Source organism: Rhodococcus sp. PSBB066 (assembly GCF_017068255.1).
GTDB classification, from domain to species: Bacteria; Actinomycetota; Actinomycetes; order Mycobacteriales; family Mycobacteriaceae; genus Rhodococcus; species Rhodococcus aetherivorans.
This window is the reverse complement of record NZ_CP070859.1, coordinates 4,629,884-5,091,256: the sequence shown is the minus strand read 5'-3', so window position 1 is coordinate 5,091,256 and position 461,373 is coordinate 4,629,884. Positions and strand designations below refer to the sequence as shown.

The 461,373-nt window shown below is 69.9% G+C and carries 405 protein-coding genes, 5 tRNA genes, 3 rRNA genes, 6 pseudogenes and 2 riboswitches (2 of these 421 only partly in view); of the genes and pseudogenes, 256 read left to right on the top strand and 163 right to left on the bottom strand.

Annotated elements, in window-relative coordinates; translation table 11 throughout:
• The 6 genes from JYA75_RS23070 to JYA75_RS23045 all read left to right on the top strand — a co-directional run.
• Positions 1-663: the 3' portion of an alpha/beta hydrolase gene (locus tag JYA75_RS23070; RefSeq protein ID WP_203329424.1), read on the top strand. The gene continues 159 nt to the left of window position 1, outside the view; 663 of the gene's 822 nt are visible here — the last part of the coding sequence; its start codon lies beyond the left edge, outside the window; it ends in the stop codon at positions 661-663.
• Between the two features lie 7 nt (positions 664-670).
• The gene (locus JYA75_RS23065; protein WP_203329423.1) at positions 671-1,492 is read left to right on the top strand and encodes an alpha/beta fold hydrolase; all 822 of its coding nucleotides are present in this window, start codon (positions 671-673) and stop codon (positions 1,490-1,492) included.
• A 139-nt stretch (positions 1,493-1,631) separates the two neighbouring features.
• Positions 1,632-2,810 (top strand): cytochrome P450, encoded by a 1,179-nt coding sequence (locus tag JYA75_RS23060; RefSeq protein WP_161995654.1) that lies wholly within the window; start codon positions 1,632-1,634, stop codon positions 2,808-2,810.
• Positions 2,807-3,001: a ferredoxin gene (locus tag JYA75_RS23055; RefSeq protein ID WP_050034893.1), complete on the top strand. Its 195-nt coding sequence runs from the start codon at positions 2,807-2,809 to the stop codon at positions 2,999-3,001. Before JYA75_RS23060 ends, JYA75_RS23055 begins: the two co-directional genes overlap by 4 nt.
• Before the next feature lie 28 nt (positions 3,002-3,029).
• Positions 3,030-4,178, top strand: a complete 1,149-nt coding sequence (locus JYA75_RS23050) for an NAD(P)/FAD-dependent oxidoreductase (RefSeq protein WP_203329422.1) — start codon at positions 3,030-3,032, stop codon at positions 4,176-4,178.
• 94 nt (positions 4,179-4,272) lie between these two features.
• On the top strand, positions 4,273-5,232 hold the full coding sequence (locus JYA75_RS23045) for a LysR family transcriptional regulator (RefSeq protein ID WP_044476072.1): 960 nt from the start codon (positions 4,273-4,275) through the stop codon (positions 5,230-5,232).
• Between the two features lie 37 nt (positions 5,233-5,269).
• On the opposite strand, the gene JYA75_RS23040 is transcribed toward JYA75_RS23045, so the two are convergent.
• Positions 5,270-5,857, bottom strand: a complete 588-nt coding sequence (locus JYA75_RS23040; protein WP_161995652.1) for a TetR/AcrR family transcriptional regulator — start codon at positions 5,855-5,857, stop codon at positions 5,270-5,272.
• A gap of 148 nt (positions 5,858-6,005) precedes the next feature.
• On the opposite strand from JYA75_RS23040, the gene JYA75_RS23035 reads away from it, so the two are divergent.
• From JYA75_RS23035 to JYA75_RS23005, 7 genes are all read left to right on the top strand, one after another.
• Positions 6,006-7,013 (top strand): phosphotriesterase, encoded by a 1,008-nt coding sequence (locus tag JYA75_RS23035; protein WP_203329421.1) that lies wholly within the window; start codon positions 6,006-6,008, stop codon positions 7,011-7,013.
• Between the two features lie 47 nt (positions 7,014-7,060).
• The gene (locus tag JYA75_RS23030) at positions 7,061-8,014 is read left to right on the top strand and encodes an aryldialkylphosphatase (RefSeq protein ID WP_065922805.1); all 954 of its coding nucleotides are present in this window, start codon (positions 7,061-7,063) and stop codon (positions 8,012-8,014) included.
• A 71-nt stretch (positions 8,015-8,085) separates the two neighbouring features.
• Positions 8,086-9,213, top strand: coding sequence for an FAD-dependent monooxygenase (locus JYA75_RS23025; RefSeq protein WP_203329420.1), 1,128 nt, complete (start codon positions 8,086-8,088; stop codon positions 9,211-9,213).
• Positions 9,214-9,217: 4 nt separating this feature from the next.
• Positions 9,218-10,159, top strand: a complete 942-nt coding sequence (locus JYA75_RS23020; protein WP_203329419.1) for an alpha/beta hydrolase — start codon at positions 9,218-9,220, stop codon at positions 10,157-10,159.
• A gap of 13 nt (positions 10,160-10,172) precedes the next feature.
• Positions 10,173-11,102: an MBL fold metallo-hydrolase gene (locus JYA75_RS23015; protein ID WP_231771814.1), complete on the top strand. Its 930-nt coding sequence runs from the start codon at positions 10,173-10,175 to the stop codon at positions 11,100-11,102.
• Between the two features lie 23 nt (positions 11,103-11,125).
• Positions 11,126-12,859: a CocE/NonD family hydrolase gene (locus JYA75_RS23010; protein ID WP_203329418.1), complete on the top strand. Its 1,734-nt coding sequence runs from the start codon at positions 11,126-11,128 to the stop codon at positions 12,857-12,859.
• A 79-nt stretch (positions 12,860-12,938) separates the two neighbouring features.
• Positions 12,939-13,937 (top strand): hypothetical protein, encoded by a 999-nt coding sequence (locus tag JYA75_RS23005; RefSeq protein ID WP_203329417.1) that lies wholly within the window; start codon positions 12,939-12,941, stop codon positions 13,935-13,937.
• 24 nt (positions 13,938-13,961) lie between these two features.
• Here JYA75_RS23005 and JYA75_RS23000 read toward each other — a convergent pair whose 3' ends face one another.
• From JYA75_RS23000 to JYA75_RS22990, 3 genes are read right to left on the bottom strand one after another with little or no spacing between them, the layout of a single operon-like run.
• Positions 13,962-14,939 carry a glycerate kinase gene (locus JYA75_RS23000; RefSeq protein ID WP_161996760.1) on the bottom strand — a complete coding sequence of 326 codons (978 nt, stop codon included), beginning with the start codon at positions 14,937-14,939 and terminating at the stop codon, positions 13,962-13,964.
• On the bottom strand, positions 14,921-15,859 hold the full coding sequence (locus JYA75_RS22995) for a hydroxymethylglutaryl-CoA lyase (RefSeq protein ID WP_139310990.1): 939 nt from the start codon (positions 15,857-15,859) through the stop codon (positions 14,921-14,923). Before JYA75_RS22995 ends, JYA75_RS23000 begins: the two co-directional genes overlap by 19 nt.
• Positions 15,856-17,082, bottom strand: a complete 1,227-nt coding sequence (locus tag JYA75_RS22990) for a CaiB/BaiF CoA-transferase family protein (RefSeq protein ID WP_006943021.1) — start codon at positions 17,080-17,082, stop codon at positions 15,856-15,858. The genes JYA75_RS22995 and JYA75_RS22990 overlap by 4 nt, the downstream gene beginning before the upstream one ends.
• A 311-nt stretch (positions 17,083-17,393) precedes the next feature.
• On the opposite strand from JYA75_RS22990, the gene JYA75_RS22985 reads away from it, so the two are divergent.
• From JYA75_RS22985 to JYA75_RS22905, 17 genes are all read left to right on the top strand, one after another.
• Entirely contained in the window at positions 17,394-17,585 is a 192-nt protein-coding gene (locus tag JYA75_RS22985; RefSeq protein WP_006941589.1) for a hypothetical protein, read from the top strand.
• Positions 17,586-17,755: 170 nt separating this feature from the next.
• Complete coding sequence (locus tag JYA75_RS22980; RefSeq protein ID WP_203329416.1) at positions 17,756-17,998, top strand: helix-turn-helix transcriptional regulator; 243 nt, start codon at positions 17,756-17,758, stop codon at positions 17,996-17,998.
• A gap of 5 nt (positions 17,999-18,003) precedes the next feature.
• Complete coding sequence (locus JYA75_RS22975; protein ID WP_029542565.1) at positions 18,004-19,239, top strand: HipA domain-containing protein; 1,236 nt, start codon at positions 18,004-18,006, stop codon at positions 19,237-19,239.
• A gap of 105 nt (positions 19,240-19,344) precedes the next feature.
• Positions 19,345-21,429, top strand: coding sequence for a hypothetical protein (locus JYA75_RS22970; protein WP_203329415.1), 2,085 nt, complete (start codon positions 19,345-19,347; stop codon positions 21,427-21,429).
• A 4-nt stretch (positions 21,430-21,433) separates the two neighbouring features.
• A complete protein-coding gene (locus tag JYA75_RS22965) occupies positions 21,434-23,089 on the top strand; it encodes an ATP-binding domain-containing protein (protein WP_203329414.1) in 1,656 nt (551 codons plus the stop codon).
• Positions 23,086-23,709, top strand: coding sequence for a hypothetical protein (locus JYA75_RS22960; RefSeq protein WP_050034902.1), 624 nt, complete (start codon positions 23,086-23,088; stop codon positions 23,707-23,709). Before JYA75_RS22965 ends, JYA75_RS22960 begins: the two co-directional genes overlap by 4 nt.
• A gap of 12 nt (positions 23,710-23,721) precedes the next feature.
• Complete coding sequence (locus JYA75_RS22955) at positions 23,722-24,654, top strand: hypothetical protein (protein WP_029542573.1); 933 nt, start codon at positions 23,722-23,724, stop codon at positions 24,652-24,654.
• Positions 24,655-24,697: 43 nt separating this feature from the next.
• Positions 24,698-25,621: a LysR substrate-binding domain-containing protein gene (locus JYA75_RS22950; RefSeq protein WP_006939143.1), complete on the top strand. Its 924-nt coding sequence runs from the start codon at positions 24,698-24,700 to the stop codon at positions 25,619-25,621.
• A 180-nt stretch (positions 25,622-25,801) separates the two neighbouring features.
• Positions 25,802-26,989, top strand: coding sequence for an acyl-CoA dehydrogenase family protein (locus JYA75_RS22945; RefSeq protein WP_050034903.1), 1,188 nt, complete (start codon positions 25,802-25,804; stop codon positions 26,987-26,989).
• Entirely contained in the window at positions 26,986-28,239 is a 1,254-nt protein-coding gene (locus tag JYA75_RS22940; protein WP_203329413.1) for a CoA transferase, read from the top strand. Before JYA75_RS22945 ends, JYA75_RS22940 begins: the two co-directional genes overlap by 4 nt.
• Positions 28,236-29,417 carry an enolase C-terminal domain-like protein gene (locus tag JYA75_RS22935; RefSeq protein WP_006939130.1) on the top strand — a complete coding sequence of 394 codons (1,182 nt, stop codon included), beginning with the start codon at positions 28,236-28,238 and terminating at the stop codon, positions 29,415-29,417. Before JYA75_RS22940 ends, JYA75_RS22935 begins: the two co-directional genes overlap by 4 nt.
• 31 nt (positions 29,418-29,448) lie before the next feature.
• Positions 29,449-30,588: a CaiB/BaiF CoA-transferase family protein gene (locus tag JYA75_RS22930; RefSeq protein WP_168579400.1), complete on the top strand. Its 1,140-nt coding sequence runs from the start codon at positions 29,449-29,451 to the stop codon at positions 30,586-30,588.
• A 317-nt stretch (positions 30,589-30,905) separates the two neighbouring features.
• A complete protein-coding gene (locus JYA75_RS22925) occupies positions 30,906-32,366 on the top strand; it encodes a benzaldehyde dehydrogenase (RefSeq protein ID WP_006939126.1) in 1,461 nt (486 codons plus the stop codon).
• Between the two features lie 51 nt (positions 32,367-32,417).
• A complete protein-coding gene (locus tag JYA75_RS22920; protein WP_006939125.1) occupies positions 32,418-33,743 on the top strand; it encodes an MFS transporter in 1,326 nt (441 codons plus the stop codon).
• A 235-nt stretch (positions 33,744-33,978) separates the two neighbouring features.
• Positions 33,979-34,914: a LysR family transcriptional regulator gene (locus tag JYA75_RS22915; RefSeq protein WP_006939123.1), complete on the top strand. Its 936-nt coding sequence runs from the start codon at positions 33,979-33,981 to the stop codon at positions 34,912-34,914.
• Positions 34,915-35,049: 135 nt separating this feature from the next.
• Positions 35,050-36,390, top strand: coding sequence for an MFS transporter (locus JYA75_RS22910; protein WP_006939122.1), 1,341 nt, complete (start codon positions 35,050-35,052; stop codon positions 36,388-36,390).
• 3 nt (positions 36,391-36,393) lie between these two features.
• A complete protein-coding gene (locus tag JYA75_RS22905) occupies positions 36,394-38,304 on the top strand; it encodes an FAD-dependent monooxygenase (RefSeq protein WP_203329412.1) in 1,911 nt (636 codons plus the stop codon).
• 64 nt (positions 38,305-38,368) lie between these two features.
• On the opposite strand, the gene JYA75_RS22900 is transcribed toward JYA75_RS22905, so the two are convergent.
• The 5 genes from JYA75_RS22900 to JYA75_RS22880 all read right to left on the bottom strand — a co-directional run bounded on the left by JYA75_RS22900 (position 38,369) and on the right by JYA75_RS22880 (position 42,477).
• A complete protein-coding gene (locus JYA75_RS22900; protein ID WP_006939120.1) occupies positions 38,369-39,391 on the bottom strand; it encodes an alpha/beta hydrolase family protein in 1,023 nt (340 codons plus the stop codon).
• A gap of 407 nt (positions 39,392-39,798) precedes the next feature.
• Complete coding sequence (locus tag JYA75_RS22895; RefSeq protein WP_006939119.1) at positions 39,799-40,329, bottom strand: flavodoxin domain-containing protein; 531 nt, start codon at positions 40,327-40,329, stop codon at positions 39,799-39,801.
• 39 nt (positions 40,330-40,368) lie between these two features.
• Complete coding sequence (locus JYA75_RS22890) at positions 40,369-41,217, bottom strand: alpha/beta hydrolase (RefSeq protein ID WP_006939118.1); 849 nt, start codon at positions 41,215-41,217, stop codon at positions 40,369-40,371.
• A complete protein-coding gene (locus JYA75_RS22885; protein WP_203329411.1) occupies positions 41,214-41,741 on the bottom strand; it encodes a flavodoxin domain-containing protein in 528 nt (175 codons plus the stop codon). Before JYA75_RS22885 ends, JYA75_RS22890 begins: the two co-directional genes overlap by 4 nt.
• A gap of 82 nt (positions 41,742-41,823) precedes the next feature.
• The gene (locus JYA75_RS22880) at positions 41,824-42,477 is read right to left on the bottom strand and encodes an NAD(P)H-binding protein (RefSeq protein WP_203329410.1); all 654 of its coding nucleotides are present in this window, start codon (positions 42,475-42,477) and stop codon (positions 41,824-41,826) included.
• A gap of 159 nt (positions 42,478-42,636) precedes the next feature.
• Here JYA75_RS22880 and JYA75_RS22875 point away from each other — a divergent pair, with 159 nt between their 5' ends.
• Positions 42,637-43,344: a gamma-glutamyl-gamma-aminobutyrate hydrolase family protein gene (locus tag JYA75_RS22875; RefSeq protein WP_006939113.1), complete on the top strand. Its 708-nt coding sequence runs from the start codon at positions 42,637-42,639 to the stop codon at positions 43,342-43,344.
• A 4-nt stretch (positions 43,345-43,348) separates the two neighbouring features.
• Here JYA75_RS22875 and lhgO read toward each other — a convergent pair whose 3' ends face one another.
• The 3 genes from lhgO to JYA75_RS22860 form a co-directional block, all read right to left on the bottom strand.
• Entirely contained in the window at positions 43,349-44,554 is a 1,206-nt protein-coding gene (gene lhgO, locus JYA75_RS22870; RefSeq protein WP_006939111.1) for an L-2-hydroxyglutarate oxidase, read from the bottom strand.
• A gap of 87 nt (positions 44,555-44,641) precedes the next feature.
• A complete protein-coding gene (locus JYA75_RS22865) occupies positions 44,642-45,838 on the bottom strand; it encodes an FAD-dependent monooxygenase (protein ID WP_029542596.1) in 1,197 nt (398 codons plus the stop codon).
• A gap of 39 nt (positions 45,839-45,877) precedes the next feature.
• Positions 45,878-47,131, bottom strand: a complete 1,254-nt coding sequence (locus tag JYA75_RS22860) for an aromatic acid/H+ symport family MFS transporter (protein ID WP_203329409.1) — start codon at positions 47,129-47,131, stop codon at positions 45,878-45,880.
• Positions 47,132-47,178: 47 nt separating this feature from the next.
• Between JYA75_RS22860 and JYA75_RS22855 the strand changes: the two genes are divergently transcribed.
• The 4 genes from JYA75_RS22855 to JYA75_RS22840 all read left to right on the top strand — a co-directional run bounded on the left by JYA75_RS22855 (position 47,179) and on the right by JYA75_RS22840 (position 50,772).
• Complete coding sequence (locus tag JYA75_RS22855) at positions 47,179-48,021, top strand: IclR family transcriptional regulator (RefSeq protein WP_203329408.1); 843 nt, start codon at positions 47,179-47,181, stop codon at positions 48,019-48,021.
• A 125-nt stretch (positions 48,022-48,146) separates the two neighbouring features.
• Positions 48,147-49,217, top strand: coding sequence for a cupin domain-containing protein (locus JYA75_RS22850; RefSeq protein ID WP_006939100.1), 1,071 nt, complete (start codon positions 48,147-48,149; stop codon positions 49,215-49,217).
• A gap of 6 nt (positions 49,218-49,223) precedes the next feature.
• On the top strand, positions 49,224-50,045 hold the full coding sequence (locus tag JYA75_RS22845; RefSeq protein WP_203329407.1) for a fumarylacetoacetate hydrolase family protein: 822 nt from the start codon (positions 49,224-49,226) through the stop codon (positions 50,043-50,045).
• Positions 50,046-50,055: 10 nt separating this feature from the next.
• Positions 50,056-50,772: a maleylpyruvate isomerase family mycothiol-dependent enzyme gene (locus tag JYA75_RS22840; RefSeq protein WP_029542602.1), complete on the top strand. Its 717-nt coding sequence runs from the start codon at positions 50,056-50,058 to the stop codon at positions 50,770-50,772.
• Between the two features lie 67 nt (positions 50,773-50,839).
• On the opposite strand, the gene JYA75_RS22835 is transcribed toward JYA75_RS22840, so the two are convergent.
• The 4 genes from JYA75_RS22835 to JYA75_RS22820 all read right to left on the bottom strand — a co-directional run bounded on the left by JYA75_RS22835 (position 50,840) and on the right by JYA75_RS22820 (position 54,487).
• The gene (locus JYA75_RS22835) at positions 50,840-51,163 is read right to left on the bottom strand and encodes an excalibur calcium-binding domain-containing protein (protein WP_203329406.1); all 324 of its coding nucleotides are present in this window, start codon (positions 51,161-51,163) and stop codon (positions 50,840-50,842) included.
• A 388-nt stretch (positions 51,164-51,551) separates the two neighbouring features.
• Positions 51,552-52,661, bottom strand: a complete 1,110-nt coding sequence (locus tag JYA75_RS22830) for an alcohol dehydrogenase catalytic domain-containing protein (protein ID WP_006938963.1) — start codon at positions 52,659-52,661, stop codon at positions 51,552-51,554.
• Between the two features lie 98 nt (positions 52,662-52,759).
• Complete coding sequence (locus JYA75_RS22825) at positions 52,760-53,380, bottom strand: isochorismatase family cysteine hydrolase (RefSeq protein ID WP_006938964.1); 621 nt, start codon at positions 53,378-53,380, stop codon at positions 52,760-52,762.
• Positions 53,381-53,413: 33 nt separating this feature from the next.
• Complete coding sequence (locus tag JYA75_RS22820; protein ID WP_029542606.1) at positions 53,414-54,487, bottom strand: LLM class flavin-dependent oxidoreductase; 1,074 nt, start codon at positions 54,485-54,487, stop codon at positions 53,414-53,416.
• A 285-nt stretch (positions 54,488-54,772) separates the two neighbouring features.
• Here JYA75_RS22820 and JYA75_RS22815 point away from each other — a divergent pair, with 285 nt between their 5' ends.
• From JYA75_RS22815 to JYA75_RS22785, 7 genes and pseudogenes are all read left to right on the top strand, one after another.
• Positions 54,773-55,513, top strand: a complete 741-nt coding sequence (locus JYA75_RS22815) for a GntR family transcriptional regulator (RefSeq protein WP_006938967.1) — start codon at positions 54,773-54,775, stop codon at positions 55,511-55,513.
• Positions 55,514-55,927: 414 nt separating this feature from the next.
• On the top strand, positions 55,928-57,283 hold the full coding sequence (locus JYA75_RS22810; RefSeq protein WP_050034913.1) for an MFS transporter: 1,356 nt from the start codon (positions 55,928-55,930) through the stop codon (positions 57,281-57,283).
• 4 nt (positions 57,284-57,287) lie between these two features.
• The gene (locus JYA75_RS22805) at positions 57,288-59,198 is read left to right on the top strand and encodes an FAD-dependent monooxygenase (RefSeq protein WP_006938969.1); all 1,911 of its coding nucleotides are present in this window, start codon (positions 57,288-57,290) and stop codon (positions 59,196-59,198) included.
• On the top strand, positions 59,195-60,064 hold the full coding sequence (locus tag JYA75_RS22800) for an alpha/beta hydrolase (protein ID WP_006938972.1): 870 nt from the start codon (positions 59,195-59,197) through the stop codon (positions 60,062-60,064). Before JYA75_RS22805 ends, JYA75_RS22800 begins: the two co-directional genes overlap by 4 nt.
• A 134-nt stretch (positions 60,065-60,198) precedes the next feature.
• Positions 60,199-61,143: a 3-carboxyethylcatechol 2,3-dioxygenase gene (locus JYA75_RS22795; RefSeq protein WP_203329405.1), complete on the top strand. Its 945-nt coding sequence runs from the start codon at positions 60,199-60,201 to the stop codon at positions 61,141-61,143.
• 62 nt (positions 61,144-61,205) lie between these two features.
• Positions 61,206-61,292: pseudogene (locus tag JYA75_RS22790) on the top strand (hypothetical protein); the annotation flags it as partial.
• A 2-nt stretch (positions 61,293-61,294) separates the two neighbouring features.
• Positions 61,295-62,059 carry an SDR family oxidoreductase gene (locus JYA75_RS22785; RefSeq protein ID WP_203329404.1) on the top strand — a complete coding sequence of 255 codons (765 nt, stop codon included), beginning with the start codon at positions 61,295-61,297 and terminating at the stop codon, positions 62,057-62,059.
• 156 nt (positions 62,060-62,215) lie between these two features.
• Here JYA75_RS22785 and JYA75_RS22780 read toward each other — a convergent pair whose 3' ends face one another.
• The 3 genes from JYA75_RS22780 to JYA75_RS22770 are packed head-to-tail and all read right to left on the bottom strand — an operon-like array spanning position 62,216 to position 64,881.
• Positions 62,216-62,752, bottom strand: coding sequence for a flavin reductase family protein (locus tag JYA75_RS22780; protein ID WP_006938981.1), 537 nt, complete (start codon positions 62,750-62,752; stop codon positions 62,216-62,218).
• A gap of 57 nt (positions 62,753-62,809) precedes the next feature.
• On the bottom strand, positions 62,810-63,613 hold the full coding sequence (locus JYA75_RS22775; protein ID WP_203329403.1) for an alpha/beta hydrolase: 804 nt from the start codon (positions 63,611-63,613) through the stop codon (positions 62,810-62,812).
• Positions 63,610-64,881 carry an LLM class flavin-dependent oxidoreductase gene (locus JYA75_RS22770; RefSeq protein WP_203329402.1) on the bottom strand — a complete coding sequence of 424 codons (1,272 nt, stop codon included), beginning with the start codon at positions 64,879-64,881 and terminating at the stop codon, positions 63,610-63,612. Before JYA75_RS22770 ends, JYA75_RS22775 begins: the two co-directional genes overlap by 4 nt.
• Before the next feature lie 177 nt (positions 64,882-65,058).
• Between JYA75_RS22770 and JYA75_RS22765 the strand changes: the two genes are divergently transcribed.
• Positions 65,059-66,015 (top strand): LysR family transcriptional regulator, encoded by a 957-nt coding sequence (locus JYA75_RS22765; protein WP_168579411.1) that lies wholly within the window; start codon positions 65,059-65,061, stop codon positions 66,013-66,015.
• Positions 66,016-66,564: 549 nt separating this feature from the next.
• On the opposite strand, the gene JYA75_RS22760 is transcribed toward JYA75_RS22765, so the two are convergent.
• The 3 genes and pseudogenes from JYA75_RS22760 to JYA75_RS28920 form a co-directional block, all read right to left on the bottom strand.
• Positions 66,565-67,818 carry an MFS transporter gene (locus JYA75_RS22760; RefSeq protein WP_203329401.1) on the bottom strand — a complete coding sequence of 418 codons (1,254 nt, stop codon included), beginning with the start codon at positions 67,816-67,818 and terminating at the stop codon, positions 66,565-66,567.
• A gap of 268 nt (positions 67,819-68,086) precedes the next feature.
• Positions 68,087-68,887 carry a LysR family substrate-binding domain-containing protein gene (locus JYA75_RS22755; protein ID WP_239010604.1) on the bottom strand — a complete coding sequence of 267 codons (801 nt, stop codon included), beginning with the start codon at positions 68,885-68,887 and terminating at the stop codon, positions 68,087-68,089.
• A gap of 127 nt (positions 68,888-69,014) precedes the next feature.
• A pseudogene (locus JYA75_RS28920) lies at positions 69,015-69,146 on the bottom strand (LysR family transcriptional regulator); the annotation flags it as partial.
• 216 nt (positions 69,147-69,362) lie between these two features.
• Between JYA75_RS28920 and JYA75_RS22750 the strand changes: the two are divergent.
• Positions 69,363-70,139, top strand: coding sequence for an alpha/beta fold hydrolase (locus JYA75_RS22750; protein ID WP_161995081.1), 777 nt, complete (start codon positions 69,363-69,365; stop codon positions 70,137-70,139).
• Between the two features lie 81 nt (positions 70,140-70,220).
• Here JYA75_RS22750 and JYA75_RS22745 read toward each other — a convergent pair whose 3' ends face one another.
• From JYA75_RS22745 to JYA75_RS22735, 3 genes are all read right to left on the bottom strand, one after another.
• Positions 70,221-72,167, bottom strand: coding sequence for a 3-oxoacyl-[acyl-carrier-protein] synthase III C-terminal domain-containing protein (locus JYA75_RS22745; RefSeq protein ID WP_029542617.1), 1,947 nt, complete (start codon positions 72,165-72,167; stop codon positions 70,221-70,223).
• Positions 72,168-72,220: 53 nt separating this feature from the next.
• Positions 72,221-73,054: a 3-oxoacyl-ACP reductase family protein gene (locus JYA75_RS22740; RefSeq protein WP_185713648.1), complete on the bottom strand. Its 834-nt coding sequence runs from the start codon at positions 73,052-73,054 to the stop codon at positions 72,221-72,223.
• A gap of 887 nt (positions 73,055-73,941) precedes the next feature.
• Positions 73,942-79,455: a carboxyl transferase domain-containing protein gene (locus JYA75_RS22735; RefSeq protein WP_203330215.1), complete on the bottom strand. Its 5,514-nt coding sequence runs from the start codon at positions 79,453-79,455 to the stop codon at positions 73,942-73,944.
• An 845-nt stretch (positions 79,456-80,300) separates the two neighbouring features.
• Between JYA75_RS22735 and JYA75_RS22730 the strand changes: the two genes are divergently transcribed.
• From JYA75_RS22730 to JYA75_RS22710, 5 genes are all read left to right on the top strand, one after another.
• Positions 80,301-80,753 carry a GyrI-like domain-containing protein gene (locus tag JYA75_RS22730; RefSeq protein ID WP_006946883.1) on the top strand — a complete coding sequence of 151 codons (453 nt, stop codon included), beginning with the start codon at positions 80,301-80,303 and terminating at the stop codon, positions 80,751-80,753.
• Between the two features lie 53 nt (positions 80,754-80,806).
• Positions 80,807-82,660 carry an acyl-CoA thioester hydrolase/BAAT C-terminal domain-containing protein gene (locus JYA75_RS22725; RefSeq protein ID WP_168579413.1) on the top strand — a complete coding sequence of 618 codons (1,854 nt, stop codon included), beginning with the start codon at positions 80,807-80,809 and terminating at the stop codon, positions 82,658-82,660.
• Between the two features lie 70 nt (positions 82,661-82,730).
• Complete coding sequence (locus tag JYA75_RS22720; protein WP_168579414.1) at positions 82,731-83,909, top strand: hypothetical protein; 1,179 nt, start codon at positions 82,731-82,733, stop codon at positions 83,907-83,909.
• A gap of 225 nt (positions 83,910-84,134) precedes the next feature.
• The gene (locus JYA75_RS22715) at positions 84,135-84,557 is read left to right on the top strand and encodes a hypothetical protein (protein WP_168579415.1); all 423 of its coding nucleotides are present in this window, start codon (positions 84,135-84,137) and stop codon (positions 84,555-84,557) included.
• Positions 84,558-84,672: 115 nt separating this feature from the next.
• Positions 84,673-85,719, top strand: a complete 1,047-nt coding sequence (locus JYA75_RS22710) for a zinc-dependent alcohol dehydrogenase family protein (protein WP_203329400.1) — start codon at positions 84,673-84,675, stop codon at positions 85,717-85,719.
• A 104-nt stretch (positions 85,720-85,823) separates the two neighbouring features.
• Here the strand turns inward: JYA75_RS22710 and JYA75_RS22705 are convergent, their stop codons facing one another.
• Positions 85,824-86,963, bottom strand: a complete 1,140-nt coding sequence (locus JYA75_RS22705; RefSeq protein WP_168580546.1) for a patatin-like phospholipase family protein — start codon at positions 86,961-86,963, stop codon at positions 85,824-85,826.
• A 243-nt stretch (positions 86,964-87,206) separates the two neighbouring features.
• Here JYA75_RS22705 and JYA75_RS22700 point away from each other — a divergent pair, with 243 nt between their 5' ends.
• Positions 87,207-87,875, top strand: a complete 669-nt coding sequence (locus tag JYA75_RS22700) for an HAD family phosphatase (protein WP_006941379.1) — start codon at positions 87,207-87,209, stop codon at positions 87,873-87,875.
• A 44-nt stretch (positions 87,876-87,919) separates the two neighbouring features.
• On the opposite strand, the gene JYA75_RS22695 is transcribed toward JYA75_RS22700, so the two are convergent.
• On the bottom strand, positions 87,920-88,900 hold the full coding sequence (locus JYA75_RS22695; RefSeq protein ID WP_203329399.1) for a hypothetical protein: 981 nt from the start codon (positions 88,898-88,900) through the stop codon (positions 87,920-87,922).
• 137 nt (positions 88,901-89,037) lie between these two features.
• Positions 89,038-90,573: a hypothetical protein gene (locus JYA75_RS22690; RefSeq protein ID WP_168579416.1), complete on the bottom strand. Its 1,536-nt coding sequence runs from the start codon at positions 90,571-90,573 to the stop codon at positions 89,038-89,040.
• A gap of 123 nt (positions 90,574-90,696) precedes the next feature.
• Here JYA75_RS22690 and JYA75_RS22685 point away from each other — a divergent pair, with 123 nt between their 5' ends.
• A complete protein-coding gene (locus JYA75_RS22685) occupies positions 90,697-91,554 on the top strand; it encodes an AAA family ATPase (RefSeq protein ID WP_043800061.1) in 858 nt (285 codons plus the stop codon).
• Positions 91,551-92,033, top strand: a complete 483-nt coding sequence (locus tag JYA75_RS22680) for a hypothetical protein (RefSeq protein WP_185713644.1) — start codon at positions 91,551-91,553, stop codon at positions 92,031-92,033. Before JYA75_RS22685 ends, JYA75_RS22680 begins: the two co-directional genes overlap by 4 nt.
• 539 nt (positions 92,034-92,572) lie before the next feature.
• On the opposite strand, the gene gvpO is transcribed toward JYA75_RS22680, so the two are convergent.
• The gene (gene gvpO / locus JYA75_RS22675) at positions 92,573-92,890 is read right to left on the bottom strand and encodes a gas vesicle protein GvpO (RefSeq protein WP_203329398.1); all 318 of its coding nucleotides are present in this window, start codon (positions 92,888-92,890) and stop codon (positions 92,573-92,575) included.
• A gap of 207 nt (positions 92,891-93,097) precedes the next feature.
• Between gvpO and JYA75_RS22670 the strand changes: the two genes are divergently transcribed.
• Entirely contained in the window at positions 93,098-94,483 is a 1,386-nt protein-coding gene (locus JYA75_RS22670) for a wax ester/triacylglycerol synthase family O-acyltransferase (protein WP_203329397.1), read from the top strand.
• Between the two features lie 277 nt (positions 94,484-94,760).
• On the opposite strand, the gene JYA75_RS22665 is transcribed toward JYA75_RS22670, so the two are convergent.
• Positions 94,761-94,919 carry a hypothetical protein gene (locus tag JYA75_RS22665; RefSeq protein ID WP_165041520.1) on the bottom strand — a complete coding sequence of 53 codons (159 nt, stop codon included), beginning with the start codon at positions 94,917-94,919 and terminating at the stop codon, positions 94,761-94,763.
• Positions 94,920-95,127: 208 nt separating this feature from the next.
• Between JYA75_RS22665 and JYA75_RS22660 the strand changes: the two genes are divergently transcribed.
• From JYA75_RS22660 to JYA75_RS22585, 16 genes are all read left to right on the top strand, one after another.
• Complete coding sequence (locus JYA75_RS22660) at positions 95,128-95,868, top strand: DUF429 domain-containing protein (protein WP_006944788.1); 741 nt, start codon at positions 95,128-95,130, stop codon at positions 95,866-95,868.
• Between the two features lie 64 nt (positions 95,869-95,932).
• The gene (locus JYA75_RS22655; protein ID WP_168579418.1) at positions 95,933-96,850 is read left to right on the top strand and encodes a pseudouridine-5'-phosphate glycosidase; all 918 of its coding nucleotides are present in this window, start codon (positions 95,933-95,935) and stop codon (positions 96,848-96,850) included.
• 374 nt (positions 96,851-97,224) lie between these two features.
• Positions 97,225-98,508 (top strand): aromatic ring-hydroxylating dioxygenase subunit alpha, encoded by a 1,284-nt coding sequence (locus tag JYA75_RS22650; RefSeq protein ID WP_006944801.1) that lies wholly within the window; start codon positions 97,225-97,227, stop codon positions 98,506-98,508.
• 13 nt (positions 98,509-98,521) lie between these two features.
• Entirely contained in the window at positions 98,522-99,112 is a 591-nt protein-coding gene (locus JYA75_RS22645; protein ID WP_043800069.1) for an aromatic-ring-hydroxylating dioxygenase subunit beta, read from the top strand.
• Positions 99,113-99,122: 10 nt separating this feature from the next.
• Positions 99,123-99,398: a hypothetical protein gene (locus JYA75_RS22640; protein WP_029542639.1), complete on the top strand. Its 276-nt coding sequence runs from the start codon at positions 99,123-99,125 to the stop codon at positions 99,396-99,398.
• Positions 99,395-100,102 carry a type 1 glutamine amidotransferase gene (locus JYA75_RS22635; RefSeq protein ID WP_168579421.1) on the top strand — a complete coding sequence of 236 codons (708 nt, stop codon included), beginning with the start codon at positions 99,395-99,397 and terminating at the stop codon, positions 100,100-100,102. Before JYA75_RS22640 ends, JYA75_RS22635 begins: the two co-directional genes overlap by 4 nt.
• Positions 100,092-101,075 (top strand): NAD(P)/FAD-dependent oxidoreductase, encoded by a 984-nt coding sequence (locus tag JYA75_RS22630; protein ID WP_203329396.1) that lies wholly within the window; start codon positions 100,092-100,094, stop codon positions 101,073-101,075. Before JYA75_RS22635 ends, JYA75_RS22630 begins: the two co-directional genes overlap by 11 nt.
• Positions 101,076-101,094: 19 nt before the next feature.
• The gene (gene fdxA / locus JYA75_RS22625) at positions 101,095-101,427 is read left to right on the top strand and encodes a ferredoxin (RefSeq protein WP_203329395.1); all 333 of its coding nucleotides are present in this window, start codon (positions 101,095-101,097) and stop codon (positions 101,425-101,427) included.
• A 31-nt stretch (positions 101,428-101,458) separates the two neighbouring features.
• Entirely contained in the window at positions 101,459-102,952 is a 1,494-nt protein-coding gene (locus JYA75_RS22620) for a glutamine synthetase family protein (protein WP_043800073.1), read from the top strand.
• 36 nt (positions 102,953-102,988) lie between these two features.
• Entirely contained in the window at positions 102,989-104,356 is a 1,368-nt protein-coding gene (locus JYA75_RS22615; protein ID WP_203329394.1) for a styrene monooxygenase/indole monooxygenase family protein, read from the top strand.
• Positions 104,353-105,510 (top strand): Xaa-Pro peptidase family protein, encoded by a 1,158-nt coding sequence (locus JYA75_RS22610; RefSeq protein ID WP_203329393.1) that lies wholly within the window; start codon positions 104,353-104,355, stop codon positions 105,508-105,510. The genes JYA75_RS22615 and JYA75_RS22610 overlap by 4 nt, the downstream gene beginning before the upstream one ends.
• A 16-nt stretch (positions 105,511-105,526) precedes the next feature.
• Positions 105,527-107,326, top strand: a complete 1,800-nt coding sequence (locus JYA75_RS22605) for a hydantoinase B/oxoprolinase family protein (protein WP_065922788.1) — start codon at positions 105,527-105,529, stop codon at positions 107,324-107,326.
• A gap of 2 nt (positions 107,327-107,328) precedes the next feature.
• Positions 107,329-109,413: a hydantoinase/oxoprolinase family protein gene (locus JYA75_RS22600; RefSeq protein WP_239010486.1), complete on the top strand. Its 2,085-nt coding sequence runs from the start codon at positions 107,329-107,331 to the stop codon at positions 109,411-109,413.
• A 68-nt stretch (positions 109,414-109,481) separates the two neighbouring features.
• On the top strand, positions 109,482-110,624 hold the full coding sequence (locus tag JYA75_RS22595) for a LuxR C-terminal-related transcriptional regulator (protein ID WP_203329391.1): 1,143 nt from the start codon (positions 109,482-109,484) through the stop codon (positions 110,622-110,624).
• Positions 110,621-111,409: an SDR family oxidoreductase gene (locus tag JYA75_RS22590; RefSeq protein ID WP_203329390.1), complete on the top strand. Its 789-nt coding sequence runs from the start codon at positions 110,621-110,623 to the stop codon at positions 111,407-111,409. Before JYA75_RS22595 ends, JYA75_RS22590 begins: the two co-directional genes overlap by 4 nt.
• A 4-nt stretch (positions 111,410-111,413) precedes the next feature.
• Positions 111,414-111,944 (top strand): flavin reductase family protein, encoded by a 531-nt coding sequence (locus JYA75_RS22585; RefSeq protein ID WP_006933107.1) that lies wholly within the window; start codon positions 111,414-111,416, stop codon positions 111,942-111,944.
• Between the two features lie 172 nt (positions 111,945-112,116).
• Here the strand turns inward: JYA75_RS22585 and JYA75_RS22580 are convergent, their stop codons facing one another.
• Both JYA75_RS22580 and JYA75_RS22575 read right to left on the bottom strand, forming a co-directional pair.
• Positions 112,117-113,901 (bottom strand): alpha/beta-hydrolase family protein, encoded by a 1,785-nt coding sequence (locus JYA75_RS22580; protein WP_185113639.1) that lies wholly within the window; start codon positions 113,899-113,901, stop codon positions 112,117-112,119.
• 116 nt (positions 113,902-114,017) lie between these two features.
• The gene (locus JYA75_RS22575; RefSeq protein ID WP_006933103.1) at positions 114,018-114,443 is read right to left on the bottom strand and encodes a hypothetical protein; all 426 of its coding nucleotides are present in this window, start codon (positions 114,441-114,443) and stop codon (positions 114,018-114,020) included.
• Positions 114,444-114,692: 249 nt separating this feature from the next.
• Here JYA75_RS22575 and JYA75_RS22570 point away from each other — a divergent pair, with 249 nt between their 5' ends.
• Together JYA75_RS22570 and JYA75_RS22565 are read left to right on the top strand one after the other, a co-directional pair.
• Entirely contained in the window at positions 114,693-115,142 is a 450-nt protein-coding gene (locus tag JYA75_RS22570; protein ID WP_006933101.1) for a DUF6325 family protein, read from the top strand.
• A gap of 55 nt (positions 115,143-115,197) precedes the next feature.
• Complete coding sequence (locus tag JYA75_RS22565; protein ID WP_185713632.1) at positions 115,198-115,491, top strand: SHOCT domain-containing protein; 294 nt, start codon at positions 115,198-115,200, stop codon at positions 115,489-115,491.
• 85 nt (positions 115,492-115,576) lie between these two features.
• Here JYA75_RS22565 and JYA75_RS22560 read toward each other — a convergent pair whose 3' ends face one another.
• Complete coding sequence (locus JYA75_RS22560) at positions 115,577-115,993, bottom strand: CoA-binding protein (RefSeq protein WP_029542672.1); 417 nt, start codon at positions 115,991-115,993, stop codon at positions 115,577-115,579.
• Between the two features lie 202 nt (positions 115,994-116,195).
• Here JYA75_RS22560 and JYA75_RS22555 point away from each other — a divergent pair, with 202 nt between their 5' ends.
• Positions 116,196-116,990: a hypothetical protein gene (locus tag JYA75_RS22555; protein ID WP_006933093.1), complete on the top strand. Its 795-nt coding sequence runs from the start codon at positions 116,196-116,198 to the stop codon at positions 116,988-116,990.
• 132 nt (positions 116,991-117,122) lie between these two features.
• Positions 117,123-118,043, top strand: a complete 921-nt coding sequence (locus JYA75_RS22550; protein WP_006933091.1) for a phosphodiesterase — start codon at positions 117,123-117,125, stop codon at positions 118,041-118,043.
• 51 nt (positions 118,044-118,094) lie between these two features.
• On the opposite strand, the gene JYA75_RS22545 is transcribed toward JYA75_RS22550, so the two are convergent.
• Genes JYA75_RS22545 through JYA75_RS22520 form a run of 6 tightly spaced genes read right to left on the bottom strand, consistent with a single transcriptional unit; the run spans position 118,095 to position 125,272 of the window.
• Entirely contained in the window at positions 118,095-119,042 is a 948-nt protein-coding gene (locus tag JYA75_RS22545; RefSeq protein WP_203329389.1) for a dioxygenase, read from the bottom strand.
• Positions 119,039-120,127 (bottom strand): maleylacetate reductase, encoded by a 1,089-nt coding sequence (locus JYA75_RS22540; protein WP_006933088.1) that lies wholly within the window; start codon positions 120,125-120,127, stop codon positions 119,039-119,041. Before JYA75_RS22540 ends, JYA75_RS22545 begins: the two co-directional genes overlap by 4 nt.
• A 3-nt stretch (positions 120,128-120,130) precedes the next feature.
• Positions 120,131-121,930 (bottom strand): FAD-dependent monooxygenase, encoded by a 1,800-nt coding sequence (locus tag JYA75_RS22535; RefSeq protein ID WP_006933086.1) that lies wholly within the window; start codon positions 121,928-121,930, stop codon positions 120,131-120,133.
• A 36-nt stretch (positions 121,931-121,966) separates the two neighbouring features.
• A complete protein-coding gene (locus tag JYA75_RS22530) occupies positions 121,967-122,419 on the bottom strand; it encodes a MaoC family dehydratase (protein ID WP_006933084.1) in 453 nt (150 codons plus the stop codon).
• On the bottom strand, positions 122,416-123,999 hold the full coding sequence (locus JYA75_RS22525; RefSeq protein WP_203329388.1) for a class I adenylate-forming enzyme family protein: 1,584 nt from the start codon (positions 123,997-123,999) through the stop codon (positions 122,416-122,418). Before JYA75_RS22525 ends, JYA75_RS22530 begins: the two co-directional genes overlap by 4 nt.
• Positions 124,000-124,024: 25 nt before the next feature.
• Complete coding sequence (locus tag JYA75_RS22520) at positions 124,025-125,272, bottom strand: FAD-dependent monooxygenase (RefSeq protein ID WP_239010485.1); 1,248 nt, start codon at positions 125,270-125,272, stop codon at positions 124,025-124,027.
• A gap of 209 nt (positions 125,273-125,481) precedes the next feature.
• Here JYA75_RS22520 and JYA75_RS22515 point away from each other — a divergent pair, with 209 nt between their 5' ends.
• Positions 125,482-126,279, top strand: coding sequence for an IclR family transcriptional regulator (locus tag JYA75_RS22515; RefSeq protein WP_275408341.1), 798 nt, complete (start codon positions 125,482-125,484; stop codon positions 126,277-126,279).
• Positions 126,280-126,308: 29 nt separating this feature from the next.
• A pseudogene (locus JYA75_RS29195) lies at positions 126,309-126,431 on the top strand (TetR family transcriptional regulator); the annotation flags it as partial.
• Positions 126,432-126,955: 524 nt separating this feature from the next.
• Here JYA75_RS29195 and JYA75_RS22505 read toward each other — a convergent pair.
• Positions 126,956-128,614: a helix-turn-helix domain-containing protein gene (locus JYA75_RS22505; RefSeq protein ID WP_203329386.1), complete on the bottom strand. Its 1,659-nt coding sequence runs from the start codon at positions 128,612-128,614 to the stop codon at positions 126,956-126,958.
• A 234-nt stretch (positions 128,615-128,848) separates the two neighbouring features.
• On the opposite strand from JYA75_RS22505, the gene JYA75_RS22500 reads away from it, so the two are divergent.
• The 7 genes from JYA75_RS22500 (at position 128,849) to hcaB (ending at position 135,081) form a co-directional block, all read left to right on the top strand.
• Entirely contained in the window at positions 128,849-130,108 is a 1,260-nt protein-coding gene (locus tag JYA75_RS22500) for an FAD-dependent oxidoreductase (protein WP_203329385.1), read from the top strand.
• A gap of 139 nt (positions 130,109-130,247) precedes the next feature.
• A complete protein-coding gene (locus JYA75_RS22495; protein WP_044475720.1) occupies positions 130,248-131,105 on the top strand; it encodes an alpha/beta hydrolase in 858 nt (285 codons plus the stop codon).
• 22 nt (positions 131,106-131,127) lie between these two features.
• Positions 131,128-132,030 carry a VOC family protein gene (locus tag JYA75_RS22490; RefSeq protein WP_239010483.1) on the top strand — a complete coding sequence of 301 codons (903 nt, stop codon included), beginning with the start codon at positions 131,128-131,130 and terminating at the stop codon, positions 132,028-132,030.
• Positions 132,023-133,354: an aromatic ring-hydroxylating dioxygenase subunit alpha gene (locus tag JYA75_RS22485; protein WP_203329384.1), complete on the top strand. Its 1,332-nt coding sequence runs from the start codon at positions 132,023-132,025 to the stop codon at positions 133,352-133,354. Before JYA75_RS22490 ends, JYA75_RS22485 begins: the two co-directional genes overlap by 8 nt.
• Complete coding sequence (locus JYA75_RS22480; protein WP_203329383.1) at positions 133,351-133,911, top strand: aromatic-ring-hydroxylating dioxygenase subunit beta; 561 nt, start codon at positions 133,351-133,353, stop codon at positions 133,909-133,911. The genes JYA75_RS22485 and JYA75_RS22480 overlap by 4 nt, the downstream gene beginning before the upstream one ends.
• A gap of 11 nt (positions 133,912-133,922) precedes the next feature.
• The gene (locus JYA75_RS22475) at positions 133,923-134,297 is read left to right on the top strand and encodes a bifunctional 3-phenylpropionate/cinnamic acid dioxygenase ferredoxin subunit (RefSeq protein ID WP_203329382.1); all 375 of its coding nucleotides are present in this window, start codon (positions 133,923-133,925) and stop codon (positions 134,295-134,297) included.
• Positions 134,284-135,081 carry a 3-(cis-5,6-dihydroxycyclohexa-1,3-dien-1-yl)propanoate dehydrogenase gene (hcaB, locus tag JYA75_RS22470; RefSeq protein ID WP_203329381.1) on the top strand — a complete coding sequence of 266 codons (798 nt, stop codon included), beginning with the start codon at positions 134,284-134,286 and terminating at the stop codon, positions 135,079-135,081. The genes JYA75_RS22475 and hcaB overlap by 14 nt, the downstream gene beginning before the upstream one ends.
• A gap of 68 nt (positions 135,082-135,149) precedes the next feature.
• On the opposite strand, the gene dmpG is transcribed toward hcaB, so the two are convergent.
• From dmpG to JYA75_RS22455, 3 genes are read right to left on the bottom strand one after another with little or no spacing between them, the layout of a single operon-like run.
• Positions 135,150-136,175, bottom strand: a complete 1,026-nt coding sequence (gene dmpG / locus JYA75_RS22465) for a 4-hydroxy-2-oxovalerate aldolase (protein ID WP_050034942.1) — start codon at positions 136,173-136,175, stop codon at positions 135,150-135,152.
• A complete protein-coding gene (locus JYA75_RS22460; RefSeq protein ID WP_203329380.1) occupies positions 136,172-137,149 on the bottom strand; it encodes an acetaldehyde dehydrogenase (acetylating) in 978 nt (325 codons plus the stop codon). Before JYA75_RS22460 ends, dmpG begins: the two co-directional genes overlap by 4 nt.
• The gene (locus JYA75_RS22455; protein ID WP_203329379.1) at positions 137,146-137,973 is read right to left on the bottom strand and encodes a fumarylacetoacetate hydrolase family protein; all 828 of its coding nucleotides are present in this window, start codon (positions 137,971-137,973) and stop codon (positions 137,146-137,148) included. The genes JYA75_RS22460 and JYA75_RS22455 overlap by 4 nt, the downstream gene beginning before the upstream one ends.
• Before the next feature lie 171 nt (positions 137,974-138,144).
• Between JYA75_RS22455 and JYA75_RS22450 the strand changes: the two genes are divergently transcribed.
• Together JYA75_RS22450 and JYA75_RS22445 are read left to right on the top strand one after the other, a co-directional pair.
• On the top strand, positions 138,145-138,927 hold the full coding sequence (locus JYA75_RS22450) for an IclR family transcriptional regulator (RefSeq protein WP_231385879.1): 783 nt from the start codon (positions 138,145-138,147) through the stop codon (positions 138,925-138,927).
• A gap of 117 nt (positions 138,928-139,044) precedes the next feature.
• Positions 139,045-140,004, top strand: a complete 960-nt coding sequence (locus JYA75_RS22445; RefSeq protein ID WP_203329378.1) for a DUF1214 domain-containing protein — start codon at positions 139,045-139,047, stop codon at positions 140,002-140,004.
• A 109-nt stretch (positions 140,005-140,113) separates the two neighbouring features.
• Here the strand turns inward: JYA75_RS22445 and JYA75_RS22440 are convergent, their stop codons facing one another.
• From JYA75_RS22440 to JYA75_RS22410, 7 genes are all read right to left on the bottom strand, one after another.
• Positions 140,114-141,604, bottom strand: a complete 1,491-nt coding sequence (locus tag JYA75_RS22440) for a stealth family protein (protein ID WP_203329377.1) — start codon at positions 141,602-141,604, stop codon at positions 140,114-140,116.
• 337 nt (positions 141,605-141,941) lie between these two features.
• Positions 141,942-143,078 carry a DUF3322 domain-containing protein gene (locus tag JYA75_RS22435; protein WP_203329376.1) on the bottom strand — a complete coding sequence of 379 codons (1,137 nt, stop codon included), beginning with the start codon at positions 143,076-143,078 and terminating at the stop codon, positions 141,942-141,944.
• Positions 143,075-146,383 carry an ATP-binding protein gene (locus JYA75_RS22430; protein WP_203329375.1) on the bottom strand — a complete coding sequence of 1,103 codons (3,309 nt, stop codon included), beginning with the start codon at positions 146,381-146,383 and terminating at the stop codon, positions 143,075-143,077. Before JYA75_RS22430 ends, JYA75_RS22435 begins: the two co-directional genes overlap by 4 nt.
• Positions 146,380-146,985 (bottom strand): DUF4194 domain-containing protein, encoded by a 606-nt coding sequence (locus JYA75_RS22425; protein WP_040275769.1) that lies wholly within the window; start codon positions 146,983-146,985, stop codon positions 146,380-146,382. Before JYA75_RS22425 ends, JYA75_RS22430 begins: the two co-directional genes overlap by 4 nt.
• Positions 146,982-148,493 (bottom strand): DUF3375 domain-containing protein, encoded by a 1,512-nt coding sequence (locus tag JYA75_RS22420; RefSeq protein WP_203329374.1) that lies wholly within the window; start codon positions 148,491-148,493, stop codon positions 146,982-146,984. Before JYA75_RS22420 ends, JYA75_RS22425 begins: the two co-directional genes overlap by 4 nt.
• A 114-nt stretch (positions 148,494-148,607) precedes the next feature.
• Positions 148,608-149,195, bottom strand: coding sequence for a DUF3558 domain-containing protein (locus JYA75_RS22415; protein WP_239010603.1), 588 nt, complete (start codon positions 149,193-149,195; stop codon positions 148,608-148,610).
• Between the two features lie 41 nt (positions 149,196-149,236).
• The gene (locus JYA75_RS22410) at positions 149,237-149,569 is read right to left on the bottom strand and encodes a hypothetical protein (RefSeq protein ID WP_203329373.1); all 333 of its coding nucleotides are present in this window, start codon (positions 149,567-149,569) and stop codon (positions 149,237-149,239) included.
• 370 nt (positions 149,570-149,939) lie between these two features.
• On the opposite strand from JYA75_RS22410, the gene JYA75_RS22405 reads away from it, so the two are divergent.
• Together JYA75_RS22405 and JYA75_RS22400 are read left to right on the top strand one after the other, a co-directional pair.
• Positions 149,940-150,287, top strand: coding sequence for a hypothetical protein (locus tag JYA75_RS22405; protein ID WP_203329372.1), 348 nt, complete (start codon positions 149,940-149,942; stop codon positions 150,285-150,287).
• The gene (locus tag JYA75_RS22400) at positions 150,266-151,342 is read left to right on the top strand and encodes an HNH endonuclease (RefSeq protein WP_239010482.1); all 1,077 of its coding nucleotides are present in this window, start codon (positions 150,266-150,268) and stop codon (positions 151,340-151,342) included. The genes JYA75_RS22405 and JYA75_RS22400 overlap by 22 nt, the downstream gene beginning before the upstream one ends.
• A 38-nt stretch (positions 151,343-151,380) precedes the next feature.
• Here JYA75_RS22400 and JYA75_RS22395 read toward each other — a convergent pair whose 3' ends face one another.
• The 3 genes from JYA75_RS22395 to JYA75_RS22385 form a co-directional block, all read right to left on the bottom strand.
• Positions 151,381-153,105, bottom strand: a complete 1,725-nt coding sequence (locus tag JYA75_RS22395; RefSeq protein WP_239010481.1) for a plasmid pRiA4b ORF-3 family protein — start codon at positions 153,103-153,105, stop codon at positions 151,381-151,383.
• Positions 153,106-153,241: 136 nt separating this feature from the next.
• Positions 153,242-154,045, bottom strand: coding sequence for a replication protein (locus JYA75_RS22390; protein WP_203330208.1), 804 nt, complete (start codon positions 154,043-154,045; stop codon positions 153,242-153,244).
• A gap of 222 nt (positions 154,046-154,267) precedes the next feature.
• Entirely contained in the window at positions 154,268-155,179 is a 912-nt protein-coding gene (locus tag JYA75_RS22385) for an SDR family oxidoreductase (RefSeq protein WP_203329371.1), read from the bottom strand.
• Positions 155,180-155,315: 136 nt separating this feature from the next.
• Between JYA75_RS22385 and JYA75_RS22380 the strand changes: the two genes are divergently transcribed.
• The 9 genes and pseudogenes from JYA75_RS22380 to JYA75_RS22340 all read left to right on the top strand — a co-directional run.
• Positions 155,316-157,250, top strand: coding sequence for an exonuclease domain-containing protein (locus tag JYA75_RS22380; protein ID WP_239010480.1), 1,935 nt, complete (start codon positions 155,316-155,318; stop codon positions 157,248-157,250).
• Between the two features lie 273 nt (positions 157,251-157,523).
• Positions 157,524-158,279 (top strand): hypothetical protein, encoded by a 756-nt coding sequence (locus tag JYA75_RS22375; protein WP_203329370.1) that lies wholly within the window; start codon positions 157,524-157,526, stop codon positions 158,277-158,279.
• Positions 158,279-158,836: a BREX protein BrxB domain-containing protein gene (locus JYA75_RS22370; protein ID WP_203329369.1), complete on the top strand. Its 558-nt coding sequence runs from the start codon at positions 158,279-158,281 to the stop codon at positions 158,834-158,836. Before JYA75_RS22375 ends, JYA75_RS22370 begins: the two co-directional genes overlap by 1 nt.
• Positions 158,833-162,282, top strand: a complete 3,450-nt coding sequence (gene brxC, locus JYA75_RS22365; RefSeq protein ID WP_203329368.1) for a BREX system P-loop protein BrxC — start codon at positions 158,833-158,835, stop codon at positions 162,280-162,282. Before JYA75_RS22370 ends, brxC begins: the two co-directional genes overlap by 4 nt.
• Entirely contained in the window at positions 162,282-165,509 is a 3,228-nt protein-coding gene (locus JYA75_RS22360) for an N-6 DNA methylase (protein WP_203329367.1), read from the top strand. Before brxC ends, JYA75_RS22360 begins: the two co-directional genes overlap by 1 nt.
• Positions 165,506-167,845 carry a BREX-1 system phosphatase PglZ type B gene (pglZ, locus tag JYA75_RS22355; RefSeq protein WP_203329366.1) on the top strand — a complete coding sequence of 780 codons (2,340 nt, stop codon included), beginning with the start codon at positions 165,506-165,508 and terminating at the stop codon, positions 167,843-167,845. Before JYA75_RS22360 ends, pglZ begins: the two co-directional genes overlap by 4 nt.
• Positions 167,842-169,899 carry a protease Lon-related BREX system protein BrxL gene (brxL, locus tag JYA75_RS22350; protein WP_203329365.1) on the top strand — a complete coding sequence of 686 codons (2,058 nt, stop codon included), beginning with the start codon at positions 167,842-167,844 and terminating at the stop codon, positions 169,897-169,899. The genes pglZ and brxL overlap by 4 nt, the downstream gene beginning before the upstream one ends.
• Before the next feature lie 700 nt (positions 169,900-170,599).
• Positions 170,600-171,850 (top strand): IS110 family transposase, encoded by a 1,251-nt coding sequence (locus JYA75_RS22345; protein WP_203329364.1) that lies wholly within the window; start codon positions 170,600-170,602, stop codon positions 171,848-171,850.
• 33 nt (positions 171,851-171,883) lie between these two features.
• Positions 171,884-172,600 (top strand): annotated as a pseudogene (locus JYA75_RS22340) (ISNCY family transposase); the annotation flags it as partial.
• Between the two features lie 116 nt (positions 172,601-172,716).
• Here JYA75_RS22340 and JYA75_RS22335 read toward each other — a convergent pair.
• From JYA75_RS22335 to JYA75_RS22320, 3 genes are all read right to left on the bottom strand, one after another.
• The gene (locus tag JYA75_RS22335; RefSeq protein ID WP_203329363.1) at positions 172,717-174,543 is read right to left on the bottom strand and encodes a DUF262 domain-containing protein; all 1,827 of its coding nucleotides are present in this window, start codon (positions 174,541-174,543) and stop codon (positions 172,717-172,719) included.
• A 597-nt stretch (positions 174,544-175,140) separates the two neighbouring features.
• The gene (locus JYA75_RS22325) at positions 175,141-175,299 is read right to left on the bottom strand and encodes a hypothetical protein (protein WP_203329361.1); all 159 of its coding nucleotides are present in this window, start codon (positions 175,297-175,299) and stop codon (positions 175,141-175,143) included.
• A complete protein-coding gene (locus JYA75_RS22320; RefSeq protein WP_203329360.1) occupies positions 175,299-175,472 on the bottom strand; it encodes a hypothetical protein in 174 nt (57 codons plus the stop codon). The genes JYA75_RS22325 and JYA75_RS22320 overlap by 1 nt, the downstream gene beginning before the upstream one ends.
• A 209-nt stretch (positions 175,473-175,681) precedes the next feature.
• Between JYA75_RS22320 and JYA75_RS22315 the strand changes: the two genes are divergently transcribed.
• Positions 175,682-176,737, top strand: coding sequence for a DUF4268 domain-containing protein (locus JYA75_RS22315; RefSeq protein WP_203329359.1), 1,056 nt, complete (start codon positions 175,682-175,684; stop codon positions 176,735-176,737).
• A 299-nt stretch (positions 176,738-177,036) separates the two neighbouring features.
• Positions 177,037-180,519 carry a bifunctional RecB family nuclease/DEAD/DEAH box helicase gene (locus JYA75_RS22310; RefSeq protein ID WP_203329358.1) on the top strand — a complete coding sequence of 1,161 codons (3,483 nt, stop codon included), beginning with the start codon at positions 177,037-177,039 and terminating at the stop codon, positions 180,517-180,519.
• A gap of 105 nt (positions 180,520-180,624) precedes the next feature.
• Here the strand turns inward: JYA75_RS22310 and JYA75_RS22305 are convergent, their stop codons facing one another.
• Both JYA75_RS22305 and JYA75_RS22300 read right to left on the bottom strand, forming a co-directional pair.
• The gene (locus tag JYA75_RS22305; RefSeq protein WP_203329357.1) at positions 180,625-181,083 is read right to left on the bottom strand and encodes a mandelate racemase/muconate lactonizing protein; all 459 of its coding nucleotides are present in this window, start codon (positions 181,081-181,083) and stop codon (positions 180,625-180,627) included.
• Positions 181,084-181,114: 31 nt separating this feature from the next.
• Positions 181,115-181,236: riboswitch (SAM riboswitch) on the bottom strand.
• A 206-nt stretch (positions 181,237-181,442) separates the two neighbouring features.
• The gene (locus JYA75_RS22300) at positions 181,443-182,171 is read right to left on the bottom strand and encodes a CBS domain-containing protein (protein WP_124259238.1); all 729 of its coding nucleotides are present in this window, start codon (positions 182,169-182,171) and stop codon (positions 181,443-181,445) included.
• 798 nt (positions 182,172-182,969) lie between these two features.
• Here JYA75_RS22300 and JYA75_RS22295 point away from each other — a divergent pair.
• Positions 182,970-183,839, top strand: a complete 870-nt coding sequence (locus tag JYA75_RS22295) for an IS5 family transposase (RefSeq protein WP_239010479.1) — start codon at positions 182,970-182,972, stop codon at positions 183,837-183,839.
• A gap of 65 nt (positions 183,840-183,904) precedes the next feature.
• On the opposite strand, the gene JYA75_RS22290 is transcribed toward JYA75_RS22295, so the two are convergent.
• Positions 183,905-184,567: an HNH endonuclease gene (locus JYA75_RS22290; RefSeq protein ID WP_203329355.1), complete on the bottom strand. Its 663-nt coding sequence runs from the start codon at positions 184,565-184,567 to the stop codon at positions 183,905-183,907.
• Between the two features lie 575 nt (positions 184,568-185,142).
• Between JYA75_RS22290 and JYA75_RS22285 the strand changes: the two genes are divergently transcribed.
• Together JYA75_RS22285 and JYA75_RS22280 are read left to right on the top strand one after the other, a co-directional pair.
• Positions 185,143-189,195, top strand: a complete 4,053-nt coding sequence (locus tag JYA75_RS22285) for an AAA domain-containing protein (RefSeq protein WP_203329354.1) — start codon at positions 185,143-185,145, stop codon at positions 189,193-189,195.
• A 117-nt stretch (positions 189,196-189,312) separates the two neighbouring features.
• Positions 189,313-189,645 carry a hypothetical protein gene (locus JYA75_RS22280; RefSeq protein WP_203329353.1) on the top strand — a complete coding sequence of 111 codons (333 nt, stop codon included), beginning with the start codon at positions 189,313-189,315 and terminating at the stop codon, positions 189,643-189,645.
• Positions 189,646-189,873: 228 nt separating this feature from the next.
• On the opposite strand, the gene JYA75_RS22275 is transcribed toward JYA75_RS22280, so the two are convergent.
• A complete protein-coding gene (locus tag JYA75_RS22275; RefSeq protein WP_203329352.1) occupies positions 189,874-191,013 on the bottom strand; it encodes a hypothetical protein in 1,140 nt (379 codons plus the stop codon).
• A gap of 551 nt (positions 191,014-191,564) precedes the next feature.
• On the opposite strand from JYA75_RS22275, the gene JYA75_RS22270 reads away from it, so the two are divergent.
• Positions 191,565-191,771 (top strand): hypothetical protein, encoded by a 207-nt coding sequence (locus JYA75_RS22270; RefSeq protein WP_203329351.1) that lies wholly within the window; start codon positions 191,565-191,567, stop codon positions 191,769-191,771.
• An 839-nt stretch (positions 191,772-192,610) separates the two neighbouring features.
• Here JYA75_RS22270 and JYA75_RS22265 read toward each other — a convergent pair.
• The 3 genes from JYA75_RS22265 to JYA75_RS22255 all read right to left on the bottom strand — a co-directional run bounded on the left by JYA75_RS22265 (position 192,611) and on the right by JYA75_RS22255 (position 195,251).
• The gene (locus tag JYA75_RS22265; RefSeq protein ID WP_203330232.1) at positions 192,611-192,982 is read right to left on the bottom strand and encodes a hypothetical protein; all 372 of its coding nucleotides are present in this window, start codon (positions 192,980-192,982) and stop codon (positions 192,611-192,613) included.
• A 476-nt stretch (positions 192,983-193,458) separates the two neighbouring features.
• On the bottom strand, positions 193,459-193,953 hold the full coding sequence (locus JYA75_RS22260; protein WP_203329350.1) for a DUF2510 domain-containing protein: 495 nt from the start codon (positions 193,951-193,953) through the stop codon (positions 193,459-193,461).
• Between the two features lie 480 nt (positions 193,954-194,433).
• A protein-coding gene (locus JYA75_RS22255; RefSeq protein WP_239010595.1) for an IS5 family transposase occupies positions 194,434-195,251 on the bottom strand; the annotation gives its coding sequence in 2 pieces (ribosomal slippage) (positions 194,434-194,892 and positions 194,895-195,251; 816 coding nt in all).
• Positions 195,252-195,910: 659 nt separating this feature from the next.
• Between JYA75_RS22255 and JYA75_RS22250 the strand changes: the two genes are divergently transcribed.
• The 13 genes from JYA75_RS22250 (at position 195,911) to ribB (ending at position 209,547) form a co-directional block, all read left to right on the top strand.
• Positions 195,911-196,123, top strand: coding sequence for a hypothetical protein (locus JYA75_RS22250; RefSeq protein WP_203329349.1), 213 nt, complete (start codon positions 195,911-195,913; stop codon positions 196,121-196,123).
• Positions 196,124-196,281: 158 nt separating this feature from the next.
• On the top strand, positions 196,282-197,334 hold the full coding sequence (locus tag JYA75_RS22245; protein ID WP_203329348.1) for a LacI family DNA-binding transcriptional regulator: 1,053 nt from the start codon (positions 196,282-196,284) through the stop codon (positions 197,332-197,334).
• A gap of 127 nt (positions 197,335-197,461) precedes the next feature.
• Positions 197,462-198,547 (top strand): pyrimidine utilization protein A, encoded by a 1,086-nt coding sequence (gene rutA, locus JYA75_RS22240; protein WP_203329347.1) that lies wholly within the window; start codon positions 197,462-197,464, stop codon positions 198,545-198,547.
• A 72-nt stretch (positions 198,548-198,619) separates the two neighbouring features.
• Positions 198,620-199,588 carry a carbon-nitrogen hydrolase family protein gene (locus tag JYA75_RS22235; protein WP_203329346.1) on the top strand — a complete coding sequence of 323 codons (969 nt, stop codon included), beginning with the start codon at positions 198,620-198,622 and terminating at the stop codon, positions 199,586-199,588.
• Positions 199,585-201,237, top strand: coding sequence for an amidase (locus JYA75_RS22230; protein WP_203329345.1), 1,653 nt, complete (start codon positions 199,585-199,587; stop codon positions 201,235-201,237). The genes JYA75_RS22235 and JYA75_RS22230 overlap by 4 nt, the downstream gene beginning before the upstream one ends.
• A complete protein-coding gene (locus JYA75_RS22225) occupies positions 201,230-202,723 on the top strand; it encodes an MFS transporter (RefSeq protein WP_203329344.1) in 1,494 nt (497 codons plus the stop codon). Before JYA75_RS22230 ends, JYA75_RS22225 begins: the two co-directional genes overlap by 8 nt.
• Positions 202,720-203,358 carry an isochorismatase family protein gene (locus JYA75_RS22220; protein WP_203329343.1) on the top strand — a complete coding sequence of 213 codons (639 nt, stop codon included), beginning with the start codon at positions 202,720-202,722 and terminating at the stop codon, positions 203,356-203,358. The genes JYA75_RS22225 and JYA75_RS22220 overlap by 4 nt, the downstream gene beginning before the upstream one ends.
• A 227-nt stretch (positions 203,359-203,585) precedes the next feature.
• Positions 203,586-204,764: a sugar ABC transporter substrate-binding protein gene (locus tag JYA75_RS22215; protein WP_203329342.1), complete on the top strand. Its 1,179-nt coding sequence runs from the start codon at positions 203,586-203,588 to the stop codon at positions 204,762-204,764.
• Entirely contained in the window at positions 204,751-206,289 is a 1,539-nt protein-coding gene (locus tag JYA75_RS22210; protein WP_203329341.1) for a sugar ABC transporter ATP-binding protein, read from the top strand. The genes JYA75_RS22215 and JYA75_RS22210 overlap by 14 nt, the downstream gene beginning before the upstream one ends.
• On the top strand, positions 206,289-207,320 hold the full coding sequence (locus JYA75_RS22205; protein WP_161995023.1) for an ABC transporter permease: 1,032 nt from the start codon (positions 206,289-206,291) through the stop codon (positions 207,318-207,320). The genes JYA75_RS22210 and JYA75_RS22205 overlap by 1 nt, the downstream gene beginning before the upstream one ends.
• A gap of 24 nt (positions 207,321-207,344) precedes the next feature.
• Positions 207,345-207,848, top strand: a complete 504-nt coding sequence (locus JYA75_RS22200; RefSeq protein ID WP_203329340.1) for an NAD(P)H-dependent oxidoreductase — start codon at positions 207,345-207,347, stop codon at positions 207,846-207,848.
• A complete protein-coding gene (locus JYA75_RS22195) occupies positions 207,845-208,330 on the top strand; it encodes a flavin reductase family protein (protein ID WP_203329339.1) in 486 nt (161 codons plus the stop codon). Before JYA75_RS22200 ends, JYA75_RS22195 begins: the two co-directional genes overlap by 4 nt.
• The gene (gene ribB / locus JYA75_RS22190; protein ID WP_203329338.1) at positions 208,327-209,547 is read left to right on the top strand and encodes a 3,4-dihydroxy-2-butanone-4-phosphate synthase; all 1,221 of its coding nucleotides are present in this window, start codon (positions 208,327-208,329) and stop codon (positions 209,545-209,547) included. Before JYA75_RS22195 ends, ribB begins: the two co-directional genes overlap by 4 nt.
• Before the next feature lie 101 nt (positions 209,548-209,648).
• On the opposite strand, the gene JYA75_RS22185 is transcribed toward ribB, so the two are convergent.
• Together JYA75_RS22185 and JYA75_RS22180 are read right to left on the bottom strand one after the other, a co-directional pair.
• Positions 209,649-210,236 (bottom strand): DUF3558 domain-containing protein, encoded by a 588-nt coding sequence (locus JYA75_RS22185; protein ID WP_065922743.1) that lies wholly within the window; start codon positions 210,234-210,236, stop codon positions 209,649-209,651.
• A gap of 23 nt (positions 210,237-210,259) precedes the next feature.
• Positions 210,260-210,592: a hypothetical protein gene (locus tag JYA75_RS22180; RefSeq protein WP_065922742.1), complete on the bottom strand. Its 333-nt coding sequence runs from the start codon at positions 210,590-210,592 to the stop codon at positions 210,260-210,262.
• Positions 210,593-211,204: 612 nt separating this feature from the next.
• On the opposite strand from JYA75_RS22180, the gene JYA75_RS22170 reads away from it, so the two are divergent.
• From JYA75_RS22170 to JYA75_RS22155, 4 genes are all read left to right on the top strand, one after another.
• Positions 211,205-212,584: a hypothetical protein gene (locus JYA75_RS22170; protein WP_239010478.1), complete on the top strand. Its 1,380-nt coding sequence runs from the start codon at positions 211,205-211,207 to the stop codon at positions 212,582-212,584.
• A gap of 104 nt (positions 212,585-212,688) precedes the next feature.
• A complete protein-coding gene (locus JYA75_RS22165; RefSeq protein WP_006939490.1) occupies positions 212,689-212,895 on the top strand; it encodes a hypothetical protein in 207 nt (68 codons plus the stop codon).
• Positions 212,889-213,176, top strand: a complete 288-nt coding sequence (locus JYA75_RS22160) for a hypothetical protein (RefSeq protein ID WP_006939487.1) — start codon at positions 212,889-212,891, stop codon at positions 213,174-213,176. The genes JYA75_RS22165 and JYA75_RS22160 overlap by 7 nt, the downstream gene beginning before the upstream one ends.
• A 66-nt stretch (positions 213,177-213,242) precedes the next feature.
• Positions 213,243-214,457: a GNAT family N-acetyltransferase gene (locus JYA75_RS22155; RefSeq protein WP_203329336.1), complete on the top strand. Its 1,215-nt coding sequence runs from the start codon at positions 213,243-213,245 to the stop codon at positions 214,455-214,457.
• 25 nt (positions 214,458-214,482) lie between these two features.
• Here the strand turns inward: JYA75_RS22155 and JYA75_RS22150 are convergent, their stop codons facing one another.
• The 4 genes from JYA75_RS22150 to JYA75_RS22140 all read right to left on the bottom strand — a co-directional run bounded on the left by JYA75_RS22150 (position 214,483) and on the right by JYA75_RS22140 (position 217,093).
• Positions 214,483-215,163, bottom strand: coding sequence for a DedA family protein (locus tag JYA75_RS22150; RefSeq protein WP_203330206.1), 681 nt, complete (start codon positions 215,161-215,163; stop codon positions 214,483-214,485).
• 56 nt (positions 215,164-215,219) lie between these two features.
• Positions 215,220-216,368: a serine hydrolase domain-containing protein gene (locus tag JYA75_RS22145; protein ID WP_203329335.1), complete on the bottom strand. Its 1,149-nt coding sequence runs from the start codon at positions 216,366-216,368 to the stop codon at positions 215,220-215,222.
• Positions 216,369-216,471: 103 nt separating this feature from the next.
• A complete protein-coding gene (locus JYA75_RS29145; RefSeq protein WP_006939481.1) occupies positions 216,472-216,606 on the bottom strand; it encodes a hypothetical protein in 135 nt (44 codons plus the stop codon).
• 37 nt (positions 216,607-216,643) lie between these two features.
• Complete coding sequence (locus tag JYA75_RS22140; RefSeq protein ID WP_006939480.1) at positions 216,644-217,093, bottom strand: DUF5994 family protein; 450 nt, start codon at positions 217,091-217,093, stop codon at positions 216,644-216,646.
• A 191-nt stretch (positions 217,094-217,284) separates the two neighbouring features.
• On the opposite strand from JYA75_RS22140, the gene ppk2 reads away from it, so the two are divergent.
• The 3 genes from ppk2 (at position 217,285) to JYA75_RS22125 (ending at position 219,280) form a co-directional block, all read left to right on the top strand.
• Positions 217,285-218,232: a polyphosphate kinase 2 gene (gene ppk2, locus JYA75_RS22135; RefSeq protein ID WP_006939479.1), complete on the top strand. Its 948-nt coding sequence runs from the start codon at positions 217,285-217,287 to the stop codon at positions 218,230-218,232.
• A gap of 104 nt (positions 218,233-218,336) precedes the next feature.
• A complete protein-coding gene (locus JYA75_RS22130) occupies positions 218,337-218,546 on the top strand; it encodes a hypothetical protein (protein WP_044476108.1) in 210 nt (69 codons plus the stop codon).
• Between the two features lie 50 nt (positions 218,547-218,596).
• The gene (locus JYA75_RS22125) at positions 218,597-219,280 is read left to right on the top strand and encodes an alpha/beta fold hydrolase (RefSeq protein WP_203329334.1); all 684 of its coding nucleotides are present in this window, start codon (positions 218,597-218,599) and stop codon (positions 219,278-219,280) included.
• Positions 219,281-219,299: 19 nt separating this feature from the next.
• On the opposite strand, the gene JYA75_RS22120 is transcribed toward JYA75_RS22125, so the two are convergent.
• Positions 219,300-221,387, bottom strand: coding sequence for an elongation factor G-like protein EF-G2 (locus JYA75_RS22120; RefSeq protein ID WP_203329333.1), 2,088 nt, complete (start codon positions 221,385-221,387; stop codon positions 219,300-219,302).
• Between the two features lie 147 nt (positions 221,388-221,534).
• On the opposite strand from JYA75_RS22120, the gene JYA75_RS22115 reads away from it, so the two are divergent.
• The 3 genes from JYA75_RS22115 to JYA75_RS22105 all read left to right on the top strand — a co-directional run bounded on the left by JYA75_RS22115 (position 221,535) and on the right by JYA75_RS22105 (position 224,696).
• Complete coding sequence (locus JYA75_RS22115) at positions 221,535-222,608, top strand: alpha/beta hydrolase family protein (RefSeq protein WP_203329332.1); 1,074 nt, start codon at positions 221,535-221,537, stop codon at positions 222,606-222,608.
• Positions 222,609-222,703: 95 nt separating this feature from the next.
• Complete coding sequence (locus tag JYA75_RS22110) at positions 222,704-224,128, top strand: aldehyde dehydrogenase family protein (protein ID WP_203329331.1); 1,425 nt, start codon at positions 222,704-222,706, stop codon at positions 224,126-224,128.
• A 94-nt stretch (positions 224,129-224,222) separates the two neighbouring features.
• A complete protein-coding gene (locus JYA75_RS22105) occupies positions 224,223-224,696 on the top strand; it encodes a hypothetical protein (protein ID WP_072634929.1) in 474 nt (157 codons plus the stop codon).
• Between the two features lie 99 nt (positions 224,697-224,795).
• Here JYA75_RS22105 and JYA75_RS22100 read toward each other — a convergent pair whose 3' ends face one another.
• On the bottom strand, positions 224,796-225,095 hold the full coding sequence (locus JYA75_RS22100; RefSeq protein ID WP_203329330.1) for a chorismate mutase: 300 nt from the start codon (positions 225,093-225,095) through the stop codon (positions 224,796-224,798).
• A gap of 375 nt (positions 225,096-225,470) precedes the next feature.
• Here JYA75_RS22100 and JYA75_RS22095 point away from each other — a divergent pair, with 375 nt between their 5' ends.
• Together JYA75_RS22095 and JYA75_RS22090 are read left to right on the top strand one after the other, a co-directional pair.
• Positions 225,471-226,322: a hypothetical protein gene (locus JYA75_RS22095; protein ID WP_239010477.1), complete on the top strand. Its 852-nt coding sequence runs from the start codon at positions 225,471-225,473 to the stop codon at positions 226,320-226,322.
• A gap of 115 nt (positions 226,323-226,437) precedes the next feature.
• A complete protein-coding gene (locus JYA75_RS22090; protein ID WP_029542831.1) occupies positions 226,438-227,622 on the top strand; it encodes a thiolase family protein in 1,185 nt (394 codons plus the stop codon).
• 63 nt (positions 227,623-227,685) lie between these two features.
• Here the strand turns inward: JYA75_RS22090 and JYA75_RS22085 are convergent, their stop codons facing one another.
• Both JYA75_RS22085 and JYA75_RS22080 read right to left on the bottom strand, forming a co-directional pair.
• Positions 227,686-229,242, bottom strand: coding sequence for a long-chain-fatty-acid--CoA ligase (locus JYA75_RS22085; RefSeq protein WP_203329329.1), 1,557 nt, complete (start codon positions 229,240-229,242; stop codon positions 227,686-227,688).
• A 129-nt stretch (positions 229,243-229,371) separates the two neighbouring features.
• Entirely contained in the window at positions 229,372-230,664 is a 1,293-nt protein-coding gene (locus JYA75_RS22080) for a hypothetical protein (RefSeq protein WP_203329328.1), read from the bottom strand.
• Between the two features lie 175 nt (positions 230,665-230,839).
• Between JYA75_RS22080 and JYA75_RS22075 the strand changes: the two genes are divergently transcribed.
• Positions 230,840-231,334: a MarR family winged helix-turn-helix transcriptional regulator gene (locus tag JYA75_RS22075; protein WP_006939453.1), complete on the top strand. Its 495-nt coding sequence runs from the start codon at positions 230,840-230,842 to the stop codon at positions 231,332-231,334.
• On the top strand, positions 231,327-233,117 hold the full coding sequence (locus tag JYA75_RS22070) for a long-chain fatty acid--CoA ligase (RefSeq protein ID WP_006939451.1): 1,791 nt from the start codon (positions 231,327-231,329) through the stop codon (positions 233,115-233,117). Before JYA75_RS22075 ends, JYA75_RS22070 begins: the two co-directional genes overlap by 8 nt.
• Positions 233,118-233,164: 47 nt before the next feature.
• On the opposite strand, the gene malQ is transcribed toward JYA75_RS22070, so the two are convergent.
• From malQ to JYA75_RS22055, 3 genes and pseudogenes are all read right to left on the bottom strand, one after another.
• On the bottom strand, positions 233,165-235,300 hold the full coding sequence (malQ, locus tag JYA75_RS22065; RefSeq protein ID WP_161994620.1) for a 4-alpha-glucanotransferase: 2,136 nt from the start codon (positions 235,298-235,300) through the stop codon (positions 233,165-233,167).
• A gap of 469 nt (positions 235,301-235,769) precedes the next feature.
• Positions 235,770-235,979 (bottom strand): annotated as a pseudogene (locus JYA75_RS28900) (response regulator); the annotation flags it as partial.
• A 32-nt stretch (positions 235,980-236,011) separates the two neighbouring features.
• Positions 236,012-237,778, bottom strand: a complete 1,767-nt coding sequence (locus JYA75_RS22055; protein ID WP_230304451.1) for an ATP-binding protein — start codon at positions 237,776-237,778, stop codon at positions 236,012-236,014.
• Between the two features lie 268 nt (positions 237,779-238,046).
• On the opposite strand from JYA75_RS22055, the gene JYA75_RS22050 reads away from it, so the two are divergent.
• Positions 238,047-239,699 (top strand): protein kinase, encoded by a 1,653-nt coding sequence (locus JYA75_RS22050; protein ID WP_006939444.1) that lies wholly within the window; start codon positions 238,047-238,049, stop codon positions 239,697-239,699.
• Between the two features lie 84 nt (positions 239,700-239,783).
• Here the strand turns inward: JYA75_RS22050 and JYA75_RS22045 are convergent, their stop codons facing one another.
• Together JYA75_RS22045 and JYA75_RS22040 are read right to left on the bottom strand one after the other, a co-directional pair.
• Positions 239,784-241,169, bottom strand: coding sequence for a hypothetical protein (locus tag JYA75_RS22045; protein ID WP_043797245.1), 1,386 nt, complete (start codon positions 241,167-241,169; stop codon positions 239,784-239,786).
• A 134-nt stretch (positions 241,170-241,303) separates the two neighbouring features.
• Positions 241,304-242,299 carry an alpha/beta hydrolase gene (locus JYA75_RS22040; RefSeq protein WP_203329326.1) on the bottom strand — a complete coding sequence of 332 codons (996 nt, stop codon included), beginning with the start codon at positions 242,297-242,299 and terminating at the stop codon, positions 241,304-241,306.
• Between the two features lie 291 nt (positions 242,300-242,590).
• On the opposite strand from JYA75_RS22040, the gene JYA75_RS22035 reads away from it, so the two are divergent.
• Positions 242,591-243,952, top strand: a complete 1,362-nt coding sequence (locus tag JYA75_RS22035; protein WP_203329325.1) for a wax ester/triacylglycerol synthase family O-acyltransferase — start codon at positions 242,591-242,593, stop codon at positions 243,950-243,952.
• Positions 243,953-243,958: 6 nt separating this feature from the next.
• Here the strand turns inward: JYA75_RS22035 and JYA75_RS22030 are convergent, their stop codons facing one another.
• The 4 genes from JYA75_RS22030 to JYA75_RS22015 form a co-directional block, all read right to left on the bottom strand.
• Positions 243,959-244,723: an ABC transporter ATP-binding protein gene (locus JYA75_RS22030; protein ID WP_185713571.1), complete on the bottom strand. Its 765-nt coding sequence runs from the start codon at positions 244,721-244,723 to the stop codon at positions 243,959-243,961.
• Complete coding sequence (locus JYA75_RS22025) at positions 244,720-245,514, bottom strand: ABC transporter permease (protein WP_029542848.1); 795 nt, start codon at positions 245,512-245,514, stop codon at positions 244,720-244,722. Before JYA75_RS22025 ends, JYA75_RS22030 begins: the two co-directional genes overlap by 4 nt.
• Positions 245,495-246,529 carry an ABC transporter substrate-binding protein gene (locus tag JYA75_RS22020; protein ID WP_102799845.1) on the bottom strand — a complete coding sequence of 345 codons (1,035 nt, stop codon included), beginning with the start codon at positions 246,527-246,529 and terminating at the stop codon, positions 245,495-245,497. The genes JYA75_RS22025 and JYA75_RS22020 overlap by 20 nt, the downstream gene beginning before the upstream one ends.
• On the bottom strand, positions 246,526-247,245 hold the full coding sequence (locus JYA75_RS22015) for a TenA family protein (protein ID WP_161994628.1): 720 nt from the start codon (positions 247,243-247,245) through the stop codon (positions 246,526-246,528). The genes JYA75_RS22020 and JYA75_RS22015 overlap by 4 nt, the downstream gene beginning before the upstream one ends.
• Positions 247,238-247,337, bottom strand: a riboswitch (TPP riboswitch). Its footprint overlaps the gene before it by 8 nt.
• Positions 247,338-247,460: 123 nt before the next feature.
• On the opposite strand from JYA75_RS22015, the gene JYA75_RS22010 reads away from it, so the two are divergent.
• The 3 genes from JYA75_RS22010 (at position 247,461) to JYA75_RS22000 (ending at position 250,534) form a co-directional block, all read left to right on the top strand.
• A complete protein-coding gene (locus tag JYA75_RS22010) occupies positions 247,461-249,002 on the top strand; it encodes a carboxylesterase/lipase family protein (RefSeq protein WP_029542851.1) in 1,542 nt (513 codons plus the stop codon).
• A 129-nt stretch (positions 249,003-249,131) separates the two neighbouring features.
• Entirely contained in the window at positions 249,132-249,866 is a 735-nt protein-coding gene (locus JYA75_RS22005; RefSeq protein WP_029542852.1) for a GntR family transcriptional regulator, read from the top strand.
• Complete coding sequence (locus JYA75_RS22000) at positions 249,863-250,534, top strand: sterol desaturase family protein (RefSeq protein WP_043797238.1); 672 nt, start codon at positions 249,863-249,865, stop codon at positions 250,532-250,534. The genes JYA75_RS22005 and JYA75_RS22000 overlap by 4 nt, the downstream gene beginning before the upstream one ends.
• A gap of 19 nt (positions 250,535-250,553) precedes the next feature.
• Here the strand turns inward: JYA75_RS22000 and JYA75_RS21995 are convergent, their stop codons facing one another.
• The gene (locus JYA75_RS21995; RefSeq protein WP_080688447.1) at positions 250,554-251,297 is read right to left on the bottom strand and encodes a helix-turn-helix domain-containing protein; all 744 of its coding nucleotides are present in this window, start codon (positions 251,295-251,297) and stop codon (positions 250,554-250,556) included.
• 2 nt (positions 251,298-251,299) lie between these two features.
• Positions 251,300-252,796, bottom strand: coding sequence for an APC family permease (locus JYA75_RS21990; RefSeq protein ID WP_043797237.1), 1,497 nt, complete (start codon positions 252,794-252,796; stop codon positions 251,300-251,302).
• A gap of 240 nt (positions 252,797-253,036) precedes the next feature.
• Between JYA75_RS21990 and JYA75_RS21985 the strand changes: the two genes are divergently transcribed.
• The 4 genes from JYA75_RS21985 to JYA75_RS21970 all read left to right on the top strand — a co-directional run bounded on the left by JYA75_RS21985 (position 253,037) and on the right by JYA75_RS21970 (position 256,339).
• The gene (locus JYA75_RS21985) at positions 253,037-254,611 is read left to right on the top strand and encodes an FAD-dependent oxidoreductase (RefSeq protein ID WP_043797235.1); all 1,575 of its coding nucleotides are present in this window, start codon (positions 253,037-253,039) and stop codon (positions 254,609-254,611) included.
• Between the two features lie 28 nt (positions 254,612-254,639).
• Complete coding sequence (locus JYA75_RS21980) at positions 254,640-255,311, top strand: Rid family hydrolase (protein WP_043797233.1); 672 nt, start codon at positions 254,640-254,642, stop codon at positions 255,309-255,311.
• A complete protein-coding gene (tatA, locus tag JYA75_RS21975) occupies positions 255,311-255,484 on the top strand; it encodes a Sec-independent protein translocase subunit TatA (protein WP_006940119.1) in 174 nt (57 codons plus the stop codon). Before JYA75_RS21980 ends, tatA begins: the two co-directional genes overlap by 1 nt.
• Before the next feature lie 168 nt (positions 255,485-255,652).
• Positions 255,653-256,339, top strand: coding sequence for a DUF998 domain-containing protein (locus JYA75_RS21970; RefSeq protein ID WP_050035003.1), 687 nt, complete (start codon positions 255,653-255,655; stop codon positions 256,337-256,339).
• Positions 256,340-256,431: 92 nt separating this feature from the next.
• Here JYA75_RS21970 and JYA75_RS21965 read toward each other — a convergent pair whose 3' ends face one another.
• Together JYA75_RS21965 and JYA75_RS21960 are read right to left on the bottom strand one after the other, a co-directional pair.
• Positions 256,432-256,710: a GNAT family N-acetyltransferase gene (locus JYA75_RS21965; protein ID WP_006940123.1), complete on the bottom strand. Its 279-nt coding sequence runs from the start codon at positions 256,708-256,710 to the stop codon at positions 256,432-256,434.
• Between the two features lie 174 nt (positions 256,711-256,884).
• The gene (locus JYA75_RS21960; protein WP_006940125.1) at positions 256,885-257,406 is read right to left on the bottom strand and encodes a hypothetical protein; all 522 of its coding nucleotides are present in this window, start codon (positions 257,404-257,406) and stop codon (positions 256,885-256,887) included.
• A gap of 128 nt (positions 257,407-257,534) precedes the next feature.
• Here JYA75_RS21960 and JYA75_RS21955 point away from each other — a divergent pair, with 128 nt between their 5' ends.
• The gene (locus JYA75_RS21955; protein WP_006940127.1) at positions 257,535-257,852 is read left to right on the top strand and encodes a hypothetical protein; all 318 of its coding nucleotides are present in this window, start codon (positions 257,535-257,537) and stop codon (positions 257,850-257,852) included.
• Between the two features lie 21 nt (positions 257,853-257,873).
• Here the strand turns inward: JYA75_RS21955 and JYA75_RS21950 are convergent, their stop codons facing one another.
• The 6 genes from JYA75_RS21950 to JYA75_RS21925 form a co-directional block, all read right to left on the bottom strand.
• On the bottom strand, positions 257,874-258,497 hold the full coding sequence (locus JYA75_RS21950; RefSeq protein WP_043797229.1) for a Type 1 glutamine amidotransferase-like domain-containing protein: 624 nt from the start codon (positions 258,495-258,497) through the stop codon (positions 257,874-257,876).
• 11 nt (positions 258,498-258,508) lie between these two features.
• The gene (locus JYA75_RS21945) at positions 258,509-259,303 is read right to left on the bottom strand and encodes a maleylpyruvate isomerase family mycothiol-dependent enzyme (protein ID WP_043797303.1); all 795 of its coding nucleotides are present in this window, start codon (positions 259,301-259,303) and stop codon (positions 258,509-258,511) included.
• 86 nt (positions 259,304-259,389) lie between these two features.
• The gene (locus tag JYA75_RS21940) at positions 259,390-259,830 is read right to left on the bottom strand and encodes an HIT family protein (RefSeq protein ID WP_029542872.1); all 441 of its coding nucleotides are present in this window, start codon (positions 259,828-259,830) and stop codon (positions 259,390-259,392) included.
• Between the two features lie 4 nt (positions 259,831-259,834).
• On the bottom strand, positions 259,835-260,605 hold the full coding sequence (locus tag JYA75_RS21935; RefSeq protein WP_051445986.1) for an NAD-dependent deacylase: 771 nt from the start codon (positions 260,603-260,605) through the stop codon (positions 259,835-259,837).
• 4 nt (positions 260,606-260,609) lie between these two features.
• On the bottom strand, positions 260,610-260,780 hold the full coding sequence (locus JYA75_RS21930; protein WP_164528083.1) for a hypothetical protein: 171 nt from the start codon (positions 260,778-260,780) through the stop codon (positions 260,610-260,612).
• Positions 260,777-261,142, bottom strand: a complete 366-nt coding sequence (locus JYA75_RS21925; RefSeq protein ID WP_006940140.1) for a DUF488 family protein — start codon at positions 261,140-261,142, stop codon at positions 260,777-260,779. Before JYA75_RS21925 ends, JYA75_RS21930 begins: the two co-directional genes overlap by 4 nt.
• Before the next feature lie 259 nt (positions 261,143-261,401).
• On the opposite strand from JYA75_RS21925, the gene JYA75_RS21920 reads away from it, so the two are divergent.
• The 4 genes from JYA75_RS21920 to JYA75_RS21905 all read left to right on the top strand — a co-directional run bounded on the left by JYA75_RS21920 (position 261,402) and on the right by JYA75_RS21905 (position 265,027).
• Positions 261,402-262,514, top strand: a complete 1,113-nt coding sequence (locus JYA75_RS21920) for a Re/Si-specific NAD(P)(+) transhydrogenase subunit alpha (protein ID WP_043797226.1) — start codon at positions 261,402-261,404, stop codon at positions 262,512-262,514.
• Complete coding sequence (locus JYA75_RS21915; protein ID WP_006940142.1) at positions 262,515-262,859, top strand: NAD(P) transhydrogenase subunit alpha; 345 nt, start codon at positions 262,515-262,517, stop codon at positions 262,857-262,859.
• Entirely contained in the window at positions 262,856-264,286 is a 1,431-nt protein-coding gene (locus tag JYA75_RS21910) for an NAD(P)(+) transhydrogenase (Re/Si-specific) subunit beta (RefSeq protein ID WP_050035005.1), read from the top strand. Before JYA75_RS21915 ends, JYA75_RS21910 begins: the two co-directional genes overlap by 4 nt.
• A 123-nt stretch (positions 264,287-264,409) precedes the next feature.
• The gene (locus JYA75_RS21905) at positions 264,410-265,027 is read left to right on the top strand and encodes an NADPH-dependent FMN reductase (protein WP_029542881.1); all 618 of its coding nucleotides are present in this window, start codon (positions 264,410-264,412) and stop codon (positions 265,025-265,027) included.
• Here the strand turns inward: JYA75_RS21905 and JYA75_RS21900 are convergent.
• The 4 genes from JYA75_RS21900 to pdhA are packed head-to-tail and all read right to left on the bottom strand — an operon-like array spanning position 265,024 to position 269,619.
• Positions 265,024-266,199 carry an MFS transporter gene (locus JYA75_RS21900; protein ID WP_185713567.1) on the bottom strand — a complete coding sequence of 392 codons (1,176 nt, stop codon included), beginning with the start codon at positions 266,197-266,199 and terminating at the stop codon, positions 265,024-265,026. The two genes, JYA75_RS21905 and JYA75_RS21900, sit on opposite strands and share 4 nt — an antisense overlap.
• Before the next feature lie 21 nt (positions 266,200-266,220).
• Positions 266,221-267,513, bottom strand: a complete 1,293-nt coding sequence (locus tag JYA75_RS21895; protein ID WP_239010476.1) for a dihydrolipoamide acetyltransferase family protein — start codon at positions 267,511-267,513, stop codon at positions 266,221-266,223.
• A gap of 22 nt (positions 267,514-267,535) precedes the next feature.
• Positions 267,536-268,519: an alpha-ketoacid dehydrogenase subunit beta gene (locus JYA75_RS21890; RefSeq protein WP_006940154.1), complete on the bottom strand. Its 984-nt coding sequence runs from the start codon at positions 268,517-268,519 to the stop codon at positions 267,536-267,538.
• Positions 268,516-269,619, bottom strand: coding sequence for a pyruvate dehydrogenase (acetyl-transferring) E1 component subunit alpha (pdhA, locus tag JYA75_RS21885; RefSeq protein WP_006940155.1), 1,104 nt, complete (start codon positions 269,617-269,619; stop codon positions 268,516-268,518). The genes JYA75_RS21890 and pdhA overlap by 4 nt, the downstream gene beginning before the upstream one ends.
• Positions 269,620-269,785: 166 nt before the next feature.
• Between pdhA and JYA75_RS21880 the strand changes: the two genes are divergently transcribed.
• On the top strand, positions 269,786-270,256 hold the full coding sequence (locus JYA75_RS21880) for an Lrp/AsnC family transcriptional regulator (protein WP_006940156.1): 471 nt from the start codon (positions 269,786-269,788) through the stop codon (positions 270,254-270,256).
• A 43-nt stretch (positions 270,257-270,299) separates the two neighbouring features.
• On the opposite strand, the gene JYA75_RS21875 is transcribed toward JYA75_RS21880, so the two are convergent.
• The 3 genes from JYA75_RS21875 to JYA75_RS21865 all read right to left on the bottom strand — a co-directional run bounded on the left by JYA75_RS21875 (position 270,300) and on the right by JYA75_RS21865 (position 273,235).
• On the bottom strand, positions 270,300-271,472 hold the full coding sequence (locus JYA75_RS21875) for a thiolase family protein (protein ID WP_029542887.1): 1,173 nt from the start codon (positions 271,470-271,472) through the stop codon (positions 270,300-270,302).
• A gap of 93 nt (positions 271,473-271,565) precedes the next feature.
• Complete coding sequence (locus JYA75_RS21870) at positions 271,566-272,042, bottom strand: thioesterase family protein (protein WP_006940160.1); 477 nt, start codon at positions 272,040-272,042, stop codon at positions 271,566-271,568.
• Positions 272,039-273,235, bottom strand: a complete 1,197-nt coding sequence (locus tag JYA75_RS21865) for a benzoate/H(+) symporter BenE family transporter (protein ID WP_006940162.1) — start codon at positions 273,233-273,235, stop codon at positions 272,039-272,041. The genes JYA75_RS21870 and JYA75_RS21865 overlap by 4 nt, the downstream gene beginning before the upstream one ends.
• A 74-nt stretch (positions 273,236-273,309) precedes the next feature.
• On the opposite strand from JYA75_RS21865, the gene JYA75_RS21860 reads away from it, so the two are divergent.
• Positions 273,310-274,146: a sulfurtransferase gene (locus tag JYA75_RS21860; protein ID WP_029542891.1), complete on the top strand. Its 837-nt coding sequence runs from the start codon at positions 273,310-273,312 to the stop codon at positions 274,144-274,146.
• Positions 274,147-274,156: 10 nt separating this feature from the next.
• Here the strand turns inward: JYA75_RS21860 and JYA75_RS21855 are convergent, their stop codons facing one another.
• From JYA75_RS21855 to JYA75_RS21845, 3 genes and pseudogenes are all read right to left on the bottom strand, one after another.
• Entirely contained in the window at positions 274,157-274,981 is an 825-nt protein-coding gene (locus tag JYA75_RS21855) for a shikimate 5-dehydrogenase (protein ID WP_050036332.1), read from the bottom strand.
• A 155-nt stretch (positions 274,982-275,136) separates the two neighbouring features.
• A pseudogene (locus tag JYA75_RS21850) lies at positions 275,137-275,787 on the bottom strand (HNH endonuclease family protein); the annotation flags it as partial.
• Positions 275,788-275,868: 81 nt separating this feature from the next.
• On the bottom strand, positions 275,869-276,195 hold the full coding sequence (locus JYA75_RS21845) for a hypothetical protein (protein WP_006940172.1): 327 nt from the start codon (positions 276,193-276,195) through the stop codon (positions 275,869-275,871).
• A gap of 189 nt (positions 276,196-276,384) precedes the next feature.
• Between JYA75_RS21845 and JYA75_RS21840 the strand changes: the two genes are divergently transcribed.
• The 7 genes from JYA75_RS21840 (at position 276,385) to JYA75_RS21810 (ending at position 285,547) form a co-directional block, all read left to right on the top strand.
• Positions 276,385-279,189 (top strand): DEAD/DEAH box helicase, encoded by a 2,805-nt coding sequence (locus JYA75_RS21840; RefSeq protein ID WP_029542896.1) that lies wholly within the window; start codon positions 276,385-276,387, stop codon positions 279,187-279,189.
• Positions 279,186-279,944: an SWIM zinc finger family protein gene (locus JYA75_RS21835; protein WP_185713564.1), complete on the top strand. Its 759-nt coding sequence runs from the start codon at positions 279,186-279,188 to the stop codon at positions 279,942-279,944. Before JYA75_RS21840 ends, JYA75_RS21835 begins: the two co-directional genes overlap by 4 nt.
• 189 nt (positions 279,945-280,133) lie before the next feature.
• A complete protein-coding gene (locus tag JYA75_RS21830; RefSeq protein WP_006940176.1) occupies positions 280,134-281,639 on the top strand; it encodes a CoA-acylating methylmalonate-semialdehyde dehydrogenase in 1,506 nt (501 codons plus the stop codon).
• Positions 281,640-281,651: 12 nt separating this feature from the next.
• A complete protein-coding gene (locus tag JYA75_RS21825; protein ID WP_161997038.1) occupies positions 281,652-282,806 on the top strand; it encodes an isobutyryl-CoA dehydrogenase in 1,155 nt (384 codons plus the stop codon).
• Entirely contained in the window at positions 282,803-283,864 is a 1,062-nt protein-coding gene (locus JYA75_RS21820) for an enoyl-CoA hydratase/isomerase family protein (protein WP_203329323.1), read from the top strand. Before JYA75_RS21825 ends, JYA75_RS21820 begins: the two co-directional genes overlap by 4 nt.
• Position 283,865: 1 nt before the next feature.
• On the top strand, positions 283,866-284,774 hold the full coding sequence (gene mmsB / locus JYA75_RS21815) for a 3-hydroxyisobutyrate dehydrogenase (protein ID WP_006940179.1): 909 nt from the start codon (positions 283,866-283,868) through the stop codon (positions 284,772-284,774).
• Positions 284,771-285,547: an enoyl-CoA hydratase gene (locus JYA75_RS21810; RefSeq protein WP_006940180.1), complete on the top strand. Its 777-nt coding sequence runs from the start codon at positions 284,771-284,773 to the stop codon at positions 285,545-285,547. Before mmsB ends, JYA75_RS21810 begins: the two co-directional genes overlap by 4 nt.
• 54 nt (positions 285,548-285,601) lie before the next feature.
• Here the strand turns inward: JYA75_RS21810 and JYA75_RS21805 are convergent, their stop codons facing one another.
• The gene (locus JYA75_RS21805; protein WP_203329322.1) at positions 285,602-286,138 is read right to left on the bottom strand and encodes a MarR family transcriptional regulator; all 537 of its coding nucleotides are present in this window, start codon (positions 286,136-286,138) and stop codon (positions 285,602-285,604) included.
• A 189-nt stretch (positions 286,139-286,327) separates the two neighbouring features.
• Here JYA75_RS21805 and JYA75_RS21800 point away from each other — a divergent pair, with 189 nt between their 5' ends.
• A complete protein-coding gene (locus JYA75_RS21800) occupies positions 286,328-286,873 on the top strand; it encodes a protein-tyrosine-phosphatase (protein ID WP_006940182.1) in 546 nt (181 codons plus the stop codon).
• Here JYA75_RS21800 and JYA75_RS21795 read toward each other — a convergent pair.
• The 3 genes from JYA75_RS21795 to JYA75_RS21785 all read right to left on the bottom strand — a co-directional run bounded on the left by JYA75_RS21795 (position 286,858) and on the right by JYA75_RS21785 (position 290,034).
• Positions 286,858-288,006: a sulfotransferase gene (locus JYA75_RS21795; protein ID WP_168579488.1), complete on the bottom strand. Its 1,149-nt coding sequence runs from the start codon at positions 288,004-288,006 to the stop codon at positions 286,858-286,860. The genes JYA75_RS21800 and JYA75_RS21795 overlap by 16 nt on opposite strands.
• Before the next feature lie 61 nt (positions 288,007-288,067).
• Positions 288,068-288,871 carry an SDR family oxidoreductase gene (locus JYA75_RS21790; RefSeq protein WP_029542907.1) on the bottom strand — a complete coding sequence of 268 codons (804 nt, stop codon included), beginning with the start codon at positions 288,869-288,871 and terminating at the stop codon, positions 288,068-288,070.
• Positions 288,868-290,034 carry a hypothetical protein gene (locus JYA75_RS21785; protein ID WP_168579489.1) on the bottom strand — a complete coding sequence of 389 codons (1,167 nt, stop codon included), beginning with the start codon at positions 290,032-290,034 and terminating at the stop codon, positions 288,868-288,870. The genes JYA75_RS21790 and JYA75_RS21785 overlap by 4 nt, the downstream gene beginning before the upstream one ends.
• Positions 290,035-290,117: 83 nt before the next feature.
• Here JYA75_RS21785 and JYA75_RS21780 point away from each other — a divergent pair, with 83 nt between their 5' ends.
• From JYA75_RS21780 to JYA75_RS21750, 7 genes are all read left to right on the top strand, one after another.
• Positions 290,118-291,032: a helix-turn-helix domain-containing protein gene (locus JYA75_RS21780; protein WP_203329321.1), complete on the top strand. Its 915-nt coding sequence runs from the start codon at positions 290,118-290,120 to the stop codon at positions 291,030-291,032.
• 213 nt (positions 291,033-291,245) lie between these two features.
• Positions 291,246-292,163 carry a sulfate adenylyltransferase subunit CysD gene (gene cysD / locus JYA75_RS21775; protein WP_203329320.1) on the top strand — a complete coding sequence of 306 codons (918 nt, stop codon included), beginning with the start codon at positions 291,246-291,248 and terminating at the stop codon, positions 292,161-292,163.
• Entirely contained in the window at positions 292,163-293,998 is a 1,836-nt protein-coding gene (gene cysC / locus JYA75_RS21770; protein ID WP_203329319.1) for an adenylyl-sulfate kinase, read from the top strand. The genes cysD and cysC overlap by 1 nt, the downstream gene beginning before the upstream one ends.
• Positions 293,995-295,110 carry a 3'(2'),5'-bisphosphate nucleotidase CysQ gene (locus JYA75_RS21765; protein WP_029542917.1) on the top strand — a complete coding sequence of 372 codons (1,116 nt, stop codon included), beginning with the start codon at positions 293,995-293,997 and terminating at the stop codon, positions 295,108-295,110. Before cysC ends, JYA75_RS21765 begins: the two co-directional genes overlap by 4 nt.
• Positions 295,111-295,163: 53 nt before the next feature.
• Positions 295,164-296,159 carry an MBL fold metallo-hydrolase gene (locus tag JYA75_RS21760; protein WP_029542919.1) on the top strand — a complete coding sequence of 332 codons (996 nt, stop codon included), beginning with the start codon at positions 295,164-295,166 and terminating at the stop codon, positions 296,157-296,159.
• Positions 296,160-296,172: 13 nt separating this feature from the next.
• Positions 296,173-296,553: a limonene-1,2-epoxide hydrolase family protein gene (locus JYA75_RS21755; protein ID WP_006940201.1), complete on the top strand. Its 381-nt coding sequence runs from the start codon at positions 296,173-296,175 to the stop codon at positions 296,551-296,553.
• A gap of 146 nt (positions 296,554-296,699) precedes the next feature.
• Positions 296,700-297,869, top strand: coding sequence for an MFS transporter (locus JYA75_RS21750; protein WP_203329318.1), 1,170 nt, complete (start codon positions 296,700-296,702; stop codon positions 297,867-297,869).
• Between the two features lie 156 nt (positions 297,870-298,025).
• Here JYA75_RS21750 and JYA75_RS21745 read toward each other — a convergent pair.
• Positions 298,026-298,101 (bottom strand) — tRNA-Arg (locus JYA75_RS21745).
• 240 nt (positions 298,102-298,341) lie between these two features.
• On the opposite strand from JYA75_RS21745, the gene JYA75_RS21740 reads away from it, so the two are divergent.
• Positions 298,342-300,732, top strand: coding sequence for a phosphoketolase family protein (locus tag JYA75_RS21740; RefSeq protein ID WP_203329317.1), 2,391 nt, complete (start codon positions 298,342-298,344; stop codon positions 300,730-300,732).
• Between the two features lie 79 nt (positions 300,733-300,811).
• Here the strand turns inward: JYA75_RS21740 and JYA75_RS21735 are convergent, their stop codons facing one another.
• Both JYA75_RS21735 and JYA75_RS21730 read right to left on the bottom strand, forming a co-directional pair.
• The gene (locus JYA75_RS21735) at positions 300,812-301,522 is read right to left on the bottom strand and encodes a DUF305 domain-containing protein (RefSeq protein ID WP_029542924.1); all 711 of its coding nucleotides are present in this window, start codon (positions 301,520-301,522) and stop codon (positions 300,812-300,814) included.
• A gap of 1 nt (position 301,523) precedes the next feature.
• A complete protein-coding gene (locus tag JYA75_RS21730; RefSeq protein WP_006944388.1) occupies positions 301,524-302,357 on the bottom strand; it encodes a DUF3105 domain-containing protein in 834 nt (277 codons plus the stop codon).
• Between the two features lie 180 nt (positions 302,358-302,537).
• On the opposite strand from JYA75_RS21730, the gene argS reads away from it, so the two are divergent.
• The 8 genes from argS (at position 302,538) to prfA (ending at position 312,933) form a co-directional block, all read left to right on the top strand.
• Positions 302,538-304,220 carry an arginine--tRNA ligase gene (argS, locus tag JYA75_RS21725; RefSeq protein ID WP_152103800.1) on the top strand — a complete coding sequence of 561 codons (1,683 nt, stop codon included), beginning with the start codon at positions 302,538-302,540 and terminating at the stop codon, positions 304,218-304,220.
• Positions 304,217-305,638: a diaminopimelate decarboxylase gene (gene lysA / locus JYA75_RS21720; RefSeq protein WP_006944385.1), complete on the top strand. Its 1,422-nt coding sequence runs from the start codon at positions 304,217-304,219 to the stop codon at positions 305,636-305,638. Before argS ends, lysA begins: the two co-directional genes overlap by 4 nt.
• Positions 305,639-305,649: 11 nt before the next feature.
• On the top strand, positions 305,650-306,960 hold the full coding sequence (locus JYA75_RS21715) for a homoserine dehydrogenase (RefSeq protein WP_029542928.1): 1,311 nt from the start codon (positions 305,650-305,652) through the stop codon (positions 306,958-306,960).
• Complete coding sequence (thrC, locus tag JYA75_RS21710) at positions 306,957-308,051, top strand: threonine synthase (RefSeq protein ID WP_006944382.1); 1,095 nt, start codon at positions 306,957-306,959, stop codon at positions 308,049-308,051. The genes JYA75_RS21715 and thrC overlap by 4 nt, the downstream gene beginning before the upstream one ends.
• Positions 308,052-308,086: 35 nt before the next feature.
• Positions 308,087-309,016 carry a homoserine kinase gene (gene thrB, locus JYA75_RS21705; RefSeq protein ID WP_029542933.1) on the top strand — a complete coding sequence of 310 codons (930 nt, stop codon included), beginning with the start codon at positions 308,087-308,089 and terminating at the stop codon, positions 309,014-309,016.
• Positions 309,017-309,372: 356 nt separating this feature from the next.
• Positions 309,373-311,367 (top strand): transcription termination factor Rho, encoded by a 1,995-nt coding sequence (rho, locus tag JYA75_RS21700; protein WP_006944379.1) that lies wholly within the window; start codon positions 309,373-309,375, stop codon positions 311,365-311,367.
• Between the two features lie 141 nt (positions 311,368-311,508).
• A complete protein-coding gene (gene rpmE / locus JYA75_RS21695; protein ID WP_006944378.1) occupies positions 311,509-311,742 on the top strand; it encodes a 50S ribosomal protein L31 in 234 nt (77 codons plus the stop codon).
• A 111-nt stretch (positions 311,743-311,853) separates the two neighbouring features.
• Positions 311,854-312,933 carry a peptide chain release factor 1 gene (prfA, locus tag JYA75_RS21690; protein WP_006944377.1) on the top strand — a complete coding sequence of 360 codons (1,080 nt, stop codon included), beginning with the start codon at positions 311,854-311,856 and terminating at the stop codon, positions 312,931-312,933.
• Positions 312,934-312,957: 24 nt separating this feature from the next.
• On the opposite strand, the gene JYA75_RS21685 is transcribed toward prfA, so the two are convergent.
• Positions 312,958-313,443 (bottom strand): hypothetical protein, encoded by a 486-nt coding sequence (locus JYA75_RS21685; RefSeq protein WP_203329316.1) that lies wholly within the window; start codon positions 313,441-313,443, stop codon positions 312,958-312,960.
• A gap of 119 nt (positions 313,444-313,562) precedes the next feature.
• On the opposite strand from JYA75_RS21685, the gene prmC reads away from it, so the two are divergent.
• From prmC to JYA75_RS21620, 13 genes are all read left to right on the top strand, one after another.
• Positions 313,563-314,483 carry a peptide chain release factor N(5)-glutamine methyltransferase gene (prmC, locus tag JYA75_RS21680; RefSeq protein WP_029542938.1) on the top strand — a complete coding sequence of 307 codons (921 nt, stop codon included), beginning with the start codon at positions 313,563-313,565 and terminating at the stop codon, positions 314,481-314,483.
• Between the two features lie 36 nt (positions 314,484-314,519).
• Entirely contained in the window at positions 314,520-315,182 is a 663-nt protein-coding gene (locus tag JYA75_RS21675; protein WP_072634972.1) for an L-threonylcarbamoyladenylate synthase, read from the top strand.
• 18 nt (positions 315,183-315,200) lie between these two features.
• Entirely contained in the window at positions 315,201-316,406 is a 1,206-nt protein-coding gene (locus JYA75_RS21670) for an MraY family glycosyltransferase (protein WP_168579494.1), read from the top strand.
• Positions 316,407-316,417: 11 nt separating this feature from the next.
• Positions 316,418-316,885 (top strand): hypothetical protein, encoded by a 468-nt coding sequence (locus tag JYA75_RS21665; RefSeq protein ID WP_006944358.1) that lies wholly within the window; start codon positions 316,418-316,420, stop codon positions 316,883-316,885.
• Between the two features lie 259 nt (positions 316,886-317,144).
• The gene (gene atpB / locus JYA75_RS21660; RefSeq protein WP_170914067.1) at positions 317,145-317,993 is read left to right on the top strand and encodes a F0F1 ATP synthase subunit A; all 849 of its coding nucleotides are present in this window, start codon (positions 317,145-317,147) and stop codon (positions 317,991-317,993) included.
• Between the two features lie 89 nt (positions 317,994-318,082).
• Positions 318,083-318,334, top strand: coding sequence for an ATP synthase F0 subunit C (locus tag JYA75_RS21655; protein WP_003935756.1), 252 nt, complete (start codon positions 318,083-318,085; stop codon positions 318,332-318,334).
• A 10-nt stretch (positions 318,335-318,344) separates the two neighbouring features.
• Positions 318,345-318,905: a F0F1 ATP synthase subunit B gene (locus JYA75_RS21650; RefSeq protein ID WP_006944352.1), complete on the top strand. Its 561-nt coding sequence runs from the start codon at positions 318,345-318,347 to the stop codon at positions 318,903-318,905.
• Between the two features lie 5 nt (positions 318,906-318,910).
• Positions 318,911-319,750 (top strand): F0F1 ATP synthase subunit delta, encoded by an 840-nt coding sequence (locus JYA75_RS21645; RefSeq protein WP_006944350.1) that lies wholly within the window; start codon positions 318,911-318,913, stop codon positions 319,748-319,750.
• A 64-nt stretch (positions 319,751-319,814) separates the two neighbouring features.
• A complete protein-coding gene (gene atpA / locus JYA75_RS21640) occupies positions 319,815-321,458 on the top strand; it encodes a F0F1 ATP synthase subunit alpha (RefSeq protein ID WP_006944348.1) in 1,644 nt (547 codons plus the stop codon).
• 48 nt (positions 321,459-321,506) lie between these two features.
• Positions 321,507-322,490, top strand: a complete 984-nt coding sequence (locus JYA75_RS21635; protein ID WP_006944337.1) for a F0F1 ATP synthase subunit gamma — start codon at positions 321,507-321,509, stop codon at positions 322,488-322,490.
• Between the two features lie 4 nt (positions 322,491-322,494).
• Entirely contained in the window at positions 322,495-323,946 is a 1,452-nt protein-coding gene (gene atpD, locus JYA75_RS21630; RefSeq protein ID WP_006944336.1) for a F0F1 ATP synthase subunit beta, read from the top strand.
• A gap of 6 nt (positions 323,947-323,952) precedes the next feature.
• Positions 323,953-324,318, top strand: a complete 366-nt coding sequence (locus JYA75_RS21625) for a F0F1 ATP synthase subunit epsilon (protein WP_203329315.1) — start codon at positions 323,953-323,955, stop codon at positions 324,316-324,318.
• Positions 324,319-324,365: 47 nt separating this feature from the next.
• A complete protein-coding gene (locus tag JYA75_RS21620) occupies positions 324,366-324,788 on the top strand; it encodes a DUF2550 domain-containing protein (protein WP_037200752.1) in 423 nt (140 codons plus the stop codon).
• Positions 324,789-324,807: 19 nt separating this feature from the next.
• Here JYA75_RS21620 and JYA75_RS21615 read toward each other — a convergent pair whose 3' ends face one another.
• The gene (locus tag JYA75_RS21615) at positions 324,808-325,380 is read right to left on the bottom strand and encodes a cob(I)yrinic acid a,c-diamide adenosyltransferase (RefSeq protein ID WP_050036333.1); all 573 of its coding nucleotides are present in this window, start codon (positions 325,378-325,380) and stop codon (positions 324,808-324,810) included.
• A gap of 56 nt (positions 325,381-325,436) precedes the next feature.
• Between JYA75_RS21615 and murA the strand changes: the two genes are divergently transcribed.
• The 4 genes from murA to rrf all read left to right on the top strand — a co-directional run bounded on the left by murA (position 325,437) and on the right by rrf (position 332,561).
• Positions 325,437-326,699 (top strand): UDP-N-acetylglucosamine 1-carboxyvinyltransferase, encoded by a 1,263-nt coding sequence (murA, locus tag JYA75_RS21610; protein WP_006944332.1) that lies wholly within the window; start codon positions 325,437-325,439, stop codon positions 326,697-326,699.
• A gap of 638 nt (positions 326,700-327,337) precedes the next feature.
• Positions 327,338-328,859: ribosomal RNA gene (locus tag JYA75_RS21605) — 16S ribosomal RNA — on the top strand.
• 298 nt (positions 328,860-329,157) lie between these two features.
• Positions 329,158-332,295, top strand: a 23S ribosomal RNA gene (locus JYA75_RS21600).
• Between the two features lie 149 nt (positions 332,296-332,444).
• Positions 332,445-332,561, top strand: a 5S ribosomal RNA gene (rrf, locus tag JYA75_RS21595).
• Together the 16S, 23S and 5S rRNA genes form the textbook arrangement of a ribosomal RNA operon.
• A gap of 96 nt (positions 332,562-332,657) precedes the next feature.
• Here the strand turns inward: rrf and JYA75_RS21590 are convergent.
• Positions 332,658-334,199: an adenylate/guanylate cyclase domain-containing protein gene (locus JYA75_RS21590; protein ID WP_006947813.1), complete on the bottom strand. Its 1,542-nt coding sequence runs from the start codon at positions 334,197-334,199 to the stop codon at positions 332,658-332,660.
• 43 nt (positions 334,200-334,242) lie between these two features.
• On the opposite strand from JYA75_RS21590, the gene nucS reads away from it, so the two are divergent.
• Both nucS and JYA75_RS21580 read left to right on the top strand, forming a co-directional pair.
• A complete protein-coding gene (nucS, locus tag JYA75_RS21585) occupies positions 334,243-334,917 on the top strand; it encodes an endonuclease NucS (RefSeq protein WP_029542949.1) in 675 nt (224 codons plus the stop codon).
• Position 334,918: 1 nt separating this feature from the next.
• Positions 334,919-335,239: an ATP/GTP-binding protein gene (locus JYA75_RS21580; RefSeq protein WP_203329314.1), complete on the top strand. Its 321-nt coding sequence runs from the start codon at positions 334,919-334,921 to the stop codon at positions 335,237-335,239.
• Positions 335,240-335,283: 44 nt separating this feature from the next.
• Here JYA75_RS21580 and JYA75_RS21575 read toward each other — a convergent pair whose 3' ends face one another.
• Positions 335,284-336,369: a hypothetical protein gene (locus JYA75_RS21575; RefSeq protein ID WP_006944441.1), complete on the bottom strand. Its 1,086-nt coding sequence runs from the start codon at positions 336,367-336,369 to the stop codon at positions 335,284-335,286.
• Between the two features lie 107 nt (positions 336,370-336,476).
• Positions 336,477-336,959: a methylmalonyl-CoA epimerase gene (gene mce, locus JYA75_RS21570; RefSeq protein WP_029542955.1), complete on the bottom strand. Its 483-nt coding sequence runs from the start codon at positions 336,957-336,959 to the stop codon at positions 336,477-336,479.
• A gap of 105 nt (positions 336,960-337,064) precedes the next feature.
• Between mce and JYA75_RS21565 the strand changes: the two genes are divergently transcribed.
• The 3 genes from JYA75_RS21565 to JYA75_RS21555 all read left to right on the top strand — a co-directional run bounded on the left by JYA75_RS21565 (position 337,065) and on the right by JYA75_RS21555 (position 339,709).
• The gene (locus tag JYA75_RS21565) at positions 337,065-338,255 is read left to right on the top strand and encodes an acetyl-CoA C-acetyltransferase (RefSeq protein ID WP_161995413.1); all 1,191 of its coding nucleotides are present in this window, start codon (positions 337,065-337,067) and stop codon (positions 338,253-338,255) included.
• 95 nt (positions 338,256-338,350) lie between these two features.
• The gene (locus JYA75_RS21560) at positions 338,351-338,722 is read left to right on the top strand and encodes a DUF3817 domain-containing protein (protein ID WP_006938400.1); all 372 of its coding nucleotides are present in this window, start codon (positions 338,351-338,353) and stop codon (positions 338,720-338,722) included.
• A gap of 96 nt (positions 338,723-338,818) precedes the next feature.
• Complete coding sequence (locus JYA75_RS21555) at positions 338,819-339,709, top strand: tetratricopeptide repeat protein (protein WP_029542958.1); 891 nt, start codon at positions 338,819-338,821, stop codon at positions 339,707-339,709.
• Positions 339,710-339,764: 55 nt separating this feature from the next.
• Here the strand turns inward: JYA75_RS21555 and JYA75_RS21550 are convergent, their stop codons facing one another.
• Genes JYA75_RS21550 through JYA75_RS21540 form a run of 3 tightly spaced genes read right to left on the bottom strand, consistent with a single transcriptional unit; the run spans position 339,765 to position 345,473 of the window.
• Positions 339,765-341,204 (bottom strand): metallopeptidase, encoded by a 1,440-nt coding sequence (locus JYA75_RS21550; RefSeq protein WP_050035018.1) that lies wholly within the window; start codon positions 341,202-341,204, stop codon positions 339,765-339,767.
• 31 nt (positions 341,205-341,235) lie between these two features.
• Entirely contained in the window at positions 341,236-343,434 is a 2,199-nt protein-coding gene (glgB, locus tag JYA75_RS21545; RefSeq protein ID WP_006938391.1) for a 1,4-alpha-glucan branching protein GlgB, read from the bottom strand.
• Entirely contained in the window at positions 343,431-345,473 is a 2,043-nt protein-coding gene (locus tag JYA75_RS21540) for an alpha-1,4-glucan--maltose-1-phosphate maltosyltransferase (RefSeq protein WP_029542960.1), read from the bottom strand. Before JYA75_RS21540 ends, glgB begins: the two co-directional genes overlap by 4 nt.
• A 306-nt stretch (positions 345,474-345,779) precedes the next feature.
• On the opposite strand from JYA75_RS21540, the gene glgP reads away from it, so the two are divergent.
• Positions 345,780-348,359 carry an alpha-glucan family phosphorylase gene (glgP, locus tag JYA75_RS21535; protein ID WP_044476069.1) on the top strand — a complete coding sequence of 860 codons (2,580 nt, stop codon included), beginning with the start codon at positions 345,780-345,782 and terminating at the stop codon, positions 348,357-348,359.
• Here glgP and JYA75_RS21530 read toward each other — a convergent pair whose 3' ends face one another.
• On the bottom strand, positions 348,360-348,935 hold the full coding sequence (locus JYA75_RS21530) for a TetR/AcrR family transcriptional regulator (protein WP_006938382.1): 576 nt from the start codon (positions 348,933-348,935) through the stop codon (positions 348,360-348,362).
• Between the two features lie 93 nt (positions 348,936-349,028).
• Between JYA75_RS21530 and JYA75_RS21525 the strand changes: the two genes are divergently transcribed.
• The 3 genes from JYA75_RS21525 (at position 349,029) to JYA75_RS21515 (ending at position 351,040) form a co-directional block, all read left to right on the top strand.
• Positions 349,029-349,913: an alpha/beta hydrolase gene (locus JYA75_RS21525; protein WP_065922698.1), complete on the top strand. Its 885-nt coding sequence runs from the start codon at positions 349,029-349,031 to the stop codon at positions 349,911-349,913.
• 39 nt (positions 349,914-349,952) lie between these two features.
• Complete coding sequence (locus tag JYA75_RS21520; RefSeq protein WP_006938378.1) at positions 349,953-350,459, top strand: HPP family protein; 507 nt, start codon at positions 349,953-349,955, stop codon at positions 350,457-350,459.
• 116 nt (positions 350,460-350,575) lie between these two features.
• Positions 350,576-351,040 carry an ATP-binding protein gene (locus tag JYA75_RS21515; protein WP_029542966.1) on the top strand — a complete coding sequence of 155 codons (465 nt, stop codon included), beginning with the start codon at positions 350,576-350,578 and terminating at the stop codon, positions 351,038-351,040.
• A gap of 154 nt (positions 351,041-351,194) precedes the next feature.
• Here the strand turns inward: JYA75_RS21515 and JYA75_RS21510 are convergent, their stop codons facing one another.
• A complete protein-coding gene (locus JYA75_RS21510) occupies positions 351,195-351,392 on the bottom strand; it encodes a hypothetical protein (RefSeq protein WP_050035020.1) in 198 nt (65 codons plus the stop codon).
• 55 nt (positions 351,393-351,447) lie between these two features.
• Positions 351,448-351,642, bottom strand: coding sequence for a hypothetical protein (locus JYA75_RS21505; RefSeq protein ID WP_206530813.1), 195 nt, complete (start codon positions 351,640-351,642; stop codon positions 351,448-351,450).
• Between the two features lie 277 nt (positions 351,643-351,919).
• Here JYA75_RS21505 and JYA75_RS21500 point away from each other — a divergent pair, with 277 nt between their 5' ends.
• The gene (locus JYA75_RS21500) at positions 351,920-352,621 is read left to right on the top strand and encodes a GAF and ANTAR domain-containing protein (protein WP_029542970.1); all 702 of its coding nucleotides are present in this window, start codon (positions 351,920-351,922) and stop codon (positions 352,619-352,621) included.
• A 28-nt stretch (positions 352,622-352,649) separates the two neighbouring features.
• Here JYA75_RS21500 and JYA75_RS21495 read toward each other — a convergent pair whose 3' ends face one another.
• The 4 genes from JYA75_RS21495 to JYA75_RS21480 form a co-directional block, all read right to left on the bottom strand.
• Positions 352,650-352,853 (bottom strand): cold shock domain-containing protein, encoded by a 204-nt coding sequence (locus JYA75_RS21495; protein WP_029542972.1) that lies wholly within the window; start codon positions 352,851-352,853, stop codon positions 352,650-352,652.
• Between the two features lie 128 nt (positions 352,854-352,981).
• Positions 352,982-355,012: an ATP-dependent DNA helicase gene (locus tag JYA75_RS21490; protein WP_065922697.1), complete on the bottom strand. Its 2,031-nt coding sequence runs from the start codon at positions 355,010-355,012 to the stop codon at positions 352,982-352,984.
• Between the two features lie 25 nt (positions 355,013-355,037).
• A complete protein-coding gene (locus tag JYA75_RS21485) occupies positions 355,038-355,616 on the bottom strand; it encodes an isochorismatase family protein (RefSeq protein ID WP_065923497.1) in 579 nt (192 codons plus the stop codon).
• 5 nt (positions 355,617-355,621) lie between these two features.
• On the bottom strand, positions 355,622-356,947 hold the full coding sequence (locus tag JYA75_RS21480; RefSeq protein WP_203329313.1) for a nicotinate phosphoribosyltransferase: 1,326 nt from the start codon (positions 356,945-356,947) through the stop codon (positions 355,622-355,624).
• Between the two features lie 158 nt (positions 356,948-357,105).
• Here JYA75_RS21480 and clpS point away from each other — a divergent pair, with 158 nt between their 5' ends.
• From clpS to JYA75_RS21465, 3 genes are read left to right on the top strand one after another with little or no spacing between them, the layout of a single operon-like run.
• On the top strand, positions 357,106-357,399 hold the full coding sequence (gene clpS / locus JYA75_RS21475; RefSeq protein ID WP_050036334.1) for an ATP-dependent Clp protease adapter ClpS: 294 nt from the start codon (positions 357,106-357,108) through the stop codon (positions 357,397-357,399).
• A gap of 55 nt (positions 357,400-357,454) precedes the next feature.
• Positions 357,455-358,033 (top strand): DUF2017 domain-containing protein, encoded by a 579-nt coding sequence (locus tag JYA75_RS21470; RefSeq protein ID WP_006937528.1) that lies wholly within the window; start codon positions 357,455-357,457, stop codon positions 358,031-358,033.
• A complete protein-coding gene (locus tag JYA75_RS21465; RefSeq protein ID WP_043799011.1) occupies positions 358,030-359,136 on the top strand; it encodes a P1 family peptidase in 1,107 nt (368 codons plus the stop codon). The genes JYA75_RS21470 and JYA75_RS21465 overlap by 4 nt, the downstream gene beginning before the upstream one ends.
• Positions 359,137-359,152: 16 nt before the next feature.
• Here JYA75_RS21465 and JYA75_RS21460 read toward each other — a convergent pair whose 3' ends face one another.
• Entirely contained in the window at positions 359,153-359,305 is a 153-nt protein-coding gene (locus tag JYA75_RS21460; RefSeq protein WP_006937532.1) for a hypothetical protein, read from the bottom strand.
• Positions 359,306-359,473: 168 nt separating this feature from the next.
• Between JYA75_RS21460 and JYA75_RS21455 the strand changes: the two genes are divergently transcribed.
• The 4 genes from JYA75_RS21455 (at position 359,474) to rdgB (ending at position 362,407) form a co-directional block, all read left to right on the top strand.
• Positions 359,474-360,100 (top strand): rhomboid family intramembrane serine protease, encoded by a 627-nt coding sequence (locus JYA75_RS21455; protein WP_050035023.1) that lies wholly within the window; start codon positions 359,474-359,476, stop codon positions 360,098-360,100.
• Positions 360,101-360,224: 124 nt separating this feature from the next.
• Entirely contained in the window at positions 360,225-360,986 is a 762-nt protein-coding gene (locus JYA75_RS21450; protein WP_043799009.1) for a cyclic nucleotide-degrading phosphodiesterase, read from the top strand.
• A 13-nt stretch (positions 360,987-360,999) separates the two neighbouring features.
• Positions 361,000-361,788 carry a ribonuclease PH gene (gene rph / locus JYA75_RS21445; protein ID WP_006937538.1) on the top strand — a complete coding sequence of 263 codons (789 nt, stop codon included), beginning with the start codon at positions 361,000-361,002 and terminating at the stop codon, positions 361,786-361,788.
• Between the two features lie 10 nt (positions 361,789-361,798).
• Positions 361,799-362,407 (top strand): RdgB/HAM1 family non-canonical purine NTP pyrophosphatase, encoded by a 609-nt coding sequence (gene rdgB / locus JYA75_RS21440; RefSeq protein ID WP_037201609.1) that lies wholly within the window; start codon positions 361,799-361,801, stop codon positions 362,405-362,407.
• Positions 362,408-362,512: 105 nt separating this feature from the next.
• Here rdgB and JYA75_RS21435 read toward each other — a convergent pair whose 3' ends face one another.
• The 4 genes from JYA75_RS21435 to JYA75_RS28895 form a co-directional block, all read right to left on the bottom strand.
• Entirely contained in the window at positions 362,513-362,815 is a 303-nt protein-coding gene (locus JYA75_RS21435; protein ID WP_059174777.1) for a DUF3817 domain-containing protein, read from the bottom strand.
• Positions 362,816-362,895: 80 nt separating this feature from the next.
• Positions 362,896-363,315, bottom strand: coding sequence for a transcriptional regulator (locus JYA75_RS21430; RefSeq protein ID WP_050035024.1), 420 nt, complete (start codon positions 363,313-363,315; stop codon positions 362,896-362,898).
• Positions 363,316-363,384: 69 nt separating this feature from the next.
• Positions 363,385-363,471, bottom strand: a tRNA-Leu gene (locus JYA75_RS21425).
• Positions 363,472-363,505: 34 nt separating this feature from the next.
• Positions 363,506-363,991: an HNH endonuclease gene (locus tag JYA75_RS28895; RefSeq protein WP_072635004.1), complete on the bottom strand. Its 486-nt coding sequence runs from the start codon at positions 363,989-363,991 to the stop codon at positions 363,506-363,508.
• Between the two features lie 406 nt (positions 363,992-364,397).
• On the opposite strand from JYA75_RS28895, the gene JYA75_RS21420 reads away from it, so the two are divergent.
• Together JYA75_RS21420 and JYA75_RS21415 are read left to right on the top strand one after the other, a co-directional pair.
• Positions 364,398-373,652, top strand: a complete 9,255-nt coding sequence (locus tag JYA75_RS21420) for a type I polyketide synthase (protein ID WP_203329312.1) — start codon at positions 364,398-364,400, stop codon at positions 373,650-373,652.
• Positions 373,653-373,692: 40 nt separating this feature from the next.
• Positions 373,693-374,094, top strand: coding sequence for a holo-ACP synthase (locus tag JYA75_RS21415; RefSeq protein ID WP_006937559.1), 402 nt, complete (start codon positions 373,693-373,695; stop codon positions 374,092-374,094).
• Positions 374,095-374,116: 22 nt separating this feature from the next.
• Here the strand turns inward: JYA75_RS21415 and JYA75_RS21410 are convergent, their stop codons facing one another.
• Positions 374,117-374,929: a TetR family transcriptional regulator gene (locus JYA75_RS21410; RefSeq protein ID WP_006937560.1), complete on the bottom strand. Its 813-nt coding sequence runs from the start codon at positions 374,927-374,929 to the stop codon at positions 374,117-374,119.
• A gap of 96 nt (positions 374,930-375,025) precedes the next feature.
• On the bottom strand, positions 375,026-375,901 hold the full coding sequence (locus JYA75_RS21405; RefSeq protein ID WP_006937561.1) for a cyclopropane mycolic acid synthase family methyltransferase: 876 nt from the start codon (positions 375,899-375,901) through the stop codon (positions 375,026-375,028).
• Positions 375,902-376,085: 184 nt separating this feature from the next.
• Here JYA75_RS21405 and JYA75_RS21400 point away from each other — a divergent pair, with 184 nt between their 5' ends.
• Positions 376,086-377,420, top strand: coding sequence for a dipeptidase (locus JYA75_RS21400; protein ID WP_065923495.1), 1,335 nt, complete (start codon positions 376,086-376,088; stop codon positions 377,418-377,420).
• A gap of 8 nt (positions 377,421-377,428) precedes the next feature.
• Here JYA75_RS21400 and bcp read toward each other — a convergent pair whose 3' ends face one another.
• Positions 377,429-377,905: a thioredoxin-dependent thiol peroxidase gene (gene bcp, locus JYA75_RS21395; protein ID WP_006937563.1), complete on the bottom strand. Its 477-nt coding sequence runs from the start codon at positions 377,903-377,905 to the stop codon at positions 377,429-377,431.
• 74 nt (positions 377,906-377,979) lie between these two features.
• Here bcp and JYA75_RS21390 point away from each other — a divergent pair, with 74 nt between their 5' ends.
• The 3 genes from JYA75_RS21390 to JYA75_RS21380 all read left to right on the top strand — a co-directional run bounded on the left by JYA75_RS21390 (position 377,980) and on the right by JYA75_RS21380 (position 379,907).
• The gene (locus tag JYA75_RS21390; RefSeq protein ID WP_006937565.1) at positions 377,980-378,201 is read left to right on the top strand and encodes a DUF3618 domain-containing protein; all 222 of its coding nucleotides are present in this window, start codon (positions 377,980-377,982) and stop codon (positions 378,199-378,201) included.
• A 175-nt stretch (positions 378,202-378,376) separates the two neighbouring features.
• The gene (locus JYA75_RS21385) at positions 378,377-379,144 is read left to right on the top strand and encodes a L,D-transpeptidase (RefSeq protein ID WP_006937568.1); all 768 of its coding nucleotides are present in this window, start codon (positions 378,377-378,379) and stop codon (positions 379,142-379,144) included.
• A gap of 28 nt (positions 379,145-379,172) precedes the next feature.
• A complete protein-coding gene (locus tag JYA75_RS21380; protein WP_231771710.1) occupies positions 379,173-379,907 on the top strand; it encodes a dienelactone hydrolase family protein in 735 nt (244 codons plus the stop codon).
• Here the strand turns inward: JYA75_RS21380 and JYA75_RS21375 are convergent.
• Positions 379,900-380,736, bottom strand: a complete 837-nt coding sequence (locus JYA75_RS21375) for a mycofactocin-coupled SDR family oxidoreductase (RefSeq protein WP_006937571.1) — start codon at positions 380,734-380,736, stop codon at positions 379,900-379,902. The genes JYA75_RS21380 and JYA75_RS21375 overlap by 8 nt on opposite strands.
• 249 nt (positions 380,737-380,985) lie before the next feature.
• Here JYA75_RS21375 and JYA75_RS21370 point away from each other — a divergent pair, with 249 nt between their 5' ends.
• The 3 genes from JYA75_RS21370 to JYA75_RS21360 are packed head-to-tail and all read left to right on the top strand — an operon-like array spanning position 380,986 to position 382,925.
• Entirely contained in the window at positions 380,986-381,642 is a 657-nt protein-coding gene (locus tag JYA75_RS21370; protein WP_044476027.1) for a TetR/AcrR family transcriptional regulator, read from the top strand.
• Between the two features lie 42 nt (positions 381,643-381,684).
• Positions 381,685-382,356, top strand: a complete 672-nt coding sequence (locus JYA75_RS21365) for a hemerythrin domain-containing protein (protein WP_231771709.1) — start codon at positions 381,685-381,687, stop codon at positions 382,354-382,356.
• Positions 382,356-382,925: an SRPBCC family protein gene (locus JYA75_RS21360; protein WP_102800396.1), complete on the top strand. Its 570-nt coding sequence runs from the start codon at positions 382,356-382,358 to the stop codon at positions 382,923-382,925. The genes JYA75_RS21365 and JYA75_RS21360 overlap by 1 nt, the downstream gene beginning before the upstream one ends.
• 131 nt (positions 382,926-383,056) lie before the next feature.
• Here JYA75_RS21360 and JYA75_RS21355 read toward each other — a convergent pair.
• A tRNA-Lys gene (locus tag JYA75_RS21355) sits at positions 383,057-383,129 on the bottom strand.
• 350 nt (positions 383,130-383,479) lie between these two features.
• On the opposite strand from JYA75_RS21355, the gene JYA75_RS21350 reads away from it, so the two are divergent.
• Together JYA75_RS21350 and JYA75_RS21345 are read left to right on the top strand one after the other, a co-directional pair.
• Positions 383,480-384,622, top strand: coding sequence for an Ig-like domain-containing protein (locus JYA75_RS21350; RefSeq protein ID WP_231771708.1), 1,143 nt, complete (start codon positions 383,480-383,482; stop codon positions 384,620-384,622).
• Positions 384,623-384,893: 271 nt separating this feature from the next.
• Positions 384,894-386,354, top strand: coding sequence for a selenium-binding protein SBP56-related protein (locus JYA75_RS21345; protein ID WP_072634994.1), 1,461 nt, complete (start codon positions 384,894-384,896; stop codon positions 386,352-386,354).
• 147 nt (positions 386,355-386,501) lie between these two features.
• On the opposite strand, the gene JYA75_RS21340 is transcribed toward JYA75_RS21345, so the two are convergent.
• Positions 386,502-386,579: transfer RNA gene (locus JYA75_RS21340), tRNA-His, on the bottom strand.
• Positions 386,580-386,662: 83 nt separating this feature from the next.
• Complete coding sequence (orn, locus tag JYA75_RS21335; protein WP_029543010.1) at positions 386,663-387,262, bottom strand: oligoribonuclease; 600 nt, start codon at positions 387,260-387,262, stop codon at positions 386,663-386,665.
• 83 nt (positions 387,263-387,345) lie between these two features.
• Between orn and JYA75_RS21330 the strand changes: the two genes are divergently transcribed.
• Positions 387,346-389,121, top strand: coding sequence for a helicase HerA-like domain-containing protein (locus tag JYA75_RS21330; protein WP_185712672.1), 1,776 nt, complete (start codon positions 387,346-387,348; stop codon positions 389,119-389,121).
• Between the two features lie 6 nt (positions 389,122-389,127).
• On the opposite strand, the gene cmrA is transcribed toward JYA75_RS21330, so the two are convergent.
• Genes cmrA through JYA75_RS21315 form a run of 3 tightly spaced genes read right to left on the bottom strand, consistent with a single transcriptional unit; the run spans position 389,128 to position 392,527 of the window.
• Positions 389,128-389,931 (bottom strand): mycolate reductase, encoded by an 804-nt coding sequence (gene cmrA / locus JYA75_RS21325; protein WP_043798995.1) that lies wholly within the window; start codon positions 389,929-389,931, stop codon positions 389,128-389,130.
• A 26-nt stretch (positions 389,932-389,957) separates the two neighbouring features.
• On the bottom strand, positions 389,958-391,985 hold the full coding sequence (locus tag JYA75_RS21320; RefSeq protein WP_185712673.1) for an NADPH-dependent 2,4-dienoyl-CoA reductase: 2,028 nt from the start codon (positions 391,983-391,985) through the stop codon (positions 389,958-389,960).
• Positions 391,982-392,527: a PadR family transcriptional regulator gene (locus tag JYA75_RS21315; protein ID WP_043798993.1), complete on the bottom strand. Its 546-nt coding sequence runs from the start codon at positions 392,525-392,527 to the stop codon at positions 391,982-391,984. The genes JYA75_RS21320 and JYA75_RS21315 overlap by 4 nt, the downstream gene beginning before the upstream one ends.
• 165 nt (positions 392,528-392,692) lie before the next feature.
• Between JYA75_RS21315 and JYA75_RS21310 the strand changes: the two genes are divergently transcribed.
• A complete protein-coding gene (locus tag JYA75_RS21310) occupies positions 392,693-394,024 on the top strand; it encodes an MFS transporter (protein WP_006939008.1) in 1,332 nt (443 codons plus the stop codon).
• Here JYA75_RS21310 and JYA75_RS21305 read toward each other — a convergent pair.
• The gene (locus tag JYA75_RS21305) at positions 394,009-394,830 is read right to left on the bottom strand and encodes a thioesterase family protein (protein WP_006939009.1); all 822 of its coding nucleotides are present in this window, start codon (positions 394,828-394,830) and stop codon (positions 394,009-394,011) included. The two genes, JYA75_RS21310 and JYA75_RS21305, sit on opposite strands and share 16 nt — an antisense overlap.
• Before the next feature lie 95 nt (positions 394,831-394,925).
• Between JYA75_RS21305 and JYA75_RS21300 the strand changes: the two genes are divergently transcribed.
• Positions 394,926-395,525: a TetR/AcrR family transcriptional regulator gene (locus tag JYA75_RS21300; RefSeq protein ID WP_006939010.1), complete on the top strand. Its 600-nt coding sequence runs from the start codon at positions 394,926-394,928 to the stop codon at positions 395,523-395,525.
• Here the strand turns inward: JYA75_RS21300 and JYA75_RS21295 are convergent.
• The 3 genes from JYA75_RS21295 to JYA75_RS21285 are packed head-to-tail and all read right to left on the bottom strand — an operon-like array spanning position 395,509 to position 398,007.
• Positions 395,509-396,435, bottom strand: a complete 927-nt coding sequence (locus JYA75_RS21295) for an SGNH/GDSL hydrolase family protein (RefSeq protein ID WP_006939011.1) — start codon at positions 396,433-396,435, stop codon at positions 395,509-395,511. The genes JYA75_RS21300 and JYA75_RS21295 overlap by 17 nt on opposite strands.
• A 22-nt stretch (positions 396,436-396,457) precedes the next feature.
• On the bottom strand, positions 396,458-397,297 hold the full coding sequence (locus tag JYA75_RS21290; protein WP_006939012.1) for an alpha/beta hydrolase: 840 nt from the start codon (positions 397,295-397,297) through the stop codon (positions 396,458-396,460).
• A 23-nt stretch (positions 397,298-397,320) separates the two neighbouring features.
• Entirely contained in the window at positions 397,321-398,007 is a 687-nt protein-coding gene (locus JYA75_RS21285) for a TetR family transcriptional regulator (RefSeq protein ID WP_044476093.1), read from the bottom strand.
• 110 nt (positions 398,008-398,117) lie between these two features.
• On the opposite strand from JYA75_RS21285, the gene JYA75_RS21280 reads away from it, so the two are divergent.
• From JYA75_RS21280 to JYA75_RS21270, 3 genes are read left to right on the top strand one after another with little or no spacing between them, the layout of a single operon-like run.
• The gene (locus JYA75_RS21280) at positions 398,118-399,230 is read left to right on the top strand and encodes an FAD-binding oxidoreductase (protein ID WP_006939017.1); all 1,113 of its coding nucleotides are present in this window, start codon (positions 398,118-398,120) and stop codon (positions 399,228-399,230) included.
• Positions 399,231-399,256: 26 nt separating this feature from the next.
• Entirely contained in the window at positions 399,257-400,462 is a 1,206-nt protein-coding gene (locus JYA75_RS21275) for an acyl-CoA desaturase (RefSeq protein ID WP_044476094.1), read from the top strand.
• Between the two features lie 13 nt (positions 400,463-400,475).
• Positions 400,476-400,703 (top strand): hypothetical protein, encoded by a 228-nt coding sequence (locus JYA75_RS21270; protein WP_006939021.1) that lies wholly within the window; start codon positions 400,476-400,478, stop codon positions 400,701-400,703.
• A gap of 93 nt (positions 400,704-400,796) precedes the next feature.
• Here the strand turns inward: JYA75_RS21270 and gdhA are convergent, their stop codons facing one another.
• Both gdhA and JYA75_RS21260 read right to left on the bottom strand, forming a co-directional pair.
• Positions 400,797-402,140: an NADP-specific glutamate dehydrogenase gene (gene gdhA, locus JYA75_RS21265; protein WP_203330204.1), complete on the bottom strand. Its 1,344-nt coding sequence runs from the start codon at positions 402,138-402,140 to the stop codon at positions 400,797-400,799.
• Between the two features lie 138 nt (positions 402,141-402,278).
• A complete protein-coding gene (locus tag JYA75_RS21260; protein ID WP_006946645.1) occupies positions 402,279-402,962 on the bottom strand; it encodes a GntR family transcriptional regulator in 684 nt (227 codons plus the stop codon).
• Positions 402,963-403,115: 153 nt separating this feature from the next.
• Here JYA75_RS21260 and JYA75_RS21255 point away from each other — a divergent pair, with 153 nt between their 5' ends.
• The 3 genes from JYA75_RS21255 to JYA75_RS21245 all read left to right on the top strand — a co-directional run bounded on the left by JYA75_RS21255 (position 403,116) and on the right by JYA75_RS21245 (position 408,625).
• Positions 403,116-404,774: an L-lactate permease gene (locus tag JYA75_RS21255; RefSeq protein WP_006946643.1), complete on the top strand. Its 1,659-nt coding sequence runs from the start codon at positions 403,116-403,118 to the stop codon at positions 404,772-404,774.
• Positions 404,771-406,162: an FAD-linked oxidase C-terminal domain-containing protein gene (locus JYA75_RS21250; RefSeq protein WP_006946639.1), complete on the top strand. Its 1,392-nt coding sequence runs from the start codon at positions 404,771-404,773 to the stop codon at positions 406,160-406,162. Before JYA75_RS21255 ends, JYA75_RS21250 begins: the two co-directional genes overlap by 4 nt.
• 120 nt (positions 406,163-406,282) lie before the next feature.
• A complete protein-coding gene (locus JYA75_RS21245; RefSeq protein ID WP_006946637.1) occupies positions 406,283-408,625 on the top strand; it encodes a heavy metal translocating P-type ATPase in 2,343 nt (780 codons plus the stop codon).
• A gap of 73 nt (positions 408,626-408,698) precedes the next feature.
• Here the strand turns inward: JYA75_RS21245 and JYA75_RS21240 are convergent, their stop codons facing one another.
• From JYA75_RS21240 to JYA75_RS21220, 5 genes are all read right to left on the bottom strand, one after another.
• Positions 408,699-409,283: a hypothetical protein gene (locus JYA75_RS21240; RefSeq protein WP_050035032.1), complete on the bottom strand. Its 585-nt coding sequence runs from the start codon at positions 409,281-409,283 to the stop codon at positions 408,699-408,701.
• Complete coding sequence (locus tag JYA75_RS21235) at positions 409,270-409,737, bottom strand: hypothetical protein (RefSeq protein ID WP_203329311.1); 468 nt, start codon at positions 409,735-409,737, stop codon at positions 409,270-409,272. Before JYA75_RS21235 ends, JYA75_RS21240 begins: the two co-directional genes overlap by 14 nt.
• Positions 409,738-409,954: 217 nt before the next feature.
• A complete protein-coding gene (otsB, locus tag JYA75_RS21230) occupies positions 409,955-413,206 on the bottom strand; it encodes a trehalose-phosphatase (protein ID WP_006946631.1) in 3,252 nt (1,083 codons plus the stop codon).
• A gap of 121 nt (positions 413,207-413,327) precedes the next feature.
• The gene (locus JYA75_RS21225; RefSeq protein ID WP_006946629.1) at positions 413,328-413,609 is read right to left on the bottom strand and encodes a hypothetical protein; all 282 of its coding nucleotides are present in this window, start codon (positions 413,607-413,609) and stop codon (positions 413,328-413,330) included.
• A 141-nt stretch (positions 413,610-413,750) separates the two neighbouring features.
• Positions 413,751-413,918 carry a hypothetical protein gene (locus tag JYA75_RS21220; RefSeq protein WP_006946627.1) on the bottom strand — a complete coding sequence of 56 codons (168 nt, stop codon included), beginning with the start codon at positions 413,916-413,918 and terminating at the stop codon, positions 413,751-413,753.
• Between the two features lie 100 nt (positions 413,919-414,018).
• On the opposite strand from JYA75_RS21220, the gene JYA75_RS21215 reads away from it, so the two are divergent.
• The 15 genes from JYA75_RS21215 (at position 414,019) to JYA75_RS21145 (ending at position 428,718) form a co-directional block, all read left to right on the top strand.
• A complete protein-coding gene (locus tag JYA75_RS21215) occupies positions 414,019-414,549 on the top strand; it encodes an NUDIX domain-containing protein (protein WP_044476531.1) in 531 nt (176 codons plus the stop codon).
• Positions 414,546-415,415 carry an SDR family NAD(P)-dependent oxidoreductase gene (locus JYA75_RS21210; RefSeq protein ID WP_006946625.1) on the top strand — a complete coding sequence of 290 codons (870 nt, stop codon included), beginning with the start codon at positions 414,546-414,548 and terminating at the stop codon, positions 415,413-415,415. The genes JYA75_RS21215 and JYA75_RS21210 overlap by 4 nt, the downstream gene beginning before the upstream one ends.
• 249 nt (positions 415,416-415,664) lie before the next feature.
• Positions 415,665-416,798: a site-specific integrase gene (locus tag JYA75_RS21205; RefSeq protein ID WP_203329310.1), complete on the top strand. Its 1,134-nt coding sequence runs from the start codon at positions 415,665-415,667 to the stop codon at positions 416,796-416,798.
• Between the two features lie 234 nt (positions 416,799-417,032).
• Positions 417,033-417,233 carry a helix-turn-helix domain-containing protein gene (locus JYA75_RS21200; protein WP_185712675.1) on the top strand — a complete coding sequence of 67 codons (201 nt, stop codon included), beginning with the start codon at positions 417,033-417,035 and terminating at the stop codon, positions 417,231-417,233.
• A gap of 166 nt (positions 417,234-417,399) precedes the next feature.
• Positions 417,400-417,762 carry a hypothetical protein gene (locus JYA75_RS28890; RefSeq protein ID WP_239010475.1) on the top strand — a complete coding sequence of 121 codons (363 nt, stop codon included), beginning with the start codon at positions 417,400-417,402 and terminating at the stop codon, positions 417,760-417,762.
• Positions 417,759-418,916, top strand: a complete 1,158-nt coding sequence (locus JYA75_RS21190) for an AAA family ATPase (protein ID WP_203329309.1) — start codon at positions 417,759-417,761, stop codon at positions 418,914-418,916. Before JYA75_RS28890 ends, JYA75_RS21190 begins: the two co-directional genes overlap by 4 nt.
• A 116-nt stretch (positions 418,917-419,032) precedes the next feature.
• Complete coding sequence (locus tag JYA75_RS21185) at positions 419,033-419,542, top strand: WhiB family transcriptional regulator (RefSeq protein ID WP_203329308.1); 510 nt, start codon at positions 419,033-419,035, stop codon at positions 419,540-419,542.
• 266 nt (positions 419,543-419,808) lie between these two features.
• Complete coding sequence (locus JYA75_RS21180; protein ID WP_206020488.1) at positions 419,809-419,979, top strand: helix-turn-helix domain-containing protein; 171 nt, start codon at positions 419,809-419,811, stop codon at positions 419,977-419,979.
• A complete protein-coding gene (locus JYA75_RS21175) occupies positions 419,976-420,278 on the top strand; it encodes a hypothetical protein (RefSeq protein WP_203329306.1) in 303 nt (100 codons plus the stop codon). Before JYA75_RS21180 ends, JYA75_RS21175 begins: the two co-directional genes overlap by 4 nt.
• A gap of 3 nt (positions 420,279-420,281) precedes the next feature.
• On the top strand, positions 420,282-425,123 hold the full coding sequence (locus tag JYA75_RS21170; RefSeq protein ID WP_239010474.1) for a phage tail tape measure protein: 4,842 nt from the start codon (positions 420,282-420,284) through the stop codon (positions 425,121-425,123).
• 35 nt (positions 425,124-425,158) lie between these two features.
• On the top strand, positions 425,159-425,440 hold the full coding sequence (locus JYA75_RS21165) for a hypothetical protein (RefSeq protein ID WP_203329305.1): 282 nt from the start codon (positions 425,159-425,161) through the stop codon (positions 425,438-425,440).
• Positions 425,441-425,466: 26 nt separating this feature from the next.
• Positions 425,467-426,207 carry a hypothetical protein gene (locus JYA75_RS21160; RefSeq protein WP_203329304.1) on the top strand — a complete coding sequence of 247 codons (741 nt, stop codon included), beginning with the start codon at positions 425,467-425,469 and terminating at the stop codon, positions 426,205-426,207.
• Positions 426,208-426,398: 191 nt separating this feature from the next.
• Positions 426,399-426,551: a hypothetical protein gene (locus tag JYA75_RS21155; RefSeq protein ID WP_203329303.1), complete on the top strand. Its 153-nt coding sequence runs from the start codon at positions 426,399-426,401 to the stop codon at positions 426,549-426,551.
• 502 nt (positions 426,552-427,053) lie between these two features.
• The gene (locus tag JYA75_RS21150; protein ID WP_203329302.1) at positions 427,054-427,479 is read left to right on the top strand and encodes a hypothetical protein; all 426 of its coding nucleotides are present in this window, start codon (positions 427,054-427,056) and stop codon (positions 427,477-427,479) included.
• Between the two features lie 105 nt (positions 427,480-427,584).
• A complete protein-coding gene (locus JYA75_RS21145) occupies positions 427,585-428,718 on the top strand; it encodes a beta family protein (RefSeq protein WP_203329301.1) in 1,134 nt (377 codons plus the stop codon).
• On the opposite strand, the gene JYA75_RS21140 is transcribed toward JYA75_RS21145, so the two are convergent.
• On the bottom strand, positions 428,684-429,238 hold the full coding sequence (locus JYA75_RS21140) for a sce7726 family protein (protein WP_203329300.1): 555 nt from the start codon (positions 429,236-429,238) through the stop codon (positions 428,684-428,686). The two genes, JYA75_RS21145 and JYA75_RS21140, sit on opposite strands and share 35 nt — an antisense overlap.
• Before the next feature lie 51 nt (positions 429,239-429,289).
• Between JYA75_RS21140 and JYA75_RS21135 the strand changes: the two genes are divergently transcribed.
• The gene (locus JYA75_RS21135) at positions 429,290-429,724 is read left to right on the top strand and encodes a hypothetical protein (RefSeq protein WP_203329299.1); all 435 of its coding nucleotides are present in this window, start codon (positions 429,290-429,292) and stop codon (positions 429,722-429,724) included.
• A gap of 110 nt (positions 429,725-429,834) precedes the next feature.
• Here the strand turns inward: JYA75_RS21135 and JYA75_RS21130 are convergent, their stop codons facing one another.
• From JYA75_RS21130 to JYA75_RS21110, 6 genes are all read right to left on the bottom strand, one after another.
• On the bottom strand, positions 429,835-430,248 hold the full coding sequence (locus JYA75_RS21130) for a hypothetical protein (protein ID WP_203329298.1): 414 nt from the start codon (positions 430,246-430,248) through the stop codon (positions 429,835-429,837).
• Between the two features lie 320 nt (positions 430,249-430,568).
• The gene (locus JYA75_RS21125) at positions 430,569-430,733 is read right to left on the bottom strand and encodes a hypothetical protein (RefSeq protein WP_203329297.1); all 165 of its coding nucleotides are present in this window, start codon (positions 430,731-430,733) and stop codon (positions 430,569-430,571) included.
• Between the two features lie 421 nt (positions 430,734-431,154).
• Positions 431,155-431,325: a hypothetical protein gene (locus JYA75_RS21120; RefSeq protein WP_203329296.1), complete on the bottom strand. Its 171-nt coding sequence runs from the start codon at positions 431,323-431,325 to the stop codon at positions 431,155-431,157.
• Entirely contained in the window at positions 431,322-431,447 is a 126-nt protein-coding gene (locus JYA75_RS29140; protein ID WP_275408340.1) for a hypothetical protein, read from the bottom strand. Before JYA75_RS29140 ends, JYA75_RS21120 begins: the two co-directional genes overlap by 4 nt.
• A gap of 164 nt (positions 431,448-431,611) precedes the next feature.
• Positions 431,612-431,688: transfer RNA gene (locus JYA75_RS21115), tRNA-Arg, on the bottom strand.
• 35 nt (positions 431,689-431,723) lie between these two features.
• Positions 431,724-432,446, bottom strand: coding sequence for a dienelactone hydrolase family protein (locus tag JYA75_RS21110; RefSeq protein ID WP_185712687.1), 723 nt, complete (start codon positions 432,444-432,446; stop codon positions 431,724-431,726).
• Between the two features lie 120 nt (positions 432,447-432,566).
• Between JYA75_RS21110 and JYA75_RS21105 the strand changes: the two genes are divergently transcribed.
• The 7 genes from JYA75_RS21105 to JYA75_RS21075 are packed head-to-tail and all read left to right on the top strand — an operon-like array spanning position 432,567 to position 441,418.
• The gene (locus JYA75_RS21105; RefSeq protein ID WP_006946623.1) at positions 432,567-433,448 is read left to right on the top strand and encodes a xanthine dehydrogenase family protein subunit M; all 882 of its coding nucleotides are present in this window, start codon (positions 432,567-432,569) and stop codon (positions 433,446-433,448) included.
• Between the two features lie 4 nt (positions 433,449-433,452).
• Positions 433,453-433,932: a (2Fe-2S)-binding protein gene (locus tag JYA75_RS21100; protein ID WP_006946620.1), complete on the top strand. Its 480-nt coding sequence runs from the start codon at positions 433,453-433,455 to the stop codon at positions 433,930-433,932.
• Positions 433,929-436,325, top strand: a complete 2,397-nt coding sequence (locus JYA75_RS21095) for an aerobic carbon-monoxide dehydrogenase large subunit (protein WP_203329295.1) — start codon at positions 433,929-433,931, stop codon at positions 436,323-436,325. The genes JYA75_RS21100 and JYA75_RS21095 overlap by 4 nt, the downstream gene beginning before the upstream one ends.
• 28 nt (positions 436,326-436,353) lie before the next feature.
• On the top strand, positions 436,354-437,241 hold the full coding sequence (locus JYA75_RS21090; protein WP_006946618.1) for an XdhC family protein: 888 nt from the start codon (positions 436,354-436,356) through the stop codon (positions 437,239-437,241).
• A gap of 25 nt (positions 437,242-437,266) precedes the next feature.
• Positions 437,267-438,136, top strand: a complete 870-nt coding sequence (locus tag JYA75_RS21085; protein ID WP_006946617.1) for a MoxR family ATPase — start codon at positions 437,267-437,269, stop codon at positions 438,134-438,136.
• Entirely contained in the window at positions 438,133-439,353 is a 1,221-nt protein-coding gene (locus tag JYA75_RS21080; RefSeq protein WP_185712688.1) for a VWA domain-containing protein, read from the top strand. The genes JYA75_RS21085 and JYA75_RS21080 overlap by 4 nt, the downstream gene beginning before the upstream one ends.
• Before the next feature lie 31 nt (positions 439,354-439,384).
• On the top strand, positions 439,385-441,418 hold the full coding sequence (locus JYA75_RS21075) for a cytochrome c oxidase assembly protein (RefSeq protein WP_006930510.1): 2,034 nt from the start codon (positions 439,385-439,387) through the stop codon (positions 441,416-441,418).
• On the opposite strand, the gene JYA75_RS21070 is transcribed toward JYA75_RS21075, so the two are convergent.
• On the bottom strand, positions 441,415-442,248 hold the full coding sequence (locus JYA75_RS21070) for a tryptophan-rich sensory protein (RefSeq protein ID WP_072635015.1): 834 nt from the start codon (positions 442,246-442,248) through the stop codon (positions 441,415-441,417). The genes JYA75_RS21075 and JYA75_RS21070 overlap by 4 nt on opposite strands.
• Positions 442,249-442,346: 98 nt before the next feature.
• On the opposite strand from JYA75_RS21070, the gene JYA75_RS21065 reads away from it, so the two are divergent.
• The 8 genes from JYA75_RS21065 to JYA75_RS21030 all read left to right on the top strand — a co-directional run bounded on the left by JYA75_RS21065 (position 442,347) and on the right by JYA75_RS21030 (position 454,099).
• Positions 442,347-443,474: a lipase family protein gene (locus JYA75_RS21065; protein ID WP_185712689.1), complete on the top strand. Its 1,128-nt coding sequence runs from the start codon at positions 442,347-442,349 to the stop codon at positions 443,472-443,474.
• A gap of 74 nt (positions 443,475-443,548) precedes the next feature.
• Complete coding sequence (locus JYA75_RS21060; protein WP_044475560.1) at positions 443,549-444,613, top strand: lipase family protein; 1,065 nt, start codon at positions 443,549-443,551, stop codon at positions 444,611-444,613.
• A gap of 78 nt (positions 444,614-444,691) precedes the next feature.
• The gene (locus JYA75_RS21055; protein ID WP_029543063.1) at positions 444,692-445,819 is read left to right on the top strand and encodes a lipase family protein; all 1,128 of its coding nucleotides are present in this window, start codon (positions 444,692-444,694) and stop codon (positions 445,817-445,819) included.
• 81 nt (positions 445,820-445,900) lie between these two features.
• Positions 445,901-447,574 carry an energy-dependent translational throttle protein EttA gene (gene ettA / locus JYA75_RS21050; RefSeq protein ID WP_006930524.1) on the top strand — a complete coding sequence of 558 codons (1,674 nt, stop codon included), beginning with the start codon at positions 445,901-445,903 and terminating at the stop codon, positions 447,572-447,574.
• Entirely contained in the window at positions 447,567-447,983 is a 417-nt protein-coding gene (locus JYA75_RS21045) for a thioesterase family protein (protein WP_185712690.1), read from the top strand. The genes ettA and JYA75_RS21045 overlap by 8 nt, the downstream gene beginning before the upstream one ends.
• 109 nt (positions 447,984-448,092) lie before the next feature.
• The gene (locus JYA75_RS21040) at positions 448,093-452,916 is read left to right on the top strand and encodes an NAD-glutamate dehydrogenase (RefSeq protein ID WP_221776092.1); all 4,824 of its coding nucleotides are present in this window, start codon (positions 448,093-448,095) and stop codon (positions 452,914-452,916) included.
• A 51-nt stretch (positions 452,917-452,967) separates the two neighbouring features.
• Complete coding sequence (locus JYA75_RS21035; RefSeq protein ID WP_006930531.1) at positions 452,968-453,402, top strand: thioesterase family protein; 435 nt, start codon at positions 452,968-452,970, stop codon at positions 453,400-453,402.
• Positions 453,395-454,099: a hypothetical protein gene (locus JYA75_RS21030; RefSeq protein ID WP_006930539.1), complete on the top strand. Its 705-nt coding sequence runs from the start codon at positions 453,395-453,397 to the stop codon at positions 454,097-454,099. The genes JYA75_RS21035 and JYA75_RS21030 overlap by 8 nt, the downstream gene beginning before the upstream one ends.
• Here the strand turns inward: JYA75_RS21030 and JYA75_RS21025 are convergent.
• The 3 genes from JYA75_RS21025 to JYA75_RS21015 are packed head-to-tail and all read right to left on the bottom strand — an operon-like array spanning position 454,086 to position 457,034.
• Positions 454,086-455,009, bottom strand: coding sequence for an EamA family transporter (locus JYA75_RS21025; protein ID WP_006930541.1), 924 nt, complete (start codon positions 455,007-455,009; stop codon positions 454,086-454,088). The two genes, JYA75_RS21030 and JYA75_RS21025, sit on opposite strands and share 14 nt — an antisense overlap.
• Positions 454,997-456,586 carry a glycoside hydrolase family 13 protein gene (locus JYA75_RS21020; RefSeq protein ID WP_043798962.1) on the bottom strand — a complete coding sequence of 530 codons (1,590 nt, stop codon included), beginning with the start codon at positions 456,584-456,586 and terminating at the stop codon, positions 454,997-454,999. Before JYA75_RS21020 ends, JYA75_RS21025 begins: the two co-directional genes overlap by 13 nt.
• Positions 456,587-456,641: 55 nt before the next feature.
• Positions 456,642-457,034, bottom strand: a complete 393-nt coding sequence (locus tag JYA75_RS21015; protein WP_006930544.1) for a globin — start codon at positions 457,032-457,034, stop codon at positions 456,642-456,644.
• 174 nt (positions 457,035-457,208) lie between these two features.
• Here JYA75_RS21015 and JYA75_RS21010 point away from each other — a divergent pair, with 174 nt between their 5' ends.
• The 3 genes from JYA75_RS21010 to JYA75_RS21000 all read left to right on the top strand — a co-directional run bounded on the left by JYA75_RS21010 (position 457,209) and on the right by JYA75_RS21000 (position 458,623).
• On the top strand, positions 457,209-457,832 hold the full coding sequence (locus tag JYA75_RS21010; protein WP_006930548.1) for an HNH endonuclease: 624 nt from the start codon (positions 457,209-457,211) through the stop codon (positions 457,830-457,832).
• A gap of 64 nt (positions 457,833-457,896) precedes the next feature.
• Positions 457,897-458,160, top strand: coding sequence for a hypothetical protein (locus tag JYA75_RS21005; protein ID WP_006930550.1), 264 nt, complete (start codon positions 457,897-457,899; stop codon positions 458,158-458,160).
• A gap of 4 nt (positions 458,161-458,164) precedes the next feature.
• Entirely contained in the window at positions 458,165-458,623 is a 459-nt protein-coding gene (locus JYA75_RS21000; RefSeq protein ID WP_037201626.1) for a DUF5130 family protein, read from the top strand.
• 82 nt (positions 458,624-458,705) lie between these two features.
• On the opposite strand, the gene pepN is transcribed toward JYA75_RS21000, so the two are convergent.
• Both pepN and JYA75_RS20990 read right to left on the bottom strand, forming a co-directional pair.
• A complete protein-coding gene (pepN, locus tag JYA75_RS20995) occupies positions 458,706-461,288 on the bottom strand; it encodes an aminopeptidase N (protein ID WP_185712693.1) in 2,583 nt (860 codons plus the stop codon).
• Positions 461,289-461,350: 62 nt separating this feature from the next.
• Positions 461,351-461,373, bottom strand: the end of a protein-coding gene (locus JYA75_RS20990) for an FAD-dependent oxidoreductase (protein WP_006930554.1). 1,222 nt of this gene lie beyond the right edge of the window; only the last 23 of its 1,245 coding nucleotides appear in the window; its start codon lies beyond the right edge, outside the window; its stop codon occupies positions 461,351-461,353.

The window sequence follows — 461,373 nt, the reverse complement described above, 5'->3', positions numbered from 1 at the left end:
CGGGGCCACAGCCGAAGTTCCCGCGGCGACGCCACGATCAGCGACTCCCTGCACGCGGACGACGCCGCCGCCCTGATCGAAGCCCTGGAACTTGCCCCTTGCCTGCTGGTGGGATCGAGCAGCGGCGCCGCCGTCGCCGTCGAGGTCGCGTTGCGCCACGGTCACCTGCTCCGCGGCGCGGTGTTCAGCGAGCCGCCGCTGTTCAGCCTCGATCCGGTTGCCGGCCGGGTCGTCCTCCGCGACGTGGTGCCCCGCGTCGAGCAGGCCACCGCCGCCGGCGGACCGGCCGCCGGGGTCGACGCGTTCTTCTCCGTCGTCTGCCCGGGGCTGTGGTCGATGATCGACGACGAGCGAAGGAACCGCTATCGAGCCAACGCCGACATCGGCTTCACCGACCTGCGGTCCCCGTCGCTCGAGGTCACGGCCGGGGACCTGGCCGCCGTGGCAGTGCCCGCGCTCGTCGTCGCCGGAAGCGAAGGCCACCCGTCGCTGCGGTCGATCGCCCGTCAACTGGCCGCGGCCCTCCCCGACGCTCGCTTCGTCGAGCTGGAGGGCAGCGGCCACGTCACCTACGCCGAGCGGCCCGACGAATTCGCCGACGCCGCGTCGTCGTTCGCCACCGAGCTCGACCGGCGCACGGCAGCCGCACAGGGCGGCAGGTGAGACGGTCATGAGTCACCTGAGGGCTGCCGAGGGCAGAGCAACCCGATTCGACGTTCGATCCACCGATGGGACACCGCTGGCCGTGTGGGTCGACGGCGACGGGCCGCCGCTCGTCATGGTGCACGGGTCCCTCCGCGACCACACCACGTTCGGCCCCTTGGTGGACGAGCTGCACGCCGACGTCACCACGTTCGCGATGGACCGCCGAGGCTTCGGTGCGAGCGGCGACACACCGGGCCACGCCATCGAGCGTGATTTCGAGGACGTGGCCGCGGTCGTGGATGCCGTCGTGGCCCGCACCGGCGGGACTGTCGCGGTGTGGGGTCACTCCTACGGGGCCAACTGCGCGATGGGCGGAGCTGCCCTCGCGCGCAACGTCGATCACCTCGTGCTCTACGAGCCGAGCCTGGGGATGGTCTATCCCGCGGGTTTGATCGATGCGATCGAGGAGGCGGTGGCTGCCGGCGACATGGAAACAGCGATCCGTGCAATCCTCGTCGAGATTCTGGAGTTGACCGAAGAGGAATGCGACACAATGCGATCGGGTCCGCAATGGCCGGCCCTCCTCGCCGCTGCGCCCACCGTGTCCAGGGAGTGCAGAGCCGAGGAGGGCTGGGTGTATCGGCCCGGCCGGTTCGACGGGATCGCGGCCCCGACGCTCCTGCCGGCGGGCACCGAAAGCCCTTCTCGGCTGAACGAGGCAACTCACCGCGCAGCGGGTGCAATTCCCGACGCCCGGATCCAGATGCTCGAAGGGCATGCCCACATGGCCCACAAGACCGATCCCGCCATGGTCGCCACCGTCATCGGCCGGTTCATCCGGTCGTAGAGGCGGCCGCCCCCGCCTCAACGCCATCTCCTACCGGCGGTACCCCCGAAGACCGCGGGACATCACATGAACAAAGTGCATGTAGTCGAACGCACAATATGAGTTGGATTTATGTGAGTGGAGTCACTTCAATGGGTGCATGACCAGCAGCACTCCCGCGAGTTCCGACATCGACCTCTTCGCCGACGAGGTCCTGACCGACCCCTATCCGACGTACGCCGAACTCCGCGATCTCGGCGCGGTGGTGCATCTGCCCGCCAACGACGTCTATGCCCTCACCCGGTACGACGTCATCCGCGACGCCCTGGCCGACCCCGGCACCTTCTCGTCCCGGACGATCGGCTTCAACCCGATGGTCAACGAGGCGCTCCGAGGCACGTCCCTGGCCTCCGACCCGCCGATCCACACCGAACTGCGCGCGGCGCTCACCGAGAACCTCACCCCGCGGGCGCTGCGGGGACTCAAGGGCCAGATCGAGGCCAAGGCCGATGCGCTGGTCGCGGACCTGGTGGCCGAGGGATCGTTCGAGGCCATCGATGCGCTGGCCCGCGCCTTTCCGCTCGAGGTCGTCGCCGACCTGATCGGCTTCACCGGCGCGGCGCGCGACAACATGCTGCGCTGGGGACAGGCCGCGATCGAGGTCATCGGCCCGATGAACCAGCGGACGGCCGAGAACTTCCCGATCGCGGGTGAACTCTACGAATGGTGCGCCGGGGTCCGGGCCGAGGATCTGGCACCGGGGTCGGTGGGTCGCGGGATCTTCGATGCCGAGGCCCGGGGCGTCATTCCCCCCGACACCGCCGGCCACATCATCCACCAGTACCTCGGTGCGGGGGTGGACACCACGATCACCGCGCTCGGCAACATCGTCGCGCTCTTCTCGGCCTTCCCCGACCAGTTCGACCTGGTCCGCCGGAATCCCGCCCTGGTGCCGGCGGCCTTCAACGAGGCACTTCGATTCTGGGCTCCGATCCATGCCTGGGGCCGCTCGGTCACCGAGGACGTGGAGATCGACGGCACCCTGGTGCCGGCCGGATCCCAGGTGGCGATCCTCTTCGGTGCGGGCAACCGCGACCCGAGGCACTACGAGAACCCGGACGCCTTCCTGGTCGAACGGAACCCGGTCGACCATCTGTCCTTCGGTTACGGTCCGCACGGCTGCGCCGGTCAGGGTCTGGCCCGTCTCGAAGCTCACGCCGTCATCGCGGCACTGGCGAATCACGCGCAGCGGCTCGTGGCCGCCGAGCCGGTTCGCGTGCCCAGCAACATCACCCGTTCCATCGACGAACTCGAGATCCTGAAGGTGGTCCCCGCATGAAGATCGTGCTCGACAGGCCCCGTTGCGAAGGCCACGGACTGTGCGAAGAGGTCGCTCCCGCACTGATGCACCTCGACGACGAGGGCGAACTGATCATCGACGTCGGCGAGCTCCCCGAGGGCAGCACCGAACTCGCCGCCGCAGGTGCCGCCGTCCGGGTCTGCCCCGTGGCCGCCCTCAAACTGGCCTGACACCGACAGCCGCAGGAACGGAACCCACATGAACGGCACCGACATGAACGGCACCGAAGCTCCCCGACGAATCGTGGTCGTCGGCAACGGGATTGCCGGCCAGACGGCCTGTGACAGCCTGCGCGCCGCGGATTTCGACGGCGACCTGACCATCGTCGGGGACGAACCGCGGGCGGCCTATTCGCGGCCCGCGCTCTCGAAGGCGCTCCTGGTCGACGGTGGTTCCCACGAACTGGCCCCGCCCACGCACGAGGCCACCGAGGTGCTCGGGGTCGCAGCGGTGGGCCTCGACGTCGAGTCCCGCCGCGTGAGTCTCGCCGACGGATCGGAGCTGAGCTTCGACGGACTGGTGATCGCGACGGGTTCCCGGGCCCGGCGCCTCGGTGGTCCCGACAGCCCGGAGCTGACCTTGCGCACCCTCGACGACGCCCTCGCGTTGCGGGAGCGGCTGGCGGCGCGGCCGTCTGTCGTGGTCGTCGGCGCCGGCCCACTGGGCATGGAGATCGCGTCCGCGGCGCTGTCGGCGGGATGCGAGGTCACGCTGGTGGCCGACGGTAGGCCGATGCTCCCGCATCTGGGGCCGTGCCTGTCCGAAGCGTTCACCGCGGCTGCGGTCGCCCAGGGGCTGAAACTGGTCGACGGTACCGCCGCAGGAATCGACGGCGCGCGTGCCGTGGTCCTGAGCGACGGCTCACGGGTCGAGGCCGACCTGATCGTCACCGCGATCGGCGACATTCCCAACACGGAGTGGCTGGCCACCAGCGGACTGATGGTCGACGGCCGCCTCGAGGCGGACTCGCGCGGGCGAGTCGCGCCCGGCATCGTCGCGGCCGGGGACGTCGCGGCGATCCCGACGCGTGGAGGTGTGCGCCGGATTCCGCTGTGGAGCAGCGCGATCGAGCAGGCCAAGGTCGCGGCCGTCGCGCTCCTGGCCGGCGACGCCGCGCCCGAACTCGACCTCGATCCGTACTTCTGGACCGAGCAGTTCGGGTTGAACCTCAAGGCGACCGGCCACCTGCCGGCGGCCGGGGAACCCGAGTTCCTCATCGGTGACAGCCCGCACGGACCGTCGGTGATGCGCTGGACGCACGACGACGACGGACGCGGCGTCGCGGTGGCCGTCAATCACCGGATCCCGATCCCGAAGCTGCGCCGCATGGCCTCGGTCGACGCGTGACACCGCAGTATCGACTGACGCCGCAGTTTCGACTGACGCCGCAGTTTCGACTGTCGCCGCGGGGTCGGCCGACGGATACGTAGAGTTCGTGTGGATGAACCAACCGCTCGACCACCCGAGCGATCCGGACCTGGGACGGCTCGCCTCGGTCAACCTCAACCTGCTGGTGCCGCTGCTGGCACTGCTCGAGGAGGGGTCCGTCACCCGCGCCGCGGCCCGGGTGGGCATGACCCAGCCCGCGATGAGCCATGCCCTGGGCCGGATGCGCCGGCTGATCGGCGACGACCTGGTGATGCGGCAGGGGAGCGGCCTGGTGCTCACCCCGCGCGCCCTGGAACTGATCGCTCCGCTGCGTGACGTGCTGCGGCAGACCGCGCGGGTGGTGGACTTCCCGGGCTTCGATCCCGCTCGCGACAGCCGCACCATCACGGTGGCGATGACCACCAGCACCGCCTTCGTGGTCGGGCCGAATCTGGCGCGACTGATCGCCGAGCGGGCACCGAATGCGACCCTCCGGATGCGCAACTTCGTCGAGCCGCATCCGAGCGACTTCACCGACGACGGGGTGGACGTCGTACTCGTGTCCGAGGCGTTCTCCTCGCCGTACCCGCGCCACCGGCTCTACGAGAACCGCTGGGTGGTCATCGCCCACCCGGACAGCGATCCCGAGGCGTCTGCGCTGGACCTGCTCACCTCGCTGCCCCACGTCACCTACGACTCCCGGCACCGGGTGGCACCGTACGCCGCGATGGACGCGCACGGCGTCCATTACCGGATCGGGCAATTGATCTCGGACCACCTGCTCATCCCGCATCTGGTGGCAACGGCCGGTGGGGTGGCGGTACACACCTTCCGGGTCGCTGTCGCGATGCGGGAACGGGTGAACCTCCGCATCGAGGAGTTCCCGCTGCCGGTCTCTCCGTTGGGTGTCGACATGGTGTGGAACCCGCGCCTGGCAGATCAGGAGTTCATCGGCTGGTTGCGGGGGATCCTGGTCGACGCGTCCGCCTTCGAGCCGGCGGCACCGACGTCCCGGGCGGCCCGTGACGGGTGATCGTCGGGGACGGACTTCCTCGTGCCGATGCTGAGCCTCAGTCGTCCGATGCGAGCAGGTGGCACCAGGAACCGGTGAGTTCGTCGAGACAGATCTCGCGCGGGGTCCGCCAGCCGACCGAGAAGTAGCGGCGCGAGAGGTACTCGAGCTGGCCGAACGCGAGCACGCAGCGGATCCGGCGACGGTCCGGCGGGAATCGGTTCGCCAGGTTCAGCCCCTCGGTCATCTGGCCGACCGCGTCCTCGAACCACTGCTCGGTCCTGGCCGCGACGTCCGGCTCATGGGCGGCCTGGTAGGACGCGGTGAGGTAGGGCTTGATCTCGTCCCACTGCGAGAACTTGCGGTCCAGCCACTCCTGGATCCGGTCGCGCGAGCCGGAGGCGACCACTGCGGTCAGCGTGGGGTCGTCGGCCGTCGTGAGGATCGCGTCGACCTTCGTCAGCAGTGCGCTCATCACCTCGGCCTTGGACGCGAAGTGCAGGTAGAAGGTGGTCCGGGTCGAGCCGGCGGCGGTGGCGATGTCGTCGATCGTGGTCGCGGCGTAGCCCTTGGTTCCGAACAGCTCGAGTGCCTTCGTGAGGAAGAGCTCGTAGGTCATCTGCTTCTGTGCGGCACGGAGCGACATGGGCTCGGATTCTAGCCGCAGTACAGCCACTGACTTGTCAGCACAGTCACATGTCGATATGCATCGTTACTTGACATGATGTAATGCGAACGCCTACTGTGATACGCACCACGTCGTGCTGACGCGACGCTGACGAAAGGAAGTGCCGATGACTGGCGCCCACACTGCCGAGGGCAACACCGTCCATACCGTCCTCGGCCCCGTTCCCGCCGACGAGTTGGGGGTTGTCTCGGTTCACGAGGCGCTGTTGTCGGTGGTTCCGGGCGCGGAGCACGCATTCGACATCACCATGGACCGCGCCGAGATCTTCGAGACCCTGGCCGCGAAGCTGACCGATTTCCGTGAACACGGCGGACGGACGATCGTCGACAGCACCGGCATGTTCCACGGTCGCGACGTGAAGCTGTACGAGGCACTCTCCCGCACGACAGGCGTGCACATCGTCGCGTCCACCGGCATGGGCCCGGAGAACCTGCTCGGCGGCTACTTCCTCACGCCGCAGACCAACCCGCCCACCCCGTGGCCCGCGGAGAAGTTCGCCGACCTGTTCACCAGGGAGATCACCGAGGGCATGGTGGTTCCCCGCGTCGAGCGCCGCGGCGCCGCAGGCCTGGTGACCACCGCCGCGGATCCCGACGGTATGACCGCCACCGAGGAGAGCCTGTTCCGCGGCGCGGCCCGCACCGCCCTCGCTACGGGAGTCGCGGCCTCGATCCGCTACGGGAACGACGCAGTCCACGACCTCGGGATCGTCCTGGCCGAGAAGCTGCCGGCGGACCGCGTCGTCGTCGGCGGTCTCGACCGAAAGGACGCGATCGCCGCCGGCGCACCGCTCGAGATCGCTCGCCGCGGAGCCTTCGTCGCCCTCGACCACGTGGGCACGGCCGACGACATCCACGTCACCGACGAGGAGCGCGCCGCCGTGATCCGCGAACTGATCGAGGCCGGGCACGGAAACCGAATCCTGCTCTCGTGCAACGCGACCGGCGTGTCGAAGGGCGAACCCGGCGGAGACACGGGCCGGCCCGGCCGCGACCTGCCGTTCAGCTACGTGCTCTCGACGTTCGTGCCCCTGCTCGCCGCGCAGGGTCTCGGCGACGAGGACATCCAGCGCATCCTCACCGGCAACCCGCGCGACCTGCTGGCCGTGCGCTGACGCCCCACCCGAAACCGCCGAAGAGATTTTCCCGAAGGGGAGTTGTTGTGTCGAGAGTGAACACCGTTCTGGGTCCGATCGCGACCGAGGAACTGGGCATCGTCGCCATCCACGAACACATCGGATACGGCATGCCCGGCTCCGAACTGGACACCCGATGGTGGAAGACCCCCGAGGAGCGCTACGAGGAGACCGTCCCGAAGCTGCGCAGGTTCCACGAATACGGGGGCGGCACCTTCGTCGACGTCACCGGCATCTGCAACGGCCGTGACATCGACTACTACAAGTCGCTGTCCGCCAAGACCGGCGTGAACATCATCGCCTGCACCGGATTCGTCGGCGGCGACACCGCCCTGCCGTTCTTCGAACGGGCGAGCGTGGACTACCTGACCCGGCAGTTCGTGCACGAGATCACCGTCGGCATCGGCGACACCGGCAGCCGCGCCGGCGTCATCAAGGTCGGGGTGAGCCGCGGTGGCCGGATGACGGAGCTGGACAAGCGCATCTACCGTGCTGCCGCTCGCGCCGCGCTGAGCACCGGCGTGCCGATCCTGACCCACCTGGCGATCGACGCCGAGAACGCCATCACCATCTTCAACGAAGAGGGCCTCCCGCTGGACCGCGTGCTGTTCGGGCACGCCGACGACGGCGTGAACGCCGAGAAGACGCGCGACACCTGGATCGCCGAACAGGGTGGCCGCGTCGGCTTCGACACCTTCGGATACGAGACCGAACTCGAGGACCCGCCGTTCTGGGCCCGGCCGCGCAAGGAACGCCTGGACCACTTCCTCCGGTTCCTCGGGGAGGGCCACCTCGACCAGGCACTCGCCGGCGTCGATGCCAACTGCAGCCCGCTCGGGTGGCCGGGTGTCAAGGGCCACACCGTGAACTACCTCTTCGAGGACCTCATCCCGGATCTGCGCGAGGCCGGTCTGGACGAGGCCACGATCACCAAGCTGTTCGTCGAGAACCCGGCCGACTTCCTCACGATCCAGTCCTGATCGCCCCAGGACAACCCAGCGCATCCACTCCCAGGGCGCTCCCGTACGCCCGACCCAGAGAGAAGAGACCCATGCAGCCTTCAGACCTGAAGAACCTCCGCGTCGCCATCGTCGGCGCGGGATACGCCGGCGCGGCGGCGGCCAAGGCACTGAGCCTGCTCGGCGCCGATGTCGACGTGTACGAGCAGGCCACCGAGGTCCGGGAGGTCGGCGCCGGCATCGGTCTGCGTCCGTCCAGCATGGACCGCTTCCGCGAATGGGGGATCTTCGACGCGATCGCGAACGTGAGCTCGCCGAGTGACTACTTCGAGATCCTCACCGCCACCGGTGATCCGATCATGAAGGACACCTGGCCGGCCTCCGCCGACCAGACGAAGACCTACCTGATCCACCGCGGTGACTTCATCGACGCTCTCCTGGGCGTGCTCCCCGACGGCATGGTGCACCTCGGTCACAAGCTGCAGACCGTCGAGGACCGGGGCGACCGTTCCGTCCTCACCTTCACGAACGGCACGACCGTCGAGGCCGACCTGGTCGTCGGCGCCGACGGCATCAAGTCGGTGGTGCGCCGGGAGCTGTTCAGCGACAAGGACCCACGGTTCTCCGGCGAGCACGCCTACCGCGCAGTGATCTCCGTCGACGACGCCCACGGGATGGTCACCGACGACAATCTCCGGATGTACATCGGCAAGGGAACGAAGGTCTACCTGCTGCCGCTGCGCCACCGGGGCCAGGTGTCCTTCGACATCACTGCCCTGTGCCCGGACAGCACCTGGGCGCCGCAGATCACCAAGGACGATCTCCTGAGGACCGTCGAAGGCTTCGACGACCGCATCGTGAACATCACACGCGACCTCGACATGGACACCGTGAACATCCGCGCGGTCTACGACATCGACCCGGTCGACACGTGGCACTCGGACTCGGTCGTCCTCGTGGGCGACGCGGCCCACTCGATGCTGCACCACCAGGGCCAGGGCGCGAACTCGGCAATCCTGGACGCCGGCGGTCTCGCCGACGCCCTGCGGGAGGCGGACTCCGTCAGGGAGGCGCTCGCGTCGTACCAGGCAACCCGCAAGCCGGTGACGGACGAGCTGCAGCGCATCTCCCGTCAGGGATGGACCGAGGACGAGGTCAACGACGTCTTCCCCGGGCAGAAGCCGTCGTCCCAGGCGTCCGTCTCCCAGCCGCAGGTCTGACGCCATGGCACTGCATCCTCAGATCGCACAGGTCCTGGCGAACCTGCCGGCCCCGCCCGAGGGCCCGCTCGACCCCGCGGCCATGCGTGCAGCGGAGGAGTCGCAGGTTGCTCCCGTCGAGGAGCGCCTGCCCCTCCACGCCGTCGAGGACACGACCGCGCAGACCGCGTCGGGGGACGTGCCGGTCCGGATCTACACCCCGGTCGACGCCGACTCGTACGGACTGCTGGTGTACCTCCACGGCGGCGCGTTCTTCCTCGGAAGCCTCGACACGCACGACCACGTCGCGCGGAACCTGGCCGCGGAGACCGGGCTGAAGGTCGTCTCCGTCGGCTACCGCCGGGCACCCGAGGCGGCGTTCCCGGCCGGCCTCCAGGACTGCCTCGGGGTGGTCCGGTGGGCCGCCGAGAACGGCGAGGCCCTGAAGTGGAACGGTGAGACCCTTGCGCTGGCCGGTGACAGTTCGGGCGGCACCTTCGTCGCCGCCGTCGCCGCGATGGCCCGCGACGAGGGATTCGACCGCATCACGCATCAGGTCCTGTACTACCCGTCGCTGGATCTGGACTTCGACGTCGACCGCTACGCTTCCCTGCGGGAGAACGCCGAAGGGTACGGCGTGGAGACGGCCGGACTGAAGGGCTTCAACTCCTTCTACGTCGACAGCGGTGCCGACCCGGCCGACCCGCTCGTCTCCCCGATCAAGCGTGAGGATCTCACCGGGCTGCCCCCGGCGCTGATCGTCACCGCCGAGTTCGACCCCATGCGCGACGAGGGCGAGCTGTACGGCCGGCGTCTGACCGAGGCCGGAGTGGACGCGACGGTGCGGCGCTACGCGGGCGCCAATCACGGTTTCGTCCAGAACTTCTCGTGGATCCCGGAGTTCCACCGGGCGTTCGAGGAGACGGCGGAGTTCCTTCGGCAGGCCCGACCCGGCCGGGGGGAGTGACGTGGTGCAGGACGTGAAGATTCATCCGCTCGTCTCGCCGTGGGGTCGATTCGGTCTCTACAGCTTCTTCATCGACGCCCCGGAGCCGGCGATCGTCGACACCGGGATCGCCTCGTCGCCCGCCGAGGGCATGGCTCCTGCGCTCGAGGCTCTCGGGCGCAGGATCGAGGACGTGCGCTGGATCCTGTTGACCCACGGCCACATCGACCATATCGGTGGGGCGCGCGCCCTGTGGGAACTCACCGGCAGACGGGCCCGGGTCGTGATCCACGAGGCCGACGCGCACCTGTTGCGCTCGCGGCAGGCCCACGTCGACGAGTACCTGTCGGTGCGTGGGCAGTACCTGCACGATCCCGAGGGCGCTGCCGAACAGCTGGCCACGGCGGAGGCCGTCATCTCCGGGGAGATGGAGCCGACGATGCTGGTGCGGGGCGGCGAAAGGCTGTCCCTCGGCGGCGACGTCACCGTCTCGGTGCATTCCATCCCCGGGCACACCGCAGGATCGGTCGCGTACGTCGTCGAGGGGCAGAACTCCGTGTTCGTCGGCGACGCCGTGCAGGTCCACGGGGCGGCCAACGGCTTCCCCGGTTACGAGGATCCGGACGCGTACCGGTCGAGCCTGCAGTACCTGCGGGACGAGATCCGCCCAAATCACCTGTACCTGGGGCATCCGTACCGTCGGGCGGACGGTGTCGCGTACGGCGTCGAACTCGATCGGGACCAGGCTGCCGAGGCACTCCGGGAGAGTGTGGACATCGAGGGCGGCGTCCGCGGCGCGGCCCATCGGTGCCTGTGCGCCGGTCTGCAGGAGACGGATTCGGCGTACTCGCCGTTCGCGCCGGTGGCGGAGGAACTCGGCTACGAGGGGGATCCGACGCTCGAACCGTCCCCGTTCTTCACGTCGCTGCACGGCTACCGCACACAGTTCACCCAGAAGTCTTGACAGAGGATAGGAGTCGCAGACTCATGGCCGATTTCGAAGAATTCGACGCGGGTGGGCAGACCATCCACATCCACAAGGATCTCCGGGTCCCGATGCGGGACGGGATCGAGCTGGCGGCAGACGCCTACCAGGGTGTCGACGACAAGCCTCGACCGGCGCTGGTCGCGCTGAGCCCCTACGGCAAGGAGCTGCAGGCGCTCGCCCTCACGACGCCGCCGCAGCGTCGCCCGAGCCCGATGTGGGACGGCTGCATCGAAGCCGGGGACATCGCCCGCGTCGTCGCGGAGGGCTACGTCCACGTGATCGGCGACCTGCGCGGCTCCGGCGCCTCCGAGGGCGAACACATCGGCAACTACAACGCCGGCGGCGTGCCGCTGGGGCAGGACGCCTACGACTTCATCGAGTGGGTCGCCGAGCAGCCGTGGTGCGACGGCAACGTCGGCATGATCGGCATCTCCTATTTCGGGTCGATGCAGGTGCTCGCCGCCGCGGAGCGTCCGCCGCATCTGAAGGCGATCTTCGTCAGCGGCGGCCACTACGACTTCTACGAGACCACCTACCACGGCGGCATCATGTGGTTCATGCCGCGGGCCGCCCGCGAGGGCCGCGGCGGCGACTCCGGCTGGGCCTTCACCGACAACGTCAAGTCCCGCATGCTCGAGACGTACTCCCCGGAGGAGATCAGGGAGCGCGTCGCCGAGCGCCTCGAGGATCCGGATGTGGCCGCCTGGCCGAACCTGGTCCACGTGCTGAACTACCCGAAGCACCACGAGGCCTGGTTCGACATCGTGATGAACGAGCTGGACGGCGAGTGGTACGAGGAGCGCAACCCCATCACTCTGGCCCCGAACATCGACATCCCGGTCTATCTGCAGATCGACCAGGGTCGCGGCTGGACGATGGACGGCACGATCGAACTCTTCGACGCGCTGAAGGGTCCGAAGAAGCTGGACATCGGCCCGTACCCGCCCATGCAGTCGCGCCCCTTCATCGAGGAGCACGACAAGATGTTCCGCTGGTACGACTACTGGATCAAGGGCATCGACAACGGGATCATGGACGAGCCCGCGGTGAGCGTCTTCGTCGAGGGCTCGCGTGAGCGGGTGACCGGCAGCCAGTGGCCGCCGAAGGACATCGAATACACGTCCCTCTACCTGCGCCCGCGCGGCAAGCTCTCCACCGAGCCGGAGCCGATGGGTGCGCAGTACGCCGCCCCGGACGGCTTCTATCAGGCCCCGCTGACCGTCACCGACAAGGTCGAGATCCTGAGGTGGGAGACCCCGGTGTTCGAGGAGTCCACGGAGATGATCGGCACCGGTGCCGCGCACATCTTCGCGGAAATCGACCAGCCGGACTCGAACTTCATCCTGCGCCTGTGGGACTACGCCCCGGGCGGCAAGCGCCAGCTGATCACCACCGGCTACCTGAAGGCCTCGCACCGCGAGCTGGACGAGCGCACCACCGAGGGCAACCCGTACCACCCGCACACCCGCGCTGTGCCGGTCGAGCCCGGGAAGATCGAGGAGTACGTGCTGCGCCTCTACCCGTTCGCGAACACCTTCCAGCCGGGTCACAAGCTGACCGTGGAGCTGTCCAACGGGGAGCCGCTGGCCGACGAGCACAACGCGCTGCTCCCGCCGGATGCGTTCCACCTGCCGGTGGGCCGCCCGGTCACCCACAAGATCTACCGGGACGCCGCCCACCGGTCCCGGCTCGTGCTGCCGTTCACGACGCGCAGGGCGGGGGAGAAGGAGTAGCGACAGCGGTTTCGGACGCCACGTCCTTCCGCCACGGTGCGTTACGCTCGGGCATCGTCCCGTCGGCGGAAGGGCAGTGATGCGTGCGGTGCTCGGCGTTGCGATCGATGCCGGTGAGGTCTGTGCGGTGCTCGTGGATGCCGACGTTCCGGCGCTCGGACCGTTCGACACGCAGCGGTGGGCCGCCGGCGAACGCGCGGACGCGGAGGCGGTGCGCCGGGCGCTCGCGGTGATGACCGAGCGGGCCGCGCGGGCCGGGGTGCCGTTTGCCCGCGCCGGACTGGTGGCGTCCGAGGCGGTCGTGCCGGACCCCGGGGAGACCGCGGTGCCGGTGCAGGCCGTGGGGGTCGACGAGGCCCGGCTGGCCTTCCTCGCCGCGGCCCCGGAACTCGAGGGTGTACGGGTGGTGGCACTGATCGGCCGCGACGATGCGGCCACGACCGCGTCGGTCGCCGACATCCGTTCGGGGGCGGTCCTCGCGTCGGTCGCCGTGGCGGAGGACGACTTCGGTGGGATCGCCCCGGCCTTGCCGGAGGCCGCGGACGAGGCCGTGGCGCGGGCCGGGGTGGCGCCGGAGGCGCTGGCCTTCCTGGACCTGCGACCCGGCGACGCCGCGGTCGCCCGGGAGTTGTCCGCGGTGCTCGGCGTGCCGTTCGTGACCCCGCACGGCGTGCCGTGGCACCGGGCCACCGGAGCCGCGCTCGTGGCCGCACACACCGATCGGCCGCCGGCCCCGGCACCTTCCCCGGGCCGCCGGGTGGCGGTGCTGGTGTCGGCCCTCGTCGCGCTGGCCGTGCTGCTCGGCGGCGGGCTGGCCGTCGCCATCGGTGGGACCGGACCGTCCGAGCCGCCGCGCCCGGCCGACGCCGTCCGGTCCGTGCCCGCACCGCAGACCAGCCTCTCGCCGGAGACCGGGACGCCGTCCGCGGTTCCGTGCCCGGGGCGCGACACTCCGGCCGCGCAGGCGCCCGAGGCCCGTCCCGCGGGCTGGTCGGTGCGGGCGTCCGACCCCGACCTCGGCCCCCACCCCGGCCCGACGCCGCCGACGACGACCGTCACCGCACCCCCGTGCGAATGACGTTCCCCCGGAATATCGTTCGATTCAGGCGCGGCGTGCGAGCCGGGCGCCGGCCGCACGCATGGCGTCGAGATCGGTGGCGACCATGATCTCCGCGAATCGGTCGCGGTAGTCACCGAGGTCGTCGCCGACGGATCCCACCACCGCCACCACCGGTACCGTGTGGACCCGGGCGAGGATCGCCGAGACGATCTTTCCGGCACGGGACTGTCCGTCGAGGCGGCCCTCGCCGACGACGACGAGGTCGGCGCCGGCGAGGGCCGCGTCGAAACCGACGGCGTCGAGCACGAATTCGGCTCCCGAGCGCAGGTCCGCGCCGAACTGCGCCCACATGCCGCCGGCGAAACCGCCGGCCGCGCCGGTGCCGTCGACCTCACGCGGATCACGCGGAAGCGTCACGGCCGCGTCCTCGAGGCGCCGCGTGAGCCGCTCCACGGCTGTCTCGTCGGCGCCCTTCTGCGGGCCGAACACCACGGCGGCGTCGGCGTAGCGGGTGGTCACGTCCGTCAGCACCGTGACGGTGGCGGTGCCCAGGCCGCCGGCCTCCACGATGGCGGTGATCGCGCCGAGCCCGCCGTCGGTCGTGGCCGACCCGCCGGCCGCGACGACGATGTGCGTGGCGCCGCGCCGCAGTGCCTCGACCATCGCCAGCCCGGTGCCGTAGGTGTCCGCCGTCATCGGATCACGGAAGCCCTTGTGCGGTGTGGTGATTCCGCTGAAGGTGGCGAGTTCGACGACTGCGGTGCCGTCCTCGCCGAGTCCGAACGATCCCGAGCACGGTGCGCGCCAGGGGTTCACGGATTCCATCTCGATCAGCTCGAGGCCGAGCGGGCCGGTGAGCACGTCGAGGGTGCCATCGCCGCCGTCGGCCACCGGCATCCGGATCGCCTCGAGCCCGGCGGATTCCGCGCCGGCCGCCACCTCCTCGGCGACCTCCGCGGCCCGGTACGTGCCCTTGAAACTGTCCGGAGCGATCAGCACCCTCACCGGTTCACCACCCATTCGAACGCCGCGGCCTCGGATCGGGCCCCCTGCGCAGCGCGGGAGCGGTTCGGCTCGCCCAGCTCGGCGACGACGGACTCCCCGAGCCGGACCAGGTCGGCGAACACCGCCGGGGTCAGCCAGGGGGGCCGGGTGGCGAAGAGCAGGTCCTCGCTCGCGGTGTTGCCGCTCGCGCCGGGGGCGAACGGGCAGCCGCCGAGACCGCCGAGCGAACCGTCCACCACCGCGGCGCCCGCCCCGATCGCCGCGAGGCTGTTGGCGACGCCCAGACCCCAGGTGTCGTGGCCGTGGAAGACGATGCGGCGGGCGGGGGAGTCGTCGCGCACCCGGGACACCAGCGCCGCGACCTGCGCCGGCACGGCCTGGCCGAGGGTGTCCGCCAGGACGATGTCGGCGGCGCCGTCGGCGCGGGGGTCGCACGCGATCTCGAGCACCCGATCGGGGTCGACAGGCCCGTCGAACGGGCAGGTGAACGCCGTGGCCAGGCAGAGCTGGATGCTGCCGCCGGCAGCGCGGGCGTGCTCCACCGCGGCGGGCATCGCGGCGAGGCTCGCGTCGGTGTCCCGGCCGATGTTGGCACGGTTGTGTGCATCCGACACCGACAGGCAGTACTGGAAGTGCCGGGCGCCGGCGGCGGCCGCCTTCTCCACGTGCCGCGGCGTGGCCACCCAGATGTAGCAGCGGTCGAGTTCCTCGGGCGTGAGCATCCCGATCAGTTCGACGGTGCCGGCCATCGGGGGCACCAGATCGGGCCGGGCCATCGAGCCGATCTCGAGCTGCGGCACGCCGGCGGCCAGCAGGGCACGGACGATCTGTGCCCGGCGCTCGACGGGCAGCACCTTGCCGGTCAGTTGCAGCCCGTCGCGCAGGGTCACATCGCGCAGTTGCGGTGCCCCGGCCCTCACGACACCACCGCTCACGACACCACCTCCAGGAGCTCGTCGATCTCGGCCTCGGTCCGGCCGAGCAGGCCGCCGAGGATCTCGCGGGTGTGTTCGCCCAGGTCCGGCCCGACGTTGCGGATCGGCAGCGACCGGCCGCCGAGCACGGGCACGATGCCCGGGAACCCGACCTGTTTCGGCTCGTCCTCGCCGACGTCGACGGCGAAGTGCTGGATCATGTTACGGGCCCGGTACTGCTCGTCGTCGACGATGTCGGCCGCCGTGTAGATCGGCCCGCACGGCACCCCCGCGGCCTCGAGGATCCCGAGCACCTCGTCGCGCGGCCGGCGCCGCGTCCAGTCGGCGATCGCGGCGTCGAGTTCCTCCCGCCGGTCCCACCGCCCGTGGTTGGTGGTCAGGCCGGGATCGTCGGCGAGGTCGGGCCGCTCGATGGTGCGCATGTAGCGCTGGAAGATGGCGTCCGCGTTGCCGGCGATGATCACGGAGGTGCCGTCCGAGCAGGGGTAGGCGTTCGAGGGGGCGATGCCCTCCATGCGGCCGCCGACCCGTTCGCGCCGGACGCCGTAGGCGAGGTAGTCGGGAATCAGCGATTCCATCATCGACAGCATCGACTCGTTCAGGGCGACGTCGACGACCCGGTTCACCATCGGCAGCGACCCGATCAGCTGCCGCTGCAGCAGCGCCGTGACCGAGCCGAAGGCCGCGTACAGCCCGGCGATGGAGTCGCCGATCGACACCCCGACCCGCACCGGCGGCCGGTCCGGGTCCCCGACGAGTTCGCGGAACCCGCCGACGGCCTCGGCGACGGCCGCGAATCCGGGGCGATCCGCGAGGGGCCCCGTCTGGCCGAACGCGGAGATCCGGGTGATCACCAGGTCGGGCTTGATCTCCGACAGCACCTCGGGGCCCATGCCCCATTTCTCCAGGGTGCCCGGCCGGAAGTTCTCGAGCAGCACGTCGCAGTGGCGCACCAGATCGAGGATCACGGCCCGGCCCGCGTCGGTACGCAGGTCCACCACGATGGACTTCTTGTTGCGGTTCACCGTGCGGTACAGCATCGACGTGTCCCCGGCGTACAGGCGCCAGTTGCGCAGTTCGTCGCCGGTGCGGGGACGTTCGACCTTGATGACCTCGGCGCCGAAGTCGGCGAGCAGCCGGCCCGCGGTGGGTGCGGCGATGTAGTTGCCGAGTTCGAGGACGCGGATGCCCTCGAGAGGGCGCAGGATCTCCTCCGAGTTCATGGGCAACAGTGTGCCCTGTGCCGCTGCGCGGCGTGTGCCCTGTGCCGCTGCGCGGCGTGTGCCCTGTGCCGCTGCGCGGCGTGTGCCCTGTGCCGCTGCGCGGCGTGTGCCCTGTGCCGCTGCGCGGCGTGTGCCCTGTGCCGCTGCGCGGCGTGTGCCCTGTGCCGCTGCGCGGCGTGTGCCCTGTGCCGCTGCGCGGCGTGTACCCCGCACCGCCGGCGAGCGGACACGCCGCGCCCCTCCCGCGATCGTGTGACCCAGCGCACTATTCTTCGTAGTCGGGCGGGGGGCCTCGGGAAGGTGCTTGGGTCATGGTGGTCGCGAAAGTCGTTCTGTGGTGTGCGCTGCTGGCGGGTCTGGTCGGCGCCGGGATCGCCGTCAACGCGCTGCACGTGCACGGTGCCGTCGGCTCACTGATCGTGGCGTCGGTCGCGGGCCTGGTGCTGCTGCGGCTTCGGCCCGCGGCCCAGCTCGAGGTCGAGCCGGATCGCGTCACGCCCTGACCGGCCGCACCCCTGGGCTTGCGAGGCCAGGCCGAAGCCACGAACTCCCGTGGACGGGCCAGCTTTGCGACTCTTGAGCTTGCCATTGCAGGCATAGCCCTGGACAACTGCGCGTAGCGACGGCACACTCGACGCAAAGCATGCCGTCGCAAGCACAGGGAGGAGGCGCCGTGGCCACGCCCCGCCGTCGCGCCCGCACGGGACGCGGCGGTCTCGGTGACCACTTCGTCGACCGGCGGCACCGGCTCGGCCTCACCCAGTCCGAGCTGGCCGACCTCGCCGGGGTGTCGCGCTCGAGCGTCCAGTCGCTCGAGTCCGGCCGCGCCACCGTGCAACTCGACCTCGTCGTGGCGATCGCCGACGCGCTGGGCTGCGACCTGACCCTCACCATGCGCGGCGACCGGGCCGGGTGAGCGCGGTGGTCGAACGCCTGGTCGCCGTCGACAGCGCCGACGTGTACAAGGGCGACCGCTTGGCCGGGCACCTCACCCGGGACGGCCACGATGTCGTGTTCCGGTACGCGCAGGACTACCTCGACGATCCGGCCGCTCCCGCCCTCGCGTGGACGGTGCCGAAGACCGGCGAGGAGGTCCGCGCCGGCGGCGGCAGCGTGCCCCCGTTCTTCGCCGGCCTGCTGCCGGAGGGCATCCGGCTCCGCGGCGCCGTCGCCGCCACCAAGACCTCCGAAGACGACCATCTCACCATCCTCATGGCGGTCGGCGCGGACACCATCGGCGATGTGCGGGTGCTCCCCGCCGGCGCTCGGCCCCCGACGTCGACGCTCCTGCTCGACCCGGATGCCGTCCGGCGCGAGGACCTGCACGAGCTGTTCGACCGGATCTCCGGCCACGAGTCCGTCGTCCTCGACCCGACCTCCCTGCCGGGAGTGCAGGCGAAGGTGTCGGCCCAGATGTACTCCGCCCCCGTCGCGACGGTGCAGGGCCCCGCCATCCTCAAACTCGCACCGCCCCGCGGCTACCCCCGCCTGGTCGAGAACGAGCACTTCTTCATGGGTCTCGCGACCGCCTGCGGCCTCGCCGTCGCCGGGCATCAGCTCGTCTACGACCGCAGGGGCAACGCGGGACTGCTCGTCGCCCGCTTCGACCGATGGATCGGTCCCGGCCACACCGTCCACCGCACCGCGCAGGAGGACGCCTGCCAGGTCCTCGGTGTCTACCCGGCGGCCAAGTACCGGCTGAAGACCGAACGCGTCGTCGAGGCGCTGGCCGCCGCGTGCGAGCGCGGCGGCGGATCGGCCCGCGTCGCCACCCTCGAACTGCTGCGGCTCGTGGCCTACTCGTACGCCGTCGGCAACGGCGACCTGCACGGGAAGAACTTCTCCATCCACCTGACCGAGGCCGGGCTGTGGGCCGTCACCCCGGCCTACGACCTCCTGTGCACCCAGCCCTACCTCGGTTGGCGCGACCCGATGGCCCTCGACCTGTACGGCAAGGCCAACAAGCTCACCCGCCGCCACTTCGTCGAGTCCGGTGGCCGGCTCGGCGTGCCCGAACGCGCCGTCGTCCGGATGCTCGACGGGATCCGGCGCGGGATCGCCGGCGGCCTCGACCGCGTCGCCGAGATCGGGTTCGACGACCGGGACACGGCCCGTCTGCGGGACATGCTGGTCCGGCGCGCCGACGAACTCGGCTGATCCGGTCGTCGTACGACGGCCGGACCGCCGGCCGGTAGAGTCCCCGACGGGCGTTCCGCACGAGACCGCGGTCGCCTGTCGCGCATCGAAGAGGAGCACCGGGTCGTGTCGCTGTGGTCGACTGCACTGTCCCCCGGGATGCTCAGCGAGTACGTCTGGCTCGACCTGATGCCGTGGCTCGACCGGTACGGCTCGGCCCGCAACGCGCAACTGGCCGCCCTCGTCCCCGACGAACGCTGGTGGGAACGCCGGTCCCCGGCGGAGACCGCCGCCTCCGCCGACGTCGTGGCGATCTGTGGGGAACTGGCCCGCATCTACGTCACCGAGCACCCCGATCTCGCGTTCTCCACGGGAATCGCCGACACCGTCGACGTCCCCGTCGCGGCGCTCGGGCTCGGCACCCGCGCCGCCGCCACCGTCGCGCGGCTGCCCCGCGCGGCGACCACCGCCGGCCTGCTCGGCTACACGCCCGCCGCCCTGTTCTCCGTGCGCGGTGCGGGCCCGGAGACCGTGCACCAGATCGTGCAGGCCGTCCTCGTCCTCGCGATCCTGCGGGACCCGGCGTCGCTGCGGGTGGCGACCGACGCCCCCACGCTCCCGCCGGCGCTGTCGCTGCTGATCGACGACCTCGTCGCGCTCGCGCGGTGGCGCGGGCTGCGCGCCGACCCCGACCGGCCGTTGGTGCGGGTCGAGCTCGAGGACGGCACCCCCGAGGAGATCCAGCAGGTCGCCGCGCGCATCGCCGCCCTGACCGCGCGTGACCTGCCCGTGCCGGCGCCCCACCGCGCGCTCGACGAACTCGCCGCGTACGTCGCCGGGCTGTCCGCGCCCGAGCGCGACGCGATCCGCCGCCGCGTCCTCGGCGACGAGCCGCCCGACCCGGACGCCCCGTCGACCTTCGCGTTCGGTACCGCCGTCGGCGACCTGCTCGCGGCGCTGCGCGTGGACGTGCGCCCCGTCGCCGCCCTCGACCGGATGCTGGGGTTGCGGCCGGAGCTGGCCCAGCCCGTCCCCGGGCTCGACGTGCCGCTGTGGCGGGCTCTCGCCCGCCTCGACGACCGCTTCGAGGTGGTCGACGGGTGGGTCGCCGTGCCCGGTCTGGCCGAGGCCGAGCGGCGCACCCACGCGCTGCTCGCCGAGTTCGAATCCCCGAACGGGGTCGTCGAACCCGCGGCCGTCGCTGTCGTGTGGGACCTGCCCGCCGCGGAGTTCGCCGCGTGGCTGCGCCGGTGCGGTGTACCGATGTTCGAGGGCCGCGCTCTGACCCGGCGGTCCGCGTTCGCCGATCATGCCGCGGCGGTTCTCGAGGTGATCGGGGATCCGCTGCCGGCCGCGGAGCTCGTCGACCGCATGGGCACCCCCGCGGGTCCCGCCGCCGTGATCGACGCGATCGGCGCAGACGAACGGTTCACGCTCTCCGAGGACGGCAGGTGGTCACTCAGCGAATGGGAGACCGACGAGGCGGGCGCGGTGCGCGGCCGCATCGCCCGGATCGTCGACGCCGACGGCGGATCCGCCGACCTGGACCGCGTCGTCGACCGTCTGGTCGAGCGTTTCGGGGTGTCGCCGACCAGCGCCCGCATCTTCGCCGGCAGCGGCGACTTCGAGATCGTCGACGGCCGGGTGCGCCGGCGCCGCCGCACCCACGTGAGCATCAAGCCGCCGCACCGCACCCGCCGCCTCTACCGCCTCGGCGATGTGTGGCGGCTGCGGGTCACCGCCACGCGTGACCACCTGCGCGGTGCCGACTTCCCGGTGCCGTCCGCGGTCGCGGGGGTCATCGGCTGCGCGCCGGGCCGCGAGGTCTCCCTGTCGTCCCGGCTGGGCACCCAGGTCATGCGCTGGACCGGCGCGTCCCCCCATCTCGGCAGCGTGCGACGGTTTCTCGAGGACCTCGGGGTGGACGAGGGCAACGAGATGTTCCTCGAGTTCCACCCCGGCGGCCGGTTCGACGTGCTGCCGCTGCGCACCGTCGCCGACAACGCCGAACCGCTGCGCAAGGCGCTCGCCCTCATCGGCCACTCGGCCCCGGAGATCGTGCCGGACGAGGGCGTCGCGCCGGCCTTCGCCGCCGCCGTCGGCCTGGGCGACGAGACCCGGCCGCGCCGGGTGCTCAGCGCCTACCGGGCCCGGCACGAGGCCGAGGTGACCGCATTGCTCGAGCAGGCATGGGTGCGCGTGCCAAGCTGAGCGCATGCCGATCCGCAGACCCGAGCATCCGCTGTTGGCGAACGACGCCGAACGCGTCGTCTGGGACGCGCTCGTCCGGCAGCTCGGCGACGGTGATCTCGTCGCCGCGGGCCTGCGCGTCACCGACCATCTCAAGGACCACGAGATCGACTTCGTCCTAGCCCTCGAGGGCCACGGCATCGCGTGCCTCGAGGTCAAGGGCGGCCAGGTGTGGCACGACGGCTTCCAGTGGGTGCAGGCCCGGCAGGGCAAGGACCGGTCGATCGATCCGGTCCGGCAGGTGATGCAGTCCTGCTACGCGCTGCGCCGCTACGTCGAGGCCGACCCCCGCTGGACGCAGGGCCGGCTGCGCTGGGACCACTTCGTCGTCCTGCCCAACACCGAGGTCCGCGCCGACTTCGCCCTGCCCGAGTGCCCCCGCTGGAAGGTGATCGACCGCAACGACCTCGGCAGCATCGCCGAACGGCTGCGCGCGGTGCTCGACAAGCAGGAACTCGACCGGCCGGCCCTCGTCGCCGACGGCGTCGACCAGTTCGCCGAGGTGCTCGCGGGCCGTGGCCTGCCACAGCGCGACGTGGTTTCGCGTGCCGTCGCCAACGAGGACGCCGCGGACCGGCTCACCGAGCAGCAGGCCGTCATCCTCGACGCGACCCGCCTGCTGACCCGGGTCGAGGTGCGCGGCGGCGCCGGCACAGGCAAGACGTTCCTCGCCCTCGAGCAGGCCCGGCGCCTCGCCGAGCAGCACCAGCGGATCGCGTTGATCTGCTATTCGCACGGCCTCGCGTCGTACCTGCAGCGGATCACCGCGACGTGGAACCGGAAGAAGCGGCCCGCATACGTCGGCGAGTTCCACGCCCTCGGCCGGCTGTGGGGGGCCGCCGAGGGTCCCGACGAGGCCCTGCGCACCGCCGACACCGTGCGCTTCTGGGAACACGACCTGCCCGCCCAGATGACCGAGCTGGCCCGGTCGCTGCCGGAGGGACAGCGCTTCGACGCGGTCGTCGTCGACGAGGCGCAGGACTTCGCCGACGCCTGGTGGGATCCGATCATGGCCGCCCTGCGCGACGAGGAGACCAGCGGCATCTACGTGTTCACCGACGAGGCGCAGCGGGTGTTCGACCGGGAGGGCCGGCCCCCGGTGCCGCTGGTTCCGCTGGTGCTCGACCACAACCTGCGCAACACCCGGCAGATCGCGGGGACCTTCGGCCCGCTCGTCGGGCAGCGGATGCGGCTGCTCGGCGGCGACGGCCCCGACGTGCAGTTCGTCGCGTGCCGCGGCGACGAGGCGCTCGCCGTGGCCGACGACCGGATCGACGCCCTGCTCGAGGAGGGCTGGCGGCCCGGCGACGTCGCGCTGCTCGCGACGGGCAGCCGGCACCCGGAGCAGGTGGCGCGCCAGTCCGAGGGCAACTCGGCGTACTGGGACAGCTTCTGGGACACCGAACAGGTCTACTACGGGCATGTCCTCGGCTTCAAGGGACTCGAGCGCCGGGCGGTGGTGCTCGCGGTGAACGAGACGCAGCCCCAGGAGCGCTCGCGCGAGCGCCTGTACGTGGGGTTGTCCCGGGCCCGCGACCAGCTGGTGGTGTGCGGGGACCCGGACTTCGTCCGGCAGGTCGGCGGTCCGGAGCTGGCGGCACGGCTGGGGATCGGCCGATGAGCCTGCTGCGGGACTGGACGGTGTCGGCGACGGCGGGGGAGTTCGTCGGATTCCTCGTTCCCGCCGTCGTCGGGGCCGTGCTGTTCGACAGTGCCGCGGCGTTGCCGGCGCTGATGGTGGCCGGTGTCGTCGAGGGATCGGTGCTGGGCTGGTCGCAGGCGCGGGTGCTGCGGCACCGGCTGCCGGCGATGTCGGTCCGGCGCTGGGTGCTGGGCACGGGTGTCGCCGCCGCGTGCGCCTACCTGCTGGGGATGTCGCCCTCGACCTTCTACGAGACGTGGTCCGCGTGGCCGGTGGCGATCCCGATCGCGCTCGGTGTCCTCTTCGGCGTGGCGTTGCTGGGTTCGATCGGGGTCGCGCAGTGGCTCGAGCTGCGTCGGCACCTCCCGCGCGCCGGGCGCTGGATCGTGTGGACGGCCGGTGCGTGGCTGGCCGGTCTCACGCTGTTCCTCGTGGTGTGCACGCCGCTGTGGCAGCCCGGCCAGCCGCTGTGGCTCACCGTGGCGATCGGGGCGCTCGGCGGCCTGCTGATGGCGTTCGTGACCGCCCTGGTCACCGGCTTCGGCATTCGTCACCTGCTCGGCACGGAGCATCCTGCTGCGCCCGTCGTGCGCGCGTAGCACCATGGAGCCATGGCCGACGACGCGCACATCGAGGAACCGGGTCCCGCCGACGAAGCCGTCGCCCGCGCCCTGCGGGACGCGATCGTCTCGGTCGAGGCCGCCGTCGCGCGGGTGCACGAGTTCTCCGCGGAGATCTTCGAGCTGGTCGGCGCACCCGGAGGCGGGGACGCCGTCGACCACCACAACGCGCTGACCAGGGTGGCTGGGCTCCTGGACGCCACCGGGCAGCTGCGCGCCACCGACTGGGAATCCGTGCGCGGCCTCGGCGACGTACTCGCCGATCGGGCCGGGCGGCTGCGAGCCCACACCGGAGAAGTGCTCGACGGGCTCGCCGCCGACGCTCCGGCGCAGGACCGGGTGGCCTGCCTGCAGCAGGCCGTGGAGACCGACCGGCTCGGCGAGACGTTGCAGCTACTCGTCCTCGTCGAGGACTCGCTGAACCTGTGGCAGCGGCTGCGGCTCGCGCGGATCCGCACCACCGAACCGGACCGGCTCGAGCACGAATGCGCGGCGATCGGCACGACGCTCGCCGGGCGCGTCGAGCGGGACGTCGGGCTGCTGCTGCGCGCCCGCGCACGGCTGGCGAGCTACGCCGCGCTCAAGCCGTTCGAGCTGGTGCGATGGCTGTCGACCGCCCGGGTGAAGAAGGACATCGCCCGGCTCCGGGCGGACCTGGACGACGTCGCGGCGGCGCTCGGCAGCGCCGCGGAGCGCGCCCTCGAGGCCGAGGATCCGTCGGTGGCCGAGAACCTGGCGGAGCTGGGCAACCCGGTCCGGGCCGTCAGCGGTGCCCTCGGCGACAGCGCCCGCACCCTCGGCGGCCGGGCCGTCGGGGCGGGCAGCACCGGGGTCGGGAAGCTGGGCCGGGGGCTGCACCGGGTCGCGGAGCCCCGCCGGCGGCCGGGCGGCGACGTGCCGCTGACGACCGCCCCCGACGCCTGACCGCCGCGACGGGCGCGGCGCGGACCGCCCATATGATCGATTCATGAGCAGCGACCGGGCGCCGGCCTTCACCATGCGGCAACTGGTCGCCTTCGTCGCCGTCGCCGAGACCGGGACGATCAGCGCGGCGGCCGACCGGCTGCTGGTGTCGCAGTCGGCGGTGTCGCTGGCGGTCACCGAACTCGAGAAGGCGCTGTCGGCGCAGCTGTGCGTGCGCCGCCGTGCCCACGGCGTGCACCTCACGCCGGCGGGGGAGTCGCTGCTGGCCCGGGCGCGGGCCCTGCTGCAGCAGGCGAGCGAGATCGAGGACGAGATGCTCGGGGCGGGCGGCGAACTCGCCGGCCGGCTCGCCGTCGGGTGTTACACGACGGTCGGGCCGACGATCCTGCCGCCGCTGCTGTCCGAGTTCACCGAGCTTCATCCGCGGGTGTCGCTCGAGTTCCGGGAGGCGATGGCCGACGAGCTGGGCGAGCGGCTCGAGGGCGGGGCGCTGGACGCGGTGATCACCTACGACCTGGAGCTGCCACCGGCATGGCGCACCGCCACGCTGATGACGAGGCGGCCGGCGCTGGTCGTGCAGGCGGGGCACCGGCTGGCGGCCACGCCCGGCCCGGTGGAGCTGGCCTCGGTGCGGGACGAACCGATGGTGTTGCTCGACGCGGTGCCGGCGTCGACACACGCGATGCAGGTGTGTGCGCGGGCCGGGTTCACGCCCCGGATCGAGTACCGGTCGGCGAACTACGAGACCGTGCGGGCGTACGTCGGCCGGGGCCTGGGCTGGACGATCATGCTGCACCAGCCGCAGCTCAACCGCACCTACGGCGGACTGAAGATCGTGCTGTTGCCGATCGACGTCCCCGACCTCGATCCGGTGCGGCTGGTCATCGCCTGGCGTCCCGACGTGGTGCTCAGCCGGGTGGTACGCGAGTTCATCTCGTTCGCAACGGCCCGCGTGGGCGCGCTGTGAGCGGCGCCGCCGACCATTCTTGAGTATTTCTCATATCGATCAGCAGATTCCTGTTCTTTTCTGAGGTTGTGACTGCGGACATACTGGGTTCCGACGCGCTGATCGGCAGCGCGCGGTCCGGGTTCCGTTCCCGGCTCCGATGAGAAGCGCTGATTCACAACCACTTCGAGGAGATCGATAATGTCTGCCACGGACGCCCTGCATCCGCCGGTCCTCTTCGCGCCGGAACACGAGGAGTTCGCCCAGTGGGTCCGCGAGTTCGCGGCACCGCACGCCGAGAGCTACCTCGAACGCGCCCACCGCGAGGAGTTCCCGTGGGACCTCGCCGAGAAGATGGCCGCACAGGGCCTCCTCGGCCTCGGCGTCTCCGAGGAGAACGGCGGTCAGGGCCGCATCGGCGAGGTGCTCACCAAGACGCACCTCGGCATCGCCCACGAGGAACTGGCCTACGCGAACTTCTACCTCAGCCAGCTCGCCTACACGAACAACCTCACCGGCCCGCTGCTCGAGCGCTTCCTCGCCCCCGATGTCGCGAAGGACTGGGTGCGCGGCATCGTCGAGGGCCGCCACGTCGTCGCCCTCGGCCTGACCGAGCCGGGCAGCGGCTCGGACGCGATGGCCATGCGCGCCAAGGCCGAGAAGGTCGACGGCGGCTGGAAGCTCAACGGCGAGAAGACGTCCATCACCTTCGCCCCGCACGCCAAGGCGATGATCACCTTCGTCAAGGCCCGCGGCGCCACCCCGGAGGAATCCGGCGTCACCGCCTTCCTCGTGCCCCTCGACTCCGACGGCGTGAGCATGCAGAAGTTCCCGGACGCCGGCTGGAAGCCGCTCGGCCGGGCCGGTGTGTTCCTCGACGACGTCTTCGTCCCGGACGAGTACGTCATCGGTGGCGTCGGCAACGGATTCCGGCTCGTCATGAGCGAATTCGACTACACCCGTTCGGTCATCGGCCTGATGTCGACCGGAGTCGCCCGCAAGGCCCTCGACATCACCATCGACTACGTCAAGTCCCGCAAGGCGTTCGGCAAGCCGGTCGCCTCGTTCCAGGGTGTGTCCTTCCCGATCGCCGAGAACGCCACCAAGCTCGAGGCGGCCCGCTGGCTCACCTACCGCGCCCTCTCTCTCGCCGACGCCGGCAGGCCCTTCACGAAGGAGGCCGCGATGACCAAGCTCTACGCCACCGACGTCTCGCTGCAGACGATCCGCGACTGCATCGTCGCCCACGGCCACAGCGGCTTCGCCGAGGAACTGCCGCTGCAGGCCATGCTGCGCGACGTCTCCGGACTCGAGATCGGCGAGGGCACCCCGCAGATCCAGAAGGTCGTCATCGGCCGCGCGCTGCTCGGACGGGAGGCCACCGCATGAGAACCAGCCGGCGCCGCGCCCTCGACGGGGTGCGGGTCATCGACCTGACCCAGGCCCTCGCCGGGCCGTTCTGCACGTCGCTGCTCGCCGACCAGGGGGCCGACGTGATCAAGGTGGAGCCGCCGCGCGGCGACTTCCTCCGCTACGCCGGCCCGTTCGCCTCCGACGACGAGCCCCGCGACTACGGCGGAGTGTTCCAGTCGGCCAACCGCAACAAGCGCTCGATCGTGCTGGACCTGAAGAAGCCCGACGCCCGCGACGTGCTGCTGCGCCTGATCGACGACGCCGACATCCTCGTCGAGAACTTCAGCGCCGGCGTCATGGACCGCTTCGGCCTCGACTACGACACCCTCGCCGCGCGCAATCCCCGCCTGGTGTACGCCTCGATCCGCGGATTCGGCGACAAGACCGGCGGGCACAGCCCCTACCGGGACTGGCCGGCCTTCGACATCGTCGCGCAGGCCATGGGTGGGCTCATGTCCATCACCGGTACCGACGCCGAGCACCCCGTCCGGGTGGGTTCCGGTGTCGGCGACACGGTTCCGGGCCTGTTCGCCGCCTTCGGGATCCTCGCCGCCCTGCGCGACGCCGAGCGCACCGGGCAGGGCCAGTACGTCGACGTCGCCATGGCCGACGCCGTCCTCGCGATCTCCGAGGTCGTGGTCAACACCTACGGCCACACCGGCCGGGTCCCCGGCCCGCTCGGCAACCAGCTGCAGGGCTTCGCGCCGTTCGACACGGTGCAGGCACAGGACGGCGTCGTCGCGCTGGGTGCCCCGCACAACCCGCAGTGGGCCAAGCTCGCCGCCGTCATGGGGCAGCCGGAACTCGTCGACGACCCGCGGTTCGCCACCGACCACGACCGGTGGCTCAACCGCGACGCCGTCTACGAGGTGGTCAACGCCTGGACCCGCACCCGCACCGTCGCCGAACTCATCGAGCTGCTCGGCGGCAAGGTGCCGCTCGGCCCGATCCTCGACGCCGCGGACATCTTCGCGGACCCCCACTTCCGGGCCCGCGACATGCTGCCGACCGTCACGCACCCGCACAACGGCCGTGCCGTCACCGTCCCCGGCATCCCCGCCAAGCTCTCCCGCACCCCGGGCGCGGTCGAGCGCCGCGCCCCGCTCGTCGGCGAGCACACCGTCGAGATCCTCCGGGAGGCCGGCCTCGACACCGCCGAACTCACGGCCCTGGCCGACGCCGGCGCCACCGTCATCCCTTCTTCCGCTCAGGAGCACGTCGCATGATCATCACCAAGGTCGAACTGATCCCGGTTTCCACACCGCTGGTCAAGCCGTTTCTCATGCCGGGGACCAGGATCACCCACATCCATTCCGTCGTGCTGAAGCTGCACACCGACGAGGGGATCGTCGGCTATGGCGACAGCGGCGACACCTCCACCTGGTACCGGGGCGAGACCCAGGAATCGATGACGGCGATGATCGCGAACCACATCGCCCCGGCGTTCCTGATCGGCCAGGACCCGCTCAACATCGAGAAGATCGTCGGGCAGATGGACACCTTCGTCCGCGACAACAACCAGGCCAAGGCCCTCGTCGACTTCGCGCTGCACGACCTCAAGGGCAAGGCCCTGGGCGTGCCCGTGTACCAGCTGCTCGGCGGGAAGAACGCCGACGCCTCCGTGCAGGGCTGGGTCGCCTCCGCCGGCCCGGTCGACCAGGTGGTCGCCGAGGCCGTGCAGGCCCACGAGAAGGGCTTCTGCCTGATCAAACTCAAGTCCGACGGCAACTCCGACCACGACGTGGACAACGTCCGCGAGGTCCGTGCCGCACTGGGCGACTCCGCCCGGATCGTGGTCGACGCCAACGGCTTCTGGAACTACGACCAGGCGCTGAAGACGATGCGCCGGCTGGACCGGTACGGCATGGAGTGCATCGAGCAGCCCGTCCCGCACTGGGACATCGAGGGCATGGCGCGCCTGCGCAGCCGCATCGACACGCCGATCTTCGCGGACGAGTCGGCGCAGGAGCTGCACAACATCCGGGAGATCATCGAACGTCGCGCCGCCGACGGCCTGTTCATCAAGATGCAGAAGGCCGGTGGCCTGCTCAAGGCGCAGCGCTGGCTCACGATGGCGCGCCTCGCCGACATGGCCGTCATGAGTGGCTGCATGATCGGCTCGGGCCTCGAGGCCAGCCCCTCGGCGCACCTGATGATCGCCAACAACTGGGCGTCGCAGTTCACCCACGAGAACCTCGGCCCGCTGATCATCAACAACCAGTGGGAGAACGCCGAGCAGAAGATCACGCAGGACATCGCCCTGAACGTGCCGATCTTCGCCGACGGCAAGCTCTACCCGAACGAGGGCCCGGGCTTCGGCATCGAACTGAACGAGGAGTTCATCGCCTCGCACATCACCGAGGGCAAGCAGACCGTCACCGTCGGCGAGCTCGTCGGCGTCTAGCGACGCCGAGAACCTGCAGGAGAAGATCACGATGACCGAACACCGGACGGGCCCGCTGGCCGGCCTGAAGGTCGTGGAACTGGCCGGGCTGGGACCGGCGCCGTTCGCCGCGATGTTCCTCGCCGATCAGGGCGCCGACGTCGTACGCGTCGAGCGTGCCGGCGCCGGGTTCACCATGCCGATCGATCCGCGGCTGGACACCCTCCAGCGCGGCAAGCGGATGATCGGTGCCGACCTGAAGGACCCGGACGGGCTCGCGACGGTGCTCGCGCTGGTCGAGAAGGCCGACGTGCTGATCGAGGGTTACCGGCCCGGCGTCACCGAACGCCTGGGCCTGGGTCCCGAGGACTGCTGGGCGCGCAACCCGAAGCTGGTGTACGGCCGGATGACCGGCTGGGGCCAGGACGGGCCGCTCGCGCAGCGCGCCGGGCACGACCCCACCTATCAGGCCCTGGTCGGATCGCTGCACGCGATCGGCCGGGCCGGCGGACCCCCGCAGCTGCCGCTCAGCCTGGTCGGCGACTTCGGCGGCGGTGCAATGTATCTCGTGTCCGGCATCCTCGCCGCGCTGTGGGAGGCGCAGCGCTCCGGGCGCGGCCAGGTCGTCGACGCCGCGATCGTCGACGGCGTCGCGCACCTGATGGCCAACCCGTACTCGATGCTCGCCGGGGGCGCGTGGCACGACGCGCGCGGCACCAACCTCATCGACTCCGGGGCCCCGTTCGTCGACGTGTACGAGACCTCCGACGGCCGGCACGTCGCGGTCGCGGCCCTCGAACCACCCTTCTACGCGCAGCTTCTCGCGGGGCTCGGCCTCGATACGGACGGCGAACTACCGGGACAGTGGGACCGCCGGCGCTGGCCGGCGCTGCGCGAGCGGATCGCCGCCGCGTTCGCCACCCGCCCGCGCGACGAGTGGGCGGAAGTCTTCCGGGACACGGATGCCTGTGTCGCCCCGATCCTTTCGATGACCGAGGCGCCCGCCGACGCGCACCTCACCGCACGGGGCACCTTCCTGTACCGGGACGGTCACCCCGAACCTGCGCCCGCGCCGCGCTTCTCGCGCACCCCGGCGGGGGTGCCGGCCGCGCCTCCCGTGCCCGGACGGGACGACCCGTCCGAGATCCTGCGCACGTGGGGCATTCTCGACGCTGTCGCGTCGACCCCCTGACCTGCAGGTTCACCGGATCCGCGGGTGGCGACCGGCTTCGGTGCCGCCCGCGGTCCTGCATGTCGCCATTGTTGAGCAGACCTGTGGAATATCACCGGCTAATTCTGCTTTTCATGCCATTGTGACGTGACCCATACTTCAGGGGCCAACGGAGGGCTCGCTCCCCGGCACCGAGCGAGCGTCCAGCCGCCTCGTCCGGCCGCCTCGGCGGTCCTCACCCACGGCCGCCTCGGCGGTCCCCTCATTCACGGCCGCGACCGCCGCGTGCCCCGCTTCGCCCGCCGGCCGGTCCGGCACCCGTACACAAGGAGTTCGTGATGGCACTTCTCGACGAATCCATCTGGCAGGGAAAGATCTTCGTCGGAGACTGGATCCCCGGCGGCGCCGGTGAGATCAAGGTCGTCGAACCGGCGACCGGCGCGACGCTCGGCAGCGTCGGCCTCGCCGATGAGGGCGACCTCGAACGCGCCGTCGACCGTGCCGTCGCGGCCCAGCGCGACTGGGCGGCCCGCCCGCACACCGAACGCGCCGCCGTGCTGCGCCGCGCCGGCGACCTGTGGCAGCGGCACGCCGACGAGATCGAGCGCTGGATCATGCGCGAGTCCGGCTCCCTGCGCCCCAAGGCCCAGCTCGAGACGCACGTCGCGGCGCAGGAGTGCTTCGAGGGCGCGGCCCTGCCCTCGCACGCGCTCGGCGAGATCCTGCCCAGCGAGGCACCGCGCCTGAGCATGTCGAAGCGCGTGCCCGTCGGTGTCGTCGGTGTCATCGCGCCGTTCAACTTCCCCCTGATCCTCGCCATCCGATCGGTCGCGCCGGCGCTCGCCCTCGGCAACGCCGTGATCCTCAAGCCCGACCCGCGTACCGCCGTCTGCGGCGGCGTGGCCCTCGCCCGCATCTTCGAACAGGCCGGCCTGCCCGCCGGGGTACTGTCCGTGCTGCCCGCCGGCGCCGACGTCGGCGCCGCCCTCGTCGACGATCCGCGGGTACCGGTCATCTCCTTCACCGGCTCCACCCCGGCCGGCCGCGCCGTCGGCGCCGCCGCGTCCCGCAACCTCAAGAAGGTCCACCTCGAACTCGGCGGCAACTCCGCGATCGTCGTCCTCGACGACGCCGACCTGGCCGCCACGGTGGCCGCCGGTGCCGCCGGTTCCTTCCTGCACCAGGGCCAGGTGTGCATGACCACCGGCCGGCACATCGTGCACGAGTCCGTCTACGACGAGTACGTCGCGCAGCTCGCCGCCAAGGCCGAGGCGCTGCCCGTCGGCGACCCGGCCACCGAGCAGGTCGCGCTCGGGCCGATCATCGACCACGGTCAGCTCGAGAAGATCCACGCTCTGGTCACCGCGTCCGTGGACGCCGGCGCCCGCCTCGTCGCGGGCGGCACGTACGAGGGCCTGTTCTACCGGCCCACCGTCCTCGCCGACGTCCCCGCCGGCGCCCCCGCCTACGCCCGGGAGGTGTTCGGGCCCGTCGCTCCCGTCGTGAAGTTCTCGACCCTCGACGAGGCCGTGGCCCTGGCCACCGACACCGAGTACGGGCTGTCGCTCGGCATCTTCACCCGCGACGTCGGCAAGGGCCTCGCCCTCGCCGAGCGGATCCCCACCGGCATCGCCCACATCAACGACCAGACCGTCGGCGACGAGGCGAACATCCCGTTCGGTGGTCTCGGCGCCTCGGGCAACGGCGCCCGATTCGGCGGTGCCGCCAACAGCATCGAGGCGTTCACCGAGTCGCGCTGGATCACCGTCAGCCGCGACGTGCCCGTCTACCCCTTCTGAGCGGCCCCGCCGACCGGATCTAGCATCGTCCTCGCAGAGTAAGGACCTACCATGACCCTCGCAGACCCAGAGCCCGCCGCCATCGTCGCGCCGGCGCAGCGGAACAAGGACATCCGTCGCGTCGTGTTCTCGAGCTACCTCGGGAGCACCGTCGAGTTCTACGACTTCATCCTGTACGCGACCGCCTCCTCGCTCGTGTTCGGCCCCGTGTTCTTCGCGAACCTCAGCCCCGGCCTCGCGCTGATCGCCTCCTACGCGACCTTCGCCATCGGCTACATCTCCCGCCCGCTCGGCGGCATCGTCTTCGGTCACTTCGGCGATCGCATCGGCCGCAAGAAGATGCTCATGCTGTCGATGACGATCATGGGAGTGGCGTCCTTCCTGATCGGCCTCGTCCCGGCGATACCCACCTGGGGCGCCGCGATGCTGATCCTGCTGCGTGCGGTGCAGGGCGTCGCGATCGGCGGCGAGTGGGGCGGGGCGGCCCTGATGTCGCTCGAGCACGTCAAGGGCCGCAACCGCGGCTTCGCGGCGGCGTTCACCAACGCCGGTGGCCCCACCGGCGCCGTGCTCGGCACCGTCGCCCTCTCGCTCGCTGCTCTCCTGCCGGAGGACGACTTCCTCTCGTGGGGCTGGCGCGTCCCGTTCCTGTTCTCGGCCGTCCTGCTTGCCGTCGGCCTGTTCGTGCGGGCCCGCATCGCCGAGAGCCCCGTCTTCGAGGAGGCGCTGCGCGCCGCCGAGGCGAAGAAGGACCGGACCAAGGAGACCATCCCGCTGGTGACGATCCTGCGCGCGCCGCGCACCCTGATCCTCGCCGGACTGGTGTGCACCGCGCCGTTCGTGATCCAGGCCCTGTTCTCGACGTTCGTGATCACCTACGCCGCCGGGAACGGCGTGTCCCGGTCGCAGGGCCTCACCGCCTTCGCGATCTGCCAGTTCGTCGCGATCTTCGGCATCCTGGGCGCCGCCCGGCTGTCGGACACCTACGGGCGCAAGCCCGTCATGATGACCGGCTTCGTCGGCATGGTCGTCCTGGCGTGGCCGCTGTTCCAGCTCGCCTCGTCCGGCAACTTCCTGCTGGTCGTGCTGGCCTTCGTGATCGCCTGCTCGGTCCTGCAGTCGCTGACGTTCGGCCCCATGCCGGCGTTCCTCGCCGAGCAGTTCGGCACCCGCGCCCGCTACACCGGCGCCTCCCTCGGCTACCAGATCGGCAGCCTCCTCGGTGCCGGCTTCACCCCGGTCATCGTGGCCTCGCTGTACGCCGGCTCCGGCACCATCGGCAGCGTGATCGTGTACCTGGTCGCCGGCTGCGCCCTGAGTGCCGTGGTCCTCGCCCGGTTCGTCAAGGAGAGCAAGGACGTCGACCTGAGCGCCTGATCCGCGTCACCGGCGGGGCCGGGCACCGCACAGGTGCCCGGCCCCGCCGCGCGTAGTCGATGTCGCGCGGGACGTCGTGCTGCTGCTGCGCCCGCCCGAGCACCGCGACGGGCGCGGGCCCGTGGGAACGGGAGGTTGTCGCGACCACCGGGCTGTCGCTGCGCCATCCGTCGAGTAGCACCGGCGACAACCTCCCGCTGGGGGTAAAAAGCTCCCGCTCGATACCGTTGCCCGCATGACCCGTCCCGACTCGGTGCCCAACTTCACCATGCGCCAGCTCGCGGCGTTCGTCGCGGTTGCCGAGACGGGAACGATCGCCGGCGCCGCCGAGCGGCTGCACCTGTCACAGTCCGCGCTGTCCGCGGCGCTCACCGACCTCGAGAAGTCGCTCCAGACGCAGCTGGCCGTGCGACGGCGGGCGCGCGGCGTGCAGCTGACGGCGATGGGGGAGGCGGTACTGGCCCGCGCCCGGGTGCTGCTGCACCAGGCGAGCGAACTGCAGGCCGACGCGGTGGGGGAGGGCGGCGGTGTGGCCGGCCCCGTCGCCATCGGGTGCTACCCCGCCCTCGGGCCGACGGTGCTGCCCGCGCTGCTCGCCGGATTCACCCACCGCTTCCCGCGCGCGCGGGTCGAGTTCCGGGAAGACACCCAGAACCGGCTGCGCACCCAGCTCGACAACGGCGAGCTCGACCTCGCGATCGTCTACGACCTCGAACTGTCCGCGGAGTGGCGCAAGGCGACGCTGATGACGCGCGAGCCGACGGTGCTGCTCGACGCGAACCACCGTCTCGCCGGCGGGGACGGCCCGGTGCGGCTGGCCGATCTGCGCGACGACCCGATGGTGCTGCTCGACGCGCCGCCGAGCAGCAACCACGCGATGGAGGTGTGCCGGGGCGCCGGGTTCGCGCCGCGCGTGGCCTACCGCACCTCCAACTACGAGACGGCGCGGGCCTTCGTCGGTCGCGGCCTGGGGTGGACCCTGCTGCTGCAGCGGCCCCCGCTCGACGTGACGTACGAGAATCTCCCACTCGTCGTCAGGCCGCTCGTCGATCCGGTTCCCGACTCCGTCGACGTGGTCGTCGCGTGGCATCAGGACTCGATGCTCAGCCGGGTGACACGAGCATTCATTCACTTCGCGTCCACGGGAAGGACACCCACCGCGAGACCCTGACCTGCGGTGATCCGGAGTACCACGGAATTTCCGGGGTATCAGCACGAATAGTTGCGCTTTTCAACCGCTTGTGATGGGGGTCATGCTTGCCCAGTCCGCCGTGACGCGGGCCGCATCGTGAAAGGCAAGCAACACATGACGATTACCACGCCGGCACCGTCGCCGGAGGTACTGCAGCGCAAGGCCCGCAAGGCTGCGCTCGGCAGTTTCGTCGGCACCGCGATCGAGTGGTACGACTTCTTCATCTACGGCACCGCCGCCGCCCTCGTGCTCGGGCCGCAGTTCTTCCCCGGCACGTCCGAACTGGCCGGCACCCTCGCCGCCTTCGCGACCCTCGCCGTCGGCTTCGTGGCCCGCCCCATCGGCGGCATCGTCATGGGCCACTTCGGCGACCGCGTCGGCCGCAAATCGATGCTCGTCACCTCGCTGCTGCTGATGGGCTTCGCGACCGTCGCCATCGGTCTGCTGCCCAACTACGCCGCCATCGGCGTCGCCGCGCCGATCCTGCTGGTGGCCCTGCGCTTCGTCCAGGGCCTCGGCGTGGGCGGCGAATGGGGCGGGGCCGTCCTCGTCGCCACCGAGAACGCGCCCGCGGGCAAGCGCGGCCTCTACGGCGCCGCACCCCAGATCGGCGTTCCCGCGGGCGTCCTCCTCGCCAACCTCGTGTTCCTGCCGCTCACGGCTGTCCTCGACGATGCCGCGTTCGCGGACTGGGGCTGGCGCGTGCCGTTCCTGCTCAGCGCCGCCCTCGTCGGCGTCGCCATGTGGATCCGGCTCGGGCTCGAGGAGAGCGCCGACTTCGAGAAGAGCCGGGACGCGGCCGGGGACGTCAAGCTCCCGCTCGCCGAGGTCCTCGTCAAGCACTGGAAGACCGTGCTGCTCGCCGGCGGCACCTTCGTCGCCACCAACGGCATCGCCTACGCCTACATGGTCTACGTCCTCAAGTACGGAGAGAAGGAACTGGGCTTCGACAAGTCCACGATGCTGTTCCTGCTCATCGCCTCGTGCCCGTTCTGGATGGCCGGCATGGCGATCAGCGCCTACAAGTCCGACATCGTCGGCCGGCGCCGCGTCTACATCGTCAGCTCGATCGCCCTCGTGATCGTCGCGGCCCTGTTCTTCCCGCTGATGGACACCGCGATCCTGCCCGTGATGCTCGTCGCGATGATCGCCCTCGGCTTCGTCCTCGGCGCCTGCGCCGGGCCGCAGTCCGCCCTGTTCGCCGAGCTGTTCCCCGCCCACATCCGCTACAGCGGCGCGTCGCTCGGCTACCAGATCGGCGCGATCCTCGGCGGCGGCCTCGCCCCCATCGTGGCGACCTCCCTCTTCGCGGCCTTCGGCACCTCGCTCGCCGTCACCGCGTACTTCGTGCTGATCGCGCTCGTCAGCCTGATCAGCATCCTCCTTTTGCGCCACCCCCACGACCCGTCGGTCGCGGTGGCGCCCTCCCATCGGTCCGAGCAGGAAGTGGCCTGAGGCATGTCGACCTACTACCAGCCCCCCAAGTACCCCGCATCCGGCTTCCCGTCGATGCAGCCCGACGCCGAGGCGCTGCCCGTCGTCGTCGTCGGAGCCGGACCCGTCGGCATGGCCGTCGCCCTCGGTCTCGCGCAGCGCGGCATCCCCGTGACGATCCTCGAGGCGGCGGACCAGGTCTCCTTCGGCAGCCGCGCCATCTGCATCTCCCGGCACAGCCTCGAGGCCGCCGCACGCCTCGGCTTCGGTGCCGAGCTCGAGAAGATCGTCCTGCCCTGGGTCGGTGGCCGCAGCTTCTACCGGGACCAGCAGGTGCTGCACTTCCGGATGCCGCAGCGCGAGTTCGATGTGCGGCCGCCGATGATCAACGTCTCGCAGTCCGAGTACGAGCAGATCGTCGTCGACACCATCGAGCAGAACCCGCTCATCACGCTGCACTGGCAGGCGAGCATCGCCGGCATCCTCCGCGGCGACGACGAGGTGACCCTCGAGGTCGACACCGCGTTCGGCAAGCGCCACCTGCGCGCCGCGTGGGTCGTCGCCGCCGACGGCGGCCGCAGCCGCATGCGCGAGCTCGCGGGCCTGCGCCTCGAGGGCACCAACTACGAGGGCCGCTACGTCATCGCCGACATCCACTGGGAGTCGGACCTGCCCGCCGAGCGCATGGTCTGGTTCGATCCGCCGAGCAACCCCGGCTCGACGATCATCATGCACAAGCAGCCGAAGAACATCTGGCGCATCGACTACCAGCTCGACCCGTCCGAGGACGCGGAGATCGAGACCCAGGAAGACGCCATCCGGGCCCGCATCGCCAAGCACCTCGACTGGCTGCAGAACGACCTGCCCTGGACGCTCGAGTGGCACGGGTTCTACAGCGCCCGCGCCCTCGCGCTGCGCGAGTTCACCCACGACCGCATCCTCTTCGCCGGCGACGCCGCGCACCTCGTGCCGATCTTCGGCGTGCGCGGCCTGAACTCCGGCATGGAGGACGCCGAGACGCTGGCCTGGCAGCTCGCCGCCGTCGTCCACGGCAACGCCGACGCCGCGCTGCTGCAGGCGTACTCGATCGAGCGGCACGACGCGTGGGAGCAGAACGTCGCGAACGCCGGCAAGTCCACGCTCATCATGTCCCCGGGAACCCACGGGTACCGCACCACCCGCGACGCGGTGCTGGCGCTCGCCGTGGGCCGCCCCGAGTTCGGTGAACTGATCAACCCGCGCCAGTCCAGCGCCACCCACGCTCGCCTGTCGCCGCTGACCTGGCCGGTCGCGGAGGGCCTGACCGGGGTGCTGCCCGGTGACCCCGTCGAGGACCGCCGCGTGCGGGTCGTCACCGCCGACGGCAGCACCGCGTCGTCGCTCAACGTGGTTCGCGGCACCGGCTTCGCCGTCGTGGGCTTCGGCCTCGACGCCGACGGCAGTGCCGCCCTCGCCGCGGCCACTTCCGACCTCGCCGCCGCTCTTGCGCCGGAGAGCGTGCGCGCTGTTGCCGTCGGCGGTACCGCCGCCGACGGGGTCACGGTGCTCGACGCGCCCGACCTGGCCGAGGCGCTCGGCGCGACCGCGGGCGAGGCCTTCGTCATCCGCCCCGACGGCCTGCTGCTGTGCCGGGTGCCGGTCGCCGAACTGTCCGGCGTCGCGGCCGCGCTCCGCGCCGGCACGGCACCCGAGGGGCCGGCCGTCCCCGCACGCCCCGCGCAGGTGCTCACCGACGACGAGCAGCGCCGCGAGAACGTGTGGCTGGGTTTGTCGGATGCGCTCGACCAGGTGGACCCGTCCGACCGGGAAGGCTTCCTGGTCCGCCTCGCCCTGCAGCTCGGCTCGCAGGCCGGCCACCGCGAGTTCGAAGAGGCCATCGCTGCGGCGACCGACACGTCGCCGGTGCGCACCGAGGAACTGGCCCCACAGGCCTGAGTCCGTCCGACGACGGCACCCCCGCCCGGCGATCCCGGACGGGGGTGCCGTCGCGCGTTGCGGGTCAGGCGCCGATGGCGGAGCCGAGCATCGGCCAGGCCCGGTGCAGGTCCTCCTGCCAGTAGCCCCAGGAATGGGTGCCCACGGGCCGGAAGTCGACGGTGGCCGGGATGCCGAGCTCGGCGAGCCGCCGGGCCAGCAGATGCGTGCATTCGTTGGTGGCGGCCTCGATGATGCCCCCGACGACGACCTGCTCGGCAAGGTTCGCCGGGTCGCCGGCGACGTTCGGATGATCGAGCCGGTCGTACGGACCGGGCAACCCGGTGCCGTTGGACAGGTAGATCTGCGTCCCGCGCAGCTTCTCGGCGTTGACGTAGGGGTCGTTGGCCACCCATGTGGGGTCGCCTTCGGGACCCCACATGTTGTCGGTGTCGCCGCCACCGCGCGCCTCGACGACGAGTTCGACGTAGGTCCGGCCGGGACGGGTGCTCGTCTGGGCACAGCCACTGAAGGCGCCGACACCGCGGTACAGGCCCGGTGCGGATTGCGCGAGACTCAGCACAGAAGTCCCCGACATCGACAGTCCCGCAATGGCATTAGCCCCGGTGGTGCCGAGAGCCGCGTTGACGATCGGCGGCAGCTCGCGGGTGAGGAAGGTCGTCCACCGGTTCCGGCCGAGGACCGGGTCGTCCTGCTTCCAGTCGGTGTAGTAGCTGAACGCGCCTTCGAGCGGCAGCACCACGTTGACGTCCTTGTCGGCGAAGAAGTCGGCCACGTCGGTGCGGTCGAGCCAGGTGAGGGTGCCGCCGTCGCCGCCGCCGGCGCCGGCGAGCAGGTACAGCACCGGGCGTGGGGTGCTCGTGTCGCGCGGCAGCAGCACAGCCACCGGAATCACGCGGCTCATCGACGCCGAGTACACGTGCAGGGTGCGCTGCCGAGGGCTGTTGTCCTCGCTGCGCTCGAGGTACGAACCGTCGGCGCTCGGGGCCGGCTGTGCCGCCGCGGGTGCGGCCACGGCGAGCGCGGCGGCCGTCAGCGTCGCCGCGACGACTGCCGTCACTCGACGGAACGGTCTCGGACGGCGCATGGGATCACCTTCGGTCGGGACGAGATCCTTCGATGCTACGACGCACAAGAGCCCGCACGGGGCATGTGCGGGCTCTTGTGCGTCGGACGGTCAGCTGAGCAGATCCAGGATAAGTTCGAGCAGGTCACCGAGCTCGATTGAACCGAGCAAATCTTGGAGGCTTGACATGAAAGCTCCTTCATTCTGTTTGTTCGGGCGGACTTTTCATGTGTAACACGAGTGTGGTTGAGTCGCAGGAAATTCGGGTACCGATTACCCTTTTTATTTGATATTCGGTATTTCCGCCGGTCAGGGCCGGGGGAAATCTGCAGATATATGGGCGAGCATATTGTTCGGACCGCGGCCGGGTCGCGGGGATTCGGAATTATGTGCGATTCGCGCGGTCGGCCCGAAATGTGAATTCCCGGCTACGGCCGGTCGATATTCCGGACGATCCGGGCGGCGAAGGCGTCGATGTCGGCCCAGTCCCGGTGATCGCCGTACCGGCCGCCGGTCAGGCGGAACACCACCCGGCCCAGAGGCCCCGGCCACTGCTCCGGCTCGATCGCCCCGGCGAAGGCCCGGTACTCGCGCACGTTCGCCGTCGCCCGCAGCGCCGCCGCCACCTTCGGCTCCTTCAGCTTCGGCCGCACCCACCCGGCCAGCCGCGCGGAGATCATCGCGCTCGTCGCACCGATGGTCTGCACCGAGAACAGCCACGCGGGCTTCCCGGCGAGGAGCGCGCGGTGCAGATCCGCGAAACGAGCGGCGGGAGCGAGCCACTGCCCGTTGTGCACCGAGCTGCCGAGCACGATCGCGGCGTAGTCCGACGGATCGACCGGCTCGGCCAGATCCCGCAGGTCCGCGTCGTGCCCGGCTTCGGTGAGCCGCTGTGCGATCCGTTCGGCCACGCCGCGGGCCGCCCCGTATGCCGTCGTGTACGCCACCAGTACCTTCACGTGAGCTCCCTCCGCCGACCTGTCCCGATGACGCGACGATTATCCGGCTGTGCCGGAGGGTGCCCGCCAGTTCCCCGGAAAGTCCGGCGCGTCGGGAGTGTCGAGAAAGCTCGAAGCGTCTCTCACGCTCCGCTCACCCGTTATCACGCCCAGGTGGCCCACCCCGGGATGGACGAGCGCCCGGCCCCGCGGCACGGCCGCCGCAGCCTCCCGGAACAGCGCCGCGCCGTAGAAGCCGTCCCGGTCGCCGCCGACCACGAGCACCGGACACGACACCTCGGGTAGCCGGGCGGTCACGTCGAAGCGGTCCTCGGCCTCGGCCACGGCGAGGAAATCGTCGTACCCGTGCCGGGCACCCGACGGCTCGAGAAGCCATCCCAGCGTCCACAGCAGCCTGCGCGACCACCATCGCGCCCCCGTCGTCGCCGCGAGCTCCGCCATCGCCCGTCGCGGATGCCCCTCGCGCACGGCGGCCGCGGCCCGTCGCTGCACCTCGCGGCCCGGGCCGAGGCGGTGCGCCGACGCCACGAGCACCAACCTGCGCACCAGCGCCGGGTGGTCGAGAGCCAGCTGGAGCGCGACGCTGCCGCCGGTCGAGACACCGAGGACGTCGACCGGGCCGGGGAAGTGGTCGGGCATTGCCTCCGCGTAGTCGCGGGCGAGATCCGCCATGGTGGTCCCCGGCTGCAGGCCCGGCCGGCGGTTCACCCACCACACGCGTCGCGTCGTCGTCCAGGGCGCGATCTGTCCCAGCTGGGTGCGGCGGTCGAAGCCGCGGGGTGGCCGGTGGTGGTTCGACAGGCCGGGCATGAACAGCAGGGGCGGACCCGTACCGGCGCGCAGGTAGGGCATGCCCGAGTTCCAGGTGCCCTCCTGCGCTGCGATCACGCCGCGTCCAGCGTCCGTGCGATGCCCCTCGCCCAGTCCTCGATCTCCTGCCAGTCCCGGAAATCGCCTTCGGGCAAGAGCTTTCGTCCGGCGGGCAGCTTGCGCATCAACCGCGCTCCGACACCGAGCGTCTTCGGGTCGAGGGCGCCGAAGAACACGTGATGCTCCCGTGGCGCGACCGCGTCGGTCAGCTCCGAGAGTTCCTGCGGTGCCGCGCTCTCCCGCACGTTCTGTCCCTGTTCGTCGACCTCGTCGGTGCCGAGCGGTCCGCTGGTGAACAGCCAGACCGGGCGGGCGACGAGTCCGTCGCGGTGCTCGCGCACGAACGCGCTCGCCGGCTTCTCCCAGTGCCCCAGGTAGGCGGAACTGCCGACGACGCACGCGTCGTAGTCGCCCACCGACGCCGGAGCCGGCAGTTCCAGAGTGTCCACCACGTGCCCCTCGGTCCGGATCACCTCGGCGATCCGCTCCGCGATCCCGGCGGTGGCGCCGTGCCGGCTGGCGTATGCAACGAGAACCTTCATGGCGGATACCCCTGTCGTCGAGCTGTGCTCCTGCCGGCCCGTTCCACCATCGGCCCCGCCGGCGTCACCCGTCAAGCGCTGCTCAGCCGAGTGCGTCGAGGGCCTCCTCGATCGGGGTGTCCCCGTTGTTGAACTCGATGGTGCGCCGCACCGTCGCGGGCCGGTGCAGCACCGCCGCCGCGACCGCCGCCACGTCCGCCCGCGAGACCTGCCCCTTGCCGGCGTCCGGGCCGGTCTCGATCCGGCCCGTCGGCGAATCCAGGGTCAGCAGGCTCGGGCCCAGGATCGTCCAGTCCAGATCGGTGCCGCGCAGGTGCGCGTCCGCGGCCGCCTTCGCCTCGGCGTACGGATGGAAGCCGTTGTCCTCGGGCACGCCGTGGTCCGGGCCGGCCCCGAAGTACGACACCATGACGTAGCGGCGAACCCCCGCGCGCTCGGCCGCGGTCATCGAGGCGATCGCCGCGTCGCGGTCCACGGCGTACGTGCGCTGCGGATTGCCGCCGCCCGCGCCGGCCGACCACACCACGGCGTCGTGACCGGACAGCAGCGACACGAGTTCGTCGACGCCGAGGTGCTCGACGTCGGCCACGACGGGGGTCGCGCCCGCGGCGCGCACGTCGTCGGCGTGGTCGGGGTTGCGGATCACCGCGGTCACCTCGTCGCCGGCGTCGGCGAGCAGCCGCTCGAGGTGCAGTGCCACCTTCCCGTGGCCGCCGATGATCACGATCCGTGCCATGTCGAATCCTTCCGTCGCCGGCCCGCCCGTCGGGCCGCCTCCCACCATCGCACCATGGCGGCGGTGGTCCGTGGGGGAGCACCGGTCGGCGACGTTCGCTCACCGAACGTTCACGCCCCGGGCACCCGAGGTGCAACGTACAGCGGGCATGCTGGGGCGATGAACCCTGTCGTCCTGGAACTCCGCCACGTCGAATGCGAGGGCCCCGCCGCGTATCTGCCGGTGCTCGAGCAGTACGCGCAGGTGCGCACCGTCCGGCTCGGGCGCGACCCGGTGCCCACGGCGCTCGACTACGCCGCCGTCGTCGTCATGGGCGGCCCGATGGGCGTCGCCGACGCCGCGACGCTGCCGTGGCTGGGGGAGGAGATCGCGTACCTGCGGTCCGCCGTCGCCGCCGGCATTCCGGTGTGGGGGGTGTGTCTCGGCGCGCAGCTGCTCGCCGCGGCCCTCGGCGCCGACGTCTACACCGGCCCCGTCCCGGAGGTCGGCGTGGGGGAGGTGGAACTCGCGCACGCCTCGGCCGCCGACCCGGTGTGGGGCGAGCTGCCGTCCACCTTCCCGGTGCTGCAGTGGCACGCCGACACCTTCGACCTGCCGCCGGGCGCCACCCTGCTCGCGTCGTCGCGGGCCTACCCGAACCAGGTGTTCCGGCACGGCAGCAGTTACGGCGTGCAGTTCCATCTCGAGGCCGACGCCGACCAACTCGGTGGCTGGCTCGCGATCGACGAGTACCGGGCGTCGCTCGAGGCGGCCCTCGGGCCCGGGTCCGCCGACGCCGTCGCCGCCGAACTGCGCTCGGTACAGCCCGAGACCGTCGCGCACGCGGCGGCCGTGATGAAGCGGTGGCTCGAGACGTACGTCGTGTGAGCGCTCAGGCCTGCAGACCGGCCCGCTCGAGCGCCGCGCCGACGAGGTGCTCGGCGATCGCCATCGACGACGTCGCGCCGGGGGAGGGGGCGTTGCGCAGGTGGACCACGCGCCCGTGCCCGGTGATGACGAAGTCGTCGACGAGCGAGCCGTCGGCCTCCATGGCCTGCGCGCGGATCCCCCGGGGTCCGGGGAGCACGTCGGCGACGGTCAACCCGGGCACGTACTTCGCGGCCTCGGCGACGAACCGCCGGATGCTCACGGCCGTGCGCAGCTCGCGCGTCGCGGCCGGGACGTTGCGGACGGCGAAGCGGCGGAATCCGGGGAAGACGAGGGCGTCGCGCAGGTCCCGCAGCGACCCCGACCGGCGGCGGTACGCCTCGCGGCCCGGCGCCAGGAACGCGTTGGGCCCGACCATGATCGCGCCGTCGATCCGTTTGGTCAGGTGCACGCCGAGGAACGGGTACCGCGGATCGGGTACCGGATAGATCAGTCCGCGCACTCGCCCGGCCGCCTCGGGCCGCAGCAGGTGGTAGTCGCCGAGGAACGGCACGATCGCGGGTGTCGCGAGGTCCCCGGCGCCGTGGGCGAGCCGATCCGACTGCAGGCCCGCGCACGTGATCACCAGGTCGAAGCCGTCGGTGCCGGTGTCGGTGCCGACGAGCACCTCGTCACCGAGGGAGCGGATCGCCGTGACGGGCGTGGCGAGCCGGACGGTGCCGCCCGCCGCGGTGACATCGTCGGCGAGAGCGGTGGTCACCGCGACGTAGTCGACGATGGCGGTGTGCGGGGAGTGCAGGGCGGCGATGCCGCGCGCGTGCGGCTCGATGTCGGTGATCTCGTCGGGCCCGATCCGGCGGATTCCCGGCACCCCGTTGGCGACGGCGCGGTCGTGGATGGCGTCGAGACGGTCGAGTTCGCTGTCGTCGAGCGCGACGACGAGCTTGCCGCACTCCTCGTACGGCAGGCCGCGGGCGGCGGTGAACTCGGCGAGCAACTGCACCCCGCGCCGGCACAGGCGCGCCTTGAGGCTGCCGGGCGGGTAGTACAGCCCGGCGTGCACCACCCCGCTGTTGTGGCCGGTCTGGTGCGCGGCGAGCCGGGGTTCCTTCTCGAAGAGGGTGACGTCGGCCCCGTGCATCGCCAGCTTCCGCGCGGTGGCGGCGCCGATGATCCCCCCGCCCACGACGGCGGCCCGCAGCGAACCCATGCGCGCCAGCCTACGAGCCGGCGGCCGAATGTCACACGGGTTCGCTTGGATCGAACGCGTGTGACATTCGGCCACACGCCCGGTGGCTCAGCGGTTGCGGTCGGAGCTGTAGCCCCACAGCCAGTCGGTGTACTTGTAGCTCGACGTGTCGCGGATGCGGAACAGCTCGTTGCGGGCCTCGCGGCCGGCACCGTCGAGGTGCCAGAGGTCGCCCCACATGCGGCCGGTGGTGAGGATGCGGTTGCAGCGCGGTGCGCGCTCGGCGTTGACGTCGCGCAGGATCTTCGGCCAGTTGGCGTTGTCGCCCTGGTAGTCCTCGGCGGCGTAGTCGGCCAGGCACTTGGCGTCCTCGAGCGCCATGACGGCGCCGGAGGCGAGGTACTGCAGCGGCGGGTGCGCGGCGTCGCCGAGCAGGATCATGCGGCCGTCGACCCAGTTGTCGATCGGGTTGCGGTCGAACATCGGCCACCAGCGGTCGGTCCACAGGTACTTCAGCGCGGTCTGGACGCTCTCGTGGCAGTGGTCGTAGGCGTGCGCGAGTTCGTCCGGGCTGCCCCACTTCTCTTCACCGCGCAGGAATGCGGGCGACTGGAAGACGGCAACCTGGTTCAGCATCTCGCCCTGGCGCAGCGGGTACTGGATGAAGTGGCAGCGCGGGCCGATGTAGCCGACGACGTCCTCGATCTCTTCCTCGAGCGGGACCTCGTTCATCGGGAACGTGCCGCGGAAGGCGACGTATCCGGAGCCGACCGGCTTGTCGTCGGACAGCTTCGGGCGCAGCCGCGAGTGCAGGCCGTCCATGCCGAGAGCGATGTCGCCGACGTGCTCCTCACCGTTCTCGAGGATGACGCGGACCTTGTCGCCTTCGGTGACGACGTCGTTCACGGGGGCGTCGGTGCGCAGGTCGGCGCCGGCCCGGCGGGCGGCGTCGACGAGCACCGCGTGCAGATCGGAGCGGTGGACGACGAAGTACACGCCGCCGTAGTGCTGCTGGTAGTCGTGGCCGAGGTCGACCTTGGTGAGGATCTCGGCGGTGACGGCGTCGCGGAAGACGAGGTTCTTCGGCAGGACACCCTTGGAGATGACCTCGTCGTAGACGCCGAGCGCCTGGAGGATGCGGGAGCCGTGCGGGCCGATCTGCAGTCCGGCGCCCACTTCGCCGAACTCCGAAGCGCGCTCGAACAGCGTGACCTCGGCTCCCCTGAGGGCGAGGGCGAGGGCGTTGGCGACTCCGCCGATGCCGCCGCCGGCGATGAGAACCCGCGCGTCCTTCAGATCGGACATGACACTCCTTGTGGTCGGTAGATCGATATGACGAATGGATCAGTGGGCCATGATCGGGCCGCGCGGTGCGTCGTCGCTGACGGGGAAGCGCTTCCACACGACGGTCAGCAACAGCGAGGCGATCAGCGCGCTCACGGCGAAGAGGATGAAGTTCGAGTTCGCGCCCAGTCCGGCGGCGAGCAGCCAGCCGCCGATCTGCGGGGCGGCCACGGCCCCGATCCGGCCGACGCCGAGCGCCCAGCCGAGCGCGGTGCCGCGCAGATGGTCGGGGTAGTAGGAGGCCACCGCCGCGATGATGAGGCACTGCGTTCCGTGGGTGCCCACGCCGGCGAGCACGAAGATCGCGTACACCACCGCGGTGGGTGGGGAGAGCAGCAGGGCGAGCAGAGCCACGCCGGCGACGAACGCCGCGACGATGCTGGTGGGCACGGTGCCGAACCGCACGCCGCCCCACGCGGTGATGAACGAGCCGGCCACCGCGCCGAGGTTCAGCGCCAGCGCGAAGGTCAGGGCGCTGCCGAGGTCGGTGCCCGTGTTCTGCATGAGCTTCGGCAGCCACGTGCCCAGGCCGTACCAGGCGAGCAGCGTCACCACGGTGACCAGGGCGAACATGATGCTGATGGTCCGGAACCTCGAGCCGAGCAGTTCGCGGAAGCCGCCGCCGGCCGGGGCGTCCGTCTTGGAATGGGTGTTGGGCAGGTACTTCAGCGCCAACGGCACGAGGACGAACAGGGGCACGAGAGCGAACAGGAACATCGGGCGCCAGCCCCAGTTCGGGATGACCGGGATGCCGAGCAGGGCCGCGATGGATCCGCCGATCGGCACGCCGGACATCATCATCGTCGCGACGGCGGCGCGCCACCGCCGCGGAACGAGTTCGGCGGCCAGGGCGTTCGACGTCGGTACCAGGCCGCCGAGGCCGAGTCCGGCGATCAGCCGCATGGCGCCGAACATGAACGGACCGGTGGCGAAGGCGCAGAGCGTGGTGAACACCGACAGCACCACCACGCAGCCGATGACGGCCTGCTTGCGGCCGATCGCGTCGGACAGGCGCCCGGCGAGCACCGCACCGATCATCATGCCGAGGAACGCGAGGCTGCCGAGGGTTCCGGCGGTCGCGGAGCTGATGCCCCACTCGTCCTGGAGGCTGGAGATGACGTTGCCGTAGACGATGAGGTCGTAGCCGTCGAAGACGACAAACAGCCAGCAGACGATCACGGCGAGCGCCGTGCCGCGATTCAGGACGATCGTGCGTTCGCCGGGGGCGGCGTCGACGCCGGGGGAACTGTGCATGGCTCTACCGTGATGCGCCCCACGCTCCGGTGCAATAAAGTTCTGGTGTGCAGAAAAAGTCCGCGCCCCCGAAGAAGGCATCGAAGACCATCACCCGGCCGTCGTATGCGCTGGAATCGGTGGACAACGCCCTGCGCCTGCTGCAGATGCTCCGCGACGTCGGTGCGCTGCGGCTCAAGGACGCCGCCGAGGAACTCGGGACGGCCCCGTCGACGGCCCACCGCCTGCTCTCGATGCTGGTGTACCGGGGGTTCGCCGTGCAGGACGAGAAGCGCCGCTACCACCCCGGCCCGGCGATGGGAGTGGGACCCGCGCAGCAGGGCTGGACGCGGGAACTCACCGAACTCTGCCGGCCGCACATGGAGGCGCTGGCGATCCAGACCGGCGAGACGATCAACCTCGTCATCCGGGTGGGGTCGCAGGCCCGGTTCCTCTACTCCGCGGAGTCCGAGTCGATGCTGCGGGTCGGCGACCGGCAGGGTCAGGTGCTGGCCGCCGAGCTCACGGCCGGAGGGCGAATCCTGTTGGCGGAGTTGCCCAGGCAGACGCTCGAGCAGCTCTACCTGAGGCCGCCGGAAGAGCCGCACATCGATCCGCGCCCGATCGCGGGGTACGGGGTGGACCGCCGGCTCGCCCCCGGGGAATTCGAGGTGTTTCTCACCGAGCTCGAGGCGGCCCGCAGGGTGGGGTTCGCCGTCAACGTGGAGCAGACCGAGGAGGGGGTCGCCGCATTCGGTGTCGCCGTCCGCAACGGGCAGGGACGGGCGATCGCGGCGATCACGGCCGCGGTGCCGATCACGCGGTACCGCCAGCATCTGAACGGGGCCCTCGTCTCCCGGATGCGGGCGACGGTCCGGGGGATCGAGGTCGACGTCGCGCACATCGAATGACGCCGCCCGGGCCCCGTGGAGGGCGGCGCAGAGATTCCGCATAGAAGAATTGCTTGTGCTGCGGGAGGACCGGAGACCTACGTTGAGAGCAACGCCGCACGTGTCCCGCTTCACGAGGAGAGGTCATGACCGCTACCGAGAACACCGATCCGGAGCTGCAGCAGCTCTACGCAGACTTCGAGACCGAGCACCTCAATCCGCTGTGGACCCAGCTGGGCGACCTGATGCCGATGGCCCCGACGTCCAAGGCCGTGCCGTTCGTGTGGAAGTGGTCGACCCTGTACCCCCTGGCCCAGCGGGCGGGCGATCTCGTGCCCGTCGGCCGCGGCGGCGAGCGGCGTGCCATCGCGCTGGCCAACCCCGGTCTCGGCGGCGTCCCCTACGTCACCCCCACGCTGTGGGCGGCGATCCAGTACCTCGGCCCCAAGGAGACCGCGCCCGAGCACCGGCACTCGCAGAACGCCTTCCGGTTCGTCGTCGAAGGCGAAGGCGTGTGGACCGTCGTCAACGGCGATCCGGTGGCCATGTGCCGCGGCGACTTCCTGCTCACCCCCGGCTGGAACTTCCACGGCCACCACAACGAGACCGACCATCCGATGGCGTGGATCGACGGCCTCGACATCCCGTTCGTCCACTACACCGACACCGGGTTCTTCGAGTTCGGGTCCGACGGCGTGACCGACGAGTCCACCCCGGACGTCTCCCGCTCCGAGCGGCTGTGGGTGCACCCCGGTCTGCGCCCGCTCGTCGGCCTCGACGCCAAGTCCAGCTCGCCGATCGCGTGCTACCGCTGGAAGTACACCGACGCCGCGCTGAACGAGCAGCTCGCCCTCGAGGACGAGGGCTACGCCGCCACCCCGGAACCCGGCCACGCCGCCATCCGGTACACCAACCCGACGACCGGCGGCGACGTCATGCCCACGATCCGCGCCGAGTTCCACCGGCTGCGCGCCGGTGCGCACACCCGCACCCGGCGCGACGTGGGCTCGACCGTGTTCCAGGTCTTCGAGGGCGAAGGTCGCTTCCACCTCGGCGGCCGGGACCACACGGTCACCAAGGGGGACATGATCGTCGTGCCGTCCTGGGTGGAGTGGTCGCTCGAGACCGACGGCGGCGTCGACCTGTTCGCCTTCTCCGACGCCCCGATCGTCGAACGCCTGCACTTCAACCGCACCTACATCTCCGAAGGAGCCTGACCCGACATGCGACTCGCCACCCTCCGCCTCGACGGCACGACCGCCGCCGTGCGCGTCGATTCCGACACCACCGCCACCGTGATCGACGGCTACGCCGACCTGTCCGCGCTGCTGACCGACCCGGACTGGAAGACCGTCGCCGAGCAGGCCGCCGGACGCACCGTCGACCTGACCGACGCCGACTACGCGCCGGTCGTGCCGAACCCCGGCAAGATCGTCTGCGTCGGGTTGAACTACGGGACCCACATCAAGGAGATGGGCCGCGACCTGCCCGAGTACCCGACCCTGTTCTCGAAGTTCAAGGAGGCCCTCACCGGCCCCTACGACGACGTGATCGTCCCCGAGTACGCCGCCGCGCAGCTCGACTGGGAGGCCGAGCTGGCCGTCGTCATCGGCAAGCAGGCGTACCAGGTCTCCGAGGCCGACGCCGAGCAGTACATCGCCGGCTATTCGGTGATCAACGACTACACGATGCGCGACTACCAGTACCGCACGCTGCAGTGGGATCAGGGCAAGACGTTCGAGAAGACCAGCGGCTTCGGTCCGTTCCTGAGCACCGACTACGCCCTCGGCTCGCGCATCGAGACCCGGCTCGAGGGTGAGGTCATGCAGTCGGCCACCACGGACGACCTGGTGTTCACCCCGGCCAAGCTGGTGGACTACATTTCCCACATCGTCACCCTGCAGCCCGGCGACGTCATCATCACCGGCACCACCGGTGGGGTCGGGCACGCCCGTAAGCCTGCTCGCTACATCGGCAACGGGGAGACGGTCGAGGTCAGCATCGAGGGCCTCGGTTCGGTGCGCAACAAGACCATCGTCAAGTAGGAGCTCACCCGTGGGGTTCAACGATCTCGACCTGTCCGAGCGGCTGCTGATCGCCCGGCGCGGCACCGCGTACTTCTCCCAGCGTCTCGCCGAACTCACCGACGACGAGCTGGACGCACCGACCGCGCTCGAGGGGTGGACGCGTAAGCACCTCGTCGCGCACGTGGGCTACAACGCCGCGGCCCTGTGCCGGCTCATGGACTGGGCCGCCACGGGCGTCGAGACGCCCATGTACGCCTCCACCGAGCAGCGCGGACAGGAGATCGCCGAGGGCGCCACCCTCAATGCGGCGGCGCTGCGGAACCTGTTCACCCACACCGTGGCCCGGCTCGACGAGAAGTGGCGGCACCTGCCGGAGTCGGCGTGGCAGGCGCAGGTCCGCACGGCGCAGGGCCGGCTGGTGCCGGCCGAGGAGACCGCCTGGATGCGCACCCGCGAGGTGTGGATCCACGCGGTGGATCTGGGCAACGGCGCGCGCTTCGGCGACTTCCCGCCCGTCGTCCTCGACTCGCTGCTCGACGACATCGTGGGGATGTGGCGCAAGAAGGATCTCGGCGCCGGCCTCGTGCTCGAGGTCGACGGTCGCGACCCGATCGCCGTGCGACAGGACGCCGACCCGGTCACCAAGGTGAGCGGCCCGCTCGCCGCCGTGGTGCGCTGGGCCGCCGGACGTGGCGCCGTCGGACTCACCGCCGGCGCCGACGTGCAGCCGCCGCGCTGGCTCTGATCACCGCACACGACGACGGGGGCCTGCGACCGGACACGGTCGCAGGCCCCCGCCGCGTCGGTGGATCCTAGCGGGGGTCGACCTCGCAGGCGATGCCGTCGTCGTCGCGGTCCAGCTTCGGCGCGTAGCCGGGCTCGTCCCGGTACAGCGGCGCCACGCCGGCGTTCCACGCCTCGGTGCAGTTCTTGTATCCGACGCTCGGCGCCGGGGCCGGGGCCGCCTGGGGCGCGGGTGCCGGGGCAGGAGCCGGCGGGGCGGGCTGCGGGAACAGGAAATCCGCGGATCCGGTGGGCAGCAGGTCGGCGAGCGAGAATGCGTTCGCGGTGGCCGGAGCGGCGACGACGAGGGCAGCGCACCCGGCCGCGGTGGCGATGAGCCGACGAATCTTCATGTGTGTCTCTTTCTCTCGGGACGGCGCACGGATCGGGGGAATCCGCGCGGCCGCTCGATTATCCCTTTTGTCCATTCGCGGCACCGCATCGATCCCTTCTTCGATCATGAGAACTCGCTGATATCGGTCTCCCCGGGGTTTCACGCGCGGGAACCACGGTTGTGGTGCGCAACAGGGCGCACCGACGACAGGAGGACGATCATGGAGTTCGGCAGGAAGTGGATCGCAGTGGGAAATGAGCTTTGCTATCTCCAGACTCACATGATTTCGGCTATCGGCACTGAACCTGCAATGCGCGCGTAGCTACCGGCGCTGAATGCAGATGACCTTCGCATCTTCATCGCAAAGGCCATCTGCACCGAGTCTCGCTCTTATCTTTCGCGTGTCCTCAGGGAACGCTGATGAAGTTCGAAAATCCGCCATGTCGGGCAGGCAGGTCGGCGAGTGCTTCGTTGATCTTCTCGAGCGGGAAACTGTGGTGTTCGAAGACCGAGAGGTCGAGGACCCCGGCGCCAGCGAGGTCGGCCATGTCCTGGGCTTCGGCGGTGGAGAACCACAAGCTGCCGAGCACGCTGATCTGCCGGCACATCAGCGAGAACATATCCAGCGGTGGGCGTTCCATCATGCCGCCGATATCGACCGCGACGCCACCGCGACGGAGGGTGGTAATGGCGTCGAGGAACGATTCGGCAGGGGCGCCGGGACCGAGGGCGTCGATGACGATGTCGACGCCCTCGCCGTGGTTGTGCTCGTGCACCCAGCTGCGCAGCTCACCCTCCCCGGCTGGGAGGACGTGGATTCGGTCGGGGGCGATCGCGCGGACGTCGTCGAGCAGGCCGGCGTTGCGGCCGGTGCCGAAGATGCGGGTCGCGCCGAGCGCGAGGGCGTTCAGGCAGGTGCCCAGGCCCAGAGTTCCTGAGATGCCGTCGATCAGGACCGTGGTGCCCGGGCCGGCGCCGGCCTTGCGCAGTGCCGAGTAGCCGGTGCCGAGATAGCCGAAGCGGGCGCCTTCCTCGAAGCTGACCGTGTCGGGCAGTTTGACCAGATTGCGTTGGGGTGCGGTCAGATACTCGCTGAGGCCGCCATAGGGGTAGGCGTCGAACATTTTCTGGCCGTCGGCGCCGAAGGAGAAGTAGCCCATGAAGGTATAGCGGTCACAGTTCTGATCGTTACCCTGCCGGCAGGCGCGGCAGCCGCCGCAGGAGATGCCGGGGTTGACGTAGACCCGGTCACCGACGGCGACGTCGGTGACATGGCTGCCGACGGCGGCGACGACACCGGCAGAGTCGAGACCGAAGACGGCGGGGAGCTTGGGCAGCGGCAGATAGGGGAACCATTCGCTGTAGGTGGCCAGGACGTTGCTCAGGTTCGGCACGACGTTGCATGCCTTGACCTGTACCAGCACATCGGTCGGCCGTGGCTCGGGAACAGGGAGGTCCTCGATCTGCATCGGCTGATTGATCTCGTGGAGGCGGGCCACACGCATGGTGGACTTCATGTACGAAAACTCCTGATATTTAGTGTGTTTGGTCGCGGTCTATAGGTGGGGATGTACGGCGCGGTCATGTGCCCGCATCGAAGCGAGCTTCGGTGTGATCAGGCGCGGGTGCCGGTGACCGTCGCGGTCAGGGCGGTGCGGACCTCGTCGACGGTGCTGATCTCGGCCAGCAGTCCGAGTGAGTCGATGCTCGCGTGGTGCGCTGCGGGGGTGGCTGCGGAGCATGCATCTTCGACGATCACCACCCGGTAGCCGAGATCGCTGGCCACCCGGGCAGTGCCCTCGACGGAGGCGTTCGTGGCCACTCCGGCGAAGACGAGAGTGGTGATGCCCTTCTCGCGCAGGACGGTGTCGAGGTCGGTACGAGCGAACGCGCCGATGCGCTGATGGGTGAGCACGATGTCATCTCCGTGCGGTGCGAGCGGTTCAACGATCTCGGCGAGTTCGCTGCCCTCTTTGAGGCAGCCGGATTGAGCGACGATGCCCAGCAGGGGTGAATTGACCTCGAGATCGGAGAAGTCGGGCTTCCACGCGACCCGGGTGTAGACGACGGTTGCGGCGGCCGTGCGGGCGGCGGCGATGAGCGCGGCAATCTGGTCGATGACGTGGCGTACGGTGACCTGCTGGTGGAAGAAGTCGGCGAAGGCGCCGGTGGGGCCGACGATGTCGCCTTGGCAGTGCACTGCCACGACGGCGGTGGTGCGCGGGTCGAGTTCCATCAAGAGCTCCTGGCTGGGAAAGGGTGGGGGCGGTCAGGCGTGGGCGAGGATCGAGTGCCCGATGTTGTCGATGTCGCGGGCAGCGGTGAACGGGTTGGACAGGAAGACCTGGAGTATGTCGACGCCGGCCTCGCGCATCAGGGCCGCCTTCTCGCGCAGGTCGGCGGGGGATCCGTACAGGCACCAGTAGTCGACGAGTTCTTTGGTGATGATCGGACGGTGTCGGGGATCGAGTCCGCGCAGGTATTTCGCCCAGACATCGAGGTAGTGCGGCTGGTCCGGGGTCTTCGGGTCAGCGAGGTACTGCTGGGCGGCGGTGAGGGACGCGTCGACAATCGGATCGCCGAGCTCTTCGCGGTGCTGGTCCATCAGCCCGGCGTTGGTGATGCATGAGCTGATCGGGCCGGAACCGAAGCCGTTGGTGACGCCGTCTTCCCAGGTTTCCCCGTTGCCGAGTTGGTAGAACCACGACAGAGAGACGAGCTTGACCGAACCCGGTGCCCGGCCGGCATCGGCGACCGCCTTGTCGAGTTCGCGGCGGATCAGGCCGATCATGTCGGTGTCGGGCCCGAGGCAGTAGACGACGGCGTCTGCGTACTTCGCCGCCTCGGCGAGCCCGCGGGGTCCGCCGGCCGCGACCCAGATTGGTATGTGGTCGGTGACGTTGTAGAAGCCACTGTCCTTGTCGAGGAACTCCACTTCCCGGGACTGCCCGAGCCAATGGTGGGTGACCCGGTGGCCGGCCATCAGCTCTCGTGAGACTTCGATGGCGTGGGTGAGTTCGGAGATCTTCGCGGTGCGGTTGCCCATCGAGCGCAGGGCGTTGTTGGCGGTGCCGATGCCGAGGAAGGTCCGGCCGGGGGCCAGGGCGTTGAGGGTGGCCATCGAATTGGCGGTGACCGGGGCGATCCGGGTCAGCGGATTGGTGACCATGGTGCCCAGGTTGATGGTGCTGGTGTGCTGGGTGGCAAGGGCGAGGAACTGGTAAGGGTCGGAGAACAGCAAGGGGCCTTCGCCGACGCCGAAGTGTGTGATGCCCAGGTCCTCGGCCCGTTTCACCACTGCGACCTGATCGATCTTGGCGCAGGTACCGATACAGAATTCCATGTTCTTCTCCTTGCATGTGGCCCGCGTTGCCGAGGGCACTGCTCGGCCTGTCGCCCGCAGAGGGCGCATGTCCGGGTGCCGGGATATGGCGCGTACGGCGTGCCCTCCGGCGTTAACCCCGAGGTTGGCCACGATGCCCCGTCCATCAGGTCTGGAATGCTAGCGTTCCAGACGAAGGTAACCCACAGTGACTCACACCACAAGTACTAGAATGCAAGCTGTTGCGGTGAGCGCCGCGGCATAAGGGGGAGCCATGTCCGGGACGCCGACGGAAAGCCTGACTCGATGACCACCACCGACACCGGCCCCAAGCCGGGCAGTGAGGCCGCCGCCCTGCTCGCCAATGTCCGCACCTCGGGGGCGCGGCTGTCCTCCGCGTTGTACGACATTCTGAAGAACCGGCTGCTCGAAGGGCGCTATGCGGCAGGCGAGAAGATCGTCGTCGAGTCGATCCGGCAAGAGTTCGGGGTGAGCAAGCAGCCCGTCATGGACGCTCTGCGCCGCCTGTCCAGCGACAAGCTGGTCCACATCGTTCCCCAGGTCGGTTGCGAGGTCGTCTCCTACGCCCCGCGCGAAGTGGAAGACTTCTACACCCTGTTCGGCGGTTTCGAAGGGACCATCGCCGCGGTAGCGGCCTCCCGGCGGACCGAGGCCCAGTTGCTGGAGCTGGACCTGATCTCGGCGCGGGTCGACGCCCTGATCACCTCCCACGACCCGGTGGTCCGCGCCCGCGGGTACCGCGTGCACAACCGGGAGTTCCATGCGGCCATCCACGCGATGGCGCACTCGCGGATCATGGAGGAGACCAGCCAGCGAATGTGGGATCTGTCGGACTTCCTGATCAACACCACCGGCATTACCAACCCGCTCTCGAGCGCACTGCCCGACCGGCAGCATGACCACCACGAAATCACCGAGGCCATCCGCAACCGTGACGCAGCTGCCGCCCGCGAGGCCATGGAACGCCACATCGTCGGCACCATCGCAGTAATCCGCGACGAATCCAACGCCCAGCTGCCGAGCTAGACCCCGATACCCGGGCCATCGACCGGCTCCGCTATCGCGCCACCTACGCCGAGGGGGGACTCTCGGCCGTAGCGCTGCAGACGATCCACCGGCACCCTCCGCGCTGACCCCTGTCTCGCCCCAGAGGGCCGGCGCGCCGTCGATCACCTTTACCCTCATCCAGAGACTTGCGTCACCCTCTATGCCCGAGTAGCGTCTGAACTAGACGTCTAGCATTCTAGTTGAGTGCTCCCTCTCGAAGATTCTCCAGAGAACCCCTCTCGAACATCCCCAGAAGAAAGGAGCGGCCATGACGACCGCTTCGCACGCATCGTCCTTCGGGGCACGAGCCCACTTCCGCCCACAGATCGGGGAAGCCCGACCGTGAGCACCACACCTACCTCCCCGACGAAGACTTCACCGCTGCGGGTAGCGATGGCCAGCTTCATCGGTACCACCGTCGAGTACTACGACTTCTTCATCTACGGCACCGCGGCCGCGCTGGTATTCCCTGAGTTGTTCTTCCCGGATGTCTCGTCCGCGATCGGAATCCTGTTGTCGTTCGCGACCTTCGGCGTTGGGTTCCTCGCCCGCCCGCTGGGTGGCATAGTGTTCGGGCACTTCGGTGACCGGGTCGGCCGCAAGCAGATGCTGGTGATCTCCCTGGTCGGAATGGGCTCGGCCACCGTACTGATGGGATTGTTGCCCGGTTACGCCCAAATCGGGATCGCCGCCCCCATCCTGCTGACCCTGCTGCGCCTGGTGCAGGGCTTTGCCGTCGGCGGCGAGTGGGGTGGAGCCACCCTGATGGCCGTCGAGCACGCCCCCACCGCGAAGAAGGGCTTTTTCGGATCCTTCTCCCAGATGGGGGCACCCGCCGGGACCAGCGTCGCAACCCTGGCGTTCTTCGCGGTCTCCCAATTGCCCGACGAGCAGTTCCTGAGTTGGGGCTGGCGACTGCCGTTCCTGTTCAGCGCGGTGCTGATCGTGATCGGGCTGTTCATTCGCCTGTCCCTGGCCGAAAGCCCCGACTTCGCCGAGGTGAAGGCACAGAGCGCCGTGGTGCGAATGCCGATCGCCGAAGCGTTCCGCAAGCACTGGAAGGAAATTCTCCTCATCGCGGGCACCTACCTGTCCCAAGGAGTGTTCGCCTATATCTGCATGGCCTACCTCGTCTCCTACGGCACCACCGTCGCGGGGATCAGCCGCACCTTCGCCCTGGCCGGAGTATTCGTCGCCGGCATCGTCGCCGTCCTCCTCTACCCCGTGTTCGGCGCTCTGTCCGACACTTTCGGCCGCAAGACCATGTACCTGCTCGGCGCCGCCGCGATGGGTGTGGTGATCGCCCCCGCCTTCGCACTGATCAACACCGGCAACCCGTGGCTGTTCATGGCCGCGCAGGTGCTGGTCTTCGGAATTGCAATGGCCCCCGCCGCCGGCGTGACAGGCTCCCTGTTCACGATGGTCTTCGACGCGGACGTGCGCTACAGCGGTGTCTCTATCGGCTACACCATCTCCCAGGTCGCCGGCTCCGCGTTCGCCCCGACGATCGCGACCGCCTTGTACGCCTCCACCAACACCAGCAACTCGATCGTGACCTACCTGCTGATCGTCTCGGCCATCTCGATCGTCTCGGTGATCCTGCTGCCCGGCGGCTGGGGGCGCAAGGGCGCTGCGAGCCAGCTCACTCGCGACCAGGCCACCTCCACACCGAAAATGCCTGACAACGAAACATTTTCGACTCGGACAGTTCCGGACACCGCAGCATCCCTGCGCGTCCTCGACAAGTGAAGTGATGACAGACATGAGTGACCACGACCGCACCTCCTACGACACCGACGTCGTGATCGTCGGCCTCGGCCCCGCCGGTGGCACAGCGGCGCTTGCCCTGGCCAGCTACGGCATCCGCGTTCACGCCGTCTCGATGTTCCCCTGGGTGGCGAACTCGCCGCGCGCGCACATCACCAACCAGCGCGCCGTCGAAGTGCTGCGTGACCTGGGCGTCGAAGACGAGGCGCGCAACTACGCCACCCCGTGGGACCAGATGGGCGACACGCTGTTCACCACGAGCCTGGCCGGCGAGGAGATCGTCCGGATGCAGACCTGGGGTACGGGCGATATCCGCTACGGGGACTACCTGTCCGGAAGCCCCTGCACGATGCTCGACATTCCGCAGCCCCTGATGGAGCCGGTGCTGATCAAGAACGCCGCCGAACGTGGTGCGGTCATCAGCTTCAACACCGAATACCTCGACCACGCCCAGGACGAGGACGGGGTGACCGTCCGGTTCCGCGACGTCCGCTCGGGCACCGTGTTCACCCAGCGAGCCCGCTTCCTGCTCGGTTTCGACGGCGCACGATCGAAGATCGCCGAACAGATCGGGCTTCCGTTCGAAGGTGAACTCGCCCGCGCCGGTACCGCGTACATCCTGTTCAACGCGGACCTGAGCAAATATGTCGCTCATCGGCCGAGCATCTTGCACTGGATCGTCAACTCGAAGGCCGGTTTCGGTGAGATCGGCATGGGTCTGCTGCGCGCGATCCGACCGTGGGACCAGTGGATCGCCGGCTGGGGCTTCGACATGGCGAACGGCGAGCCGGATGTCTCCGACGACGTTGTCCTCGAACAGATCCGGACCCTCGTCGGCGACCCGCACCTGGACGTCGAGATCGTGTCGAGGTCCTTCTGGTACGTCAACCAGCAGTGGGCTGAGCACTACCAGTCCGGTCGAGTGTTCTGCGGCGGCGACGCGGTGCACCGGCACCCGCCGAGCAGCGGGCTGGGCTCGAACACGTCCATGCAGGACGCGTTCAACCTGGCATGGAAGATCGCGTTCGTCGTGAAGGGGTATGCAGGACCGGGTCTGCTCGAGTCCTACTCTCCTGAGCGTGTTCCGGTCGGCAAACAGATCGTCGCTCGCGCCAACCAGTCCCGCAAGGACTACGCCGGGCTGCGCGAATGGTTCGATCACGAGAGCGACGACCCGGTCGCCGCCGGCCTGGCAAAGTTGAAGGAACCCTCGTCCGAAGGTGTTGCTCTGCGTGAGCGGCTGTACGAGGCGCTGGAGGTGAAGAACGCCGAATTCAACGCCCAGGGCGTCGAACTCAACCAGCGCTACACCTCGTCCGCGGTCGTTCCCGACCCCGAGGCGGGCGAGGAAGTGTGGGTGCGCGATCGTGAGCTGTACCTGCAGGCCACCACCCGGCCGGGCGCGAAGCTGCCGCATGCGTGGCTGGTCGGCGCCGACGGAACCCGCATCTCCACCCTCGACGTCACCGGCAAGGGAATGATGACCCTGCTGACCGGACTCGGCGGCCAGGCATGGAAGCGTGCCGCCGCCAAACTCGACCTGCCGTTCCTGCGGACCGTCGTTGTCGGCGAACCCGGCACCATCGACCCTTACGGATACTGGCGGCGGGTCCGCGACATCGACGAGGCCGGCGCCCTGCTCGTGCGGCCCGACGGCTACGTCGCGTGGCGACACAGTGCTCCGGTCTGGGACGACACCGAAGCGCTCACCAGCCTCGAGAACGCTCTCACCGCGGTCCTCGACCACTCGGCCAGCGACAACGGGAACCCGAGCGGCACAAACGAGCCGCAGTACAGCACCCGGGCCGTGCCGATCGTCGTTCCGCACGTTACCGCCGAGGATGCAGCACCAGCTTCCGCCACCCGCACCACCACAGTCGAGGGAGAGAACCGATGACCCGTCCTTACACCAGCGTCTGGGACGACCTGAACCAGGTCGAGTTCAGCCAGGGATTCATCCAGGCCGGCCCCTACCGGACCCGATACCTACACGCCGGCGACTCGTCCAAGCCCACGCTGATCCTGCTGCACGGCATCACCGGCCACGCCGAGGCGTACGTGCGCAATCTGCGCTCGCATTCCGAGCACTTCAACGTCTGGGCAATCGACTTCATCGGCCACGGCTACTCGACCAAGCCCGACCACCCGCTCGAGATCAAGCACTACATCGACCACGTGCTGCAGTTCCTGGACGCCATCGGCGTCGAGAAGGCCTCGTTTTCCGGGGAGTCTCTCGGCGGCTGGGTCACCGCCCAGTTCGCGCACGACCATCCCGAGAAGGTCGACCGGATCGTGCTCAACACCATGGGCGGCACCATGGCCAACCCTCAGGTGATGGAACGTCTCTATACCCTGTCGATGGAAGCGGCGAAGGACCCGAGCTGGGAACGCGTCAAAGCACGCCTCGAATGGCTCATGGCCGACCCGACCATGGTCACCGACGACCTGATCCGCACCCGCCAGGCCATCTTCCAGCAGCCGGATTGGCTCAAGGCCTGCGAGATGAACATGGCACTGCAGGACCTCGAAACCCGCAAGCGGAACATGATCACCGACGCCACTCTCAACGGCATCACGGTGCCCGCGATGGTGCTGTGGACCACCAAGGACCCCTCCGGTCCGGTCGACGAAGCCAAGCGCATCGCCTCCCACATCCCGGGCGCCAAGCTGGCCATCATGGAGAACTGTGGCCACTGGCCCCAGTACGAGGACCCCGAGACCTTCAACAAGCTGCATCTGGACTTCCTCCTCGGTCGCAGCTGACACAGACCCCGGCCGGTGCCGCCAACCCCTGCAACCCGGGCGGCACCGGCCGGATCCCACTTACCCGACCTATTGCGCTCTCGTCCGGACCCCCGGAGAGAAAGCGCCGAAGCAGCAGCAAGGAGACCGCCGCGATGCCTGTAGCGCTGTGCGCGATGTCGCACTCCCCCCTGATGGGACGCAACGACCCCGAACAGGAAGTCATCGACGCCGTCGACGCCGCATTCGACCACGCGCGCCGGTTCGTCGCCGACTTCGCCCCCGATCTCATCGTCATCTTCGCCCCCGACCACTACAACGGCGTCTTCTACGACCTGCTGCCGCCGTTCTGTATCGGTGCCGCCGCGCAGTCCGTCGGCGACTACGGCACCGAAGCCGGCCCTCTCGACGTCGACCGTGACGCCGCCTACGCAGTCGCCCGCGAAGTCCTCGACAGCGGCATCGACGTCGCATTCTCCGAACGCATGCACGTCGACCACGGATTCGCCCAAGCACTCCAATTGCTGGTCGGATCGATCACCGCCGTGCCGACCGTGCCGATCTTCATCAATTCGGTCGCCGAACCGCTCGGCCCGGTCAGCCGGGTACGGCTGCTCGGCGAGGCGGTCGGGCGGGCCGCTGCCAAGCTGGACAAGCGTGTGCTGTTCGTCGGATCCGGCGGCCTGTCCCACGACCCGCCGGTCCCGCAGTTCGCCACCGCGCCAGAGGAAGTGCGCGAGCGGTTGATCGACGGCCGCAATCCCAGTGCCGCCGAACGTGATGCCCGCGAACAGCGCGTCATCACCGCCGGGCGGGACTTCGCCGCCGGCACCGCCGCCATCCAGCCACTGAACCCCGAATGGGACCGGCACCTGCTCGACGTCCTCGCCTCCGGCGACCTCGAGCAGATCGACGCGTGGACCAACGACTGGTTCGTCGAACAGGCCGGACACTCCTCCCACGAAGTGCGCACCTGGATCGCCGCGTACGCGGCAATGAGCGCCGCCGGGAAGTACCGCGTCACCTCGACCTTCTACCGCGAAATCCACGAGTGGATAGCAGGATTCGGAATTACTACCGCCGTCGCCGTCGACGAATAGACCCCGCCGCTCCCGCCCCGCAGTCCCAACGAAAGGTGGCCCCGGATGACCTCCGTCCGCCCGTGCTCGCCGTCGGTGAACGCGGGCTGGTCGGTGGGCAGGAAGACCTCATCGCCGACATCGCCCTCGACCTCGCAGCTCGTCAGTAGGAATGCACACGGGCCGAGGAGTCGCGCTGGTCACCGGGGCCAGCCGCGGCATCGGGGCGGCCATCGCAGATGCGGTGGCCGCCTCCGGTGCCGCCGTAATCGTCCACTACGGATCCGATCGGACGGCCGCCGCTGCGGTGGTCGACGGCATCACGGCTGCCGGGGGCCTCGCGGCTGCGGTCCAGGCCGACCTGTCCCGACCCGAGGGGCCTGAAGAGCTGGTGCGGGAGTTCGACTCCGCGCTCGACGGTCTCGGGCTCGACCGAGGGCTCGACATCCTCGTCAACAACGCCGGAATCAGTCGGCGCGGAGCGCTCGAGCGCGTCACTGTCGAGGATTTCGACCGTCTGGTCGCACTCAACCAGCGCGCCCCGTTCTTCGTGACTCGGCATGCCCTGCCCCGGATGCACGACGGCGGTCGCATCGTCAACATTTCCTCCGGATCCGCCCGCTACGCCAGACCCGACGTCATCAGCTACGCCATGACCAAGGGGGCGATCGAGGTGCTCACCCGCGCCCTCGCCGTAGACGTCGGCGAACGAGGCATCACCGCCAACGCCGTGGCGCCGGCCGCGCTCGATACCGACATGAACGCGCACTGGCTTCGCGGTGACGACCATGCCCGCACCACCGCCGCGTCCACCACTGCACTGCGAAAACTCGCCACCGCGGAGGACATCGCCGCGATCGTGGCCTTCCTCGTCAGCGCCGCCGCCGGTGCGATCACCGGGCAGGTCATCGACGCCACCAACGGCAACCGGCTCTAACCAGAACTTACCCGGTCCCGGGTCTACTCTCACCGCTTGGAGAGATCGGGCACGAGAGGCTTGCGGTGCATCGTATGCGGCCGCCTCGAATCCAAGCGGACGAAGAATCCAGACTTGCCGGTCACGCCCCGACAGGCATGGAGCCGGCCGGACCGATCATTCCCAGGAGCCGGAGCTGTGAAGCTGGGATGTCTGCCCGCGGTAGTACACCAACGGCCGGTTGTCGCTGAAGTCGACGTCGGTGACGCGGCCGATCATGCCGAGGTGGTCCCCGGCTTCGAAAACATGGTCCTGCTCGCACAGCACCGTGGTGACGGCGTTCTTGATGGTGGGGATTCCGTGGTGATATTCCCACTCACCGAGGTCGAACTTCGCTCCGTCGAGTCGAGCGAAGCCGTGGCAGATCTCGGCTTGATCCTCGGCGAGGACGTTGATGCAGAATGTGCGACAGCGCCGAAGCTGGGCGAACGTCGATGATCCGGAGAAGGCGAAGAACGCCACCAACGGTGGATCGAGCGATACCGAGGTCAGCGAGCCGATGGTCATGCCGACCGGTTCCCCGTCGCACAGGGCGGTGACGACGGCGACCGAGGTGGGCACGCGGCCCATGGCCCGCCGGATCGTCGTCGCATCGACCTCGTGCTCGTCGGCCGGTCGGGTATCGCGTGCGGGGGGTTGCAGCGTTGTGGTCATGGTCGGTTTCCTGGGAGGTCGGGGACCCGGTCGGGAGGACACCGGTGCCTGCTCGGGTCAGAGGAGGAATTTGTCGACGGCTTCGACTGTGTCGTCGAGTTTTTCCACCTGGGGGATGTGGCCGCAGTCGTCGACGATGATGACGGTGCTGTCGGCGATGAGCTTGTGGAACTGATCGGCGTAGTCCACCGAGATGAGCCTGTCGTTGCGGCCCCACACGATCAGCGTGGGTGCGGTGATGCGGTGCAGGCGGTGCCGCAGGCCGCGGTCGGGGATGGGCCAGGCGAACTTGCCGGTGCAGCCGAACGCCCACACCATCGCCGCGGCCGCGGCCTGCTGCTGGGCGAGGTCGTCGGAGGGTGCGAGCATCGCCTGGGCGGCCGGGCTCGCCGGGTCGTGGAACAGCAGGGCCGGTAGCTGGTCGGGGGGTGTGGCGATCCAGTTGGCGACCGGGGCGGTCTCGGTCCACAGCCCGATCGGGTCGAGCAGGACCAGCTTGTCGGGCAGGGTGGGGAAGGTGGCGGCGAGTTCGGCGGCGAGCATGCCGCCGAAGGACTGCCCGATCACCACGGGATGGTCGAGCCCGAGGGTGCGGACCAGCTCCTCGTAGGCCAGCACCATGTCGCTGAGGGTGTCGATGGTGTGGATGGCGTACGGGTTGCCCTCGCTGGTGCCGGGGAATTCGGGGGCGTAGACGGTGTACCGGGACGCCAAATGGGACAGGAACGGATCCCACGCCAGACCGGCGGCCGGGTGCAAATACAGCAGCGGTGCGCCGGCGCCGGCGACCTTGACGGTGATGGCGAGCCGGCCGCCCCAGACGTCGACGGTCTGTTCGGTGATGGTGGGTGTGGTGCTCATCGGGCGTTCGCTCCTGCCTTCGTGGTGGCGGTGATGTCGTAGGCGATGGGGGTGCCGCCGAGTCGGCTCGGCCACCAGTGGTGTTCGTGGTCGGTGTCGGTCCACAGCGTGCGCAGCCGCGGCAGGACCTCCTCGGCGAACAGGTGGATGTTCTTCATCACCAGGTGCCGGGGCAGCGAGCCGAAGCCGAGCATGGCGTGCAGATTGCCGATGCCGTATTCGCGGCAGAAGGCGAGCAGCTGTTCGGCGACGGTGTCGGGGCTGCCGACCACCACGACACCGGCCTCGACCAGATCGCGGAAGGTGGCGGTGCGCATGCGGTGGTACAGGCCGAAGTCGCCGGGGTCCTTGATCAGGGCCTTGACGCCGTTGATGTCGATGGCGCCGGGCAGGCCGAGCTTCTCGATCGGGATCGAGCCCAGGCCCTTGCGGAAGGCGTACTCGGCGTGCGGACCGTACTCGGTCTCGGCGCGTTCGTCGGTCTCGGCGACGGCGATGGTCTGCAGGAACCCGATGCGGTAGGGATTGCGGGCGACGCCGGCCTCGTCGGCTTGTTCCCACATGCGGTCGAAGATGCGTTTGCCGGTCAGTTTGGCGCCGAACCAGCTCAGGTAGTTGAACCCGAAGCCGCGGTCGAAGCACATCCGCATGGTGCGTGGGTTGCCGATGCCGGTGATCCACACCGGCACGTTCTCCTGCAGCGGCCGCGGCCACATGTTCACCATCGGATATTGGGTGTAGCGGCCGTTCCAGGCGAACGGTTCCTGCTCGCGCCAGGCCCGCAGGACCAGTTCGAGGTTCTCGTCGAACCGGGGGCGGACCTCGATCGGCGGGATGCCGTTGTTGAGGTTGGCGTCGTAGCTCAGGCCCACGGTCAGGCCGGCGACCAGGCGGCCGCCGCTCATCACGTCGATCATCGCGTATTCCTCGGCGGCCCGGAGCGGCTCGCGGGCTTTGCCCAAAGAGCGGCCCATCGGGTAGACGGCGACGTCGAGTCCCTCGGTCTCGGTCATGTAGGCCAGCGCGCTCGAGATCAGATCGGGGTTGGGGACCATGTCGTAGCTGCTCTGGCCGTGTTCGGTGACCGCGACGCCGTCGTAGCCGCTGCGCGCCCCGAGCATGAGCTCGTCCATGAAGTCCCGGATCGAGGAGTACATCCCGTCCCGGGTGACGAGCGAGTACGGGATGCTGTACACCGACTCGTATTTGGTCTCGAAGTCGTCGGGCAGGTACCGGTACGGCGCCTGCAGGAACAGGTTGACCTTCACGTGTTCTCCTCCACAAGTGCGACGAGGTGAGAAACGCCCAGCCCGCGGTCCCACCGGAACGAGAGGCCCGTCACTGTCCGGGGTCGGTGTGATCCAGCTCTCGAAGATGAGGCTAGGAGGCAGAAACCTAGATGTCTAACACCTGTTTGTTCAGCTATTGAGATATCTTCCATCTGAATGTCAGACTGGGGTATGGAGCTGCGCCATATGAAGTACTTCGTCACCGTTGTCGACGAGGGCAGCTTCACCCGGGCGGCCGAGCGGCTGTCCATCGCCCAGTCCCCGGTCTCCCATCAGATCCGCAAGCTCGAACGCGAACTCGGCGTGCGACTGCTCGCGCGCACCACCCGCTCGATCGCCCTGACCGAGGCCGGCCGGGTGTTCTACGACCGCTGCGTCGCCCTGCTCGCCGCCAGCGAGGACGCCGTGGATTCGGCGCGCAAAGCCGACCGCGGAGAAATGGGAGCATTGTCGTTGGGGTTCACCGGCTCGGCCACCTACGACCTGATGCCCAACCTGGTCCGTGCCTACCGCGAACGCAACCCGCTGGTGGAGCTCACCCTGCGCAGCGAGATGCTCACCCCGGCCCAGGTTCAGGCCCTGCTCGATGGCACCCTGTCCGTCGGATTGCTCCGACCCCCGGTGAACGCGCCCGGCATCGTCGTCGAACTGCTGCGCAACGAACCCCTGCTGGTGGTCATGCCCGTACAGCACCCCATGGCCAGCGCCACCACGATCGACCTCCACGATCTCGCCGACGAGGCATTCATCGGCTACTGCTCCCCGTCGACCATGCACGACACCCTGATCACCGCGTGCAGGCAGGCGGGCTTCGTTCCCACCGTCCGGCAACAGGTGGCCGAGACCTCCACCCTGGTCGCCCTCGTCGCCGCCGGCCTCGGGGTCGCCCTCGCGCCCGAGTCGGTACGGCACCTGCGCATGAACGGTGTCACCTACCGACCGCTGAGATCTCCGAAAGTGTCCGTGCCCCTGGCCTTGGCCTACCGCGAGGACACCATCGGCCCACTCATCCGTCGCTACCTCGACACCGCCCGAACCGTCCTGCGCAGCAAGAAACTGCTCGACACCACGTCCGATCTCGACGAGTTGGGCCAGTACATCGACACGATCTGAAGCACATCTGTCTCGTGCTCCTGGCGTTCGAGGCGGCACAATATCGGTTATCGGCTGCATGTATGGCAATCTTTAGGCCAATAACGGGGCTATCAGCGGCCCGGGCACCTGCACCGCCGCCACCGGCGTATGGGACGCACCCGTCGGGGACCGAGGCATCCCGATGAGGAGAGGGTGCCGATGGCCCGGCGCCGGCCCCGCGGCGGTCGGCGGCGTCTGTCTCGCACTTTCCGCCATGGTGATGCCCGCGCTGGCCCGGTGATCCGCCGAGGACGCGGCCGCGACCATGGTCGCGATCAACGACGGGCCGTGCAGCCGGCCGTGGTCAGGCCGATCTTGTCGGCGGTGCCCAACAGGTCGGCTCACCCTTCTTCATGTCCGACACTCGGTTTCGATCTACTCACCGCGAAGCGGCAGGCTGGGGCCGTGGGTCTCGATGATGCGGCTGCGCGTGTCATCCCTCGAGGGCGATCGCGATGAAGACACAGCTCGGCCCCGCCTGGAATGCAGGCGGGGGCCGAGCCGAATGTCACGGTTGGTTCAGGGGACTCAACGGCCTACCGGGACGGCGGTGCTCTCGTCCTCGCTGGAGACCTTCTCTTCGCCGGGCAGCGGGATGCGGTCCATTTCGAGACCGGCTGTTTCCGGGATGAACCTGACGGCTACCAGGGTGACCAGAGCCAGCACCACGATGTAGGCCGAGAAGATCCACCCGACATCCATGGAGTTGAGCCAGGCGTAGAGATAGGGCGCCGTGCCGCCGGAGAGTGCGGCACCCACGGAGGTCCAGATGCCTACGCTCGTCGCGCGGGCTTCCGTGGGCGACTGCTCGGACATGACTGTGGAGTGGATCGACGACTGGATGCCCCATACGAGCAGGGCAACTCCCTGCGACACGAACAGGGTCCACGGCGCCGACGTCAGGACCCAGTTGATGGGGAACACCACCACAATGACCGCGACAGCCCACAACACCAGTTGCTTGCGGCGCCCGATCCGGTCCGAGAGCCGCCCCCAGAACGGCAGTGCGATGGAGGCAAGAATCTGTGCGCAGAACGTTGCGATGTAAGCCCCGTTGGGATCCATGCCCTTGCCGGAAATGGCGAACGACGAGGAGAAGTTCACCCACGTGTAGTAAAGGACGTTGGTCAGGAGGCTCAGCATCAGAATGCGGACGGCGATGATCACCAGCTGCCGGCGCGTGATCACCCGGACCGACGCGGTGCCGGCGGCCGCCTTGGCTTCCTCGAAGAATCCGGATTCTTCGGCCTGACGGCGGAGGAACAGCGCGAAGATGGCCAGCACTGCTCCGATGGCAAAGCCGATGCGCCACCCGAACTCCGACATGTCGTCCTCGGAGATGATCGACGTCAGAAGGATGCTCATCGCGGTTGCCGCCATGACGCCGAGCAGCATGGTCATCATGATGCTGCTACCCCACAGGCCCCGCTTGTTCGCCGGGGCGATCTCGGCCAGGTATGTGTAGGCGTTTCCGCTTTCGCCGCCGTGGGCGATGCCCTGGATGAGCCGAGCCGTCAGAAGGAGAACCGAGGCCCAGATGCCGATGGAGTCGTAGGTCGGGATCACCGCGATCAGGAGACTGCCTGCGCCCATCATGAGCATGCAGATGACCAGGGATGTGTTGCGTCCCAGCCTGTCTCCCAGTCGGCCGAAGATCAGCCCGCCGAGGGGGCGGGCGAGGAAGCCGCCGGCGAACACCGCCAGCGTGGAGAGCAGCGCCGACTGGGGATCGTTCTTGTCGAAGAAGTTGGCGGCCAAGTATGTGGTCAGGAGCGCATACATGGTCCAGTCGAACTATTCGAGGAAGTTTCCCGAGACGACGGCGATCATGGACTTCCGCCGATTCCTCGGAAAGTGCCCTGTGCCGTTGGGTATTCCGGCGCCGTCGCCGGCAGTGGCTGTCGTTGACATGGAGAACCTATCGAAGGGAGAAGTTGAGGGAGGGGAACGGCTCCTATGAGGCACGGCCCCGGGGTGAGAGGTGTGACCCACCGCGCAGAGCTTCTCATATCCTCAGTAGTGCAATCCAATTCTGATTGATCTGAATTCACTATGAGTTCGATAGCGGGGATTGACCAATCCGAAGGTACGTCGACGGGAACGACAAGAACCCCAGCGGAACCGGGACTTCGGTGAGTCCGGTCGGGGCTGATCCGGCCCTTTCGGGGCAACGTCGGGTTACCGGATGAGGAGTACCGGCTCGGGCTCGGGTGTGGGCAGGAGCTCCCGGGCAATGGCCACGACAGCGTGCAGGGCAGGATCCGTGTTCTTCTTGTGCCATGCCAGCACAGCGGCCATTTTCGGTACCGGTGTGGAAAACGCCCGATAGCAAAGTCCCGGGCATTTGGATGTGCTGTACGGAGGAGACAGTCACTGTGATCCCGACACCGGCGGCGACGAGACTGAGAATCGTGTAGGAATCGGGCGCCTCCTGGACGATGCGCGGGGAGAAGCCCGCCTGCAGGGCGATCAGCGCCGTGGCGTCCCTGACCGTGGAGCCTAGCGTGCCAGGGAAAGTCACGAACGGCTCACCGGCCAGGTCGGCGACTTCCAGCTCCGGTTTCGCCGCCAGTGGGTGGTCTTCGGGCAGCGCAGCCACCAGCGTCTCGAAGTCGATGATGTGCCAGTCGATCGACGGGTCGCGCACAGGCAGACGAGCCAAGCCCATGTCGAGGCTTCCGGAGAGGGTCTGATTCACCACCGCTCCGCCGTACGTCTGCCCCTGGAGAGCAAGGTCGATGCCCGGTTCGCTGCCCTTGACGGCCCTGGTGATCAGAGGCAGGACGCGGCGGCTGCTGACGCTGGCAAAACCCAAGGAAGCTCTGCCGGTAATTCCTGAGCTGCCGAACATCGCCGCGCGTTTTGCCAGGTCCAAGTCGTTCAGAACTTTCTGCGCCGGGCCCTGCAACGCCTGGCCCGCCTTCGTGAGTGAGACGGACCGTGTGTTGCGCTCGAACAGCTGGACGCCGAGCTCCCTTCTCCAACTGCTGGATCTGCTGGCTGACGGGAGGCTGCGCCATATGAAGCCGCGCGGCCGCCCGGCCGAAGTGAAGTTCCTCCGCTACCGCAAGGAACGTGCGCAGGTGACGGATCTCCACTACTGCCCCCATTGATCAATCTCGACTATCAGACCGTGCCGCTATTGATATTAGGCGAGCATCAATTTCAGCAGAGCCTCCCGGTGGGAACTCGACGCTCCGGCCGAGAAAGCGGACGACGAAGGCGAATAATCGTCAGACCCCATCGGATCGCATTCTTTCGGCAGTAGCCACGCAAGCGTCGGACCGGGCCGCGCCCCTGGTCGGCGGCACTGGAAGGATGTCGCCATGAGCGATATACACACCGTCGCATTCGGCGACGTGGAGATCGAGGTGCTCGTCGACGGATCCGGCCCGGCCGTGGTGTTGCTGCCGTCCCTCGGCCGCGACTCCTACGAGTTCGACCCGATCGCAACCGACCTCGCCGCCGAGGGCTTCCGTGCGATCCGGCCCCAGCCGCGTGGCGTGGGCACGAGCCGCGGTCCGCTCGAGGACCTCGACCTGCACGACCTCGCCCGCGACGTCGCCGAGGTGATCGAGCGGCTCGACGCGGGCCCGGCCGTCCTCGCCGGGCACGCCTTCGGCCATTACGTCGCGCGGGTCCTCGCTGCGGATCGGCCCGACCTGGTGCGGGGGGTGGCGATTCTCGCCGCGGGCGCCCGCCGGTTCCCGGAGTCGCTCACCGAACGCGTCGCCAAGTGCTCCGACCTGTCGCTGCCGGATGCCGAGCGGCTCGAGCACCTGCGGGCGGTGTTCTTCGCCGAGGGGCACGACCCGGCGGTGTGGCTCGACGCCTGGTGGCCCGCCGCGATCGTCGCGCAGCGCCGGGCGATGGCCGCCACGGACAAGGAATCATGGTGGACGGTCGCGCCGTCGCCGCTGCTGGACCTGCAGGCAGGCGACGACGTGTTCCGTCCGGCGCCGACCCGCGGCGAACTCACCGGGCAGTTCGGCGCCGACCGGGTCACGGTCGTGCTGATCCCCGGGGCCGGGCATGCCCTGATCCCCGAGGTTCCGCACGAGGTCGCCCGGGCCCTGGTCGACTGGATCCGCGTCCTGCCCTGAGTATCGGTACCGAAAGCCGTTGCCCGCGTGCGCTGGTGCGCACGCGGGCAACGATTCCCCACGCGGGGAACGACGGTTCGATCAGCCGAAGGCGAGTGTCACGTCGTCCGAGGTGGACGCTGCGCGCAGCGGGTCGATGGCCACGGCCCCACCGTCGACCGGGCGGAAGGGTGCCACCACCGCCGGATCGATCCGCAGCACCGTGAAGCCGGCGACGGCGCCGGCGCCGAAGCCCGGAGCGAAGATCCGCACGGGTTCGGTGATCACCCCGTCCCGGACCGCGTCGTGGATGGCGAGCGGGATGCTCGCCGACGAGGCGTTGCCCACCTTCTCGATGTTGAAGTACAGGCGGTCCGACGAAAGGCCGGCGTCCGCCGCGAGCTCGGTGATCATCGTCTTGTTCGCCTGGTGCGGGACGATCAGGTCGATGTTGTCGAGCAGCGTTCCCATGCCGCCCTCCGGGGCGGGCAGGGCCTTCACGTCGTCGAGCATCTGGACCAGATAGCGGCCGGCGAGCGCCTTGACCTCGGGTCCGTAGACGGTGATGTAGTTGTCGAAGTCCGGGTTGGGCCAGATGATCGAGTTGACCTGGCTGTTCGGGCCGCTGGCGTAGGTCTGCATGTACTCGATGTCCGGTGCGGAGCCCTCGGGCGCCACGCCGACCACGAGCGCAGCCGCGCCGTCGCCGAAGATCATGCGGGAGGGGCGCACATTGCCGATCTTGTCGGAGAACTTCTCCACGCACACCACCAGCACCGGCCGTTGCACCTGCTGCAGGATCCGGGTGGCCTCCGCCAGCCCGTACGGCAGGCCGGCGCACGCGGCGACCAGGTCGAACGAGGCGTGGGTCTGGGCGATGCCCAGCTCGCCGGAGATCCACGTGGCCAGCGACGGGATCAGCCGGGCGCTGGTGCAGGTGCACACGATCACGGCCCCGATGTCCTCGGGTCCCACCTGCGCGTGCTCGAGCGCCGACTTCGCCGCCGACAGCGCGAGGTCCTCGAAGCTGCCCGAGGTGTAGCGGCGCTGCTCGATGCCGGTCTTGGCGGTGATCTCGTCCGCGGTCATCGGCGACCAGTTGTAGGCCGAGTTGCGGATCAGATCCTCGTTGGTGCACACCTGATCACCGTGCGCGACGGCGAGGGCCTCGATGCGCGGCTGCACCGCGAAGTCGCGGCGTACGTCGATCGTCGGGTACGGCCGCGAGGGCTGCACCGGCTCGACCTTCGCGGGGACGGCGGCGCGGGCGGTCCGACCCGAGGTGACCCGGGAGATGAACCGCTGCACGTGCCGGTCGCGCGGGTAGTAGAGCACGACGTAGTCGTCGTCGCGAAGCTGCCCCACCTCGGTGAGCTCGACCTGGGTTCGCTCCCACGGCTGCTGGTTGTGCAGCACCATCGACCAGCGCCGCAGCGCCTCGAGCTCGGCGACGTCCTCGTGGCAGTCGAGGATCTCGTCGTAGCCGAACCGGGGGAAGTCCGGGTTGTACGCACCGAGGCGCATCGTCCGGTTCGACGGATCGGAGATCAGCTCTGCGACGGTGGGCTTGACCGTCGGCAACCCGGAGGCGATGTGCTTGCGGGCGCCGAAGACGTCGAAGAGGGTCTCGAAGATCCGGTCCTCGGCGGGGTCGTCCCAGCCCGCGGGCAGGGCGCGGTAGGCGTCCGCGACCTGGGCGGTCTTCGTCTCACTGTCCGGCCACGGCGTCAGGACGGGCATGTAGACGTCGTCGCGGTTGCGCGGCACGTCCGACCACCGGGTGGGGCGCTTGTCGAACATCGTGATCGCGAAGCGGTTGGCCCAGAACAGGTTCAGCGCCATGTCGCGCATGAGATCGACCTTGGTGCGGTAGACGCCCTGCGCGTGGCGCGAGAGGATCTCCGAGACCGTGGGGGCCTTGGTCTCGAAATCGCGACGGATGACGGCATCGAGCTGCTCGACGCTCGTCATCGTCGAGAAATCGAGATCGGGAAAGAAGTTGGACGGGAAGACGATCCGCCCGTGTCGGTTGAGCTCGAAAGGCTGCATGTGCCGAAGTACCGTTCAGTGAGAAGTGCGGAGGTGTGTCTGGGTGCAGCGGGTCACATGTCGAGTCCGCCGTTGACGCCCCACACCTGACCGGTGATGTAGGACGAGGCGTCGGCGGCCAGGAAGTGGACGACGCGGGCGATCTCTTCGGGATCGGCCAGGCGGTTCACCGGGATCGTGCTCTTGATGCGATCGAGGACCTTGTCCGGGATGGTCTCGACCATCTCGGTGGCGACGAAGCCGGGGGTGATGGTGTTGACGGTGACGCCGATGCTGTCCGGGGTGAGCTTGCCGGAGCGGGCCAGCGTGAACGCCGCCTCCTTCGCGAGCGTCTTGGTCAGGCCGAACATGCCGGCCTTCGAGGCCGCGTAGTTCGCCTGGCCGATGTTGCCGGTCTCGCCGATGACGGACGAGACGTTGACGATGCGACCGGTGCCGCGCTCGAGCATGTGCTTCAGGGCGGCCTGGGCCAGGAAGAAGGCGCCGGAGAGGTTGACGGAGATGACGTTGTTCCAGTCGTCGTCCTCCATCTTCAGCACGGTGCGGTCGATGGTGATGCCGGCGTTGTTGACGAGGATGTCCAGGCGCCCGTGCCGCTCGATGACCTCGTTGATGGTGCGACGGCAGTCGTCCGCGTTCGCGACGTCGCCCTTGTGCACGCTGTACTCGACGCCGTTCTGGCCGTTCGCCTGGATGCCCGCGAGGAACTGGTCGGCCTGGGCGGTGTTGCGCCCGTACCCGGCGGCCACCGTCGCGCCCTGGGCGGCGAGGCTGCGGCTGATGGCCGCGCCGATGCCGCGCGTTCCACCGGTCACGAATGCGACGCGGCCGCGCAGCTTGGTGCCGGCGACGGTGGTACGGGACGACGGTTCGATGGTGCTGGTCATGTCGGTTCTCCTCGAATGCGGCGAACTCGACGGATGCCGTCGAGTACAGATGTGTCGGGCCGGCGATGCCGGTGCCCCGAGCGGCGGTGCCCGGAGTCCGATCGGCGTGGGTGCTACCGCGAGCAGCTGATGTGAGCGTCCCTGCACGCTTCGCGATATTCGCCCCTGCCAACCGAATTCACGTAGTGCTCCCGCTCGTTCTCCCCTGTCGAGTTCAATGATGCAGCATCGCGCGTCATGTGTCATGTCTTTCGCCGAAAATGATTGGCAGAGCAATGACTTACGCTAATGATACTGAATAGTCTTGAATAACAACGGATTACGGTAATTGTTGGGGTGATGTTCACCTACAGGCCGACTGCATGTCCGTTCCGGGACCTTCGTCACGACACGCAACGCGCAGCAGGCAGATCGGAATGGCGCGCGGTACTACTGCGCGGTCAGGAGTGCGGCATACATGCAGCTGGTCTGTTCGCGTATTCGTGATCTGCCTGCGAAATATATTCCCGTACAACATAATTCACTGCTCGATCCGCGGCTGTTCCGACCGCACGGGGGGTGCCGGCTCGAAAGCACTGCGTGCCAACAGCGTGCATGTAGCGACCTGCGCGGGGGGTGTGGGGGGCGAAAATCGGTACCCGGCTCCACGCCGCCGCAAACCTGTGAGCTTGCTCACGATCGCATATTTCCCGGGATTGGGACACTCCGGATCGGGGGTTGTGTGCGCGGATCGGTCGCCTCGCCCAGCGACTGCAGGGCGACGTACGGCCGTCCCGGCGGGAGGGAAAGTACCCGGGACGCCGGCCGAGACGGTGACGGACCCGTGAGGGCACAAGAAAGGGCCCCGCACCGGCGAACCGGTGCGGGGCCCTTCGGGGATCGTGCGGTTACTGCGCGAGCACCTTCGCCATGCCTCGCTCGACGGCGGCGACGATCTCCGGCCGCAGGTCCGCGGCAGGGATGATCGAGTGCACGGAGCCGACCTGCTGGGCGCGCTGGATGTTGTGGATGGCCTCGAACTCCGCAGCCACCTCACCGAGCTTCTCCGACCGCACCGCGGTGCGCTGCGTTGCCAGCTCGACCCGCAGGCGGGCCTTCTCGCCGTCCTCGGCCGCGGCGAGCTGCGCCTCGAGTTCGGTGATCCGCGGATCCGCCGCGGTGCGCGCATTGACGTCGCGGGTGAACACCACCGCCGCGGCGGGTGCGCCGCCGAGCACGGAGGCGAACGAGCCCTCGACCGCGAGCACCTCCATGTTCTCGTTCAACGCGCCGGAGAACACCACGAAGGCGCCACCGTGGTAGCGGGAGACCACGACGAAGACGATCGGGCCGTCGAAATTGACGATCGCCCGGCCGATCTCGGCGCCGTTCTCGAGCTGCAGGTTACGCAGCGACTCGGGGGAGCCGTCGAACCCGGACAGGTTCGCCAGCACCACCACGGGGCGGTTGCCGCTCGCCGCGTTGATCGCCCGCGCGGTCTTCTTCGACGACTTCGGGAACAGTGTGCCCGAGGTCCACTGGTCCGGCCCGTCGGTGGGGAACCAGCCCTTGCGGGCGATGGCGCGGGACTCGATGCCGATCACCGTGACCGCGTTGCCGCCGAGATGGGCGTCGAACACCACCGACGTATCGGCGTCGGCCATGTCTGCCCACCGCTCGAGCACCGGGTGGTCCTGGTCGACCACCGCGCGCATGACCGTGCGGATGTCGAACGGCTTCTTGCGGTCCGGGTTGGTCTCCGCGGAGAAGATGTCGCCCACCGTGGTGAAGTCGCTCGACGGGTGCACGTGCGGGTACACCCGGACGTCGCGCTCGATCGGGTCGACGGTCTCGGCCTTGCGGGGGAACCGCTCGCCCGGGGCGAGGTAGGCGTGCTCGTAGTGCCCGAAGAGCACCTCGACCGCGGCCGACAGGTTCGGCGCCCAGTACTGCGCCTGACCGTTGGGGCCCATGACGCGGTCGTAGCCGCCGATACCGAAGTTGTCCTCGGCCGACACGCCACCGGAGTAGTCCAGGGACTGCTTGCCGGTCAGCACCATCGCACTGTCCGGGGTCATCACCAGGATGCCCTTGGTGTGCATGAGCATCGTCGCCTCGGCGTTCCAGTACGGCTGGGCGCCGACGTTGATGCCGGTGACCACGACGTTGATCTCGCCGCCGGCCTGCGTGAAGGTGATGATGCGGCGCAGGGCCCGCGAGACCCAGTCCATGTTCTCGGTGCCGGACTCCATCGAGATGGTGGCGCCGGAGGACAGCGCGAACCACTCGACCGGGACGCCGAGCTGCTCGGCCAGGTCGATCGCGGCGACGACGCGGGCGCACTCGGCCTCCGCGACGGTGCCGAGCGCCTTCGTCGGATCGCCGAACAGCGCGACGCGGGTCATGCCCTCCGGGTACCGCGGCGTCGGGGTGGTGACCAGCCCGACCACCAGACCGGCCTTGTTCCGGCCGTACGGACGCTGCACCGGCACCACGGCACCGGTGACACCCCCCGTCGCTGCGCTCGCCCCGGAGTCGTCGAGGTCGTACTCGACGAAGCTGCCCTTGCTGCCGGTGAGCAGCGGGATCAGCTCGTACGGGTACACGGTGCCGCGGGCGCGGGAGCGCTGGACCTTCTGGGTGTACTCGTCGAGCGGCTGCAGCGGCTCCTTCGGCGGATCGGTCACCCGCACGACCACGCCGGCGCCGGAGCGGTACGAGAATCGCAGCGCCACCTCGCGGGGCTCGGCCTCCGCGGTCTCACGCCACCAGCCGATGACGGTGATCTCCTCGAGGCCGGCGCCGACGGTGAGCGGGGCCGCCCCACGGCTGACCCGCTTCAGGTCGTCGATGCTCAGATCCACCTCGGGCCACACGAACAGCACCACGCGGTTCGCGTCGAGCCGGCGCTTGCCGCGGGCGGCCTGCGACCGGCGGATCGCGTCGAGGCAGCTCGACAGGGCCCGCTCGAACGCGGGCAGGCCCACGATCGTGCCGGTCTCGTCGCGCTGCGGGGTCAGGTCCCGCACCTCGGCGAGGGCGATGAGCCGCTCGTCGGACGGATTCTCGTTCGCCGCAATGTGATACAGGTACGAGTCCGGGTTCGACGGCAGACGGGTGCCGACGAAGTTCTTCAGCCGCCACAGATCCAGGCGCTGACCGGTGAGCGGGTGCATGTCGCGGATGTTGGCTTCCTCCGCGTACCCGGTCTCGAACGGGCGGAAGGTGAAGACGTGCTCCTCGGCGCGGTCGGTGTGGCACACCGTCACCGTGACCCGGCGGGCGGCGGTGGCGACCTCACGGCCGGCCAGCACCGCGCGCAGCGCCTCGGCCTGCGCGTCGGCGTCGGCGGGGGCGTTGTCCCACGCGAGGTACAGGTCGACCACCAGGTTGTCGGTGCCGGGCAGGGTGCGCGCCGACTCCTCGACGGTGTCCAGGGCCGCCTCGAGCTCGGCGTGCCGGGCCTCGGTGGAGATCAGGTACAGGCGGGTGCCGCGCAGATCGAAGTTGCCGGTGACGAACTGCCGGCCGCCGCGCACCTCGGACTGCACCTGCTCGAGCGTGCGGATCTTGTAGGCGCGGCGGGTGATGACCTCGAGCAGCGGGCCCGGAACGGTTTCCGGTCGGGCGATCTGCTGGGCGAGCAGGTCGATCAGCGGCTCGGGGGTGGCCACCAGGGCCTCGACGCGCTGCGCGTAGTCCGCGGCGCCGGGGTGGTCGGCGAGGTGGGCGAGGCTGCCGCGCACCCCGTCGTACACCTGCTCGCGGACCTTGCGGATCACCGGCTCCTCGAAGAGGCGGTAGCGCAGGTTGCGGGCCGCGTCGCCGATCACCGGGTAGCGCACCTGGGTGGCGACGATGAGCCGGTCGAGGACCTCGTTCAGCTCCTGCGAGATGCCGGCCGGTCCCTCGGTCTCCTCGAGCCACCGCTCGAGCAGTGCCGAGACCACCGGAACCTGCGTCTCGATGCGCTGCTGCGCGAGGAACAGCCGGTAGACGGCCTCCTCTAGCTCGGGGGTGCGGTCCAGCTCGGTGACGTCGTAGTGCCGCAGCGCCTGCGACAGCCGCGCCCGGAAGCTCTCGGGCAGGCCGCCGACCTCGACGTCGAGGGACTGCAGGTAGCCGTGGAAGTGCTCGCGGGGGCTGTGCACGCGCTCGTCGCTGGACTCCTCGGCCTGCGTCGGGCGGTTGCGCGAGAGCTCGCACACGTCGGCGAACGTGGTGAGCAGCGCCAGCTCGGCGCGCACCAGGTCGCAGTTCCCGGCGGCCTCGCCGCGCAGGCGGTCGTACTCGGCGAGCAGCGTCGCGGTCCGCTTGCCGGAGATGTCGTAACCGGTGACGAGCGCCTCGAGGGCGTCGAGCCGGGCCAGCGCGTCGGCCGCGGCGTCGCCGGTCACGACGGCGGCGGGTGCGGGGAACTGCACGCGCTCGACCGTCTCGGTGACGGTCTCCTCGGCGATCCGATCGACACGCAGCAGCGGTGCACCGGCGTCGACCTGCGAGTTGACCACGGCGAGGACCTCGCGGACGCGGCCGGCGAAGGGCGCGCGCACCGCGGTCTCCATCTTCATGGACTCGAGCACCACGAGCGTCTGGCCGGCCTCGACCTCGTCGCCGGGGGCGACGGGCACCGCGACGACGACGGCGGGCGCGGGGGTGCGCACGACGCCGGCCTCGTCCTGGCTGATCTGGTGGCTGATGCCGTCGACCTCGACGAGGAAGCCGGTGGCGCCGGCGATCGAGACGATGTGGTGGCGGCGGCCGGCGAGGACGAGCCGGGACTCGAACTGCCCGAGCCGGTCGACGTCCACCTCGAGTTCGCCGCTGCCGGCGTCGACGCGGTAGCGGTGCGGCCCGACCTGTCCGACGAGCAGCTCGTAGGCCTGGCCCTGGTAGCTCAGCTCGACCTTGCGGCCCACCGAGTGCCCGGCGCGGGGGCGGCCGCCGCGGGCGGAGGTGAGGAACGCGGCGCGCTCGTGGCTCTCCTCGGCGTCGTAGACGTCGACGGCCGTGGCGATCAGCGCGATGTCGGCCACCCGGGACGGACCGGTGGCGGTGCCGGCTCCGGTGCGGTCGAGCCAGCCGGTGTCGGCCGACGCGGAGATGACCTCCTCGCGGTCGAGCAGGTCGAGCAGGAACGACTTGGTGGTGGTGCCGCCGTCGAGGACGACGGTGGTCTCGCGCAGCGCGGTGCGCAGGCGGGCCAGGGCCTCGTCGCGGTCGCGGCCCCACGCGATGATCTTGGCAACCATCGAGTCGTAGTCCGGCGGGATGACGTCGCCCTGGGCGATGCCGGTGTCGACGCGCAGGCCGGACCCGAGCGGGAACTTGAGCAGCTGCACGGAGCCGGGGGCGGGGGCGAAACCGTTGTCGGCGTCCTCGGCGTTGAGCCGGGCCTCGACGGCGTGACCGAACTCGGGCGGGCAGTCGCCGGGCAGCTTCTCCCCGGAGGCCACCAGGATCTGCAGCTTGACCAGGTCGATGCCGGTGGTGGCCTCGGTGATGGGGTGCTCGACCTGCAGGCGGGTGTTGACCTCGAGGAAGGTGAAGATCTTCAGGTCCGGCTGGTACAGGTACTCGACGGTGCCGGCGCCGCAGTACCCGGCGGCGCGCACGAGGTCCGCGGAGACCGCGCGCAGGTGGTCGGCCTGCTCCTTGGTCAGCAGCGGCGAGGCCGACTCCTCGATGACCTTCTGGTTCTTGCGCTGGATGGAGCAGTCGCGCACGCCCGGCGCCCAGACGTTGCCGTGACCGTCGGCGATGACCTGGACCTCGACGTGGCGGGCGTCGGTGACGAGACGCTCGATGAACACCACGGGATCGCCGAACGAGCGCTCGGCCTCGCCCTGGGTGCGCTCGAGGGCGAGCTCGAGCTCGTCCTCGGAGTACACCTTGCGGATGCCGCGGCCGCCGCCGCCGGAACGGGCCTTGATGATCAGCGGGTAGCCGATGGCCTGGGCGTGCCGGCGCGCGTCGGCGCGGGTCTCGACCGGTCCGCCCGACCACGGGGCGACGGGCACGCCGACCTTCTCGGCGAGCAGCTTGGCCTCGACCTTGTCGCCGAGCAGGCGCATGGCCTCGGCCGACGGGCCGATGAAGGTGATGTTCAGGCGGGCGCAGACCTCGGCGAAGGCGGGATCCTCGGCCACGAAGCCCCAGCCGACCCACACGGCGTCGGCCTTCGCTTCGAGGAGGGCGCGCTCGAGTTCGGCGTGATCGAGGTAGGGGGTGGCGGCCGTGGTGGACGGCCGCAGGGTGACGCCCTCGTCGGCCTGGCGGACGAACATGGCCCGCCGCTCGGCCTCGGTGTGCAGGGCGATCGTCTTGATGTCGTAGCCGTGCTCGGAGTTGAGCTCCCGGACTGCTCTGATGAGGCGTACTGCCGCCTCACCTCGGTTGACCACCGCGATCCGTTTGAACATACTCGTTGCCACCGTTCTCCAGGTTTGTGCGCGCTCGTGCGACGCTCGTCGAAGCTTCTCGCCAGTGAGTGAAAAAAGTTAACCGATGTCGAGGCCCGCGTCACGGGTTGATAACGCGAGCAAGAACATGTATCGGTCGGCTCCTCGTGTCGGCGTATGCGTGCGGACGTGTGCACCGACTGGCCCGGCGGATGCCTGGGTGTCGGCGGACAGGCGGTCGGCCTCGTCCCGCGGACCGTCGTCGTCGACGGCCGAGTGCCCCCCCGGTGGGGACGATCCTTCCGCTAACAGCATGAAGGAAACATGAGGGTTTGTCACGTTTTGTGGTCGGCAGGGCGGGGTTTGCCGCTCCCTCTCCGCCTCGCGCGCGGGAACCGCTGGCGGACAGTCGATTACGATCGAAATGGGGGACGATTCCGGGGCCGGGCCTCGGCGGGCCCGGGAATACCGCCGGGTAACACCGGGCAGTAACATTCGGGCCGTTGGTCTTTCGCGCGGCACGATGTCGGGTCCGCGAGCGCCGTCGGCTACGTGAATTGTCCAGCATCGGACCGGCATCGACGCCGCGAACGGGTCGAAGCGGACACGGGCCGCCGGCTGCGGGACCCGTCGCGCCGCCGCGACGAGGGTCGCTGCGGTCCGGCCGGTGCTGTGACGATTGTCACGGTAGTCGGAGCGCTCGTGTGTGCGGGCCGAATGTCACATCGATTCGATTGCATCGACCGGATGTGACATTCGGCCGCCGGCAACCCCCGCACAGCCCGGGCGCTCGATGTCTCCGGAAGTTCACGAATCGGCAGTGTGAATCGCCTATCGTGGCCCCAGGCTTCGACAGGGGAGGACGCATGCCCGAGATCGTGCACGCACCGGCCAGGCATCTGGCCGCCGTGGAGTTCAGCACCGACGTGGCGCACATCGGTGAGCACCTCGGCGAGGCGTACGGCGCCGTCGAGCAGTACCTGGCCGGCGCGGGCACGTCGCCGGCCGGCCCGGCCGTCGCGTACTACCGCAACTTCACCAGGGAGGGCTTCGACGGCGCCGCCGGCTTCGAGGTCGCCACCCGGATCGACGGCGACGGCCACGTGGTCCCGATCGACCTGCCCGCCGGCCAGGTCGCGACCGAGACCCACCTCGGTCCCTACGACACGCTCGAGCACACCTACGAGGCCCTCGCCGCCTGGGCCGCCCGCGAGGGGCACGACCTCGACCTGAGCACCGCGTGGGAGGAGTACTGGAGCCCGCCGGGCACCCCCGCCGAGGAAGTGCGAACCGTGATCTTCGTTCCCGTGAACTCCTGAGGCGTATCGCGGAAGCACCCCCACGGCGGCGGGAGGCGGGAGACAATCCGCGAATGTCCCTCGTCGTCGGATTCGCGCCGTGGATTGTGTACTGGATCCTCGTCGGCAACACCGGGTTCGTCACCGCCGTGGCCGCCGCCCTCGCGCTCGCCGCCGCCGGCCCCCTCGTACAGCGGGTGCGCGGAAAGCCTTGGCGCTCCCTCGACGTCGGCACCGTCGTCGTCTTCGCGCTGCTGCTGATCGCCGCGCTCACGCTCGACGACGCCGTCCTCGAACGCTGGCTGCAGCCGGTCGGCAATCTCGGACTGCTGCTCGTCGTCCTCGGCGGCATCCTCGCCGGACGACCGTTCGTGCGCGAATACGCCGTCGAGACAGTCGATCCCGCGACCGCGGCATCCGGCGGCTTCCGGTACATCACCACCGCGATGACGTGGATGTGGGCCGCCGCGTTCGCCGTGATGACCGTGTCCTCGCTGATCCCGCCGATCGTCGACGGTTCCGCCACCGTCCGCGACGAGACCGACGCGCTCTCCGTCGTCGGCTACTGGGTCGTCCCCTTCGTCGTCCTGGGTGCCGCCGGACTGGTTTCGGCCCTGTTTCCCAAGTGGTTCGACACGAAGTCCGCGCTCGCCGCCACCGCCAACCCGAGCCCCGAACCCGCGTCCCCGACGGCACCACCCCCGGACCTCGACTCGCCCCGGGTGCACCTCGTCGTACCGCGCCAGTCGCGGCACGACGAGCCGTTCCGCCTCACCCTCGCCGGGTCGCGGCCCGACGCGACGATCACCGTCACCGCCGAGGGCGCCGACATGTCCGGCGCCCGCTGGCGGTCGCACCGCAGCTACGACGGCAGCGTCGACGTCGTCGACGAACCGTTGTGGGACATGCGGTTCGACGAGCCCGACCGCGTACCCGACCTGTTCGTCCCCCCGCCCGGCCGGTGGCCGGTCACGCTCACCGTCACCGACGGCCCGCACACCACGCGACGCACGGTGATCCGCACCGACGCCGCGCCCGGCGTGACCGTCGAAGACCTCGACGTCGCCGGACGGCCGGGTCTGCTCGCCCGCCCGGACGGCCCGGCTCCGCTGCGCGGATGGCCGGCGGTGCTGTGCGTCGGCGGATCCGAGGGCGGCGTCGATTCCCAGCGCGCCACCATCGCTGCCCTCGCCTCCCACGGCCACGTCGCCCTCGCCTACTCGTGGCTCGACGAGAACACCGAGGTCGCGTCCGTACCGCTCGAGCGCTTCACCGGCGCGCTGCGCCACCTCGCCGCCCTGCCCGAGATCGACACCGACAACGTTGCCGCCGTGGGCATTTCCCGGGGCGCCGAAGGCCTTCTCGCCGCCGTCGCGGCCGACGGCACGTCGCTGCGGGCGCTGGTGCTCGTCAGCCCCAGCTCCGTCTCGTGGCAGGGACTCGGGCCGGACGGGGAGATCCCGGACACTCCGTCGTGGACCCTGGGCGGCGCGCCACAGCCCTGGGCACCGCTGCCCAGCTCCGCGCTGATGCCGCAGATGATCCGCAACGCCTGGCGCGCCGGCCGCGACGTCGCCCGGCACCGGCCGTCGCTGCTGCGGCTGTCCGACGCCTACCGCGCGGGACTGCGCGACGCGCCCGACCCCGCCCACCTGCGGTCCGAGAAGATCGACGCCCCGATCCTGTGCATCACCGGCACCGACGACCAGCTGTGGCCGTCCACGGACATGGCGGGCGCCCTGCTCGCCCGGCGCGGCGACGGTCGCGACCGGCACCTGTCCGTCGACGGCGCCGGCCACCTGATCCGCCTCGGTATGTTCCCCGGCGACGCCCAGTGGAGCGGTGGCATCGCCTTCGGCGGCACCCCGGCCGGGCAGGGCAGGGCCCAGCGCGCCGCGGTCGACGCCGTCACCGAGTTCCTCGCCTGACCGGCGCTCCCGTCGCGGTCCCGGGTTTTCTGGAACAGTGGAGGGGTCCGGACGCCACGAGGAGGTCCCGATGTCCGACGACCCGCAGTTCCCGGTCGGGTTCGAACCGGCCGCGCAGCGCCGCGAGCGGATGGCCGCGCAGGTGCGCCGCTGGTGCGAGCAGCACCGGCTCGACGGCCGGCATGCCCCGCTGTCGGACGCCGCCGCTCTCTGCCTGGCCGCCGGCCACCTCGACGACGAGACCCGCGACATCCTGGCCCGGCGCCGCCGGATCGGCCGCGGCCTGCCCACGCTCGGCGGGTTCGGCGCGTTGCGCCATCTCACGGACGAGCACGCCCGCCTCACGGTGCGAGCCGCCGACCTGCGCCCCGGCGCCGCCCGGCTGGTGTTCGAGTACCGGGCGGGGGAGCTGGCCAAGCGGCTGCGCAACGCCCACTACACGCTCACCGTGTCCGGCCGGCACTACGCGCAGGGCGTGCGGGCCGTGCGGCGGGAACGGCGCGACGGCGTGCACCTCGACCCGCACCAGCGTGACGCCCTGTTCGCGGCGCTGCAGCGCACGCCCGCGCCGATCCCCGAGAGAACGACCGATCAGGTGCGCGGCGCCGTGCTCGGCGTGGCCGTGGACCGGGTGACGCGCTGGTCCGACGGCACCGCGGCGGCCGCGGTGGGACGTCGCGCCGCCGACGCCCTCGGCCGGCAGGTGCCCGACGGCGACGATCACTTCGTCGACCGGTACGACACCCTGCTGTTCCTCGCCGGCACCCTGTTCGACCGGATCGAAGGCTCCACGGCCTGGCGGTCGGACCACCTCGCGGTGCAGCGGTCCCAGCTCGATCTCGCCGACGAGCTGACGCAGATCGCCGTGGACGCCGTGACGTTGCGGGGCCTGCTCGCCGAACTCTCCGACGCCCGGCGCGCGGCGCCGTCCGCTCGCGCGGCCGTCGACGCGCGCATCGCCGCGCTCGCACCGGTGTGGGATCAGCTTCTCGACCGGGTGGCGGCACTGGCCCGCATCGGCGAACTGCTCACCGTCGCCGAGGTCCAGCTGCGCACGGCCGAGGTCGAGGCACGCACCGCGAGCCTCGACGAGCGGATCGACTCCCTCATCGGCCGATCGGGAGCGCGGGAGTTGTCCGCCGACAACACCCACTTCGTCGGCGACCAGTTCGGGATCGCGGCAGAGCTGATGGGTTCGCTCCGGTCGGAGCTGAGGGGCGACATCGCGGAGCTCACCGCGCGGGAGTGAGGCCGCCCGCGCGTCGATTGTCGGCTGTCACAGCCCAGCTCCTCGGTGATTCCGACGTCGCCCGACGGCACTGCTTCTCGTGCGGGCGGTGCTGTAGCTTTCACGCGTTCTCGAGCGAAATCGACTGGGGGTGAACGGGTGCTGCGCAGTGTGTCGAGATGCACGGCGCCGAGATGCACGGTGCCGAGACCCACGGTGCCGGCGTGCACGGCCCGGAGGTCGGGGATGCTCCTGGCGGCGACGGTGCTCGCCGTCGCCGGCTGCGGCGGGTCCGGCGGCACGGTCCGGGTGCAGGACGATCCGATCCTCGAGGCGGAGTTCGACACGGTCCTGCTGACCGGCGAACCCCGCACCCTCGCCTCCGTGGCCGAGGACGCCGGTCTGTCGCCGGGGTCGTGGGACCGCATGTACCGCTTCTCGCTGCCCCTGCTGATGAGCTCGATCAACCGGGATCTCGGCCTGACGGGCACCGTGTGGGAGAACCTCCCCGACACCGCGGGGCAGGGCCTGATCGTCTTCATGTCCGACGGCGCCGTCGTCCGTGCCGCCGTCGACCGGGCACCCGTCGTCGAGGTCGACGGGTACGGCACCCCCGAGGCGCTGGTCGAGGCGGCCCCGGACCGGCTCACGATCGTCTCCGGCCACTGACCGACCCGGTGTGACATCCCCCCGTCCGATTCGAGGTCCAAGGACCCGTTCCGAACGGGCGCGAACGATGGGACGCTGAGACCGGCAGACACCCATCGGCGAAAGGGCCGAAGCAATGAAGGCACTGGTGTTCCACGGTCCGGGCAAGCGCGTCTGGGAGGACGTTCCCGACCCCCGAATCCAGGACCCCACCGACGCGATCGTCCGCGTCGACGCGGTCACCATCTGCGGCACCGACCTGCACATCCTCGGCGGCGACGTCCCCGAGGTGACCGACGGGCGCATCCTCGGGCACGAGGCCGTCGGCACCGTCGTCGAGGTCGGGCCGGGCGTGCAGAACCTCGCGCCCGGCGACCGGGTCCTCGTCTCGTGCATCACCTCGTGCGGGCGCTGCCGCTTCTGCCGCGAGGGCCGCTACGGCCAGTGCCTCGGGGGCGGGGGCTGGATCCTCGGCCACCTCATCGACGGCACCCAGGCCGAACTCGTGCGAGTCCCGTTCGCCGACAACTCGACCCACCGTGTACCCGAGGGCGTGAGCGACGAGCAGATGCTCATGCTCGCCGACATCCTGCCCACCTCCTACGAGGTCGGCGTGCTCAACGGATGCGTGCGGCCCGCCGACGTCGTCGTCATCGTCGGCGCCGGACCGATCGGTCTTGCCGCGATCCTCGCCACCCGGCTGCTGAGCCCGAGCCACGTCGTCGCGGTCGATCTCGCCGACAGCCGCCTCGAGGCCGCCAAGGCGTTCGGCGCCGACGTCGTGGTCAACGGCGGGCGCGACGACGTCGCCGCGGTGGTGCGCGACCTCACCGGCGGCCTCGGCGCCGACGTCACCATGGAGGCCGTCGGAGTGCCGGCGACGTTCGAACAGGCCGTCGAGCTGGTCCGGCCGGGTGGCCATGTCGCCAACATCGGCGTCCACGGCGCGCCCGCCACCCTGCACCTGGAGAGCATCTGGATCAAGGACCTCACCATCACCACCGGCCTGGTCGACACCTACTCGACGCCGACCCTGATCGGCCTGGTCCGCAGCGGCAAACTCGACACCTCGCCGATGATCACCCACCGGTTCGCACCCGACGAGTTCGAGGAGGCCTACGACGTCTTCGGCCGCGCGGGTGAGACCGGTGCGCTCAAGGTGCTGCTGACGGGCAGCCGGTAACCTGGCGCGGCTGCGCTCGCTGCTTCACCCGCGCCGCCACAGGCGAGCGAATGTATCGTTCCGTCGGACTACCGAGGTGAGCGATACATTCGCTCGGGCCGCGCTCATTCGTGAGTTGCCGCGATTCCGAGTTCGGCTGCGGCGGAAGTAAAGTCCGGGTCGAAGAGCAGGAAGCTCAGCAGGTCGCCGTGGTCCTCGCGTGTTCCCCCGGCGAGGCGACCCAGGACCGACAGCCACGGATGGCGCAGACCGCCGACGCCCGCGGCCTTCCTGCTGTACACGTCGTACGCGAGCCGGCCGAGGTCGTACGCCTGATCGAGCGACGGGCCCGCGAACCGCACCCGGATCTCCCGATCCGATGTCACGTCCGCGCTGTCCACTCCGGCTGCACGGATGCGCATCAGCCGGTCGTTACGGACCTCGAGTTGGTGGAGGTCTTCGATCATGCGGTCCGAGAGGAGGGCGCGCAGGATCAGCGCGGCGGCACCGAATACGTCGGGCGGTTCCTCGTCGCCGGGCACGAGGTCGGCGGCAGGCCGTTCGATCCAGTGCCGCGGCTGGGTCGCGACGACTCCGAGGGTGTCCGCGCCGAAGGCGAGGGCCGGTTTCAGCGGGGTGTTGAGCTGCAGACCGCCGTCGGCGTACCAGCCTGCCCACGCCGCCGGTTCGGTGACCCGGACGGGCCGGAACAGCACCGGCACCGCCGCCGATGCCAGCACGTGCTCGACGGTCAGTTCCGTTTCGACGTAGGTGATGTTGCGATGTTCGTCGTAGGGAGGTAGCGGCACAGACGAGTGCTTCTCGACGAAGACCACGGTGCCGCGGGTGGCGACCGACGTTGCGGTCACCGCGACCGCCCCGATGGCGCCGCTGCGGATGTTGGCGTGCAGGTCCTCCCAGCAGATGAGAGAGTCCAGCAGGTCGTGCATGCGCTCGGTGTCGAGAAGGCTCGGTAGCGTGACGTCCAGACCGGCGGCCTGACCGAGGTAGCGCAGGCCCGTGCCGACCAGCGTCCCCACGGGGCCGAAGACGTCGTCCAGTCCCACCGTCGACCACAGGCTCACGATCCTGTGGGTTGCGGCCTTGTACCCGTCCCCGGCGAAGGCGGCCAACGCGACGACGTTCAGTGCGCCGGCGCTGGTTCCCACCAGAATCGGGGGGTGCTCCGACCTCGGCAGGTGCGGCAGCAGCGATGCGATAGCTCCGGCCTCGTACGCGCCCCGGGCGCCCGCGCCGGATACCACCAGACCTACGGTTTCGCTCACGGTCGTCCCCCTCACGACGAGCACGTGCGTACATCGGAGAACGATACGCGCCGGTGCGGCGCCGAATGCGTGATCCGCAGGAGGCGGACGAGGGGCGCGACGAGCACATCCTCGCCCCGTCGGCAGCGCTCACGGGCATCCGGCCGGGGGCGCCGGATCCGTCCGCCGATCGGTTGCGTGTCGGTGTCGTGCCTGCGGACGAGTGTGGCCGAGACTGGGCCTGTGTCCGATATCGGCGGTGTGGAAGCGGTGGTGTTCGACCTGGACGGTGTGCTGGTCGACTCCGAACCGCTGTGGGAGCAGGTGCGCCGGCAGGTCGTGGCCGAGCACGGGGGTCGGTGGACTGCCGACGCGCAGAGCCGATTGATGGGCATGAGTACCCCGGAGTGGTCGAGGTATCTCAGCGACGGTCTCGGTGTCGACCTGCCGCCCGACGACGTGGCAGCGCTGGTCATCGATCGCATGGGCGCTCGCTACGCCGACCGGCTGCCGCTGATTCCGGGTGCGGTCGAGGCGGTGCGCGCGATGGCGGCGCGGTGGCCGCTCGGGCTGGCCAGCTCGTCCCCGCAGGCTCTGATCGACGGCGTGCTCGACGCCGCAGCGCTGGGAGACGTGTTCACCGTGGCGTTGTCCACCGAAGGTGTGGCGCGTGGGAAGCCGGCACCCGACATCTACCTGACGGTGGCCGAGCGACTCGGGATGGACCCGGCTCGGTGTGCGGCGGTGGAGGATTCCAGCAACGGGCTGCGGTCGGCGGCGTCGGCCGGCATGCGGGTGATCGCGATTCCCCATCCCCGGTACCCACCCGACCCGGATGCGCTCGCCCTCGCAGGACTCGTGCTGCCCGGCTTGGACAGTCTCACCCCGGCCGCGGTGGCAGCGATGAGGTGAGAGGTGGATGTCGGGGCCCTGCCCCGGTGCAGCCGGTCTCGCCCCTATGCCGGCGGACTCGGCGGACCGCCGACCGGCTGACCCGAAACACGTTTGGGAAGAACGGGAGTGGGAGCCGGGACCGCGCAGGGTGCGAATTGCGCGGCCCGGAACAGGTTGTCGGCGACGCACTCGCCGTCGACACCGGCGGGGACGGAACCGGCGACGAGACCGCGGACCTCCCGGTACAGCGCGGTGGTGTGTTCGACGGCGAGCTGCACCGCGAGCTGGTGATACGTCGTGCCGGGATATCCGGGGACCGGCTCACGACCGCGGAGCGTGCCCGGATCGTCCTTGTTCAGGGTCAGGTGACACTCCTCGAACGGGGCGGGCGGGGCGGGCGGGCCCTCGGCCGGTGGGACGGACGACCCGGCCGGGGGAGCGGGTGGACCGCTCGGGCAGCCGTCGAGGCCGTTCGCCGGGGTCAGCTCGAAGTATCCGGTGTGTAGTCCGGCCGGAAGAGCGGCGGGAGCGCACGTCGGAAAGATCGGAGCGAGCCCCGGTGCCCGATCCGTGCCGACGGCCAGCTCGACCCAGTTCGAATGGGAGTAGAAGTCGGCGAGTGCGTGGGTCAGGCCGCCGAAGGCGCTGCGGGCCGCGAAGCCGTTCGCGGAGGTGCGGAACTCCGGCGGGCCGGTGGGTTGCGCACCGGCGATCACGGCGGGCACGAAGAAGTTCCACGCGTCCCGGGCACGGTCGCAGACGTCCGCCGGTCGCGCGGCGTTGTCGAAGTGCCGGAAGGCGTCGCCCTGGAACAGGTCGCTGCCTTCGTTGCCGGTGCCGGTGAGGAGGCTTCCGGTGATCTCGGCGAGCGCCGGGTCGTCGACGCCCCCGTCGGTGGTGGCCGGGGGCAGCGCTGCACGCAGGATCGCGCCGTGGATGTCGGGCGCGAAGGCCAGCGCGTTCGGCGGCATCGACACGGACAGTAGTGCAGCGGTGGCAACCGTCACGATCGTCGACAGACCGGGGCGGGGAAGCAGTGTCATGGGTACTCCGCAGTCGTTGGTGGTGGCAGTCGTGGGTCGTGAGCACCGCGCTGCTTCCGGCGATGCCGCGTTCGTTACCGGTGGTGGCCTCCTCCGAATATCCCCCTCGGCGGCGATCGTCGCCGGGGAATTCGGGATCATCGCAGAGCCTGCCCGGCCGGCACCCCGAACGGCCGCACGAGTACGGCACCCCAGTCCCGCCACGGCGGGCACCGTGGGGGAGGCCGCCCGTTCAGGAAGCGGATCGCCGCGTCCTCGAATGCCGCCGATCTGGGCAGGTACGGGTGGGCGACGCGGGCCGGGCACCCGTTTCGCTCGACGTCGAGCCGCCAGTCGTCCGGCATCAGGGGCAGATCGGTGGCCGCGGGGAGGCTCGTTGCTCGTACCGTTGCGGGAAGTGGCTGAGCGAGGATGGATTCCGCGGCTCCCGCCGTGCCGAGCAGTTCCCGCGCGGCGGGGGTGTCCGGGTCGAAGTGGAACCGGACCAGGTCGGTGGCCGGAGCGGCGGCACGCAGCAGGTCGCCGAAGACGCGGCCGGGCGCGTTCACGTGCGGTGGGGGATAGCCGGTCGGGGTGCTCGGGAACGGGCCGACCAGCAGCAGCGCATCGACGTCGACCCGTCCGGTGGCGACGGCCTCCCACACCACCCACACGGCGTGCGAATGCGCGGCCACCACCAGCGGACGAGGCAGCGCGGACGCCTGCTCGACGAACAGATCGACCTGCTCGTGGAACGGACGCTGGGTGTCGCTCGGCTCGTAGGGGGCACCCGTGCGGATCGGGCAGGTCGCGTCTCGCTGCGGCTGCCCGTCGCCCGGTCCGGCATACGAGAAGTAGTACACCTGCTCGCAGCGGTAACCGAGGCGGTGCACGTCCGTCGCGTGGATCGCGCCCCGCCCCGACGCCGAGTTGATCCCCGACAGGATCAACAGCGAACCCGGCTGCGGCGGGCCGGGTTCCGGCTCGTCGTACCCGCGGGTCGCGACGAATACGAGCGACGCGGCGGCGAGCACCGCGACGAGCGCGGTCAGGACCGCCCCCGGCCGGCGCAGCGCCGGGCGGCCCATCGCCCGGATCGCCAGGCCGGTCGCGACGGCCGAGACCGGGACGAGCGGCACGGTCAGGACCGGGACCAGTTCGGCCACGGCACCCAGCGCCAGGATCACCGCGCAGTACGGCAGCATCACCTCGACGCGCAGCCCCCGCCGCCAGGTCAGCGCGACGGCCGCGCGCAACCGGGATCCGCCCTGCCACGGCACCGGGCCGAGCGTGAGCACCAGCACCCCGATCAGGGCGACGGCGGGCCAGAACAGCCGGGAGTACAGGACCGCGGAGGCGGTGGCGTCGGCGAACGCCGCCAGCAGCACCGGCCCGAACGCGACCGTGTAGAACAGGGCCGCGAAGCGCAGGCGGCGGGCGTCGAGGCCGCCCAGGAGCCACGCCATGAGCGCCACCCTGGCTGCGGCCACCCCGGCGAGCAACACCAGGAACGCCGGCCACGACGATGCCTGCGACAGCAGGATCCGCAGGTCGGTGAATTGATCCAGCGGCGGCAGCGCCACCAGGTGGATGAGCCCCGGCCAGGTCGGGACCGCGTTCGTCGCGGCGAGGAGCACGACGAGCGCCGCCGCGGCCGCGAGCGGCCACCACCGCCTCCACCGTCCCTCTCGCACTCGCGGGCTCCCGTCGCCGACTACCTCGAATCTAGGGGGTGCGCCGGTGCCCGGCGCCGGATTCGTCCGGCTCCCGGTGTACTTTGCTGAGCGAACGAGTAGCGAGTGTGCTGGGGGTGTGGTGTGGCGCGGGTGATCGCGACGATCAATCTGAAGGGCGGCGTCGGCAAGACCACGACGACGGCCGCCCTCGCGGAGTTCATGGCCGCCGAATTCGGGCAGCGGGTGCTGCTGATCGACCTGGACCCGCAGACCAACCTCACCACGATGATGATCGGGGAGGAGCGCTGGCAGGAGCTCAACCAGCTCGACCGCACCCTCGCCACGCTGTTCCGCGGCGCCGTCGATCCCGACGCCCCCGCCTTCGACATCGAGAAGGCCCTCCAGCGCGACGTCTCACCCGTGCGCGCCGTCAAGAACGTCGACCTGCTCGCCTCGTCGCTGGATCTGATGGACATCCAGGAGGGACTGAGCCACCAGCAGTACGCCGACCCGAAGTCCACCCGGCCCCTCGAGGTGCTGCTGCACGCGATCACCCCGATCGCCGACCGGTACGACTACATCCTCGTCGACTGCCCGCCCAACCTCGGCATGCTCACCCAGAACGGTCTGCGGCTGGCGAACGGCTACCTCATTCCGACCATCCCCGACATCCTCTCGACCTACGGCATTCCCCAGCTGCAGACCCGGGTGCGGGCGTTCGCCGAGCGGACGGGACATCCCATCCGCGAGATCGGCCTCGTCATCACCAAGTACCGGAGTGCGTCGAACCTGCACCGCAGCATCATCGAACAGCTGCAGCGCGACGAGCGGATCGCGAACGTCGTGCCGGCGTGGATCCCCGAGGCCAACCAGATCGCGCAGTCCGCGGAGTTCGTCCCGTACGGCACCCTCAAGCGCAAGTACGGCAACTCCGGGCAGTTCGACGCCCTGCGCATGCTGACCGAGGACGTCCTGATGAACGCGCAGGTGCTGCTGTGACCGGCACCGTCGACCGCGACGAGGCCCGCCTCCGAGTGCAGATCGGGGAGGCGAGCGCCGCGCTGCTGCGGCTGCAGGGATCGAGCCCCGCCGCCGCGACCGCCCTGGTGCGGCTGGTGCAGGTGATCGCCGACGAGGCCGCCCGCACCCCGCGGTTCGCGCACGCCCTCGCCTCGGTACTCACCGCGCCGGGAGAGGCGCCGTCGCCCGCCCCGGCACCGCGGAAGGCCCCCGCCGCTCGGCGCGGCACACGCGCCCCGGGGCCGTTCGACCCGTTCGCCGCGTTCCGCGACGGCGGCGAGGCCGGCCTGCGCGCGAAGCTGGCGCCACTGGACGTCGAGCAGCTCAAGGACATCGTCGCCGAGCACGCGATGGACTACGACCGCCTCGCCATGCGCTGGCGCACGCCGAAGAAGTTGCAGGACAGGATCGTCGAGCGGGTCAAGGCACTCACGACGAAGGGCGACGCCTTCCGCTGACGGAGAGCCCGGTGAGGCCGCGGTGACCGCACTGCTGCGGGCCGGGGTCGTCACCGGCGGCACCGTGCGCGTTTACGCACCGTTGTCGCTCCCGGGGGGACGTCACCCACCGGGTGCGGCGGTTCCTCGCCGAAAACGGGGCCTACGTCGTGTCGTCAGCCGACGGGTCGACCGCCACGACGCGCGCGCCGCCGGCGAGCTGCCTGCATTCCGGTGCGCGGTGCCGGCCCACATGCTGCCCCGTACGCGGTCGCGGCCACCCGCATCGACGACGCATGCCTCCTGGCACCCGTGGATGATGTTGCCATGCAATGGGTTCCCTGCTCACGCGGATCGACGCGAGGGTGGGTGATCGCGATGGCTCGCTCGTCATCGGGCCCGGGCCGGACGATGTCCGGGGCGTCGTCGGCCACGCCGGGGACGTCGTCGCCATGCTGACCGCATTGCTCGCGGGTCTGCTGTCCAGGGGTCCGCTCGCATGCTCTCCAACTACGTCCGTTCCACACCGTGACCCACGGTGGCCCGTGAAAGTGCCGCGGTCACCGTCTGCACGTGGGATCGGAGCTGTCACGGCCGTAACGGCCGACTCTCCGGTAGGCCTGCAGAGTGCCGTCGAGAGCGACGTCGACTCGGTAGAGCGCGAGCCGGTCCGCCGAGGAAGGGATCCGACGGTCCTCGAGGACTTCCACCTCGACGATCCAGCTCTCCTCGCTCGGCTCCACCGAGGTGGCTGCCAGCGGTCGTGCAGTGGTCAGCTCGGCCAGGTACCGGGCGGCCGAGGCGGCGGCGCTCGCCGCCGTCAGCTCCTCCGTGTCCGGAGGACGATCGTCGGTATCGGCGGGACCGGGGTCGCTCATGATCGGCCACTCTTCCCTCGTCGTGTGGTCCCTATGATCCTCCCGTCGGGGACGGTCCGGTTCGGATTCGTCGATCGGGGTTCCGAGGACGGCGACAAGGTTGCAGTATCGACAGTGCAGAAGCTTCGGGGGTTCGACCGTAGGACGCACAGCCGGCGGTCCGCGCGCCGCTGCACCGCGAGGTCCGTAGGTGGAGGAGAGTCGGCGATGTCGGTGATGAGCCTTCCCGAGGCGTTGTTCGTCCTGCTCGAGACGCCGTCGCGGCCGATGCACCTCGGTGCCCTCGCGCTGTTCGATCCGCCGCCCGGCGCGGAGGAGAACGCGGCCCGGCGGTTGATCGAGCAGATGTGCGCCGGCGCCGACGTGGCGGAGGCGCTGCGCCGACGCCCGATCCGGCCCGTTCGTGGGGCGGGATATCCGTGGTGGACCCGGGTCGGGCAGATCGACCTGGGATACCACGTGCGTCATGCGGCCGTGCCCGGCAGTGGGTCGATGGCAGACCTGCTGGCACTCGTCTCGCAGATCCACGAGATCCCGCTCACCCCGCAGCATCCGATGTGGGAGGTGCACCTGATCGAAGGTCTCGACGACGGCCGCCTGGCCGTGTATGCCAAGGTCCATCTGTCCCTCGCCGACGGGCCGGCCGGACTGCGCATGCTCTTCCGCAGCCTGTCGAGCGATCCGGACGCCCGTGACTGCCCACCGCCGTGGAACCCCGATGCGGCGGCAGCTGCACCCCTGCACCGCTCGATTGCCGGGACGCTGCTGGGCTCCGGGATGCGAGCCGGCCGCGAACTCGTGTCGATGGCGCCGGCCCTGGCCCGGTTCACCGCCGAAGGGCTGCGCAGGCACGAATTGACGCTGCCCCTGCAGAGCCCACCGACGATGTTCAACATGGACGGCGGCCGGGCCCGGACGCTGGCGATCCGTTCGTGGCCGATTACGCGCCTGCGCACGGTTGCCGCCGCGACAGGCGCGAGCGTCGACGCCGTCGTACTGGGTATGTGCGCCGGCGCCCTGCGCGCCTACCTACACGATCGGTACGCCCTGCCGGACACACCGCTCACGGCGTTGCTGCCGGTGCCGCTCGACCTCGGGCAGGCTGCGGTCGGGCCGGGAGGCCACGAACCCGGCTCGGGAGCGATGGTGGTCGAGCTGGCCACCGACGAACCGGACCCGGCGACGCGCCTGACCCGCATCACCGCGGCACTCACCCACACCGATCGTCTGGTCGGCGCGCTCAGCCGCACCCAGTTCCTGATGCTGAGCGCACTGGCGCTCAGCCCTCTCGCGCTCGAACCCGTGCGCCGGTTCACCGCTGAGATCCCGCCCCCGTTCAACGTGCTCATTTCCTACCTGCCCGGTCCGGCCCGGCCCCGGTACTGGAACGGCGCACACCTCAGCGGCGTCTACCCGGTGCCGGCGCTGTTCCCCGGGCAGGGATTGAGCATCACCCTCACCGGCACCGACGGCCGGCTCGACCTCGGCGTCGTCGGCGACCGGCACGCCGCTCCCCATCTCGATCGGCTCGTCTGCCTGCTCGACGAATCGCTGGCGGACCTCGAGCGCGCAGTATGCACCGCCACGCGATAGCGCCACGCTCGTGCGGCCCCACCGGCACGTTGCTCCCCGTCCAGCGACCCAACCGACGAAGATCGTCGGTCACCGACCGACTGCGACTCGGGGATCAGCAGCCGACAGGGCAGATGGAGGGCTTCGCTTTTGTGGCTCTTCGGGTACAGCCCGTGCGAACCGATTGACGATCACTCGCTGAGGGGGCAGGCGAGATCCGTCGCGCACCGTGATGGCGACGTGGATTGCGCGACGGTCCGCCGATTCCGCAGTCCAGCTGCGCGGCCGACGGGGAGGGTCAGGCCGTTCGGGTCCGTCGATCCACTTCCTTCTCGACGGCGACGGCGAGGTCGTGGACGACCCTGGAGTGCCATTGCTTGTGAGCCGCGAGGTCCGCGGCGAGGGCATGGCAGTCCGGGCATTCCTGTGCGGCGCTGTTCTGCTGGGTGTGCTCCATGGTGTTGCACCTCCTGGAAGAGATATCCGCCTCCACCGTGGCACGGATGCGGAACGTAGTCCACGATTGCGTGCCCGCCGATCGTGTGCGTGCCGGCGGCTTGCTCCCTCCAGCGCGTGCCTGCCCCCGTTGTGGCGGGATCGAGGGGGTGCACGGTGCACAGTACGGGTGCAGGCTCCGGGGCCGGGCAGCGGATACCGTGACGTCCGTGAAGACGGTAGGGGTCGACCTCGCGGCGGAGCCGGCGAAGACGGCGGTCGCCACCGTCGCCTGGGAGCACGGCACCGCGACGGTGCAGGAGCTACGGCTCGGCGCGACCGACCCGGACGTCGTCAACGCGGTGGCCGCCGCGGACCGGACCGGCATCGACGCGCCGTTCGGGTGGCCCGACGCGTTCGTGGACTTCGTCGGCGCGCACCATCGCCTCGAGTACTCGCGCGAACGCGCCCTGAGCAGCCGAGCCGGACGGCTCCCGCTGGTGCGGCGGTTGACCGACCGCGTGGTGCATGCCGGGACGGGAATCGTCCCGTTGAGCGTGTCCGCGGATCTCATCGCCCATGTGGCGCTGCGGTGTGCGGGTCTGCTCGCGGAACTCGATGCCGTCGGGGTGGATGTCGACCGCGTCGACGGAACGGTGGTCGAGGTGTATCCCGCTGCTGCGCTGCAGGGCTGGGGCCTGCCGTTCAAGGGATACAAGAGCGCGAAGAACCGCGAGGCGCGGGCCGCATCGGTGGCCGCACTGGAACGCGCCCTTCCGGGACTGAGGCTCGGCGGCTTCCGGGACCTCTGTGTGGCCTCCGACGACGCGTTCGATGCGGTGGTCGCCGGCCTCGTCGCCCGAGCGGCAGCGCTCGGAAGAACCGTCCGGCCCGATGCGGCGCAGCGCGCCGTCGCGGTCCGGGAGGGGTGGATCCATCTGCCGCTGTGCGGAATCCGTGAGCTGCTCTGAGTTTCGGAGATGATCGGCGACGCTCGCCCTCCGCCGCTACCCTGCACGCAACGAGAGGAGCCGCATGGACCCGGTGATCCGGATATCGGACGAGGTGCGCGACGCCGTCGCAGCCCGCCGGCCGCTGGTGGCCCTGGAATCGACGATCTTCACCCACGGCCTGCCGCGCCCCCGCAACCTCGAGGTGGCGCTCGAGGCGGAGGCGCGGTTGCGGGAGGCGGACGTCGTCCCCGCCACCGTCGGCGTGCTTCGCGGCGTCCCCACCGTGGGGCTGTCCACCGACGAGATCGCCGACCTCGCGACGGCGGAGACGGTGACGAAGCTGAGTGTGCGCGACCTGCCGATCGCCGTGGCGCGACGACTGTCCGGCGGCACCACCGTTGCCGCCACGGCGCTGCTCGCACACCGCGGCGGGGTCGAGGTCTTCGCGACGGGCGGGCTGGGCGGCGTGCACCGCGGCGCGCAGAGCACCTTCGACGAGTCCGCCGACCTGGTCGCCCTGTCCACCGTGCCGATCCTCGTCGTCAGCGCCGGCGTCAAGTCGATCCTCGACATCCCGGCCACGCTGGAGCGGCTCGAGACCCTGAGCATTCCGGTCGTCGGCTACCGCACGACCAGCTTCCCCGGCTTCTACATCCGCGACAGCGGCTGCCCGCTCGAACATTCCGTCGGGTCGCCGGCCGAGGTCGCCGCCCTTGTCCGTGCCCGGGACGCAATCGGCCTGAAAGCCGGTGTCCTGCTTGCGAATCCGGTATCGGAAGACGCCCAGCTCGACCCCGCGCTGCATGCGCGGGTGCTGCACGAGGCCGAGGAGCGGGCCGCGGCGGCCGGAGTGGTCGGCAAGGACACCACGCCGTTCCTGCTCGACCACTTCCACCGCGCGACCGGCGGCCGCAGCCTCGACGTCAATGTCGAGGTCTATCGGGGCAATGTCGCGCTCGGCGGTGCCGTCGCCACGGCGCTCGCCGCCGAACCGCGATAGCCGCCGGCCGGGGTTCCCGCCCGCCGCCTCGAGGGCGGCCGTGCCCGGTGCGCCACCGCGCGTTGACAGCGACTGTGACCTGGGGCACAATCATGCCCACGTCCGGCGGGTGTCGTAACCCCGCCGTAATCGGCCGTCGTGCCGCGACCCGTCATGGGTCCGTTCTGTAAATCTCTTGTTACACACGGGATTTCTGGTGTCGTTCGACCCTTGCGGGCCGGTGAATACCCCTCCTGGGAGGGATACCGAGCCCCGTGCGGCCCGGCCAGGATTAACCCGACGCGAACGCAATCCGACGCGATCGGAAACCGCCCGAACCTCGGGCGACGACGAACGATCCCGCCACGTGACGCCTCGGCGAAAGGGCAAGAGCCATGACCGTGAGTTCCACCCACTCGTACGACGAGCTGGTGCAGCACGACCGGGTGCACCGCACGCTGTACACCGACCCGTCGATCTTCGACGACGAGATGCGCCGCGTCTTCGGCCGCACCTGGGTGTACCTCGCGCACGAGAGTCAGGTCCCCACTCCCAACAGCTACCGCACCGGCTACCTGGGTCTGCGCCCCATCATCGTCACCCGAGACCGGGCCGGCGAGCTGCACGCCCTGTTCAACCGCTGCACCCACCGGGCCGCCACCGTCTGCCGCGACGAGAGCGGCACCGCCAAGAACTTCCAATGCCCGTATCACGGATGGACTTTCAAGAACACCGGGCAGCTCGTGGGGGTGCCGTGGCCCGACGCGTACGGACCGGACTTCGAGCGCACCGACCTGAACCTCGGCGTGGTGCCGAGGGTGGAGAGCTACCGCGGCTTCGTCTTCGGCACCCTCAACGCCGATGCGCCGCCGCTCGCCGAGCATCTCGGCCCGGTCCGCGAACCCCTCGACTACTGGATCGACCGCGCCCCGGGTGGTGAGGTGTTCCTCCGCAACTCCGCGCACCGCATGGTCTACCGCGGCAACTGGAAGCTGGCGTACGACAACGCCGGCGACGGATACCATCCGGCGTTCTCGCACCGCTCCCTGCTGCAGATGGCCGAACGGCTCGGCGAGTCCAAGGACATGACGTACTTCGGCCGCACCCCCGACCGCGGCCCCATGTACGTGCAGTACCTCGGCAACGGACACACCTTCATCGACCAGCGCCCCAGCTACGACGGCCCCGGCGCGTTCTGGGCCAACCAGCGCCCGCAACCCGGGCGGGAGGTGTTCGAGGAGCTGATCCGCAGCGAGTACCCCGACGACGCGCTGCGCTACCTCGACCTGACCGTCGGCGCCCAGATCAACCTCAACATCTTCCCGAACCTGCTCATCATCGGGAACCAGGTGCAGGTGATCGAGCCGCTCGCCGTGGACCGTACCCAGCTCACCTGGTACGCCACCACCGTCGGCGGTGTCCCGGACGAGGTCAACGTCCTGCGCATGCGCACCCAGGAGGACTTCCCGGCCTTCGGCGAACCCGACGACCAGGCCAACTTCGAGGAGGCCCAGCGCGGCCTGAGCATCCCGGAGGTCGCATGGGTGCAGATGAACCGCGGATTCGGTGTGGAGGGCCGGCAGAAGGTCGACGCCGACGGCGTCGTGACCGGGCCGGTGACCGACGAGCTGCACATGCGCGGCTACTACCAGGAATGGCTCCGGCTGATGAGCCGGTGAAGGGACACGACAGATGACCGTGCAGAGCAACGAACGCCACGACACTTCCCGGTACTCGTACTACCTGGACTCCGCCTACTACGACCACCTGGCCGAGCTGATGGGGGCCTGGCAGGAGGACTGGAGCGAACCCGATCCGCGGGTGCGCTCCGAGGTCGAGAACCTGCTCTACCGGGAGGCGCGCCTGATCGACGACGGCCGCTTCAACGACTGGGTGGAGCTGTTCACCGACGAATGCCTCTACTGGGTGCCCACCACCCCCGGCGGCGGCGACCCCCGGCGCGAGGTGTCCCACGCCTTCGACGACCGTCGCCGGCTGATGGACCGGATCTACTGGCTGCGCACCGGACTCGCGTTCTGCCAGATCCCGTCGTCGCGCACCCGGCGGCTCGTCACCAACGTCGAGGTCCTCGACGCACCCGACCGCCGGCTCGTGCGATCGAACTTCCTGATCACCGAGTTCCGGGCGGGCACGACCAAGACGTACGCCGGCTGGTGCGGGCACGAACTCGTCCGCCGGGACGAGCAGTGGCGGATCGCGGTCAAGCAGGTCAACCTCGTCGACTGCGAACACGGCCACGAGAACCTGACCCTCGTCCTCTGACGGGCCCGCCATGACCGACAACACCGAACTCGACCGCCTGCGCGCCGAGGTGGACCGGCTCACGCGGCGCGTCGACCGCCTCGACCGCGAGCTCGCCGCCCACCGGCAGGTCGCCGACGCGATCCGGCGCGCGCAGTTCTGGGACTTCACCCCCTACGAACTCGTCCCGGACGGCAGCTGGATCGCCGTCGACCGCGCCGACGCCGTCGCCCTGCTGCGCGCCCTCGCCGCCACCGACCACTGGCGACCGTGGACACACACTCTGGAACCCCGAGGTGCCGTATGAAACCCCTGCTCGTCGTCGCCCACGTCGACGACCCCGACCTGACCGTCCTCGGCGACGTCGTGCGCGATCACGGCGTCCCGATCCGGATCGTCCGCCCCTTCCGCGGCGACGTGCTGCCCGCGCCGGACGAGGCCGCCGCGGTGATCTGCCTGGGCGGTAAGGAGTCCGCCGACGACCCGCACGACTACCTGCTGCGCGAACGGGACTTCCTGCGCACCGCCGCGGCCACCGACGTGCCCACGCTCGGGATCTGCCTCGGCTCCCAACTGCTCGCCCTCGCGCTCGGCGGCACGGCGGTGCGCGGCAGCGACCGTGCCGAGGTCGGCTTCGTCGACGTCACCGCCTGCGGGGCGGGGCTGGATCACCCCGTCGATTTCACCGGCACCCGGTTCTCCTTCCACTGGGACACCTTCCAGCTGCCGCCCGACGTGACCGTCCTGGCCCGGTCCCGGGACTTCGTGCAGGCCTTCGCGTTCCGCTCCGCCATCGGGGTGCAGTACCACCCCGAGAGCTCCGTCGACGGCATCGCCGGGCTCATGGCCGGCGAGCCGGACAAGGTCCGCGCCGCCGGCGCCGACCCCGACGAAATCCGTTACAAGGCACCGGAGTTCGCCGATCCCTCCCGTGATCACCTCGCCGACCTCGTCGAGCACCTGCTCGCCCCGGCGCTGTGCCCGAGTCCCGGAGCCGGTCATGAACACTGACGCCGACCTGCTCATCCTCGGTGCCGGCCCCACCGGCCTGTACGCCGCCTACTACGCCCGCATCCGCGGCCTGCGCACCGTCGTCGTCGACGCGCTCCCCGAGCTCGGCGGCCAGGTCGCCGCGCTCTACCCGGAGAAGGAGATCTACGACGTCGCCGGCCTGCCCGCGGTGAAGGGCAAGGACCTCGTCCGGCAGCTCGTCGAGCAGGCCGGCGACGACGTCGAGTACTTCCTCGGCCGGCAGGCCGTGGACCTCGATCGCGACGGCGACGTGCTCACCGTCCGCACCGACGACAACGAGCGCATCCGCACCCGCGCCGTCCTCGTCGCCGGCGGCATCGGGTCCTTCCGGCCCCGGCCCCTCGCCGCCGCCGACAGGTACGCCGGGCGCGGCGCCGCGTACTTCGTCACCGACCTCGGCGACTACCGTGACCGCGACGTCGTGGTCGTCGGCGGCGGGGACTCGGCCCTCGACTGGGCGCTCGCCCTCCATCCGATCGCCGGGTCCGTCACCCTCGTGCACCGCCGCGACCGCTTCCGCGCGCACGCCGCGTCGGTGGACGAACTGCGCCGCCGCGGCGCGACCATCCACACCAACGCCGAGGTCACCGCCGCACACGGCACCGACAGTCTCGAACTCGTCGAGGTCCTGCGCCACGAGCACGGCGACACCGTGCGGCTGCCGGCGCAGAAGCTGATCGCCGCGCTCGGCTTCACCGCCCAGCTCGGGCCGTTGCGCACCTGGGGCCTCGAACTCCACGGTCAGCACATCGTGGTCGGCCGCGACATGGCCACCAACGTCCCCGGCGTCTACGCCGCCGGCGACATCGCCGAGTACCCCGGCAAGGTGCGGCTGATGTCCGTCGGCTTCGGTGAGGCCGCGACCGCCGTCAACCACATCGCGCACCGCATCGACGACGATGCGCCGCTGTTCCCCGGCCACTCCACCGACGCCGGCCCCGTCCCGAGCTGACGCACCCCCAGGAGGAACCGTGCCGTACTTCATCGGAGAACCCTGCACCGACGTCATGGACAAGTCGTGCATGGAGGAATGCCCCGTCGACGCCATCTACGAGGGCGCCCGCAAGCTCTACATCCACCCGTTCGAATGCGTCGACTGCGGTGCCTGCCAATCGGTCTGCCCGATGGAGGCCATCTCGAACGACCGCCGGGTGGACGAGATCACCCGCATCCATCTCGAGGACAACGCCGTCTTCTTCAGTTCGGTGCTGCCCGGGCGCGACGTCCCGCTCGGCTCCCCGGGCGGGGCGGTGCACACCGGCCCGATCGGGGTCGACACCCCGCTCGTCGCGGCACGCGACTGACCCCACGAACCCACCCCTCACGGAGGACCGCATGTCCACTTCAGCCAAGTTCGTCGCCCGCCACGCCCTGTACGACGCCGCGCAGCAGGAGGCCGCCGACCGCGCCCGGAACCTTCTCGCGGAGAAGGGCATCGAGATGGTCCGCCTGGCCTGGCCGGATCAGCACGGCCTGATCCGCGGCAAGACGATGACCGTCGACAGCTACCTGGCGGCGCTCGAGTCCGGCACCGAGATCACCATGGCGCCGTTCTTCTTCGACACCGCCAACGCCATCGTCTTCAACCCGTTCAGCCCCGGCGGCGGGTTCGACATGCCCGAGCTGTCCGGCAGCCCGAACCTCACCATGGTTCCGGACCCCACCACCTTCCGGGTGCTTCCGTGGGCGCCGGACACCGGCTGGGTGCTGTGCGACCTGTACTTCCGCGACGGCAGCCCCTTCCCGTTCTCCCCCCGCAGCATCCTGCGCAACACCCTCGCCCAGCTCGAAAGCGCCGGCTACCACCTGATCACCGGCCTCGAGGTCGAGTGGTATCTCACCCGCGTCCTCGACGACAAGCTCGTCACCGGCTCCCTCGGTGCCCCCGGGATGCCCGCCGACCCGCCGGAGGTCGCGGCCGTCGCCCGCGGCTACAACTACCTCCTCGAATCGCATCTCGACGAGATCGACGACGTGCTGCGCCCGGTGCGACAGGCCGTCACCGCGCTCGGGCTGCCGCTGCGCTCGATCGACGACGAGTGGGCGCCGAGCCAGGTCGAGACCACCTTCGACGTGCTCGAGGGCATGGCCGCCGCGGATTCGATGCTGCTGTTCCGCTCCGCCGTCAAGCAGATCTGCCGCCGCGGTGGCTACCTCGCCTCCTTCATGTCCACCCCGGGCATCCCCGGCTTCTACGCCAGCGGCTGGCACCTGCACACCTCCCTGGTCGACACCGTCACCGGCGAGAACGTCATGGTGCCGGGGGAGGGGGAGCTGCTGTCCGACATCGGCCGGCACTACGTCGGCGGCACCCTGGCCCACGCCGCCGCCGCGTCGCCGTTCATGACGCCCACGATCAACGGGTACCGCCGCCGTCGCCCGTACTCCCTGGCCCCGGACCGGCTGACGTGGGGCCTGGACAACCGGGCCGCGATGATGCGCGTCATCAGCGCCCCCGGTGACAAGGCCTCACATGTCGAGAACCGCGTCGGCGAGCCCGCCGCCAACCCGTACCTGTACATCGCGGCGCAGGCCGCCGCGGGGCTCGACGGCATCAAGAACAAGACCGAGCCGGGTGCCCCGTCGGTGGATCCGTACGCCGCCGACGTTCCGCACCTGCCCACGAGCCTGAAGGAAGGGCTCGCGGCCCTGGGGGCGAGCCGGTTCTACCGGGAGGCGTTCGGCGACCGTTTCGTCGACTACCTCGTCACCATGAAGTCCAGCGAGGTCTCGCGCTACGAAGCGCACCTGGCCGAGCAGCCCGACCCGCAGGGCTACGCCGAGACCGTCACCGAGTGGGAACACCGCGAATACTTCGAACTCTTCTGACCACCGCTCCACCCACCGGCACAAGGGATGACCGCCATGAGAAGAATCTCCGTGATCGGGGCCGGCCAGGCCGGAACCCTCCTGTCGATGGCCCTGCAGGCCAACGGCTTCCAAGTAGACCTCTACACCGACAAGACCGCCGAGGAGATCCTGCACGAGACCTCCCCGACCGGCACCGCGGCCCTGTTCCACCGCTCGGTCGCCACCGAGCTGCGGCTCGGCTGCCCCGGCTACGACGACAAGGGCGTGCCGATGGACGCCCTACACGTGTGCTTCAGCCCGAAGATCGGGCAGGAGCTGGTGCACTTCGGCTCCGCGCTCGGCGACGCCGCCGGCGGTGCCGTGGACGTGCGCCGCAAGTCGTACGACCGGATGGTGCGCCTGGCCGAACTCGGCGGCAACATCGTCGTGACATCGGTGCAGCCCGACGACCTCGACGACATCGCCGCCGGCAGCGACCTGACCGTCGTCTCCACCGGCAAGTACGGATTGTCGTCGCTGTTCGCCCGCGACGCGCGGCGCAGCGTCTACGACACCCCGCAGCGCAACCTCGCCATGGTGCTCGTGCGCGGCATCCCCACCGACGGCACCGCCTTCCCCAACCGTGTCGAGGGCTCGACGGGCGTGTGCTTCAACCTCTTCGGCGACGCCGGGGAGATCTTCTGGGTGCCGTTCCTGCACAAGTCCGGCGAGAACGTCTGGTGCCTGGTGTTCGAGGCCAAGCCCGGCGGCCCGTTCGACTGCTGGGCCGACGTCACCACCGTCGAGCAGGCCTTCGCGACCGCCTCGCGCCTGGCCCGCGACTACGCCCCGTGGGACTGGCCGTCGATGCGGAACATGGAGCCGATGCTCGACGACCCGCACTCGTGGCTCAAGGGCCGGGTCACCCCGTCCGTGCGCTCCGGGCTGGGCACCACCCCGGGCGGCCGGCCGATGATGAGCCTCGGCGACACGTCCGTCGCCTACGACCCCGTCGCCGGTCAGGGCGCCGGCTCCGGCATCCGGCAGGCCGGGCACTACTTCGACGCCCTCCTCGCCCGCGGCGACGGACCCTTCGACGCCGAATGGATCACCCGCACCTTCGAAGGCGTCTACGAGGAGCACATCGCCGGCACCTACCGGTTCACCAACCTGCTCCTCGAACCGCTCGGCAAGACACCGCAGCGGGTGCTCACCGCGTGCTTCGCCGACCAGCGCCTCGCCACCCGCTTCGCGCAGGTCTTCGACGCACCTCCCACCGCCTTCCCGTGGCTCACCGAGCGCGCGGCCGCCGACCGGTGGATCGGCGAGCACACCGATCGCCGCCCCGGCGCGGTCGTCGCCGCCGGCACCGCGAAGATCCTCGCCGGGCAGGTCCGGAACACGCTGCGCGGCAGCCACTTCCCGCGGGCGGTGAGCGCGTGATCGCCACCCTCGCCGAGCGCGACCGGCGCTGGCGGCTGCTGCACGAGCGGATGGAGCGCGACGGTTACGACGCGCTGCTGTTCGCCGCCGCCGACTACCGCGGCCACAAGGGCGCCCTGCGCTACCTCGCCGACTACAACCTCTCGCACCGCTACGGCTACGCCGTCCTGCACCCCGGCGCCGCGCCCACCCTCGTGCTGCCGAAGAACCTCGAGGGCGGCCGCCGGCCCCGCACCGGCTGGATCGACGACTACGTCTACGCCGAGAAACTCTCCGAGGCGCTCGTCAAGACCCTCACCCGGGGTGCGGCACCGGCCCGCGTCGGCATCGTCGGCATGGGGCAGGTCATGAAGGTCGAGGACTACCTGCACCTCACCGAGGAACTGCCCGGCACCGTGTTCGAGGACGCGAGTGCGATGTTCGAGCAGGTCCGCGCCGTGAAGACGGCCGCCGAGATCCGTGGCGCCGAGGAGTCCGCGTACATCGCCGACCGCTGCTTCGAACGGCTGCTCGAGATCGCCCGCCCCGGCACGACCGAACGCGCCGTCGCCGCCGAGATGTACCGCGTCGCCTACTCGCTCGGCGCCGAGGACCCGCTGTTCCTCACCATGTACGCCGACGACGAGCCGACCGGCCCGTGCCCGACGTTCGGGGCCCCCGGCGGCCGGGAACTCACCGCCCACGACGTGTTCACCTTCAGCTACGAACTCGTCGGGCCCGCCGGCTACTGGATGGAACTGTCCCGCATGGTCACCTTCGCCCCGCCCACGCCGGAGGTGCAGCGCCTCGCCGACGCGGTGTGCTCCGGCATGGCCGCCGGAAGCGCCGCCCTGCGCCCCGGCACCACGATGTCCGGTGTGCAGCGCGACGTCATCGCCGCGATCGAGCAGCACGGGGTCAGGTCGTCCTACTGGTCCGGCCACGGCCTCGGCCTCGACGTGCTCGAGGAGCCGTGGGTGGGCCTGGAGATGGTGCAGGACAACGAGAACCACGAGGCCGTCACCGTCACCGCCGAGGGCATGGTGATCGCCCTGCACCCCATGCTGTGGGACGCCGACTCCGGCGCCATGGGCTACATGGCCGACACCTGCGTCGTCGAGGCCGGGCGCACCCGCACCCTGTCCAAGTTTCCGACCGAGCTGTACCGGGTCTGAGAGAGGTAGAGCAATCATGACCACCCTGGAACGCCCCACCGCCGGCACGGCGGGCGGCACCGCCATCGACCCGATCCTCGCGTCGGTGCTGCAGCGGCGCGTCGACGCCATCGCCAAGGAGATGGCGACGATGCTGATGCGCTCGTCCCGCTCGCCGATCTTCAACGAGATCGGCGACCTGGTGACGGTGCTGTTCGACAAGCACGGCCGCACCCTCGCCCAGGCCGAGTTCGCCGCCATCATCGCCTTCGGCGCCCAGCCGCCACTCGAATACATCATCGACTACTTCGGCGACGACATCGCCGAGGGCGACGTCATCCTCCACAACGACGTCTACACCGGCGGCAACCAGAACGCCGACACCGGCGTCTACCTGCCCATCTTCCACGAGGGCGAACTCGTCGGCTGGGCCGCCGCCAAGGGCCACATGGCCGACATCGGCGGCATGACCATCGGCGGCTACAACCCCAGCGCCACCGAGATCTGGCAGGAGGCCCTGCGCATCCCGCCCGTGAAGATCATGGCCGGGGGAGTGCTGCGCAAGGACGTGTGGGACTTCGTCGGCGCCAACATCCGCATCGACTTCGTCATGGAGGACATCAAGTCCATGGTCGGCGCGTGCACCGTGGGCTCGCGCCGCCTCGTCGAACTGCTCGGCCGCTACGGCCGCGGCACCTTCGACGCCCACATGGACTACATCCTCGACAGCTCCGAGAAGCAGGTCCGTGCCGAGATCGGCCGCTGGCCCGACGGGGTGTACCACGGCGAGAGCTGGATGATCTCCGACGGCCTCGACCCCACTCGCCGCTACAAGGTCGCCTGCGACATCACCGTCTCCGGCGACGAGGTCACCTTCGACTTCTCCCGCACCGACGATCAGGCCCCCGGCATCACCAACATGCCGCCCGCCTCCGCGATGGGCGCCGTGCGCATCGCGTTCCTCATGCTCGTCGCCGCCGGCGGCATCAACATCCCCACCAACGACGGCCTGTTCCGGCCCGTGCACACCGTGTTCCGGCCCGGCTCGCTGCTCAACCCGCACTTCCCGGCCGCGACCATCTTCGGCAACCAGATGTGCGACGAGGTCGTCGACGCCATCATGTCGGCCCTCGCCGACGCCCTGCCGGACCGCGTCACCGCCGGGTGGAACAAATTCATCTGCACCGCCCTCAACGGCACCGACCCGCGCACCGAACAGCCGTTCGTGACCCTCACCGTGTTCCAGCGCAACGGCCCCGGCGCCATGAAGGGCACCGACGGTTGGGACGCGCTCGGCTTCACCGGCACCGCCGGGCAGATGCGCTCCCCGGACCCGGAGATGTTCGAGCTGTCGAGCCCGCACTTCCTCGAATATCACGAGTACCTACCGGATTCGGCCGGCGCCGGCCAGTGGCGCGGCGGCCTCGGCACCCGCTCGGCGTGGCGCTGCTACGGCGACTCCGAAATCGGCGTCACCATCGGCGAATCCGTCGAATCCGAGGGCGGCGCCCCCGGAGCCGGCCTGTTCGGCGGCGGCCCCTCCGGCATGAACCGCATGACCGTCGAATACCCCGACGGCACCACCCACGAGTGGGGGTCGAAGGAACTCGTCGAGCTCCCGTCCGGCTCGGTGGTCCGCTCCGTCAGCGGCGGCGGCGCCGGCTACGGCGACCCGCTGCTGCGGCCCGCCGACCTCGTCGCCGACGAGGTCCGCAACGAACTGCTCTCCGCGGAACAGGCCCGCATCCGCTACGGCGTCGTCGTCGACGCCGCCACCCGCACCCTCGACGCCGAGGCAACCGCTCAGCTGCGCAACACCCGGAAAGGCGGACAGTGACCATGTCGGCAACACCCAGCATCCGCATCGGAGTCGACGTCGGTGGCACCTTCACCGACTTCCTCGTCGTCCACGAGGACGGCACCCGGCTCGTGCACAAGACCAGCTCCATCCCCTCCGACCCGTCCACCGCGGTCGTCAAGGGCCTGACCGAGATCGCCGAGCGGCGCGGGGAGACCCTCACCGGCCTGCTCGCGCAGGTCCACACCATCGTGCACGGCACCACCGTCACCACCAACGCCCTGCTCACCCGCACCGGCGCCAAGACCGGCCTGCTCACCACCGAGGGCTTCCGCGACGTGCTGCAGATGCGCGACGGCACCCGCGAGGACGCCTACGACAACCGGCTCACGCCGCCGGCGCCGCTCGTGCCCCGGGCGCTGCGCCGGCCCGTCGGCGGCCGCCTCGACCACGAGGGCACCGAGGTCACCCCGCTCGCCACCGACGACGTGCGTGCCGCCGCCGAACTGTTCCGGCGCGAGGGCGTCGAGGCCGTGGCGGTGTCGTTCATGCACTCGCACGCCGGCGACGAGCACGAACGACAGGCCGCCGACATCCTCGCCGCCGAGCTGCCCGGCGTGTACCTGACCCGCTCGAGCGAGCTGCTGCCGCAGGTGCGCTACTACGACCGCACCAGCACCGCCGTGCTCAATTCCTATGCGGGACCGATCATCACGCGCTACCTTCGGGTGCTCACCGAGGCGCTCGACGCGGCGGGATTCACCGGCATCCTGCTGCTCATGCAGTCCAACGGCGGCGTCGCCACCCCCGACGAGCTGGCCCGCCGTGCCGCCCTGTCGCTGCTGTCCGGCCCGGCGTCCGGGCCCACCGCCGGCCTGCTCGAGGTCGCCCCGCACGGCTGGGACCGCTGCCTGACCGTCGACATGGGCGGCACCAGCTTCGACGCCGCCGTCGTCAACGACGGCCGGCCGCTCGTGATGACCGACGGGCAGATCGACCGCGGCCGCATCGCCCTGCCCATGGTCGACATCCACACCATCGGCGCCGGCGGCGGCAGCATCGCCTACGTCGACGAGGGCGGCCTGCTGCGCGTCGGCCCCGAGAGCGCCGGCGCCGTCCCCGGACCCGCCTGCTACGGCCGCGGCGGCACCCGCGCCACCGTCACCGACGCCGACGTCGTCCTCGGCTACGTCGACCCCGCGAGCTTCCTCGGCGGCGACATCCCCCTCGACCGGGAGGCCTCGATCGAGGCGATCCGCCGCGACGTCGCCGAACCCCTCGGCATCTCCGTCGAGGAGGCCGCCGCCGGCATCTACGACGTCGTCAACGTCGGCATGGCCGCCGGTGTCCGGGAGATCACCGTCCGCCGCGGTCTCGACGCCCGCGACTTCCCGATCGTCGTCGCCGGGGGAGCCGGGCCCGTCCACGCCGCCGCCATCGCCCGCGAACTCGAGATCCCCGTGCTCGTCACCCCGCGCGAGTCGTCGATCTTCTGCGCCGCCGGCATGCTCGTGTGCGACTTCCAGCACGACTTCGTGCAGAGCCACAAGGCCGAACTCGCCGCCCTCGACACCGGAGAACTCCTCGGGATCTGGCACGACATGGCCATGCGCGGCCGCAAGATCCTCGCCGAGGAAGGCGTCGCCGACACCGAGGTGACCCTGCAACCCTCGCTGGACATGCGCTACCGCGGCCAGTGGTACGAGATCAACGTGCCGCTCGACCCGTCGTCCCTCGACGGCGTCGACCTCGCCGACGTCGCCGAGCGGTTCCACGCCATGCACGACGCCCTGTTCGGCTACCGCTCCCCGGACATGCCGATCGACGTGCTCAACATCCGGCTCAGCGTCGTCGGCACCACCCCCAAGCCGCGCCTCGACAGCGCCGTCGTGCCCACCGGCGACGGCACCGGGCGGATCGGCACCCGCCCGATCTGGTCGGTGCTGCACCGGACGATGGTCGAGGCCGCGGTGTACGACGGGCACGGCCTCGGCGTGGGCGCACACTTGGAGGGGCCGGCGATCATCGAACTGGGCACCAGCAGCGTCGTGGTGCCCGACGAGTTCGCCGTCGAGGTCGACGACCGCGGGTCGTTCGTCCTCCGCTACCGGCCGGCGGCGTCCTGAACGCCGGGCGGGTTGCCGATACGAGGGTGGAGGCCGCCGCACGGGCGGCCGAGGAGGTGCAGGGGGCCATGGACATCGAGTTCCCGTTCGACGGTGACGACGACGATCGCACCGTCGCGACCGATCTCGCCGACGTCGCCGAGTCCCTCCTCGCCGTCGACACGGTCGAGGCGATCCAGGACCTGTGCATGGACCTCGTCCCGCGGGTGCTGCCGTCCCGTGCCTTCGGCATCTACCTGTTCGGCGACTCGCCCGGCCGCACCCCGCTGGCCGCCGCGGAGGGCGTCAGCGAACGCTTCCTGACGCTGTACGAGGAACTCGGCCGCCACCAGGACCCCGTGCTGCGCACGCTCGAGCAACGCCGCCGCCCCACCCACAGCAGCCGGCTGATGAGCGAGAACACGTGGACCGAGTCCCCGTTCTTCCGCGACGTGGCCCGCCTGCACGACATGCGGATGGTGCTCGAGGCGCCCATCATCGAACGCGGCCACGTCGTCGGCACCCTCAACTTCGCCGACAACGACCGGCTCGCGCTGGCGTCGCCCGCGGAGATCGCCGTCGCCGGCGCCCTGGGCCGGCTCGTGGGTGTCGCGGTCACCGAGGTGGCCCGGCGGGAGGCGGCCCGCGCCGTGCAGGACGACCTGTGGGCCGCGCTCGACTTGTCGAGCGAGGCCACGGTCATCCTCGATCTCGCCACCGGGCAACGCCAGGTCAACGCCGCGGCGCGGGCCCTGCTCGGCCGGGTCGGCATCAGCGAGCCCACGCTCTGGCTGACCGGGCTCATCGAAGCCGGCGGGCCCGGCCGCGACGCCGACGCCGGCATGCGGCAGACCTTCGTCCTGGACGTGCGCCTCGACGGGGTGTCCCGGCACCTGCAGGTGCAGAGCTGCGTCACCGACCGCGGCGGCGCCCGCCGCGTCGTGGCACTGCTCGAGCTGTTGCCCGCCGCACCGGGCGTCGCCGCGCTGCCCGACCACCTCGCCTCGCAGCTCTCCGCCCGCGAACGCGAGATCGCCGCCCTCGCCGTCGCGGGCCTGCAGGACCAGCAGATCGCCGAGAAGCTCTTCCTCAGCCGCTACACCGTCAAGCAGTACCTCAAGACCACCTACCGCAAGCTCGGGATCCGATCCCGGCTCGAGCTCACCCGCGCCGCCCTCACCGGCGAACCCGCCGACGACGGACCGCACCCCACGACCCCGGAGCAGCCATGACCACCACCGCCCCCACTGCCGTCGTCACCGGCGGCGCCACCATGATCGGCGCGGCCGTCGCCGAAGCCCTCGCCAAGGACGGCTGGTCCGTCGCGATCGTCGACGTCGATCCCGCCGGCGGAGCCGTCGCCGACCGGCTGGGCGAGCAGGCGAGCTTCCACCGCACCGACCTCACCGACGACGAAGCCCTCGCCGGCACCGTCGCCGCGATCGCCGACCGTCACGGCGGCATCGACCACCTCGTCAACCTCGCCTGCGTCTACCGCGACAACGGGCCCGCCTCCACCCGCTCCGACTGGCTCGCCACCCTCGACGTCAACGTCGTCAGCGCCGCCGTCCTCACCGGGCTCGCGCTGCCGTGGCTGCGCCGCTCCGACCGGGCCGCCGTCGTCAACTTCACCTCCACCTCCGCGCGCGTCGCGCAGGCCGGGCGCTGGACGTACCCCGTCAGCAAGGCCGCCATGGTCCAGCTCACCCGCAACATGGCCCTCGACCTCGCCGCCGACGGCATCCGCGTCAACTCCGTCTCGCCCGGCTGGACCTGGTCCAACGCCATCGACCAGCTCGCCGGCGGGGACCGCGTCAAGGCCGACCGGGTGGCCGCGCCGCTGCACCTGCTCGGCCGCACCGGCGACCCGGCGGAGGTGGCTGCCGTGGTGCGGTTCCTGCTCTCGCCCGAGGCGTCGTTCGTCACCGGAGCCGACTACGCCGTCGACGGCGGCTACACCGCCATGGGCCCCGAACGGGCCGATCAGCTCATGGCCGAACTCGCCGGACAGGAGTGACGCCATGACCACCCACGGACTCGATCTCCGCGACCTGCGCAACGCCTTCGGCCAGTTCGCCACCGGCGTCACCGTCATTACCGCGCGCGGTGCCGGCGCCCGGCGGGCCGGCATCACCGCGAACTCGCTGACCTCCCTGTCGCTCGATCCGCCCCTGCTGCTGTTCTGCCTCGCCAACCGGGCGCCCAGCTATGAAACGTTCTGCACCGCCGAGTATTTCGCAGTCCACGTGCTGGGGGTCGAGCAGCAGGGGCTGTCGCAGCGGTTCTCCCGGCCCGCCGAGGACAAGTTCGCCGGGCTGCCGGTCGACGAGGGGCCCGGCGGGGTGCCGCTGCTCGGCGGATGCCTCGCCCGGTTCGTGTGCACCCGCGAAAATGCTTACGTGGAGGGCGATCACACCATCTTCGTCGGCCGGGTGCGGGAGTACGAACGGGGAGAGGACGAGCCGCTGCTGTTCCACGCCGGCAGCTACCGGCTCGCGGCACCCCGGGAGGCCGTGCCCGGGTGCGTCGCCCGCTCGCCGGCCGCTCGGTAGGGCCGTCAGCCGCGCCGCCTGCCGCACCCGACGGCCGGGCGCGCGTCCATCACTACCGCCACGCCCTGGTCGGACTGTCGTCGACGTCGACGAGCAGGTGGTTCCCCGGGTCTCGGAAGATTCGGTGCCGGAACATCACTCGAATCATCGCCACCGGAACGCCCCTCCTGTCCTACTCGCCGGCTTCGATGATCGTCCGGAGGGTGGTGAGTTGCTCGGGGGTGATCCCCGTCGGTTGCATGACCGCGTTCCACCCGTCGACGTACCCGGAGGTGTATTTGTGGCCGTGGCCGCCCGGGACACCGGTGGAGAACGGCAGGTCCGCGGTGACCTGCCAGAACGTCACGAACGGCATCCAGAACATCTCCTCGAGCACATCCTGTCCGGGTGGCTGACCGATCCAGTCCGGTTCGCCGAGGATCAGATTCGGGCTCCACCAGACGATCGGGTCGGACGGATGCATCAGGTACAGGACCCGACTGCCGTCCCAGGGCGTGTCCGCAGGAGGAATCTCCGTCCGGGGATCGTTGGTGAACCGCACCGTGCGCCCGTTCTGGTAGACCGGCTCGATCTCCGGGCTGCCCGGGGCACGCCGATCGCTGAATTCCCGGAACAGGGTGTTGAAGTTCGGGGGGCCGACGAACAGCGTCCCCGAGGTGCGGTTGCGCAGATCGTATTCGCCGCTGAAGGCGGTCTCGCCGCCGAACGAGCCGAGGCTCTCTCCGGCGACGAACAGCCGGGGGCGGTTGTCCTGTGGCAGTTTCGACCACACGTCGTAGACCGCGTCGAACAGATCGCGACCGGCTTGCCGGGCCTTCGACTGATCGACCAGATAGGAGATCCACGACGGCAGGTACGAGTACTGGAGCGCCACGGTCGCCGCGTCGCCACCGGTGAGATACTCGAACGAATCCACCAGCGCCGGGTCCACCCACCCGCTTCCCGTGGTGGTGATCACCAGCAGGTTCCCCCGCTGGAAACCTCCGGCACGGCTGAGGTCCTCGACCGCCGACGCCGCCCGGGATTCGGAGTCGTCGGCCGACGCCAGTCCGGCATAGGTCCGGATCGGCTCCAGGGCCGGGCGTTGGGCGAACTGTGTGAGCTCCTCCGTGGAGGGGCCGGAGCCGATGAAGCTGCGCCCCTGCCACCCCAACGACTCCCACGGCACCACCGATCCCGGTCCGCCCGAACGCAGGCCGGTCGTGGGCTGCTGTATGCCCTCCGGGGTCATGGTGTCCCGCACCGAGAACGCCGAGTTGGCGACACCGACGAGGCCACCGAGCAGCACACCCGACACGACCGCATAGACGAGCCAGGCGACCGCGAGCCACCCGACCACGGTCGCCGCGCGATGTCCGATCCACCGGTTGAGCAGAGCGGCCAGCCAGCGATACAAGCCCCGGACGCCGCGTCCGACCGCCAGGAGGAGACCGAACATCACTGCAGCCACGACGGGGGAGAGGACCACGAGCGCGACGTTGTACTCGGTGACCCCCATCAACACGCGGATCTCGTGCTGCCAGTACTGACCGATGGCGAAGGAGCCGACGAACAGCACCGCCGCGGCGACGAGGAAGACCAGCCAGGAGCCGCGCCGCGGACGTCGAGGGCCTCGGTCGGCGAATGCGCGCCACACGAACGCCGCGAACACCCCCAACCCGTAGCCGATCGCGGCAGTAATGCCACAGATCATGCCCTGGAGCAGGCCTCCGCGTGGTAGCAGCGACGGCGTGAACGACAAGCACGCGAAGATCAGTGCGCCCCAGCACCCCGGAAGGGTGACGTACAGCAGCTTCCGGCGGCCCACGGTCTCGGGCGACCGGCTCTCGTCGTCTCCTGCCGCGGCCTCCACGGTCGCGGTGCGATGTCCGGAGCCGGGAAGACCTGCACCGGTGTTCGCCGTGTCGGGCGCGCTCGGCGCCGAATCGTCCTGGGCCCCGGTTCCCTGTGGTGTCATTGCTGTCCGCCTATGTGCGACCGGTCCGGGACGAGCGAGAAGCATTCCCGATTTCGCGCCAGGCCGACTTCTCGATCAGCAGGGGAACGAAGGTCCGGATCTCCTCCTCGCCCTGGTCAGTAGTAGTCGGCTCGCGGGTTCCAGGTCGAGATCGCCCAGATCACCACCACGTCGAGTGCGATGATCAGGATCGACCACCACGGGTAGTACGGGAGCCACAGGAAGTTCGCGAGGATCGACAGCGCAGCGATGACAATTGCCGACACTCGTGCCCACGTCGCGCCGCTGATCAGGGCGATGCCCACGACCACCATCACCACGCCGAAGACGATGTGGACCCACCCCCAGGTGGTGAGGTCGAATTTGAAGGTGTACTCCTGGCCCTGGACGAACACCTCGTCCTCGGCCACCGCCGCAATCCCCTGGAAGAACTGCAGAATGCCGATCGTGGCCATGATGACCGCGGCCCCGATCGACGTCCCCGCGGCGATGCCCTGTTTGACGGACATGCCTTCCTGATCGGCACGCACGTTCTGAGACATGATGCTCCCCTTCCGAGGCGGGACTGGTATCGCCCAGTGTGCGCTTCGGCTCTGTTTCTCTGCAGTGGCTTTGGGCCTTTTTCCCGTTTCGAAGCGGTCACGAGACCGGCATGCGCCGGGGGCGGGTCGGTGTCCCGATGCCACATGTGCAAAAACTGATGCGGGTTGCCGCGCGCGGACTATCGTCGAACAGGTGGTGGGGTGGTGCGCCCGCCGAACACTGGTTCCGTCGCTGAAACGAGGCTCCTGGTGACCGATTCCGACATCGACGAGATGGGTCCGGTCGACTATCTCGTCATCGAGTTTCCTGCCGATCGCCCTCCCGACGGGTCGGCGCTACCGCTCCTGCGCGATCTCGTCGAGCGCGGCATCATCCGCGTGCTGGACCTGGCGTTCGTCCGCAAGGACCCCGACGGCTCCGTCGCCGGGATCGACATCGCCGAGGTCGGGCTCGAGGGCGAGATCGACGTGACCCTGTTCGCGGAGGCCGCCTCGGGTCTGCTCGACGACACCGACTTCGCCGAAGCCGGAGCCGCGCTCGAGCCGGGCTGCTCGGCAGCCGTCCTGGTCTACGAGAACACCTGGGCCGCGCCCTTCGCGCGGGCGCTGCGTCGCAACGGCGCCCAGCTCGTCGCGTCGGGCCGCATCCCGGTGCAGAGCATCCTGTCGTCTCTGGACGCCCTTGGATCTGAAAGCTGAAGTAGAACAGAGTAATTCGAATCGATATACCATTCGAGTACCCGAGGAGTGCACCATGCCCGGACTGCTTCGCGGAGTCGCCCGTACCGCCGTGGTGGCCGGAACCGCCACCGCCGTGTCCAACCGGGTGTCCCGGCGGCAGGGCCAGCGCTGGGCGGCGCAGGAGCAGGCTCCATACGACCGCGATGCGCAGTACCCGCCCGAACCTGCCCCGACGCCGGCCGCCCCGGCGGCGCCGGGAGGGACGGACCGGATCGCCGCATTGAAGGACCTCGCCGAGCTGAAAACACAAGGCGTGCTCACCGAGGCCGAGTTCGAGGCCGAGAAGGCCCGGATCCTGGCGTCCTGATCCCTCCGCTCGATCGGCACGGCGGCCGGCCGTCGCCGGCGGGTCGGCCGGTCAGCGAGGGCGACGCCGCGGCGCAGCAGCGGGCTCAGCCGCGCCGCCTGCCCCACTCGATCGCCGGGCACGCGTCCATCACCATCGCCACGCCCTGCTCGGTGGTGCGCCGGAACGCGTCCTCGTCGATCACGCCGAGCTGGAACCACACGCCCTTCGCGCCGATCGCGACGGCCTGGTCGGCGAACTCGCCCGCCGACTCCGACCGGCGGAACACGTCGACCACCTCGACGGGGAACGGGACGTCGGCGAGGGACGCGTAGCCCTGCTCGCCGAGCACCGTCGGCGCGTTCGGATGAATGGGGACGATCCGCTTGCCGCGCTCCTGCAACAGGCGCGCGATCCGATACGCGGTCCGGCCGGGATTGCCGGACAGCCCGACCACCGCCCAGGTGTCGCAGTCGTCGAGCATCAGGTTCACAGCCTTCGGGTCCTGCCAGGACGTGCTCATGGCAGCAAAATTACCCCTCGTCGGCGCGGGGCGGACGTCGTCGCGGCACCCGGGCCGACCCACCGAAGGCCGACTCGTCCGGCTACCGCCGAACCCCTGCCCGTACTCTGGAGTACAGAAACTCGAGTCGTGCCGCGTTGGACCCGTCGCAACACAGCTCACCGATGCGTACGGGGCGCAGCACAGAAATGGACGCAGTCGAGTGCAAGATACGGCCGGTCGAGGCATCCAAGCCTTCATTTCCGAGGTCATCCAGCGCGGGGGCCGCGCCGAGCGGCTCGAGCACCTGCCGCGCAACCCGGTCCAGGTGTGGGGCGTCGACGGGAACAGCTGCATCGTGCGCGTCCGCGCCAAGATCGACGGGGACTGGCAGGCGCGACGGCAGGACGCCCTGCCGGACGCCGACGACACGGGCTCGCAGTTCTGGGTCTTCGTGGACCTGGGGAGCACCCCGGTGACGTACTTCGTGCTGCCGTCCGACGAGGTCGCGGCGGGGATCGCCGCCGAGGTCGACATCTGGATGGCCGATGCGCGCGGCCGGACCCGCACCGGAAGCCACGCCATCCCGCTCAGCAGCGTCGCCCACGGCAAGGACCGCTGGGACCTGCTCGGCCTGACGCCGGCCAAGGACACCACCCGCTACACCGACGACGACGCGGCCGAGGCCGAGCAGGAGCGGCTCGCCCGCAACCGCGCGCGCAAGGCGAGCGCCTCGGGCAAGGCACGCGGGGCGGCCGAACCCGAGGTCGCCGAGGACCCGCGGCTGCCGGTGCTCGCCGACTGGGACGGCTACCGGGTCAAGGGGCGGTTCGACCCCGCCACCGGCGTCCTCGAGATCACGGCCGGTCCGATGGAGGGCCGACGGTTTCCCGATCCGACCACCGCCGCCGTCGCCGTCGCCAGCTACCTCAGCGGTGACGTCGAATCGTGCGACGGCGGCATGTTCTGGCGCCTCGACCAGCCGGAATCCACGCCGTTGGGGGCGCACCTCGCCTGACGGCACCCGAGGTTTCCGCCCTGTTCGCCGTCGCGTCGACTCCGGGGTGCCCAAGGGCAACCCGAACCCGTTCGACTATGGTCATACTCGACGTGTGCCCCTGAGCACGTCGGCGAACGGAAGTGAGAGATCATGGGCAGCCCTCGTGGGGCCGAGCGAATAGCCGAATACCCGAGGCCCTCGCACACCCTGCTGCACATCACCGACACCCACCTGGTCGGCGGAGACGAACTGCTCTACGGGACGGTCGACGCCGACGCCCGGGTGCGGCAGATTCTCGCCGATATCCGCGCGTCCCAGGTACAGCCGGACGCGCTCGTGTTCACCGGTGACCTCGCCGACCGCGGCCAGCCCGACGCCTACTCGAAGCTGCGCGGCCTCGTCGAGCCCGTCGCGCAGGCGCTCGGCGCGCAGATCGTGTGGGCCATGGGCAACCATGACGACCGTGCCACCTTCCGTGAACTGCTGCTGGATCAGGCGCCGTCCACCGGCCCGATCGACCGCGTATACGACGTCAACGGCCTGCGCATCATCACCCTCGACACCTCGGTGCCCGGCTTCCACCACGGCGAGATCTCGCAGGAACAGCTGAACTGGCTGGCGCAGGAACTCGAGACGTCGGCGCGCTTCGGCACCATCCTCGCCATGCACCACCCGCCGGTGCCCAGCGTGTTCGACCAGGCCGTGCTCGTCGAGCTGCGCGACCAGGCCGGCCTCGCCGAGGTGCTGCGCGGCACCGACGTGCGCACCATCCTCGCCGGGCACCTGCACTACACCACGACCGCGACCTTCGCCGACATCCCCGTCTCCGTGGCCTCCTCGACGTGCTACACCCAGGACCTCAACGTTCCGGCCGGGTGCCAGCGCGGCCACGACGGTGCCCAGGGCTTCAACCTCGTGCACGTCTACCCGGACACCATCGTCCACTCCGTGGTGCCGACCGGCAGCTACATCACCACCGGCCGGCCGTCCACCGCGGAGGACGCGGCCCAGCGTCTCGCCGAGGCCGGAATCCGCATCCCCGAGAACCCGGACGTCACCGTCCGCGTCTAGGCGCGCGCCGCACAAACTCGGACGGTCGGTACCGGCGTCGCCACGGCCGGCCTACTCGGCGGGCGCCAGCACGATGTCGAAATCGACGCTCGCCCAGCTGCGCCCCGCGAGGTCGTGTCCGTCCGGCGGAGTCTCCTGGGCCGAGTGCTGGACGAAGTCCTTGACGAGCGAGTCCTCGACACCGAACACGCTGTCGCGGTCGAGGTAGTCGCAGCCGTCGACGAATATATGGGTGACGAGCGTTCGAAGTCCCGGCGCGGACACCATGAAGTGCAGGTGGGACGCGCGTATCGGTGACCGCCCGGCGGCTTCGAGCAGCCGCCCGACCGGACCGTCGTGCGGAATCGGGTAGGGGGTGGGGGTCAGTCCCCAGAAGCTGTACCGGCCGTCGTCGCCGGTGAACAGGTGAGCGCGAGCCGCGACCCGATCGTCGCGGTACTGCACGTCGTACAGTCCGTCCTCGTCGGTCTCCCACACCTCGATGCGCGCGCCCGGCACAGGCCGGCCGGTGAGGTCGCGGACGGTGCCCTGCACTCGGCACGGTTGGCCCTTCGCGCCGAACGTCAGGTCGCCGCCGGTCTCGATGCGCGGTGACCCTTCGACGAAGAACGGCCCGAACACGGTCGACGCGGTGGCGTCGCCGATGGCCTCGTTGTTGACGGCGATGGTCTGCATCGAGACACCGAGGACGTCCGACAGGAGGACGAACTCCTGGCGTTTGTCGTCGGTGATGTGTCCGCACTCGGTGAGAAAGCCGACGGCGGTACTCCATTCCTGCTCGGTGAGCCGTACCTCGCGCACGAATGTGTGCAGATGCTGGACGAGCGCCCGCATGAGCTGACGCAGGCGCGGCGAACCGGTGTTGTCGAACGACGCGACGACCCGGTCGACGAGGTCCTGCTCGCGCCGTGCCTGTTCGGGCGATACGGAGGGCGGCGCGTCGAGTGGGCGAGGGGTGGAATGGAACGGCTCGTGAGGGTGATCAGATGGGGCGTTCACGGAGTCCTCCGGGTCTGCCGCCCCGACCACGCCGCGTACAGCAGCTCGGTCAGGTTCCGCGGCGTGACGGGTGTGGGATTGGTGTCGGGAACGGCGGCAAGGCAGCGCCGCACCGCGTCGGGAAGATCCGCCTCGCGCATCCCCAGCTCGGCGAGAGACGTCGGAGCGTTCGAGCGCCGCCGTAGTTCGTCGAGCGCTGCGGAGGCCGCATCGGGATCCGTCGGGGTCGGGGATCCCAGCGCGACGGCGAGGCGCCGGCCGAGCGTGCGGAGCGACGCGGCGTTGAAGGCCAGCACGTAGGGCAGCACGACGGCGTGGGTCTGCGCATGCGGCAGACCGTATGCGCCACCGAGGACGTGGCAGATCTGGTGGTGCATGCCCGCGCCGGCCGACGCGAACCCCATGGCAGCGAGGTACGCGCCGTACAGGCAGCGGTCGCGGCCGTCGATGCCGCCGGGGTCCGCGACAACCTCCGGCAGGCCGGTGGCGAGGGCACGGGCGCCCTCGAGGCAGAGCGCGGCATTGATCGGATCGGCGCGCGGGGCCCACAGCGAGTCGATGCAGTGGGCGAGCGCGTTCAGGCCGCTGGCGACACTGAGATCGACCGGCAGGGTGACGGTCAGCTCGGAGTCGTAGATCACCGAGGCCGGAAGGACCGCGTTGTCGGCGCCGGTGGTCTTCACCCCCTTCTCGGTCAGCCCCCACACGTTGGTCGCTTCCGAACCGGCGTAGGTCGTCGGCACGGCCACGATCGGTAGGCCGGTGGTCATCGCGACGGCCTTGGCCAGGCCGACGGCCGATCCTCCGCCGATACTGACGAGGGCGTCGGCCTCGGCGTCGATTGCGGCCCGCCGTGCTCGTCGCGCAACCTCGACGGGGACGTGCGGATGGACCTCCGACCAGCGGTAAACCACCGGCAGGTCCCCGGCGATGCGGTCGGCGAGGGCATCTTCCGCCGCCGATGCCACGAGCATGACCCGCGCGGCGCCGAGCCGGTCGATCTCGGCCGCGAGGTGGCGGCGTGCGCCTCCGGCCCCGAACACCACGCGCTGCGGAAGGGCCTCATGGGTGAACGACAGTCCCATCGGTCACGCCTGCCGGTGCAGGATTCGGAGCATGGCGTCGCGCAGTGCGGCCACCGGGTCGTCCGCCACACGGTGTGCTCGCCATCCGATGTGGGTGTCCGGCCGGACCAGGACCGCACCGTCCTCCGCCACCTCCCGCAGCCTGTTCCAGTCGAAGTACAGGTCCTGTACCTGCTCGCCGGCTCCGATCACGATCGGGACCACCTCGACGCCGAGTTCCTCCGAGACCTTCGCCGCCGCGCCGGCCCACGCCCGGCCGGTCTTGCCGGTGAAGAGAGTGAACTGCGTGTACTTCGCCAGATCGTGAGTGGACATCTTGCTCGTCGAGTTGCCTACCCAGCAATGCGGGAGGCGCACACCGGGATACGTGTGCGGCTCGTAGTAGAGTTCCGGATCCCGAGCGGGGGCGGGCAGGACGCTCCCGTCCCCGGCCACCGCGGTGGAGCCGGCGTAGTTCTGCCCCAGCTCGACGCCGAGAGCGTTGAATTCGTAGTTCTTGAGCTCCATCGCCGCCGCGAGCGCCTGCCTCTTGGTGGCACCTTCGGGTGTGTCGGCCCGGAGTTCGGCGAGTTCGGCCTGCATGTGTTCGACCGTCGTCGCCCGAGTTGTGCCGAGGGCTTCGAAGATTCCCACGAACTCCCGACTGGACTTGTTGGCGCGCCTGACGATCTGCTCGGCGACAGGGACACGTTCGACCGAGTAGGTCTCGAGGAGTCCCGGACCGGCGCGTCCTTCCAGCACGGCGGCAATCTTCCAGGCGAGGTTGTAGGAGTCTTGGATCGAGGTGTTGGAGCCCAGGCCGTTGCTCGGCGGATGACGGTGGGCCGCGTCGCCGGCGATGAAGACCCGGTGCGACTGCATGTGCGTGGCGTACATCTCGTTGTTGCCCCACAGCGAGTAGCCCGTGATCTCCACGTCGATGTCGTCGCGACCGATCATGGTGCGGACGATCTCCCGGGCGTGATCGTCGTTCATCTCCGGTGGCGGCAGCTCGATGTCGTAGCCCCACACTGCGAGCCACTCGTTCCACGGGCGCACCATGCGGACGAGTCCGGCGCCGATGCCGCCGACATCCGAGCCGGGCTGCACCACCCAGTACAGCACCGAGGGGCGGTGCGCGACGAGGTCGGTGAGGTCGGCACGGAACGTGATGTTCATCGAACCGGCAATGTCCATCCGGCCCTCGAACGGCAGGTCGAGGGAGGCCGCGATCGTGGAGCGGGCGCCGTCCGCCCCGATCAGATACTTGGCCCGGATGTCGAATTCGCGGCCGTCGAGCCGATCGAGAACACGGACGGTGACCCCATCGGCGACCTCGGAATGCGAGAGGTACTCGGTCGAGAACCGCGTCTGCGTACCGCGGACCGTGGCGTTCTTCACGAGGATCGGTTCGAGATGCGTCTGCGGAATGTCGCAGTTGAGGGACGGCGAGGCGAGCACGTAGTCGGCCTCGCGTGCGGGGTGGGTACCCCACGCCAGGATCCGCCCGAGTTCCTCGCCCGCCAGGGCGGTGCAGAACACGGTGTCACCCATGATGGCGTGGGGGGACGCCTCCGCAAGGACCTGCTGCTCGATGCCCACGTCGCGGAAGATCTCCATCGTCCGCTGATTGGTGATGTGAGCGCGTGGCGTGTTGGCGGTCCACCGGTACTTGGTGATCATGATGTTGTCGATGCCGAGCGTGGACAGGAACAGTGCGGCGGAGGCGCCGGCGGGGCCGGACCCGACGATGACGACGTCGGTTTCGACGACCGGGCCACGGGGAGGGGCGGTCTCGGCGAGACCGTCGTGAAAGACAGGCATTGGTTCTCCGAAGGCAGGGGCGACGGGCGGCGGGTATCAGTCGTAGTAGCGGAAGATCACCTCGGCGACGCAGGCGGGCTTGTCGCCGTCCTCGATCTCGATGACGCACCGGTAGACGGCGTCGACGCCGCCGTCGAACGGCACGGTCTCGGCCAGGTGCAGGTCCAGCCGTACCCGCGAGTCGACCGGAACCGCGGCCGGAAAACGAACTCTGTTGAGGCCGTAGTTGAGTCCGAGGGCGCAGAAGGACGTATCGATGGTCTGCTGGATGAGCCCGCCGATCAGCGCCAACGTGTGGTAGCCGTGCGCGATGATCGATCCGAACGGGGACGCCGCGGCGCGCTCGGTGTCGAAGTGGATCCAGTTGAAGTCGTGTGTGGCCTCACCGAATCCGCGGATGTGCTGGTGGTCCAGCGTCACCCACGGGCTGGAGCCCAGATGTGTGCCGACGTGCTGGGTGAGATCGGCGGTGCTGCCGAAGACGATCATCGTTCCTCCTGGGACGGGACGGGCGCGGGGCTGTCGGATTTCGGGTCGAGCATCTGTTGCACGCCCCGGCGGTCGAGCTTGGAGTTGGCCAGGAACGGGAGCTGGTCGCAGAACCGCACGCTCTTGGGGATCTTGTACGAGCTGAGGCGCTCGCGAAGGAACTTCTTCACCTCTTCCTCGGTCGGGGCGTGCCCGCGGGCCGGGACCGCAAGCATGTGGGCGGCCTCGCCGAAGTCGGGATCCGGCACGGCGGCCACGGCGGCGAGCTGGATGCCGGGGTGGTTTTCGACGGCCTGCTCGATCTCCATCGGTGAGATGTTGTAGCCGCCCGAGCGGATGAGCAGTTTCGAACGTCCAGCCAGGACAAGGTTTCCCGAGTCCTCGAAGTATCCGAGATCGCCGGTGCGGAGCCATCCCGTCGGCGTGATCGCTTCGGCGGTCTTGTCGGGCTTTCCCCAATACCCGTGCATCAACGGGTTGCGTCGTACGAGGATCTCGCCGGGTTCGCCGGGGCGGTGCCCCGGGACCGGTTCGATCCGGATTTCGATGTCGTCGAGCGGCTTGCCGACCGTGCGGGTCGCCTCTGCAGGGGTGATGTCCCGATCGGTCATGGTGATGCACCCGATTTCCGTCATGCCGTAGGAGGCACCGACGACGGGGATCCGGGCGGCGAGCCGTTCCGCCAGGCTCACCGGCAACGGTCCGACCCACCACAATCGCTCGAGCGAGCCGAGGTCCGTGGTCTCGAACCGATCGTGTGCCATGAGCCTGTTGAGCATGGTTTGGATGACTCCCTGCCAGAGGGTGACCTTCTCCTGCTCGATCGCGTCGAGTGCGGCGCCGGCCTCGAACCGCGGCAGCTGGACGAGGGTGCCGCCGGACAGAATGGCGGACACGACTTCGTTGCCCTGACCACCGATGTGGTCGATCGGCATGAGCGACAGGATGCGTGGCGCCTCGACGGGAGTGTGGCGCAGGAGCGCGGAGAAGGTGAGGATGCCGCGATGGGTCACGACGGCGCCCTTCGGGTCCCCCGTCGTCCCGGACGTGTAGACGATCGACAGCGGGGCGTCGGGGTCGACGGGCCGCGCGACGGATCGTGCGGGAACCGCCTCGAAGGGCACTGGCCCGCCCGGCTCGTCACCGAGATGAACGACGGCACGAATGTCGTGGCGTTCCGCGGCCCGATCGACGAGGGCACCGAACTGCGTGCCCTCGAATCGTTCCACGGTGACAAGGACGGAGGGCGTGGCGTCCGTGAGGATGTAGTCCAGTTCCTTCTCGTTCACCCGCGTTCCGATCCCGAGGAAGAGGGCGCCCAACCGGGCGCACGCGAGATAGACGGCGACGACTTCGGGGCGCGGGTACGAGAGCATGCCGACCCGGTCGCCGGGGCACACCCCCAGCGCTTCGAGACCGGCGACGGTGCGTTCGGCCTGTTCCCGCAGTTCGCCGTAGGTGCAGCGGAACGAACCGTGCACGACGGCCTCGCGATCGGGGTGGGCGGCGGCGCGGCGGGCGAACACGTCCCAGAGGCTGGTGTTCGAGGTGCCGGGGCTGGGATGAGGTTGATCGATCATGATGGTCCTCGGCGTGCGGTGATGGTCAGAATCGGGTGGACGGCGAGAAGCGCTCGGCGGAACCGGATGTCACCCGGCTGTCCAGCCACATTCCCGGCCGGGTCCACCAGCGCGCGGCGAACGCCGCCCCCCATTGCGCGGCACGGTCGAACACGGTGTTCGCCTCCATCTGGGCGAGCGCGCCACCGGCGGCATCGGCGTTGAAATGCCCTGCACGGCGGCGTGTCTCGCCCGCCGCGCCGACCTGTTCCCGGGCGGCGGCATCCCCGCCGTCGCGAGCTGCGGCGGCGAACGCCTCGATCGCGGCTTGCGCGTCGCGCACTCCGGAGTTCAATCCGCGTCCGCCGCCGAACGGTGCGAACAGGTGCGCCGCTTCACCCGCGAGGAACACCCGGTTGTGCGGGTCCGTGAATCGAGCGGCGACCGCGCGGTGGAATCGATAGCGCGAGACCCACGCGATGCGATCGCGGTAGCGTTCGCCGAGGATGGCCGCGACCCAGGCGGCGGTGCCGTCGGCCGACTGGAGGGCCTCGACGTCGTCGTCTCGGCGTGCCTGGAGGTCGAGGCGCCACCCGCCCTGGAAGGGCAGGACGAGGACATTGCGTCCTTCGACCGCCGGGTGCCGGTAGTGGAACTCCCGCACGAGCGGCAGCGGGTCGTCGGCAACCTCGTCGACGTCCACGATGACGAAGGACGCGTCGGACCGCGGACCCTCCATGCCGATTCCCAGCGACGTGCGTACCGCAGAGTGCGCACCGTCGGCGGCTACGACGTAGTCTGCGTCGATCGTGCTGCCGTCCACGAGGTGGACGGTGACCCCGTTCTCGGTGGACGACACGCTGCCGACCCGACTGCTCCACCGGATCGGAATCCCGGCCTTCTCGACGTGCTGGAGCATCGCCCGCTCCTGCAGCCGCTGCGAGATGCTGGCGCCGAACGCGCCGTGGGGCGCGCGCGGAAAGGTCCGTTCGTACACGGTGCGGCCGTGGTACGTCGAACGGATACGCGGCCAGGTCACGCCCTCGCGGGCGAGCCGCGCGCCCAGGCCGGGGGAGAATGCGTCGAGCTGGTCCAGCGTTTCGCGGTAGAGGTAGGTCGCGCGGCTTCCGGGTCGGAGCCGGTTGCTGTCCTCAGCCTCGAGGATTGTCGTCCGGAGGCCGTGTGAGTGCGCGGCGAGGGCCGCCACGAGTCCGACGGGGCCGGCGCCGACGACCACAACCCGAATTCGTGGCGCCGAGGTCGGGTCCGGGGGAGAGGGGGATTCGGATGTCATGGCTTCGACTGTGGCCGGACCCGGATCGGTGCTCAATGGATGACTCGTCCAGCGATCGGGCCGGGTGTTGTGGGCATCGACTCGAGGCGGTGGGCACGTGGACGCGGCCCCGAGGGGCGCAGGCGGAGCGGCGGGCGTGATTCGTTGACAGGGTGCCGGTCGGTGGATAGCCTCATTGGAACGATCGTTCTAGCCAGCTTGGAGGCGTTATGGCAGGAGATCCTCGTCCCGGACTGGAATGCCGCAGTGTTTCGGCGCCGGACGATCGTGCGGCTACCGCATCGTTGCTCGGGCGGGCATTCGAGATCCTGGGTGTATTCACTCAGTCCCGACGGTCCATGACACTGAGCGAACTCGCGCGCGGAAGCGGGTTGCCCAAGTCCACGACGCACCGTCTCCTCGCGATGCTGCAGGAGGTGGGCGCCGTCGAGCGTATCGACGACCGGTATCAGGTGGGACTGCGGTTGTTCTCGGTGGGACTCTGCTCCGCCGAGCTCGAACTCCGTGACGCTGCGCTGCCGTTCCTCGAACGAATCCACCGGGCCACCAGGCAGACCGTGAACCTTGCAGTCCTGCGCGGAAACGACGTGGTCTATCTGGCGAAGATGACCGGTGGTGCAACGTCGACCCCGGCCTCGGTGGGTGGCAGGCTGCCGGCTCATGCCACGGCGGTCGGCAAGGCTCTGCTCGCACACACACCCCTCGGCCCCGCGCCGTCGCGATCTCGCGTCCTCGTCCCGCGCACACCCAGCACGATCGTGCGTCCGGACGACCTGCACACGTGTCTCGAGCGCGTCCGCATCTCCGGGTACGCGCTCGATCGCGAGGAATCTGCGAAAGGCCTGGCGTGCGTAGGGGTTCCCGTCCTGGTGGGCGACGATGCGGTCGCGGCGATCTCCGTGGCGTTTCCGAGCGGGTACGGCACCGGAGAGCAACTCGTCTCGCCGTTGCGGGAGGCGTCGGCCGCGATCGGCCGGTCGCTCGGGGCGCGTTACGTATCTGCCTAGACGAGTCGAGGGAGGTGGGGACCGGATCCATGGCCGGCGCGGAGGCAATTTCACAGAACAGTCGCGACCACCTGATGAACGTCGCGGAGGAGTTGATGGCGGCTCAGGGCTACCACCGGACCTCCATCGCGGACATCCGGCGTGCATCGGGGCTTCCCGTCGGATCGATCTATCACCACTTCAAGAGCAAGTCCGGCCTGCTCGCCGCGGTGATCGAGCGGGGAAGCCGGAGGTTCTTCGCCAATCTTCCTCGGGCGGTGAATATTTCCGGATCCACCGAGGAGGCGATGCGCGCGTATTGGTCGGCCGCGGCCGCAACCATCGCCGAACACATCTCGTACTTCCAGCTCGAGGCGGACATCGTCTGGCACGGGGCGGCCGACCCGGAACTCGCCGCTGTGGTGGCGAAGGCCACCGGCTATGCCCGCGACCAGCTGGTGGACGTCATCGAGCCGTTCGCGCAAGAGGCCGGTGTGGTGGACCCGCGCGCGTTCGCGGTCGAACTCGCTCTGACCAGCGTGACCTTCGTGCGCGGCGCCGTCATCGAATCCGGGGGGGGACGCGGCGTACCTCGAACGCAAGATCGGCGCCCTCTACCGGATGTTGCGCGCCGACATCGTCGCCCAGGGCGCCGGCCGCGGCGCCGGCCCGTAGGAGCACGGTCGCGCGGCCCGCGTCAGCGGCCGTCCCGGCGTCCCACGACGGTGCTCAACCGCAGCGCCAGCAGCAGGAAGAAGCGAGCATCCGGGTCGTCGAGATCGACGCGGAGCAGCTTGCAGACGCGTTCGATGCGGTAGCGCAACGTGTTGACGTGCACGTGCACGTGCAGTGCACGGGCCGTTTCCGCCGCTCGCCGGTCCTTCTCCAGATACGTCTGCAGCGTGTGCAGCAGATCGGAGCCGTCGCGACTGTCCGCGCGGAGCACCGGAGCCAACGATTCCTCCGCCGCGGCCGCCAGCGCGTCGACCCCGCCGACGTGCGCGAAGAGACGGTACATTCCGAGAGACTCGACGGAGACGACGGCGCGTTCGCGTCGTCCGTGGACACCGACGCGCAGCGCGAAGCGGGCCTCGCGCACGGCCGCGGGATAGTCCTCGGCCCGGCGACAGACCGGACCGATGCCGGCGCCGAGCACGTGTGGGCGGCACTCCTCGACGATCGCAGCGAGGTGCGTTGCGAGGACGATTGATTCCGCGTCGCCGCGCACGGGCCACAGCACGAACGCGTCGCCCTCGAACGTGGTCAGCTGCGCGCCGGGGACCCGAGACCGCACCCGCCGGCCCAGGGTGTCGAGCAGTGCCCGATCCACGTGCCGGTCACCTCCCACGGCGACGACCGCCCGAGGGACGCCGAGATCGAGCCCGACCAGCAGAGCCCGATGCCACAGCCGGCGCAGCTCGTCCTTCGACCCGTCCAGCAGGCTCCGCACCAAGTGATCGGTGAGGCGGATCTCGGTTTCGAGGGCGGCACGGTGCCGCGCGAGGTCCATCCCGACGAGAGCCGCCAGCACGCGCACCGAGTCGTCCCCGGTGGCGGCGGCCCCACGCAGGGTCAGCGTTGCGTTGTCCGTTCCGGGGACGCGGAACTCCCGCACGCACCCCGTCGTGCGGCTTCGGTCGACGGTCGGGTTGCCCGGCCGCGGCGGGCGGCCGTTCGGCCCCTCGAGGTGCACCGATGCGCCCCACGCGTCGCCTGCGAGTTCGAGACAGTGGTCGAGGCCGGCACCGGAGAGCATCGATTCGGCCGTGGCCAGATACAGCTCCCGCTCGGCGCGGGACCGCTCGCGGTCGTCCTCGAGCGTCCGCAGGTCCTGCGCGGCGCGTGCTCGTTCCGCGGCCCGCTCGCGCAGCTCCCCGGCCATCGACGCGAGACCGGCCAGCGCGCGCAGCTCCTCCGACTCGACGGGGCGGCGTGCGCGCGACACCACATACAGCACCGAGTCGACGTGTGCGGCCCCGCTCACCGGCACCGCCGCCGCCGAGACCAGTCCCTCTCGTTCCAGCAGCTGCCGCATCCGGGGGATCGCCCGGGGGTCCGCGCTGTAGTCGGGTGTCGACACCGGTCCGCCGCTGCGCAGCACCTCGCCTCCGAGCCCCCGGTCGGGCGGTATGTGGCTCAGGGCATGGACTTCGGGCTGACTCAGACCCGACCCGGCCACCATGTGGAGACCGTCCTCGCGGGCGTCCATCCAGAACGCCGCGTCGGCACGCGCGGTGGCGCGCGCCGAGGTGAGTGCCGCGCGCACCACGTCGTCGGCACTGTCGGCCGCGACGATGTCGCGAAGAGCTGTCAGGATGTCGGTGTACTGAGCGCGCCCGGATCGTTCGACAGGCATGGCGGTGAGCATACGCTCGACCACGGCCGCGCTCCGGCGTATTCGCCGTGCCGATTCGGGTCCGCAGATGAGAGAAACGCTGGGCCGCATCACACTTCACAGGACCGTCCCGGTCGGAGTTCCGGCGCACGGAACAGTCGATGGACGGCGGTGTCCACGCGAACCTACTGTGATCCGTACAACATGCCTGCGGAGTGGGGCACCTCCCAACCGCTCCGTGAAGGAGATGGCACCTTGACCCGTAACAAGCACCACGTCGTCGTCGGCGCCGGCACCGCCGGCCTGGCCGCGGCGTCGGCGATGAGAGACAACGGATTCGCCGGTCGAATCACCGTCGTCGACGCCGACCCTCACACACCCTACGAACGCCCGCCACTGTCGAAGGAGTACCTCTCCGACCGCAGGCTGCGGGAGATAGTGGCCGAGACGGAGTACCGGCGCCTGGACATCGAGTTGCGCCTCGGTGTCGGGGTGCGCCGGCTCCGACCGTCGGACCGGCGCATCGACACATCCGACGGGGAAGAGCTTGTCGCGGACCGGGTGCTGCTCACCACCGGCGTGGCGGCACGGCGGTTGGACGTCCCCGGGGCCGCCCTCGGAAACATCCTCACGCTGCGAGATGCGGCCGACGCCGCGGCCTTGTCCGCCCGGCTGAGGGCGGGTGGGCCGCTCGTCGTCGTGGGTGGAGGGTTCGTCGGCCTCGAGGTCGCTGCGGCCGCGGCGGACCGCGGAATCGACGTCACCGTCGTCGAACTCGGCGAGCTCCCCCTCCTGGCGGCCGTCGGCCCGGAGATCGCCCGGCGCATCTGCCGGCTGCACACGGAACGGGGGGTGCGCATCCTGACGCGCCGCACGGTCGACGCGTTCGCGGGCTCGCGCACAGTGGAGTCGGTGCGGCTGTCGACCGGCGAACGTCTCGACGCGGCCACCGTCGTCGTCGGGTGCGGTGTCGTCCCCAACGACGGTCTCGCGAGACAGGCGGGAGTAGCCTGCGCCGACGGCATCACCGTCGACGACCTGGGCCGCAGCAGCGACCCCTGGATCTGGGCGGCCGGAGACATCGCCGCGCACGTCAACCCGCACCTCGGTCACCGGGGTCGGATCGAGCACTGGGACGTGGCCCGCCGGCACGGTGCAGCCGTCGGAGCGTCGATGGCGGGGAACGCGACCGTCAACCGCGAAATCCCCTACTTCTGGTCGCACCAGTACCAGCACACGCTGCAGATGTACGGGCGCGGGCGGCCCGGCGACCGCGTGATTGTCCGTGACTCGACCACCGAACCCGGATTCGTGGCCTTCTGGGTGCGCGAGGGGCGTGTTGCCGCCGCAGCCGCCCTGGACGAGCCGCGCGATGTCCGATCGGCAAAAATCCTGGCGGAAAACAGGATCGAAGTTCCGGACGAGACTCTGCGGTTCGCCGGTACCGACCTGCGCAGGCTGGTCCGCCAACTGAGGAGCCCGGACACCCGGCGCGATATCGATGTGACCGGGTGATCCCGAAACAGACGCGACCCGAATCTATTCCATAACCGGATTCGCCCGGGCCGGGGCGTTTCAGGTGCCCCGTGGCGTGGTCCCGCTAGCCCCGGCCCGGGGTGAAATCTGGGCACACCCGGACGTAGAGAGGATGACGATGACGACAACAATGGAGACTTCGGACGTCGAAGCCGGCGGTTTCCGCATCCGGCTCAACAGAGCCGGCCCGCGCACCGGGGAGACGATTCTGTTCCTGCACGGATCGGGGCCCGGTGCCACCGGGTTGTCGAACTATGCCGCGACCGTTTCCGCCTTCGCGGACGACTACGACTGTCTTGTGATCGACCAGGTGGGCTGGGGCGACTCGAGTCACCCGGCCGAGCTCCCCCCGAGCGGACGTGTGCGGCAGCTCGTACTGAGCAACCTGGCGCTGGTCGACGCCCTCGGCCTCGACAGCGTGCACCTCGTGGGGAACTCGCTGGGTGGGGTCGTCGCCCTGAACATGCTGACCGTCGCCCCGGACCGGATCGGGAAGGTCATCGGCATGGGAGCCGGTGGCGGCGGCAACACCGCGCCGACCGGGGAATTGCTCAAGCTCATCGAGTTCTACAACGACCCCACGCTCGAGAGCATGAAGCAGTTGATCTCGTACATGCTCCACGATCCGGACCTGTTCGGCGACGAGATCGACGCGATCGCCCGGGACCGGCTCGAGACGGCGCTGCGTCCGGACGTGCGCCGATCCCATCTCCTCACCTTCGGGCTTCCGCAATCCGGTCCCGGGCTTCCGGGCCTACGTGTCCCGGAGACATCGCTGCGGCGGATCCGCAATGATGTCCTGCTGGTCCACGGCCGCGAGGACTCGGTGGTCCCCGCCGAGAGCAGCGAATGGCTCGCCCGGCGAATCCCCAACGCGCGCCTGCATGTCATGCCGCACTGCGGTCATTGGGCGCAGATCGAACAGGCCGATCGGTTCGTCCAGCTCAGCACGCTGTTCCTGCGCGGCAGGATCTGAGATGTCAACGAAAGGAAATCCCGTGAGCACTGTGAAGGCTCTTGCCTACCTGCGTGTGCGCGGCCCCGTCGACGAGTGGAGGGAGTTCGGCACCCGCATCGTCGGAGCCCAACTCGTGCCGTCCGACGACCCCACCGAGGCCCGCTTCCGGTTCGACGAGCGTGAGTACCGGCTGACGGTCGAGGACGGTCCCCCCGGGGCGGACGCCCTGCTCGCCCTCGGGTTCGAGACGCGGACCAGCGAGGACCTCGACGCGCTCGCCCGCCGCCTGGTCGCGAACTCGGTCCCGGTCTCGGAGGATGCCGATCTGGCGCGTGCACGGCATGTGCAGCGGCTCATCGCCTTCGATGACCCCGACGGCAACCCGATCGAGGTCGTGTACGGTCATCCGCACGACCACACCCCGTTCGTGTCGCCGCGGGGAATCGACTTCGTCACCGGCGATCTCGGCCTCGGGCATGTGTTCCTCTTCGCATCCGACGCGCAGCGATCCGCCGAGTTCTACCAGTCGATGCTGGGCTTCCGCCCCAGCGACACCATCGCCTTCGGCCCGACCAATGCAGTCTTCTTGCACTGCAATCCGCGTCACCACACGGTGGCGCTCGCCGCCATCCCGGGCTTCGAACCGGGGATCGGCCATGTGATGCTCGAGCTCAGCCGCCTCGACTCCGTCGGCCGTGCACTCGATCTGGCGATGGAGACGCCAGGACAGGTCGTCCGCGCCCTCGGGGAACACACCAACGACGCGATGACCTCGTTCTATCTGTCCACACCGTCCGGGTTCGCGATCGAGTACGGATGGAACGGCAGACTCGTGGACGACGACTCGTGGACTGTCGGCCACTACCGGTCGGCCAGCACGTGGGGCCATCAGGTCCTTGCCGACGTCCCCAGCGCCGTGGCAGTGGGGGCCGACGATGAGTGACATCCATGCGCTGGTCGACCCCGCTCACGGCCGACTCAACCCCACCATCTACACCGACCCGGGCATCTACGAACTGGAGCTCGAGCGGGTGTTCGGCCGGACCTGGCTCTTCCTCGCGCACGACAGTCAGTTGCCGGAGCCCGGGTCGTTCGTCCAGACGTACATGGGTGAGGATCCGGTTCTGGTCGTGCGCCAGCGAGACGGCTCGGTGAAGGCGTTCCTCAATCAGTGCAGGCATCGGGGAATGCGCATCTGCCGATCGGACGAGGGCACGAGTCGCGCGTTCACGTGCACCTACCACGGCTGGTCGTACGACCTCGAGGGCAACCTCATCAACGTGCCGCAGCAGCAACGCGGATACCGTGACCGGATCGACAAATCCTCCTGGGGCGCCACGAAGGTCCCCCGCATCGCGAGCTACCGGGGGTTCCACTTCGGCACCTGGTCGGACGAGGTCCCGGACTTCGTCGAGTATCTGGGCGAGATGGCGTACTACTTCGACGCGACCATCGATCGATGGGACAACGGCCTCGAGTTCGTCAAGGGCGCCGCGAAGTGGGTCATCGACTGCAACTGGAAGCTGCCGGCGGAGCAGTTCGCCAGCGACATGTACCACGCCGCGATCTCGCATTCGTCGGCGATGCTGGCCCTGCACGAGGATCCGGCCTTCCACGGTCTGCTCAACCCACCGCCTGACGCACCGGGCCGGCAGTTCGCCGGTGACGGCCACGGATCGGGGAGCTTCTGGCTCCCCGAATTCGGTCCCGACCTGCACGCAGGCCCCGAGTACAGCGCCTGGCAGACCGCACATCGCGACGAAGTCTTCCGGCGGATCGGCGCCGACCGCGCCGTGAAGGTCTCGGGGCACAATCTGATCTTCCCGAACTTCTCCTGGCTCGGACCCGTGAACACGATGCGCGTGTGGCATCCGCGCGGTCCCGGACAGATCGAAGTGTGGGCATGGACGTTCGTACCGAAGGACGCGTCGCCGGAGGCCAAGGCGGGAATGCGGCGGGGCACCCAGCGGTCCTTCAGCCCGGCCGGGGTCTTCGAGACCGATGACGGCGAGAACTGGACCGAGGTGCAGCAAGTGCTGCGAGGCTGGAAGTCGCGTAGCACCGAGTTCAACGTCCAGATGGGGATGGGATTCGAGGAACGCGACAGTCACGGTCTTCCCGGCCTGTCCAACGACGTTTACAGCGAAACCGCCGCCCGTGGGTTCTACCAGCGGTGGCTGGATCTCGTCGACGGCCTGCCATGGGACGAAATCCTCCGCCGAGCCGACGAGGCCAAGCGCTCCGAACACGCAGGAGAGAACCGATGACCACCGACACCCGCAGCGCCGACGGGCTGCCCGCGGCCGTCCAGCGCGCCGACGTGCATCTGCAGCACGCGGTCGAACAGTTCCTGTATGCCGAGGCGGAACACCTCGACAACCACCGCTACCACGAATGGCTCGAGTTCTTCGGGGAGGACGTGCACTACTGGGCGCCCACCCGCATGACCCGCACGTTCCGGGAACGCGACGCCGAGATCTCCGGCCCGGACGAGGGCGCGTTCATCGACGACGACTTCTCCTTCCTGCGGGGCAGGGTCCGCCGGCTGACCTCGGGCCTGTCATGGTCGGAGGAGCCCCCGTCGCGCACCCGGCGGTTGCTGACCAATGTCCGTGTCGCGCACCGCGAGGACGGCGATCTCGACGTGGTGTGCAACTTCTGGGTCTACCGCAGCCGGCTCGAGCGGCACCAGGACTGGTTCGTCGGTGAGCGCTTCGATGTGCTGCGCCACCACACCGGCACCCTGCCCTTCAAGATCCGCGAGCGCCGGATCGTCCTCGAGCAGACCACGATCCTCGCCCCCAGCATCAGCATCTTCCTGTGAGGTATCCGACGATGACGGCTGAATCATCCAGTGAGAACACGCGGTGGGTTCGTGTCTGCGCGGTCGGCGACCTCGACGACGACGACGCGGTGCGGCTCGACTCGCGTCCGCCGGTGTCGGTGTTCAGGTCGAACGGGGAGTACTTCTGCGTCGACGACACGTGTACGCACGAGACGTACTCCCTCGCCGACGGATGGATCGAGGACTGCGTCGTGGAATGCCCGCTCCACATGGCGAAGTTCTGCCTCCGAACCGGCCGGCCCCTGAATCCGCCCGCGACGACCGCGGTCCGCACGCACCCGGTCCGTATCGAGGGCGGCGACATCCACGTCGGACTTCCCGACTCGTACGAACTGAAGGAAGGAGCCCGTAGTGGGACGGCTTGACGGAAAGTCGATTCTCGTGACCGGCGGCGGGTCCGGGCTCGGCCACGCCCTGGTGAGACGGTTCGTCGAGTACGGCGGTCGCGTGACCGTGCTCGACAGGTCGGAGCCGAAGCTGACAGCACTGCGCGAGGCGTTCGGGACCAGCGTGCGCACCCTGAAGGGCGACGTCACCTCGTTCGCCGACAACAAGCAAGCAGCCGATCTCGCCGTGCGCGAGTTCGGTGCTCTCGACACCTTCGTCGGCAACGCCGGAGTCTGGGACTTCGGTCGTTCGCTGCTCGACGCGTCGCCGGAAGAACTGGGTACCGGGTTCGACGAATTGTTCTCCGTCAACGTGAAGGGCTATCTGCTCGGTGCGAAGGCCGCAGCGCCGCACCTGAAGTCCTCCCGCGGCAGCATGATCTTCACCCTGTCCAACGCGGCCTTCTTCCCGGGCGGCGGTGGGCCGCTGTACGTCTCGTCCAAGCATGCCGGCGTGGGACTCGTGCGCCAGCTGGCGTACGAACTTGCCCCGGAGGTTCGGGTCAATGCGGTCGCTCCCGGCGGCATGGCCACCGACCTGCGCGGGCCCGGCGCGATGGGGCTCGCCGATCACTCGGTGGCCGAGGCCATTCCGATCCGGCAGATGGTGCGCGACAACGGAGCTCTGCAGATCGAGGTGGAACCCGACGATTACGTGGGCGCCTACCTCTATCTCGCGTGCCGTGACGATTCCGCGACCGTGACGGGAACAGTAGTGGACGTCAGCAGCTGGGGAACACCCAAGAGGACCGACGCCGTCTGACGGCGCAGCGACCGGGGTGGGTCTGTCGTTCGCGACAGACCCACCCCGGCGTGTATGCGGATCCCAGGTCACGCTGGGCTGCCGGCACGTTCCCCCAGCAGGTCGAGGGCGATGTCGACGATCATGTCCTCCTGCCCGCCGACGAGCGCGCGCCGCCCGACCTCGAGCAGGAGGGTGCGCACGTCGATGCCGTAACGCTCGGAGGCTGCCTCCGCGTGGCGGAGGAACGAGGAGTACACGCCGGCGTAGCCGAGGGTGAGGGTCTCGCGGTCCACCCGGACCGGCCGATCCTGAAGCGGCCGGACCAGGTCGTCGGCGGCGTCCTGCAGCGCGAACAGGTCGCTGCCGTGGGTCCAGCCCTGCAGGTCGGCGACGGCGACGAACGCCTCGAGCGGGCAGTTGCCGGCCCCGGCGCCGTGTCCGGCCAGGGAGGCATCGACACGAGTGACACCTTCCTCGACGGCGACCACGGAGTTCGCCACCGACAACGACAGATTCTCGTGGGCGTGGATACCGATCTCGGTGCCCGGGTCGAGCACGCTCCGGTAGGCCCGAACCCGTTCGCGTACCCCGTCCATGGTCAGACGACCGCCGGAGTCGGTGACGTAGACGCAGTGCGCGCCGTAGGACTCCATCAACTTCGCCTGTCGCGCCAGCTCGGCGGGCGGTGCCATGTGGCTCATCATGAGGAATCCGGAGACGTCCATGCCCAGCTCGCGGGCCGTCGCGATGTGCTGGGCCGAGACGTCCGCCTCGGTGCAGTGGGTGGCCACGCGCACCGAGCGGACCCCGAGCCGGTAGGCGTGCTCGAGTTCGCGGATCGTGCCGATCCCGGGCAGAAGCAGCGTGGTGAGGCGCGCCCGGGACACGTTCGCAGCCGCGGCCTCGATCCACTCCCAGTCGGTGTGGCTGCCCGGTCCGTAGTTGAGGCTGCCCCCGGCCAGTCCGTCGCCGTGGGCGACCTCGATGGCGTCGACACCGGCCGCGTCCAGCGCGGCCACGATACGGCCCACGTCGTCCGGGGTGATGCGGTGCCGAACGGCGTGCATCCCGTCCCGGAGCGTGACGTCCTGGATGAACAGTTCGGTCGTCATCGGGTGGTCTCCAGTTCTGCCGCGCGCGCGGTGTCCGTCTCGGCGGCGGCCTCCGCGAACCGCAGGGCAGCCGAGGTCATGATGTCGAGATTGCCCGCGTACGCGGGCAGGTAGTGGGCGGCACCCTCGACCTCGAGGAATACCGACACCTGGTGGGTGGGTGTGGCCGGGGCGCCGTCGGCGAGCAGGGTATGCACCGGTTGCCCCTGCGGAACCGGGGTGATCTGCACCCGCTGCTTGAGCCGGTAGCCCGGCACGTAGGCGGCGACGTCGGCGACCATCCGCTCGATCGACTCCCGGACGGCGTCGTGCACGACTGCGCTCGGCTCGGAGATCAGGCAGAACACGGTGTCCCGCATGATCAGCGGCGGCTCGGCAGGGTTCAGGACGATCACCGCCTTACCCCGGGCCGCGCCGCCGACCGACTCGATCGCGTGCGCCGTCGTCTCGGTGAACTCGTCGATGTTCGCGCGGGTGCCGGGTCCGGCGGACTTCGACGCGATGGACGCGACGATCTCGGCGTAGGCGACGGGCGTGACGCGCGAGACCGCCGCCACGACGGGGATGGTTGCCTGCCCACCGCAGGTGACCATGTTGACGTTCGGGGCGTGCCGGTGTGCGTCGAGGTTGACGGCCGGAACGACGAACGGGCCGATCGCTGCGGGCGTGAGGTCGATCAGCCGCTTGCCGTAGGGTTCGAGCGCGCGGGCGTTGGCCCGGTGCGCCTGTGCCGACGTCGCGTCGAACACGAAGCCGATCTCGTCGAAGTTCGGCAGGCCGATCAGGCCCGCCACGCCGTCGGCGGTGGTGGGGACACCCAGCCGGCGGGCGCGGGCCAGGCCGTCCGACTCCGGGTCGATGCCGACCATGGCGCCCATCTCGAGATTGGTCGAGTTCCGGATCACCTTGATCATCAGGTCGGTGCCGATGTTGCCGGAGCCGATGACGGCCACCTGTGTTCTGCGGGTGCTCATGTGTGGTCCTCCTCGGTGAAGGTCGCGGTCACCGAACCGAGTCCGGTGATGTCCGCGGTGACGGTGGAGCCGGGGTGGACGGGCGCCATCGGCCCGAGAGCCCCGGACAGGACGATCTGCCCGGTGCGGAGCGGTTCACCGAACCGGCGGGCGGTGTCGGCGAGCCACGCCAGGGCCCGCAGCGGGTCGCCCAGGCAGGCCGCGCCGTTCCCGGTGGACACCGCCGCGCCGTCGACACGCATCGCCATCTCGGTGTCGACCGGTTCGAACTCGTCGAGCCCGCGGCGCCGGGTGCCGAGGACGAACAGCCCGGACGAGGCATTGTCGGCGACCGTGTCCCCGAAGGTGATGTCCCAGCCTGCGATCCGGCTGTCGACGATCTCGAGGGCGGCGACGGCGTAGTCGACGCTGTCGCGGATGCGCCGGTCGTCGAGCGGGCCGTCGGCGAGGTCCTGCCCGAGCACGAAGGCGATCTCCGCCTCGACCTTCGGTTGCAGCAGGCGGTGGAAGGGCACGGGTTCGTCCTCGGTGTACTGCATGTCGTCGAACAGGACACCGAAGTCGGGCCGGTCCACGCCGAGTTGCCGCTGGACCGCCGGTGACGTGAGCCCGATCTTGCGACCGACCACACGAGCGCCGGCGGCCGTGCGTGCCGCGTTCAGTTTCGTCTGGACCGCGTAGGCGCGCTCGATATCGGAGCTGCCGATGAGGTTACGCACCGGCGGGCACGGTGAGTGGGTGCGCACCGCGTGGTCGATCCGGACGAAGGCCGCGTGTACAGCCGGATCGTCCGTCGCGGCGCCGCCGGAGGGCGGAGCCGGCATGTGGTCGGTTCCTGGGGAGGGGGTCATGGCGGTCCCGGAAGGTCGAAGGGAATTGGTCTGCCCACTGTCGCCGGGCGAGCCGGCATCCGGCCAGGAAAGTGTTCGACTCAGTGGAACGTACAGTGGCTGGTGACCCGAATCGCCAGGTCACCGGACGAAAGGGGGAATGCGGTGCACACTCCCAGCGACGTGCAGATCGACCCGAACACCGTGCTCGGCAAGGTCGTCACCGTGCTGTATGCGTTCACCGTCGACGACCACGGGCTCAGCCTCGCGGAACTCGGCCGGCGCACCGGCATCCCCAAGGGCACCCTGCACCGGCTGGTCTCCGACCTCGTCAAGGTGCGCCTTCTCGACCGCACCCAGGCCGGCTACCGGCTGAGCGGGCAACTGTTCGAACTCGGAATGCGGGCGTCCACCGAACGCAGCCTGATCGAGGTCGCAACCCCGTTCATGGAGGACCTGTACGAGCGGACGCACGAGACGGTGCACCTCGGCATCCTCGAGGGCACCGAAGTGGTCTACATCTCCAAGATCGGGGGACACCGGCAGGCCCGCTCCCCGTCCCGTCTCGGCGGCCGAATGCCGCTGCACTGCACGGCCATCGGAAAGGCCCTCCTCGCCTACTCCGATCCGGAGATCCTCGAGAGGGTGCTCGCCGAGCCACTCGAACGGCGCACCCCGAAGACGCTGTCCGGGCCCGGACTGCTGCGCGCACAGCTCGAACGCATCGTCGACGAGGGGGTCGCGTACGAACGCGAGGAATCCGCGATGGGCATCACCTGCGTCGCTGCGCCGGTACTCGACCCGGACGACCGGCCGATCGCGGCCCTCAGTGTCACCGGTCCCGTGGCCCGCTTCCATCCCGAGCGGCACGCCACGTCGGTGCGCGCGGCCGCGGCCGGCGTCGCCGCCACCCTCGCGCGCCGCGCGCGGATGTCGGAGCCGGAATGAGACGGGCCGCACCGTGCCCGGCGGCCGGCCCGGCAGTTCCGGTAGGGAACCCCGGTCCGTCGCGGAGGCGGACGAATCGGACAGCGCGTGGGGTGTTCGTCGTCTAGGCTGCCGCGCATGACATCGATTCCGGTGAATGTGGACAACTTCGTTCGCGCGGAGACGGATCGGATGTTTCTCGACCTTCAGCGGGACGCCGGGGGCATCAATGTGCTCCGGCACAACCGGGAGCCCGCCTCGGTCGAGCAGCAGACGGTGATCCGGATGAACCGCGACACCCTGTACAGCCTCGCGATCGTCGACACCTCGGAGGGCGCGACCCTCACCATCCCCGACGGCGGTCGGCGGTACCTGTCCGTGATGGTGGTCGACCAGGACCACCATGTCGATCGGATCCTCCACGACCCGGGAGAGCACAGGCTCACCGCCGACGAGTTCCCGACACCGTACGTCGCCGTCGCGGTGCGGATTCTCGTCGATCCTGCCGATCCGGACGACGTCCGCACCGTGGTCTCGCTCCAGGACCGGTTCCGTCTCGACGCCGGCTCGTCGACGCCGTTCGCGGCGCCCGACTACGACCGTGCGAGCTTCGACGCGACGCGGGAGGCGCTGCTGGCGCTGGCACGAGGACTGACCGGCTTCGACCGGATGTTCGGTGCCAGGCACGCGGTCGACCCGGTCCGGCACCTGATCGGCACCGCCGCCGGCTGGGGCGGCCTGCCGACCACGGAGGCCGCCTACATCGGCGTCGATCCGGGACTGCCGGTCGGCGAGTACGAGCTGACCGTCCGCGATGTGCCCGTCGACGGCTTCTGGTCCGTCTCGGTCTACAACGCCGAGGGCTTCTTCGAGCCGAACGAGCGCCACGCCTACAGCATCAACAACCTCACCGGCGTGCCCAACGAGGACGGCTCGATCACCGTCCGTTTCGGTGGCGGCGACGAGGCGGACCGTGCCAATTGCCTTCCCGTCACGGAGGGGTGGAACTACCTCGTTCGCCTGTATCGCCCGCGTGCGGAGGTCCTCGACGGAAGCTGGGTGTTTCCCGCCCTCGCCCCGTCATCGAACGGGCGGTGAGCGTCGACGTCGGCCCGGCTCCGTCCCCGAGTTCGCGTTCCACCGCGACCGGGCCGCCCCGCGTACAGCGGGACGGCCCGGTGCGTCCGACGGGACTACGCCGCGCAGGTCACGCCCGCCCCGGGTGGTCCGTCTCCCACGGCGCCGGGATCGGGTAGTACCGCTCCAGGAATTGGGTGACCTTGGCCGTCCGCAGCTCGAGGTCGACCTCGGGGACGCTGCCGTCGTTGAGGCAGAAGAAGTCCATCTTCCGCTTCGCCAGCAGCGTGTCCAGCTCGCGCAGACCCGATTTCATCGTCGTGTCGACGTACCGCATGCGGGCCGTCGTCTGCTGCACCGCCCGGCCGGTCATCAGCGCGTAGTAGTGGTAGAACGAGTTCGTCACCGAGATGTTCTCCGCGGCCCGGAACGTGCTCGCCGCCGTCGCGGCGAACTCGTCCGCGAACTCCCGCTCCATCTCCGCCATGATGCTCTTGCGCAGCGGCACCGGCGTGTGTTCGAGGTGCCGGGTGATCGTCACCCCGAACCGGTCCTCGAGCAGCCGGCGATTCACGCGCGCCGCGTTCTCGAAACCACTGCGCTTCTTGTGGTTCCGGCCCAGCCCGATCCGGGTGTCCGCCTCGATGAACTTCGTGACCCCGCCGGCGGAGAAAAACACCTGCGGGTCCACCGGGCAGCCGAAGAACATGTCGTCGTTCGAGTACAGGAAGTGCTCGGACAGACCCGGGATGTGGTGCAGCTGGCACTCGACGGCCTGCGAATTGTGGGTGGGCAGCACCGACGGGTCGGCGAAGAACTCCTCGCTGCGCACGAACGTGACCTGCTCGTCGTCGGCCAGCCAGTCCGGTCGCTCCGAGTCGGTCGCGACGAAGATCCGCCGGATCCACGGCGCATACATATGTACGGAGCGCAGCGCGTACTTCAGCTCGTTGATCTGCCGGAAGCGGGCGGGGGAGTCGTCGCCCTCGCCCACCACGTAGTTCTGCATGCGCTTGGCGCGCTCGGCCTGCCACTCCTTCGACGAGCCGTCCACCCACGAGAACACCAGGTCGATCTCGAACGGGACGTCCGACGGATGGGTCGCGAACATCCCCTCGATCGTCGGCCACGTCTGCCCGTAGCGCTCGACGGTGGTGCGGGTGACCTCCTCCCGCGGCACGCTGCGCCGGGTCAGGGCGTTCTCCTTCGGCAGGAGGATCTCGTCGTCGGTGTGCGACCACAGCTCGATCTGCACCCCGTTCGACGCCCCGTACCGCAGCCCACTGGTCAGCTCGACTCGCGGCCGGAACAGGCGGAACGCCCGCGCCTTGGAACTGTGGGAGAGCCGGCCGTCGGCGACGAGCACCGGACGGCGCCGCTTGGCGCCGACCGTCTTGGAGTAGAACGGTTCGTCGGTGCACGCGACGACCAGCGCGGCACGCAGCTCCTTGCGGTCGGCCCAGTCCACCGCCAGCACCGGGCGCGCGCCGTCGCCGCGGACCAGCAGATAGTCGATGCCGGCGTCGTCGAGGACCCGGCGCACGAAGTGCAGATCCTCGAGCATCGCCTCGTGCGGCGTGGTCGTCGAGATGGGGATCGCGTAGCGATCCCGGAACCACACGATGTCCGGGTGGCCGTGCAGCCGGGGTCGCTCGGACGCGAGCGGGGGAGCATCTCCGACGCTGTGGGGCAGGGAGACGAGGTGAACGGTATGGGGGGCCGGCGAGTGCGTCGGAGTGCTCCTTTCCTGTGAAGGGATTTCCCGGGAAAGATCCCGGGAACGAGAAAGTTTGATTCTAGTTCACTATTGCCACTTCAGGCACATCATGAGGGCGGAGGTGGGGAGCATCTCCGGAACCGGCGGCCGTGCGGGGTTCACTCTCAGGACTGCGGGCTCGTCGAGGCTCAGCCGACGTCGGTCGGCCCGATCCATTCGGGGTACTGCGGGGCGCTCGCGCCTACAGCGCCTCGAGATGGGCGACGACGTACGGCCACGGGATCCGCTCCTGTTCGAGCCGTATGCCTTGGGCACGCACCACCGCGAGCGCGTCGCGTTCCGGCCCGGTCAGGTGCGCGGGTGCGTGCGGTGCAGGCGACGCCTCGGGCACGGCGAGTTCGCGCCACCGCTCGACGGTGCCCCGGTCCATGAGCAGGCTGCGCACGTGCGGGAGGCGGCCGCGGAGCCGGTCGAGGATCGCGAAGCCGTGCGTGTCCAGATCGCCCCAGTACACGACGTCGGAGGCGGCGAGCCACGGCACGTCCGCCAGCTCGTGTACCGCGTAGCCGCCGCCGTGCACCGCCACCGTCGCCGGCAGCTCCGGCAGCGCGTGCAGGCCCTCCTTGTTCTCCAGGATCAGGGTGCGGGCCGGCGTCACCGGCAGTGCCGCCAGCTCGTCGAGCGACGTCGCGAAGATCCGGGGCGCCGCCGCCAGCAGCGCCCGATCGCACACGGCCACCTCGCACATCCGCGGCAGCGACCGCACCCCCAGGGCGCGGTCGCCGCGCACGCCGTCGAGCAGCGTCTCCACCAGACCGCGATGCCGCGACACCCATTTGGTGTCGACGCCGGGCACCGGCAGCTGGCGGATGAACAGCCCCGACGACGGATGCTCGGCCAGCCAGCGCACGGCCGCGACGAGCCGCGCGAAGTCCGGCTCCTCCAGCTCCAGCCAGCGGGCATGCGTCGCGGCGATCGCGGTCGCGAGCGTCGCGGTGCCGGGGCCGAGTCCGTCGAGCAGGCGCGCCTGCCGTTCGGTGAGGCTGCGCCACTCGGGTGCTCGTGCGGCCGCGGCGGCGATCTCGGTCGCGCCCGAAAGCACCAGGCGCATCGGCACTTCCTGCGTGCCGAAGCTCGGCCAGCGCCGCGTCTCCCACTCGACCCGTCCGGCACCCGGATAACCGTGCCAGGCGCGCACCCACGCCACGACGGCGTCGGGATCCTGCGCGACCCGCCGCTCGGACGGCGGATGCAGCGCAATGGACAGCGAATCCGATTCGGCCGCAGCGGGATCGGTGATCCATCGGGTGCGACGGCTGCGGTACGCGGCCTGGGCCTTGCCGGCGACCGCGGACGGCGGCACGCACAGTGCGCTCACGTGCCGTCCTCGCCGGCGTCGCGGATCGGCAACAGTGCGATCTGCGAGTAGCGCTTGTCGCGGATGCTCACCGCGGCCACGCCGTCGATGTAGTCGTCGAGGGTCTGCAGCAGCTTGAGCGGGGTGGCGAGCACCATGTGGAACCCGAACTGGGTGAACACGTCCAGCGCCCGCCGCGTGTACGCGGGGTCGGCGCGGTCGAATGCCTCGTCGAGGATCACGGTGCCGTAGCGCGGCAACTCCTCGCCGGCGGCGGCCAGCTGATAGCGCAGCGCGGCCGCGAGGCAGAAGAACACCAGCTTCTGCGCCTGCCCACCCGACAGGCCGGAACTCGAGTCGTGATAGTTGGCGTCGTTGCCCTCCGGGTCGACCTCCACCCCGATGAATCCGACGTGCAGGCGGGTGTCGAGCACGAGGCGCTTCCACCGCAGGTCGGCGGGCTCGCCGGAGTCGAGCCGTTCGAGCACCGCCGCCATCTGTTCGAACCGCCGCTCCGCCGCGGCCCGGTCCTCCTCCTTCCACGCGCCGCTCGTGATCTGCAGCAGCTCCGCCAGGAACTCCGACGCGGCGGGGGAGCGCCGGTCCTTGACGTCGATGCGCAGGATCCGGTCGGTGTCGAACGGCGAGCGGCGCAGCGATTCGTTCACCGGCTCGATGCGCGAGCGGATCTCGCCCGGCGCCTTACGGATCGCGCGCGCCAGCTCCCCGATGTTGCGGTGCGACTGCTCGCGCAGCAGCCGGAAGAACTCGTCCTCGTAGGCGGGCAGGCCGTCGCTGCGCAGCCGGGCGAGCACGGCGAGGGCGTCGTCGACGTACTCGGCCTCGGAGCGCATCTCGGCGCGCCGCGCCTCCCACTCGGCGAGGTAGCCGGTGAGGATGGCGGTGATGCGGCGCTCGGCGTCCGCGGTGTCGCGCTGCGCGGACCGCATCTCCTCGTTGATCGCGCGACCCACGGTGCTCAGGGCCCGGTCGATGTTGTCGACGGTGACGCGACGGACCGCCGCGGCGAACCGGGCTCGGATGCGCGCGACGATCGGGTCGGGCACCGCGGTGCCGGCGTGGGCCTGCGCCTCGTCGAGCCGCGCCTGCACCCGGGTCAGCTCGTCCCGGTGCTGTTCGAGCTTGGCCAGCGCCGCGGTGTGCGCCTGCCGGGCGGCGCGTTCCTCGCTCTCGGCGCGAGCCAGATCCGCGGTGAGCGTGGCGTATTCGGTGTTGCCCTGCATCCACTCGCGCAGCCGCTCCTCGATCGCGTCCACCGCGCTGCCCGCCGCCGCGACATCGACGTCGGCCCACGCGGACTCGCGGATCACCGCGGCGGCCTGCCGGCGCTGCTGGATCGCGGACTCGGCGCGTTCGAGCGCCTCCTGCCGCCGTTGCAGCGCGTCGACGTCGGTCTCGGCGTCGCCGATGCGCCGGCGCAGGTCGGCGAGCTTGGCCTCGTTGTCGAAGCCGAGGACCCAGCGGCTGCGGTCGTCGATGCGCCGCCGGTCGTCCTTCTCGTGCCGGTCGCCGCCGTGCTTGACCTGCCCGGCCCGGGTCACGCCCCGCGGGACGCGGCGCAGGTCGTCGGCGGTGTCGACGCACGCGTAGTCGAAGCGGTCCGCCAGCTGGTGGTGCAACCACGCGGCGAGCGGGCCGGGGCGCACCTCGAGCTTGCGGACGAGCGAGCCGTCGGCGGTGGTGGGTGCGTCCGGCGCGCCGACGCCCGTGCGGACCCGCCGGTACACGAGGCGGGCGCCGAGATGGTGTGCGTCGACGGCGGCGGCCACCCGCGGATACAGCTCGTCGGGCACCAGCAGGGTGCGCCCGAATCCGCCCAGGACCCGCTCGATCGGACCCGTCCACTCGGCGTGCTCGGCGCGCACCGCGATCAGCTCGCCCGCGAAGTGCAGGGCGTCCTCACCGAGTCCGGCCGCCGAGCACACCAGTTCCCGGGCGCGCAGCAGGTCGGGATCGAGGTTCGAGCGGCGCCGGGCCAGGACCTCCCGGTCGGCGATCAGTGCGCGGATCGTCTTCCGGCGTTCGGCGAGCGCACCGGCCACCTCGTACAGTTCGGCCTTACGCGTGTCGGCGGTCGCGTCGAGCTCGCGCAGTTCCCGCCCGAGCTGGGCCTGCAGATGCGCGAAGTCGTCCGCGGTGGCCGGTGTCTCCGCCTCCCATTGAGTGAGGGCGACGTCGAACCGTCTGCGTTGCCGGGTGATTCGTTCGAGTGCGGTCTCGGCGGTCTCCTTGTGCACGCGGAGGGTTGCGAGCCGGCCGTCGCCGGCGCTCTCGGCGCGCACCCGCAGATCGAGGGTGCGTTCGCCGGCGCGGTCGGCCTCGTCGGCGGTCTTGTCCGCGGCGGCCTGCAGCAGACCGGTCTGCGCGCGCGTCTCCTCGAGCCTGTCGCTGAGCAGGTCCACCGTCATCCGGGCGTGCACCGCGTCGAGGTGATCGGTCTCGTCCTGCAGGTCGCGCTGCGACTGCAGCCCGGTGCGACGGGCGTCGGCCAGCGCGACGAGCGGCTCGAGCGTCTCGACCTGGCGGCGGGCGTCGACGACGACGCGATGCGCCTCGCGCAGCTCGCGGAACTGGGTCGTGGCCCGCTCGGCCATCGCGAACGTCGGCGGCTCGTCGAGCATGTAGTCGCGCAGCAATTGGTCGAGGCTGTTCAGGCTCTTCGCGGACAGCGTGCGGTGCAGCAGCCGCTGCGCGGCCTCCGACGAGATGCCGAGCTTGGACCGGAACGCGCGGGCGAACGGTGCGTAGCTGGGGTTCACGACCGCGTCCGGCCAGCGCTTGCGGATGCCCCGGGTGTCGATTCCCCGCGTGACGAACGGTTCGAGGTCGGTCAGCTCCACGTCCACGTCGAGGATCAGGTGCAGGTGCGAGATCTCGTTGTTGGCGTTGGCGCCCCGGCGCAGGTGCATGAGCTTGACCAGGGTCACCGGGGCCGTGCCGTCGGCGGCGTCGTATGTCAGTGCGACCGCGCTCCACGTCGCGCCGGTGCGCAGATACGAGGCGGTGAGCGCGTCGGTGTCGGCGTCGGCCTCGCGCCGCCACGCGCCGCGGATGTAGCTGACGAAGTTGCGGCCCGACCCGGCCGCCGACTCCTGCGCGGCCGCGTTGAACCGCACGCTGCCGCCCGGCATGAGCACCGTCGAGATCGCGTCGATGAGCGTCGACTTGCCCGAGCCGGACGCCCCGGTGATGAGAAAACCCTTGCGGGCCACGGGAATGTCGTGATGCCCGTGCAAAGTGCCCCAGTTGACCACCTGCACCCGCGCGAGCCGGAACTGGCCGGGGTGGATGGGAGCGGCGCTCACGGCGCGTCCTCCTCGACGATGCGCCGGAACTCGGCCTCGACGGCGGCGACCTGATCGGCGTCGAACAACTGCCGCAACACCGGAGAGACCTCCATCCGGCCCTCCGTGGACGTCGACGCCAGCAGCGTGTACTTCTTCAGCTTCTCCCACGACGCGTTGACCCGTTTGCGGAAGCCGGCCGGATCGGTGCTCGTCGCCGCGCGGTACATCTCCAGCTGCCCGGCGACCTCGTCGAAATCGACGATCACCCGCTCGCCCGGCTGGGCGCGCAGCAGCCGGTGCCGCAACGCCAGCAGCATCACGGTGTCCATGAACGTGAGGCGCTCGGTGCGCAGCACCGTCGGGGCCTTGTGGTCGCCCGTGTCGGCGGGGCGGGTGAACGCGAGCTGATCGTCCTCGTCGACGACGAGATCGAGGAACACGTCCGCGAGCCGGGACCGCAGCACCCGCTCGTCGCGGATCACCGTCCGCCACACCTCCGGGTGCTTGTCGGCGGTGACGAGCGGTCCCTTGAGGAGTTGCACCAGCGCGCGGCGGGTGTCGAGGTCGAGTTCGCCGGTGTCGCCCGGATACAGCCCGGTGCGGGTGGTCGATTCGGTCATGACGCGTCCTCGGTGATGCGGGCGGTGAACTCGGTGTCGGTCGGGTCGAACAGGTGCCGGCGCACCGTTGCGACGCGGGTCGCGCCCGACGGGGACGTCCACGCGATCTCCTCGGTGCCGTCGACGCGGTGACCGTGCTCCGCGGCGAGCACCAGCAGACCCACCGCGCTGGCCAGACCCTGCGTGGCGGGATGATCGCGCAACACGTCGCCGATCGTGGCGCTGCCGCGGGAACGCAGCGTGGCGGCGACATTGCCGGCCAGCTCGTCCATGTCGATCTCCGATTCACGGACGATGCGGCGCAGCTCCGCCAGGTCCACCTCGCCGACCGGCTGCGTCACCACCGGCTCGGCCACCAGGTCGTCGGCCGGGTTGTGCAGCCGCAGCGCCGCCACCGAGTCGATGCCCATGCCGACCCGCACCAGCTCGAGGTCCAGCAGATCGTATGGTTTGCGGCGCTGCGCCACCTGCAGGGCCTGCTGCTGGGCCGAGCGCAGGAGCCGCTGCAGACGCCGGTGCTCCTCGTAGTGGCGGGACTGCACGAAGTGCCGCAGCGAACGCGACAGCGACGTCATCGTCGCGTGCACCTCGCCGCCGGCGTCCTCCATCTCGGTGAGCAGGGTGCGGAACCGGTTGCGTTGCTCGGTGGTGAGCTGCTGCGCGAACGGGCGTTGCAGCACCGCCTCGATCCAGTCGTCGAGCTGCGACGACCGCTCCGGATCGATGATCATGTCGTAGAAGCCGGCGAAGCTGCGGCCGGCGTCGGAATTACCAATCAGATCGACCCCGCGGAACACCTCGCCGAGGGTGTCGCCGCGGTCGCCCTCGTCGTCGAGGATCCGGGCCCGCAGCTCCCGGTTGAGCGCTTCCAGCTCGGCGCGCACCCGCGCGAAATCGCCCGGGATCTCCCCGGCCAGCGCCAGGATCTCCGCGGACCGTTCCACCGCGCGGTTCCCGTCCAGCACGGGAAAGTCACCGGATTCGACGGCGGCGATCTGCCGGTCCAACTCGTCGCGCTCGGCCCGCAACGCCGCCAGGCGGCTCTCGCTGCGTGGGTCCGAGTCCCGCGCCAGCGCCTGGAGCTGGCTCGACAGGGTGGTCAGCCGCGACTCGGTGACCGAGCTGGTGGCGGTCGTCAGGCCCGCGACGAACGTGAGTGCGGCGAACGTCGCCTCCGTCGGCTCGAGTGTCTCCTCGCGGGTGTCGGCGCTCGCGCGGCGCAGCAGGAAGCCCGCGCGCACCCAGTCCGCACAGTAGGCCTGACCGGTGCGCGGCAGCTCGAAGCCCTCGTCGCGCAGTTCCTGCAGGTCCGCATCGAGGCGGGCGAACAGCTCCGGGGCCGGCAGCCGTCGCGTGCCGCGGTCGAAGTGCCGGCCCAGCAACGCCAGCACCGCGGCCGCATTGTCCGACCGCAGCAGCGCCCACGCCGGGTGCTCCTGACGCAGGCGCGCCAGGCGGTGCAGGTCGGCGGTCGACACGACGCTCCCTCCGGTGTCGGGTTCGACCATGCTGACACATGGGGGCGACAGCGTCGCGGGCGTGGCCTGCCGAACGCACGTGGATTCAAGCTCGGTGTCCGGGCTCGAATCTGCACAGGACTGCGGCCGACTCCGAGGTTGAGGTCAGCGGCTGCGGGTCTCGAAGTCGTCGAGGACGGCGACGATGCGCTGGACGGTGTCTTCGAGACCGGAGCACCATTGCACTTCGGGTACGCGGGCGCCGCCCTTGCCGAAGAGGACCTGCGCAAAGATGAGCACCCCGTAGGACGTCTCGACGCTCATGCCGCAACGTTCGGGGAGGGACTGGTTGGTTTTCATCAGTGCGCGTCGGCCCGCGATCTCAGATGGGGTGACGTCGTCGCCGTGGTCGGCGGTCTTTTGGAGTTCGATGGCCCAGTCGAAGTTGGCCGATCTCACCGTCAGTCCGTAGGCGGCAACGCCGGGAGACTTCAAGACGCCGTCGTAGGAGCAGCCGAGCATCGTGTAGTGGGTCGCCGCGAAGTCCGCGTTCTCTTCGGAGTTCGGGTCGTAGCCTGCCGCGGCAAGCACGTCGTCGGGGATGTCGAGGCATGGGTCGAAGGCGACGAGAGGTCGGTCGGACTCGTCCACCAGGCGCGGCACTCGTGTCGTTGTGGTTGGGGCATTCGGGGCCTCGTCTGGGGAGACCGAGTTGGGGGACGAGGCAGTGCACGCTGAGAGCGTTGCCAGCACAATAAGTGCGCCTGTGATTGCGACACCGGTGCGGCCTGCGGTCACAGCTCGTCCTGGTTCAGGGCGTGGAGACGGGTGGCCCAGTTGTATTCGGCCGCGAGAAATCCCTCACCGCCGGCGGCGAACGCTTCTCGCATGCCGCTGAGCACCGCCTCGAATTGTTCCAGGCGTTCGTAGAGCGAGTCGGGTGTGCCGCGGGCTTTGCGAACGAAGCCAGCGCGGAGGTCTTCGGCCGACTTCAAGCCCCCGAAACTTGGTGCATCGGTCAGGTCGCTTGCATGGCGTGCCGCTTCGCGAAGCGTCGTCAGCATGGTGTCGCAAATAGCGACGATCTCCTCGATCGTCTGCTGATTCAAACGAAGTCCCTCGGCCATGAATCCCCCCGGTATCAGTTGGCCCGGGCACTGTAACGCATTCGTTGTGGCGTGGGGTGCGGGTGCGGCCTGCCGAACCCACGAAGCTGGGAAAGCGACGTCGATCGACCTGCACCCCGCGCCGAGACCTCATTGCCCGGTGGGGCTTTCGCCTCAGTAGGCTCTGCGTCCTATTCGGCCTGATGCCCCGGTGGATCGATGTCCTGGAGTTCGGGGGTTCGTTGGGTAGCTTGCTTGATGCGCTTCCCAAGGAATCCGAGACCGGAGGCGCCGGCGTCGAGGCCACGGCTCCGATCGCCAGAGCGGTCCCACCGATCGCTTTGAAGTTGCGGCCGAGTTCCCCCAAAGCGTCACCGATGGTCGGATCCTCATGGTCCTGCCACCCCTGATCATCGGCCCGGCGAGCAGCGGCGAAGGAATCCAGGTCCTCGCGAAGCTGCAGCATGTCGGTCTTCAGTTGGGCGGTGGACATCCAGCGCACGATCTCGAGTGGTTTGATGGCGGCGTAGACAGCCAGCTCGGTGCGTGCCTTCAGCAGCAGTTCGCCGTCGGCAGCGAGGTGGTCGGCCAGCATCCTGCGAGCCGACGTGACAGCCAGCTCCAGATGGTCGGACTCGGACTGGCGGACTCGCTCGATCCTGAGGCGCTGCCAGAGGTAAAGGGACTGTGGTGCATGATCGGGGGCAACTACCGGGTATGGAGGTTTCGATTTCGGTGAATCGACGCGGCGCATACGGCATCGGTGACTTCCTGGATCCGTCTGATGCCGCACTCCGCGAGCAGTGGCGCTCGGTCCTCGCTCGGCAGCCAGTTCTTCGAGGGCAGCGGCAGGTGAACTTCGTCCCGAGCGAGGTCATCCTGTCGCTGTGTGCTTCGTTGCTCGTCGACCACAGTCGGTTCGGCAGCAGCAGCGCACATCGAGCCGGCTTTCCTGTTCAGCACCTCGCCCGCCTCTACAAGCGGCCACCGTCGAGCATCCTCGCCAAGATGGCCAACCTCGACGGCTCACGCAGCCACGGCGGCCGTCACGAACTCGAGGTGTCGGCGCGCATGACGTCCGACAGCGATCAGCTGCAGGACGTATACCTGCGGATTCTTCGGGCGGCGCGCGCCGAAGGCATAGGGCGAGATGACCTGCCGGATTTCCTCGAGCTCGAGGACGGAGGCTCGCTCTGGTTGGTGGGGCAGGAGGAGCTCGTCGAGAGCGAAGTCGAGCGGGAACTCGAGGGCATTGTCGAGAAGTGGGCGCGTGAGCGGCAGGATGTGCCGGTCGAGATCACGCAGCGTTTGCTCACCTCGACCGTTCGTATTGGTCAGCACCGCTTCGCCAAGGCAGTGCTGACCAACCACGGCAACCGGTGCGTGTTCTGCGGCATGGGGAGCGAAATTGCGGGACGTCGCCGGCCACGACTGCTCACTGCGAGCCACATCAAGCCGTGGCGAGACAGCACCAACAAGGAACGTCTCGACCATCTGAACGGACTGACGGCCTGCCCCACGCACGATGTCGCATTCGACACGGGCCTCCTCACCGTGTCCGAGGACCTCTCGATCACGTACGCAACCGACCTAGAACGCGCACTGCCGAGTGACGAACCGCTGCGTCGTGCCTTCGGCAAGCCGCCGTTGGCCGACCGGTTGATTCTTCCGGCGGGCGCGGATCGGCCCGACACGGCGTACCTCGGGTGGCACCGAACCCAGGTTTTCGTGTCGCCACCCACGGCTGCCGAAGGTGTACGGCCGACAGGGGAGAAGGACTGCGCGCTCGAATGATTATGCGCGATTCGCGCGCAAGCCGTTCGACCGCAACGCTATCCGAACAGTGAGCGCAACTGGTCGTTGATCTCGTCCGAGTCGAACCACTCCGAGTCGATGCGCTCTCCCGGCCGCAGTCCCAGCCACTGCCGCACCTCGTCGTGGCGTTCGTGGCTCGGGTCGTCGGCTGCGGCGAGCATGTCCGACCAGCCCCACGTGCCGCCGGAGTCCTCGGCCGGCGCCAGGCCCTGCCCGTCGACACAGGCGGCGCGCGGTGCCTCGGCGTCGAAGTCGGCGACGGACTCGACGACGATGTCGTGCGTCCACCCGTCGCCGTAGTCGTACAGGTACGTCAGCGATGCCCCGACGTCGGGCAGTACCGTCCCGATGGTCACCATTCCCTCGTCGACGACCTCGTCCTGACCGTTCGCGAGCTCGTCGTCGAGCTGATCGTCGGGCACGTATACGCAACCACCGGTGAACGGCTCGCCCTCGGTGAACTGGTGCAGGTGGTAGTCCTCCCAGGCGAAGCAGCTCTGGATGACGAAGTGCAGATGCAGCAGACTCAGGGAATTGTCGACTACCACCCGTCTCCACACCGCAGGCTCGCTGTCGCGCAACGTGATTCGCAGGGTGCACCGCGCGGGCGGGTGGATGGCGACGGGTGTCGCGTCGCCGAGGAGGATGCGCACGGCGGCCCGCACGGCAGGACGGAGAGGCGTCGGCACGCGGTAGCCGTCCGCGTCGTCAAGGATGCCGTCGGCGACGAGGTCGTCGAGGCGGTCGACGAGCATGCTGCCGAGAAGACTCGGTCCGACCGGCATGCCGGGGAACAGCACGGACAGTGCGTGCAGGCGTTCCTCGGGGCCGGACGGCAGGGGGTGCTCACCGAGACCGGCGGACAGGACGGCAGCGGTCGCCTCGTCGAGGACGGAATGAAATGCCACGAGCCGCCCCTCGCCGCGCCTGCCGAGGGCCACGATGAGGGAATGTGTCACTGCGTCTCGGCACAGGGTGAGGTACTCGCCGGGATTACGGTCCGGATCCTGCCACACCGGCGCGGCAGGACCGGGCTTGACGACGGTCTTTCCGATCGAGATCAAGTCCAGCATGGCTGCAACGACCCAGGTCTGTGCCAGTACGGGAAGATCCCACATCGACTGGACCTTGCGTGGTGCCAGATCCTCGCGCTTGCCGCCGACAGCGTCGAAGGCCTCCATGACCAGGGCACGCTTCAGCGCTCCGGTCGCGGTCACAGGCCGGCGTTCACCGATCCAGCCGAGCAGGGCGTCCAGCCGTGCGACGACCGGTACGACCGTCAAGGCGGCACGTTCGACCTCGGGCTCGACCGGTGGTTCGTCGACCTCGGTGGGTGGAAGAGACGCGAGCCTCGATTCGATGTACGACGTGAGCGTGGACAGGGCGTACCCGAGGTCTTCGTCCTGGCCGGTCCACCGGTTTGTCGCCGAGAGGAACTGCAAGAACACGGCGGCGTCTCCGGCGATGTGCGCCCGCGTCTCGTCGTCGTCCTCGACCAGTTCACTCGTCAGCACCCGCTCGAGAAGGTGGTCCACGTCGCGGCTCCGCCATGCCGTGGTCGCAAACTCGGAATCTGCACCCGAGAGCGCGTCGATCGCATGCGCGACGCTGACAACGAAGTCCTCCGCCTGATTCGCGGGGCACCCAGCGTTCTCCATTAGCCATGCGGCGAACTCCGGCGCCAGTGTGCGGTACTGCTCGATCGGTGTGTCTGCCCGGCGCCGGCGCGCGGCCAACGACACGACATTGTCGGGAAGTGGCTTACGAGGTGATGATCCGCGACTCGACCCGGAGCGCTTACGGGACATGGACGTCCGACCTCGATTCGGTGGGCATGGCACAGTTCTCGCCGATGCTATCGGTTCGCCACCGACGTGCTCACGCAGCGACCGGGCGGTCGGGCGCGTCGAAGCGACGGCACGGACAGCGCACGGCGCGGCCCCGATCGTCGTCGGGCAGCCAGCCGTACTCGTCGCACCGGCCGCATCGGGGCGGCAGGGGAGAGCGGGGCAGGGGCAGCGCTTGCCACAGCGGGATCCATGCGTGGGCGAAGCGCGTCGGGTTGTTCGGTCGATGCGTCGATCGTGCCGCCGTGACCAGGGGTGGGATTCCGTGGGAGTCGATCAGTGCGACGATCTGGGAGCGCGCGGCGGCGGGCAGATAGTCGAACGTCGCCGTCAGGCCCGCGGCGCGGCATGCGGTCGCCAGCTCGCCGATCTGCTTCTTCTCCGGAATGCTGATCACCCCTTGTGGCCGCGCGGACGGTGCCGCCGGTTCGGGGGCCGGTGAGGGGTTGGTTTCAGTCTCTTGGTCCTCAGTACTTTGTTCAGCGCCGGGCTCTCCGGTGTCCGGTTCGCCGGGGTTCGGATTTCCAGGCCCCGGCTCGGGCCGGACCGGTACTTCGTAGACGGTCTGGACGGTGATCCACTGGCCGTGCTCGTTCTGGCGACGCTCGGTGACGAGGTGGCCGTGCGCAGCCAGTTCCCGCATCGCGGACCGGATGGCGTCACGGCCTTCGGACGGTGATTCCGCGGCGATCGCGTCGGAGCGAATGCGCCAGTCTGCCGGCTTCGACAGCAGCCAGATCAAGACCGCGCGGGCGCGGAAGGAGAGGTCCTTGTTGCCGATCGTCTCGTTGCGGACGACGGTGTAGTTTCTTGTCGGGCGCGGCGCGCGGCGCACGCCTCCGACGAGGGTATTGTTACCCACGTTCGACTCCTAACCAGTCGGACATCCGGCCCGTCGGGAGCGGCAACTCCTGGCGGGCCTTCTTCAATTGTGACCCTCGCGAGCGCGGGGCGATGACACATCGTGGCACCGCGCCGCGGACGCGTCAAATGATTCGTCTTGCTTGTGTGGAATACGTTGGGGGCGAGCGGTAGTCGCTGCGTCGGCGTGTCGTGCTCACCGATACCCGGTCGGATCTGCCGGCAGGCCGCGATCTTGAACCTCCACCATGTACCGCCAGCAGTCGGGCTGCGACCCGTCGACGTCGGTGAAGCCGTACTCGCGCGCCAGGCCACCCGACGAAAACGACCCGCCGTTGCGGCGATGCACGTCCGGATCCGCAGCCAGCGCCGCGACGGCCCGCCCGACGAATCGCGGCGACTCCGAGATCGCGACGAAATGTGGCACGGCGGCGTCGCGCCAGTTCTCCTCCGTGACCCCGAAGTGCTCGAGCATCATCTCCGACCGCATCCACCCAGGCGTCAGCGCGACGGCCGTGCACCCGTGCGGCGCGAGCTCCTTCGCCTGGGAGAACGCAAGCCGGAGCATCGCCGACTTGACCAGGTCGTAGAACACCGAGAGTCGAAAGTTCTTCGCGTTGTACTCGGCTGTGCCGTCCGTCATTTCGACGACGAGTCCGCCCGGATTCCGGATCAGCAGTGGCAGCGCGAAGTGGCTGGTGATCAGGTGCGTGTCGACCGAGAGATGCACCATCCGCAGCCCGCCGGCAAGGTCGTGCTCCCACAGTGGGGTCTCCCACTCGATGAGCTTCTCGCCGCCCCAGATGTCGTTGACGAGGACGTCGAGGCGGCCCTGCTCGTCGTCGATGCGCTGCACGAGCCGTCGCACCTGTTCGGGATCGAGGTGGTCGACGGCGACGGGGATGCCGACCCCGCCCACGGCCGTCACCAGCTCGGCGGTCTCCTCGATGGTCTCCGGCCGGTCGTACTCCGAGCGGCGCTCGCGGGTGGTGCGGCCGGTGCAGTAGACCGTCGCGCCGGCCTCGCCGAGGGCGATTGCGGTCCCGCGGCCTGCGCCCCGGGTGGCGCCGGCGACCAGGGCGATCTTGCCTTCGAGTGGCTGTGCCATGGCTGGCACGTTACTGCCCGGCACGGGTCGGAGGCAGGCGCGCTCGGCGTGGCGCGGTCGGTGGTGTCGTGAGCATCAGTCACTATGTTCGGGTGCGCCGGTGGGGCCGGCAGCAGAACAGTCGGAGGTAGAGCAGGTGCAGGTGATCGACACGCAGTCGCACGCGTCGGGTTCGCGGACGCTGCCGAAGGGTCATCGCTGGGTGGTCGTCGACGTCGAGACCTCCGGCCTGCGCGCCTATGCGCATCGGGTGCTCAGCGTCGCCGCGCTGGTATTGAGGGAGGACGGCAGCGTCGAGCAGGAGTACTCGACGCTCGTCGATCCGGGTTGCGACCCCGGCCCGGTTCACGTGCACCGGTTGACGCGCGAACGGCTCGCCGGTGCCCCGCGCTTCGAGCAGATCGCTGGTGAGCTCGCCGAGGTGCTGGCCGGCGGGACGATCGTCGCCCACAACGCGGCCTTCGACTACGGATTCCTCGACGCAGAGTTTCGGCGCGCTGGAGCGGAGATCCCGGTCAAACACCGGCTGTGCACTCTCGCCCTGTCGAGGCGGCTCGAGCTGGACGTGACCGATCACAAGCTCTCCACCCTGGCCGCGCACTGGCACGTCCAGCAGTTGCTCGAGCACGACGCCTACGACGACGCCCGCGTCCTCAGCGAGGTCTTCGTGCGCAGCGCCTTGCTCGCCGAGAGTCTGCAGCTCCCGCTGCCGGTGGTCGACTGCCTCAGCCGCAGGCCCGCCTACCCGGACTCCGTGCCGCGGGTACCGTGCGAGTGGAAGAACCCGGGACGCCTGTCGCTGGACGTCGGCCTGGTGCAGGGGATGAAGGTGGTCGTCACGGGGCAGACGGTGACGCCGCGGGTCCCGCTCGCCGGCCGGATGGCCGACGCCGGCCTCGACGTAATGAACTCCGTCAGTCGCCAGACGAGCGTGGTCGTGTGTAACGACCCCGGCGTACAGACGGGCAAGATCCGCAAGGCGATGGCCGAGGGCATCCCCGTCATCACCGAGCAGCAGCTCGAGGAGATGCTCACCCGAGTGCTGCCGGGCGAACCGAAGATGCGTCCGGTGGTCGAGGTGGCCGCGCCCGCTGCTGAGCCCGTGATCGAACCTCCTCCGCAGGCGGCGCCTGTTGAGCCCCTCGTCGATGCCCAGAGCCTGCCCGAGCGGATGCTCACGGGACAAAAGCCGAAGCTGTGGCAGGGCCGGCGGGTGCTGCTCCTCGGCGGCACCCACCTCGACGCTGTGCTCATGCGCTCGCGTCTCGTCCAGCTCGGCGCCCGCCCGTCGCTCAACCTCACCGCGGCAGTCACGGACGTGCTGATGCTGGAGGGCGGCGACAGCGACCGGCGCATGCCGCGCATCACCGCGCGCGAGCTCCCTGTTCTGACCAAGACGGACGTCAGCGCCGCGGTAGAGAAGGGCGTCGTGCCACCGCATATGCGCATCGAGTCCCGCATCTCAGCGCCGGCGCTCGCACGAGGCGAGGTCATCGACCTGCCGGCCCGGAAGACATCCTGGACGGTCAACGTCGCCTGGCGCGCCGAGACGGACGACTTCGTCTTCTGCAACAACCCCACCGCCGAGGACGGCGCGATCGAGCTGTCGATCGACGGAAGCAGCGAGCAGAGCGTACGGCTCGATCTGGCCGCGCTGCCCGACGAATGCGCGCGTATCGCGATCGCCGCGGCCATCGACGGCGAACGCACCTTCGGGGAACTGGGTGCGGTGTCGGTGAGCGTGGACGGTGAGGACGGCACGGCGGCGACGTTCGTGCTCGACGCCGGGACCACCGAGCGGACCATGGTGCTCACCGAGATCTACAGGCGGGCGGGCACGTGGCGGCTGCGCGCGGTGGGGCAGGGGTACGAAGAGAACTTGGTCGCACTCGCTGCGAGATTCGGGGTCGATGTCGAAGCGGATCACAAACAGTTGTGCCCGGGCACATCGGGCAATGATCTTGACCCGGCAGTGCAACACGGCCGACCCGAGCGATGCTGCGCGAGTAACGTCCGGCCGCGGTGGCGGCCTTCGACGACTTGTTCGGACATGACGCCTTTGCCGTGCTAGCCGCCGCACCCAGCCCGGAACAGGGACGCGCACTGACTGCCACGCGGCTCGAGGCCCACGACGACGAACAGACCGCCTGGGCCGACCCTTCTTCAATTCCTCACGCAGTCGCATGGCACGTTAGAAGGATGGGATATCTACGGAGAGTGTGGGTAGGTGTCCTGTGCCATTGGATCCGACGCAGTGTCAGAATGCCGGAGGTATTGCCCTCACACCGGTAGGTCTCCGGACATACTGGGGGTAATTCAGTAACAAGTAGGAGTTGGCCGTCAGATGACCGTTTCGGATGCCCCGGGGGCAGGCTTTGTCTTGGGGTCGTTGCGTACCACGGCGAGCCACACTATCGCCGTCCCGCACCTCATCGATTTGCTTCGAGCAGTTCCTCCAGATGCTCCTCAGGAGCGCTACCGCGAGGCAGTCGTTGATAACAACGTGCTCGGCCGACCGACGCAGGCTGGCCGTCAACGCTCGTTCCGCCATCTGCGTGAGCTCTACTTTCTTGACCCCTCGCGACAGGAGTTTGCGGCGCTGCGACGACTCTGGGACACCGACGCCGCGGCGCAACCTCTCATGGCGGGCGTCTTGGCCTTCACTAGGGACGGCATCCTCCGCGCCTCGTTTCCGGCGATCCACCTGGCGCCCCCAGGTGCGATCGTCACCTCCGACGACCTCACGAAGGCCGTGACCGCCGTCTATGGCGCTGACCTCTCCGAGTCGACGCTTGGCAAGACGGGGCGGAACACGGGTGCTTGCTGGACTCAGACAGGTCATCTCGCCGGACGAATGAAGAAGGTCCGCCAGACAGTTCAATCGTTCCCCGCTGCTATCGCTTTCGCCGCCTACCTCGGGCACCTGGCGGGCAACCGCGGCGTTGGTGTTCTAGAGACTCCCTGGGCAGCCCTGCTCGACCTTCCGGGCGGAGGCGCCCTTGAGGCTCTGCGCGCTGCCCATAGCCAGGGGCTCATCGACCTCCTTGTCGCAGGGAACGTGGTCGATGTCAGCTTCCCGATCATCGATGGGACCCGCTGATGAGTCGCGTATCGGACCTCGTGGATGCCTATGCCGGGGAGTTGAGCCTCCCGTGGCGCTCAGGACTCTCCGGCGGGGAACGCGTATGGATGCTCGTCTACCCGCCGGATATGGAGCGCATCATGCGCGCCGCCCTTCCGCGACTGCAGCTGGTCACAGTCCAAGGAGATCATGGCTGGACACTCATCGACATCACCGATGAGCTCGGCCGCTGGCTTGCTTTGCACCGGTATGCGGAGGCCTTCTTCGAGGAGCCCAGTGACTTTTCTCCCGCAATCACGGACAAGTTCGAGACAGAACTTGTGACGAAGATCCGTGAGCAGCTATCCGCCGCACCGAAAGACAACGTGGTGGCACTGGTAGGAATCGGGTCGATCTTCCCCTTCCTTCGCGCGTCGAGCGTGATCAAAGCGATCGACGACGAAGTGAGCGGTCGGCTCCTTGTCCTGTTCCCGGGCCTTCACGATCCCGAGACCCATTCCTTTCGATTGCTGGACGCTCGGGATGGCTTCAACTATCGCGCTCGCGTTATCGACCCGGAGAAGGACATCGCGTGATCATCAATAACGAGCTCTTCACCCGGCGACCGCTGGACTTCGAGATCCCGAACGATGGTGTGACGAACGTCGACCGACCGGACGACTCGAAGCAGTGGAAGGTTCTGGAGTACGAACTCACGAGCTTCGTGTGCGAAGGCGAGTACGAGCACGGACTCGAGCGCATCCTCGACTCTTACATTCGCCACCGAAGCAGCACGACCCAGCCAGCCGTTTGGGTGTCCGGCTTCTACGGAAGCGGCAAGTCGCATCTGGTGCGGGTACTCCAACACCTGTGGGCCGACACCACCCTCCCGACCGGCGCATCTGCCTGCGGCCTGGTCAGCCTGCCGCAGGGCATCAAGGACCAGCTCGTCGAACTCTCCACTGTCGGCAAGCGCGACGGCGCCGCCCCATGGTCGGCCGCTGGTGCGCTCGATCGCAGCGGTGACACGCTCAATGCGGTCTTTCTTGCCATCGTGCTCCGGGCGGCGGGCCTTCCCACCCGCGTTGAGCCAGCCCAGGTCGCGCTCTGGCTGGAAAGCAAGGGCGACCTGGACGCCGTACGCGCTCACGTCCAGGCGAACGGTGCGGACTTCATCGAGGAACTCAGCGAGTACAACCTCAGTACCCGACTCGCGGACGCCATCCTTGCCGTCGATCCCAGCTTCGCTTCCACCGGCGCCGACGTCCGGAAGGCGTTGCGCAGCCAATTCCCCCCTGACGCGCGGGCTCTGTCTACGGACGAGACAATCGTGCTCCTTCGCAAGGTGCTCCAATTCGTTGGCGGAGGAGTGTTCCCTCCTACGCTGATCGTTCTCGATGAGGTTCAGCAGTACATCAGTGGCGACGGTGGACGGGCAATGGAGGTTCAGAACCTCGTTGAGTCTGTGTCGCAAAAACTCGACGGGCGCGTACTGCTTGTCGCCACAGGCCAGCAGGAGCTAACTGCCGATGCGACGCTGCAGAAGATTCAAGACCGCTTCACGGTCAAGGTGGTGTTAAAGAATCAGGACGTCGACGCTGTCGTCCGCCGGGTTCTTCTCAACAAGGAGCCCGCTGCCCGCTCGACGCTGGAGAAGGCGCTCGCCGATGTCACCGGCCAGATCTCTCGCCAGCTCGCCGGAAGCAAAATTCAACACACGACTCAAGACGATAAGGATCTACCCCAGGACTACCCATTGCTCCCTAGTCGTCGACGGTTCTGGGAGAGCGTCCTGCGCCAGGCCGACGCGGGCCGAGCCGGACAACTCCGGTCACAGCTTCGCATTGTGCACGATGCCAACCGGCTGGTTGCCTCGAAGCCCGTCGGAACGGTCGTCGGTGCCGACTACCTGTACGCAGCGAAACATGAGGACCTCAACGGCGCAGGGCTGCTGCTCAAGGAGACCCAACGCCTGATTCACGAGCAGGGGCAGAATGAGCCGCTGCGAGGCCGCATCCTCGGACTGATTCACCTGATCAGCCTGCTCCCAACGACTCCTCCTGGCGACATCGGCGTCCGCGCCACAGTTGACCATCTGGTTGACCTGCTTGTCGAGGACCTGGCCAACGACGGCACTGCCCTTCGCCAGGAGGTTCCTGAGGTTCTGGCGTCTCTGACCAATGCGGGAATCCTCCAGCAGGACGGTGACGAGTACCAACTCCAGACAGCGGCCGGCCGAACATGGGATGAGGCCTTCCGAAGGCACTCCGCTCAGCTCACGGACAGTGAGATCAGTACAGAACGCGACACTAGGTTGCGCAACGAGGTCGAGAATGCGTTGCCGAAGTCTGTTCTGCAAGGCAAGGCGAAGGTCGCGCGGAGGCTCGTCCTGCACACCGACAACGCCCCGCCGCTCGCGTCCAACACGATCCCGGTCTGGCTCCGATCGGAGTGGGACGACGGCACAACGGCGAAGCAGTTCGAGGATCTCGTACGGAGTCTCGGCACGGATTCGCCCGTCGTGCTCGTGCATCTCCCGCGGATTCAGGCCCAAGCGTTCGCCGTGGCATGGCGTAATCAGATGGCTGCACAGCGCACCCTCGATCAGCAGGGAATCCCGCAGGACGATGAGGGCAAGCAGGCGAGGCGCGCGATGGAGTCCCGGCTGTCGCGTGCCCAAGGGCAGGTTAGCGACCACATCCGAGACATCCTGTCCAATGCAAGTGTTCAGCTCGGTGGAGGTTCTGCGCCGGCAGGGACTGCATTGCGAGACCGCATCGACAACGGCGCGCAGTCGGCAACCATGCGCCTTTTCAGCAAGTTCGACGCGGCCGATGACGCTCACTGGGGCCAGGTGATCGACCGGATCAAGAAGGGATCCGGTGCAGACGCGCTCAAGGCGGTGGGGTACGACGCCGTCCCCGAGCAACATCCCGTAGTCAAGGAGATTCTCGGCCGGATCGGTAGTGCTGGCACTCCAGCAAGCGACGTGGAGAAGGCGGTTCTGTCTGAGCCATTCGGTTGGCCACGTGACGCCCTCATGGGAGCGATTGGTGTGCTGCTCGACAACGGACTCGTTCGAGCCACCATCAACGGCTCCGATGCGTCGACGAGTCAGGTCCTCTCTCAGACCCGTCTCGGCACTGTGCATTTGAGGCGCGAATCCACCGTCTTGAAGACTGCCGAAAAAATCGCCGCTCGGAGCCTGCTGAGCAAGCTTGGAGTCCCAGCGGACAACGAATCGCTGGTCCCCGGCGCTGAGCAGGCCGTCATCAGGCTCGCTCAGAGAGCTGGTTCAATTGGCGGTCCCGCCCCCCTTCCCGACGTTGCACCTCCCTCCAGCATCGAACAAATCAAGAGCGCGTCTGGCAATGACCGCGTACATGCCCTTCTGGCAGCGAAGGATGAGCTGACCGACTTCGCAGATCGCCTCGACGCATTCGAGAAGCGGCGCCCATCCAGGCTCGAAGCACTGGCGACGGCCCGCGCATTGTCGAGTGCCGCTGCGAACCTCGATGGAGCCGCCCCAATTCGAACGCGGTTGGACGCCTTCGAGCAGACGCGCGAACTCCTTTCGGATACCGACCAGGTCAGTCCGATCGCGACCGACCTCGCAAGTGCCGTGCGCGAAGCGGTGAGCAGCGCGGCTGAGGCTGTTGAGCAAGCCCGGCAGGCGGCCGTCGACGAGTTGGGGTACCAGTCGGCGTGGGTTGCGCTCGACTCCGACAAACAGCAGCAGATCCTCAACGAGCACAATCTGGCCCCAGAGGGCAAGCTGGAGCTGGGCAATACGGATGCCGTCCTGAAAGCAGTCCAACAGAGACCGTTGGCGTCGTGGGGGGCCGTTCTCGATGCAGTGCCGGCCCGGGCTGCGAAGGCGCTGGAGGCCGCGGTTCGTCTGACTGCGCCCAAGGCGGGCACTGTCATCGTGCCCACGGCCACGCTCAGCAGCGCCGAGGATATTGAAACGTATCTCTCGGACCTTCGGTCGAAGCTGACTCAGGCACTTTCCGAACACGACACGGTGATGGTGAAGGGTTGATGGGCGAAGTTCTTAACAGCGGCCAGCGGAACCACCTTGACCGCGCTGTGCAACGAGCCCGAATCGCAGCCGAGCAGGCCGCTGCCGATGCCCTGCGCGCACTCGCAGTCGCTGAGCCGAGTCGCCCGGCATATCTGAGCGACGACCACAACACCCTGCGCCTGGCTCTGAGAGACAAGGCGCGCCAGCTGGGCGACGACACCGCCCGAATTGGGGCCGATCTCACCAACCTTGTGCGTGAAGTTGCCTACGAGCAGTGGCATCGCTTGCTCTTCGCCCGGTTCCTCGAAGTCAATGGACTTCTTCGCCATCCCGAGTTCCGCGACACATCTTTAACCCTCGAGGACTGCACGGACCTCGCCGACGACTTGGGCGAACCCGATAGCTGGTCGGTCGCCGCTCGATTCGCCTCGGAGATCCTTCCTGGTGTCTTCCGGCTCGACGACCCCGCTGTCCAAGTGCGGTTCGCGACCGAGCATCGCCTCGAACTGGAAAAGATCCTTCTCGGCATCCCAGCGGAGGTTTTCCTCACCGAGGATGCTCTCGGCTGGGTTTACCAGTTCTGGCAAACCGCTGAGAAGAAGCGCGTCAACGAGTCCGGTTTGAAGATCGGCGGTGCCGATCTGTCGCCGGTCACCCAGTTGTTCACCGAGAACTACATGGTCCGCTTCTTGCTGGAGAACTCCCTCGGTGCCTGGTGGGCTGCTCGCCACCCGGAGTCTCCGCTGGTCAACACCTGGGAGTACCTGCGCCGACTCGACGACGGCACCCCAGCTGCCGGGACATTCGACGAGTGGCCGGCAACCGCGGCCGATGTAACGGTCATGGACCCCTGCTGCGGCTCTGGTCACTTCCTCGTCGCGATGTTCGGGATGCTCTGGCGGATGAGGGCCGAGGAGGAGGGCTTGTCTGCGGCTGACGCGCAGGACGCCGTCCTGCGCGACAACCTGCACGGCCTTGAGCTCGATCCCCGATGTACCCAGATCGCCACTTTCGATATTGCCCTCGAAGCCTGGAAGCAAGGAGGGTTCCGGGAGCTTCCTGCACCGCAGATTGCGTGCTCGGGTGTTCCGGTGCGAGGGACTCGGACAGATTGGGAGGCGCTGGCCGGAGGCGATGACGAGTTGCGGAAGGTGCTCGTCCGCCTCCACGGCCTTTTCCGCAACGCTGATACCCTGGGATCCCTCGTTTCACCGCGGCCTAACGATGTCGGTGACGCACTGTTTGGTCGCGATCTGAGCGTGGGTGCGAGTTGGGAGCTTGTCAGGCGGGCGCTACGCGACGCTTTCCGTGCCGAGGCACACGACACCTCAGTGCTCGGCCATGCTGCGGACGATGTTGTTCAGGCTGCGGCTTTGCTCTCGCGGATGTACACGCTGGTGGCCACCAACCCGCCCTATCTTCAGCGACGTTCGATGGCTGAGACACTCCAGGACTACATCGACTCCGCCTATCCGCTGGCGAGGGCTGACATCGCGACAGCATTCATCGAGCGGTGTCTGGAGTTTGCTGGCTCGAACGGAACTGTCGCAGTGGTATCCCCCCAGAACTGGCTTCTGCTTGGGTCTTACGCAAAGTTCCGGGACCAACTGCTGAATGATCGCCGGTTTGATGCTGTAGCGCGTCTCGGGGCCGGAGCGTTCAGGCAGATCAGCGGGGAGATCGTCAAGGTGTCCCTGAGTGTTATCAGCGCGGTACGCCCGCAGAAGGGGCACAGAATTCTCGGCCTGTTGGTTCACCGTGTGGATGGGGCGGACCAGAAAGCGATAGCGCTGCGTCGCCATAACCCACTGACGCCCGAACAGGCAGACCAAGGCAGCAACCCGGATCAGCGAATCACTCTAACTCGCATCGCGCCGGGCTCTCTCTTGGCGGAGCTTGCCGATGGGATGGCCGGTATCCAGACTGGCGACTATCCCCGGTTCGGCAGGGTCTTTTGGGAGCGACCCCTTCCGCACCCTGATTGGGAGTTCCAACAAAGCACTGTCCGATCTACGCAACCGTATGGGGGACGCGAGCACATCATCTGGTGGGAAGGCGGAAACGGCCGTTTCCATCGTTTCGTGGCGGAGCGGCTCGGTGAGTGGGGAGTAGGAGCCTGGATTCGCGGTGATGGCCTCAAGGGAAGGCGTGGCGTGGCCGTATCACAGATGGGCGATCTGCCAGTGACGATCTACACCGGTGAGTTGTTCGACAACAACACCGCCACGATCATCCCGATGTCGGAATCAGACCTGCCCGCGATCTGGGCCTACTGCTCAAGTTCAGAGTTCGCCGACGACGTGCGTGATCTTGACGATGCGCTGAAGGTCACGAATGCCACCCTTGTCAAGGTGGCCTTTGACCGAGAACGCTGGAAGAAGGTCGCTGACGACATGGGCCCAATGCCTGTCCCCCACTCGGACGACCCAACGCAGTGGCTATTCGCGGGTAGCGTTGCCTCATCGGATCATCCGCTCCAGGTTGCTGTTGCGCGCTTGTTGGGGTATAGATGGCCCGATCAGAAGCCTGATGCGCTCGATCAATTCGCTGACAAAGATGGTATCTCCGCACTTCAGTCGCTTCCGGGTGAGCCAGACCTCGCTACTCGACTGCGCGAGCTTCTCGCCGCGGTGTACGGCGACAAGTGGTCGAGCGCACTCGAACGGAGGCTGGTCGACGAGGCCGGCGGCAAGAACGGCCGACTTGAGGACTGGCTGCGTGACACCTTCTTCGCGCAACACGTCAAGGTCTTCGACAACCGTCCCTATTTATGGCATATCTGGGATGGCCGCAAGGACGGGTTCTCAGTCATCGTCAACTATCACCGGCTCGACCACCGGACCCTGGAGAAGCTCACGTTCACGTCGTTGGGCTCATGGATCGAGCGGCAGAGGCATGAGGCCGCTGCAGGTCGATCCGGGGCAGATGCTCGGCTCGCGGCGGCTGAGGGCTTGCAGGCGAAGCTCAAGTTGATCCTCGACGGCGCGCCGCCGTACGACGTCTATGTCCGGTGGAAGGAACTCCACGAGCAGCCAATCGGCTGGAACCCCGATCTGGACGACGGCGTGCGGCTCAATATCCGCCCGTTCGTGACTGCAGATGTCCTCAGAATCAAGCTGAGCTCGAAGATCAAGTGGGCCAAGGACAGAGGAACGAACCCGGATGGTTCGGAGCGCATCAACGACCTCCACCCAACCCTGGAGGAGCGCCGCGCGGCACGGCGGCACGCTGAGGTGAAGCTGTGAGCGCCGTACGAGATGTTGTCGCACAGGCACTGCTCGAAGCCGCGAAATACAACGCAGATTCCAGCACCTCACCGGCGGCCGTCTTCTGGCCTGACCCGGACCGCGCGTGGGAGCCGGTGATCGGCCTCCTGCAAGAGGCTGTGCCAATCCTCGTACTCGGCGAATACGACCCTGACAAAGCGCAGGGGCCTGCAATCTGGATTCGAGCCGTCCTGTCCGCATCTGACTCCGTTGAACTCCCATCGCATCTGGCCGAGCGAAACGATTGCAGCCCTTGGGTGATCTACCTTCCCGGCCACCGCCGAAGCTCACTGTCCGATGTCACTACCCTTAACTCCGCCGTGTCACCACTTATGGAGGTGGCACTTCGATCGAATTGGTGGCCTTCTGCGCATGGCCAAGCCGCGTGGACGCCGCATGCATTCCTTGGCTCGAAGAACGGAGCTGGCCTCGATATCGCGAGCGATGCCAAGACCAAGTCTGCATTGACGAGTGTGCTTGACCAACTCCTCAGGGAAGATGTCCACGACCTGCGTCGCATGGGGCGTCTCGATGCGTCGCGCTTGCACTCGCTTGTGATGACGGACAGCGTTCGGGCTCTCTTGGAGTGGCTTGACGACCCCGAAGGCACAAAGCAGGCGCTGCAAGGTGCTCGCTGGGAGGCCTTCGTTGAGGCATGTCGTTCGACGTACGGATTCGACCCGAGGAAGGACGGTCAGCTCACCGCCGCCGCGCGACTGGGTGCTCGTGAAGGTGCCTGGGGCAACGTGTGGGCACGTTTCGCCGACAACCCCCGTCGATATCCCACCCTTCCGGCCGTCTTGAACAACGCTCGCCCGGACGGCGACCTCTTTGGTGACACCGACCCACATCCCGACTCGTGGCCATCTTGGAACCAAGAACAGGAAGATCAACTTCGCAAAGCACTCACAGACCTGGACAAGCAGAACGACCTTAGTCAGGTCCGCACGACAGTCAACGAACTCGCTGCTACCCATCTGCGGCGAGAAGAGAGTGTCTGGGGCGAGCTGGGGCAGGCGCCGTTGGCCTGTGCCACGGGATACCTCGCGGAGTTGGCGGAGTTGGCGACGACGCCGGCGCGCGCCGGTGACGTGAAGGCGCAGATAGTTTGGTACGCGGATGAGGGCTACAAGATCGACGACCTGGCGTTGCGCGTCATCGCTGCGCCGGCGACAGCGTCGGATCGTGACGCCGTGTGCAAGGCGCTCACGAAGATCTACGACCCATGGGTCGAGGCAACAGCGCGCACCTTCCAAGCGGCAGCACTGGCTGGATACACCGGCGAGACCGGGCTCGACGTCCCCGCCGGGACATGCGTGGTATTCGTGGACGCGCTGCGCTTTGACCTCGCACAGCGCCTTGCCAAACGCCTGGCGTCGTTCAAGGTGTCAGTCACCCCCCGGCTCGCGGCATTCCCCACGGTGACCCCGACCGGGCAACCCGCCGTTGCCCCTGTGGCGGCCAGCTTCGGTGCCGGGCCGGCATTCGACGCTGGCGATGCTGAAGGGCGCTCGGTGAAGGGTTCGGTCTTCCGCTCGGCCCTAGCGGAGGCAGGTGTGCTGTACCTCGACTGGAAGGCAGCCGAAACCGGCGACGTCAACAAGATCGGGTGGACGCAGACCAACACGATCGATGCGCTTGGTCACGATCACGGCCATGCGCTTGCAGACATGGTCGACCAACAACTCGACCGGGTCTCGGAACGCATCCAGCATCTCCTTGCTGCGGGTTGGCGACGGGTCGTCGTGGTGACCGACCACGGCTTCTTGATGTCTGCAGCGGCAGCCCTCAAGGTGAATCTGCCGCTTGCGGTCACCGAAGCTGACGCGGCGCGAAAGCCCCGCGTTGCGCGGCTCAAGGCTGGCGCTGCGCGACCCGACTTCCCGATCGTTCCTTGGACCTGGGACAGCTCAGTGGAAATGGTCAGCGCCCCCGGTGCTGCAGCCTTTGAGGCAGGAACGATCTATGACCACGGCGGCCTGAGCCCCCAGGAATGCGTCATCCCTGTCATAGAGATCTCCGCCAGCGCGGGTGCGTCCGGACCCGCGCAGATCGAAGGTATCCGCTGGACCGGTCAACGCTGTCGGATCGACTTCGAACCTGCGGAGGCCGATGTCGTCGCCGAAGTCCGTCTCGCGCCCGCTGATCCGTCCACAACGGTCGGTGGTCCGAAGACGCCGTCGGAGCCGGGCGAGATCAAGGTGCTCGTCGACGAAGAGGAAGCCGCCGAGGGGACCACAGCGTATGTGGTTCTGGTAGCGGCGGACGGTACCGTCGTCGCGCAACGCCAGACGACGGTAGGGGGTACCGCATGACCGACACGATCACGCTCGATGCGATCGACGAACTCGCAGCGGCGGCATTCGAGGGCTACGTCGTACGCAAGGACCTCGCACAGCAGTTCAAGGGCGCATACCCCGTCCCCACCTACGTCGGCGAGTTCCTCATAGGTCGATACTGCGCCACTACCGATCCTGAAGAGATCGACGAGGGCCTCCAAGTCGTGCGCCGTTTGCTCTCCGATCGAACGGTTCGTGCCGGCGAACAAGAGCTCTTCAAATCCCGAGCGCGCGAACGCATGACGATCAAGCTCATCGATCTTATCAAGGCGCGCCTGGACGCAAAGTCGAATGTCTACCTCGCCGAGCTGCCCAGCCTCGGTCTCAAGGACGTCCGTATCGATGACGCAGTGGTCCGCGATCACGAGCGCATGCTCACGGGCGGCTTCTACGCCGAGGTCGACCTCACCTACGACGCCGTCATCGCGGAGGAAAACAATGGCAGGCCCTTCGCCGTCGGCTCGCTCAGACCGATCCAGCTGTCGACTCGCGACTCGCTCGCCCGGCTGGCCGAGGGCAGATCCCAATTCATCACCGAACAGTGGAAGCACTTTCTCCTTCGCTCGGTGGGATTCGAGCCGGAACATCTGAGCGACCGAGAACAGGACGTCCTTCTGCTGCGCATGGTCCCGTTCGTCCAACGCAACTTCAACATGGTCGAACTTGGCCCGCGCGGCACCGGTAAGTCGCACCTGTTCCAGCAGGTCTCGCCGTACGCGCACCTCATCTCCGGCGGCAAGGCAACAGTCGCGCGCATGTTCGTCAACAACGCGACCGGACAGCGCGGACTCGTGGCGCAGTACGACGTCGTCTGCTTCGACGAGGTCTCCGGCGTCTCCTTCGACCAGAAGGACGGCGTCAACATCATGAAGGGTTACATGGAGTCTGGCGAGTTCTCCCGCGGGCGTGAGTCGATCCGTGCAGATGGCTCCATCGTGCTCGTCGGCAACTTCGATGTCGACGTGGCACACCAGCAGCGGATCGGTCATCTGCTGTCGCCGCTGCCACCGGAGATGCGCGACGACACCGCATTCATGGACCGCATCCACGCCTACCTGCCCGGCTGGGACGTCCCGAAGCTGAACCCCTCGTACTTCACTCATCACTTCGGCCTGGTCAGCGACTTCCTCTCCGAGTGCTGGTCACACTTACGGACCCAGTCGCGCCTGGCGTCCATCCAAGGGCGCGTCAACTACTCCGACGCGCTCTCAGGGCGTGACCTGTCCGCAGTGAACAAGACCGTCGATGGCCTCTTGAAGCTGCTCTACCCGGACGCCGAGGCGTCGATCTCCGACGAGGACCTGGAGTGGGCTATGCGGATCGCGCTTGAGTGCCGACGGCGCGTGAAGGAGCAGCAGCGTCGCATTGGCCCAGCCGAGTTCCGCAACACCCAATTCGGCTACCGGATTGGTGAGGGCGTCGAACAGTTCGTCTCGACACCAGAGCTCGCCAGCCCGGACTCCATCGGCCTCGACCCCTTACCGCCGGGGCAGGTGTGGGCAATCGCCGAGGGGGGCGGCGAGGTTGGCCCTGGTCTCTACAGGATCGAAGCCGCCGACACTCCGGGTGCTGGCGCCCGGGGCCTTCTCAACCAAGCTGCACCAGCTCCTCTTCGCGAGAGCTTCAAGGTGGCTGAACAGAACCTCGTCGCTCAGGCGCGTGCCCTCGTGGGAGACCGTGACCCTCGAGAGCACAACCTGACCGCGCAGGTCCGCGCTCTTGATGCCGCGAAGACGGGGGCCGGTCTTGGCCTGCCGATTGTTCTTGCGCTTGCTTCGGCCATGCTCCAGCGCTCTGTTCGCGGCGGACTGATCGCGGTTGGGAACCTATCGCTCGGCGGCGGGGTGGAGACCGTCCTCAACGCTGCTGCTCTCGCCGAGCACGCGATGGAGAAGGGTGCAACCGCCCTGTTGATCCCCGTATCTGCGCGTAGACAGGTGCTCGACGTCAGCGACGAGGTCGCGACGAAGGTGTCGTTCCTCTTCTACAGCAACGCGCAAGACGCCCTCCTGAAGGCGCTTGACGAGTGACATCACCGAACAGCAAACGACTTAATCAGGGAGGGCGGATCGCTCACGCTCGCAATGCGACGAAACGCTCCCCCTTGCGATGACCGCAAGCACCTGACTGAACAGTTGGAGTGGAACGCGAGTTCAAGTGCGCGCCGCAAGACCACCCTCCCCACCGAATCTGTTTCCTCGAAACACCGAGCGAACGCACTTTCGCTCCAGTGGTCGCTGGGGCCATGCGGGACAATGCCCGCACACAGTCCTTGGCCGTAGCGGTTGCGGCGTCGCACAGTGCCAATTACGGAGTCCGAAATGCAGGATCATCCCTGCCCGACGGAGCAGCCATCGCAGGTCAGCGATGACGGGATTGTCTACGGAGTACGGCCATTGCTCGACGTCCGAATCGGCCTTGCCGCGAACGATCTCGTACAGCGGACCGTCGTGGTTTTCGGTGCGGCCCAAGAGAATCGAGAGCTGAATCCAGTCCTCGACGACGTGGTACACATAGATGATGGACAAGGCCGCGGGGAGACGTGACCCGGTCGTACACCGACGCCTTGAAGTGGGCTGTCTTCGGGTGGATCTGTCCGTCTCCTCGTGGTCGCGCGTAGCGACCGGACGAGCATGACTTGATAGGAGCTTGGCCTCGGCAGTCTCGTCTGTGTGCTGTCTGCCCGCCCGGTCGGTATGTGCCCGCACCGACCGAGGAAGGACATCATCTGTGGTCGCCTACTGCGCATACGAGCACGAAGACAACGTCTACGGGGGGATAGACACCCACAAAGACACCCATCACGTCGCGGTCATCGACGAACACGGACGACCCCTCGGCGACCGTGAGTTCGGGGCCACCGGCGCCGGTTACCGGAAGATCATCGATTATCTCCGCGGGTTCGGCCTGGTCGTCGCAGTCGCGGTGGAGGGGACCGGCAGCCACGGCGCCGAACTGGCACGCGTACTGCGCCGGGCAGGCATCACCGTTCTCGAGGTCGCTCGACCCGAGCGTCGCGCACGCCGACTACATGGCAAGTCCGACTCGCTCGACGCGCGGCACGCGGCCGCCACGGCCCTGTCCGGGCGTGGATTGGCGACGCCGAAGGACCGCGACGGGCTTGTCGAATCGATGCGGATCCTCCTTACCGAACGATCCTCGGCCCGCAAGGCGCAGGGCGCGGCGATGAACCAGATCCATGCTCTGTTGGTGACCGCACCGGAGCAGATCCGTGCCGCCTACCGCACCCTCATCAGCGCGAAGCTGGTTGCCACCCTTGCTCGATCACGCCCGAATTCGGGACATGGACCGGAGCAGACCCTGTGGCGATCGTTGAAGCGACTTGCCGTGCGTCATCAGCAGCACACGTCGATCATCGACGAGATTGATACCCGACTCGGTGAGCTGGTCGCTCAGATCAACCCGGCTCTGCTGCAGCTTCCCGGAGTCGGGCCTCTTGTTGCCGGCCAGCTTCTGGTCGCGTGCGGGGACAACCCCGAACGACTGACGAGCGAGCAACAATTTGCTGCCCTGTGCGGGACTGCGCCGATTCCTGCATCGTCGGGCAAGGTCCAGCGGCATCGACTCTCCCGAGGTGGAGACCGCGCGGCCAATTCCGCGATCCACCGCATCGTGCTGGTGCGGAGAACATCGGGGGATACGCGCACCGCTGAGTACATCGCGCGACGCACGGCGGAGGGCAAGTCCGACCGCGAGATCGTTCGTTGTCTCAAACGTTTCGTTGCGCGCGAGGTTTTCAAGGTCATCCGGAATCCCCAACCGGTGAACACCGCCATGGGCCGACTCCGGCAGCGTCGCCGAACACTGAGCATCCCGATCACCGCGGCGGCGACCTCACTCGCGGTTCCCTACCAGCGCCTACGACGGCTGGAAATCGGGACACGCATCGACGCCGAACTTGCTATCACATACTCGCAGTGGCTCACCGAACGCGAGCAGAGATCGTTTCGGAATTCTTGACACCCACAGCTTGACAGCGATAGGAGCATCCACCTCACAGGACTTGAACAAGCACTGCGCCAGGCACGCGCCACGGCCACGGCCCAGAAGGCCCCAGGCGAGCACGACGCGGCCGCAGGACGCCGGCGGGGACGCCTGGCCCGGGCCGTCGACGACCTCAAGGGCCTGGTCACCGTCACTCGGCAGATCGCCTGGCAGAGCCGGCAGCGGCTGGCCGGTCAGACACCGGAGGGCTCCACCCGGCGGGTCAGCCTGCACGACCCCGACGCTCGGCCCATCACCAAGGGGCGGCTCGGTAAGCCCATTGAGTTCGGCCACAAGGCCCATCTCGTCGAAGGCGATGACGGCGTGATCGTGGACCACAACGCCGAACGTGGCAACCCGGCCGACGCACCCAACTGGCACCGGCTATGGATCGGATCCGCGCACGCGCCGGACTCCCCTCGCACGGTCACCGCCGCCCGCAGCGACGGCGAGAAAGCGCCGAGGATGACCTCCACGACCTCGGGGTGCGCAACGTCCGGATCCCCACAAGGGCAAACCCTCAGCCGACCGGCGAGCCGAGGAACACCTCCCGGCGTTCCGGCGAAGAATCAAGGGGCGCACCGGCGTGAAGGCAGAATCAGCACCCTCGAACGCGGTTACGGCTGGAACCGCACCCGCATCGACAGCACCAAAGGCGCCAAGATCCGGATCGGCCACGGGGTCCTGGCGCACAGCCTGGTCAAGATCAGCACCCTGGCAGCGTGAAAGACGTCAATCGGGGGACTTGCGGCCAACCCAATCCCGACCGACCGAGAACAGCCGAATCATGCTCACCGAGACGCCTCGTTTTTCAGATCGAAGTAGCTAGCCGCGACGGAGGGTTACTCGTCGTCGCTCACGGCCAGCTCATCGTCAATTGTTTTGGCCATATCAGCTGCCTGGGCCGACCCCTCGCCTGTCGCCGCGGCGGCTCCCGTCCCGAGCAGCCGCAGGATCCGCTGCGCCAGTGCCTTGCGCCGATCGGTGAAGAATGCCTCGAACTCGCCGAGCGACGAGGGCAGCCAAGGAATCTCGTTCCGTTCGAGGTAGGCCTGACGAGCGTCGGGCGACGGATACATCGATTCAGCCCAAGTTGCGGGCGGCGAGGCCGACTTTGAGATGTTTACTGACATCTCCAGAAGTTGGAGGTTCGGCAGAAGGTCGCGCAACCCCTGGAGGCGGCTGACCCCCTCGGCGTCATGCCCGGCACCCTTGAGTTCCTTCTTCGACAGCAGCGCCTGCGGATATACGTGGTCGACATGGTGAATATTGCGTGTATTGACGTGAGGGAACAGCACGGCCAAGACCGCGAACGTTCGAGCTTTCCCGTAGCCGAGGTCCAGAATCTCTTCGACCTGCTCGGTCGAAAGAGCCAGGGACTTGCCTCGCGAAGCCATCCGCCGCTCGATCTCGGTCGTTGGGAACTCGTGCGATCCGTGATCGGTGATCGCCTGGCGCAGGTCGCGGAGCAGGGTGTCCAGGCCAGCGCCCCAGACGCCCGGAACGATGAGCGATCGCAGCGTCCATCGGCGCAGGGCCTCACGGTCAGCGGAGTCTGCTACGGCTTCCCTGTACTTCTGGTGGAGGCCGCGGTGGTGGACGTAGAACGCGACCGGGATAAGAACGCTGTTGGCCGACAGCGTCGCCGTCGAGAGTCCGAAGTCTCCGAGTAATCCGACGGCAACTTTGAGGGAGTCTGCGATGGCGTCCCACTCGCGGTCGAGGGTCGCCATGGTGTCAGTGGTGAAGTTCTTGACCTTGAACCCAACGTCGCTGATGCCCGCGAGCACGAGACCTGACTTGAGGACGATGTCCTGCGTGAAGTTGAACCCGACACCCGTGGAGTTCAGATCGTCGACAAGGCCATGGATCGCGGCGCGGGCGTCTCTTTCCCTCCATTGAGCCGTCGCGATGGACAGGAGCAGGTCGCTGTAGGAAAGTACGGTCCCGGCCGAGTTCACTCGGATGAAGATGTCGAGGACGCGATCGATGTCCTGCTCTGTCTCCTCGAAGAACTTCACGCTTGGGGTCGTGTGGATCGACTCCCAGAGCTGACTGAGGGTTTCCACGGCCTTGTCGTGGTTCGCCAATCCTGCCTGGGCAGTCGCGGCCCACAGTTGGCTCATCTTCTCGGCTTCGAAGACCCGCGGAACGGGGAACCAGTGATGCTCGGGATCGGCATCCGTGGCGGCTAGTTGGGTGTCAGTGAGGAATCGGAAGTCGTATCGAAGTCCCGCCTCGTTCTCTTCCGCCTCGCCCAGCACGTTGAGGTAGAGCCGGCGTGCCGGGTACGAACTGGCGAGGTTCGACCAGGCGCGGGGAAGCTTGTACGCGTAGGTGCCCCGGAGGCCGATGTTGAAAGAAGTCAGCCGTTGTTGACCGTCGAGGACAGCGGTGACGGCCTGACCCGCCACCGGATCTCCGTCGGGGTTGTGACGGTTGTTGAAGGCGCTGAAGTCTTTCATGAATCCGTAGAATCGGAATCGGGATGCTGTCTCGGGCGCGACCTTCCACGACAGGAAGCCGCCGACCGGATAACCTCTCATGAGGGAGTCGAAGAGACCCACCACCTGGCCCGGCTTCCACACGTACTCACGTTGGATAGCAGGCAGGATGAGGTCACCCTTCTGAATGCGCCGTATGGCTTCGGCGATCGTGATTTCAGGCAAGTACCCCACGCAAGGAACTTAGCCGAGGGTGCAGACACGAGTGACCGGATCGTGTTGATCACCCGAGTCATCCACTTCTCGTCGCGCCGCTTGTCGTGGTCGGCGTAGGCGTCGATGACGTCTTGGGAGACCCGGCACGTCACTACGAATGGCAGGCGCCGATCGTCGGCGAACACCGCTTCGAGGCGGCGGCGTCGCCGGTCGCTGAGCAACTTCTGCCGGATGCGAGCGGTGCGGCGGACGCCGTAGAGCGGATCACCTGTCAGGCCCCGTGCCCACAGGTGTGTTGCCTCACGTGCTGGCGGCACAGATCCAGCTTGGTGCCGGCCAAGGCGACGACGTGGAACGGGTCTATCACCGTCACCGCATCGGGAACGGTGCCGGTCGCGACGTATGTGTAGCTGCCGAACCGTCCGTCGCGACCACCTCGATCCGGTCCCGGAATGCGGCTCTCTGCCGGTCGAGCCGATCGTGAGGACCGCCGAGGACCAGCCCGGCCCAGGTCCAACAACCGTCCGGGTCCGGTGCCGTCGAACACCGGCGTCAGGCCCACGACGACGGTGATATACCCGTCGCCGGCTGAGCTGCGGTGTGAGCTCAGCAGCGCTCGTCGATTCCGATCACCCGCACCGACTCGAGCCGGGCGGGATCGGCGGCGAGCAGGCCGGTGGCGGCGTCGACCGCGATCGCGTTGATTCTGTCCCAGGACTGGCTCAGTTCTCTGGCCATTGCGGCCACCGAAATGTGGTCGATCATCAACCGTCGCAGGATGTGCCGGGCGCAGCGGCGGGTAGTCGACGCTCGGAGCGGGTAAGCCGACCGGTGTTGTGCCGGAACACCTCCCGATCACACGAGGCGCTCTCGCGCCGGTAGTGGGGCACCCGCACGCGCAGCTGCAGGGGATGGCTGACCACCGACAGATCGGTCACCGTGCGCACGATACTGTCCCAGTACCGGCCGAGGTTGCCGCAGTCCGGGTACCGGTCGGGTCCGTCGGTGAGTAGATCGCAGAACGCGACGGCGACCTCCTGGGTTGAGGGCGGCGTCGGTGATGGTGACTCCGAGTTCAGATCGTGCGCATGTTCGTGTCGGCACAGCCGGATGACGTGCTTCGGTGGGGCTGGCACAATCAGCGCGTATGGCGCTCGACAGCAAGAATCTGGGACGCCTGCGTCGGGTGACCGATCCGCGGAGTGTCTGGTTGTCGGAGGCCGGAGATTTCACCCCGTGGCTGGCGGAGAACATCGATGTGCTGGCCGACGAGCTGGGGATGACGTTGACGGTCGTGACCACCGAGGTCGCCGTGGGGGAGTTCTGGCTCGACATCCGGGCCGAGGACGAGAACGGGCGCATCGTGGTCATCGAGAATCAACTCGGGCGCACCGATCACGGACATCTGGGCCAGAGTCTGGTCTACGCGGCCGGGCTCGATGCGGCGGCGGTGGTGTGGGTCGCGACCCGGTTCCGGGAGGATCACCGCAGTGCCCTCGACTGGCTCAACGAGCGCACCGACAGCACGGTCGGATTCTTCGGTGTCGAAGTGAGCGTGGTCCAGATCGACGACGACGGCCCCCAGGCGCCGGTGTTCACCGTGGTGTCCCGACCCAACGACTGGCAGAAGTCGGTCAAGTCGGCCGGCGGAGCCGATGCGGAAGCGGTCAATCCGCTCAACGCGGTGCGGCAGGATTTCCTTACGGACGTGTTGACCCGGGTGCACGCTCGCCGACCCGCCTTCCGGGTTCCGGCCCGCAGCCGGCACAACTGGAGCAGCTTCGCCTTCGGTCCGTTCGGCAACTGGGGCCTTGCCATCGCCGGCGGCACGCTGCGCGTCGAGGCGTACCTCGACCTGAAGGATCGAGACCTCACCAAGGACCTGTTCGACACGTTCGCCGCGGACCGAGCGCACTGGGAGACCCGATCCGGGGTGGGGCCGTTGAGTTGGGAACGACTGGACGACAAGCGGGCCTGCCGGATCGCGATCTATCACCCCGTCGACCTCGACGACGACCGGCAACGCGACGCAGTCCGGGATTGGGCGGTGACCACCGTTCTCGCGTTGTTCGACGCCCTCGACGAGCCCCTGCGCCGCGCCGCCGACACCGTCCGTGTGGCCGCGGCCGCGGCCGCGGCCGCGGACTCGGACGCCCCCGACGGATCGACGCGGAGCGCGGACGCAGAGACAACCAGGCCCTGACGCGCAGAAACCGCAGGACACGTTCGCAGCCCCGCCCGCACGCGGCGGGACGCTCACCTCGGCGCTGCAGTCGGACGACTCCGACAGCAGCGGGGGTGGATGGCAGTGCGTGGAGGGTGCGGGTCGGGTTTCGGCCCGCAGCAGGGACGGGGCGCACCACAATCGACGACAGTGGGCGACGCGGGGCGGACCGATCCGTCCAGGGAGAAGAACAGGGGGAGCGGTCCAGGTAGCAGTGGACGATCGCGCGCCGGCCCCAGGTGAACCAGGTAGGCGGAGGACGGGATCGGAGTTCGGGCATGTTCCTGCTGGACGGGTCGGTGGTGCTGAGCGCGAGTGATCTGGTGCGTGCGGCGGAGTGCGAGTTCGCGGTGATGCGCACCCTGGACGCGGTCCTCGGTTTGGCCGAGGCTCCGGAGCCGGTCGTCGATCCGTTGCTCGCGCGGGCAGCGGAGTTGGGCCAGGTGCACGAGCGTCGGCATCTGGCGGTGTTGGAGGCCCGGTTCGGCGACGGGGTGGTCACCGTCGAGCGGCCCGCGATGACCGCCGATGCTCTGGCGGCGGCCGCCGATGCCACCGTGGCGGCCCTGACGGCGGGGCATCCGGTGATCTACCAGGGGGCTCTGTTCGATGGCCGGCTGGTCGGGTTCGCCGATTTCCTGGTCAAAGAGGACGACGGTTACGCGGTGTACGACACCAAGTTGGCGCGTCGGGCGAAGGTGCCGGCGTTGCTGCAGCTCGCCGCGTACGCCGACGCCCTGCACCGGCGGGGGATACCGGTCTCGCGCCGCACCCATCTGCTGCTCGGGGACGACACCACCTCCTCGTACCCGGTGGCCGAACTCGTCCCGGTGTACCTCCAGCGCCGCGATCGCCTGCAAACCCTGATCGACGACCACCACCGCACGGGGACACCGACCACATGGGACGACGGGCGTTATGCCGCGTGCGGACGCTGTGTGGTGTGCGAGCCGGAGATTGAGGCCGCCCGGGATCTGCTGTTGGTCGCGGGGATGCGGGCCACGCAGCGGGCCCGGCTGCGCGCCGCCGGGGTGGACACCCTCGATGCCCTGGCCACCGGCACCGGTCCGGTGCCGGGCATGTCCGAGCGGAGCCTCGCCACCTTGCGGGCCCAGGCCGCCGTCCAGCTGAGGCAGGAGCGGACCGGGCGGCCGGTGGTGGAGGTGTTCGCCCCGGCGGCGTTGGCCGCGGTGCCCGCCCCGGATGCGGGGGATGTGTTCTTCGACTTCGAGGGCGATCCGTTGTGGGCGGAGCACGGCAGCGCGCAGTGGGGACTGGAGTATCTGTTCGGCGTGATCGACGGGTCGGCGCAGGCGCCGCGGTTTCGGCCGCGGTGGGCGCATACGCGGGGGGAGGAACGCCGGGCGTTGCTCGACTTCTTCGACTACCTCACCGCGCGCCGCCGCGAGTATCCGCAGTTGCACGTCTACCACTACGCCGCCTACGAGAAGACCGCGTTGCTGCGGCTGGCCGGGCGGCACGGCGTGGGCGAAGAGACCGTGGACGAGCTGCTCCGCAGCGGGGTGCTGGTGGATCTGTATCCGATCGTGCGTTCCGCACTGCGGGTCGGGCAGCGCGGCTACGGGCTCAAACAACTCGAACCGCTGTACCTGGGCCCCCGCGCCGGGGACGTCACCAGCGGCGCCGCGTCGATCGTCGCCTACGCCGACTACTGCGCGCTGCGCGAGGCCGGAGACACCACCGCGGCGCAGGCGGTGCTCGCCGAGATCGCCGCCTACAACGAGGCCGACTGCCTGTCGACGCTGCGACTGCGGGACTGGCTGCTCGCCCAGGCCACCGGCGCCGGGGTGCGTCCCGACGGCGCCGCGGTAATCGACGAGGACGCCGTGATGGACCCGGCCGCCCCGTCGGCGCACGAGGCGAGGTTGCTGGCCTTCGCCGACGCCGGGGACCCGGAGCGGCGCAGCGGCGAGCAGCAGGCCGCGGCGTTGATGGCCGCGGCCCTGGGGTATCACCGCCGCGAACGCAAACCGTTCTGGTGGGGGCACTACGACCGCCTGACCCACCCGGTCGACGAGTGGGCCGATACCCGCGACACCCTCATCGCCGCGACCGTCACCTGCGATCGCGGCTGGCACACCGCCACCGCGCGGCAGCGCCGCCAGCGCCGGCACCTGACCCTGATCGGGGACTTCGCACCCGGCAGCACCGTGCGTGCCGGGCAGGCGGTGTATCTGCTGTACGAGGCGCCCGCCCCGGCGGGGCTGCGGGACGGTGGGGCGTGCACCCGCGGCTACGCCGGCGCCACGATCCGGAACCTGAGCACCCGCACCGTCGACGGAGTCTTCCGTGACGTCGTCGAGGTCGAGGAGCTGCTCGGCAGCGGCGTCGAGGAGTACACCGCGGTGCCGATGGCGCTGGCCCCTGGCCCGCCACTGCGGACGGCCTCGATCGAGCGGGCCCTCGAGGCCGCCGCCGACCGGATGTGCCGCACCCTGCCGGCGATGCCGCACACCGCCGCGGTCGATGTGCTGCGCCGGACCGCGCCCCGCACCCGCTCACGGGCCGCACTGCCCGCGGTGACCGACGGTGACTACGTCGCGGCGATCACCGCCGCGGTGCGCGACCTCGACCAGTCCTACCTGGCGGTGCAGGGACCGCCCGGCACCGGCAAGACCTACACCGCCGCCCGGGTGATCGCCGAGCTGGTCACCCGGCACCACTGGACGGTGGGGGTGGTCGCCCAGTCCCACTCCGTCATCGAGAATCTGCTCGACGAGATCGTCGCCGCCGGGGTCCCCGGCGATCGGGTCCTCAAACCCAAGGCCCAGAAACCCGATCCGGTCTGGACGCCGATCGAGGCCGCGCAGTTCCCGGCGCTGATGCAGACCGCCGCCGGGGGGTGCGTCCTCGGCGGCACCGCGTGGGATTTCACCAACACCCGCTGCGTCGCCCCGGGCTGCCTGGATGTGCTGGTCGTCGACGAGGCCGGCCAATTCGCCCTGGCCAACACCCTCGCGGTGGCCACCGCCGCCCGCAACCTGCTGCTGTTCGGCGACCCCCAGCAGCTGCCGCAGGTCACCCAGGGCGCCCACCCCGAACCCGTCGACGTCTCCGTGCTGGCCTGGCTCGCCGAAGAACACGACACCCTGCCCCCGCAGCGCGGATACTTCCTCGCCCACACCTGGCGGATGCACCCGGTGCTGTGTGAGCGGATCTCGCAGCTGTCCTACGACGGGAAGCTGAACTCGCAGCGCCCGGTCACCGCGGCGCGGTCTTTGACCGGTCTCGCGCCCGGGGTGCACCCCGTGCTCGTCGAGCACCACGGCAACGCCACCTCCTGCCCCGAAGAGGCCGCCGAGGTCGTGCACCGGATCCAGGCGATCCTCGGATCCCCGTGGCGCAACCCGGCGGCGTTCGCAGGCGCCCGCCCACTCACCGAGGCCGAGGTGCTTGTCGTCGCCCCCTACAACGCCCAGGTCAACCTCATCAGAACCCACCTCGCCCGGGCGGGACTGGCCCGGGTGCAGGTCGGCACGGTGGACAAGTTCCAGGGCCGCCAGGCGGCGGTGGTGGTGCTGTCGATGACCGCCTCCGCGGTCGAGAACATCCCCCGCGGCATGGGGTTTCTGCTCTCGCGTCACCGCCTCAACGTCGCCGTCTCCCGGGCCCTGTGGGCCACACTCGTGCTGCGCTCACCCGGACTGACCGACTACCTCCCGGCCACCCCGCAGGACCTGCTCGACCTCGGGGCGTTCCTGCGCCTGACCGACCCGACCACGACGACGCCGTCGACGTGATATCTGGATGTCCGAAACGCACCCCCGGCACCGCGTTGCGCTGCGCCTAGGGTCCCCGACCGGGCGCGCCGCGCACCGCGGCGGTGAGGGTCGGGCCGGGGTGCGTCAGGGGGACAGGCCCGGCGCGTCGCCGGACAGCACCCGCCGGGTCGCCGCACTGGCGCGGTGTCCCGCCGCATACAAGGCCGGCCACGCCGCGAAGTCCTCGGGATCGACGATCGTCGTGTCGTGACCCCCGTTGCCGCGCCGCTTCGACCGGTGCTCGGGATGGTTCGGAAACTCCAAGGCCAAATAACCGTGGTCGAGTTCGAGCCGGAAGATCAGCCACGTGTGCGGGGTGAATCCCACCGCCTCGGCACGGTGCGCGAGGTCGATCCAGTCGGTGATGTTCGTGTACCCGCCGTCGAGCACCGCCGTCTGGGTGGCGATCATGGGGATCGTGCCCAGCCAGATCGGCGGAAAATTCAGCAGGACCCGGCACCACTCGCGCCGCCGTGCCGGCGGAATCGGTTCCCACTTCGCCTGCGCGTTACGCAGGATGTCGCTGTCGTGGCGCGAAGACATCGCGCCCGTCCACCTTCCGGAGGCGTGGGCCTCCATCGACTTGTCCGCCGGCGGTCACCCGCGCGAACCGGTTCTTCCCCTGGGGCACCCACAGTCGATGGAGACGGGGTTGCCGGGCAGCCGGCCAGGTACCGACAACTGCCACTCGTGAACCTGCCGCCACGATAACAGGACCGGGCGACATCGAGGACGTTCTGCCTGCGGACGCGTACCTGGGTGCTGCCGAGCCTGGTACGACAACCTCACGCCAGGGCGAAGGCGTCGGTATCACGCCGTGGTGTCTGCGCCGGCGGCTCACCGGATCTGGGGGTCGGATTCGTGGTGCCGCTGCCGCAACCAAATATCGGCGGCGAGCCCACTCACGTTCCGGCGGCCATCGCGGCCACCAGGACCGGAAGATCGTCCGCCACCACGATCGACAGCGGACTCTGGTCGGGTTTGCCGCTGTGCGTGATGATCAAGGCGGCCGGTGGGAGACCGCCGTCGGCAGGTGGGGAGAGTTTCTTGATGGCCTGCGGCACGGTGGTGGCGCGAGAGAGGTGGACGGCGCGATCGTGCGGCTCGACGAACGCCAAGGCAGCGCCCACCGTCTCGCCTTCGACGATCTCGTCGGTGGCCAGGCGGTGGGCCAGCCATCGGGCGATGCAGTTGGTGGTCAGCAGACCGCGGTAGGTGTGGTCGTCATAGATCGGGAACTGGGAGTAGTCGTGCCGGCGGATTTCCTCGAGGACCGCACGGAGTGGGTCGGAGGGGCCGAACGACGCCAAGGGGCGGTGCGGAAGCACGTGCAACACCGTCGGAGGGCTGATGATCTTGTCCCGTAACCGTTCGATCGCCTCCACGATTTCCGGTACCGGGTCGGCGACGGGTCGGCCGCCGTAGTAGTCGTGGTGCACCAGGGCATTGCGCAGATCGGCGAAGGTGCGCAACGCCGGCAGATCGAGCTGGGTGTGGTGTCGGCGGGCGTAGTCCTCGGCCATCTTGACGAACCCGGTGCGGCCGTAGTCGGTCTGCAGCTTCCATTTGAAATGGTTCTCGATCGCGGTGAACGCGGACAGGAATCGGATCGCTCCGCTGACTTCGTCCATCTCGCCATGTCCTTCCCTGCAGGCGCAACCGCCCTCGCCCGCCGCATCCCGGCCGCGGCGAAAGCATCCAGGACGGTGCCGGTGTTTTTCATCATCCGCCGGTCGAACCGCCCGAGGAGTCGATCCGTCGTGACGCCGCTCGGTGCATCTTCTCTGTTCACGGAGACCCCGTCGGCGCCTCGCCTGCGCCGGTCCGCCACGGTCCGCGTCGGACAACGTTCTCCTCCACCTTCCCCGTCCGCCTCTCCCGTGCGCGTCTCGCTACCGGAGTGAACGAGATCCCCTGTTCGAGGCACCCTGACGGGTGTCGACAACCAGCGCTGGCGCAACCCGTGAGTCTTGTGCCCCCTCGTGCTGCAGGAGCAGGACGAACCCCAGCAGTTGCCAGTGGCGCATGGGATCGGTGGTGGTGCTGCGTTGTGTGGTGGGCGTTTCTCCCCGACACCACGGGGCGGGCCGGCGGTGGTCACACGAGGAAGACATCGATCTCTTCGATGACCGTGAGCAGGTCTGTGAGGAAGCTGTTCGCATCGGATGAGGAGTCGGCGTAGGGGTCGAAGATGTACTGCGCCCTGCGCTTCGGTCCGGAGCCGGGTGGACTCGGTGCCGTGAAGTGCGTAGCTGTGCTGCCATTCGGGGCGCAGACACCTCGAAGGTCTCGACCAGCACCGCCAGTGCGGGTCGAGCAGATTCTGGGCGTGGCACCTCAGAGAGTGTTGTGGAACCCTGTGCTGACGCGGCGTGTCGGCCGTGGTATCCGAACGTGATCGATGATCGTGTCGGTACGTGTGTCCGTGTGTGTGCAAGCCCGCCTACGACTCGTCGCTGACCGATGCGCAGTGGGCGGTGATCGAACCGCTGCTGCCTCGACCGAGCCCGCGGCTCGGGGGCCGGCCGCCGGTGCACCCACGCCGACTGGTCGTCGACACGATCTTGTACGTGCTGGCCACCGGCTGCGCGTGGCGGCTGGTCCCGCACGATCTGGCCCCGTGGAGCACCGCCTACCGGATCTTCGCCGCCTGGAGCGCGGACGGCACCTGGGCGCGCATCCACGACACCCTGCGAGATCGGTTGCGTGCCGACGACGGACGGGATCCGCAGCCGTCGGCGGCGGTGCTGGACTCGCAGTCGGTGCGCAGCAGCGAGGGCGGCGAGCAGATCGGCTACGACGCCGGCACACGCGTCCGGGGCCGCAAGCGTCATCTGCTGGTCGACACCCTCGGGTTGATGCTGGTCGGGCTGGTGCACTCGACGTCGGTGCAGGACCGGGCCGGGGCCCGGCTGGTGCTGGCCGGGGCCCGGACCCGGTTCCCCGGGTTGGGGCTGGTGTGGGTCGACGGCGGGTACGTCAACTCGGTCGATGCGGGCCTGGTCGACTGGGCGGTCCGCACCGAGAATCTCGAGGTCGTGGTGGTACCCCGCAACGCGGACGTGAAAGGCTTCCAGGTGCTGCCCCGGCGGTGGGTGGTCGAGAGGACCTTCGGATGGTTGACGAGGTGTAGACGGTTGGCGCGGGACTACGAACGCAAGACGGCACATGCCGAGGCCATGATCCAGGTCGCGATGATCAGGCTCATGGCGGCCCGACTGGCCGGCGAAGACATCGAGCCCCGCGGTCCGATCGAAGCCGAAGCGGCACGCCGGCTAGCAGAGGACCTCACCGACTGACAGCGCGGGTTCCACAACACTCTCTCAGGCGTTCGACGTCGATGCTGGCGTCGTCACCGCCGAAATCAGTCGAGGACGCCCGCCTGCCCCGGGGTTCCGGTCAGCTCGGCACGCACGTCGACGGTCGCGCGGAGCCATCGCGCCAGGTACGTGTCGGCCAGTAGTTCGCGGTGGGCCCGGAGGTGGTCGACGAACCATCCGGCCAGCCCGTCCCAGCGGGTGTGGTCTCCGGGCGGTGCGAGGGTCCAGCCGAGCTCGTCGAGCGTCCAGTGCGCCTTGGCGGAGTTGTGCAGCATCGAGGTGCTCACCCAGTTCGCCGCCTCGTCCGCACCGCCCCGGGCGACCGGTATCAGATGATCGATGGTGGGAAACAGTTCCCAGAACGCGAAGTGTGACTGTGAGGTCGCCCAGTGCGGATGGAAGGGGAATTCCTTCGGCGCGATCAGCGACAACGCCCGCAGCGCCCCCGGATGCACCAGCTGTGCCCCGGAGTAGCGGTCGAGGAACCCGTCCCGGTAGAAGATGCGCAGACTTTGCCGCTCGGTGTATCGGCGCGCCGCCTTCGTCACCGGGGTGAACGGATACTCGGCCCGGAGAATCAGGCGGGCCCGGTCGATCTCACCGGAGGCGATCGCGGCAACGGTGCGGGCGAGGATGTCGGCCTTGTCGTTCGGCGCATTCTCGGGAGTGCGCGGGAAGGAGCCGGCGTTGCCGGGCGGTATCGACACATCCCCGATCGTAGGACCACTCGGCGGGGCATCGACCCAGTCGGGATCGGTCTGCTGATCGGCGGGCCGAACCGGGTGCGCCGACCACCACTGAGCAGGTGAGCGAAGCGACGATCACGGTCCGGAAGGTGCCCCAGTTCGGGGGCGATACCCATCGTGCGGTGGGCTGCTATCGGTCGCCGGGGGCGAAGAACGCCGTGACCTCGTCGATGGTGAACTGCTCGCGCAGTCGGCAGGCGGAGTTCTGGTTGGCGAACAAGCCGCTCTTATGCCTTGACCGACTATCTGCCCACACCCCGCACACCCTTGACCGAACTCGGTGCCTTCCTGCGGTTGATGGGCACCACCGGTCACCTCGGCAGGCGCAACACGGCGCTTACCCGCGGCGATAACACGGGTGGGCGACGCACACCGACAAAGAGGTGAAGGATCTTGGATTCCGCTGGCTTCAGCTCGTACGCCATCGTGGAATATCCTCGATCGACTGCAGGCCCGGCCCCGGAGACCGGACGCAGCCGAGGGCTGACGAGCATCTCTGGGGGTGCCTTGGCTCGTGGACCAGGGAGGGACAAGCCGTGACGGATGGGGTCGACGTCGAGCGACGGACGGGATTGGTTGCGGCGGCAGTGGAGCGGTGGCGCAAAGACCTGATCGATGTCGGCAGACGCAACACCTTGCTGTACTACAAAGATCTTCGTGTCGGGACCTTGGCTATGGAGGGTGTCCCACTGGGGCCGCTGACGGAGTTGCTCGCTGGGCGCCCGGTCCTGATGTCGCGGTTGTACCCTGAGGAAACAGAACGCACGGAGGCCCGGAAGCGGCTGCGCACCATCCACAAGAAGGTCCGAGAGCTCCAAGAAGAGCGTGGCATCAACGCCGGCTACCTCACGGTCGGCATGGCGACCTGGAACGAGGCGGAGACGCAGCGTGCGGCCACGGAGCCGATGGCCCCGGTCATCCTGCGCCAGATCGGAATCACACCTCGGTCAGCGGCCGAGGACGACTTCGAACTGTCCCTCAGCGACGAGCCCGAGATCAACCCGGTGCTGCTTCACGTGCTCGCCGACCAGTTCGGCATCGACATCGACGCCACCGACCTCGTCGACCTGATCCGACTGGACACCCCGTTCGATGCACACCCGGTGTTCGAGCGACTCACCAAGCAAGCAAGCCGAGTGAGCGGATTCGCGATCAAGGATCGCACGGTGATCGGGACGTTCACCTACGCCAAGCTCCCGATGGTCAACGACCTCGAGAACGGACTCGAACTACTCCAAGCGCACGATGTTGTGGCGGCACTCGCCGGAGACACAACTGCCCAGCACGCCATCCGCGGCGACCTCGGGAGCATCGACGAGGCGCTGCCCGATCACACCTCTCCTCAGGACGAGTTCCTCGTCGCCGACGCCGACTCCTCGCAGAACTACGCGATCAACGCGGTGATCGCCGGAAACAACCTGGTCATCAAGGGCCCGCCGGGTACCGGAAAAAGTCAGACCATCACCAATCTCGTGGCAACGTTGATCGCGCGTGGCCACCGGGTGCTGTTCGTCGCGGAAAAACGGGCCGCCATCGACGCTGTGCTGTCGCGGCTGCAGCGCGTCGACCTCGGTGGTCTGGTGATGGACCTCTACGACGGTGCGCCTCACCGTCGTAAGGTCGCCCAAGACCTGGCCGCCGCCCTCGAACGAGCAGGACGGATACCGCCCCCGAACCTCACCGGCTTGCACCGTGAGTTGACGACGAAACGTGCGCGAGTGCTAGAGCATGACCGGCGCATGCACCAGCCCCGCGGTCCCTGGCAAATCAGCGTTTTCGACGCACAGACGAGGTTGCTCGGCCTACACCCGCCCGACATCGACTTCCGACTCCACGGCCCCGACCTGCGTAATGTGCAGGAGACTGTCATCGCTGCGGCCAAGGACGACCTCGCCCGGTACGCCGACCTCGGGGGACTCGCCGAGCCGTCGGCGAGCCCGTGGACCGGTGCCCCGATCGCCACACCCGATCAGGCACGCACCGCACTCACCGCGATACACCAATTGCGGGACCGTACCATTCCGCAGGTCATGGACGTGTTGACCACGCTGCTGCGGCAAACGGGTTTGCCGCAACCGCAGACAGTGGCAACCTGGCCCCGGGTCTTCCGGCTCGTCGACGCAGCCGCCTACGTGCTCGGATTCTTCACCCCCGAAATCTTCACGCAGGACCTCTCTGCACTCGTTGCGGCCACCGCGCCATCGTCGTGGCGCAGGGAGAACCGGGTGACGCTCGGCTGGGGGGAACGCCGCCGGCTTGTCAAACAGGCGCGCAGTCTGTGGCATGGGCAAAAGCCCTCAGCCGGGGAACTACACGCACCACTGCTCGCCGCGCACCAGCTGGTCCTGGACTGGAGAAGCGTCTGCTTCGACGGACAGGGCCCGCGCGTACCGACAAACCTTGATGCGGCCCATGCAATCTACGACCAGTTCCGCAGCGAACTGCAGGATCTGGGGACGTACTTACCGCCGACCACCGATCTTGAAGCGCTCACCCCTACCGAGCTCCCACACCTGCTCGACAGTCTCGTCGGCGACCAGGCGACGCTGCAGCGTCTGCCCCACCGCAATACGCTCGAAGCGCGCTTACAGGCTCTCGGTCTCGGACCGCTGATCGACGAATGTCGCCGTCGCCGCGTCGGTGCCGACGCGGCCGCCGAGGTGGTGGAAGCCGTGTGGTTGCGGTCGATCCTCGACGAGATCTCGGTCACCGACACCGAATACGGAGCCTTCCAAGGCGCCTCGATGAACCGCACGGTGGAGGCATATCAGCATGCGGATACACAGCACATACACACCACGGCGACACGAGTGCAACGCTCCTGCGCCGAGAAGCTCATGCAGGCACTGGATCAGTATCCCGAGCAGGCCACATTGCTCCGAGCCGAGGCGGGGAAGAAGACGCGACACCGGCCGATGCGCGACCTACTGAGCGGAGCGGCCGATGTGCTACTCGCGCTGAAGCCCTGCTGGGCAATGTCGCCTCTGGTCGTCAGCCAGGTACTGCCCATGCAGCAATTGTTCGACGTGGTGATCTTCGACGAAGCCAGCCAGATACCCCCTGCCGACGCTGTGCCTGCCATCGCCCGCGGTAAGCGGGTCGCCGTGGCCGGTGACGAGCGCCAACTGCCCCCCACCAGCTTCTTCGCTACAGCAGTGGCCGACGATCCCGAGGACTCGGGCCTCGACCCGGGGACCGTTGCACTGACCAGCGGCTACGAGTCGGTTCTCGATGTGCTCAGCGCGATCGTGCCGTTCCGCAGTCTCGCCTGGCACTACCGAAGCCAGGACGAGCGGCTGATCGCCTTCAGTAACGCCCACATCTACCACTCGTCGCTGACCACCTTCCCGGGCTCGCACACCGAGGGCGTCCTGCAACATGTCCAAGTGCCCTTCGTCGCCGGCGCTGCCACATCCGAGGAGTCCGCTCTCGCCGAGGTGGACAAGGTCGTCGAGTTGATCCTGCAGTATGCACAGGACCGACCTGAGGAGTCCCTCGGCGTCATCACCATGGGCATCAAACACGCCGACCGCATCGAAGCGTCCCTTCGAAGCAAGCTCGCCGCAAGACCCGAACTCGATGAGTTCTTCCGCGAGAGCCGGCAGGAGCGATTCTTCATCAAGAACCTCGAACGAGTTCAAGGCGACGAACGCGACTCGATCATCTTGTCTGTCGGGTACGGCAAGGGCGCCGACGAGCGCATGGTCTACCGGTTCGGCCCACTCAACACCGACGGCGGCGAACGACGACTCAACGTGGCGGTGAGCCGGGCCAAGCGGCGGATGACGCTGGTGAGTTCGTTCGGCTCAGCCGACCTCGATCCGAATCGCTTGAACAGTCGCGGTGCGGAACTGCTCGGTGCGTACATCGCCTTCATGGAATCAGGCGGAACCGACCTCGGTTCCGTCGCCGCGGTGACACCGCAGCTGAACCCCTTCGAGATCGACGTCCACGACCGTCTGTCTCGCGCAGGCATCCCGGTGACCGCTCAGTTCGGAGTGAGCGGTTACCGTATCGATTTCGTTGCCTCACACCCCACACAGGCAGGCCGGATGGTCCTCGCCATTGAAGCCGACGGCGCCAGCTACCACTCGTCCCACACGGCTCGTGACCGTGACCGCCTCCGACAGGAGCATCTGGAAAGGCTGGGATGGCGCTTTCATCGGATCTGGTCAACCGACTGGTTCCGCGACCCGCATGCCGAAGTGGCCAAGGCTCTCAGTGCCTATCAAACGGCAGTGCGGGATGCCGACTCCGGGACGGCCCCAGCGCGCGCCGCGCGTACTGCGGCACAAAGTGATTTGGAGCCCACCACCCACCATGTCGCGACCCGTAGTCTTCCCAAACCGGCCCTCCGGCCGGGATACCCGATTACCGACTACCCCCCGTCGGAACTTGTCGCCCTCGTCAGATGGATCGAAAGTGATGGGCTTCTGCGCACCGAAGAAGAAGTTATGCGCGCGGCGATGACCGAGCTGGGGTACCGGAAACGAGGCAGTCGGATCGTCGCCGCACTCGGCAATGCCATCCGGATTGCTCGCCGGCGCACCGCAGAAGGACCGACTCCTCCGAGTGGAACCGTGCGGTGACCCAGATCCGCCGCCGTACCCCATTGCGGCGAGTACTCTTCTCGTACACGACCAGATCCAGTCGTGAGGCGGACCGGATCTTCTTCTTTCCATGCCAGCCCGACCGACGAGGTGCGCATGACCGACGAACTTACCCTCGACGTTACCGATCGGATCGAGCGTATGAAGGCCCTGGAAGATCGCTGTGGCATCACACTTGAAGCCTTGTACGCGGTTTTCGTGAAGGACGACTACCGCCGTGGTGTGCAAGTCAACTTCGATGTGGTAGCGCCGTCTATCCGCAGCCTGCAGATCGTCGTATCGGTATACAACCGTCGAGGGCAACTCGTGAGCACGGCCCCCGCCGCGGTTCTGAACGAAGACAGTTTCGCAGGGTTCGAGTCCTGCAGCACTACCCTCGACTGCGAGGAACCCCCGTCGAGGATCAGAATCTATCCTCAGGAGTTCTAGCAGCACCGAACAACCGGTGGTTGCCGAGTCTGCGCTGGTATATCACAGATGGAGCACCGGAGGAGTCGGATCGCCGTCGGTGGGACGTGCCGCTACCCGGCTCGCGGATGGACGCCCAGACGAGCCGATACGTGTCCGCGCAGCGGCCTGCTCCCAGGGCAGCAGTCGGTCCCGCTCCGCTGCAAGGTTCGTGCTCGGCCACCGGCGCCGTTACCTGCTGCGGCGGAACTACTCGTAGAGTGCGCTCCCGCCCCGCCAGTCGTTGTCGTCGTCGGTGGGGCTGCCGAGAAACTCCTCCGGGTCCTGGCCGTAGGACGCCGTGCCCCATTCCAGGCGGGAACGATGCGAAAAGCGCGGATCGTCGGGGCGCGCCGGACTCCCGTAGGGGGTGCGGGTCGTCCACCGCCCGGGCTGGACGTCCCGGTCGGTGGCCTGCGTCGTGTTGCGTGAGTTCCGTCGGCTTTTGGTCCGCTTCCGCTTCGTCGTCTCGCCGAAGCCATGCAGCGGAGGCAGCGGTAGCCTCCGCCGTTCGTGGTCGGGTATCGAGCCCAGGACTGCCCGCACCATGCGCGCCATGTCTTTCCCGCATGCCCGGCAGAAGGTCAACCGGCTGTAGTGGGCTTCCTCGGCGGTGCACCAGTGGTGGATCGGTTTCGACGAACGGCAATTGGGGAGGGTGTGGACGCGGCCGGCACCGGTCTCGACGAACACCCGCCGGGTGAGAAGGTGCGCGGCAGCGCGCCGTCGGGAGGTGGTCGCACCGTCACCGGAGCGCACAGGACCGCCGGGTTGCTGCGGTGCCTGGCGGGTTCGAGCCTGCCCCGAGATCCGCGCTACGGGGGCGGCGGGGCGGCTGCTCGAAGGCGACGCCGAGTTTCCCTTATCGCGTCGTGGCCCGGTTGCTGCAGCGTTCGCAGGGACCGCTGGTCCGGGCGCGGTGGTCGCCGCCGGCGCTGCTGCGGGGGTGCGCGGTGTGACGGTCGTGGCAGATCCGGTAAGCGGCGGGCAGATTCGTGCAGGCGAGCCGGTGGCGGCATCGGCGAGAGCGTGGTCGAATCGGCTGTGGTAGCCGTGTCCGAACTCGTTGTAGCTGTCACCGAGGTTGTGGAATGCCTGCGCGATGGCGATGCATTCGGCCCGGCTGTCGCAGGTGGTGCTGTGGGAGGCGAACAGTTCGGGCACCCGTGCTCCGCTGTCGGTGTCCATCGGATAGATGCGCAACTCCCAGCGCCCACTGGCGGCGCGTTTAACGACGTACCGGTAGCTGACGGTGTCGGCGCTGCTCACCCCCGGTGAGGCGACCTTCGTGGTGAACTTTAGGGAGGTGGCCGGATCACGCTGCGGAACTGTTCGCCCTCGACGCGCCATCGGTAGTCCTTCCTGGACTGTCGGGATGGCGGCCCACGTCGGCCACCGATCTCGGCTACTGGAGAGAACTTCTACATTCAAGCACCGTGAGTGTGTCGTAGGCCACTGACACACCCGGGATTTCCCTTCCCATGTCGGTGCCGACAGTGTGGTCGTGCGGCGTGATCAACCGGGGGACTTGCCTCCAGTCGCCCCCGGCCGACCTACAAGGTAGGTGCCCGGTCCGGCCGGTGATTCGCTGTCCATGGAGAACGCTGACGCTCGTTGTCGTCGTCACCCGGCGTACCACCGGGAATGTGCGCCAGCCTGTCGCTGCCGACCATCGCAGCCAGCTGGTCGGAGCGGTCACTGTGCGGCGGGGTGGCTTGTGGTGCACTCGCTGGGTCGTCGTCGATCCGCCTTCTCAGATGACCACGCCGGATCGCGTGCGTGCCGTCGCCCGGACCTTTCACCCACACCCGGGGGCGGGACTGCCGACGGTCGGTAACGAAACCGTCCCACCCCCGATGTAGCAGACCGGACAAAACGTACGTCTCGAGGAAAGGCATCTGATGCTGCGCAAGTTCGTCGTGACCGCCGTGACCGCCGTGACCGCCGCACTCGGAGTCGGGTCGGTAGGTACCGCCGCTGCGGACACCGCCGCGCCCGTGCTCGAACCCAACTGGTGCAAGTGGGAGCGCTTTACGCCGGAGTGCATTGCATTGTGGCTGGCGGGCGTGGCGACCGGCTCGGCGGAATCCGGCTCTGCCCTGTCCTGATCGTGTAGCAGGGCTCGGCCGCATCCGCCGAGGGGCACGGCTCAAGACGGCGGTCCGCGGGCCGTTTCGTTCGACCGCATGCACGTCCGCCTGTGAGGATGCGGTGTGCCGTCCGGTACGGCACCGTCGGTGTTGCGACCGCCTTTGTGCTGGATCACCGTTCGCGTCGAGGACCTCGCCCGGGTCCTCGATACCGTCCTGCTCCAGTGGGTCTCCGGGCGGCCATCCCACCGCGGGAAGAGGTCATTCGGTGATGCGTGCCTCAGGCGGAACGGCACCTTCCGTCGAGACTGGGAAGATGCGTGCCGTGTGTTCAGTTCACATCGAGCATGCACTTCGCTCCTCGGGTGGCCGGCCGGACCGGCAGTGCCGCATCGGGTCCTGGAACTATGCGAGGCGCTAGGGGCCGGTGGTGGTCGAGGTGTTCGGCGCTCGTCTGCCGCCACCTCGAGCATCGGCGGCGGATCGTCAGCGCCGACGGCGCACCGTTCGATCCGGCCGATGCCGTGGTCACCGTGCCGATCCCAGGTTGCCGGCCCCGGCAGGTCCGCGCCCGGCTGCCGCACGGTGGTGGTCTACTTGCGGGCCTCGACGAGGGAGTGCGCGAAGGCCTGCGCCAATTCAGCCGACTCCACGCCGTCACGGTCGAGAGATTTCGGCCGCCGCTGACGAGGGATAGCGCCGCACGCCCATGGCTTCGGCGAGGCCGGCGCCGCTCGCCCCCTGTTTCTGCCCCGTCCGTAACGGCGTGGTCTCCTCCCGGGTGTCTGGGACTCGCACCCGTGCCGCGACGGATACAGCACTGCCCCGGTGATTCCTACATCGGGGGCGGGCTGTGCCTACTGTTCGACGTTCCCGTCCTGGTCAACGCCTCCGCCGCGGAGGATGCCGTCGAGGATCTCGACGAGCGGCCCGGACTGGCCGACGAGGGCGAGTTCGATCGACAGCAGCATCGCGTTCTTGCGGCGCATGTGGTGGGCCTGCCGGCTGGCTGAGAACTCGCGGGCCATGAGTTGGCATTCGTGGCTGTCGATGCGGTCGAGCAGTTCGGCGAGTTCGTGGATGGTGACCTCGACGGTGCCGAGGGTGGGGTTGCCGTGCTCGGCGGCGCGGGCGACGGCGCCGGCGAGGCGGTCGCGGAGGTCGCCGAGAAGCCGGTTGTCGACGTCGTGGGGGTCCTGACCGCCGGTGGGGGTGTCGTCGCTGGTCACGGCCTTGAGGATAGAGCGGGGGCGGGGGCGTGACCTGCAAGGGGGCGCGTCTGCGAGCGGTGTCCACGGCGGCGCCTACTGATCAGGCCCGACCGCTTGACGGGTGCCGCCCACGCAGTGGCTCGAGCGCGTTGTCGACCGCTTGCACAGCCAGGACAGCGTCGAAGCCAAGCGGTGCTCGAGGCCTGCGAACGCCGTGACATCGTCAAGGCCGCGACTAGGGAACGGCAGAAGGCCCGCAAGGCTCAGGGCCGCGCCGAGTCGGCCGCGGCCGGCCGGCGACTGGCGCGAGCAGATGTCGGCGCCGCGATCCGGTTCCCCAGACCTCCATCGCGTCCCTCCGTTCGGAATGCCCAAGGATTCCGGCAGGAAGGTATGGATGCGGTGGCGACACGACGTGGGAGACATCAGTTCACGGCGGTCTCTGGCAGTGTCAGCCGCAAAGAGGCGCCGGCGCCGTGAATCACAATCACAGCCTAATTTCCGGGAGGCCGGGGAGCTGTACCGGACGACCAGCTGGTGCCATCCCAGTACCGAATGCGCTGCGTGTCCCAGGGGTCGGGGTACCAGCCACGCAGCATGAACGGCTTATAGGGTCCATCCGTCAACGGCGCAGACTGTCTCTCACGAGGTAATGCAGGAATGCCGGGTGGGACGGGTGCAGACATGCGATCAGTGGTGGCGGCTGCAGTCGTACTGGACGGTCGTTGATTCGGCCGAATCAGCCGGGCGCCAGCGAGGGTGAAGAAAGCCACGACCATCGTGATCACCACCCAGAGCATGGCATTGTCCTGAGCGTGGCTGCACGCGTTCTCGGCCAGCACGCCGAAACCTTCGAGCGCATAGTGCCTCGGCTCTTCGACGGTGCCGCAGTCGAGGACGCCTACTGTTATCGGCCGAAGGAAGTGAAGATAGGCGGCCAGAAGGAGTAGGGAAAAGCCCGCCCACTCGACGAACCGACGCACGCTCATGTTTCCGGCCCTCGCTCTCGTAGATGTGGAGTGATTGTTGCTCAACCTCACCCCGAGGGACGCACCACCCGTGTTCTGCTCTCCACTTTTCGCCGAGGAGTGCCGCTGCCCGTAACGCATCGGATCGGGCGACTGGATCGGTCATCGGATGCAATATGCAGGGCTTTAGTTGACATATATCGGTTATCGGCTCTCGCTGAAGTGAATGGAAAATGTTGCAGTGCAGTCTATTTAGTTCTTGTGCGATTTTATGAATTGCGAAGAGCCTCCGCTGCTGGGGGCGTCGGATCGGCAGCATCGGGGATGCGGGGCGCCGGGATAGTCTCAAAGGCCGCGCCGTAATGAGGTGACGCCCACCAGGCCATGGCGCCCCATAACGCGCTCGGCTACCACGCCATCGACTTCCACCCACCTCGGTGAGGAGGGCTGCCATGCCCCTGCCGGCGGGTTCGATCCCGTGAGACGAATTTAGAGGATGTCTCATTTGGCGAGCTTCTTCCAGCACGTCAGCGCGGCAGCGAGTTGGAGAAAGCCAGCGAAGTGCTCGCCGTGACATTCGTAGCGCATCGTCAGCCGGCGGTAGCCGGTCAGCCACGCCAGAGTGCGTTCGATCTTCCACCGGTACCGGCCGAGACGCTCGCTGCTGTCGACGCCACGGCGAGCGATGCGCGGGACGATGCCCCGCTCACGCAGCCACCGACGGTGGACGGCGGCGTCGTAGCCCTTGTCCGCCCGCAATCGGCCGGGTCGCCGGCGCCGCGGACCACGGCGCGACCGCACCGCCGGGATCGCGGTCACCATCGGTTGCAGCATCACGCTGTCGTGGGTGTTCGCCGAGGTCACCGCGGTCACGAGCGGAATGCCCTCGGCATCGGAGAGGACGTGGATTTTCGATCCGTTCTTCCCGCGATCGACCGGACTGGGACCGGTCAAAGATCCCCCCTTTTGGCCCGGACGTGCGCGGCGTCCAGGATCGCGGCGGACCAGTCCAGGTCCCCGCCGGCCCCGAGCCGGTCGAGAACCTGGCGGTGCAACTCGTCGAACACCCCGGCCTTGACCCAGGTCGCGAAGCGGCGGTGCGCGGTCGGGACACTGACCCCGAACGACGGCGGCAGGTGCCGCCACGCGCAGCCACTGGTGAGCACATAGACGATCGCGGTGAACACCGCCCGATCGTCCAGCGCCGCACGCCCACCGCCCTGAGGCCGCGCCCGAAACCCAGGCAGCATCGGTTCGACGATCTCCCACAACGCATCCGGCACCAACCGGGAAGACAACGCATCAACCACGACATGCATCATGCCGCACACACGATCTAATCCATAAGAGACACGCTCTTAGTCGCCCTCCTGCAGGTCTGCCCGCACGACAGTGTGACACCACCTGCGCTTCCCGTAGGGGTGGGAGACGTCATCGACCCAAATGTTGAACGTGACGTTCAACATTCACTGGCCGTGTCAGGTGTCCTCGGGCGGCTTGACGAGGTTGTAGTCACTGGACTTGCCGACATTCACCTGAAAGGCAGTGGCTTTCCGTCCGTGGCGTCTGAGCAGAATCGGGCGTGGTAGGAGATTTTGGTTGTGGTGTTGCGCCTGCTCCAGTCGACTATGCCTCTCCCCGTACGTGCCGTCAATGTGAGAAATAATGAAGCAAGATGCTGGGTGGGCATCCAGCGCTCGTCGATGGAGCAGGTCGCGCGGCGGGGGCTGTCCCGCATCACGCTCGACCGGTGATTCGCCACCTAGGACGCACTGGTCGACCAGGTCGTGATGCGCGAATTTCGCCGGTAGTTCGACCGGTTCCTGGTCGAGATCCAGTCGGCGCCCACAGTCGCCGACCGCGTCGTACTGGGATTCGTGAGCTTGCTACGAACGATCCGGATCAACCCACTGATCGGCAGCCGCCTCCAGAGCGAACCGACCTGCTGGCCGGTTCGTTCGTCGGTGAGGACGGGCGGATGCTCACAACCGTCCGGCAGTTCGTCGCCCGCCAGCTCCGCAGCGAGCAGCGCCCCGGCAACATCCCGAACGGACTGAACATCGACCTGACGGCCGAAATGATGGTCCGGATCTCGATGGTCCTCGGCGACGTGGTCGACATCGACGACGAGCAACTGGCGGCGCTCGCGCGGCAGTTCATCGTGCCGAGGTTCGAGCGAGACTACGAATAGCGCCGGGCTCTCGGGACTGCACGGTCGTTGTCATGAGCAACCTGACACCTGAAGCGGACACCTTGCATCGGTTTCAACCTGCTGGAACCGGTCCAAGCCGTCGACGGCGGGTGCGAGCCTGAGCGCCGGGAGGGGCGATGCGCACCTAGAATCCGCTCGTGGGCAACAAGTCGGTTACCAGCTACGACGTCGCACGCGCCGCGGGCGTGTCGCAGTCGACGGTGTCCCGCGCCCTGCGCGGCGACCCGCGCGTCATCGAGGAGACCCGCGAGCGCATCCAGGCCCTGGCGAAGGAGATGGGCTACGTCCCGCACATCACGGCCCGGAGCCTGATCACGCGGCGATCATCGTCGATCGCGGTGGTCAGCGGTGACCTGCGGAACCCGTCGTATCCGACGCTCGTGAATACGCTGCAGGACCGGTTCGCGCAGCACGACTACCGGGTGCTGCTGATGAGCGACCGGACCGAGGGGTCGTTGGAGAAGGACATCCTGGCACTGCGCGGCGGGCTGGTGGACGGGGTCGTGTTCATCTCGGCGCGGCTGGACTCGCCGATCGTGTCGGAGATGATCGACTGGAAGATCCCGCTGGTGATCCTCAACCGCGACGTCGACGGCAGCCAGGCCGGCCGGGTGGACCGGGTGACCTCGGACAACGTCGGCGGGGGCCGGCTCGTCGCCGACCACCTGATCGAGATGGGGCACCGGCGCATCGGGCTGATCTCGGGCCCGTTGGAGAACCCGAGCGTGAAGCTGCGTGAGACCGGCTTCCGGGAGGGGCTCGACAGGCACGGCGTCTCGCTGGACGGGACGCTCGTCCACCGCGGCGCGGTGGACGCGAGGACCGGTTTCGAGGGCGGCATGGAACTGCTGAGCCGGCCGGACCGGCCGACGGCCGTATTCTGCGCGACGGACTACATGGCCTTCGGCACCCTCGACGCCACCAAGCGCCTGGGCCTGCTCGTGCCCGACGACGTGTCGATCGTCGGCTACAACGACCTCGACGCGTCGGGCTGGTCGATGTTCGACCTGACGACGGTGCGCCAGCCCCTCGAGGACATGGCCTCGGCCGCCGCCGAACTGCTGCTCGCGCGGATCGACGGCGCGGCGGGCGCGCCGGTGCACCGGAACTTCGCCGTGGAATGGGTGCAGCGGGGGAGTGCGGCCCCCGTCGGCCACCTGGGACGTGCGCAGTCCGTCAAAGATCGTTAACCGGGGCAACAAGTCCGTCACCCACGGGCTCCGATCCGGCAATAACTCCTGCATACATTCGAAGTCATAGCGAGCAGGGCAGTGTTGCCCCACCGCTTCATCGAATCCCCGCAGCTTCAGGAGCGACATGGAAATCGGCGTCTTCATCCCCATCGGCAACAACGGCTGGCTCATCTCCAAGAGCGCCCCGCAGTACATGCCATCGTTCGAACTCAACAAGACGATCGTGCAGAAGGCCGAGAAGCACGGCCTCGACTTCGCCCTGTCGATGATCAAGCTCAAGGGCTTCGGCGGCGAGACCGAGTTCTGGGACCACAACCTCGAGTCGTTCACCCTCATGGCCGGCCTCGCCGCCGTCACCGAGAAGATCAAGCTGTTCGCCTCCACCCCCATCCTCACCCTCCCGCCGGCCATGGTCGCCCGCATGGCGTCGACCATCGACTCGATCGCCCCCGGCCGCTTCGGCGTCAACATCGTGACCGGTTGGGCGCCGAACGAATACACGCAGATGGGCCTGTGGCCGGGCGAGGAGTACTTCGGCTACCGCTACCAGCAGGCCACCGAGTACGTGACCGTCATGCGGCAGCTGTGGGCCGACGGCGTCAGCAACTTCAAGGGCGAGCACTACACGATGGACGAGTGCGTCCTCTCGCCGAGCCCCACCGGCGGCGCCGTGCCGATCGTCGCGGCCGGGCAGTCCAAGAGCGGCATGAAGTTCGCCTCCGAGATGGCCGATTACAACTTCATCATGGGCACGGGCATCAACACGCCCACCGCGATCTCCGACGCCACCGCCACCCTCGTCGAGGCGGCGAACAAGACGGGCCGCGACGTCGGCGCCCTGACCCTGTTCATGATCATCGCCGACGAGACCGACGAAGCGGCACAGGCGAAGTGGCAGGACTACCACGACAACGCCGACCTCGCCGCCCTCGGCTACATGGCCGGCCAGTCCGCCGCCGACGCCACCGCCGACGACGCCTCGACCGCCAAGACCATCTCCCTGCCCGAGGGCGCGGTGAACTTCAACATGGGCACCCTCGTCGGCTCGTACGAGACCGTCGCGAAGATGCTCGACGAGGTGGCCGAGATCGAGGGCATCAAGGGCATCATGCTCACCTTCGACGACTTCGTCGCGGGCATCGAGAACTTCGGCACCCGCATCCAGCCGTTGATGAAGAGCCGCACCACCGTTCAGGCCGAAGCCGCCTGACCCCGAGCGGCGGGTGGGGGCGCGTGACCGATCCGCGCCCCCACCCGCCACCCCACACCCGGAGGTTCCCTCTTGCATCCGCGCACCCTCGACGTCGCGATCGTCCAGGCCGGCGAACTCACCGAGGACCTCCTCGGCAACCTGGCCCGCCTCGCCGCCCTCGTCCGCACCGCCGCCGCACCCGACTCGACCGGCGCCGTCCCCGACCTGGTGGTGCTGCCCGAACTGATCACCACCCCCTACTTCTGCACCAGCCACGACGTGGACCGCACCCCCTGGGCGCAGACCGTCCCCGGCGAGGCCACCACGCTGTTCGGCGACCTCGCCCGCGAACTCGGCTGCGCCGTCGCCTTCGGCATGTACGAGCGCACCACCCACGACGCCACCCACAACTCCGTCGTCCTCGTCGACCCGGCCGGTGAGGTCGTCACCTGGCGCACCCCCGACGGCGGCGCAGTGCCCGCCTACCGCAAGCTCTCGCTGCCCGCGAGCACGGTCGGCGACGTCGACATCGACGAGAAGTACCACTTCGCGCCCGGCCAGGCCCCCGCCACCGCCGACCTGTTCGGCACCCGCTTCGGCTGCGTGATCTGCTACGACCGCACCTTCCCCGAGTATTGGGCCGTCGCCCGCGCGCTCGGCGCCGAGGTGATGCTCGCGATCGTCTCGTCCCTCGGCACCCGCGAAGACTTGTTCCTCGCCGAGTTGCAGACCCGTGCCCTCGAATCGCAGATGTGGATCGTCGCCGCCAACCGTGCCGGGCCGGAGACCCTGAACGGCGTGACCGTCGACTACTTCGGCCTCTCGTGCGTCATCGCCCCGAACGGCGAGGTCGTCGCGCAGGCACCCGCGCACCGGGCGGGGGAGACGCTGCGCTTCACCCTCGACCTCGACGCCGTCCCGGCCGTGCGCGCGGCCTTCCCGCTGGCCCGCGACCGTCGCCCCGACGTGCTGCGCCTGCTCGCCGACCTCACCGCCGGCACCGTCCGGCCCGAGCCGCTGCCCCGGCCGAGTGCCCTGCCGCTGGAGGTGAGCGGGTGACCACCACCGACTATCCCGACCTCACCGCCGCCGCGGCCACCTCCGTCGACGACCTGCTGCCGCAGGCCCGCGCCGACATGGCACCCCTGCTCGAGACCTCCCGGCTCGCGCCGCTGCCGCCCGCACCCGACGCGCCGGCCGCCGAGCCCGCCCACTCCGTCGCGCTGCTCGCCGCGAGCCCCGTCCCGGCCCCGCCCCTCCCGGCCCCGGCGCACCGCGCGCGCACCGGCGCGGCGCTGCACGACCTCGGCGTGCTCGACCTGCTCGCCGCCTACGCCGCCGACACCACCACGCCCACCGCGGTGCTCGCCGCGCTGCGCGCCCGCTGGGCCGACCCGGCGCTCGTCGGCGGGGCGATTCTCGCCGTCGTCGACGGCGCCGACGAGGCCGCCGCCGACTCCGACCGCCGCTGGCTGGGCGGCACCGCCCGCCCGCTCGAGGGCGTCTTCTTCGGCGTCAAGGACATCGTCGACGTCGCCGGCGCCCCGGTCACCGCGGGCTCGCACACCACCGGCGACCGCGTCGCCGGCACCGACGCCACGGCCGTCGCCCGGCTGCGGGCCGCCGGCGCCATCCCCGTCCTGATCACCGCGACCACCGAATTCGCCTGCGGGGCTCCGCACAACGCCCGCCACGGCGCCGTCACCAACCCGTGGGACCGCAGCCGCTGGACCGGCGGCTCGTCGACCGGCTCGGCCGGCGCCCTCGCCGCGCGCCTCGTCCCGCTCGCCCTCGGCACCGACACCGGCGGCTCGATCCGCGTGCCCAGCGCCCTGTGCAACCTCACCGGCATCAAGCCCACCTACGGGCTCGTCCCGCGCACGGGCGTCGCGTCGCTGTCGTGGACCCTCGACCACATCGGGCCGATGGCGCGCTCCGCCGCCGACCTGCGCGTCGTCCTCGACATCCTCGCCGGACCCGACGGCCTCGACCCCGCCGCGGCCCCGGACGCGGTGGCGCGGCAGGTGCAGGCCGGCCTCGCGGACCCCGGCACTCCCGGCGCGCCGTCGCTGGCGGGCGTGCGGCTCGGCGTCCCCACCACGTGGTTCACCGAGCTGTGCGACGCGGGCGTGCTGGCCGCGTGGGAGGCGGCGATCGCCGCGCTGCGGGGCCTGGACGTCGAGGTGGTGCCCGTCGACATCCCCGACGCCCACCGCCTGCACGACGACGTCACCATCGTGCTCACCTGCGAGCTCGCCGCCAACCAGGAGGGCGCGCTGGAGCGGTTCGCGCGGTACGACATCGGCACCCAGGTGCGCATCGCGCGCGGGCTGGTGCCTTCGGCGGTGGACTACCTGCGTTCGCTGCGCCGCCGCGCCGGCGCCCAGCACGCGACGGTGCAGGCGTTCGACACCGCCGGGATCGACGCGTTCGTCACCCCGGGCATCGGGGCGACGGCCGCGCGGCTGTCGGACGTCACCGTCGAGATCGACGGCGTGCGCCACCCGATGCAGTCGATCGTCGGCCGCAACACCGGTCTGTTCGACTACCTCGGCCTGCCTGCGGTGATGGCGCCGGCCGGTTTCGTCGGCGGGCTGCCCGTCGGCGTGCAGATCGTGGGCCGGCCGTGGGCCGACGACACGTGCCTGCGCCTGGCGCAGGTGCTGCAGGCCGTCACCGGCGTCCACGAGCGTCGCGCCGATGGATAGCGTTGCCGCACGGCATCATCCGCATCCGTGGCGGGTGTTCGCGGCCACCAGTGTCGGCGTGGTCGCGGTGTTCCTCAGCATCAGCGGCCTCACCGTCGCGCTGCCCACCGTCACCCGCGAGCTGGGTGCCTCGGCGGCGCAGTCGACGTGGATCCTGTTGGGCTACATGCTCGTCACCACTGCGCTGATCCTCGTGTTCGGCCGGCTCGCCGACATCGTCGGCCGTCGCCCGTTGTATCTGGCGGGGCTGGCGGTGTTCACGGTCGCGACCGGGCTGTGCATGCTCGCGCCGACCGCCGGGTGGCTGATCGCGGCGCGGGTGCTGCAGGGCGTCGGGGCGGCGGCCGTCGTCACCAACAACACGGCGCTGCTCACCGACACCTTCCCGCCGCACAGCCTGGGCCGGGCCCTCGGCTGGAACGCGACCGTCGCGGCCGTCGCGCAGGTCGTCGGGCCGGTGATCGGCGGTGCGGCGACGGCCGCGTTCGGCTGGCGCGGGCTGTTCGTCGTCGTGCTGCCGGTGGGGGTGCTGGCGATCGCGTCGTCGCTGCTGGTGATCCCGCGCGGCACCCGCCGTCGCATCGAGCGTGAGCCGTTCGACCTGGCGGGAGCGGTGCTGTCGACCGCGCTGCTGACCGCCGTCGTGCTGGCGTTGACACCGGGGGTGACGTCGTCGCCGTGGTTGCCGTGGGCGTGCGGCGCCGCGAGCCTGGTGCTCGGCGCGGTGTTCGCGGCGGTGCAGATCCGTCGCGCCCATCCGCTGGTGGACCTGACGCTGTTCCGCAACCGCGGCATCGCGCTCGTCCTCGTGGCGGTGCTCGTCAACGCCGTCGCCACCTACGCGGTGACGCTGCTCGTGTCGCTGTACGGGCAGGCAGTGGGCGGGATCTCGGCCGTCGCGGCCGGGTTGCTGGTGATGCCCGTCGCGGTGGGCACCGTCGTCGCGGCCGCCGCCGCGGGCTCGCTCATGCTGCGCTTCACCCCGCGCGCGCTGACCGCAACGGGCATGGCGCTCAACGCCGTCGGGCTGCTCGGCGTCACCCTGATGCTCTCGCCGGACGGCGGCTCGCTCGGGGCGACGGCGCCGTTCCTGTTCGTCCTCGGTTGCGGCACCGGCCTGTTCATGACCCCGAGCACCAGCGCGCTGATGCTCACCGCGCCCGCGGAACGTCGCGGGATCGCCAACGGGCTGCGCTCGACGCTGCAGAACGTCGGCTACCTGCTCAGCACCGCGCTGGCGCTGGCCGTCGCGACCGTCGGGCTCAGCGCCACCGCGCGGCAGGCCGCGTACGGCGGCACCCTCGGCACGCTCGGCAGCGCCGAGCTGGCGCGGTTCGTCGACAACGTCCGCGCGGTGGGTCTCGCGCTCACCGTCGTCGCCGCCGCGGGCGTCGCCGTGTGCCTGGCTTTCCCGCCCCGGAACGTCGCCGCACCCGCCGCCGTGCGTCCCCTCGAACCCGTCACGACCCTGAAGGACATCGCATGACGCTCGCCGACCGCACCGCCCAGGCGGCCGACTACGCCCGCGCCGGCTTCGGGCAGGAGCTTCAGCCCGGCACCCGCCCGGCCCTGATCGTCGTCGACCCGGCCCGCGCCTACATCGACCCGGACTGCCCGCTTTACGCCGGGGTGGAGGGGAACGTCGCGGCGATGCGCACGCTGCTCGCCGACGCCCGCGCCGCCGGCATCCCCGTCGTGATCACCGAGGTGCGGCTGCGCGCCGACGGCGCCGACGCCGGGGTGTTCTTCAAGAAGTCGGGCACGCTCGTCGCGTTCTGCGAGGGCAGCCCGTACGGGGAGCTCATCGACGGCCTCGAGCCGACGTGTGCCGAGCTGCTCGTGACGAAGAAGTACGCGAGCGCGTTCTTCGGGACGTCGCTGAATTCGTACCTGACGTCGCTCGGGGTGGACACTGTCCTCATCGCCGGCCTGTCCACGAGCGGCTGCGTGCGCGCGACGACCCTCGACGCGATGCAGCACGGGTACATCCCCATCGTCGTGGAAGACGCCGTGGGCGACCGGGATCCGGCCATCCACCACTCGAACCTGTTCGACATGCAGCAGAAGATGGCCGAGGTCTGGGCGCTGACCCGCGCCCAGTCCTACCTCGCCCGTGCGTGATTCCGGTAGCGCTGGCTACCAGAAACGCGCACGGGCGGCGGAGCCGCACGGCAGTTAACACGAACGAACCAACGGTGTTGCCGGCCGCAACACGGCACCCGATACATTCGAAGTCATCGACCGCATCGGCCGGCCCCGCAACGACGCGCCCCCGCCTCTCGTCGAATCCCGCCTCTCGTCGAATCCCGCCTCTCGTCGAACCTCCTCTTCCCCCTCCAGGAGAATTCATGCGCACCACCCTTCCCGGCCGCGCCGCGATCGCCGCGCTCACTCTCACGGCCGCCCTCGGTCTCGCCGCATGCAGCAGTTCCAGCTCCGGCGGCGGCGACGTCTCCGACGCCGACGTCGCCGCCGGCATCGAGTACGCCCGCGCCCAGCTCGCGAAGTACGCGGCCGACCCGGAGTTCACCCTCGAGGCCGCGCCCTTCCCGATGCGGAACATCGCCGGCAAGACGATCTTCGCGATCCCCACCAACAGCGGGAACCCCTACAACGTCGCCGTCGACGAGGAATCGAAGAAGGTCGCCGAACGCTACGGCGCCACCTGGATCGAATACACCAACCAGGGCCAGCCCGCCCAGTGGGCCACCGGCGTCGAACAGGCCGTCAACCAGAGGGTCGACCTGATCATCCTCTCCCAGGGCATCGACGCCTCCCTCATCAAACCGGCCCTCGAAAAGGCCGAGGCGGCAAACATTCCCGTCCTGCTCACCCACACCATCCTGCGCGGCGAGTCGCTGCCCGCCGGCCTCGAGGGCCTCGTCGACGCCACCACCGACGCCCCGCTCGCCGAGGCCAACCGCCTCACCGTCGACTGGATGATCGATCAGACCGACGGCGAGGGCAACGCCCTGATCATCACCTCCAACGAGGTCCCGCCCGCCAAGGCCGAGGTCGCGGCGATGGAGGACGAGATCGCGCAGTACTGCCCCCGGTGCGAATACAAGATCGTCAACGTGCCCGTCGCCGAGTGGGCCACCAAGATCCAGTCCGAGGTGCAGTCCGCCCTCTCCGCCGACCCCACCATCAACTTCGTCCTGCCCATCTACGATTCGATGTCGCTCTACGCCCAGTCCGGCATCAAGGCCGCCGGCAAGACCGGCCAGGTCGAGATCTCCTCCGTCAACGGCACCCCCGCCGTGCTGAAGATCCAGCAGGACGACGGCATCGTCACCATGAACGTCGGCGAATCCATCCCGTGGCTCGCCTGGGCCACCATGGACCAGGCCGGCCGCCTGCTCCTGGGCTACGACCCCGTCCCGAACGGTGCCCAGCAGACCCCGCTCAAGCTCATCACCGCCGACAACATCGACGAGACCGGCACCCCGCCGCAGCCCGACAAGGGCTACGGCACCGCCTACGTCACCGGCTACGAGGCCCTGTGGGGGTCCAGTGAGCAGCCCTGACCCCATCGTCAACATCGTCGGCCTGTCCAAGACCTTCGGCAGCCACACCGTCCTGAAGGACGTCGGCCTGACGATCCACGCCGGCGAGGTGCACGGCCTGCTCGGCGAGAACGGCTCCGGCAAGTCCACCCTCATCAAGGTCCTCGCCGGTTTCCACGCCCCCGACCCCGGCGCCGCCCTGCAGGTCCGCGGCCGCGACGTGCCCCTGCCCGTCCCGGCCGGCGGGTTCCGCGAACTCGGCATCAGCTTCGTCCACCAGGACCTCGCGCTCGTGCCCGACCTGTCCGTGGTGGAGAACCTGCGCGTCGGGCCCGTCGTCGCCGGATCGAGGCCGTGGATCTCGTGGCGACGCGAGAAGGGCACCGCCCGAGCGCTGTTCGACCGCTTCGGCCTCGACGTCGACCCGGATGCGCCGGTGTCGAGCCTCGGCGAGACCGACCGCGCGCTCGTCGCGATCCTGCGGGCCGTGGAGGAACTCGGCGACCGCCGCACCCTCCTCGTCCTCGACGAGCCGACCGTCTTCCTGCCCCGCGAGGGCACCGACCTGCTGTTCTCCGTCGTCCGCGAGATCGTCGCCGACAAGAAGGCCGCGGTCCTGTTCGTCTCCCACGACCTCGACGAGGTGCTCGACCACACCGACCGCGTCACCGTCCTGCGCGACGGCGTCTCCCAGGGCACCCACCGCACCCGCGACCTCACCGCCGCCTCGCTCATCGACCTCATCGTCGGCCGCAGCCTCGACTCCGCCGACCCCCGCGTCGCCGGCCCCGTCCGCGACTTCGACGACGCGGCGCCGCTCGCCCAGGTCGAGGAACTCGAGACCGCGACCGTCGACGGGATCGGCTTCGACGTGCGGCCCGGCGAGATCGTCGGCCTCACCGGCATCGCCGGCTCCGGCTACGACGACGTGCTGCCCGCCCTGTACGGGGCCCGACCGGCCCGCGGGGGACGGTTGACCATCGAAACCGACACCGTTGCGCTACAGACGATCACGCCGATCGACGCGCTCGACCGCAAGGTCGTGTACGTGCCGACGGACCGCAAGGTGGAGGGCAGCGCGCCGGAGCTGACCGTCGCCGAGAACGTCACCCTGCCGATCCTCGGCGCGGGCCTGGTCAAACCGGGCGCGCTCAGGGCCGTCGCCGCGTCCCTCGCCGAACGCTGCGACGTGCGGCCCCGCGACCCGCAGGCCGTCTACGGTTCCCTCTCCGGCGGCAACCAGCAGAAGGCCCTGCTCGGCAAGTGGCTCCAGACCGACCCGGCGCTGGTGCTGCTCGCCGAACCCACCCAGGGCGTGGACATCGGTGCCCGCGCCCGCATCTTCGAGATGCTCCGCGAGACGGCGCGCGGGGGAGCGGGCATCGTCGTCGCCAGCTCCGACTACGAGCAGCTGTCGGTGCTGTGCGACCGCGTCCTCGTCTTCTCCCGCGGCCACATCGTCGCCGAACTCACCGGCGACCACCTTTCCAAGCACCACATCTCGGACAGCGTCCTCGGACTGACCCGACAGGAAGTGAAAGCCTGATGTCCGTCACCCTCGACAAGACCACCACCACGAAAACTCCCGCACCCGTGGCGGACTCCGCCCGGCCGCGCGTCGCGCTCGGTCCGCTGGTCGAGAAGTACGCGCTCGTGCTGGCCCTCGTCGCCGTCGTGCTCGTGTTCAGCGCGCTGCGCCCCGAGATCTACCCGACCGCGAACAACCTGCAGAACATCCTCGGTTCCCAGGCCGTGCTGCTCATCCTCGCCCTCGGGCTGATCGTGCCGCTCACCGCCGGCGAGTTCGACCTCTCGGCCGTGTCCACCATGTCCCTCGCCGCGATGACCATCGCGGTGCTCAACGTCCAGCAGGGCTGGTCGCTGCTGCCGGCCATCGCCGTCGCCGTGCTCGTCGCGCTGTTCGTCGGCGTCGTGAACGCCGTGCTCGTCGTGCGGCTGCACATCGACTCGTTCATCGCGACGCTCGGCAGCGGCACCGTCGTCCTCGGCGTGGTGCAGTGGATCTCCGACTCCACCTCGGTCACCGGCATCGACGCCGCGCTCGTCGACGCGACCATCGGCACCCGCCTGTTCGGGGTGTCGCTGCAGTTCTACTACGCCCTCGCCCTCGTCCTGCTCACCGCGGTGATCTTCCAGTACACGCCGATCGGGCGGCGGCTGCTGTTCGTCGGGCGCGGACCGCAGGTCGCGCGGCTCAGCGGTCTGCACGTCGACCGCATCCGCGGTGGCGCGCTCGTCACCTCCGCGCTCGTCGCGGCCCTGGCCGGCATCGTCTACGCCGGCATGCTCGGCGGCGCCGACCCGTCGTCCGGGCAGTCGTTCATGCTGCCGGCGTTCGCCGCCGCATTCCTGGGCGCCACCGCGATCGTGCCCGGCCGCTTCAACGCCTTCGGCACCCTCGTCGCGGTGTACTTCCTCGTCGCCGGGGTCGTCGGGCTGCAGATGCTCGGCGTCGCCAGCTTCGTCCAGCAACTGTTCTACGGCGGCGCACTCGTCGTCGCCGTCGCCCTCTCCGGCGCGGTCCGTCGCCGCACCGCCTCCCGATCCGCGCGCTGAGCGCCCGACCGAAGGACACCCGCCATGAAGACCACCGTCGTCGCCGGCAACCCCAAGCCCGGCTCCCGCACCCTCGACGCCGCCACCCTCCTGGCCACCGAACTCACCGGCTCCGCACCCGACCACGTCGTCGACGTGATCACCCTCGGACCCGGCCTGCTCGGCTGGGGCGACGACGCCGTCAAGGCGGCGGTGGACACCGTCGCCGCTTCGGACCTCGTGGTCGTCGCCAGCCCCACGTTCAAGGCCACCTACACCGGGATCCTCAAGCTGTTCCTCGACCAGTTCGCCACCGGCGACGGCCTGCGCGACGTCACCGCCGTGCCGCTCATGCTCGGCGCCGGCCCGGCCCACGCCATGGCCCCGGACCTGCTGCTCAAGCCGGTGCTCGTCGAACTCGGCGCCACCACCCCGGCGCCGGGCCTGTACCTGCTCGACTCCACCTACACCACCGACACGCGGATCGCGGACTACGCCGAGCGCTGGGCGCCGGTTCTGCGATCCACTCTCCGGACGGAGGCCCGATGACCACCCTGACCCTCGACGGCGCCGCGCTGCGCCGCGCCTTCGCCCACGTCCCGTCCGGGGTCGTCGCGATCTGCGCCGACACCGGCACCGAACGCCTCGGCATGGCCGCGAGCACGTTCGTGCCGGTGTCGTTGGATCCGCCGCTGGTGGCGTTCTGCGTGCAGAACACCTCCAGCACGTGGCCGAAGCTTGCGGCACGGCCGCGACTGGGCATCAGCGTCCTGAACTCCGACGGTGCCGCCCGGGTGCTCGCGGCCAAGGACGGCGACCGGTTCGCCGGCATCGACACCGAAACCCGGGACGGGGGAGCGCTGTTCGTCGCCGGCTGTAGCGTTCGGATGGACGTGTCGATCGAACAGCAGGTGCCCGCGGGCGACCACGCCATCGTCGTGCTGCGGGTCCGCGAACTGCACTGCGACGATTCCGGCACCGAGCCGATCGTGTTCCACCGCAGCGCCTTCCGCAGGCTGGTGGCGTCGTGAACCGGGTGGAGGCGGCGCTGGCCGCACTGCGCGCGGGGCGGCCCGTCCTCGTCGCCGACGACGCCGACCGCGAGAACGAGGGTGACGTGATCCTCGCCGCCCACCACGCCACCCCGGAGTGGATCGCGTGGACCGTGCGGCACACCTCGGGCCTGCTGTGCGCGCCGATGACCGGCGCCCGCGCCGACGCCCTGGAGCTGCCGGCGATGGTGACCGACAACCAGGACCCGAAGCAGACCGCGTACACGATCACGGTCGACGCCGCGCGCGGGGTGAGCACCGGCATCAGCGCCGCCGACCGCGCCACCACGGTGCGGGTGCTCGCCGACCCCACCGCCACCGCCCGGGACCTGATCCGGCCCGGGCACATCCTGCCGCTGCGCGCCCGGCCCGGCGGGGTGCTCGAGCGTCCCGGCCACACCGAGGCCGCCGTCGACCTGTGCGCTCTCGCCGGGCTGCCCCAGGTCGGGGTGATCGCCGAACTCGTCGCCGACGACGGGTCCATGATGCGCATGCCCGGCATCGAGGACCTCGGCGCCCGGCACGACCTGCCCGTCCTCACCGTCGCGGAGCTGATCAACTACCGCGCCGCGCACCCGCTGCCCGCAACCGTGGTGCCGGCCGGGCGGGTGATCCGCGCCGACGAGACCGTGATGCCGACCCGGTTCGGCACCTTCCGTGCCGTCGGCTACCTGGACCGGCACACCGGTGCCGAGCACCTCGCGCTGCTCGCCGGCGACCCGGTCGACGGGGCGCTGGTGCGGGTGCATTCGGAGTGCCTGACCGGGGAGTCGTTCGCCTCCCAGCGCTGCGAATGCGGCCCGCAGCTCGACGCCGCCCTCGAGCGTCTCGCCCACGAGGGCGGGGTGCTGGTGTATCTGCGCGGGCACGAGGGCCGTGGCATCGGACTGCTGAAGAAGCTGGCCGCCTACCGGCTGCAGGACGGCGGCCTGGACACCGTGCAGGCCAACCTCGAACTCGACGAACCCGCCGACGGCCGCGAATACGGCGGTGCCGCCGCGATCCTGCACGACCTCGGTGTGCGGTCGGTGCGGCTGCTCACCAACAACCCGGCCAAGATCTCCGGCCTCGAGGCCAACGGCATCGTCGTGTCGGGGCGGGTGCCGCTGCACGTGGGCAGTGCCCCGGCGAACGTGCGGTATCTGGAGACGAAGCGGCGGCGGATGGGGCATCTTCTGCCCGCGGCGGAAGGATGAGCCTGCGCGGGCGGGCGCCATCTCGGATCCGCGCAGATCGCAGTCATCCGCGCTGACAATTGCCGAGGCGGATGACTGACGGGCGCGTGTGCGCCCGGTGATCAGCGGGGTCTCGACTCGACGTCGTCGAGGACGGCGACGATGCGGCCGACGGTGTCGTCGAGGCCGACGCACCACTGCGACTCCGGAAGCGGTGCGCTGCTGTCGCGGAAGTGGATTCGCCCGACCATCAGAACGCCGTACGACGTCTCCACGCTCATGCCGCAGCTGTAAGGGCGGGACGGATCGATCTTGAGGAGTGCTCGTCGACCGGCGAACTCCGTAGGGACGGCGTAGTCGGCTGTCTTCTCCTGTTCCACTTCGAAAGTGAAGTTGGCGGAGAGGACCGAAAGGCCGTAGCGGTCCAGGACGCCGGGGATGTGCAGCGTGCCGTCGAATTGGCATCCCAGCATCGTGTAGTGCGTTGCAGGGAAATCCGAGAATCGCCTCGACGTCGGGTTGTATCCGGCAGCTGCCACGACGTCGTCGGGAAGGTCGAGACAGGGATCGAACGCCACGTGCGGGCGATCTGATTCGTCGACGATTCGAGGTACACGGGTCGGGGCCGCGGCCGCGGTTGTCGGTTCCGCGGGAGTGGGTCTAGGTCCCTCGCATGCTGTGAGCACTGCGACAAGTACGAGCGCCGACATCGCAGAGTCGAGTGCGCGGCGACTCACCGCTGTGCCTCGCGCATGTCGCCGATCTTCTGTGTCCAGTCGTACTCGGCATCAAGGAAACCCTCGCCGCCGGCGGCAAACGTCTCGCGCATCTCCTTCAACACGGAATGGAATTGCTCGAGCCTCTCGTAGAGAGAAGCGGGTGTGCCGCGGGCCTTCAGTATGAACCCGGTGCGAAGGTCCTCGGCGGATTTGAAGCCGCCGAAACTCGGCGCGTCCGCCAGCTCGTAGGCGTCGTTTGCCGCCTTCTTGAGCGATTCCAGCATGGTGTCGCAGATGGCGACGATGTCCTCGATGGTGTGCGGTTCAAGGCGCAGTCGATCTGTCACGGATTCCCCCTCGGTCCATGGACGAGGCACTGTAGCGCATCGACGGAGGGGCGTACGTCACTGCTCGGACCCGTGCGAAGGGCAACGGACAGGCGGGGAACGACCGCGGGCTTGCACCTGCTGTGTGATGCAGGCACCCGCTGCAGCGAGCTGGAACGGGTGCCTGCATCTCGGAACGGGTGCAAGCCGGCTGACTCGGTCAGCGTTGCTGCGGGTGATCCGTCGGATTGTCGGCAGCTGGTCATCCGGCAGTCGCATACAGCGCGGGTCCTTCTGTGTAAGGTGCATCGGGCAGGTAGGGGAAACAGGGGGCAACTGCATGGGGGAGAGCGTTTTCGTCGTGCCGGAAGAACTCCGGTTGCTTGCAGCAAGGACTGCGGACGCCGCTGCCGCACTGGAGAAATGCACCGACAGGTCGGAAGTCGGGGATCTGCTTTCCGGATCGTGTACCGCGATTGCATGTGAAGAGGTGTGGACAGCCGTGGTCGCATCGATGTCCCAGTTGGCCGCTCGTCTGCGCGGCGTGGCGGTGAGGGCTGATGCTGCTGCGGATTCGTATTCGGAGGTGGATCGTGCGTCGGCCGACGCGTTGCGCGACCTGCGGGGCAGAGTGTGAGTCCGGCGACGAGAGAGCACGCCCAACGCTGGGACACCGCTTCGCTGGTCGTGATCGCAGCTGAATGGGAAGATCTTGGTGACGAGATCGACCGGCGTAAGCGCGACATGGAGCGCGACTTCGACGACTCGTACCGGTTTTGGCGAGGAGCAGCCGGAGATCACGAACGCAGCTGGATTCAGCGGTTCGTCGACGCGGCGAATCGCGCAGCAGGGGCTCTCGAACGCTGTGCCGATGTTGCTCGCCGCGGAGCCTCGAGCATCGAGGCTGCGCGTTCATACGTAGTGCATGCCATCGCATCGGCGGAATGTGAGGGGCTTCGGGTTGCGAACGATGGGCGCGTCGTGGCGGTCGATATGGCCGGAGCATCCACAGAAGTCGCGAGCCGACACGAGACGGAAATTGCCCGCGCGTTGACCGTATTGGGCGACGAAGACGCTCGGGTTGCGTCGGCGATGCGCAGAGCGCTCGAGTCGCTCTCCGCGATGCAATCGGACGAGGTTCGATTTCCCACGGACGTGGTTCTCGCCGGACCCACGCCTGCCCCGGGGGGAGACTCCGGCGATGAGCGGCGGGCGGATGCCGCTGGTGCGTTCGAGCGAGTCACGGGTCGGCTCCCGCTCGATCCGGTGGACTGGGAGACGGCGTACATCCTTGTGGCGAACAGCTATGCCGAGAAGTACGCGGGAGTGGGGCCGGAGGTCGTCGCAGATCGGATCGAACCCGTGCCGGGGCAGGGCGTAGTCCGGATCGGGCTCTACATCCCGTCCGAAACGGTGGTGAACCTGCCGCAGGATCTGGGTGACCATCGGTCCGGGGATCCCCGATTCGACGTCGAGGACACACGAGTCGCGATCTACGTCGACTACGAGAACGGCATGGTGATCGCCCGTCAGAATCCTTCGGCGTCGGTCGACGGTGACGTACGGGTGGGTGTGCCGACTGTAGACGTCCAGCAGGCGACCGACGGTGCGGTTCGGATCCAGTACCACGGGAGAAACCCTCTCGCTCCGGATGTGTCGACTCCAACGCATACGGTCAACGGTGACAGCGTGATATCGCCGCGGCCGGAAGGAATTGCTGTCGACGGTGTGATCCCGGATTACCCGGCGCTCGAGGTCTATCGGGATACGCCCATGGGCGGTACGGAAACTGTCACGATCGACCCTGCCGACAGCGGCAGCGAATACGGTCCGCTCATCAACCTTCCGTTCCATCATTCGATCGGGGTCGGAACGGAAGCGTTCGAGCGTTTCAGGTCTGCGTACGCTCAGTTGCCGCCTTACGAGGCGGGGACACGTCCGGATGCGGATCCGCACCAGCCCACGCGGCTCGGTGGTACGGAGGATGCGCCTCGTGTGGTGGTCGTCCGATGATTCGGCCGGTCCTCCCGCCTGGGCTTTCGCAACGGCTCGATCGGATCGGCTTCTGGGAGGCCGCCACGTGGTCCCTGCCGTTTGCCGCAGCCGGCGGAGCGTCGATGTTCGTCGGGATTGTCGCCGCGATCGGCATGATCGACTATCGGGCGAACCCGACGGAAGGGTGGCTCCTCGCTGTCGTCGCCGCACTCATGGGTGCCGTCGCTGCCGTGCTGGCGCGCTCACGCGCCGAACGTGACCGCGGCATTGCGCTCGGAGTCGGTGGGGCCGCGGTAGTTCTCTGTGTCGTGTGGTTGTTGTCGTGGTGAGCCGTGAGTCGTGGTGGACCAATCGCATCGACTGGTTCGGCCCGGAGAGCTTCGTCGGGGCGCTGTGCGGACTGGTGTGCGTGGCGTCGGTCCCTCTCGGCATTGCCGGCGGCGGCGCAGCGTGGCCGTACCTCGGTCCACTCGTCGGTGGGGGATTGCTGACGGCGTTCCGCGGGCCGGTCCGTCGATTCGGCACGGGGTTGGCCATCTCCAGCGTCGCGGTCCCGTCGCTGCTGGTCGGTGTCCTGTTGTTCGGTGGGGCGGCGGCGGCGTTTCGATGAACGGCGGGCCCGGGCGGAGGGCACGTCTGGGCGGTCCCGTCGCCGTGATCCCCGTATGCTGCGGTAATGCCGGAGATTCGAGTCCTGGACACCGAAGCCGAGCTGCTGACGGCGGCGAAGCTGTTCCGTACCGCGATGATCGGGATGCCGGCGCCGAATCCGCTCGAGCCGGGACAGATCCTCACCCAGCGCGAACAGGGCCGCACCCTTGGGGCGTTCGTCGACGGGCAGATGGTCGGCACGGTGGAGTCGGCGTCGAGTGGCATGGTGCTGCCCGGCGGCCGGCGGGTTCCGCACGCCGCCGTGACGCACGTCGGCGTGCTGCCCACGCACACGCGGCGGGGTGTGCTCTCGGCGTTGATGCGTCGTCAGCTGAGCGATGCCCAGGACCGGGGTGAGGTGGTGACGTCGCTGCGGGCCTCCGAGGCGACGATCTACGGCCGCTTCGGGTACGGCGTCGCCACGACGACGCACACCGTCGAGCTCGACGTGCGGCGGGCGGTGCTGCGCCCGTCGGTGGGCGAGGGCGAACCGGTGCGGCTCGTCGATCCGCACCACGCGTGGGACCTGCTGTCGCGCATTGCCGACGCAAATCCGTCGTCGCGGCCCGGGAGCATCGATCGCATCCCGCCGTGGTGGCGGTCGCAGGAGCACCGGATCGTCGGGGACCGCGAGCCCCGGTACGTCGCGGTGCACGGTGAGCCGGGCGAGGAGACGGGCTTTGCCCGGTACCGGCCGATCGGCACCGACATGTGGTTCGGCAGCCGGGATCGGACGGTCGTCGTCGAGGACTTCTTCGCCCCGACCCGCACCGCCTACCTGGGCCTGCTCCGGTTCCTGCTGAACCTCGATCTCGTCGACACGTTCGTCTTCGCCGCGCTCCCGCAGGACGATCCGCTGCCGTGGCTGCTGACGGACTCGCGCGCGGTGCGCTTGCGCAGTGCCGGCGACGAGACGTGGCTGCGCATCGTCGACGTGCCGGCCGCGCTGCGTGCGCGGACCTACGCCGGCACCGGAGAGGTGCGGCTGGCCGTGATCGACGAGCGTCTCCCGGAGAACACCGGGACCTATCGGATCTCGGCGGAGGGGGCCGAGCGGGTGGACGAGCCGGCGCAGCTCGAGGTGGACGTGTCTGCTCTCGCCGCGACGCTGCTCGGCGGGACGCGGTGGCATCAGCTGGAGGTCGCCGGCCTGGTGCGGGTGCACGACGAGGAGGCGCTGCCGGTGGTCGAGCAGCTGTTCGCGACGGCGTCGGCGCCGTTCGCCGGCGTCATGTTCTGATCCCGCCCGGGCGCAGTGTCGTGGTTCAGCTCGCGTCGCTCTGTGCGCGACGCTTCCGGACACGCTTGACGATGGCGTAGCCGAGGAACAGGACGACGGCGGCGATCACGATGTTCTGGAACACCGACGCGTACGGCTCGACGCGCGACCAGTTCGCGCCCAGCCCGTAGCCGGCGAGGACGAAGATCGTGTTCCAGACGAGGCTGCCGGCGGTGGTGAACAGCACGAATCGCCACGCGGGCATGCGGGTGACGCCGGCGGGGATGGAGATGAGGCTGCGGAACAGCGGGACCATGCGGCCGAAGAACACGGCCTTGCTGCCGTGCCGCTCGAACCATGCGGTGGTGCGGTCGAGGTCCGCGACGTCGACGAGGGGGAGCCTGTCGACGATCCGGCGGATGCGGTCCGGTCCGACGCCGCGCCCGGCCGCGTAGAGGCCGAGGGCGCCGGCGAGCGAGCCGAGGGTGGTCCAGAACAGCGCCCCGAAGAGGGTGAAGCTGCCCAGGCTCGCGGCGAACCCGGCCAGCGGCAGGATGACCTCGCTGGGCAGCGGCGGGAAGAAGTTCTCCAGCGCGATCGCGATCCCCGCTCCGACGCCGCCGAGCCGGTCCATGAGGGACAGCGCCCAGCCGGCGAGGCCCTCGGTCGGGACGGCGGCGTCGGCCGGTATGGCGGCGAGGAGTGGTGCAGTCACCTCACCCACGATAACGGCGGATCACGCCGGATCCGGCCGACGTGAGGGCCGCCACGGCCTCGTCCCGGTCAGGATCCGGCGAGCGCGGCCTGCAGTTTCTGCACCACGGCGGGGGCGGGGTTCTGGTTCTGGGCATTGGGGATGTCGCTGTTGACGGCCACGAGGACGATGTCCTGGGTGTTCTTGTCGTAGCCGAAGTAGGTGTTGAAGCCGGGCAGCTCGCCGGTGTGGCTGAGCCAGCCGTCGGCGTCGCCGAGCCCGAGCCCGTACGCCGCGGTCGCGGTGTTCGGTGGCAGCCCGTACAGGAACGACGACATGCGCACGTCCTGGGTCTGCTGGTCGTAGAGCCCCTCGCCGGTGCCGATGGCCTTCGCCCAGATCTGCAGGTCGTCGAGGGTGGAGATCATCGCCCCGGCGGCCCATGCCCACGAGGGATCCCAGTTGGTGGGGTCGGTGGTCTGTCCCTCCGGCTGGCCCTGCTCGGTGATGCCTTCGAGGTGGGGGGAGGGGATCTCGGCGGTGTCGGGGAAGGAGGTCTCGCGCATCCCGAGCGGCTCGATGATCTTCCCGGTGATGTAGTCGCCCAGGCTCTGCCCGCTGACCTGCTCGACGACCAGGCCGAGGGCGATGAGGTTCGAGTTCGAGTACTCCCACTTCTCCCCGGGCGGGAAGTTCGGCGGCGCTCCGCGCACGATGTCGAGCAGCTGCTCGGGAGTCCAGGGCTTGGTCGGGTCGCCGAAGAGCTGGTTCTGGAAGTTCTCGTCGAAGGTGTAGCTGGGGATGCCGCTGGTCATGTCGGCGAGCTGGCGCAGGGTGGCGGTGTCGCCGTTGGGCAGGCCGGGCACGTACTTGCCGATGGGGTCGTCGAGCGACAGCTTGCCGTCCTGCATCAGCTGGAGCACCGCGGTGACGGTGAAGGTCTTGGTGATGCTGCCGATGCGGGTGTGGTCGGAGGCGGTCGGGGGCTCGGTGGAGTCCTGGCCTGCGGTCCCGGAACTGCCGGTCCACTCGTAGTCGGCGGTGATCACCCGCGCGACGACGCCGGGGAACTTGAAGTCGTTGCGCACGTCGTCGAGCGCGGTCTGGAACTTCTCGGCCTGGGCCGCGTCGGGCGCGCGGGTGGTCGTCGTCGCGGAGTCCTCGGTGCCGGTGTCGGAGCCGCAGGCGGCGGCCACCACCACGAATGCGCTCACGGCGAGGATCGAAAGACGGCGCATCGCAGCTCCCAGGGTCGGCAGGATGACAACATCATCGGACCTCAGTGTGAACCCTGCACCGGCGCAGCGCGTGCTGTTCGATCATGAAAGCGGCGGCGGGCGCTCAGTTCGGTGCGGAGAAGAGGCCGGAGTAGTCGTACGGTCCGTGACGCCGGGTGTCCGCCTCGAGGTCGGCGGTGGTGTCCGGCTCGGCGGGCTTGCCGGGCTGAAGGAAGATCGGGTACTCGTGGTGCTGCATGGTGTCCTGTTCTGTGGAGTGAGGGGGGAGGGAAGGGTCAGTGGTCGCCGGGCGCATCGGCGACTGTTCGCATGATTTCGTAGGCGCGGTCCGGATCGGTGTGGGGATCGACGAGCGTCAGCGCGATCCGCGTGTCGTTCTCGCCGAACAGATACATCAGGTTCGCCGGCTGTCCGGGAATCGGACCGGTGATCTCGATGTCGTCGACGTCGTCGATGCGTCGCTGAGCGGAGCTGACCGCATTCCATTCGAACGCGATCCGTGCGACGGACCCGAGCCGCGGGGCGAGTGCCGAGATCAGGTCGTGCAGCTCCGAGGTGATGTTCGAGGTCCAGGGAAACCATGCGCCGTCGACGGACGACGTGGGCGCCCCGGCAGGTCGCAGCAGCAGCCGCGGGGTGCGTGTGGGCTCGGGGAACGGCTGCGTTCCCGCCCGTGCCGGCGCATCCCGGCGGGTGCCGGGATGTGGAGGCGGTGTGTGCGTCACAGGACGCTCCTTGGTCGGCCGCGAATCAGCCGGAAAGATGTTCCAATCGGGGCCCATCGAGCGGGAGGCTCGACGCGAGATGCCCATCGATACCCGAAGCCTACAGGGTGGGGCCGGGAAGGGGCGAATGTGCAGCGGGTCGCACACCCGATCGAACCGCGGGGTGCGGGTGCCGGCGGTAATCTCACGGAGTGGACGAGTTGAACGAGAACGGCGAGCCGTTCGAACTCGCGTCGGACGGCCAGGTCGACGTCACCCCGGAGATCGACGAAATCGGCGAGCTGCTGCGCAAGTCGGGCCGCGAGAACCTGGTCGCCGACGTCGACGAACCGTGGCGGCACGGGTATCCGTACGACACGAAGATGACGCGGCGGCAGTACGAGGCCCGCAAACGCCGGCTGCAGATCGAACTGCTCAAGCTGCAGGCCTGGGTCAAGGAGTACGACGAGAAGATCGTCATCATCTTCGAGGGCCGCGACGCGGCCGGCAAGGGTGGGGCGATCAAGCGGTTCACCGAGCACCTCAATCCCCGCGGCGCGCGGGTGATGGCGCTCGAGAAGCCCACCGAGCGTGAACGCACGCAGTGGTATTTCCAGCGCTACGTCGAGCACCTGCCGGCGGGTGGGGAGATCGTGCTGATGGACCGGTCCTGGTACAACCGGGCCGGCGTCGAACGGGTGATGGGCTACTGCACCCCGAACGAGTATCGCGAATTCACCCGCTCCGCACCGGAATTCGAGCGGATGCTGGTGCAGTCGGGGATCCATCTGGTCAAGTTCTGGTTCTCGGTGGGCCGCGAGGAGCAGCACGCGCGGTTCGTCGCGCGCAGCACCGATCCGGTCAAGCAGTGGAAACTCTCGCCGACGGACCTCGCGAGCCTCGACAAGTGGGACGCGTACACGGAGGCGAAGGAGGCGATGCTGTTCTACACCGACACCCCGCACGCGCCGTGGACCATCGTCAAGGCGAACGACAAGAAGCGCTCGCGGATCGAGGCCATGAAGTGGGTGCTGCACCGCTTCGACTACACCGGCAAGGATCCGCGCGTGGTCCGCACCCCGGATCCGCTGATCATCGGCTCGCCCGAGACGGTGTACGACGAGGGGGAGCGCCCCTCGGAGTCCTTTCCGACGATGTGATCTGCGCCCGGCGACCGCCCGCGCCGTTTCGGGGTGCGGGAGACCGGGTACTGCGAGAGGGCCGAACCGGCGGATGCCGGCCGACATCGAAAGGACGTCACACCGTGGGAAGTCCGGATGAGCGCGATGAGCGCGAAGAGCCCGTGGAGGCCACCGACCGCCCCGCCCCGGTCACCCGGGAAGACCTGGAGAACCTGGTGGACGACATGGAGAAGCGGGTCGAGTCCGAGCGCGAGGAGGAGGGCGTCGAGGGCAGCGTCTCGGACCGCGAGGAGCAGAAGCCGATCGTGACGGGCGACGAGGCGCCGGACTGACCGGGCCGTGTCGTCACCGACCGGGAGCCGCCGATGCCCGATGCCATGACATGACCCGTGCCTTCGTCCTGCTGCCGGGGGCCGGCTCGGACTCGTGGTACTGGCACCGGGTGGTGCCGCTGCTGCGCGAGCGTGGGCACGAGGTCGTCCCAGTCGACCTGCCGTACACCGATCCCGGCGCCGACCAGTACGCGTACGCGGACGTCGTGGTGGCGGCCGGCCGGGACGTCGCGCGGCCGCCGACCCTGGTGGCGCAGTCGATGTCCGCGTTCACCGCGGCGATCGCCGCCGAGCGGATGCCCGTCGACGGGCTGATCCTGGTGGCCCCGATGATCCCGGCGCCGGGCGAGTCGCCGGGGCAGTGGTGGTCGGCGGTAGGGCAGGCCGAGGCGAAGCGCGCGCAGGACGTCGCCGAGGGGCGCGATCCGGACGCGCCGCTGGATCCGCGCGGGCTGTTCTTCCACGACGTGCCCGCCGACGTGGTCGACGAGGCCTTCGCGCACGAGCAGCCGGGCATGTCGGAGACGGCGTTCGAGCCGGCGTGGCGGGCGCCGCGGTGGCCGGACGTGCCGGTGCGGGTGATCGCGGGCCGTCACGATCGGTTGTTCCCGTTGCCGCTGATCGAGCGCCTCGCTCGCGAGCGGCTGGGCGTGGAGCCCGAGGTGATCGACAGCGGGCACCTGCCCGCCCTCGCCTGCCCGGCGGAACTGGCGTCGCTGCTGCTGCGGGAGTGAGGATCCGCCGCCGGACGCGTTACCGGCTTCCGCTGCGGGACTTGCCGTTCGACGTGGCCGTCTCCTGGCCGCCGGTGAACTGCGCCGCCACCGCGGCGGGCATCGCCTCGTAGCGCAGGTGCATCCGGGCGAACTCGGCGGTGCCCTGGGTGAGCGATCGCAGATCGACCGGGTAGCGGGCGAGTTCGAGCTCGGGGACCTCCGCGCGCAGCAGGGTCCTGCCCGGCTCGGCGCTCTCGGTGCCGAGGACCCGGCCGCGCCGGGCGGACAGGTCGCCGAGGACGGCGCCGAGGTACTCCTCGGGCAGGATCACCCGCACCGCGGCGACGGGTTCGAGCAGCTTGACCTCGGTGTGGGTGGCGGCGTCGCGCAGCGCCAGCCCGGCCGCGGTCTGGAACGCGGCGTCGGAGGAGTCCACCGAGTGTGCCTTGCCGTCGACGAGGGTGACGCGGACGTCGATGAGCGGGTTTCCGGTGGCCACACCCTTGGCGGCCTGCGCACGCACGCCCTTCTCGACGGACGGGAAGAACTGCCTGGGCACGGCGCCGCCGACGACGCGTTCGGCGAATTCGATGCCGCCGCCGATGGGCAGCGGTTCGACCTCGACGTCGCACACCGCGTACTGGCCGTGGCCGCCGGACTGTTTGACGAGGCGGCCGTGGCCCTTGGCGGGGGCCGCGAACGTCTCGCGCAGCGCCACCCGGTACGGGACGGCGTCGACGTTCACGCCGTGGCGGGTGCGCAGCCGGTCGAGGACGACCTCGGCGTGGGCCTCGCCCGTGCACCACAGCACCAGTTGGTGGGTGTCGGGGTTCTGCTCGAGACGCAGGGCGGGGTCCTCGGCGGTCAGCCGGGAGAGGGCCTGCGAGAGCTTGTCGTCGTCGCTGCGGCTGTGGGCCTCGACGGCCACGGGCAGCAGCGGCTCGGGCAGCGGCCAGCGGTCCAGCAGGGTCGATGCCCCCGCTTCGGAGAGGGTGTCGCCGGGCTGGGCGGTGACGAGCTTGGCGATGCACACCAGATCGCCGGCGACGGCCTCGGGCACCGGTCGCTGTTGCCGGCCGAACGGGCTGGTGAGGGTCGCGACGCGCTCGGTGGTGTCGTCGCCGGCGGACCCGGCCAGCCGGATCGTCGTGTCGGGGCGCAGCGTTCCGGAGAACACCCGCACCAGGCTGATGCGCCCGACGTACGCATCCCCGGCGACACGGATCACCTGCGCCGTCAACGGCCCCGCGGGATCGGCGGCGGGGGCGGGCGGACGACGGTGGGTGGGGTCGGGGAAGGCCATCGCGACGAGATCGAGCAGTTCGGCGGCGCCGACCCCGTAGTCGGTGGTGGCGAGCGCGGGATGCAGTGCACAGTCGACGATCTCGTGCCGCAGCCCCTCGTCGAGGGACTCGGTGTCGAGGGCCTCGCCGGCGAGGTAGCGCTCCATGAGCGTGTCGTCCTGGCCGGAGATCGCCTCGACGAGGCTCTCGCGCGCGGCGCCGGTGTCCGGCACGGCGGCGGGATGGCCGTAGCCGCGGCCGGTGAGCAGATCGATCGAGCCGCACGGGCGGCCGCAGTCGAAGACCGGCACGTACACGGGGCGCAGGGTGTCCGGCCCGAGGTCGAAGGCGTCGTGACAGGCGGTGAGCATCTCGTCGAAGTCCGTGCGGGCGACGTCGAGCTTGGAGACGACGATGGCGCGCGGGATCGCGGTCTCGGCGCATTCGCGCCACAGGGTGCGCGTGGCGGCGGAGATGGGATCTGTTGCGGAGACGACGAATACGGCCGCGTCGGCGGCGTGCAGTCCCGCGCGGACCTCGGCGTCGAAGTCCGGATGCCCGGGGGTGTCGATGATGTTGATCTTCACGCCGTTCCACTCGAGCGGCAGCACGGCCAGTTGCACCGAGCGGCGGTGCTGCTGCTCGATCGCCTCGTAGTCGGAGACGGTGGTGCCGTCGGCGGTGCGTCCGGCGCGGCCCACGGCGCCGGCGGCCAGGGCCAGGGATTCGGCGAGGGTGGTCTTGCCGACCCCGCTGCAACCGACGAGGACGACGTTGCGGAGCTGTGCGGGGCGCTCGACGGCGGGCGCCCGTTCGGTGCGTGCGGCAGAGCGGTCGGGCATCGGCGACTCCTCCCGTGGCCTGTGCCAAGTGTAGGAGGCGGTTCCGCCGCCGTGGCGTCTTTCGGGATCGGCGGCGGTCCGAAAAGACGCCACGGGGACGCTGCTCGAGCTACTCTCAACCTGAACTTGAGGTTTAGGGAGGCCCTCGTGGTTGATGTTCAGCGCCCGGCACTCGTCCGCCTGTTCACGGCCGGGACGGCACTCGCCGCCGTCTCCGTGCTGGGGGCGGGGGTCGCCGTCGCGGCACCCGGCACCGGGTCGAATTCCGGCTCGTCGGTGCCGGCGGCCTTCCAGGAGGACCCCGGCCCCCTGCCGGAGCTGCGGAACATCGCGACACCGGCCATCGTGGGGGAGACCCCGATCTCCGACCGCGCCGTGCGGCTGACCGTCGCGAGCCCCGCCCTGCGCCGCGACGTGGGCGTCGAGGTCCTGCTGCCCGCCGACAACTCGGCCCCGCGCCCCACCCTGTACCTGCTCGACGGGGTCAGCGCCCGCAACCACACCAGCGGCTGGATGAACATCGGCGGCGCGCCCGCCTTCTTCGCCGACAAGAACGTCAACGTCGTCATGCCCAACGGCGGCCGCGGCAGCCTCTACAGCGACTGGCAGCAGTCCGACCCCAAGCTCGGCCTGAACAAGTGGGAAACCTTCCTGACCGAGGAGCTTCCGCCGCTGCTCGCCGCGCGGCTGAACAGCAACGGGGTCAACGCGATCGCCGGGAACTCGATGGGTGGGCAGGCGGCCATGATGCTCGCCCACCGGCACCCCGAGCTCTACCGGGGCGTCGCCGCCTTCAGCGGCTGCTACTCGACGGGCGACCTGCTCGGCAGCGCCGTCGTGCAGACCAGCACCTCGTCGCAGGGCGGCGACGTCGTGAACATGTGGGGTCCGCCCGGCACCCGGGAGTGGGCCGAGCACGACACCGTCGCGCACGCCGAGAACCTCGCCAGCAAGGAGCTCTACCTGTCCGCCGCGACGGGCGTGCCCGGTCCCCACGAGACGCCCGAGACCCCGGACCTGGCGCGCACCCTCGTCGCCGGCGGCATCCTCGAGGCCGGCTCGCGGATGTGCACCCAGCGGCTCGAGGAACGCCTCGGCGCCCTGAAGATCCCCGTCACCGTCACCTACGAACCCGTCGGCGTGCACGCCTGGGGCTACTGGCGCGACCAGCTGCCCAAGGCGTGGCCGACGCTCCAGCGCGCCCTGGAGACCCGGCCCTGACGCGCCGCGACGGGGCCGGACCCGCTTCCCGCGGCCCGTCGGGGACGCGTCGTACGCTGCGTGTGAAGCACATCACTCGGCGGAGAAGGAACGATATGAACAACGTGCTCGACCGCACGAAGATCTACATCGGCGGCGAATGGGTGGACTCCGACGGCACCGGCCGGATCGACGTGATCGCCCCGGCCACCGAGGATGTCATCGCCGTCGTCGCCGAAGGCACGGCACAGGACGTGGACCGGGCCGTACGCGCGGCGCGGGCGGCGTTCCCGGCGTGGTCGGCGCTCACCGGCGCCGAACGCGGTGCCCACCTCGGCAAGGTCGCGGCCCTCATGGCCGAGCGCATCGACGATCTCGCCGCGCTGGTCTCCCGCGACATGGGCATGCCGGTGACGCTGGCCAAGCCGGTCCAGATCGGCATGCCGCTGAAGAACATCACCCGCTACGCCGAACTCGCCGCGACCTACGACTTCGACGCCGGCGAGGTGGGCAACGCCCTCATCGTGCGCGAGCCCATCGGTGTCGTCGGCGCCATCACGCCGTGGAACTACCCGCTGCACCAGGTGGTCCTGAAGGTGTTCGCCGCCCTCGCGGGTGGCTGCACCGTCGTGCTCAAGCCGACCGAGGTGGCGCCCCTGATCACCTACGCGCTCGTCGACATCTGCGACGAGGCGGGCCTGCCGCCCGGCGTGTTCAACCTCGTCAGCGGGTACGGGCCGGTGGTGGGGGAGGCCATCGCCGCGCATCCCGGCGTGGACATGGTCTCGTTCACCGGCTCCACCCGCGCCGGCAAGCGCGTCGCCGTCGTCGCCGCGGAGACGGTGAAGAAGGTGGCTCTCGAACTCGGCGGCAAGTCCGCCAACGTCATCCTCGACGACGCCGACCTGACCCGGGCCGTCACCGACGGCGTGGCCCAGTGCTTCCTGAATTCCGGGCAGACCTGTTCGGCACTGACCCGCATGCTCGTCCCCGCCGAGCGCATGAACGAGGTGGCCGCCCTCGCCGAGCAGGTCGCGCGGGCCTACACCGTCGGCGATCCCGCCGCGGCCACCACCCGGCTCGGCCCCCTGGTCAACGCCAACCAGTTCAAGCGCGTGCGGTCCTACATCGACCAGGGCATCGAGGAGGGCGCCGAACTGGTGCTCGACGGCCGCGAAACCGGCCTCGGCACCGGCTATTTCGTCGGGCCGACCGTGTTCGCGAACGTGACCGAGGACATGACGATCGCGCGCGAGGAGATCTTCGGTCCGGTCCTGTCGATCATCGGATACCGCGACGAGGACGACGCCGTGCGCATCGCCAACGACAGCGACTACGGGCTCTCCGGCGGGGTCTGGTCTACCGACCGCGCCCGGGCCGAGCGGGTCGCACGACAGCTGCGCACCGGGCAGGTCTCCATCAACGGGGGCGCCTTCAACACCGACGCACCGTTCGGCGGCTACAAGCACTCCGGCGTCGGGCGCGAAGCCGGCGTCTTCGGTCTCGAAGAGTTCCTGGAGGTCAAGGCACTCCTGCGGTGACCGTGTGGGGTACGTCACGTTCGGGGACCGCAGAACGATAAAAGGGAAAACGGCATCGGTTTCCCCGACAGGGAAAGCGCGGAGGGAGCGGACGATGTACATCATGCCGCCGGACCCGAGTGGCGGGTCCGCGGGCAACCTGGACGTTCCCCCGCGTGGCCTGCGTGAGGTCATGGAAGGCCAGCTCCCGGACCTCGCGGCCTGCGCGCGGCTGCTGTCCGTCGGTTCCGAGCGTGCGGCCGCGGTCTTCGACCGGGCGCTGGCGCGTGCGGTCGCGACGTGGCGGGGCCCGATCGGTCCCGAACTCTGCGCGTACGCCGTGTCGTGGTTCGTGTACCTGTTGCACGCCGAGACGCCCGCGCATCGGCGTGCGGAAGGCTGCGGCGACGACGCCGTCCTGTTCTCGACGTTGCCGCCGGTCGAGCAGATCGCCCTCGTGCTCGGTGAGTTCGAGGAGCTGCCGCCGGCGGGCATCGCCGCCGTCGCCGGCCGCGCGTTCGCCGAGTTCGAGCTGGAGACGCCGCAGCCGGCCTGGGTGCGGGACGGCCTCCTGCACGCGAGGCGCTGACCGCCGTACCTGCGTTCGGGCGGCCCCGGCTCTTCGGGTGGCAACGACGACGCGGCCCCCGCACCGATCCGGTGCGGGGGCCGCGCGAAGTCGTCGGGTCTAGGAGGACAGGCGGGTGCGTCCGAGGCGGAGCAGCGTCATCGCCAGGGTCTTGCCGTCGGCGCCGAGCTCGGCGAAACGGTTGAGGACCCGCATCTCGTGGTTCTGGGCCTGCCGCGCGGTCCCGGACTCCTTCGCAGCGATGCCCGCCCGGCGCGACAGCTCGCTGCGGCGCTCGATCGCCTCGAGGATCTGCGCATCGAGCGTCCCGATCTCGTCGAACAGTCGACCGAGGTCTTCCTGGGCCGAAACCACCTCGCGGGCGGACTCGAAGCCAGGCGAATCAAGCTGGACAGTCATGCAGATTCCTCCGGTCTCGTCTGGATCGTCGATGATTGTGTCGTTCCCGTCGGCGCCAGTGTTACTCATCCGTAGACAAGATTTTCGTGTCCCGCGTCCGGCGGCCGGCCAACACGAGTTGAACACCTTTTGAACTGGGCTTTATGTCCGTCCCGTGGCATTTGTGGCAATGGTCACACCGTCGAGTATCCGCCTCGTCGGGCCCCTCGGACGTAGGGTCGAAGGTCCCTTCTCCGCCGTGGACGCCCGCCCCGGCGCGTGTCGTGAACCACAATCCGCAGGCCCTGCGGTAGCGTTCCCCACCTACCGGCAACCGGTCGGGGCGGTGGGATCCCCGGCGCTTCCGGAAGGGGAACTCAGTGGGACGGGTGTTTTGTGCACGGCACCGATGAAGACGAGTCCGACGCCGTGCCGCTGATCCGCCCGGAGGAATGGCCGTCCCCGAAGTTCAGCGCCCGGGTCGCCGCCGCGATCGCCCTCGCCGGCGTCGTGATCCTCGTCTCGCTCTGGCGGGCCTGGGATGCCGGGCAGGCGGGAGCCTGGGCGGTGACCCGGTTCTTCCTCATCCTGTCCGGCCTGATGGCCCTCACGGCGCTCTTCGGATACGTGTACTGGCGTCCGCGCCGCGGCGACCCCGAGATCCGGTTCGTGGAGTCGCGGGGCCGCGGGGCCACCGAGATCCGCGCTTCCGGCGCCGTCTTCCACCTGATGGGGGCGATGACGACGAGCGCGGCGTTGCTCTCGCTCGGCGCGGCCGTCGAGATAGTCCTGTTCGACGACGGCGTTCCGTGGGTGAGTGTGCTGCTCGCCGCCTTCGGGCTGCCCTGCGCGGCGTTCGTCGCGGAGGTGCTGCGCGGGGGGATCCGCCGAGGGGCGCTGCTGCTGACCCCGGACGGGATCCGGCAACGCGGCTGGACCATCGAGTCGTACCTGCCGTGGGTCTCGGTGGCCGGGGTGCACGCCGTCCATCACGGATTCCCCGAGATCTGGGTGCTGGGCACGCCGGCCGCCGCCTGGGCGCGACGACGGACCAGCCGGCTGTTCCGCCTGGACCGGTTGCCCCGCGAACCGGTGATCGAGGTCGACTCCCGCAAGTTCGACGGCGACCCGGTGCTGCTGTATCGGATGCTCGACTTCTACGCGAGAAATCCGCAGGCCCGGGCGGAGCTCGGGTCGGCCGCGGCGGCCGAGCGCGTGCACCGGGGCGACCTGAGCGACCCGGCCTGACGGCTGCCCGTCTTGCGCCGCAGTGCCACCCGACTGTGTTGCGGCTCACTGCTCCGGTATCGTCGTGGGCAAGAGATGGCACTCGGTGCCGTTCCTGCGAGAGATGGGACGTGAGATGAGCACTCCGGAACGGATCGTCATCGTCGACGGTGCGCGTACCCCGGTCGGCAGCTTCGGCGGCGCGTTCAAGGACGTACCGGCCCACGAACTCGGCGCGACCGCCGCGAAGGCGGCCCTGCAGCGCGCCGGCGTGGCGGCCGAGGACATCGACGAGGTCGTCATGGGCTGCATCGGGCAGGTCGGCCCGGATGCCTACAACGCGCGTCGGGTCGCGCTGGCGGCCGGGCTGCCGGTCTCGGTGCCGGCGTACACCGTCAACCGGCTGTGCGGCTCGGGCCTGCAGGCGATCTGGTCGGCGGCGATGCAGATGCGCTGGGGCGGGGTGGATCTGGCCCTGGCCGGCGGCGACGAGAACATGTCCCGCATGCCGTTCTACGACTTCGGCGCCCGCTCCGGCTACAAGCTGGGCGACCGCACCCTCGTCGACGGCACCGTCGGGATGCTCACCGACCCGTTCCACGGCATCCACATGGGCGTCACCGCCGAGAACGTCGCCCGCGAGTACGGCATCAGCCGCGAGGCGCAGGACGAGTTCGCCGTCGAATCCCAGCGCCGCGCGGCCACCGCCGCCGCCCGCGCCGCGTTCGCCGAGGAGATCACCCCCGTCGAGATCGGCGGCCGCAAGCCCACCGTCGTCACCACCGACGAGCACCCCAAGCCCGACACCACCGTCGAGACCCTCGCGAAGCTGCGCCCGGCATTTCAGAAGGACGGCACGGTCACCGCCGGCAACGCCTCGGGCATCAACGACGGCGCCGGCGTCGTCGTCCTCGCCCGCGAGTCCGTCGCGCAGGAACGGGACCTGGGTGGGCTCGCGGTGATCGAGTCCGTCGCCACCGCCGCGCTCGAGCCGGAGCTGATGGGCTACGCGCCGGTCCTGGCCCTGCAGAAGCTGTTCGAGCAGACCGGCACCACCCCGGCCGACATCGACACCGTCGAGCTGAACGAGGCGTTCGCCTCGCAGGCCGTCGCCGTGATCCGCGACGCCAAGCTCGACCCGGCCAAGACCAACCCGTACGGCGGGGCGATCGCCCTCGGTCACGCGGTCGGCGCGACCGGCGGCATCCTGACCCTGCGGGTGGCCAAGGACCTCGTGCGCCGCGACCTCGAACTCGGCATCGTCACCATGTGCATCGGCGGCGGCCAGGCCCTGGCCGCCCTGCTGCGCCGGGTGCGCTGAGCCGGGCCGCTCCGCGGCCGGTGCGTCCTTTGGGCTGCTGCAGCAGCCCAAAGGACGCACCGCTCAGATGGTCCGTTCGTGTCCGGCCCAGTAGGGGGCCCGCAGGGAGCGCTTGAGGATCTTCCCGGTGGGGTTGCGCGGCAGCATGTCGACGATGTCGATGGTCGCGGGGCACTTGAACTTCGCCAGGTGCCGGCGGGTGTAGTCGATGAGTTCCTGCTCGTCGGCCTTCTGGTCCGGGGCGAGCACCACCACCGCCTTGACCGTCTCGCCCCACTTCTCGTCCGGGACGCCGATGACCGCGACTTCGGCGACGGCCGGATGCTCGACGAGGACCCGCTCGACCTCCGGGCAGTACACGTTCTCGCCGCCGGTGATGATCATGTCCTTGAGCCGGTCCTCGATGAACACGAAGCCGCCGTCGTCGACCCGGCCCATGTCGCCGCTGCGCAGCCACCCGTCGGCCGTGATCGTCTCGGTCGTGGCGTCGGGCCGGTTCCAGTACCCGGGGGTGGTCTGCGCCGAGCGCCACCACAGTTCGCCGATCGCGCCCGGGGCCGCGTCCTCGCGCGTGGCCGGATCGACGATGCGCATCTCCACGCCGGGAATGGGGGTGCCGGCCGACGCCATCCGCGCCTCCTGCGCCGGATCGCGGTGCACCTCCGGCAGCAGCGCCGTGATCACCCCGGCGAGCTCGGTCATGCCGTACACCTGGACGAATTCGGTGTCCGGCCACGCGGCGAGCGCGCCGCGCAGCAGCGGCAGCGGCATCGGCGCGGCGCCGTAGGTGATGCGCTTGAGCCGGGAGAACGCCCCGATCGCGTGCGCTCCCGCGCCGAGGACGGCCGCTATTACCGGGGGCACCAGGAAGGCGATGTTCGCGCCGGCCGCGAGACCCGTGAACAGCGACGGCGCGTCGGCCTCCCGGGTGAACACGCACCGGCGGCCGTCGTGGATACCCATGATCGCGTAGCAGGTGCCGCCCACATGGAACAGCGGCATCGCCACCAGCAGGCAGTCACCCTCCGTGAACGGAAGCACCGCGAGCACGTCCTCGGAGTGCGCGAACAGGTTGCGGTGCGTCAGCTGCACACCCTTGGGCCGGCCGGTGGTGCCGGAACTGTAGAGCAGCAGCGCGGTGGTCTCGGGCGCGACGTCGGGCAGGGTCGCCGGTGCGGCCGCCGCGAGCCACGGCTCGAACTCGTCGTTCTCCCCGCCCACGACGACGATCTTCTGCACCGTGGACAGCCGGGGACGCAGCGACTCGATCTCCTGCGCGAATTCCGCTCCCACGAACAGGATCCGGGCGCGCGAGTCGTTGATCACGTAGTCGAGCTCGTCGCCGGCGAGCCGGAAGTTCGGGATGGCGTTCGCCGCGCCGAGCGCGGAGGCGGCGAAGGTGACCTCGAGGCACGCGAGGTTGTTCTTGTCGACGAATGCGACGGTGTCGCCGGGTCCGACGCCGTCGGCGGCGAGGGCGCCGGCGAGGTGGAGCAGTCGCTCGTGCCACTGCGCCCAGGTGTGGGTGCGGTCGAGGTACTGCACCGCGACCTCGTCCGGTTTGGTCTGCGCCCAGTGCGCGACGCGGTCGAGGATGACGGACGGGGCGGGGACGGACATGCGTGAGCCTCCTGGGGGAACAGGTGCCGCCGTGTGGCGGGTGTCACACAGGTTATTGCCGGCGGGGCGTGGCGTCTCGGAATCGGACGTATCGCCGCCGGGCGGGTCCCGTGGTCCGGCTCCGCGAGGTCAGGGCAGGCAGGCGGCGTAGCCGCCGGCCTCGAAGGTGGCGGTGTCGCAGTACGCGGCCCGCGGGTAGTAGGGCCCCATCGTCGCGGCCGGATCGCCGCCCTGTGCGGCCTGCACCGACTGCGGGTAGAACGCGTCGGCCGGCAGCATGTTCCGGTAGAGCAGAGTCTTCTTGGGGACCTCGGTCGAGCCCCACGGCAGCACCGTCACCGTCGGATCGGCCGTGGCGCGGGCGGGCACGTCCTGGGGCGCCGCGACGACGAAGGTGAACCAGCCCTCCGCGTCGGTCGCCGTCTCGAAGTCGGCCGCGCACGCGACCACCGGGTACGGGGTGACCTGGTCGTTCTGGCACATCGACCAGTACCGCACCTGGCGGCCGGGCGTGGTGACGGGTTCGCCGGCGCGGGTGTCGGGGAACGTGGGGGCCTTGCCGCGCACGACGAGGATCCGGCCCGGCTGGTACGTCAGCACGGAGCCGATGTACTTGTTGTCGCCGTTCGGGAACAACCCGGACGTGGTGGCCGGGCTGACGAAGGTCGCCTCGGGGTTGTTGCCGGGGAAGGCGCCGGACGCCGCGCCCTCGACGATGCGGTCGACGGCCGCCTCGGCGGCGCGCTCGACCGGTCCGCTGCCGTAGTCGGCGGGGTCGAAGTCGGAGCTGCACGTGGGCACCGGCACGGCGCGCCCACCCTGGTGCAGCGTCACGTCCGGTAGCGGGACCCCGCCGGTCGGGGAGGCCGGGTCGTCGGGCACATAGACCCGGACGATGAGGAATCCGGCCGGTGCGGTGGGCGACCCGCCGGTGGGCAGCGCGCCGATCTCGTTGCGGGCGTGGTCGGCCGGACCGGTGACGACGGTGGCGCTCCAGCGCCGGGCCGAGGCGGGCAGCCCCTCGGCGGCCGCGTCCGCGAACGGGTTCCCGCTGCCCGGATCGGGTGCGATCTGTGCGTCGCGCAGGGTGTCGACCGTGTCGAAGTTCGTTCCGTAGGTGTTGAGCGAGAAGTACCGGGCCGCCGGATAGGTGCCGTGCAGTTCGATGCTGTCGCCCGGGGCCAGCGCGTACGGCAGCACCCAGTAGGTGGCATCGACGTCGGGGAACGCGATGTCCAGCACGGTCGAGTCGGACCGGAACTGCCACGCGCACGAGCCGACGGGTTCCTGGGCCGCGGAGGTCGCGGGCGTCAGCAGTGCGTGCGCCGCCGCGAGCAGGCCGACGAGCACGGCGGTCCGTCGCCGGCCGCGCACGACCGTCGCAGGATCGGGTTCGGCCGTCGAACGATCGGGTGCGGCCACGGGAACTCCTTCGCCGGGGGCCTGGTCCTGTCGCATCATCTGTACCGGAAACGGGCAGGCCGGGCCTGCGGTTCGGGGAAATTCGCGATCGACGCCGTGCGTCTCGGCGCGTCTGTGCGGTGCCGCGGGGAGAGGCGATTGGGGTGTCGAGCGGCACAGGGCTTACAGTTGCGTCGTGCAACACAAGCGGGAGGTTGCGGCGCAGTCCGCAGCGGCCGGTGTATCCGAGGTATACGACGAGTTCGTGTACCTGATTCGCCATCTCACAGCGGGGGAGCGCGCCCACGACGACGTGCTCTCGCTGGCGCAGCATTCGATGCTCGGCTTCATCGACCGCAACCCGGGCTGCCGAGCCACCGACATCTCGGATGCGTTCAGCGTGAATCGGTCGACCGTCTCCCGTCAGCTGCGCAGCTGCATCGACGCCGGGCTGGTCCAGGCGCAGGCCGGACCCACCCGGCTCGGCCACCCGCTCCGGCTCACCGACCGGGGCCGCGAGACCCTCGCCCGCACCGTCGCCGGACGTCACGACGAGATCCGCGCGGCGCTGACCGGCTGGGGCCAGGACGACATCGATCGGTTCGTCGACATGCTGCGCCGCTTCCGCCAGGGAGTGGAACACCGGTCCACTGCCCGCCCCGACCACAACGAGGGAGACGCTCGTGCGTGAGTACACCACCCCCGCCCAGTTCACCGTCGGCGACGACGAATCGGTCGTCCGCACGGTCTTCACGCACGCGGAGAAGACTCCGCACCGCGTGATGTACTCCCGCCCGGAGGGAGAGGACTGGGTCGCCGTCACCGCACGGCAATTCGCCGAGCAGGTCTCGGGGGTCGCCAAGGGCCTCGTCGCGGCGGGCGTGCAGCCCGGCGACCGGGTGGCCCTGCTGTCGGCCACCCGCTACGAGTGGGCGCTGTTCGACTACGCCATCTGGGCCGCCGGCGCCGCCACGGTGCCGATCTACGACTCCTCGTCCACCGAGCAGATCCGCTGGATCCTGCAGGACTCCGAGGCGGTCGTTGCCGTCGTCGAGACCGCGCGCCACGAGGCGCTGTTCGTCGACATGCCGGACACCCTGCGCCGCACGCTGCGGATCGAGGGCGGCGCCGTGGAGACGCTGATCGCCGAGGGCGCCGGCGTCGACGACGCCCAGCTGCAGGCCCGCCTCGACGGCATCCGCGCCGACGACCTCGCCTCGCTGGTGTACACCTCGGGCACCACCGGCCGGCCCAAGGGCTGCATGCTGACCCACCGCAACTTCTACAGCGAGGTCCGCGGCATCCTGACCGCCTCGATCGGTGAGGTGGCCAAGCCGGGCAGCCGGGTGCTGACCTTCCTGCCGCTCGCGCACGTGCTGGCCCGTGCCGTCTCGCTGGCCGTCTTCGAAGGCGGTGCGGCGCAGGCGCACTGGTCGGACTTCGGCACGATCTCCGCCCAGTTCGAGCGCTACGCCCCGAACACCATCCTCGGCGTGCCGCGCGTCTTCGAGAAGGTGCGCGACGCCGCCGCGCGCAAGGCTGCGGCCGGTGGCAGGTTCAACGCGGCGATCTTCGCGTTCGCCGAGGAGACCGCCATCGCCTACAGCGAGTCGCTCGACCACGGCGGTCCGTCGTTCGTGCTCAAGGCCAAGCGCAACATGGCCGACAAGCTCGTCTACGCCAAGCTGCGGCAGGCGATGGGCGGCGAGTGCTGGTTCGCGATCTCCGGTGGTGGCGCCCTGAGTCCCCGTCTCGGCCACTTCTTCCGCGGCGTCGGCGTCCCGATCTACGAGGGCTACGGCCTGACCGAGAGCACCGCCGCGCACAGCGTGAACGTGCCCGGCGCCCAGAAGATCGGCACCGTCGGCCAGCCCATGGGCGGCAACAGCACCCGCATCGCCGACGACGGTGAGATCGAGCTGCGCGGCGGGGTCGTGTTCCAGGGCTACTGGCGCAACGAGAAGGCCACCGCCGAGGCCTTCCACGACGGCTGGTTCCGCACCGGCGATCTCGGCGAGATCGACGAGGACGGCTACGTGAGCATCACCGGCCGCAAGAAGGACCTCATCATCACCGCTGGCGGCAAGAACGTCTCGCCCGGGCCGCTCGAGGACCGGATGCGCTCGCACACGCTCGTCTCGCAGGCCGTGGTCGTCGGCGACGGGCGCAGCTTCATCACCGCGCTGCTCACCGTCGACCCCGAAGTGCTCGACAACTGGAAGGCCGAGAACGGGAAGGCGCCGACGGCCACCATCGCCGACCTGCGGCACGACCCGGCGCTGCACGACGCGCTGCAGTCCATCGTGGACGACGCCAACTCGATGGTCTCCCACGCCGAGGCCATCAAGAAGTTCGTCATCCTAGACCGGGACCTCACCGAGGAGACCGGTGAGCTGACGCCGACGCTGAAGATCAAGCGCAACGTCGTGACCGAGCGCTTCGCCGCCGACATCGAGAGCATGTACGCGAAGTGACGCGCGGCCGGCCGCCGGGTTCGGAACCCGGCGGCCGGCCGAGACGCTCAGGCCTCGTCGGCTGCGGAGGGATCCGGGGCCGGCGCCACAGCGGCGAGCAGGGCCGCGAACCGCTCGTTGCCGGGCAGATCGTCGAGCAGTACGGTCCTGCCCTTCTCGTCGGCCAGCGGGATCCGCCAGTTGGGGTACTCGTCGGTCGTGCCCGGCTGATTCTGGCTGCGCCGCTCACCGACCGCGTCGGCCAGCGACACCCCGATCAGCGCCGACGGGCTCGCCGCGACGAACCGGTGCAGTGCCTCGACGGTCCGCTGCTCGTCGGCGACCTCGTCGAGCAGTCCGCGCTCCCGCAGCACCGCCAGCACGGCGTCGCGTTCGGCGGCCGCATCAGCGGCCTCGGTCTCCAGGTCCCGTTCGAGCAGACCCAGCTCGGACCGCAGCGTGATGTGTTCTCCGGCAAGGAAACCCGCCGTCGGTGGCAGGTCGTGCGTGGTGACCGACGTCAGGCACAGCTCCCGGTAGCTCTCCGGGGGCCGGGGGTCGTCGCCGTCGCGCTCGAACCACAGGATCGACGTCCCGGCGATGCCGCGGCGGGACAGGTACTCCTGCACCCAGCTCTCGAACACGCCGAGGTCCTCGCCGATCAGCACGGCGTCGGCCCGGTGCGCCTCGAGCGCCAGGATCCCGATGAGGGCCTCGTGGTCGTACGTGACGTACGTGCCCTGATCGGGCGTGCAGCCCTCGGGAATCCACCAGGTGCGGAACAGGCCCAGGATGTGGTCCACCCGCAGGCCGCCGGCGTGGCGCAGCGCGGTGCGCACCACGTCGCGGTAGGGCCGGTAGCCGAGCTCCGCGAGCCGGACCGGATGCCAGGGCGGCTGGGTCCAGTCCTGACCCTGCCGGTTGAAGTCGTCCGGCGGCGCACCGACCGTCATGTCGCGGATCAGGGCGTCGCCGAGCGTCCAGGCGTCGGCGCCGTCGGGACGGACACCCACCGCGAGGTCGTGCACGATGCCGACGTCCATGCCGGCGGCACGCGCCGCGGACTGCGCCTCGGCGAGCTGCTCGTCGCACAGCCACTGCAACCAGCAGTGGAACTCGATGCGCTCGGCCAGCTTGGTGCGCTGCCGCGCGACGTACGGCGCGTCGGGGGTCGCCGCCAGGGTCTCCCAGCGGGCGCTGCGATCGCCGAACTTCTCGCTGAGCGCGCACCACAACGCGAAGTCGGTCAGCGCGTCCCCGCCCGCGGCGCGGAACGCGTCGAACTCCGCCTGCCGCGCCGGGCTGCGCGGCACCCGGAACACGTGCCCGAGCACGTCCAGCTTGGCCCGGAACGCGGCGTCCCGGTCGATGCGCTTGTCCTTGCGGTTCGACTTGGCGAACTTCCCGGCGTACGCCTCGAGCGTCTTGCGGTGCTTGCGCGGCAGGAACGCCGCCTCGCGGATGTTCTCCACCCGCAGATAGATCGGGTGGACGAACCGCCGCGAGCTCGGCAGGTACGGCGACGGCTCGAGCGGCGGCTCCGGCTCGCCCGCGTGGACGGGATTGACGAGCACGAAGTCACCGCCGTCCACCGAGGCGGTGATCGCGGCGAGGTCCGCCAGGTCCGCGAAGTCGCCGACGCCCCACGACCGCTTCGACCGCACCGAGTACAACTGCGCGGCCAGGCCCCGGCGACGTCGCTCGAGGAGCCGGTCGGCGGTGCCGAGACGCGCGGGTGTCACCACCAGGGTGGTCTCGGCCTCGGTGTCGTCGCTGCGGGCGTGCAGGGTGTGCCACCCGAGCGGCAGGTCCGGGACGGCGAACGTCGCGCGGCCGACGAGCCGGCCGTCGACCTCCCGCGGATCGACCCACACGTCGCGCTGCGCGACGTCGACGACGTCGCCGTCCTCGGTGCGCACCTGCACCTGCACCGCAGTGCCGTGGGGCACGTGCACGGGGAAGGTGCGCTCCTCGCCCTGCACGACCACCAGGACGGGTGGCAGCATGCGCCGCCACGGCTCGTTCGGCAGATCCGCGAGGACGGCGTCGATCTCCGCCTCGGTGCCCGCGGACACGCCCAGCGAGGCCAGGACCCGGCGCAACGTGTCGTCGCTCGCGTAGTGGTCCTGCTTGTCCCACCCCACATACGAGGTGGCGATCCCGAATTGCTCGGCCAGTTCCCGCAGCTTCACCGTCGATGTCACGACACCCGATCATGCCAGGTCGCGGACCACTCGGCAGACCCGGCGATGTCAGTTGCGGACTGCGGGGCCGAGGTAGGCGAGCACGGCCAGGACGCGGTGGTGGCCGTCGGGTTCGGGGGGCAGACCGAGCTTGTCGAAGACGGCGCGCACGTGCGCGCCGACGGTGCGTTCCCCGAGGGACAGGGCCGCTCCGATCGCCCGGTCCGAACGGCCTTCGATCAGGAGGGTGAGGACCTCCCGTTCCCGGGGGGGACAGTTCGTCGAGGGCCACCCGGTCGCGGTGCGGCCGCGAGACCAACCGGCCGACCACGTCGGGATCGATCGCCGTTCCGCCCGCCGCGACGCGGTGCAGCGAGCCGAGGAACCCGTCGATGTCGGAGAGGCGGTCCTTGAGCAGATATCCCAGACCGGCCGTCCCGCCGGCGAAGACGTTCATGACGTTCTCGGTTTCCACGTACTGGGACAGCAGCAGCACGGCGGTGCCCGGGAAGCACCGGCGAATGGTGAGGGCGGCCTCGATGCCCTCGGTGGTGTGGGTGGGAGGCATCCGGATGTCGACGACGGCGAGGTCCGGGCGCTGCTCGCCGACCAGCCGCAGCAGGGCCTGCGCGTCCGCGGCCTGGCCGACCACCTCGATTCCCTCGTCGTGCAGCAGGCCGGCGATCCCCTCGCGGAGCACCGCGGAGTCGTCGGCGAGCACCACCCGGAGGTTCACGACGGCTCCCCGGATGTCCCGGTGGTGAGGGGAAGGGACAGCGTCAGCGTCGTTCCGCCCCCCACGGGACTGTGCACGGTGAGCACCCCACCGAGGGCCGTGGCCCGGTCCGCCAGTCCGCTCAACCCACCGCCGGCGGTCAGCGTCGCACCGCCGCACCCGTCGTCGGTGACGACCATCCGCAGCATCCCGCCGTCCCGGCGAAGGTCGATCTCGATGTGGGTGGCGCCGGAGTGCTTGGTGGCGTTGGCCACCGCCTCGGCGGCGATGAAGTAGGCGGCGAGTTCGACAGAGGCGGGAGCCCGCACGGTGAGGGTGTCGACGATCTCCACCGGCAGCGGCGCGCGCTCGGCCAGGGCGGTCAGCGCGGCGGCGAGCCCGTGTTCCTGCAGCACCGGGGGATAGACACCCCGGGCCAGTTCCCGCAGTTCCACCAGCGCCGAGTCCAGTTCGGCCGTGCCCTCGTCGAGCAGCTCCTGCTTGCGCTCCGGCTGGGATGCCCGCTGCGCACGCCGCAACAGGATCGTCGCGGCAACCAGGCGTTGCTGCGCACCGTCGTGCAGGTTGCGTTCGAGCCGCCGCCGTTGGGCGTCCCCGGCGGCGACGATCCGCTCCCGGGACCGGCGGACCTCGGCGAGCTGAGCCTGCAACTCGGACTGGAGGCGCTGGTTGTCCAGCGCGAGGGTCGCGGCGCTGCGCACCGCCGCGAGCAGTTGCGGCTGATGTCGCAGCGACCGGTCGTACACCAGCGCTCCGACCGGGACGCCGTCGCGTTCGAGGACGGTCGCCGCGCGGGGGTCGTCGTCGTCCGGCAGGCTCTGCGGCTGCCCGTTCGCGTCGAGATAGCTGTTCCACTGTGGTGACCACGACCACAGGATCAGGCCGGGGTCGCGCAGTGCCTTGCGCAGCGCGTGGACGAACTCGTCCCCGAGCGGGGCCGCACCGACCTCGATCATCACGTCGCTGACCGCGCTGCGCGCGACCCGGTAGCGCCACAACCCGACCAGCACCGCCACCGGAAACAGCGCGGTCGCCAGATAGCTCAGGTAGGCCGTCCACACGTTCCCCACGCCGGAAGACCGCGCCGTGACCAGCCCCGTTCCGATCACCGTGGCGAATCCGAGAATGCCGGCGATCCACAGGGGCGCGAACGCGGCCCGGTAGGCCGGGGACCCCGACCGCCAGCGGGCCAGCAGCACGCCGATCACGACCACACTGATGCCGATGGCAATTGCGCCGAAGACGAGCTGCAGCCCCCTGAAGATCGCCGGGTCGTCCCGGACCAGCAGCAGGTTGGGCGCGGTGAAGCGTTCTGTGCCGACCATCACGGAGGGGTTGTAGAACATCAGATCGAGCAGGACCGAGACCAGGAAGTACACATAGCAGCCCCCGACGAACCACCGTTCCCACCGCCGGTTCAATCGCCCCGTCGGAAAACCGAGCAGGATATGGATCAGCACCGGGAGATACATCACCGTCAGCGCCGCGCCCACGGTGAAGACGACCGGGTTGCGTGACGCACCGCCCCCCTTCACCAGCCACAGCACCCCGGCCAGCACCATCAGCCGTCCCGTGTTGTCGTCCGGGCGGCTCCGCCACGCGATGATGCCCGCCGCGACGAAGGCGACGCCGACCGCGGGGAAGGCGACCAGTTCCGCCGGGCCGACGGGCGGACCGCCGGGCCAATCGAGCGACACCACCACCACCGCGACCACCAGCAGGGTGGTCACGGCGACGATGGCCGGCACTGTTCGACGACTCACGACGAGGCCTCCGATCCTCGCTCCCAGCATCTCGCTCCCGGCCCCGCCGGACCACCGTGCTGGCACTGTTCGACCATCTCGGCCGTCACGTGATTCGGCGGCAGCGCCTGCACGGAGATCCGTACCGTGCCTGCACGGAGCCCCGGCCGGTGTCTGCACGGTGCGCTCCGCGCCGGACCGGCGCCAGGTCGGCGGACAACCGCGCGCCGCAGCGGTTCCGCCGACGATCCCCGAGGGGTTGAATAGAGGAGGTGGGCCGCTTCGGGAGGTGGTGGCGGTGACGGGGAACGGGGCTCCCGGGCCGGGTTCGGTGTTTGCCGGGTACACCATCGAGCGGCTGCTCGGCGCGGGCGGCATGGGTTCGATCTACCTGGCGCAGCACCCGCACCTGCCGCGCAAGGTGGCCCTCAAACTCCTCCACCCCGCCCTGACCGCCGACGACAGCGTCAAGGCCCGCTTCGAACTCGAGGCCGACCATGCCGCGCGCCTCGAGCACGCCAACATCGTCCAGGTCTACGACCGCGGCTGCGAGGACGGCCGGCTCTGGATCGCCATGCAGTACGTCCCCGGCACCAACGCCGCCGCGCTGCTCGGCCACGGGCCCGTCCCGCCCGAGCGGGCAGTCCACATCGTCTCCGAGATCGGCAAGGCCCTCGACTACGCCCACCAGGCCGGGGTGCTGCACCGGGACGTGAAGCCGACGAACATCCTGCTCGCCGAACCCGCCGGCCCGGGCGAACCCGAACGGGTCCTGCTCACCGATTTCGGCATCGCCAAGGCCCTCGACGAGGCGGGCGGGCTCACCCGCACGGGGATGTTCGTCGGCAGCCTGCAGAATGCCGCACCCGAGCAGTTCGACACCACCGCCGCGCTCGACCACCGCACCGACATCTACTCGCTCGGCTGCACCCTCTACCACCTGCTCACCGGCCGGCCCCCGTATTCCGGCGACACCCTGGCGAAGCTGTGGCACGGGCATGTCCGCAGCCCGATACCCCGGCCGAGCGAGGCCCGGCCCGACCTGCCGAAGGCGTTCGACGCCGTCGTCGCGGGTGCCCTCGCGAAGGACCGCAACGACCGCTACGACACCTGCAGGGAACTCACCGCCGCCGCCCGGAACGCCCTCACGTCCGAGACCACGACCACCGTCCCCGCGCCGGCAGCCGACGACACCCTGGCCCGGACGGTGGCGGTGGACGCCGCGTCACCGAGCAGGGTCGCCGCGACGCGGCGCGCGACGCGGCGCGGCGACAGCGCGGCACCCCTGCGGGTGGTGCTCGCCGACGACTCCGTGCTGCTGCGCGAGGGTATCGCCCGGCTGCTGTGCGACGAGGGGATCGACGTCGTCGGCGAGGCCGGCGACGCCGCCACCCTGCTCGGTCTCGTCGCCGACGAGCGGCCCGACGTCGCCGTCGTCGACATCCGGATGCCGCCGACCCACACCACCGAGGGAATCGTCGCCGCGGCGGCCATCCGTGCCGACCACCCGGACACCGCGGTGGTACTGCTGTCGCAGTACGTGGAAACCGACCACGTCATGAATCTGCTCGCCGACGGGGCCGCCGGCCTGGGCTACCTGCTCAAGGATCGGGTCGCCGACATCGACGAGTTCGTCGACACCCTGCACCGGGTCGCCGAGGGCGGCTCGGCCATCGACCCCAGCGTGGTGAGCCGGATGGTGGCCCGGCCCCACCGCGACAGCCGTCCCATCGACACGCTGTCCACCCGCGAACGCGAGGTCCTCAGCCTCATGGCCGAGGGCCGCTCGAACCGGGCGATCGGGGCGGCCCTGTTCCTCGGAGAACGCACCGTCGAGGCGCACGTCCGGGCGATCTTCCTCAAGCTCGGTCTGCACCCCGAACCCGAGGACCACCGACGCGTCCTGGCCGTGCTCAAGCATCTCGAGGCGACCACCCCGTGAACCACCCCGGCTGCCGAGGGCCACGCCGGGTGCCCGCGCTGCGGCCGCGCCGTCCCGCGGAAACGGCTCGCCCGCACGAGGTGCTCAGTCGGAGAGTTCGTCGAACAACGTCGGCTCGTCCGGGTTCTCGAACAGCTCGATCTGCTCGGGTGGGGACGGACGCGGCCGCCGCACGCGTGTCGTGGCGGTGCCCGCCGGGGGCACGAGCAGCCGCATCGCTGCGGTGAGCGAGCGGCAGGTCAGCTCCCACTCCTGCGCCTTCGCCTCGGCGCGGGCGATGCCGGCGCCGTCTCCGGCCGCGGCACGCCCCATCGCCTCGGCCTGCCAGCAGACCTGCGCGTCCACGCTCATCCGCAGGAAACGCAGCAGCTGGTCCGGTTCGTCGCCGGCCATGCGGGCCACCGTCCGGGTCTCGACCTCCGCCCGGCCGTCGAGATGGAGATCGCGCAGCGCCAGCAGCGTCGGCGGCAGGTCCTCCTCGGAGTCCGTCGTCCACGGCGGCAGCTCGTCCGGGGGCGGCGGCACACCGTCGTGGTCGGTCTCGTGCAGCAGCTCGCCGCCGAGGCGGGTGCCGAACGCCTCGTCCAGCCCCTCGAGGAACTGCGCGACGTGGTCGAGCGTGGTCAGCAGGTGGGCCGGCACGAACGGCGACGCGGGCAGGTGTGCCGCCACCGCGACCCGGTCCTCGACCAGCACGAACTTCAGGTGCGGCCACCGGCGGTTGAGGTCGGCGACGACCTCGGCGGCGCGGGTGCGCCCGGTGATGTTGTGGACGATCGGGGCGAACACGTCGACGGTGCGCTCGTGCGGCCCGACGCCGACGAACACGAGCAACCCCGCGACCCGCAACGCCAGGTCGCCGTCCTCGTCCCACAGCGGGACGTCGCCGATCCGCTCGCGCAGCGTCGACTCGATCAGCTCGCGCACGTGCTCCTCGCCCGCGGTCTCGACGGCGAGCGGAAGCGCGGCCGGCGGCGGCGTCTCCTCGGCGGGCGCGGGCAGGTCGAAGGCCGCCGCCCGGCCGGCGCCGAACGTCTCGGTGCGCAGGAACAGCGGATGCGGCACCCCCCACACCCGGCGCAGCGCCGTCACCGCGACGGCCGCGAGCTGGTCGGCCCACGCCGCGGGCCGGTCCATCCAGTAGGCCGGGGACCCGCCGTCCTCCGGGTCCTCCGGTCCCCGGGACGGTTCGCGCCAGCCGAGCTCGGCGAGCAGCGCCTCGTCGGCCGGGCGGAGGCGACGGTCGCCGCCGAGGTGGGCGTTGGACGGCACCTCGCACCGCACCTGGCCTGCACCCCACGCGTAGAACTGCACGCACGGTCCGGCGGGTCCGGACTCCTCCTCGACGAGCGGCTCGAGGAGCAGCCCGTCGCCGTCGCACATCGACGCCACGTGATCGGCGAGCCGTGCCCGGAACTCGCTCCAGGACCGGTCGACGTCGCGGTCGAATCGGCTCTCGGTGTCGGTCACGATCCGCCCCCCTTTCCCAGTGCTGCCGGACCAATCTGTGCCGGAGACACTAGTCGCGCCGTCCGACAGGTGCCCGGCTCGGCGCGGGTGGTGGTCGCCACGCGGCACCGGCGGGGTGGTCCGGTGGGGGAATCTCAGCCGACGCTGCGGACGAACGCTCCGATCGAATCGACGGCTCGCCCCGCCTCGGGCACGAGGCCCGCCGCGGCCTGGAAGACGTGCACCTGCCGTTCCCACACCTGCAGCTCGCAGGGCACGCCGGCGCCGGCGAGGCGCCGGGCCATCAGCTCGGCGTCCACGTACGTCATCTCCTCCGAGCCGGTCTGGATGAGGGTGGGCGGCATGGCGGTCAGGTCGGCGTCGACCGGTGACACCGCGCGCGGGCCCGGCCGGCCGGAGGCGGCGTCGATGCGGGCGATCACAGCGGCGAGGGCCGGAACGGCGCGGCGCGGGAACAGGGCACACCGGTACGAATTGGGATGTTCGAGCTTGCCGCGGGTGTCGAGGTCGGTCAGGGGCGAGAGCGCCACGTTGCCGGCCGGCCGGCCGAGACCGAGCCGCAGCGCCTCGAGCGTCACCTGGAAGGTGAGGAATCCGCCGGCGGAGTCGCCGGCCACCACGATTCGTTCCGTCGGGTAGCCGTGCGCGATCAGCCACCGCAGCCCCTCGATGCCGTCCTCGACCGCGCTCTCGATCGGGTGTCCCGGCAGCATGCGGTAGGCGACGCTGAGCACGGGTGCCCCGGCCGCCGACGAGATGCGGGAGACCATCTGCCGGTGGGTGGTCAGGCCGCACACCAGGAACGCGCCGCCGTGCAGGTAGAGGATCGCCGTGGCGCCGTCGGCTCCGGGGGCGGCGAGGAACTCGGCGTGGCAGGACGGCAGCCGGACCGGGTGCCGGTGCGTGCCGGGGACCGGCTTGAGGGGGAACGCCAGCCGGTCCACCACACCCGTCGGCCACGGCAGGTGCGGGGCGCGCGCCCACGCGTCGATGACCGGCTTGACGGTGCTGCGCACCGAGACGGTCAGCGCCTGCGACGGCAGGCTCACGCCGGCGACCTCGCGGCGGAGCACCGGCCGCGGCACGGGCGGATACGACAACGACGGATGGTTCGACGCGGTACTCGTCACCGGGACCTCCTCGTCCTCACCTGCTCGGACGGAGCCCTCTCGTCGACGGCTCCCGTCTTCTCTCTCGGCCCTTCTCCGAGGCGTTCGCGGCGTTCGTCCGGGTCGGTTGCCCGACAGTACGACGAGGAATCGCCGGGGCGAAGCATCGTGACTCGATGGAGACCGGACAAAGGGAACTCCGCAGGTCGTCGGCATGCCCGTTATCGATCCGGTACGGCCGTCCGGTCGCCGGACGTACCATCCATCCCAGCGTGCGACGGCGGACGAAAGGGGGCTGTCCCGGTGGGATACATGCCTGTGACCGACTCGATGTTCCTGATCGCCGAGTCGCGGGAGCGCCCGATGCACTTCGGCTCGCTCGAGCTGTTCACGCCGCCGCCCGACGCCGGTCCGGGATACGTCACCGACCTCTACAACCGGCTGGTCGCCGACGCGCAGGTCGACGAGCTGTTCCGCAAGCGCCCGGCCGACCCGGTGTCGAGCCTCGGCTACACCTGGTGGGCCGTGGACGACGAGATCGACCTCGAGTACCACGTCCGGCACTCGGCCCTGCCGGCGCCGGGCCGGATCCGTGAGTTGTTCACCCTCGTCTCGCGCCTGCACAGCGGCCTGCTCGACCGGCACCGGCCGCTGTGGGAGGCCTATCTGATCGAAGGGCTCGCCGACGGCCGGTTCGCCGTCTACACGAAGATGCATCACGCGCTGCTCGACGGGGTCTCGGGGCTGCGGCTGCTGCAGCGGACCTACACCCCCGATCCGAACGTGCGCGAATTCCCCGCGCCCTGGCACCTGCCGGCCCGCCCCAGCTCCGGCACCCGGGAGCAGGACTCGCTGTTCGCTGCGGTGCGCTCACTGGCCGGCGACGTGATCGGCGCGGCGCCCGTCGCGCTGCGGATCGCCCGGACCGTCCTCGGCGGGCGCCGCGTCGCGTTGCCGTACGAGGCACCGCGGTCGATGTTCAACGTTCCGATCGACGGGACGCGGCGCTTCGCGGCGCAGTCCTGGAGCCGCGAACGCATCACGCGGGTGCGGCAGGCGGCCGGGGTGTCGAGCAACGACGTCGTCGTCGCCATGTGCGCAGGTGCCCTCCGCGCCTACCTCCTCGAACAGCAGGACCTGCCCGATCTTCCGCTGATCGCGATGGTCCCGGTGTCGCTGCGAGCCAAGGACGCTCCCGATTCGGCCGCGGGCGGCAACAGCGTGGGGGTCACGCTGTGCAACCTCGGCACCCATCTCGAGGATCCACTCACCCGGCTCTCGACGGTCAGCGATTCGATGGCGGAGGGCAAGACCCTGTTCGCCGGGATGACGCCGCTGCAGGCGACGGTGTGGTCGGCGCTGAACGTCGCCGGGCTCGCGCTGGCACCGATCTCGGGCGCCGTCTCCCTGGCCCCGCCGCCGTTCAACCTCATCATCTCCAACGTGCCGGGACCGCGGGAGCGGGTGTACCGCAGCGGGTCCCGGCTCGACGGGATCTACCCGGTGTCGGTGGTGCTCAACGGCCAGGCACTCAACATCACGCTGACCACCACCGCCGACACCGTCGACTTCGGCGTCGTCGGATGCCGCCGCACGGTCCCCGGCCTGCAGCGGCTGCTCGGCCACCTCGAGGACGCCCTTGTGGAACTCGGGGTGGCACTTGACATTTCGTGATAGGCGTCAGTCCGGCAGTGCGGAACTGCGTGGTCCGGTGGCGTGCAGGACGTCGACGAGTTCCTTCTCGAGGGTCACGAACTCCGGCGACGTCAACGTGTCCAGACCCCGGGGGCGGGGCAGCGGCACCGTCACCTCGTGACAGATCCGGGCCGGGCGCCGCGTGAGCACCAGCACCCGATCCGACAGCAGCAGCGCCTCGCGCACGTCGTGGGTGATCATCAGCACCGTCCACCGGTCCCGCTGCCACACCTGCTGCAGCCACAGCTGCATCTCGGTGCGCGTCAGCGAATCCAGGGCCCCGAACGGTTCGTCCAGCAGCAGCACCTTGTGGCCCTGCAGGACCGTCCGCGCCAGGGCCGCGCGCTGGCGCATCCCGCCCGAGAGCTGCCGGGGGGCGGCATCCTCGAACCCGGCGAGGCCGAAGGCGGGGAACAGCTCCCGGGCCCGGGCACGCGCCTCGCCGCGCGGCACGCCCTGCACCTCGAGGCCGAGTGCGCAGTTGCCGAGCACGGTGCGCCACGGGAACAGCAGGTCCTTCTGCGGCATCAGGGCGGCCCGTCCCGGTGCGGCCGGCCGGTCACCCACCGTGACGGCACCGGTGTCGGGAGAGTCGAGACCGGCGATCAGCCCGAACAGGGTGGACTTGCCGCACCCGCTCGGGCCGATGAGCGAGACGAACTCGCCCTCGGCCACGGCGAACTCGGCGCCGTCGAGGACGGTGCGCGCACCGAACGCCTTGTGCACGCCGGTGACCGTGACGGCGTTCATCGCGGGCTCCTCGTCGTCTGCGCCCACGGCGCCACCACCCGTTCCACGGCGTAGGTGAGCAGGTACAACGCCAGCGAGACCACCGCGGTGACGAGCACCGCCGCGAGCACCAGATCGGTCCGGAACGAGTTCTTCTGGGTGCTCATGTAGATCCCGAGCCCCGACGTGGCGCCGACGTATTCGGCGAAGACCGCACCGACGACGGCGTAGGTGACCCCGATGCGCAGCGCCGTGAAGAACCGGGGCAGCGCCGACGGCAGCCGCACGTACAGGAACTCCTGCCACCGGGAGGCACCCATGCTGCGCAGCAGCGCTCCCGCCTCCCGGTCCGCGGCCGCGAAGCCCTCGATCAGGCCGATCGCCATGGGGAAGAACGTGGCGAGCGCGATCACCAGGATCTTCGGCAGCAGCCCGAATCCGAACCAGATGATCATCAGCGGCGCGATCGCGATGATCGGCAGGGTCTGCGACACCACGAACAGCGGCACCAGGGCGCGGCGCAGCCACGGCGAGAAGTCCACGACGATCGCGAGGAGCCACGCCACGACGAGGGACACCGCGAAACCGACGAGGGTGACCTGCAGCGTCGACCAGGCATGGCCCGCGATGTCGTCGCGGTGCGCCCAGCCCTGCCCAAGGACCCGGGCGGGGGAGGGCAGCACCTGCGGGCGGATGCCGCTGAGCGTCACGTACAGCTGCCAGCCGACGGTCAGCGCGGCGACGACCAGCACGGCCGGTGCGACGCGCCGCACCCAGGGATTCCGGGTCGGGTCAGGGCGTGAGGTAGTCATCGGTGAAGTACGTCGACCAGTCCGGCTCGGTGGTCAACGGCTTGCCGTCGGGGCCGGAGAGCAGGCCCTTCTCGAACAGGAACCGGGAGTACCCGGTCCACCGTTCGAGGGTGAGGGTGCCGACGCGGCCGTTCTCGTCGCGCAGGTAGCCGGCCGACAGCATCCGCTGGCTCTCGTAGACGAGATCCTCGTCGGGGAAGGCGCCGGGCTCGGCCTCGATCAGCGCGCGGGCTCCGCGGTCCGGGTCCTGCGCGGCGATCTCGTAGCCGCGCTGGACGGCCTGCACGAACGCCCGGGCCTGGTCCGGATGTTCGGCCAGCCAGTCCTCGTTGCCGTCGATCACGATCGCGTAGGCGTCGGGGAACCCGTAGTCGGTGTAGCGGAAGTAGCGCATCGGCAGCCCGCGGTGCTCGGCCTCGATGCCTTCCCACGCCAGGTACGAGACGGTGAAGTCGGCGGTGCCGGAGTACACGGCCTCGTAGGCGGAGGTGCCCAGGGTGACGGAGGTGAAGTCGCCCCGCCCGCCGTCGTTCCGGATCACCTGCGCGAGCGTCTCCTCGTCGCCCGGGTCGCCGAAGCCCGCGTAGGTGCGGCCGTCGAGTTCCCGGGGCCGGGTGAGGTCGGCGCGGTCGGCCTTGACGGCGATGCCGGTCGCCCAGTGCTGCAGCGGCGCGAGCACCGAGACGGTGCGCGAGCCGGCCGCCCGGGAGAACGTCGCCTGCGCCTGCGTGGAGATGCCGAACTCGGCGTTGCCGGCGTCGACGAGGGTGTCCGGGGTGGTGTTGTTGTAGGGCAGGAACTCGACGTCGAGACCGGCGTCGGCGAACAGGCCCTCCTGCTGGGCCACGTACAGGCCGGTGTGGTTGGTGTTCGGCGTCCAGTCCAGGGCGAACCGGATCGTGTCGCCGGAGTCGTCGTCGCCGGTGCCGCCGGCGCAGGACGCGGTGAGCAGCAGCGCCGCGGTGAGGGCGGCCAGGACGGTGAGCCGGCGACGCAGCCGGGAGGTGGTCGTCATGAGGCCGGCCAGTCCTGCGTGTTCAGCGCGGTGTCCCAGAACAGCAGCTCGTAGCGGGTGGCGATCGTGAACGCCCCGGCCATGGCCTCGCGCTCGGTGTCGGTGGCCGCCGCCGCCGCGACGTCGACGAGCTCGCGGGCGGTGGCGACCGCGGCGTGGAACTCGGGCGCGTCGTAGGTGGTGACCCACTGGGCGTAGGGGTGGGTGGGGTCCGCGGTGAGCACGTCGGCGGCGCGGACGGCCAGCTCGCGGCCGACCTCGGCGTAGATCCAGAAGCACGGAAGCACCGCGGCGGCGCCGACCGGATACGGATCGGTGGCGACCGTGGCGGTCAGGTAGGAGACGTAGCCGAGGCAGGCGGGGGAGTGCGCGGGGGTGTCCTCGGCGGGCGGCAGGACACCACCGGTGAGCAGACCCCGGTGCAGGGCCGATTCCTCGGTGGCGGCCGTCGCCGCGCTGTTGGCCCAGAACGCGGCGGTGGCCGGGTCCGGGGCCTTCGCCGCGAGGAGGGCGAGCGCCTTGGCGTAGCCGGCGAGGTAGAGGGCGTCCTGCTCGATGTAGAAGCGGAACGCGTCGAGCGGCAGGGTCCCGTCGCCGAGCCGGCGCAGGAACTCGAGGTCGTCGATGGCCTCGCGCAGGACCTTCGTACGGTCCCACAGCAGATCGGTGAAGCGCTCGGTCCCCTCCGGGACCGACGCATGGGCAGGCATGGTCATGCCGTGACATCCCTTCGTCAGCATTACCTGATCAGGTTCGACGGGTGTGATCTCAGCTCCCGCTCGTGTGCGGAGCACCCCGTGTCTACGGAGGCGACGATAGCACCGGGTGTGGCTCGCCCCACGCGGGCCCGGGGTGCCGGGTCGCCGGGGCTGCGCGTGCAGCCTGTCTGTTGTTGGTACCTTGGCCCCAGACCGTTCGTTCGGGAGGGACCGTGGACGCCGAGACTCTCATCGTCGGGTGCAAGTACGGCGACGTACGCGGCTACCGCGACGGTTCCGTCTACGCGTGGAAGGGTGTCCCGTACGCCGCGCCGGCGTCCGGCGACCTTCGGTTCCGCGCCCCCGAACCGCCGGAGCCGTGGACCGACGTGCTCGACGCCCGCCGGTTCGGGCCCATCGCGCCGCAGGGCCGCAACAATCCCATCCCCATCGACCCGGGCCTGTCGATCGGCGAGGACTGCCTCTCGCTGAACATCTGGGCACCGGAGCCGGACGGGGAGCCGCGGCCGGTGATGGTCTGGATCCACGGCGGCGCCTACGTCCTCGGGTACTCGGGTCAGCGGATCTACGACGGACGGTTGCTCGCCGAACGCGGGGACGTCGTCGTGGTGACGGTCAACTACCGGCTCGGCGCCCTCGGCTTCCTCGACTTCTCGTCGTTCTCGACAGCCGGGACCACCTTCGAATCCAACGTCGGGTTGCGGGACCAGATCGCCGCGCTCGAGTGGGTGCGCGACTGCATCTCCGCGTTCGGGGGCGACCCGGACCGGGTCACCGTGTTCGGCGAGTCGTCGGGCGGCGGGTCGCTGACCACCCTGATGACCGTGCCCCGCGCCGAGGGCCTGTTCCACCGGGCCATCGCGCAGAGCCCGCCGGCGACGTCGGCATACGGGTCCGAGCGGGCGGCCCGGGTCGCCGAGCGGTTCCTCGAGATCCTCGACCTCACGCCGGCCCGGGTGTGGGCGTTGCGGGACATGCCGCACGAGACGCTGACCGATGCGGGCGACGTGCTCGTCGGGGAGATCCCCACGAAGTTCCCCGGCACGCTCGCGATGGCGCCGGTGGTCGACCGCGACCTGGTGCCGAAGTACCCGGTGGCGGCGTTCCAGAAGGGGCTCGCGCACCGGATTCCCCTGATCATCGGGTCCAACAAGGACGAGCCGTCGATCTTCCGCTTCATGAAGTCGCCGCTGATGCCGGTGAGCGACGCCTCCGTGCAGGCGATGCTCGACGCGCTCGCCGCGGATCATCCGGAGTTGCCGCCCGACCGTATCGCGGAGATCATCTCCGCGTATCCGGACGTCTCGAAGACGTCGGGGGCGATGGCGCTTTCGCGGGACGCCGGGTTCCGGATGCCGGTGGTGTGGATCGCCGACGCGCACAGCGCCCACTCGCCGACGTGGGTGTACCGGTTCGACCACGCCACCCCGATGCTCAAGGCGGCGCGGATCGGCGCCGGCCACGCCACCGAACTACCCTACGTCTTCGGCAACTTCGGGACCCTCGATCGCGACCCCACGTTCTGGCTCGGCGGCCGCAAGGCCGCGACGGTGGTCTCGGGCCGGATCCAGCGCCGCTGGCTGGCCTTCGCGCACCACGGTGTGCCCGCCGCCCTGGACGGGTCCCGGCATTGGGCGCCGTACGACACCGGAAAGCGGATGACCCTGCTGATCGACAGCACCGACACCCTAGTCCCGGACCCCGACAGGGTGCTGCGTGAGGCTTGGGGCGACCAGGTGATGGGCTTCAGCTGATCGGGCGGCTCCGTGCGGGCCGAATGTCACATCACTTCGCTCAGATCGACCTGCTGTGACATTCGGCCGACACCAAACTGGTATGACCACTTGACCTCTGGCCGGGTTCCGGCCTACGGTCGGTCCGTGATGTTCGAGCCGATCGCCCGCAAGTCCGCCTCCGGCGAGGTGTACGACCAGATCGCCGCCCGGGTGCTCGGGGGCGACCTCGCCGCCGGGGCGGCGCTGCCGAGCGAGCGCAACCTGGCCGAAGCGTTCGGTGTATCGAGACCCGCTGTCCGCGAGGCGATTTCCCGGCTATCCCACGCGGGTCTGGTGGAGGTGCGCCAGGGGGAGGCGACGTCGGTCCGCGACTTCCGCACCCAGGCCGGTCCGGAGCTGCTCCCGCGGCTGCTCGTGCGCGACGGCCGGCCCGACTGGGACGTCGTCCGCAGCGTCCTCGAGGCCCGACGCCTCATCGGCCGTCAGGTTGCCCGGCTCGCCGCCGCCCGCGCGACGGACGAGACGGAACCCCGGTTGCGCGACGCCGTGGCGCGGCTCGCGACGGGAGAGGACCCCGTCGCGCTGCAGGTCGCCGCCCTCGAATTCTGGGAACGCGTCGTCGACGCGGCCGACTCCCTCGCGTTCCGGTTGATCTTCAACAGCCTGCGCAACGCCTACGAACCGGCCATGACCGCGATGGCCGGCGTCCTGGTCGCCGAAGTCGGCCGCACCGACCTCTACGAACGGCTCGCCGGCGCGATCGTCGCCCACGACGAGGACGGCGCCGAACGCGCCGCCGGGGAACTGCTCGACCTGGGCACGTCGGCCCTGACAACCGCCATCGACCATGCGGAACACGCAGATGCGAGGAGCCGGGCATGAGCACGGATCGGACCGAACGGCGTAGCCGTCGCACCTCGATCGGCCTGTGGGACGCCGCCGCCGAGTTCGCGCGGCACCCGTCGCCGTGGATGATCGGCGCGATGCTCGCCGCCGCGAGCGTCGCGCGGGTTCTCCGCGGCGACTGGCAGATCTCCGACGCCCTGGTCCCACTGGTCGCCCTGCTGGTGTTCCCGCTGGTGGAATGGGTCATCCACGTCGGCATCCTGCACTGGCGGCCGCGCCGGATCGCCGGACTGACGCTGGATTCGCTGCTGGCCCGCAAGCACCGCGAGCACCACTGCGACCCGCGCGACGTGCCGCTGATCTTCATTCCCTGGCAGACCCTGGTGTGGCTGCTGCCGGTTCTCGTCGCCGGCGCATGGCTGGCCTTCCCCAGGGCCGGCCTGGCACTGACGTTCCTGGTGACCGTCGGCGTCCTGGGCCTGAGCTACGAATGGACGCACTACCTCATCCACACGGACTACCGCCCGAACTCGCGGCCCTACCGCGCGGTGTGGCGCCACCATCGGCACCACCATTTCAAGAACGAGCACTACTGGTTCACCGTCACCACCGCGGGCACCGCCGACCGGATTCTCGGCACCGAACCGGACCCGGCCTCGGTCGAGACGTCGCCGACCGCCCGGAATCTGCACGCGTCCCGCTGACCCGGCGCGTGGACCCCGCTCACGTGCGTCGCGCTGCGCCGGGCAGCCGCAGACGCCCGGCGAACTCGTGGAGCAGATCGATCAGATCCCGATCGTCGGTGCGGATGCGCCCGGTACCGCCGATCGCCGCGAGGCATCCCACGATCGCGGTGCCGTCGTCGCGCACCGGGACGGCGACCGCGGTGCGTCCCTGACGCAATTCGTCCTGCTCGACGGACACGTCGAGGCTCCGGATGCGACTCAGCTCGATCGCGAGCCGGTCGAGCTCGACGATCGTGCGCGGCCCCACTTTCGGCAGGGTTGTGCCGGGGACGAGATGGGGGCGGTCGGCGAGAAGCAGCTTCCCGATCGCGGACGCGTGCAGGTGCCGGGTCAACGACGACTCGCCCAGCAGCTCGTGGTCCGGGTCGCGATCCACCAGCCGGATCCGGTCCCGTTCGTAGGAGGCCAGATACACCCCGTGCCGCACCTGGGCGCGCAGATCCTCGAGCACCTCGGCCACCGGCCACGTCTCCACGTGCGGTGTTGCCGCCAGCTCCTGCGTCCGTCGGCCGAGCGCGAAACCCGACAGGTCGTGCACCCGCACCAGATAGCCGTCGGCGACGAGGAGGTTGAGCAGCCGGTACGCGGTCGCCGGCGGGATGCGGGTGAGCCGGGCCAGATCCTTGGCCGTCGCGCCCGAACCCAGCTGAGCTACCGCCTCGAGCAGGGCCAGCGCACGCTGCACGGCCGTCGGCTCCCGGCCGGTGACCTCGCGCGCCACCGTCAGAGATCCCGATGCGGGCCGCGGTCGGCACGCACCAGGGTCATCGCGCCGAGCCGGTCGGGTGCGAAGACCCCGGCGCCCGGCAGCACGTCCGCGGATTCCGCGCTGTCGAACACCCCGATCGCCGTCGCAGCGCGTGGCGTCCGCCGCCGGAGCAGGAGGTACCACAGGGGTCCCGCGGCGAGCAGCAGCAGGGGGACGGCCACCACGGCGGGATCGACCGCGACGATGCCGGAGCCGACGACGCAGCCGAGCAGCAGCGCGCCGCCCGCGGCCGCAGCACCACCGACGAGGGTCGAGCCGCGGGTCTGCTCGCCGATTCTGGTCAGGAAGCGCAGGGAGGCGACGGCCACCAGGACGTACGCGACGAGCACCGCGACGCGTACCGCGTGCTGAAGCCCCGCGACGAGATGCGGAGCCCCGGCCTTGGCGACGGCGATCGTGAGCGCCACCAGCCCGGCCGCGGCGACGGCACGGTACGGCGTGCGGTACATCCGGTGCACCGCGGCCAGGGGCCGGGGGAGCACCCGCTCGATCCCCATCGTGTACCCCAGTCGCGAAACCGCGTTGACCGATGCCATCGAGGACGCCAGCCACGAGCAGGTCAATCCGAGATGCAGCGCCACGACGACGGCGACCGGCACGCCGGAGTCGGTGCCGTGGCGATACGCGTCGATCACCGTCCCGCCGCGGCCACCCCAGACCGCCAGGGCCGCGAGGACGCAGAGCGCCCCGCAGATCACCGGTGTCCAGAGCACGGTGCGGGTGACCGTCACCAACGGTCGCCGGGCCTCGGGTGCCAGGAAGGTGGCGCTCTCGAATCCGGCGAGCGCGAACACGGCGGTGAGCGCCAGGACCACGAGTTCGCCGGCGCCGCCGCCGGGGGGTTCCGCGACCGGTGTGGGCACGGCCGGCACGAGGAACAGCGTGAGGATGAACGCGAGCGAGCACGCCTCCACCAGCAGGATCGCGTGGACCGCGAATCTGATCCCGCGGACCACGCACGCGCCGATCACGCAGGCCAGCACGAGATACAACGGCAGTGCGGGAACGGAGACGCCGGCCCCGTGGGCGACTGCCAGGATCGACTGCCCCCCGTGGTAGAGGGTGAGCCCGGCACTGCCGAGGTACTTCACCGCCAGCGCGGCACCACCGCCGAGCGCGGCGCGCGGGCCGAGTCCCTGCGCGACGAACGTGTACGGGCCGCCGGCGGCGGCGAGGCGGCGGGTGAAGGCCGCGAAGCATCCGGCCACCGCGCCCAGCAGGACCGTCGTCGCCGCCACGGTGAGCAGGCCTGCGAGCATCGACTGCCCGGCCACGATCGCGGTCGTCAGGACGACCATCGACGCGGCGGGCGCCGTGGTGGCGACCGACTGCGCGAGGACCTCGATGCCGGACAGCCGGCGCCGGCCGAGGGCTCGTAGCGGCGACAAGGCCGGTCGTTCCGGCTCACGCGCCGTGAAGGACTGCGTGATCGCGTCGGAGAGTGCGGACATGGCACGCGAAGCTATCGGCCCGGTGTTTCCGGTCTGTTTCCGGGGGAAGTCGAACGGGCGCACCGGGATCGAGAATTCGGGTCCGCGGCGGACCGTCGTTCTCGAGCGCCGGTCCGCAAGACGTTGCGCGTGCGAGACATCCCCGCATCCCGCTCTTCCCACCATAGGTGCCGAGCCGATCGGGACGGTCGGTGTTGCACGATGGGAGCAGTCACTGTGGCAGTTACACGTAGGTCTTTCATGAAAGGACTCGGCGTCACGGGCGGCGCCGGCCTGATGTACGGCGCGATGTCCACGATCGGCCTCGCGCCCGCAACGGCGTCGGCGCCGGCTTTCCGGGCGCCGGCGCGCAGCGACCTGATCGGCCGGGTGGACGGCCATCATTCGGTCGTCGTCCTCGGCGGCGGCCCGGCCGGATTGTGCGCCGCCTACGAATTGGGGAAGGCCGGGTACGACGTCACGGTGCTGGAGGCTCGGCGTCGGCCCGGTGGCCGGGTCTGGTCCGTGCGCGCCGGAACGGAGGAGACGGACCTGAACGGCGAGAAGCAGGTCTGCACCTTCGCCGACGGGCACTACTTCAACCTCGGTGCCACCCGCATCCCGCAGAGCCACGTGACGATGGACTACTGCCGCGAACTGGGGGTGGAACTGCAGGCGTTCGGCAACCAGAACGCCAACACCTTCGTGCACTACTCGAGCGACACGGCGTTGTCCGACCGGTCCATCACGTATCGGGCGGCGAAGGCCGACACGTACGGGTACATGTCGGAGCTGTTGCAGAAGGCGGCCTCCCGCGGCGCACTCGACGACGTGCTCACCCAGGCCGACAAGGACGCGCTGTCCGAGTTCCTCAGTGACTTCGGCGACCTGTCCGGCGACGGACGATACGTCGGGTCGACCCGCCGCGGGTACACCTCCGAGCCCGGCGCCGGTCTGGACTTCGGCACGCACGAGCCGCCCTTCGCGATGACGGACGTGATCCGCGGCGGCATCGGCCGCAACTTCAGCTTCGACTTCGGCTACGACCAGGCGATGATGATGTTCACCCCGGTCGGGGGCATGGACCGCATCTACTACGCGTTCGAGGACCGCATCGGTACCGACAGGATCGAATACGGGTCGGAGGTGACGGCCCTGCAGAACACGACCGAGGGGGTGCGGGTGGAATACACCCGCGACGGTGCGCCGCGGGTGGTGGACGCCGACTTCGCGATCTGCACCATCCCGCCGCACCTGGTGACGCGGCTGAACCACAACCTGCCCGCCGACGTCGTGCACGCACTCGGCGCGGCCGAGCCCAGCTCCTCGGGCAAGCTCGGCATCGAGTACACGCGCCGCTGGTGGGAACTCGAGGACCGGATCTACGGCGGTGCCAGCAACACCGACAAGGACATCTCCCAGATCATGTTCCCCTACGACCACTACAACTCGGACCGCGGCGTGGTCGTCGGCTACTACTCCTCGGGCAAGAGGCACCTCGGTTTCGAATCGCTCACGCACAAGCAGAGATTGGCCAAGGCGATCGCGGAGGGGGCAGAGATCCACGGCGACAAGTACACCCGCGACATCGCCTCGTCGTTCTCGGGCAGCTGGCGCCGCACCCGGTACTCGGAGTCGGCCTGGGCATCGTGGCAGGGTGCCGGGGGTTCCCACGGGGGAGAGGCAACCCCCGAATACACCCTGCTGCTCGACCCGGTGCAGAACGTCTACTTCGCCGGCGACCACCTGTCCAACGCGATCGCCTGGCAACACGGTGCGTTCACCTCCGCACGCGCCGTGGTCACGTCGCTGCACGAGCGTGTCGCCGCATCCTGACATCCCCATCCCGGACAAGGAGAGATCCATGAACAAGCGTGCCGCCCGAACCGTTCTCGCGGCCCTGGTCCTGCCCGTCGTCGGCGCCTCGACCGTGGCGTGCTCGTCCACGGACGCGGAGGCCGGCTCGGCACCGCCCGTGCTCGTGCAGTCGGTGCTGCCGGTCGGGGAGGCCAACCCGATGATCGCCGAGGGCGTGGGCATCGGCGCCAGCGCCGCCGTGTACAAGACCAGCGGAATCGGGCCGTCGGCCGCGAACACCGCCGCGCCGCAGGGGTCCCCGGAGTCCTACATCGACACCGCGACCTTCGCGGGCGGTGTCCTCCCGGCCGGGGTGACGGTCACCGAGGCGCAGGGCATCAATGTGCTCCGCAAGATCCGCGACAATCTCGAGGCTCAGGGGCTCGGTCTGGCGGACGTGACCACGATGCGGGTCTTCCTCGACAACGCCCCGGGGACGGATCGCGCCGACTACGCCGGATGGAACCGGGCGTACCGCCAGTTCTTCGCGAACACCAACCTCGAGACCGGCGACACCGAGCTGGTGCCGATGGGGACCGCCGAGCCCGCCGCGCCGCTCGAACGCAACCCGGCTCGCCCGAGCCGATTCGCGCTGGAGGTGGCGAGTCTGCCGGTGGCCGGGTGGCTCGTCGAAGTGGAGGTCGACGCCGTCTACCCCGAGGGGAAGGGACCCCGCTGATGGGAGCACTCAGTCCCGCCCACTGGGCGATCATTGCTCTCGTGGTGCTGGTGTTGTTCGGATCCAAGCGGCTGCCCGAGGCCGCACGGGGCCTCGGACGGTCGATGCGAATCCTGAAGACGGAAGTGGGTGAGTTGCATACGGACACCGGCGACGCGCCACGGGAGCTGTGAACGCGTGGGCCTGCGCCGCGGCGCAGGCCCACGGGCCGCGTCCGCCGGGCGATGGGTCGAAGTTCCCATCCCGGGGCGGGCCGAATGGGCAATCCTTCCGATGCCGGTCACCGTCGGTGCTCCTAACGTCCTCTGCGACGGCAGATTCGGACTCGGTCAGGAGCGGTCATGAGCGCACACGTCGGCGTCGGACCCGGTACGCGGCTGGTTCGGGGACGTGCCGCCGCACTCGCCGGGATCGTCGCGCCCCTCCTCTTCACCGTGGTGGTGCTGGCGCAGCAGGCAGCCCGGCGGGACGAGTACAGCCCGACCGCGGAAACGATCAGTGCGCTCGAAGCCGGCCCGAACGGCTGGATCCAGCAGTTCAACTTCGTCGTGTTCGGACTCCTGCTGCTGATCTTCACCGTCGCCGTGCACCGGGGACCGGCGGCCGACCGGACGGGCGCCCTCGGCCCGGTGCTGATCGGTCTCGCCGGCGTCGGCGCACTGCTCGCGGCGGTGTTCCCGCTGCGGGAGGACGCAGCGGGGGTCACCTACGACCCGGGCTACCACTTCGTCTCGGGCTTCACGTTCTTCTCGTGCATCGCGCTCGGCCTGGTCGTGACGTCGCGCCGTCTCGCACGCGACGGGCGGTTCCCGGCGCTGTCGCGCTACGTGCTCGGTGCGGGACTCGTCGCCGCGGCCGGCGTGCCGCTCATGGTCGTGCTGGTGCTGCCCGACGACGCGCCCCTGCACGACCTCGCGGGTCTCGTGCAGCGGGGCATTCTCTGGTTGGTCGTCTTCCCCGCGCTCGTCGCGCTGGGCCTTTGCCTGCGCGCCGGGGGTGCCCCCACCGGGCAGGCCGGCGCCCGCTGAGCGAGGCGGGCGCCTCCGCGCTGTTAGAGGCGCGCGCCTCCGTGCTGATAGAGGCGGCGCCTCCGTGCTGATTGAGGCGGCGCCTCGGCGAGTCAGTTCCGGTATTCGGGGTTCGCGTCGAGGAACTGCGCGACGTACCAGCACGAGGCCGCGATCTTCAGGCCCTCCGAACGGGTGGCATCGAGGGCGTGGCGGACCACCTCGGCGGCGAGTCCGTGACCGCGGAACCGGGGCTGGGTGACGGTGTGGTCGAAGTCGCGCACACCGTCCGAGTCGGTGTAGTCGGCGAACGCGGCGAGGGTGTCGCCGGTGTACAACGCGAATCGGGACTGCTCGGCGTGATGTTCGATGCGGTGCTCGTCGTTGGTCACGCCAACGACCCTACCGGCCGTCGCGCCGGCGGGGGGATCCGCCCGCGGCGGCGGTAATGCGCGCGGCGCGGGCCGCGATGTTCCTGTTGTGGACCTGTGTCGAGGGCGGGCCCCGCGTGACGTGAGCGGTGACGTGGTGGTGGTGACGCGATGCAGTCGACAGTGGCGACGGGCTCAGGCGGGGACCGGGCCGGCCGGCGGGTGGGCGGCGCGGACGGCGTCGACGAACGCGGACTTGCGGGTCAGGTAGCGGTCCCGGAACTCGTCGAGGTCGTCGGTTCCGTCGCTCGAGACGGCGGTGAGGTATCCGAAGAGGGCGACGGCGGCGGCGAGCACCGGATCGGGAGCGGACAGCCGCATCTCGTTGACGATCGCGTCGAGGTCGACGATGCCGCGGGCGACCGAGCGCAGGTGCAGGTCGTCGGATTGCAGGGCCTCGGTGAGGTCGGCCTCGGCGAGGGCGGAGTGATCCGCCTCGAACAGGTGGTTGTAGACGCTGTCGGCGGCGTGCAGGAAGCGAACCTGCAGCGCGCGATCGGCCGCCCGCAGGGGAGCGGCCACGGCGGCGTTCCGTCGCGGGGGTCGCGCGCCGATCCGGGTGGCGAGGACGCCGAGGAGCACGCCGGCCGTGAGTCCCACCGGTACGGCCCACCAGGGTGCCGCACCGCTCGTGAGCAGGTCGGTCAGTGTCTCCACCGTACGGATCCTAACAGCGGAAGTCACATCAGTCTCACCAGTCACTCTGTTATCGAATCGTTCCGGCTGCGCGATCGGGTGGTTGTCGCAGGTCACTAACGTCAACGGTCGTTCGAAGGAGGTGCCGTATGACCGCATCCGCGCTGACGGACGCGAAACTCGTCCGCGCGTTGTCCGACGAATTCCTTTCGCGGCGAGTCGATTACAACGCGCTGGAGCGCCTTCATCACGGGGACGTGGCGGACTGGGCCGCCGCGGCGAGCAGGTTCGCGGCGCTGTCGGACGAGGAGGAACGGCACCTCGCCCTGCGCTGGCGGGACAATCCCCGGGAACTTCTCGACATCCTGCTCGCGCGGGCCGACGAGGTCACCGCCCGCCGATGCCGCACGGCCTGGGTCTCCCTCGACCGGTTCGCGCCGTTCGTCCGCGCGAGCAACGGGCCGTGACCACGGCACCGCCACGGGGCCTCAGGACTCGTCCACGACGATCACCTCGTCGTCGCCGAGTGCCCGGAACGGCAGCCGCTCGCGAGTGAGGAAGTCCAGCGTCCGCGCGACGCCCGCGTCGGCGAGGGGCGAGTCCCCGGCGTGCGGGACGATCGCGTAGTCCACCCACCCGAGACCGTCCCAGCGGGCCGGGACCCCGCAGACCGCGTCGACCTCGCCGGGATCGTCGGAGAATTCGAGACCGCGCAGGGACGGCGTCACAAGGCACGCCCCTGCGCTGTATCCAGCGTAGGCCAGCCCACCGGAACGGACCAGGTCCGTGAGGATCTCGTCGCCCCCGCACAGGGCGAGCCGCGCGCGCAGCACGAACGTGTTGCCGCCGCGCACCCACAACGCTCCGAACGGGGACAGCGCCGCCCGCAGGCCGTCGGGGGCGCCGGCATGGTCCCGCAGATCCACCTCGGTGGGTTCGTATCCGAGCGCACGCAGCGGCGCCAGCTCGCTCGCCACCGCCGAGTCCCGGGCCCGGGACGGCCATGCGTCGGCCGCGTTCGCGATCACCGCGATCGGGCACGGCCCCCGCGTGACTCCGAGGAGCAACCCGGGATCCGTGCCGAACCGGTACGACGACAGGAACAGCCGCACGAAGCCGCCGATCAGATCGTGAAGGCGAGGTGGTCGACGATCCGCCGGCCCACCGTCGTGTCGCCGCCGAGGGTGATCTCGTCGAGACGGTCGAACGCGTGCGTGCGGCCGCCGGCGAGCCGCACGAACAGCCGCGAATCCATAGCTACGGTGCTCGTCGCCGGACCGGACAGGGCCGGCACCACCGCGGCCCGGCCGTCCACCTCGACGTGGAGGGTGCGGGCCAGCGGGCCGCTCAGCTCGAACGTGATCCGCGCCCCGTCGGGAGCCTTGCCGCGCTTGCCGACGACGTACGCGAGCGCCCCGAAGATCTCCGCGGCTGCGAGCTCGGCCCGCGCGCCGCCCTCGTCGCCGGGCACGCCGAGCGCGTCGCGGAGGTCGAGTTCGTGCATCCAGCAGTCGAAGACGCGGATGCGCATGAAACGGCCGTAGGTGGCCTGCCCCACCGGGGTCATCGCCGGTTCGTCGAAGTCCTTCTGGGTCATGGCCCCGAGTTGCTCCCGCCGGCGCGCGACGATCTCCCGGTACCGCGCGAGCACCTCGTCGCCGGGCGTGCCGCGGAGGGACTCGATCCACCGTTCGTTGAAGGCGCCGATCTCGTTGCGGACGTGGCCGAGGGCGTGCACGTCGATCTCGACGTGCGGCGCCTCGATACCGGCGAGCATCGACTCGGTCCCGATCAGGTGTGCCGTGATGTCCTTGACCGTCCACCCGGGCAGCGAGGTGGGCGTGTACCAGGTGTCCCCGTGTACGTCGGCGAGCAGTTCGTCGATGACCCCGAACTGCTCGAGCAGCAGCGCGCGGATCGGCTCGACCGGGAACTCCGGCGCGGCGTCCGTGTCCGGCCCGGTGGTGCCGCCGGTCGTGGTGTTTCCGTGTGTCTTTCCGTGTGTCACAGTGCGTCCTCCGCTTCGAGACGGGCCAGGCCGGCGCGGATCGCCGCACCGGTGGCCTCCGGGTCGTGGGGCCGGCGCCGCAGCAGTCCCGCCGCGAGGCGCAGCTTGTCGCCGCGCCACCGCGGCAGCACGTGCAGATGCGCGTGGAAGACGGTCTGGAAGGCGGACCGGCCGTCGTTGAACACCAGGTTGGCGCCGTCCGCGGCGAAATCCGAGCGTTGCACGCCCCGGGCGATGCGCTGCCCGGCCCGGAACAGCGCGGCGCCGTGCTCGGGATCGAGGTCGTCGAGCCGGGGCGCGTGGACCCGCGGCACCACCAGCGTGTGCCCGCGGGCGATCGGCCGGATGTCGAGGAAGGCCACCACGTCGTCGTCCTCGTACACCCGCACGGCGGGAGCGTCGCCGCGGACTATGGCGCAGAACACACAGGAGCTCACCCGCTCACTGTAGGCGGGGCGTCTGCTCCGCGGCGACCGCTGCGACGAGTTGCGGCAGGCCCACCGCGGCGGTGGTGCGCCACACCTCGTCCACCCGGTCGGACAGGTCGGTCTGCTCGGGGTTGACCTCGACGACGGGGATACCGTGCCGGCGGGCCAGCGAGGGCAGGCCGGCGGCCGGATAGACGATCCCCGACGTGCCGACCACGAACACCACGTCGGCGGTCAGCACGGAGGCGGTGGCCGCCTCCCACGGTCCGGCCGGCAGCGGCTCGCCGAACCACACCACCCCGGGCCGCACGTCGCCGCCGCACGCGCCGCAGGCCGGTGGATCGAGACGGGCGACCGGCTCGGTGGGGGCCTCGGGCAGGTCGGCGGGGGTGCCGCACTCGGCGCACCGCGGCGAGAACAGGCTGCCGTGCAGATGCGAGAGCACGGGGCTGCCGGCCCGCTCGTGCAGGTCGTCGACGTTCTGCGTGACGATCGACAGGTCCACGGTGCGCCCCCAGCGGGCCAGCGCCCGATGCCCGGCGTTCGGCTGCACTCGTCGGACCAGGGCCACGCGCCACTGGTACCAGGCCCACACCGACGCGGGATCGCGGTCCCACGCCTCCGGTGTCGCCAGATCGGCCGGGTCGAAGTGCTCCCACAGGCCGGTCTGCGCGTCGCGGAACGTCGGCACGCCGCTTTCGGCGGACATTCCGGCGCCCGTGAGCACGGCGACCCGTCGTGCGGGCCGGGCCAGATCGAGGATCCGCGCGGGGGGAGTGGGCATCGGGTCAGGGTAGGGGGCCGGGGCCGGACTCGTCCGTACTCTCCTCGTCGTGCCGGAGGACGGCGCCGCACCGTGGGCACGGGGCCTCCGGTTCCTCGAGGAAGAAGCCGCAGTCGGGGCAGACCCGGTGCATCCAGCACACGGGGTCGCCGCCGGCGGCGGGCACGTCGTTCACCGCGCACCCCGCATCCGCTCCGCGAGGACGGCGGCGCCACTGTGCTCGAGGTCCCGGGTGGCGGTGAGCAGGACGACGGACCGGCCGTCGGCCAAGTCGTCGAGGCGCGCCAGGGCTGCACGCGCGTCCGGGCCGTCCAGTTCGGCGAGGTACCGGTCGCGGAACTCGGCGAACTGCGAGGCGTCGTGCGAGTACCACTTGCGCAGCCCGGTCGACGGCGCCAGGTCCTTGGCCCAGTCGTCGTGATGGAACGCGTCCTTGCGCAGCCCCCGCGGCCACAGCCGGTCGACGAACACCCGGAACGCCTCCTCGTCTCCCGGATGGTCGTACACGCGCTCGACGACGACGCTGCGACGTGCCATGGACTCGCCCCTCCTCCCTCACCGCGGATACGGCAGAATTGTGAAGTGAACTACCTCACATTCTGGCATCGTTCGACTGTTCGGACTCGATTCAGACGAAACCCAGCGGTTGCGCCGCTGTCGGGGGCGGGGTACGTCTGACTAGGCTCATCGCCCATCGTGCACGGCCCGAGTCGGCCGCTCGTCGCACATGACCCGCCGCTCATCGCGGTGAGGTGCCGATTCAACGCAGGAGTCGAAAACTTTGGAAACCGAGGATATGGGTACGGGACGTGCGGTGACAGCGCGACCCACCGTCGGCGTCGTTCGGGAAACCAACGACGGCGAGCGGCGGGTCGCGCTGGTGCCGATGATCGTCCCGTCGTTGATCAAGAAGGGGCTCGACGTGGTCGTCGAGTCCGGGGCCGGGCTCGGTGCGCTGATCCCGGACGAGGCCTACGTCGAGGCCGGTGCGCGGATCGGGGATGCGTGGTCGGCGGATGTGGTGCTCAAGGTGGCGCCGCCGTCGGATGCGGAGGTCGCCCGGATGCGGTCGGGGCAGGCGCTGATCGGGTTCCTCGCCCCGCGCAACGCGCAGAACCAGATCGGGGCGCTGGCCGCGGCCGGGGTGCAGGCGTTCGCCGTCGAGTCGATCCCGCGGATCTCCCGGGCGCAGGTGATGGACGCGCTGTCGTCGCAGGCGAACGTCGCCGGGTACAAGTCGGTGCTGGTCGCCGCGTCGGAGTCGACGCGGTTCTTCCCGATGCTCACCACCGCCGCGGGCACGGTCAAGCCGGCGACGGTGCTGGTGCTCGGTGTGGGGGTGGCCGGGTTGCAGGCGCTGGCCACGGCCAAGCGCCTGGGCGGGCGCGCCACCGGCTACGACGTGCGTCCGGAGGTCGCCGACCAGGTGCGGTCGGTCGGTGCGCAGTGGCTCGATCTGGGCATCGACGCCGCCGGTGAGGGCGGCTACGCCCGCGAACTCACCGCCGACGAGCGTGCGCAGCAGCAGGCGGCGCTCGAGGAGGCCATCAAGGGCTTCGACGTGGTGATCACCACCGCGCTGGTGCCGGGCCGGCCCGCGCCGCGGCTGGTGACCGCCGCCGCCGTGGAGGGCATGAAGCCCGGCTCGGTGGTGGTGGATCTGGCCGGCGAGACCGGCGGCAACTGCGAGCTGACCGAACCCGGACGCACGGTGGTCAAGCACGGCGTGACCATCTGCTCGCCGCTGAATCTGCCCGCGACCATGCCTGAGCACGCCTCGCAGCTGTATTCGAAGAACGTCGTGGCCCTGCTCGAGCTGATGCTCGACGAGTCCGGTGCCCTGGCGCCGGACTTCTCGGACGAGATCCTCGACGGCGCGTGCGTGACCCGCTCGAAGGAGAACGTCTAGATGTATACCGAACTGTTGGCGAACATCGCGATCCTGGTCCTGGCCGGGTTCGTGGGCTTCGCCGTGATCTCGAAGGTGCCCAACACCTTGCACACCCCGCTGATGTCGGGCACCAACGCCATCCACGGCATCGTGGTGCTCGGTGCGCTGGTGGTCTTCGGCCACCTGCCGGCCGGCGCGCCGTGGAGCATCAAGGTCATCCTGTTCGTCGCGTTGGTGTTCGGCACGCTGAACGTCGTCGGTGGCTTCGTCGTCACCGACCGCATGCTCGCGATGTTCAAGCCCAAGAAGCGGGTGCCGGTGTCGGCCGCCCCGGCGGAGCAGAAGGGAGCCGACGCGAAATGAGCTACCTCGTCTCCGTCCTGTACATCGTCGCGTTCGCGATGTTCATCTACGGTCTGATGGGCCTGACCGGCCCGAAGACCGCGGTCCGCGGCAACTACATCGCCGCGGTCGGCATGGCCGTGGCGGTGCTCGCCGTGCTGATCGACATCCGCGACACCGACAACTGGAGCTGGATCGTCGCCGGCCTGGTCGTCGGCGTCGTCCTGGGCGTCCCGCCGGCGCTGCGCACGAAGATGACGGCGATGCCGCAGCTGGTGGCGCTGTTCAACGGCGTCGGTGGCGGCACCGTCGCGCTGATCGCGTGGGCGGAGTTCCTCGACTCGGACGGCTTCACCACCCTCGCCGAGGAACCGACGGTGCCCGTGGTGGTCGGCTCGCTGTTCGCCGCGATCATCGGATCGGTGTCGTTCTGGGGTTCGCTGGTGGCGTTCGCCAAGCTGCAGGAGCTGCTGAACAAGAACCTCGAGCGCCGCCTCGTCGGCGCGGCCAAGGCCTTCCAGTTGGCGAACATCGTGCTCGCGCTCGCGGCGATCGCGCTCGCCGTGTACATCGGACTCGCGGCCGACCCGGCGAACGATCCGACCTCGGCGGTGTGGATCGTCGCGCTGCTCGTCGTGGCCGGGCTGATGGGCCTGTTCGTGGTGCTGCCGATCGGCGGCGCCGACATGCCGGTGGTCATCTCGCTGCTCAACGCCCTGACCGGCCTGTCGGCCGCGGCGGCCGGCCTGGCGCTGAACAACCAGGCGATGATCGTCGCCGGCATGATCGTTGGTGCGTCGGGTTCGATCCTGACCAACCTGATGGCCAAGGCGATGAACCGGTCCATCCCGGCGATCGTGTTCGGCTCGTTCGGCGGCGACGGCGGTGCCGGTGCGGCCGCCGGCGGGGCCGGCGGCACCGTCAAGGCGACCTCCGCCTCCGATGCCGCGGTCCAGATGGCCTACGCCAACCAGGTCATCGTGGTGCCCGGGTACGGGCTGGCGGTGGCGCAGGCGCAGCACGCGGTCAAGGAGATGGCGGCGCTGCTCGAGGAGAAGGGCGTGGAGGTCAAGTACGCCATCCACCCGGTCGCCGGCCGGATGCCCGGGCACATGAACGTCCTGCTCGCCGAGGCCGAGGTGCCGTACGAGGCGCTCAAGGAGATGGACGACATCAACGGCGAGTTCTCCCGCACCGACGTCACCGTCGTCATCGGCGCCAACGACGTCACCAACCCCGCCGCCCGGCAGGATTCGTCCAGCCCGATCTACGGCATGCCCATCCTCAACGTCGACCAGTCCAAGTCGGTCATCGTGCTCAAGCGCTCGATGAGCTCCGGCTACGCCGGCATCGACAACCCGCTGTTCACCGCCGACCACACCTCCATGCTCTTCGGCGACGCGAAGAAGATGGTCTCCGAGGTCACCGAGGAACTCAAGGCGCTGTAGGGAGTTCGACGAACCGGGGCGTCCGCACGGAACACCGTGCGGGCGCCCCGCTCGTGTGCGACCGTCGGAGGTGGCAGGCGGGCTGTGCCCCGGCCCGTGGCACCGACGGAAAGGATGCGTCCCGTGACCGAGCACCCAGGGACCGAGCACTCAGGGACCGAGCACCCAGGGACCGAGAGGACGTACAGGGTCGGCTACTTCGTCGGCAGCCTGTCGTCCACCTCGATCAACCGTATCCTCGCGAAGGCGTTGATCCGGCTCGCCCCGCACGACCTCGAATTCGTCGAGATCGCCATCCGGGACCTGCCGCTCTACAGCCCCGACTACGACGCGAACTACCCGCCGGAGGGGGCCGCGCTCAAGGACGCGATCGCCGCTGTGGATGCGGTGCTGTTCGTCTCACCCGAGTACAACCGGTCGATTCCCGGGGCGCTGAAGAACGCCATCGACTGGGCGTCGCGCCCGTGGGGGCAGAACTCGTTCGATCACATCCCGGCCGCCGTGATCGGCGCCTCCATCGGCGCGATCGGCACCGCCGTGGGCCAGCAGAGCCTGCGCGCCGTGCTGAGCTTCTGCAACGCGCGGCAGATGACGTCGCCCGAGGCGTACATCCATTACACGCCCGAGGTCTTCGGGGACGACGGCACCGTCCACAACTCGGGCACCGAGGACTTCCTCCGCAACTACATGCGCGAGTTCCGCGACCACGTCGTGCGGGTCCTGACCGTCCTCCCGCGCTAGCGGCCGTCCACGCGCGCCAGCGTGCGACGGGTCCGCTCACCGACGGAGCCGGCGAGGGCTGCGGCGGCGAGCACACATGCCAACGGCACCGTCATCGCCGCGGTGAGCGACGTCGCCTCCGAGAGCCAGCCGATGGTGGCGGGCCCCGCCAGGAACCCGATGTATCCCATGCCGACGACACGGGACATGTTGCGGCCCGGGGCGCCGGCGTCGATGTTCCCGGCTGCGCTGAAGATCTGCGGCACGGCGCCGGACAGGCCCAGCCCGAACAGCGCCCATCCGGCGAGCGTCGTGGGCAGCCACGGGGAGGCGACGACCGTGCCCATCCCGGCCCCCGCCAGCAGCGTGCCGTACCGGACCACGGCCACGGCGCCGATGCGGGCGCTGACGCGGTCCGCCACGAAGCGGCCGAGCGTCATCGTCGTGGAGAACGCGCCGAAGGCCAGCGCCGCGACCGCATCCGGGCTGCCCAGGTGTTCCTTGACCTGCAGGGCGCTCCAGTCGTTGGCGACGCCCTCGCTGAGCATCAGCATGAACGCGAGCCCGCCGAGCAGCAGCACCCGGCGGGAGTATCCGCCGCGCGGGCCGGGCTCGCGCGGGTACTCGACCCGGGGCACCCGCACGAGGTGCGGCGCCGAGACCGCGACGACGAGCGCGCCGACGAGGCCGGCGCCGCCGAGGGCGACGGCCGGGGCGAGCCCCGTCGCCAGGGCGGCCGCCCCGACCAGCGACCCGGCGACCCCGCCGACCGAGAACAGGCCGTGGAACGCGGCCATGATCGGCCGCCGGTAGCGTTGCTCGACCGCCACGGCCTGCGAGTTCATCGACACGTCCAGGGCGCCGTTCGCGAACCCGAACACCGCGAGCGCCACGCCCAGCTGCCACGCCGCGCCGGCCAGGCCGGGGCCGAGGGTCGCCACCGCCAGCAGGACCGCCGCGGCGACGGTGGTGCGGTCGCTGCCGAACCGGTCGGCGAGCGGACCGGTGGCCTGCATTCCGGCGATCGCCCCGGCCGCGAGGACCAGCAGCAGAGAACCCAGCGTGGCGTGGTCGATGCCGACGCGCTCCTCGATCGCGGGGATGTGCACCACCCACATCGCGAGCAGGAACCCGTTGACGCCGAAGGTGGCGAACACGGCCGCGCGGGCGCGGCGAAGATCCTGAGCGGTCACGTGTCCCGACGCTACCGCCCGTCAGATACCGGCGAGCAGTTCCGGCACCGGGTCGGTGAGGATCGCCCCGATCTCGGCCAGCGCCCGCGCTGCCTGCTCGCCGTCGACGAGACGATGGTCGAACGACAGCGACAGCGTCGTCACCTGCCGGACGGCGAGTTCGCCGTCGACCACCCACGGTCGCGGGGTGACGGCACCGAGCGCGAGGATCGCCGTCTCCCCGGGATTGAGGATGGGGGTGCCGGTGTCGACGCCGAACACGCCGATGTTGGTGATCGAGACCGTGCCGCCGGTCAGGTCGGCCGGGGTGGCCCGGCCGGAGCGGGCGGTCTCCGCGGCGTGGGCGATGGCGCCGGCGAGGTCCGGCAGCGACATGCGGTCGGCGTCGCGGATCACCGGCACCATCAGGCCCGAGTCGGTGGCGGTCGCGATGCCCAGGTTGACGTAGTGGCGGGTGACGATCTCCTGGTGCTCCTCGTCCCAGGCCGCGTTGAGGACGGGCTGGTGCTCGAGCGTCCGCAGCAGCGCCTTGGCCACCACGGTGAGCAGCGTCGGGTGACGGCCCTCGAAGGCGGCCGCGCTGCGCAACCGGGCGACGAGGTCGACCGTGGCGGTGACGTCGCAGGTGAGGAACACGGTCACGTGTGGGGCGGTGAAGGCGCTGCGCGCCACCGCGGCGGCGGTACGTCTGCGGATCCCGTGGATCGGGGTCCGGGTCTCGCGATCCGATCCTGTTGCCGCCGTAGCGGGTCCGCGTTCCTCCGCGGCGCGTCGGACGTCCGGGACGGTGATCGCCCCGCCCGTGCCGGTACCCGTCACCTCGGTGAGATCCACGCCGAGGAGCCGGGCCTCGCGGCGTGCCGACGGTTTCGCGTCGGGGCGGTGCCGCTCCCCGGGCGGTGGGGGTGCCTGCGCCGGGGCCGGTGCCGCCGCTGCGGCGCGGGCCGCGCGCCGGCTCACCGGCGCGACGCCCGGCCCGTAGCCGACGAGCACCTGCACGGGTGAGTCCCCGCCACCGGTCGGGGCCGGCGCGGTGCCCGCCGCGACCGGCACCGCGATGCGGATCAGTGGCGCCCCGACGGGCACGCCGGCGCCCGGCTCGGCGAGCAGTTCGGCGACCGTTCCCGCGTACGGGGAGGGCAGTTCCACCGTTGCCTTGGCGGTCTCGACCTCGGCGATCACCTGGTTGAGCTCGACCCGGTCGCCGACGGCGACGGACCACGACACCAGTTCCGCCTCGGTCAGGCCCTCCCCGAGGTCCGGCAGCCGGAACACCTCGCTGTGTTCGGTCACCACGATGCCGTGTTCGCTCATGCCCGGTTCCATGTCCGGCTCCTCACGCCGCGAGGCTGCGGTCGACGGCGTCGAGGATCCGGTCCGGGTCGGGCAGGTGGTACGCCTCGAGTTTCGCCGGGGGATAGGGGATGTCGAAGCCGCCGACCCGCAGCACCGGCGCCTCGAGCTGGTAGAAGCAGCGCTCCGCGAGCTGGGCGGCGATCTCGGCGCCGATGCCGCAGAACAGCGGAGCCTCCTGCACCACGACGAGCCGTCCGGTGCGCCGGACCGACGCCTCGACGGTGTCGAAGTCGATGGGCGAGAGGGACCGGAGGTCGATCACCTCGACCGAGTGCCCCTCGGTGTCGGCGATCTGTGCGGCGTGCAGCGCGGTGGCCACCATCGACCCGAACGTCACGACGGTGACGTCCGTTCCGGGCCGGGCGACGCGGGCCTTGTCGAGCGGGAGGTCGGGCTCGGCGTCGAGGTCGACCTCGCCGCGGTCCCAGTACCGGCGTTTCGGCTCGAGGAAGATCACCGGGTCGTCGAGCGCGATGGCCTGCTGGATCATCGTGTAGGCGTCGGCCGGATGGCTCGGGCTGACGACCCGCAGTCCGGCGGTGTGCGTGAAGTACGCCTCGGGTGACTCCGAATGGTGCTCCACCGCACCGATCCCGCCGCCGTAGGGGATGCGGATGGTCAGGGGGGCGGTGACCCTCCCGGCGGTGCGGTAGTGGATCTTGGCGACCTGCGAGACGATCTGGTCGAACGCGGGGTAGACGAAGCCGTCGAACTGGATCTCGCACACCGGCCGGTAGCCGCGCAGGGCCATGCCGAAAGCCGTTCCCACGATCCCGGATTCGGCGAGGGGCGTGTCGATGACGCGGTTGTCGCCGAAGTCCTTCTGCAACGTGTCGGTGACCCGGAAGACCCCGCCGAGCCGGCCGACGTCCTCGCCCATGATCACCACCTTGCGGTCGTGTTCGAGGGCCCGGCGCAGCCCGGCGCCGAGGGCGGCCCCGAGGGCCAGCGTGGTGGTGGTCATGACAGCGCCTCCTCGTGGGTCGCGTTCTCGAAATCGGCGAGGTAGTCGCGGTAGCGGGTTCGTTCCTCGGCGATCATCGGATGGTCGGTGGCGTAGACGTGGTCGAACATGCTCAGCGGCTCGGGGTTCGGGGCACCGAGGGTGCCGGCGCGCAGCCGGGCCGCGGCCTCGTCGGCGGCGGCGCCGACCTCGTCGAAGAACTCGTCGCCGGCGTGTCCTTCCCGCCGGAGCAGCCGGTGGAGCCGGTCGATCGGGTCCCGGGCCTTCCACAGTTCGGTCTCGGCGGGGGTGCGGTAGCGGGTGGGGTCGTCGGAGGTGGTGTGCGGGCCCATCCGGTAGGTGATGGCCTCGACGAACGACGGGCCGCTGCCCTCCCGCGCATGCCGGGTGGCCCGGCGGGTGACGGCGAGCACCGCGAGCGCGTCGTTGCCGTCGACCTGCACGGCCGGCATCCCGTAGCCGGCGGCGCGCTGCGCGATCGGGACGGGACTCTGCGACCGGACCGGGTGGCTGATCGCCCAGTGGTTGTTCTGGCAGAAGAAGACCACGCCGACGCCCCACGCGACGGCGAAGCCGAGGGCCTCGGCGATGTCGCCCTGGCTGGTCGCCCCGTCGCCGAAGTAGACGACGGTGGCGATCTCGGCGCCGTCGAAGTGGGCGCCCATCGCGTATCCGGTGGCGTGCAGGCCCTGGGAGCCGACGACGATGGCGGGATTGGTCATATTGACCGTGGCCGGATCCCAGCCGGAGTGGGCGCACCCGCGCCACAGCCGGGTCATGTCGGCGGGGTCGACGCCGCGGCACCAGGCCACCCCGTGCTCGCGGTAGCTGGTGAACACGTAGTCGTCGCGGTGGAGGGCGTGCGCGGAGCCGACCTGGGCGGCCTCCTGGCCGAGCAGGGGCGCCCACAGTCCGAGTTCGCCCTGCCGCTGCAGCGCGGTGGCCTCGGCGTCGAGGCGGCGGACGACGACCATGTCGCGGTAGAGGGCGCGGAGTTCGTCGGGTCCGACGTCGGCGACGAGCGCGGAGTACTCGGGGTTGTAGACCCGTCGTCCGTCGGGCTGGATCAGCTGGACCGGATAGGCAATCTTGTCGACCACCGTGCACCACCTCGCTATGGCGGGACCGGTCGCCCTCGTGAGGCGGGCCGGCGGACCTGTGTTGTACCTCACATGATCCACGCGGGGTGCAGGTGCGCAATCGGCCGATGCGCAATTGTGCAGGAAGCACGGTTTCGGGGTGCCCGACGCTGTCATACTGCGAAATATGACCAGTCTCGATGCCACCGACGCCCGGCTGCTGCTCGAGCTTGCGCGGACCCCGCGGGCGACCGGGGTGGAGCTGTCCCAGCGTCTGGGGTTGTCCCGGAACACGGTGCAGGCGCGGCTCGCGCGATGGGATGCGGAGGGGGTCCTCGGGTCGTTCGAGCGGCGGGTGGATCCGCGGGCTCTCGGCTATCCGCTGGCGGCGTTCGTCGCCACCCGGGTCGATCAGCACCGGCTCGATTCGGTCGTCGCGGCCCTGGCACAGATCCCGGAGGTGACCGAGGTGTACGGCATGACGGGGCAGACGGACCTGTCGGTGAAGGTGGTCGCGCGCGACGCCGAGGATCTCTACCGGCTGGCCGGGCAGATCCTCGAGATCCCCGGCGTCGAGCGCACCAACATGGCGCTGGTGATGCGCGAACTGGTGGGTCCGCGCACGACGCCGCTGCTCGAGCGGCTGGCGCAGCGATGAGGCGTGCCTTCCGGGACCGGGTCCCGGAAGGCACCACCGCGGACTAGAGGATCTCGTAGATCGTGGCGTTGGCGGTGCCGCCGCCCTCGCACATCGTCTGCAGGCCGTAGCGGCCACCCGTGCGGCGCAGGTGGTGGATCAACGTCGCGGCCAGGCGACCGCCCGAGGCGCCGAGGGGGTGGCCGAGCGCGATGGCACCGCCGAGGGGGTTCAGCTTCTCGAGCGGCGCGCCCGTCTCGCGTTGCCACGACAGCGGTACCGAGGCGAAGGCCTCGTTGACCTCGAACGCGTCGATGTCGTCGAGCGACAGTCCCGACCGCTTCAGCGCCAGGGCGGTGGCCGGGATGGGGCCGGTGAGCATCTTGACCGGATCGTCGCCGGTGACCACGGCGGTGTGCACGCGCGCGAGCGGGGTCAGGCCCAGCGCCTTCGCCTTCTCCGAGGTGGTGATCAGCAGCCCGGAGGCGCCGTCGGAGATCTGGGACGCGTTGCCGGCGGTGACCACTCCGTTCTCCCGGAACGGGGCCTTCAGGCCCGCGAGCTTCTCGACGGTGGAGCCGCGCCGGATGCCCTCGTCCGCGGCGATCACGGTGCCGTCCGCCAGGGTGTACGGCGCGATCTCGTCCGTGAACAACCCCTCGTCCTGCGCGCGGGCGGCCCGCTCGTGCGACCGGACGGAGTACTCGTCGAGCTCGGTGCGGGAGATGCCCCACTGCTCGGCGATGATCTCGGCGCCCACGCCCTGGTTGAAGCGGCCGTGGAAGCCGGGCGCGGTGAGCTCGTCGGCGTACCGCTCGCGGGCCGGACCGCCCATCTGCCCGGTGCCCTCGGGGGCGGAGGAACCCAGCGGGATCGCCGACATGATCTCGACGCCGCCGGCGACGACGAGATCGGCCTGGCCGGAGATCACCGCCGCGGCCGCCGTCGAGACGGCCTGCTGCGACGAGCCGCACTGCCGGTCGATGGTGAAGCCGGGCACCGATTCCGGCCAGCCCGCGCCGAGCACGGCCATGCGGCCGATGTTGCCCGACTGCATGCCGACGGATTGCACGGTGCCCCAGTGCACGTCGTCGACGAGCGCCGGGTCGATGCCGGTGCGTTCGGCGATGGTGCGCAGGACGTGGGCGGACAGCTCGACGGCGTGGACGCCGGACAGGCCGCCGCCCCGCTTGCCGATGGGGGTACGAACGGCTTCGACGATGACAGCATCGCGCATCTTGGGATCGCTCTCTCTCGGGGACGTGCGGATGCCCCGGAGTGTAATCCGGTAGATGAATACAATGCCAAGCGGATGCTTGGTGGTCGGGAGCTATTCCGCCGGGGGCGTCACCAGCTGGGCGACCGCCTTCTTGATCTCCTTGGGGATCGCCACGGGACGTCGCGTGCGGGCGTCGACGTACACGTGCACGAAACGCCCGGTCGCCGCCGGCTGCAGCCCGCCTTCGCCGTCCTCCCGGAAGATGGCCAGCGAATAGGTGACACTGCGGGTTCCCAGCCGCTCCACCGCCAGGCCGACGCGCAGCCGGTCCGGGAACGACAGCTCCGCCAGATACCGGCACGACGTCTCTGCGACCACGCCGATCGCGTCCAGCTCCCGGATGTCGACCCCGGTCGTGGCCATCAGCCATCCGTTGACCGCGGAGTCGAAGTACGAGTAGTAGGTGACGTTGTTGACGTGGCCGTAGTGGTCGTTGTCCGCCCACCGGGTCTGCATCGGCCAGAGGACCGGGAACCGGGCGGGAACGGGTGGGTCGGCGGCGGGCGTCGTCGGCTGGCGGTTCGTCACCGTGCTGACGATAGTCCCACGCGGACGGCAAGTCCGACCATCAACGCCCAGAATGCCGATCCGATACCGAACAGGGTCGATCCGGACGCCGCGACCAGGAACGTCACGACCGCTGCTTCGCGCTCCGGCGCGTCGCGCAGAGCCGAGGCCAGGGCCCCGCCGAGCGTCGCGAGCAGGGCCAATCCGGCCACCGCCTCGACCACCCCGTCCGGTGCCATCGCCACGACCGTCGCGAGCCCGGTCGAGCACAGGGCCAGCGCGAGATACGACCAGCCCGCAGACCACGCCGCCACCCACCGGCGTGCCGGATCCGGGTCCGCCTCGGGCGCCGCCGCCAGCGCCGCACTGATCGCCGCGAGGTTGATCGCGTGCCCACCGGCCGGCGCGCCCACGACGGTGCCGAGGCCCGTGACCGTCATCGCCGCCCGCCACGGCGTGGCGTAACCGAACGAGTCGAGCACTGCGGTGCCCGGGATGTTCTGCGACGCCATCGTCACGATGTACAGGGGCACGGCGATGCCGAGCAGCGCCTGCCACGTCCACGCCGGAGCCGTGAGATCGATCGAGGGCAGCAGATCCCGCGCCGCGGGCCGGGTTCCCGAGCGCGACAGGTGGATTGCCACGACCACCGCGGCCGTCGCGAACGCCCCCGGCACCGCCCAGCGCGGCCGCAGCCGCTGCAGCACGAGCCACGTCGCCACCACGGGCAGGATCGAGGCGGGCGAGGACATCACCCCCTCGACCGGGGCGAGGCAGAGCGGGACGAGCACCCCGGCGAGCATGGCCTGCGCCAGTGGCGTCGGGATCGCCGCGATCAGGGCGCCGAGCCGCGGCCACAGCCCCGTCAGGACGATCGCGGCGCCCACGACGACGAACGCGCCCACCGCGGCCGGCCATCCGCCCGCCACCACGCCGGTGCCGGCGAGCAGCGCGGCGCCGGGCGTGGACCACGCGAGGGTGATCGGTGTGCGGTACCGCCGCGCCAGCCACAGGATGCCGAGCCCCTGCGTCACACAGAGCGCCAGCAGACCGGACGCCGCCTCCGACGGCGACGCCCCGACCGCCCGCAGTCCCGTCAGCACCACCGCGAACGAACTGGTGAATCCGACGAGGGCCGTGACGATGCCCGCCCCGATCGGCTGGGTGAGCGGGGCGGGACGGGTGGGCGCGGGAGCATCTGACACGGGCGGCATTCTGCCGCAGTGGACGCCGCCGCACCTCCCGTGTCGCGCGGCGCCCACCGCGCGGGCGTGCCAGGATCGGAGCCATGGTTGCGAATCCCGTGCTGATGACCGTGCGCGAACTGGCCGATCTCGTCGAGGTGGGCAGGCCGCCGGTTCTGCTGGACGTGCGCTGGTCGCTCGACGACCCGAACGGCGAGGACCGCTACCACGAGGGTCACATCCCCGGAGCGGTGTACGTCGACCTCGAGACCGAGCTCGCCGATCCGGGCTCGCCCGAGCGAGGCCGTCACCCCCTGCCGGACGTGGTGCGGCTGCAGGACCACGCGCGACGGTGGGGGATCGACGACGGCGACACCGTCGCCGTCTACGACGACACCGGGGGCCTCGCCGCCGCCCGGGCCTGGTGGCTGCTGCGCTGGGCGGGCCTTCGGGACGTGCGCCTGCTCGACGGCGGGCTGTCGCTGTGGACGGCGGCGGGACATGGCCTCGCGGCCGGGCCGGGGGAGGCCGTGAAGCCGGGATCGGTGACCCTGCGCGGCGGCCGGATGTCCACCGTCGGCATCGACGAGGCGGCCGAGTTCCCTTCGCGGGGAACCCTGCTCGATGCGCGGGCCGCGGCGCGGTACCGGGGCGACGAGGAGCCCGTCGATCCGCGCGCCGGCCACATCCCCGGCGCGGTCAGCGCCCCCGCCACGGACAACCTCCGCGAGGACGGCACGTTCCGGACCGCCGAGGAACTCGCCGACCGCTTCGCGACCGTGTGCGGGGACGGTCCCGTCGCCGTCTACTGCGGATCCGGGGTGACCGCGACCCATCAGATTGCGGCGCTCGCCCTCGCCGGGATCGACGCAGCCCTGTTCCCGGGGTCGTGGTCGCAGTGGTGCCGGGACCCGGCCCGGGAGATCGCCACCGGGGCGTGAATGCCGGGGCTCAGGCCGCGGATCGGGAGAACTCCGACGCGCGGCGCACCTGCTCGGGCGTCGGAGTCACGCCGGTGTACAGCGCGAACTGCTGCGCCGCCTGCAGGGCGATGACCTCGGCGCCGGTGATCACGGGCAGTCCCCGCTCCTGGGCCGCGCGGATCAGCGGCGTCTGCGGGGGCATCGCCACCACGTCGAACACCGTCGTCGCCGCGCCCACCGCGGCTTCGGGGAACGGCAGCTGCCCGTATTCCGGCCCGCCCGCCATCCCGATCGGCGTGGCGTTGACGAGCAGGCCCGGAGCGAGCTCGCCGAGCTCGGGCCGCCAGTCGAACCCGTACTGCTGCGCGAGCGGGCGACCGGTCTTCTCGTTGCGGGCGATCACCGACACGTTCGCGAACCCGCTGTCGCGCAGGGCCGCCACCACGGCCTTGGCCATCCCGCCGCTGCCGGCGACGGCGGCCGGCAACGCGGGGTCGACCTCGTGCTCGCGCAGCAGATCCACCACCGCCTGGTAGTCGGTGTTGTAGGCGTGCAGCACCCCGTTCTCGTTGACGACGGTGTTCACCGACTCGATGGCCCGCGCCGAGTCGTGCAGCTCGTCGATCAGGGGAATGACCGCTTCCTTGAACGGCATCGACACCCCGCACCCGCGGATGCCGAGGCCGCGGATCCCGGCCACCGCCGCCGGCAGGTCGGTCGTCGTGAACGCCTTGTACACGAAGTCCAGGCCGAGTTCGTCGTAGAGGTAGTTGTGGAAGCGGGTGCCGATGTTGCTCGGGCGGCCCGACAGCGAGATGCACAGGCGGGTGTCCTTGGTGATGCGCGAAACCATGAGTGCCACGCTAGTTCCCTGTGCCCGGATGCGGGGCACGGCGCCGGAGGACGGCAGCCGCGCGACCACCGGGCGTCCGCGCGGGCAATTCGTGGATGGGTCCGACCGACGAGCGGGCGGTCGCCGCGACGACGGGCTCGGCACGCGGAGATCGTCGACGCCAGCGCCCGCCGGTCGGCCACCGTGATCGGCAGCCCGTAGCGCACCGCCACCGACAGGTACTTGCCCGCGAACCAGCAGCGATACGCCGCCGCCGGCGGCAGCCACTCGGCCGGGGTGTGATCGCGCTTGTCCTCGTTCGCCGGGCCGTCCACCGCGATCAGGTTGTAGGCGACGTCGTTGGCGAACTGCCGGCGCCGTTCGGCCGGCCAGGCCGCCGCCCCGAGGTCCCACGCCGCCGCCAGGGGGTAGATGTGGTCGATCTGGACGGCCCGGCCCTCGGCGCGACGGAATTCGAGCCGCGCCCCGGTGTACGGGTCGGTCAGCGTGCCCGACAGGACGACACAGTCGCCGGTGCCGGGCCGGAACGCCACGTCGCGCAGATCGCGGGCGAGCACGTTGTTGCGGGTGTCGCACCCGTCGCGGCCGCCTGGTCCCGGATGGTCGTCGGACCACGCCTCCCCGAACACGCACCCCTCGCCCGGTCCGCACCCCCGCTCGTACCCCGGCACCTGCGGCCGGTGCGGCACCACCGCCGCCCGCGCCAGCAACTGTTCGAGCTCGCCGCGGCCGGGGCTGCCCGGTGCCGGTGGTGCGTTCGACTCGATCCGGTCCCAACCCCACGACACGGCGATCGCGACCGCCACCACCAGCCCCCAGAACGCTGCGCCCCCTCGCACGCGGACATTCTCACCGACCGCACCGACAGCGGCGGCGCCGGTGCCCGCTCAGCCGTCGGTCGTCAGCGGAAACCGCGTCGCGTGGATGGACTCGATGGTGCGGCCGTCGTGCCCGACGATCCACGACCCCCCGTGCTGCCTGCACTCGGCGATCCGGTCGAACACGGTCAGCAGGAAGAACACCGCCTGCTCCGCGGTGGCGGTGGCGGCGAGCCGGTGGGACTCACCGTGTTTCGTCCCGTCGAGCCACACGCCGCACTGGCCGTCGAGCCGCATCGTGGTGATGTGCTCGGAGTCGACGAACGCGTACTTGACCTGCTCCCAAGGGGTGTGGGCGCTGTAGGCCTGTTCGAGGACCTGGATCATGATCGACATCGCAGTCTCCTGGTGGGTGCACCTGCAGCCCAGTGTCCTCCGGGGAGCGAGCCCGATCCAGGGCCGATCGTCACCGGCGCTCGGCGCACGCTCGGCACGACCGTCCCGCGCGGGCCCACCCGCCACGACGGCGGGCGTGCGCCCCAGCCCGTCACGACGGTGTCGGTCGCGGCTGGCACCATGGTGGGCATGCTGCACGGGCTGTGGTCACCGGGAGCGGGCCTGATGCTGTGGCGCGACGGCGACGACCCGCCCGACGACACACCCGCTGTACTGCGACGATGGATCGACCGGCCGTTCCGGCACCGCGTCGAGCTGCGTCTGCCCGGCGACGACGCTCCGCGGCGGATCCCCGCGGTGGCGGTCGCGCCGCCCGACGCCGCGGAGCTGCTGCTGGCGCTGCCGCGGCACGCCGAGGGGGTGGCCGGGGACCTGCGCTACCTCGCCCACGTCGCCCGCGGCATCGAGCGCTGGGCGCAGGCCGGGCGGGTGGCCCCGGAACTGCACCGCGCCGACGGGCAGTGGTGGGCCCGGTGGCGCCTGCTCGGCGGCGACCGGATCCGGGCCTGGACGGCCGAGCTGTCCGCCGCGATGCCGCCGGTGCAGCGGCAGGCCGGCCGGCCCGCGGCGCTCCTCGACGACCTCGCCACCGAGCTCACCGATCCGATCACCCGGGCGTTGATCGGCAACGTGGGTACCTCGCTGCATCCGCTGATCGCCGCCCTGGCCGAGGGGCAGCCGCACCACAGCGGCTCCCAGCGCATGGCCGAGGCGCTGGACGAATGGCGGGCCTCGCTCGCCGGAAACGAGCCCGACCTGGTGCTGCGGCTCGTCGAACCGGACGACGAGGAGGACGGCATCGGCGCCGACACGCTGTGGCGGCTCGAGGTGTGCCTGCGGTCGGAGGGGCAGGCGCCGGTGCCGGTGCCGGTGGACGGCTCCGACGCGCAGCTGCTGCAGATCGGGATCCGCAAGCTCGGCGCCGCCCTGAAGGCGTATCCGCGGCTGCAGGACGTGCCGCGCGACCCGGACAGCCTGGACCTGCTGCTGCCGACGGGGGTCGTGACCGACCTCGTGGAGCACGGTGGCCGTGCGCTGGGTGAGGCCGGCGTCGCGTTGCTGCTGCCGCGCGCGTGGGCGCGGCTCGAGCCGTCGCTGCGGCTGCAGGTGTCCTCGCCGGTCGCACCCGTCGCCGCCGAGGACGACACCGTCGGCATGAACGCGCTCGTCTCGTTCGAGTGGCAGCTTGCCGTGGGCGACATGCTGCTCACCCCCGCCGAGATGGAACGGCTGATCGCGGCCAACAGCGACCTGGTCAAGCTGCGCGGCAAGTGGGTGCAGGCGGATCCGATCGCGCTCGCGCGGGCCGCCCGCTACGTCGCCGGCCAGGGCGCGACGGACGCGACGCTGGCGACGTTGTTCGGCCGGTTCACCGGCGACGAGCCGCCACCGGTGGAGGTCACCGACGTCGCCGCGACCGGCTGGGTGGCGACCCTGCTCGACGGGCAGGTCCGGCCCGAACCGGTGTCGCCCCCACCCGGCCTGCACGCGACCTTGCGTCCGTACCAGCAGCGCGGCCTGGAGTGGCTGGCGTTCATGAGCGGCCTCGGGCTGGGCGCGGTGCTGGCCGACGACATGGGCCTCGGCAAGACCGTGCAGGTGCTCGCGCTGCTCGCCCACGAACGGGCGGGCGGCGACGACGTGCCCCCGACGTTGCTGGTGTGCCCGATGTCGGTGGTGGGCAACTGGCAGCGCGAGGCCCAGCGGTTCGTCCCGGGCCTGCGCGTGCACGTCCACCACGGCCCGGCGCGGTTGCGCGACGCCGCGCTGGCCGCGGCGGTCGCCGACAGCGACCTGGTGATCACGACGTACGCGCTCGTCGCGCGTGACGTGGCGCCGTTGAGGTCGCTGCGCTGGGGCCGGGTGGTGCTCGACGAGGCCCAGCACGTGAAGAACGCCGCGACCGCGCAGTCCCGCGCGACGCGGGCGATCCCCGCGCGGCACCGCGTCGCGCTCACCGGCACCCCCGTGGAGAACCGGCTCGAGGAACTGCGATCGATCCTCGACTTCGCCAATCCCCGCCTGCTGGGTTCGCCGTCGACGTTCCGGGCCCGGTTCGCCGTCCCGATCGAGCGGGAGCGCGACGCGGCCGCCGCCGCGCGGCTGCGGGCGTTGACGTCGCCGTTCGTGCTTCGCCGCGTCAAGACCGATCCGTCGGTGATCTCGGACCTGCCGGAGAAGTTCGAGCAGACGGTGCGGGCCAACCTGACCGCCGAGCAGGCGGCGCTGTACCGGGCGGTGGTCGACGAGATGATGCGGCAGATCCGGGACAAGGAGGGCATGGCCCGCAAGGGCGCGGTGCTCGCCGCGCTGACCCGGCTCAAGCAGGTGTGCAATCACCCCGCGCACTACCTGGGCGACGGCTCCGGGGTGCTGCGGCGGGGCCGGCACCGTTCGGGCAAGCTCGGGCTGGTGGAGGACATCGTCGAGTCGATCCTCGCCGACGGCGAGAAGGCGCTGCTGTTCACCCAGTTCCGGGAGTTCGGTGAGCTGATCGCCCCGTATCTCGCCGAGCGGTTCGACACCACGGTGCCGTTTCTGCACGGCGGGGTGTCCAAGGGCCGGCGCGACGCGATGGTCGCCGCGTTCCAGGGCGACGGCGGCCCGCCGATGATGCTGCTCTCGCTCAAGGCCGGCGGCACGGGCCTGAACCTGACGGCCGCGAATCACGTGGTGCACCTGGATCGTTGGTGGAATCCGGCGGTGGAGAACCAGGCCACCGACCGGGCGTTCCGCATCGGCCAGCGCCGCGACGTGCAGGTCCGCAAGCTCGTGTGCGTCGGCACGCTGGAGGAACGGATCGACGAAATGATCGCGGGGAAACAGGAATTGGCGGAGCTTGCGGTGGGAGCGGGCGAGAACTGGATCACCGAGCTGTCCACCGAGCAGCTGCACTCGCTGCTGTCCCTGGGCGACGAGGCGGTGGGCGAGTGAGCCCGGCCGGCGGGTTCGACCGTTACGGCAAGCGCCGGCGGGTCGTCGGCGGCATCGAGGCGCGGACGAAGCGCGGGTCGATCGGACGCACCTGGTGGTCGAAGGAGCTGGTCTCGGCGATGGAGCAGGTCGCCGACAAGGGCCGGCTGGCGCGGGGCCGGACCTACGCCCGGTCGGGACAGGTGGTCTCGATGCGGCTCGAGCCCGGCGTGGCGGTGGGGGAGGTGCAGGGCAGTCAGCTGCGCCCGTTCACCTCGACGGTCTCGATCCGCACGCTCGACGAGGATGCGGTCACGGAGCTGATCGACCGGGTGCGGTCGGCTCCGGGCATGTTGGTCCGGCTCGCGGGTGGTGCGCTGCCGGAGGAACTGGGTCCGCTGCTGCTGCCGCGGCGCGCCGGTGAACTGGACTTCGACTGCACGTGCCCGGACGACGGGTGGCCGTGCAAACACGCGGCGGCGGTCGGGTACCTGCTGGCCGAGCACATCGACGAGCAGCCGCTGGCGGTGCTCACCCTGCGCGGGGTCGACCTGAACGCATTGATCGGCGGGGTGGACGCCGCCGAGACCGACGACGAGGACTTCTACGGGGACGCGATCCGGTTGCCGGATCTGCCGGCCGAGCCGTACCGGCCCGCGCTGGACGATCTCGATCCGATGCTGTTGCGGCGGGTCCTGCGGGCCGGCGGCACCGACGAGTCGGTGGTCATCCGCGGTGCCGCCGACCTGGAAGAGATGTACCGGCGGCTGCGATAGGCCGCTCCTCGGCCGGTGCGTCCTTTGGGCGGCTGGAGCGACCCGAAGGACGCACCGGCGGCGCAGCCGCCTATGGACATACATGGACTTCCAACTATAGGATGAGCACACATTGCCGGGGGTGTCGTCCGCTGCCCCCGATCATCCCACCGAAACACGAGAATTCGACCAGTTAGGACGGATCCGGACATGAGCGTTCGAGAACTCACCCACTTCGTCGGGGGCAAGCACATCCCCGGTGCCTCCGACCGGTTCGCCGACGTCTTCGACCCCAACACCGGCGAGGTGCAGGCCCGGGTTCCGCTCGCCGACGTCGCCGAGGCAGAGGCCGCCATCGCGAACGCCGTCGAGGCTCAGAAGGAATGGGCCGCGTTCAACCCGCAGAAGCGCGCCCGCGTGCTGATGAAGTTCCTGCAGCTCGTGCAGGACGACATGGACAACCTCGCGCGGCTGCTGTCCTCCGAGCACGGCAAGACCGTCGCCGACGCCAAGGGCGACATCCAGCGCGGCCTCGAGGTGATCGAGTTCGCCACCGGCATCCCGCACCTGCTCAAGGGCGAGTTCACCGACTCCGCCGGCACCGGCATCGACGTCTACTCGATGCGCCAGCCGCTCGGCGTCGTCGCCGGCATCACCCCGTTCAACTTCCCCGCGATGATCCCGCTGTGGAAGGCCGGACCGGCCATCGCGTGCGGAAACGCGTTCGTGCTCAAGCCTTCCGAGCGCGACCCGTCGGTGCCGCTGCGCCTGGCGGAGCTGTTCATCGAGGCCGGGCTGCCCGCCGGCGTGTTCAACGTCGTCAACGGCGACAAGACCGTCGTCGACGTGCTGCTGACCGACGAGCGCGTCAAGGCCGTCGGCTTCGTCGGCTCCACGCCGATCGCCCAGTACATCTACGAGACCGCCGCCGCCCACGGCAAGCGCGCCCAGTGCTTCGGCGGCGCCAAGAACCACGCGATCGTCATGCCCGACGCCGACATGGACCAGGTGGCCGACGCCCTCGTCGGCGCCGGCTACGGCTCCGCCGGTGAGCGCTGCATGGCCATCTCCGTCGCGGTGCCCGTCGGCGAGGAGGCCGCCGAGGCTCTCGTCGCCAAGCTGAAGGAACGCGTCGCCGAGCTGAAGGTCGGCCGCAGCGACGACCCGAACGCCGACTTCGGCCCGCTCGTCACCGCCGAGGCTCGCCAGCGGGTGCACGACTACATCCAGTCCGGCATCGACGAGGGCGCAGAGCTCGTCGTCGACGGGCGCGACTTCGTGCTCGAGGGCCACGAGAACGGCTTCTTCTCCGGCGCCACCCTGTTCGACAACGTCACCGCGGAGATGAAGATCTACCGCGAGGAGATCTTCGGTCCCGTCGTGATCGTCGTCCGCGCGCACGACTACGAGGAGGCCCTGCGGCTGCCCTCGGAGCACGAGTACGGCAACGGCGTGGCCATCTTCACCCGCGACGGCGACACCGCCCGCGACTTCACCAACCGCGTCAACGTCGGCATGGTCGGCGTGAACGTGCCGATCCCGGTGCCGATCGCGTACCACACCTTCGGCGGCTGGAAGCGGTCCGGCTTCGGCGATCTCAACCAGCACGGCCCGGACTCGATCCGCTTCTACACCAAGACCAAGACCGTCACGCAGCGCTGGTTCTCCGGCCTGAAGGAGAACGCCGACCACTTCGTCATCCCGACGATGGACTAGGACGAGATACCGATGTTCACCCTCACCGACGACGACCGGGCGATCCGCGACACCGCCCGCGACTTCGCCGCCGAGTTCCTCGCCCCGAACGCGGTCGAATGGGACCAGACCAAGCACTTCCCGGTCGACGTCCTGCGCAAGGCCGCGGCCCTCGGGATGGGCGGCATCTACGTCCGCGAGGACGTCGGCGGGTCGGGCCTGCGTCGCCTCGACTCCGTCCGGATCTTCGAGGAACTCGCCAAGGGCTGCCCGTCCATCGCCGCCTACATCTCCATCCACAACATGGTCACGTGGATGATCGACCGGTTCGGCAACGACGAGCAGCGCCGCCGTTGGGTCCCCGGGCTCTGCTCGATGGACCAGCTCGCGAGTTACTGCCTGACCGAGCCCGGCGCCGGCTCCGACGCGGCGGCCCTGAGCACCAGGGCCGTCCGCGACGGCGACGAGTACGTCCTCACCGGCGCCAAGCAGTTCATCTCCGGCGCCGGCACGTCGGACGTGTACGTGGTGATGGCCCGCACCGGCGACCCCGGCCCGCGCGGCATCTCCGCGATCATCGTCCCGAAGGACACCCCCGGGCTGTCCTTCGGCGCCAACGAGAAGAAGATGGGCTGGAACGCCCAGCCCACCCGGCAGGTGATCTTCGACGGTGCCCGGGTGCCCGCCGAGAACCTGCTCGGCGAGGAGGGCAGCGGTTTCCGCATCGCCATGCACGGGCTCAACGGAGGCCGGCTCAACATCGCCGCGTGCTCGGTCGGCGGCGCTCAGGCCGCGCTCGACAAGACCGTCGGCTACCTCGCCGAACGCAAGGCGTTCGGCGAGCGGCTGCTCGACTCGCAGGCCCTGCAGTTCCGCCTCGCCGACATGCGCACCGGTATCGAGGCCTCCCGCACCCTGCTGTGGCGCGCGGCCGACGCACTGGACCGGAATGCCGACGACGTGGTCGAGCTGTGCGCCATGGCGAAGCGATTCGCCACCGACGCCTGCTTCGACGCCGCCAACGACGCGCTGCAACTGCACGGCGGCTACGGCTATCTTGCCGAGTACGGGCTCGAGAAGATCGTGCGGGATCTGCGGGTGCATCAGATCCTCGAAGGAACCAACGAGATCATGCGGGTGGTCGTCGCGCGCAGCGTGGTGGCCGCGGCGCAGAACGGAGCAAAATGACCGAGACGGAAGACGTCCTCGTCCGGGTCTCCGGCGGCATCGGCCGGATCACCCTGAACCGGCCCAAGGCCATCAACGCCCTGAACTACGACATGGTGAAGGTGACGGCCGCCGCGCTCGGCGAGTGGGCCGGGGACGACTCGGTCCGTGCGGTCGTCGTGGACGGGGCGGGGGAGCGCGGCCTGTGCGCCGGCGGTGACATCGTCTCGATCTACCACGACGCCCGCGACGGAGGCACCGGCTCGCAGGGCTTCTGGCGCGACGAGTACATCCTCAACGCCGCCATCGGCCGCTACCCGAAGCCGTACGTGGCGCTCATGGACGGCATCGTCATGGGCGGCGGCGTCGGGATCGCCGCCCACGGCAACGTCCGCGTCGTCACCGAACGCTCCACGATCGCGATGCCCGAGGTGGGCATCGGCTTCGTCCCCGACGTGGGCGGCACCTGGCTGCTCTCGCGCGCACCGGGCGAGCTCGGCACCCACCTCGCCCTGACCACCGGCCGGATGACGGCCGGCGACGCCATCGCCCTCGGTTTCGCCGACCACTTCGTGCCGTCCGAGGCGCTCGACAAGTTCGTCGCCGCCCTCGAATCCGGCACGGTCGACGAGGCGCTCGCCGAATTCGCCCAGCCGGCCCCGGAGTCGCCGCTGCTCGCGCAGCGCTCCTGGATCGACGCCGCCTACTCGGCGCCGACCGTCGAGGAGATCGTCGCCCGCCTGCAGGCCGCCGAGGAGCCCGAGGCCCGCGCGGCCGCCGAGCAGATCCTCGGCAAGTCGCCCGTCGCGCTGAAGGTGACCCTGCGATCGGTGCGCCACGCCCGCGAACTCGGCAGCCTCGAAGAGGTACTGAACGAGGAGTACCGGGTGTCCCTGGCGTCGTTGCGCTCGCACGACCTCGTCGAGGGCATCCGCGCGCAGGTGGTCGACAAGGACCGCAACCCGGCGTGGTCGCCGGCGACCCTCGCCGACGTCACCGACGCGGACGTCGACGCGTACTTCCAGCCACTCGGCGAGCTCGAACTCGGGCTCGTCGCACCCGAGAAGGAAACCGCCTGACATGAGCACACTGCCGAACGTCGCCTTCCTCGGTCTCGGCCACATGGGCGGGCCGATGGCCGCGAACCTCGTCAAGGCCGGCTACCCGGTCACCGGTTTCGACCCGGTGCCGGCGGCCCAGGAACAGGGCCGCGCCGACGGCCTCACGATCTCCGAGTCCGCGACCGACGCGGTCCGCGACGCCGACGTCGTGATCACGATGCTGCCCAACGGCGCCCTCGTGCTGAAGCTGTACGACGAGGTCCTGCCGGCCGCCCGGCCGAACACGCTGTTCGTCGACAGCTCCACCATCGACGTCGCCGACGCGCGCGCCGCCCACGAGAAGGCCGTGCAGGCCGGGCACCGCGCAATCGACGCGCCCGTCTCCGGCGGCGTGGCCGGTGCGGCCGCCGGCACCCTCGCCTTCATGGTCGGCGGGTCGGAGGAGGACTTCGAAGCCGCAAAGCCGCTGCTCGAGGTGATGGGTCGCAAGGTCGTGCACTGCGGCGGGTCCGGCGTCGGCCAGGCCGCCAAGATCTGCAACAACATGATCCTCGGCGTGTCGATGATCGCCATCAGCGAGGCCTTCGTGCTCGGCGAGAAGCTCGGACTGACCAACCAGGCCCTCTTCGACGTCGCGTCCAACGCCTCCGGCCAGTGCTGGGCGCTGACCAGCAACTGCCCGGTGCCCGGGCCGGTGCCCACCACCCCCGCCAACAACGACTACCAGCCCGGGTTCGCCGCCGCGCTCATGGACAAGGACCTCGGTCTGGCCGCGAACGCGTTGCGCGCCAACGGCGTCGACGCAGAGCTGGGGCTGCGGGCCGCGGAGATCTACCACCGCTTCAACGAGTCGGGTGGCGGCGGACTGGACTTCTCGGCCATCATCACCGAGATCCGCAACCGCTCGACAGAACAGGAAACCCAGTGACGGACTTCGAGACGATCCTGCTCGACCGCAAGGACCGCGTCGGCATCATCACGCTGAACCGGCCCAAGGCGCTCAACGCCCTCAACAGCCAACTGATGCGTGAGGTGGTGGCGGCCGTCGAGGAGCTCGAGGCGGATGCCGGTATCGGCGCCATCCTGCTCACCGGCTCCGAGAAGGCGTTCGCCGCGGGCGCGGACATCAAGGAGATGGCGCCGAAGACGTTCTCCGAGGTGTACGCGGAAGACCTGTTCTCGCAGTGGGATCGGCTCTCCTCGGCCCGCAAGCCGATCATTGCCGCCGTCTCCGGGTACGCCCTCGGCGGCGGCTGCGAACTGGCCATGCTGTGCGACTTCATCATCGCCGCGGACACCGCCAAGTTCGGCCAGCCCGAGATCAAGCTCGGCGTCATCCCCGGCATCGGCGGCTCGCAGCGGCTCACCCGCGCCGTGGGCAAGGCCAAGGCGATGGACATGTGCCTGACCGGCCGGAACATGGACGCCGAGGAGGCCGAGCGCGCGGGCCTGGTGTCGCGCATCGTGCCGGCCGCGGACCTGTTCGACGTGGCGCTCGAGGCCGCGACCACGGTGGCGTCGATGTCGCTGCCCGTCGCGATGATGGCCAAGGAGGCGGTCAACCGGTCCTTCGAGACCACCCTCGCCGAGGGCGTGAAGTTCGAGCGGCGGGTGTTCCACTCGACGTTCGCCACCGCCGACCAGAAGGAAGGCATGGCCGCGTTCGTCGAGAAGCGCGCGCCGGAGTTCAAGCACGCCTGATCGTCGTCCTCGACCGGGGCCGTTCCGCATCCTGCGGGACGGCCCCGATCCGTGTCACCACCTGGTGGGATCGCCTCCGGTGTCGAAGTCGCCGGCGTCGCGGCGCAGGCCGGCCAGGATCCGCAGCAGCGTCTCGAGCTGGTCGTCGGGCACGCCGGGCCGGGCGAACACCTCGGCGTTGAGCTTCTCGGTGGTCTCGACGGCCAGCGCCCGCCCCTCGTCGGTCAGTTCGACCAGTGTGGCGCGACGGTCGCTCGGGTGCGGGGTGCGGCGCACGAGCCCCGCGGTCTCGAGCCGGTCCACGGCATTGGTGACGCTGGTGGGGTGGACCTGCAGCCGGGCGCTGGCCTTCGCCATGGGCAGCGCCCCGGTCCTGGTGAAGTGCAGCAGGGTCAGCAGTTCGTACCGGGCGAACGTGAGCCCGAACGGTTTGAGGACCTCCTCGACCCGCGCCATCATGATCTGCTGCGCGCGCATCACGGAGGTCACCGCGGCCATGCCGTCCGCGACCTCACCCCAGCCGTGGGCCGTCCACTGGCGGTGGGCCTCGGCGATCGGATCGAGCGGTAGGGGTGCGGGCATACCGGGCATACGTCGATCATCCCATGTCGCACGGTCTGGACGTGACGTGGACACGGCTTCCGGACCCCGCCGGGGCGGCCCGCGAACCGGCCGCCGTGAGTGAACGACACGCGGCGTGCGTGCGAACGGCACGTGAACATCGCACGGCGCCGAAAATCGCGTCCCCTCCGCCCGATTCGCGGCGGCTAGAGTGCGCGCGTGCACATCCTGTTCGTCTGCAGCGGCAACGTCTGCCGGTCCGTGATCGCGGAGCGGCTGACGCGGGCCTACGCGTGCGAATCGGGGTGGGCCGACCTGACCGCCGAGAGCGCGGGCACGCGGGCCCTCGTCGGGTATCCCGTCGAACCCCGGGCGGCCGCGGTCATCGCCGGTCTCGGCGCCGACGCGAGCGACTTCCGCGCCCGCCGGGTGACCGCGACGATGGTCGAGGGCGCCGACCTGGTCCTGACCATGAGCGAGGAGCAGCGCGACCGGGTCGCCGGCCTGACCGCCGGCGCCGCGGCGAAGTCGTTCACCCTGACCGAGGCGCACCGCATCGCGACCGTCACCGGTGCGGAGACGATCGCCCGGCTCGACGCCTGCCGGGATCCCAGCGGCGCGGCCCGCACCCCGAACATCCCCGACCCGATCGGCCTGTCCGAGCAGGCGTTCGTCGAGACCGGGGATCTCATCGCCGCCGCGCTGTTCCCGCTGCTCGACGTCCTCGCCGCCGCGGCGGTCGCCGCGGGTCAGCGACAGGCGTAGTCCGGGAACCGCTCGTCCACCTCGGCGTCGCTCAGACCGAAGTCCTCGAGCCGGTAGCGGTGCGCCGGCCGGCGGTCCCCGCTGCGGCTCTCGGCGTGCAGCGCGGCCATCGCCTGTTCGGCGCCGGCGGTGAGCGGGATGCCGAACCGGTCGTAGATCGCGCCGACCGTGCCGAGGGGATCGGCGACGAAGTCGCGGTAGTCCACATCGACGAACCGATCCGGGTGGTGCCGGCTCCGTTCCGCGGTGAACGTGTCGAGCCCGCGCGCCCACAGGTCGAGCTGGCTGCGCCCGATGCTCGCGCCCCGGAAGGTGTGCGACCAGCCGTCGGTGGCGTGCGCGGCCAGGCTGCACACCGACGGGATCACGGTGCGCGGGTCGCGGTGGGTGACGACGATCAGCGCGTCGGGGTAGACGGTGAGCAGTTCGTCGAGTGCGAACAGGTGGCTCGGGTTCTTCAGGACCCAGCGCTTGCCGGCGTCGGGAAGCCCGATCAGCTGCAGGTTCCGGCGGTGCCGGGCGTACGCGCCGGTCCAGTCCTGCCGCGCGAGCCAGCGCGAGTAGGTGGGCAGGTGCGCGAGGCATTCGTAGGACACCGATCGGAAGGACTGCCGCAGCAGCTGCCAGCACTCCTCGACCTCGCCGGCGGACATGTAGTGCACACCCATGAACTCCGGGTGCTCGACGTGGTGCTGCGCGAACCCGGCCTCGATGGCCGCGAACGCCGGGTTCCCGGCCCACGTCTCGCGCGGCGGCCGTGGCTGCGGCAGCTCGGTCAGCCACATCTCGAGTCCCTGGTGGCCGGGATCGGCGGTGAGCAGGCGGTGCAGCGCGGTGGTGCCGGTGCGGGGGAGGCCGGTGACGAAGATCGGCCGTTCGATCGCGACGTCGGCGTGCTCGGGGTGGGCGCGCCAAGCCGATTCGCTCAGCAGCCGCGCGACGAGGGCGCCGCGCAGGAACACCCGCGACATCTTGCTGCCGAGCGGGGTGAGGTGTTCGTCGCGCGCATACGAGTCGAGAAGGACGCCGAGGGCCTCGGTGTAGTCGTCGTCGCCGAAGTCGGTCAGGCCGGTCAGCCGCGTCGCGGAGGCGTGCAGGTCCTCGACGGTGCCGACGCTGGTGCGTTCACTCATGCATCTCCCTTCCCTGTGCGCGCTTCTGGTAGTGCCGGCTACCGAAAACGCGCACGGCTGGTCAGTGGTGGTATTCGCCGCAGTTCACGTCCAGGCACTGGCCGGTGACGGCCCGTGCCAGCGGGGAGGCGAGGAAGATCACGGCGTCAGCCACCTCCTCGGTGGTGGGCAGGCGTTTGAGGTCGGTGCCCGCCGCGGTGTGCTGGTAGATCTGTTCGACGGTGGTGCCGTACTTCTCTGCCTGGTGCTCGAAGTACGCCTTCAGGGTTTCTCCCCAGATATAGCCGGGGGCAACGGAATTGACTCGGATTCCGTGAGGGCCGAGCTCGGTGGCGAGGGACTGTGACAGCGCGAGCAGGGCCGACTTGGCCAGCTTGTAGCTGCCGTAGCGCTCCTGCGAGTGTCGCAGCACCATCGAATTGATGTTCACCACCGAGCCCTTCGTCTCGGTCAGGGCGTCGGTGAACAGTTGGGTCAGGCGCAGCGCGCCGAGGACGGTGAGTTCCACGCTGTCGCGGATGTGCTGGAAGTCGGTGCGTGCCAACGGTTTCATCGACGGAACCGAGAAAGCGTTGTTGACCAGGGTGTCGACCCGGCCGAACTCGCGGAGGGCCGTCTCGACCAGCCGGGACGCGGAGCCGGTGTCGGTGATGTCGGTCGGGACGGACAGGGCGCGCCGGCCCAGGGCGGTGATCTCGGCCGCGACGTCGTCGAGGCGGGCGGCGGTGCGGGCGGCGAGCACGACGTCGGCGCCGTGCTCGGCGCACCGCACCGCAAGGGTGCGGCCGAGTCCGGGCCCGACGCCGCTGACCACGACGGTCTGTCCGGCGAGCAGGGGGCTCGGGGTGGTGGTCACGGCGCTCACCCGAGCATCCGGTCGGCGATCGCGGTCTGGCGAGCGGCGATCCGCGCGGACCACTGCTGGGGCGTGACCCGGTTGTGGTCGAGGAACGGCAGTGCCGCGGCCAGGTCGTCGAACGGGACCACCCGGGCCGTCGGGCCGTCCGCGGTCGTGAGGTCGCGGGAGAGGCGCTGCCAGCGGAACTGCAGGAACCCGCGGCTGCGGCCCAGGGTCTCGACCCAGTTGGCGACGCCGGGATTGCGGGCGGAGACGACCATGCGGATCATCCCGTCCGGATCGACCTGGGCCTGTGTGTTGTTCAGCGACGTCTGGTGGTGGATGTAGTCGAGCGAGATGTACCAGAGGCTGCCCAGCTGGAAGCCCTGGTAGGGCGCGTCGGAGGCGGGGACGGTGAGGATCATCGCCTCGTCGTCGCGCAGGTCGAAGTGCCCGACGGACGAGTACTGGGTGGCCAGGCCGCCAGGCGTCGGCCGCGGTTCGGTGACCGTGTTGACCGGAAGGTCGAGGTAGAACCACTGCGGGAACTGCAGCCACGTCCGCACCCGGGACACGAGCGCGCGCCCGGCCCGCCGGTAGCGAGCGGCGGCGTCGTCCTGCGTCGGCTCGGGCGGCGGTGTGCCGAGCGCGTCGACCCGGTCGATGCGCAGGGTGCCGCGCCGCTGGGACCAGTCGTTGTAGACCTCCCGGACGACGAGCTGGGACGAGCCGGGGGCGAGGGTGAAGTAGTTGTTTCCGGGGTCGGCAGGGCCGGGACCGAACCGGGCCTCGAAGGTGCCGTCGTCGGCGATGCGCAGCTCGCGGTCGTCGAACGCGGTGACGTTGCCGGGTACCTCGGCGTCGGTGTAGTTGCCGGCGAGCACCTGGAAGCTCAGGTCGCAGGTGGTGCCGCGGCGGCCGGTGACGACGTACTCGGCGTCGTCGCGGATGCGCGCCCCGAAGTAGAGGGTGTCGGGGTTGTCGAGCCCCATCTTCGTGTAGGGCCCGGTGCCGGTGACGAACGTGGGGTGGGGGCTCTCGGCCGCCCACGCCGAGTGGACGCAGGCGGTGATCCCGCCGGCGAGGTAGCGGTACCCCTCGACCAGGTCCTGCTCGGTGCGGATGTGCGGCGCCGTCGCGACGAGCTTCTCGGCCTCGGCGATGGCGGATGTGAGCGGATCGGTGAGCACACGATCTCCTTGCGGTTCAAATATGTACCGGTGCGGTAGGCTCTCGGTGCAGCGACGATAGAACGTGTTCCAAGGAGGCGTCAATGACCGAGGCCGCCGCGACGTCGTCCGCTCGGCGTTCGCCGCCGACCGATCGGGTCGTGCAGGTCCTGGACCACCTGGTCGCGCACCCGGAGACCCGGTTCGGGCTCTCCGAGCTGGCGCGCCAGCTGGGCATGAGCAAGCCGACGTGCCTGGGGATCCTGACCGCCCTGACCGAGGCCGGCTACCTGATGCGCCATCCCGCGGACAGGACGTACGGCCTCGGTCCCGCGCTGATCGTCGCGGGCCGCGCCGCGCAGCGCGGCTTCGCCGTCGGTCCCGTCACCCACCGGCACCTGGCCGCGCTCGGCGCCGAGTTCGGTGCCACCTGCGCCGCGTCGGCGGTGGTGGGCGACCGCATCGCGGTCCTCGACGTCGCCGGGGCCGATCCGGACGGTGCCGGGGCGCGGGTGGGAGAGGTCTATCCGTTCGCGCCGCCGGTGGGCCTGATGTACGTGCTGTGGGACTCCGACGAGCGGCTCGAGCAGTGGCTCGCGCGCGAGCCGACGCTTCCGGTGCGGCTGGACCGGGACCGCCTGCGGGACGTGGTCGACGAGTGCCGCACCGCGGGATACCTGGTCGAGTCGCTCACCGCGGGCGGGCGGCGGTTGCACGCGCTCATGGCGGGCGTCGCGGCGCACGACCTGCCGTCCGAGCTGCGCGAACTGCTGGGGGAGATGGTGTCCAGCCTGGGGGAGCGGGTGCTGCTGACCGGGGCGGAACCGGCCGACGCCGAGCATCCGGTGAACCTGCTCGCCGCCCCCGCTTACGACGCGGACGGGCGGCAGTCGGTGGTGCTCACGCTCCACGTGGGCGCGACCCTGGCCAACCGGGAGATCGCCCGGCGCGGGGCGGCCCTCGTGGCCACCGCCGAGGCCGTCACGCGCGAGCTCGGCGGGCGTCGCCCGGCCCGGTGACGCGGGCGTCGCCCGGCCCGGTGACGGCCGGGTGTTGCGGCCCCGGGGGACCGAGCGAATGGATCATGCCGTCGGTCTGATCGAGTGGGCGATACATTCGCTCGCACCCCGCGAGGCGTTGACCCGGAACTGAAACTCGTTCTATTGTTCGGGGCGAAACCTTTCGACCGAGCCGGTACATATTTGGACCGGCGCTCGTGAGCTGGAGCCCCGATGACCCTCACGCCGTCGTACGAACTGTCCCTGCTGCGCGCGCTCGAGGCCGAGTCCGTGCACATCTTCCGGGAGGTGGCGGCCACCTTCGAACGTCCCGTGCTGCTCTTCTCCGGAGGCAAGGACTCCGCGGTGATGCTGCACGTGGCGGCCAAGGCGTTCTGGCCGGCGCCGATCCCGTTTCCGGTGCTGCACATCGACACCGGCCACAACTTCCCCGAGGTCCTCGCCTACCGCGACGCCGAGGCGGCCCGCCGGAGGGTGCGCCTGCTGGTCGCCTCGGTGCAGGACGACATCGACGCCGGCCGGGCCGTCGAGGACGTCGGCCCGCGCGCGAGCCGCAACCGGCTGCAGACCCGAACGCTGTTGCGCGCCATCCGCGAAGGCGGATTCGACGCGGTGTTCGGCGGCGCCCGCCGCGACGAGGAGAAGGCCCGCGCCAAGGAACGCGTGTTCTCCTTCCGCGACGAGTTCGGGCAGTGGGATCCCAAGGCGCAGCGTCCCGAACTGTGGCAGCTGTACAACGGCCGGCACCGCCGCGGTGAGCACATCCGCGTGTTCCCGCTGTCCAACTGGACCGAACTCGACGTCTGGAACTACATCCGCGACGAAGGCATCGAGCTGCCGTCGCTCTACTACGCCCATCGCCGCACCGTCGTCGAGCGCGACGGAATGCTGCTGGCGCTCAACGAGTTCCTCGCTCTGCTGCCGGACGACGAGCCGCGCGACGCGCTGGTGCGGTTCCGCACGGTGGGCGCCGCCACCTGCACGGGGTGCGTCGAATCCGCCGCCGCCACCCCCGACGAGGTGGTCGCCGAGGTCGCCGTCAGCCGCGTCACCGAGCGCGGCGCCACCCGCGCCGACGACCGCATCTCCGAGGCCGGCATGGAGGACCGCAAGAAGGAGGGCTACTTCTGATGACCCGGTTGCTGCGCATCGCCACCGCCGGCAGCGTCGACGACGGCAAGTCCACGCTGATCGGCCGGTTGCTCCACGATTCCAAGGCCGTGCCCGAGGACCAGCTCGACGCCGTCGCCCGCACCAGCCGCGAGCGCGGCATGGACACCCCCGATCTGGCGCTGCTCACCGACGGACTGCGGGCGGAGCGGGAACAGGGCATCACCATCGATGTCGCCCACCGCTACTTCTGTACCCCGCACCGCGCCTTCGTCGTCGCCGACACCCCCGGCCACGAGCAGTACACCCGGAACATGGTCACCGGCGCCTCGACCGCCGACCTCGCCCTCATTCTCGTCGACGCCCGCAAGGGCATCGTCGAACAGACCCGCCGGCACGCCTTTCTCGCCAGCCTGCTCGGCGTCCCCCACCTCGTGCTGTGCGTCAACAAGATGGACCTGGTCGACTGGTCGCAACAGCGCTTCGACGAGATCTGCGCCGAATTCTCCTCGTTCGCAGCCAAACTCGACATCCACGACCTGACGTTCGTGCCGGTGTCGGCGCTGCTCGGCGACAACGTCGTCACGCGCACCACCACCATGACCTGGTACGAGGGCGCCTCGTTGCTGCACCGTCTCGAGCAGGTGCACGTCGACTCCGATCGCAACCTCATCGACGCGCGATTCCCCGTCCAGTACGTGCTCCGCCCCGGTCACGGGGAGCACCGCGACTTCCGCGGCTACGCCGGCACCGTCGCGAGCGGGGCGTTCGCCCCCGGCGACGAGGTGGTGGTGCTGCCCTCGGGCTACGGCACGCGCGTGCGCGCCGTCCACGGACCGGGCGGCGACCCGGTGCCGAGCGCCTTCGCGGGCAGCGCCGTGTGCCTCGAACTCGAGGACGACCTCGACGTGAGCCGCGGTGACATGCTGTGCCGCCCGGGGAACCGCCCGCTCGTCGGGCACGAGCTCGACGCGATGGTGTGCTGGCTTGCCGAGGGCCCGGGTCTCGCACCCGACGCCACCTACACCCTGCTGCACACCACCAACGCCACCGCCGCGCACGTGGTGCGGCTCGACTACCGGCTCGACGTCACCACCCTCCACCGCGACGGGACGGCACGATCGCTGACCCTCAACGAGATCGGACGGGTGCAGCTGCGGACCCGCCGTCCCGTGCTGTTCGACCCCTACCGGCGCAACCGGACCACCGGCAGCTTCGTGCTCGTCGACGACGCGACCGGCAGCACCGTCGCCGCCGGGATGATCACCGGACCCACCCTCGCCGCCGCCCCCGTCGTGTGGCACGCGGCGGAGGCGACCCGCGCCGAACGCCTCTCGCGCGGCGCGACGGTGTGGCTGACCGGCCTGTCGGCGTCGGGCAAGTCCACCGTCGCCGCGGCGCTCGAGCGGCGCCTGCTCGCGGCCGGTGTCCCGGCCTACCGGCTCGACGGCGACAACCTGCGCCACGGCCTCAACGCCGACCTCGGCTTCGGGCCGCGGGACCGCGCGGAGAACGTCCGGCGCGTCGGCGCGGTGGCGCAGCTGATGGCCGACGCGGGCCTGGTGACGATCTGCGCGCTCATCAGCCCGTACCGGTCCGACCGGGACCGGATCCGCGAGCAGCACCGGGAGGCCGGGCTGCCGTTCCTCGAGGTGTTCGTCGACACCCCACTCGCCGACTGCGAGGCCCGCGATCCGAAGGGCATGTACGCCCGGGCCCGGGCCGGGGAGATCACCGGGTTCACCGGTATCGACGACCCCTACGAGGCGCCCACCCGGCCGGACCTGGTGCTGCGGCCGCAGGACGGCGATCCGGTCGCGCAGGCCGGGCTGGTCATGGAATTGTTGGCCCCATGACCGATGACGCCGCCCTCGCCGCCGAGATCGCCACCGCTGCAGGCGAACTGTTGCTGACCGTCCGCGCGGCCGAGGCCGACACGCTCACCGGTCGCGAACTCGGCCGCCGCGGCGACCGCGCCGCCGATACGTACATCCTCGAGCGGCTCGCCGCCGAGCGCCCCGGCGACGCGGTGCTCTCGGAGGAATCCGCCGACGATCCGGTGCGGGTGCACGCGAAGCGGGTGTGGATCGTCGACCCGTTGGACGGGTCCAAGGAGTACGGCATGCCGGACCACGAGGACTGGGCCGTGCACGTCGCGTTGTGGGAGGCTGGCAGGGGTATCACCGCCGCCGCCGTCGCTCAGCCGGCCGTCGGTGCCGTCTACGGCACCGACGACGTCCGTCCCGCCGAACTGCGGCCGCTGGCCGGCCGACGGCCCCGGATCGTCGTCAGCGGCAGCCGGCCGCCGGTCTTCGTCGCCGACGTCGCCCGGGCCGTCGGCGCCCACGTGGTGCGGATGGGTTCGGCCGGGGCCAAGGCCATGGCGGTGGTGCGTGGCGACGTCGATGCCTACGTGCACGCCGGCGGGCAGTGGGAGTGGGACTCCGCGGCGCCGGTGGGGGTCGCGCAGGCGGCGGGGCTGTACTGCGCCCGCATCGACGGCAGCGAGCTCGAGTACAACCGCCCCCACCCCTACATGCCGGACCTGGTGATCTGCCGGCCGGACTGGGCGCCGACCCTGATGGCCGCGATCGCCGAGCATGCCGGCGCGCCCACCGACAGCGCCCGCGTCGCCATGGCCCGCTCCTACATCCGCTCCCTCGTCGGACACGACGCATCACACGTGCGGCTCGCGGCCGACGCGTGGCGGGTCGAGAACGGCGTGCGCACCGGCGACAGCGGCGTCGAGATCCGCGACCGGCTCGAGCAGGGCCCCGAGTACCGCTCGATCCGTCGTGTGCGGGAGCTGACGTTTCGCGAGTGGGACGACAACGTCGTCGCGCGGTTCCTGCTCGACCTCGACGCCGGCGACGGCACCCTCACCGTGGCGGTCACCGAGCACTTCGCCATCCCAGCGGGGGAGATCCGGTCGATCATGGCGATCATCGAGCCGCACGAACCCAAATAGTTTACTGTTTGTGTTCATTGAATGGCTAACGATCGAGTAGCTCGGAGGACCCCATGGACCACGCCCGCGACATCGGCGACGGCATCTACCGCATCCCCGTACCGGTGAGCGACCTGCCGGTCGGCGACACCCAGGTGTATGCGATGGAGTCGCCGCGCGGGCTGGTCCTCGTCGACGTGGGCTGGAACGACGACACGTCCTGGGCCGCGCTGCAGGACGGCCTCGCCGCCGTCGGCGCCTCCGTCGCGGACGTCGAGGGGGTCGTCGTCACCCACTTCCATCCCGACCACGTCGGTCTGACCGGCCGGATCCGGGAGGCGTCGGGCTGCTGGGTCGGCATGCACGAGGACGACTTCGGCCAGCTCGAGCTCATGATCTCCGGCGACGGCAACGCCGAGTGGGAGGCCGAGCAGTGGCGCCGCGCCGGCGCCCCGGACGACCAGATCGCCACCTACCTCGACCGCGTGAACGGGGAACGCGCAACCGGCAAGCCCGACGTCCATCCCGACCGCAAGCTCGCCACCGACGAACGGATCACGCTCGCCGGCCGCACCCTGCGCACAGTGTTCACCCCCGGGCACACCCCCGGCCACGCCTGCTTCTACATCGAGGAGCACGACATCCTCTTCAGCGGCGACCACGTCCTCGCCACCACGACCCCGCACGTGGGCGACTTCGATTTCCCCCTCCCCGAACGCGACGCCCTCGGCGAATTCATCGACTCCCTGCGCGCCGTCGGCACGCTCCCGGCCCGGCGCACCCTGCCCGCGCACCGGCAGCCGATCGACGACCTCGCGGCCCGCACCGACGCGCTCGTCGAGCACCACGAGCGACGCCTCGACGATCTGTACGCGGCGTTCGGCGACGAGGAGCTGACGCTGTGGCAGGCTGCCGAGCGGATGACGTGGTACCGCCCCTGGGACCAGACTCCGCCCACGGGCAAGCAGATGGCGCTGTCCGAGGCCTCGGCGCACGTGCGGCACCTCATCGAGAGAGGCCGGGCGCGCCGGGTCCCGGGCACCGATCCGGCGCGCTTCGCCCGGGCCTGACGGAAGGAACCGCATGACCCCCGACGAGCTCGTCACCGAATTCTGCCGCCGTTGGGCCGATCCCGACCCGGCCGTGCTCGCGTCCTACTTCACCGACGACGCCGTCTACCACAACATCCCGATGGAACCGGTGCGCGGGCGCGCGGCGATCGAGGAGTTCATCGCCGGGTTCGTCGCCTCGTTCGGCGGCATCGATTTCCGCATCCGGCACCAGGCTGTCCACGGCGGCGTGGTGCTCAACGAGCGGGTCGACGTGTTCACGCTCGGGGGACGGACCGTCGAACTGCCGGTGATGGGGACTTTCGAGGTCGTCGACGGCAGGATCGCCGGCTGGCGCGACTACTTCGACATGGCGCCGATCACCGAGGCCGCCCAGCAGGATCCGGCGGACTGACACCCGGTCTCGCGGTCGTCGGCCGCAGGTGACCGAGTTGATCCGGCCGTGGGAGAGTCGGTGCATGCACGCAGTGAGTGCCGATGCTCCCGGGAGTCGGGCCGAGGTCCGTGACGTAGCCGGGCCCACGGCATGAAGGGGAATTCATGACGCTCTCCCCAGGCGGGCGGATCGGCCTGGCCGGAGCTGCGGTGGTCGGAGTCGCTTTCGGCATGGCCCGCTACGCCTACGGCCTGACACTGCCCGATATCCGGGAAGACCTGCGGCTCTCCGAGCTGGTGCTCGGCCTCGTCGCCAGCGCAACGTTTGCGGGCTACCTGGCCGGTCTGTTGCTCGCCGGACGGCTCGCCGCTCGCCGCGGGTCGCGCGCGCCGACGACAGCGGGCGGGGCCTGCGGCGCTGCGGGGGCTGTGATCGTGACTTTCGCGCAGTCCCCGGGGCTGCTTGCCGTCGGTGTCGTTTTGGCCGGCAGCGCCGGTGGCTGGGTCTGGGCGCCTTACTCCGACATCGTGACCCGATCGGTGCCCTCGCGGCAGCAGCCCCGAGCGTTGGCGATCATCACCACCGGCACCAGCGGCGGACTGGTGCTGCTGGGCGCGCTGGCCGTCCTGGCTGCGGTGGGCTCGTGGCGCCTGGTGTGGGCCGGCATCGCCCTCGCTGCCGTGGCCGCCGCACTCGTGAACCTGCGCCTGGTGCCGCGGACCGGGTCGGCCCCACGTCCGGAGAGGCGAGCCGGTGCCTCCTCGCTGGTGGCAGCGCTTCGGGTCCCGGCAGCCTACTCCGTTGTCTACTTCGCGGTCGTGGTCGTCTACTTCACCTATGCCGCCGACGTCCTGGACAGCGGCACCCTCCCGGCGGCGGCCGTCCCGGCTCTCTACGCGGCCCTCGGTCTCACCGGCATGGTGGGGGTGGCGACCGGAACCCTCGCGCAGCGACTGGGCAGCGTCCGGGTCGCCGCGCTGTGCCTTGCAACGGTCGGTGCGGCGCTGGTGCTGCTCGGGCTGGCCGGTGGCTCCGTAGCCGCGACCGCACCCTCGGCGGGCATCTTCGGCATGGGGTACATGACAGGATCCGCGGTGCTCGCGGTCTGGACCGCCGAGCTGGTACCCGAGCGCGCCGGTGCGGCGTTCACAGCCTGCCTGGTCGTGGGAGCCCTCAGCTCGGTCGCAGCACCGGCTCTCGCCGGTGCCGCGATACCCGCTCTCGGTCTGGGGTCGCTGCTCGTCGTCACCGCGGCGGTGTCACTGCTCAGCGTGGTGGCGCTGATGCTGTACGGGTTCTCGCACGCGGCGGCAGTCGGTGACATCGGACGATGAACACAGAATCTCTGGGCGTGGACGATGCGCACATCCTGCTTCGTGACGAGTCCGCGTTTCACAACACCTGGTCTCGACGTCCTGCCGCTCTGCGCCAGGTCCGGGCCGCAGAACGGGAACGGCCCCGCGTCGCACTGCGACGCGGGGCCGTTCCCGTGGTGCCCTCGGCAGGATTCGAACCTGCGACTTCTTGCTCCGGAGGCAAGCGCTCTATCCCCTGAGCTACGAGGGCGTTCCGGACTCCACCGGTTGCTCGGTGGGGCGGGAGTTAGCGTAGCGCATTGTCGGCGATACGCCACATCGCCTGGTCGGAGGGGGTTTCTCCGGCGCTCGTCGGGTGTCCGGCAGGCACGGATGCGCCGTCCGGGAGGAACTCTTCGGCGAGTGTTTCCCGGAACGGCCGGCGTGGGCCACCCGCGCGGGGCAGGCTCGAACACGAAACCGGACGCACACCTGCAGGAGAGGACCGTACGTGGACGCAGGACCCGACACGGCAACCCGCACCGGACCGCTGAGCCGAGAGGAGCTCGCCGCGCTCGACACCTGGTGGCGAGCCGCGAACTACCTGTCGGTGGGGCAGATCTACCTCATGGGCAACCCCCTGCTGCGCGAGCCGTTGCGTCCCGAGCACATCAAGCCCCGGCTGCTCGGACACTGGGGCACCACCCCGGGGCTGAACTTCGTCTACGCCCACCTCAACCGGGCCATCGTCGCCCGCGAGCTGGACATGATGTACGTGATGGGCCCCGGCCACGGCGGGCCCGGGCCGGTCGCCGCAGCCTGGCTCGAGGGCACCTACAGCGAGATCTACCCCGACGTGTCCCAGGATGCGGACGGCATGGCCCGGCTGTTCACCCAGTTCTCGTTCCCCGGGGGGATTCCCAGCCACGTCGCCCCCGAGACGCCCGGATCCATCCACGAGGGCGGCGAGCTCGGGTACGCCCTGTCGCACGCCTACGGGGCCGCGTTCGACAATGCGGACCTGATCGTCGCTGCCGTGGTGGGTGACGGCGAGGCCGAGACCGGCCCGCTGGCCACCAGCTGGCACTCCACCAAGTTCGTCGACCCGCGCCGGGACGGCGCCGTGCTGCCGATCCTGCACCTGAACGGGTACAAGATCGCCAATCCGACCGTCCTCGCCCGCATCGAACACGAGGAACTCGAGCACCTGCTCCGCGGCTACGGCCACGATCCGGTATTCGTCGAGGGCTCCGATCCCGAGCGCATGCACCAGGCGTTCGCGGCGGCCCTGGACCACTGCGTCGATGCGATCCTCGAGATCCGGCGCCGCGCCCGCCGCGACGGGGTCACCGAGCGACCGCGCTGGCCGATGATCGTGCTGCGTTCCCCGAAGGGCTGGACCGGACCGAAGGAGGTCGACGGTCTCCCGGTCGAAGGGTACTGGCGCTCGCACCAGGTGCCCTTCGCCAATGCCCGCGACGACGAAAGCCACCGCAAGATTCTCGAGGAGTGGCTGCGCAGTTACCGGCCCGAGGAACTGTTCGACGACCACGGTGCCCCCGTGCCCGCGATCCGCGACCTGCACCCGGCGGGCGAGCGGCGGATGAGCGCCAACCCCCATGCCAACGGCGGGCCGCTCGTACGAGACCTGGCGTTGCCGGACTTCCGCGACTACGCCGTGCCGGTCGAGGCGCCCGGTATCGGCAGCGTCGAATCGACCCGCGTGCTCGGTACCTTCCTGCGCGACGTCATGCGCGAGAACGCGACCACCTTCCGTGTGTTCTCCCCGGACGAGAACAACTCCAACCGCCTCGGTCCGGTCCTCGAGGCCACCGCACGCACCTGGAACGCCCGCATCCTGCCCACCGACGACCGGCTCGCCCCCGACGGGCGGGTGATGGAGATCCTGTCCGAGCACACCTGCCAGGGCTGGCTCGAGGGCTATCTGCTGACCGGCCGGCACGGCTTCTTCTCCTGCTACGAGGCCTTCGTCCACATCGTCGACTCGATGTTCAACCAGCACGCCAAGTGGCTGCGCACCACCAACGGCATCGACTGGCGCCGGCCGATCCCGTCGCTGAACTACCTGCTTACCTCGCACGTGTGGCGGCAGGACCACAACGGCTTCTCGCACCAGGACCCGGGCTTCATCGACCACGTGGTCAACAAGAAGGCCGATGTCATCCGCGTGTACCTGCCGCCGGACGCGAACACCCTGCTGTCGGTGGCCGACCACTGCCTGCGCACCCGGCAGTACGTCAACGTGATCGTCGCCGGCAAGCAACCGCAGCTGCAGTACCTCGATATGGATGCGGCAATCGTGCACTGCACCAAGGGAATCGGGATCTGGGACTGGGCGGGTACCGACAAGGGGGTCGAACCCGACGTGGTGCTCGGCTGCGCCGGCGACGTGCCCACCATGGAAACCCTCGCCGCCGTGGAGATCCTGCTCGAATGGTTCCCCGACCTGAAGATCCGCGTCGTGAACGTCGTGGATCTGATGCGGCTGCAGGACCACACGGAGCATCCGCACGGACTGTCGGACCGCGAATTCGACTCGCTGTTCACCACGGACAAGCCGGTGATCTTCGCCTACCACGGCTACCCGTGGCTGATCCACCGCCTGACGTACCGGCGAACCAACCACGACAACATCCATGTGCGCGGGTACAAGGAGGAGGGCACCACCACCACGCCGTTCGACATGTGCGTGCTCAACCAGATCGACCGGTTCGACCTCGCCATGGACGTCGTCGACCGGGTGCCCCGTCTGCATCCGATCTCCGCGTACGCGCGCGAGCACCTGAAGAACCGGCTGGTCGAGCACCACCAGTTCATCCGCACCCACGGGGAGGACATGCCCGACATCCGCGACTGGGAGTGGGGCCGGGCCGGACGGTAGACACCGACGGGGGACCCGGACGGTACACACCGACGGGGGACGGCCCGGTGGGCCGTCCCCCGTCCGCGGGTCCGGTCGGTCAGTTCATCGGCAGCGGCTGCGCGCCCCGCTCCGCCAGCATCGACGTCATGAGTTCCGACTCGCTGGTCTGGGTGTCGACCATCGTCTGCGCCAGGGTCCGTACCGCCGGCTGGCCCGCGTACTGCGCGCCGTACTCCATCATCGGCAGCCCGCCCTCGTGGTGGCGCAGCATCAGCTGCAGGAACAGCACGTCGAGTTCCGGGCCGGTGGCGCGGCGCAGGTTCGCCAGGTCCTCGGACGTCGCCATGCCGGGCATCCGGCCGGCGCCGCCGCCGTCGGAGTGGCTCGTGCTCCCGTGGTCGTGGCCGGACTCCTCGGTCATCCACGTCATGTAGTCACCGGTGGGCAGCAGCGGCTGCCCCCACAGCGACAGCCAGCCCTGCATCTGCCCGACCTGGTTCTGCTGGGTGGTGAGGATGTCGTACGCGAGGTTGCGCACCCGCTGGTCGCCCGACACCGTCAACGCGACGGTGGCCATCTCGATCGCCTGGCTGTGGTGGACGGTCATGTCCTGGGCGAATCCCACGTCGACGGAGCCGGCGGCCGGCGTCGCCGGCGGCGAGTCCTCGAGCGGGATGCGGGCGAGGAACCCGAGCAGGAAACCGATCGCGACGGCGGCGACGAGACCGAGGATCAGCAGCGCCCTGCGTCGGCCCGTCTCCTGGGGGGTGGGAGTCCCCTGGGCGGTGGGAGCGGAATCGTGCGTCACGTCAGCTCCCCGCCGGGGCCTGCATGTCGGCCGGCACCTGCTCGGTGCCGTCCACCGTGCCGCCGTCCATCGGCACCGCGTCCGGACCGGGGGCGGAGGGATCGAACGGCGGCGGATTGCTCGGGTCGTACGAGCCGGGCAGCGTGGAGCAGCTCGCGCCGACCTCCGGGTAGGCGTAGCGGTTCAGCCGCAGCGACGCGATGAAGTGGTCGATCCGCTCGTCGTCGGCGGCGTCCACCTTCAGCTGATGCCCCCACGACTGCAGGGCGATCGGAGCGTCGAGGCCCGGGTACGGCGACATCATCAGGTAGGACTTGCCGTCCACCTTCGCCGCGAGCGCGTCGACGCCCGCCTGGTCGACCAGGTCGGGGTTGTACGTGATCCACACCGCGCCGTGCTCGAGCGAGTGCACGGCGTTCTCGGTGCGGATCGCCTCCGGGTACACGGTGCCGGTGCACGTGGCCCAGATCGCGTCGTGCGGCCCGCCGAACGGCGGGCTCTGGTCGTACGCGACGCGCTGCGTGGACCCGATGTGCTGACCGGCGGGGTAGTCGACCGTCACGACCCCCTCGATCGCAGTCGACGGGTCCTGATTCGACTCGGACGGCGTCCACTCCGCGAGCGCCTGGGAGTCCTGGTACTTCGGGATGATGCTGGCGGCGATGACCGCGACCAGCGCGACCACCGCGACCACGCCGCCGATCAGAAGCCACGGAATCTGCCGCTGCTTGGGCAGGCCGCGACCGCCGCTCTTCTTCTGGGCGGCCTTGATCGCCTTCGCAGACTTGGCACCGGACTTCTTGCCGGAACCGCCACTTACCGAACCGCTGGGCATCGTTGGGTGCTCTTTCGACGGATGGACAACAGAGGGCGCACGACGCTCGGTCCGCGCGTGCTCTGTCAACTCTACGGGCGGGCGGCGGGCAGGCATCCCCGCGGCGGGCGGGCCGTGACCGTGACAACAGGCCGGACCGGCGTCACGCCGGGTGGGACGGAGCCAATAGGATAGAGACCCGTGACTCCTGCCGACCTTGCCGAATTGCTCCACGGAACCGCTGCGAGGGTGCTCGCCGAGCGCGACCTCGACGTGTCCGTCCTGCCCGAGACCCTGACGGTCGAGCGGCCGCGCAACCCGGAGCACGGCGACTACGCGACCAACGTCGCGATGCAGGTCGCGAAGAAGGCCGGCGTCAATCCGCGGGAACTCGCGGGCTGGCTCGCCGAGGCCCTCACCGCCGCCGACGGCATCGAGTCCGCCGAGGTGGCCGGCCCGGGCTTCCTGAACATCCGCCTCGCCGCCGACGCCCAGGGCGCGATCGTCGCCCAGGTGCTCACCGAGGGCGCCGCGTACGGCAACTCGGACGCGCTGGCCGGAACCCGCATCAACCTCGAGTTCGTCTCCGCGAACCCCACGGGGCCCATCCACCTCGGCGGCACCCGCTGGGCCGCGGTCGGCGACGCCCTCGGCCGGATCCTCACCACGCAGGGCGGCGACGTCACCCGCGAGTACTACTTCAACGACCACGGCGCCCAGATCGACCGGTTCACGCGCTCGTTGATCGCCGCGGCACAGGGGCAGCCCGCGCCGGAGGACGGCTACGCCGGCGCGTACATCGCCGACATCGCGCAGGCCGTGCTGCAGCAGCGCCCGGACGCGCTCGCGCTGCCCGAAGAGGAGCGGCACGAGGTGTTCCGCTCGATCGGCGTCGAACTGATGTTCGCGCACATCAAGCGCACCCTGCACGAGTTCGGTGTCGACTTCGACGTGTACTTCCACGAGAACTCCCTGTTCGAGTCCGGCGCCGTGGAGAAGGCCGTCGAGACACTCAAGACCTCCGGGAGCCTGTACCACCAGGACGGCGCGTGGTGGCTCAAGAGCACCGACTTCGGCGACGACAAGGACCGCGTCGTCATCAAGAGCGACGGCAACGCCGCCTACATCGCCGGTGACATCGCCTACTTCCAGGACAAGCGGTCGCGCGGCTTCGACCTGTGCATCTACATGCTCGGCGCGGACCACCACGGCTACATCGGCCGGCTCAAGGCCGCGGCCGCCGCGTTCGGCGACGACCCGGACACCGTCGAGGTGATGATCGGGCAGATGGTCAACCTCGTGCGCGGCGGGGTCGCCGTGAAGATGAGCAAGCGCGCCGGCACGGTCATCACCCTCGACGACCTCGTCGAGGCGATCGGCGTGGACGCCGCCCGCTACGCGCTGGTGCGCTCGTCGGTGGACCAGAGCATCGACATCGACCTCGAGCTGTGGGCCAGCACCACCAACGAGAACCCGGTCTACTACGTCCAGTACGCGCACGCCCGGCTCTCGTCCATCGCCCGGGGCGCCGCCGAGCTCGGTCTCGGCGCCGAGAACACCGCCGAGCTCGGTCTCGGCGCCGAGAACGCCGACCTGGCCCTGCTCACCCACGAGCGCGAGGGCGACCTGATCCGCACGATCGGCGAGTACCCGCGCGTCCTCGCCAAGGCCGCCGAACTGCGGGAACCGCACCGCGTCGCGCGGTACCTCGAGGAACTCGCCGGCACCTACCACCGCTTCTACGACTCCTGCCGCATCCTGCCGCAGGGCGACGAGGAGCCCGGCCCGCTGCACGCGGCGCGGCTCGCGCTGTGCGCGGCGACCCGTCAGGTGCTGGCCAACGGGCTCGGACTGCTCGGCGTGAGCGCCCCGGAGCGGATGTGAACGCGCACCCCGCCGGTCCCCGGCACGCCGAGATCCCGCACGCACCGGGCCTGACCGAGCGGCCCGCGAACGCCGGCGAGCTGAACCTGCTGCACCCGAACGTGTGGCCCCGCAACGCGCGGCGCGGCGACGACGGCGTCGTGACGATCGCCGGCGTGCCCGTCACCGAACTCGCGGAGAGATACGGCACCCCGCTCTTCGTCGTCGACGAGGACGACTTCCGCTCCCGGTGCCGGGACATCGCGGCCGCGTTCGGGCCGGGCGCGAAGGTGCACTACGCGTCGAAGGCGTTCCTGTGCACCGAGATCGCGCGCTGGGTCGAGCAGGAGGGCCTGTCCCTCGACGTCTCGACCGGCGGTGAGCTCGCCGTCGCGCTGCGCGCCGGCTTCCCGGCGGGGAAGATCGCCATGCACGGCAACAACAAGTCCGTGGCCGAGCTGCGGACCGCCGTCGCCGCAGGCGTCGGGCACATCGTCCTGGACTCCATGTCGGAGATCGACCTGCTCGACGCGGTCGCCGCCGAACTCGACGTCGTGCAGGACGTGCTGATCCGCGTCACGGTCGGCGTCGAGGCGCACACCCACGAGTTCATCTCCACCGCGCACGAGGACCAGAAGTTCGGGCTGTCCCTGGCCGGCGGGGTGGCCATGGCCGCGGTCCGCAAGGTGTTCGCGAGCGATCACCTGCGCCTGGTCGGCCTGCACAGCCACATCGGCTCGCAGATCTTCGACGTCGACGGGTTCGAGCTCGCCGCGCACCGGGTCATCGGCCTGCTGCGCGATGCCGTCCACGAATTCGGCGTCGACAAGACCGCGCAGATGAACATCGTCGACCTCGGCGGCGGCCTCGGCATCTCCTACGTGCCCAGCGACGACCCGCCGCCCGTGGAGGAACTCGCTGCCAAGCTGCGGCACATCGTGCAGACCGAGTCCGCACTCGCCGGCCTGCCCGAGCCGACGCTCGCGGTCGAGCCCGGACGCGCGATCGCCGGCCCCGGCACCGTGACCCTCTACGAGGTGGGCACCATCAAGGACGTCGCGGTGGGGGCTCACCAGGCACGCCGCTACATCAGCGTCGACGGCGGCATGAGCGACAACATCCGCACCTCCCTGTACCAGGCCGAGTACGAGGCCCGCCTGGTGTCGCGGTCCAGCGACGCGGAGCCCGTCGTGTCCCGCGTCGTCGGCAAGCACTGCGAGAGCGGCGACATCGTCATCCGCGACGCCTGGATGCCCGCCGACCTCGAAGCCGGCGACCTGTTGGCCGTCGCCGCGACCGGTGCATACTGCTACTCGATGTCCAGCAGGTACAACCTGCTGCCCCGGCCCGCCGTCGTGGCGGTCAAGGACGGCGCCGCCCGCGTCGTCCTGCGTCGGGAAACCGTGGAAGATCTGCTCAGCTTGGAGGTTACGGAGTGACGACCGAAGCGGTGACCAACGAACCGGGGCAGCGCCCGATCGGTGTGGCTGTGCTCGGGCACGGCACCGTCGGAGCCGAGGTCGTGCGCATCATCCGCGACGATGCCACCGATCTCGAGGCGCGCATCGGCGCGCCGCTCGAGCTGCGGGGCGTGGCCGTGCGCACCGTCCGCGACGACCGCGGCATCCCGCAGGACCTGCTCACCACGGACGCCGAGGGCCTGATCGCCCGCGACGACGTCGACATCGTGGTGGAGGTCATCGGCGGCATCGAACTGCCGCGCAAGCTCGTCCGCACGGCCCTGGACTCGGGCAAATCCGTGGTCACCGCCAACAAGGCCCTGCTCGCTGAGTACACGGGCGAGCTCGCCGAGGCCGCCGAGGCCAAGCGCGTGGACCTGTACTTCGAGGCGGCCGTCGCCGGCGCCATCCCGGTCATCCGGCCCCTCACCCAGTCCCTCGCCGGTGACAAGGTGAACCGGGTCCTCGGCATCGTCAACGGCACCACCAACTACATCCTCTCGGCCATGGACGAGACCGGCGCCGACTACGCCGAGACCCTCGCCGAGGCGGTCCGGCTCGGATACGCCGAGGCCGACCCGACGGCCGACGTCGAGGGCTTCGACGCCGCGTCCAAGGCTGCGATCCTGGCCTCGATCGCCTTCCACACCCGCGTCACCGCCGGCGACGTCTACCGCGAGGGCATCTCGAAGATCACCGCCGCCGACCTGACCACCGCGCGGGCGCTGAACTGCACCGTCAAGCTGCTGGCCATCTGCGAGCGGATCACCACCGACGGCAAGGACCGGGTCTCGGCGCGCGTCTACCCGGCCCTGGTGCCGCGCGAGCATCCCCTCGCCGCCGTCAACGGTGCGTTCAACGCGGTCGTCGTCGAGGCCGAGGCATCGGGCCGTCTGATGTTCTACGGCCAGGGTGCCGGCGGTTCGCCCACCGCCTCCGCGGTGATGGGCGACCTCGTGATGGCCGCCCGCAACCGGGTGCACGGGGGCCGGGGCCCGCGCGAATCACGGTACGCCGACCTCGAGATCGCCCCGATGAGCGACATCGTCACCCGCTACTACGTCAACCTGCAGGTCGCGGACCGGGCCGGCGTGCTCTCGGCGGTGGCCGCGGAGTTCGCCAAGCGGGACGTGAGCATCGCCGCCGTGCGCCAGGAGGGCGCCGGCGACGGAGCCCGCCTGGTGGTGCTGACCCATTGCGCCACCGACAAGGCGCTGTCGGACACCGTCGCAGCGCTCGACCAACTCGAATCCGTGATCGCTGTGACCAGCGTCCTGAGACTGGAGGGATCCGCCGAATGAGCGCGCCCGAGAAGAACACCGCCACCCCCGTGCACACCCCGTGGCCGGGTCTGATCGAGGCGTACCGTGACCGGCTCCCGATCGGCGAAAACTGGAAGACCATCACCCTCCGCGAGGGCGGCACCCCGCTGCTGCCCGCGGCGCACCTGTCGGAACTGACCGGTTGCGAGGTGCACCTGAAGGTCGAGGGCCTGAACCCGACCGGCTCGTTCAAGGACCGCGGCATGACGATGGCCGTCACCGACGCCCTCGCCCGCGGCCAGCAGGCCGTGCTGTGCGCCTCCACCGGCAACACCTCCGCCTCGGCGGCCGCATATGCCGTCAAGGCCGGCATGGGCTGCGCGGTGCTCGTGCCGGACGGCAAGATCGCGATGGGCAAGCTGGCCCAGGCGGTCATGTACGGCGCGAAGATCATCCAGGTCCAGGGCAACTTCGACGACTGTCTCGAGCTCGCCCGCAAGACCACCGCCGAGTTCCCCACCATCGGGCTGGTGAACTCCGTCAACCCCGTGCGCATCGAGGGGCAGAAGACGGCGGCGTTCGAGATCGCCGACGCGCTCGGCGACGCCCCCGACGTGCACGTGCTGCCCGTCGGCAACGCCGGCAACATCACCGCCTACTGGCGCGGCTACACCGAGTACTTCGCGGACGGCCTCACCACCCGCAAGCCGCGCATGCTCGGCGTCCAGGCCGCGGGCGCGGCACCGCTGGTGCACGGCGCCCCCGTCAAGGACCCCGAGACCATCGCCACCGCCATCCGCATCGGCGCCCCGGCGTCGTGGAACGGGGCGATGACCGCCAAGGAGGAGTCCGGCGGCGCGTTCCGGGCGGCCACCGACGAGGAGATCCTCGAGGCGTACCGGCTCGTCGCCGCCACCGAAGGCGTGTTCGTCGAACCGGCGTCCGCCGCGTCGATCGCCGGTCTGCTCGCCGCCCGCAAGGAGGGCTGGCTCGATTCCGGGCTGAAGGTCGTGTGCACCGTCACCGGCAACGGCCTGAAGGATCCCGACACGGCGCTGCTCGGGATGCCGCAGGTGGAGCCGATCCCGGTCGATCCGGTCGCTGTGGCCGCGGCGCTCGAGCTGGCCTAGTGACCGCCGCGCCCTCCTCCGTTGGGAAAGACGACATGACGCAGACGCTGCCCGTAGGGATCTCCGTGACCGCCCGGGTCCCGGCCTCGAGCGCGAATCTGGGCCCCGGTTTCGATTCGCTCGGGCTGGCCGTCGGGTTGTACGACGAGATCACGGTCACCACAACCGCATCGGGCCTCGAGGTGCGCGTCGAGGGCGAGGGCGCCGAAGAGGTGCCGTGGGGACCGTCGCACCTGGTGGTGCGGGCGGTCGAGCGTGGCCTCGAGGCCGCCGGAGTGTGGGCCGACGGCCTGGACGTGTTGTGCCGCAACGTTATTCCGCACTCGCGCGGCCTCGGCTCCTCGGCCTCGGCGGTCGTCGGAGGCCTGGCGGCCGCCAACGGGCTGGTGCGCAAGGTGGCTCCGGAGCGCGTGCTCGACGAGGCGCAACTCGTCCAGCTCGCCTCCGAATTCGAGGGCCACCCGGACAATGCCTCCGCCAGCATCCTCGGCGGCGCGGTCGTGTCGTGGAGCGAGTCGGTCGTCGGCGACGAACAGCGCACCTACCGCGCGGTGCCCCTCACGGTCCACCCGGCGATCCGGGTCGTCGTGCTGGTGCCGTCGTCGCGCTCGTCCACCGCGCACACCCGCGGGCTGCTCCCCGATCTGGTGCCGCACCGCGACGCGGCGTTCAACGTCAGCCGCGCGGCGCTGGCCGTCGTCGCCCTCACCGAGCGGCCGGACCTGCTGATGCCGGCGACGGAGGACCTGCTGCACCAGGCGCAGCGCGCCCCGGCCCTGCCGCTGACCACCAAGTGGATCGCCGCCCTGCGCGCGGCGGGCATTCCCGCCGCGGTCTCCGGTGCCGGCCCCACGGTCCTCGCCCTCACGACCGAGTCGTTCCCCGCGGACCTGCGCGCGGCCGCGGAGGCCGACGACATGACCGTGCTCGAACTCGACGTCGCGGACGGCGTGCAGGTCGTGTGAGCGAGCCCGAACCTCTCGAGTCGGGCGCGAACCCCCGGGCGACGCGCCCGGGGGCTTCTTCTTGCTCAACGTACAGTTCGTCGCTATTCTGTGCTTAGTCCGCACGTCGTGCGTTTCAGTCGCTGGCTTTTCCAGGGCATTCACTCCAGATCCATCGGGGCGATCGATCCTGGATCGATCCTCACCTGACCTCGTTTCGGGGAGATGGACCGACCGCACCTGCCGGAGGATGGCGTGATGGCGGACGTGCCGACCGTTCGATCCGTGAACACGTACGGCAATCCCAGATCGACGCAAGATCTGCGGAACGAACCCTCGACTCTGCGTGGCGCGAGTGAGGGAAGGAAAGGATCTCCGTGACAGATACGGACCTGATCGCTACGCCTGTTCTCGATACCACGGATTCGTCCGCGGGAGCGCAGGCCACCGATCCTGCACAGACTGCACCGCGTGCCGGTGGGCGGCGTGGCGCCGGTCTCTCCGGCATGGTGCTGGCCGAGCTGCGGACTCTCGCGGCCGAACTCGGCATCAAGGGAACCTCCGGGATGCGCAAGGGCGATCTCATCGCCGCGATCAAGGAGCGTCAGGGCGGCGGAGCCGCCGAGACGGCTCCTGCGCCGGAACAGCCGGCCCGGCCCGTCCGGGCTCGTCGCGCCCGTGGTGCCGCCCAGGACGCGGCCCCGGCCGACACCGCCGCCCCCGCCGCCGAGCCGGCCCAGGCGCGGCCCGCCGCGACGACGGCGCCCGAGCAGCCCGCCGAGGCGGCGGAGCAGCCCGCCGACGGCGAGGCCGAGGGTGGCCGCCGGGGTCGTCAGCGTCGCGGTCGCCGAGGTGGCGACCAGGCCGCCGAGACGACCACCGCCGAGGCCCCGAAGGACGCCGCCGAGGCGCGGACCGACGAGAAGCCGCGCGCCGAGGAGAAGACCGAGGAGAAGGCCGAGCCGTCCGACGGCGGTCGGCGCGAGCGCGGTCAGCGCGACGGCCAGCGCGACCAGCGCGACGGCCAGCGCGACCAGCGCGACCAGGGGGAACGCCGCCGCGAGGACCGTGGTCAGGGCCCCCGTCAGGACGGCCGCGACGGCCGGGGTGGCGAGGACGACGAGGACGGCCGCGGGCGCCGCGGGCGCCGCTTCCGTGAGCGTCGTCGCGGACGTGACCGCGGCGAGGCCGGCGGTGACACACGCGAGCCCGAGATCCGCGAGGACGACGTCCTGCAGCCGGTCGCCGGCATCCTCGACGTCCTGGACAACTACGCGTTCGTCCGGACCTCCGGGTACCTGGCCGGCCCCAACGACGTGTACGTCTCGATGAACATGGTGCGCAAGAACGGTCTGCGCCGGGGCGACGCCATCACCGGTGCGGTCCGCGTGCCGCGCGAGGGGGAGCAGGGCAACCAGCGCCAGAAGTTCAACCCGCTGGTCCGGCTCGACACGGTCAACGGCGGCGACGTCGAGGCCGCCAAGCGCCGCCCGGAGTTCAACAAGCTCACCCCGCTGTACCCGAACCAGCGGCTGCGGCTCGAGACCACCCCGAACATCCTGACCACCCGCGTGATCGACCTGATCATGCCGATCGGCAAGGGCCAGCGTGCCCTGATCGTCTCGCCGCCTAAGGCCGGCAAGACGACGGTGATGCAGGACATCGCGAACGCGATCACGACCAACAACCCCGAGTGCTACCTCATGGTCGTGCTGGTGGACGAGCGGCCCGAAGAGGTCACCGACATGCAGCGCTCGGTCAAGGGCGAGGTCATCGCCTCGACCTTCGACCGGCCGCCGTCGGACCACACGTCGGTCGCCGAGCTTGCGATCGAGCGGGCCAAGCGGCTCGTCGAGCAGGGCCGCGACGTGGTCGTCCTGCTCGACTCGATCACGCGCCTCGGCCGCGCGTACAACAACTCGTCGCCGGCGTCGGGCCGCATCCTCTCCGGTGGTGTCGACTCGACCGCCCTGTACCCGCCGAAGCGGTTCCTGGGCGCGGCTCGCAACATCGAGAACGGCGGCTCGCTCACCATCATCGCCACGGCCATGGTGGAGACGGGTTCGACGGGCGACACGGTGATCTTCGAGGAGTTCAAGGGCACCGGCAACGCCGAGCTCAAGCTCGACCGCAAGATCGCCGAGCGGCGCGTGTTCCCGGCGGTGGACGTCAACCCCTCCGGTACGCGCAAGGACGAGCTGCTGATGAGCCCCGACGAGTTCGCGGTGGTGCACAAACTGCGCCGCGTGCTCTCCGGTCTGGACTCGCACCAGGCCATCGATCTGCTCATCGACCGGCTCAAGAAGAGCAAGAGCAACATCGAGTTCCTCCTGCAGGTGTCGAAGACGGCACCGGGAGCGCTCGACGACTGATCGCCGCGGCAGCGGCGCCGCATGCCCGGGGGCGGAATTTCTTCCCCCGGGCATGCGTTTGGCATAATCGAACAGCTCAGTCCGGTCCCGGTTCACGTCTCCGATCCGCGGAGGCGACCCGGCGGCCACGAAAGGGACACCATGAAGGCAGGAATCCACCCGAACTACGTGACGACCACCGTCGTCTGCGGTTGCGGGAACACGTTCGAGACGCGCAGCACCGCAGAGTCGGGACGGATCACCGTCGAGGTCTGCTCGCAGTGCCACCCGTTCTACACGGGCAAGCAGAAGATCCTCGACACCGGCGGACGCGTCGCCCGCTTCGAGGCCCGCTACGGCAAGCGCGACACCAAGAAGGCTGCTGCCGACAAGTAGCTGTCTCGCCGACGCCCGGTTCTGTCTCAGCAACAGACCGGGCGTCGGCCTTTTTCCATCCCGATCCGGGCGCGGCACGGATCGGCACGACGGACGAGTGGAGCGAATCACATGGCGGGGCAGACCAAGCCGTCGGCCATCGACGACATCCTGGCCGAACACGCCGGTCTCGAGCAGCAGCTGTCCGATCCGGCGCTGCACAACGACCCGGCGACGGCCCGCAAGGTCGGCAAGCGGTTCGCCGAGCTCGCTCCCGTCATGGCCACCTACACCAAGCTGCGGGCCGCGCGCGACGATCTCGAGGCCGCGCGTGAGCTCGCCGCGGACGACGCCGCCTTCGCGACCGAGATTCCCGCCCTCGAGGAGCGGGTGAGCGAACTCGACAAGGCCCTCACCGACCTGCTCGCCCCGCGCGATCCGCACGACGGCGACGACGTGGTGCTCGAGGTCAAGTCGGGGGAGGGCGGTGAGGAGTCCGCGCTGTTCGCCGCCGACCTCGCCCGCATGTACATCCGGTACGCCGAGCGCGCCGGCTGGCGCGTGGAGGTCCTCGGCGCGACCATCTCCGACCTCGGCGGTTACAAGGACGCGACGCTGTCGATCAAGTCGAAGAGCGATGTGCGCGACGGCGTCTGGTCGCGCCTGAAGTTCGAGGGGGGCGTGCACCGCGTCCAGCGTGTCCCCGTCACCGAGTCCCAGGGCCGGGTGCACACCTCGGCGGCCGGCGTGTTCATCTACCCCGAGCCGGACGAGGTGGAGGAGGTCCAGATCGACGAGTCGGACCTGCGCATCGACGTGTACCGCTCCTCCGGCAAGGGTGGTCAGGGCGTCAACACCACCGACTCGGCGGTGCGCATCACGCACCTGCCCACCGGCATCGTCGTCACGTGCCAGAACGAGCGGTCCCAGCTGCAGAACAAGGCACGGGCGATGCAGGTGCTCGCCGCGCGGCTGCAGGCCGCGGCGGAGGAGGCCGCCGAGGCGGAGGCCTCCGCGGGCCGCGCCAGCCAGGTGCGCACGGTGGACCGCTCCGAGCGCATCCGCACCTACAACTTTCCCGAGAACCGGATCACCGATCACCGCATCGGCTTCAAGGCCCACAACCTCGACGGTGTGCTCGACGGCGACATGGACGCCCTGCTCGACGCCCTGGGCAAGGCCGACCGGGAGGCCCGGCTCGCCGCGGAGTGACGCCGTGAGCCGGGCCCCGGGCGGCTACTGCGCGGTCTCGCCGGGTTCGTCGCCCGGATCGTCGTCCCCGGGCGCCTGCGAGATGTCGATGCCGGGAAGCAGGAAGCAGCTCTCGCCCTTCGCGTTCTGATGCGGTCCCCACACGGCGGACACGACGGTGCCCGGCCCGGTGTTCAGCAGCGCGACCGGGACGTCGCTGCTCTGCGGTGTCGCGGTCAACGAGGCGCCCCCCGTCTGCCAGGTGGCCGTGTTGACCCAGCCCACCTGACCGTTCTGCGCCTTCTGCTCGCCGACGGCGAAGAACAGCCGACCCTCCTCGAGGGCGTCGCTGTCCGTCTCGGTCACGCTGTGGATCGGCGCGACGTAGCTGCAGAGCAGCGGCGTGGGTTGGACGTCGATCGGCGATGCGGAGGCAAGTCCGGGCGCTGCGAGGCTGCCGGCGGCTCCGAGCGCGACGACGGCCGCTGCCCGAACCGCGAATGCCCGAACCGCGAATCCCGACTTCGTCACAGGAAGATCCTTCCGTAGTTCCGTAGTGCTGCCTGACACGGACGATCTCGATCATGCCGCAGACCGGATGCGTGACCTGTCCGTTTCCGTGTGGTGACCGGCATGGCAGTCTGTACGCCGTGACTCGTCAACCCCTGCGCCTGGCGATCCTCGAAGCGGTGTCGGTGCTCGAGGAAGCCGGTGTCCCCAGCCCGCGTGTGGACGCCGAGCTGCTCGCCGCGCATCTGCTCGGCATCGAGCGCACCCGTCTCGGGCTCGTGCCGCTCGTCGACCCCGCCATGGTCGACGCGTACCGCGCGATGATCGCGCAGCGTGCCAAGCGGATCCCGCTGCAGTACATCACCGGCAGCACGGGGATGGGGGAGATCGACATCGAGGTCGGCCCCGGCGTCTTCGTCCCGCGGCCCGAGACCGAGCTGCTGCTGGCCTGGGCCCTGGCGTACCTGGAAGGACTCCAGGAGCATCCGCCGGTGGTGCTCGACCTGTGCACCGGCTCGGGCGCCCTCGCGCTGGCCGTTGCGCACGCCCGGCCCGACGCGGTCGTCCACGCCGTCGAACTCGAGCCCCACGCCCTGGCCTGGGCGCGGCGGAACGCGGAACGCTGCGCGGCGGCGGGGGACACGCCGATCCTCCTGCATCAGGGCGATGTGACGGACCGCAACCTGCTCACCTCGCTCGAGGGCCGGGTCGACATCGTGGTGTCGAATCCGCCCTACATTCCCGAGGGCACCGACCTCCCGCCCGAGGTGATCGAGCACGACCCGCACTCGGCGCTGTTCGGCGGTCCCGACGGGCTGTCGGTGATCAAGCCGATGGTGTCGAACATTGCCCGCTGGCTGCGGATCGGCGGTGCCGTCGGCGTCGAGCACGACGACACGAACGGTGCCCAGGTCGCGGAGCTGTTCGCGCAGCGCCGCGTGTTCGGTGACGTGACCGAGCACCCCGATCTGGCAGGCCGGCCGCGGTTCGTCGTCGCCCGCCGGGTGCCGACCGACGTGGAGGCGCGGCGCGGCGGATCCCAGGGCGGGACGGGTGTGTGATGCCGGACACGTTCGCGGCAGTGGAAGGATGAACCCGTGAGCACCGTCTACGACTGCAGTCGCCCCGATTCCCGCGCCGCCGGTCTGACCGCCGCCAAGGGTGCGCTCAAGGCCGGACGGCTCGTCGTCGTGCCCACGGACACGGTGTACGGGATCGCGGCGGATGCCTTCGACAGCGATGCGGTGACCAGTCTGCTGCGCGCCAAGGGCCGGGGCCGGGACATGCCGGTGCCGGTGCTGGTCGGCTCGTGGAACACGATCGACGGCCTGGTGAACACCGTTCGTCCGCAGGCGCGGGAACTCATCCGTGCCTTCTGGCCCGGCGGTCTCAGTCTCGTTGTGCACCAAGCTCCCTCGCTCGCATGGGATCTGGGGGACACGCGCGGCACCGTGATGCTGCGCATGCCGTTGCACCCCGTGGTGCTCGAGTTGCTGCGCGAGGTGGGTCCGCTGGCCGTGTCGAGCGCGAACGTCTCCGGCCGTCCGCCGGCCATCACGGTGGACGAGGCGCGCACCCAGCTCGGCGGGTCGGCGAGCGTGTACCTCGACGGCGGGCCGGCCGAACACGCCGTCGCCTCCACCATCGTCGACTTGACCGCCGACCGGCCCCGCGTGCTGCGCGAGGGCGCCGTGGCGGTCGAGGACATCGCGGAGGTGCTGGGCGAGGACCCGGCGCAGCTGCGTGCCGGCGGGGAGTGACGGCGGGGACCGGGCGAAGTGACTGCCGCCGACACGGCATCCCTGGTGCTGGCCCAGTCGGGCCGCGGCGCCGGCGTGCCCATCCGTGAGCTGCTGCTCGTGCTCCTCACCGCCGCGGTCGTCACCTTCCTCTCGACCGGGGCCGTGCGGATCGCCGCGATCCGGTTCGGTGCCGTCGCGGTGCCCCGGGACCGCGACGTGCACGTCCAGCCGACGCCACGGCTCGGCGGCGTCGGCATGTACATCGGGCTGGTGGCGGGCCTGCTGTTCGCCCAGCAGCTGCCGGCGCTGACCAGAGGCTTCGAGTACACCCCCGACATGGGTGCCGCGCTGGTGTCGGGCACCATCATCGTGATCGTCGGGATCATCGACGACCGTTGGGGCCTCGACGCCCTGACCAAGTTCGTCGGGCAGGTCACGGCGGCGGGCGTGCTCGTCGTGATGGGCGTGAGCTGGATCGTCATCTACGAGCCGTTCGGCGGCAGCACCCTCATCCTCGACCAGCTGCAGGCGGGGCTGTTCACCGTGCTCGTCGCGGTGGTGATGATCAACGCGATGAACTTCGTCGACGGCCTCGACGGGCTCGCGGCCGGCCTGGGGCTGATCGCAGCCGTCGCGATCTGTGTGTTCTCCGTCGGGCTGTTGCACGACCAGGGTGGCGACGTCAGCGCGTATCCGCCCGCCCTGATCGCCGCGGCCCTCGCCGGCGCCTGCCTCGGCTTCCTGCCGCACAACTTCCAGCCGGCCCGGATCTTCATGGGCGACTCCGGATCGATGCTGATCGGCCTGATGCTGGCGGCGACCTCGACGAGCGCGTCGGGACGCATCCCCCTGGCCGCCTACGGCACCCGCGACCTGCTCGGCCTGCTCTCCCCGCTGATCCTCGTCGGGGCTGTCATGTTCATCCCCATTCTCGACCTGCTGCTGGCGATCGTCCGGCGCACCCGGGCCGGGGTCAGTCCCTTCAGTCCCGACAAGATGCACCTGCATCACCGGTTGCTGCAGATCGGGCACTCGCACCGCCGGGTGGTGCTGCTGATCTACCTGTGGGTCGGGGTGCTCGCGTTCGGGGCCGTCGGCTCCTCCCTGCTCGACCGGCGGGCCGTCGTGCTGCTCGTGGCGGGTGGACTGGTGTTCGCGCTGGTCGTCACGGCGGTGCCGTCGCTGCGTCACGAGGACGCCGACCGTCCCCGGCGACGCTGGGGCCGTCGCCGGGTCCGTTAGGCTTGATTCCCGTGACCTCCCCGGATCGGCCCCTGCCCGCCCTGCCCGACTCTTCCGCGCCGATGCGCGCCGCCGTCCGCTACGGCGTGCTCGGACTGATCGCACTGACGGTCGTCGCGACGGTGATCGGAGGCCTCGTCGCCGGCCTGCCGGGCGTGTGGGGCGCGCTGATCGGCGCGGCCGTGGGAGGGGGGTTCATTCTCTTCACCGCCCTCGGCGTGCTGCTCACCGCCCGGCTCCCGGCGACGACGGCGGGCGCGGTGCTGCTGGGCACCTGGTTGCTCAAGCTGATCCTCGCGATCGTGGTGATGATGCTGCTCAAGCCGCTCGATTTCTACGACAAGGGTGCGCTGGTGCTCACCATCGTCTTCGCACTGCTCATCGTCCTGGGGGCCGAGACCTACGGCGTGCTGTCGCAGCGGGCGCTGTACGTGGAGCCTGCCGGTAGCGCTGAGCAGGGGAACAACGACGAGCGGTAGTACCGCCGTTGTCAATGACCTGGCGGTACGGGCACCCGCCTACACAACGTCGTAGAAGTGTTGATAAGGTCGTCCCAAGCGAGTGCGACTGCCTGCGATTCCGGAGGAGTCGAGTGCGGTTGTGCCCTCGCAGGCGGTCGTGTTCGAATGGCCGCCGAGTCGACGAGAGTCGCCGACACCGACAGACGCTGGCCCCGATCGGGAGCCGACAGCAGCTGGCGAATACGCGAGCCGACCTGGTCGACTTGTTGGATCGTCAATGTCCGATCGAACCGCAGACGGCAATGCCTGCGGCCGACTACGGGAGAGAGCGCTGAGCGTCACCACCTTGGCTGCCGGAGAATTCCACGCGCCGTCACTAGCCGATTTCTTCCCCCCAGCAGTTCTGTTCGAAGGCACCCCCTTCGAAATGGACCGCCTGATGCTCATCCGCGTCGTCGTGGCCGTGCTTGTGGCGCTGTTCTTCGCGCTCGCGATGCGCAGCCCGAAGATTGTGCCCCGCGGTGTGCAGAACGTCGCCGAGATCATGATCGACTTCGTGCGGATCAACATCGCCGAGGACATCCTCGGCAAGCAGCAGGGTCGCCGATTCCTTCCGGTGCTCGTGACCATTTTCTTCCTCGTGGTCGGTCTCAACCTGACGTCGGTCATCCCGTTCCTGAACATCTCGTCGAACGCGCGCATCGGTATGCCGATCGTGCTGGCCGCGCTGGCCTACGTCGTCTTCAACTACGTGGGCATCAAGAAGTACGGGTTCTTCCGCTACGTCAAGAGCAGCATCGTCGTCCCGAACCTGCCCCCCGCGCTGCACGTGCTGGTCATCCCGATCGAGTTCATCTCGACGTTCCTGCTGCGCCCGTTCACGCTCACCATCCGTCTCATGGCGAACATGCTGGCCGGCCACATCATGCTGGTGCTGTTCTTCAGCGCAACCCAGTTCTTCTTCTTCAGCTCCGAAGGCGCGATGAAGATCTTCGGCATCGGCTCGCTGATCGGTGGCGTCGCGTTCACCTTCTTCGAGCTGCTGGTGATCGTCCTGCAGGCGTACATCTTCTCGCTGTTGACGGCGGTGTACATCGACCTGGCGCTGCACGCCGAAGAGCACTAGCGCGCCGACCGGCACTACCCACACAACACACAGACTGACTCGGTTGCCGATCCCCGGGGCCGAGCCACAAGAAAGGGAATGGAACACCAATGAGCGTTGCGCTTCAGGCAGTTGACGTCCTCGCCCAGACGGAGAGCACCATCAGCGGTCTCGGTGCGGTCGGCTACGGCCTCGCGGCCATCGGCCCCGGCATCGGCATCGGCATCGTCGTCGGCAAGGCGATCGAGGGCATGGCCCGCCAGCCCGAGATGGCCGGCCAGCTGCGCACCACCATGTTCCTCGGTATCGCGTTCACCGAGGCCCTGGCGCTGATCGGTATCGTCGCCGGCTTCATCTTCTGATCTGACGACCATGGCTGACAGCATCCTGTTGCTCGCGGCGGAGGCGGAGGACCAAAATCCTCTGCTCCCCGCGACGTATGACATCGTCTGGTCGCTGGTCGCCCTGATCATCGTCGGGCTCGTCTTCTGGAAGTACGTGCTTCCGCTGTTCCAGAAGGTGCTCGACGAGCGTTCGGAGCTGATCGAAGGCGGCATCAAGAAGGCCGAGGAAGCTCAGGCCGAGGCAAAGGCCGCGCTCGAGCAGTACCGCGCGCAGCTCGCCGAGGCCCGCACCGAGGCGGCGCAGATCCGCGAGGAGGCCCGTGCCCAGGGCCAGCAGATCATCGCGGACATGAAGGCCCAGGCCCAGGAGGAGAGCGACCGCATCGTCGCTGCCGGTCACAACCAGCTGCAGGCCCAGCGCCAGCAGATCGTGACCGAGCTGCGCGGCGATCTCGGACGCACCGCCGTGGATCTGGCCGAGAAGGTCATCGGGGAGTCCCTCTCCGACGACGTCAAGCGTGCCGGCTCGATCGACCGCTTCCTCAGCGAGCTCGACTCCCTCAGCGCTGACTCTGCATCCCGAAAGTGAGCACCATGTACGCAGCAAGCCGTGAGGCACTCGCTCAGACGCGTTCCGCGCTGCAGGGCGCGTTGGCGTCGAGCACCGCATCCGCTGCCGCGGGTGCCGCAACTGCAGCTGCGGCGCAGGCCGGCTCCGAGCTGTTCTCGGTGGTCGAGGTGCTCGACGATCAGCGCACCCTGCGGAGTGCGCTGGCCGACGCCTCGGCCCCGGCAGCCGGTCGGCAGGCACTGGCCGAGCGGGTCTTCGGGAGCAAGGTCTCGCCCGTCACCCTCGCGACCCTGAAGGCGGCGGCCGGGCAGGACTGGTCGACCCAGTCCGACCTGACCAACTCCCTCGTTCAGCTGGGCCGCGAAGCCCTCCTGTCGGCGGCGGCGGACCAGAATCAGCTCGACACCGTCGAGGACGAGCTGTTCCGGCTCGGTCGCATCGTGGCCGGCAACGCCGAACTCGAACAGGCCCTCTCCGATCGCACCAAGCCGCTGGCGGCCAAGCGGGAGTTCCTCTCGCGTCTGCTCTACGGCAAGTCCACGGCGATCACCGAGGCCCTGGCCGTGCAGGCCGTCGGACGGCTGAAGGACAAGGCCCCGGCCGACGCGTTCGACGCACTGTCGAACCTCGCCGCCACCCAGCGGGACCGCGCCGTCGCCCACGTGCGCAGCGCGGCACCTCTCAGCGCGGCGCAGGCCGAACGGCTCACCGGTATCCTGACCAGAACGTACGGGAAACCGGTCACGGTGCACGTCGAGGTGGTTCCCGAGCTTCTCAGTGGATTGGTCGTCCGGGTGGGCGACGAGGTCATCGACGGCACCGCCGCGGGTCGACTCGCCGCAGTGCGCAAGAGCCTCACGTAGTCCACTACCGAACACACACACATAGCGATCTTTTCGAAGACCAGATACCGAGAGCAGGAAGAACATGGCGGAGCTGACGATCTCCTCCGACGAGATCCGTAGCGCGATCGACAACTACACCGCGAGCTACTCCCCGGAGGCCTCCCGCGAGGAGGTCGGCGTGGTCGCCGACACCAGTGACGGCATCGCGCACATCAGCGGTCTGCCGTCGGCGATGGCCAACGAGCTGCTGGAGTTCCCCGGCGGTGTGCTGGGCGTGGCCCTGAACCTCGACGCCACCGAGATCGGTGCCGTCATCCTCGGCGACTACCAGGACCTCGAAGAGGGCCAGGAAGTCAAGCGGACCGGCGACGTTCTGTCGGTGCCGGTCGGCGACGGCTACCTCGGCCGCGTCGTGAACCCCCTGGGCCAGCCGATCGACGGCCTCGGCGACATCGAGGCGACCGAGAATCGGGCCCTCGAGCTGCAGGCCGCGACCGTGCTGCAGCGCCAGCCGGTCGAGGAGCCGCTGCAGACCGGCATCAAGGCCATCGACGCGATGACCCCGATCGGCCGCGGCCAGCGCCAGCTGGTCATCGGCGACCGCAAGACGGGCAAGACCGCCGTCTGCGTCGACGCGATCCTGAACCAGAAGGCCAACTGGGCCTCCGGCGACCCGAAGCAGCAGGTCCGCTGCATCTACGTCGCGATCGGCCAGAAGGGCTCCACCATCGCGGGCGTCAAGGCCGCCCTCGAGGAGCACGGCGCGATGGAGTACACCACCATCGTCGCGGCCCCCGCCTCCGACTCCGCCGGCTTCAAGTGGCTCGCCCCCTACACCGGCTCGGCCATCGGCCAGCACTGGATGTACCAGGGCAAGCACGTGCTCATCGTGTTCGACGACCTGACCAAGCAGGCCGAGGCGTACCGCGCGATCTCCCTGCTGCTGCGCCGCCCGCCGGGACGTGAGGCCTACCCGGGCGATGTGTTCTACCTGCACTCCCGTCTGCTGGAGCGCTCGGCCAAGCTGTCCGACGAGCTCGGTGGCGGTTCGCTGACGGCCCTGCCGATCATCGAGACCAAGGCCAACGACGTCTCGGCCTACATCCCGACCAACGTCATCTCCATCACCGACGGCCAGGTCTTCCTCGAGTCCGACCTGTTCAACAAGGGCATCCGCCCCGCCATCAACGTCGGTATCTCGGTGTCCCGAGTCGGTGGCGCGGCGCAGACCAAGGGCATGAAGAAGGTGTCCGGCTCGCTGCGTCTGGAGCTCGCGCAGTTCCGTGAGCTCGAGGCGTTCGCCGCCTTCGCCTCTGACCTCGATGCGGCCTCGAAGGCGCAGCTCGAGCGTGGCCAGCGTCTGGTCGAGCTCCTCAAGCAGGACCAGTACTCCCCGGTCGCCGTCGAGGACCAGATCGTGTCGATCTACCTCGCGGGTGAGGGCGTCTACGACTCGGTTCCCGTCGGCGACGTGCGCCGCTTCGAGGCCGAGCTGCTCGAGGACCTGCACCACAGCGCCTCGGGCGTCTACGAGCAGATCGCCGGCGGCAAGGCGCTGACCGACGACTCCGCGTCCGCGCTGCTCGCCGCGACCAACAAGTTCAAGGAGGGCTTCATCGCCTCCGACGGAACCCGCGTCGTGAACGAGGCCGAGGCCGAGGCCCTGGGCGCCGACGAGGTCGAGCAGGAGCAGGTTTCCGTCAAGCGCACCACTGTTCGCAAGTGAGCGTGGAGACCATGACCCAGCGTCCTGTGAAGGGAGTGTGATCGACGAATGGCAAGCCTGCGCGAGCTCCGCTCGCGGATCAAGTCGGTCAACTCGACCAAGAAGATCACCAAGGCGCAGGAGCTGATCGCGACGTCGCGGATCACGAAGGCTCAGGCCCGAGTGGCAGCGTCCAAGCCGTACGCCGAGGAGATCACCAAGGTGCTCTCCGAACTGGCGAGCGCGTCCGCGTCGCTGGATCACCCCCTGCTCAACGAACGGCCCAACCCGAGGCGTGCCGCAGTCCTGGTTGTCACCAGTGACCGTGGCATGGCCGGCGGCTACAACGCCAACGTCCTCAAGGAGGCCGAGGAGCTGCGGCAGCTGCTGGTCAGCGAGGGCAAGGAGCCGGTGTTCTACGTGCTCGGTGCCAAGGGCCTGAGCTACTACACCTTCCGCGGCCGGCAGGTTGCGGGGGCGTGGACCGGCTTCTCGCAGGAGCCGCGCTACACGGATGCGGCCAAGGCGAGTCGTCACCTGGTGGAACTGTTCATGGCCGGGTCCGGCAACGAGGTGCCCGCGCCGAACGGTGAGGGCACGATCGAGGGCGTCGACGAACTGCACATCGTCTACACCCGCTTCGTCTCGATGCTGACCCAGACCCCCGAGGTGCGCCGGATGGCGCCGCTCGAGGTGACCGTCACCGAGGACGAGATCGACCTCGGCGAGGACATGCTCACCGACGGCCGGCACGTCGGCAGCAACGGCGGGCCCCGGCCCGGCTACAACTTCGAGCCGGAGGCCTCGACGCTGCTCGCGGCGCTGCTGCCGAAGTACATCAGCACCCGCATCTTCGCGTCGCTGCTCGATGCCGCGGCATCGGAGTCGGCTGCTCGGCGTACCGCCATGAAGGCGGCCACCGACAATGCCACGGAACTGGTGAACACCCTCAGCCGTCAGGCCAACCAGGCCCGCCAGGCGCAGATCACCCAGGAAATCAGCGAGATCGTCGGCGGTGCCAACGCGCTCGCCTCGAGTGCAGGAAGTGACTAAGCACATGACCGCAGCAGTAACCGATAACTACGGGGCGGGGGCGGCCTCGGCCACCGCCGGCCGCGTCGTTCGGGTCATCGGCCCCGTCGTGGACGTCGAGTTCCCGCGTGGTGCCGTTCCCGCTCTGTTCAACGCCCTGCACGCAGAGGTCACTCTGCCGTCCGTGGCGAAGACCCTGACCTTCGAGGTCGCGCAGCACCTGGGTGACAACCTGGTGCGCACGATCTCCATGCAGCCCACCGACGGCCTGGTGCGCGGCACCACGGTCGTCGACACGGGCCGTCCGATCTCCGTGCCGGTCGGCGACGTCGTCAAGGGCCACGTGTTCAACGCCCTCGGTGACTGCCTCGACGCCCCGGGCACCGGGCGCGATGGCGAGCAGTGGGGCATCCACCGCAAGCCGCCGGCCTTCGACCAGCTCGAGGGCAAGACCGAGATCCTCGAGACCGGCATCAAGGTCATCGACCTGCTGACCCCGTACGTCAAGGGCGGCAAGATCGGTCTGTTCGGTGGTGCCGGTGTCGGCAAGACCGTTCTGATCCAGGAGATGATCACCCGTATCGCGCGTGAGTTCTCCGGCACGTCGGTGTTCGCCGGCGTCGGCGAGCGCACCCGTGAGGGCACCGACCTCCACCTCGAGATGGAGGAGATGGGCGTCCTCCAGGACACCGCCCTCGTCTTCGGCCAGATGGACGAGCCGCCGGGAACGCGTATGCGCGTCGCCCTGTCCGCGCTGACCATGGCGGAGTACTTCCGCGATATTCAGGGCCAGGACGTGCTGCTGTTCATCGACAACATCTTCCGGTTCACCCAGGCCGGTTCCGAGGTGTCGACCCTGCTCGGTCGTATGCCGTCGGCCGTCGGTTACCAGCCGACGCTGGCCGACGAGATGGGTGAGCTCCAGGAGCGGATCACCTCGACCCGTGGCCGCTCGATCACCTCGCTGCAGGCGATCTACGTCCCCGCCGACGACTACACCGACCCGGCGCCGGCCACGACGTTCGCGCACCTCGATGCGACCACCGAGCTCTCGCGTCCGATCTCGCAGATGGGTATCTACCCCGCTGTGGATCCGCTGACGTCGACCTCGCGCATCCTCGAGCCCGGCATCGTCGGTGCCGAGCACTTCCGCGTCGCCAACGAGGTGAAGCGGATCCTGCAGAAGTACAAGGAGCTGCAGGACATCATCGCCATCCTCGGTATGGACGAGCTCTCCGAGGAGGACAAGGTCCTCGTCGGCCGCGCCCGTCGTCTGCAGAAGTTCCTCGGCCAGAACTTCATCGTGGCCGAGAAGTTCACCGGCGAGCCCGGCTCCGTGGTGCCGCTGCGCGACACCATCGAGGCATTCGACCGCGTCACCAAGGGTGAGTTCGACCACCTGCCCGAGCAGGCGTTCAACAGCTGCGGTGGACTCGACGACGTCGAGGCCGCTGCCAAGAAGATCGCCGGGAAGTAGTCCGCGATGGCTGAAATGACCGTGGACCTCGTTGCCGTTGAGGAGCGCCTGTGGTCGGGCGCCGCCCGGCTGGTCAGCGCCCAGACGACCGAGGGCGAGATCGGTGTCATGCCGGGCCACGAGCCGGTCCTGGGCCAGCTCGTGGAGGGCGGCGTCGTCTCCATCACGACCGGCGACGGCGAGCGCGTCGTCGCGGCCGTGCACGGCGGCTTCCTCTCGGTGACCGCCACGACGGTGACGATCCTCGCCGAGGCCGCGGAGCTGACGGAGAACATCGACGTCGAGTCCGCGCGCGCCGTGCTGAGCGAAAGCCGGGACGAGGCCGAGATCGCCGCGGCGCGGGGCCGGCTCCGGGCTGTCGAGCGGGCCTGACCGGACACGAGAAGCCGCGACGGAGCCGACGAGCAGTGTCAGTTGGAATGATTGTTCTCATCGTTCTGGTGATACTGCTCGCGGCTGCCGTCGCGGCTTTTCTCTATCGCCTCGTCACCCTGCGGGGCGGCGGCACCGCCGCGATCCTGCGGCGCCTGCCCAACGGCGCCGGCGCCGGGTGGCGGCACGGCGTCATCCGTTACGGCGAGCGCACGCTCGTCTTCTACAAGCTCTCCAGCCTGCGCCCGGGCCCGGACTCGCGCCTCGCCCGGCAGGGAGTCGAGGTGCGCAGCCGTCGCGCGCCCGAGGGCAGTGAGCACGACATCATGACCGAGGACATCGTGATCCTCGAAATCCAGGACGGCGCAAACAACTTCGAGATCGCCCTCGACAGCGGTGCGCTCACCGCCTTCCTGTCCTGGCTCGAATCCCGGCCCTCGGACCGATCCCTGCGCGGCCGGCCGAACTGAGGTCCGGCCGACCGGGTCCTCACGCGCCCGCGCCCGGCTTCCAGAGCACGTCACCATCCGGGTTCGCGACGCGACCGAGGATGAAGAGCAGATCCGACAGCCGGTTGAGGTACTTCGCCGGCAGCACATTCGTGTCGTCCGGGTGGGCGGCTACCGCCGCCCAGGCGGAGCGCTCCGCCCGCCGTGCCACCGTCCGGGCCGTGTGCAGCAGGGCCGCCAGCGCGGTGCCGCCGGGGAGAATGAAGGAATCGAGCGGCGCCAGTTCCTCGTTGAACTCGTCGCACCAGCGCTCGAGCCGATCGATGTACCCCTGCGTGATCCGCAGCGGCGGATACTTCGGCTCCGGCACCACCGGCGTCGACAGGTCGGCTCCGGCGTCGAACAGGTCGTTCTGGATCTGGCGCAGGACCGGCACCATCCGTTCCGGTACGTCGCCCACAGCCAGCGCCACGCCGAGCGCCGCATTCGTCTCGTCGCAGTCCGCGTAGGCGATCAGCCTCGGGTCGTTCTTCGACACCCGCGAGAAGTCGCTGAGGCCCGTCGTACCGTCGTCGCCGGTGCGGGTGTAGATCCGTGTGAGATGGACAGCCATGCAGGTCACGGTACCGCTCCCGTATTCCCGCAGTGTGGTCGATAGGCTGTGGCGTTGTGAGTGATCGCTTTCTTGTCTCCGGTGGTAACCGGCTTGTCGGTGAGGTAGTCGTCGGGGGCGCCAAGAACAGCGTGCTCAAGCTGATGGCAGCCGCCCTGTTGGCGGAGGGGACGAGCGTCATCACCAACTGCCCGGACATCCTCGACGTGCCGCTGATGGCCGAGGTTCTCCGCGGACTCGGATGCGACGTGGAGCTCGAGGGTGACGAGGTACGCATCACGACCCCCGCGCAGCCGAAGTACCAGGCAGATTTCGCCGCCGTCCGGCAATTCCGTGCGTCGGTGTGTGTCCTCGGACCGCTGGTGGCTCGGTGCCGCAAGGCCGTCGTCGCGCTGCCGGGCGGCGATGCGATCGGCTCACGGCCGCTCGATATGCACCAGACGGGGCTCCGCCTGCTGGGGGCGCACAGCACGATCGAGCACGGCTGTGTGGTGGCCGAGGCCGACGACCTGCACGGCAACGCGATCCGCCTGGCCTTTCCGTCGGTGGGGGCCACCGAGAACATCCTGATGGCCGCCGTTCTCGCGAGCGGAGAGACCACGATCGACAACGCGGCTCGGGAGCCGGAGATCGTCGACCTGTGCACCATGCTGGTCCAGATGGGTGCCCGCATCTCCGGGGCCGGCACCTCGACGCTGACGATCATGGGCGTCCCCCGGCTCGAACCCACCACCCACCGCGTCATCGGGGATCGCATCGTCGCGGCGACGTGGGGGATCGCGGCGGCGATGACACGCGGCGACGTCCGCGTGCGCGGCGTCAACCCGAAGCACCTGAGCCTCGTCCTCGACAAGCTCCGTGCCGCCGGCGCGGAGGTGACGCCCGAGGTGGACGGCTTCCGGGTTGTTCAGCACGACCGTCCCCGGGCGGTCAACTTCGCGACCCTGCCGTATCCCGGCTTCCCGACCGACCTGCAGCCCATGGCGATCGGGCTCGCGGCGGTCGCCGACGGCACGTCGATGATCACGGAGAACGTCTTCGAGGCGCGGTTCCGGTTCGTCGAGGAGATGATCCGGCTCGGCGCCGATGCGCGCACCGACGGGCACCATGCCGTGGTCCGCGGTGTCGAGGAGCTGTCGAGCGCGCCGGTGTGGTCGTCGGACATCCGTGCCGGTGCCGGACTGGTCCTGGCCGGGCTGTGTGCGGACGGCGTCACCGAGGTGCACGACGTCTACCACATCGACCGCGGCTACCCGAGATTCGTGGAGATCATCGAGGAGCTCGGTGGCGTCATCGAGCGGGTCAACTCCGACTCCTGATGCGGAGCGCCGAAATCGGCTGTGCCTCAGTCATTTCGGGCTCAAACGGGCGGGTGGACGACATGGCCGGTCCGAATGTGCCGCGCATCACGGTGGAGTGACAGCGCGGAGGCGGGGCTGGGGGCGGCCCGCGAACTGGGAAAACAGTGCCGCATCGGAGCTTGACCAGCGGATTTGGCGCACGGTTGTTCCTCACGTAACTTATTCCAGGTCAGAGCGACACGGACACCGACCCGGCCCGCAGGGGCTCGGGACAACGAGGTTGGACGCAGGCGCCTGATTGTTCGGTTCGGAATCTTCTGGTAGGGTTCTGGGCCGTTGCCGATCCCACCGAGCGCGTCGGGTTTGTTTTCGCCGGGTGGTGTGGGTAGGCTGGAACGGTTGCCCCGGAGCGCCGCGGACCTCGGTTCGTGGGTGATGGTGTGTGCGTGTTCTTTGAGAACTCAACAGTGTGCCGATGAATGTCAGTGCCAAAATATTTTTGGTGCGACCGCCTCTCTTTTCGGGGGGTGGTTGTTGCTGGCTGCCGCATTCTTCCGTCTGTGGTGGTCAGTGTTTTTTGCTGGTTTGAGTTTTTTGCTGGTGATTTGGCTCGATGTCTATGACTGATCGGCCCTTCGGGGTTTGATTGTGAGTCTTCAACGGAGAGTTTGATCCTGGCTCAGGACGAACGCTGGCGGCGTGCTTAACACATGCAAGTCGAACGATGAAGCCCAGCTTGCTGGGTGGATTAGTGGCGAACGGGTGAGTAACACGTGGGTGATCTGCCCTGCACTTCGGGATAAGCCTGGGAAACTGGGTCTAATACCGGATAGGACCTCGGGATGCATGTTCCGGGGTGGAAAGGTTTTCCGGTGCAGGATGGGCCCGCGGCCTATCAGCTTGTTGGTGGGGTAACGGCCCACCAAGGCGACGACGGGTAGCCGGCCTGAGAGGGCGACCGGCCACACTGGGACTGAGACACGGCCCAGACTCCTACGGGAGGCAGCAGTGGGGAATATTGCACAATGGGCGCAAGCCTGATGCAGCGACGCCGCGTGAGGGATGACGGCCTTCGGGTTGTAAACCTCTTTCAGTACCGACGAAGCGCGAGTGACGGTAGGTACAGAAGAAGCACCGGCCAACTACGTGCCAGCAGCCGCGGTAATACGTAGGGTGCGAGCGTTGTCCGGAATTACTGGGCGTAAAGAGCTCGTAGGCGGTTTGTCGCGTCGTCTGTGAAAACCCGCAGCTCAACTGCGGGCTTGCAGGCGATACGGGCAGACTTGAGTACTGCAGGGGAGACTGGAATTCCTGGTGTAGCGGTGAAATGCGCAGATATCAGGAGGAACACCGGTGGCGAAGGCGGGTCTCTGGGCAGTAACTGACGCTGAGGAGCGAAAGCGTGGGTAGCGAACAGGATTAGATACCCTGGTAGTCCACGCCGTAAACGGTGGGCGCTAGGTGTGGGTTTCCTTCCACGGGATCCGTGCCGTAGCTAACGCATTAAGCGCCCCGCCTGGGGAGTACGGCCGCAAGGCTAAAACTCAAAGGAATTGACGGGGGCCCGCACAAGCGGCGGAGCATGTGGATTAATTCGATGCAACGCGAAGAACCTTACCTGGGTTTGACATACACCGGACCGCCCCAGAGATGGGGTTTCCCTTGTGGTCGGTGTACAGGTGGTGCATGGCTGTCGTCAGCTCGTGTCGTGAGATGTTGGGTTAAGTCCCGCAACGAGCGCAACCCTTGTCCTGTGTTGCCAGCAATTCGGTTGGGGACTCGCAGGAGACTGCCGGGGTCAACTCGGAGGAAGGTGGGGACGACGTCAAGTCATCATGCCCCTTATGTCCAGGGCTTCACACATGCTACAATGGCCGGTACAGAGGGCTGCGATACCGCGAGGTGGAGCGAATCCCTTAAAGCCGGTCTCAGTTCGGATCGGGGTCTGCAACTCGACCCCGTGAAGTCGGAGTCGCTAGTAATCGCAGATCAGCAACGCTGCGGTGAATACGTTCCCGGGCCTTGTACACACCGCCCGTCACGTCATGAAAGTCGGTAACACCCGAAGCCGGTGGCCTAACCCCTCGTGGGAGGGAGCCGTCGAAGGTGGGATCGGCGATTGGGACGAAGTCGTAACAAGGTAGCCGTACCGGAAGGTGCGGCTGGATCACCTCCTTTCTAAGGAGCAACTCCTTGCTCGGACCAGCACACAGGTGCCGGGGGAGCGAGGCAGAGCCATTTCGGATTCACACGTAATCCGGTGGTGCTCATGGGTGGAACGCTGACAGTCATCACCGCGCGGGAAGGACCCGAGTGTCCTTCTGCGGTGGTTATATCGGTGCACTGTTGGGTCCTGAGAGAACACGCGAGTGTTTTGTCAGCGACGATGATCCGCGAAACAAGAGGACATGGTTTTCTTGCGGTAGGGGTTGTTGTGTGTTGTTTGAGAACTGCACAGTGGACGCGAGCATCTTTGTTGTAAGTGTTTATGAGCGTACGGTGGATGCCTTGGCACCAGGAGCCGATGAAGGACGTGGGAGGCTGCGATATGCCTCGGGGAGCTGTCAACCGAGCTGTGATCCGAGGATTTCCGAATGGGGAAACCCAGCACGAGTGATGTCGTGTTACCCGCGCCTGAATATATAGGGCGTGTGGAGGGAACGTGGGGAAGTGAAACATCTCAGTACCCACAGGAAGAGAAAACAACATGTGATTCCGTGAGTAGTGGCGAGCGAAAACGGAAGAGGCTAAACCGGATACATGTGATACCCGGCAGGGGTTGTGTGTTCGGGGTTGTGGGGTTCGATGTGTCGGTGCTGCCGCGCCGGCCGACAGTGAGAAATCGCCTGTGTTAGTCGAAATGGTCTGGAACGGCCTGTCGTAGAGGGTGAGAATCCCGTAGACGAAAACGCGGTGACTGTCGATTCGAATACCCGAGTAGCAGCGGGCCCGTGAAATCTGCTGTGAATCCGTCGGGACCACCCGATAAGCCTGAATACTCCCTGGTGACCGATAGCGGACTAGTACCGTGAGGGAAAGGTGAAAAGTACCCCGGGAGGGGAGTGAAATAGTACCTGAAACCGTGCGCTTACAATCCGTCGGAGCCTTCGAGCAGTTTGGTCTGCTGGGGGTGACGGCGTGCCTTTTGAAGAATGAGCCTGCGAGTTAGTGGCATGTCGCGAGGTTAACCCGTGTGGGGTAGTCGTAGCGAAAGCGAGTCCGAACAGGGCGTCTGTAGTGGCATGTTCTAGACCCGAAGCGGAGTGATCTACCCATGGCCAGGGTGAAGCGACGGTAAGACGTCGTGGAGGCCCGAACCCACTTAGGTTGAAAACTGAGGGGATGAGCTGTGGGTAGGGGTGAAAGGCCAATCAAACTCCGTGATAGCTGGTTCTCCCCGAAATGCATTTAGGTGCAGCGTCGCGTGTTTCTCACCGGAGGTAGAGCTACTGGATGGTCTAGGGGGCCCACAAGCTTACCGAAATCAGCCAAACTCCGAATGCCGGTGAGTGAGAGCGCGGCAGTGAGACTGCGGGGGATAAGCTTCGTAGTCGAGAGGGAAACAGCCCAGATCGCCGGCTAAGGCCCCTAAGCGTGTACTAAGTGGAAAAGGATGTGGGATCGCTGAGACAACCAGGAGGTTGGCTTAGAAGCAGCCACCCTTGAAAGAGTGCGTAATAGCTCACTGGTCAAGTGGTTCTGCGCCGACAATGTAGCGGGGCTCAAGTACACCGCCGAAGCCGCGGCACTCGCACAACACCCCGGAGGGTCCACGGATCGTCCGGCAGTGGTGCGGGTGGGTAGGGGAGCGTCGTGCAGCCGGGGAAGCGCCGGAGTGATCCAGGTGTGGAGGCTGCGCGAGTGAGAATGCAGGCATGAGTAGCGAAAGACGAGTGAGAAACTCGTCCGCCGAATGACCAAGGGTTCCTGGGCCAGGTTAATCCGCCCAGGGTGAGTCGGGACCTAAGGCGAGGCCGACAGGCGTAGTCGATGGACAACGGGTTGATATTCCCGTACCCGTGTGAACGCGCCCCTGGTGAATCATCGGTACTAACCGTCCAAAGGGTGATCGAGTTCCTTCGGGAGCCGAGAGCCTGCTGCACGGGACCTTCGGTGGTAGTAGCCAAGCGATGGGGTGACGCAGGAAGGTAGTGGGGCCGGTCAGTGGTTGTACCGGTGTAAGCCCGTAGGGCGTGACACAGGCAAATCCGTGTCGCACACAGCCTGAGAGGTGATGCGTAGCCGAATGAGGCGAATTCCATGATCCTATGCTGCCGAGAAAAGCCTCTAGCGAGCTTTCACACGGCCCGTACCCCAAACCGACACAGGTGGTCAGGTAGAGAATACCGAGGCGATCGAGAGAACTGTGGTTAAGGAACTCGGCAAAATGCCCCCGTAACTTCGGGAGAAGGGGGACCAGTCCCGGTGACCGGACTTGCTCCGTGAGCCGGGGGTGGTCGCAGAGACCAGAGAGAAGCGACTGTTTACTAAAAACACAGGTCCGTGCGAAGTCGTAAGACGAGGTATACGGACTGACGCCTGCCCGGTGCTGGAAGGTTAAGAGGACCGGTCAGCGGAGTTCACTCCGCGAAGCTGAGAATTTAAGCCCCAGTAAACGGCGGTGGTAACTATAACCATCCTAAGGTAGCGAAATTCCTTGTCGGGTAAGTTCCGACCTGCACGAATGGCGTAACGACTTCTCTGCTGTCTCAACCACAGACTCGGCGAAATTGCACTACGAGTAAAGATGCTCGTTACGCGCGGCAGGACGAAAAGACCCCGGGACCTTCACTACAGCTTGGTATTGGTGTTCGGTTCGGTTTGTGTAGGATAGGTGGGAGACTGGGAAGCCCGCACGCCAGTGTGGGTGGAGTCGTTGTTGAAATACCACTCTGATCGTATTGGACCTCTAACCTCGGACCCTGATCGGGTTCAGGGACAGTGCCTGGTGGGTAGTTTAACTGGGGCGGTTGCCTCCCAAAATGTAACGGAGGCGCCCAAAGGTTCCCTCAGCCTGGTTGGCAATCAGGTGTCGAGTGCAAGTGCACAAGGGAGCTTGACTGTGAGACCGACAGGTCGAGCAGGGACGAAAGTCGGGACTAGTGATCCGGCACCGGCATGTGGAAGCGGTGTCGCTCAACGGATAAAAGGTACCCCGGGGATAACAGGCTGATCTTCCCCAAGAGTCCATATCGACGGGATGGTTTGGCACCTCGATGTCGGCTCGTCGCATCCTGGGGCTGGAGTAGGTCCCAAGGGTTGGGCTGTTCGCCCATTAAAGCGGCACGCGAGCTGGGTTTAGAACGTCGTGAGACAGTTCGGTCTCTATCCGCCGCGCGCGTTAGAAACTTGAGGAAGGCTGTCCCTAGTACGAGAGGACCGGGACGGACGAACCTCTGGTGTGCCAGTTGTCCCGCCAGGGGCACGGCTGGTTGGCTACGTTCGGAAGGGATAACCGCTGAAAGCATCTAAGCGGGAAGCCTGTTCCAAGATGAGGTTTCTCACCCCCTCGAGGGGGTAAGGCCCCCGGCAGACCACCGGGTTGATAGGCCGGAACTGGAAGTGCGGTAACGCATGCAGGTGACCGGTACTAATAGGCCGAGGACTTACCACAAAGAAGCTACGCGTCCACTGTGCGGTATCTGAAACAACACACTCACACTCGCTGCGCGAGGAGTCGGAGTAAACGCTGCCCCCCAAAGAATGGGTGGGCCTGCGGCCCCCGACCCACGCGAACAGCGTGCGTGGGTCGTTTCACAGAGTTACGGCGGCCATAGCGGAGGGGAAACGCCCGGTCCCATTCCGAACCCGGAAGCTAAGCCCTCCAGCGCCGATGGTACTGCACCCGACAGGGTGTGGGAGAGTAGGACACCGCCGAACACCCGTTACCGGAAGCCCCCCAACCTCGTTGGGGGGCTTCCGGCATTTCCGCGTTCCCTGTGGGGCGCAGCCGAACCCGTCGGTCCTTCGTCGGGATCAGTCCACCGGGACCGCAAGGCGGGTGACCTCCGACCGCCCGCGCAGGGTGACTTCACCTTTCAGCGACCATCGGATGCGCTCCGCTTCCGCGGCCACCTCTACCGCCCGGGCCGACGCCACCACGTGGCCGGGGAACGTCTTGGCCACGTCCGACAGCCGAGCCGCTTCGTTCACCGGATCGCCGATCACCGTGTACTCGAATCTCTCGTGAGCGCCCACGTTTCCGGCCACCGCGAGACCCTCGGTGACCCCGATTCCCGCCTCGCACTCGGGGACCTCGGTGCGCAACCGGCGGGCCATCTCCCGGGCGGCCGCGAGCGCACTGCCCGCCGCGTCGTCCATTGCGACCGGAGCGCCGAAGATGGCCAGTGCCGCGTCGCCCTCGAACTTGTTGACGAACCCGCCGGCCCGGTGCACCTCCTCGACCACCACTTCGAAGAAGCGGTTGAGCAGATGTACGACCTCGGTGGGCGGCCGATCGGCCGCCATTGCCGTCGAGCCGATGATATCGATGAACAGCACCGCGACATGGCGTTCCTCGCCGCCCAGGCGCGGCGACGACGCCAACGCCGCCCGCGCCACGTCCTGCCCGACGTGCCGGCCGAAGACGTCACGGATCCGGTCGCGCTCGCGGAGGCCGTCGGCCATGCGGTTGAATCCCGCCTGCAGTTCTCCCAGTTCGGTTCCGTCGTAGACGACCACCTCGGCATCGAGGTCGCCCCGCTCGATGCGGGCCATGCCGGACCGCACCGACTCGATCGGCGCGACGCTGGTCCGGGCGGTGAGGAGCATAAGCAACGCCCCCAACAACAAGGCGAGTCCGCCGATCGTCAGGATCGTCACCGCGAACCGGACGGGTGATACGGGACGGACGAAGCTGAAGACCGCCACGAGCATCAGCCCGACGACGGGAACGCCGCTGCCCAGTGCCCAGGCCACCATGATGCGGCCGCTGGTGCCGGTGAGTCGGCGTCGCGGCGTCGCCCCGGCCTCCAAGGCCCGGGCCGCGATCGGCCGCAGGGCGAATTCGCTGAACAGATAGACGAAGCCGCAGACCGTCAGGCCCGCGAGGGCGATGGTGAGGGCGACCTTCGGGATCGTGCGCGGATCCACTACACCGAACGCGGTCGCGAACAGCACCAGCCCCAGCGCCCAGAATGCACCCTGCTGGGCGGTGAGGCGCATCGGCAGCCGCATGGTTGCACGTCGTTCGTCGGGGGTGGGATCCCGGTCCTCGAGGATCCACCGCAGTTGTGCAAGGCCGAGCCGGGTCCCGAAGGCCGTTCCCAGGACGATGGCCCCGCCGACGTAGACGGGTGCTATGACGCCGGTGACGACGACGAACTCCGGACGCAGCACCGAGGGGCCCGGGACGACGACGTTGATCAACAACGCCGTGATCGCGGCCCCCGCGATGTTCGTGCCGAGCAGCAACAGGGTGAGCAATGTCTGCACGCGAACACGTTGGCGCCGGACGGATTCCGCGGGCGCGCCGAGCAGCGGCGAGCCGAGGGGCGAGGTGCGGCGGGTGCGAGGCATGGTCGTTCGAGAGTAGTCCGGAGCGATCCTCTAGGGTGGCAACGTGCGCCTTGTGATTGCCCGCTGTCGAGTCGACTACGTCGGACGTCTGACGGCACACCTGCCGATGGCGCGTCGGCTGCTCTTGGTCAAAGCCGACGGATCGGTCAGTGTGCACGCCGACGACCGTGCCTACAAGCCGCTGAACTGGATGAGTCCGCCGTGCTGGCTGGTCGAGGAGTCCGCAGACGAGGCGCACGCCCTGTGGGTGGTGACCAACAAGACGGGTGAGCAACTCCGGATCACCATCGACGAGATCGAGCACGATTCGAGCCACGAGCTGGGTGTGGACCCGGGCCTGATCAAGGACGGTGTCGAGGCGCATCTGCAGGAACTGCTCGCCGAGCACGTCGAAACCCTCGGCCCCGGCTACACCCTCGTCCGCCGGGAATACCCCACGGCCATCGGTCCGGTGGACCTGCTGTGCCGGGACGCGGACGGCGGCACGGTGGCCGTCGAGATCAAGCGACGCGGCGAGATCGACGGTGTCGAGCAGCTCACCCGGTACCTCGAGTTGCTCAACCGGGACCCGTTGCTCGCGCCCGTCAGCGGTGTCTTCGCGGCGCAACAGATCAAGCCACAGGCCAAGACCCTTGCGACCGATCGCGGTATCCGCTGCCTCGTGCTCGACTACGACGCCCTGCGCGGCACCGAGAGCAACGAGTTCCGGCTGTTCTGATATGCCCCGCCGCAACGTTCCCCGATCGCAGCGCCGGCGCCGGCCCGATATCGGCGGGTCGACGTTCTCCGGGGCCACCTCCCGCACCGAATGGGGGCCGTCCGGCGCGGAGTCCGAGCGCTACACCGTGCGCACCGTCTCCGGGTCGCGAGCAACGAAGGCGTACCGGTGCCCCGGCTGCGATCACGAGATCGCGCCGGGAACCCCCCACGTGGTCGCCTGGCCCACCGACGACATCGGGGGCGCCGACGAACGCCGACACTGGCACAACGGATGCTGGGCCGGCCGCGGTACCCGCGGACCGACCCGGCGGTGGTCCTAGTGACGGCTCAGCCGTCGGGTCCTAGTGACGGCTCAGCCGTCGGGTCAGTTGCGGACCTTGCTGGCCACTGCAGGTGAGCGGCCGAGGCGATCGGTGGGCGGTGCCTCCTCGCCGGACCGTGCCTCCTTCGCCGAGCCGGCTTCGCCGTCGCTGCCCTCCGGCTTGCCGCCGGCCGCCGGGAGTTCCTTGGTGGCCGGTTCCTTCTCGGATTCCCCGGTGGCGATCTCCTTGGTCGCGTCGGCCTCGCCCTCGGTGGTGAGCGCATCCCGGTCGCGGTCGAGCAGCTCGCCCTCGCGCGTCACGGCGGCGAGCATCGACGGCACGGCCTCGAGCTGACCGCGTACCCCGTCCAACTGGCTGAGGATGCGGCCGCGCAGCACCCGCAGTTCCTCGGTCAGATCGCGGGCGTTGGCGATCTTCCGCTCGGACTGTTCGGTGGCGATCTCGAGCCGGCGTGCCGCTTCGCGGGACGCGATCTCGAGACGCTGCTCGGCCTCGGCCTTGCTGGTGCGCTCGAGCTCGTCGAGGGCGCCGAGGACCTTGCTGCGGCGCTCGCTCATGGCGATCTCGAAGTCCTGCTGGACCCGGTCCCGCTTGGCCTCCGCCTCCGCCGCCAGGCGATCGCGCTCCGCTTCGGCGGCGGCGATGATCCGGGCGGCCTGGGCACGCGCCTCCGCCATCGTGCGGGCGTGCTCCGTCTCGAATGCCTTACGCCGCTCGGCGAGCTCGGCGATCATCGCTTCGTAGTCCCCGCGCAGCCGGATGCCTTCCTGCTCGGCCAGGGAGATCATCTCGGCTGCGTCGGCCTCGGCCCGTGCCCGCAGCTCGGATGCCTCGTCGGAGGCGAGGCGCAGCATGCGGGAGATGCGGTCGCTCATGCCCTCGGCCGTGGTGGGCGGCACCGACAGCCGATCGACGTCCTTGCGCAGCTCGTCGATCTCGTTGCGGGCGTTCTCGAGCTGTCGAGCCAGGTCGCGAGCCTGCGCGGCGGCCGCATCCCGGTCCGTGGCGGTCACGCGCAGCTCGGCCTCGAATCTGGCGAAGTAGTTGGTCACCTCGTCGCGGTCGAATCCCTTGCGCACGATGGAGAAGGGCAGGTGGCTTGGGGTGCGATCGCGATCGAAGACCATGGCGCCAATCTACCTGCTCGAAGCGGCCGGAGCTGCGCGTGCCGCCGCGTTGTGCTAATGCTGCGGCGGTGTGAACCCGGCGAGTCGGCCGGGTGAGATGGGGGCGGTCAGTGCGATCCGTGCGCAGCAGGTTCGACGAGCTCGACGAGCACGCCACCGGCGTCCTTGGGGTGGAGGAAGTTGATACGGGAATCGGCGGTGCCGCGTCGCGGGGCGTCGTACAGCAGGCGCACGCCGCGCGCGCGGAGCTCGGCGGACACCGCATCGAGGTCGCTGACGCGGTAGGCGAGCTGCTGCAGGCCGGGCCCGCTGCGGTCGATGAACTTCGCGATCGTCGAGTTCTCGTTCAGCGGGGCGAGCAGCTGGATCGCGGTCGCGCCCTCCGGCGAGCCGGGAACCGACAGCATCGCCTCGCGCACGCCCTGCTCCTCGTTGACCTCCTCGTGGGTGGAGACGAGCCCGAGGTTCTCGGCGTACCAGGTGAGGGCGGCGTCCAGGTCGGGGACCGCGATGCCGACGTGGTCGATGGCGGTCACGAGGCCGGAGGTCAGCGCCGCGAGCGGAGTCGGAGTGGGGGAGGTCTCAGTCATGAATAAAGACGGTAGCGCTAACGTTAGATCAGTATGCGTCGGGATGGGCTTGCCGGCCTCGAGCCCGCGCGGAAGCCGTCACTCCCACCACCGGAGGAAATCCTCGTGACCAGTTCTGTCATCGTTGCCGGAGCCCGGACCCCGATGGGGCGTCTGCAGGGCGCCCTGAAGGACCTCTCCGGTTCGGACCTCGGCGGGGTCGCCATCGCCGGTGCCCTCGCCAAGGCCGGGGTGGCCCCGGAGCAGGTCGAGTACGTGATCATGGGTCAGGTGCTCACCGCCGGCGCCGGCCAGATCCCGGCCCGGCAGGCCGCGGTGGCCGCCGGCATCCCGATGGACGTGCCCGCCCTGACCGTGAACAAGGTGTGCCTGTCCGGCATCGACGCGATCGCGCTGGCCGACCAGCTCATCCGCGCCGGCGAGTTCGACATCGTCGTCGCCGGCGGCCAGGAGTCGATGAGCCAGGCCCCGCACCTGCTCGAGCACTCCCGGGCCGGGTTCAAGTACGGCGATGTGACCCTGCGCGACCACATGGCCTTCGACGGGCTGCACGACATCTTCACCGACCAGGCCATGGGCAACCTCACCGAGGCCGCCAACACCGGCACCCGGTTCGTCTCCCGCGCCGAGCAGGACGCCGTCGCCGCCGCCAGCCACCAGCGGGCGGCCCGCGCGCAGAAGGACGGGCTGTTCGACGCGGAGATCGTGCCGGTGTCGATCCCGCAGCGCCGCGGCGAGCCGGTCGTGGTCACCGCCGACGAGGGCATCCGCCCGGAGACCACCGCCGAGTCGCTGGCGGCGCTGCGGCCGGCGTTCGCGAAGGACGGCACCGTCACCGCCGGGTCGGCGTCGCAGATCTCCGACGGGGCGGCCGCGGTGGTGGTGATGAGCCGGGCCAGGGCCGAACAGTTGGGTCTGTCCTGGCTCGCCGAGATCGGCGCGCACGGGGTGGTCGCCGGCCCGGACTCGACGCTGCAGTCCCAGCCGGCCCGGGCGATCGCCAAGGCCTGCGCCCGGGAGGGCCTGGACCCGGCCGGGCTGGACCTGGTGGAGATCAACGAGGCGTTCGCCGCGGTCGGGATCGCCTCCGGCCGCGAGCTGGGGCTGGACCCGGCCCGGATCAACGTCAACGGCGGCGCCATCGCGCTGGGGCACCCGCTGGGGATGTCCGGGGCCCGGATCGTGCTGCACCTGGCGCTCGAACTGGCCCGCCGCGGCGGCGGTGTCGGGGCCGCGGCCCTGTGCGGCGGCGGCGGCCAGGGCGACGCCCTCATCGTCCGCGTCCCCAAGGCGTAGACCGCGTCCAATACTCTCGTCGCCGCCCCCGCGCACCGCGTGGGGGCGGTGACGTCTCTCACAGCAACGACAGCTCGTCGTAGCCGATCGGCACAATGGTGTGCATGGCGAACTTCTTCGATCTCAGCACCCCGGCCAAGCGGTTCCGCTTCGTCGCCGTCCTCGAGGCCTTCACCTGGGCCGGCCTGCTCGTCGGCATGGCGTTCAAGTACCTGCCCGAGAACGGCAACGAGATCGGAGTGAAGATCTTCGGCCCGCTGCACGGCGGCGTGTTCGTGGCCTTCGTCCTCGTCGCCCTCCTCACCGCGCGGGCGCTGAAGTGGAACCTGGTCACCACGGGCCTGGCCCTGATCTCGTCCGTCCCGCCGTTCGGCACGATCGTCTTCGAATGGTGGGCTGTGCGCACCGGCCGGCTGGCGGAACTGTCCGCGCAAGCGCGTCCGGTGGACGCGCCCGCACTCGCCTGACCTGCTGTCCCCTGTCGCGCGGAACGTGACAGACTGGACGGCGTGACTCGACCAGGTTCCCGTCCTGCAGCACGTTCCGCCGCGACCGCCGCGGCGATGTCCGGCGCGGTGGATCTCGCGCCCCTCAAGGAGCGGTCTACCGCGCCCCCACCTCCGTCGCAGCCCGGCTCCGGCACCGGCCCCCAGTCCGGTTTCACGCCCGTCGTCGACGTTACCGAGGCCACCTTCGAGGCCGAGGTGCTGCAGCGCTCGATGCAGGTCCCCGTCATCGTGGACCTGTGGGCCACCTGGTGTGGCCCGTGCAAGCAGCTCTCGCCCGTCCTCGAGAAGCTGGCCCACGAGGGCGGCGGCAGCTGGGTCCTCGCGAAGGTCGACGTGGACGCCAACCCGCGGATCGCGCAGGCGTTCGGTGTGCAGTCCGTGCCGACCGTCGTCGCGATCGCCGCCGGGCAGCCCCTCGCCGACTTCCAGGGCGTGCAGCCCGAACCGCAGCTTCGGCAATGGCTCGCCGCCATCCAGGACGCGGTCGCCGGAAAGCTGTCCGGCCCGCCCGGCGCCGAGCCCGTCGAGGAGCAGGAGGATCCGCGGTTCGTCGCCGCCGAGCAGGCCCTCGAGGCAGGGGACCTGGCCGGTGCCGAGGCGGCGTACGAGCTGATCCTGAACTCCGAGCCCGCCAATGCCGACGCTCTGGCCGCGCTGCGGCAGGTCCGGTTCCTCGCCCGCGCTCAGTCGGTGCCCGAGGACGCGATCGCCGCGGCCGACGCCGCCCCGGCCGACCTCGAGGCGCAGCTCGTCGCGGCCGACGCCGAACTGTTCGCCCAGCAGCCCGAGGCCGCCTTCACCCGGCTGATCGGGTTCGTCGCCCGCAGCGCCGGCGACGAGAGGAACGCCGCCCGCACGCGGCTGCTGGAGCTGTTCGAGCTGTTCGATCCCGCCGAGCCGTTCGTCGTCACCGCGCGCCGCAAGCTGGCGTCGGCGCTGTACTGATCGGTTCCCGACCCGCGGTGGCGGTCCGGCTTCCCGGGCCGCCACCGCGCGTCGGTCAGTGGTAGCGGCCCGAGCAGGCGGCCTCGCCGCCGAGAACCCCGGTGCGGAACGCGTCCACCCGGGAGAATCCGCTCGGCACGGTGTTGCCGTTGACGTCGCTGGCGGCGAGGCCGTCGGTCAGCAGGCCGGAGACCGCCTCGTCCAGATCGCCCGGCGACAACCACACCATGTCCTCGGCCGGCTGGGCGCCGGTGCTGTCGGGGCTCAGTTCCGCGCTGATCACGCCGGCGAGGCAGGCAGCCCGCAGCGCCGTCTGGGGGTCGACGAGCGACTGGCCGGCCGCGTTCTGCACGGCCAGGGCGTACCGGGAGGCGAGCAGCACGTAGGCGGCGTAGTCGCCCCGTACGTCGGTCGTGATCCCCCCGGCGCCGGTCTGCAACGGGGTACCGCGGTCCGCCAGCTCGTCGACGTCCACCCCGATGGTGTTGGTGGCGGGACAGTACGACACCGGCGACGTGGCCTTCGCGTCCGGACAGCCGAGGTCGGCGCCGGACAGGTCGAGCTCCGGTTGTTCCGGCAGATCGAACACCCGGCGGAACGAGGCCATCAGCGCCTCCACCGACTCCTCGGTCACGGGAAGTTCGCCGTCGTCGGAACTGTCGAAGAACTGCGGCAGATCGGCGCGCCGGGACTCGATCTCGGCGGCGTCGATGCGGGTGCACGATCCCGCACCGTCGGTGAAGCCGATCTGGAACGCGGTGACCCGCTCGAATGCCGACCCGTGGATCGCGTCCGGGTCGTTGGGGTCGCTGTCGCGGAAGGAGACCATCGACGCCAGCACCGAGTTCAGCCCGTCCGAGGTGTTCAACCGGAAGTGCTCCGAGTTGCCGGCGGCGACGTGCCGCATGAAGGCGCCTGCGAAGCAGTCCGCCTGCTGCTCGAACACGATGCCCGGATCGTCCTCGGCGACCGTCCCGGCCTTGAACTGGACGGCGTGCCCGTACTCGTGGGCGAGCACCGTCACGGCCGCCATCGGGCCGAACGTCTCGATGAGCTGCGGCATCAGGTAGGTGCGGTCCCACCCGATGACGTCGTCGCGGTTGCAGTACGCGGCGTTGATGAACTCGAAGGTGGATTCGCCGCAGAACTTCGGACCGCGCTCGTCGGGATCCCACGAGGCGATCGTGCCGACGGGCTCGAACGCGCCCCGGGCGATGCGCGGGAACTCCTCGTTCCAGTAGGCCTCGATGTCGGCGACCGCGTTGCCGGCGAGGACGTCGACGTCCCCGCCGTCCGAGTTCTCGATCGTCACCTGCGCGTCCGGGGCGGCGGGCCGCGGGCCGCTCGGGCCCGAGGACACCGGCAGGCCCGCCACCGAGAACGGGTTGTCGTAGATGGAGACGGCGGTGCCCTCGATGCGAGCGGCACATCCGGCGAGCACCATCACGGCCAGCGCCGGTACCGCGAGGCGGAACGGCAGCCGCGTCCGAGTCACCTGTTCTTCTCCTGTCGTCCGAGGACGGCGGTCACCGCTGCAACGTCAGCCAGATCGCACCGTAAGCAGGCAGCGTCACCTCCGCCGACGCCGGGCGCCCGTGCCAGGAGCGTGCCGTGGCCGTCACGGCGCCGAGGTTGCCGACGCCGTTGCCCTGGTAGGCCGTCGAATCCGTGTTGAGGATCTCCGACCACTGTCCTGTTTCGGGTAGTCCGACACGATAGTCCGAATGCGTCGATCCGGAGAAGTTGAACAGGCACGCCACGACGGAACCGTCGCTCCCGTGACGGAGAAAGCTCAGCACGTTGTTCGCCGAGTCGTTGGCGTCGATCCACGAGTACCCGCTCGGCGAGGTGTCCAGCGTCCACAGGGCGGGGTGCTCACGGTAGATCCGGTTGAGGTCGGCGACGAGCCGGTGCACGCCTTGGTGCAGCGGTCCGTTGTGCGGATCGTCGAGCTGCCACCAGTCCAGGCCCCGCTCCTCGGACCATTCCGCGGTCTGGCCGAACTCCTGCCCCATGAACAGCAGTTGCTTGCCGGGGTGGGCCCACATGTACGCGAGCAGGCCGCGCAGGCCGGCGGCCTGCTCGCGGTCGCCACCCGGCATCCGGGTCCAGAGCGTGCCCTTGCCGTGCACGACCTCGTCGTGGCTGACGGGCAGGACGAAGTTCTCACTCCAGGCGTACACCAGCGAGAAGGTGATCTCATGGTGGTGGTACGTGCGATGCACCGGGTCCCGGCCGATGTACCCGAGGGTGTCGTGCATCCAACCCATGTTCCATTTCATGGAGAACCCGAGCCCGCCCGCGTGGGTGGGCCGGGTGACGCCGGGCCATGCCGTGGACTCCTCGGCGACGGTGACGACGCCGGGGTGGAGCTTGTGCACGGTGGCGTTCATCTCCTGCAGGAAGGCCACCGCCTCGAGGTTCTCCCGGCCGCCGTACACGTTGGGGGTCCAGCCGCCCTCGGGCCGCGAGTAGTCGAGGTACAGCATCGAGGCGACGGCGTCGACGCGCAGGCCGTCGATGTGGAACTCGTCGATCCAGTACAGCGCGTTGGCGACGAGGAAGTTGCGCACCTCCCGGCGGCCGAAGTCGAAGACGTAGGTGCCCCAGTCCAGCTGCTCGCCACGCCGGGGATCGGGGTGTTCGTAGAGGGCACTGCCGTCGAAGCGGGCCAGGGCCCACTCGTCCTTCGGAAAGTGGGCGGGCACCCAGTCCACGATCACGCCGATGCCGGCGGCGTGCAACCGGTCGACGAACGCACGGAACTCGTCGGGCGTGCCGAAGCGGGCGGTGGGGGCGTAGTACGAGGTGACCTGGTATCCCCACGATCCGCCGAAGGGATGCTCGGCCACCGGCAGCAGCTCGACGTGGGTGAAGCCGGCCGCCGCGACGTACTCGGCGAGCTGGTCGGCCAGCTCCCGGTATCCGAGACCGGGACGCCACGAGCCGAGGTGCACCTCGTAGACGCTCATCGGCTCCTGCCACGGCCGGGAGTCGGCCCGGGCGGCGAGCCACGCGTCGTCGCCCCACACGTAGCTGCTGTGGTTGACCACGGAGGCCGTCGCCGGCGGCACCTCGGTGGCGAACGCCATCGGGTCGGCCTTGTCCTGGACCGAGCCGTCGCGGCCGTGGACCCGGAACTTGTACAGCGCACCCGGCTCCACGTCGGGCAGGAACAGTTCCCACACGCCGCTGGAGCCGAGCACCCGCATCGGCGCGAGCCGGCCGCTCCAGCCGTCGAAGTCGCCGACGACCGTGACGCCGCGCGCGCCGGGCGCCCACACCGCGAACGACGTGCCGCGGACCGTGCCGTCGGGGGTCTCGTACGAGCGCTGATGCGCCCCCAGGATCTCCCACAGCCGCTCGTGCCGGCCCTCGGCGAACAGGTGCAGGTCCAGCTCCCCGAGCGTGGGCAGGAACCGGTACGGGTCGGCGACGACGACGGTGTGCTCGAACGGGTAGGTCACCACGAGCCGGTAGTCCGACAGGTCGTGCACCGGGACGAGCGCGCTGAACACGTCGTGGCCGAGAGGCTCGAGTGGGTGATCGATGCCGCCGATGCGCGCCGCCACCTTCTCCGCGTGGGGACGCATGGCCCGGATGATCGTGCCTTCCGGATGCGGGTGGGCGCCGAGCACCGAGTGCGGATCGTGGTGCTCGCCGGCCGCCAGCCGGGCGAGGTCGTGCGGGTTGGGGGAGTGGCGTCGAGTCGGGGGCACTGTCACGAGTTGCTCCTGTAGGCGAGGGTGGTTCGCGTCGGTACACCGATCGGGGGCAGCGCCAGGATGTGCGCCACCGCGCGCCAGGGTTCGAGCCGGACGAAGTTGGCCTGGCCCCACGAGTACTGCGCGCCGGACACCTCGTCGAACACCGTGAGCTGGTCGTGCCATTCGTGGCCGAGCGCCGGCATGTCCAGCCAGACGGTGCCCTGCTCGGCGCCGAACGGGTTGAGGTTGATCACGGTGAGGACCGAATCCCCGGTCCGGGGATCGAATTTCGAGTACGCGATGAGGGCGTCGTTGTCGATGTGGTGGAAGTGGATGTTGCGCAGCTGCTGCAGGGCCGGGTGGGCGCGCCGGATCCGGTTGAGCGTGGCGATCCACGGCTCGAGGGATTCGCCGCGGCGGCGGGCCTCGTCGAACCGTCGCGGACGCAGCTGGTACTTCTCCGAGTCGAGGTACTCCTCGCTGCCGGGTCGCAGCGGGACGTGTTCGTAGAGTTCGTAACCGGAGTACACCCCCCACGACGGGGCGAGCGTGGCCGCGAGGGCCGCGCGCAGAGCGAACATTCCGGGCCCGCCGTGTTGCAGCGACTCGTGCAGGATGTCGGGCGTGTTGACGAACAGGTTCGGGCGCGCCTCGTCCGCCTTCGCCGCGATCTCCTGTCCGAATTCGGTCAGCTCCCACTTCGCCACGCGCCAGGTGAAGTACGTGTAGGACTGCGTGAACCCGCGTCGGGCGAGGCCGTACATGCGGGCGGGACGGGTGAAGGCCTCGGACAGGAACAGCACGTCGGGATCGGTGCGCTTGACCTCGGCGATCAGCCACTCCCAGAAGTTCGGCGGCTTGGTGTGCGGGTTGTCGACCCGGAAGATCTTGACGCCGAAGCTGATCCAGTGCCGCACCACGCGCAGCACCTCGGCGTAGATGCCGTCCGGATCGTTGTCGAAGTTGACCGGATAGATGTCCTGGTACTTCTTGGGCGGGTTCTCGGCGTAGGCGATCGTGCCGTCCGGCAGGACCGTGAACCACTCGGGATGCTCCTTCGCCCACGGGTGGTCCGGGGCGCACTGCAGCGCCAGATCGAGGGCCACCTCGAGGTCGAGTTCGCGCGCCCGGGCGACGAAGGCGCGGAAGTCGTCCTCCGTGCCGAGCTGCGGGTGGATCGCGTCGTGGCCGCCCTCGTCGGAGCCGATGGCCCAGGGGGAGCCCACGTCGTCCGGGCCGGCGGTGAGGGTGTTGTTCGGTCCCTTGCGGTTGACCTTGCCGATCGGGTGGATGGGCGGCAGGTACACCACGTCGAAGCCCATCGCGGCGACCCGCGGCAGTTCCTCCGCGGCGGTGGCGAAGGTGCCGTGCCGTGGCGTGCCGTCCTCGTTCCACCCGCCCGTCGAGCGGGGGAAGAACTCGTACCAGGAACCGAACAGGGCCCGTTCCCGATCGACCACGGCGGTGTACGCCTTCCCGCGGGTGATCAGCTCGCGCAGCGGATTGGCCCGCAGGATCTCGGTGATGTCGGCGGCGAAGGCAGGGGCGATCCGGTCGGCGAGCGGCCGCTCCGAACGCAGCGCCGCGGCCACGGCGAGCAGGGCCGGCCGGTTGGGGCGCGGCGCGGTCTTCGCGGCCTTCTCGAACAGGCGGGCGCCGATCTCGATGTCGTTCGCCAGGTCCTCCGGACCCTGGCCGGCGTCGACCTTCGCGTCCACCGCGTGCCGCCACGTGCTCACCGGATCGCTCCAGGCCTCCACCCGGTACGTCCACAGTCCCGGACTGGTGGGGGTGAACACGGCGTGGAAGGTGTCGGGCACCTCGCCGGGAACCATCGGGATCCGGATCAGCTTCCCTTCGCTCTCCGGGTCCGATCCCGGCCCGCGCACGGCCAGGGTGGCGGCGACGGCGTCGTGGCCTTCTCGCCACACGACTGCCGACACGGGAACCACCTCCCCGACAACGGCCTTGACCGGATGTCGCCCTCCCGAGATGTCGGGACGGACATCGTCGATGCCGAGGCGGCCTGTCGCGCTGGCTCCGATTCGACCTGTCACGCTCGCTCCGTTCCGTCTGTCATGCCGGCTCCGTTTCCCTCGCACGGACTGCTGACGAGCCTTCGGATGCGGCCCGTCCCCAACCGTAGTGGAGGTACGCACCGCCGTCCCCTCATGCGACGCGCAATGTCGTCGACGCCCCGCAATAGCTGTTACCCGGGGTCGACGCGACGGAACGAGCGAGCCCCGCGGCGCCGTGTGCCGCGGGGCTCGCGCGTCCGCTCGCGGGGAACGTGGCCCGGCCGCCGGACGGCCGCCGCATTTGCCGGTCTTCCCGGCCGGCCGAATGTCGGTAGTCTTCCCGGGGTGAGAGCCTTGCGTCGGTTCACCGTACGAGCCCACCTTCCCCAGCGGCTGGCCGGACTGGGCCCGCTCGCCGTCAACCTGCGCTGGTCGTGGCACACGCCCACGCAGGACCTGTTCGCCTCGATCGACTCCGCGCTGTGGCGTCGCGTCGAGCACGACCCGGTGCGGATGCTCGGCGAGGTGCCGCCGGCCCGTCTCGACGCGCTCGCCGCCGACGAGGAGTTCCTCGCGCGGCTCGACGCCGAGTCGGCCGACCTCGACGACTACCTCGCGAGGCCGCGCTGGTACCAGCACCAGCAGCAGGAGGGCACCGGGCTGCCGTCCGGCATCGCCTACTTCTCCATGGAGTTCGGCGTTTCCGAGGTTCTGCCGAACTACTCCGGCGGACTCGGCATCCTGGCCGGCGATCACCTCAAGGCGGCCTCGGACCTCGGCCTGCCGCTCATCGGTGTCGGCCTGCTCTACCGCTCCGGCTACTTCCGTCAGTCCCTGACCGCCGACGGATGGCAGAGCGAGCACTACCCGAACTACGACCCGCAGGGCCTGCCGCTGCGGCTGCTGACCGAGGCCGACGGCACCCCTGCCCTGATCCAGGTCGCCATGCCCGGCAATCGCACCCTCACCGCCCGGGTGTGGATCGCCCAGGTGGGCCGCGTCCCGTTGCTGCTGCTCGACTCGGACATCGCCGAGAACGACGAGGAACTGCGCGGGGTCACCGACCGCCTCTACGGCGGCGACCAGGACCATCGCATCAAGCAGGAGATCCTGGCCGGGGTCGGCGGGGTGCGCGCCGTCCGCGCCTACACCCGGATCGCGGGACTGCGCGATCCCGAGGTGTTCCACATGAACGAGGGACACGCCGGGTTCCTGGGCGCCGAACGCATCCGCGAACTGGTCACGGGCGCCGGTCTGGACTTCGACGAGGCGCTCGCCGCCGTGCGCGCCGGCACCGTCTTCACCACCCACACCCCGGTTCCCGCGGGCATCGACCGGTTCCCGGCGGAACTCGTCCGGCACTACTTCTCCGGACCGAACGGCGAGAACGAGTCGGCGCTGCTGCCCGGCCTGGGGGTGGACCGCGTCCTTTCCCTCGGCCGGGAATCGGACCCCCGTGTGTTCAACATGGCCCACCTGGGTCTGCGGCTCGGCCAGCGCAGCAACGGCGTGTCGAAGCTGCACGGCCGGGTCAGCCGCGAGATGTTCGTGGGCCTGTGGCCCGGCTTCGACGCCGGCGAGGTGCCGATCGGGTCGGTCACCAACGGCGTGCACGCCCATACCTGGGCCGCCCGCGAGTGGCTCGAGTTCGCCAACCGTCTCGCCGGTCCCGACCGGGTCGAGGAGGCCCAGGGCTGGGAACTGCTGCAGACGGTCGAACCGCGCGAGCTGTGGGCCACCCGCAACACGTTGCGTGCGCAGCTGGTGGAGGAGATCCGTCGGCGGCTGCGCCGGTCCTGGCTCCAGCGCGGCGCCACCGAGGCCGAACTCGGCTGGGTGGACGGGGTCTTCGATCCGCACGTGCTCACCGTCGGCTTCGCCCGCCGGGTGCCGACCTACAAGCGGCTCACCCTGATGCTGCGCGACCCGGAACGACTGCGGGCCCTGCTGCTCGACGAGGAGCGCCCCGTGCAGCTGGTCGTCGCCGGCAAGAGCCACCCGGCCGACGACGGCGGCAAGGCACTGATCCAGCAGGTGGTGCGGTTCGCCGATGCCGCCGACGTGCGGCACCGCATCGTTTTCCTGCCGGACTACGACATGTCCATGGCCCGGTACCTCTACTGGGGCTGCGACGTGTGGCTGAACAACCCGCTGCGCCCGCTCGAGGCGTGCGGCACCTCCGGGATGAAGTCGGCCCTCAACGGCGGGCTCAACCTCTCCATCCGCGACGGCTGGTGGGACGAGATGTACGACGGCGAGAACGGCTGGGCCATCCCCACCGCCGACGGTGTGATCGACGAACACCGCCGCGACGACCTCGAGGCCAGCGCCCTGTACGAGCTGCTCGAGCGCTCGGTCCTGCCGCGGTTCTACGACCGGGACGGCAGCGGTGTGCCCACCCGCTGGATCGAGATGGTGCGGCACACGCTCCAGAACCTCGGTCCGAAGGTGCTCGCCTCCCGCATGGTCCGGGACTACACCGTGCAGTACTACGCGCCGGCGGCCGCGGCCGCGCGCGAGGCGGTCGCCGACGGGTTCGCCGGAGCGCGCGAGCTCGCCCACTACCGGCGTCGCGTCGAGGCGGCATGGCCGGCCGTGCGGGTGGCCCAGGTCGACAGCGCCGGACTGCCGGACATCCCGGAGATCGGCTCCAAACTGGCCCTGACCGCCCACGTGTACCTCGACGGTCTCCGGGTGACCGACGTGGTCGTTCAGGCCGTCGTCGGCCGGGTCGGGGTCGACGACACCCTGTCCGACGTGGTGACGGTGCCGATGCGGCACACCGGCACGGACCCGCTGGGCGAGGTCTTCGAGGTCGAGGTCGCGCTGCCGATGGCCGGGTCGGTCGGCTACACGGTGCGGGTGCTGCCGCACCACGAGCTGCTCGCGTCGGACGCCGAACTCGGCAAGGTCGTGCTCGCCTAGCTAGCTCTCCGCGCCGGGCCCGCGGCCGCTCGCGTCGAGCAGGACGCGCGCGGCGTCGCGGGCCTGCCGCGCGACGGCGGGAGAACCGGAGATCGCCGCCGTCGCCATCGCCCCGTTGGCCAGGATCGCCAGCTGGTCGCCCAGTGCCGGGGGGCTGCCCGCGTCCGCCACGAGTCCGCGCAGGTAGCGCCGGAACGCGTCCTTGTGCGTGCGGGCGATCTCGGCGACGTCACCGGAGATTCCGCCGAGTTCGCCGAACGTGTTGATGAAGGTGCAGCCGCGGAAGTCGCTGCAGGCGAACCATTCCTCGAGAAAGTCGAACACCGCGAGAACCCGCTCGCGCGGATCGGTGCGGGCATCGACATACCGGCGCAGATCCGTCAGCACGGTGTGATCGCGCCGGGTCAGAACGGCCTCCACGAGCCGGTCCTTGGCGGGGTAGAGCTGATAGAGCCGCTTGAGCGACACCCCGGAGCGGGCCCGGATCGTGTCCATTCCGACGGCCTGGATGCCGTGCTCGTTGAACAGTTCCTCGGCGGCGTCGAGCAGCCGGGTCTGCGCGGTGTCCGCGTCCATCGGGCCCCTCCCTCTTGCATCGAGAACCATCGTTCTCTACGCTACACCACGTACCGGAGAACGCTCGTTCTCCGACCGATCCGAGGAGGACTCATGTCCGCTTCCGTTGTCCGCCACCGCACCGAGACCATCGACGGGCTCGACGTTTCCTACCGCGAGGCCGGGGACCCGGGTGCGCCGGCTCTCGTTCTGCTGCACGGCTTCCCGTCCAGCTCGCACATGTTCCGCCACCTGCTCGGCGAGCTCGCCGACCAGTACCACCTCGTCGCCCCCGACCACATCGGCTTCGGGCGATCGGCGATGCCCGCCGTCGACGAGTTCGACTACAGCTTCGACCGTCTCGCGCAGATCACCGATGCGCTGCTCGACCGGATCGGGCTGACGCGCTTCGCCCTCTACCTCCACGACTACGGCGCCCCGATCGGCCTGCGGATCGCGGCCGGGAACCCCGAGCGCGTCACCGCGCTGATCACCCAGAGCGGCAACGCCTACCGCGAAGGGTTCACCCCGTTCTGGGAGATCCTCTTCGCCCACGCACAGGACCGCGCCGCCCACGAATCCACCGTCCGTGCCCTCCTCGAGCCCGAGGCGACCCGGTGGCAGTACGTCCACGGTGTCCCCGAGGACCGGCTCGACCGGATCGCCCCGGAAGCCTGGCTGCTCGACCAACTGGGCCTCGATCGGCCCGGCAACAAGGAGATCCAGCTCCAGTTGTTCTGGGACTACCAGTTCAACCTCGACGCGTACCCGGCATTCCAGGAGTACTTCCGCGCCTGGCGGCCGCCGACCCTGGTGGCGTGGGGCCGCGGCGACGAGATCTTCGGTCCCGCCGGTGCGGAAGCATTCGCCCGCGACCTCCCCGACGCGGAGATTCACCTGCTCGACGCAGGCCACTTCGCCCTCGAGACCCACGGGCCGGAGATCGCGGACCTCGTCCGTGGATTCCTGGGCCGCACTCTGAACCCGGCCGCACTCTGAGCCCGGCCGCACACTCCGAGACCGAAGGAGAGTAATCGGATGCCACCGCTTCTCGGTGATGCACCGGACGGGTCCCGCCGTGCCCTGGCCGCCGCCCTCGCCCCGGGGGCCGTCGCGCTCGGCGCGGCCGGCGCGCTCGCCGCCCTCGAGAACCTCGCCCACTGGGCGGTGTTCGGGTTGCCGTACGTCGCGTCCGCAGCCCTCATCGCCCTCGCACCCGGCACCCCGGCCGCCCGGCCCGGAGCGATCGTGCGGGCCTACCCTGCGGCCGCGGCCGCGGCGCTCGTCGTCGCGGCCGTCGCCGGTCCGTCGCAGGCCGGCGCCGCCGTCGCAGCGGGACTTGCGGTCGTCGCCATGGCGCTGCTGCGGGCGCCGCATGTGCCCGCCGCGGTGTGTGCCGGGGCGATCGGGCTCACGGACCCGGGGATCGGCTACGTGGGAACCACGCTGGTGCCGGCGCTCCTCGTCGTCCTCGGCGTCGCGACCGTCGCCGGGCGGGTGCTGCCCGGATTCGTCTATCCGGCGCGGGTCGCCCGTGCCGGCTGACCGGGACGGTCGCCCGTCGCTGTGCGCACGCCCTCGCTTCGAGGTATAGGACCGCGGGGCGGTGGGTATACACCCGATGCGTCCGACCGAGGACGCATCGGAAATCGAGGAGGAGGATGCACTCGCGACACGCCTCTCAGGCGTTCACATCGACCGGGTTGTTCTACCGCGGGGTCCGCGCCGAGCCGAGCCAGGTGACGATGCTCCGGCAGGCCCTGGACCGGTGGCTGGACCGCCTCCACCTCGAGGTCGAACTCGGGCAGGATGTGCTGCTGGCCAGCTACGAAGCGCTGGCCAATGCCGTCGAGCACGCGTATCCCGACGGGTACGGGGATCGTGTCGGTGCGGTCGACCTGGAGGCCGTCTATCGACCGGGGGAACGTTCCGTCGAAGTGATCGTCACCGATCACGGCCGCTGGCGCACCCCGGAGGATCCGTCCGGCGACAGCTGCCGTGGCCACGGGCTCGCGCTGATCCGGACCCTGACGTCCCACACGGATGTCGTCACCGTCCCCGACGGCACCTCGGTCTCGATGAAGTGGGACGTCTCGACCTCGCCCGCGCTCGTCGCGGCGCCGTGACCCCGTAGTGACGCATCAGCGGTGACCCGGCAGTGACACATCGGCCGTGACCCGGCAGTGACGGACCACCGGCTTCCGGAAGCGCCCCCCTGCGGCGCTGTCCGGAAGCCGGTGGTCCGGTCGGAGACCACCGACGCCGGGAGAACGTCGGTGGTCAGCTCCTGCGGCCGCGCCGGCTCGACGCCCATCCGGGGCGCCGGGGCGAGGCCGCGGTGGCCCTGCGATCGTCGCCGGTCACAGTGTTCCCGTGGTCGTCCGCGAACATCGCGTCGATACGAGCCTTGATCTCGGCCGTGCTCATCGCCGAACCCGGGACGGTGCTCGGGTCGGCGACGTGATTGAGGTGGTTCATCGGTTCCTTGCTCGGGTGGGCCCGGGCGGGCCGTCGGAGTCGGGAGTGGGCGAGGTCAGGAGCGGATCATCACCGCTGCGACCGCGACCGTCGCCACCGTGAGAAGGGCGGCCAGCACGCCGAGGGTGAGGGATCGGCTGATCGCGACGGCCAGCCCGCACGAGAGGGTGCCGGCACCGACGATGATGGACGGTACCGAGAGCAGCGGCGAGTTGTCGCTGTGGGGAGCCGGATGGGCGAGGTGAGCCATGGGTGTTCCTTCTTCGCGGATCGTGTCCGGGAGGTACACCTGCTCGGAGCGACGGGCAACCGGGCCTCGAGCGGTGTTCTCCCGAAAACCTGTCCACACGATTCGTGGAGAGTGAGAGAGGAGCACCGGGGGTCGGGGCGGCTCCGATTCGGGCGTCGCCGGGATCTGGGGCGGACGCTCTGTGTACCAGGATATGTGATGTGACGCGTGCGACGCCACCCAAGAACTGTGATGTGTGTCACTATCGAGGGTGTTGCCGACCGGAGGGGGCGCGCCGGTGTTCGACCAGGACGAGTTCATGGCGGTGCTGTCGCGGTTCGCGCGCCTGCTGCCCACCCCCTACGACGTCGGCGCAGCGCTCGACGAGCTCGTCGACGGCGTGACCGCCGTTCTGGGTCTCCTCGGGTGCGGCGTGAGCCTGCAGTGCGAGGGCCGGCTGCAGTTCGTCACCGCGGCCGCCGAGGTGGTGGGGGAGATGGAACGCTGCCAGGAGGAGGCCGGGGTGGGGCCGTGCCAGTACGCGTTCGATCGTGGCGAGCCCATCGCGGTCGCCGACGTGCGGACACGATCAGACCTGTGGCCGGACTACGCCGAGAAGGCCCGCGAGCACGGGATCGCGGCGGTGGCCGGCATACCGATGCAGCTCGCGGACGAGAAGATCGGCGCTCTCGACCTGTACGCGTGCGAACCGCGCGAATGGGCGGATCGTGAGATCGCGGCGGCGCAGATCTTCGCAGACATGGCCACCGGCTACATCGTCAACTCCAACAAGCTGCGGCAGCACGAGCAGCTGAACGCGCAACTGCAGGCGGCGCTCGATTCGCGCATCGTCATCGAACAGGCGAAGGGCATCATCGCCCACGCCCGGAGCACCACCCCCGACGAGGCGTTCCGGCTCATCCGCGGCCACGCCCGCAGCAACCAGGCACCCGTGCGGTCGGTTGCCAAGGCGATCGTCGAGGTGGGCCTGCGGGTCTGATCACCGGGTGCCGCGGCGGCCGCGGTTCTCACACCGGTCGGACGTTCTCCGCCTGAGGTCCCTTCACACCCAGTCCGATCTCGAACTCGACGCGCTGACCCTCTGTCAGCGAGCGGAAGCCCGTCCCCGCGATCTCCGAGTAGTGGACGAAGATGTCGGGCCCGCCGCCCTCCTCCGCGATGAAGCCGAACCCCTTCTCCTCGTCGAACCACTTCACAACGCCCTGTGGCATATCCGAAAAGCCCCCTGTCCCTGCGACCCTCGACTCCGGCGCCTGCGCCGCCTTCGATGCTGCCGCGAAACGGCCGGAAATTCCGGGAAAGTCGTGAACGTTTCGGGATCGGACGCGTCGCGGCCCGGTCAGCCCCGCAGACGGACGAGCGCCTTGCGCACCACCCGCGGATCGGCTGTCTCCCAGAACGGGGGCAGCGACGCGCGCAGATACCCGCCGTACCGTGCGGTCGCCAGGCGGGGATCGAGCACCGCCACGACACCCCGATCGTCCGTGCTGCGCAACAACCGGCCCACGCCCTGCGCGAGCAGCAGCGCGGCGTGGGTGGCCGCCACCGACAGGAAGCCGTTGCCCCCGCGCGCCTCCACCGCCCGCTGCCGCGCCACCAGCAGCGGGTCGTCCGGTCGCGGGAACGGGATCCGGTCCAGGATCACCAGCGACAGCGACGGTCCCGGCACGTCCACGCCCTGCCACAGCGACAGGGTCCCGAACAACGACGTCGGTTCGTCGGCCGCGAACTTCTCCACCAGGGCGCCGGTCGCGTCCTCGCCCTGGCACAGGACCGGCGTGTCCAGGCGCTCCCGCATCGCCTCCGCCGCCGCCTTCGCGGCGCGCATCGACGAGAAGAGCCCGAGCGTGCGGCCGCCGGCGGCCTCGACCAGCTCCGCGATCTCGTCCAGGTACGCGGGGGAGAGCCCGTCGCGGCCGGGGGCCGGCAGGTGCTTGGCGACGTACAGGATGCCGGAGCGGGCGTGATCGAACGGCGATCCCACGTCCAGGGAATTCCACCGCAGGTCCCCGTCGTCCGACGGTGGTTCCGTCCCCGACGCCGCGCCGGTGTCGCTGCGGGCCGGCGACTGCGGCGGCAGCCCCCAGTTGACGGCGAGCGCGTCGAACGAGCCACCCACCGTCAACGTCGCCGAGGTCAGGACGACCGTCGACGCGGCGAACAGCCGGGACCGCAGCAGTCCGCCGACGGACAGCGGCGCCATCCGCACCGTGTGGCGGGTGTTGCCGCGGAACTCGTCGGCGGCGTGCCAGACGACGTCCCGGCGGGCAGCGGGATCCGTCTCCTCGAAGGCGGTCAGCACGCGAACCGCGCAGTCGTGCACCTCGTCGACGTCCGCCAGCGCCTGGTTGCGGGCCGCGGCGGCCTCGGCGTCGAGCCCCGCCTTGGGTGGTCCGATCGCCGTGCACACGGCCCACGCCGCGTCGCGGATCGCGGCCAGCGCCGCGCCCGCGCCCTCGGGCAACTCGTCCCACCGCCCCGGCGGCAGCTCCTCGAGCAGCGCCTCCCAGTTCTCGGCGGCCCCCTCGAGTCGGTCGACGTCCTCGTCCTCGATCAGCTTCACGCAGCGCCGCGCCGCGGCCGAGACGGTGCCGCCGGACAGCTCCGCCGTCGCCACCCCGGTGACGCGGTCCACGAGTTCGTGCGCCTCGTCGACCACCACCACGTCGTGCTCGGGCAGGATCGAGATGCCGCTGATCGCGTCGATCGCCAGCAGCGCGTGGTTGGTGACGACCACGTCGACCTGCCCGGCCTCGGCGCGGGCGATCTCCGCGAAACAGTCGTCGCCGACCGGGCACCGCGACTTGCCCAGGCATTCGCGGGCGGTGACACTCACCTGACGCCACGCCTCATCCGACACGCCGGGGACGAGGTCGTCGCGGTCGCCGGTGCCGGTGGTCGACGACCACTCCGTGATCCGACGCACCTCCCGGCCGATCCGCGACAGGGCGAACGCGTCGAACAACTGGTCGTCCGCAGGCGGCTCCTCGGCCAGACCGGTGTGGATCTTGTTCAGGCACAGATAGTTCCCGCGGCCCTTGAGGATCGCGAAGCGGGGGCGCCGGCCCAGCGCCGACTCCAGCGCGCCGGCCAGCCGCGGCAGGTCCCGGTCCACCAGCTGACGCTGCAGTGCGATCGTCGCGGTGGAGACCACCACCGTCCGGCCCGTCTGCACCGCATACCGCACGGCCGGCACGAGGTAGGCCAGCGACTTGCCGGTGCCGGTGCCGGCCTGGACCGCGAGGTGCTCGCCGGTGTCCAGCGAATGCGCCACCGCCGAGGCCATGGTCAGCTGGTTGCGCCGTTCCTTGCCGCCCAGCGCGTGCACCGCGGTGCGCAGCAGTTCCGGCACATTCGGGAGTTCGGGCACCGCGTCAGGGTACTGGGCACCACCGTCAGGTTCGCGGCCCGACCTGTCCGACCAGGTCCACACCCGCCCCCCGGAGCGCCGAGAGCGCCGACTCGACGGTCGCCTCGCTCACCCCGGCCGTGTACGGCAGCAGCACCCGCGTGTCGAACCCGGCGGCGGTGGCATCGAGCGCGGTCGCCCGCACGCAGTGATCGGTGGCGATACCCACGATGTCGACCGCGGTGACCCCGTGCCCGCGCAGCCACCCGTCGAGGGACTCGCCCGTGTCGTGGCTGCCCTCGAAGCCCGAGTACGCGGCCTCGAACGCCCCCTTGGAGAAGACCGCCTCCACGCGGGTGGTGTCGAGGGCCGGATGGAACTCGGCACCCTCGGTTCCCGCCCGGCAGTGCGGCGGCCACGAGTCCACGAAGTCCGGCTCCTCGGCGAAGTGCGCACCCGGATCGACGTGGTGATCCCGGGTGGCGACCACGTGCGCGTAGTCCTGCGCGTGTGCGGCCAGATACCGGCTGATGTCCGCGGCGACCGCGGCGCCGCCGGCCACGGCCAGCGACCCGCCCTCACAGAAGTCGTTCTGCACGTCGACGATGATCAGCGCCCGCGACAACGTCCTCACCTCACGAATCGGGTCGGCACCGCGGCCTCGCCCGCCGACAGGGTCAGGGCCTCCCACGGGAGACTGATCAGCCCGTGCGCGAGCAATGCCCGGCTCTCCTCCAGCGTAGGCCCGTCGCCGACCCGCTCGCCGTTGCAGACCAGCGGAACCATCAGCTCGTGCACCACCTCGCCGTCGCCCCCCGGTGCGGGCGCGTCCGCCGGGTAGATCACCTCTTCCACCAGCGTGCCGGTCGGGCGGGCGAACCGCACCGCGCGCTTGGCGCCGCCCCGGGACTCCTTGTGCGCGCTGCGCTTCTCCACCGGGATGCCGTCGACCTCGACCAGCTTGTAGACCATCCCGGCCGTGGGCGCGCCCGAGCCGGTGACCAGCGACGTCCCGACGCCGTACACGTCGACCGGCTCGGCGCGCAGACCTGCGATCGAGTACTCGTCCAGGTCACCCGACAACACGATCTTCGTGTTCGTCGCGCCCAGGCCGTCGAGCTGCTCCCGCACCTGCCGGGCCAGCACGCCGAGATCGCCCGAGTCGATCCGCACGGCCCCGAGTCCGGTGCCGGCCACCTCGACGGCCGTGCGCACCCCGTTGGTGATGTCGTACGTGTCCACCAGCAGCGTGGTCCCCACCCCGAGCGTCTCGACCTGGCTCCGGAACGCCGCCGCCTCGTCGCGGCCCGCCCCGGTGGTGTGCACGAGCGTGAACGCGTGCGCCGCGGTACCCGTGCCCGGCACCCCGTACCGGCGCACCGCCTCGAGATTCGACGTCGCGTCGAAGCCCGAGAGGTATGCCGCCCGCGCACACGCGACCGCCGCCTCCTCGTGGGTCCGGCGCGACCCCATCTCGATCAGCGTGCGGCCGTCCGCGGCGCTGACCATCCGCGCCGCCGCCGACGCCACCGCGCTGTCGTGGTTGAGGATCGACAGGATCAGGGTCTCGAGCAGGACGCACTCGGCGAACGTGCCGCGCACCGCCAGCACCGGCGAACCGGGGAAGTAGAAATCGCCCTCCCGGTAGCCCTCGATGTCGCCGGAGAACCGGTAACCGCGCAGCCACTCCACGGTCGAGGCGTCGAGGAACCGTGCCGCCACGGCCAGTTCCTCCTCGCCGAAGTGGAACCTCTCCAGCGCATCGATCAGCCGGCCGGTCCCACCGACCACGCCGTACCGGCGCCCGGGCGGCAGACGCCTCGCGAACACCTCGAACGTGCAAGGGCGGGAACCGGTGCCGTCCGCGAGCGCGGCCTCGAGCATCGTCAGCTCGTAGACGTCCGTGAACAGGGCGGTGCTCGCCGTCGCAGTGCGCGGCAGAAGGGAATCGGGCACCCGATCACTGTAGAGCGCGGGCCGGGATGCGGCTGTATTGCCGGGCGCCGACGCCGTACCCTGGAGACATGGCGACGTGTTCCCCGACAAGCCCGTTCGGCACCGCCCCCCCGGAGCCGTCCGACGCAGTCACCGTGGCCTCGTTTCCCGCCGTCACCATGGCGGCAGGGCAGGCAATGCCGGCGGAAGCCGAAACCGTCGAGGAGATCGAAGCAGTCGACCGGCCCTGGGTCACCGTCGTGTGGGACGACCCGGTCAACCTCATGCACTACGTCGCGTACATCTTCCAGAAGCTGTTCGGGTACAGCAAGGCCAAGGCCACCGAGCTGATGCTCAAGGTGCACAACGAAGGCAAGGCGGTCGTCTCGAGCGGCTCGCGTGACAAGATGGAACACGACGTGCAACGCCTGCACGCCGCCGGGCTGTGGGCGACGATGCAGCGGGCCGAGTGACCGGCCGCCCGCTCGCCGACCATCCCGACCGCGAAGCCAGGAGGAGCCGACCGACGTGCGGCAGTGGAGCAGGAAGAACTCGCTCGGAGGCGTGAAGCTGCGATCCGAGATGGACGCACACGAGGCGTCGGTGCTGCGCTCGCTCGTCGCATCCGTACTCGGCATGCTCGAAGAACGCGCCGCCGGCGCCCCGCAGGACGACCTCGCCGCCCTCACCGGCCTGCGCACCGGCAACTGCACCCCGCCGGACGTCCCCGCCCTGCAACGGCTGCTGCCCGACTTCCACCGGCCCGACGCCGACGCCACCGTCCATCCCGACGACGAATCCGCCGACCTCAACGGTGCCCTGCGCAGCCTGCACGAACCCGACATCATCGACGCCAAGCTCGCCGCCGGAGCCGTCATCCTGCGCACCGTCCCCGAATCCGGCGGCAAGGTGGTGCTCAGCCCGGAACAGGCCGATGCCTGGCTGTACGGGCTCAACGACCTCCGGCTGGCCCTCGGCACCACCCTCGGCATCGACGACGACACCCCCGAGACACTCGACGAAGACGACCCGCGGGCCCCGCACCTCGACGTCTACCACTGGCTGACCTGGATGCAGGACTCCCTCGTCCAGGCGCTGCTGCCGTGACGGCCACGCCCGGACCCACCGACTCGCTCACCGACGTCGCCGGCCTGCGCGTCGGGCACTGGCAGGCCCTCGACGCCGACGTCACCCTCGGCTCCGACCACGCCTTCGGCACCGGGCGGGCCACCGGATGCACCGTCGTCGTGCCCGACCGTGCCGTCACCGCCGCCGTCGACGTCCGCGGCGGCGGGCCCGGCACCCGCGAAACCGACCTGCTCGATCCCAGCCACTCCGTCCAGCGCGTCGACGCGGTGCTCCTCACCGGAGGCAGCGCCTACGGGCTCGCCGCCGCCGACGGCGTGATGCGGTGGCTCGAGGAACAGGGCCGCGGCATTCCGATGGGGCCGCCGGGGGCCGTGGTGCCCATCGTGCCGGGCGCGGTCGTCTTCGACCTGCCCGTGGGGGAGTGGACCGCCCGGCCCACCGCCGACAGCGGATACCGGGCCGCCGCGGCCGCCGGCACGACCGTCGCCCGTGGCACCGTCGGCGCCGGAGTCGGCGCACGCGCCGGCACCCTCAAGGGCGGCATCGGCACCGCGAGCCTGTTCCTGGCCGAGGGCCCCGCCGCCGGCGTCACCGTCGCAGCCCTCGTCGTCGCCAACCCCGTCGGAGCCGTGTTCGACCCCGAGACCGGCCTGCCCTGGGGCCTCGGCCCCGCCCGGGCCGCCCGGCTCGGGCTCGTCGCGCCCACCGCAACCGACCTCGCCGCCGCCAACGCCCTCGCATCCAAGGGCACCGCCCTCAACACCACCATCGGCGTCGTCGCCACCGACGCCGACCTGACCGCCGCGGCCTGCCGCCGTGTCGCCGTCGCCGGGCACGACGGCCTCGCCCGGGCCGTCCGCCCCGCCCACTCACCCCTCGACGGCGACACACTCTTCGCCCTGGCCACCGGCACCGCGACGCCCCCCGGCGCGAGCCGACCGATCCCGGAGGCCTTCGCGCCCGAACTGCCCGTGCTGGCCGCCGTGTGCGAGGCGGCCGCCGAGGTCGTCCAGCGCGCCGTCGTCGACGCGGTGCTGCAGGCCACCGCGGTCGCGGGTATCCCCGCCTATCGTGACGTGTTCCCCTCCGCCTTCACGGCCGGGATTCCCACGTCGCGCTGAGGGCCGCGCTGAGGGCTCAGCCCGACGTGCCCTCCGACACGCGCTTCATCTGGTCGCCGCAGCAGATCTCCGAATGCGGCATCCCCTCGGTGCAGGGGCACGGCTTCTCGTAGACGATCTGCGCGCCGCACTTCTCGCAGGCGTAGCGATCTCCGACGTTTCTCGGCACGACTGCCTCCCGGGTCCGACGGTGCCTCCCACAGTAGCCACCGGGCCGCCGGTCGACAGGGCTTTCACGGCGAAGCCCGACCGTCGCCGCGCACGTGTCGAGCGGTGCGCACGTCGGTAGGCTCGAAAGCCAGGAACACAGCACAGGACACACGCGAAGGGCGAGCGCATGACCGTACCCGACGGTTCCCGTCCCGGGCCCCGGCCCGTCTGGCAGCGCGCGGCGCTCCTGATCGCCGGATTCGTCGCCCTGCTCTACGGCGTCGAAGCCGTCGACGCCGCCGCGCCCGCCGACCTCGACTCCGCCGGTATCGAACCGAGAACCGCCGACGGGCTGTGGGGCGTGGCGTTCGCACCCGTGCTCCACGCCGACTGGGCGCACCTGAGCGCCAACACCATTCCGCTGCTCGTGCTCGGCTTCCTCGTGCTCGTCTCCGGCATCGGCCGCGGTCTGGCCGCCACCGCGATCATCTGGGTGGTCGGCGGGCTCGGCACCTGGCTCACCGCCGGGTCCGGCTTCGTGCACATCGGCGCGTCGATCCTCGTCTTCGGGTGGCTCACCTACCTGATCACACGCGGCATCTTCACCCGGCAGTCGAGCCAGATCGTCATCGGGGTGATCGTGCTGTTCGTCTACGGCAGCATCCTGTGGGGCGTGCTGCCCAGCGATCCGCGCGTCTCCTGGCAGGGGCACCTCTTCGGCGCCGTGGGCGGCGTCCTGGCCGCCTGGCTGCTCTCCGCCGACGAGCGTCGCCGCCGCCGCCCGCCGGCCGTGCCCACCTCCTCGTTCGGGTGAGACGCACCCCCGCGCAACAACTGACCGATCGGTAGGCTCACAGCGTCGCCGCAACTGTGACATCTCTCGATCAAAACCTGCGTTGGCTTCGTCGCAGCCACAGGGACGTGGCAGCATGACCCCCATGCGCATGACCGTCCTGGGGTGTTCCGGCAGCGTGGCCGGGCCGGATTCCGCCGCGTCGGGCTACCTGATCACCGCCCCGGGCACCCCGCCCCTGGTGATCGACTTCGGTCCCGGCGTCCTCGGGGCCCTCCAGCGCTACGCCGACCCCGGCGAGGTCTCGCTGCTGCTCTCGCACCTGCACGCCGACCACTGCCTCGACATCCCCGGCCTGCTCGTCTGGCGGCGCTATTCCCCGAACCGCCCCACCGGACGGACCCTCGTCTACGGCCCCTCGGACACCAGCGTGCGCATCGGCGCCGCCTCCGCCGAGATCGCCGGCGAGATGGACGACGTCAGCGACACCCTCGACGTGCGCCCCCTCGCCGACGGCGAAGCCTTCCGCTTCGGCGCGCTCACCATCCACCCCGGCCGGGTCAACCACCCGCCCGAGGCCTACGGATTCCGCATCACCAGCGACTCCGGGCGCACCGTTGTCTACACCGGCGACACCGGCATGTGCGACGAGGTCGTCGAGCTCGCGCGCGGCGCCGACGTCCTGCTGTCCGAGGCCTCGTGGACCCACGCACCCGACGACCGCCCCGACGGCATCCACCTCTCCGGCGCCGAGGCCGGCATGCTCGCCGCTCGCGCCGAGGTGGGCGAGTTGCTGCTCACCCACATCCCGCCGTGGACCTCGCGCGAGGACGTCATCGCCGAAGCCAAGGAGCAGTACTCCGGGCCCGTCCACGCGGTGTCCGCCGGGGACGTCTACCCCATCTAATAGGCTCGTCCGGGTGACCACACGAGAAGACGGCAGAGCGGACGACGAACTCCGCCCCATCCGGATCACCCGAGGATTCACCAACCACCCCGCGGGCTCGGTGCTCGTGGAATTCGGCCAGACCCGCGTCATGTGCACCGCCAGCGTCGAAGAGGGCGTGCCGCGCTGGCGCAAGGGCTCCGGTCTCGGCTGGCTCACCGCCGAATACGCGATGCTCCCCGCCGCCACCCACACCCGCAGCGGACGCGAATCCGTCAAGGGCAAGCTCGGCGGCCGCACCCAGGAGATCAGCCGCCTCGTCGGCCGCGCCCTGCGCGCCTGCATCGACCTCGCCGCCATCGGCGAGAACACCATCGCCATCGACTGCGACGTCCTGCAGGCCGACGGCGGCACCCGCACCGCCGCCATCACCGGCGCCTACGTGGCCCTCGTCGACGCCGTCGCGTGGCTGAGCGCGGCGGGCCGCCTCACCGACCCGCAGCCGATCTCGTGCGCCATCGCGGCCGTGAGCGTCGGTGTCGTCGACGGCCGCGTCCGCCTCGACCTGCCCTACGAGGAGGACGTGCGCGCCGAGGTCGACATGAACGTCATCGCCACCGACACCGGCACCCTCGTCGAGGTCCAGGGGACCGGCGAAGGTGCGACGTTCGCCCGGTCCACCCTCGACAAGATGCTCGACTCCGCGCTCGCCGGCATCGCCGAACTGTGCGAGATCCAGAAGCAGGCGCTCGACGCCCCCTACCCGGGCACGCTGCCGCAGCCCGTGACCCCCGAGCGGACCAGGAAGAAGTTCGGTGTCTGACAGGGTGCAGGTGCTCGTGGCGAGCCGGAACGCGAAGAAGTTGCGCGAACTGCGGCGCGTCCTCGACGCCGCCGGGATCGAGGGGATCGACCTCGTCGGACTCGACGCCGTGCCGCCCTACGACGAGGCGCCCGAGACCGGCGCGACGTTCGAGGAGAACGCGGCCGCCAAGGCTCGCGACGGCGCGGCGGCGACCGGAATGCCGTGCGTCGCAGACGATTCCGGACTCGAGGTCGATGCCCTCAATGCGATGCCCGGGGTGCTCTCCGCCCGGTGGTCGGGGCGGCACGGCAACGACCACGCCAACACCGAACTGCTGCTCGGGCAGCTGCAGGACGTTCCCGACGAGCGCCGCGGCGCGGCATTCGTCTCCGCCTGTGCCCTCGCCGTCCCCGGTGACGACGGCGAGATCGCGGTGCACGTCGTGCGCGGTGAGTGGCGCGGCTCCATCGTCCACAGCCCGCGCGGCGCCAACGGTTTCGGCTACGACCCGGTGTTCCGGCCCGAGGGGGAGGAGCGCACCGCCGCCGAGCTCAGCGCCGAGGAGAAGGACGCCTCGTCGCACCGCGGGCGCGCACTGGCACGATTGGTGTCCGATCTCGCAGCGCTCGCCCGCTGACGCCCGCCGCCGCGGCGCGAAGCCTGCGCTCCCACGCGAAACAAGAAGCCGCCCACGCAATCGCGTGGGCGGCTTGCTGTTTCGCGCGCCGATCGGCCGGCCGGATCAGACGCCGAAGTCGGCCTTGACCTGCTTCGTGCGCTGGTGCTCGACGAAGAACGACAGGAACGGGATCGTGCCGGCGAGGAGGGTGCCGATCGTGCGGCCCGCGGGCCAGCGCACCTTGATCGCCAGGTCGAGCGTGAGCACGAGATACACCGCGTAGACCCAGCCGTGGACCACGGCGATCCAGCCGGGGACGTTCTCGACCTTCAGGATGTACTTCGCGACCATCTCGCCGGTGAGCACGAGCAGCCACACGCCGGTGATCCAGGCGAGCGCGCGGTACCGCGTCAGGGCCGAGGCAATCTTCTTCCGGTCGGCCTCCGGACGGGACTGCGGCGCGGTCGAACCGCTCGTCTGGTCGGGTGCCTGCTCGGGGGTCGTGCTCACTGAGCGCTCCTATCGGACCTGCGCGCAAGCTGCGCGAGGTAATCGTTGTACTCCAGCATCTGCCGAGCCTCCGGGTCGTCCGGATCGACGGCCGCGTTCGGATCGAGCCCAGTGCGGGGCCGCTGGGGGAGGAGATCCTCGGGGATCTCGGTGGGTTCCTTCGGTTCCGACGCGCGCGGCGCACCCGTGGCCTGGCTCTCGGCGTCCTCGGTCTCGAGTTTCACGAACCGGCGGTAGGCGTAGACGCAGAAGAAGGCGAAGGCGGGCCACTGCAGGGCGTAGCCGAGGTTCTGGAACGTGCCGCCCACGGCCTCGAACCGTGTCCATTGCCAGAAACCCAGACCGAGACAGCCGGCCGCGGCGACCGTCACCAGTACGACGAGGGCAAGGCGACGCGGCGGACGGTTCTCGGACACGTCATCAAAAGTACCCGAGCGGCCCCTCGACCTGCCAAGAGCGGTCGGGGGGCCGTGGGCGAGGTCACGTGGTGCGCGAGGGGGGACTCGAACCCCCACGTCCTTTCGGACACAGGTACCTAAAACCTGGGCGTCTGCCTGTTCCGCCACTCGCGCTGGACCCATGAACCATACGACATCCGACCGAGAATTACCTCGTCCGTAGTCGATGGTTTCGTGCCGCCCACGTCGCTGTCTGGCTGTGGCAGTTGGGGCAGAGGAAGCGGACGTTTTCCGGTCGGGAGTCGTTCGGATTCCCGTCGATGTGGTCCACATGCAGTGTCAGTGGGAGATCACACCATTCCGGTCCGATACCGCAGCTTTCGCACTTGTGGGGGCGGCCGGACTCGAGGAGGGCGCGGCGGAGTAGCTTCGCCATTCGTCGCGGCGTGCCCGTGGGCTGCACTACAAGTACCTCCCGCCACGGGAGGCGATTTCGTGCCGGTGCCCCACCCATGTGCGCTTGACCAGTGAAGTGAGATGTGTCGAGCCCCAGCCGTTTGATCCGGCGACTGAGGTGATGGTGCGAACCCCCGCTCGGCACCAGGCCCAAGTAGCGCATGACCCCCGCAACGCTCGTCGAGTTTCGGACCGCATCCTCGAGGACTTCCCGTGTGTACTTCGTCGACCGTCCCATCATCCCCCCTGGATCGAATGTATGTTCGATGCGCGGGACTGTATCGGACGGCGTCGACAAATTGCCGAAAGTGCCCTCATGCACGCGTTTCGCGGTCAGTCAAGATGGTAACGATTGTGTAACGATAAACCTGAGGGATTCCTCAGGTTGATGGACGTCCATGTAGCCGCGCAGCCTGCGCGGACTCTCCCTACCAACCGGTCACTTCTCCGACCTCCTGTGAGTGATCTCACGTGCCCCTTCGGGGGAGGTAACCCGCGCGGAACAAAACATGAGGAACCCCTCATGATTTTGTGTCACTCTTGGGTAGCCCGAACGAGCAGATCAGAGCCCATCAGAACGCCAACGGCGGCGCGGGCGGCCACGAGACCACGCCCTTGCGGTGTTCAGGAGAGGAACTACACGCGTGACGATCGACGAGACCACACCAGCCGACAACGGACGGAACTCGAAGGCATCACGACGCGCCAGTGACCGGGGCAACGCCCCCGCTTCCCGTAAGGGCGCGCTGGTCGACAAGCTCCTCGCCGGGGAGCCCTACGCACTCGCCTTCGGTGGCCAGGGCGCTCCCTGGCTCAGCTCCCTCGAAGAACTCAGCCGCGACAACGGGCTCGAGCCGGTCCTGACCGAACTGGTCAACGAGGCCACCGCGCTGCTCGTGCCCGTCGCACACGACCTCGTCGTCGTGCGCCCGAGCGGCTTCGACCCCATCGCCTGGATGCTCGAGCAGGAGGTCGCCGACGAGGACGAGACGCCCGTCTCCGGCCCCTCCGAGTCCACGCTGACTTCCGCCGCGGTCTCGCTGCCCGGCGTGTTCCTGACCCAGGTGGCCGCGCTGCGCGCGCTGGCGAACCAGGGCCTCGACGTGACCGCCCAGGCTCCGGCCGCCGTGATCGGCCACTCGCAGGGCGTGCTGGCCGTCGCGGCCACCGAGGCCGTCGGCGCCAAGGACGGGCAGATCCTCGCGATCGCCCAGCTCATCGGTGCCGCCGCCACCCTCGTCGGCCGTCGCCGCGGCATCATCGCCGGCGCCGAGCGCTTCCCGATGCTCGCGGTCGCGAACGTCGACCCCGAGCGCCTGCGCGCCGTCGTCGCCGAGGTCTTCGCCGACCAGGACCCGCAGCGCTCCGCGGTCGTCGCCATCCGCAACGCCCGCCGCCGCGTCGTGCTGTCCGGCCCGCCTGCCGCCCTGGCTCGCGTGCAGCAGCGCTGCGAGGAGATCTCCGCCGCGGAGACCCGCGAGCGTGAGGCGAAGAAGCGCGGCGGTGCCGTGTTCGCCCCGACCTTCGAGCCGGTCTCCGCCGAGATCGGTTTCCACCACCCCGCTCTCGCCGACGCGGTCGAGCAGGTCGCCGACTGGGCCGCCCGCTGCGGCCTGGACGCGGACCTCGCCCGCTCGCTGGCGCAGGAAGTGCTCGTCGACCCGGTCGACTGGGTCGCCCTCGTCGACGACGCCGTCGCGGCCGGCGCCTCGTGGATCCTGGACATGGGTCCCGGTGAGCTGCTGACCCGTATGACCAGCTCGGGCCTGCGTGGCCAGGGTGTGGGCATCATCGCGGCCGCCACCCGCGGGGGTCAGCGCAACCTGCTGACCCCGGGCGCGGAGCCCGAGGTGCCGCAGCCGTGGTCCGCGTTCGCGCCGAAGCCGGTCACCCTGCCCGACGGCCGCCAGGGCGTCGAGACGGCGTTCACGCGCCTGACCGGCCGCTCCCCGATCCTGCTGGCCGGCATGACGCCGACCACCGTCGATCCGAAGATCGTCGCCGCGGCAGCCAACGCCGGCCACTGGGCCGAGCTCGCCGGCGGCGGCCAGGTCACCGAGCAGATCTTCGCCGACCACGTCGAGGAGCTGAAGGGGCTGCTCGAGCCGGGCCGCGCCGTGCAGTTCAACTCGATGTTCCTCGACCCGTACCTGTGGAAGCTGCACGTGGGTGGCAAGCGGCTGGTGCCGCGGGCCCGCGCCGCGGGCGCGCCGTTCGACGGCGTGGTCGTCACCGCCGGCATCCCCGAGCTCGAGGAAGCCGTCTCGATCATCGAGGAGCTGACCGAGGCCGGCATCAGCTACGTCGCCTTCAAGCCGGGCACCGTGGCGCAGATCCGCTCGGTGATCCGCATCGCGAACGAGGTGCCGAACTACCCGGTCATCGTCCACATCGAGGGCGGCCGCGCCGGTGGCCACCACTCGTGGGAGGACCTCGACGATCTGCTGCTCGCCACCTACGCCGAGCTGCGCACCCGCTCCAACCTGGTGCTGTGCGTCGGTGGTGGCATCGGCACCCCCGAGCGGGCCGCCGACTACCTGACCGGCCGCTGGTCCACCGCCCACGGCTTCCCGGCGATGCCGCTCGACGGCATCCTCGTCGGCACTGCGGCGATGGCGACGCTCGAGGCGACCACGTCGCCCGAGGTCAAGCGGATGCTCGTCGAGACCCCCGGCACCCCCGACTGGGTCGGCGCCGGCACCGCCTCCGGCGGCATGGCCTCCGGCCGTAGCCAGCTGGGCGCGGACATCCACGAGATCGACAACGCCGCGTCCCGCACGGGCCGCCTGCTCGACGAGGTCGCGGGCGACGCCGAGGCCGTGGCCGCGCGCCGCGACGAGATCATCGCCGCGCTCGACGTCACCGCGAAGCCGTACTTCGGCGACGTCGCCGAGATGACCTACGGGCAGTGGCTCGCCCGCTACCTGGAGCTGGCCGTCGGCTCGCAGGAGGTGGCCGACGCGGCCGAGAACCCGTGGATCGACGTCACCTGGCGTGAGCGCTTCCACGAGATGCTGCAGCGCGCCGAGTCCCGCCTGCACCCGGCCGACCGTGGCCCGATCCCGACGCTGTTCGCCGACGACGCGGCCCTCGACCGGCCGTACGCGGCGCTGGCCGCGCTGACCGAGCAGTTCCCGGACGCCGACTCGGTGGTCCTGCACCCGGCCGACGTTCCGTTCTTCGTCTCGCTGTGCCGCACCCCGGGCAAGCCGGTGAACTTCGTCCCGGTCGTCGACCAGGACGTGCGTCGCTGGTGGCGGTCCGACTCCCTGTGGCAGGCCCACGATCCGCGCTACAGCGCCGATCAGGTCTGCATCATCCCGGGCACCGTCGCCGTCGCGGGCATCACCCGCGCCGACGAGCCCGTCGGTGAGCTGCTCGACCGCTTCGAGAAGGCCGCGGTCGACGAGCTGATCGCGGCCGGCATCGAGCCGGTGCAGATCGCGGCCCGCCGCCACCAGGACCTCGCGGCCGGCCTGCTCGACGCCGTGCTGTCGGCTCCGGACGTCAACTGGGCCGGCCGGCAGACCGTCAACCCGGTGCACCGCCTCGGTGACCTGGACGAGTGGTCCGTCGAGTCCGACACCGCCGCCGTGCACGGCGCGACGGGCGCCACGCTGAGCGTTCTCGACGCCGAGCACGTGGGCCTGACGGTGCCGCTCGCCGGCGACAAGACCGTCGAGATCCGCCTCACGGTGCCCGCCACCGTGCACACCGGTGGCGCCCCGGTCGTCACCGCGGACGACGCGTCGGCGTCGATGTCGGCGCTGCTCGGTGTCGCCGCGGGGCAGGAGCTGCCCGCGGTGAAGAAGGGCGCGGCCCGCATCACCCTCGGCTGGCTGCCGGAGAAGATCGCCGACCACGCCGGTGTCACCGGTTCGGGACTGCCGCTGAACCTGACCCCGAGCGGCCACGGTGTGCCCGACGTCCTGGTCGGCGCGTGCTGGCCGGCGGTGTTCGCCGCGCTCGGCGCCGCGCAGACCGACGACAGCCTGTCGGTGATCGAGGGCATGCTCGACCTGGTCCATCTCGACCACGCCGTCGACGTGAAGGACGGTCTGCCGACCGATCCGTCGATCCTGGGCGTCAAGGCCGAGGCACGGGACGTGGCCGACACCGACCTCGGCCGGGTCGTCGAGGTGCACGTCGAGATCACCGCCGACAACGGCAACGGCTCGGGTGACACCACGGTCGCCACCCTGATCGAGCGGTTCGCGATCCGTGGCCGCACCGGCAAGGCCGAGCTGGCCGATCCGGTCCGTGCCGGCGGTGCCGTGAGCGAGGACGCGGTGGAGACCCCGCGTCGCCGCCGCCGCGACGCCGTGATCGTCGCCCCGATCGACATGAGCGCCTTCGCGCGGGTGTCGGGCGACCACAACCCGATCCACACCTCGGACAACGCCGCCCTCCTGGCCGGCCTGGGCACCCCGATCGTGCACGGCATGTGGCTGTCCGCCGCCGCCCAGCAGGTCGTCACCGCCCTCGAGGCCGACGCCAAGCTGCCGGCCCGCCGCCTGACGGCGTGGACCGCCCGGTTCCTCGGCATGGTGCGTCCGGGTGCGCAGATCGACGTGCGCGTCGACCGCATCGCGACCGACCGTGGCGCCGAGATCGTCGAGGTGAGCTGCCGCGTGGACGGCGACCTGGTGATGGTCGCCACCGGCCGCACCGCCGCCCCGCGCACGGTGTACGCGTTCCCCGGCCAGGGCATCCAGCGGCCCGGCATGGGCCTGGACGCCCGCGCCCGCTCGAAGGCCGCCCGGGAGATCTGGGATCGCGCCGACAAGCACACCCGCAAGGCCCTGGGCTTCTCCATCCTTGCCGTGGTGCGCGACAACCCGACCGTGCTCAAGGCCCGCGGCGTCACCCACAAGCACCCGGACGGCGTGCTGCACCTGACCCAGTTCACGCAGGTCGCGATGGCGACCCTGGGTGTCGCCCAGATCGCGGAACTGCGTGAGGCCGGCGCCTTCGTCGAGGGTGCGCTCCTGGCCGGTCACTCGGTGGGCGAGTACAACGCGCTCGCCGCGGTCGCCGGGGTGCTGCCGCTCGAGGCGGTGCTCGAGGTGGTGTTCAGCCGCGGGTCGGCGATGCACGCCCTCGTGCCGCGCGACGAGCAGGGCCGTTCGAACTACCGCATGGCCGCGATCCGGCCGTCGCAGTTCGGTGTCGCCGACGCCGATCTCGAGGCGTTCGTCGCCGGGGTCGCCGAGGAGACCGGGGAGTTCCTGCAGATCGTCAACCTGAACCTGCGCGGCTCGCAGTACGCGATTGCCGGTACGGTCGCCGGTCTCGAGGCCCTCGAGTCCGTGATCGAGCGCAAGGTCGCCGAGTTCGGGGGCAAGCGTGCGTTCATCCTGGTCCCGGGCATCGACGTGCCGTTCCACTCGACCGTCCTGCGCGGCGGCGTGGACGACTTCCGGGAGCGCCTGCTGAACCTGCTGCCCGAGCAGATCGATCCCGACATCCTCATCGGCCGCTACATCCCGAACCTGGTGCCCAAGCCGTTCAACCTGGGCCGGGAGTTCGTCCAGGAGATCGCGGACCTGGTGCCGTCCGAGCCGCTGGCCGAGGTCCTCGCGGACTTCGACACCTGGGCGGCCGACCCCTCGAAGCTGTGCCGCGTGGTGCTCGCCGAGCTCCTCGCGTGGCAGTTCGCGTCCCCGGTCCGCTGGATCGAGACGCAGGATCTGCTGTTCGCCGACGAGGCCGACGGTGGCCTGGGTGTCGAGCGGTTCGTCGAGGTCGGCCTCGGCGCCGCCCCCACGGTGGCGAACCTGGCGTCGCAGACGCTGAAGCTGCCGGGCCGCTTCGGGCAGCCGGTCGAGGTGCTCAACATCGAGCGCGAGGCCTCGATCGTGTACTCCACGGACGTCGATCCGGCGCCGGTGGAGGACGACGAGCCGGCCTCGGCCGACGCTTCCGCTGCCGCTCCGGCCGCGGCCGCCGCTCCGGCCGCCGCGCCCGCCGCTCCCGCGGGTGGTCCGCGTCCGGACGACATCGCCTTCAAGGCCGCCGACGCCACGAAGGTGCTCATCGCCCTGTGGACGAAGCTGCGCCCGGATCAGATCGGTCCCGCCGACACGATCGAGGCGCTGTGCGACGGCGTGTCCTCGCGGCGCAACCAGCTGCTCGTCGACCTCGGCTCGGAGCTGTCGCTCGGTGCCATCGACGGTGCGGCCGACGCCGACATGGGCGCGCTCGCCGGCACGGTCGATCGCCTGGCCCGCACCTACCGGCCCTTCGGTCCGGTGCTGTCGGACTCGATCAACGACCACCTGCGCAAGGTGTTCGGCCCGTCGGGCAAGCGTCCCGCCTATGTCGCCGACCGGGTCACCAAGGTGTGGGGTCTCGGCGAGGGCTGGGCGTCGCACGTGACCGCGGAGGTCGCGCTGGGCAGCCGGGACGGTTCGTCCGTCCGCGGCGGTGCGCTCGGCGGCCTCTCCGACGGCGCGCTGTCCGACGGTGCCGCCGTCGACAAGCTGATCGACGCGGCCGTGCAGTCGGTCGCCGGCCGCCGCGGTGTCGCGGTGTCGATGCCGTCCGCCGGTGGCGGTGGCGGTGCCACCGTCGACGCTGCCGCGCTCGGCGAGTTCGCCGAGGGCATCACCGGCTCGAACGGTGTGCTCGCCAAGACCGCCCGCCTGATCCTGTCCGAGCTGGGCCTGGCCGACGCGGCCTCGGACCTCGCGGACAAGGCGGACACCGAGCTGGTCGACCTGGTCTCGGCGGAGCTCGGCTCCGACTGGCCGCGGCTGGTCGCACCGGCGTTCGACGCCCGCAAGGCCGTGCTGATCGACGACCGGTGGGCGACGGCCCGCGAGGACCTGGCTCGCATCTGGCTCGGTGCCGAGATCGGCGCGGAGCGGTTCGCCGGTGCGGGTGCCACGGTCGCCGCGCACGCCGCGTTCTGGGCGGGCAAGGCCACCGAGGCCGGCCGCACGGAGCTCGCGCAGGTCTTCGACGCCGTCGCGACGGCCGCCCGGCAGACCGGCGACGCCGAGTACGCGGGCGAGGTCGCCGTGGTCACCGGCGCCAGCAAGGGCGGGATCGCGGCCGCGGTCGCGGCGAAGCTGCTCGCCGGCGGCGCCACGGTCGTGGTCACCACGTCGAGCCTGAACGACAGCCGCCTCGGCTTCTACAAGGAGCTGTATGCGTGCAACGCACGCTCCGGTGCGGCGCTGTGGGTGGTCCCGGCCAACATGGCGTCCTACGCCGACGTCGACGCCCTGGTGACGTGGCTCGGCACCGAAACCGTGGAGACCGCGGGCGGCGCCAAGAAGCTGATCAAGGAGGCCCTGACCCCGACGCTGCTGTTCCCGTTCGCCGCGCCGCGCGTGTCCGGGTCGATGGCCGACGCCGGTGCCCGCGCCGAGATGGAGATGCGGGTCCTGCTGTGGTCGGTGGAGCGCCTGATCGCGGGCCTGGCCGACATCGGCTCCGACCGTGACGTGGACACCCACCTGCACGTCGTGCTGCCGGGTTCGCCGAACCGCGGCAAGTTCGGCGGCGACGGCGCCTACGGCGAGGCGAAGGCCGCGCTCGACGCGATCGTCAACCGCTGGCACGCCGAGCGCATCTGGGCCGAGCGGGTCACCCTCGCCCACGCCCTCATCGGGTGGGTGCGCGGCACCGGCCTGATGGGCGGCAACGATCCGCTGGTGGAGGCCGCCGAGGCCGCCGGTGTGCGGACCTGGTCGACCGACGAGATGGCCGTCGAGCTGCTGAAGCTCGTCACCGCCGGCTCCAAGGAGGCCGCCGCGGTCGAGCCGCTGGTGGCGGACCTGACCGGGGGTCTGTCGGAGGCCGACATCGACCTGCCGGCCCTGGCCAAGCAGGCGCAGGAGGAGGCCGAGGCCGCGAAGGACGCCGCGGCGGAGCCCGAGCACGCGACGATCGCGGCGCTGCCCGCACCGCCGCGCCTGGACGCGACGCTGCCGGCACCGGAGTGGAACACGCTCGACGTCGACCCCGCCGATCTGGTGGTCATCGTCGGCGCCGGCGAGCTCGGCCCCTACGGGTCGGCCCGTACCCGCTTCGAGATGGAGGTCGACGAGGAGCTGTCGGCCGCCGGTGTGCTCGAGCTGGCGTGGGCCACCGGCCTGGTGGCGTGGGAGAACGATCCCAAGCCGGGCTGGTACGACGCGGAGACCGGCGAGCTGGTGCCCGAGGCGGAGATCGCCGACCGGTACCACGACGCGGTGGTCGAGCGCTGCGGCATCCGCCGCTACGCCGACGACGGCGCGATGGTCGACAACGCGGCGCCGCTGCTGACCTCGGTGTTCCTGGACAAGGACCTGTCGTTCGTGGTGGGTTCCGAGGCCGAGGCCCGCGCGTTCGTCGATGCCGACCCGGAGAACACCGTCGCGCACTCGGTTCCGGACAGCGGTGACTGGACCGTCACCCGCAAGGCCGGCACCGAGATCCGGGTGCCCCGCAAGATGAACCTGACCCGCACGGTCGGCGGCCAGATCCCGACCGGGTTCGACGTCACCAAGTGGGGCATCCCCGCCGACATGGCCGAGTCCGTGGACCGGGTGGGCCTGTGGAACATCGTGACCACGGTCGACGCGTTCCTCTCCAGCGGTTTCACCCCGTCGGAGCTGATGCGCTGGGTGCACCCCTCGTACGTGGCGAACACCCAGGGCACCGGCATGGGCGGCATGACCTCGATGCGGTCGCTGTACATCGACACGCTGCTCGGCGAGTCCCGCGCGAACGACATCCTGCAGGAGGCCCTGCCGAACGTCATCGCCGCGCACGTGGTGCAGTCGTACGTCGGTGGCTACGGCGCGATGGTGCATCCGGTGGCGGCGTGCGCGACGGCCGCGGTGTCGGTCGAGGAGGGCGTCGACAAGATCAAGCTGGGCAAGGCGCAGCTGGTCGTCGCCGGCGGTTTCGACGACCTCGGCATCGAGGGCATCGTCGGGTTCGGTGACATGTCGGCCACCGCGAAGTCGGACGACATGACGGCCAAGGGCATCAGCGATCGCCGGTTCTCCCGGGCCAACGATCGCCGGCGCGGCGGTTTCGTCGAGTCCGCCGGTGGCGGCACGGTCCTGCTCGCCCGCGGCGACCTGGCGCTGGAGATGGGCCTGCCCGTCCTCGGTGTGGTCGCGTGGGCCGGGTCCTTCGCCGACGGCGTGCACACCTCGATCCCGGCTCCGGGCATCGGTGCCCTCGGCGCCGGTCGCGGCGGGCTCGAGTCGGGCCTGGCGCGGGAGCTGCGCAAGCTCGGTGTCACCGCCGACGACATCGCGGTGATCTCCAAGCACGACACCTCCACGGCGGCCAACGACCCGAACGAGGCGGAGCTGCACGAGCGTCTGGCCGGGTCGCTGGGCCGCAGCGAGGGCGCGCCGATGTTCGTGGTGTCGCAGAAGTCGCTGACCGGTCACGCCAAGGGCGGCGCGGCGGCGTTCCAGCTGATCGGCCTGTGCCAGGTCCTCAGCCAGGGCGTCGTCCCGCCGAACCGCAGCCTGGACTGCGTCGACGACAAGATGGCCGAGTTCGAGCACCTGGTGTGGCCGCGCACCCCGCTGCGCTTCGGCGAGCGGTACGCGCTCAAGGCCGGTCTGCTGACCAGCCTCGGGTTCGGTCACGTGTCGGGGCTGATCGCGGTGGTCCACCCGCAGGCGTTCGTCGAGGCGATCCCGGCGGAGCGCCGGGAGGCCTACGTGGAGCAGGCTCAGGCCCGCGCCGTCGCCGGTAAGCGCCGCCTCGCGGAGGCGATGACCGGGGGTGCGGCCCTGTACCAGCGGCCCGCCGACCGTCGCTTCGGTGGGGACTCGGTGCCGGCCAAGGCGGCACGCCAGCTCGAGGCCGACGTGCTGCTCTCGCCGGAGGCGCGACTGGGTGACGGCGACGTGTACCGTTCGGGTCTGCCCGGCTGCAAGTAGCCGCCGGCCGCACGGTCACAGAGAGCGGGTCACGGGACGGATGGGAGTTGCGGGGATCGGGTTCGACCTGGTCACGGTGTCGGAGTTCGAGGAACAGCTGGGCCGGGCAGGCACGGCGATGCTCTCGAACTTCACCCCGGGCGAGCGTCGCGACGCGAACACCCGCAGCTCCCGTCCGGGCCGGCACTTCGCCGCCCGGTGGGCGGCGAAGGAGGCGCTGATCAAGGCGTGGTCGGCGTCGCTGTTCGGCAGCCCACCGGTGCTGCCGGAGACCGTGCACCGGCAGATCGAGGTGGTCTCCGACGCGTGGGGCCGACCCGGGATCCGGCTGCACGGCGACGTCGCCGAGCACCTGACCGGGGTGCGGATCCACGTCTCGCTCACCCACGACGGAGACATGGCCGGCGCGTTCGTCGTGCTCGAGGACGACCCGCAGGCGTAGGAGTCTGCGGGAGAATTCCGCGTCAGGCGGGGGAGGCGTGCGTCTCCTCCGCCTGACGCGTTTCCACCTGGCCGTCGTCCTCCGGGACCGGCCGCTCGGTCTCCTCCGCCCGGGCGGCGGCCTCACGGCGCCTGCGCCGCTTGGCGCTGGTGCGTGACTCCTTCTCCGCCACCATCAGATACGCACCCATCAGCCGCTTGAGCTCGACGACCGCGTCGGCGTGGCTCTGGTCGTCCTGCACGGAGAAGTTCAGCATCGAGTAGACGACGTGCACGAGCACCTCGGCCATCAGCGTGCGACGCTCGCGCGGGGTGTCGGGCATGAGCGGAGCCAGCATCCGCGCGATCTGCTCGGCGAACTCCTTCTCGTGGATCGCGCCGGTCGCCCGGGTCGACGGGGTGGACTGCATCGCGAGCCACACCTCCCGCCGCGAGGGGTCCGACATCCACAGCCCGGCGAGATGGTCGACGAAGGCGTTGAGGAACCGCAGCCAGTCCACGGAGGGGATGACGCCGTCGAACTTGGCGAGCTCGTCCTGCACACCCACCAGGTCCTGCCGGTTCAGTTCACACACGATGACGTACTTGTTGGCGAAGAACTGGTAGAGGGTTCCGATGGGGACATCGGCACGGGCAGCCACCTCTTCGCAGGTGAACGACTCGAAGCCGACCTCGGTGAGCAGTTCGCGGGACGCGGCGAGCAGCGCGTCGAACTTGCGCCGGCTGCGCTCCTGCGTCGGGCGACGGCGCGGCACGAGTTCCTGGGGCGCCGCCTGGACCTCCAGCGCCGGATCGATACGGCGTGGGGTGCGGCCGCGCTTCGTTGCAGACTCCACGCGCCCAGGCTAACCGGAGGTTGTCCGAATTCCGAACTTTTAGCTGTGAGGGCGAGTCTCAGCTAACACCGCCGGTGGTGCCGCGGTCGCCGGCGCTCACTTGACGAGAGTGAACTGCATGACGTCGATGTGGCCCGTGCGGAAGTGTTCGGCGGAACCGTTCAGGTACTTCATGAAGCGCTCGTACATCTCCTCCGACGACAGGGCGACCGCCTCGTCCCGGCGGGCCGACAGCGCCGCGGCCCAGTGTTCGAGGGTGCGGACGTAGTGCGGCGCCAGGGCCTGGATGCGTTCGACCCGGAACCCCGCCCGCTCCGCGCCGTCGACCACCGTCTCCGGCTGCGGCAACTGCCCGCCGGGGAAGATCTCGCGCTTGATGAAGATGTGGAACAGCGCGTTCTCCCGGGTCACCGGGATTCCCCGCTCGCGCAGCGTCGCGAGGCGGTGCCCCACGATGGTGTGCAGCAGCATCCGGCCGTCCGGGGGCAGCATGTCGTGGCACTTGGTGAAGAACCGGTCGTAGCGTTCGCTCCGGAAGTGCTCGAACGCGCCGATGCTCACGATGCGGTCCACGCGCCCGTCGAACTCCTCCCAGCCCTGCAGCCGCACGTCCACGGTGCGGGGGCCGGGCAGCCCCGCTGCGAGGTCGCGGACGTGCTCGTACTGGTTGCGGCTGAGCGTGAGCCCGATCGTGTTCACGTCGTAGTGCGTGGCGGCGCGCAGCATCGTCGAGCCCCAGCCGCATCCGACGTCGAGCAGTGTCATGCCCGGGTGCAGGTCGCACTTGCCGAGCGACAGATCGACCTTCGCGGCCTGGGCCTGCTCGAGCGTCATGTCGTCCCGCTCGAAATACGCGCAGCTGTAGGTCATCGACGGGTCGAGGAACAGCGTGAAGAACTCGTCCGAGAGGTCGTAGTGGGACTGGACCTGCCGATAGAACGGCGTGAGCGCGCTCTGCGGGCTGGGTGGCATCGCTGTGCCTTCCGTTCGAGGGCCGTCCGGCCCCGCTTCCTGGACCGTTCCGCCCGATGGCAACCTCGATATCGCGGAATCTACGCCGGACGCGGCCGCTGCGAGCATGCTTCGATCTCGAGGGGCGGTACCCGTAGCGAAAACGAGACACGACGATCGGGGAGGCGCGGTGGACGTCGCGGACATGCGGGAGCGGGTGCGCCGGCTGATGCCCGGGGCGCGCAGGGACCTCGGGGAACTGGTGGCGTTCCGGTCGGTGGCCGATCCGCGGCTGTTCCCGGCCGAGGAATGCGTCGCTGCCGCCCGATGGGTGCGCGATGCGTTCGCCGCGGTCGGCGTCGACAACACCGCGCTGATCGAGACGTCGGACGGCTCGCTCGCGGTGCTCGGGCACACGCCGGCCCCGGCGGGAGCGCCGACCGTGCTCCTCTACAGCCACTACGACGTGCAGCCCCCGGGCGACGAATCGCTCTGGCACACTCCGCCGTTCACGCTCACCGAACGCGACGGCCGCTGGTACGGGCGCGGCGCCGCGGACTGCAAGGGCAATCTCGTGATGCACCTGCTCGCGCTGCGCGCGCTGCGGGAGCGGGGACCGCTTCCCGTCGGGATCCGGATCGTCGGCGACGGCTCGGAGGAAACCGGTGGCGGCGGGCTCGAGAACCTGGCCCGCGAACGGCCCGATCTGTTCGCCGCCGACCTGGTGCTCGTCGCGGACTGCGGCAACGCCGAGGTGGGACGGCCGACCCTCACGACGTCGCTGCGCGGCCTGGCGAACGTCGTCGTCCACGTCGAAGCCCTCGCCGGGGAGATCCACTCGGGCCAGTTCGGCGGCGCAGCCCCCGACGCGCTCGCCGCGCTGGTGCGCCTGCTGTCGAGCCTGCGCGACGAGGCCGGCGACACCGTGATCGACGGGCTCGACCCCACCGGAATCTGGAGCGGCGAACCGTATCCCGAGGAGGTGTTCCGCGCCGACGCCGGTGTGCTCGACGGGGTCTCACTGCTGTCGGCCGGGTCCGTGGCCGACGCCGTGTGGGCGCGTCCCGCGCTGACGATCCTCGGCATCGACGCCCCACCGGTGGTGGGGTCGGCGGCTGCGGTCGTGCCCCGCGCGTCGGCCCGGCTGAACCTCCGCGTCCCGCCGGGGATGGATCCGGCCACCGCTCAGGACGCCCTCGTCGCCCACCTGCACGCCCACGCCCCGTGGAACGTGCGGGTGCGGGTCGACCGGGAAGGCGTGAGCGAACCGTTCCGGGCCGCGACCGACGGACCGGGATACGCCGCGCTGCGCAGCGCGCTCGGCGCCGTCTACGGACGCGAGGTCGGCACGGTCGGGCAGGGCGGATCGATCCCGCTGTGCACGGTGCTGCAACAGGTGCTGCCGGACGCGGAGATCGCGCTGCTCGGCGTGGAGGAGCCGAGCGCCCGGATCCACGGGCCCGACGAGAGCGTCGACCCGTCCGAGCTCGAGCACATGGCCGTCGCGGAGGCGCTGGTGCTCGCCTCCCTCACGCGGTGAGCCGCCGCTCAGACCGACAGGTCGCGGCGCAGCTTCGCGACGTGCCCGGTGGCGCGCACGTTGTACTGCGCAACCTCGATCCGGCCGTCCTCGTCGACGACGAACGTCGAACGGATCACTCCGGTGACGGTCTTGCCGTACATCTTCTTCTCGCCGAACGCCCCCCACGCCGTGAGCGTGGTCTTGTCCGGATCCGACAGCAACGGAAACGTCAGCTGCTCGGCGTCCCGGAACTTCGCGAGCTTGGCCGGCTTGTCGGGGGAGATGCCCACGACGGCGAGCCCGGCGCCGTTCAGGTCGGCGAGGCTGTCGCGGAAATCGCAGGCCTGCTTGGTGCACCCGGGGGTGCTCGCGGCGGGGTAGAAGTACACGATCACCTTGCGTCCGCGGTAGTCCGACAGCGACACCTCGTTGCCGTCCGCGTCGGGGAGGGTGAACTCGGGAGCCGTATCGCCGGGGGCGAGCCTGCTGCTGTTTTCCGTCACCTCCGAGAGGGTAACGGACCCGTGCGTCCACTACCGTGGTCGCAGCACAGTGCAGCGACCAACTGGAGGATCACGTGGGTAGGGACACCGAGGCCATCGAACGGGACATCGAGAACGCCCGCAACCAGCTTGCGAGCACCCTCGACGAATTGAGTGTGCGCGCCAGCCCGAAGAACGTGATGGCCCATGCCAAGCAGACCGTGATGGAGAAGGTGAACCAGCCCAACGTCAAGTACGCGCTCGCGGCGGTCGGTGTCGTCATCGGCGCCCTGGCGCTGCGCAAGCTGCTGCGCTGACAGCTGATCCGAAGGGCACCGTCGTCCGGTTCGCCGGACCGCGGTGCCCTTCGTCGTTTCCCGGCGTCGTGGTCGTGCCCGCCGGGGGAGTGACAAAGGACCCGTTTCGAGTTCGATCTTGGCGTGGTTGACTGGTAACGAGCCAACCGCGCCATCTTCGAGGGGGCTGACGGCCATGCCGAACGCACAGCGGGTTGCACGACTTCTTCTCGTCTCGATCCTGACCGCCATGGCCCTGCTCGGTTCGGGGGCCGCGGCCGCGGCGGGAACCGTCGGCGGTGCGCCGCCGGCCAGGCTGCCCGCGTCGGCGCTCGAGCCGGCGAACGGCGCGGTGGTGGGGGTGGGACATCCCGTGACCGTCCGGTTCGGCGCACCGGTCGGTGACCGCGCCGCCGCCGAACGTGCCGTCGAGATCACCACGTCGAAGCCCGTGAGCGGCCGTTTCGCGTGGCTCGACGACAGCCGCGTGCAGTGGGTTCCCGACCGCCTCTGGCCGGGGCACACCACCGTGACCGTCGCCGTGGCCGGGGCGCGCACCGAGTTCCAGGTCGGCGACGAGTTCGTCGCCGTCGCGAACCGGTCGACGCACCAGTTCACGGTCATCCTCAACGGCGAGGTGGTGCGGACGATGCCGGCGTCGATGGGCAAGCCCGGCTACGAGACCCCGGTCGGCACCTTCTCGGTTCTGGAGAAGTTCCGCGATCTCGTCATGGACTCGTCCACCTACGGCGTCCCGATCGACTCGCCGGAGGGTTACCGCATCGACACCGAGTACGCCGTGCGGCTCACCTGGGGTGGCATCTTCGTGCACGCGGCGCCGTGGTCGGTGGACTCGCAGGGCTACGCGAACGTCAGCCACGGCTGCATCAACCTGAGTACCGAGAACGCGCAGTGGTACTTCGACCGGGTGAAGATCGGCGACCCGGTGATCGTGGAGGGCTGACCGGCAGGAGGGACGCACCGTGACGGACGTGACCATCCCCACGGAGCGCGGGCCGATGCCCGCCCACCTCGCCACGCCCGCAGGCCCCGGTCCGTGGCCCGGGGTCGTCGTGATCCACGACGCGCTGGGCATGAGCCGCGACATCCGCGCCCAGGCCGACTGGCTCGCCGGCGAGGGCTTCCTTGCCGTCGCGCCGGACCTGTTCCACGGGTCCAGGCGGTCCACCTGCCTGTTCTCCCTCTTCCGGGGCTGGGTGCCGCGCGGCGACCTGGACGCCGCGCGGAACTGGCTCGCGGACCGGCGGGACTGCACGGGCCGCATCGGCGTGATCGGGTTCTGCATGGGCGGCGGCTTCGCCCTCGCCGTCGCGTCCGACCACAACTTCGCCGCGGCGAGCGTCAACTACGGCGGCCTCACGAAGGAAGTCGAGCGTGCCCTGCCGCGGGCGTGTCCGATCGTCGGCAGTTTCGGGACGAAGGACCGATGGCCCGGCGTGCGCGAGGTGCCCGACCGGCTCGAACCGGTACTGACGGCCGCGAACATCGACCACGACATCGAGCGATACCCGAACGTGGGGCACGGCTTCATGAACGACCACGACCCCGGTGATCTGTCGATCGTGGACAGGACCATCGCCAAGGTCGTGGCCGCCCGCTACGACGAGCCGGCCACCCGCGACGCGCGCGCCCGCATCGCCGCCTTCTTCCGCAGGCACCTCGGCGACGCTCCGCGCGCGAGCGACGGGCCCGGGGCGGCTACTTGATCACCGAGCCCGCGTCGATCGGCAGCTGCACGCCGGTGACGTAGCGCCCCGCGTCGCTGACCAGGAACAGGATCGCATTGCTGATGTCGACCGGTTCGACCCATTCGATCGGCAGGGCGTTCATGGCCTTGAACGACTCGGCCGCTTCCTCGCGGGTGATCTCCGACGGCTTCTTGTCCGGCAGGAAGACCGAGTAGGTCTGCTCGTTGTGGATCATGTCTGTGTTCACTGCCGTGGGATGCACCGAGTTCACGCGGATCATGTGGGGAGCGAGCTCGTTGGCGAGTGTCTTCGTCAACCCCACCACTCCGTGCTTGGCGGCGACGTAGTGGGCAAGGTTCGCCAGGCCCTTGATGCCGGCGGTGGAACTGGTGAGCACGATTGCGCCGCCGTCGTCGTTGGCCTTCAGGTGCGGCACGGCTGCCCGCACCGTCTTGAACACCCCCGTGAGATTGATATCGATCATGTCGTCCCACATCTCGTCCGTCAGGTCCTCGACCGGCGCGAAGCTGGCGATGCCGGCGTTCGCGAGGACGATGTCGAGCCGGCCGAGCTGGGCGACGCCCTCGTCGACCGCCGATTTCAGGGCGGCGCTGTCGCGGACGTCGGCCTGGCCGGCGATGATCCGCCGGTCCAGCGCCTCGACCTGCCGGACGGTCTCGGCGAGGTCGTCGGCCGTCGCGAGTGGGTATCCCACCGTGTCGACCTGGGCGCAGAGGTCGACGGCGATGATGTCGGCCCCCTCCTGGGCCAGCCGGACGGCGTGACTGCGGCCCTGTCCGCGTGCGGCACCGGTGATGAACGCGACCTTGCCCTCGAGCTGACCCATGGCGACACTCCTTCGACGGTCGATGTGATCCGCCTCCGAGGCTAGAGGGGTTCGCTGGTGGTCGGACCGAAATCGCAAGGTGGATCGGCATACTCGGCGTCCGGTCCGGTCGTGGAGAACATTCCCGGTGGGCAACGGACGCCGGGCGCCCCGGCGCGGTAGGAGTCTCCGATCGGTGCGGGCAGCGTGCACGAAAGATTTGGCCTGAAGCTACTTGTATTGAAAACGGAACGGTTCTACCGTTGGAGTATGAGCGCAGAAGCGCGCGACGTGGGCCCGGTGGAGGAGAAGCCGCGGCGGTACGACTCGACCCTTCGCCGGCGCCAGGCCGAGCAGAACCGGCGGGCCGTCCTCGACGCCGCCACCACCCTGTTCTCCGAGGGTGGGTGGTCGGTCGCGGTCCGAGACGTCGCGCGCTCGGCGGGCACATCGGTCGAAACGGTGTATGCCCACTTCGGTTCCAAGGCAGGACTCCTCATGCAGGTGCTCGACGTCGCCGTTGTCGGGGACGACGAACGGGTGGCGCTGATGGACCGGCCGGAGTTCGCCGCCCTGTCGCAGGGCACCCCTCGGGATCGGGCCGCCGCGGCAGCCGCCCTGGTGACCGGCATCAACCGACGAACCGTCGGCCTGCAGCGCACCCTGCGCGCGGCAGCCGTCGTGGAGCCGGACCTCGCGACATGGCTGGAACAGGCACGGGAGCGCCAGCGCCTGAACGTGCGGGTCGGCGGTGCGATGATGGCCGGCCGTGAACTGAGCCCGGTCGAGGCCGAGGGGCTGTGGGCCGTGCTCAGCATGGAGGTGTACGAGCTGTTGACCGGCAGCACCGGCTGGAGCCCTGAGCAGTACGAGAACTGGCTCACCGGAGCCGTCATCCGGCTCCTGGGCCTGGAGAGTGGAAGGTGATGGGCCATGACTACCGACCATGGACCCGCAGACACACGCAGCATGGGAATAGTGCACAGCGCACTTCGCCGTGACCTGGAACGCACCCGGATCGTGCTCACCACCGAGCCGTACCCGGACCCTCGGCGTCGACGCGGACTGGCGGAGCACGTGTTGTGGATGATGCGCTTCCTGCACATCCATCACACCGGCGAGGATGTCGGGCTGTGGCCCTTGATCCGGGTGAAGAACCCCGACGCCGGCGCCCTGCTGGACCAGATGGACGCCGACCACCAGCGGATCGCACCGGCGATCACCGCCCTGGAAGACGCAGCGCTGGCCTACCGCGACGACGCGAACGCTCGGCAACCGCTGCTCGAAGCGCTGGCAGGGCTCACCGACGTGCTCCTTCCCCATCTGCGGCGTGAAGAGCTGGAGATGATGCCGGTCGTGGCCGCGACCCTCACCACCGCCGAGTACCACGACGTGGAACAGGAGTATTTCGTCAGGCCCAAGAGCTTCCTGGAACTCGGCGCGGAGGCCCACTGGGTCATCGACGGGCTCGGCGAGGACGACCGTGAGCTGATCATGCACGTGGTCCCCGCCGTGCCGCGCTTCATCCTGCTGCACGGCTTCGCGCGCACCTACCGGCGCAAGTCCGGCTTGCGGTGGGGCCACGGGCCCGCCGCCGAGCTGCCGTCGCTCAACCTTGCGCTTCTCGAGGGGCGATCCTGATGGGCACCTTGGCGCGGCACGGCAGGACCGAGACGGTGAGCCGCGCCCCGGCGGAGGCGGTGTGGCAGATCATCACCGACGTGACCCGGGTCGGTGAGTGGAGTCACGAATGCCGGGACGCGCGCCTGCTCGGAAACGCCCGAGCGGCAGCGCCGGGAATCCGGTTCCGGGGCAGGAACCGCTCCGGCGGCCTCCGGTGGAGTCGGTCGTGCGTATTCACCGTTGTGGAGCCGCCGCGGACGCTGGCATGGCGGACGGCGGGTCTCCTGGGCCGGGCGGACAGCACCGAATGGCGCATCGACCTCGAACCCGTCCCCGGAGGCACCAAGATCGTCCAGACCTACCGTGTGCTCCACGTGGCACCGGGCCTGGACCGGGTCTATTGGCGGCTGGTCAAGGCGCACCGAGACCGGCGCGCGGCACTGGAGGGCGACCTCCGCCGACTCGCCGAACTGGCGGCGGTCGAGGCCGCGTCGCACACGCCGGCCATGCGCCCGCCTCGCGAGGGAAGCGCTGTGGCCGACGGTTCCCTCGGCCGCGGCACGGAACGTCGCCGGTACTCGGCGTAGTCCGGGCGGTCCCGCGGAGGCGCGGCCGGTGTTCGAGGCCGCGTCGAAGGCGGGGTGGCTGGTGGGGTGGCAAGGGCGTGGGTTGGGTAAAGAAAAAGGCCAGACCTCGTGGGGAGGTCTGGCCCTTCTTGTGCGCCATCAGGGACTCGAACCCCGAACCCGCTGATTAAGAGTCAGCTGCTCTGCCAATTGAGCTAATGGCGCTTGGCGGTGCGTCTCCGGGCCGTTGTCCCGGCGACGAAGGAAAGATTACACACCTTCCAGTAGCGCACCAAATCGGCAGGTCATGCCGCATTTCGGTGGGAGCGACACGTAACGCCGAGGGGTCCGGCGGCGATTGGTATTCGAACGTTATTCGCGTCGTCGACGTCGCGACGGCTCCGCCTCGAGCGGGGCTGGCATCATCGAGCGCACACGCATCGACGTGCACTTTTGCGGCCCGGGGGAGGCCCGGAATCGGAGGGTGGAGAGTGGTTGGGAACAGTGCGGCGCCGCGCCGACGGCGGAATCGGCGCGCCGTCGCGGTGGTGCTCGGGACCGTGTTGGTCGGCGTCATGACCTTCGTCACGGCCTGCTCCGGTGCGAGCAGCGCCGGCGGGGCCGAGGAGGTGCCGATCGATTCGAATCCGCTCGCCGCGCTCATCAAGCCCACGGTGTCGGCGAGCGTCGTCGACGGAGGAGTCGGCTTCTCGCCCATCGAGCCCGTGACGGTCTCGGTGGTCAACGGCAAGCTCGAGTCGGTCACGCTGCTCAACCCGGACGGGGAACCCGTCGCCGGGGCGCTCGGCCCGGACGGAGCCACCTGGGCCAACACCGAGCCCCTCGGTTACAGCCGGCAGTACCGGCTCGAGGCCGTCGCGTACGGGCTCGGCGGAGCGACCACGACCGTCGCCTCCTTCGCCACCAGCGCCCCCGGCAACCTCACTCAGCCCTACGTGATGCCGGGCGAGGGCTCGGTCGTCGGCATCGGCCAGCCCGTCGCGATCCAGTTCGACGAGAACATCCCTGATCGCCTCGCCGTCGAGCAGGCCATCACCGTCGTCACCGACCCGCCGGTGGAGGGCGCGTTCTACTGGCTCAGCAACCGCGAGGTGCGGTGGCGGCCCGAGCACTACTGGGCGCCGGGCACGACGGTCACGGTGGACGTGAAGGTCTACGGCCGCGATCTCGGCGACGGTCTGTTCGGGCAGTCGGATGTACATTCGACCTTCACCGTCGGCGACGCGGTGATCATCACCGCCGACGACAACACCAAGCAGGTCACCGTCAACCGCAACGGGGTCGACGTGATGACGATGCCCACGTCCATGGGCAAGGACAGCACGCCCACCCCGAACGGCGTGTACACGATCGGCGACCGGTTCGAGCATCTGGTGATGGACTCGTCGACCTATGGCGTCGCCGTCGACTCCCCGCAGGGCTACCGGACCCCGGTGGACTGGGCGACGCGGATGTCGTACAGCGGCATCTTCTTCCACTCCGCGCCGTGGTCGCTCGGCGATCAGGGTTCCCGCAACGTCAGCCACGGCTGCCTCAACCTGAGCCCGGCCAACGCCAGGTGGATCTTCGACAACACCAAGCGCGGCGACATCGTGATCGTGAAGAACACCGTCGGCGGCATCCTCGAAGGCACCGAGGGGCTCGGGGACTGGAACATCCCGTGGTCGACGTGGAAGGCCGGAAACGCACGCGCCTGATCCGCCGCCGGGCCGCCCGGCGGCGCCACCCCGGCGTGTGGCAGGCTGGGGCCGCCTCCTGTGGTAGGGGTTGGCACGAGACCCCCGGGATCGACGATCCAGGGGGTCTTCCCATGTCGGGCGGCGCCTTCCGGGCAGCCCGCCCCCGCGGAAGGTCGACATGCGGTCCTGCGCGGCGGACAATCAGGGAAAGGCATGCCTACCTGTGACGTCGACCGACCGTGGACCACCGAGGGTGGCCCGGCGGACAGGACCGAGTCGAGGAGGATTCATGTCTACGACGACAGATCCCACGTTCTACCGCACCCCGAGTGACGCCGTAGCAGCCGCGCCCGAGCGGCTTGCCTATGTGGCTGCCTTCGATCCCGCAGGCCGGGCGAAGGACGCGATCGCAGTGGTCGATTGCGAGCCGGGTTCGCCGACATACGGTGGTGTGGTCGGCTGGACCGAGTTGCCGACGGCGGGCAACGAGTTGCACCACTTCGGGTGGAACGCCTGCTCGAGCGCGCTGTGTCATGAGGGGCACGGTCATGAGGGGCACGGTCACGAGGGGCACGGCGATCACCACGCCGGGCATCACGGGCAGCCGCTCGAGCGGCGATACCTGGTGGTGCCGGGCATCCGCTCGTCGAGAACGTACATCCTCGACACCAAACCCGACCCGCGGCACCCGGTGGTGACCCGCACGATCGAGGCCGCCGAGCTCGCCGCGAAGGCGGGATACTCGCGGCCGCACACGGTGCATTGCGGACCGGGGGGCATCTTCATGTCCGCCCTGGGCGGCGCCGACGGCGCCGAGGGTCCGGGCGGTGTCGCGCTGCTCGACCACGACACGTTCGACGTCGTCGGAGCGTGGGAGGCGGAGCACGGCGAGCAGTTCTTGGCGTACGACGTGTGGTGGCACCTGAAGTACGACACGGTGATCACCTCCGAGTGGGCCACGCCGTCGATGATCGAGAACGGACTCGACGCCGAGGACCTCCTCGGCCGCAGGTTCGGACACCACCTGGACTTCTGGAGCATGTCCGAGCGCAAGCTGACCCAGCGCGTCGATCTCGGCGACGAGCACCAGATGGTTCTCGAACTCCGCCCGGCTCACAATCCCTCCGAGGCGTTCGGGTTCGTGGGAGTCGTCATCAGCGTGGAGGATCTGTCGGCCTCCGTGTGGATGTGGCACAAGAGCGACGACCGGTGGGTGGTCGAGAAGGTGATCACCATTCCGGCGGAGCCGGCCGAGGCCGACGATCTGCCGCCCGCGCTGAAACCCTTCGGCGCGGTACCACCGCTCGTCTCGGACATCGATCTGTCGGTCGACGACCGTTGGCTGTACGTCTCGTGCTGGGGCACAGGAGAACTCAAGCAGTACGACGTCGGCGATCCGTTCCACCCGAGGGAGACGGGATCGGTGCGCCTCGGTGGGATCGTGCGGCGCGAGCCGCACCCGGCGGATCCGGACCTCCGGATCGCGGGAGCTCCGCAGATGGTGGAGGTCAGTCGCGACGGACGCCGGGTCTACGCCACCAACTCGCTCTATGCGGCCTGGGACGAGGTCTTCTACCCGGACGGGGTGGGGGCGTGGATGGCGAAGTTCGATGCCGACGTCTCCGCCGGTGGTCTGGTCATCGACCGCGGGTTCTTCCCGCACGGCGACGACTTCCGCGGACGCAGGGTGCACCAGACCCGCCTGCAGGGCGGGGATGCGTCCAGCGACTCGTACTGCTTCACCGGGTGATCGCCGTTGCACGGCGGGTCGATCGCGCGATTCGGCGGTCGTCCGCCCAAGCGCCGCGTCTCGGGACGGAGCGCTGGTGCAGAGCTGCGCGACGCCGAAAAAGACGAGTCCCTGACCGGCATCTCTGCTGGTCAGGGACTCGCCCTGTGGGGGTGAGTGACGGGACTCGAACCCGCGACAGCCAGGATCACAACCTGGTGCTCTACCAACTGAACTACACTCACCATCGCATTCGCGATCGGCCTGGGCCGGTTGCGCCTGCGGTACAGATACTAGCCTGACTTTGCCGGAAACGGCGAATCCGCAGGTCAGGCCGGACCCAACTCCTTCGTGACAGCGGCGATCTCGGCCGACGGCGGGCCCGGTGGGGCGACGAACGCGGTCCGCCGGTAGTACCGCAGTTCCCGGATCGACTCCTTTATGTCGGCGAGCGCCCGATGCGACAGGCCCTTCGCCGGCTGCCCGAAGTAGATCCGCGGGTACCAGCGCCGGCACAGCTCCTTGACGGAGCTGACGTCCACCATGCGGTAGTGGAGGTAGGCGTCGAGCTCGGGCATGTCGCGGGCGATGAACCCGCGGTCCGTCGCGATCGAGTTGCCGGCCAACGGCGCGGTGCCGGCCTCCGGGACGTGGGCCCGGATGTAGTCGAGCACCATCTTCTCCGCCTCGGCGACGCTCACCGTGGACCGGCGCACCTCGTCGGTGAGCCCGGAGCGCTCGTGCATCTGGGTGACGACGTCCGGCATCGCGGCGAGCGCGTCGTCGTCGGCGTGGATGACGATGTCCACCCCGTCGCCGAGCACGTTGAGATCACTGTCGGTGACGAGGGCGGCGATCTCGATCAGCTTGTCGCTGTCGATCCGCAATCCGGTCATTTCGCAATCGATCCACACAAGTTTGTCCTGCACGAAACACAGAGTAGTCAGGCCGGTCGTGGCGATAAGGTCACGGTGACCATTCCGCGGCCGCACGTGGACGAGGAGGACACCGCATGACGGTCGATCCGACACCGCCGGCACCGTCGCCGGCCGAGAAGGCGGCGGCCGCCCGCGCGGCCGCGGAGGAAGCGGCACGGGTCGCCGAAGCGGCCCTGAAGGCGGCCGAGCAGGCACAGCGCGAGGCGGAGGCGGCCGCGCGGGCCGCCGAGGCGACGGACGCCGCGCCCGCCGGGCCGGCCCGGCAGATCGCACCCGCCGGGCCGGCCCGGCAGATCGCACCCGCCGGGCCGGCCCGGCAGATCGCCGCGGGATACGCCGCCGCCGGGGTCGCCCTCGAACTCGGTGCGGTCGTCCACGACGGGGTGGTCGATTCGTCGGCCCGGGTACGGATCCCGCTCGCCACGATGAACCGGCACGGACTGGTCGCCGGTGCGACCGGCACCGGCAAGACCAAGACCGTGCAGGGCATCGCCGAGCAACTCTCGGCCGCCGGGGTCCCGGTCGTGATGGCCGACATGAAGGGTGACCTGTCGGGGCTGTCGGCGCCCGGAGAGGACGACGACGGGCTCCGGACCCGCGCCGCGGAGACCGGGGATTCCGGATGGGGACCGACCGCCTACCCGGTGCAGTTCTTCTCGCTCGGCACCGAAGGCCCGGGCGTGCCCGTCCGCGCGACGGTCACCGCGTTCGGTCCGATCCTGCTGAGCAAGGTCCTCGGCCTCAACCCCACCCAGGAATCGACGTTGGGGCTGATCTTCCACTGGGCCGACCGCCAGGGGCTGCCGCTGCTCGACCTCAAGGATTTGCGGCAGGTCGTCACACACCTGACCAGCGACGAGGGAAAGGCAGAGCTGAAAGGTATCGGCGGGGTCTCCCCGGCGACCGCCGGCGTGATCCTGAGGGCGCTCGTCAACCTCGAGGCCGGCGGCGGGGAGACCTTCTTCGGAGAACCGGAGTTCGAGACCGAGGACCTGCTGCGCGTCGTCGGCGGCAACGGCGTGATCAGCCTGTTCGAGCTCGGCGCCCACGCGGCGCGGCCGGTGCTGTTCTCGACGTTCCTGATGTGGGTGCTCGCCGACCTGTTCCAGACGCTGCCGGAGGAGGGCGACCTCGACAAGCCGAAGCTCGTGTTCGTCTTCGACGAGGCGCACCTGCTCTTCGCCGACGCCTCGAAGGCGTTCCTGCAGCAGATCGAGCAGACGGTCAAGCTCATCCGTTCGAAGGGCGTGGGAGTGTTCTTCTGCACCCAGCTGCCCACGGATGTGCCCAATGCGGTGCTGTCCCAGCTCGGCGCGCGGGTGCAGCACGCGCTGCGCGCATTCACACCGGACGATCAGAAGGCGCTGGCCAAGACCGTCCGCACGTATCCGGAGACGGAGTTCTACGACCTCGAGGAGGCGCTGACCACCCTCGGGATCGGCGAGGCCGTCGTCACGGTGCTGTCCGAGAAGGGCGCGCCGACGCCTGTCGCGTGGACGCGGATCCGTCCGCCGCGTTCGTTGCTGGACACCGTCGGCGAGGAGGCGATCCGGTCCGCGGCGCGCGGGAGTGCGCTGTACGGCAAGTACGGGCAGACCGTCGACCGCGAGTCCGCCTACGAGAGGCTCACCGCGAAGGTGGCCGGCGCCCCCGACCTGGACCCACGTGCGCAGGTCCCGCCGTTGCCGGACCTGCCCGGCACGCCACCGCCCCGGGACGCGGGGCCGAGCATGGTCGAGCAGGTCCTCGGCAGCGCGGCCGTCAAGGGTTTCCTGCGGTCCGCGGCGTCGGCCGCGGGGCGCGAGATCAGCCGCAGCATCTTCGGCACCGGCCGCCGCCGTAGACGCTGACGGGGGCTACGCGCCCAGCTTCCGGTAGAAGGCGCCGACGATGGGCGCGACGACGCCGCGCGGGGTGTAGTTGCCGGCGACGGACATCGCCTTGCTGATCAGGCCCGGCACGATGCGCATCTTGTTCTCGGCGAGCGCGTCGAGCGACACCTTCGCGGTGTGCTCGCTGGAGATCCACAGGAAGTCCGGCACGAGCTTGTCGACGATCGAGGCCTCCGCCGGATCCGGGGTCTCCGTGCGCACCGGGCCCGGCGCCAGCAGCGTCACGTGCACGCCGCTGTCCTTCAGCTCCCCGCGCAGCGACTCGGAGAAGGTGTTGACGAATGCCTTCGTCGCCGCATAGGTCGCGTTGTGGGGGATCGGCATGTTGCCCGCCGCGGAACCGACCATCAGGATCGCCCCGGAGCGGCGCTCGACCATCTGCGGCAGCACCGCGAGGGTCAGGTCGTGCACCGCGACGGCGTTCAGCTCGACCTGGGCCCGCTCGTAGCCCGGATCCAGCTGGGCCACCGGGCCGAAGGTCGCGATGCCGGCGTTGTTGCACAGGATGCTGATCGGGCGCTCGCCGAGTTCGTCGACGAGCTTCGCCCGCGCGTCGCGGTCGGACAGGTCACACGCGCGGACCTCGACGGTGACGCCGTGCGTCGCCCGCAGCGTCGCGGCGAGCTCCTCCATCACGTCGCCGCGCCGGGCGACCAGGATCAGCGAGTGCCCGCGCGCGGCGAGCTCGGCGGCGAGGGCCTCGCCGATGCCGGAGGAGGCGCCGGTCACGACGGCGCGGGCGTCGGGGGTGGGGTTCGGCAGAGTCATGGTCGGTCAGCGTAGCCGCGGCCGGCTCAGATGCGGTCCGCGAGGCGCGTGCCCTGCTCGATCGCGCGCTTGGCGTCGAGTTCCGCGGCGATGTCGGCACCGCCGATGACGTGCGTGGTCACGCCCGCGGCGGTGAGCCGCTCGACGAGGTCACGGACGGGTTCCTGCCCGGCGCAGATCACCACGTTGTCCACGTCGAGCACCTTCGGGTCGCGGCGGTCCTCGCCGAAGCTGATGTGCAGGCCGGCGTCGTCGATCCGCTCGTAGTTCACGCCCGAGATCTCGTGCACCTTCTTGTGCTGCAGCGACGCCCGGTGCACCCATCCGCTGGTCTTGCCGAGCCGCGCGCCGATCCGGCCGGGCTTGCGCTGCAGCAGGAACACCTCGCGCGGCGACGGCGACGGGCGGGGCTCGGTGAGCGCTCCCGGGGCGGCCTTCGGGTCGGTGACGCCCCACTCGCGCTTCCATTCGGCCAGGTCGAGGGTGGGGGAGTGGTCGTGGGTGAGGAACTCGGAGACGTCGACGCCGATGCCGCCCGCCCCGATCACGGCGACGCGGGCGCCGACGGGCGCACCCTCGCGGACGACCTGCGGGTACGACAGCACGCTCGGGTGGTCGATGCCGGGGATCGCGGGCACGCGGGGGGTGACGCCGGTCGCGACGACCACCTCGTCGTAGGCACCGATCAGGTCGTCGGCCGTCGCGCGGGTGCCGAGCTCGACCTGGACCTTCGTCAGCTCCAGCTGGCGGCGGTAGTACCGCAGGGTCTCGGCGAACTCCTCCTTGCCGGGGATGCGGCGGGCGATGCCGAACTGGCCGCCGATCTCGTCGTCGGCCTCGAACAGGGTGACGGCGTGCCCGCGGCGGGCCAGGTTCACCGCCGCGGCGAGCCCGGCGGGCCCGGCGCCGACGACCGCGACGGCCTTGCGGCGGCGGGTGGGGGCGAGCAGCAGCTCGGTCTCCCGCCCGGCGCGGGGGTTGAGCAGGCACGAGACGTGCTTGTTGACGAAGGCGTGGTCGAGGCAGGCCTGATTGCAGGCGATGCAGGTGTTGATTTCGTCGGCGGCGCCGGCGGTGGCCTTGCGGACCCACTCCGGGTCGGCCAGCATCGGCCGGGCCATCGAGATCAGCTGTGTGTCGCCGCGGGCCAGGATCTCCTCGGCGGTCTCGGGCATGTTGATCCGGTTGGACGCGGCGACGGGGATTGCGACGTGCTTCGCCAGTTCGGCCGAGACGTCCGCGAACGCGGCGCGCGGGACGGACGTGACGATGGTGGGCACCCGCGACTCGTGCCAGCCGATGTCGGTGTTGATCAGCGTTGCGCCCGCCCGCTCGACCTCCTGGGCGAGGGCGACGATCTCGTCCCAGCGCTGGCCGCCTTCGACGAGGTCGGCCATGGACAGCCGGAAGCAGATCGCGAAGTCCGGGCCGACGGCCTCGCGGGTGCGGCGGACGATCTCGACGGGCAGCCGGCGACGGTTCTCGGGGCTGCCACCCCACTCGTCGGTGCGCCGGTTGGTGCGCTCGGCGAGGAACTGGTTGATGAAGTAGCCCTCGCCGCCCATGATTTCGACGCCGTCGTAGCCGGCCCGCTGGGCGAGGCGGGCGCAGCGGACGTAGGCGCGGATCTGCCGGCGAACGCCCCAGGAGGTGAGCCTGCGCGGCCGGAACGGGTTGATCGGCGCCTTGATCGACGAGGCGGACACGCTCAGCGGCCAGTAGCTGTAGCGCCCGGCGTGCAGGATCTGCAGCAGGATGCGACCGCCCTCGGCGTGGACGGCATCGGTGATCGTCCGGTGCCGCCGGGCCTCGAACCGGTTGGTGAGCTTGGCGCCGAACGGCAGCAGCCACCCGGTCCGGTTGGGTGCGTAGCCGCCGGTGACGATGAGGCCGACCCCGCCGCGGGCACGCTCGGCGAAGTACGCGGCGAGGCGGCCGGTGTTCTTGGCGCGGTCCTCGAGTCCGGTGTGCATCGAGCCCATGACGACGCGGTTGGGCACCGTGAACGGTCCGAGGTCGAGCGGTGAGAGCAGGTGGGGGTAGGGGTTCGTCACGAGTGGTCCTCGGTGGTGAGGGCGTCGAGCACTTCCTGGCACCAGTCGGCGAAGCCCTGTTCGACGCGGATGCCGCCGCGCAGGACGAGGTACTGGTGCAGTGAGGGCCCGGTGAGCCGGTGGGGTGCGGGGAAGTCGCGTTTCTCGATGGTGCGGTACACCTCGAGGCGGGCGGCGTGGGCGTCGCGGTGGCGGGTGAGCTCCGCGAGGAGGGCGGGCAGGGTGCCGGGCCCGGCGGCGCGGATCTTCACGGCCAGGTCGCTGCGCAGCTGCTCGGGGTCGGAGGGGTGGGCGATCCAACGGTCCAGCTCGATGCGTCCGGCGGAGCTGACGCGGTAGACCTTCTTGTCGGGCCGACCGTCCTGCGGCACGGTGCGGCCGGTGATCCAGCCGTGGTCCTCCATTCGCCGCAGCACGCGGTAGATCTGCTGGTGCGTCGCGCTGTGGAAGAAGCCGATCGACTTGTCGAACCGGCGGGCCAGTTCGTAGCCGGAGCCGGACCGCTCGTCGAGCGCGGCGAGCAGCGCGTGTTCCAGGGCCATGCCGAGAGTATGCACCGAGGTGCATATGCAATCAAGTGCACAGCTGGGGTGACGGTCGCGAATCTCTCGGTCAGCCGCGAATGCGGAGTGCGGTCGCGGCTGACCGGAAATCGCGCGGATCACCGGAGGCCGGTTCTCGGCGCGACGATCTCCTAGGCTGCGGGCATGAGCGCGCACACGGACGCCGCCGGGATCGGGGAGGCCACCTCGCGACGGCAGGTCTTCGCCTGGGGAATGTGGGACTTCGGGTCGTCGGCCTACCACGCGGTGGTGCTGACCTTCGTCTTCTCCGTGTATCTCACCGACGCCGTCGGCGACGACCTGCCGGGGTCGATGTCGGCGAGCACGTGGCTCGGGTGGGCGCTGGGCATATCGGGGTTCTTCATCGCGGTCACCGCCCCCGTCTCGGGCCAGCGCTACGACGCGGCCGGCCGGCGCAAGCGGTCCCTGGCGGTGCTGTCCTACGCCGGTGTCGCGCTGATGGCGGCGATGGTGTTCGTGCGCGACGACTACCACTACCTGTGGCTCGGCCTCGTGCTGCTGGGTGTGTCGTCGGTCGTCGTCGAACTCGCGCAGGTGCCCTACAACGCGATGCTGCGTCAGGTCTCCACCGAGGAGAACATGGGCCGGGTCTCCGGTTTGGGTTGGGCCATGGGCTATTTCGGTGGGCTGCTGTTGTTGCTGCTGGGGTACTTCGGGTTCATTGCCGGCGACGGCGACACCCGCGGCTTCCTCGGCGTGAGCACCGAGGGCGGCCTCAACATCCGCCTGGTCGTGGTGGCCGCGGCGGTGTGGTTCGCGGTCTTCGCCGTCCCGGTGCTGCTGGCGGTGCCGGAGGTTCCGCCCACCGGTGCCGATCCCGGCGCGGAGCGGGCCGGGATCGTGCAGTCCTACCGGGTGCTGCTGCGCGACCTGCGCGAGCTGTGGGCGATGGATCGGCGCACCGTCGGCTACCTCGGCGCCTCGGCGCTGTTCCGCGACGGCCTGGCCGGGGTGTTCACGTTCGGTGCGGTGCTCGCGGTGAACGTGTACGGCATCGATGCCGCCGACGTGCTGCTGTTCGGCGTGGCCGCGAACGTGGTGTCGGCCCTCGGTGCGCTGGTCGCGGGGCGCTTCGACGACCGGGTCGGCCCCAAGGCGGTGATCGTCGCCTCGCTCGCCGCGATGATGGCCGTGGGGGTCGTGCTGCTCGTGGTGTCGGGGCCGCTGATGTTCTGGATCTTCGGTCTGCTGCTGTGCCTGTTCGTCGGGCCCGCGCAGTCGTCGGCCCGCACCTTCCTCGCGCGCATCACCCCGGCCGGGCGGGAGGGGCAGATGTTCGGGCTCTACGCGACGTCGGGCCGCGCCGTGTCGTTCCTGGCCCCGACCCTGTTCGGGCTCTTCGCCTGGACGTTCGACGCGGACCGGGCCGGGATCGCCGGCCTGCTCGTGGTGCTCGGCGCGGGGCTGGCGGCGCTGCTCGCGGTGCGGGCCCCGGAGGGTCAGTCCTTGAAGTAGACGAGCTGGTGGGTCGTGGCGAGCAGCGTGCCGTCGCGGCCCCACAGCTGGGCGGCCTGATCGAAGTAGCCCTGTGAGAAGCGGTGGGTGCGCGCGGTGCCCAGGACGAAATCGTCGCCCTGGGCCTCGAGCTGCCCGGCGTCGGCGTGGAAGTACACCGTCAGGGACACGGTCCCGGCCGGCATGTACCGGCCGCGGCGCAGGAACACCCTCGGGTAGAACACGTCGCACAGCGCCGTCAGCGCCGGGAAGTCGAGCGGGCGGGCCGGGGTGTCGCGCACCCACAGCGTCGTGGTGGAGTCGGGGTGCTCGCCGGCGTCCTGCTGGGGCACCGCGCCTTCGACGAACCGCATCTCGTAGTTGCGGGCCCACGCGATGAAGTCCGGGAAGGTCCGGGTGGGAACCGCATCCGCCGACGGGACCGCCGGCATGTCGAGCTCGGTGTCCGACCAGGTGTCGCGGCGGGTGCCGAACACCGCGGTGGCGGTGGTGGTGACCACACCGTCCTGCGTCAGCTCCAGCAGCCAGTGCTGGTTGGTGCGGTTGGTGCGGACCGCCCGCACGGTGATGTCGAACTCGCCGTCGGCGACCGGGCCGGCGTAGTTGACGGTGAGGGAAATGGGATCGCCGAGCCGGTCCGGGTGCTGCTGGACGGCCCGCAGCAGGGCGGCGGCGGTGACGCCGCCGAACGGACCGACCATGTTCGTGTACTCCGGGCTGGTCCGCCCCCGCGCGTGACCGTCCTCCGCGGGCTCGAGCGCCACGGCGGCGTCGAAGGGGTGGGGCGGGGCGGCGATCTCGGTCACGACGACTCCTCGGGAAGAACGGGTCCGTTCCGGCACGGTCCGGACCTAAGTATGACAACATACATAGAAACCGACGGCAAGAGCGGAGCGCGGACATGGCGAGGCGAAGCGACCCGACCACCGGCCCTCGCGCCGCGATGATCCGCAGCGCGATCCGGCTCATCCGCGAGCGGGGCGTCGCGGCGACCTCGTTCGCCGACGTGCTCGCCCACAGCGGCGCGCCGCGCGGGTCGGTCTACCACCATTTCCCGGGCGGAAAGGCGCAGCTCGTCGAGGAGGCCACCCGCAGTGCCGCGGACCACCTGGGTGACGGGATGGCACGGGTGCTGGACTCCTCGGACACCCCCGGCGCACTGCAGGCTCTCGCCGACCTGTGGCGTCGCGGTCTCGAGGCCGGCGACTACGCGGTCGGCTGCCCGATCGTCGCGGCGGCCCTGGGCACCGAGCGCGGCGCCCGCGATGTCGCCGGGGAGGCGTTCGAGCACTGGTGTGGCCTGCTCACCGGCACGCTCGTCGCGGACGGGGTGGGCCCGGAACGCGCCCGGTCGTTGGCGGTGCTCATCGTCGGCGCGCTCGAGGGTGCGCTGGTGCTCGCCCAGGCGCAGCGCAGCTCGGCGCCGCTCGACGCGGTGGTCGACGAGCTCTCGGCCCTGTGCCGATCGGCGATCGACCCCGCGGCTAGTCCGCGATCGTGACCAGGACCTGTTCGGCTGCGTTGCGGTGGCCGTCGGCGTTGGGGTGCAGCGGGGCGGCCGGCTGGGACGGGAACAGGCCTTCGGTCCAGCGCTGCGCGGAGGGCTGGCACGCGTCGTGCCCGACGGTGGACTCGCGCAGGTCGACGTAGTCGACGCCCGCGGCGTCGGCCTGCTGTTCCATCGCCGTGTTGAGCCGGTCGATCTTCGCCTGCAGGTACGTCGCGTCGTCCGGCAGGATCGGCTGATCGGGATAGCATCCGCCGTCCCGGATCCCGGTCGGGTAGCCGACGAGCAGGATGCGCGCGTCCGGGGCGCGGTTGCGGATCTCCCGCACGATCACGCCGTAGGTGGGGGCGAAGTCGTCGATCGCGCGGTCCACGAGGTCGAGGCCGTCGCGGACGTTCGCGGTCGCGCACAGGGGTCCGGCCGGTGCCGCGGCCCTGCCGGACGAGCGGTCGAGCGCGAGACACGATCCGGCCAGGGCGACCAGGCCGATGTCGTTGCCGCCGATCCCGACGGTGACCAGCTCGGTTTCGGGGGTGAGTGCATCGTATTGCGGGGGGACGGTGGCGCCCGACGAAACCACTTGGGGCCCTGTCAGGTTCGCTGTCGTCGCGGAACTGCACGACGCGTCGCGGAAGTTGTCGATGCCCAGCGTCTCGGCCACCGCATGGGGGTAGTTGCTCCCCGAGCGCGCGCACGCCGAGTCGATCTGGGGCGGGATCATCGGGCCCGCCGTGAACGAGTCACCCAGGGCCACATAGGAGCTGTAGGCGGGGCTGGGCTCGGGCTCGGAATCGGCGGGCGACCCGGGATCGGTGCAGGCCGCGGCGGCGAGCACGGTGAGGGAGGCGGCCGCGGCCGCGCCGAGCCGGCGACGCATACGGCGGTGGCAGGCTGCGGTGGTCACGGCCCCTCCTGTGGTCATGCTCTTACGGCCGGTCGCCGATGCGGGCGAGGATCGCCTTCGCCAGCGCGTCCGGTGCCTCCTCCGGCACCCAGTGGCTGACGTCGTCGAGGACGACGAATTCGTAAGGCGCGTCGACGAACTCGCCGCAGCGCTCCGCGCCCACCCGGCCGAGGGCCGAATCCTCGGTGCTCCACACGTAGGTGGTGGGCACCCGCACCGGTGCCAGCTCGGAGAGCTCCCGGGTCATCGCGCGGTACCAGTTGAGCGCGGCGGTCAGGGCGCCGGGCTCGGACAGCACGCGCACGTATTCGTCGATCGACTCGGGGCTCACCCGGTCGCCGTACATCGCGCGCAGGCGACGGGCGTCGTCCTCGAGCAGGACGTGCTCGGCCTTTCCCTCCTGCCGGAGCAGCTTGATGTAGGCGGCGCGGGCCTGCTGATCGGCGTCCTCGCGCAGGGCCCAGCCGTAGGCCGCGAGGTGTGGCACGGACACCGCGGTCAGGGTGCTGATGCGGTCGGGGTGCCGCGCCGCGACCTGCCAGGCCACGGCGGCGCCCCAGTCGTGCCCCACCAGGTGGGCCTGCCCGAGGCCGGTCGCGTCGAGCAGCCCGATCACGTCACCGACCAGCAGGTCGATGGTGTATGCCGACACGCCGTCCGGGCGGGCGCCGGGGGAGTACCCCCGTTGGTCCGGCATCAGCACTCGCAGACCTGCCTCCGCGAGCTGCGGCGCCACGGCCTCCCAGCTGCGGGCGGTCTCCGGGAATCCGTGCAGCAGCACGACGGGCGTGCCGTCGGCGGGACCGGTGACGTGAACGTCGAAGGTGAGGTCTCCGAGGGTGACGTGAGTGGTCTCGAACATGGCGCCCACCGTACGGGTTGCCGTTAGCGGTGGGAAGGTTTCCACGCGCCCATGCCGAGAACGATGAGACGCATCTGCTTTTCGGCGCGGGCGAGGACCTCGGCCTCCGCCGGCCCGCCGGGCCGGTCCACGTCGAGCAGTTCGAGCACCACCTCGAGCATGGCAGTCACCAGCAGGTCGGCCGCCATCTCCAGGTCGTCGACGTCCCAGTCCGCCATTCCGGGCATGCGGGAGAGATCGACGGAGAGTTCGCCCGTGATCAGCCGCAACTCGACGGTGACGGTGCGCGCGACGGCCGGCTGGCCGCCGTAGCGCTCCCGGGCCAGGAATCGGAACGCCTGTTCGTGGGCGCGGACCTGCCGCACCAGGGCCTCGAGCGACGCCCGCGCCGAGGACGGGCCGCGCGTGCGCCGGGCCTCGCGCAGCAGCGTGCGGAGCATGCGCATGGTGTCGGCGGCGAGGGCGACGCCGAGTTCCTCCATCGAGCCGAAGTGGCGGTAGAACGCCGTGGGCACGATCCCGGCTCGGCGGGCCACCTCGCGCAGGCTCACCGTCGCGAAGCTGCGATCGGCGGAGAGTTCGAGCGCCGCGTCGAGCAGGGCCTGGCGGGTGCGCTCCTTGCGCGCAGCTCGCGTCGCGGGTTCGGGAACGGGGGCTGCGGACACGGCTCCGAGTCTAGGCAGTGCGACGCGGCGGCGGTCGGGGACCATGGTGACGGCCGCCACAACAACGTTGACAGCCCACCGGGCGACCCTGGCACACTGAACTCAGTGCACATTTGTGCACTGACTTTGGATTCTCGCTCGAGAGGAGCGACGCCATGACCCTGCTTCACCGCGCCCGACGCGGGCCGGGGCCGTCGATCGGACGCAAAGCCCTGATCAAGGCGCTGCATGTACTCTCCGCGCCGCACCACCCGGATCGGTACCTCGAACTGGCCGATCCGCTCCTGGCCGTGCAGCACACGCGCGCCCGGATCACGAACGTTGACCGAAATATCCCGGGTGCGGTGACGCTCGAGCTGCGCCCGGGCCGGCCCCTGGAGTTCCGGGCCGGTCAGCACCTGCAACTCGGCGTGGTGGTGGACGGTGTGCGGCACAGCCGCAGCTACTCGCCGGTGAGTTCCCAGCATCGAGCCGACGGGCGCATCCAGCTCACGGTCGGGGTGCGACCGGACGGCGTCGTCTCGCGGCACCTGCACGAGCACGCCACCGCGGGCGACGTGGTCGACCTCGCGGCGGCCGCCGGCGAGTTCTGTCTCCCGGCGGAGCGGCCGGAGCGGCTGGTGCTCGTCAGCGGCGGCAGCGGCATCACTCCGGTGCTGTCGATGCTGCGCACCCTCGCCGACGAGGGCCACTCCGGAACCGTCGCGTTCCTGCACTACGCGCCCACCGCCGCGCACGTGCCGCACCGCGACGCGATCGAGTCCCTGGCCGGCGCCCACGCCGGCGTCGACGTGGCCTTCGCCTACACCCGGGCGGACGACGGTGCGTTGCGTGGCCGCTTCGACCGGAGTCATCTCGAGCGGGTCGCCCCGTGGTTCGCCGGCGCACCCGCCTACGTCTGCGGCCCGGCCGGGCTCGTCGACAGCGTGCGGGAGGTCTACGGCGACGCCGGCGCCGCGCACCTGCTGCGCACCGAGCAGTTCACCCCGCCCGTCGTCGTCCGCGACGACGACGCGAGCGGCACCGTCACCTTCGCCGCGTCCGGGGTCCGCGCCGAGAACAGCGGCGTCACCGCCCTCGAACAGGCCGAGGCGGCCGGGCTCACCCCGCAGCACGGCTGCCGCATGGGAATCTGCCACTCCTGCACCGTGACCCGGCTGTCCGGCGGCACCCGCGACGTGCGCACCGGCGAGATCGACGACGAGCCCGGCGCCGAGGTGCAGATCTGCGTGAACGTCCCCGTCGGCGACGCGGCCTTCGACCTCTGACCCACTCGAAACAATTGGAGGACAACATGTTCGGTTTGTCCATCCCCCTGTCCCTTCCGCTGCCGGCGTTCCTGTCCGGCCGTCGCGATCCCGACCCGTCGCCGGTCGTGCTGCGCCGCGAGCAGGTCGAGGAGATCGGCCGCGAACTCGACGCCCTGCGCGAGCGCACCGTCGCCTCGCTCGGCGCGGCCGACCGCGAGTACATCTACCGCATCGTCGGGGCGCAGCGGCGCTTCGAGATCGCCGGTCGTGCCCTGTTGTTCGTGGGCTTTCTGCCGCCGGCATGGGTGGCGGGCGTGGCCGCGCTGAGCGTGTCGAAGATCCTCGACAACATGGAGATCGGCCACAATGTGATGCACGGCCAGTACGACTGGATGCGCGAGCCGGAACTGAACTCCCGCAACTTCGAGTGGGACACCGTATGTCCCGCCGACCAGTGGCGGCACTCGCACAACTACCTGCACCACACCTACACCAACATCCTCGGGATGGATCGCGACGTCGGCTACGGCATCCTGCGGATGGATCCGGCGCAGCGCTGGCACCCCTACTACCTCGGCAATCCCGTCTACGCGACGGGGCTGATGCTGCTGTTCGAGTGGGGTGTGATGCTGCACGACGCCGAGGTCGAGAACGTCGTCGCCGGCAAACGCAGCTGGCGCGACGTGATCCCGCTCGCCCGGGGGTGGTGGCGTAAGGCGCGCGGGCAGGTGGTCAAGGACTACGTCGCGTTCCCGCTGCTGTCCGGGCCGATGTTCGTGCCGACGCTGCTCGGCAACGCGGCCGCCAACCTGGTCCGCAACGTGTGGGCGTTCTCCATCATCTTCTGCGGGCACTTCCCGTCCGGGGTGCAGTCGTTCACCGAGGAGGAGACCGCGCACGAGACCCGCGGCGAGTGGTACGTGCGTCAGCTGCTCGGCAGCGCGAACATCACCGGCACGCCGCTGTTCCACATCATGTCGGGCAATCTCTCGCACCAGATCGAGCACCACCTGTTCCCGGATCTTCCGGCGCACCGGTACCCGCAGCTGGCGCCGGAGGTGCGGGAACTGTGCGAACGCTACGGGCTGCCCTACAACACCGGGGGCCTGCTCGCCCAGGTGGGCTCGGTGTGGCGCAAGATCGTGAAGCTGGCCCTGCCGCCGAGCTGGGTCTCCGAGGAGCCCACGACGTCGGTGCTCATCGAGCGCGGCGTGCCGGTCGCGGGTACCCTCGCCCACGACAGCGCCTGAAGGGGGCACCGCCATGGTGGGTAGGTTCGAACGCAACAAGGACACGCTCCAGGAACTGACCGAGTCCGCGGCGACGCACGTCGGCAACATCGCCGGCATCATCACCGGCGCGGTCCGCGAGGTCACCCGGGAGGTCGGGGACTGGATCAGCGACGGCATCGAGATGCGGGAGGCCGCCCGCAAGGCGAGCGCCGACGACGAGCGCGTCGCAGAGCCGCCGTCCGAGCCGTCCGGCGGGTAGGCGAAGAACGCCGGGTAGCTGAGGAACACAGAGACAGCGCGGGGCGGGCACCGGGATCCGGTGCCCGCCCCGCGCTGTCGGCGTGTGTTCGGATCAGATGACGCCGAGCGCGAACATCGCGTCGGCGACCTTCACGAAGCCGGCGATGTTGGCGCCGTGGATGTAGTCACCGGGCTTGCCGTACTCGGCTGCGGTGTCCACGCAGTTCTGGTGGATGTCGCGCATGATGCCGGCGAGGCGCTCGTCGGTGTAGTCGAAGTGCCACGAGTCGCGGGAGGCGTTCTGCTGCATCTCGAGCGCGGAGGTCGCCACGCCGCCGGCGTTCGCCGCCTTGCCCGGGGCGAACGCGACGCCCGCCTCGCGGAACACCGCGATGCCACCGGGGGTGGTGGGCATGTTCGCGCCCTCGGCGACGACCCGCACGCCGTTGTTGACCAGGGTCTTCGCGGCGGTCTCGTCCAACTCGTTCTGGGTGGCGCAGGGGATGGCGACGTCGCACGGCACGTCCCAGATCGAACCACCCGGGAAGTACTGCGCGTCGGGACGCTCGTCGAGGTACTCGGAGATGCGGCCGCGCTGGACCTCCTTGATCTCCTTGAGCAGCTCGAGGTCGATGCCGTTCTGGTCGACGATGTAGCCGGAGGAGTCGGAGCAGGCGATGGCGATGCCGCCGAGCTGGTGCACCTTCTCGATCGCGTAGATCGCCACGTTGCCCGAACCGGACACGACGACCTTGCGGCCCTCGAGGGAGGAGTTCACGGACTTGGCCATCTCCGCCACGAAGTAGGCGACGCCGTACCCGGTGGCCTCCCGGCGCACCTGCGAGCCGCCCCAGGTCAGGCCCTTGCCGGTGAGCACGCCGGACTCGTAGGAGTTGGTCAGGCGCTTGTACTGGCCGAACAGGTAGCCGATCTCGCGTCCGCCGACGCCGATGTCGCCGGCCGGGACGTCGGTGTACTCGCCGATATGGCGGTGCAGCTCGGTCATGAAGGACTGGCAGAAGCGCATGATCTCCTGCTCCGAGCGACCCTTGGGGTCGAAGTCCGAGCCGCCCTTGCCGCCGCCGATGGGCAGGCCGGTGAGGGCGTTCTTGAAGATCTGCTCGAAGCCGAGGAACTTCACGATGCCGAGGTTGACGCTCGGGTGGAAGCGCAGGCCGCCCTTGTACGGGCCGAGCACGCTGTTGTACTGGACCCGGAAGCCGCGGTTGACGTGCACGTTGCCCTGGTCGTCGATCCACGGCACCCGGAAGATGATCTGCCGCTCGGGCTCGGTCAGCCGTTCGATGAGGCCGGCTTCGAAGTAGCGGGGGTGACGCTCGAGGACGACATGCAGGGACTCGAACACCTCGGCGGCTGCCTGATGGAACTCGGGTTCACCGGCGTTGCGCGCCTTCACCTGTTCGTAGATCTCTGCAATGCGGTCCCGGGTCGACACGCTCACCACCTGACTGTGAGGAAACTGTTACATGGCGTTAACACGTTGAATCATAGGCGCAGGCACCGGGCATCCGATAAAAGGGGGCAGTATGCCCGGGCTCCGGGCGTCGAGGGTGTCGGCCGAACCGGGGGACGGCTACGCGGGCTCGGGAAGGGTGGCTTCCGGGCCCGGGCTGCCGCCGAGCGCGGCGACGAGGCGTTCGCGTGCGCGTCCGAGGTGCCGGGTGATCACCTCGACCGCCGCATCGCCGTCGCCGGTCAGGACGGCGTCGAGGATCTGCTGGTGTTCGGCCGCGATGCTCGTCGTGGTGAGCAGCTGCTTGCCCTGCACCTGCACCATGCACAGCCGCACCTCGGACACGAGCGAGCCGAACATGCGGCTGGTGCGCGGGCTGCCCAGCGCGTCCACCAGGGCGGTGTGGAAGCGCATGTCGGGTTCGACGACGGTGAGCGGGTCGGCCTCGGTCATGGCCGAGATCTCGGCGTTGGCGGCCGACGCCGCCGGAGGCACCGCCCGGGTCTCGGCGAGCGCGCGCAGCACCACCGATTCCAGGTGCGCGCGGGTGCGGTAGATGTCACGCACGTCGTCGGGGCCCAACTGGGGCACGCGGGCGGTCTTGTGGGCGCTGCGCTGTAGTAGGCCCTCGCCGACGAGCTTCTCGATGGCGGCCTTGGCGGTCGGCCTGGCGACTTCGTAGGCGCGGGACACCTCGGCTTCGGTGAGGGCGTCCTCGTGCGTCAGCTCCCCGGCGAACACGCGCCGCCGCAGTTCCAGGGCGAGGGCGTCGACGATCGACAGGGCCTCGACGCGTCCGACCAATGCCCCGCTCCTTCCCGGCTCTCCGCGCACCCGCACGGACCTGCGCGAACACGAGCATTCTTGCACGACGCCGCACATGCATTCTTGACAGGAATGTGTACTTGTCTGACAATTCTGGGAAACGGTGACAGGCATCACAACGAGAGGCGCGCTATGTACCAACAGACACTCGACCCGATCGGCGGCTCACTCGCCTGGTCGGCCGTGGTCGCGGCGATCCCGCTGGCCGCGATGTTCGTCATGCTCGGCGTCTTCAGATGGAAGGCGCACCGCGCGGCCCTCGTCGGTCTGGCGCTCGCCGTGCTCGCGGCGGTCGCCGGGTGGGGCATGCCGCTCGGCCAGGCCGCCGCCGCGACCGCCGAGGGAGCCTTCTACGGCCTGTTCCCGATCTTGTGGATCCTCGTCAACGCCCTCTTCGTCTACAAGCTCACGGTTGTCACCGGCTGGTTCGAGGAGCTCGGCCGGGTCATCCGGTCCATCTCGGACGACCAGCGCATCCTGGCCATTCTCATCGCCTTCTGCTTCGGTGCGCTGCTCGAGTCGCTCGCCGGATTCGGCGCGCCCGTCGCGATCTCCGCGGCGATGCTCATGGCCGCGGGCATGGCACCGCTCAAAGCCGCGTGCACGTCCCTGCTGGCGAACACCGCGCCCGTGGCCTTCGGTGCGATGGGTGCCCCGATCCTCGCGCTCGCCGGGGTCACCGGGCTGCCGCTCGACGACCTGTCCGCGATGGCCGGCCGGCAGACGCCGTTCGTCGCGGCCGTCGTGCCGATGGTGATGGTGTTCCTCGTCGACGGCCGCCGCGGAATTCGGCAGACCTGGCCCGTCGCGGTCGTCGCGGGCCTGACCTTCGGCCTCGCCCAGTTCGTCACCGCGAACTACCTCACCGTCGAGCTCACCGACGTCGTCGCCGCGATCGTCACGGTCGGCGCGGTGCTGGGCATGCTGAAGGTGTGGCAGCCGGAGGAGCGCCTGGTCGCCACGACCGACACCGCCCTCACCGCACCGGTCGGCGCCGGCACCGCGGTCGGCATCGCCGCCCCGCCGTCGCGTTTCGACGGATACAGCCGGACGCGGCGCACGCTGCTGGCCCTCGCCCCGTACCTGACGATCATCGCGATCTTCACCGTGGCGCAGATCCCGTTCGTCAAGACGTGGCTCACCGAGATCGGCACCGTGTCGTTCCGCTGGCCCGGACTCGACATCGTCGACGTCGACGGCAAGCCGCTGAGCGCGCAGACGTTCAAACTCGACCACCTCAAGGCCACCGGCACCCTGTTGCTGCTCGCCGGGGCCGTCACGGCCGGGATGTACGGGATCGGCGTACGCCGCGCCGTCCGCGCCTATGCCGACACCCTCGTGCAGCTGCGCTGGACCATTGTCACCGTCACCTCGGTGCTCGCGTTGGCCTTCGTGATGAACCTGTCCGGTCAGACCGCCGGCCTGGGCATGGCGCTCGCGTCCGCGGGCGGGGTGTTCGCCCTCGTCTCGCCGCTGATCGGCTGGATCGGCGTGGCCATCACCGGATCCGACACGTCGTCGAACTCGCTGTTCGGCGTCATGCAGATGACCGCCGCGCAGCAGGCCGGGCTCGACCCGGTGCTCATGGCGGCGGCCAATTCGTCCGCGGGTGTGCTCGGCAAGATGCTCTCGCCGCAGAACCTGTCGGTCGCGGTGGCCGCGGTCGGCCTGGCCGGGGCGGAGGGTGTCATCCTGCGCCGTCTGATCGGCTGGAGCCTCGGGTTGCTCGTGTTCCTCACCGTCGTCATCTACCTGCAGTCCACCCCCGTTCTCGATTGGATGGTTCCGTGAACACCAGCGTCGTGACTCCCGTCCCCGACACCGAGCCGGTCGTCGCCGCGCTCGTCGACGCCCTCGGCGACGCCGTCGTCACCGATCCGGACCGGATGCTCGCCTATCGGCGCGACCAGTCGCTGCTCACGCCGGCCGGGATGCCGCTCGCCCTGGTCCGGGCGCGGGACACCGACGACGTCGTCGCCACCCTGACGATCGCGCACCGGCACGGCATCCCCGTCGTCACCCGCGGCGCCGGCACCGGTCTCGCGGGTGCGGCCAACGCCCTCGACGGCGGCATCGTGCTCAGCGTCGAGAAGATGAACGCCATCGTCGAAATCGACACCGAATCACGCACCGCCACAGTGCAACCCGGGGTGATCAACGGCGATCTCGCCGCCGCGGCCGCCGAGCGGGGGCTGTGGTACGTGCCGGACCCTGGCAGCCGCGCCGTCTCCACCATCGGCGGCAACCTCGCCACCAACGCCGGCGGCACCTGCTGCGCGAAGTACGGGGTCACGGCCGACCATGTCGCCCGCATCAAGGCGGTGCTCGCCGACGGGCGGATCATCCACACCGGCGCCGTCACCCGGAAGAACGTGGCGGGACTGAACCTCACGCAACTGCTCGTCGGGTCCGAGGGCACCCTCGCCGTCATCGTCGAGGCCACCGTGCGGCTGCGCGCCGCCGCCACCGCGGCCGCCACGGTGGTCGCGAGCTTCCCGGAAACCGCGCAGGCCGTCGCCGCGGTGCTGGCGATCCGCGAGCAGGCCGAGCCGTGCCTCGTCGAACTGATGGACCGCACCACCATCGCCGCCGTCAACGACATGACGCACATGGGACTCGACGACACGGCCGGTGCGCTGCTGCTCGTCCAGTGCGACGGGCGCGACGCCGCCGCCGAAGCGCAGGTGTGTGCGCGGGCCTGTACCGCGGCGGGCGCCACCGAGGTGTACGACACCGCCGACCCGGTGGAGGGGGAGGAGTTCATGGCCGCGCGGCGGGTCGCGCTCACCGCGCTCGAGCGATGTGGCAGCACCCTGCTCGACGACCTGGCCGTTCCCGTGCCGCGGCTGCCCGAGATGCTCGCGGCGATCGAGGCGATCGCCGCGCGGCACGAGCTGCTCATCGGCACGTTCGGGCACGCGGCGGACGGAAACCTGCATCCCACCATCGTGTTCGACGCCGCCGACGAGGTCGTCGCGGGGCGCGCCCGGCAGGCGTTCGACGAGATGGTCGCCGAATGCCTGGCGCTCGGCGGTTCGATCAGCGGAGAGCACGGCATCGGGGTGCTCAAACAGCCGTACCTCGAAACCCAGGTCGGCACGGTCGAGCGTGCGCTCATGCAGCGCATCAAGGCGGCGTTCGACCCGAGCGGGATTCTCAACCCGGGGCGCGGGATCTGACCGGCCGGCGACCCCCGGGGACGGACCCGTCGACGGACCTCCGTCCCTACCCGGCCGACGGCTGGTGGTGGCACGGTGGGAGGTGACATCGGCACCGGTGCGGAACGGGGGAGTGCGGCAGTGGCGACACAACCGGAATCCACGCGGCGGGAGCGGCTGCGCCGCGCCTTCGAACCCGCGCTGCTCGCCGTCACCCTCACCGCCCTGACGGCCGGGGGCATCGCCTGGCTTCTCGGTGCCCACGCCGTCGCCGACGCCTGCTGGATCGCCGGCACCGTCGTCGCGATCGTGCCCGCGACCTGGTGGGTGATCGACGCGCTGCGCCGCGGCCGCGTCGGGGTGGATCTGATCGCGGTGCTCTCCCTGGTCGGCACCCTGCTGGTCGGCGAGTACGTCGCCGGGGCGCTGATCGGCGTGATGCTCGCGTCGGGGCAGGCCCTCGACGCCGCCGCGGAACGCCGCGCCACCAAGGACCTGCGGGCCCTGCTCGAGCACGCCCCGCACACCGCGCGCCGCCGCGTCGGCGACGAGGTGCAGGTGGTGCCGCTCGGCGACGTCGTACCCGGGGACACCCTGGTCGTCGGGCCGGGCGAGGTGGTGCCGGTCGACGGCTGGGTCACGTCCGAACTCGCGGTGCTCGACGAGTCCGTCCTCACCGGCGAGCCGATGCACGTGCAGCGCCGCACCGGGGAGGCCGTGCGCAGCGGCGTCGTCGCCGCCGGCGGCGCCTTCGAGATCCACGCCCGCGCCACCGCCGAGGACAGCACCTACGCCGGCATCGTGCGCCTGGCCCGCGAGGCCGCCGCCGAGAGCGCCCCGGTGGTGCGGATCGCGGACCGGGTCGCCGCGTGGTTCCTGCCGCTGTCGCTGACGGTGGCGGGGCTCGCGTGGCTGTTCAGCGGGTCGGCGACCCGTGCCGTCGCCGTGCTGGTGGTGGCCACCCCGTGCCCCCTGCTGCTCGCCGCGCCCGTCGCGATCGTCTCCGGTCTCTCCCGCGCCTCGCGCCTGGGGGTGGTGATCCGCAGCGGCGGCGCACTCGAGAACCTCGGGCACGCGACGACGCTGGTGATGGACAAGACGGGCACGCTCACCAGCGGCCGGCCCGCCGGCGCCGACATCGTCACCGCACCCGGGGGCGACGGCGCCGAGCTGCTGCGCCTGGCGGCCTCCGCCGACCAGCTCTCCCCGCACGTGCTCGCCGAGGCCATCGTGCAGGAGGCGAAGATGCGCGGGCTGACCCTGTCGCTGCCCACCGACGTCGCCGAGCAGGCCGGCACCGGCGTGGCCGCGACCGTCGACGGCCGGCGCGTCACCGTCGGCAGCCTGCCGCTGCCCGCCGATGCGCCCGGCTGGGCCCGGGCGGTGCTCAGCCGTGCCGCGCTCGACGGCGCCGTCGTCGCCTGGGTCACCGTCGACGGCGACCTGGCCGGCGCCCTGCTGCTCGTGGACCCGCTGCGCCGCGACGCCGCCCGCACGCTGCGGCGGCTGCGCTCGGCCGGGCTGGACCGGCTGGTCATGCTCACCGGCGACCGTCGCGAACCGGCCGAGGAGATCGGCTCCGTCCTCGGCCTCGACGGGGTCTATGCCGAGCAGACCCCGGCGGACAAGGTGAACGGTGTGCGTGCCGAGCGGGAGTCGGCGGTGACGGTGATGGTCGGCGACGGCGTCAACGACGCCCCCGCCCTCGCCGCCGCGACCGTCGGCGTCGCGATGGGCGCCCGCGGATCCACGGCGAGCTCGGAGGCGGCGGACATCGTGCTCACCACCGACCGCCTCGACCGGCTCGCCGATGCCATGGAGATCGCGCGTCGCTCCCGGCGTATCGCCGTGCAGAGCGCCACGGTCGGCATGGGCCTGTCGCTGGTCGCCATGGGCTTCGCCGCGTTCGGCTACCTGCCTCCCGCGGTGGGTGCGCTGCTGCAGGAGGGCATCGACGTCGCGGTGATCCTCAACGCCCTGCGCGCCCTGCGCGGCGACCGGGACCGGGAGCTGGCCCTGCCCGACGACACCGAGGCGATGCTGCACCGGTTCTCGGCCGAACACGACGTCCTGCGTGACGAGCTGTCGATCCTGCGCGACACCGCCCAGCTGCTCGCGTCCGGCGATCGGCCCGCCGCCCACACGGCGCTGCGCCGCGTCGACGCGTTCCTGTTCGACACGCTGCTGCCGCACGAGCAGGCCGAGGACAGCGAGCTGTACCCGGCGCTCGCGGTGCCGCTCGGCAGCGGGGAGGCGACCGCGACAATGAGCCGGATGCATGCCGAGATCGACCGGCTCAGCCGCCGCCTGCGCACGCACCTGGCGCAGGCCGACGCCGCCGGCGGGCTGCGACCGGACCAGTGCGACGACCTGCTCGCCTGCCTGTACGGGCTGTACGCGCTGCTGCGGCTGCACTTCGTGCAGGAGGAGGAGAACTACTTCACCCTCGCGCCCGAGGCCGAACGGGCGGACGGCTCGGCATGACCGGTCCGGGCGGACGGCTGCGGCCGTACGTATCCGGTTCTGCCGGTGCGACGTTCGCGGTGGGACGGCCGGGTCAGCGCCGGGCTTCGGCCGCGATCATCGACAGAGTCGGCCGTGCCATGGCCCGCACGAACGGCCCGACCGCCGTCCAGTAGCGGCGGAAGAGTCTGCGGGCCTTTTCGTCGGTGCCGTGCACCCGGATCTCGGTGAGCAGGACGCAGGTCTGCGCGTCGTACGGCAGGACGGTGAAACTCCATGTGCCGACCCCGCATTCGGGAATCGCGATGCTCGACAGGGGCGCCCCGGGATCCCAGTCGACGCGGCCGTAACCCGGCTCCCACCACCGACCGACGAAGCCGAGCACGAGTTCCCGCCCCGGTTCCTCGGCGACCACCTCGAAGCCGCCCTGCGGACCGATCAGGTTACCGAGGCGGATCGAGCGGTGCGCCCGCACCTCCCGACGCCGCGGCGCGCGCACGGCGTCGAAGGCCATCCGGGCCAGATTGGGGGCGGCGATCACCGGGGACCGCATGAAGTCGATGCGCCGGATCGCGGCGAACGTGTCCCCGGCCGGGGCGTCGACCACCCGCGCGCGTACGACCCGCTGCTCGAAGACCGGCAGCTGCCGTTCGGTCGCGGTGGATTCACCGTCCGGCATTGTTGCTCCTCGGAAGCTGCGCGGTTCGAGTCGCCGACAGTTGCCGGACCATCACCCAGCGCGCGACGAGGTAGCCGAGGACACCGCCGTAGACGGCCTTCAGCACCAGGAACCATCCCGTCGACAGCCCTGACACACCGAGGAGGTGCAGCACCCAGATCGCGAGCACGGAGACGGCCGCGGCCGCCACCCCGAGCGACAGGCCCAGAGACCAGGTGCCGGACGGCAATCGCGCCAGCCACCGACCGGCCTGCGGGGCGTCGGCGGTGGTCGCATCGAGCCCTGCGCGCAACGCCCGTCGCACCCCGGCAGCGGAGAACCAGGAGACGAGCACGGAGAGGATGATCGCGGTCAGCGCGATGTCGACGACGATCCCGTCGGCCGACCACAGCGGCACGAACGACGTGCCGCGCTTGCCCGCCCACGCCAGCAGCGGATTGACGACGACGTTCACCAGGCCGGTGACGACGGCCTGCTTCCGGAACTACGAGGCAGCAGAATCCACGGCGCGTCCTCCTGATCACGGCCCGCGGAAACGGGCCCCCTCTCATCGTGAACCGCGGAACCGTGCTCGTTCCAGGGCCGTAGGTCCCCAGCGACGCCGCACGGGCGATGCCGACGCGGCGAAGGCCCGACGTCCTGCCCTCGGTCGCGGGTTCGTCGTCGTCGCACTAGCTCAGGCGAACCGTGCCTCCCGGGTGCAGTTGGGCGACCCGGCCGCGGCATTCGATCTCGATCGGCGCCTGCATCCCGGGACCGGCGCTCACCTGCACCTCTGTGCCGCTGATGCGCAGGCGAAGGCGGTGCCCCCGGTAGAAGATCGGGAATTCGAGGGCACCGAGTGGTTCGGGCCACTGCGGGGCGAACACGAGCCGGTCGCCCCGGGTCTCGAGGCCGGGGACGCACCGCTGCAACAGATCGACGCTGCCGGCCATGGCCGCCAGGTGGATGCCCTCCATCGTGGTGCCGCCCTGGATATCGGCGATGTCGGCTTTCAGCGCCTGGTAGAAGAAGTCGACGGCCTCGTCCCGGTGGGCGCGTGCCAGCACCCAGGAATGGACGACCCCGCTCAGGGTGGAACCGTGCGACGTTCGCGCCATGTAGTAGTCGATGGTCCGCGGGATGTCCTCGTTCGGGAACCGGTAGCCGAGCCGTTCGAGCAGTTCCCGCAGTTCGTCGGAGGACAGCAGATAGAACAGCATCAGCACGTCGGCCTGCTTCGACGCCTGGTAGCGGTTGACGTCGTCGCCCTCGGCCTCGAGGATCCGGTCGAGGCGCTGGATGTCGCCGTAGCGCCGCCGGTAGCCGTCCCAGTCCAGTTCGGCGAGGCGTTCGTACCCCTCGAACTGGCTGAGGACACGATCGTGGAACGGGACGAACATTCTGCGGGTGACGTCCTCCCAGCGCGCCGTCTCCTGCGCGTGCAGCCCCAGGGCCTGGGTCAGGTACGAGCGGATCTGCAGCGGGATCAGCTCGAGCGCCTCGAGGGCGCGCAGGATCACCCAGACCGACATGACGTTGGTGTACGCGTTGTTGTCGATTCCGTCGTACGGTGCGTCGGGGTAGCCGGAATGGAACTCGTCGGGGCCGATGACGCCGCGGATGCTGTACCGTCCGCGTTCCTCGTCGTAGGACGCGAGATCGGCGTAGAAGCGGGCGATCTCCACGAGCATCTCGGCGCCGTACTCGATCAGGAACTCCAGGTCGCCGGTCACCTGGTAGTACTGCCACACGTTGTGGGCGATCGCGATGCCGGTGTGGTGCTGGCGCCGGCTGGGGTCCGGGTTCCAGCGGCCGGATCTGGGATTGAGGTGCAGTTGCGGGCTCTCCTCGCGGCCGTCGCTGCCCGACTGCCACGGGAACATCGCACCGCGGTGACCGGCTTCGCGCGCCATCCGGCGGGCCTCCCGCAGGCGGCGGTAGCGGTAGCGCAGCAACGACCGGGTCAGCGTGGGCAGCCGCAGGTTCAGCACCGGGAACACGAACAGCTCGTCCCAGAAGACGTGCCCGCGGTACGCCTCGCCGTGCAACCCCCGTGCCGGCACGCCCACGTCGAGGTCGGCGGTGTTCGCGGAGACCGTCTGCAGCAGGTGCAGAAGATGGAACCGGAGGACTCGCAGGGCGTGGCCGTGGCCCGGACCCTCGTACTCGATGCCCAGGTGGTCCCACAGATATCCCCAGGCGAGCACATGGCCGTCGAGCAGTTCGTCGAACCGGCCCAGCCGGGGAAGCCAGCGGGCGGCTTCGTCGGCCGGCTCGGAGACCGCCTGATCGCGCCCGGTGAACACCGCCACCATCTTCTCCAGCGTCACGGGCCGGTCCGTCTCGACGTCGACGGTGATGTCGTGTCCGATCCGATCGTCGCCGTCGACCAGCCGGTACTCGCCGGCAACGGGCTCCCCGTCGCACCACACCGTGTTCCGGGCCGCCATCGCCACCGGTATCCGCGACTGGTTGGTCTGCACCGCCAGCAGCACCGAGTCGACGGACAGCGCGGTGGCTTGCAGCGGCTCGAGGTGCTGGTCGGCGAGGTCGCGATAGCGCTCGACGAGGGAGTTCCGGACCGCGCCGTCCAGCAGCGAGCGGATCTCGAGCCGGCCCGACCAGTCTTCGGCCACGATCGTCGTCTCGAGGGCGCAGGCGTGCGGCAGATGCATGGCAACCAGGCGCCGCTGCCGCACCGACGTGGTGCGCCCCGCCGCGTCGCGGAATCGGAACCGCCGGATGAGGACGGCGCGGCGGAGGTCGAGGTATTGGCGGTAGTCGAGCAGCTCTGCGGTGTCGAGGTCGAACCACTGCCCGCCGTCGACCCGGAAGGTCACCGGCAACCAGTTCGGCAGGTTCACCAGGCTCTCGTGGTCGATGGCACTCCCCGCCACCTCGTCCTGGAGACGGTTGAAGATGCCGGCCACATAGGTGCCGGGGTAGTGCACGCCGTCCGCGCGGGATTCGGGCGCGCAGCCTCGGGTGGCGAAGAAGCCGTTCCCGACGGTGCAGAGGGCCTCGCGCAGCTTCTCGGTGAGCGGGTCGTAGCCCTCGAAGAACATCGTCCAGGCGTCGTCCGGGGGCGGCGCGATCCCCGGGTCGCTGCCGAGCAGATCCGCCAGCCGCTCCAGTAGCTCACGAACCCGGTCCGGACCGTCGACCGCGAATTGTGCCGTCGACCGCCGATCGCCTTCCTCGCTGTAGCGCACGACGATGCCGATCCCGGTCGATGTCAGGGTGCCGAACGCGTCGTCGTCGGTGAGGTCGTCGCCGATGTAGACCGGCATCGGGTCGTCTGCGCCGCGGAGGTGCTCGAGCACCCAGGCCACCGCCCGCCCCTTGTCCCAGTCCACATCGGGGCGGAGCTCGGTGACCTTGCGTCCGCTCGTGACGCGGAGCCGGACGTCCCGGTCGGCCGCATCGTGCACTGCTGCGACGACCTCCTCGATCCGGTCCTCGGCGACGTTGCGGTGATGAACTGCCACGGCGAAACGCTTGTGCTCCACCAGAACGCCGGGCACGCCGGCCAGGCGGTCCCGCAGGGCGCCGGCGATTCGCTCGAGGTCGGGCACCGCGGGGACGGCGGCATCGTTCCGGTGGTACTCGCCGTCCGGCCCGACGAGTTCGAAACCGTGGTTACCCGCATACCAGAGTCCGGGCACGCCGACCCGTGCCTGCACGTCGGTCACGTCGCGGCCGCTGATCACGCCGACGGGGCAGTAGCGGGCCAGCCGGGCAAGCTCTTTCGCCGCGCCCTCGACCAGGGTGGCAGCGGTGGGATCGTTCACGAGGTGGGCGAGGGTGCCGTCGAAGTCCAGGAACACGGCGTAGCGCCGGGTGCGCAGGATGGCGGTCGCCTGGTGACGAGATGCCAAGGCGTCCGGGATTTCCGACAGCCGGCGCTCGCGGGGGCGCGGTTCGACCGTGGGGGTGGTCATCGGCTCGGCTCGGATGATGAGTGCATGGCAGTCTGTCCCTCCGCACCGTTGCAGGACAGGCCCACAAGGGGTTCCCCATTCTATGACGGGACCGGCGGCGTGCAGTCCGTTTCGGTGCAGGCTACGACCAGGTCCTCGGATTGAAGACGACGTAGAACCAGGCGTTCGTCGTAGGGTCCCACGAACAGGACACGAGGACGACGGCGCCGATGGACCGATCGAACGCCTCGGCCTTGGGACAGACGGCGTCGCCGTCCGGTCCGGCGAACTCGGCGCGGTAGAGCGGACCGATGCGCCACGGCGCGGCGGTGGCCGTTCCGGCTCCCACGGTGGCCCCCAGGACGATCGCGGCGACGACGAGACCGGCGAGTGCTGCGGCCCTGTGGGCGACGTTCTTCGACACGAGGACTCCTTCGGCGTGGGAACGGTCCGGGCGCAGGCACACCGTCGCGACCCTGAACTCTGCCGAAGCCCGCTCTCGATGATCACCGGTGGGTGCCCGGCGCGCAGGCGTTCGCACGAACCGGTACGTATGTATCCGGTCTCAGTCCTCCAACCGCTCGGCCTCCTCGATCGCCGCCTGCAACTGGTCCAGCAGTGCCTTCGCCTGCACGATGTCGAGGGCGACGCCGAGGCCTTCCGGCAGGTCGAGCACGACGCCGGGCCCGTTCGCGCGGGCGGTGACGGGATGGTCGCCGGTCGTATCGGTCATTGAGAGTCCTTCCGGTTCGGGGGCGCGCTTGCCGGGTCTCAGTGTGCCCGGAAGAACTACCGTGTGGGGCGGGAGCGTACGGCGACGGGAAGGGGGAGCGATGGCAGTGACCAGCGCCGGCCTTCTGCTGTACCGGATCGACGCCGACGGCGTGCTCGAGGTGTGGATCGTGCACCCGGGCGGGCCGTACTGGGTCGGCAAGGACGAGGCGGCCTGGTCGATCCCCAAGGGGGTCTACGGCGACGACGAAGACCCGTTCGCCGTGGCCTTGCGAGAGTTCGAGGAAGAATGCGGGATGCCCGCGCCCCAGGTGAACTACGAGATGCTCGGGCGGTTCAAGCAGCCCTCCGGCAAGATCGTCACCGTCTACGCCGGTGAGACCGCCGACGATCTGGCCTTCGTCGGCAGCAACACCTTCGACCTGGAGTGGCCGCCGCGGTCCGGAAAGGTGCAGAGCTTTCCCGAGGTGGACGACGCTCGCTGGTTTCCGCCCGCCGTCGCGGCCATCAAGCTCGTGAAGGGGCAACGCCCGATCCTCGCCCGGCTCGGCGAGCGCGTGCACGCTGCCGGCCGGTCGTTCGCGTCCGGTCCGCCGGTGCCCGGTGCAGGAACGGAAGAACCGGGCATATGAGCAAGACCGTGCTCGTCACCGGAGGAGGGCGGGGGCTCGGCCGGGCCACGGCCGAGAAGCTCGCCGCTCGGGGACATCGCGTCCTGCTCACCGCGCGAACCCGCGCTGCCGCGGAGGACGCAACCGAAGCGATCCAGCGGACGGATCCCGACGCTCGGGTCGAGCCGCGCTGGGTCGATCTGTCTTCTCTGGAGCAGGTCCGGTTCTTCGGCGTCGCGGAAGCCGAGCGGGGCGAACCGATCGACGTGCTGCTGCATGTCGCCGGCATCCTGCAGACGAGCAAGGAACGCCGGCTCACCGTCGACGGGTACGAGGAGACCCTCGCCGTCAACGTCCTGGCTCCGTTCCTGCTCACCGCCCTGCTCCTGCCCGCACTCGAGCGCAGCCCGTCGGCGCGTGTGGTCACCGTCGGCTCGCGGCTGCACCTGCCCGGCTCCCGCGGAGCGCCGGTGGACTTCGACTTCGCCGACGTCCAGCTCGAGCACGGCTACAACCCCGAGCGGGCATACAAGAATTCCAAGCTGGCGGTGATGTGGTTCACCTACGAGCTCCAGCGCCGCCTCGCCGGGCGGCCGATCACTGCGAACGCCGTGTGTCCCGGTTTCGTGCCCACCACCGCTGCTGCGAGCACCCGCGGTCTGATGCGGCTGTTCATGGCGCACGTGTTGCCGCACATGCCCTTCGCCACGTCCGTCGATGCGGCCACCGATTCGCTGGTGTTCACGGCGGTCGACCCGTCGCTCGACGGGGTGGGCGGAAAGTTCTTCGGCGAGTGTCACGAAATCGACTCCAGCGCGCAGTCCCACGACGTTGCCCAGGCCGGACGTTTCTGGACGATCGCCGAACATCTCACCGGTCTCGCCTGACCTGTCGCGCCGATGGTGGGACGTGGCCGGCCCCGCGAGGACGCGAGATCTCCGTGCAGTGCTTACGGGCGCTGAGTGGAGTGTGGTGCCCCCGGCAGGACTCGAACCTGCCCTCTCATGCTTCTCGTCGTAGCAGGTGACCTCGTACTTTGCTTGTCTCACCTGCTAACCGTGCAATCTACACTGTGGTCATAGTTGGGCACCAGTGGACACTGAAAGACACACGGATAGTCGGGAGATTGCACGACCATGCCAGCCAAAAAGGGAATGCGCGGATGGGGCCGGCTGCGGCAACTCCCATCCGGACGATGGCAAGCCGGCTACGTCGGCCCCGACGGGCTGCTGTACCGACCGAACTCAACGTTCGGCGCCAAGATGGACGCGGAAGGATGGCTTGCTCACGAACGTCGGCGAATAGACCTCGGTGTATGGGTACCGCCCGGCGCCGAACCGGAGAAGGATGACGCCGTCCTCACTCTCGCTGCGTATGCCGAACAGTGGCTCGCCGAACGCAACCTCAAACCCCGCACCCGCACGCTCTACCGCGACCTGTTGCGCCTGCACATCGTGCCCGTCCTCGGTGACGCCGAACTGTCCGCGATCACACCCGCGACCGTCCGCAGCTGGCACGCAGGGCTGGGCACCACGACACCGACTCGCAACGCCCATGCCTACGGCCTATTGCACGCCATCATGTCGACCGCTGTCGACGACGAACTGATCGACGCCAACCCGTGCCGCATCCGTGGAGCGAGCAAGACGAAACGCGCACGCACGATCACCTTGCTGACGCCTCCCGAACTCGACCAGCTCGCCGCAGCAATGCCCGACCGGTTGCGCTGCTCCGTACTGCTGGCCGCCTGGTGCGGACTCAGGTGGGGAGAGACGTCAGAGCTACGCCGTAAAGACGTGTCCGCCGATCGCTCGGTTCTGCACGTGCACCGGGCCGTGGTTTACCGGAACGGGCAGTTCATCGTGTCCACGCCGAAGACCAGTGCAGGACGCCGTGACGTCGCCGTACCGCCGCACATCGCGAAGATTCTCGGTGAGCACCTGGACGATCATGTCGGCCGAGGGAAAGAGTCGCTGTTGTTCCCCGCCGAAGCTGGTAGCCACATGGGTGACTACGAGTATCGAAAGGCATTCAAGAGGGCAGCCGCGGGAATTGGCCGGGAGAACCTGCGCGTGCACGACCTGCGTCACGTCGGCGCCGTATTGGCTGCGCAGGCCGGCGCTACTACCGCCGAGCTCATGCTCAGGCTCGGACATACGACGCCGGCAATGGCGATCCGCTACCAGCATGTCGCGGCCGGACGTGACGCCCAGATCGCCGCGCGGCTGTCTGAGCTCGCGGGGGAGAGCAGGCACCCCCTTGAAATGTGAGCATTAACACATGAGGCAGTTTGGACGCCCCTCGCCTCCAGTCAGGCGCGCCTTAGTCCGGATCGGAGGTGCGTCGCCTCCGAACTGACGCATTCCTGCGATCGGACGCGAAATCGTCCTTCCTGAAGGCAGATTCGTCGTTTCTCGACTACGGATGTCCGGCGATAGCTTCTTGGACATACGGGGAACCGCCCGTCATTCAAGAGGAATCATCGCGACACCGGAGGAATCGGATTGCCCGCGAATAAGCCCCCGCGACGCCTAGCATCCATCCCGCAAGCCGCAGAGGAACTCGGCGTCTGCACGAAGACACTCCGGCGCTACATCAGCGCCGGGCACATCACCGGCTATCGGCTCGGCCCGCGCATGATCCGCGTCGACCTCAACGAGATTGAGGCAACGCTGCGCCCGATGGCTGCCGGTGGTGCGGCATGATCCGCCGAGGGCGGCCGGCCGACACGTACTGGCGCGACGAGCGTTTTGATCCCAGCAGTGCGGACGAGCGGCACGTCTTGTTCTGCTTCGGGTGCCCGGTCTGCCACACGGCGGCCGATGAGGACGAGCGCCTGCCCGCTGGCGAGCCGGTCGGGGGTGTGCCCGCATGAGCACAAACGAAAGCCGCCCCGACGCTCACGGGGCGGCCCTCGCTGTCACTGCTGACGAATCGCTGCTGTGCCTTGACGGTACCAAGGTCAGCGGACAACTCGATCGCCGTCGCGCGACGGCGTGCCGAGTGCCCGCCCTGCGTTGCGGATGCGCAGATCCGTGGACGTGTCGCTGCGGTGCCGAGCCGGCGTTGACGGAGCACTACCTCGACGGCTGGCGCGACTCGGCCCATCACCTGCTCGGCTGCGGTCTCGCGCCGATCGTGCCGATTCCGGTCCTGCGGGCGCTGTGGCGCCGTGGTGGCCGCGATCAGGACCTCGCCGAGTACCTGACCCGGCGGGAGCGTGCTCGCCGGTGACCGATCACGAGCTCGCCCGGTTGCTGCGGCCATGGCCGAACGGCAAGGATCCCGACCTCGCACCGGCGGCCGACCCCTACGCGGACGTACCCGCGCCGGACGAACCGGATCGCCCCGAAGTCGAGGCTGACTCGCCGCGGCGGGAGCATCTGCGGGATCGGCTGCTGAGTGTGTCCGATCTTGGCAGGATGACCGGCGTCGAGCCGTTGGTCGACGGTCTGCTGTACCGCGACACCCTCGCCCAGTTGTCCGGCCCGCCTGGGTCCTACAAGTCCTTTGTAACACTAGGGGTTTCGTGCGCTGTGGCGACTGGGCAGAACTGGGAGGGGCATCACGTCCCGAAAGCCGGGCGCGTGGTGTACGTCGCCGCCGAGGGTGCCTCGGGTCTGCGCGCGCGGATCCTCGCATGGTGCGAGCTGTCCGGCGTCGACCCGGACGAGCTCGAGGATCGGCTCTACGTGCTCCCGACCCCGATCCAGCTCGGCAACGTCATCGACGTGTCCGAGGCCGTCGAGCTGGTCGCCGAGCTCGGGGCAGATCTACTCGTGCTCGACACCCGGGCCCGCTGCACCATCGGGCTCGAGGAGAATTCGGCGACCGAGCAGGGGCGGGCGATCAGCGCCCTCGAGCGTGTCCAGGACGCCGCGCACTGCACCGTGCTGGTGGTGCACCACTCGCCGAAGGGCGGCACGGGCGGGCGCGGTTCGAGTGCCTGGGACGGACAGGTGTGGACCGATCTGCGGGTCACCGGCGAGGACATGGTCGCCACGATCGAGGTCGCCAAGCACAAGGACGCGGTGTCCGGGACGAAGAATCACTACCGGCTGATCAAGCACACGGTGTCCGAAGTGCTCATGCCGGGCTGCGACGAGGAGCAGCGAAAGTCCCTGGTCGTTGTCCGACGAGACCCGTCGGACAACTTGTCCGAAGACCGCCCTTCCACGCGCACCGTGTTGGACATTCTTCGGACGAGCGCCGGACACGAAGGGCTGACCCGAGCCGAGATCCGGGACCTGTCCGCCGAGCACGGCGTCAGCAAGTCAATGGCCTACGAAGCCGTAAACGCGCTGCTCAAGAAGGGTGCGCTCCGCAACGTCGGCACCGAGAAGCGCTCCAAGTACGTACCCACGGCTGCCTACCTCGAAGGGACCTGATCGATGTTGTCCGACGTCCGTCCGACGTCTTTCCGGCACCCGCCGATTTGTCCGTCCGACTCTCACTCTCTAAGAGAGTCGGACAATCGGACAACCGGACGGCGGGACGGCAGAGAATGAGTGCCTCAAACACCGACCGCGTCGCCGCGACTGTCGCCGAACTCGACCGTCTCGGTGTGCCGGAAGCAGCGGGTCGCCCCGTCGCCCAGGCGGCACTACAAGCAGCCGGGCGGGGCGTGAGTACCGCCGTGCTCCGGGCTGCGATCACGGCCCGGAAGCAGCGCACCGGCATCGTCTGCACACCGCGACGGAAGACGGCCCGGAAGGAAGTCGATCGACCACGGCGAGTGCCGTTGCCGCCGCTGCTTGCCGCGATGGTTGACAGTCGGCTGGCCGGTGCCGCGTGCGTCGGCCGGCACGAGCTGTTCGACGACGAGCTCGACAACGCCCGCGAGTACGCCGCTGCGCGCGCTGCCCGACACGCCGCCGCGGCGGAGATCTGCCGTGGCTGTCTCGTGCTGACCGCGTGCCGTGTCGTCGCGGCCGAGCTCGGCGACAAGGCACACGGCGTGTGGGCCGGCCGCATTCCCGACAGGCGGACGTCGCGACGCGAGGGGAGTCGATGATGGCACATGCCCGGACCTCGACCCCCGGACTGGCCGCCGACACGAAGGGTGAAGAGCCGAAATCGTCTGTGGTGCTTGTGGTGCCTGCGTCGGTGGCAGGGCACCTGGCCGCCGCTCTGATTCGGCACCGGAAGTGGATGCGCAGGGTGGGGATGCCGATCCCGGCTGAGCTGAAAGCTCTCGGTGAGGTGCTTGCTTTGCCTGCCAATCAACGCCAACCGGCGCCAAAGTTTCGCCAAGATCACCCGAGCGATGACGGTAGGGGCATGGATCCGATCGCCGTGCCGTACACCGAGGCCGCCCGGCTGCTGAGCGTGTCCGAGCGCAGCATCTCCCGGCTGGTCGCCGACGGGACGCTCGCGCCGGTCGCCATCGGCGGCGCGAAGCGGATCCCGATCGACCAGCTGCACCGCCTTGTCACCGGAGGGGACCAATGACCGACGACCGTGTGCTCATCCTCGACGGGCAGGGCGTGCCCGACGCGTCGCTCGACGCGATCGCGGTGCATGAGGCGGCGCGGCGGCTCGTGCTCGAGCTGATCGAGGTCTGCGACGACCAGGCCGCGGCCGCCGACGCACTTATCCGGATTGCGGACGCCGAAGGGCCGGCCTCCCCGTTGGTGGCCGGGGTGTCGCTGCTGGCGCTGGTTTCGGTCCTCGCCGACGTCGCCGAACGTCTGCGGCAGGCAACAGGTTCCACGGCCGATCTCGCGGCTGTGATCCGAGGAGAGGGTTAACTCATGGCTGGTGGACGGATCGATATCGAGGTCGCACCCGACCTGAAACAGTTCCCTGCGCAGCTCGAGACCGGGATGCGCGGCGCGATGGGCGTCGCGTCGAAGGTCGGCGGATTGCTCGGCGTCGCGGTCGGCGCGACCGCGGCGGCGCAGGCCGTGCTCGATATCGGAAACAGCTTCACCAACGAGCTCAACACCATGCAGGCCGTGTCTCAGGCGACGGCCGAGCAGATGAAGGCCGTCAGCGAGGCCGCGCAGGGACTCGGTAACGATTCGAGTCTCGCTGACGCGTCCGCGGCCGATGCTGCGGCGGCGATGACCGAACTCGCCAAGGGCGGGTTCTCGGTCGATCAGGCAATGTCCGCGGCACGCGGCACCCTGCAGCTCGCCGCCGCAGCGCAGATCGGCGCCGCGGACGCTGCGACCATTCAGTCGAAGGCGCTGCAGGCGTTCGGCCTGGACGCGAGCTACGCGGCGACCGCAGCGGATGTGCTCGCCAACGGCGCGAACGCGTCATCGGCCGAGATCACGGAGATCGCCTTCGGTCTGCAGCAGGCCGGATCGGTCGCGAACAGCTTCGGTGTCTCACTCGAAGACACTGTCGCCGGGCTCGGTCTGCTCGCGAACGCCGGCATCGCCGGATCGGATGCGGGCACGCTGCTGAAGACGACGCTGCTGTCGCTGACCGACCAGTCGAACCCGGCGCAGGGTGCGATCGAAGATCTCGGTCTGAGCGTCTACGACGCAACGGGTAAGTTCGTCGGCTTCCGCTCGCTGTTCGAACAGCTTCAGACGGCGTCGGAGAACATGACGCCGGAGATGTACCAGGCCGCGACGGCGACCCTGTTCGGCTCCGACGCGATGCGTCTCGCATCTGTCGCGGCCGAGCAGGGCGTCGAAGGCTGGGACGCGATGCGCGACGCTGTCGACCGGGAGGGCGCGGCCGCCGAGGTCGCAGCCGCGAAGACACAGGGTCTCCCCGGCGCCATGTCGGCCGTGCAGAACTCTGCCGAGGGTCTGGCGATCGCGGTCTACGACCTTGTCGACGGGCCGCTCGAATCGTTCGCGTCGAAGGGCGCGGAGCTCATCACGCAGGCGACGCCGGCGATCGTCGACGGACTGTCTGCGGTGATCGGTGTCGCGGGCGACGTCGGCTCGGCGCTCATGCCGGTCGTCGGCGTGCTCGGTGACGTCGGCTCGGCGTTCCTGGACATGCCTGCCTCTGTGCAGGTCGCTGTCGGCGCGCTCGCTGCGGTCAAGGGATTCGGCATCGACGACACTGTGTCGGGCTGGGTCGATTCCGCGTCGGAGCCGTTCAAGAACTTCGCCGAGCAGATGGATTCTGTCCGTCTGGCAATGGCCGAAGCTCGGATGGAGCAGAATCCGCCGGAGCTCGAATCGAACACGTTCGAAGGGCAGCTCGACGAAGTAAACACTCTCCTCGAGGAGAACGAGGAGCAGATCTCCGACGTCGCCGCGGCGTGGGCGACGATGGAAGCCAGGTCGCCGGCCGTGGCCCGGATGGGCGATGCGTACCGCGGCGTCACGGCCCGGACGGGTGAGTTCGCTCAGCGTCAGCGCGAGGCGTCTACCGAGTCCGGTCGGTTCGTCGGCGCGATGCGCAATGCCGGCGCGGCGGCTGCCGTGTTCGGTGGCCGGGTCACGGGCGTCGCTGCGGCCGGTCTGTCCGGTATGAAGTCGGCTGTCGGTGGCGTCGTCGGCGCTCTCGGTGGCCCGCTCATGCTCGGTCTCGCCGCGGCGAGTATGGCGATCACCGAGCTCGTCTCCGCTGCGCGGCGGGTCAAGGATGCCGAACGGGCGTGGGCTGAGTACGGCACGGCCGTGTCGGACACGAACGCGAAGCTCCGCGAGGCTCTCGACGCATCGAATGGTGTTGTCGACGAAGGCGTTACGGGCGTGATGACCGAGCGCGTCGATCTGCTGCGCAACACGTCGCAGCGTCTCGCCGATGACGCTCCCGGAATGTGGGGCAAGTTCGGTGCGGCCGCGGCCGCCGGATGGGATCTGCTCGACGGATCGATGGACGGCGCCGCCCTGAAGTCGACCCGCACTGCCGATCAGCTTTCCGACGACGGATCTCGGATCGTCGCGGCGATGGACGCGACCGGGCTCTCGTCGCAGGAGCTCGGCGCGATCGTCGCCGGGAACAGTTCGGAGTTCGCGGAGTTCACGAATCGGCTCACGAACGCCGGCGGCGAGTCCGCCTACCTGGCGGCCGAGCTGATCAAGATGCGCGGCGAGTTCCTCGAGTCGCAGAGCGCAGCCGGTCAGGTTACGTCGGCGATCGAGAAGATCGAAGACAAGGCTGTCGGCGCCGCTGACGGTGTCGATCAGCTCACGAACGCTGTCGGCAGACTCCGCGACGAGAACCGCACTGCGGAAGAGGCGCAGAAGGCCGTCACCATGGCGCTCGACGGCTTTACCAGCGCCGTGTCCAATGGTGGCGCTGCAGTGGTCGACGCAAACGGCAAGATCGATCTGTCGACGACCGCCGGCGTCCGACTCGACGACGCGATGAAGCGTGTCGCGTCGGCGTGGGACGAAGCTGGCGCTGCGGCTCGTACGTCCGCCGAACAGCAGGGCAAGTCGCAGGAAGAGGTTCAGGCCGCTGTTGAGGCTGCTCAAGCGGAGGTTCGCCGGCAGTTCGTCGATACGGCAGCCGACGCGCTCGGCAGCAAGGAGGCTGCCGAGGCCCTGGCCAGTATTTTCCTGGCCTGGCCGCCGACGGCTGAGACCGAGATCGTCGTTCACGACCAGGCCGCGCGCGAGGCGATCGACAGGTTCATCCGCGACAATCAGGGACGCACGATCGGTGTCTACGTCGACGCGATCACCGGGTCCGGTGTACCCGACAATCCGGCCGTCTCGCGACCGCCGGTCGACGCCAATGGCAACGTTCGCGACCGCAGCCTCGAGGATCTGCTGCTGCCGGGTAACGCGGTTGGCGGGAAGCTGCCGACGACCGGGCCCGGTACGGAGGTCACCGACGGGATCTTCGCGATCGGCCCGAACGGTCTGCCGATGGCGCGGGTCAACGGCGGCGAGTGGGTCGTCAACGACGCCATGTCCGATCGGTACGACCGTGAGCTCGCGATGATCAACGCGGGCACGTTCCCGAAGCTGCCAGGCTTCGAGACCGGCGGCCGCATCGTCGAATCCATGCAGTCCGCTGTGAGCGCTCGGTTCCCGGGTATGCAGATGACTTCGGGACTGCGATTCACCGACAACGGCTACCACTCGAAGGGGATGGCAGCCGACTTCTCTGACGGGTTCGATTCGACTCCCGGTATGCGGTCGTTGGCGGCGTGGATCGCCGACAACTACGCGCACGTCACCCTGCAGTTGATTCACCAGCCTTTCGACCGGAATATCGGGCAGGGGCAGGGATTCGTCGGGGACGGGATCGGGTTCTATGGCGCGGGGACGATGGCTGAGCATCGGAATCATGTCCACTGGGCAGTATCTGAGCCGGTCGGCGATCCTAACCCGTCGAGCTCTTCGGCGCGTCCCTCGCGCGGCGGCCGCTCGCGCAGTAGCGACACATGGGATGAGCAGGACGAGCTTAAGCTCGAGTCGGCTCGGATCGCTGTTCAGCAAGCGATCGAGGATCGCGACGCGGCCCTGAACAATCCGAAGAAGTCGCAGGCCGATAAGGACCAGGCCGAGAACAAGGTTCAGCAGGCAGAGGCGAAGGTTCGTGAGCTCGAAGGGAAGAAGCGCGGCGCGGAAGCTGGCGTCGCGGTCTCTCCGGATGCTCCCGAGCTGACGTCGAACCTGACCGACGACGAGCTTCGGATGCGCAGTCTCGAGCGTTCTGTCGACGAAGCGCGATGGGATCGGGACGACGTCTACGCCGACCCGGATGCGACGCAGTTCGAACGCGACGAAGCCGACGACAAGCTGCAGGCCGCGATCAACGCGCTCCGTGAGGAGCAGGAGGAGCAGCGCGACGAGATCGCGCCGCCCGCTCCGGCTCTGCAGGGCCGTATGACCGACGATCAGATTCGGATCGTCGAGCTTGAGCAGGCCGTGAAAGAAGCGGAGAAGGATCGGAACGCGGTCTACGCGGATCCGAAGTCGACCGACGACGATCGGCTCGCCGCGGATCTCGATCTGCAGAAGGCGCTCAATGCTCGCGACGAAGGCCGCAAGGGTAAGAGCAGCTCGGGCTCGGGTGTGAAGTCGATCGGTGCGGTCGGTCTGGAACTGGCGGAGACGTTCGCCGGCGGCATCCTCGAGACGTTCGGGCTCGAAGATTCGCCGGTCGGGTTCGTGCCGAAGCTGCTGTTCGGGTCCGGCGATATCGGTGGTCCGCTGCTGCAGGGCATCGGCACGACCGGGATCCCGGCGATGATCGCGCAGCAGCAGCAGTCGGTTATTTCGATGACGAATCCCCGCGAGGCTGACGAGGACATTGTTAATCCCGGCTCGGCGCGCGATGACTGGTTCAAAGAACTCGTCGACACGCTCCGGGTTCCGGCTGTGCTTCGCGATGCCGGCGGCCCGCTGCCTCACGGCATGGCCGGCCTGAACCTCTCGGGTGAAACGGAGTGGGTTCAGACAGCGGAGGACAAGCGCCGCTACGACCGCGACATGCGGGAGCTCGCCGCACTCCGGGCCGCATCGACCTCCAGCCTCAACAGCGACCTCGCCGCCGAGATCCGCGACCTCGCGCACGTCACCCGCAACGTCGCCGCCCAGCCCCGCAGCAACGACACCATCAACAACTACGGGATGGACCCCGACAAGGTCACCCGCAACCTCGAGCGTCACCAGCGGCGTCGGTCGCTGGCGATGCAGCGCTCCGGCGGATTCGGCCGCTGAACCCCACCTCACCACAAGCACGAAAGGACACGGCCATGCGTGACGCACAAGACCCCGGCAACGGCCACTACGACGACGACGGAAACTACGTCTTCCCGCACGGCGGCGGAGTGCTCACCCCGAACGGCGTCATCCTCGACAACGACCGGCAGGCGATCTACGGCGACCGTCGGTGGTTCATCGACGCCGAGACTCGGGCGCTCCGGCCGTACCCGCCCGCATCGGACGGCGCCGACCCCCAGCCGCTGCCGCCCCTGGTTCCAGTCGGCCACGACTGGCCCACCCCACCTGCCGGCGCCGGCTGGCCCAACCTCTGACCCCTTACCGAAAGGAACTCACCACCATGAACGCAATCCACGCCCTCACCGCCACCCGCCTGCGCCTGGCCAGCGAGATGCAGGATCAGCTCAGCAAGGCCGGCAGGTACGACCCCGACTACACCGTCGAAGCCAACGCCAAGCGCGCCGCTGAACGGCGCGCACAGATCAAGGCGGAGTTCGCCGCCCGGTCCGCGAAGATCGACGCCGACGTCGCCGCGGCCGCCCAGCGCATCAAGACCGAAGCTGCCGCCGTGCGCCCGCGTCCCGATCTCAACTCGCCGGCCGACCTCATCCGCACCGAACAGGCATGGCGCAATGCGGTCCTGCCGCACCTCGAGCAGGGCCGTAGCCTGCGCGAAGCCCTGGCCCACGCCGACGTCGACGCAGTCCTCGGCGCTGAACGCTTCGCGTCCGCCTACCTGCGCACCAAGACCGGCACGGCGTCGGGACTGGACAGCACCCACGTGCGCTACGACGTCGACGGCCGGCCCCTCGCCGTCCGTGCGGAGATCGACCTCAGCCACCTGGAGCTGACCATCACCGCCCGTCTGGCCGAGCTCACTCCCGAACACGGCGAAGCGATCCGCCTCGCCGGGCGAGTCGACCACGACGTCTCCGCTCACCGCGAAGTTTCCACAAAGCTCGAGCGCGGCGACGCCCTCTCCGCCGCGATCACCGCCCAGCTCAGCCAGTACGACATCTACGCGGCGATCGACACCGACACCGACACCGCACCCAGCGTCTCGGCCGGCGTCGACGCCTGACGGCACGCGCTACTGCGAGAGCCTGCGCCCGCCCCGGATCCTTCACCGTCCGGGGCGGGCGCAGCCAATTGTGGAGAACACCAGTGGGTCACCGTCGACAGGCACAGCGATACCGCAGGACTGGAACTCGCCACCCGACGGGGGGACACTCGGTGCGACCGCTGCTCCCGGACGACGAAGGTAGGCGCCCGATGAAGAGACGTCAGTTCACGCCCGAGACAGAAGCATGGCTCGAAGAAACCCTCTCGAGACGCAAGCCGCCGACCGTCGCCCAGCTCGACGTCATCAAGCCCCTGTTCCGCCAGGCGGCACGGGCCCGTCAGGAGGAGCAGCGGCGCACCTAGAGTTGTGCCGACGTCATGAAGGGCGGCAGACGATGAGCGGCCGGTCCGAACTGTGCTGCCCCCTGCGAGGCACAGTACAAACCGGCCGGCGACAACCGTCGCACCTACAGCTGAGAATTCAGTGAGATCACCCTGAGAGATGGAACCCCGCCGGAGAGAGCTGGGGGGCAACTCCGGCGGGGTCTCGGTCACCGTGCAGGGGGTTGACGGTGACCGAGACAACCCTACCGAAGAGCCGGCGGCGCTGTGAGGTGACCACCCCACCCCCACCCCAGGGGGGCAGGACCTCGAGGCGCCCTCTCCCCGACCGCGGGGGAGGGCGCGCGATGGCGCGGAGGGTTCAAGATTCCCGCCGGGGGCACGATGCCCTCGGCACCCTGTGACCGTATCCCACTATGCGGGACGAAGTCTCGGCGATTTCTAGCCTCACGTCTCGGCCCCTCCATATGCCGGGGAGGGGGATCGGCTGGGGCTGTCGGCGCGCGTGCCTATGGTGGAGCAGGTGACAGACTTCGACGCCCTGGCTTGGTTCAGCCTCCTAACCGAAAACGCCCGAGTCGCCGTGCTCAGCGACCCCGCCGCTGCGCTGGAAGGCCCAGCCGGCCGTGAGCTACTCACCTGGAACGATGCACTCACGGACGGCGTGCTCCGCGTCGAGGCTGTCGAGTTCCTCGAACATGAACGCACCAGGCTAGAAACATGGTGGAGCGCGCTCACCTACGACGTGCAGATGCAGCTGATCGAAGGACGACACGACGGTTTCGCGAAGTCCCTCGAGAGTGTTGGTCGCGGAGCCGGGGGAGTGCTCGGATCCCAGGAGTTGCAGGCAGACGGCAGCGCGTCACCCTGGAAACTGACGCTCTTCACGGTGGGCACCGCGTTCCTCGAAATGAAAGCTCGGCACCGCGATGCCACCGATGCGCGATAGCTTTCGATCACCGAGCCGACGACCGCAACGGCGACGTTGCGTGGAGATCGCGTGATCAGGACATATCGTCCACGCTAGAGTCCGCTCGAGGGCGGGAGATGGTCGATGGATGAAGGGCGGGGAATCGGATTGCGCAATCAGGGTCACTACATCCCAATCCTGAAGGGGCGTCTGGGTGAGTTCAATGCACTACGGAGGATGCCTCCCGAGCTGAAGGACGCGTACACCCCGCTGATCGAGATCGCGCCGACCGGGGACGAAACGAACGATGACGGCGAGGTAACCGCAGAGGGGCTTGAGGTTTCACTCACGAAGTCCATCGATCGACTGGGACGTTATTGGCCGACGTCACGAGACTGCATCGTCGACACCCACGGATTGCCGGACCTTCCCAACTACAACGCAATGGCGAAGGTGGTTGAGGCATTCGCTCAAGATGGGAACCAGGTCATCCCTACAATTCGCCCCTCCGATCCTGCCGACATCATCGACGGCGTCTCGGCCGCCCTGACCAAGTACAACTACCGGGACATCTGCCTGCGGCTCGCTGGCGAGGACCTGGACGATGGCGACGAGCCGATTGACATCATGATCGAGGGACTTCTGCGCCGGCTCCAGGTCGAACCCGGTGACGTAGACGTCGTGATCGACTTCGGGTCGCTGCGAGACGAACAGTCGGCATCGTTCGCCGCCCGGATCGCTCGACTGATCATCATGGACCTGCCGGACCTTGACCGGTGGAAATCCGTCACCCTCGCAGCGGGCGGGTTCCCGAGCGCTCTCGATACGGTGCCTCCAGAGGTCTTGACCGACATTCCACGGTGGGAGCTGACGATGTGGCGCGCGGTACGGGACAGGCTCCGTGACAAGTTGCGCGTGCCGTCGTTCGGCGACTACGCAATTGCTTACCCTGTCCAAGCGACCGGAGTGGCGTTCGCGCCCGCGCCCCAGATTCGGTACACGGCTGGCGACAACTGGCTCATCCTGAAGGGCCGCAAGACCAGCCGTCGGGGAAGTGCGCAATTCGTAGACATATGTGGCGAGATTGTCGCGCACCCGGAGTTCACCCGAGGACTGTCGTGGGGAGACGAGCAGATCGAAGAGAAGGCACGGTTTGCCGACGTAGATCCCCTACCGGATGAAGCGAAGCCGGGTAACGCCATGATTTGGCGAGCGATCGGGACGAGTCATCACCTGAGCCTCGTCATCGAGAAGCTGTCCACTGCTGGCGAGCCTTGAGTTGGGCCCGCACAGCGCTCTGGAGTTCGTCGAGAGGGAGAGCGGCGAGTCGGTCCCAGAGGTTCCAGCGTGTCTCCCGGCGTTTGACCTGCTCTCCCCGGCATTCGAGCAACTCTGCTGCTTCGTCGCGCCAGAGCAGTTGAGCGATGGAAAGGGGATCTACGGACGCGTTCCTGCAGGGATCCCGGTGATGCACGAAGGTGGGGTTCGAGTCGGGACCTGTCACCTCGGTGATTCCCCACCATTCGGGAACGATGCTCTTGATCTTCTCGAGGTACTTCGTCCCGCAGACGATCGTGGAGTAATCGAGTACGCGATTGTAGATCTCGACCTGAGCAGGCAAGCGGGCGAGAGTGTCGCGGTCGCTCTTGATCTCATAGCCGTGGAGTGAGCCGTTGATCACTGCGACGTCGACCCGGGTGGCGCCGAGGCAGAGTCCCATCTCGCTTCGGATCCGGTCGCCCTGGAATTCGCTGCTCAGCCTGTCGAGCAGGGCTCCGCGAATATCCGAATCCCGCATGCTGCGACTATACGACAGACGGTCGGAGGTAACCGACATCATGGAGGCTGCGTGAGCTGGAACTGGACACTCACGACTGCAATCGTCGGAGCGACAACAGGCACGTACGGTGCCGTCGTCTCCACCCTGGGCCGAAGGGACGTCGCCTGGCGCCGGCGCGCCAAGCAACTTCCCACGTTGCGCCCAGCACTGGAGGCGTTGCGCGACGCACTGGCGGAGGTCCGACAGGGCAACCGCACTATCCGGGCCCTGCAGGAGGTGGCGCTCAGGGCACACCTGGATGAGCTGCAGGAGCGTCGACCTCAGCTATCCGACAAGGTCCTGAGCGGGCACGTCACCGCGGTGATCAACGCGTACTCAACCGTGATCGCAGCCGGGGACGACTCGAAGGACCACCGCAAGGCAGAGTCGATCGATAGAGCTGTAGAGGCGATCAAGCTAGCGTTGGAGCGTGCCGATGAGATCGAGCGGAAGGCACCCGCCTGACGGCCTGGGATCGCATGACTACAACAGGTACGTCAGCACGGCCATATCCGGGAACGGAGACTCAGGCGTCTTGGAGGACGAGCTCTTGAGCGCGGTGCTCTTCAGCGACGCTATCTGACTGCGAACATGCTCGCCGTGAATGCCAGCACGATGCCGAGTGTGAGTGCAATTGGCCCCAGCCGAGCCAGCCACTTGTTCGGTTCCTTCTGTGCGTGGCCGTGCCCTATGACCTGTTCGAGGGCAAGCCGCACGTTGCGGACTCGCATGTCGATCTCAAGGGAAGGTCGGATCATCGTGGCCCACTGCTCATCGCCTCGTGCAACCTCAAGTGAGTGAGGTCCGGAATCCTCAGGTATGTCGTTCCAGACCTTCCAGATCACCTCGAGATTGCGCGCGAGCAGCTGGTCGTTTCGTCGTGACCGTCGCACATCTCGCACAATGAGCAGGACGCCTACGAGTTGAAATGCAGCCGCCAAGCTGTACTGCCAGAAGATGCCGGCATTCGACCGAAGGAACTCGAGCACGCCTGACCGTAGCCGAACTGGGGCCCGCGACCGTTTGCGGGACTCATCTTCTTGCCTTCACTGCACCCTGATCGGCCGCGGTCTGCTCGACGGTGCGCGACGCTGATCCCCGGGTGAGTGGTGCTGTCGGGTGGCCTGCCACTCACGGATAGTTCAAGTCTTCCGCCGCCAAGGGAGCGGCCCCGAACCAGATAGGTCGGGTCGAGACCGTTCGGGTTCGACGCGATTTCGCAGTTCCGGCCGTGCTGTCGCGCGGACTCCATAGACAGCAAAGGGGCCCGGTACCTGGGGAGGTCCGGGCCCGTTCACTGTTCCTGCGGCTACTCGGTGAACTTCACGAGCTCGTCGACGGGACGGTCAAGCTCCCAGGCGGCGAGAGCGATATCGGTAGCCGTGATGCCGAGCTCGGTGAGTTGCTCGACTGTCCACCCGTCGGCCTCCGTAGCGAGCTCGGTGAAGGTCGGACGGATCGCGTGCGTGTTCATGTACTTCCTGTTCGTTGTATGGGCACCTGAGTGCCATGCTGTAGCGGACGCCCTGCGGGCGGCTGTACTGGACCGTAAGGAGCACCCAAGGGTGCCGGTGTCGTTGTCCCCTCCCCCAAGGTCGCCCGGTAACCATGCCCCGATATACCGTCTCGGCCAACACGAGTAGCCCCACGCCCTGATGAGCGTGCGGCTGTGCTGGACCCGGCCGGAGGTGTGCACTCCCGTGCGGTCGGGTGCCCCGCGCCGTTCGCGGGGACTAGGGATGGATCCCGGACCGTCTCGGTTCACGTCGGAGGCGGCAGAAGCGACGTTGTGATGGAGGGTGCGTCTCGGCTACCGGAGCGGCCCGAGCACGCGATCCCGGCTCACAGGGCCGACCAGGGTCCGCCGGACCGTGGTCGACGCAGCGAGCCGGGTATCAGGCGGCGATGTAGAGCTCGGCGACGGGGATGCAGCACTCGAGTGCAGGGCAGCCGTCGACGGGCTCGAGGATGACGGCTGCGCACCGCTGCGGGCCGTGCTGGTGGAAGTCGAGCACGAGCTCGACGCGCTCGAGGGGACCGGCGGAGAGGGTCGTCGCGGCGCTCATGCGTGCCATCCGAGGGTGATCGCGGCATCGAGGACCGCGAGGGGCAGGCCGTAGACCAGGCCGAAGCCGAGGACGGTGGACAGCGCGAACATTGCGCGCCGTAGGATTGCAGGACGGTTCATCGGAACTTGCCTTCCGTGTGGGCCGAGGCCCTGGAAGGTGTTGCGAGCACCGACCGGGGCCGTTCTTCTTGGTGACGGAAGGCTGATCGGGCAGGTCGATTGCCCGGAGATTGCACACCACCGCTGATAAAGTGGCGGAAACCGCCGCTGATCTGCGGTTTCTGTGGTGCCCCCGGCAGGACTCGAACCTGCGACCTAGAGATTAGAAGGCTCTTGCTCTATCCAGCTGAGCTACGGAGGCGCGGCCAGAATCTTAACCGTTCGCCGCGGCGGCCCTCACCGGCGGCCCGCGGCGAGGGTCTGCGCCATGAAGTTCAGCGCCTGCGGCCACGACAGGGCGTACGCGTCGGCGTTGACAGGGTTGCCGTGCCGGGCGCGGGTGCTGAAGCCGTGTTCGGCGCCGGGGTAGACGTGCACGATCGTCGCGCCCGAGGTGCGGGACAGCAGCGACCGCTGCAGGTCGGCGAACACGTCGGCCGTCATGATCGTGTCGGCGCCGGCGTGCAGCACCATCACCGGTGCGGCGATGCGCGCGGCGTCGGCGACGGTGTCGTGAGTGTGGTTCGCGGCCGGGACGGCCGGGATCGACGGATGGTAGGCGATCACGTTCGCAAGCCGCTCGTCGCGCGCGCCGGCGAGCAGCGCGAGGCGCCCGCCGAGGCAATAACCGAGCATGCCGACGCGTTCGGCGCCGAGCTCGCCCAGCAGGTGGTCGGTCAGCAGGCGGATCTCGGCGAGCGCGGCATCGTCGTCGAGGCCGTTCATGAGTTCGTAGAGGCGTTCCCTCGGGGTGTCGTCGGCGTTCGGGCCGTGGAACGGATCCCACACCAGCGCGGTGATCCCGGTGGCTGCGATGTCCTCGGCGTACGCGCGCACCTGCGCGCCGATTCCGGTGATCATCGGCAGCAGCACCATGCCCACGCCGCTGCCGTCCCGGGGCGCCGCGAGGTAGCCCTGCAGCGGCCCGACCGCGACGACGGAGGTGCGGATCTCGTTCATTCGGGCAGACGTCCTTCCGGCCGGGTGATTGCGTCCGAATCTATCGGGCGGCGAATCCGCCCGTCGCGCCGCAAGCGCGGGCATACACTCCGTAGGTAGCTGAAATGTGAGGTATGCCACATGCAAGTACCTTCGGCTTTCGAATACGAGCGCGCCACCGGCATCGATCACGCCATCGCACTCCTCGACGAACGCGGCGAGGAAGCCCGGGTCGTCGCGGGCGGGCACAGTCTCCTGCCGATGATGAAACTGCGGCTCGCCGCCCCCGAATGCCTGATCGACATCAACGACCTGGCCGGCGAGCTCGGCTACATCGCCGTCGAGCCCGACGTCGTGCGGATCGGCGCGCTGGCGCGGCACCGCGAACTCCTCGAAAGCGAGGCGCTCGCCGAGATCTTCCCGATCTTCCGCGACGCCGAACGGGTCATCGCCGATCCCGTCGTGCGCAACCGCGGCACGATCGGCGGGTCGCTGTGCCAGGCCGACCCCGCCGAGGACCTGTCCACCGTGTGCGACGTCCTCGACGCCTCGGTCGTGCTGCGCGGTCCGCACGGCAGCCGGACGCTGACGATGGACGAGTTCCATCTCGGCCCCTACGAGACGACCGCCGCCCCCAACGAACTGCTCGTCGAGGTCCGGCTGCCGCGACGGGGCCGCGGGTCGAGCGCCTACGCCAAGGTCGAGCGACGAACGGGGGACTGGGCGATCGCCGCGGCCGGCGCCGCCGTGTGGATGGGCGACGGGGCCATCGACGACGCCCGCGTCGGTCTCACCGCGCTCCGGGCGGACCCGCAGGCTTTGGCCGGCATCTCCGACCGGCTGCGCGGCGCGACACCGTCCGAGGACCTCTACCGCGAGGCCGGCGAACTCGCCGCCGCCGCCAGCGACCCGGTCGCGGACCAGCGCGGCACCGTCGACTACAAACGCCACCTCGCCGCGGAGCTCACGGTGCGCACCCTGCGGCGCGCCGTCGAGCGGCTCACCACCTCCGAAAGGGGTTGACCCGATGCGTGTTTCGATGACCGTCAACGGTGACGAGGTCAGTGCCGAGGTGGAACCGCGGCTGCTGCTCGTCCACTTCCTGCGCGATCACCTCGGCCTGACCGGCACGCACTGGGGCTGCGATACCAGCAATTGCGGCACCTGCGTCGTCGCGGTCGACGGCGAGCCCGTCAAGTCGTGCACCATGCTCGCCGTCATGGCGAGCGGCCACGACGTGCGCACGGTCGAGGGACTCGAGCGCGACGGCGTGCTCGACCCCGTGCAGGAGGGATTCATGCGCTGCCACGGGTTGCAGTGCGGCTTCTGCACCCCCGGCATGATGATCACCGCCCGGGCCCTGCTCGACCGCAACCCGGACCCCGACGAGCAGACCATCCGCGAGGCGATCTCCGGGCAGATCTGCCGCTGCACCGGCTACACCACCATCGTGCGGTCCATCCGCTGGGCCGCCGAGCACCCCGTCACCGAGAAGGCGCCGTCATGACCGCCGTCGACCCCACCCCCGAGCTGCTCGACACCGTCGACAACGACAAGAAGCCGTGCGGTCACGGGCGCATGCTGCGCAAGGAGGACCCGCGTTTCATCCGCGGCCACGGCCGCTTCGTCGACGACGTGCAGCTGCCGGGCATGCTGCACCTGGCGATCCTGCGCTCACCCGTGGCCCACGCGAAGATCCTCGGCATCGACACCACCGCCGCGCAGGCCCACCCGAAGGTGAGGGCCGTCGTCACCGGCGCCGACCTCGCGGACAAGGGCCTGGCATGGATGCCGACCCTGTCCAACGACGTCCAGGCCGTCCTCGCCACCGACAAGGTCCGCTTCCAGGGCCAGGAGGTCGCCTTCGTCGTCGCCGACGACCGCTACTCGGCGCGCGACGCCCTCGAGCTCATCGACGTCGAGTACGACATCCTCGACCCGGTCGTCGACGTCCGCCGCGCGCTCGCGCCCGAGGCGCCCGTGATCCGCACCGACCTCGAGGGCAAGACCGACAATCACTGCTTCGACTGGGAAACGGGGGACGCCGCCGCCACCGAGGCCGCGTTCGCGAAGGCCGACGTGATCGCCCGGCAGGAGATGGTCTATCCCCGCGTGCACCCGGCGCCCATGGAAACCTGTGGCGCCGTGGCCGATTACGACCGTATCAGCGGCAAGCTCACGCTCTGGTCGACCAGTCAGGCGCCGCACGCCCACCGCACCCTCTACGCCCTCGTCGCCGGTCTGCCCGAACACAAGATCCGGGTGATCGCCCCGGACATCGGCGGCGGGTTCGGCAACAAGGTGCCCATCTATCCCGGGTACGTCTGCGCGATCGTCGCCTCGCTCGTGACCGGCAAGCCGGTCAAGTGGATGGAGGACCGCAGCGAGAACCTGGTGAGCACCGGCTTCGCGCGCGACTACGTGATGGTCGGCGAGATCGCCGCGACCCGGGAGGGAAAGATCCTCGCGATCCGCACCCAGGTCCTCGCCGACCACGGCGCGTTCAACGGCACCGCCGCCCCGGTGAAGTACCCGGCCGGGTTCTTCGGGGTGTTCACCGGCAGCTACGACATCGAGGCCGCCTACTGTCACATGACCGCCGTCTACACCAACAAGGCGCCCGGCGGCGTGGCCTACGCGTGCTCGTTCCGCATCACCGAGGCCGTCTACCTCGTCGAGCGGCTCGTGGACTGCCTCGCCTACGACCTCGAGCTGGATCCGGTGCAGCTGCGGCTACGGAATCTGCTTCGCCCCGAACAGTTCCCGTACACGAGCAAGACCGGTTGGAAATACGACTCCGGCGACTACGACACCACCCTGCGCAAGGCCGTGGAGATGGTCGGCTACGACGAACTGCGCCGCGAGCAGGCCGAACGCCGCGCGCGTGGCGAGCTGATGGGCATCGGCGTGGCGTTCTTCACCGAGGCCGTCGGCGCCGGCCCCCGCAAGGACATGGACATCCTCGGCCTCGGCATGGCCGACGGCTGCGAACTGCGCGTGCACCCCACCGGCAAGGCGGTGGTGCGACTGTCGGTACAGACCCAGGGGCAGGGCCACGAGACCACGTTCGCGCAGATCGTCGCCGAGGAACTGGGCATCCCACCCGAGGACATCGACGTCGTGCACGGTGACACCGACAACACCCCGTTCGGTCTCGGCACGTACGGCAGCCGGTCCACCCCGGTCTCCGGCGCGGCCGCCGCCCTCGTCGCCCGCAAGGTGCGCGACAAGGCCCGGATCATCGCCTCCGGCATGCTCGAGGTGTCCGTCGCGGACCTCGACTGGGTCAAGGGCGCCTTCCACGTCAAGGGCGATCCGACCGCGTCGGTGACCATTCAGGACATCGCGATGCGGGCGCACGGCGCCGGCGATCTGCCCGAGGGCGTCGAGGGCGGACTCGAGGCGCAGATCTGCTACAACCCCGAGAATCTCACCTACCCGTACGGGGCGTACTTCTGCGTCGTCGACATCGATCCCGGGACGGCGGAGGTGACGGTGCGCCGGTTCCTCGCCGTCGACGACTGCGGCACCCGCATCAACCCGATGATCATCGAGGGGCAGGTGCACGGCGGGATCGTCGACGGCATCGGCATGGCACTGATGGAGATGATCGAGTTCGACGAGGACGGTAACTGCCTCGGCGGCTCGCTCATGGACTACCTGATCCCCACGGCGATGGAGGTGCCCCACTTCGAGACCGGCTTCACCGTCACCCCGTCGCCGCACCACCCGATCGGCGCGAAGGGCATCGGCGAGTCTGCGACCGTCGGCTCGCCGCCCGCGGTGGTCAACGCCGTCGTCGACGCGCTGCGCCCCTTCGGGGTGCGGCATGCCGACATGCCGCTGACCCCGTCGCGGGTGTGGGAGGCGATGCAGGGCCGGCCCACCCCGCCGATCTGACCGACCGGCCCGAACCAGGGAGAGCCACATGGATCTGACGGTGCGCGCCGCGGAACTGACCCGCCGGCGACGGGCGTTCGTCCGCGCCACGGTGGTGCGCGCCCAGCGGCCGACGTCCGCCCGCGCCGGCGACTGCGCGCTGGTGCTCGACGACGGCACGATCGAGGGCTTCGTCGGCGGCCAGTGCACCGAGACCTCGGTGCGCGACGCCGCGCGGCAGGCCCTGAACACGGGGGAGAGCATCCTGCTGCGGGTCCTGCCCGGCGCGACGCAGACCTTCCCGGACACTCCGGGGGCGACCGTCGCGGTCAACCCGTGCCTGTCCGGCGGCGCGACGGAGATCTTCCTCGAGCCGCAACTGCCCACCCCGATCCTCGTCGTCTCCGGGTCGACGCCGGTGGCCGAGGCCGTCGCGGACATCGCCGCGCGGCTCGACTTCGCCGTCACCCGCCCCGGCCCGGGCGCCGCCCCCGACGCCGACGCCACCGCCGTCGTCGTCGCGAGCCTCGGCGGCGAGGAGGCCGGGATGATCCGGGCCGCCCTCGACGCCGGCATCGGCTACGTCGGCCTCGTCGCCAGCCGGCGGCGCGGCGCCGACGTGCTCGCGCAGGCCGAGGTGCGCCCCGACGAACGGGCCCGCGTGCACACCCCCGCGGGTCTCGACATCGGTGCGCGCACCGCCGCGGAGATCGGGCTGTCGATCGTCGCCGAACTGGTGCAGGCGATCCGCCGCGAGAGCCTCGGTGCGCCCGTCGCGCCGGCCGCGCCGCCGCACACCGCGGTGGACCCCGTGTGCGGGATGACCGTCACCGTCACCGCCGACACCCCGCACCTGACCGACGCCGGCACGGACGTGTGGTTCTGCTGCCCGGGCTGCCGCCGCACCTACCAGAAGGAACACGCCGCGTGTTCGTGACGGGACCGGCCCCGGGAGCCGGCCGATGAGCGTGTTCGGCGGCGTCGACGATGTCATCCGCCGGTTCGACGACCAGGATTACCTGCTCGACGAGGGCACCGCCACCGCCCTGTACCTCGCGGTGGAGCTCGGCCGGCCGCTGCTGCTCGAGGGCGAGCCCGGCGTCGGCAAGACCACGGCCGCCAAGGCCCTCGCCGCCGCCGTGGGCACCGAGCTGATCCGGCTGCAGTGCTACGAGGGCCTCGCCGCGAGCGAGGCCCTCTACGACTGGAACTACCAGCGGCAACTGCTCGCGATCCGGCTCGCCGAGACCCGGGGTGAGAGTCTGAGCGAGGCCGACCTCTACACCGAGGAGTTCCTGCTCGAGCGGCCGGTGCTGCGCTGCGTGCGGCACCGCGGCCCCACCGCGCCGGTACTGCTCATCGACGAGATCGACCGGGCCGACGACGAGTTCGAGGCGCTGCTGCTCGAGTTCCTCGGCGAGTTCTCCGTCACGATCCCCGAACTGGGCACCCTCACCGCCGCGCGGCCCCCGATCGTCGTGCTCACCTCCAACCGCAGCCGAGACCTGCACGACGCTCTGCGCCGGCGCTGCCTCTACCACTGGATCGACTACCCGGACCGGGACCGCGCCGTCGCGATCCTGCGCCGCACCGTCCCCGCCGCGAACCTCGCGCTCGTCGAATCGGCCGCCGACTTCGTCGCCTCCGTGCGCCGGCTGGACCTGGACAAGGCGCCGGGCATCGCCGAGACCATCGACTGGGTGTCCGCGCTCGTCGCGCTCGGGGTGGGGGATCTGGTCCACCCGGGCGCGGTGGCGACGCTGACCGCGCTCGCCAAGACCCCCGACGACCGGACCACGATCCGTGCCGAGTACGAGGAGTACCGGGCGTGAGCACCGCGCTGCTGCTGCGCGGCGTCGACCTCGCCGCGTTCACCGTGGCGCTCACCGACCGGTTGCGCCGCGCCGGCGTGCCCGTCGCCGCGACCGCCGCCGCGACCTTGGTGCGGGCGCTGCGGCTGTACCCGCCGCGCACCCGCAGCCGGCTGTACTGGACCGCGCGGGTGGCCCTCGTCGATCGGCAGGACGCGCTCGCGGCATTCGACGCCGTGTTCGCCGAGGTCTTCGACCACCAGGTCCTCGCCGTCGACCCGCACGCCCGCCGCACCGGCCCCGACGGGACGGTCGGTGCCGGCGACGCCGTCGTGCAGGGTGCGGCGCCGAACCCGGCGCCGGCGTCGCCGCAGCCGGGCGTGCCGTGGCACACCCGCAGGCCGCGCCGGTCCGGCGAACCGCCCGAGACGGTCCGGCCCGGGCCGTGGGCCCCGAGCCCCGTCGAGATCCGCGCCGACCAGCCGTTCGCCGACCTGCGGCCCGAGGACCTGCGCACCCTGGGACAGTGGCTCGAGCAGGCCCGGGTGCGCTGGCCGCGGCGCCTCGGCCGCCGCCGCATGCCGCACCACCACGGCCGCCTCGACGTGCGCGCCACCCTCGACGCGTCCCGGCACACCGGGTTCGAACTGGTGCGCCTGCGCCGCGCCCGCCCGATCCGCCGTCCGCGCCGGATCGTGGTGCTGTGCGACGTGAGCCGCTCCATGCACGGCTACGCCGACATCTACCTGCACCTGATGCGGGCCGCGGTGCGCGCCGGCGACGCCGAGGTGTTCGCGTTCTCCACGAGCCTGACCCGGCTCACCGCGACCCTGGCGCACCGCTCCGCCGAGCACGCGGTCGCCCGCGCCAACGACACGGTCGTCGACCGCTACGGCGGCACCCACATCGCCGGCAGCCTCGAGGCGTTGCTCGCCTCCCACCACGGCAACCTGCTGCGCGGCGCCGTCGTGTTCGTCGCCTCCGACGGGTGGGACAGCGACCATCCGCAGGCCCTCGGCCGGGCCGTCGCGCGGGTGCGCCGCCGCGCGCACCGGCTGATCTGGCTGAACCCGCGGGCCGGCCGGCCCGGGTACCGTCCCGAGACCGGGCCGATGGCGGCGGCGCTGCCGCACTGCGACGCCCTGCTGGCGGCCGACACCCTCGATGCCCTGCGCGCGGTGTTCGATCTCGACCCGGCCGCCGGCCGGGTGGCGCACGTCTCCGACGGCCCGTCGTAGCGGCGCTCGTCGAGGTCCTACCCTGTTAGGTATGGCATCACCCGAGCTCGCGTCGGCCGCGCCGACGTCCTCGCCGCCGGCCGGGCGGCGCAACACGTCGGCACTGTACGTCCTCCTCGGGCTCGTCGCCGCGGTCGTCGCGCCGATCGTGGTCGGCCTGTCCGCCGCGCAGGCGCTGGTGCTGCTGGGCATCCCCGACCCCGGTCCGCTCACTACCTACGGGCTGCCCGCGGTGCGGGCGATCGCGGAGGTCGCGGCCGTCGCCGCGGTCGGTTCGCTGTTCTTCGCCGCGTTCCTGGTACCGCCGCAGCGCAGCGGGGTGCTCGACGTGGACGGCTACCGGGCCGTGCGCACCGCGGGCGCCGCCGCCCTGATCTGGGCGTTCTGCTCGGCGGTGCTGGTGCCGCTGACCCTGTCCGACACATCCGGGCAGCCGCTGGCCGAGGCGCTGAAGCCGGAGAACCTGTGGGGTGCGATCGGGCAGATCGACACCGCGCTCGCGTGGGCGTGGACGGCGGCGCTCGCCCTGATCCTGGCGGTGCTGATCCGCGCCGCGGTGCGCTGGTCGTGGGTGCCGTACCTGCTCCTGCTGTCCCTGGTGACGCTGATGCCGCTGGCCCTGACGGGGCACTCGTCGTCGGGCGGATCGCACGACATGGCCACCAACAGCCTGGTGCTGCACCTGGTCGCGGCGGCGGTGTGGGCGGGCGGCCTGTTCGCCCTGCTCGCCCACGGGTGGCGCCGCGGCGCGCACACCGACCTCGCCGCCCGCCGGTTCTCGTTCGTCGCCGGGGTGGCCTTCGCGGTGATGGCCCTGAGCGGCATCGTCAACGCCGCGGTGCGGCTGCCGGCCGACGAGTTGCTCACCAGCACCTACGGCCGGCTCGTCCTGGCCAAGGCGCTGGCGCTGATCGCCCTGGGCGCCCTCGGATGGATGCAGCGGCGCCGCGCGCTGCCCGCGCTCGAGGCGAACCCCGACGACCGGGGCGCGCTTGTCCGGTTCGCGGCCGTCGAGGCCGTCATCCTGGCCGCCACCGTCGGACTGGCCGTGGGGCTGGGCCGTACCCCGCCGCCCCCGCCGGCGACGGTGCCGTCGCTGCTCGAGGTGGAGCTGGGCTACAACCTGGACGGCCCCCCGACGGTCGGCACCCTCTTCTTCGGCGCGTGGCGCTTCGACCTGATCTTCGGCACGATCGCCCTGGTTCTCGCGGTCGGCTACGCGATCGGGCTGTGGACGCTGCGCCGGCGCGGCGACAGCTGGCCCGTCGGCCGGTCGATCGCCTGGTTCTCCGGCTGCTTCGTGCTGCTGGTCGCCACGTCGTCGGGCGTGGGCATGTACTCGCCGGCGATGTTCAGCGTGCACATGGGCGCCCACATGGCGATGTCGATGCTGGCGCCCGTGCTGCTCGCCCTCGGCGGGGCGATGACCCTGGCGCTGCGGGCCTTCAAACCGGCGGGCCGCGACGGCTACCCCGGCCCGCGTGAATGGCTCCTGGCGTTCCTGCACAGCCCGCCGTCGCGGTTCTTCACCCATCCGGTCGTCGCGTCGGTGATGTTCGTCGGCGGCTTCTACGCGCTGTACCTGGGCGGGATCTTCGAGGCCAACGCCGACAGTCACGCCGCGCACGTGCTGATGAACCTGCACTTCCTGATGAGCGGCTACCTGTTCTACTGGGTCGTGATCGGCGTGGACCCGTCGCCGCGCGACGTGACGCCGGTGACGAAGCTGGCGATGGTGTTCGGCTCGCTGCCGTTCCACGCGTTCTTCGGTGTGACCCTGATGAGCATGGGCACGGTGATGGCCGAGTCCTACTACCGCGGTCTCGGCCTGGCCTGGAACAGCGACCTGTTCGCCGACCAGAAGGTGGGCGGCAGCATCGCCTGGTCGGCCGGGGAGATCCCGCTGGTGCTGGTGATGCTGGCCCTGCTGGTGCAGTGGTCGCGCAGCGACGAGCGCACCGCGCGACGGGTGGACCGCGCCGCCGAGCGGGACGACGACGCCGATCTCGCCGCCCACAACGCGATGTTCGCCGAGCTGGCGCGGCGGGACCGCGAGGGCCACTAGGGTCGTCGGCGCCGCGCGGTCTCGGTGCGCAGTCGCACGCCGACCGCGGAGAGCAGCGCGACGGCCGCTGCGCCGCCGGCCGCGACGGCGGCCGGGGTGGAGGTGAAGCCGGTGTCGCCGCTGCGGGCCACCGCGATCCACACCAGCCCCCACGCCATGGCCGCGGCGACGGCGAGCCGCCCGTGCCCGGCGACGGCGAGGAGCACCGACACCGCGGCGACCACGACCAGGACGAGCACCGCCCAGGTGTCGGCGCCCAGCGCGAACGGGTCGACCTCCGCGGCGCGCAGCGCCGCCGCGGTGTTCGCGACCGTGGCCACCGCCACCCAGCCCAGGTACAGGAACATGGTGCCGTCCACGACGACGCCCTCGAGGCGGGACGACGGCGCGGTGCGGGTCAGGCCGAGGAAGATCCGGACCAGCACGGCCAGCAGCGCGGCGATGACCGCGACGCTGACCGCGAGCAGTTCGAGCTGCACGACGAGGATCCACGCGGCGTTGAGCAGCATCGACGCGGCGATCCACCGGCCGAGCGTCCGCTGGCGAGGGTCGGCGTGGTGCGCGGGCAGGGCCTGCCACACCGCGAGCGCCAGCAGGCCCAGGTAGATCACCGACCAGATCGAGAACGCCGGACCGCCCGGCGCCACCGCCGTCGCGTCGGCGGACAGCGCCCCACCGGCCACCTCGGAGATCGGTGTGCCCACCACGGCCCCGGATCCCAGGAAGGAGACGGCGACCGCGGTGATCGCCGACACGGCGACGCCCACGACGCGGAGCCGGTCGGCGGAGGTGGCCTGGGGTCGCGTCGAGCTCGCCGGGGAAGTCGTCATCCCCGGAAGATGCCCGGCGTCGCCGTGTCCGAAACGTCCCGTCCGTTCGGGCTCGGCTGTTAACTTGAGCGCCTGGCACCGACGACGGAAGGAGCGCGATGAGGGGTACGGGGTGGCGGCTGCGGGCGCTCGCGTGCATCGGCGCCGTGGCGGCCGGGCTGGTCGTGCCCGCGACGGCCGGCGCGCAGCCCGCGCCCGGCGAGGTGGTCGCGGTCGAGTCACTGCCCGGTGCGCTGTCGGTGCCGGGTGCGGCCACGGCCGAGCGGCTGACCTTCCGCACCCAGTGGCGGTCCGGTGCGGAGACCACCGTGTCGGGTGTCCTGTACCTGCCGCCCGGCCAGGCCCCCGCGGGCGGCTGGCCGGTCGTGTCGTGGGCGCACGGCACCGTCGGCATCGGCGACGACTGCGCCCCGTCGCGCAACCCGCGCACCGACCGCGACCGGGCATACCTCGGCCACTGGCTGTCCCGAGGCTACGCCGTGGTCGCCTCGGACTATCCCGGCTTGGGCAGCGACGGGCTGCACACCTACCTCGACGGGCCGAGTGCCGCGAACAGCGTCGTCGACGTCGTCCGGGCCGCCCGCGCCGCCGAGCCCTCGCTGTCGAACCGGTGGATCGTGATCGGCCAGTCGCAGGGCGGTCACGCCGCCCTGCACACCGCGCGCCTGGCCACGTCGCGGGCCCCGGAACTCGACTTCCGCGGCATGATCGCCACAGGCGCGCCGTCGAACCTCGAGACGGTGTTCCCGTTCGGCGGCCCCGGTTTCCCGGACCTGGGCCTGGACGGCACCACCGTGTTCCTGTCCTACGTCCTGGCCGGCCTGCGGGTCGCGCGGCCCGACCTGGACGTGAACAGCTACCTCACCCCAGTCGGGCGGGACGTCGTCGACGACGCCGAACGGCTCTGCTACGCCGACCTCGGCGACCGCGTCCGCGGCATCGGCGTGGGGGAGATCCTCGCCCGCCCGCTCGGCGACGACCGCATGCGTGCGGCGCTCGCCGACTACATGGGGGTGCCCACCCGCGGCTACGATCGGCCACTGTTCCTCGGTCAGGGGCTGCGGGATCAGGTCGTGCCGGCGCCGCTGTCGTTCAAGCTCGTCGCCGACCTGTGGTCCGGGGGCACGAACGCCGACTACCGCACCTACCCCAACGGGCATTCCGAGACCATGTTCGACGCACTGCCGGCCACCACGCCGTTCGCGGCGACATTGCTCGGCAGGTAGAGCAGAGGGGTTGCGCCGTGAGCAGGTGGGGAGTGCGCCGGTCGCTGTGGGCGGCCTGCGCGTCGGTGGCCGTGATGTGCCCGGCCGTCGCGGTCGCCGAACCCGTGCCCGGCGCGGTGATGTCGGTGGAACCGTTGCCGGCCGAACTCTCCGTGCCCGGTGCCGTGGTCGCCGAGCGGCTCACCTACCGGACCCAGTGGCGGTCCGGCGTCGCCGCCGTCGGCACGGGGGTGCTGTTCCTGCCGCCGGGTGAGGCACCCGACGGAGGCTGGCCGGTCGTGTCGTGGGCGCACGGCACCGTCGGCATCGGCGACGACTGTGCGCCGTCGCGCAACCGGCGCATCGAACGGGAGCGGCGGTATCTCGCGCACTGGCTGTCGCAGGGCTACGCGGTGGTGGCCGCCGACTATCCCGGCCTCGGTACCGAGGGCCTGCACACGTATCTCGACGGGCCCACCGCCGCGAACAGCATCGTCGACGTCGTCCGCGCCGCCCGGGCCGCCGAGCCGTCGCTGTCGCAGCGGTGGGTGGTCGTCGGCCAGTCGCAGGGCGGGCACGCGGCGCTGCACACCGCGCGCCGGGCCACGGCGCGCGCGCCGGAGCTCGACTTCCGCGGCGCGGTCGCCACCGGTGCGCCGTCCAACCTCGAGCTGCTGTTCCCGTTCGGGGTGCCCGGCTTCCCCGACCTCGACCTCGACGGGCTCGTCTCGTTCAGCGCCTACATCATGGCCGGGCTGCGGGCGGCACGCCCCGACCTCGACGTGAACAGCTACCTCACGCCCGTCGGACGCGATCTCGTCGACGCCGCCGAGTACCTCTGCTATGGGGATCTCGAGGACCGCGCCGCCGACGTGGATGTGGGGCAGTTGCTGTCCCGGCCGCTGGGCGACGACCGGATGCGGGCCGCGCTCGCCGACTACCTCGGTGTCCCGACCCGCGGTTACGACCGGCCGCTGTTCGTCGGCCAGGGATTGCGGGACCGGATGGTTCCCGCGCCGCTGTCGTTCAAGCTCGTCGCCGACCTGTGGGCCGGTGGCGCCGACGTCGACTACCGCACCTATCCGGACGACCACTTCGCCACCCTCTTCGCCGCGCTCCCGGACACGACACCGTTCGTGGCCGCCCGATTCGTCCGGTAACGCGGGACGGCCGGCGACCGACGTGCGAGGTGGCGCATGCCGACGATCGGCACGCCCCTCGGACGAGCGGAGGACTTCATGGGCCGGAACAGACGGTGGCGACGGGCGCTGGGCGCGATCGGCGCGGTGCTGGCGGGCGTGCTCGCCCCGTCCGTCGCGGCCGCCGACCCCGCGCCGGGCGCGATCGTGTCGGTCGAGCCGCTGCCGGCCGAGATGTCGGTGCCGGGTGCCGCGGTCGCCGAGCGGCTCACCTACCGCACCGAGTGGCGCTCCGGCGCTCCGGCCGTCGGCACCGGCGTGCTGTTCCTCCCGCCGGGGCCGGCCCCGGCGGGCGGCTGGCCGGTGGTGTCCTACGCGCACGGCACCGTCGGCATCGCCGACGGCTGCGCCCCGTCGCGGCACCCGTGGTCCGATCTCGAGCGTCCGTACCTCGAGCATTGGCTCGCCCAGGGCTACGCCGTCGTCGCGGCCGACTATCCGGGCCTGGGCACCGAGGGCGTCCACCCGTATCTCGACGGGCAGAGCGCCGCCAACAGCGTCGTCGACATCGTGCGCGCGGGCCGTGCCGCCGAGCCGTCGCTGTCGCAGCGCTGGGTCGTCGTCGGCCAGTCCCAGGGCGGGCACGCGGCGCTGCACACCGCGCACCGGGCCTCGTCGCGGGCCCCGGAGCTCGACTTCCGCGGCACCGTCACCACCGGGGCGCCGTCCAACCTCGAGCAGCTGTTTCCCATGGGCGGACCCGGATTCCCGGATCCGGGCTTCGAGGGTCTGGTGGCCTTCAGTTCCTACATCTTCGCCGGGCTCCGCGCCGCCCAGCCCGACCTGGACGTGAACAGCTACCTGACCCCGACCGGGCGGAAGTTCGTCGACGCGGCCGAACAGCTCTGCTACAACGAGCTGAACGCGCTCGCCGACGGGGTGCGGGTGGGTGAGCTGGCGGCGCTGCCGCTGTCCGCGGGCCGGTTCCCCGCCGTATTCGCCGACTACCTCGGCGTCCCGACGAGCGGGTACGACCGGCCGGTGTTCCTCGCCCAGGGCATCCACGACACGATGGTTCCGGCGCCGCTGTCGGCCAAACTCGCAGCCGACCTGCGGGCGGGGGGCGCCGACGCCGACTACCGGGTGTACGTGGCCGGGCACAACACGACCATGACCCGGTCCCTGCCCGACACCACCCCGTTCGTGGCGCGGCTGTTCGGGTCGTAGCCGGCCCGCTCCCGGGTCCCGCCGGGCGGGCCCGGTCGTCCGGGATGTGGGTTCTGCGGGTCCGCCCGATACGCTGGACCTATGGCGGAGTTCATTTACACGATGAAGAAGGTGCGCAAGGCGCACGGTGACAAGGTCATTCTCGACGACGTCACCATGAGCTTCTACCCGGGTGCCAAGATCGGTGTGGTCGGACCGAACGGCGCGGGCAAGTCGTCCATCCTCAAGATCATGGCCGGGTTGGACCAGCCCAGCAACGGCGAGGCCTTCCTCGACCCGGAAGCCTCCGTCGGCATCCTGCTGCAGGAACCGCCGCTCAACGAGGAGAAGACCGTCCGCGGCAACGTGGAGGAGGGTCTCGGCGAGATCAAGGTCAAGCTCGACCGGTTCAACGAGATCGCCGAGCTGATGGCGACCGACTACTCCGACGAGCTGATGGAGGAGATGGGCAAGCTCCAGGAGGAACTCGACCACGCCAACGCCTGGGACATCGACTCGCAGCTCGAGCAGGCCATGGATGCCCTGCGCTGCCCGCCGCCGGACGAGCCGGTCACCCACCTCTCCGGCGGTGAGCGCCGCCGCGTCGCCCTGTGCAAGCTGCTGCTGAGCAAGCCCGACCTGTTGCTGCTCGACGAGCCCACCAACCACCTCGACGCCGAGTCGGTGCTGTGGCTCGAGCAGTTCCTCGCGAGCTACCCGGGCGCCGTCCTCGCCGTCACCCACGACCGGTACTTCCTCGATCACGTCGCGCAGTGGATCTGCGAGGTCGACCGCGGCAAGCTGCACCCGTACGAGGGCAACTACTCCACCTACCTGGAGAAGAAGGCCGAGCGCCTCGAGGTGCAGGGCAAGAAGGACCAGAAGCTGCAGAAGCGCCTCCGGGAGGAGCTCGAGTGGGTCCGGTCCGGCGCCAAGGCGCGCCAGACCAAGAGCAAGGCCCGTCTGGCCCGCTACGAGGAGATGGCCGCCGAGGCCGAGAAGTTCCGCAAGCTGGACTTCGAGGAGATCCAGATCCCGACACCGCCGCGCCTGGGCGACGTCGTGGTCGAGGTCGACCACCTCGACAAGGGATTCGAAGGCCGCGTGCTGATCAAGGACCTGTCGTTCACGCTGCCGCGCAACGGCATCGTCGGCGTGATCGGTCCCAACGGTGTCGGCAAGACCACCCTGTTCAAGACCATCGTCGGCCTCGAGAAGCCCGACTCGGGCACCGTGAAGGTCGGCGACACCGTCAGGCTGAGCTACGTCGACCAGTCCCGCGCGAACATCGACCCCAACAAGACGGTGTGGGAAGTGGTTTCGGACGGACTCGACTACATCGAGGTCGGCCAGAACGAGATGCCCTCGCGCGCGTATGTCAGCGCCTTCGGGTTCAAGGGCCCGGACCAGCAGAAGAAGGCCGAGGTGCTCTCCGGTGGTGAGCGCAACCGCCTGAACCTGGCACTGACCCTCAAGGAGGGCGGCAACCTGATCCTGCTCGACGAGCCGACCAACGACCTCGACGTCGAAACCCTGAGCTCGCTCGAGAACGCGCTGCAGAAGTTCCCCGGCTGCGCCGTCGTGATCTCCCACGACCGCTGGTTCCTCGACCGCACCTGCACCCACATCCTCGCGTGGGAAGGCAACGTCGAGGAGGGCAAGTGGTTCTGGTTCGAGGGCAACTTCGAATCGTACGAGGCCAACAAGGTCGAGCGGCTCGGGGCGGAGGCGGCGCGTCCGCACCGCGTCACCCACCGGAAGCTCACCCGTGACTGAGCCGGGGCAGAAGACCTTCACCTGCACGCTGGAGGTCCGCTGGGCCGACTCCGACCGTCTCGGGCACGTGAACAACACGAAGTTCGTGGAGTACATGCAGGAAGCCCGGATCAAGTTCCTGCAGAGCGGCCCGTTCGCGCGCGGCGCCGTGGTGGTGCGGAAGATGGACGTGGAGTTCCTGCGTCCGCTCAAGGACGACTCCGGCCCGATCACCGTCGCCATCTCGGTACTGCACGTGGGCAACAGCTCGTACACCCTGCGGCACGTGATCACCGACGTGCAGGGCAATCCGTGCGGCTCCGGGGACGCGGTGCTCGTCGGGTTCGACCCGCGCACGGAGACCTCCCGGCCGCTGTCCGCCGAGGAGCGGGCGGTTCTCGAGGAGTACGTCGCCGCGACGGTCGGCTGACCGCCCCGGCCCGGGATTCCCCCCTCACACCCAGCGCCGCGGATAGGCTCGAACCAGAGCCTGTCCGCGGCGCTGCCGGTTTGCGGTGGCGAATGAGGGAGTGAGCACCATGGCCGAGTCCGCCACACCCCAGGGGGTTTCGTCGAACCGGCGCGGTGAGCTTTCGGCGGCCGCGCTCGAGGACGTCTATCGCCGCTACGCGGACACCCTCGACGCCCCTGATCCGGCCCTGTCCGCCCACCTGGACCTCGGCCGCGAGCGGAGTGCCGACGCCGTCCTGACCCGCGTCTACCGGCCCGGCGATCGGTGGGGCGTCGGCGCCGCCCTGCAGATCGTCACCGACGACATGCCGCTGCTCGTCGAATCCGTCATCGCGCTGCTGACCCGGCTCGGCGTCGCCATCCGCGAACTCGTCCATCCCGTCGTGTCCGTCCGGCGCGACGAGGACGGACGCCTGCTCGAGATGGTGGCCGACACCACGCCCCCGCACGGCTTCGTCGCGGAGTCGTGGATTCACGTCCAGCTGCACCCGGCCACCTCCGAGGCCACCCTCGACACCGTCGGCACCGAGATCGGCGGTGTGCTCGCCGACGTGCGGCAGGTCGGGGCCGACACCGCCGCGATGCTCGCCCGCGAACGCGATCTCGCCGTCGAACTCGACGCGCTCGCCGAGAACCCGCCGCCGCGGCACGCCGCGGAGGAGTTGCGGGAGACGTCGGCGCTGCTGCGCTGGCTCGCGCGTGGCAACTACACCGTCCTCGGTTACCGGCGCTACGACATCGTCGCCGACGCATCCGGGACGCGGCACGCCCGCGCCGTGCCCGGCAGTGGTCTCGGGGTGCTGCGCTCCGACCTCGCCGCCGACGACGTGATCGACATGTCGGCGACCGTCGAGGCCACCGACCGGCCGCTGCTGGTGCTCACCCAGGCGTCCCTGCCTGCCACGGTGCACCGCTCGGTGTACCCGTACTTCGTGGGCGTTGCCGTCCTCGGCCCGGACGGTCGCGTCGTCGGCGAGCACCGGTTCCTCGGTGTGCTGGCCGTGACCGCGCTGCACGAGAACGTGCTCGACATTCCCGTGCTGGCGCGCCGGGTCCGGGAGGTGGTGGCCCGCGCCGGCGTGGAACTGTCGTCCTTCACCGGACAGGCGATGCTCGAGGTGCTGCAGGCGCTGCCCCGGGTGGAACTGTTCTCCGCCGACACCGACACCCTCTACGAGACCGTCACCGCGGTGGTCGCGATGCGCCGGCAACTGCGGTTGTTCCTGCGGGTCGACCCCTACGGCCGCTTCGTCTCGTGCCTGATCTACCTGCCCCGCGACCGCTACAACACACGGGTCCGGGTCGCGATGCAGCAGATCCTGATGCGCGAGTACGGCGGGGGTTCCATCCACTACACCGCCCGGGTCACGGAGGGCGACCTGGCGCTGCTGCACGTGACCATCCGGACCCCGCCGGGACAGGCCCTGCCGCGGATCGACACCTCCGAGGAGAATCGCCTGCGCATCCAGGCCCTGCTCACCGAGGCCAGCCGCAGCTGGGACGACCACCTCGCCGACCTGGCCGCCACCGACCACACCGTCGATCCCGTGCTGGTGCAGCGCTACGCGGAGGCGCTCCCCGACGGTTACAAGGAGGACTTCGACGCCGTCCGGGCGCTGGCCGACATCGCCCGCCTCGAGGCACTGCGCGACGGCAGCATCGACCTGCTGCTGTACCGGCCCCCCGGCGCCGACCCGCGCCGGTGGCGCTTCACGCTCTACATCGGCAGCGAGGGCATCACCCTCAGCCAGGTGCTGCCGGTGCTGCAGAGCCTCGGCGTCGAGGTGCTCGACGAGCGCCCGTACCAGATCATCCGCGCCGACCGGATGAGCTGCTGGATCTACGATTTCGGCCTGGTCCTGCCCGTCGACCTCGAACCCGACCCGAGGGTGACCACCCGTGTCACCGCGGCGTTCGCCGCCGTGTGGCACGGGCTCTCGGAGCCGGACCGGTTCAACGAACTGGTCCTGCGGGCCGGGCTGGGCTGGCGGCAGGCCATGATGCTGCGCGCCTACGCGAAGTACCTGCGGCAGGCCGGCTTCCCCTACAGTCAGTACCACATCGAAGGTGTGCTGCTCGCCGACCCGGACACCACCGCGCTGCTCGCCGAACTGTTCGAGGCGATGTTCGACCCCGACGAGGCGTCCGCCGACCGCGAGCAGGACGCCGCCGCCGAACTGGTCGGCCGGATCGACGCCGTCGTCAGCCTCGACGCCGACCGGATCCTGCGCGGTCTCTTCGGCCTCATCCGGGCGACGTTGCGCACCAACTACTTCGTGTCCGGCGACGACGGGGCCGTCGCGCTCTCGCGCGCCGACGCCGCGCCCGCCCGGGTCCTGTCGTTCAAGCTCGACCCGACCCGCATCAACGAACTGCCCCAGCCGCGACCGAAGTTCGAGGTGTTCGTCTACGCACCCGACGTCGAGGGTGTGCACATGCGCTTCGGCTCCGTTGCCCGCGGCGGCCTGCGCTGGTCGGACCGGCGCGAGGACTTCCGCACCGAGATCCTCGGGCTCGCCAAGGCCCAGGCCGTGAAGAACGCCGTCATCGTCCCCGTCGGTGCCAAGGGGGGCTTCGTGGTCAAGCGCCCCGTCGCGCCGACCGGGGACGCGGCCGCCGACCGGCAGGCGGTGCGCGCGCAGGGGGAGGCCTGCTACCGGCGGTTCATCGCGGGCCTGCTCGACGTCACCGACAACCTCGACCGCGCCCGCGGCGTGGCCGTGCCGCCACCGCGGGTGGTCCGCCGCGACGGGGACGACACGTACCTCGTGGTCGCCGCGGACAAGGGCACCGCCACCTTCTCCGACCTCGCCAACGAGGTCGCCCGCGAGTACGGGTTCTGGCTCGGCGACGCCTTCGCCTCCGGCGGATCGGCCGGCTACGACCACAAGGCGATGGGCATCACCGCGCGCGGCGCGTGGGAGAGCGTCAAGCGGCACTTCCGCGAACTGGGCGTCGACACGCAGAGCGAGGACTTCACGGTCGCCGGCGTCGGCGACATGAGCGGCGACGTGTTCGGCAACGGCATGCTGCTGAGCACCCACATCCGGTTGGTGGCCGCGTTCGACCACCGGCACATCTTCCTCGACCCCCACCCGGAGCCCGCCGCCTCGTACGCCGAGCGGCGCCGCCTGTACGACCTGCCCCGCTCGTCGTGGGCCGACTACGACGCGGACCTGATCAGCACCGGCGGCGGGGTGTGGGAGCGCTCGCTCAAGTCCGTCCCGCTCAGCCCCCAGGCCCGTAGCGTGCTCGGACTCGACGACGACGTCACCGAGCTCTCGCCCCCCGAACTGATCCGCGCCATCCTCCGGGCGCCGGTGGACCTGCTGTGGAACGGGGGGATCGGCACCTACATCAAGGCCGCCACCGAAACCGACGCAGACGTCGGCGACAAGGGCAACGACGCGGTCCGCGTCGACGGCGCCACCGTCCGCGCCCGGGTGGTCGGGGAGGGCGGCAACCTCGGCGTCACCCAGCGCGGCCGCATCGAGTACGCCCGGGCCGGCGGCAAGATCAACACCGACGCGATCGACAACTCCGCCGGTGTCGACTGTTCCGACCACGAGGTCAACATCAAGATCCTGCTCGACTCGATGGTCACCGCCGGCGCCCTCACGTCCACCGACCGCAACCCGCTGCTCGAATCCATGACCGAGGAGGTCGGGCGAATCGTTCTGAAGGACAACATGTCCCAGAACAATCTGCTCGGCTACTCCCGCACCGGCGCGCCCACGATGCTCGGGGTGCACCAGCGGCTGATCGCCGACCTCGTCGCCGAACGCGGTCTCGACCGTTCCCTCGAGGCACTGCCCGGCGACGCCGAGATCGAGCGGCGCCGCCTCGAAGGGGAGGGACTCACCTCCCCGGAGCTGTCCACCCTGCTCGCCCACGTCAAGCTCGCACTCGCCGACGACCTGCTCGACACCGACCTGCCCGACAGCGACACCTTCGCCGGCCGGCTGCCCGGGTACTTCCCGCGGCAACTGCGCGAACCCTTCCGCACCGGCATCAAGTCCCACCCGCTGCGCCGGCAGATCGTCGCGACGATCCTCGCCAACGAGACCGTCGACAACGGCGGGATCACCTACGTCTACCGGCTCTCGGAGGAGGCCGGCGCGTCGAGCACCGACGCCATCCGCGCCTACGCTGCCGTCACCGAGATCTTCGGCCTGCCCGGCCTGTGGGCGCGCATCCGCGCGGCCGACACGACCGCGGCCGTCGCCGACGACCTGCTGCTCGAATCGCACCGCGTCCTCGACCGGGCGTCGCGGTGGCTGCTGTCGAACCGGCCGCAACCCCTGGCCGTCGGTGCCGAGATCAGCCGGTACCGCGCGATGTTCGCGCGGCTCGCGCCGCGCGTGGAGGAGTGGATGCAGGGCCACCACGTACAGGACCTGAAGGAACGCGCCGAGCCGCTGCTCGCGCGTGGCGCCCCGGAGGAGCTGACGTGGGACGTGTTCCGCCTCCTCGACCAGTTCCCGCTGCTGGACGTCATCGACATCGCCGACATCGCCGAACGCGACGAGGCCGAGGTCGCCGAGCTGTACTACGCGATGGACGCGCACATGGGGATCGACTGGCTGCTGTCCGCGGTCACGGCCCTCGAGCGCGGCGACCGGTGGCACTCGCTGGCCCGGCTCGCCCTGCGCGACGAACTGTACGGTTCGCTGCGCACGCTCACCCTCGACGTGCTCGGCACCGCCGAACCCGGCGAGAGCACCCGCGAGATGATCGAGGACTGGGAGCTGACCAACGGCTCGCGGCTCGGGCGGGCGAGGTCGGCGCTCGAGGAGATCTTCCTGTCTGGAAATCTGGACCTCGCGACGCTGTCCGTGGCGGCGCGTCAGGTCAGGAGCATGGTGCGCGCCGGCGCACCCGACAGGAGGTAGGCAGTTGAAGCACGCCGGGGTGGAGCACCGTGGAGCCGCGGGGCCCGCGCAGTGAGGGACGCGACCGAGCAGTTCGGCTTCCACACCGCGGTGGAGGTGCGCTGGTCCGACATGGACGCGTTCCAGCACATCAACCACGCGCGCATGGTCACCCTCCTCGAGGAGGCCCGCATCCCGTGGCTGTTCGCCGACGGCCGGCCCACCGTGAACCTGCGGGAGGGTGCCGTCATCGCAGACCTGCACGTGCGGTACCGCGGCCAGTTGCGGCACGAGGACAGCCCGCTGGACGTGCTGATGTGGGTCGAGCAGGTGCGGGCGGTCGACTTCACCATCGGCTACGAGGTCCGGCCCGGCGGCGCGCCCGCCGACGCCACGCCCTCGGTGGTCGCCTCCACCCAGATCGCGGCGTTCGACATCGGCACCCAGCGGCTGCGCCGGCTCACCGGCCCCGAACGCGAGTACCTGCAGCGGTGGCGTCGTGGCTGATTCCCTCAGTGCGGCCGGGACGTCACCCGAACGGTGGCTGCAGGTCCCGGACCCCGCCGACCGCTCCGACCTCGTCGCGTTCCTGACCCGCGCGGTCCGGCTCGACGAGGCCGCTGTCGTGCGGCTGCGGCAACGCCCCGACGGGCTGCTCTCGGCGTGGGTGAACACCGGGTTCGACGCCCTCGCCGCCCGGGTGCTGCGCGGCACGATCGCCCCGGCGGACACGACCGTCGCCGCGGACGGGCTGCGCGCGGCCCTCGTCGCCGCCGGCGGCGACGGGATGGACCCGGGGTGGGCGATGGACTCGGCGTGGCGCGGGGCCCTGCCTCCGGATGCCGGGTACGTCCACCTCGACGACGTCCCCGCCCGCGTCCTCGTGGACCTCGCGCAGCGCGGCGTCACGCTCAGTCGCGAGCAGGGGCAGGGACCGCCGTCGTCGCTGCTGGCGCAGGAGGTGCTCGAGGTCGCCGGTGGGGGAGAGCGGGCCGGGGTGCCGATGCGGCTGGTGTTCGCGCTCAACGCCATGGGCTTCGTGCCCACGGGCGGTGCCCCCGCGACAGCGGAGATCGACCTCGACCGGATCGACCCGGCCGAAGTGGTGCGCGTGCGGGCGTCGGCGACATGGCTGCGGCTCGACGCCCGCTACGGATCCGTGTACCTCCGCCGCGGCGGAGGTCTCGGCCTCAGCGTGCGCTGACACCGCCGCCGAGATTCCGGCCCAGCAGCGTCAGCGCCGCGACCACGACCACCGTCCCCGCGAGGGCCACCGGGCCGAGCCGCTCGCCGAGCACCAGCACACCGAGCACGGCCGCCACCACCGGTTCCGCGAGCGTGAGGGTGGTCACCGCCGCGGGCGACAGCGTGCGCAGGCCGAGCGCGAACAGCAGGTAGGCGAGCACCGTGGGGACGAGGGCGAGATAGACGACGGTCGTCGCGCCGGCCGCGCTGTCGAGACCGCCCGGCCACTGTGCCAGCAGGATCGCCGCCATGGGCACCGCCGCCAGCCCGAACATCGCGCCCATCGACGCGGCCGGGGTGGCGCCGCGGCCGAGCAGCGCGGCACCCGCGACGGTGTACGTCGCGTAGCCCAGGCCGGCCGCAAGCGCGGGCAGGGCCCCGGCCGCGACGGAACCGGCGCCCGCGGAGGTGCCGCCGCCCGATCCGGCGACGATGAGGACGAGCCCGACGACCGCGATCGCCGTCGACACCGCCCACACGCGGCCGGGGCGGCGCCGGGACACCAGCCACTGCAGCAGCCCGGTGAACGCCGGTCCGGACCCGAGCGCGATCATCGTGCCCGCCGCGACGCCCGCGGTCTGCACCGCGGTGAAGAACCCCAGTTGATACATCACCACGCCGCCGGCGCCGAGCAGCGTCGGCAGCCGGCGGCCCGCCGGGAACAGCGGGCCACGGGCCCGCGCGAACAGCGCGAGCACCGTCCCGGCCAGCACGATGCGGCCCGCCCCGACCGCGACGGCGTCCAACGGGACACCGAGCGCACGCGAACCGAGGGCCTGCGCGGTGCCCGTCGTCCCGAACAGGGCGGACGCCGCCAGCACCAGGGCGACCGCGCTCGCCGGCGAGCGGTGTGCGGTCAGATCAGCCACGCCGCGCCGTTGCCGGGCAGCTGCCCGTCCACCAGCGGCGCGCTGGACAGGATCACCGTGCCCGGCGGCATCTCCACCGGGTGCTCGGTGGTGTTGAGGGCGCAGATCAGCCCACCGGAGCGGCGGAACGCCAGGCACCCGGGCGGACTGCCGTACCAGTCCACGTCGGCGCCGTCGAACTCCGGCCGCCGACGTCGCGCCTCGAGCGCCGCCCGGTACAACGACAGGGTGGACGAGACGTCCTCGAGCTGCGCCTCGACGGTCAGCCCGGCCCACGTGTCCGGCTGCGGCAGCCACGTCTGCGATGCGCTGGTGAAGCCGAACGGCGGCTGCGTGCCCTCCCACGGCATCGGGACCCGGCACCCGTCCCGGCCGCGGTCGGTGTGCCCGGACCGCTCCCACACCGGATCCTGCAGCGCGTCCTCGGGCAGGTCGTCGACGTTGGGCAGGCCGAGTTCGGCACCGTTGTAGAGGAAGGCCGCACCGGGCAGCGCCAGCTCGACGAGGATCATCGCCCGCGCGCGGTCGCGCCCGAGCGGACCGCCGCCGTAGCGCGTCACCTCACGCTCGATGTCGTGATTGGACAGCGTCCACGTCGCGACCCCGCCGCTCGGCGCGACCGCGGCGAGCGACACGTCGATCGCCTCCCGGATCTCGGCGGCATCCCACCGCGCGAGCGCAAGATGGAAGTTGAACGCCAGGTGCAGTTCGTCGGGGCGCAGGTACTCCGAGAACAGCACGTGGTCGTGCACCCAGATCTCACCGACGGCCACCGTGTCCGGATACTCGTCGAGCACCGAGCGGATCCGGCGGTGGATGTCGTGGACCTCGGCGTTGTTGAACCGCGGGTCGTCGTCGAAGTGCCGCAGCAGCCGGTTCTGCTCCCAGTGGTCGAAGTCGGGTAGCCCGCCGGGCTTGGCCATGCCGTGGGCGACGTCGATGCGGAAGCCGTCGATGCCGCGGTCCAGCCAGAACCGCAGGGTCTTCTCCAGGTCCTCGAACACCTCGTCGTTGCGCCAGTTCAGGTCCGGCTGCTCCGGTGCGAACAGGTGCAGGTACCACTGTCCGGGGGTGCCGTCGGGTTCGGTCACGCGGGTCCACGCGGGGCCGCCGAACACGCTCGGCCAGTTGTTGGGCGGCAGGTCGCCGTTCGGCCCGCGGCCGTCGCGGAAGTGGTACCGGGCCCGCTCGGGGCTGTCGGGTGCGGCGACCAGCGCCTCCCGGAACCAGGGATGTTCGGAACTCGTGTGGTTGGGGACCAGGTCCATCATGACGCGGATCCGGCGGGCGTGGGCGGCCTCGACGAGGGCGTCCAGAGCGGCGAGGTCGCCGAACAGGGGATCGACGTCGCGGGGGTCGGACACGTCGTAGCCGTGGTCGGCCATCGGTGAGCGCATCACCGGGTTCAGCCAGATCGCGTCGACCCCCAGCAGCTCCAGGTATCCGAGCTTGTCGCGGATCCCGTCGAGGTCGCCGACGCCGTCTGCGTTCGAGTCGGCGAACGAGCGGGGGTACACCTGGTAGAAGACGGCGTCCGCCCACCAGCGTTGTGCAGGGGTGCCGGGGGGAGTGCTCACAGCCACCCATAGTGCCAAACCGACAGGTGGGCCACGACTCGAACGTGGCCGGCCCTCAGATCGGCGAGTTCATCATCGAGTCCGCCGCCATCTCCATGTACGCGATCAGCTGGCTGCGGTGCTCGTCGTCGAGCGTCTGCGAGTCGATCGACGCGATCGCCGTGTGCATGCAGCGCAGCCAGGCGTCGCGTTCGAGCGGGCCGATCCGGAACGGGTGGTGACGCATCCGCAGCCGCGGGTGCCCGCGCTCGTCCGAGTAGGTGCGCGGTCCGCCCCAGTACTGCTCGAGGAACATCCGCATGCGCCGTTCCGCCGGGCCGAGGTCCTCCTCCGGGTACAGCGGGCGGACGATCTCGTCCTCGGCCACTTCCTCGTAGAAGCGCGCCGTGAGCTTGCGGAATGTCTCGGCGCCGCCGACCGCGTCGTAGAAGGTCTGCTCGTCACTCATCAGTTCTGCTCACCGTCCCTCTCGCTCGTCCATTGTGCCGGTTCCGGGAGTGCGCGCCCCAATCGGACGTCTCCGGCACGGGATGTTCACCTCCGGGACCCGGAAAGTCGTCAGAATCGGCGTGCGACGTGCGTAGATCCGTGGTCCACTTGTGAGCAGTCTTCCGGAGGTCGTATGAAGCACCGACGCATCGCACATCGACAACTCCCGCCCGCCGACGCCCACAACGGGGCGCCGGGGGCCAACTCCCTGTGTGTCGTACGCGACGACGCTGTCCCGGACTGGGTCAAACGCCGCGTACTTCTGCTCAACGCCACCTACGAACCGCTCACCGCGCTGCCCGCCCGTCGCGCGGTCGTGCTCATGGCCGGCGGCAAGGCCGACACCGTGCACGAGGATCCGCTCGGCCCGCTGGTGCGATCCGCGGAATGGGCGGTGCAGATTCCGTGGGTGATCCGGCTCCGGAGCTTCGTGCACGTGCCGTACCACGCGCGGGTGCCGATGACCCGCGCCGCGCTCATGCACCGCGACCGGAACCGGTGCGCCTACTGTGGCGCCAAGGCCGAGACCATCGACCACGTGGTCCCGCGCAGCCGCGGCGGTGAACACTCGTGGGAGAACTGCGTGGCGTGCTGCGCGTCGTGCAATCACCGCAAGGCCGACAAGTTGCTCAGCGAACTCGGCTGGACGCTGCGCGCCGCGCTCGTGCCCCCGAAGGGCCGGCACTGGCGGCTGCTGGCGACGCTGCCGGAGCTGCATCCGACCTGGTTGCCGTACCTGGGCGAGGGCGCGGCCTGATCCCCGTCGCCGCAAGTCGGGGCAAGCGCGCCGGGATCGCACATGCTGGGCTACCGTTTGCGATGTGAGCATTCTCGAGACAACCCTCATATTCGTTGCCATCCCGGTGGCGATCATCGTGATACTCGGGGTCTTCTCCGTCTTCACGAAGCCGGTTCCGGGCACGCGGCCCGCCGAGTACAAGCTCGGGGACAAGTGGGACCACGATCCGATGCTGTGGAGCGCGGTCGACGAGGTCACCACGCACGGCCACCACGGTGGGCATCATGAACTCGTCGCCGGCGCGCCGGTCGACCCGATCGGAGGTAGGGCAAGTGGCAAGTGGTGACGTGATGCACAGCCGGACGGCTGTGGCTCCCGCGGAACTGCCGTACGGTGCGGCGCTGACGGCGAGTGGCCGGATCTCCCGGACCCGCCCCCTCGACGGCCTGTTCGAGGGCCCGCCGTTCCGCGACCGCGACATGATCGCTCTCGACGATGCGCTCACCGAGGCCACCCGGGCGACGAAGGTGCGCTTCAACGTCTACGTCGCGGACGCCACCGACCCGGCGGCAACCACCGACGCGGTGTTCCCGACCACGCCGGAGGCGCCGAACTCGGTGCTCATCGCCGTGTACCCGAACCAGCGCTCCATCGAGATCCGCAGCGGCCGCGGCGTCGCGGACCGCGTCGACAACCGGGTCACGCAGCTCGGCGTGACCGCCGCGATCTCGTCGTTCGGGCAGGGCGACCTGATCGACGGCATCGTCAGCGCAATCCGCGTCATGGCGAACGCGATCACCGCGCCGTAGTTCCCCTCGCCTCTGTGGCCGAATGTCACATCACGTCGATCGGATCGACACGATGTGACATTCGGCCACACGCGTGTTGCGGCTAGGACGCGTCGAACGCCCGCGCCTTCAGCGACCGGACGATCCCCGCGCGTCCCTCGCTGATCAGCCGGCGCAGCGCGGGCGGATGCTCACCGGCGAGGAACTCGTCGGCCGCGGCGACGGAGGACTCACTGATCGACCACGACGGGTACAGGCCCACGACGACGGTCTGCGCGACCTCGCTGGAGCGGCGCTCCCACACGCCCGGAGCGTCGGCGAAGTACCGCGCGACGAAGGGCTCGAGCAGCTCCGACTGGCCGGCCGGAGCGAAGCCGCCGATGATCGCGCGGGCGGTGATGTTCGGGATCGAGTCGTCGCCCACCACCGTGTCCCACACCTGTTCCTTGACGGCCTCCTGCGGGCGCGCCGCCCGCGCGGTGGCCGCCTGTCGTGCACCGGCGGCCGTCGGATCCCGCTCGGCCTCGGCGTCGATGAACGGCGACTCCACGCCCTCCGCGTCGATCTCCCCGGCCGCGGCCAGCGCCTGCACGATCCGCCACCGCAGATCCGTGTCGACGACCAGTCCGGCCAGCCCGACGCTGGAAGGCTCGGCGCCGAGCAGTTCCCCGAGCACCTCGGTGTGCCACGGCGCGAGCCGGGCCGTGGTCAACGCGTTGACGAACGCGAGCTGATGGTCCGAGCCCGGTTGCGCCTCGCGGGCCAGTTCCAGCAGCCGGTTCGCGTAGTCGTTCCAGCCTCGCTCGGCCGCCCAGCCGGGATCGGCGTAGCTGCCGAGGGCGGTGTGCGCCTGCATCAGCAGCCGCTGTACCACGCCGACCTCCGTCTCGGTCGCGACGCCGCGCTGGACCAGCGCCACGAAGTCGCGGGCCTTCAGCTCGGCCTGCCGGGTCATCTCCCATGCGGCAGACCATGCCAGGGTGCGCGGCAGCGGCTCGGCGATGTCGCCGATCCGGTCCATCAGCACCTCGAGCGACTGGGGATCGAGCCGCACGGAGCAGTACGTGAGGTCGTCGTCGTTGACGAGCACCAGCTTGCCGCGGCCGACGCCGACGAGCTCCGGCACCTCGGTGCGCTCGGTGGCATCGAGGTCGATCTCGACGCGATGTGTGCGGAGCAGCTTGCCCGAACCGTCGTCGTCGTACACCCCGATCGCGAGCCGGTGCACCCGGCGTTCCCCGGCGCCGGGGTCGGCGCCCTCCTGGATCACCGCGAAGCGGGTGAACCGCCCGTCGTCGTCGACGTCGAAATCGGGGCGCAGGATGTTCAGCCCGGTGGTCTTGAGCCACTGCGCGCCCCACCCCGACAGGTCCCGGCCCGACGACTTCTCGAGGGCCGCCAGCAGGTCGTCGAACGTGGCATTGGCGAACGCGTGCTCACGGAAGTAGTCCCGCAGCCCCGCGAGGAACGGTTCCTCGCCGACGTAGGCGACGAGCTGCTTGAGCACGGACGCGCCCTTGGCGTAGGTGATGCCGTCGAAGTTGACCTCCACCGCCGCGAGGTCGGGGATGTCCGCGGCGATCGGGTGGGTCGAGGGGAGCTGATCCTGGCGGTAGGCCCACGACTTCTCGACGTTCGCGAACGTGGTCCACGCGTTCGTGTACTCGGTGGCACGCGACTGGCACAGCACCGAGGCGAAGGTCGCGAACGACTCGTTGAGCCACAGGTCGTCCCACCAGCGCATGGTCACCAGGTCGCCGAACCACATGTGTGCCATCTCGTGCAGCACCGTCTCGGCGCGACGCTCGTACGAGTAGCGGGTGACCTTGGAGCGGAACACGTAGTCCTCGAGGAAGGTCACCGCGCCGGCGTTCTCCATCGCGCCGGCGTTGAACTCGGGAACGAACAGCTGGTCGTACTTCCCGAACGCGTAGGGCATGCCGAAGTTCTCGTGGTAGAACCCGAAGCCCTGCTTGGTCTCGGTGAACAACCGCTCGGCGTCCATGAACTCGGCCAGGGAGGCACGGCAGTAGATGCCGAGCGGGATGGTGCCGTGCGCGTCGCTGTAGGTGTCGGTCCACTCGGTATACGGTCCGGCGATCAGCGCCACGAGGTAGGTGCTCATCCGGGGCGTGGTGCGGAAGACGTGCCGTCCGGGGTCGGCGGCGACGGTGTTCACCGTCGCGGCATTGGAGATCACCTTCCAGTCGGCGGGCGCGCTCACCGAGATGTCGAACCTGGCTTTCAGGTCCGGCTGGTCGAAGCACGCGAACATCCGCTTGGCGTCGGCCGTCTCGAACTGCGAGTACAGGTAGACCGCGCCGTCGGTGGGATCGACGAAGCGGTGCAGGCCCTCGCCGGTGTTGGTGTAGAGGCAGTCCGCCTCGACGGTCAGTTCGTTGCGCGCGGCCAATCCGCTCAGCGCGATCCCGCTCTCCTCGGTGTATCCGGAGACGTCGACGGGCTTGCCGTTGAGGGTGGCCGAGTGCACGGTCTGCGCGATCAGGTCGACGAAGGTCGACGCGCCCTCCGTGGCGTCGAACGTGACGGTGGTGGTCGAACGGAACGTGGTGGTTCCCGGAGCGCCCGCGCCGTCGGTCAGGTCGAGTTCGATGCGGTAGTTGTCGACGGTCAGGACCGCGGACCGCTCGGCCGCCTGCTCGCGGGTCAGATTCGGTGGTGCCACGGAAAACTCCTTCTCACGACGGGATGCGACTCGCCTGCCATCCCATCATGTGAGGGACCGGTTCACCCGGCGACCTCCGCGAGTG

Excerpts from the sequence above, each read along its gene's own strand:
- brxL (WP_203329365.1), top strand. The coding sequence starts at position 167,842 with ATGACCGACACGATCACGCTCGATGCGATCGACGAACTCGCAGCGGCG.
- JYA75_RS21065 (WP_185712689.1), top strand. The coding sequence starts at position 442,347 with ATGAGGGGTACGGGGTGGCGGCTGCGGGCGCTCGCGTGCATCGGCGCC.
- prfA (WP_006944377.1), top strand. The coding sequence starts at position 311,854 with ATGGCGGGGCAGACCAAGCCGTCGGCCATCGACGACATCCTGGCCGAA.
- JYA75_RS21100 (WP_006946620.1), top strand. The coding sequence starts at position 433,453 with ATGCGTGTTTCGATGACCGTCAACGGTGACGAGGTCAGTGCCGAGGTG.
- JYA75_RS22520 (WP_239010485.1), bottom strand. The coding sequence starts at position 125,272 with ATGACATCCGAATCCCCCTCTCCCCCGGACCCGACCTCGGCGCCACGA.
- JYA75_RS23005 (WP_203329417.1), top strand. The coding sequence starts at position 12,939 with ATGCGTGCGGTGCTCGGCGTTGCGATCGATGCCGGTGAGGTCTGTGCG.
- JYA75_RS21015 (WP_006930544.1), bottom strand. The coding sequence starts at position 457,034 with ATGAGTGACGAGCAGACCTTCTACGACGCGGTCGGCGGCGCCGAGACA.
- JYA75_RS22315 (WP_203329359.1), top strand. The coding sequence starts at position 175,682 with ATGGCGCTCGACAGCAAGAATCTGGGACGCCTGCGTCGGGTGACCGAT.
- atpD (WP_006944336.1), top strand. The coding sequence starts at position 322,495 with ATGACCGCAGCAGTAACCGATAACTACGGGGCGGGGGCGGCCTCGGCC.
- JYA75_RS22920 (WP_006939125.1), top strand. The coding sequence starts at position 32,418 with ATGACCCTCGCAGACCCAGAGCCCGCCGCCATCGTCGCGCCGGCGCAG.
- lhgO (WP_006939111.1), bottom strand. The coding sequence starts at position 44,554 with ATGGGTTCGCTGCGGGCCGCCGTCGTGGGCGGGGGGATCATCGGCGCC.
- JYA75_RS22810 (WP_050034913.1), top strand. The coding sequence starts at position 55,928 with ATGGCCAGCTTCATCGGTACCACCGTCGAGTACTACGACTTCTTCATC.
- JYA75_RS22645 (WP_043800069.1), top strand. The coding sequence starts at position 98,522 with ATGACCGTGCAGAGCAACGAACGCCACGACACTTCCCGGTACTCGTAC.
- JYA75_RS22550 (WP_006933091.1), top strand. The coding sequence starts at position 117,123 with ATGGGCAGCCCTCGTGGGGCCGAGCGAATAGCCGAATACCCGAGGCCC.
- JYA75_RS21780 (WP_203329321.1), top strand. The coding sequence starts at position 290,118 with ATGACCGAGGCCGCCGCGACGTCGTCCGCTCGGCGTTCGCCGCCGACC.
- JYA75_RS22860 (WP_203329409.1), bottom strand. The coding sequence starts at position 47,131 with ATGCACAGTTCCCCCGGCGTCGACGCCGCCCCCGGCGAACGCACGATC.
- JYA75_RS22420 (WP_203329374.1), bottom strand. The coding sequence starts at position 148,493 with ATGGTCGAACCCGACACCGGAGGGAGCGTCGTGTCGACCGCCGACCTG.
- JYA75_RS21330 (WP_185712672.1), top strand. The coding sequence starts at position 387,346 with ATGACGGTCGATCCGACACCGCCGGCACCGTCGCCGGCCGAGAAGGCG.
- JYA75_RS22655 (WP_168579418.1), top strand. The coding sequence starts at position 95,933 with ATGGACCCGGTGATCCGGATATCGGACGAGGTGCGCGACGCCGTCGCA.
- JYA75_RS22730 (WP_006946883.1), top strand. The coding sequence starts at position 80,301 with ATGCCCGAGATCGTGCACGCACCGGCCAGGCATCTGGCCGCCGTGGAG.
- JYA75_RS21290 (WP_006939012.1), bottom strand. The coding sequence starts at position 397,297 with ATGTTCGAGACCACTCACGTCACCCTCGGAGACCTCACCTTCGACGTT.
- JYA75_RS22475 (WP_203329382.1), top strand. The coding sequence starts at position 133,923 with ATGACGGCTGAATCATCCAGTGAGAACACGCGGTGGGTTCGTGTCTGC.
- JYA75_RS22885 (WP_203329411.1), bottom strand. The coding sequence starts at position 41,741 with ATGAAGGTTCTCGTTGCATACGCCAGCCGGCACGGCGCCACCGCCGGG.
- JYA75_RS22805 (WP_006938969.1), top strand. The coding sequence starts at position 57,288 with ATGACAGACATGAGTGACCACGACCGCACCTCCTACGACACCGACGTC.
- JYA75_RS22930 (WP_168579400.1), top strand. The coding sequence starts at position 29,449 with ATGACCGAACACCGGACGGGCCCGCTGGCCGGCCTGAAGGTCGTGGAA.
- cysC (WP_203329319.1), top strand. The coding sequence starts at position 292,163 with ATGACCCGGTTGCTGCGCATCGCCACCGCCGGCAGCGTCGACGACGGC.
- JYA75_RS21890 (WP_006940154.1), bottom strand. The coding sequence starts at position 268,519 with ATGACCACCACCACGCTGGCCCTCGGGGCCGCCCTCGGCGCCGGGCTG.
- JYA75_RS22780 (WP_006938981.1), bottom strand. The coding sequence starts at position 62,752 with ATGACCACAACGCTGCAACCCCCCGCACGCGATACCCGACCGGCCGAC.
- JYA75_RS22525 (WP_203329388.1), bottom strand. The coding sequence starts at position 123,999 with ATGATCGATCAACCTCATCCCAGCCCCGGCACCTCGAACACCAGCCTC.
- JYA75_RS22725 (WP_168579413.1), top strand. The coding sequence starts at position 80,807 with ATGTCCCTCGTCGTCGGATTCGCGCCGTGGATTGTGTACTGGATCCTC.
- JYA75_RS21075 (WP_006930510.1), top strand. The coding sequence starts at position 439,385 with ATGGCATCACCCGAGCTCGCGTCGGCCGCGCCGACGTCCTCGCCGCCG.
- JYA75_RS21160 (WP_203329304.1), top strand. The coding sequence starts at position 425,467 with ATGAACGCAATCCACGCCCTCACCGCCACCCGCCTGCGCCTGGCCAGC.
- JYA75_RS22105 (WP_072634929.1), top strand. The coding sequence starts at position 224,223 with ATGTACATCATGCCGCCGGACCCGAGTGGCGGGTCCGCGGGCAACCTG.
- JYA75_RS22630 (WP_203329396.1), top strand. The coding sequence starts at position 100,092 with ATGAACACTGACGCCGACCTGCTCATCCTCGGTGCCGGCCCCACCGGC.
- JYA75_RS22760 (WP_203329401.1), bottom strand. The coding sequence starts at position 67,818 with ATGTATGCGCTCCTGACCACATACTTGGCCGCCAACTTCTTCGACAAG.
- JYA75_RS21805 (WP_203329322.1), bottom strand. The coding sequence starts at position 286,138 with ATGCCCGGTATGCCCGCACCCCTACCGCTCGATCCGATCGCCGAGGCC.
- JYA75_RS22280 (WP_203329353.1), top strand. The coding sequence starts at position 189,313 with ATGACCGACGAACTTACCCTCGACGTTACCGATCGGATCGAGCGTATG.
- JYA75_RS21140 (WP_203329300.1), bottom strand. The coding sequence starts at position 429,238 with ATGCGGGATTCGGATATTCGCGGAGCCCTGCTCGACAGGCTGAGCAGC.
- atpA (WP_006944348.1), top strand. The coding sequence starts at position 319,815 with ATGGCGGAGCTGACGATCTCCTCCGACGAGATCCGTAGCGCGATCGAC.
- JYA75_RS21575 (WP_006944441.1), bottom strand. The coding sequence starts at position 336,369 with ATGGTCTTCGATCGCGATCGCACCCCAAGCCACCTGCCCTTCTCCATC.
- JYA75_RS21280 (WP_006939017.1), top strand. The coding sequence starts at position 398,118 with ATGACCCTGCTTCACCGCGCCCGACGCGGGCCGGGGCCGTCGATCGGA.
- JYA75_RS22955 (WP_029542573.1), top strand. The coding sequence starts at position 23,722 with ATGGCCGACGACGCGCACATCGAGGAACCGGGTCCCGCCGACGAAGCC.
- JYA75_RS22880 (WP_203329410.1), bottom strand. The coding sequence starts at position 42,477 with ATGGCACGGATCGTGATCATCGGCGGCCACGGGAAGGTGGCACTGCAC.
- JYA75_RS22165 (WP_006939490.1), top strand. The coding sequence starts at position 212,689 with ATGTTCGTCGGGATTGTCGCCGCGATCGGCATGATCGACTATCGGGCG.
- JYA75_RS21455 (WP_050035023.1), top strand. The coding sequence starts at position 359,474 with ATGACCGTACCCGACGGTTCCCGTCCCGGGCCCCGGCCCGTCTGGCAG.
- JYA75_RS21275 (WP_044476094.1), top strand. The coding sequence starts at position 399,257 with ATGTTCGGTTTGTCCATCCCCCTGTCCCTTCCGCTGCCGGCGTTCCTG.
- JYA75_RS21590 (WP_006947813.1), bottom strand. The coding sequence starts at position 334,199 with ATGCCTCGCACCCGCCGCACCTCGCCCCTCGGCTCGCCGCTGCTCGGC.
- JYA75_RS22260 (WP_203329350.1), bottom strand. The coding sequence starts at position 193,953 with ATGAGCGTGCGTCGGTTCGTCGAGTGGGCGGGCTTTTCCCTACTCCTT.
- JYA75_RS22950 (WP_006939143.1), top strand. The coding sequence starts at position 24,698 with ATGAGCAGCGACCGGGCGCCGGCCTTCACCATGCGGCAACTGGTCGCC.
- JYA75_RS21920 (WP_043797226.1), top strand. The coding sequence starts at position 261,402 with ATGGGTACGGGACGTGCGGTGACAGCGCGACCCACCGTCGGCGTCGTT.
- JYA75_RS22665 (WP_165041520.1), bottom strand. The coding sequence starts at position 94,919 with ATGGAGCACACCCAGCAGAACAGCGCCGCACAGGAATGCCCGGACTGC.
- JYA75_RS21635 (WP_006944337.1), top strand. The coding sequence starts at position 321,507 with ATGGCAAGCCTGCGCGAGCTCCGCTCGCGGATCAAGTCGGTCAACTCG.
- JYA75_RS21180 (WP_206020488.1), top strand. The coding sequence starts at position 419,809 with ATGGATCCGATCGCCGTGCCGTACACCGAGGCCGCCCGGCTGCTGAGC.
- JYA75_RS22795 (WP_203329405.1), top strand. The coding sequence starts at position 60,199 with ATGCCTGTAGCGCTGTGCGCGATGTCGCACTCCCCCCTGATGGGACGC.
- JYA75_RS22370 (WP_203329369.1), top strand. The coding sequence starts at position 158,279 with ATGAGTCGCGTATCGGACCTCGTGGATGCCTATGCCGGGGAGTTGAGC.
- JYA75_RS21820 (WP_203329323.1), top strand. The coding sequence starts at position 282,803 with ATGACCGAGACGGAAGACGTCCTCGTCCGGGTCTCCGGCGGCATCGGC.
- JYA75_RS21855 (WP_050036332.1), bottom strand. The coding sequence starts at position 274,981 with ATGGTTTCGCGCATCACCAAGGACACCCGCCTGTGCATCTCGCTGTCG.
- JYA75_RS22560 (WP_029542672.1), bottom strand. The coding sequence starts at position 115,993 with ATGAGCACGTCCTGGCAGGACCCGAAGGCTGTGAACCTGATGCTCGAC.
- JYA75_RS21060 (WP_044475560.1), top strand. The coding sequence starts at position 443,549 with ATGTGCCCGGCCGTCGCGGTCGCCGAACCCGTGCCCGGCGCGGTGATG.
- JYA75_RS22030 (WP_185713571.1), bottom strand. The coding sequence starts at position 244,723 with ATGAACGCCGTCACGGTCACCGGCGTGCACAAGGCGTTCGGTGCGCGC.
- mce (WP_029542955.1), bottom strand. The coding sequence starts at position 336,959 with ATGACTGAGACCTCCCCCACTCCGACTCCGCTCGCGGCGCTGACCTCC.
- JYA75_RS21370 (WP_044476027.1), top strand. The coding sequence starts at position 380,986 with ATGAGCGCAGAAGCGCGCGACGTGGGCCCGGTGGAGGAGAAGCCGCGG.
- ettA (WP_006930524.1), top strand. The coding sequence starts at position 445,901 with ATGGCGGAGTTCATTTACACGATGAAGAAGGTGCGCAAGGCGCACGGT.
- JYA75_RS22990 (WP_006943021.1), bottom strand. The coding sequence starts at position 17,082 with ATGAACTCGGAGGAGATCCTGCGCCCTCTCGAGGGCATCCGCGTCCTC.
- JYA75_RS21350 (WP_231771708.1), top strand. The coding sequence starts at position 383,480 with ATGACCTTCGTCACGGCCTGCTCCGGTGCGAGCAGCGCCGGCGGGGCC.
- JYA75_RS21765 (WP_029542917.1), top strand. The coding sequence starts at position 293,995 with ATGACCGATGACGCCGCCCTCGCCGCCGAGATCGCCACCGCTGCAGGC.
- JYA75_RS23010 (WP_203329418.1), top strand. The coding sequence starts at position 11,126 with ATGGCCGATTTCGAAGAATTCGACGCGGGTGGGCAGACCATCCACATC.
- JYA75_RS22635 (WP_168579421.1), top strand. The coding sequence starts at position 99,395 with ATGAAACCCCTGCTCGTCGTCGCCCACGTCGACGACCCCGACCTGACC.
- JYA75_RS22505 (WP_203329386.1), bottom strand. The coding sequence starts at position 128,614 with ATGCCTGTCGAACGATCCGGGCGCGCTCAGTACACCGACATCCTGACA.
- JYA75_RS22000 (WP_043797238.1), top strand. The coding sequence starts at position 249,863 with ATGAGCACGGATCGGACCGAACGGCGTAGCCGTCGCACCTCGATCGGC.
- JYA75_RS22540 (WP_006933088.1), bottom strand. The coding sequence starts at position 120,127 with ATGGGACTGTCGTTCACCCATGAGGCCCTTCCGCAGCGCGTGGTGTTC.
- JYA75_RS22410 (WP_203329373.1), bottom strand. The coding sequence starts at position 149,569 with ATGGCCGAGGGACTTCGTTTGAATCAGCAGACGATCGAGGAGATCGTC.
- JYA75_RS21985 (WP_043797235.1), top strand. The coding sequence starts at position 253,037 with ATGAAAGGACTCGGCGTCACGGGCGGCGCCGGCCTGATGTACGGCGCG.
- JYA75_RS21240 (WP_050035032.1), bottom strand. The coding sequence starts at position 409,283 with ATGCCGGACGGTGAATCCACCGCGACCGAACGGCAGCTGCCGGTCTTC.
- JYA75_RS21530 (WP_006938382.1), bottom strand. The coding sequence starts at position 348,935 with ATGGACGCGGACACCGCGCAGACCCGGCTGCTCGACGCCGCCGAGGAA.
- JYA75_RS21915 (WP_006940142.1), top strand. The coding sequence starts at position 262,515 with ATGTATACCGAACTGTTGGCGAACATCGCGATCCTGGTCCTGGCCGGG.
- gvpO (WP_203329398.1), bottom strand. The coding sequence starts at position 92,890 with ATGAGCGACCCCGGTCCCGCCGATACCGACGATCGTCCTCCGGACACG.
- JYA75_RS22765 (WP_168579411.1), top strand. The coding sequence starts at position 65,059 with ATGTCAGACTGGGGTATGGAGCTGCGCCATATGAAGTACTTCGTCACC.
- JYA75_RS22530 (WP_006933084.1), bottom strand. The coding sequence starts at position 122,419 with ATGATCGTCTTCGGCAGCACCGCCGATCTCACCCAGCACGTCGGCACA.
- JYA75_RS22850 (WP_006939100.1), top strand. The coding sequence starts at position 48,147 with ATGACCGCTACCGAGAACACCGATCCGGAGCTGCAGCAGCTCTACGCA.
- JYA75_RS29145 (WP_006939481.1), bottom strand. The coding sequence starts at position 216,606 with ATGCAGCACCACGAGTACCCGATCTTCCTTCAGCCCGGCAAGCCCGCC.
- JYA75_RS21880 (WP_006940156.1), top strand. The coding sequence starts at position 269,786 with ATGACCAGTCTCGATGCCACCGACGCCCGGCTGCTGCTCGAGCTTGCG.
- JYA75_RS22145 (WP_203329335.1), bottom strand. The coding sequence starts at position 216,368 with ATGCGCCGTCTTTCGATCCTCGCCGTGAGCGCATTCGTGGTGGTGGCC.
- JYA75_RS22200 (WP_203329340.1), top strand. The coding sequence starts at position 207,345 with ATGAAGACCACCGTCGTCGCCGGCAACCCCAAGCCCGGCTCCCGCACC.
- JYA75_RS22905 (WP_203329412.1), top strand. The coding sequence starts at position 36,394 with ATGTCGACCTACTACCAGCCCCCCAAGTACCCCGCATCCGGCTTCCCG.
- JYA75_RS22220 (WP_203329343.1), top strand. The coding sequence starts at position 202,720 with ATGACGCTCGCCGACCGCACCGCCCAGGCGGCCGACTACGCCCGCGCC.
- JYA75_RS22615 (WP_203329394.1), top strand. The coding sequence starts at position 102,989 with ATGAGAAGAATCTCCGTGATCGGGGCCGGCCAGGCCGGAACCCTCCTG.
- JYA75_RS23045 (WP_044476072.1), top strand. The coding sequence starts at position 4,273 with ATGAACCAACCGCTCGACCACCCGAGCGATCCGGACCTGGGACGGCTC.
- JYA75_RS21365 (WP_231771709.1), top strand. The coding sequence starts at position 381,685 with ATGGGAATAGTGCACAGCGCACTTCGCCGTGACCTGGAACGCACCCGG.
- JYA75_RS21120 (WP_203329296.1), bottom strand. The coding sequence starts at position 431,325 with ATGAGCGCCGCGACGACCCTCTCCGCCGGTCCCCTCGAGCGCGTCGAG.
- JYA75_RS22620 (WP_043800073.1), top strand. The coding sequence starts at position 101,459 with ATGTCCACTTCAGCCAAGTTCGTCGCCCGCCACGCCCTGTACGACGCC.
- JYA75_RS22640 (WP_029542639.1), top strand. The coding sequence starts at position 99,123 with ATGACCGACAACACCGAACTCGACCGCCTGCGCGCCGAGGTGGACCGG.
- JYA75_RS21285 (WP_044476093.1), bottom strand. The coding sequence starts at position 398,007 with ATGGTCCCCGACCGCCGCCGCGTCGCACTGCCTAGACTCGGAGCCGTG.
- JYA75_RS22800 (WP_006938972.1), top strand. The coding sequence starts at position 59,195 with ATGACCCGTCCTTACACCAGCGTCTGGGACGACCTGAACCAGGTCGAG.
- cysD (WP_203329320.1), top strand. The coding sequence starts at position 291,246 with ATGACCCTCACGCCGTCGTACGAACTGTCCCTGCTGCGCGCGCTCGAG.
- JYA75_RS22710 (WP_203329400.1), top strand. The coding sequence starts at position 84,673 with ATGAAGGCACTGGTGTTCCACGGTCCGGGCAAGCGCGTCTGGGAGGAC.
- JYA75_RS22745 (WP_029542617.1), bottom strand. The coding sequence starts at position 72,167 with ATGCAGCCTTTCGAGCTCAACCGACACGGGCGGATCGTCTTCCCGTCC.
- JYA75_RS22755 (WP_239010604.1), bottom strand. The coding sequence starts at position 68,887 with ATGTTCGGCAGCTCAGGAATTACCGGCAGAGCTTCCTTGGGTTTTGCC.
- thrC (WP_006944382.1), top strand. The coding sequence starts at position 306,957 with ATGAGCGCGCCCGAGAAGAACACCGCCACCCCCGTGCACACCCCGTGG.
- JYA75_RS21935 (WP_051445986.1), bottom strand. The coding sequence starts at position 260,605 with ATGCCCACTCCCCCCGCGCGGATCCTCGATCTGGCCCGGCCCGCACGA.
- JYA75_RS22535 (WP_006933086.1), bottom strand. The coding sequence starts at position 121,930 with ATGCCTGTCTTTCACGACGGTCTCGCCGAGACCGCCCCTCCCCGTGGC.
- JYA75_RS22820 (WP_029542606.1), bottom strand. The coding sequence starts at position 54,487 with ATGGAATTCTGTATCGGTACCTGCGCCAAGATCGATCAGGTCGCAGTG.
- JYA75_RS22270 (WP_203329351.1), top strand. The coding sequence starts at position 191,565 with ATGCTGCGCAAGTTCGTCGTGACCGCCGTGACCGCCGTGACCGCCGCA.
- dmpG (WP_050034942.1), bottom strand. The coding sequence starts at position 136,175 with ATGACGACCGAACTGTTCATCCAGGACGTCACGCTCCGGGACGGGATG.
- JYA75_RS22910 (WP_006939122.1), top strand. The coding sequence starts at position 35,050 with ATGACGATTACCACGCCGGCACCGTCGCCGGAGGTACTGCAGCGCAAG.
- JYA75_RS22565 (WP_185713632.1), top strand. The coding sequence starts at position 115,198 with ATGCCCGGACTGCTTCGCGGAGTCGCCCGTACCGCCGTGGTGGCCGGA.
- JYA75_RS23025 (WP_203329420.1), top strand. The coding sequence starts at position 8,086 with ATGCAGCCTTCAGACCTGAAGAACCTCCGCGTCGCCATCGTCGGCGCG.
- JYA75_RS21555 (WP_029542958.1), top strand. The coding sequence starts at position 338,819 with ATGTCCGGCGCGGTGGATCTCGCGCCCCTCAAGGAGCGGTCTACCGCG.
- JYA75_RS21625 (WP_203329315.1), top strand. The coding sequence starts at position 323,953 with ATGGCTGAAATGACCGTGGACCTCGTTGCCGTTGAGGAGCGCCTGTGG.
- JYA75_RS22590 (WP_203329390.1), top strand. The coding sequence starts at position 110,621 with ATGACCACCACCGCCCCCACTGCCGTCGTCACCGGCGGCGCCACCATG.
- JYA75_RS22400 (WP_239010482.1), top strand. The coding sequence starts at position 150,266 with ATGGAGGTTTCGATTTCGGTGAATCGACGCGGCGCATACGGCATCGGT.
- JYA75_RS21750 (WP_203329318.1), top strand. The coding sequence starts at position 296,700 with ATGACGCTCTCCCCAGGCGGGCGGATCGGCCTGGCCGGAGCTGCGGTG.
- JYA75_RS21400 (WP_065923495.1), top strand. The coding sequence starts at position 376,086 with ATGCGGGAGCGGGTGCGCCGGCTGATGCCCGGGGCGCGCAGGGACCTC.
- JYA75_RS22785 (WP_203329404.1), top strand. The coding sequence starts at position 61,295 with ATGCACACGGGCCGAGGAGTCGCGCTGGTCACCGGGGCCAGCCGCGGC.
- JYA75_RS21095 (WP_203329295.1), top strand. The coding sequence starts at position 433,929 with ATGACCGCCGTCGACCCCACCCCCGAGCTGCTCGACACCGTCGACAAC.
- JYA75_RS22310 (WP_203329358.1), top strand. The coding sequence starts at position 177,037 with ATGTTCCTGCTGGACGGGTCGGTGGTGCTGAGCGCGAGTGATCTGGTG.
- tatA (WP_006940119.1), top strand. The coding sequence starts at position 255,311 with ATGGGAGCACTCAGTCCCGCCCACTGGGCGATCATTGCTCTCGTGGTG.
- mmsB (WP_006940179.1), top strand. The coding sequence starts at position 283,866 with ATGAGCACACTGCCGAACGTCGCCTTCCTCGGTCTCGGCCACATGGGC.
- JYA75_RS21730 (WP_006944388.1), bottom strand. The coding sequence starts at position 302,357 with ATGCCCAGCGGTTCGGTAAGTGGCGGTTCCGGCAAGAAGTCCGGTGCC.
- JYA75_RS21040 (WP_221776092.1), top strand. The coding sequence starts at position 448,093 with ATGGCCGAGTCCGCCACACCCCAGGGGGTTTCGTCGAACCGGCGCGGT.
- JYA75_RS23035 (WP_203329421.1), top strand. The coding sequence starts at position 6,006 with ATGACTGGCGCCCACACTGCCGAGGGCAACACCGTCCATACCGTCCTC.
- JYA75_RS21300 (WP_006939010.1), top strand. The coding sequence starts at position 394,926 with ATGGCGAGGCGAAGCGACCCGACCACCGGCCCTCGCGCCGCGATGATC.
- JYA75_RS22575 (WP_006933103.1), bottom strand. The coding sequence starts at position 114,443 with ATGTCTCAGAACGTGCGTGCCGATCAGGAAGGCATGTCCGTCAAACAG.
- JYA75_RS22600 (WP_239010486.1), top strand. The coding sequence starts at position 107,329 with ATGTCGGCAACACCCAGCATCCGCATCGGAGTCGACGTCGGTGGCACC.
- JYA75_RS23060 (WP_161995654.1), top strand. The coding sequence starts at position 1,632 with ATGACCAGCAGCACTCCCGCGAGTTCCGACATCGACCTCTTCGCCGAC.
- JYA75_RS22125 (WP_203329334.1), top strand. The coding sequence starts at position 218,597 with ATGACCCGTGCCTTCGTCCTGCTGCCGGGGGCCGGCTCGGACTCGTGG.
- JYA75_RS29140 (WP_275408340.1), bottom strand. The coding sequence starts at position 431,447 with ATGAACCGTCCTGCAATCCTACGGCGCGCAATGTTCGCGCTGTCCACC.
- JYA75_RS22250 (WP_203329349.1), top strand. The coding sequence starts at position 195,911 with ATGCTCACAACCGTCCGGCAGTTCGTCGCCCGCCAGCTCCGCAGCGAG.
- JYA75_RS21515 (WP_029542966.1), top strand. The coding sequence starts at position 350,576 with ATGCACTCGCGACACGCCTCTCAGGCGTTCACATCGACCGGGTTGTTC.
- JYA75_RS22455 (WP_203329379.1), bottom strand. The coding sequence starts at position 137,973 with ATGCCGGCTCCGCCCTCCGGCGGCGCCGCGACGGACGATCCGGCTGTA.
- JYA75_RS22595 (WP_203329391.1), top strand. The coding sequence starts at position 109,482 with ATGGACATCGAGTTCCCGTTCGACGGTGACGACGACGATCGCACCGTC.
- JYA75_RS22915 (WP_006939123.1), top strand. The coding sequence starts at position 33,979 with ATGACCCGTCCCGACTCGGTGCCCAACTTCACCATGCGCCAGCTCGCG.
- JYA75_RS22775 (WP_203329403.1), bottom strand. The coding sequence starts at position 63,613 with ATGAGCACCACACCCACCATCACCGAACAGACCGTCGACGTCTGGGGC.
- JYA75_RS21645 (WP_006944350.1), top strand. The coding sequence starts at position 318,911 with ATGTACGCAGCAAGCCGTGAGGCACTCGCTCAGACGCGTTCCGCGCTG.
- JYA75_RS21185 (WP_203329308.1), top strand. The coding sequence starts at position 419,033 with ATGAGTGCCTCAAACACCGACCGCGTCGCCGCGACTGTCGCCGAACTC.
- JYA75_RS22275 (WP_203329352.1), bottom strand. The coding sequence starts at position 191,013 with ATGGCGCGTCGAGGGCGAACAGTTCCGCAGCGTGATCCGGCCACCTCC.
- JYA75_RS23065 (WP_203329423.1), top strand. The coding sequence starts at position 671 with ATGAGTCACCTGAGGGCTGCCGAGGGCAGAGCAACCCGATTCGACGTT.
- JYA75_RS22005 (WP_029542852.1), top strand. The coding sequence starts at position 249,132 with ATGTTCGAGCCGATCGCCCGCAAGTCCGCCTCCGGCGAGGTGTACGAC.
- JYA75_RS21505 (WP_206530813.1), bottom strand. The coding sequence starts at position 351,642 with ATGGCTCACCTCGCCCATCCGGCTCCCCACAGCGACAACTCGCCGCTG.
- JYA75_RS23000 (WP_161996760.1), bottom strand. The coding sequence starts at position 14,939 with ATGGGTGGTGAACCGGTGAGGGTGCTGATCGCTCCGGACAGTTTCAAG.
- JYA75_RS21145 (WP_203329301.1), top strand. The coding sequence starts at position 427,585 with ATGGATGAAGGGCGGGGAATCGGATTGCGCAATCAGGGTCACTACATC.
- JYA75_RS21795 (WP_168579488.1), bottom strand. The coding sequence starts at position 288,006 with ATGAGTGAACGCACCAGCGTCGGCACCGTCGAGGACCTGCACGCCTCC.
- JYA75_RS21955 (WP_006940127.1), top strand. The coding sequence starts at position 257,535 with ATGACCGCATCCGCGCTGACGGACGCGAAACTCGTCCGCGCGTTGTCC.
- JYA75_RS22460 (WP_203329380.1), bottom strand. The coding sequence starts at position 137,149 with ATGAGCACCCGCAGAACACAGGTGGCCGTCATCGGCTCCGGCAACATC.
- JYA75_RS28890 (WP_239010475.1), top strand. The coding sequence starts at position 417,400 with ATGAGCACAAACGAAAGCCGCCCCGACGCTCACGGGGCGGCCCTCGCT.
- JYA75_RS22720 (WP_168579414.1), top strand. The coding sequence starts at position 82,731 with ATGTCCGACGACCCGCAGTTCCCGGTCGGGTTCGAACCGGCCGCGCAG.
- JYA75_RS28895 (WP_072635004.1), bottom strand. The coding sequence starts at position 363,991 with ATGGGACGGTCGACGAAGTACACACGGGAAGTCCTCGAGGATGCGGTC.
- JYA75_RS22945 (WP_050034903.1), top strand. The coding sequence starts at position 25,802 with ATGTCTGCCACGGACGCCCTGCATCCGCCGGTCCTCTTCGCGCCGGAA.
- JYA75_RS21310 (WP_006939008.1), top strand. The coding sequence starts at position 392,693 with ATGAGCGCGCACACGGACGCCGCCGGGATCGGGGAGGCCACCTCGCGA.
- JYA75_RS22845 (WP_203329407.1), top strand. The coding sequence starts at position 49,224 with ATGCGACTCGCCACCCTCCGCCTCGACGGCACGACCGCCGCCGTGCGC.
- JYA75_RS22835 (WP_203329406.1), bottom strand. The coding sequence starts at position 51,163 with ATGAAGATTCGTCGGCTCATCGCCACCGCGGCCGGGTGCGCTGCCCTC.
- JYA75_RS22825 (WP_006938964.1), bottom strand. The coding sequence starts at position 53,380 with ATGGAACTCGACCCGCGCACCACCGCCGTCGTGGCAGTGCACTGCCAA.
- JYA75_RS22985 (WP_006941589.1), top strand. The coding sequence starts at position 17,394 with ATGGTGGTCGCGAAAGTCGTTCTGTGGTGTGCGCTGCTGGCGGGTCTG.
- JYA75_RS22650 (WP_006944801.1), top strand. The coding sequence starts at position 97,225 with ATGACCGTGAGTTCCACCCACTCGTACGACGAGCTGGTGCAGCACGAC.
- atpB (WP_170914067.1), top strand. The coding sequence starts at position 317,145 with ATGTCCGATCGAACCGCAGACGGCAATGCCTGCGGCCGACTACGGGAG.
- JYA75_RS23050 (WP_203329422.1), top strand. The coding sequence starts at position 3,030 with ATGAACGGCACCGACATGAACGGCACCGAAGCTCCCCGACGAATCGTG.
- JYA75_RS22035 (WP_203329325.1), top strand. The coding sequence starts at position 242,591 with ATGCCTGTGACCGACTCGATGTTCCTGATCGCCGAGTCGCGGGAGCGC.
- JYA75_RS22485 (WP_203329384.1), top strand. The coding sequence starts at position 132,023 with ATGAGTGACATCCATGCGCTGGTCGACCCCGCTCACGGCCGACTCAAC.
- otsB (WP_006946631.1), bottom strand. The coding sequence starts at position 413,206 with ATGACCACCCCCACGGTCGAACCGCGCCCCCGCGAGCGCCGGCTGTCG.
- JYA75_RS23040 (WP_161995652.1), bottom strand. The coding sequence starts at position 5,857 with ATGTCGCTCCGTGCCGCACAGAAGCAGATGACCTACGAGCTCTTCCTC.
- JYA75_RS21990 (WP_043797237.1), bottom strand. The coding sequence starts at position 252,796 with ATGTCCGCACTCTCCGACGCGATCACGCAGTCCTTCACGGCGCGTGAG.
- JYA75_RS21510 (WP_050035020.1), bottom strand. The coding sequence starts at position 351,392 with ATGAACCACCTCAATCACGTCGCCGACCCGAGCACCGTCCCGGGTTCG.
- JYA75_RS22090 (WP_029542831.1), top strand. The coding sequence starts at position 226,438 with ATGAGCACTCCGGAACGGATCGTCATCGTCGACGGTGCGCGTACCCCG.
- JYA75_RS21895 (WP_239010476.1), bottom strand. The coding sequence starts at position 267,513 with ATGAGCGAACACGGCATCGTGGTGACCGAACACAGCGAGGTGTTCCGG.
- JYA75_RS22480 (WP_203329383.1), top strand. The coding sequence starts at position 133,351 with ATGACCACCGACACCCGCAGCGCCGACGGGCTGCCCGCGGCCGTCCAG.
- clpS (WP_050036334.1), top strand. The coding sequence starts at position 357,106 with ATGGCGGCAGGGCAGGCAATGCCGGCGGAAGCCGAAACCGTCGAGGAG.
- JYA75_RS22580 (WP_185113639.1), bottom strand. The coding sequence starts at position 113,901 with ATGACACCACAGGGAACCGGGGCCCAGGACGATTCGGCGCCGAGCGCG.
- JYA75_RS22585 (WP_006933107.1), top strand. The coding sequence starts at position 111,414 with ATGACCACCCACGGACTCGATCTCCGCGACCTGCGCAACGCCTTCGGC.
- JYA75_RS21875 (WP_029542887.1), bottom strand. The coding sequence starts at position 271,472 with ATGCGCGATGCTGTCATCGTCGAAGCCGTTCGTACCCCCATCGGCAAG.
- JYA75_RS21845 (WP_006940172.1), bottom strand. The coding sequence starts at position 276,195 with ATGTCGATCATGATCCAGGTCCTCGAACAGGCCTACAGCGCCCACACC.
- JYA75_RS21070 (WP_072635015.1), bottom strand. The coding sequence starts at position 442,248 with ATGACGACTTCCCCGGCGAGCTCGACGCGACCCCAGGCCACCTCCGCC.
- JYA75_RS21345 (WP_072634994.1), top strand. The coding sequence starts at position 384,894 with ATGTCTACGACGACAGATCCCACGTTCTACCGCACCCCGAGTGACGCC.
- rpmE (WP_006944378.1), top strand. The coding sequence starts at position 311,509 with ATGAAGGCAGGAATCCACCCGAACTACGTGACGACCACCGTCGTCTGC.
- JYA75_RS22425 (WP_040275769.1), bottom strand. The coding sequence starts at position 146,985 with ATGACCGAATCGACCACCCGCACCGGGCTGTATCCGGGCGACACCGGC.
- JYA75_RS21085 (WP_006946617.1), top strand. The coding sequence starts at position 437,267 with ATGAGCGTGTTCGGCGGCGTCGACGATGTCATCCGCCGGTTCGACGAC.
- JYA75_RS22445 (WP_203329378.1), top strand. The coding sequence starts at position 139,045 with ATGACATCGATTCCGGTGAATGTGGACAACTTCGTTCGCGCGGAGACG.
- JYA75_RS21980 (WP_043797233.1), top strand. The coding sequence starts at position 254,640 with ATGAACAAGCGTGCCGCCCGAACCGTTCTCGCGGCCCTGGTCCTGCCC.
- JYA75_RS21615 (WP_050036333.1), bottom strand. The coding sequence starts at position 325,380 with ATGGCTGTCCATCTCACACGGATCTACACCCGCACCGGCGACGACGGT.
- JYA75_RS21315 (WP_043798993.1), bottom strand. The coding sequence starts at position 392,527 with ATGGCCCTGGAACACGCGCTGCTCGCCGCGCTCGACGAGCGGTCCGGC.
- JYA75_RS21125 (WP_203329297.1), bottom strand. The coding sequence starts at position 430,733 with ATGAACACGCACGCGATCCGTCCGACCTTCACCGAGCTCGCTACGGAG.
- JYA75_RS21175 (WP_203329306.1), top strand. The coding sequence starts at position 419,976 with ATGACCGACGACCGTGTGCTCATCCTCGACGGGCAGGGCGTGCCCGAC.
- JYA75_RS21165 (WP_203329305.1), top strand. The coding sequence starts at position 425,159 with ATGCGTGACGCACAAGACCCCGGCAACGGCCACTACGACGACGACGGA.
- JYA75_RS21010 (WP_006930548.1), top strand. The coding sequence starts at position 457,209 with ATGAAGCACCGACGCATCGCACATCGACAACTCCCGCCCGCCGACGCC.
- JYA75_RS21215 (WP_044476531.1), top strand. The coding sequence starts at position 414,019 with ATGGCAGTGACCAGCGCCGGCCTTCTGCTGTACCGGATCGACGCCGAC.
- JYA75_RS21090 (WP_006946618.1), top strand. The coding sequence starts at position 436,354 with ATGGATCTGACGGTGCGCGCCGCGGAACTGACCCGCCGGCGACGGGCG.
- JYA75_RS21825 (WP_161997038.1), top strand. The coding sequence starts at position 281,652 with ATGTTCACCCTCACCGACGACGACCGGGCGATCCGCGACACCGCCCGC.
- JYA75_RS21255 (WP_006946643.1), top strand. The coding sequence starts at position 403,116 with ATGTACCAACAGACACTCGACCCGATCGGCGGCTCACTCGCCTGGTCG.
- JYA75_RS21910 (WP_050035005.1), top strand. The coding sequence starts at position 262,856 with ATGAGCTACCTCGTCTCCGTCCTGTACATCGTCGCGTTCGCGATGTTC.
- JYA75_RS22605 (WP_065922788.1), top strand. The coding sequence starts at position 105,527 with ATGACCACCCTGGAACGCCCCACCGCCGGCACGGCGGGCGGCACCGCC.
- JYA75_RS21155 (WP_203329303.1), top strand. The coding sequence starts at position 426,399 with ATGAAGAGACGTCAGTTCACGCCCGAGACAGAAGCATGGCTCGAAGAA.
- JYA75_RS21495 (WP_029542972.1), bottom strand. The coding sequence starts at position 352,853 with ATGCCACAGGGCGTTGTGAAGTGGTTCGACGAGGAGAAGGGGTTCGGC.
- JYA75_RS22205 (WP_161995023.1), top strand. The coding sequence starts at position 206,289 with ATGTCCGTCACCCTCGACAAGACCACCACCACGAAAACTCCCGCACCC.
- JYA75_RS21105 (WP_006946623.1), top strand. The coding sequence starts at position 432,567 with ATGCAAGTACCTTCGGCTTTCGAATACGAGCGCGCCACCGGCATCGAT.
- JYA75_RS21655 (WP_003935756.1), top strand. The coding sequence starts at position 318,083 with ATGAGCGTTGCGCTTCAGGCAGTTGACGTCCTCGCCCAGACGGAGAGC.
- JYA75_RS21000 (WP_037201626.1), top strand. The coding sequence starts at position 458,165 with ATGCACAGCCGGACGGCTGTGGCTCCCGCGGAACTGCCGTACGGTGCG.
- thrB (WP_029542933.1), top strand. The coding sequence starts at position 308,087 with ATGACGCAGACGCTGCCCGTAGGGATCTCCGTGACCGCCCGGGTCCCG.
- JYA75_RS21520 (WP_006938378.1), top strand. The coding sequence starts at position 349,953 with ATGCCACCGCTTCTCGGTGATGCACCGGACGGGTCCCGCCGTGCCCTG.
- JYA75_RS22695 (WP_203329399.1), bottom strand. The coding sequence starts at position 88,900 with ATGACACTGCTTCCCCGCCCCGGTCTGTCGACGATCGTGACGGTTGCC.
- JYA75_RS21560 (WP_006938400.1), top strand. The coding sequence starts at position 338,351 with ATGGTGTGCATGGCGAACTTCTTCGATCTCAGCACCCCGGCCAAGCGG.
- JYA75_RS21415 (WP_006937559.1), top strand. The coding sequence starts at position 373,693 with ATGGGAGTTGCGGGGATCGGGTTCGACCTGGTCACGGTGTCGGAGTTC.
- JYA75_RS21865 (WP_006940162.1), bottom strand. The coding sequence starts at position 273,235 with ATGCCGCCCGTGTCAGATGCTCCCGCGCCCACCCGTCCCGCCCCGCTC.
- JYA75_RS21220 (WP_006946627.1), bottom strand. The coding sequence starts at position 413,918 with ATGACCGATACGACCGGCGACCATCCCGTCACCGCCCGCGCGAACGGG.
- JYA75_RS21970 (WP_050035003.1), top strand. The coding sequence starts at position 255,653 with ATGAGCGCACACGTCGGCGTCGGACCCGGTACGCGGCTGGTTCGGGGA.
- JYA75_RS22100 (WP_203329330.1), bottom strand. The coding sequence starts at position 225,095 with ATGACTGTCCAGCTTGATTCGCCTGGCTTCGAGTCCGCCCGCGAGGTG.
- JYA75_RS21055 (WP_029543063.1), top strand. The coding sequence starts at position 444,692 with ATGGGCCGGAACAGACGGTGGCGACGGGCGCTGGGCGCGATCGGCGCG.
- JYA75_RS21760 (WP_029542919.1), top strand. The coding sequence starts at position 295,164 with ATGGACCACGCCCGCGACATCGGCGACGGCATCTACCGCATCCCCGTA.
- JYA75_RS22670 (WP_203329397.1), top strand. The coding sequence starts at position 93,098 with ATGTCGGTGATGAGCCTTCCCGAGGCGTTGTTCGTCCTGCTCGAGACG.
- JYA75_RS22715 (WP_168579415.1), top strand. The coding sequence starts at position 84,135 with ATGCTCCTGGCGGCGACGGTGCTCGCCGTCGCCGGCTGCGGCGGGTCC.
- JYA75_RS22865 (WP_029542596.1), bottom strand. The coding sequence starts at position 45,838 with ATGTCCGATCTGAAGGACGCGCGGGTTCTCATCGCCGGCGGCGGCATC.
- JYA75_RS22225 (WP_203329344.1), top strand. The coding sequence starts at position 201,230 with ATGGATAGCGTTGCCGCACGGCATCATCCGCATCCGTGGCGGGTGTTC.
- cmrA (WP_043798995.1), bottom strand. The coding sequence starts at position 389,931 with ATGACTCTGCCGAACCCCACCCCCGACGCCCGCGCCGTCGTGACCGGC.
- JYA75_RS22215 (WP_203329342.1), top strand. The coding sequence starts at position 203,586 with ATGCGCACCACCCTTCCCGGCCGCGCCGCGATCGCCGCGCTCACTCTC.
- JYA75_RS22375 (WP_203329370.1), top strand. The coding sequence starts at position 157,524 with ATGACCGTTTCGGATGCCCCGGGGGCAGGCTTTGTCTTGGGGTCGTTG.
- JYA75_RS22900 (WP_006939120.1), bottom strand. The coding sequence starts at position 39,391 with ATGCGCCGTCCGAGACCGTTCCGTCGAGTGACGGCAGTCGTCGCGGCG.
- JYA75_RS22020 (WP_102799845.1), bottom strand. The coding sequence starts at position 246,529 with ATGACGACCACCTCCCGGCTGCGTCGCCGGCTCACCGTCCTGGCCGCC.
- JYA75_RS22015 (WP_161994628.1), bottom strand. The coding sequence starts at position 247,245 with ATGACCATGCCTGCCCATGCGTCGGTCCCGGAGGGGACCGAGCGCTTC.
- JYA75_RS22300 (WP_124259238.1), bottom strand. The coding sequence starts at position 182,171 with ATGGACGAAGTCAGCGGAGCGATCCGATTCCTGTCCGCGTTCACCGCG.
- JYA75_RS22830 (WP_006938963.1), bottom strand. The coding sequence starts at position 52,661 with ATGAAGTCCACCATGCGTGTGGCCCGCCTCCACGAGATCAATCAGCCG.
- JYA75_RS21205 (WP_203329310.1), top strand. The coding sequence starts at position 415,665 with ATGCCAGCCAAAAAGGGAATGCGCGGATGGGGCCGGCTGCGGCAACTC.
- JYA75_RS22110 (WP_203329331.1), top strand. The coding sequence starts at position 222,704 with ATGAACAACGTGCTCGACCGCACGAAGATCTACATCGGCGGCGAATGG.
- JYA75_RS21360 (WP_102800396.1), top strand. The coding sequence starts at position 382,356 with ATGGGCACCTTGGCGCGGCACGGCAGGACCGAGACGGTGAGCCGCGCC.
- JYA75_RS22495 (WP_044475720.1), top strand. The coding sequence starts at position 130,248 with ATGACGACAACAATGGAGACTTCGGACGTCGAAGCCGGCGGTTTCCGC.
- JYA75_RS22960 (WP_050034902.1), top strand. The coding sequence starts at position 23,086 with ATGAGCCTGCTGCGGGACTGGACGGTGTCGGCGACGGCGGGGGAGTTC.
- JYA75_RS22740 (WP_185713648.1), bottom strand. The coding sequence starts at position 73,054 with ATGACCAGCACCATCGAACCGTCGTCCCGTACCACCGTCGCCGGCACC.
- JYA75_RS22385 (WP_203329371.1), bottom strand. The coding sequence starts at position 155,179 with ATGGCACAGCCACTCGAAGGCAAGATCGCCCTGGTCGCCGGCGCCACC.
- JYA75_RS21170 (WP_239010474.1), top strand. The coding sequence starts at position 420,282 with ATGGCTGGTGGACGGATCGATATCGAGGTCGCACCCGACCTGAAACAG.
- JYA75_RS21620 (WP_037200752.1), top strand. The coding sequence starts at position 324,366 with ATGATTGTTCTCATCGTTCTGGTGATACTGCTCGCGGCTGCCGTCGCG.
- JYA75_RS22195 (WP_203329339.1), top strand. The coding sequence starts at position 207,845 with ATGACCACCCTGACCCTCGACGGCGCCGCGCTGCGCCGCGCCTTCGCC.
- JYA75_RS22325 (WP_203329361.1), bottom strand. The coding sequence starts at position 175,299 with ATGATCGACCACATTTCGGTGGCCGCAATGGCCAGAGAACTGAGCCAG.
- JYA75_RS21830 (WP_006940176.1), top strand. The coding sequence starts at position 280,134 with ATGAGCGTTCGAGAACTCACCCACTTCGTCGGGGGCAAGCACATCCCC.
- JYA75_RS22815 (WP_006938967.1), top strand. The coding sequence starts at position 54,773 with ATGACCACCACCGACACCGGCCCCAAGCCGGGCAGTGAGGCCGCCGCC.
- JYA75_RS22935 (WP_006939130.1), top strand. The coding sequence starts at position 28,236 with ATGATCATCACCAAGGTCGAACTGATCCCGGTTTCCACACCGCTGGTC.
- JYA75_RS22515 (WP_275408341.1), top strand. The coding sequence starts at position 125,482 with ATGGCAGGAGATCCTCGTCCCGGACTGGAATGCCGCAGTGTTTCGGCG.
- JYA75_RS22085 (WP_203329329.1), bottom strand. The coding sequence starts at position 229,242 with ATGTCCGTCCCCGCCCCGTCCGTCATCCTCGACCGCGTCGCGCACTGG.
- JYA75_RS21385 (WP_006937568.1), top strand. The coding sequence starts at position 378,377 with ATGCCGAACGCACAGCGGGTTGCACGACTTCTTCTCGTCTCGATCCTG.
- JYA75_RS22185 (WP_065922743.1), bottom strand. The coding sequence starts at position 210,236 with ATGTCGGCGCTCGTACTTGTCGCAGTGCTCACAGCATGCGAGGGACCT.
- JYA75_RS21580 (WP_203329314.1), top strand. The coding sequence starts at position 334,919 with ATGCCCCGCCGCAACGTTCCCCGATCGCAGCGCCGGCGCCGGCCCGAT.
- JYA75_RS22750 (WP_161995081.1), top strand. The coding sequence starts at position 69,363 with ATGAGCGATATACACACCGTCGCATTCGGCGACGTGGAGATCGAGGTG.
- JYA75_RS22305 (WP_203329357.1), bottom strand. The coding sequence starts at position 181,083 with ATGTCTTCGCGCCACGACAGCGACATCCTGCGTAACGCGCAGGCGAAG.
- JYA75_RS21210 (WP_006946625.1), top strand. The coding sequence starts at position 414,546 with ATGAGCAAGACCGTGCTCGTCACCGGAGGAGGGCGGGGGCTCGGCCGG.
- JYA75_RS21270 (WP_006939021.1), top strand. The coding sequence starts at position 400,476 with ATGGTGGGTAGGTTCGAACGCAACAAGGACACGCTCCAGGAACTGACC.
- JYA75_RS21375 (WP_006937571.1), bottom strand. The coding sequence starts at position 380,736 with ATGGGTCAGCTCGAGGGCAAGGTCGCGTTCATCACCGGTGCCGCACGC.
- JYA75_RS23055 (WP_050034893.1), top strand. The coding sequence starts at position 2,807 with ATGAAGATCGTGCTCGACAGGCCCCGTTGCGAAGGCCACGGACTGTGC.
- JYA75_RS22405 (WP_203329372.1), top strand. The coding sequence starts at position 149,940 with ATGGTCCTGCCACCCCTGATCATCGGCCCGGCGAGCAGCGGCGAAGGA.
- JYA75_RS21650 (WP_006944352.1), top strand. The coding sequence starts at position 318,345 with ATGGCTGACAGCATCCTGTTGCTCGCGGCGGAGGCGGAGGACCAAAAT.
- rutA (WP_203329347.1), top strand. The coding sequence starts at position 197,462 with ATGGAAATCGGCGTCTTCATCCCCATCGGCAACAACGGCTGGCTCATC.
- JYA75_RS21925 (WP_006940140.1), bottom strand. The coding sequence starts at position 261,142 with ATGGCACGTCGCAGCGTCGTCGTCGAGCGCGTGTACGACCATCCGGGA.
- JYA75_RS21110 (WP_185712687.1), bottom strand. The coding sequence starts at position 432,446 with ATGAACGAGATCCGCACCTCCGTCGTCGCGGTCGGGCCGCTGCAGGGC.
- JYA75_RS21860 (WP_029542891.1), top strand. The coding sequence starts at position 273,310 with ATGGTTGCGAATCCCGTGCTGATGACCGTGCGCGAACTGGCCGATCTC.
- JYA75_RS21840 (WP_029542896.1), top strand. The coding sequence starts at position 276,385 with ATGCTGCACGGGCTGTGGTCACCGGGAGCGGGCCTGATGCTGTGGCGC.
- JYA75_RS21450 (WP_043799009.1), top strand. The coding sequence starts at position 360,225 with ATGCGCATGACCGTCCTGGGGTGTTCCGGCAGCGTGGCCGGGCCGGAT.
- JYA75_RS22925 (WP_006939126.1), top strand. The coding sequence starts at position 30,906 with ATGGCACTTCTCGACGAATCCATCTGGCAGGGAAAGATCTTCGTCGGA.
- JYA75_RS22940 (WP_203329413.1), top strand. The coding sequence starts at position 26,986 with ATGAGAACCAGCCGGCGCCGCGCCCTCGACGGGGTGCGGGTCATCGAC.
- JYA75_RS23020 (WP_203329419.1), top strand. The coding sequence starts at position 9,218 with ATGGCACTGCATCCTCAGATCGCACAGGTCCTGGCGAACCTGCCGGCC.
- JYA75_RS22025 (WP_029542848.1), bottom strand. The coding sequence starts at position 245,514 with ATGACTACCTCACGCCCTGACCCGACCCGGAATCCCTGGGTGCGGCGC.
- JYA75_RS21525 (WP_065922698.1), top strand. The coding sequence starts at position 349,029 with ATGTCCGCTTCCGTTGTCCGCCACCGCACCGAGACCATCGACGGGCTC.
- JYA75_RS22875 (WP_006939113.1), top strand. The coding sequence starts at position 42,637 with ATGAACCCTGTCGTCCTGGAACTCCGCCACGTCGAATGCGAGGGCCCC.
- JYA75_RS22120 (WP_203329333.1), bottom strand. The coding sequence starts at position 221,387 with ATGCCCGACCGCTCTGCCGCACGCACCGAACGGGCGCCCGCCGTCGAG.
- JYA75_RS21405 (WP_006937561.1), bottom strand. The coding sequence starts at position 375,901 with ATGCCACCCAGCCCGCAGAGCGCGCTCACGCCGTTCTATCGGCAGGTC.
- JYA75_RS21755 (WP_006940201.1), top strand. The coding sequence starts at position 296,173 with ATGACCCCCGACGAGCTCGTCACCGAATTCTGCCGCCGTTGGGCCGAT.
- JYA75_RS22965 (WP_203329414.1), top strand. The coding sequence starts at position 21,434 with ATGCCGATCCGCAGACCCGAGCATCCGCTGTTGGCGAACGACGCCGAA.
- JYA75_RS22360 (WP_203329367.1), top strand. The coding sequence starts at position 162,282 with ATGGGCGAAGTTCTTAACAGCGGCCAGCGGAACCACCTTGACCGCGCT.
- JYA75_RS22155 (WP_203329336.1), top strand. The coding sequence starts at position 213,243 with ATGCCGGAGATTCGAGTCCTGGACACCGAAGCCGAGCTGCTGACGGCG.
- JYA75_RS22735 (WP_203330215.1), bottom strand. The coding sequence starts at position 79,455 with ATGTTCAAACGGATCGCGGTGGTCAACCGAGGTGAGGCGGCAGTACGC.